The sequence below is a fragment of the Microbulbifer sp. SH-1 genome (assembly GCF_011326135.1).
Taxonomy (GTDB): Bacteria; Pseudomonadota; Gammaproteobacteria; order Pseudomonadales; family Cellvibrionaceae; genus Microbulbifer; species Microbulbifer harenosus.
In genome coordinates, this window is record NZ_CP046948.1 from 1,605,788 (window position 1) to 2,067,160 (window position 461,373).

The window sequence follows — 461,373 nt, forward strand, 5'->3', positions numbered from 1 at the left end:
CCCAGGTGATGGTTAGCCTCTCGGGCGCGGACAGCGACGGCAGCATTACCGCCTACACCGTGGAAACAGGACCGGCCAACGGCAGCCTGAGCGGCAGTGGGGCGGAATTGCTCTACACCCCGGATGCCGGCTTCTTCGGCGAGGACTCATTCACCTATACCGTCACCGACAACGGGGGCGCTGTATCGCCGGCGGCCACGGTTACCATCGACGTGGAGTCCCCTCCGGTGCCCGCGGTCAGCATCACCTCTCCCGCCAGTGGCAGTACATTCGAGGAAGGTGAAGACATTACCGTGCAATACACCCTGCAGTATGCGGACGGGGTAAATCTGTATGTCGACGGTGTACTGACATCCAGTGCAAACGGAGCTGTCGACCTGGTGATCCCCGCGCCGAGCCTGGGCGACCATCAGATTGAAGTGCGCGCGGTTGAGGACGCGGAAGAGCTCGCGGTCAGTGACAGCGTCACTATCACCGTGGAAGAGGAATCCACCGGCGGCGGCGACGGTGTCAGCTGCGAAGCGGTCAGCGCGGACACCTGGAACAACGGATTCGTGCTGAACAATGTCACTGTCACCAACGATGGCAGCGAAGCGATCCAGGGATGGGAAATCCAGCTTACCTTTGCCGAGCCGATCACTCTGGTGAACGGCTGGAGCGGTGAGTTCAGCCTCTCTCCCGACGGCCGCGTGGTGACCATTTCCAATGCCCCATGGAACGGCGGTTTGGCGCCAGGTGGTTCCACAACCGTCGGGTTCCAGGGTGGCCACAATGGGAACTTCAGCCTGCCGGCGTGCAGTGGCGACTGAATATTTCACTGAGTAGAACTCGCACTCGGAACCACTGTGAACATCAAATGAGGTTCACAGTGGTTCCAACTCGGCAGAAATAAAAGAAAAAAAGCGGAAACAAAAATAACAAGAGAAATAAACGATGAACCGGATACCCAATTTTTTCCGCGCCGGCTTCCATCCCTGTTTATGGGCGGTGGTTACCACCGGTGGCCTGCTGCTGCCAATACCAGCGCTATCGCAGCAGGCCGTCTCCTGCGACGTGGAGTACCCCATCAGCGACTGGAACGGCGCCTACCAGGTAGATGTCGGCATCACCAATACCGGCAGCGCGCCCATTGCCGGCTGGACCCTGGAATGGGAGATCGGCACAGGCGAAAATCACAGCGGCGGTTGGAACGCCAGCATTGTGCAAAGTGGCACCCATATCACCGCGTCCAATACCGCAAGCCACTGGAACGGCACCATCGCTCCCGGCGCCACCCAACGCTTCGGTATCCAGGTAACCGACACAACACCACCGGCGCAGGTGCCGGGTGCATTTACGCTAAACGGCACACCGTGTAACGGCGGCGATACAGGGAGCTCATCCAGCAGCTCCTCCGGCGGCAGCGCATCCAGTTCTTCCTCAAGTTCCTCGTCAGGCAGCAGTTCTTCGAGCGGCGCCTCCGCAGTTACCCTGCAGGAAAACGCCGCTGGCTTCTGCGGGGTGGACGGCACAATCGACAGCAACAACGCCGGCTTTACCGGCAGCGGTTTTGCCAATACGGAAAACCTGATCGGCACGCGTATTCGCTGGAGTGTGAACGCGACCTCCGCTAGCGATTACCTTCTGGACTGGCGCTTCGCCAATGGTGGTATTGCGCGCCCCGCCAGCGTGCGGATCAACGGTACGAACCTCGCGTACGTGGATTTTCCTACGACCGGTGGCTGGACCAGTTGGAGCCAGGCGAGTGCGGTCGTTTCGCTTGAGGTGGGGGAAAATAGTGTGGAACTGGTGGCCGACGGTAGCGACGGGCTCGCCAATATCGACTCGCTTACGATTACCGGCGACAGCCCCGCAGCGGGTGCATGTATCTCCAGCGGCGCCGGCAATTACCGAATGGAACGCCTGACCCGCGGCGTTACGGTGGTGCCCACCGGTGGCGGTAATTTGGTGAGCTGGCGCATTCTCGGCACCGATGATCCCGGGGTGGCCTTCAATCTCTACCGCGATGGCCAGAAGGTCAACAGCGCAGCCATTAGCGGCGCGAGCAACTTTCTTGATAACGGTGCCTCGCCCGGTGCACAGTATTCCGTGCGTGCGATCACCAATGGCAGCGAGGGCGCGCCCGCCCCCGCAGAGCTGGTATTTAATAGCAGTGGCTATTTCGATGTACCGTTACAACGCCCGCCGGGTGGTTCCGGTTACACCTATTCCGCCAACGACGCCAGTGCCGCGGATCTCACCGGTGACGGACAGTATGAGCTGATCGTGAAATGGGACCCAAGCAACTCCCGCGACAATTCCCAAAGCGGCGTCACCGGTAACGTTTACGTTGATGCCTACCGGCTGAATGGCGAACGTCTGTGGCGTATCGACCTCGGTCGCAACATCCGGGCCGGCGCTCACTACACCCAGTTCCAAGCCTTCGACTACGACGGCGACGGGCGCGCGGAAGTGGCCATGAAAACGGCCGATGGCACCGTGGATGGGACCGGGAATGTGATCGGCAATGCCGCTGCGGACTACCGCAATTCCTCCGGCTATATTCTCTCCGGCCCGGAATTCCTCACCATTTTCAACGGCGCGACCGGGGCCGCCATCGACACGGTCAACTACCAACCTGCACGCGGCAGTGTGAGCAGCTGGGGCGACAGCTATGGCAACCGTGTCGACCGCTTCCTCGCCGGCACCGCCTGGCTGGACGGCGAAACACCAAGCCTGATTTTCTCCCGCGGCTACTACACCCGCACGGTAATCTGGGCAGTGGACTTCGACGGACAGAACCTCGCCACTCGTTGGATTTTCGATTCGAATCAAGCCGGCAGCCAGTATGAGGGCCAGGGCGCCCACAGCCTGTCTATCGCGGATCTGAACGGCGATGGTCGCCAAGACATCGTGTTCGGTGCCATGGCCATCGGCGCCAACGGACAACCTCTGTGGAATACCCGTCTGTATCACGGCGACGCGCTGCATGTGAGCGACTTTGTGCCCAACCGCCCCGGCCAGGAAGTGTTCATGCCAGGTGAACACAGCGACCAGCCCTCTTCACGGTTGATCGACGGCAGCAACGGCTCGGTGATCTTTCAGACCGCCGCCGGCGGCGACAACGGCCGCGCCGTAGCCGGCAATGTGTGGGCGGGTAATCCCGGTGGTGAGTTCTGGTCGTCGCGGGTGAGTGGCCTGCTGGACGCCAATGGCAACAGCGTCGCCTCCAAACCCGGCTCCACCAATTTTCTGATCTGGTGGGATGGAGACGGTGAACGGGAGCTGTTGGACGGAACCCATATCGACAATTACGATCCATCCGCACGTCTGCTGACCGGTTCCAACGTGGTCTCCAACAACGGCACCAAGGCCACACCATCGCTGTCCGCGGACCTGTTCGGCGACTGGCGGGAGGAAGTGATCTGGGCCACGAGCGACAGCTCCGCCCTGCGCATCTACGCCACACCCCATGTAACGGATCTACGTATCCCTACCCTGATGCACAACCCGCAATACCGCGCTGCCATCGCCTGGCAGAACACCGGCTACAATCAACCACCACATCCGAGTTTTTATATTGGCAGTGACGTTCAGACTTATCCTTGGCCGGACATCCACACCTCAAGATAAGTCAGAAAAACTATTTCTAAATGACTCTGCAGGGAAAGCCCATGTTGAAAAATATCCGCGTTCTTTCCTGATATTTTTGAACTAGCTTTCTACTTTCCGGGGGAACGTGGCTATGGAAGGCTCGCCCCCAAGAGTCAACAGCGCCAACACCACTCCGAACACCTTTTATTCACCCGGATACCTCCCCCCCCAAAATGCGCCATAAATTGATGTGGTAGGAAGCCAGTGTTGTTATTATCGGATGCCTGCGGGCCTGGGCTTGAACTTGAGCACGTAAAAATGTTCGCGCAATCATATTCAGGAAATGCAGTAATGACTAACAGGGAGAGTCAATGCCGTTCGATATATTCAAGCGCGTTTCACGGGCGCCCACCAACCCCAAAGACACACCGCGCTCGCGGACCTTTGATGTTGCCGACCTCTATCAGGGGCCGCTACAAAGCGAATTTGATACCACTGATACGGCGGTTGCACTCGATGAAAAGCTTCGTCAGGCCTACTTCTGGGTCGTCAACAGTGCCATTATCAGTCCCCACTACGACATCGAATACAACGACACCCCACCGCAAAGTTTTGTGGTGGGCGATAGCAAACGCCGCCTGACGCTGCCCTCCGCCCAGAGCTACTCCAGCTATGTACTTTTGCCACTGCTGACCTTCGCAACCCGGCGAAAATGCCTTTTTGTGGGCGGCCCAGGGCGCGGCAAAACCGCCAGCGCCATTCTCATGGGCGTGCTGGCGGGCTACCCGGTTAAGGAAGTGCGCCGGGCCATGCAGCACGGCCATCCACAGATGACCATTGCCGACCTGCTCGGCAACCCCTTGCCCGCCGATCTGGTGGGTGCCCAGCGTATGGAAGACATCCGCATCGCATGGCGGAACTGGCTCGGTATGCGGGTCAAAATCATCGACGAGTACAACCGCATTCCAACCCGCACGCAAAGCGCGCTATTGACGGTTATGGGGGACAACTACGCCGAGGTACTGAACCACATTTATGAATGCCCCGAATCGGCCTGGTACCTGACTGCCAATGACGATCAGGGCGGAGGCACGTATCAGGTGATTGAAGCACTACGCGATCGCATCGACGTTATCGTGCAGGCTCTGGCATTCAATCCACGTTTTCTGAGCGACCTGCTGGTGCGTATTGAGGAAGGTATCCGCCCGGAGGAAGTGGTACCCAAGGAGATCGTGTTCAGCGAAGCAGAAATCGATCAGATGCACGGCGAAATACTGCAGGTGGAGCTGCCTGCCCCCCTGCGCCGGCGTCTCGAATTTTTTACCAGCCAGTTCGAACTTTCCGAGACCGCTGGTGCCCAGTTTGAATACATGACCAAGGACACCGCGCGTTTGTCGGCGGTCGACTGGGCACAGCTGGTCGCTGCCGACAACGGGCGCGACCGTCTTAAGGATCTGGGCTGTCAGACCCTGAATGGCCTATCCGTGCGCAACCTTATGACGCTGCTCGTCTACGCCAAGGCGCTGGCCTATTTCCGTGGTAACAATTCAGTGGAACTGGAAGACCTGCGCCAGATTCTACCCTTCGTCCTCAACGACAAACTCCGCGCCGATCTGGATGCGCCCTTCTTTTCACTGCCACAGAATGCCGCTTACCGTTGCGACAGTATCAGCTGGTTGCGCCATCTCTTTGACCTTTCGAACGCAGAATACGAAAGGCTGGGGCTTGACCAGGAAGATCCGATCACACAACTTGAACAGGAATTCAGCCTCGGCCTGGAGTCCGTCAGCGAAAGCGAAACGCGCACCCGAATCAACAGAATCGAGCGTCTGGTTGCCGAGTGGTGCAAAGGGCGCAAACTCTATGGCCACCTCTACGACGATCTGCTCAAGCTCAAATACCTGCATCAGCGTTATACAAATTATCTGCACTGGCTTCGATCACAGAAATGACCATCAGCTCCGAGTTTCAAGAGGTCCTGCGCGCTGGCCGGCCCGACTTCAATGCCCGGGCTGCGGAAGCCCGTCACCGCTATCCATCCTTCAACAGCGAGCTTTTGGGCCAGTTTCTGACGCACAGCGTCGATCCATTTGTAGCAGCTGCCGCGCCCGAGTGCCGCGGTATTGTCGCCAGTGCCGCTTACGATGTAGCACTCGAGCTCGTGGGGCGTGAGCTTGCCGGTGGCCACACACGGGGCCGGTTGCTGGACCGATTGTGGCAGGAAGTGCTGCCTGCGCTGGTCGGAATATTGCCCGCTCAACCGGCTCCGATGCTGTGCGCTCTCTGCAATGCACTGTTGAATCTGCACGCACAGGGCGCCCGCGCCGAGCAATGGCTGCAGCTGTTGCTGGAGCAGGCTCCCCAAATCAGAGGAGATGTATTACCCGACATCGGTGTTTTGGCGGCATGGCGCGCCGGAGCCGTGCAGTTTCGCTTCGCTGCATTGCGCCTGGCCAGTGCGCACCCGCAAGCAGCAAGCGCGATTCTCGGACTGCCGGAACAGGGGGAGCTGACCAAACAGTTGCCCCTGCTGGAACGCGACCCATGGCTTCTCAATCCGGGCAACGCCAATGTCTTAGGACATGAGGTGGGTAGATTCACAGGCTATGGCGGTCATTTTCCCACCCCCCCGAGCGTGCGCGCTTGTGCTGCGGGATTTATGGTGAAAAGTGAAGACCGCTATTTCCTGTTGCTTGCCGACAGTTTCGGGGCGCTACTGCTGCCCGCCAGTGCGAACGAATACCTTGCCGCAACGGACTATCAGGCACCGGCATCACCTGCCCCAGGCCTGATTGACGGCGGCCTGCACACCCTGCGCGGACGGGTCGAGCACAGCTTCTGCCGGGACGACTTGCAACTGGCCTGGAACGAGCATAGTGCCGCACTGTATTCACCCTACAGTTTTTCAATTTATGTGGTGCCCTGGCGATGAAGCCCGACGTTTCAGAACAATTGCTGACTCGATGGCAAGAAGCCTGGCCCCGGGCACTGGCGGTATGGAGCCAGTTCACGCGCTTGTCCGATCCGCGGCTATGCGCATCTACTGTGGCGGCAGCCGAGGAAGGTTTGACCACGTCGTTTGCCATGATCCGCCTCGCAGACCAGAGCGTGGTGATCGATCTCGAAGCAGTACAAAAGCTCGGCCTCGACGACTATGCAATGGAAATATTGGCACATGAAGTTGGTCACCATGTGTTAGCCCCAGCGAACGCAAGCGATCATTTCCGACTGCTCGCCACTATTCGCAAAGGCCTGCCAACCCTGGAAAAACATGCGGCGATGGTCGCCAACCTTTATACAGATCTCCTGATCAACGACCGATTGCAACGCCAGGGCCGCCTGCAGATGCACACGATTTACCAGAAGCTCCTCGCCGGCCAGCCAGCTATGACCAAAGCGGGCGTTTGGGCCCTGTATATGCGGATTTACGAGCGCTTGTGGACACTAGAATCCGGCAGCCTCGGTGTCGCGGTAGACGATCCGCTGTTTGAATCCCACTCCTGGCTCGGCGCGCGCCTGGTACGGGTTTACGCCAATGACTGGCTCACCGGCGGCGCCCGCTTCGCAGCCTTGCTACTGCCCTATCTCCACGAAGCGGCAGAAGAAGAGGCCGCGGCTCTGGAGCGTCTGCACGACACCCGGGAAGCCGGCCTCGATTGCGAACCCTGCGGCTTGGTTGACTATGGTGATGGCGAATTGCAAGACCCGATTCACCCGGTGGAAGACCCTTTGATCAACGACAACCTCGATAAAAGTCCCGAGGTCCCAACTCCCCAAACGACCGATGCCAACACGCCCGGCCGTGGCCAGCGCCGTGAACCCTTCGAATACGGAGAAATACTGCGCGCCGCCGGCCTCAAACTCAGCGATGCTGATATGGCGGTACGCTATTACCGCGAGGCGGCATTGCCGTACCTGATTCCTTTTCCAAAGTCCAAGGTACCTCAGCGCCAGGAAGCGCAGATGGAGGGACTAGAAGCCTGGGAGCTCGGCGATGCGCTGGATGACATTGACTGGCTCGCCAGCCTCAGCCTTTCGCCTCACGCGGTGCCAGGTGTCACGACAATGAAGCGGCACTATGGATTGGCTCCTGGCAACGAGCCAGCCAGCAAACCTATAGACCTCGACATCTATGTGGACAGCTCCGGCTCAATGCCAAACCCGCAGCAACGCATATCTTACATGGCACTCGCCGGTGCGGTGATCTGCCTGTCCGCCCTTCGCGGCGGCTCGCGCGTGCAGGCGACGCTGTGGAGTGGCAAAAATCAGTTCACCAGTACACCGGGATTTGTACGTGACGAAGAAGCCATTCTGCGTATTCTTACAGGCCACCTCGGCGGTGCCACAGCATTTCCGATTCACAAACTGCGCGAAACCTTCAGCACACGTGCCGAACACGAACGCGACTGCCACATCCTGCATATTTCCGATGACGGCATCACCACCATGTTCGACGACGACGAGCGCGGCAACAGCGGTTGGGAGGTCGCTGCACAGGCGCTCCAACGTGGTCGGGCTGGAGGTACTATGGCACTCAACCTCTGGCAAGACTGGCAGACGAGCAATACAAAAGTCAGCCAGGATCTGCGTCGGGCCCGGATCGAGCAAGGCTGGCAGATTCACATGGTCAACGACCTGCCACAACTGCTCGACTTTGCACGTGAGTTCAGCCGACGCCACTACGGGGACCGCAAGCAGGAGCGCCTTGATGCCAGTCGCGATGGCCCATTCCCTCGGGCTTTCGCCAAACATGGAGCCCGTCCATGAAACTGATCGGACCGCCGTTGCAAACGATCCTGCAGCGAGTCACTGAATGCCCCGCAGATTTTCTCGACGAACCGCGTATTGGTAGCCAGGGGCGGCTCGAGGTCGCCTCTCTGGTTGGCGATTGTTTGCGCCTCGCTGGCTATCGCGCCAGCGCCATGGAATTGAAAGGCTTCGGCAGTAGGTGCAAAAACGCAGATCGAAAACACCTGCAATTTGTAGCGCTGTGCGTATGGCTGCTCGACGCCAAGTGGTTTCGCCAAGCCCAGCTTGAAGGATTTAGTTTACTGAACTTACTGCAGCAAGACATGGCAGAGTTCGCTCAATCCAGCCATGTAGACAAGTGCCTGCATGACGCCGAGCGGCGCGAAGAGTTTTCCCGTTATGTACTGGCGCGCCTGGGCTTTCGCCCGGAAGGCGAAAGTGAATCCCAGGCCAGCGACCGCTTAAGTGCACTGTCTAGTATCGAACGTCAGCGTCTGTTAAAAGAAAGCCAAGAGGCCGAACGCCGCGCCCGCGAGATTCGCGAAGCCCTCGCCCGAAAAGCAGCCGCAGAATCTGCCGATAAGTGGACGCGAGAATGACCACCTATACCGACCCAGAGCGTTATCCCACTCTGAGTGATGCCGGTGCCCAAATGCTCAAATTTCTGCGCGAGCACCCACAGGCCCCCCACTATCGCAATCAAAGTGGCAATCGCCTGCTGCCCCAGGATTTGATTGCCCTCGAGGCCTTTGAACAGGAGATGTCGACGCGCCGCCCGGATTGGACTCCACAACAGCGCCCGCTATGGTTGGACGGCTTCGTCGCGCGGGTCTGGCGCGAAGTGCCCTACTATCGGGCACAGGGGAGAAATCCACACTTTGTTGATATTGCGCCCGTCAGCCGCGCCGACTTCAGCCGAGATATTGCAGCCTTCGTACCCGACAGCGTACCTACCGAACACATGATCAACTTCCAAACAACCGGTACCAGCGGCAACCCCCTGGTGCTCGCCTCACACCCCCGTGTTGCCGCCAGCTATCTGAGTTTTCACCGGCGGGCACTGCGCCGCTTTGGTATCGAGTTGACACCCGGGCCACAACGGGTCGGTGTAGTACTGGTCGGTTTTCAGCAACAGTGCTTCACCTACGTGTCGGTTACCCCGCAGCTGGGTGAATCCGGGCTCGCCAAGATCAATTTGCACCCCAACGACTGGCGAGACCCTGCAGATCGTGCCGCCTATCTAGACGCACTGAACCCCGAAGTCTACACCGGTGACCCGCTGTCCTTTGCGGAACTATTGAAATTACCTTTAAAGACGCGGCCGCGCGCACTCATTTCCGTAGGCATGATGCTGTCTGAAGGAATGAAAAAAAAGCTTGAGAATCATTTTTCCGCGCCAGTGCTCGATATCTATTCCATGAACGAGGCTGGCCCAATCGGTGTGTACGATGAAGCGCTCAATGGCCACCTGCTGTTACAGCCGGATCTCTACGTGGAAATCCTCGACCCACAGGGTCAGCCCGTCGCCGTGGGCGGGCGCGGCGAAATCACACTCAGCGGCGGTTTCAATTTCTGTCTTCCGCTATTACGCTATCGCACCGGTGATTTCGCCACATTGAGATACCACCCCGAAGGGCCATTACTGGCCGACCTGGCCGGCCGGAAACCCGTCAGCTTTCGCGCAACCAACGGCCGTTGGTTAAATAACATTGATGTCACCCATGCGCTGCGGTTATTACCTTTAGCGCAATTCGCTTTGCACCAGAACAGCGACGCAACATTGCATCTGAGATTGGCACCCGCTTCCATGATCTTTGCCGAAGCCGCGCGTCGCGCATTACAAGCATTGTTAGGTACAGTAGCCATTACCATCAGTGCCATTGATAGCGAAGACAAAGTATTACAGTACACAACCGACCTCAAAGGTGTCCCAGACTAATGACAACGCTGGAAATCGCCGCAAGCGTAACAACAAGTATTTCCATTCTTCTCGCTGGGCGCAACAGCGTGCACACCTGGTGGACAGGAATCATCGGCTGCGTATTATTTGGCATGCTGTTTTATCAGGCCAAGTTATACGCCGACGTGGTTTTGCAGCTGTTTTTTATTGGCACCAGTATATTCGGCTGGTGGCAATGGCTGTATGGTGAAGGAGGGCAGGAAAAATCAATACGTCGGGCAGGTTTCAAGAGGGTCGCGGTATTGGCGCCCACCGGTGTAGTCGTTGCCACCGCCTATGGGATTCTGCTTCACACGTTCACTGACGCCTACGGGCCCTTTCTCGATTCCGGAATTCTGGTTTTCAGTGTCATTGGCCAATGTCTGCTAATGCAACGACAGCTGGAGTGTTGGCTATTCTGGCTACTGGTCAACACCATTGCCGTACCTCTGTATGCCAGCCGCGAGCTCTACCTCACCGCATTCTTATACAGTGCCTATTGGATTAACGCGATCCTTGCCTACTACTACTGGCGAAACCAAATCACCTCAACAGAAAAAATAACGTCTGCAGTTGCCAATGCTACCTGACACTAAGATATTCAAGCGCGGCCTGGTTGTTGGCAAATTCAGCCCCCTACACCTGGGCCATGAACACCTGATCAGCCAGGCGGAAGCAGAATGTGACGAGCTGGTTCTACTCAGCTGGAGCAAGCCTGAACTTCCTGGTTGCGAGAGCAATCGCCGCCGAAACTGGCTGCAAAAACGCTTTGCCCATTTGCCGGCATTGGTATTGGACGATCATGCACTGCAGCAGCTTGCCCAAGACCACAGCATCAATGCACCACGACTGCCTGACAACGACGCACCCGACACTGAATCACGCCACTTTGTGGGCTGGGTGTGCGAAAAGCTCCTGCACTATCGTCCCGATGTGATATTCACCAGCGAAGATTACGGTGATGGCTTCGCTGAAGAACTGACACGATATTTTCTCGAGCGGGAGAATGATACCCCTAAAATTGTGCACCGCTGCGTTGATAAAGCCCGCCAGATCGTACCCATTTCCGGTACAGCTCTTCGCCAGGACCCTCATACACTGAGCGCGTTTCTCGCACCCGAAGTCTATGCCGACTTCGTTGAGCGCATCGTGCTTCTGGGGGGTGAATCAACAGGAAAAACCACGCTAGCTGCAGCACTGGCAAAGGTACTTAATACTCACTGGGCGGCCGAATACGGTCGCGAGCTGTGGGAGGCCCAAAATGGCCACCTCCAATATTCCGATATGCTACATATAGCGCAGAAGCAGATTGCCCGTGAAGAAACGCTAGCGGCATCTGCCAGGCGCTTCTTAGTTTGCGACAGCAGCCCACTCACCACGTATTTCTACTCGCTCGTCATGTTTGAGCGTGCCGAACCGGAGCTGGTTCAACTCGCTGAACGCCCCTACGCACAGGTATTCCTATGTGCCGCCGATTTTGAATTTGTCCAGGATGGGACACGGCGCAACAATGAGTTCAGGCTCACCCAGCAGCGTTGGTATCAGCAACAGCTCGCGGCACGAGGCACTCCCTACACTCTTTTGCAGGGTAATGTCGAACAACGCGTACAGCATGTTTTGATGGTGCTCGACGCACCCCGCTCTCCCAATTTGGCTTGATTCCGACCGTTTCTCTACAGTGCCAGCGCTCTTGCCGCTCAGCGCCGGCACTAGTGGTCCATACGGAAAGTTGTGTTACTGTTCGACAGTCAGCCTGCGGGCTGGATAAAGCGGAAGTCTTTTACATCAATATAGTTTTCCGCGTTCACCTGCGCCGCGTCGTCGGTGCGCACAAACAACCCGACCTTGGCGCCGACCCAGCGCCCGCGGCGGGCCTGGAACAGCTCCGCCAGCGCACGGAAACGACCATTTTCCATCTGGTAACTGAACACCGTCTGCCCGCCGTGACTGACGGTCATACGCAGGGTCAGTTCGCCGGCTTTCACCCGGGCATGCGGCTCAAAGTGTTCGGTACAATCTTTGCGCGCATCGCGGCAGCTCACCTCCCCAATTTCCACCTCACCGGTGCCCGGCAGATTGCGGAAGCCAATCCAGGCGTAATCCTCGCCGAACATCAACAGGCCGCCATCCGCTTCACCGAGCGTCTCGGGAATATCGAACGTGGTTTGCACAATAAACTCCGGAGCCGGCAGTTTCTGCAATAGCAATGAAGGCTGCATCCACAGGTTGTCACCTTCCGGATCTACACTTTGTTGCGCGAACAACCGCAGGTAACCTTTGCGCTCTTCCAGGCTGTACCAGTTTTTGTCGTAGTTGGCATTCCACTGCCACTGCAGCGCCAGTTCATCACCGGAAAACTCGTCCACAAACGGCAGAGTTTTCACCGGGCTCGGTTTGCTCACTTCAGGCTTGCGGTAGCTGGTGACCGGGTTGCCCACGCCGTCACCGTCTTCGTCGACACCGATCACCGGCCAGCCGTCTTTCCACTGCATCGGCTGCAGATGCACAATGCGGCCGTAGGGACCGCGCGCCTGGAAGTGGATGAACCAGTCTTCACCCGCCGGCGTGTGCACCCAGGCTCCCTGATGCGGGCCGTTGGTGATACTGTCGCCCTGCTCCATCACGATGCGGTCTTCATAGGGGCCGTAGATATTTTTAGAGCGAAAAACCGACTGCCAACCCACAGGTACGCCACCGGCGGGGGCGAACACATAGTAGTACTCACCGCGCTTGTAGAACTTTGGCCCCTCCAGGGTACGGTAGCCTTCCAGCTCGTGACCATTGATGACAACTTCACCCTCCACTTCCACCTCGGTGCCATCGGCGGACATTTTGTGCAAAGTCAGGATATTGTTTTTACCCGAACGACTCTTGGCCCAGCCGTGTAACAGGTAGGCCTGGCCGTCATCATCCCACAGAGGTGTGGGATCGATGATGCCCTTGCCCGGCAGTATCAGTTTCGGTTCGCTCCAACCGCGCTTGGGATCGGAAGTGTTGGTCATGTAGATACCGTGATCCGGGTCTGGGAAAAAAATCCAGAGCTTGTCATCGTGGTAACGAATATTCGGCGCCCAGATGCCGTTGCCGTGTTGGGGCTTCGCAAACAGTTCCGCTGGGCTGTTCTTGTCAACCGCGTAGCCCGTCAGCTCCCAGTTCACCAGATCCGTTGAGTGCAGAATCGGCAAGCCGGGGGAGGCATTAAAGCTCGATGCCGTCATATAGAAATCATCCCCCACTGCTACCACATCCGGATCGGAATAATCTGCGTACAGAATCGGGTTCTGATAGTGGCCGTTGCCGAGGTCGGCCTGCCACAGACGATTGGCGGCGGCCGGTCGCGAGACCTGAGTCTCAGCTCGCTCATCCGACGGCGACGGTTTATCGCAGCCAGTAACGAATACACTCATTGCACAGGCCAAAAGGCCGAGAGAGTTTCTAACGGGTTTCATCATCTGTCTCACTCCAGTTTTTATTGCTCTTTATTTTTCCAGCTCCAGGCTTGCGAGAATGAACGGACCCACACCTTTGGGGTCGTTATCCCGTACCGGCTCACTGATGTAATACTCGAAAGAACCGTCGCGATAGGGGTCACCACCGAGGCCCGCCACAGCGCAGTTCTGCATCAAGTGCACTTCGCTATCATCCGCGTCAATGCGGATCAGGTTGTCCAGCATGCCCTGGTAACTCTCCTCGGCCAGGGCCCGGTAGCGCGCCGGCAGATAACCGCGATTTGCGCCCTTGGCCATGGCGTAGACAAACATCACGCTACCAGTGGCTTCCAGATAGTTGCCCTCCCGGTCGCCCTGATCCGTCACCTGGTACCAGAGCTTGGTTTTGTCATCGCGAAACTTCAGGGTGGCGTCCAGCACCTGTTGCAGGTAACCGGAAAGGACCTCCCGCCCCGCGTGTTGCTCCGGGAAATACTCGATCGCATCCACCAGTGCCATCACATACCAACCGATGGCGCGGGACCAGAAGTTGGGCGATACGCCACTGTCCGGGTTTGCCCATTTCTGCTCGCGGCGCTCGTCCCAGGCGTGGTACGGCAGGCCGGTTTCAGGGTCTATGTGGTGCCGCATCACCAGATCGAACTGACGCTGAACATCGTCGAAGGCGGCAGATCCAGCGCTGCTTGCCTGCAGGTACTGGGCGTAGAACGGCGCCCCCATATACAAGCCGTCCAGCCACATCTGATGGGGATAGCGTTGCTTGTGCCAAAAGCCGCCCTCACTGGTACGGGGCTGGCCTTCGAGCTGCGTTTTCAGCGTTTGCAATGCCTTGCGGTAACGGGGGCTGGGGTGCTGCTGCTCCAGAAACAACAGCATCCGGCCTGGCGTCAGGTGGTCGATGTTGTAGTTTTTGAGTGAGTAGGTCGCGATATTGCCTTCTTTGTCGAGCAGGGTATCGGCGTAGTCGCGGATGTAGTCTAGGTAACGCTTATCCCCGGTTTTTTCATATAACCGCTGATAGGCGATCATCATCAGGCCGTGGGTGTAGTTCCATTTGGGCGTTTCGCGGAAGTCGATTTGCCAGGACTGCGGATTGCGCTGCATATCGGACAGGGCCATGCGCTCGGCCCAACTCATATCCTCGGAGCGCGGGACGGCGGCAGCCGTCGTCGCCACCAGGGCTGCGGCCACGATCATCACACCCACAATGAAAACGTTTACATTTCTGATCATACTTCTGCGCCTGTGAACTTATTGTTTTTGGGATTGGTTTGCTCAAGGTGAAAAGGAAGGTGCCGGCACACACCTTATTGTCAAATTGACAACAAAGACAGGCAATTCAGCTCTCTTGTCGGCGAATCACTATATTTGGCCTGACCACAAATGTAAACCGGGCGACCATCGAATTTTGATGGTCACCAGAAGGGGGAACCGTGGAGAAGTAGTGAACACCGCAACCAGGAAAATGTCGCGGGCAGAGCAGTTCGGCGGTACCTGGTACCGCCAACTAAGTGAATATTCAGTATTTGATACTGCAACCGTATGCGCGGGACGACGCCACTTCTACTGCGCCGCCCGTCAATGAAGCATCCAGCGCAGCCGCCACATAATTGGCAGAGCTGGGAATCACCGCGGGATTGGCTGAGTCGTTATCGTCGATTGCTCCCGCATAAACCACCAGCCCTTCCGGATTGATGATGAACATATGCGGTGTTGTCTTGGCGCCATAGGCGCGACCCATGCTGCCATCGGCATCCAGTAGGAACGGCGCGCTGGCATTGAGGTTGTGACTCGCGGCCACTTCTGCTGCCTGTGCCGGCTCCAGGTAACCCTGCTTGCCCTTGGCCGACGAGATGACCGTCAGCCAATTGATATCCTGGCCGGTGTACTTTTTCTGCAGCGCCTGCATGTTGCCGCTGCCGTAGTGTTTTTTCACATAAGGGCAGTCTTTGTTGAACCACTCCAACACCAGCCACCGGCCCTTGTAATTCTCAAGGCTGTGGGTTTTTCCGGCGGCGTCTACTTCGGAAAATTCCGGAGCCTTGGCGCCGGGTGTTGCGGCGGCCATCGCCAACACCGGTACCGCAAGCATAAGGGCACACACAATGTTGAACAGGTGCCGTGCACGATTGTTTTTCATGATCATAGTGAATTCCTCTTCTCTTTTACTTACCTGTTATCTATTTACCTGTTATCAAACTACTCATTGTCTGAGCGTGACGATTCGGCAAACAGCGCCTCAATCATGCTCGCCTGCAAAATCTGTGGCAGCAGCACCGGCGACTTTTCTCCCGGAGCATACCAGGCATATACCGGAACCGAGTTCCGTCCCAGCTCGGCCAGCGCGGCGGTAATAGCCGGGTCCTGATCCGTCCAATCCGCCCGTACCCGATAGATATTATTTTTTGCAAACAACGCAGCAGTCTCATCGGTATCGAGCACCAGCTTTTTGTTGACCTGACAGGTGATGCACCACGCCGCGGTGTAATCGATGAAGACGCCCTGCCCTCGCGCCAACGCCGCGTCAATGGCCGGCTTGCCGTAGGGCTGCCAACCCCGCGGCACGGAATTCCCCACGGTTATCGCCGGCCCACGTTCCCCCTGCAGATGGTCGGCCGCAATCAACCCGAGAGCCACCACCGCGAACACCGACAGCCACGCGAGAAGTTTGCCAATCCGGTGCAGGTGTTGCGACAGCCACAGAGCGAACACCACTGCCAGCAGCACCAGACTGCCCAAGAGCCAGCCATCTTCCCCGACGAGACGCCCCAGTACCCACAGCAGCCAGATCACCGTGATGTAGAGCGGGAAGGCAAGAAACTGGCGCAGGGTTTCCATCCAGGGACCGGGCTGCGGCAAACGTCGCAGCAGCCTGGGAAACAGACACAACAACGCAAAGGGCAAAGCCAGGCCAACACCGAGTCCGATAAAAATTGCCATCGCCGATGGGGTCGGCAAAAGGGTGGCCGCACCGAGCGCCGCGCCCATGAATGGGCCTGTGCAGGGCGCGGCGACGAATACAGCCAGTACGCCAGTGGCAAAGCTGCCACCGCGACTGCGCCCGGCGAGGTTCATCAAGCGGTGGCCGAATTCATATACCCCGCTGAAAGACAGTGCCATCAACCAGAACAGCAGAATCAATGCCAGAACCACCGGCGCCGACTGCAGTTGAAACCCCCAGCCGATGGCGGCGCCGCCGGCCCGCAACGCCAGCAATAATCCGCCGAGCAAGGCGAAGGTAACCAGTACCCCAGCGCTGTATAGTAGTCCCGTCTTAATACGTTCCGGTGCCGGCATACCGCCGCCCATCAACCCGAACAGTTTGATCGACAGCACCGGAAAGACACAGGGCATCAGGTTGAGAATGCTCCCTCCGGCAATGGCGGCAAGAATCAGCAACCACAAAGGCTGCGCCGGCGCGGATTTCGGCGATGGATTCCGGGGCGATGCCCCGTCGATGGGAATATCGTCAAATTGCCAGGCTTCCGATGCCGCGGCCACCACAAAGCCGGTACTGTCCGGGACTGACGCTCCCGGCACCAGGGCAAAGGAGTATGTGATGCGTTCACCATCGCGTTGAACATCGGGTGCCGACGCCACCAGTAAAGCGCCGTCTAGCGGAAACACATGCGGAGTAAAATACTCGCCGGAATGGTGGCGCAGTGTCAGCCTCAACTGGTCGCTGTCGCGCTGCAGTGTATCGACCAACCACGGGCTCCCGGCCGAATTCTTTGGCACCTGCGACAGAAAACGGTCCCGGACGGCAAGGTCCTGTGGCGACCAGCGGGCGGTGTCTCCCACAGGGCGTTCGAGGCTCATGGTGCCAAAACCGGGGATGCAGTCTACCTGGCATACGAGCCACTCCAGGTTTACATGCAACTTCAGCGGCGCGGATGTCGGCACAACGTCAAACAGATAGGCGACGTTACCCTCGTAGCCCAGATTGGTCAGGTGCTCGATCGGCAGTCGCACCGGAAAAGGCCACAGGATCTCGCTAATCTCCGCACTGGCAGAAGAGCGATCAAACTTCGGCGCTGCCCCTGAATCCCCGGCATTGCGCCAGTACACGTGCCACCCCGGATCGACGTCAAAATAGAGCCCGACCGTATCGCGGCCCTGGCCGAATTGCTCCGGCGCCAACCAGCGCACGCTGACGTGATCTCCCGCTGCCGTATCCTGAGCCTGTGCCTCCAGCGAAAAACAACAGGTGATCCACAGCAACAAACCGTGAACAATCGTGTTAGATAAATTCCGTATCAGCACGCGATCCTCGCCTTGGCCCCCAGTCTGGGTTGAAATTGCGAATCCCGGCAATCATTCAAATGGATTCCACCTGCAGCTGCAAGCGATGCAATTGTTATGCGAACCAACGTTGCGAGTAATTCTTATTTTCAAGATGGCGGATTTGAGCCCCCTTCGCGCCATGTCCTCGCTTCTACGTCAGGGCCGTATATCGACAGGAATATCCAGCATGGTCGACACATGGCTGATCTCCGCCGCCAGGCTGGCAACCGCCAGTGCTTCAAGAATGTCCGCGTCCGCCGCGCCAGTCTCTCTCGCATGGTCAATATAACGCTCTCCGTGGTCGTGAGGCGACATATTGCCGTGACGGGCGATTTCCAGCAGCGCGTGCTCGCGAGGCCCAAGATGCGTGTGGTCCGGATCGGTGCGGAAACGCAGGATTTCATGGGGCTCCACCCCCAGCTGCTTGAGTGCGCTGCTGTGCAAGGTGATGCCATAGTCACTGTGCTCGTCGGAAGCGACCATAAGGGCGATCTCTTCTTTTAACCTGCGGGGCAGATTCCCGGTCAGCATAGTGTGTTGATATCGCCCCCAGAGTTCCGTCAACAGCGTTGGGTTATTGGCATACGCTCTGAACACCGAGGGGATAAACCCCAGTTGAGCGCGGACTTCGTCGAACACGTCGGCTACGCGCTGACCGATTTCCCGATCAGTTTCACGATATGTCAATGGGACCCTGCTCATTTTTCACCTCCTTAAACCGCCAACCACCGTCGCCGGCGAATCCGCATAAAACCAAATTCAGTTGGCCGCGCTCTAATACTGGATATAATCCCAGCATGCGAAAGATCATCCACTGCGACTGCGACTGCTTCTACGCTTCGGTAGAAATGCGAGACGACCCCAATCTCAGGGGGCGCCCCATCGCCGTGGGTGGTGCAAGCGACCGCCGCGGCGTGATTTCAACCTGCAATTATGAGGCCCGCAGCTTCGGTGTGCGCTCAGCGATGCCCACATCCCAGGCCAAGAAGCTTTGCCCTGACCTGATTGTAGTGCCGGGCAACATGAAAAAATATCGGGAAGTGAGTGCTCAGATACGGGAAATTTTCCTCAGCTACACCGACGCGATTGAACCTTTATCTCTCGATGAGGCTTTTCTTGATGTTACTGATAGCGCTCACTGCAATGGCAGTGCAACTCTGATCGCACGCGAGATTCGCGCACGGGTTTTCAAAGACCTCGGAATCACCATTTCCGCCGGGGTCGCGCCAAATAAGTTCCTCGCCAAAATTGCCAGCGACTGGCAAAAGCCCGATGGGCTCACGGTTATTCGACCGGAGGCGGTGGAGGATTTTGTGCTGCGACTCCCCGTCAAGAAAATTCACGGCGTGGGCCGGGTCACCGCAGATAAAATGCACCGCGAGGGTATTCATACCTGCAGCGACCTGCGGCGCTACTCGCTGGTGGAGCTGGTGCAAAAATACGGTAAATTCGGCAACCGGCTGTACCAGCTCTGCCGCGGCCAGGACGACCGCCCGGTGGCCGGCGACGGATCGCGTAAAAGTGTCAGCGTTGAACATACCTTTACCGAAGACCTGGCCAAACATGCGGAGTGGTTGGAAGAAATGACGGGCTTGTATGGCCGCCTGCAGGAGCGTTTGGAAAAACTCGGCGACCGCTATGAAATTAGTGCCGCCATTATCAAGGTCAAGTATTCCGACTTCACCCAGTCTACCCAGGAACGCGCCAGCCGCGCCGCGCGTATCAGTGAGTTCAAGCAACTTCTGCAGCAGTGTTGGGATAAGCGCAGCGATCCAATCCGACTGCTCGGTGTCGGCGTGAAACTCAAAGATTTACGCGCCGATTTGGGACCGGAACAGTTGCGTCTCCCTCTGCGTGACAGGACCGGTCCGGCAGCCTGAAACTGCTCACTTTTCAGTCTACCCGTGCGCCGGGCCCAATCAGATCCATCCGTGCGAGCAGATAATTCCACGCCACCTTTTGCGCTTATTCACACATGGAACCTTTCCGCCGTACTCAGGTCCAGCGGGCCCGGGCTATACTCCCAACACGGTCTCGAAAGCAGTTTCAACCACAAGTTTCCGATAGCATTTACTGGCACTAAATGAAGCGCGTACTCCCAAGTGCCCTGGTGGGCTGGTTTATAAACTACGCCCGCAGGCTAAAACATCCCCAGCTGTTCAAGTGGATATGCGCACTGTTTTTGATCGACCTGATCGTTCCCGATCTGGTGCCGTTTGTCGACGAACTGCTGTTGGGGCTTGTCACCTTGTTTCTCGCGGCGTGGAAAAAACACTCTCGCGTAGAACAGGAAGGTCCGGCCTCCCGGGATTCTGCCAGACCGGGGAGCGGCCAGAACGAGAAAATAGTCACCGGATACACGGAAGAAGTTACCGACGCAAACAAGACGCCGGAACACCAGGCAGAAAACGGAAAACACTGAGTCAGAGAGTGGTATTCGCTACCGCTGAAACGCGAGCGGAATAAGGTTAACAAACAGTTTACTCGTTTAACGAATTACCTGCGGAACGGAAATGTCCTCGGGGTGTGCAACCGGGTAAGTGGCAATGGGAATTAAAGCCAAGGAGGCAAATCCCATGTTTGCGGACAAGTTGTACAGTCTCAGTGATGAAGACTTGGTCATTCAGTACGGAAATACGCGCAGCCAGAAAGTATTCCGGGAAATCTACCGGCGCTACGGGGATCCCTTGTTCCGCTATTGCGCACAGATGGCCCCGCGTCGATGCGCCCTGCTGATGGAGCAGTTTTGGAATGCCTTTCTACAATCACCACCGCAATTGCACGACCGCCGTTTGAAAAACTGGCTGTATATCCGCGTCAACCGACTGTTGCAGACTTCAGAAGAGTCGCTCCAGACAGCGGAGGCGCAGGACGAATCCCTGTGCTCAGCGCTGGAGAATTCGGAGGTTCTCCGAGCGGTGCAACAGCTGCCCCGCCGCGAGCGCAATGTGTTTCTGTTGTTTACGGAGTGTGGGCTGTCACTGGCGACGGTTGCGGACATCGAAAAGCTACCGCTGGTACTATGCCGGGCTCTGCTGCGGCAGAGCCGCGAGGCAGTCCAGCTCGCGGTGCACGGCAGCGCGCGCAAACCCTGGAAATCCGCCAGTACTATGGCCAGGGAGGCCGCCGCACTTGCCGCCGCACAGCAGGGCGCAACAAAGCAGGAAACTCAGGGGCCGGCAACGCCGAAAAAACCAGCAACGTTATTCCCCTGGAAAACTGCTCCGGAAATTGCTGTGGCCCATGCCACGCCCGCCGACCGTTCTGTTGAGGTGGTATGAACATGAAACGCGATCACTGGGAGCAGGCCTACCGCCGGGCCAGGGAACAACTGCGCACACCCGAGCCGCTGGAAACAAAAATCCTGGCTGGTATGCGCGCAGTGAAACCTATTCCCAATTCCAACCGTAGAACCAGCCGGCTGCTCTCCCGCACGGCCTCCGGGTTCACTGCGGTGGCCATTGCGGTGGTGTTACTGCACCCGGCGCAGTATCTTGGCGCAACGCCCGATCAACGGATTTCGCCGCAAATCAGCGAGGCCGCTCGTGGTGAACGATTTCGCCAAAAATCCGTTGCGGTTAAAGCCGCAACGGACAGCTGGCAACCACTCCGCCTCGAAGTGAACGCTGGCAATTACATGCAGCTGTGCGCCCACTGGCGTCGCCAACAAGGCGCGGCTACCACCGACGCACTCCCTGACGATCTGGCCGCGGAAGCGCGCAAGCACTGCCGGATTCTTCATTGATTTACTAACCTGGCCATCGATATTTCAGGCATTATCCGCTATCAATGTGGATCGTGAGCCATGGTCAATACCACCTTGCCTCGCGCGCGGCGCTCACCAATGGCCGCGAACGCCCGGGTAAAGTCGCCGAGATCGTATACTTCGGTCGTCAATGGCTGTAGACGTCCCTGCTGTACATAGCCCAGTAACTCACTGAAGTTCTGCATATTCCCCCGGGGGTCACGCGCCGCCCAGCCCCCCCAGTAAATGCCGAGAATATCGCCGGCTTTGAGCAAAGGCAGGTTGAGCGGCAAGCTGGGAATATCGCCAGCAGCAAAACCGATCACCAGATAGCGTCCGCCCCAGGCAATGGCGCGGTAGGCCTGCTCGGTGTACTCGCCACCCACCGGATCGTAAATCACGTCCGCGCCTTTTCCATCGGTGAGTTCGCGAATGCGGTCCTTCAGACTTTCCTTGCTGTAGTTGATGGTTTCGTCGGCACCCAGATCGCGACAAAATGCCAGCTTTTCATCAGTTGATGCACACGCAATTACCCGTGCGCCCATCAGTTTTCCCAGCTGGATTGCGGTCACCCCTACACCACCGGCAGCCCCCAGTACCACAAGTGTTTCGCCCTCTTTCAACTGTGCGCGCTGTTTGAACGCATAGTAGGAAGTGGCATAGGTGATGCAGAAGCCTGCCGCCTGCTGGAAGTCCAGCTCCGCCGGCATCGGCATCAACAGCTTGTGGTCTACATTGACCGCGTCGGCAAACGCCGCAAGCCCGGGCATGGCGATGACCCGGTCGCCAACGCTAAACCCTTTGACCGATTCACCAATTTCGCGAATGACACCGGCGCACTCGCCACCAGGCACAAACGGCAGTTCGGGTTTCACTTGGTATTTCCCCTGCACCATCAGAGCATCGGGGAAATTCACCCCAGCGGCGTGCACCTCAAGCCGCACCTCGTGGGGTTTCAGCGCCGGTAGGGCCCATTCCCGAATATTCAGGTTTTCCACCGGGCCAAAGGCCTCGCATACCAGAGCTCGCATGATTGCGCTCCTTTACTGATTCAGTTTGTCAGACGACTTCAAACAGGCCGGCGGCACCCATTCCGCCGCCCACGCACATTGTCACCACTACATACTTCACGCCACGGCGTTTGCCTTCCAAAAGTGCGTGTCCCACCATGCGCGCACCGCTCATACCATAAGGATGACCGATGGCGATGGCGCCGCCGTTAACATTGAGCTTTTCGTTGTCGATCCCGAGCTTGTCGCGGCAGTACAGCACCTGCACAGCAAATGCCTCGTTCAATTCCCATAAACCGATGTCGTCCATGGCAAGGCCGGTACGCTGCAGCAGCTTGGGAATCGCAAATACCGGGCCGATGCCCATTTCATCGGGCTCACAGCCTGCCACTGCCATGCCACGATAAATCCCCAGCGGATTGAGGTTGCGTTGCTCCGCAAGTTTTCCATCCATCAATACCATGGCAGCGGCGCCGTCGGAAAGCTGGGAAGCATTGCCCGCGGTGATCACGCCGTTCTCCCGTACCGGATTCAGGCTGCGCAGGCCGTCGATGGTGGTGGATGGACGGTTGCCTTCGTCGAGCGACAGGGTTACCTGCTCTTGTGACTGCTCGCCGGTCTCCCTGTTCACCACGATCTTGTTTGTGGTGACCGGTACAATTTCACTGTCAAAAAGACCGGCTTCCTGCGCGGCAGCTGTGCGCATCTGAGATTGCAGGGAATACTCATCCTGCAGTTCTCGAGAGATACCGTAACGTCGTGCCACAATTTCCGCAGTGTCGATCATTGGCATATATACAGCCGGGTGCATCTCCAGCAACGCCGGATCGGCGACGCGGAAACTGTTCATATGCTCGTTCTGTACCAGAGAGATCGACTCCATACCCCCGGCAATGGCTATGGGGCATCCGTCCTGGGTTATCTGCTTGGCCGCCGTGGCCACCGCCATCAGTCCGGAAGAACACTGGCGGTCGATGGTCATACCGGCAACGGTGGTGGAAAGCCCCGCTCGCAGGGCCACCTGGCGCGCAACATTGGTACCTGTGGTGCCCTGTTGCAGCGCCACACCGAAAATACAATCGTCCGCTTCACCCGCTTCAATGCCAGCACGGGCAATTGCGGCACGCACCGCATGGGCACCGAGACTCGCACCGTCCAGGTTGTTAAACGCACCGCGATACGCTTTGCCAATGGGCGTGCGTGCGGTGGATACAATCACAGCTTCTTTCATGATGAATTCCCCCTGAGTCTCTGTTAATCAGCCGTCCAGTTTGACGCCCATACCCTGGGCCGCCTTCTGGATAAATTTCACGGTCTGGTTCAGGCCGCCTACCAGTTCACGCTGCCCCTTCTCATCGGCAATCGCCTCGAGATTGGCAAGCACGTTTTCCGCCGTTTGCTGTTCCGGCGGCAAGTAGATGCCCTCGGTTTCGAGAATCCGTGCTCTGGCGTAAGCACCAGCGCCGGCGCAGAGGATAAATCGGTTGGGTGCATCCTCAGCCACAAGTGCGATCAGGCCCGCAGTGACGGACTCCGGGGTAAGCAGCTCCAGAGCTTTCGGATCGGGGATGATGTCTTCGGTCATGCGCGTTGCGGCGGTGGGCGACAGGCAGTTCACCTTGATTCCGTATTTCTCGCCCTCGAGATGGAGTGTATTCATCAGGCCGACCACGCCGGTTTTAGCCGCGCCATAGTTGGACTGGCCAAAGTTCCCGTACAACCCAGAGGAAGATGTGGTCATCACGATACGACCATACTGTTGCTCGCGCATGATGTCCCACACCGCTTTGGTGCAGTTGACGCTGCCCATCAGGTGGACGTCCACCACCAGTTTGAAATCGTCCATGGGTGCCTTGGCAAAGGACTTGTCCCGCAGGATACCGGCGTTGTTTACCAGGATATCCACGCGCCCCCAGCGTTCAGCGGCTTGCTTAACCATTTCCTGCACCTGCTGGAAGTCGGTGACATTGGCACCGTTGGCAATGGCTTCACCGCCGGCGGCGATGATTTCCTGCACCACGGTTTCCGCCGCGGTGAGCGAGCCACCGGAGCCATCGCGGGCACCACCGAGGTCATTGACGACTACCCTGGCACCGCGGCGGGCCAGTTCCAGTGCGTGGGAACGACCGAGGCCATTGCCGGCGCCGGTGACAATCGCCACCTGGCCTTTGAAAGAAATAGACATGGTTCTCTCCATCAATACTTATTGTTCGGAAATATTGCGACTTAAATAAACTGCATCACCAGCCATTCAGCAATCAGCGCAGGCTTGTCCTGGCCTTCAATTTCCACAGTGACTTCCAGTTTGAGTTGGAACTGCCCCGGATTTTTTTCGAGTACATCCAGCACTTTTGCCCGCGCACGTATACGCTGATCGACCTTTACCGGGCTGATGAACCGCACCTTATCCAGGCCGTAATTCACCCCCATTTTTACGCCCTCCATCACTACTTCGAGCTGCTCGGCAAAGTAGGAAAGCATGGACAGTGAAAGGAAGCCATGCGCAATGGTGCTGCCAAAAGGTGACTTGGCAGCGGCTGCGGGATCGACATGAATGAACTGGTGATCCAGGGTGCAATCCGCAAACGCATTGATCCGGTCCTGGTCGATCTGAAACCAGTCGGTGGCCGCGGTTTCACAGCCGATGGCACGACCGTAATCGGTTGGGGAAATAATGGTTGGCATGGGAACTCCCTCTCATTAAAAAGGATAGAAAATGATTATCGGGTCATTATTCAGAACGCAGATACACCGCCGTCTACGGCCAGGGTCTGGCCGGTAACATAGGTCAATGCCGGCGAACACAGCATCAGCATGGCGCTGACCACCTCTTCCGGTTTACCCAGGCGTTTCATCGGGCAGCCGGAAGCGAAAATGGCGTGTACCTGATCCACCGTAGCCCCCTCCGGCGCCTGCGTGTCAGTGATCATTGGCGTCAGCGTATAAAAAGGACAGATGGCATTGACACGCACGTTGTGACGAGCGTATTCCACCGCCGCAGTACGGGTAAGGCCAACCACTGAGTGCTTGGCCGCCGAGTAAGACACCGCTTTGGGTGCGCCTCCCAACCCTGCCATGGAACTCACATTCAGGATGACACCGCTGCCCTGGGTGCGCATCACTTTGAGCTGGTGCTTCATGCCGAAAAAAACCCCTTTCACGTTGACCCTGTGTTGCAGGTCAAAGGTCTCTTCGTCCACCTCTTCAAAATATTGCAGCGGCGGGGCGATACCCGCGTTGTTGATGGCGATATCCAGCCCGCCGAAATTCTCCCGCGCCAGTACCACCATGGCAGCACAGTCCGTCTCGGACGACACATCGCAAGCCATCGCCTGCACCTCGACACCAAGTGCTGTGAGTTTTTCCACCACAGTTTGCAGCCCGGCCTCGTTGATGTCCCCAAGCACCAGACGCGCGCCACGACGCCCCAGCTCTTCAGCGATCAACGCACCGAAACCACTGGCGGCACCGGTAACGAGCGCGACTTTGCCGGTGAAATCCAGCATCGGGTCCCGGTGGGATGGCTCCACAATGAACTCCGCCATGATCACAGCCCTCCACAGGACGTCAGGCCGCCGTCGACCACCACGCATTCACCGTTGGTGTAACTGCCGGCATCAGACACCAGATAGAGCACAGTCCCAGCCATTTCTTCCGGTTCCGCGTGGCGGTGCATGGGAATATGGCCGATGGCGGTTTTGTAGATTTCCTCGTGGGAAAAGAGTGCACCGGCAAATTTGGTTTTGGTCAGCCCCGGCAGCAGCGCGTTGACGCGGATATTGAATTGCGCGCACTCCTTGGCGAAGGCCTTGGTCATATTCACCACTGCCGCCTTGGTGATGGAGTAAATGCCCTGCCCCACGCCCGGTTGCAGTGCGTTGATGGAAGCGGTGTTGACGATGCAACCACCACCGTTCTCCCGCATCAGCTTGCCCGCTTCCACCGACATGAAAAAGTAACCGCGAATATTCACCGCCACGGTTTTCTCGAAGGCGCCAATGTCCGTATCCAGAATGTGTCCAAAATAGGGATTGGTGGCCGCATTGTTTACCAGGATATCCAGCTTGCCGTACTGATCCCGGATATGACGAAATACCTGTGAGATATCCTCCATATTGCCGATGTGGCAGGGCAGAGCATCAGCCTTGCCCCCAGCATCATTGATGGCATCCGCCACCGCCTGGCAGCCCTCGATCTTGCGGCTGGAAACCAATACATGGGCGCCCTGCTCCGCCAGTAACTTGGCAATGGCCTCGCCGATACCGCGACTGGCTCCGGTTACCAGGGCAATCTTGCCGCTCAGATCAAATAAATTGGTCGCCATGAATTTCTCCCGACAATCTTTCACTGTTGTTGTTTAATCGCTTTCTTTTTCAATGACATCCAATGCCAACGCCGCCAGCGGGCCGACGAAGGAACCAAGTTTTGCCGCATCTTTGCTGGAGGCATTGCCGTCGTGCGCGCGCTTGACCACGCCCTGAATAATGGCCGCCAGGCGGAAAAAACTGAATGCGAGATAAAAGGCCCAGTTGTCGATGCGCTCAATACCCGTGCGCTTGCAGTACTGGCTCACGTACTCCCGTTCAGTCGGAATGCCAATTGCGCGCCGGTCCACTCCCATCAGGCCGGAGATGTTCCCGCTATCCGCGGGCATACGCAGTTGCATACACTGGTAGGCCAGGTCCGCCAACGGATGTCCCAGGGTTGACAGTTCCCAGTCCAGTACGGCGATAGCTCGAGGTTCGCTGGGATGGAACATGATGTTGTCGAGGCGATAATCGCCGTGTACCAGGGACACGCGACCGTCGTCCTCGGGCAAATGTGCACCCAGCCACTGGATCAGCTGGTCCATGGTGCCGATGGTCTGCAACTCCGATGCCCGGTACTGCCCCTGCCAGCGCTCAAACTGGCGCTCGAAGTAGTTGCCCGGCCGACCGTAATCGGTAAGGCCTACAGCGTCGATATCCACACTGTGCAGCGCAGCCAGCACCCGGTTCATTTCCTCATAAACGGCGCTGCGTTCGCTGTTGTTCAGCTCTGGCAGAGCGGCGTCCCAGAAAATCCGACCCTCGCAATATTCCATCAAGTAGAACATGGAGCCGATCACTTCACGGTCTTCACAGAGGTGCAGCACCCGGGGCACCGGTACATCGCTGTTGGCCAGCGCCTGCATCACCCGAAACTCCCGATCCACCGCGTGCGCGGATTTCAGTAGTTTGCCCGGCGGTTGCCGGCGCAGTACGTAAGTGCCGGCATCGGTCTCGACCTTAAATGTGGGATTCGATTGGCCACCGGAAAACTTGTTGGCTTGCACGGGCCCATCAAAACCCGCTACCCGGCCTCGCAGATACGCCGACAATTTTTCCGTATCCAGCTGATCCACCACCGATGGCGTTTTCACCTCGGACATTCAGCCCTCCTCCGCGGCGTAGCGTGCCGCCAGGTTGCGCCCCAGCTGCATCATGTGCACCTGGTCGGGGCCGTCGGCAAGACGGATGGTGCGCGCGTAGCTGTATGCGCGCGCGAGATTAAAATCCTGGCCCAGACCGGCAGCGCCGTGAATCTGGATGGCGCGGTCGATGACGTTGCAGGCCATCTGCGGCGCAACGATCTTGATCATGGCTATCAGGTCCCGCACGGCTTTGTTGCCATGGCGGTCCATCTGGTCGGCAGCCTTCAAGGTCAGTAAGCGCGCCTGTTCGATTTCACAGGCGGATTTTGCGATGTCTTCCCGCACGGAACCCTGCTTGATCATCGGGCGGCCGAATACCACGCGATTCTCTGCTCGAGTGGCCATCATCTCCAGCGCGCGCTGCGCCTGGCCGATAAGGCGCATGCAGTGGTGGATGCGCCCCGGGCCAAGGCGGCCCTGGGCGATTTCAAATCCACGCCCTTCGCCAAGAATCAGATTTTCTTTCGGCACCCGCACGTTCTCGAATAGGATTTCTGCGTGCCCTTCCGGCGCGTCGTCGTAACCAAACACGGTCATCGGACGTATCACTTTTACGCCGGGCGTATTCATCGGCACCAGAATCTGGGACTGCTGGCGGTAGCGGTCCTCATTCTCCGGCGCGGTCTTGCCCATCACAATCAGAATTTCACAGCGGCGACTGAGGGCACCGCTGATATAGAATTTGCGGCCATTGATGACGTAGTCATTCCCATCGCGCACGATTGCGGTTTCGATATTGGTCGCATCGCTGGATGCCACATTGGGCTCGGTCATGGCAAAGGCGGAGCGGATTTCCCCTGCCAGCAGCGGCGTGAGCCAACGCTTTTTCTGCGCGTCCGATCCATACTGGGCGAGCACTTCCATGTTGCCGGTATCCGGCGCGCTGCAATTGAAAATTTCCGAGGAAAACAGCACCCGCCCCATCTCTTCCGCCAGCGGCGCGTATTCCAGGTTGGTCAGACCCGCACCGTGTTCGGCGCCCGGCAAAAACAAGTTCCACAGGCCCGCATCCCGCGCCTTGCGTTTCAGTTCTTCCATAATGGGCGGTTCGCCCCAGCGGTCCTGCGCGAGCTGCTCCATATACAGGGCTTCCACGGGGATCACTTCATCAGCCATAAACTGCTTCAGGCGCCCGAGCAGTTCCTGCACTTTCGGGGAATACTCAAAATTCATTATTGCTTTCCCTTGTTAACTGTAAGTAATGAATTCACGGCGCTGGCGCGTATCCAGATGGGGCACGTGATTGAAACTGTGCAGGCTCACACCGCTGCGGCCGGCAAAAAAGTGGCTGACCGCGGTATTTTTTATCTGCATATTCAATTGCGTCACGCTATGGGAAGGTGCTCCCAGAATCTGCCGCACCATCATGGCAATAGCACCGCCGGAACTCACCACCAGCGTTCTGCCGCCGCGTGCGCCGGCGGCGAGAATGCCCAGCACTTCTTCGATGCGCTGTTCAAACTGCTGCCAGGATTCCGCGCCGACAATGTCACCCGCGGACCAGGCTTGCATAGCCAGTTTCAGAAAGCGGTAATAGTCCGCGCGCTCTGCTCCAGCCGCCGGTATTGCCTGCGGATTTTTTTCACTGTAGGCATGCATCACATTTTTGAAATCAAACTCGTTCAGTTGCGGCAGTTCTTCCACGCGTTGGCCCGCGAGCCCCAGGCCCTCGCAGATACCGCGGGCCGTTTCGCGGTGCCGCTGCAGGTCACCACTGATGATGTGATCGAACTTCTGCCCGTCTTCCGCCCAGTGCTCCCCCAGCCAACGCGCCTGCTGCCAGCCAAGTTCCGATAGCTGGTCGTAGTTGTCACTGCCAAAAGACGCCTGACCGTGGCGCACTACAAAAATTTCCGGCACTTCCGCTCTCCCATAATTCGCACAGTAAACGATGAATTGGAGGTTTCGAATTACGTCCCGGGTTATTCACTCCCCGGGGTGACTGGGGGATAAAGCTAGCGATTCCCCATAGATCATCAAAGTTTATTATGTAAATATCCAAACATTCACAAGAGTGATAGCCAGGGGGACCGGTGGCGATGATTCGAGGAGAGCCCTGACCATGCAGTTGCAACAGATTGATATGAACCTGTTTCCGGTACTGGATGCCATCTACGCCACGCGCAATCTCACCCGCGCTGCGGAGCGCTTGCATATCACCCAGCCGGCGGTGAGCAACGCGCTGGCGCGACTGCGGCGGGCCTTGAATGACCAACTGTTCATGCGCACACCGAACGGCATGAGCCCTACACCACTGACAGAAAACATCATGCCGCGGGTACAGCAGGCGCTGGCCCTGTTGGGTAGCAGTGTGACGGAGCAGCATCAGTTTGATCCGGCGAGCGCGCAGAAAACCCTGCGCCTGTCCATGAACGATATGGCGGAGACTCTGGTGTTGCCGTCTCTGCTTGAACACCTGCAGCGGGTGGCGCCAGGGGTGAGTGTTGAATCCTATTACGTACCGCGAGACCAACTGGTCAAAGAGCTTGCGGCCAATAGCTTGGATTTCGCTCTCGACATCCCGATGGTTTCCGCCACCCAGCTCAATCAGCGCCGTCTGGTGGCAGACCGCTACCAGTGCATGGTGCGGCCGGATCATCCGCTCGCCACGGAGGCGACGCTAACACTGGAGCAGTATCTGGAACTGGAGCATATCCACGTATCCAGCCGGCGGAGCGGCCCGGGTATCGCGGATATCGCACTCAATAAACTGGGCCGCCGGCGCAAGATAAAGCTGCGCGTGCAGCACTACCGCGTGGCACCGCTGGTTGTGTTGAAAACCGATCTCGCCCTCACCGTGCCCATCAGCCTCGCGCGCCAGTACCCGTCCCGATGCTTCGAATTGCCATTCCAGATACCGCAGATGGACTGGCACCTGCTGTGGCACCGCAGCCAGGACGAAGACAGCGCCCATCAGTGGCTGCGAGAGCAGGTTATTTCGCTGTTTGGATAACCCAGCAGGAGTACAAGGTCAGAAGATTCGAGCGAATCGGTCAGTGTCATGGCCTTTTTGCACTTGCTATCCTTGAGGCTGAATATGCAACTTTTTGCATAACTTGCTTTTGTGTCGCATCACCCAACCCGGTGTAACCCAACACGCTCCGCTGCCTTCACCCAGCGGAGTCGAACACAATGAGAATGACCGCTATGTCACAGCAACCCTACCCACACCTGCTCGCCCCCCTGGATCTGGGCTTCACCACCCTGAAAAATCGTGTGCTTATGGGCTCCATGCACACCAACCTGGAAGAGCATCCCGGCGGTTTTGAACGTCTTGCGGCGTTTTACGGAGAGCGCGCCCGAGGTGGTGTCGGTCTGATCGTGACCGGAGGTATTGCGCCCAATGAGGAAGGTGGCGTTTTCCAGGGCTCGTCTAAGATGACCACGGCGGAAGAAGCGGCCGAACACCGCGCGATTACCGATGCGGTACACCGCGAAGGCGGCAAGATCTGTATGCAGATATTGCATGCAGGACGCTACGCCTATAACCCCAATCTGGTAGCCCCCTCTGCCATCCAGGCGCCGATCAATCCATTTACCCCGAAAGCACTCAGCGATGAAGAGGTGGAACTGCAGATTGATGACTATGTGCGCTGCGCGACGCTGGCCCGCGAGGCGGGTTACGACGGTGTCGAAGTGATGGGTTCCGAAGGCTATTTTATTAACCAGTTTATCGTCGCCCGCACCAATCACCGCGACGATCGCTGGGGTGGCAGCTTTGAAAACCGTATCCGCCTGCCGATCGAGATAGTACGGCGTATTCGCGCCGCGCTGGGTGAGGATTTCATCATTATCTATCGCCTGTCCATGCTGGATCTGGTGGAAGGTGGCAGTGACTTCGACGAGGTAGTGGCGCTTGGCCAGGCGATTGAAAAGGCCGGTGCCACCATCATCAATACCGGGATTGGCTGGCACGAGGCCCGCGTGCCGACCATTGCTACCAGCGTGCCCCGCGCCGCGTTCAGCGATGTCACCGCCAAAGTCAAACAACACCTGAGCGTACCGGTGGTCACCAGCAACCGCATCAACATGCCGCAAGTTGGCGAAGATGTTCTGGCCGCGGGACAGGCGGATTTGATTTCTATGGCCCGCCCCTTCCTCGCCGACGCCGAGTTCGTCAACAAGGCCGCGGAAAACCGCGCCGACGAAATCAACACCTGCATCGGTTGTAATCAGGCCTGCCTGGACCACACCTTCGAACTGAAGCTCACCTCCTGCCTGGTCAATCCTCGCGCCTGCCACGAAACCGAATTGAATTATCTGCAGGTCGGCTCCGCCAAGAAAATCGCCGTGGTGGGTGCCGGCCCCGCGGGGCTCGCTGCAGCGACAGTAGCTGCAGAGCGCGGCCACCAGGTGACCCTGTTTGAAGCCGGCGACAAGGTGGGAGGCCAGTTCAATATTGCCAAACTGATTCCCGGCAAAGCAGAGTTTGAAGAGACGCTGCGTTACTTCACGCGCAAACTGGAGATTACTGGTGTAGACCTGCGTCTCAATACCTTGGCCACAGCGGATAATCTCGAGGGGTTCGACGAGGTGATCATCGCCACGGGTATTTCCCCGCGCACCCCACCCATTGAGGGCATCGAGCACGCCAAGGTTCTAACCTATCTCGATGTGCTGAAGCACAAAAAGCCGGTGGGTAAAACCGTCGCCATCATCGGCGCAGGCGGCATCGGGTTTGATGTAGCGGAATACCTCAGCCACAGCGAGCAGCACGCCAGTGAACTGATTGCCAGCAGCAAGCAGGAATTCTTCGATGAGTGGGGTGTGGACGTTGCCCTGGAGCATCGCGCCGGCCTCAAACCACAGCAACCGGTCACCAGCCCGCGGCAGATTTTCCTGCTGCAGCGCAAGGCTTCAAAAGTGGGGGCCGGCCTGGGTAAAACTACGGGTTGGATTCATCGAACCAGTCTCAAGCACCGCAATGTGCAAAGTCTCGCCGGGGTGAGCTATGAAAAAATCGACGACCAGGGACTGCATATCCGCCTGGGCGACGAGCAGAAAGTCCTCGAAGTGGACAACGTAATCGTGTGCGCTGGCCAGGAGCCGCTGCGCGCCCTGCATGACCAGCTGCAGGCGCGCGGCCAGTCCAGCCACCTGATTGGCGGTGCATTCGAGGCCGCGGAGCTGGACGCGAAACGTGCAATCGACCAGGGCTCCCGCCTCGCCGCATCTATCTAGTGATCGGCCCATGCGGCGGTGAAGCAGGCTGAAACGACCTGTCCACCGCCGCAATGGAACGTTTCTCACCCACACATTACCCTCAGATTACTATACTTCCTGAAACGGATTGATCTGCCAGGGAAGCGCGCCAGTCCTCCTATCTCGCACCGCCAAGCGTAGAAATCTATGCCCTCCCTGCCGTCACGCCGACAACCGACAGGAAGGTTTCTGCGCTATGGCCACATCCGGCTCCTTTTCCGAATTACTTTCGCGCGCACGGCCCGTCGTGGAGCGCCAGTTGGCGAAACTCACGCCGCCCTATACGCTGTTTTTTTCTGCGAGCGATGGCAAACGGCGAGCGCGGGTATGCCATGGTCGCGGCCAGAGTACCGACGCATTATGGCTGCGGCTGGCCACCCAGATTCGCAAGCTGCTCGCCAGCGAAAAAATGGACGGTCGCTGGTTGCGAGTCGACTGGGTAACCGACAGCGAAACCACGACTTGGCGCGCACTGCAGCAACAGTTCGAGAATACCAAGCGCGGATACTTCCGCTACGGCCTGGCTCTGGACGCCAACTTGAAAACGGCGTTTCTTGAACAGGAACTAAACGGCAATGCCATGCTGTATGGCGGCAATAAGGTCGCACATGTGGCGATCAATCAAAGCCAGTTTCGCGCCTATACCGACTTCCGCTTCGGTCGCAATACGCCGCTGGAATTTTCTGACGACCGCCCGGTTACCATCCTTCATACCGAGGGCCTGTTTCTCGATGGCAAGACAGAGCCGCGGTCACTGTACGGACCCGGCCGCAACGCCGGCCGTCGCGTCGTCGATACTCTGGATGAGCCGATCGCCCATCATCTGATAACCACCAGCAGTCGCTACCTGGCCTCGCAGGTGCGGAAGAACGGGCGTTTCGACTATGGCTGGCACTGCTGTTTCGACCGCCCCATTGATACCTACAATACGCTGCGTCATGCCAGTTCCACTTACGCCCTGACCGAAGGGTGGGAAGTCACTGGCGACGAGCAAACCCGGTGTGCGATCGACAGGGCAATCGCATACCTCACCGGGCATCTGATCAAAACCGCTCAACTGCCTTGCGGGACAGAAGCCGCATTTCTCGTGGAAGCCAATGGCGAAATCAAACTGGGCGGCAACGCCGTCTGCCTTCTGGCACTGGTAAAATACTCAGAACTTACCGGCAGCAGCGAGCACGAAGAATTGCTGGAAAAGCTCGCCCTTGGCATTCGCTTTATGCAAGACCAGGGCAGTGGAAAATTTGTGCATGTACTGCAATACCCCGAACTCACCCTCAAGGAGGAGTTCCGTATCATCTACTACGATGGGGAAGCGGCTTTCGGCCTCATGCGTCTATATGGACATACCCGGGATGAGCGCTGGCTGAATATTGTTGAGAAGGCATTCGAGTACTTTATTGCCAATAACCACTGGCAAGCCCACGATCACTGGCTCAGTTACTGCGTCAACGAACTCACCCTGTACCGCCCCCAAGCCCGCTATTACCAGTTCGGTCTCCAGAACGTAATCGGTCACCTGGACTTTATTCTGGAGCGCATCACCACGTTTCCGACCCTGCTCGAACTGATGATGGCCGCGGAGCGTATGGTCGCACGGTTGCGCAAGGACGAGAAATTCTCCTACCTGCTCGCGCAGATGGATCTGCATAAGTTTTACCGCGCACTGCACAGCCGTGCCATGTATTTGCTGAATGGGTATTTCTGGCCGGAGTACGCCATGTACTTTGCCAATCCGGCGAAAATCACCGGAAGTTTCTTTATTCGCCACCACGCCTTCCGCGTGCGTATCGACGATGTGGAGCACTATCTATCAGGATTTGTCGCATTCAGAAAGTATCTGCTGCGAGGGGGGTGCCCGATAGAGCTCTCGGAACAGATACCTGCCATACCACAGTCGGAGAAACACAGTCATCCCACGCTGGCTTGGGGTGGCGATGTCAATCTGGCGCGACGCCAGCATTATCGCGCCGAGGAACTCGGGCATGAAGAAGCGTTTGGGAGAATTCCCGCACTCAGCAACGCCGATCTGAGCGTGATCAATCTGGAGTGCGTGGTCGCCACCACCGGTGAGCAGGGAGTCGAGAAAGGAGAGCGGTCTCCCTATTACTATCGGGCGCGCCCGGATATGCTGCGACTCTTGTGCAAGGCGAAGATTGATGTCGTCACCACCGCCAACAACCACGTTGGTGACTACGGTAACCAGGCACTTCTGGAACAAGGCTATTGGCTAGATTGTATCGGCATCGGCCATACCGGCTCCGGTGTAAACATAGACGTCGCACTAACACCGGTGATTCGTCCAGCCGGCAATCTCAATGTGGCAATCTTTTCTCTGGACGCCACCCAGGAAACCTTTGCCGCGGGGTCAAGGAAACCAGGAAGTGCCTATCTTCCTCTATACGCTCCGGAATCGTGGATGCAGTATTTGCAGCCGAGGATCGCCGCCGCCCGCAAAGCCGCGCATGTGGTGATCGTCGCGGTGCATTGGGGAAACAATCTGGAAGAAACACCCTCCGCTGAAGAAATCAAGGTGGGCCACTGTATTATTGACGCCGGTGCCGACGCCGTGCTCGGTGCAAGTGCGCATATTTTGCAGGGCATAGAAGTCTATAAGGACCGCCCAATTATCCACGACGCCGGAGATCTGCTGTTCGACGCGGTGCGAAAAACGCTGAAAGACAGCGGTATATTTCAGCTTTCCCTGAGCCACCGTGGTGTGGAACAAGTGCGCTTTATCCCGGTGGGGAGTGGATTTGGCTTCAGTCGTCAGTTGAGTGGAGAAGCGGCAACCGCAGCGGCCAGACGATTTATTGCCAAGTGCGAAGCACTCGGCGCAAAACTGCAATTGCATGAAGACGGAAGCGGGTTACTGCAACTCGCACCACCTGAGCGGGCAAAGCCCCTGCCGCCCCCGGCACCGGCAGCGCGCACACGTTATAACCCCAAGCTATTGGACAGTATCCAGCCTCCTCTACACCCCTACTGGCATGTGAGAGAAGTGCCCGAGGACGCGAAAATAGCACCACGGACACTTGGTCCACTCAGGTTGCTCGGTATCCGGGTATCCCCTACTCATATAGAACACCGCCAACCCTTGTGGGTGGAATCATTCTGGACGCTGGAGCAGCCGGTCTCTGACAACTTGCGCCTCGACATCCGCGCCGTGCCGACCGAAGCAACGGATATGCCTCACTGGGGTAAATCCATGGATCACGATCCCTGTGACTGGCAGGTGCCAACCAGCCGCTGGCAGCTCGGTGTCATCTACCGGGATTACTACGGACTCAGACCACCGCAACCGGGGCAGCTGAAAAATATCAACCTGCGCCTTGAGATTGGTCTCTCCGGAAAAACGTTGACCATACCACCGCAGCCTTTGGATCTGGGAATCATCACGGTGAAGATTCCCGAACTCGACGCGCGTGCAAACGCCCGCAGGAGCCATTCAAACGGCGTGGTTGAGCGGAGCAAGCCGCCGGTTTATCGCAGCGACTTTCCTGCGGTGACCTTCCGCCAGTCACCGGGCAAGACGTGGGATGCGGAGCAGATTACCATGCTCACTGGCGGCACCTGGCTGGTCCCCCCGCCAGAGGACTGGTTTGTGTGCAGCGTAGTATCCGGCCAGGGTTTCATCGCTCAGTCCAAGTCCCCGGTCATGTTCGTTGCGCATAAAAGCCATGACCGTGCGTACCACGAGCGCAGTTCTATCACGAAATACAGCCGGTGGGACCTACATGACCGGCTACCGGAAATTGTCCGCACCGCTGGGCAATTACTTGGTGGGGTAATCGTAGCGCGGCCGGTAGAGGGATTGCCGCCGGACCTTCCGGTACTGCAGGTTGCAGATCCTATCCAGGCCATCATTGAGCTCGGGCTCGCGGCACGGCAACGTTACAGTGGCGAAGTCGTTGCCATTACCGGTACCTCCGGCAAGTCATCCACACTGAAAATGCTCAGCTGCCTGCTGGGCGGCCGGGATAAAGTGCTCACCAGCCTCGGTAATTACAATTCCCGCGTGGGTGTACCCACCATGCTCGCCAGTCTGAATCAACACCACGACGCCGCGGTGGTCGAAATAGCACAGAGTGCCCTGTGGATGAAGCAAGGGCCGATCACGCAACGGGTGCCCCCCACCATCGCATTGATTACCGAAATTGGTGTTTCCCAGACTACCAGCCGGGTTAAAACTGACCGCGATACCGCAAAATGGAAATCCCGTATTTTCGATGGACTGAGCGGGCGCGCAACCGCAGTGGTAGGCGAACATCTGCCACATTTCGATTACATTCTGGGAAAGGCGCGCCAACACGCCAAACGTGTAGTGACCTACGGCAATAGCGAACACGCCGAGGTACAGATACGGGAGATTACAACAGATCAATACGGCAGCCGGTTAGCCCTGCATACGCCACGAGAAGACATAGAAATTTACGTGCCCGTTCCCAGTATGGGTATGGCCCGCAATGCCGTTGCCGCCCTGACGGTACTGTATGCCATGGGAAAACCGCTGGCGAACGCCGCCAGCGCGCTGGGGCAACTGACATTGGACGAAGGGCATCTCGACCAGATACCACTGAATTTGCCCCGAGGCAGCGCAATGCTCATAGACGACAGCTGGAACGCCACGGTGAGCTCCATGCTCAATGCCTTTTCGGTATTGGCGCAAACCCCGATGCCATCGGGAGGGCGCAAAGTTGCCGCGCTGGGACGCATTGTTGAGCTGGGTGACCAAGCAGCGGCACTGCACCGTAGCCTGGCCAGGCCATTAATTGAATGCGGTATCGAAAAACTTATTACTCACGGGGAAGAAATGCACTTCCTCAGATCCATTCTCCCGGAAAAAATACTCGGTCCGCACTTCAACACCGCGAAGGACATGGCCTACTACCTGATCGGAGCCCTGCAGGATAAGGATCTGTTACTGGTCAAGGGGTCACGGCGGGATTCAGATTTTGGTGCAGTACCGAAGCTGCTGCAAGAGCTGGCGGCCACAAATGCCCCAACAGAAGTAGCGACTCGTACAGAGTGCGGCACTGGCAGTGCACGCCGTCTTTCGGCCAACCGTCCAGCCGACAACTGTTGGTTCCCGTACTGAAATTCTCAGCCATTCCGACGCTAATGGTCCATGCGGAAAGTTCGGTAACTAAGGAGCAAAGCCAAAGCGTTCAGATCAAGGCGAGAAAGCGCAGGAATAGTGGAACTATTTCAAGCTTTCTCAACGCAGAGCTGGACGCTTTGGCGAAGTGAACCGTTACGCAACGTTCCGCATGGACCACTAGCCCAGCACCGAAAAGCTGCAACGGGAGAAACACGGCGCGGATTCAACCTCTGTGTGCGTTACGGCCGCCGATAAAGGGCCAACTTTGCACTGCTCTACCATTTGCGCCACGGCCCGCTCGGTACCTTCCAACACTGCCTCTACTCGCCCATCCTCCAAATTTCTGACCCAGCCGGAGACTGCATGGCGTACTGCCATCAATTTAAGCCAGCGCCTGAACCCGACGTGCTGCACCTTCCCGCATACCAGCACGCGGCAGGCGACACGTGTTGCAGAGTCTGGGAGTTCGGGAAACAGCTCTCGCAGCAGTACAGCGGCGACGTCTCTTGGTAGACCTTCGTCGGGAAAATGATGTCGCCCAAGATGGGGATTACACACAGCGTTCACCACTTGCCATCGCTGTGAACAGGCATCGCGGCTGATATCCTCCATAAGAAGGTCGATGCCAGCAATAAACGGATCGAAGATAACCTGAAGAGTTCGCTCAAGCACCGACAACACACTAGGGTGAATCAGCTCGCTGACATCCATCCGCGAGACTTGAGTTTGCATCCCCTGGGGAGCTGTCTGCGTATATAACGCCGCCACCACCTTGTTGCCGATGACAAGTACCCGGTAGTGATTTAGTCGTCGCCCAGACTCATCCCCGGCACCCTCGCCCATTCCGGCCTGCTGATGGGGCTCACTGCACGGAAGCACCTCTGCCATCCAGTCGTTGTTCCTGGTGATTTTGCGGGACACCAGTCGCACGCACTCAGGTATTGCACCATGGAACAGGCAGCTGAATTTTCCGTGGCGCAATTTCAACACCGTATCCGAAAGCGTTTCTATTTCGAGATTGTGCGCAAATGCCGCCTGTTTGATCAGATCAGCCTGTCGTCGTTCGCCCTGATAAAATGCACGCGGGAATTGACTGAACCGATATACAGGAGCCAGCGCCACCTGCAACCTGCGCGGGCTCGCCGCAGTCGTAGTGGAAAGTACATGGCGGAGCAATTTTCCCGGTACGTCGACCGCACGCCCATACGAGGGAAAAACCGCATCACAGATTCCCGGATTGGAGTTGACCTCAATGACATAGACCGGCGAGTGAGCGGCGCTCGGCACCCCGCCGCAATACATAAGATCCACGCCCACTTGCACAAGGCCGGGGAAACACAGCGCAGCGCGCTCAGCTATCCTTCGGCTCTCCGCATCCAACAGGCCCAAAACCTCTACGGTTTCCCCTCCCGCCGAAGTGTTCGCCACCGAGGTCAGTTGAACTCTTTCTCCAGTACTGGGAATCGTGTCTAACGAGATGTTCCTGCGCTCGAGCAGATCAACGTTTCGAAGGGGGTCATACCGCAGACTCGGATTGTTCCTGCGAATCCGGTTCTTGCGTTCCATTAAGTCGCGAATGGAATGGATGCCATCACCAACCACGTGTGCTGGCGTGCGCACATAGGCGGCCTCTGCCTTTCCTCCGATAACGATGACACGTATATCCTGACCTCTAAGATTCTGCTCAACGATAACCCGTGCACTGTGGTGCCGGGCCAGTTTCCAGGCGCGGTTGAACTCCTCTTCCCCGCCGATCCCGCAGGAGACACCAGCACCGGATGATCCGTCACTGGGTTTTACAGCAACTTCCCCACCGAACTCAAGAAAATACCGCAGCGCCGACGGATAATCCTCGAACACATCTCCTGCTGGCACGGGGATGCCTGCGTCCGCCATTAGTTTCTTGGCTATATGTTTTTGACGCGCGCAGTATGCATAAACCGCGGAGTTTTCGGGGGAATTCTGTCGAAAAACGATACTTTTCTGTCCATCTCGAACCTCAAAAATCAATTTTTGATGGCGCTGGACTTCCAGATTCATTGCATTGGCCGTATGACACAGCAGCGAAATGCCAATGTCGTCACGCACGTGGAGGAAGGGTGAGTTTGAGTAGTCGTTCTCTACTGATTCCCGGACAATACTTTCTACGGGGAAAATTTCAGACATTGCACTTATCTACCCTACGGCCTGTATCGTGGCCTTACGCCGCGGAAATTGGCTGCAAAGCGACAGCATGGATAGCCAGGATCAAATACAAAGCATGTGATTTCCCAACTATCTAAACAGCCAAAAAGTTGCAAAAGCCGGATCAGCGTTCGCGAAGCGCCTCTCCCGCCTGGTTAAACGGTTTTACCAGATAGTCAAATATGGTTTTTGATCCGGTTTTAACATCCACGGTCGCCACCATACCCGGCACAATCGGAAACTCCTTTCCATCCCGATTAATCAGCGCATCGGCATCCGTCAGAATCAATACGTGATAAAAATATTCACCGGGTTTGGTTTCATCCTGAATGGTATCGGGAGATATCATGGTAACTTTCCCATCCAGCCCACCATATACGCTGTAGTCATATGCAGTTATCTTGACCTTGGCATCCTGTCCTGGATGAATGAACGCGATATCCCTGGGTGATATTTTTGCCTCAATCAACAGGCGGTCATCTAGCGGAACAATTTCCATCAGGCGGCCATTCGGAGGAATTACACCGCCGATAGTCGTCACTTCAATGTCCTTGACGATACCTCGCACCGGTGATTTAAGTGTCAGCCTGGTGAGGGAATCCGCGCGCCCTTCGATGATAGAGGACAAGGCCTCAACCTCCGCACTGACATTCGCCAACTCTTCCCGTGCGCGCACCATATATTCAGACTGAACATCCTTGATTTTCAGGTCCAGTTCGGATTTCTGCCGGCTTAGCCTCAGCACTTCGACATTGCTCGCTGCACCGGACTTAACCAGATCCCGGGTTATTGAAAGCTCACTCTGGATCAGGTCGCGGGCCTCTTTAAGACTGAACAGGGAATCCTGAAGACTTTTTTGCCGCGTTTGATAAAGTCTCTTTTCTTTGAGAATCAAATCCTGATAATTTGATAACGCCTCAGGGAACTTGAGCTCCGTACCATTCACCTCCGCACTAAGTCTGGCGGCATTGGCTAGCGCGGCCCGATAGCGGGCTTCACTTTCTTCGACATTGGAACGGATTTTTGTCGGGTCCAGTTGCGCGAGTACTTCACCCTGCTCAACAATATCGCCTTCGGCAACATTGAGCCGTGCGAGAATCCCTCCTTCAAGCGACTGGATCACCTGCGCTCTGGAGGTCGGAATTACTTTGCCCGCTCCCTTGGAGACTTCATCCACTTTGGCGAAGTAAGACCAGGTAATGAAGCTGGCAAGCAACAGGAAAAACACCCAAATGACGCGGCGGGACTGAGAGAGTCGCGCTTCGTCTGAGCCCTCGCAGTAATGCGCACCAGCATTGTGAAAATCCGCCTCGAGAATCGCGATGTTCGCAGCCTCCTGAGGTGCTGTATTAGCACGGCTGATCGCGGATTCCGGGCTTTGTGAAACTGGGGTCACGCTGGTCATCCGTTCACCTTTTCACGTCCCTGTTGGGCATTGGTATCCGAGGATTTGGACTCGGATGTGGCAACCTGAGCCAGTTTCTGTAAAGCGACCGCCTTGGGTGCATCAAGCACCACCTGCCCATTGTCCACTACCAGTATCCTGTCTACGAGTTGCAACGTACTGCTTCGGTGAGTGGCAAGGACAAGTGTCCGCCCCTCTACCCAGCGCTTGAGCTTTGTGATAAATCGTTTTTCCGTGACATCGTCCAGAGAGGCCGTCGGTTCATCCAGCAGTACTACATTCGGGTTTCGGATAAATAGCCGGGCAAGTAGCAGTGATTGACGCTGGCCGCCGGAAAGCCCAAGACCACCTTCAAGTACAACGTGATCCATGCCTTTGGGAAGCTTGCGTACGAATTCCAGAGCGCCCGACAAGTCCAATGCCGCAATAATTTCCCGGTCGGATGCACCGGGTGCTCCGAGAGTGATATTTTCACGCAGTGTTCCGTGAAACAGGTTGGCATTCTGGGTCAACAAACCGATATCCCGACGTGTATCCGCCGGATCGATATGCCCGAAGCTGACCCCCTCCAGAGTAATTTCTCCGGCACTCGGCTCCAGCAGTCCAGAGAGGGCCTGCAACAACGTGGATTTGCCCGCTCCGTTGCGTCCTAATATGCCGATGCGTTCACCGGCCCGGATCTGCAGCGACGCCACGCTCAATGCCGGGATACTGGCATCGTCGCCGTATTTGAACGCGGCCTGGTGCAACTGGTAATTCCCTGCAACGTAGGAGAGATGCACCTTTTTACTCCCCTCCGGGTGGTCCACCGGCAACTGCATTATCTGATCCAGACCTTTCAATGCATACTTTGCCTGCTGCCAACGACTCAGCACTTGGGTGATCTGCGCCATCGGCGCCATCATGCGTGATCCAAGAATCGAGGCAGCTACCAGCGAACCGGCCGTCATATCCCCCGACATCACCATGGGGGCGCCAAAGAGCACAATAACGGCAAATACAGACGACTGGATGTTATGGGTCCAGGTAACCAGCTTACCAATCAGCCCTCTCAGCCGGAGATTCGACTCGGCGGTGACCGCGTTGTAGTGGTTCCATTGCTGTTGGAATCGTTGTTCCGCCTGCAGCCCCTTGATATCTTCCATTCCCTGCACGGTTTCCACCAGCATGGCATTGCGCAACGAAGATTCCCGAATGGATTCTCCGGCCAGCTGGGCAAGTTTTCCCTGCGCCAGTAGGCCGGGCACAATCAACATCACCAGTGCCACTAGGGGAATCAGCGCGAGAGGGCCTGCCACATACCACATGAACACAAGAAATAGGAAAAAGAACGGCATATCCGCCATGGCAAGGATGGTGGTTGACGTTACCATCTCCCGAACCTTCTCCAGCTCCCGAATCTGGGAAATAAACGCACCAGTCGACTTGGGCCTAGCGCTGCTGCGCAACCGCACAGCGTGACCGTAAACGAGATCGGACACTCGAATATCCGCCCGTTTACCCAACAGATCGGTAACCTTAATGCGGTTTACGCGCATCAAAAAATCAAAGAACACGGCAATCATGACACCGCTGAAGAGTACATAGAGCGTGGGTATAGATTCTGCGGGTATGACCCGATCATACACCTGCTTGGAAAAGAGGATTCCGGACAGCGCGAGAATATTAGCCACCGTAGTGGCAATCATTACATGAGTGTAGGGCTTAAGGTCCCGCAGGATGATCGACCTGAACCAGTGCTTTTGTTGGGGCTTGATGTAGTCATCGACGCGAACATCGGCCACGTTGTGGGAAGGACGCAGAACCACTACGGTGCTGATTTGGGAAGCCATGGCGTCAGCTTTAATCGCCGATGCCGCCCCCTTATCACCGCTGAACACGACCGACAGACTTCCGTTCGCATCGATGGTTTCAATGACGCCTATCTGGCCACTACGCAGCTGAACAACCAGCGGAAGGCGCCACGGGCTCAACATGCTGGAATCAAACTCGGTAAACCTGGCAACCAGCCCAGCCTGCCGCGCCATACTTCGCACTACGTTTTCAACAGGATCCTCCTGCCCCCATTGGGACGCAATCCGTATATTTTCTTCTGAAAATTCAAGCCGATAGTGCCTGGCAACACAAAGTACGGCATCCACCCATTGAACATAATCCGCAATTACTTTCTGGGGACTTTCCATTTTACGCTCTTCTGATATACCACCGAAGGGGATCAGGGTAATACCTCAACGCCTTGGATAGGGCGCCCCTGGAGATCAAATGCATTTCGGATTTCGCCGACGGTATAGAGGCAATCCACCTGTAACTTATTCAAGTCGTACTCGGTGTTATTTTTTTCTATACGCGCCTGGTAGAGCTCCTGTTCCGAATTGAGCAGTTCAACCAGTGTTCTGGTTCCCAGTGCTGAGTACTGCTGCTGGTAAAGATCCCGAGTCTCCGCAATCGCGCGAAGGCGTGCGTCAAGTATTGAGACACTTCTCGAAAGTCCGTCGCTCTGACTTTGCGATATACGCAGATCGCGAACCACACTGAGCCGCGCGTTGTCCTTGGCCGCTTCCGCAGCACGCAATGCAAAGCCCGCTGCATCCCGATTCGCAAAAATGCGGCCACCCTGATAGATCGGCATGGAGAGGTTTAGAAATACGGCGCTTTCGTGGTCGTTCAGAGCATTGGTATCCACGTATTCCTGATCCAGATAGCTGTTGACACTGCCATCAAGAGAGAGTGTGGGCCAGGATTGAGCTTTGGCTTCCCGCAGCTGTGCCACCGCTTCCGCACGCTGGGCTTCTGCAAGCAGTACAGCTGGAGCGTAGCTGGCCTGCATAGGATCAATCTGGCACCCGTGCACAACGGATTCAGGAATTCCCGCGGTGAGCGCTACCGGCTGTTCCGTCCCCATCAGGTTCTGCAAAACGCTGCGCCAGCGCGCCAATTGTGCCTCAAGCTGCTGCCGCGTGGCCTTTGCGGATTCAATGCGGGATTGCGCCTGAAGCACATCGGAACGCGAGCTCGCACCACGCTGACTCCTCAGATTCACTAGCCGGGAAATCGCCGACACTCCCTGAACCTGCTCCTCGGCGGACTTCACCAGCGCTTGATAGCGCTGTACTTCGATCGCCGCTTGGGCGGTATCCCGCGCTACCTGATCGATTTGTTGAAGTACCCGCGCCTGAGAAGCCTGGGCGCTGGCAGTCGCAGCGTCCACGCTGCTGGAAATTTTTCCGAAGTCGTATAGGACTTGTGACAGGTACAGCTGCACAGCATGACCATCGCCGTTGCCGTCATTCTTGCTGTCATAGCCTCCAACAATCCCGACATTCAGCTGGGGATAATAGCCAGCCTTTGCGGCTCGGATATTCTGTTGCTGGCGATGTAACTCACCAACGGATTCACCAATTGCGGGATGCCACTCAACGGCACTCTGGACGGCTTCGCGCATACCGACCTGCCTGGCACTGGCACTTCCGGCCAGCGACGGATTAAGAGGCCGCGCGCTATAGAGCGGACTTTCGGCAACTTCTCCATGTAACCGGGCTGGACTGATCACCTGAAATTCCAATTCGGAATCCGCCGCATATACAGTCCCGGCAGCAACGAGAAATGTCGCGAAAATCACTCTAAGTGGAATTTTTTTCTTCAGAAAGACCTTGTGGAGTTCACTGCGCACAGTTTTTCCTGGCCTCGGCTTCGCGTATTCCTGGGTCACTTTTATTCACTTTTTTATGCCACGCCTGATGCGAATACGCTGGCAGAACGCAGCCGGATATTTCCCTAGTACCGCGCTAAGTCTAGTTCAATATAAAGACGCCGGACGTGGGTCCGGCGTCTGAGGCGTGAATATCAACTGAATAATTGAGCGTGAAAAGATTAAAGCTCGTAGACTCCATTCTGTGACCAGAGACCGGCCATCGGATCATACGTATCCGGCGGCAGTATCTCGGCATCATTGGCCGCAGCGGGCTGAATGTCACTGACATTTGCAAGCAGATTGCCCAGTTCTTCCGCCGAAAGGAAGTCACTATGGAAAAAATCAATCAACAAATCTTGCAGTTGGACATACGACCCACCGCCCTCCTGGTTTGTTGAGCCGGAACAGCCACAGTCCGCACCATCACCAATAAGCAATCCTTCCAGCTGTATTGCTTCTTCAAGTGCATTTTCGAGCCTGGCCTCAACCGTATCGCGGAAGGCGGGCGATATCTCTTGCCCGCTCACCGGTACCAGCGACTCTATCGGTGTGTACTGGCTCATATCGCAACTAAGGGTGATATCGGCATCAATGTCGATATCGATATAGCAGCCACCGTCGCCGTTTACAGCGGTCAACGGAAGGTTGCTATCAATATCCATTGCAATATCAACGTAGACGTCAATCCCGTGCAAAGTTACCTGATGGGTGTAGACCCAGTCCCCATTAGAGACCGACACAGGATCATTTTGGGGATCGCATTCAAGACTGATATCTACATCAATATCCACGTTGATATCGCATAGATCATGACAATGATCGTCACAGTCATCGCCATCGTCGGTGTTGTCATCCTCGCCGGTATCAGTGTCTGGATCGGCGTCGGCATCGGCGTCGGCGTCGGCGTCGGCGTCGGCGTCGGCATCTGAGTCTGCATCCGCATCGGTGTCGTCCTCCGAATCCGGGGGAATCGGCGAAGGCATGCTCGGGGAGGGTGATAGCGCAGGCGGCGGGGAAACGGCGAAGCCCGCGCTGGAAGAATTGTTACCATCAGACGATGCCACGCCAGCAATACCCAATGCCGATAGCCCCGCCCACAACCCCGAAGATACATTTAGCAAACTACCGGCTGTATTCCCGGATAAAGCGGAGCTGCCCTCTACCGAGGCAAACGATAATGCTGTTCCATCCGCTGAATACTGCGCAATCTGCACTTCACCCGTGTTGGGATTCTCCAGAAAAAGTTCGGTCGGTGTTTCCACCGTATCGGGACCGAAGAAATTCGCGATCATGATGACTTCTGCAGAAGCCAATTGAATGATCAGGTCGCTGCCTGATCGGCTCCACGAAATAATGTCGCTCTGCGACAACGGTAATTTGACAAACCCTGAAGAATTTAAAGCCACTCTAGTGGAATCAAATGATGTCAAGGTGCCGTCCAGTTTATCGACTACCTGCGTTAGCATCCTGCCTACCCTTACTTTTTCATCATCCTATGATGAAGCCCAGATCCAATTGATGAAGGTTTTCTCTGACATCGAAAACCTAAAGAACAGTTTTTGGACAACATGCCCTCTTTTTGATCAAGAACATATGGTATGGCTGAGTTATTCGTTGATTTCAAGCAGATGGCATCAGTACTGGAATTCCTGGGCGCAAAAAAAAGACACCGGGTTTTTAGCCCGGTGTCTGAGTCGCCCATATCAACTGGGGCGTATGAAAGCGAGTATGTTACAGCTCGTGGTACCCGTTCTGCGTCCACAGATCCGCTGTCGGGTCGCTCATGTCTGGCGTCATGATCTCTGCAGTAAGTCCAGGCTCGGACTGGGCTGAGCTCGCGTCACCCAACAGACTGCCCAGAGCTTCCGTCGAAAGAAGATCACTTTGGACAAAGTCTTCCAGCAGATCTTCGAGACTGACGTACGCTCCAGTGTCGCTCTGATGTGTTGAATCGGAACTACCAGGATCGTCACTGTATTCAGCCAGTTCTATGGCTTTCTCAAGCGCTTCTTCGAGCGTGGCGTCAAGTGCTCCCTGGCCACCAAACTCTGACTGAGATGCCATCAGTGCGACTCCGTTATCCGGTCCATAGAGTGGCACCGCCATGAAATCACCACTGGGTTCCTCACCATCGGGCGACATCGCTACCCCATAGTCCGGTGGGCAGTGTCCGAAGTCGCAATCTATGCCGATGTCGATATCAACATAGATGTCGATATAGCAGCCCTTATCACAGCCGTCGGTAGGTGGACCAAACCCTTTGTCGATATCCACCGCGATTTCAACATCGACATCAATCCCATGCAGGCTTATTTGATGGCTGTAGACCCAATCGCTGTCGGAATCTGCATCCGCGTCCGCGTCTGAATCTGCGTCGGCATCGCACTCAATGTCGATATCAACATCCACATTGATGTCGCAGTGGCAGTGCTCGTCGCAATCGGCGTCGGCGTCTGCATCGGCATCGGCGTCGGCATCCGCATCCGCATCGGCGTCGGCGTCGGCATCGGCATCGGCATCGGCATCCGCATCGGCATCGGCATCCGCATCGGCGTCGGCATCCGCATCGGCATCGGCATCCGCATCGGCGTCGGCATCCGCGTCAGCGTCAGCGTCGGCGTCGGCGTCGGCGTCGGCGTCGGCGTCGGCGTCAGCATCGGCGTCGGCATCCGCGTCGGCATCGGCATCCGCATCGGCATCCGCATCGGCATCCGCATCGGCATCCGCGTCGGCATCCGCATCCGCGTCGGCATCGGCATCCGCATCGGCATCCGCGTCGGCATCCGCATCGGCGTCAGCATCCGCGTCGGCATCGGCATCCGCGTCGGCATCCGCATCGGCGTCAGCATCCGCATCGGCATCGGCGTCGGCATCCGCGTCGGCATCCGCATCGGCGTCGGCATCCGCGTCGGCATCGGCATCCGCATCGGCATCCGCGTCGGCATCCGCGTCGGCATCCGCATCGGCGTCAGCATCCGCGTCGGCATCGGCATCCGCGTCGGCATCGGCATCCGCATCGGCGTCAGCATCGGCGTCAGCATCGGCGTCAGCATCGGCGTCCGCATCGGCATCCGCATCGGTATCAGCATCCGCATCGGCATCCGCGTCTGTATCTGCGTCCGCATCCGCATCAGAGTCCGCGTCAGCATCCCCGTCCGGGGGCGGTGGCGCGGGGGGCGGGGGTGGCGGCGGGGGTGGTGGGACGTATGGCGAGAAGCTAGGTCCGGAGGAGTCATCATCGTCGGCATTAGCAATCGCGATGATGCCCAACGCGGCTAAACCCGCCCATACCCACGGGCAAACAATTTCCCCCGTAGGAGGAATGATGCCAGCGAAGCCCGTACTGCTGCTCGCCTGAGCCATCGAAAGTATTGAACCATCGGCTCCTTGCTGAGCAAGCAATATCTCGCCAGATTCAGGATCCTCCAAGAAGAGATCACTAGCGATATCGCCCGAATCCGCGAGATAAAAATTCTCGATGGTAATTATTTCCCCGGACGCCAGCTGTATGATCAGATCATCGCCGGATCTGGAAAACGAAATAATGTCATCCTGCGACAGTGCCAACTTGACGTACCCCGGAGCGTTCAAAACCACGTTGGCGGAATCAAACGAACTCAGGGTGCCGCTGGATTTATCAACTACATGTGTTTGCATCCTGCCTACCCTTGCTTATCCGTCATCCCGTGACGGAGCCCCAACTCGATTTGGCGAATTTGTGCTTTGGCGCCCCAAGACCCCCAAGAACAGTTTTCGCACTAAGTGATCATTTTTTGACCACTTATATAACGGTATGGCTGAGTTATTCGCTTATTTCAAGCAGAGCAATGGCATGCTGCCAATTGAGCACATGAATCGGAATTGAATGCCAAACAAGAGGTGTAAAGTTCCGCCACAAAACAAATTACTGCGTCGGAAATGCGAGGTGTTCTCATCATAGTTCGACGCAGTAACCGCCCTGAATTCACAGTGCTGCGGAACGCTCCGTAGACACTGGCGACGGATCAGATGCTGGTGAAGTATCTGTGATCCGACCGCTTCGGAAATACAGAAACAAAACCAGCCCGCACAGAAGAAAGGTTCCCCAGTAGAGAGACGAACCACTCCACTTCTCGATTACAAAACCCCCAACCAACGGCGCACTTGACCAGCCAAGTGTGTAAAAAGACGTCGCGCCAAAATAGCTACCCCTGAGATGATCGGGAGCCATCCGGTCTACCTGGATACTCATTGTCGGGAACAAAATTGTTTCGGCTACGCTCACAACGAAGGTCGCACCCAACCAGCCATAGAACCAGTGGACCGGATTGATCGCAAACCACACCTGCCCTGCCGCGAGAACAAAAATTCCCATCACAATCCGGCGGTTGATACTCAATGCACGCATCAATTTCAGCAATGGAAACTGCAGCAGAATAATCGTCGATGCATTCACCAGAATCATGCTGGAGATCAGCTGTATCAAGTCGGGAGCACTACTTTGTGTAAGGTACTGCACCAGGCTGGAATCCATATGCGCGTAGATAAACAGCGTAAGAATGTTGGCAAACACCACGATCAAAAAAGCTTTGTCACGCCGCAGTACCGTCAAGGTCGCTCGGAAGCTCGTCGGCGGATGCCGCTTCAGTCTCGCTGCCACTCCCGATGTTGTATACCGGAACGCCCATACAAAGCCGAGACAGAGAAAAAGGTAGCTGAGCGCGGTAAGCCCGAACGTGGACTGCTGCGCACTGATCCCGACCCAAACGCCCACGACCGGTCCCAGTGCAGCCCCCACATTGATCAGAAAATAGCGAAACTGCAGTGCAAGCTCACGAACCTGCTTTTGCTTGATCAGATCACCAAACAATGCGCTTGCTGGTGGTTCCCAGATGGCGCGACCAATGGAACAAAGCGTAATGGACACGACAAAGGCAGACAGTGACTCCGCCACGGCGAGTAGCGCAAACGCACAGGTGTTGATCAATGTACCCAGGATTAATATGGTGCGCCTGCCATATCTGTCAGACAGGGTACCCATATAGAACCCGAGCAGAGTCGCCGCCATCGCCGATACACTGAGAATAAGTCCGATATATGCCGGTCCCAGTGAAAATTTCTCATGCAGCAGAATCGCGAGAAATGGCCACACCATAAAATAAGTGCCGCGCCCGAAAAAACTTCCGATCAGAATTATCCATATCAACGGCGGTAAGCCATAGAGTGATTGCCACCACTGCCTGTCCATGCCGATCCTCCCATGTTAACGGCAAAAAAAAACCCGGAGGCCAAGACCATCCGGGTTTTTCCTGGAGAGTCTTGATGAAACCCTCCAGAACACACATTTTGGTAATCTGTCAGGTAATCATACCGCGCACTCGAATAGCCACTGCGGAGGCCAGCACGGAAACGGACAGATGTTTACACAGCATATTAACCAGCATTTCCGCACGAGGGGTATATTCGGCCATCATTTCAGGTAGGGAAGTATGGAGTGAGAAAAGACGCACGCGGGCCATCAGTGCCAGCGCTGCTCGCTGCCAACGATAACCCGATAAGTTCACGCGTTTGATCTGAGAGTTCATTTGATTCCGTACCCGGTTGCACCGAGAGGTTTCTGATACATTTTCCACTCGCCTGCCGTCGGCCTCTATTTGTGCGATTGACAGGAAGGCAACCATCATATCCGACCCGCCATTTCGCGCAACCGATAATTCGCGGATTTTTCGCATTTTTTTCTCCGGAAACAAAATGGTCATGAAAACTGCCGACCCGATCCTGTGATACCCGCTTCTATACTGACTGATGAATCCGGAAAGAGATCGCCTCTGTAGGGTTCGCTCCTGTGTACCCTTTGAAAAGGATGCTGAACGCCATGCCCCACTCCAGAAAGATAAACCCATCCGACGATAAGCTTCATCAGAATGCCGTCCTGATCGAAACGAGCCATGGAATACTCCAAGGGCGGGTCATACCGGAATGCCCCGACGGGCCCGGCGCCGTAAGACAGTTTTTGGGAATTCCCTACGCGGAACCTCCCGTCGGCCCGCTACGCTGGCACCCGCCCCAGCCACTTTCCCCCTGGACCGGAGTCCGGAATGCCAGCAGCTTCGCCATGCCCGCACCGCAAAACCCCAATCATTTGTTTGATATCCGGGGACCGGAAGGACAAGAGCCGAAAAATGAAGATTGCCTCTACCTGAATATCCATGCGCCGCTCTATCCTGCGCACGGGAAACTACCGGTAATGGTATGGATTCACGGCGGCTCATTTTATTTAGGGTCCGGTTGTCAGGCCCTGTATGACGGGCAGTACCTCGCAGGTAGCGGACGCGCAATCGTGGTGACACTCAACTACCGCTTGGGCGCATTGGGATTCCTCCGGCTGAAACAACTGAGCGATATTCCTGCAACCGGTAATGAAGGTATTCTGGACCAGATTGCGGCGCTGCGTTGGGTACAGAACAATATTTCCGCCTTTGGCGGTGACCCGAACAACATCACCCTCTTTGGGGAATCCGCCGGCGCCATGAGTATCGCCAGCCTGTTTGCGGCGCAGGATGCCAACCACATACCTCTGGGCGGCACGCTCTTTCATAAGGCGATAGTCCAGAGCGGCAATCCCGCCGTTTACAGTCAGCCGGAGAAAGCCACGGCGATGGCGGAAAAATTCTGCGAAATTCTGTCGGCCCTGCGGGGTGGCAGGCCCATCAGGTTTCCGCCCACAACCGAAGAGCTGCTCAAAGCCCAGGAGTTACTCCTGAATAATCCTGAAACCGATCGCCACTGGGGCCACCTCCCCTTCAAACCCGTACTTGATGGTGAACTGATTACTTGCCCACCCATAGACGCTCTGCGCGGTGGCGCCAGTACCGGCGTGGCCCTGCTAGTGGGGAGCAACAGCGATGAATGGAACCTGTTCAGTGCGGCGCGACCGGAAACCCTGACACTGAACGATCAAGATATTCGCGACCACCTACTGCCGCTGTTGCCGGACGAGCTGATCCAGCCATTGCTGGAGCACTATCGGCAGCGGGCAGAATGCCTCGGTGACAATCCATGGCCGCTGTGGAGCCGCGCCTGGAACATGTTACTGACCGATATGACATTCACGGTACCCGGGCTGCGCCTACTACAGGCCCACCAGGGTAAGTGCTTTCACTATCACTTTGCGCAACCGCTGCGCGCTCAGCCCATGCTCGGCGCCTGCCACGCCTCGGAGCTTGGCTATGTGTTCGGTACCCACGGCGCGCCGGAACTCCAGCACCTCTATGGAGGTGAGCAGGAGCCGCATATTCTCAGCGAATCCATGCGTAATGCATGGCTAAGTTTTGCCGAATCCGGAGATCCGGGAGACGACTGGCCCGACTTTGCATTGGGGTATAGCCGTTGCTTTGGGCAAACGGACGATAGACAGACAGACACAAGAATCCTGCAGCAGGTGTGGCAGATTCTGGACGACAGCAAACTTGGCGGATTTCTTTAGAGATCAATACTGCGCGCGAAATTCATAATAAAACGTTAAAATCCCGCTGAGGATTTCCAGCCGGAATACCTCACACAAACTTCTAAAAAAGGCTGACGATTTGCATCAGATTTTGTTGATTCGCCATGGCGAAGCCGCCAAGTCCTCTACCGATGACGACCCGGGCCTGACACACCTCGGCCGGCGGCAAGCGGAGATACTGGCAGATGATCTGGACCGACAGTTTCCAGATGGCGGCGGCGTACGGCTGATCAGCAGCCCCAAAGCGCGCGCAATCCAGACAGCAACCCCACTAGTCCAGCGCTGGCAATGCCGCCTGGATAAATCGCCAAAGGTCATTGAGATCCCATCGCCCGCGGGAGTAAAACTGGCGGAGCGCGGCGGATGGATTCGGACGCTGCTCAACAGCCACTGGGACAGCCTCACCCCTTTGCAAACAGAATGGAGAATGGGCATTACCGACTATCTCCTGCAGTTATCCTCCCATGGGGAGAATGAAGAGTTCCACACCACTCTGATTTTCTGCCACTTCATGGTAATCAATTCTATAGTGGCAACCATCCGCAATGACTTGCAGGTGGTGCAGTTTCACCCCGACTACACCTCGCAGACCCGTCTTTTCCTCGAGCAAGGAAAACTGTCGCTTGCAGAACTCGGGCAGGAAAAAAGTATCGACAACCTGATTCAGTAATGCGAAACGGGCTGGGGGAGCCCGCTCGATTAGTCTGAAAAGAAAATAGTGATCCCTCATTGCCCCGTCTACGGCCGTATCCGAGATCAGTCCTGCCCGAGGCTTTTGCTGACTACTTCGTACAAATCAGAAGACAGTTTGCCACTGTCTGAAATACGCTGTAGTGCCACCCGAATCTGCCCGGATTCCTCGGCCCGGTATTTTCTCCAGCGTGTCAGAGGTGTGACCAGCCGCGCCGCAATTTGTGGATTGAGCTTATCCAGTGCGATGACCTGATCCGCCAGAAAATTGTAGCCACTCCCGTCTTCCCGATGGAACTGGGTGAAGTTGCGCATCGCAAACCCCGCGACTACGGCGCGCACCTTGTTGGGATTTTTCACGTCAAAAGCCGGGTGCGACATCAATTTCTGCACTCGTTCCAGTGCACCGAACTTCGCGCTGCCGCTTTGCAGCCCAAACCAGGTTTCCACCACCTGAGTATCCTGTTGCCACTGCTGATAAAACGTTTCCAGGAAGTTTTCTGATTGCTCTTCCGGACCGAACTCCACAAGGGCGGCAAGTGCGGCGGCGGTATCTGTCATGTTTTCTCCGCGCTCAAACTGCGTTTTCGCCAGTGTCAGGGAGTCGGCATTTCCGGCGGCACACAGATAGGTGAGGCAAGTATTCTTCAGACTACGCTCGGCAATATCTTCCGCCGCGGGGGTATAGGGTTTGCGCCGATCCAGCGCGCGATAACGGGCCAGGAACCGTGCTTCAAGTGCCTTTGCAATAGCGTCGCGGGCAAAGACGCGCACGGCGATGATGGCGGCCGCATCAATATCGCCCTCTTGCTCAGCCAGTTCCTGCGCGCTGGGAAGCGACAGCATCTTTGCGACCAACGCCGGGTCCAGTGTTACATCGTCCAGTACCGCGGCAAAACCTTCTATCAAAGTGTCCGGCGACTCCAATGCCGCACCCGCGCGATATTGTTGCTGCAGTTTGCACAGGCTATCCAATGCCAAACGCTGACAGGCATCCCAGCGATTGAACGGGTCTGAATCATGCCGCATCAGGAATTGCAGCTGTGCGCTCGAATAGCCATAGCGAAGTTTTACCGGTGCGGAGAATCCTCGCAGTAGTGATGGCAATGGACGCGAAGCAATACCATTGAAGGTAAACGTCTGCTCCGCTTCAGTGAGATGCAACACCATTTCTTCCCGGCCCGACGCATCGAGTGGTAGCGGGCTGCCACTTTCATCCAGAAGTCCAATCTTCACAGGAATATGCAGAGGTAACTTGTCATTCTGCCCCGGCGTTGCCGGAGTGTGTTGGCGAATTGTGAGTGAATACTCCCCATTCGCCTCGCTATAGGCATCTGTCACCTCAAGCACCGGCGTGCCTGCCTGGCTGTACCAACGGCGAAACTGTTTCAGATCCGCACTATTGGCATCTTCCATTGCCACCACAAAATCTTCACAGGTAACGGCACAGCCGTCATGGCGTTCAAAATAAAGATCGCTGCCACGCCGGAAAGCTTCCTCTCCAAGAAGCGTGTGGATCATCCGCACCACTTCGGCCCCTTTCTCGTACACTGTGAGTGTATAGAAATTGGAAATTTCCATATAGGAATCCGGCCGCACCGGATGGGACATGGGACCGGCGTCCTCGGCAAACTGGGAGGTGCGCAGCAGGATGACGTCTTCGATGCGCTTGACCGCCCGGGAATTCATGTCCGCAGAAAACTCCGCATCACGGAATACCGTAAAGCCCTCTTTCAAACTGAGCTGGAACCAGTCACGGCAGGTGACACGGTTCCCCGACCAATTGTGGAAATACTCGTGAGCAACAATGGCCTCAATTCTCTGAAAAGCGGCGTCGGTCGCGGTTTCCGGGCTGGCGAGCACACAAGCGGAATTGAAGATATTCAGCCCTTTGTTTTCCATTGCCCCCATATTGAAATGATCTACCGCGACGATCATGAAAATATCCAGATCGTATTCCCGACCGTAGACCTCTTCATCCCAGCGCATAGCGTGCTTGAGAGACGCCATCGCATGTGCACACTTGCCGATGTTGCGCGCCTCGGTAAACAGTTGCAGTTTCACTGTGCGGCCACTGCAGGTTGTGAAATGGTCTTCCACATGCTGTAAATCCCCCGCCACCAGTGCAAAAAGGTAAGAAGGTTTGGCAAACGGATCTTCCCAGGTCACCCGCAAGCGACCGTCCTCGGTGGTCGTGCTGTCGATCCTGTTGCCATTCGACAGCAGGACAGGGTATGTGGCGGGCGCGACAATCGTAGTAGTGAATATCGACATCACATCCGGCCGGTCTGGATAAAAGGTGATTTTCCGAAAGCCCTCGGCCTCGCACTGAGTGCAGTACATGCCATTGGAGAGATACAACCCCTCGAGTGAGGTATTGGCTTCCGGGGCAATGCGGGTCTGCACTTCCAATTCGAACGCCGCCCGGTCAACGCTCAATGCCAGTCCACCGGGTTTTTCCTGATAGCGCTGGGCCGGGAGAAGCTCGCCATCAACCGATACAGAAAGCAACTCCAGATCTGATCCATCGAGCCAGAGCGGCGGCAGAGTCTCCTCAGCGCGGGCCACAGCCGGATTGCGCCGGACCTTTAGACGGGACGTCACAAGGGTGGCATGGGGGTCGAGATCAAAGGTGAGGTCCGTGCGATCCACCAGATAATCCGGAGCCTGATAATCCTTCAGGTAAATCGTACGCGCTTGGGAATCTTTCATTGACTAAGGTCTCTTTCAAAAATTGGCCGGCCTTTTTCTATGGGCCCCCGTATAAATCGTAGCGAGCGGCCCTCCTTCACCAGGTGACGCGCAACAGGTTTCAAATGGGGTCCGTCAATAACCGGCAGCCTGCCCGTCTTTGCGGCTTTCAGACGCACCGTGATACACACCATTCGCGTCTTTCAGGATGGCCTGGTAACCGCCATAAGGGCCACTTTCAAAACGTATCTGATGGCCCATCTGCACCAGCTTGCGCCGCGTTTCCATGGGAAAGCCGTCTTCCAGGCTGAGATAGCCCCCATCCTCCATCAGTTCATCCGTGGGCTGGCTGGAACCCGTGTGCAGTATACGCGGCGCATCGCCCGCTTCCTGCACGTTCATGCCGAAATCCACCATGTTGATGATAACTTGCGCATGCATCTGCGGCTGGGTCGCACCGCCCATGACGCCAAAGCTGAGCCAGGGTTTGCCATCTTTGGTCACGAAGGCGGGGATGATGGTGTGGAACGGACGCTTCCCCGGCTGGTACTGATTGAAATGACCTTCTCTGAGGCTGAACATCTCCCCGCGGTCCTGCAGAATAAATCCCAGCTCTCCGGGAGTCATGCCAGAGCCCATCCCCCGGTAATTACTTTGGATCAGCGACACCATATTGCCGTCTTTATCGGCGGTAGTGAGGTAGATGGTATCGCCGTGACGCAGAGCCACGGTCCCGGCATCGTAACGTTTGGCGGCCCTTTCCGGGTTGATAAGCTTGCGACGTTTGTCGGCGTAGGATTTCGAGATGAGCTCTTTGACCGGCAGCGTATTGAATTCTGGGTCCGCATAGTATTTGGCGCGGTCTTCAAACGCGAGTTTCTTGGCCTCCGTGAACAGGTGGATATATTCGGGGCTGAGGCGCCCCAGCTTAGCCAGATCATAGTCCTCGAGAATATTGAGGATCTGTAATGCTGCAATGCCCTGGCCATTGGGCGGCAGCTCCCACACGTCGTAGCCACGGTAATTGGTCGACACCGGTTCCACCCACTCAGATTTGTGACTGGCCAGGTCGTCATAGGAGAGAAAACCTCCGTTGGCGTTCATATAGCGGTCGATTTCCCGTGCAATGTCCCCTTTGTAGAAGGCATCGCGTCCGTCATCTGCGATTTTCTGTAGCGTATTTGCCAGACGGGGATTGCGGAAAATTTCGCCTTCCCTGGGCGCGCGGCCGTCAGGCATATAGGTTTCGCGGAAGCCCGGGTATTTTTCCAATACAGGCACAGACCGGTTCCAGTAGTAGGCCACCAGCTGCGTTACCGGAAAGCCGCTGTTGGCATAATGAATGGCCGGCGCCAACAGGTCTTTCATTGGCAGCCGGCCGAACTTTCCATGCAGCTCGAACCAGCCATCCACCGCGCCCGGCACGGATACAGGTAGAGGACCATGGGAGGGGATCTTCTCAAGATTATTGTCGGCAAAATAACGGAATAACAGTGATTTCGGCGAGCGCCCGCTAGCATTCAAACCGTGGAGCTTTTTGTCTTCGGCACTCCACACAATGGCAAACAGATCACCACCAATGCCATTGCCAGTCGGTTCCATCAGCCCCTGCACCGCATTGGCGGCAATAGCGGCATCTACTGCGCTGCCGCCCTTCTTCAGGATATCCAGCGCCACCTGGGTCGCCAGCGGCTGGCTAGTGGCGGCCATTCCCCCGGTGGCCAGTACCGGTGAACGGCTGGCGAACCCCTCACCGTTGATGCGGTCATATGCTTGAACTCCCACAGCTACCGACAGGGTCCCCGCCAGGGAAATCGCGGTCACTGCCAACATTTTCCTCACCTGACTGGCTTTACCGCACAATACTGTCATCACGAATTTCACAATTTCTGCCCCTGTCGTTATTCTCACAAACAAGTCTCTACATTTGGTGGTGAATTCTCAAGTCGGTCAGCCGAGGTTTTTGTGCGTTTTGTCTCCCGCTCCCTGAAGATCGCTGCAATTGCCCTGGCGCTATTGCTACTGGCTGCTGCCGCCGGCTGGATGGCGAGACATTCATGGATACCGGGTGCACTGAACTGGCGGCTGGATGGGATGCGCGTTACGGTATTCCAAGGGCTGAGCCTTTCCCGTTCGGACCGCGGACTGGGCGCACATCTTGACCACCTGCGCCTTGTCACCTCGCGCGGGTACTTCATTGATGTGAGTGATATCCACGTCAGCCGGATTCCCGCCCTCATTCGCGCCCTGCTGAGTTCGAACACGCGCGTCTTGCCGGAAGCAGAAATATCGGTCGAACGCCTTGCGATCAAATCTCCCGAGCCAGTGGTCGATGCTCAGGAAAACGCTCTGCCGAAGTTCCCGCCGGAAAATCCAGCGTCGAGAGCGCCGCACGGAGCTGATGTATTCGCGAAAGATACGGAGGCAGCCACTGAAATTTCCGTAGACGAAGTACTCGATAACCTGCGCAATCTGCCAATTCGGAAACTGCAGATCCAAAAAATCCAGTGGCCGCAGAGATTAAATGGCGAACTTTCCTTTTCCGCCACCCAGTTCCCCGGACACACCATTGAGGGAGAGCTGCGCAGCGACCGCTGTAGAGCATGCCGCCTGGAGCTGAAAGTGCGTATCGAGGAGGCACTGACAAAGTCTGCCCTAAAACTCGACAACGGTGCCGTGACCGTGGGACAACTGGACACCCGCGTATATCGTCAAGGGCCGGTCAATAGCGAAAGTCCTTCACGCCGCTGGCGGTTGGAAGGCAGTCTCAATCTTGCTGCCGGTCAATTGCCTCCACTGTTCCAACAAGTCGGTTTATCCAGCCGTGAACGCGGAGACTGGCTCGACCTAGCGCACTCCCTGCAGGGGGAGGCGTCGCTTACCTTCAAAGGCGGGATCCCGGATCGACTTTCGAATGCAGGTGATCTGCGCGATATCAGCGCGGCGATTGAAACCCGAGCGTTTTCCGCGGTATTGCCCGAGGGACACGCCGGCCTGCCAGTGGCCGCGGAAGTAACGACGATAAAACCGGTCCACCTGCAAATACATTCTGCAGTACCCCTGTCCGTCGCTTCCATCAAAGGAGAGCTGCAGATTCGCACAACCATTCAACCGGCATCGGAAATGCCCGTAGCAGTGCCGCCGCTAGTAGACAGCAATATTGTATTGTCGACTCAAAACGGTATTCCCCAAGTCCTGTTTCGCGGCGAGACCCACCTTGATGAAGCATCCCGCCTTTGGAATACAGCGAGATGGCAACAAGTGCGCGAGCAGATTCCAGTGACAGATATGCGGGGCATTCAAACATTTACCGGAACCTTCTCGCTTCCCGGACTCAATGGAATACTCAGCGGATCTGATGCACCGAAGATCCATCAGTTTTTCGCGGAAATCCGGCTCAATGACAACGCGACGTTCCTGCTGGAGCCTCCAAGCCACAATAATCCGCTGGCAGCATTGGACTGGCAGAAACTGCGGCTAACGCTGAGCGGCAGCCAAGCGATAAAACTTTCTTCCGCGAAATTTCCCGGTGAAATGGATCTGGAATTCCCACAGCTTGAGCTGGCAGCCAAAGATCTAAGCAAACTGCAAGATGAAAAACAGGGAAGCCCCGAGCTCCGGGGAGAAGTCGGCAACCTGCGCTGCGCCGGATTACCTGCGGTCAACTGCACCCTGCAACTGAAAATGGCAACCCCACAGTTGAGGCTGCCGGACACAACGACCAGTGTTAGCAACCTAAACCTGACCGTCGCGGAAGCCCACCTTGCCTCAGGGCAGGATGGCTCATTTTCCATAGCCCTGAAAGACCTGAACCTGAGCGCCGATCAGGGACATTCGGGAGAAGTCAGTATAGGTAAACCGGAGGTGTTTACGCAGCAGGCCAAATGCCGGTGGCAGAATACGGCGATTTCCTGCAGCAGCCCACACCTTGCCATCAATCTCGACCCACTGCACAGTGGCGACAATCAATTGCGTGGCGTTGTGTTTCTCGAAGACTTGCTCATTGTCCATTCCGGCGACAAACCTGGAGATTTTCAAGCTGCTGCCAGCTTCCATGCTGACAACCTGAATGTCTCCATACTGAAGCAATATAAGGCCGGGTTTTCCGCACGTGGGAAATGGCAGATTGCCAATCAGGAGATCACCGGCAGCAGCGATATTTCAGGTGGGCCGCTCGCACTGGTCACCAAATGGCAGCACAGCCTGAAATCGGGACAAGGCACGCTGATGCTCGCCCTTCCGCAAGTCGAATTTACACCCACGAATCCCCTGAGCCGCGCTGTAAGCGGGCTACCTGTGGATATTGTCGGCGGCAAGCTGCAGGCGGACGCCAGAATTCACTGGCCGGAATCGGGGAAGAGTCAGTTCCAGCTGGGATTCATTGACACTGCCTTCCAGTACAACGACAGCTTCGCCGTAGGCGTCAACACCGAGATCGCCCTGCAGCAGAACGATGGAAACTGGGTAACAATAAAGCCAGTCCCAGTCTCCGTGAAATCGGTAGACACAGGGATTGCCGTCACCAATGTGAATTTTTTACTGTCACTGGCCGAAAATGGCGACCTCACCCTCCGGAACATCTCCGCCGAGCTTCTGGAAGGCGCGCTAACCGCCGAAAACCTCTACTGGAACCTAAGCGGTGAGGAGCGACATTCCCACCTGCAGTTCACTGGCCTCTCGCTTGGCGCCCTGGCAAAGGAAATGGAGTCCACCAACTTCGCCGCCAGTGGCCTGATCGACGCAAGTATTCCCATCACTACCGACCGTCAGGGCGTCACTGTGGACAACGGCACCGTGCAGTCCCGTCCGCCCGGGGGCAGGTTGCGCTACTACGGGGCCTTTTCGCCCGGTATGCTCGGCAGTAACCCCCAGTTGAAACTGCTTGCCGGTGCTCTGGAAGATTACAATTACCGGGATATTTCTGGCACCATGAGCTACCCGTTGAGCGGAGATCTGCAGCTGAACCTGAAGCTGACCGGACGCAGTGCCGCCATTGATGCCAACCGGGATCTGATCATCAACCTGAATCTGGAAAACAATATCCCGTCCATGCTGCGATCCCTGCAGGCGAGTAGAGATGTTACCGATGTACTGGAGCGCCAGGTGCAGTAAGCTGGCCTGAGTTCCGTTTTAACCTCGGTTTATACGGCGATCCGTTGCCGTTCAGTTACGCCCCTATTCAGCTGCGGTTAATGGACAAGATCTATAGTAAACATCAATAGCTCCCAGGTGACGCGGCTTCGCCGCATTGCTACTTACAAACCTGTAAACCTGAGAGACACAGGAGTATTCAGTGAAACAGCCAGGAATTGTCAAACAGACCGCGGTATGCCTCGCACTGTTGTGCGGGTGCGCCTTGATGGCCGCCTGCACCCCGACGGTAGCAGTACAGGCCCCCAGTGAGCCGATCACCGTCAACCTGAACGTCAAGATCGAACACGAAATCCGCGTCAGAGTCGACAAGGAGCTCGATGACCTGTTTGAAGACAAGGAGGGGATTTTCTGATGCCAACCGGCAACAGAGCCGTTCACCCCAAATGAGAAAAGGAAAACAGACTATGCCCGCATTCGTATCCATGAAAAAACTGTTGAATGGCCTACTCGCGGTGACCCTGCTGATCGCCCTGCCGGCCAGCGCCATCACTCTGGACCAGGCACGCTCCCAGGGACTGGTTGGCGAAGCAAACAGCGGTTATATCGCCGTCGTGCAAGGCAGTACACCAGAACTCGAAAAACTGGTGGCGGAAGTGAACAACAAGCGCAAGCAGGAATACGCGGCCATTGCTCAGCGCAACAACATCGACATAGCCCAAGTGGCTGCCCGCGCAGCGGAGAAACTGGAATCCCGCCTCGGCAAAGGCGAGTTTTACCAGGACAACCTCGGTCGCTGGCAGCAGAAATAACTGCCTCCCCAAAAAACAGAACCCGCAACAAAGGTTGCGGGTTCTGGTGGGGGATCGTCGCAAGAAAGGACCTTCAATCCATTCCCGCGAACGAATCAGAGATTGGCAAAAAGTGACATACCGTCAAGCCCCTGGCTCTCCATGACTTCGCGCAGACGCTTGAGCGCGTCTACCTGTATCTGACGCACACGTTCACGGGTGAGACCGATTTCACGACCGACTTCTTCCAGAGTGCTGGCCTCGTATCCTCGCAGACCAAAGCGGCGGGACACCACTTCACACTGCTTGTCCGGCAGTTCACCCAACCAGCGGTTGATACTTTCGAACAGATCCTCATCCTGCAACAGTTCCGCAGGATCGGATTCATGCTGATCGGGAATGGTATCCACCAGGGTTTTTTCAGACGATGGGCCGATGGGGGTATCCACCGAAGTGATACGCTCATTGAGGCCGAGCATACGCTCAACGTCTTCCACCGGTTTTTCCAGCAGATTGGCAATTTCTTCCGCAGACGGCTCGTGATCGAGCTTCTGTGCCAGTTCGCGGGAAGCACGAAGGTAAACATTGAGTTCTTTAACCACATGAATGGGCAGACGGATGGTGCGCGTCTGATTCATGATGGCCCGTTCGATAGTCTGTCGGATCCACCAGGTGGCGTAGGTAGAGAAACGGAAGCCGCGCTCCGGATCAAACTTTTCTACCGCGCGAATCAGACCCAGGTTGCCTTCCTCAATCAGATCCAGCAACGCCAGGCCACGACTTACATAGCGTCGGGCGATTTTCACTACGAGACGCAGGTTACTTTCGATCATACGCTTGCGCGCGGCGACGTCACCGCGCAGCGCCTTGCGTGCGTAGTAAACTTCTTCTTCCGCGGTCAGCAGAGGAGAAAAACCGATTTCGTTGAGATACAGCTGGGTAGCGTCGAGGTTTTTGTTTGCGTGGGTATCATCCATCCGGCGGATGGTGGTTTTTGGTGATGTGCTTTTTGTTGTAGATCTAGGTGAGATGGTTTCGGAGCTTTTCTTGGCCGCCTTTCTCCGTGGGCGGCTGGTCTCTACTTCTTCATCTTCTGATAAGGAATCGTCTTCATCCAATTCCAGAGAGTCATCATAGGAATCGTCATTGTCCATTGAGTCGATTGAGAGATCGGCTCTGGCATCGTATTCCAGATGTTCACGACGTTGTGCTTCCATTTCCCCAACTCCTTGTACTTTGCCTGTTTCAGCCGCCTCGACAGTTCGCGATCGCTGAACCGGTCGCTGTCAGATGCGACAGCCTCCGTTCCCGGCAACCCGCCTTCATTGGCGAGCAGTGTCACTGCAGGGCAGTTAATGCCGATCCCGGTGACTACCTCAAGTGGTTATAAAATAAAAGTCCATTTTTATTGCGCAACAGCGTAAAGACACGCAGATCATTGCGTCGGCTAAGGCAGGTAGGCCATGGGGTCTACCGGCTGACCATTGCGGCGAATTTCGAAGTGGAGCATATCGCGGTCGGTACCACTCGACCCCAGATCCGCTATCCTTTGCCCCGCCTTCACCCTCGCACCCTCGCCCACAAGGAGTTTGTCGTTGTGGGCGTAAGCACTGAGAAATTCCTCACTGTGCTTGATGATCAGAAGCTTACCGTAACCTCTCAGTGCGCTTCCGGCGTAAATCACTGTGCCATCCGCTGCTGCCAGAACAGATTCCCCCTTTTTACCCGCGATATCAACTCCCTTTCGCAAGGGGTCTCCGTGCCGGTACGTGGCCAGCACCCTGCCACGTACCGGCCACTGCCAATTTATGTCAGATTTGTGTCTGGCCGAATTTGACGATTTTTTAGTGGTTGCCGGAGGGGGTTTACGAGCCCTGGTTGCGACCTTTTTGGCCGGGGGTTGTGGTCTTTCTGCGACCGCAACCGCCTTGGTGGCCACTTGCGCGGGCGCACGCCCGGCGAGCTGCAGACGTTGGCCAGGGAATATCCGATAGGGCGAAGGGATGCCATTGATCGCAGCTAACTCTTTGAAATCTCTACCATATCTCCAGGCAATGGAATACAGGGTTTCACCTCGGCTGACCGTATGGTGCTTGATTTTATGACTGGGTGGCTGTTGGAGGGTCGAGGTGGGAGCCAGATTACTGGAACAGGACGCGGCGCACACACAGAGTGTGAGAACCCCAAAAGCCCTGCGCAGGGAATAGTAAAATTGGCACAATTTACCTTCTGCGAATTCAGAATTTACGCTGCTGAACTGTCGATAATTGCGCCGTTTCATTATTCTCTTTTTACATCAAAGGTGTGCATTTATGGAAAAAGTGTCTAAAAAATATCGTGGGTTTCGCATCACCGAGAGGCAAAAAAAACCGGTCTGATTCGCAGCTGGCCAACACCGCCCTTCAACGTGGCCCCCTGCTGTCGCAAGTCCCCCAAATCACCCGTAATACGTCAGAAATTATCCGGTAGTCTTCCGCCCCATCCGACTGTAATCCCCAACTTATTTTTCCTGTACGACATTTCCTACATGACGCAAACTCAGCCACTCAACAGCGAGCACCAGAATCACTGCTGCCATCATTGCGGCCACGGCTCCCAGAAAATAGGACGGATGGCCGGATGCACTGGCAAATTCTGCCGGTAAAACGTTGGACATCATCGGCGCGAGTTTATCTCCATCGAGCCCGACCATTTCACTGGTTGCCAACTTCCACGGCCAGACAATTTTCAGGCTGCCAAGCAAAATGCCCACTAGAAATGACAATGTCACCGACGGGAACCGATGCATCAACCAGGAGAGCAGACGGCTGAATAGCAGCAGACCACTTCCCGCACCGGCGGCGAACCACACAAGCGCGCTCAATTGGAATTGATGTACCGCCGCAATCACTTGCGGATAGATGCCAATCATCAGCAAGATAAAGGAGCCCGAGATGCCGGGCAGGATCATGGCGCAAATCGCCAAAGCACCGGAAAAAAACAGGGTGGCCGGCGTGGCGGTAATTTCCGTGGGGCGCATTTCACTCACGAGAATCGCGAGCGCAACCCCCAGAATCAGCGCCCCCCAGCATTGCCAGGTCCATCGGCTAACACGCCGTGCAATTGGCACTACCGACGCGAGAATCAAGCCAAAGAAAAACGCCCAGACCACAATGGGGTAGTTATGTAGTAGAAAGCTGATTAACTTGGCGAGACTGAAAATACTGGTGAGAATGCCCGCAAACAATGCCAGTAAAAAATTACCGTTGATTTGACGCCAGGCTGCAGCAATACCGTCTTTAACAAGGATGGCGAGCGTATGTGGTCCGATACGACTCAACGAATCCAACAGCTCCTGATAGATTCCCGTAATAAATGCGATGGTGCCGCCAGATACACCGGGCACGACATCTGCGGCACCCATGGCGATACCGCGCGCCGCCACGCCCCAGTATCGGCTGCGAAAAAACATCTGTGACATCAACGCACGACTCCGCTTAACAGGGGAACGAAGCGCACCGGCTCCGCCTTTTCCACATCAAAGCGGCTGCCGTCTTCACTGCGGGTAACGATGGTAAGAAACTGGCTGTCGCTACCCACAGGAATGACCAGAACTCCTCCTGGAGCCAATTGCTCCCGGAGTTCATCGGGTACGCTGGCTGGTGCCGCGGCACAGAGGATGGCATCAAAAGGAGCCTGCTCCGGCCAGCCGAAACCACCATTACTCAAACGCATCTCCACGTTGAAAATCCCCAGTTCCCGCATCCGCTGCCGCGCCTTGGTGAGCAGCGGCTCGATTCGCTCGACGGAATACAGCTTATCGACCAGGCGGGCGAGAATCGCGGTCTGGTACCCGGACCCCGCACCCACTTCCAGCACTCGAGCCCGGGAGCGCGCGCGGCTGATCAGCAATTCCGTCATGCGGGCAACGATATAAGGCTGGGAAATGGTCTGACCGTAACCGATGGGTAGCGCGGTGTCTTCATAGGCGCGCAGCGCCAGCGCCTCATCAAGAAACAGATGTCGGGGGGTGGATGCCATGACATCCAGCACCTCCTCACTGCGAATACCTTCCTCCCGTAAACGCTGAATCAGGCGGTTGCGGGTGCGCTGGGATGTCATTCCCAGGCCTTCGTGTCTCAAACGATCCATAAGGACGCATTATCTCCCTGCAAGCAATTCGCCGGAGCACTATTTCCAAGGTACCTAAACCCCTAGGATATCCAGCGACTGGCCGGAGTCACAGATGCGCCACCGGTCACACTTTGTTGTCGTTTATTTTATTGCGCGGTCGGACCGATTGGCCAGTTCAGCCACCTCGCGCAGGACCGCCGTAGCGAAAGTACCTGGCGGCAGGGCAAAAGCCAACGTCAGGTCATCCCCCTGCCACTGGAACTGGAAGCCCTGCGGCTGCAGCACCAAAGACCGACGCTCCTGGCTGAGACCGCAGTGTTCCAACCAATCACACCAGGACCGCCAGGGCTGCATCGCGGCACTTTCCAGATCCAGCTGAGTACCAACGGCCAGATTGCGGCCTCGCCCCCACAGCGGTCCGCTGGCGACGGGTTCCGGTTCACCTTCAAGCTGAACCTGCCAGTTGCCCTGCTCCACCCTCCGCGCCAGAACCTGATTGAACAGCCAGCTGCGGGCAGCGGACATGGCGAATGCCTTCTGACTGCGTGGTATACGCCTGCGCTTGCCCGCCCCCTGCTCCGCCAACATCGCCTCTACCAGATCCAGGTTGCCGCCATTGTGGCCAAAGCGCTGTTCGCCGAAATAGTTCGGCACGCCCTCCGCAATCCGCCCCAACACCGCCTCTGCCGCGGCGCGGTCCCCTTCTGCGTTGCGAAGACGAATCTGAAAACGGTTGCCCAGATGTTCGCCGCGGCGCAGCTTGCGCTGGCCGCGGAAGTGCTGCAGCAACTGGACTTCTGCATTTTCAAGCTGCTTCCAGTCTGGTTCCGGCTTCTGCGCCAACCACACACTGAACCACTGAGTGGTAACAGCATGCCGGTCCTTGAGCCCGAAAAACCCTACATCATTGCTGTGTACTCCAGCCAGCTGCGCCAGCTGTTGGGCGACAAAGCCGGTGTTGGCGCCGCGTTTGCGGATGTGCAGATAAACGTGTTCGCCATCTCCCTGCTGCGGCGCGGCGAGTTCGTCTACCACAAAGTCTTCAGGTTCGGTGCGAAAGTCCGCCCGAATAGCGGTGCCACCCAGCGCGCGGGGCCAATCGAGATTCCATGTCGGCTCATGTTCGCTCACGGGGCACTTCCTGCGGCTCGGTCCAGCAGCACCACCGCTTGTGCGGCAATCCCTTCTTTGCGACCTGTGAAGCCGAGTTTTTCACTAGTAGTCGCCTTGACGCTGATGGCATCGGTACTCACCTGGCAGTCTGCAGCAATGTTTGCGCGCATGGCGTTGATGTGCGGTGCCATCTTGGGAGCCTGCGCGATCAGGGTCGCGTCGGCGTTGACCAGGCGGTAACCACGCTGGTGAATCAACCCCATCACATGGCGCAACAGCACGCGGCTGTCGGCACCGGAATAGGCATCGTCGGTGTCGGGAAAGTGCTGGCCGATATCCCCGAGAGCGAGGGCGCCAAGCAGTGCATCTGCCAGTGCGTGCAGCAGCACGTCACCATCGGAGTGCGCGACAAGGCCTTGTTCGTGGGGGATGGTGACGCCGCCGAGCACGACGCAATCGCCTGGGCCGAAGGCGTGCACATCAATGCCCTGGCCGATTCTGAGGTTCATAGGTTGTTTTCCAAAGAAGATTCGACGGCCCGGTGTTGCAGCAGGGCCTCCGCCAGCAGTAGGTCGGCGGGATGAGTGATTTTGAAGTTGCTGCGGCAGGCAGCTACCAGTTCAGGATGGAAGCCTGCCCGTTCAAGGGCGCTGGCCTCATCGGTGATGGCCGTGGAATTTTCCGCGAGCCCCTGCAGCAGCGTTTCACGCAATTTGCCGAGCGGTGCTTTCTGTGGCGTCTGCGCGAGCCAGATCTGGTCTCTCGGCAGGGTTTCCCGCACTTCTGTTTTACCGCCGCGCGTTTGAGAAAGTTTGACGGTGTCGCTCGCGGGTTGGGCGAGCAGGGCCATGGGTGCAGCGGCAAGCAGTTTTCGTATATCGGCGACACTGACCAGAGGCCTGGCGGCATCGTGGACGAGAATGGAGGTTTCCGGCGCTTCGCGCTCGCTCAGGTAGTCGAGGGCGGCGAGTACGGAGTCTGCGCGTTCGGCACCGCCGGTAACGGTCTGGATTCTGGCATCCTGCGCGCAGCGGAGTGTTGCAAATTCTGTATCGTCGGCGGCAATGGCAACGACGATGCCCTTAAGCCCGGGCCAGTGGAGTATGTTTTCCAGGGTGTGGGCAATGAGGGGCTTGCCGCTCAACGGCAGATACTGCTTGGGTTTGTCTGCGCCCATACGTTTGCCGGCGCCGGCGGCGGGGACGATGACCCAGTAGGAGGTTTCAACCGGGTTTACTGCAGTGGTCATTCTTTTTCCCGCGGTGACTGCTCAGGATTTTTTTTGTCCTGATCGAGAAAAATAAACAGGGTTTCGCCTTCTTTGATGAGGCCGAGGTCGTAGCGGGCTTTGGCTTCTACGCCGTCAGTGCCTTCTTTGAGGCTGCGGACTTCCCGCAGGAGTTGGCGGTTCTCGCGCTCGAGCGCAGAGTTTTTCTTCTGCTGATCATCAAGCTGCCGTTCCAGTCTGGTCACGTCCGCGAAACTGCCCTCGCCAACCCAGAGTCGGTATTGGGTAACCAGCAGCATTGCGGTGAGGATTGCCAGCAGCCATTTCATTTTGTGTGTTCTCTCTGGCCTTTGTTTGTACTGCGCACGGGATGAGGTCCGTGGCGGCGCAGCTACCGATGGCCCTTCCCGGGACACGCCGTGAACCCTTCCATGGGGGCTCTTCCGCGACATCCCTGTCGCAGAAGGTCCCGGGAAGGGCCATCGGTATCAGCGCCTTCGCTTCGGAGACTTAGCTACGAAGCGAGTTTCAGCCAGTTTACTCGGCCTGCCGAATTACTTGAACTCAGCGATGCCGCGGTAAGGCGCTTTGCCTTCCAGCTCGGCTTCGATGCGCAGCAGACGGTTGTACTTGGCAACGCGATCGGAGCGGCACAGGGAGCCGGTTTTGATCTGGCCGGCGGCGGTGGCAACAGCGAGGTCGGCAATGGTGGTGTCTTCGGTTTCACCAGAGCGGTGGGAGATGACCGCGGTGTAGCCGGCGTCTTTGGCCATTTTGATCGCGTCCAGGGTCTCGCTCAGGGAGCCGATCTGGTTGAACTTGATCAGGATGGAGTTGCCGATACCCTTTTCGATACCTTCTTTCAGGATCTTGGTGTTGGTGACGAACAGATCGTCGCCCACCAGCTGTACCTTGCTACCGATTTTGTCGGTGAGCACTTTCCAGCCGTCCCAGTCGCTTTCGTCCATACCGTCTTCGATGGAAATGATCGGGTAGGTTTCGGACAGTTGTGCCAGGTAATCGGCGAAACCGGCGCTGTCGAATTCCTTGCCTTCGCCGGCGAGTACGTACTTACCACCTTTGTAGAATTCGGAGGAGGCGCAGTCGAGGGCGAGGGTGATGTCGTCGCCCAGTTTGTAGCCGGCGGCTTCAACGGCTTCGGCGATGACTTTCAGGGCGCCTTCGTTGGACGGCAGGTTGGGGGCAAAGCCACCTTCGTCGCCGACGGCAGTATTGAGGCCCTGGGCAGACAGGACTTTTTTCAGGGAGTGGAAGATCTCGGCACCCTGGCGCAGGGCTTCGGCGAAGGTTTTGGCCTTAACCGGCTGGATCATGAATTCCTGGATGTCGACGTTGTTGTCGGCGTGCTCACCGCCGTTGATGATGTTCATCATCGGCACCGGCAGGGTGTACTGGCCTGGAGTACCGTTGATCTCGGCGATGTGCTGGTACAGGGGGATGCCCTTGGAAATTGCAGCGGCTTTGGCGGCAGCCAGGGAAACAGCCAGGATAGCGTTTGCACCCAGTTTGGATTTGTTGTCGGTACCGTCGGCGTCGATCATGGCCTGGTCGAGGGCGCGTTGATCGGTTGCGTCCATGCCCACCAGCAGCTTGGCGATTTCGCCGTTGATGTTTTCAACCGCTTTCAGTACGCCTTTGCCCAGGTAACGGCTCTTGTCGCCGTCGCGCAGTTCAAGGGCTTCGCGGGAGCCGGTGGAAGCGCCAGACGGTGCGCAGGCAGAACCTACCGCGCCGCACTCGAGAATCACATCGGCGTTAACGGTGGGGTTACCGCGGCTATCCAATACTTCAAATGCTTTAACAGCAACAATCTTGCTCATGTTTACAACGGGCTCCTTGTTTTTCGGGAATTGGTTAATCGGGAAAACAGGTCTGTGAGGTTTGGGTTTGGTGGCACATTTTCTGCGCCACTCATTTTGTCGTTATTCGGTTTCCGTTTTACTTGGTGTCGAGGTGTTCGAAACTCTTCACCACATCATCCACGGCTTTCATCTGCGCCAGGAAGGGTTCCAGCTTTTCCAGAGGCAAAGCACTGGGACCGTCGCACAGAGCCTTGTCCGGATTCGGGTGCGATTCCAGGAACAGCCCCGCGATGCCGATCGCAAGGCCTGCGCGGGCGAGTTCGGTAACCTGGCTGCGACGGCCACCGGAAGCGGCACCACCCGGATCGCGCATCTGCAGTGAATGGGTTACGTCAAAAATCAACGGTGCGCCGCCGGTGGCATCAATCATGGTTCGGAAGCCGAGCATGTCAACCACCAGATTGTCGTAACCGAAGCAGGCACCCCGCTCACACAGAATGATATTTTCGTTGCCGCCCTCGGCGAACTTCTCCACCACATTCTTCATTTGTGGCGGGCTCATGAACTGGGGCTTTTTCACATTGATCACGGCCCCGGTAGCCGCCATCGCGGCGACCAGATCGGTCTGGCGGGCGAGAAATGCGGGCAACTGGATCACGTCAACGACTTCCGCAACGGGCGCCGCCTGGTGCGGCTCATGGACGTCAGTGATCAGGGGGATACCGAAGGTTTTTTTGATTTCAGCGAAAATCTTCAGCCCCTCTTCCATGCCGGGGCCGCGATAGCTGTGAATGGAGGAGCGATTGGCCTTATCGAACGATGCCTTGAATACATAGGGTATACCGAGCTTGTCCGTCACCGTGGCATAGTGCTCTGCAACCCGCATGGCCATGTCGCGGGATTCCAGCACATTCATGCCGCCAAAAAGGGTAAACGGATTGTCATTCGCAACCTGCAGGTTGCCCACCTGGATGGTTTTCATCGCTTTCAATATCCTTATCGCGCCTCCCGTGAGAGGCGCAGGTATTCAATTTCTCAGTGCCGACGGACTGAATGCATCCCGGCGAAATTTATTTCGCCTGACTGTGCTTCAGTGCCGCAGCCACGAAACTCTCGAACAGCGGGTGGCCGTCGCGAGGCGTAGAGGTGAATTCCGGATGGAACTGACATGCGACGAACCAGTCGTGCTCCGGCAGTTCGACCATTTCCACCAGGGTATCATCCGCGGACCAGCCACCGATTTTGAGACCGGCTTTCTGCAGGCGGTCAACGTAGTTGTTGTTCACTTCGTAGCGGTGACGGTGGCGCTCGACAATAACATCCTGGCCGTAAATCTCGCGGGCTTTGGAGTCTTTCTCCAGCCGGCACTCCTGGCCACCAAGACGCATGGTACCGCCGAGATCGGACTTCTCATCGCGTGTCTCAACCTTGCCGTCGCTGTCGATCCACTCGGTAATCAGGCCGATCACCGGGTGCGGGGTTTTGACATTGAATTCGGTGCTGTTGGCGCCTTCAAGGCCCAGCACATTGCGCGCGTACTCAATCACTACCGATTGCAGACCGAGACAGATGCCGAGGAACGGAATATTGTTCTCGCGGGCATAGCGCACGGATTCCAGCTTGCCTTCCAGGCCGCGCTCGCCAAAGCCGCCGGGCACCAGAATAGCGTCGGCACCCTTGATCAGGTCGAGACCATTTTCCGCTTCCACGTCTTCGGCATTGATGAAGTCGATGTTCACCCGGGTGCGGTTCTTGATACCCGCATGCACCAGGGATTCAATCAGGGATTTGTACGCGTCCAGCAGTTCCATGTACTTGCCGACCATGGCGATCTTGATTTCGTGATCAGGGTTCAGCTTGCCGTCGACCACCGCGTCCCACTCGGACAGGTCCGGCGCCTGACATTCCAGCTGCAGCTTTTCGACAACAATGTCGTCGAGACCGTACTCGTGCAGCATACGCGGCACGCCGTAAATGGTTTTGGCATCGGGCAGCGGCACCACCGCGCGCTCTTCCACGTTGGTGAACAGCGCGATCTTGCGACGGGAATCGTCGTCGATGGCGCGCTCGGAACGGCACAACAGGATATCCGGCTGCAGACCGATGGAGCGCAGCTCTTTTACGGAGTGCTGGGTCGGCTTGGTTTTGGTTTCACCGGCAGTGGCGATATAGGGCACATAGCTCAGGTGCATCAGCAGGGTGCGATTACTGCCCATTTCCACGCGCAGCTGGCGCACGGCTTCCAGGAACGGCTGGGATTCGATATCGCCCACGGTACCGCCGATCTCGACGATAGCCACGTCCATATCGCGGCCGCCTTCGATGACACGGCGCTTGATCTCGTCGGTAATGTGCGGGATCACCTGCACGGTGCCGCCCAGGTAGTCACCGCGGCGCTCTTTGCGCAGCACGGTTTCGTACACCCGACCGGTGGTGAAGTTGTTGCGCTTGGACATGCGAGTGCGGATGAAGCGCTCGTAGTGGCCCAGATCCAGATCCGTCTCGGCGCCATCTTCGGTTACGTAAACCTCACCGTGCTGGAAAGGGCTCATGGTGCCCGGGTCTACGTTGATGTAGGGGTCTAGCTTCAGGATCGTGACCTTGAGACCACGGGCCTCGAGAATAGCGGCCAGAGAGGCGGAGGCGATACCTTTCCCCAACGAGGAAACCACGCCGCCAGTGACAAAAATGTAGCGCGTCATGCAAAACCTTGGTCAGTTGAATGCCCGACGGGTTCGGGCGTGCGGGACTGGCTCGGGGGGCGCAGCCTCGCGCAACCCGGTGCCATTGAGATGGGACGCCAGACTACCAGAAAGCGGTTTTCTGCTCAATCGGAAAACCGCCATTGAGGGGGGCCGACAGGTCCCTCCGCGGTGACGAAAAGATCGCCAACCGCCACCAGAACCCCGCCCTGGAAAATGAGCGGTACGCGATCCCGCAACCACGGCACCAGTCTGTACTCCTGCAGCAGCCTTTTCAGGGTCTGGGAGTGATGGCGCTCTCTCGGTTTCGCCCGTTCTCCACCGGCGCGAAAGCGAACCACGTAGTCGCCAACGGGCCAGTCCTTTCCAGGCCTCAGAGTCCAGCCGCCGGGCAGACGCAGTTCGCTTACCCCATTCCACCGCCATTCACCTTCACTGTCCCGGTTCAGAGGATGCAATTCTGGTGTGAGATAAAGGCGATCGCGATAGCGGCGCAGTACGCGGTCGCCCAGGGGGACCTCCGGTACGGCATCCTCAGCGGCCTGCGCCTGCCACAGCGCCTGCTGCAGGTGTGCCGCTTCCGGCATTTTTGCCCCCAATCGCGCCAGCCAACCCCGCAGCAGGTTTCTGCGCCGCGCTTCTGAGAGCGATAGGAAAGCCACAAGCTCGATGCTTTCCCCAAAGGTTTCCCGCCGGCAGTCACAGCGCGACAGATCCTCCGCCGCCAGTTCGCCAAGCAACCCGGCGGCCTCGCCAAGATTGTCCGCTGCCCGGGCCACGCGTTCGCCGATCGGCCAACGCGCCGACAGGGCGGGGATCACCTGACGGCGGAGATAGTTGCGTGTCAATGCCAGGTCCGCATTGCTGTCGTCTTCCACCCAGCTGAGCCCTTGCTCAAGGGCATACCGCTCCAGCTCCGCGCGGCTCGCCGCTAACAAGGGGCGCAACAGGGATCGCATCCCGCTCGGATCCCCCAGAGACCGACACTCCGCCATGGCCGCAAGCCCACGCACTCCGGCGCCGCGAACCAGTCGCAGTAAAAACGTTTCCACCTGGTCGTCGGCATGATGGGCGAGCAGAATCTGATCGCCGGGCGCCATGTGTTGCTCGAACGCCCGATATCTCGCGTTGCGCGCCGCCTGCTCCAGCCCGCCGTCCCTGCGATCCACCCGCACCCGGCATATGGTCAATGGCACCCCCTGCGCACCCGCCACTGCTTTGCAGTGGGCCAGCCACTCATCCGCGTGCGCGCTCAGGCCATGGTGTACGTGAAGGGCAGTAAACGGCACTTTCGCGCACACCAATAGATGCAACAGCACCGTGGAATCCAACCCTCCGGAATAACCCAGCCACAAACGCCCCTGCGCGGGATGGCGCTGCAGGCAGTTCGCCAACCGCTGCGGGAGCTGGGATGTAGCGTTTCTTTCAGGCATCAGGCTTAGGGACTTAGCAGGCTTCGAGACGGCCATTATACCCGCCCCGCAATCCATCCGAGCGCCGCCGGCTCCGTAGACATGTGCGACAACATAAAAAGAAGCATCACAACAGGAGGTGGAGTTCGCTCACAGTTTATTCATTTTGACCCCACAGTCTGTTGCCGCGGCTTGCGGCTCAGATACCATACAATTAATAGTCATTAAGACTATTAACGGCCGCGATACGGCAACCTTGTTTTTCTGCCCGGTCGCTGCCACCCGATAAGCGAGATAAAGAGAGAAACAGGAAGTTAATATGAAACAGATTGAAAAAGGCCCACGACCCGCAATGCGACGGCGCCTGACCGGCATCCTCACTGCAATGCTGCTCGGCGGCGGCGCCCACACCGCCGTTGCCAGTTGCGAATACAGCGTCAACAACGACTGGGGTTCAGGCTTCGTTGCCAGCGTCCGCATCACCAATAACACGGCCAGCCCGGTGAGCAACTGGCAGGTGCAGTGGCAGTACAGCGGCGACAATCGTATCGTGAACCATTGGAGCTCGGACATCAGCGGCAACAATCCCTATTTGGCCAGCAACGCGGCGTGGAATGGCAGCCTGCAACCCGGGCAGACCGCGGAATTCGGTTTCCAGGGAACCGCGGCGGCCGGCGCTGAGATCCCGCAAGTGACCGGCGCCCTGTGTGCCAGTGGCGGTTCATCATCAGGCGGCTCCAGCTCCAGCAGCTCATCGAGTTCGAGCAGCTCATCGTCCAGCTCCAGCAGCTCATCGAGCTCATCCGGAGGCTCGTCCAGCAGTTCCTCATCGTCCGGAGGCTCCACCAATCATCTTTACAGCCTGGCGCCCTTCCCCATTGGCGTGGCGGTATCTGCCGGCAATGAGAACCGCAGCTTCCTCAGCATTCCCGAGAAGCAGGCGAGTATCACGCAGCACTTCAGCCAGCTTACCGCCGGCAACATCATGAAGATGAGCTATCTGCACCCGGCAGAGAACACCTACGATTTCGCCAACGCTGACCAGATGGTGAACTGGGCACAAACCAACGGCATCGGTGTGCACGGCCACACGTTTATCTGGCACTCCGACTACCAGGTCCCATCGTGGATGAACAGCTACAGCGGCGATTTCGAAACAATGCTGAACAACCACGTCAGCACCATCGCCGATCACTTTGCCGGCCGGGTCGAGAGCTGGGATGTGGTGAATGAGGCCATCGATGAGAATCAGTCCAGCTGTTATCGCAATTCGCTGTTCTATCAGCGTCTCGGCAGCAGCTACATTGCCAACGCATTTAACGCCGCCGATGCCGCCGATCCCGCTGCAGACCTTTACTACAACGACTACGACACCGAGGGCGGCAACAGCAACAAGCTGAATTGCCTGCTGCAGATCGTGGACGGCCTGCAGGCGAACAATGTGCCCATTGACGGCGTCGGCTTCCAGATGCACGTGCAGATCGACTGGCCGTCAACGTCGCAGATCCGCAGCGCCTTCCAGGCCATCGTCGACCGGGGCCTGAAGGTGAAGATCACCGAGCTGGACGTGCCGGTGAACAACCCCTACGCCTCCACGCCCTTCCCGCAGTACACCAGTTATACCCCGCAAGTGGCAGCACTGCATAAGGCCCGCTACAAGTCCATCGTGCAGGCGTATCTCGACGTGGTGCCACCAAACCTGCGCGGCGGTATCACCGTATGGGGACTGTGGGATGGCGACAGCTGGTTGCTGGATTTCGACAACCGCCAGGGTGTCGCCGATTGGCCGCTGCTGTTCGGCGGTCCGGCCAATGGACCCTATGAGGAAAAAGCCGCGTTTGATGGGGTCGCGGAAGCACTGCTTGGACAGTAATTCAGCAGGCCCTGTGTAATCGGATGCCCGATTCCCCCGCGAGTCGGGCATCCCCCGTTTGCCGCCCCATATCCCCTTACCCGTCCCACATATTTCCATCATCCCAGCCAAACTGGGACTGCCCACTTGCGGAAACTGCGCCCACCTTCAGCATTTTGTCCAAAGTAGGACGCTTTTCCCCATTCCGAACGTCACCATAGAGATACCCATGTATTCGGGTGTCCGTGTGCAGAATCTGTACGCACAAGCAGAACAAATAACTGAAAGACTGGGCGTCCATGCCCTCCCCACAATAAAAAAGCAGGTAGTCACTCATGCAAGCGATTGAGAACTCCATCGACGGTGTCCAGGGCGCAGCCCAGAGCCGTCAAGACGCTCCACCACTCCCGTTCATTGTCCTGATTTGCGGTGTCGCCACCATCGGCGGATTCCTGTTCGGGTTCGACAGCGGCGTGATCAACGGTACCGTTACCGGCCTGCAGCAGGCGTTCAACTCCAATACCGCCGGCACCGGTTTCAATGTGGCCTCCATGCTGCTGGGTTGCGCAGTGGGCGCCTTTTTCGCCGGGCGGCTGGCGGACCTGTGGGGCCGCAAAACCCTGCTGCTGATCTCCGCGGTACTTTTCGTAATCAGCGCCTGGGGCTCGGGTATCGCCACCAGTTCGCCGGAGTTTGTGTTCTATCGCATCCTCGGCGGTCTTGCGGTGGGCGCGGCCAGCGTGATGTCACCCGCCTATATCAGTGAGATCGCCCCGGCAGCGATCCGTGGACGCCTGATCACAATTAACCAGATCGCGATCATTTCCGGCCTGTTTGCCGCATTTGTCAGCAACTACTGGCTAGCCAATGTAGCCGGTTCCGCCGTCAACGAGTGGTGGATGGGCTACAACGCCTGGCGCTGGATGTTCTGGATCGAGATTGCGCCGGCGACCCTCTTCTTCCTCGCCCTGCTGCTGATCCCCGAAAGCCCGCGCTATCTGGTGCTGTCCAAACAGACATCCAGAGCCACCGCAGTTCTGCGCAAGCTGTACGGCGAGGCGGCGGTCGCACAAAAACTGGAAAGCATCCGCGAATCCGTGGCCGGCGATCACCGCCCGCGCATGTCGGATCTGCTGGAAGGCACCGGCCAGCGTCTGGGCAAGGTACGCAAAATCGTATGGGTGGGCATCGGCCTCGCCGTGTTCCAGCAACTGGTGGGCATCAACGTAGTGTTCTATTACGGCGCAGTGCTGTGGCAGGCGGTGGGCTTCTCCGAAGCAGATGCACTGATGATCAACATTATCTCCGGTGCCGTCAGTATTGCCGCCTGTCTGATCACCATGGCGCTGATCGACAGGATCGGTCGCAAGCCGCTGCTGCTGGTGGGCTCCATTGGCATGGCCGTTACCCTTGGCCTGGTGGCCTTCGCCTTCGCCAATTCGTCGCTGGTAGATGGCAAGCTGCAGCTGTCCCAGAGCATGGGCCTGCTTGCGCTGATCGCCGCCAATGCCTACGTGTTCTTCTTCAACGGCTCCTGGGGACCGGCGATGTGGACCATGCTCGGGGAAATGTTCCCCAACCAGATCCGCGGTTCCGGCCTGGCGGTATCCGGCCTCGCGCAGTGGGTGGCCAATTTCGGCATCACCATGACCTTCCCGATCATGCTGACCGGCATCGGCCTGGCGGGTGCCTATGGCATCTACACTCTGTTTGCCTTGCTCTCTATCGCCTTCGTGATCTATATGGTGCACGAAACCAAAGGGCTGGAGCTGGAGCAAATGCGCGGCTGATCCGCGTCCGATCGTTGAATTGTCTCTCCGGGGGAGGAGTCATTCCTCCCTCGCCCCATTCCCTCCGGTACCCCGGACGCAGGTACACCTTGTCGGCCAGCGGATTGGCGAACGCTTTGCAGGGACGCACTTTTTTCTGAATTGACTGACATTCCGGGGCCCGATCCGGCGCCTCGCACGTCTTAACAGCGGGGACGTGATGCGCTAGCCAGATTGCGCCAGCTATCGCTTCACTCACCATTTCCTGAAGGCCGGAAGGCCTGAACTTGTGGGCGCTTTCGTTCTCACCCTTTCTCGGGAGCGCCCACTTTTTTTTGGACCAACAAGAATTCCAACCCGGAGTGACCATGACTCAATCAACCGGTAACCTGACCGGAATACATGCCAGGCCCCTTACCGGGCTGTACGCCAAGCGCCTCGCTGTCGGTATCGCGCTCGCTATGGGTCTGGCGGCCTGTGGCAAATCCGGAAACGATCACACAGCCGCCGCCAAGTCAGAAACTGCAGCACCGGTTCAGGCGGCAGCCGTTGCCGAGAGTGCGGACGGCCTTTCACTGGAAAACTGGCCGGCGCTGAAGCCCGCATTCCCCCGTGATGAAAAACTGGAGGCCCGCATTGCCGATCTGCTCTCGCGTATGACGCTGGAGGAAAAGGTCGGGCAGATGATGCAGGCGGAGATCAAATCAATAACCCCCGAAGAGGTGAAGCAGTACCACATCGGCTCCATCCTCAACGGCGGCGGCACCTTCCCCAACAACGACAAATTCGCCACCCCGGACGACTGGCGCAAGCTGGCGGACGCTTACTTCGCCGCATCCATGGACACCAGTGATGGCGGCGTAGCCATCCCCATTATTTGGGGCAGTGATGCCGTACATGGCCACAACAATGTCATCGGCGCGACCTTATTCCCGCACAATATCGGCCTGGGTGCCGCACGGGATCCGGAACTGATCCGCCGCATCGGCGAGGCCACCGCCCGCGAAGTGGCGGTGACCGGCGTCGACTGGACCTTCGCACCCACCATCGCCGTGGTGCGTGACGACCGCTGGGGCCGCACCTTTGAAAGTTACTCCGAAGACCCGGATATTGTCGCCGCCTACGCCCGGGAAATGATCAAAGGCATCCAGGGCGACAAGAACAGTGAAGAATTCCTCGATGGCCGCCACCTGGTTTCCGCCGCCAAGCACTTCGTCGGCGACGGCGGTACCACGCGCGGCATCGACCGCGGCGACACACAGGTAAGCGAAAAAGAGCTGGCCAAGATTCACGCCGCCGGTTACTTCACCGCCCTGGAATCCGGTGTACAGTCGGTGATGGCATCGTTCAACAGCTGGAATGGCAAGCGCCTGCACGGGCACAAATACCTGCTTACCGATGTACTGAAGAACCGCCTGGGCTTCGATGGCTTCGTGGTGGGTGACTGGAACGGCCACCGCTTCGTGGAAGGTTGTACTGTCGACAGCTGTGCGGCTGCGGTCAATGCCGGCCTCGACATGTTTATGATCACTTCCGAATGGAAAGCACTGCTCAAAAACACCATTGCCCAGGTACGCAACGGCGAAATTCCAGAGAGCCGCATCGACGACGCGGTGAGCCGAATCCTGCGGGTAAAAATTCGCGCGGGTCTATTCGAGCGCGACCGCCCACTGGCGGGCAAGACCGGTATTATGGGCAGCGAAGAGCACCGTGCCATCGCCCGCGAGGCCGTGCGCAAATCCCTGGTACTGCTGAAAAACAATGATCAGCTGCTTCCAGTAGACGCGCGCAAAAATATTCTCGTAACAGGTAACGGCGCCGACAGTATCGCCAAGCAGAGTGGCGGCTGGACCATATCCTGGCAGGGCACCGGTAACACCGCGGAAGATTTCCCCGGCGCTACATCTATCTATACCGGCATCAAACAGGCAGTGGACGCCGCCGGCGGCACGGTGGTGTTGAGCGAAAACGGCGAAGTACCGCAAGACGCCTTCGGCAAAGGTGGAAAGCCGGACGTCGCCATTGTGGTCTACGGCGAGGACCCCTATGCAGAATGGCACGGAGACCTCGCCAGTATCGAATACCAGCTGGGCAGCAAGGAAGATCAGGAACTGCTGCAGAAACTGCAGGCACAGGATATTCCGGTAGTCAGCGTGTTTCTTTCCGGCCGCCCGCTGTGGGTGAACAAAGAGTTGAACCTGTCCGATGCCTTCGTGGCCGCATGGTTGCCGGGCTCCGAGGGCGCGGGAGTTGCCGATGTGCTGTTGACCGATAGCGAAGGCAACAAGCGCTACGACTTCACCGGGCGCCTGTCGTTCAGCTGGCCCGAGCTGGTGCACCAGACGGTGATCAACCGCGATGACGCCAACTACCAGCCGCTGTTTGCCTACGGCTACGGGCTCGATTACAGCAGCGACGCCCAGCTGGCCAACAACCTGAACGAAGATGGCGAGTCCTATGTCGACGGCAATCTCGAAGACGCCTGGCTGATGGTTTCGCGTCCGCAGGCTCCCTGGAAACTGTTTATCGCCGACGGCGATCAGGAACCTCTCTGGGTCAGCGGCAATCTCGCACGCAGCGACGACAACAATATCACCGTCGCATCCATCGATATGCTTTCCCAGGAAGATGCCCGCGCGCTGACCTGGAAAGGACTTCGCGCAGGCAGCGTGGTGCTAGAAACCCGCAAACCCCAGGATCTCAGCCGCTATCTGGAAGAGGGTGCCGCCCTCACTATGGACATCCGCGTGGATCAGGCACCAGAGGCAGCCGTATTCGCGCAGATCACCTGTGAGGGTCCCGAGTGCAACGGCAAATTGCCCCTGCAGAATGCATTGAACGCCCTACCCAAGGGCGACTGGTCGCAGGTGTCCATCGACCTCCAGTGCTTTGCCGACGCCGGTACGGATTTCACCAGAGTGTCCCAGGGCCTGTCGCTGCACAGCGAAGGCAAACTCGCGATGGCGGTGGCAAATATCAAGTTTGTACCCGGCGCTGGCGATCAGGCACAAATTCGCTGCGGGAGCTAAGGCATGCTATTTGAACGTCCACTGAAAAAATCGGCCATTGCTCTCGGGCTCTCTGCGCTGCTGGCGGCATCCGCCAGCAGCGCAGAAGACGACACCATCCGCCTCAGTAAGGATTCCCTGAAGCTCGCGCTGGACCCCAATTATGGCGGCCGTATCACCGAGCTGTGGTACGGCGACCGCGACCTGTTGGCAGTGCCGGAGCCCGGGGAAAACAGCTTTGGCTCCACCTTCTGGCTGAGCCCCCAGACCCTGTGGAACTGGCCACCGATCCCTGAGCACGACACCGCGCCCTACGCAGTGACTGCAAAAGACAAGCATTCGGCCACCGTCACCAGCGCCTATGGCGGCGGCGCTCGCATCAGCAAGACGGTTACGGTCAACAACGGGCAGAGCGCCACCGTGCACTACCGCATCGACGCGGACAAAGATTTCCCGGAAATCGCCGCCTGGGAAATCACCCGGGTACCCAGCCGCGGCCTGGCCTTCGCCCCGGTGACCACCGACAGTGTTAAAACCGTGCGCGGCCGGATGGCCTATGAACTGGAAAATGACGCACTGTGGCTGCCGATGGAAGCGGACGCACCGCTGGTGGAGGGAAAGGTCGTCGCCAACGGCACCGAGGGCTGGCTGGCCTACGCGGTAGATGGACTGCTGTACCTCAAGCTCTACCCAAAGGTCCCCATGCGCGAAATGGCCAGCGGTGAAGGGGATATTGAACTGTACCTTTCCGGCGAACTACCGTTTCTGGAGCTGGAAGTACAGAGCGCCGCCCGTCGTCTGCAGCGCGGCCAGGGGTTGGATTGGTCGGTGGAATGGCTGCTGCTTCCTCTGCCCGAAGATCTCGAAATCCACAGCGGGTCGCCGGACTTGCTAGCCTTCGTGCGCGAACAGATCGAACTGGCATCGCCTACCCGAACCCCCTAAAAACATGCACTTGCGCCGCAGCCACCGGCTGCGGCTTCTTTATTTCCTCGCACAGCTGTGAACGACCAGTCACCACACGGACAGGAAAACATCAATAGAAACTGTTCCAAATTGTGACGAAATGCTAAATTTGCCGGCAATTACTTCCGACATTGAACCGAACAATAAGAGGTACTCCCATGGTTCAGTTAGTCGTCGACTCCGGCTGTGACCTTCCCGATGAGTTCCTGCGTAAATTCAAGATTCCCGTCCTGCCTCACCGCGTGAGTGTGGGCAATGAGGTCTTCGGCGATCAGCGCAACCCTGCGCAGATGAACCACTTTTATTCTCTGTCGCTGGTAGATCGCTCCCGTCAGGTGAACTCCGGCCCTGCCGGTGAACCCGAGATCGAGCAGATTCTGGCTAGGCTGGTGCAACAGGGTCAGCAAGACATTGTCGTCCAGACCATCAATGCCGCTAACAGCCCCACCTATGCCAATGCGCAAAGTGTCGCCGGCAGGCTGAGCAGCGATTCTGTCAGGATTCACACCGTGGACTCCCACACACTGTTCTCCGGTCAGGGACTGCTGGCACTGTTCACCCTGTCGCTGATGCAGAAAGGACTCACGGGCGCACAGATCAAATCCCGCGCGGAAGAGTTCGGGCGTAAGATTGTCGGCTACGCCGCGATCAAAGATGTGTACTACCTGCGCGAACGCGGACGACAGAAAAATGAAAAAAGTGTGAGCTGGTTGAAGGCCTTTATGGCTAAGTCGCTGGACCTTCACCCTATTCTCTCCATGACCTGGCAAGGTTCCGCGGTAGCCGATACGGTAAAAACCTACAGCGCGTGTAGCGAGCGCCTGTTTCAGCTGGCAGAAGAGAAAATCGCCGACAAAGCATTGCTGATGCCGGCCGTGGTGGTGAGCATTGCCGGCGCCCTTCAGGATTTGGATCAGGTGCCCGGATTCAGAGCGTTTGAAAAGATTGCCGCCGCGCACAAGGTAAAAATCTATCGTTCGGTAATGAGCCTGTCCGGTGGTATCAACCTCGGCCCCGGTACTGTAGCCCTCGCAATCGCTGCCCGTTAATTCCTTCCTTGCCGATCAGGCGCACCCACCGGTGTCGCCTGATTACTCCGTGCGACCTGAAAACACCAATCCTGCGTTGAGCACCGCGACGCAGAGGAACAATCACTTCCCGGTACCGCTAGACTGAGAAAAACCGCTTTACGCCCTTTCCTGCCTGGTGAAAAAGATGTACCGCAATTTCGCCGTTTTTTTTGCGCTGATTCTCGCACTGTCCAGTGTCAGCGCGCGCGCAGATTCCGACCTCGCCAAACAACTCAGCAATCCCGTCTCAGACCTCATCAGTGTTCCCTTCCAAAGCAATTGGGACAATCGCGTCGGTCCGCTGGAGGCGGGGCGTAAATACACATTGAATATCCAGCCGGTAATTCCGGTTTCAATCAACGACAACTGGAATCTCATCAGTCGCACTATTCTTCCGGTAATGAACCAGGAAGACATTTTTCCCGGCAGTGGCGATCAGACCGGGCTTGGCGATACCACCCAAAGCCTGTTCTTTTCCCCCAAGAAGCCAACCGCAGGCGGGATAATCTGGGGTGCCGGCCCAATACTTCTCGTCCCGACTGGCACAGAGCCACTTCTCGGCACGGAAAAATGGGGCACAGGCCCTACCGGCGTCGTGCTAAAACAGACCGGACCCTGGACCATCGGCGCGCTCGCCAACCACATCTGGTCTTTCGCCGGCAGCGACAATCGCGCCGATGTGAACAGCACATTCCTGCAGCCTTTCCTGGCCTACAACACACCCAATGCCTGGACCTTCACACTGCAAACCGAATCTACCTATGACTGGGAAGCCGAGCAGTGGAATGTGCCCGTGCATTTTCTGATAGCAAAGGTGTTCAAGGTGGGTAAGCAGACCTATCAGATTCAAGCTGGTCCGCGCTATTACGCAGAAAGTCCCGAAAACGGTAGCCAGGACTGGGGCTTCCGGCTCAACTGGGTAATGTTGTTTCCCAGTGCCAGCAAATAACCCCTTGAATGCTATTCAACCGAACTGATCCACTATCGTCATCCCCAGAGGGAACCGCTTATGACGAGCCTACTCGGCAGACCTCACCCGACCGTCAGAAATGTTCTCGCCATATTCATCATTGGATTAATCGCACCAATGGCCCACGCTGGTGGAGTGATGCTGTGGGAAATAGGCACGCCCACACTCGGCACCGCAAGTGCCGGTTGGGCGGCGATGCCGGAAGACGCGTCAACGGCCTTTACCAATCCCGCAGGAACCGTGTGGCGCAGTGATACCCAGGTGCGCGCCGCGGGGCAAATGCTCTATGGCGACGTGGGCTTCACCAACGGCGGCGAGTCGAATGTGCCCGGCAATGACGGCGGCAACCCGGTTGGGTGGTTTCCCGGTGGCGGCGCCCACGCCGCGGGTGTTTTTTCCGAGAGATTTGGCTGGGGAGTGGCGATGACGGGCAACTTCGGTCTCGGCCTGGATTACAACGACGACTGGGCGGGGCGGCGCTTTGTTCAGGAGGCAGATCTCATCGGTATGAGCCTGATCCCCTCCCTGAGCTGGAAAATCAACGACTGCCTTTCCATCGGCGCTGGACTGAATGTGATGGGTGCCTTTTTTGAGTATGTCTCCGCGCCCAGAGCGGGACTGATTCCCGCAGATGCCCATCTTAAATACGAGGATATTGACGTGGGTTACGGCGGCAACGCGGGCATTATCTATCGCCCGGTCGACAGCACCACGTTCGGCATTACCTACACCTCAAAAGTGGATTTGACCTTCAGCGACAATCTACGGCTGAGCGACTTCGGCCCCCTGTTTGAGCCGGCAGTCGCACGCCTGAACGGAACCCGCACCCAAATCGACATGACGGTCCCGGCCACAGTGACGGCCAGCCTGCAACAGCAGTTGACCCCCTATACCACGCTCTACGCAAATCTCGCCTGGCAAGACTGGTCGGAATTTGCCGGCCTGACCCTGGCGCTCGATAACCCAAATCAAACTTCGATATTCGTGGATCAAGGTTACCAGGATACCGGCCATTTCGCCCTCGGCATCCGCCACAGATTTTCGCAAGGCGCTCTGCAGGACTGGCACCTGTCCACAGGCTTCGCATTTGACAGTTCAATGCAAAATGAATCCGACCTCACCGCCAACATGGCCACCGGCAAGGCGTATCGATTTGGCCTCGGTGCCGGCAAAGCCTTATGTCCCGGCGTGACAGTGGATGCAGGCTACACCTTCCTCTGGTCTGGCAATCTCGATATCGATCAGCAGGGACGCCCGCCATTCAACCCGAGGCTGCAAGGCACCTACAAAGACACAGCAATGCATTTTATTGGTGGCTCGGTGCAGTTCGAATTCTGAACGAAACAAAACCGTAGCCGTGTACTCAGGAAGACGTATTCAAGGACGAAAATTATGATTCGACGATTCTCTCAAGTGGTTATGCGGCCACTGGTCGCCGTTGGCATTATTGCATTTTCATCTGCTCTGGCCCTCGCGCAGAATGCGGCAACGAACACAACCAAAAACAATAATGCCGCAGTCAAGTCCGAACTTCCGTTTAGCAATACGCAAGACTTTGAGGACGTTAAAAAAGGGTTTATCGCTCCACTGCCTGACAACGGCATCATTAAAAATGCAAAAGGCCAAACAGTGTGGGATCTGGGTGCCTATAGCTTCGCCCAGGGCAAAGAAGCGCCGGACACGGTAAACCCGAGCCTTTGGCGGCAACTGCAGTTGCTTTCCGAGGGCGGCCTGTATGAAGTGACACCGCGTATTTACCAGGTGCGCAGCGCAGACCTTTCCAATATCACATTTATCGAAGGAGATAGCGGCGTCATCGTCATGGACCCGCTGATTTCTGCCGAAACGGCCAAAGCCTCTCTGGATTTGTACCGCAAACACCGCGGCAACAAACCCGTGGTGGCTGTGATTTACACCCACAGTCATGTGGACCACTACGGCGGTGTGCGCGGCGTGGTGGATGAAAAGGATGTGCAATCCGGCAAGGTGAAAATCATTGCCCCGGAAGGCTTTCTTGAGGAAGCGGTGAGCGAAAACGTGTTTGCCGGCAATACCATGGGGCGTCGCGCCTCCTATATGTACGGTAACCTCCTGCCGAAAGATCCCAAGGGGACGCTGGGCACCGGTCTCGGTCTCGGTACCTCCCCGGGAACTATCACCATCATTCCTCCGACCGACACCATAACCAAAACCGGACAGCAACTCAAAGTAGACGGGCTCACTTTTGAATTTCTATTGGCACCGGGCACCGAAGCTCACGCGGAAATGCATTTCTATATTCCCGAGCTGAAAGCCGTAACCGCTGCGGAAAATGCCACCCATACACTGCATAATCTGTACACCTTGCGCGGCGCCAAGGTACGCAATGCCAAAGCGTGGGCGAATTACCTGAACGAAACCCTGCAACGCTGGGGCGATAAAGCGGAAGTGCTCTATGCCCCGCACCACTGGCCCACCTGGGGCAATGAAAAAGTGGTGGACCACCTGAAGAAGCAGCGCGATCTGTACAAGTACCTGAATGACCAGACCTTGCGTATGGCCAATCACGGTTACAACATGGTGGAAGCTGCGGAGATGATGGAACTGCCTGCGGAGTTGGCGCAATACTGGGCCAACCGCGGCTACTACGGCAGTGTCAATCACGATACCCGCGCCGTGTGGAACTACTACCTCGGATTCTTCGATGGAAACCCCGCGCGACTCTACCCGCTGCCTCCCACAGAAGCCGGCAAGAAATTTGTGGAATACATGGGCGGAGCAGACAGCGTATTGCAGAAGGTCCAGAAAGATTATGATGCTGGAAACTATCGCTGGGTGGCACAGGTGCTGGACAACCTCGTATCAGCGCAGCCAAACAATCAGAAAGCGAAAAACCTGCTGGCCGATGCTCTGGAACAAATGGGTTACCAACAGGAAAATGGCCCATGGCGAAACTTCTTCCTGAGCGGAGCCAAAGAACTGCGCGAGGGGGTAAAAAAACTGGCGATGCCCGTTACCGCGAGCCCCGACACTATTGCCAATATGTCGATTGAAATGTTCTTTGACTACCTGGGTATTCGCCTCAATGGTCCCAAGGCTGCTGGGAAAAAAATGGCGTTCAACGTTTCACTGCCGGATATCAAGGGCAACTACTCTCTGGTAGTGGAAAATGGCGTATTGAACTACGGTCCACCGGTGGACAAGCCCGATGCCACCGTCACCATCAACCGTACATCACTGGATGATGTGATCATGGGCACCGCAGGCATCGACGACAAGGTAAAAGATGGCTCCGCAAAACTTGGTGGCGACGGCGCCAAGTTCAAAGAGTTTCTTGGCATGCTCGATACGTTTGATTTCTGGTGGAATGTTTCCACGCCGAACCCACCCCCTTCCGAATGATATTCAGTTTCGTATGAATTAATCCGGCCGGTGTGCACAGCCCACCGGCCTTTTTCTCAGTAATTGCCATCATATCTGGGACTCCACCGGTAACCAGGACAGTATCCAGGAAAGCCAACGCTGCCACACGGTCGTTTCCGGATCTTTGGTTTCAACCAGTGCTTTGCCGTCGCCATCCCGTGCGCGCCAGCGTATCTCTCCCTGTGCATTGAGTGAAAGATGCCAGGCAGAATCACCCGCTACCCAGTCTTCAAAAAACGCACTCAACTCCTGATTGATGGACTCATTTTCCATCAGCAGGCCGATTTCCGTGTTCTGCAAGAGCGATCGACTATCGAGATTGATGGAACCGACGAAGCCAAGACTATCGTCTACTACAAAGGTTTTCGCATGCAGCGTTGCGCGGGACTCACCCTGAAACCAGCGTTTGCGCCGCTTTTCGCCCGACGCCTTACGCAGCTCCCAGAGATCCACGCCCTTGCGCAACAACTTTTTTCGGTAGCGCGCATAAGCACCGTGCACGATCGCCACATCATTGCTGGACAGTGAATTGGTGAGAATGTCCACATTCACTCCGCGCTGCTGCAACCCAGTGAACAGTGTCGTACCTATATTACCGGGAATGAAGTAAGCAGCGCTGATCCTCAGATTAGCACTGCTGTTGCGGATGACCTTCTCCAGTTGATACCCGGGAAATTTCTCGACCGGGATGCGATCTCGGTGGAGAGCTTTCTCCGGAGGATCGGCAAACAACGTGCCTCTCCCCCACTGAAAGGGAATCGCTCCCGCAAGGATTTCGCCAGCCATTTTCGACTGCCTCAGAGCATCAGTGAATTCAGACTTCGCCTCATCCTCAAGGAAGGCCTTCACCTTGCGGCGGAGGTCATCCAGGCTCTGATCTTCCAGGCTATCGAGCGACAGTTCGGTGACCGGCACCGACACCGGATTGTTCCAATAATCATCAAAAATCTGTTCCGCATCCGGTAGTACCCCACCTAGGGCCATCACATCCACATCAAGAAATTCCACATCCGAACGGGAAAAGTAACCGTCGGCGATATTCCGCCCACCGGTAATCATCACCAAGCCATCGGCGACAAGCAGTTTGTTGTGCATGCGATGATTGATCCGGCCGAGGTTTGCCGCCTGTTCCAGGGCACGGCGGAGTCCGGAGCGCCCCTCTACCGGATTGAATATACGAATCTCGATCAGAGGATGCTCATCCAGAGTCAGCACCAGCGGATTGACTACGCGGGTGCCCAGGTCGTCCACCAGCAGGCGCACCCGCACACCGCGATCTGCTGCCTTCAGTAGGAGGCTCATGAGAATGCGCCCGGCACTGTCATCTTCGTAAATGTAATACTGGAGATCCAGGGATACAGTGGCGGCTTCAATCAACACGGTCCTGGCAACAAAGGCCGACAGACCATCCTGCATCAAATAAAAACCGCTGGTTTCTGCCGGATGATTCTCCAGCTCGCGCTGCACAGCGCGGGCAAGAGGACTGTTTTTCGGTGAAGGCCGCACATATGACGCCGGAAATTTCGAGGAGCTGGATGGATATTGCACGCGAATCTTTTACCGTAAATGTGCCCTTTGTCCGCCACGCAGTTGCGCCTCGTAATACTGGGCCTCTTGCATATTCCCCTGCTCACGGTTGAGAGAGATCAGCAACTGCAGAATGTCAGGATCGCCGGGAAAGCGCTTCAGGGCGGCCTGCTGATACACAATCGCCGCATCCGGCCGACCGACGGAATTGAGGGCAACACCATACACATACGCATAGCGCGACGAAGTACTCTGGCTGTCCGCGGACTGACGTAAAAACTCCAGTGCATCCGCCATTCGTTGCTGGCGCACCAGAGAAAGGCCCAGGGCGTGCTGCAACGGCGCCTTGTCGATTGCCCCCTCCAGCGCACTGCGCAATAGCTCTTCACCCCGCTGTTCACGACCGCTACTGCGGTAAAGGTCGGCGAGGTTGACCAGTGCAGGCGTGTAATACGGTGCGCGTTGCACTGCCAGGTGGAGCAGTGACTCCGCGGCAGATATATTCCCTTCGCGCCCGCGCAGCCCTGCCAGATTCAACAGGCTCTCCGGACGGTCACCGTTGAATTCGGCAGCGGCAACATAATCCGCCAATGCCCTGTCGAAGCGCTGCCCCACCGACTCCGGGTAGGCATCCATCGGTGCACCGGCAATCGCATTCGCGGCGAGCGATGCAATGACCCGCTCATCTTCATACAGCAGTGGAATGGCCAGCGCCGGACGCACCTGTTGCGGAATCTGGTCGAGAGCTTGCGCCAACCCCAGATGCAGCAGTGCATTGTCTCCCTGCGCGATGATCTGCAGCAGCTGTGCGGACTGGCGGGAGAGATAACGGGGCAGCAGCGAGATGGCGGTGGCTCGCACGATGTCGGGCTGGGACTCGTCCATGATCAATGCCTGTAGCGGTTGATCGGCACCGGGAACACCTGCGCGTCCGGCGTGGATTACCTCACCATAGTGGGGCTCCGGTGCGCCAAATTTTCTCTCAAGGATGTCCGCCGCCCAGATACTCGGGCGATCCGTATGGCATCCATTGCAGGCATTGGGCGAGCCAATCTTCTCCGATAAATCTGGGCGAGGCACGCGGAAACTGTGGTCGCGGCGCGCATCCACCTGCATATAAACTTTCTCGGGCATATGGCAATTGACGCACTGGGCGCCCTCGCTACCCGCAGAATGCAGATGATGCTCAGTCGCATCGAATTTCGATGGTAGGTGGCACTGGGCGCAGATAGCATTGCCCTCCGCACGTAGTTTTAGGCTGTGGGGGTCGTGGCAGTTGCTGCAGGTGACGCCGGCGTCGTGCATTTTACTCTGCGCAAACGAGCCCCACACGTAGACTTCGTCTTTAATCTGGCCATCCGCGTAATAGAGATCTTCACTCAGCAGCGCCGGGTGAAAGAAATCGAGAAAGTCGTCTTTTGGCCTGACGCCGGGATGCTGGGTGCCGCGACGGGAGTGGCACTGGGCACAAATGGAAATTTCTTTCTGGGTCTGCTTCGAGGAACCGACCTTGAGATATGCGATGCCATTTTCCGCATTCATTTGCCAGCCTGTCTGCTGGCGTTCAGCGTAGGAAATCTCCAGGCCGCGGTCGGGTTCCGCCTTGCGCCTCTCCTCACTCAAGCCGGCCCACTTCACATGTTGCGAACCAGGACCGTGACAGGATTCACAACCCACATTGAGCTCCGACCAGCGGGTAGCGAAGGTCCCCGAAGCCATGTCGTAATTCTTTTGCAAATTCGTGGAGTGGCAGTCGGCACACTGGAAGTTCCAGTTCTGATTGATACCCGTCCAGTGCAGCGGATCTCCGGGTTTGATTTCCTCATCTGGATAGAGATGGAACCATCGTTGCCCACCCGCTTCTTTCGGGCGGGAATCCCAAGAGATGCTCAGTGCCTGCAGGCGGCCACCGGGAAACGCAATAAGATACTGCTGCAAGGGGTAGATACCAAAGGTGTAGGCAATGGGAAACTCCTGTAGCTCACCGTTGGCTCCATCGGTGCGCACGAAGTATTTTCCGTCGCGCCGGTAAAAAGTAGACTCGGTGCCGAAGTAGTTGAACGTTGCATTCTCGAAGTTGCCCACCACGCTTTGCGAATCCGGCGTTTTCATGGCCAGATCATGGTGAGATTTCTGCCAACTTTTAAAGGCACGCTGATGACAGTTGGCACAGGTTTCCGCGCCTACATAACCGGTATTGGCATCATCCACGTGCGCCGACGGTGATTCGCTCTTACTTGTCTGACGGTGCGTACGCTCTTCTTGGCCCTGAGCTCGATTGGGTTCCGGAGATGTCGCGGTATTAATCGCAGAGGGGGAACTAACCGGAACACCAGTTGTTGGCGAAGCATTTCGGTCGCAGGCGCCAACTAAAACGCAGAGCAGCAGGATACGTAAACTCGGGTGCATGGACTCACCAACGCTCAGGCGCCAACCGCATGAGGGACCGGCCTGCAGTTATAGATTATTCCTGGTTGTTGCCCAGGTGCATAAAGTAAAGCCCAGTAACACGCCGTGCGCAATGAGAAAAAACCCGCCGCCAGAACCGCGCGGCGGGGTTCAGTGTGTCTGGCTATCGGCGATCAGTTGCCAGAGGGCAACGGAAGGTTTACACCATTTTTTTCCAGGTTTTCGCGGACATATTTTAAGCGCTCATACTGCGTGAGGGTGATCGGACCACTGTAACCCTCACTTTGCAGTTTACGCGGCGGATACTTCACGTAGGTTTTCATCAGAGCACTGATCGCATCGTTGAATACAACCATGGTCCAGGTGTGCTCGGTATAGTTATTCATAAATACGTCGTAGCGTTCCTGCGGGTCCTGCCACAAGTCGAAGATCTGCGGCACGGTGGCCACATACTTTTGCGGCCCCTTCCAGCCGAGGTTGCTATCAACCGCCAGCCCGCCGGTGTGCGCACCGTCGTCCCCTCGCAAATTAAACACGGCCTTGTAATTGCCGACCCGCGCGGCGCCGGGAGTCAGCTCATCTTCGGTGAAGTAAAACCAGGAGTCGCGTGTACTCTTTCCGTTTCCGAACAACACCGGTGACATGTCGATACTGTCGAAATAGATCGGAGCGCCACCGCGGTCTTCTTTGGGCAATTCCAGTCCTGCCAACGCCGCAAAGGTAGCCATCAGGTCCAGGCCACCGAGAATATCGTGATTGCGAATACCTGGGGCAATGTAATCGGGCCAAACGGCGATAGCCGGCACTCGGTTGCCCCCCTCACGCACTGTACCTTTGGTGCCACGCAGTGGTGTATAACCAGCATCCGGGTATACATCCTGCCAAGCGCCGTTGTCGGTGGTATAAAATACCAAAGTGTTTTTATCCAGGCCCAGTTCGCGCAACTTGTTCATTACATTGCCGATATGCGCGTCCAGCTCCACCAGCGAATCAGCGTATTTGGTTTTCGACAGAGATTTATGTTTAAACTCCGGTGCAGGCAGATTTGGCTGGTGCACCTTCATGAAGTTGATATTGATAAAGAAAGGCTGCTCGGGGTTTCTCGCCGCGTCCTCAAGAAATCTGATCCCAGAGCGCTCAATATAGCTGTCCAAAAAAGGCAAACCCACAACACCTTTGTCCGGGGTGTTGACATACTCACCGTTGACCTTCCAATCTTCACGCGGCTTTTCACCGGCCAGTCCAGACATGGAACCTTTGGTCACATCGTTAAACATCTTGCGCAGCTTCGGATCCATATCCGGAAACCAATCGGGATCGCCATAGGTGTACGCATTGGCGTGATACAGGAACGCGTGTTCCATTACGTCGTAACCCTGGGCATTCGGCAGTGCATAGTCGGATTCGCCCAGGTGCCACTTGCCGGTGAAATAGGTTTTATAACCCGCCTTTTTTAGCACTGACCCCAAAGTCCATTCCTCCTTCGGCAGGCCACCGCCTTGCCCCTGAAATGCCACCGTGGTCATGCCGCTGCGATTGGGAATGCGTCCGGTCTGCATGGCCGCGCGGCCGGGAGTACAACTGGGTTGCGCGTAGAACGAGAAAAAGGTCATGCCATCTGCCGCCATCCGGTCAATATTCGGTGTGGGCATACCGCGCCCGACACCACCGCCGTAGGGACCGAGGTCGCCAAAGCCGGTGTCGTCGGAAACGATCAGCAGGATATTGGGTTTGGTGCCAGCGGGGTTCACTGCCGGCTTCGAAAGTGTGGCCTGAGGGGGAATGGTTGGTGTTACTGGCGGGCGATTGATGTCCCCATCCTGTTGCGTGTTGGCAACGGCCTGCTCGACGCCTGGCAGCCGTACTTGGGCTTCCTCATCTTTCTCACTGCAGCCTGCCAGTACCAGTAGTAACGTCAATACAGTTACATAGATACGCATAGACACCTCATTTCAGCGTTTTATCACTGCGGATCCATTCACCCATTTACAGGCGGAAAAAATAACAACACCGGGAAATATGGAGAACTCCGCTTGCCAACCATAGGTAAAAATTTGGAGGCATGAGTGCAGATACATGCCATTCTGGTTACGACCGTCCAAGGTACCGGCCATTATGCACCGTACGATCCTGGGCCGCGGAGAGTTAAACAGGCGTCTTGCGCCGCCCTGCTAGCCGGCGGCAATATTCTGGAGAAGTCAGCAAGGAGTGACACGTCACCAGATGCGGTAAAGATCAAAACCTGGGATTCAGATTCCGCTACCCATAGCCTCTGGAAAACTAACACCCACAATTCACTGAAATGAACATTGCGAACTAGAGTTTAGGTAGCGTCAAATTCAGATAAGCACCTCACCAAAGTACTCAGGGGAATCTTATGTATATTCGGTACAAGCTGCGCCTGTTGCTCGCAGCCGGGCTCTTGCTACTCACCTCCGCTTTCAGCGTCGCCGATCCACTGAGTTCCTGGAATGACAGTGACAGCAAAAAGGTCATCATCCGTTTTGTGGAAAAAGTCACTCGCAAAGATTCACCCGAGTTTATTCCTGAAAGTCAGCGCATCGCCACTTTTGACAACGACGGCACACTGTGGGCGGAACAACCGGCCTATTTCCAGCTGATCTATGCCCTGGATCAGGTTAAGAAGATGGCACCGAAGCATCCAGAGTGGAAAACTCAGGAGCCATTCGCTTCTGTACTCAGGGGCGACACCCAAAAAGTCATGGCGAGTGGCAAGGAAGGATTAATGAAGATCCTCGCCGCTACCCACGCGAATATGACCGCGGAAGAATTTCACGTAAACGTCAGCGACTGGCTTAAAACCGCCCGTCACCCGAAAACCAATCGGCCCTACAACGAGATGATCTACCAGCCCATGCTAGAGCTACTGGATTATCTGCGCGCCAATGGTTTCAAGACATTCATCGTCTCCGGTGGTGGCGTGGATTTTATGCGGGTCTTCGCAGAACAGACCTATGGCATTCCACCGGAGCAGGTGGTTGGATCGAGTATCAAAGCCAAATACGAAGTCCGCGATGGCACACCAGCGATCATCAAACTGCCCGAGATCAACCTGATCGACGACAAAGAGGGCAAGCCTGTGGGCATTCATCAATACATTGGACAGCGTCCCATTTTTGCCTTCGGCAATTCCGATGGGGATTACCAGATGCTCGAATGGACCACAGCGGGAACCGGCGCCCGCCTCGGTCTGTTACTGCACCACACCGACGCCAAACGGGAGTGGACCTACGATCGCGATTCTCACATCGGCCAGCTGAGCAAAGGCCTGGATGACGCCGCTAAAAAAGGCTGGACCGTGGTCGACATGAAGAACGACTGGAAAGTAGTCTTTCCATCCCCGCGATAGGTACTAAGGCTGTAGCCACTTGCGGAGCGGATAGAACAGCTGCCCGACAAATCCACGCGGCAAACGCACCGTTGTGCCGTACTCCGCAGGCCAGTGCTTATCCGGCATATGGTAAGTTTTGAAAATCCGGTCAAAAATTACCGTGTGCGCGGAATAGTTGGTGTCAATTGCCGGCTTTTCGGAGCTGTGGTGCCAGTGGTGAAATTGCGGTGTAACCAGGAGATACTTCAGCGGCCCGAAGCGCAGGTTCACATTAGAGTGGATGAGTACCGCCTGCAGCGCAGCAAAAGTGACGTAAATATCCAGTGCCGCTTTGTCCGCCCCCAACAAATACAGCGGGATCATCACCATTGCGCGTTCTGAAAACACCTGCACAAAGTGACCGCGGGAGCCCGCTAACCAGTCCATCTGCTCAACCGAGTGATGCACCGCATGTACCGGCCACAACCAGCGCACCTCGTGATACAGGCGGTGCTCCCAATACAGCACAAAATCCGCGCACAGTATAATCAGCACCACCTGCAACCATACAGGCATCGACTGTACTGCCACCTGCACCGATTCGCTGAGGGCCCAGTGGAAATGACTCGCATGAAAGTTGGCGTAAATCAGGATCGCCGATATCATCAGGTGGTTGAAGCAGAAGTAAAACAGATCCAGGCTCCACTCGCTGCGCAATATCACCTGATTGCGATATTTGGGGAACAGCTTCTCCAATGTCATGAACACACCGACCGAGCCGAGAAACGCAAGAATCAGCCAGTCCACGCCAAGCGACATCCGCACAGGCTCCACCGGCCCTACGGGAATGTCGTAGCCTCCCAGGGCAAAACCGGCCAGAGTGAGACCGATACCGCAGGCTCCAAGCCGCTTGTGGCGATTGAGCACAAACGTAAGCGCACCGAGGAACAGTGAGAAGTACATGCCGTATTTGAGGATCTGTTGCAAAAACTCAGCATCATACGCCTGACGCAATTCGATAGTGGTCAGATAGGCGGGATAACGGTAAGCGAGCACAGCCAGCAAACATAAAAGCCCCAATGCCACGCTGGCATAGGCACTGATTTTTCCCTCGCCGAAGCGAAATTCCCGGCTCCGATCCAGCGCCACCCTGCGCTTGCGGTACTGGTACCCTGTTTCCACTGACAGACTCTCCTTGTGCCACGCCCCTTGAATTTAGCGCGCAATACTACCGAAAACCGGCTTGGTGTTTCCAGCGCCAATGGCTATAGTCCACCTCGCTTTCGCAATGAGTGAGTTTCCGCGCCATGAATTTGACCCGCAAATGGATAATCGGGCTGCTGCTCGGCCTTTTTACCGCTTCCTCCACTGCTACCGGTTATCAGCCAGTGCCTACCACCTGTGACGGCCCACCAAAGCTGCCGGTTGGAACCATGCCCGGAACCTGCCTTGGTCTTGTGGCGGACGCCAGTATTGGCGCGGCATTTGTCAAACCTCGAAAAGCTCTGGAGATTCCACAGCACCGGCAGATACTGGTCACCGACATGGGGGGCTGGAACCCACACAGGGGAATCCTGTGGTTGCTGGAATTTGCCGACGACCGCTACAGCCAGTTACTGACCGCGTGCAAACTCGCCACCGGGCTCAATCTTCCACACGACATCAAACTCGGGCCAGACGGCTTGATTTATCTGGGGGAGGCACATCGCATCACTCGATTCCGTGTGCGAGATGATGAAATAGCCGATCAGGAAACGGCTGTCGAATCGCTCCCCTACTCGGCCGGGGACCATCTGCACCCCCTGACCAGTTTTGTCTTCCTCCCAAACGGGGATCTGTTAGTCAACGCGGGCTCGAAAACGGACGATTGTAAGCTCAGCGCAGACAAGCAGGCCTGCGAAGAAGCCACTTCCGTCGGCCTCCGTCACTATCGCTATATCCCTGAAGGCAATCGCTGGGAAAGCGCGTTCTCTATGTACGCCACCGGCCTGCGCAATTCCATGGCGCTAGTCGTGCATCCCAGCGGCACGATACTGCAAGGGGAAAACAGTGCGGATTTTCATGATCCCGAGGAACCATACGAGGAAATCAACGTTATTCAGGCCGGCGGTTTTTATGGCTGGCCTTTCTGCTTTAACAGGACACTGAGCGCAAAAGAAGTTGCGGCGGGCTGCACCCGCCCGGATTACATCCAACCATACAGTCTGATGCCGCCCCATGTGGCCCCCCTGGATATGATCTATTACAGCGCCGACCTGTTGCCCAAACTCAAAGGTCACCTGCTCGTCAGCTGGCACGGCTACCGTGTAGTGGGTAACCGGGTCGTCAGCTATCCCACCTCTCCAGAAGGCCTGCCGCTGCTGCAGCCCAGCGTCACCTTCAACCGCGACCCCATCCCGCCCGCGCAGAAATTCACATCCCATGCTATGGCGCCACGTGGTGGCTCCCATGCCGATGCGCAGCATACCGAAGTCATTGGGCAGTGGAATCAGGTCGAAAACCTGCGTCCTGAAGGCGCTCCGGTCGGGTTATTGCAACTGCAGGATGGCGCCTTACTGATTGTCGACGACAAAAACAGGGCCGTGTTGCGACTGTCCCGCGGTGAACCCTACATGGCAATGGAGAATATTCAGGCCGCTGCGGCACATGCCATCCCCCGTGTGAATGACGTCCAGCTCGCAGAGGAGCCGCGGCGGGTGCTGCTGACACACTGCGCCGGCTGCCACCAGGAACTGCAGCATACACCCGGTACATTGTTAAGTCCGGAGGGCCGCTGGCTGCAAATGGCCGACGGTGTAACCCTGCTGGAACACAAGCTCACCAGCGAAAGCGGATTCATGCCACCGACCGGCAGATTGGATAAGCGCGATATCACCACAATACTGAGCGCGCTCAGCCAATCAGACTGAATTCACCAGCGCAGCTGAACTCAGGAGAGGCCCAACATCACACTCAGGCGCAACCCACTTTATATCGGCTTTTGCACACATCTCCACCAAACCGACTTGGAGGTGTGCGCAAAGCGGATTGAATATCGAATGAACTTGAGCGGTCTGTCAGAACACAAAACCACCAGTATGACTAATGGTGTTGAAGAACATTGATGAGTTTGCCAAATGGGTCGCGAACATAAAAGCGACGCACGCCCCAGGGTTCGCTTTCCGGCCCATATTCTACGGGTATCCCAAGCTCCTTGGCCTTCCGGAGCGCAGCAGATAGATCATCGACCTCGATGGATAAATCGGGGACCGCCGTGCCCGAGCCACCTTCCGACGCAACACTGACTTGCAACGTCATTTTTTCACTGGAGCCGAAGGTTTTGATCCAGCCATGATCCATCAGGATATCAAGACCAAGAAACTTCCCATAAAACGCTTCGGCCTTTTCCAGATCTTTGCTATCTATATTGGTGACAATCCGACGAACTTTCACTGTACCCCCATGGATATTCTTTGTGTTCTAACGCCCAACTACAGGGCGAAGTTGTACCGCGAAGCGCGGAAAAGCCGCGCTCCCTGCGCAGCGACAATAGCCGTTGCTAGTTAGGTTGACCCAACCTCTTGACAGCCCTTTCTAGCGACTATAAATACCGACTCATGGCTAGCCTGCCATTCTCGCTCTATAGTAAAACCTGAATTCAGCAACTTGGAAATAAGCTGGCTTTTTGTTAAGCGACTGACATAAGGTGCTAAACGGAGAAGCTGCATGCCAGAGACCAACCATTGATAAAAAATACTTATCTCCGCTAATAGCGAAGTGCTTGATATAAATACCCCATCATATTTTAGCAGCCCATGAACTTTATCAATCGCCCCGTCTACATCCTCCAAAAGATGTAGCACATTTAACCCGAGAACAGCGTCAAAACTTCCATTCTTTAACGCCAAGCTGTCCAGCGTTCCCTGCTGAAAAACAATGTTCTTTACTCCGGCTTCGACCGCTTTTCTATGTGCCGCGTCTATCATGTTTTCAGATATATCTGTAGCAAGGACATGTTTCACATGAGGAGCATGAAAAATCGCGGTGGCGCCACTGCCGCAGCCGAACTCCAACACATTCCAATCCGACCTCAGGAACTCTTGAGTAATGGCCAGTTTCCGCTGATATGTAGCTTCATCTTTAATGGGGCTTTTAATATATTTTTCAGCAGATTCTTCCCAAAACTGTTTTGAATCTTTCATGATTCATACATTCCCAAATTACTCTTGAAGGCTGCGATTCACGTCAACGCTATAAATCGGTTTTTACTGAGCAGCTTGAATGCGCGATTGAACCTGGCGACCCCAAGAATGATAGCGCCACTCACATCCTGATTTCCGCGATTTTATCATCCAGCTTCTTTCAACGCAGAACTCGGTGACGCTGCGGCGTTTATTTGGGTGGCAGGGAATTGGCAAACTCTGCGCCCTTGGTTACCCAGCCATCCAGGTTCTCGGCGATAGCATCCTCTTCAACATACACCATGCCCTTTAACGGCCTGCCCGTGTAATCCATGGGACGGGTATACCGCTCACTCAGGGCATTGTCGTAGTTTTCCGGACCCACACGCACCATCAACTCTTCACCGACGACGCCACAGGCCATATTGCCATTCAGCATGAATGCTAGACCGCCGAACATCTGCTTTTCAGTCAGGCCTTCTTTTTCCTGTAGCAAGTCGCGAACCTTTTCCACCAACTCTTCGCTGTAACTCATGGTGCTCTCCTTTTTAATTCATCCCTGGATTTTCAATTAGTCGCAAACTATTCATACCAGCACGAGGCGCGGAATAAAACGCGCTCCAAACGGCTGAGGGTTAATCCAGTTCTTCTGAACCGATTCTAAGTAAAAGAGGGGAAACAGCGCCTCGGCAGGCGCACTGCACGGCGGGATCTTTGGGCTGATGTACTCAGCCAGTGATTGTAAAATGGCTGCCATACGTAAAAATTTATTGCCGTTATTGATTAAAGTGTAGCAAGGAATACAAGATTTGCCCGCCTAACTGAAACAAGACACCACAAAAACCACCTCAAGAACATTTGCGCGCCACCAGCTAGAAGCGGTTATGGAAACTCCTTCGTACTAGCGGAGCTATTCTCTTGCTCAAAATACAACCAGCCTCTAAATCCAAGCGTACCTATACAGGTGTCAACTTATCGTGGGTAAGACCAGTATAAAAAGTCGCTACTATAGTGGACCCCATTGGCAAGACACTTTTCCCACAGAGTTTAAGCTGCAATCATCTCCTCACTCACAGCTGAACAGCGCTGCCCTGTTGCCGCTGGCGAGGGAGCTCCCTCGCAGTCCGGTGACCCCGTAGACTTCTTCTTTGATCCACCAAATTTATCCACGATCATTGCTCCACCACCCTGTCCGCTGACGTATACCTCGCTCGGAGTTTTGTTCCCCAGCGATTGATGTGGCCGCTCAGCATTGTAGAAGGCAAAGTAATTCGTTATGCCGATAATCAGCTCGCCCATACTGGCGTAGCCCTTCAGGTATACGTCTTCATGCTTGACGCTTCGCCACAACCGCTCGACAAAAATATTGTCCAGAGCTCGGCCACGACCATCCATACTGATCGACACCTCTTCGCGCTTGAGCACCTCCGTAAACCCGCGGCTCGTAAACTGTGAACCTTGATCGCTATTGAAGATCTCAGGCTTGCCGTATTTCCGCAAAGCATCCTCCAGGCAATCAACACAGAAGGCGGCATCCATGCTGTTGCTAATGCGCCAGGACAGCACTTTACGGCTATACCAATCGATAATCGCCACCAGATAAGCAAAGCCCCGATCCAGACGGATATACGTCACGTCAGTACTCCATACCTGGTTTGGTCGGGTGATCGGAACACCGCGTAATAAATATGGGTACACCTTGTGCTCTGGGTGCTTCTTGCTGGTCGCCGGTCCCGGAGCCATACCCGCCAGACCCATTTGTCGCATCAGGCGCTGAACACGCTTGCGGCTAATCTGGTGGCCTTGTCTCCGCAGGAAAACCACCATCCGTCGACTGCCGTAGAACGGACGGTTTGTATACTCCTCATCTATCAGGCGACATAGCAAGAGATCATTGGCATCGGCATTCAGCTTCACAATATCCCGCTGCCTATACGTAGTGGCACGCGATACTTCCGCCAGTTCACACTGGCGTTTCAGCGGTAATTCATCTGCCTTGTCAATCCAGCCCAGCCGCGCTTCCCGACTCACTCGCCCAACTTTTTTTTGAGCCAGTCGACCTCCATCTTCAGGCGACCTATTTCGCCGTACAAACGATCTTCCTTGCCGTCGTTATCCTTGGTAGGCTTTGGGCCTCGCTTGGTCTCGAACAGTGCACTGGTATTTGCCAGAATCTCTTTTTTCCACTGTCCGACCAAGACAGGGTGCACTCCGTGCTCCTGTGCGATCTCACTGATCGTCTTGATACCCCGCACGGCCTCCAAGCCAACTTTGGCTTTGAATTCTGGTTTGTGGGCTGTACGTTTTTTGCGTTCACTCATGGCTATCATCCTCTTTGGGTGACAGCTTAAACTACAGTGCTCTGGGTGTCTCAGATCTGGGGTCCACTATACCAACACTATTGTTTTTTGTCTTGGCTGAGATGCGGACTACACCGCAAAGGCAGCTTCCCCTAAGCGCTGATTCAGACCCCATACCTTTCTCCTCAAGATGTATAACGCTGCGTTCAGCCGCGGACAATTGTTGGCGTTTTATGCGCACCGCAGCGACCGCGTATACAGTGCTAAAACTTGATACTAAGTGCTTCGCGGCTAGGATTTTCCGTAGCTGCTCACTCTCTTGATTACTACACATTTTGCACTTGTAAATTCTATGAAGTGGCAAAAGTGAAGTATCTTGCCTTTCTTATCTTGGACATGCCCATTTGCTGCCCCGGATTTTCCATGTGAAATTACGTGGTCAATTTTTACTAGAGTAACGTCCTTTCCACACCGTTGAATATGAGATCGAAGGCTATCTCCTTCCATTACACTTCTATCCGCGAGTTCCCAGACAGCGCCGTCAGATAGAACTTCACCAAGAAACTCCAAATCACCAGTTTCCAATGCAACGGTTATTTTCTCAACAAACTGATTTTTTGGAGAATTACCGCAATCTTTACTTCCTATAATTTCAACCATGCTCTAGATTCCTGGCTGCAACTAGCGCCGCAATCAGACGCAGTTTACCTTGTGTGCTTTTTGCACGAAAAATGGGAACGCAGCGACCGCGCAAAAGGTGAGCAAATTAAGCTTTCCCACGGATGGCCAAAGGTCCGGAGTAAATTTCCCGGTCTTGTTATGAGCTTTGCTTCCGCGCCTTTTTATTTTCACGTCTTTTTCGCCATTGGATAGAAAATGACTTTAGCTTACCACGCAAGCCATTGAATTGAGGCTTACCTGGTATGTTTAGTTTACGCCAGTAAATTAATGCTAAAACTAGCTGTACAAGAAGTAGAACCAACCATACAAGTGCTTCCACTAATAGGATCAAGAAGGGTGCCGCTACTTCCGCCGCTGGTGCAATAAGTGCCGCTAGCACTTCAACAACAGTCATAATCAATGCCATGACTGCCTCTGCAATTAACTCCATGAAAGCTACCAACTCCTCTTAACTCATAACGCTGCGCACAGGGGCGGCTTACTTTACACGCATTTTTTTTGCGATAATGGGAGCACAGCGCACAAAGTTGACCGTCGATCTGCAGCGCTTTTAAGCGGCTACATGGACAGGCGCTCACAAATTGCATCCCAACTAAGACATCTCTCTAACTTTGGCCACAAATTTACCCTATGTCTGAGTGCGTTGCGCTCTGCAATAGACCAGCCTATTATAGAAGATACCAGAGCAATAAAAATTGAATTGACCTTTAAAAATATAAGGGCAACAACATTCCAATGAAAATCAGCTTTCTTGAGGCAAACTTGGCCCCCTCTACCCCGGCTTTTTCCAGTGTAATCCACTGCTCTAGAATTTTTTCTTCTTCGTTCATTGTTGATTCGCTTAACGCCGCATTCCCCGGCTTGTCCGGTGCGATGCATTGTTAGAGCAACGCGTGATTACTTTACTTCTATAGAAGAACATAGATCACTCATTTTTTCAGGTGTCATACCTTCATGCAGGAAAGGATTTTTGGTCGCAACTTTTTCCCTTGCCATGTCGCTATCGGCTGAAATGACTTGTTGTATCCAACCTCTGTATGATGAAACGCGAGTATAAAGCTCTGTAACCCCATACTCCCCAACGTCATAAAACCATGAGTCGGTTCGTGAACTGATACCGAGTAACTCATGTTTATCTCCGTTTTTAATATAGGCAGGACCTCCACTATCACCATTACCTGAAACGCCTTCTAACGCTTCTCCTTCAGCGCCTTTTTCGAATTTAAACACAATATCTGTATTTGTCGCGTGAACGACTTTATTTTGGGCTTTTCTTAACTTCCCATTGTTTTCTTTATAGCCAATTGTCTGACCGCCAATGCCTGTCCCTGTTCCTCCGACACCTATAAACCAAACGACAGCGTTTTTTTCGTCATTTTTTTTATAAATTTCAGCTGGCTGAATGTCATCAACCTTGGTTTCGGATAATAAGTGCAATTGGTAAGAGGGAGGCCAGCTGGTAGAGTCGGCACCTCTCCCGACCAAGAGAAAAGCACTGATGAGCTACTACCAGCTGACCGAGAACGAACGATACCAGATTTACAGCCTGAAAAAAGCCGGACACTCGCAGGCAGAAATAGCGATGTTACTGGAAAGGCACCCATCGACGATCAGTCGAGAGCTGCGGCGGAATGCGGGGCTGAGAGGATATCGCCCTGGTCAAGCGCATAGACTCTCAGATGTCAGGAGACGCGAAGCCCATAAGGCACGGAAAGTGACCGATGAGGTGCGGCGCCAGTTAGAGGTTTTAATCCGGCAAGAATTGAGTCCGCAGCAGGCTGCGAGCTACTTGAAGAGACACACAGGCGTTTCGCTACACCATGAAACGATCTATCAGTTGATTTACGCTGATAAAGCCAATAACGGAAGTTTGTATACACATCTTCGGATCGCGTCAAAGCCATATCGTAAGCGCTATGGCAGCTACGATCGGCGTGGCAAGATCAGGAACAGGGTGAGTATTGATGAGCGCCCAGCGGTAGTTGAGCAGATGAGCCGGATTGGAGACTGGGAAGGCGATACGGTCGTTGGCAAAGGTCGCAAGGGAGCGTTGCTGACGATGGTTGAGCGCAAGACGCTGTTTACTGTCATTGTGCGACTGAAGGGTAAACGAGCCGACTTACTGGCTGACGCAGCTGTAACCCACATGGCTCACCTGAAGGACAAGATTAGAACGATAACCTTCGACAATGGACTTGAGTTCTCGGCGCATGAGGTTATCGCCAAGGGATTGGGGGCAGACATTTATTTTGCTCATCCGTACGCTTCATGGCAGCGGGGAATCAATGAAAACACCAACGGGCTTATCCGGCAGTATTTCCCGAAAGGAACGGACTTCAACAAGGTGACGGACGATCAGGTTCGCTTTGTTATGGATCGGTTGAACAGCAGACCGAGAGAAAGCAGAGGTGGCAAGTCACCGAATGAATTATTTATGGGGCAGCGAGACGATTTGCTCGCTGCGTAAAGAAATTGCAGTTATTACTTGAAACCAAGAACACTAGATTCAAGTTGAATTAAAGCTATGTCGTGTCCATCCCCTAAGCGATAATTAGGGTGACTATATCGATTTGCAATAGATACTATTTTATCGCCCACTCTAATTTTCTGGCCAGGGTTCATGCAAAAAACAGCATGGGCAGCGGTTACAACCCATTGAGGATGAATCAGTGTACCGTGAACTCCTATATTATATAAGGTTGCTAGAGGAGGGAAGTCAGATGGAGTAGCAGAATAATTTTCTTCGGAAACATCATGTCGAATGACGATTGCATTAGTTAACGAAGAAAAAAGTCCTATTGATAAAACTATTGATTGAGCAATCTTCACGTAATCTCCTATCTAAGTTGTTCTAGCGCCCGCAACAGGAGCGACCAATGCTATGCACGTTTTGTGCGAAACTGGGAGCGCAGCGACCCGCACAAAATGTGCATAGCGTTGGGCGTCTCGCGGAGGCCCGAAGGGCCGGAGAATACTGCTTGCGATTGTTGAACGAAGCCGCTATGCGGCAAAGCCTGACTCCGAGTAAATAAAGATAATTCCCCTACGTGCTCACCCCCGAGCACGACAACTAGGGAAATATCTTTATTAACAAAGCACAGTAAAAACGATTCGATTCACTGTACCGAAAACATCTTAGCGCACTCAAACGACAGGGCAAAGCCGACTCAACCATTGATCTTTACAGCCATGCCATACGGCGCGTCTGCGAGTATTTTGACAGCCCACCCGACACCCTCACGCAAGAGCAGCTTGAGGGCTATTTCGAGTCCCTCATCAGCACCCACTCCTGGTCAACGGTGAAGGTGGATCGCAATGGTTTGCAGTTTTTTTACAAACATGTGCTTAAACGCGACTGGCAGCGGGTCGATATTGTCAAACCACCTCAAGAGAAGCACCTCCCTGATGTGTTTACTCTCAAAGAGCTGCAGCGATTGATCAATGGCACCCGCGAGCGGCGATACCAGACCTTCATTCTCACCTGCTTTAGCATGGGCTTGCGCTTGGGCGAAGCTCTTGGCATTCGCGTGGCCGACATCGACAGCGAGCGCGGACTTCTGCACGTGCGTCAGGCAAAGGGGAAGAAGGACCGCTTCGTCTTCTTGCCCAAGATGACGCTGGAAGCACTGCGCGCGTACTGGGTCACACATCGCAATCCCACGCTGCTCTTTCCTCGCGGACGCACACCCGAGGAGCAGCAGCACCAGGCTCGTGAGCCTATGGACCGTGGCGGCACACAGACGTCCTTCAAAGCCATCGTCAGCGACGTCGGTATTCGTAAAGCGATTACCATCCACACCTTGCGTCATTGTTAAGTGCGTGTTCGGAGTACTTGACAACATGCCAACTCAATACCATATTTAGGTACTTATTGGTACCTGGAGGCACTATGGCCAAGAACACCAGCATGACCCTAGGGTCACATTTTGATGAATTTATAGCCAAAGAAGTTGCCAGCGGCCGCTATGGCTCTGCAAGTGAGGTGGTTCGTGCAGGTTTGCGGTTACTCGAGGACACCGAAACCAAACTAGAAACACTCCGGACACTTCTACAGGAAGGTGAGCAAAGCGGTTTCACGGATTATACCTACGAGTCATTCATTGCCGAGCTTGATGAAAAGAAAACTCCATGAGTTCATTTAAATTAAGCCGAAAAGCAAAAGATGACTTGAGAAGTATTGCCAAATTTACTGAGCGTCGTTGGGGGGTGGCCCAGCGAAACGTCTATATCAAAAAATTTGACGAGGCCTTTCATGACCTCGCCGAATCCCCATTTTCTGGTGTGAGCAGCGAAAATATAAAATCCGGCTACCGTAAGATTCCACATGGTGCTCACATTATTTTCTACAAAATTGGTGAGAATGACTGCGTTGAGATAATAAGAATTCTTCACCAAAGTATGGATGTAAGATCGAAGCTCCTCAGCACTTGACACCCGCAGCAGGGGCGACCAATGCTATGCACATTTTGTGCGAAGCTGGGCGCGCAGCGACCGCACAAAATGTGCATAGCGTTGGGCGTCCCGTGGAGGCGCGGAGCGCCGGAACAAACTGCCTGCGTTGTTAAATGCTAATGGGCACTGACCTTTGAGAAAAGGTTTATGACGGCCACACCAGAAATTATTAATGCCATGCCAATTACACTTGCCACATCCAATTTTTGGCCAAAGATTAGCCAACCCAAAATTGAAATCAGTACGATACCCAAACCAGCCCAGATTGCATAAGCGATACCAACCGGAATTGCCTTTAGTGTCAGAGATAGAAAATAAAGTGAGAGCGCGTAACCAAGAATAACAAGCATGCTAGGCCAGAATTTTGTAAAGCCTGAGCTTGCTTTCAAACTTGAAGTTGCGATCACTTCAGAAACAATTGCAACCCCTAGAAATAACCAACTTTTCACAAAAATTACCCCTGCAAAATGTAGCAACAAGGTTACTAAAATGGCTGCATAATTTTCAGTCTTGTTATATCCGGTTACCTATGCGCAATTTTCAGGGGGCATTTAACGCCCAGCGCAGGCGCGGCAGGGAGGCAGCAAACCTTGCCAGCTTTCCGGGACGGGAAACAAAGCTAGCTATAAAAACCACTTTCGAGATTCTACCGCCAAGGATATTGCATAATTCATACGCAATTCTTCCGGAATATGATTCAGCAACCACCACAACGTTTGAAGATCCAATTTTTCCAGCTATCTCCTCAGCCTGCTGGCGGTAGCTCACGGCCTGCATTTCATTGAGGCAAACAACTTCGAGGTCTATTTCTTTCGGGATATTCTGAATTAGCTCGTTGAAGAGCAAACCCGTTCCATCCATTCCTGGTAGAAATAGAATTTTCAATGTTTAGCTACCATCACGTAACGCCGCGCTCAGGCACGGCCAACTTTGTGCGCTTTATGCGCGATAATGGGAGCGTAGCGACCGCGTATAAAGTGCACAAAGTTGGACGTCGGTCTGCAGCGCATTGTTATGCGCCACCGACTCGGACTCCAATCGCAGAGTACACATAATCTGGCTTTCCGCGCTCTTTCAAGTACTGCTCAATATTTTTATATGGTACTAATGTAACTATCTTTCCGCGATCTATTACTGCGGCATACCAGCCTACTTCCGCTACTCTTGTACTCCCACATGAAGTTCTCGGGTTGAGATATTTCATATACCGACCGCTTTGATAACCCCAGCCATGAAGCAACTCAACGATAACAACCTCTGGATAGTTTTTCTCACCGGAAATTTTCAATATTTTAACTACAGCCAAATTTTTACTTCTAGCAATACCTTCAAAATCAGGCCCAGTCTCCGGATAAATATATTGAAAATTACCATCAGGAGACGTGGGCGGAATAATTGTAGGCAACGCAAAGTCACACGCCGATGCGAAAGACGCCCAAGAAATCATTGAAACTAAAAGTAATAGCTTCTTCATACATCACATCGCATAACGCCGCCGGCAGGGGCAGCTTACCTTGTGCGCGTTTTGCGCGAAAATGGGAGCGAAGCGACCTGCGCAAAACCTGCACAAGGTAAGCTGTCCCGCGGAGGGCCGAAGGCCCGGAGCCTGGCTGCCCGGCCTTGTTAGTGTTTTGGCCCTCTACCGAATCTCTTTTTGCAATATTACTTGACGTAACCACCCAAGAGAACGAACGGCAGACTACTTTTTACGAAACTGGAATATACCACGGTGCGGCGCCGCCTTCCTGGCACAGACCTTCCGCACCGGATCGTGGGCGAAGCCGACGATTAACCAAATTGGCGGCGCGGCACAAGCAATGCCGCTGAAACATGCCCCATTACCTGACCTGCAAAGCCAAATGGTGGAACCACGATTTCTACTATGTTTTTGAGAAATCTATGGCTTGAAGCCACCACCGTTCACTATTCATCACTTTCTACGAAGCCATATTTTTTTGACGGCTCTTAAAAACACTAACGCCCGCAACAGGGGCGACCAATGCTTGCACATTTTGTGCGAAACTGGGAGCGCAGCGACCCGCACAAAATGTGCATAGCGTTGGGCGTCCCGCGGAGGCCCGTAGGGCCGGAGCAAACTGCTTGCGTTTGTTAAGCGCTGCTCTCGCTCTAGAGTTTTTAAAATCCCCTAACTAGAGCGCCTAATTTTAACCGGGGGCTGAATTCCACTACGATAAAACAATTTAAATTCTTTTCCAAAACTAATTTCTTTCCACTTTATTTTTGTTTTGTTTATCGGAATTTCGAGCTTGAGAGAATGTACTAATTCGCCGCCTTTGCTATAGGAAAGATCAACGCTACAGATTGTGCCATGATATGAACTGGCTACTGCGAACTCACCTCCTCTAGTAGAGGGAAATACATTGAAATTTCCTGATTCTAGAACCTGAAATCCGCATTGACATATTATGTCTTCGCCTTCATATATCACGAAATTTGTGACGATTACCGATTCTTCATTCATGATGCTTAACGTTGCCATAACCGGCAGCCGGAGCGCAGCGTAGGCTGTCCGGCGCCGATAGGCGCGAAGTTCATGGCCTTGTTAGAGTTCACTTGCTATAAGACCTGGCCAATCTACAAACTTGTGGATTTCTTGTATTTGGGATAAATCTACGAAACAACCTTTGAAATCACCCTCTTCGACAAAGCCTGCGAGAACCTCTTTAAACTTACCCAATACTTCTTCACCATTTTTACACTTGGAAAAATCAATGACATGCCAAGATCCAGGTATTACATTTGGCTCAATAAGTGAGAAAACTTTTTTGGGTGATTTACTTTTAAGTTTATCGGATTTAGCAATAAAAAAAGAAAAACCACCTTTTCCACGTGCAACTTTAACCCAACCAACTGCACGATTCTGTTCCCAGCTGCAGCCATATTCTGTTTGAAGCCTAGAACGAATTTGAATCTGCAGGCGATCGGGAACACTACCGCCGTTTTCAGGTAGCGATATGTTGTCAATTTCCTTCTGCGCTTTGCTAGCTACAAAATCGTTGAACTCTTCTTTGCTCTGTTTATATATGGGAAGGTAGAAAATCACACGGTCTCCTCTTGAACTCTAACGCCGCGCACAGGGGCGGCTTACTTTATGCGCGTTTTGCGCGAAAATGGGAGCGCAGCGACCAGCGCAAGACGTGCATAAAGTAAGCCGTCCCTTTGCTGCGCTTTGTTGAACGAAGCCGCTACGCGGCAAAGCTCAACCCCCAGTAAATAAAGATAATTCCCCTACGTGCTCACCCCCGAGCACGACAACTAGGGGAATATCTTTATGAACAAAGCACAGCAAAAACGATTCGATTCACTGTACCGAAAACATCTTAGCGCACTCAAACGACAGGGCAAAGCCGACTCAACCATTGATCTTTACAGCCGTGCCATACGGCGCGTCTGCGAGTATTTTGACAGCCCACCCGACACCCTCACGCAAGAGCAGCTTGAGGGCTATTTCGAGTCCCTCATCAGCACCCACTCCTGGTCAACGGTGAAGGTGGATCGCAATGGCCTGCAGTTCTTTTACAAGCATGTACTTAAGCGCGACTGGCAGTGGGTCGATATTGTCAAACCACCTCAAGAGAAGCACCTCCCCGACGTGCTTACACTCAAAGAGCTGGAGCGATTGATCAATGGTACCCGCGAGCGGCGATACCAGACCTTCATTCTCACCTGCTTTAGCATGGGCCTGCGCTTGGGCGAAGCTCTTGGCATTCGCGTGGCCGACATCGACAGCGAGCGCGGCCTTCTGCACGTACGTCAAGCAAAGGGGAAGAAGGACCGCTTCGTCTTCTTGCCCAAGATGACGCTGGAAGCACTGCGCGCGTACTGGGTCACACATCGCAATCCCACGCTGCTCTTTCCTCGCGGACGCACACCCGAGGAGCAGCACCAGGCTCGTGAGCCTATGGACCGTGGCGGCACACAGAAGTCCTTCAAAGCCATCGTCAGCGACGTCGGTATTCGCAAAGAGATTACCATCCACACCTTGCGCCATTGCTATGGCACGCTCCTGACCGACGCGGGCGTGGGTTTGCGGGCGATCCAAGAGCAGATGGGGCACGAGTGCCCCAAGACCACCGCACTGTACACCCAGCTATCCACTTATACGCAAAACGATACCGATCGGCGCATCAACGGCCTGCTGGCCAAGCTGCGCGTGGTATGGGGGGCGTAGCATGACATTGCAAACGATTGTTCAACGCTACCGCCACCGTTTTATCGAGCAGTTCGGTCACGCGCTCAGTCGCGACCAGTGGTCCGCCCTCAACGCTATCGAGGGCTGCCGCCAAGGTCCCTACGGTGAGATGGCATGGACCTGCCAACGTTGCTCTCATAACACCCACACGCCACGCTCCTGCGGACATCGCGCCTGTAACCTCTGCCAGGACCAGAGTACGCAAGCCTGGCTGCAACGCCAGGAGCAAAAACGCTTGCCGGTGAACTATTACATGGTCACCTTTACGCTTCCCAAGGAGCTGCGGGGTGTCGTTCGACAGTACCGCAGCACTTGCTATGACTTGCTGATGCGCTGTGCCGCGCAGACACTCAAAACCTTTGCCAAAAACGATAGTACCTTGGGCGGAGAGCTGGGCTTCTGCGCTGTCCTACATACCCACACTCGCCGTCTGGACTACCATCCGCACGTTCATATTGTGGTACCCGGTGGAGCGGTTAATAAAGCGCGCCGACAGTGGTGCAAAGTCCGTGGCCAATACCTGTTTAATGGACGCGCCTTGGCAAAAGCCTTTCGAGGTGCGTTTCTTAAGGCGCTCTTTCAGGCCGGGATAACCCCCGGCAGAACGCCAAAGAAATGGGTGGCGCAATGTAAACGTGTCGGCAAAGGCACGGAAGCGCTGCGCTATCTTGCGCGCTATCTGTATCGCGGTGTCATTAGCAATACCAACATCTTGTCCGATGACGGTTGCAACGTGACCTTTCGCTACCGTGACGCCAATACCCACCAATGGAAAACCCGTACCGTTACCGGTGAGCAGTTCATCGTACTAATCCTGCAACACTGCCTGCCAAAGGGCTTTCGCCGTGCCCGAGATTATGGGTACTTACACGGCAACGCGAAGGCGGTTATGCACATTCTACAGTGGGTACTGAAGGTGCAGAGGCCTGCACCACCGACGAAGAAAACCGCGAGTTTGCCTTGCCCTCACTGCCGAAGCCCTATGCGGGTGACCGGTATCTATCCTCGCAAAGCCCAGCCCGGATAAAAACGGATAGAGCACGGATGCTACCAACACGAGGATTAACGGGCCTAACTTAAAGGAGCGAATACACGATGTAACAACGAATTTTTTATCGCCTTCCGGGCGAGGGTCTTGCTCGCCCGTAGAAAAGGCTAGCGGTTAACGTTGGCCTTCCCCGCCCATCCTCCTTCGACTTATTTACATGAATAGAGCTGGCCGGGCTCGTTCAACAACCAGATATGTTGCGGCAAGCGCAACATATCCTTATTTGTTATATGCCTATACCCAAGGATGCGGATAGCGCCGTGCCCAATACTGAAATAATAAGCCCTGGCACCCATGTATTTTTGAGTGAAGTGTAAACTTGCTCGACTAAACCAACATCTGTACTACTGGAAGCTAGCTGTTCTTTGATTGTGTTGAGAGATTGTACTAACGCACCGAATTGTTCATCTAGCGCACGGTTAGCCTTTTGATTCGCAAGTGTTACATCACCTGAAGAAACTGATACTTGCTGCCCTATGGTTGTTGACCCTGGACCACCGCCAGTAGCAGTCACAACTTGTCCTATGCCTCCATTTGAAGTTATAGATTGCCCCACCACTTTTACATGAATATGGAATTGGTCTGGGCTATCACATATAGAATCGATTAGAGATTCAACAATGGCTTGCGCATCAACTTTGTTCATAAACTCTCCTTGGCATATAACGCCGCGAGCAGCGGCAGCTTACTTTGGGCGCTATATGCGCAAAAATGGGAGCGAAGCGACCTGCGCATAAAGTGCACAAAGTAAGCTGTCCGGTGGAGGCCCGCAGGGCCGGAACGAACTGCCTCGCCTTGTTAGCCATTGCCCTGAAGGACTTTAAACGTGAGATTTCGATATTTATGAATTTCACTTAACTTAGGTTCAACAGTAAATTCAAATTCTCTGTTTTTTGAAAAAATTTGGATTTTCCAAATTGAAATATCTTCATCACTTGAATCAACATGCTTAATAAATCCATCAACAACAGTGCCATCATCTACGGATAAAGAAATAAGTGGCTCAGAATGGAGGTACTCTTCGTCATATCGTTGATTGCTATCAACTGGCTTCAGCGAAAACCTCAAAACTGCGACAGATTCTGAAACTTTGGACTCATACTTTTCCGCGCCAATGCTATGACCTGTGTGCTCGTGCTGAAAATATACGCTGGTGCGCCCTTTTCTTAAACTTCTAAACATCACTCTGTACCCGAATCTGATGGCTAACGCCGCGCTCAGCCGCGGCTAACTTTGGGCGCTTTATGCGCGATAATGGGAGCGAAGCGACCGCGCATAAAGTGCACAAAGTTAGACGTCGGCCTGCAGCGCATTGTTATGTTTTTGTGGCTCTGAAATACCACTCTGGCTGTTCCCAGCTCGCATCCTGCTCCATGCGATAGTCAAATCGCCTAGGATGACGATGATGCTCAATAATGTATTGCAGGTGCTGATTTGCAATTTCAGGATCGTATACCATCCATACGAGCCTACGAGTCTTATTCCAGGTTTCCCTTACCAGAAACAGCGCATTCCCTCCGGCCTTGATCTCCTCATCTAGTTGATCACAGAAGGGATCGACTATCGCGCGTTCCTCTTCGGATGGCATTCCATTATCGATTAATTCCTCTAAATCGATAATAACGGACAGATGCCATCGAAAAATATCTTTATGCTCAAAGCCGAGTAGACCAGTATTTACCGCAGCTATACAAGGAAGATTTTCTTGCTTGTATTTCATGAGTGTATAACGCTCTTCCGGGAGCACTATTCGAACTTCATTTTCTTTGAGCTCATCTTTCTTCTTTCCGAATAGCTTTCCTAGCACTCAGCTTCTCCCGAAACATAACGCCGCGCTCAGCCGCGGCTAACTTTGGGCGCTTTATGCGCGATAATGGGAGCGAAGCGACCGCGCATAAAGCGCCCAAAGTTAGCCGTCGGCCTGCAGCGCCTTGTTAGTGTTTTTGGTTTCTACCGAGCGTTTTCTTGGAAAATTATTTGATGCCACCACCCAAGAGAACGAACGGGAAACTCCTTTTACAAAACTTTATACCTTCCACAGTACTTTTTCGCACACACAATACTTCTGAAAGTTTCCACCTGACAACTAAAGCCAAATGGTGGGACCGCGTTTTCAGCAATGACTTTGAGAAATCCACACTTCGAAGCCACCACCGGCATTTTTACATTACTTTCGACGAAGCCGATTTTTCTCAAACACTCTTAAAAACACTAACGCCGCCGGCAGGGGCAGCTTACCTTGTGCGCGTTTTGCGCGAAAATGGGAGCGCAGCGACCCGCGCAAAACGTGCACAAGGTAAGCTGTCCCGCGGAGGGCCGAAGGCCCGGAGCCTGGCTGCCCGGCATTGTTAGTGTTGATGAACTTTGACACCAACAAACATGCCCACCGGCAATTTGAAACGCACTGGCTATACGCCCAACTGACCTTGAGTGACACTCATGCCTTTGCCGAACCACGCTTTCCCCTGAGTGGCAAAATAGCCAAAAGGGAACGCTCCACTTTACTATCCTCGCCGCCTTCCACGAATTTTTAGAATGGAAGCCACTGAAGGTGATTAATAACGTCTCGTAAAATCCCTGCTTGCGAACTCCGCTTTACGGAGCACGGAGCCGCCGAATGCCTTCCGAATACTTCTAACTTTCCAGGCGGCGACACTTCGAACCTGAACACTAACGCCCGCAACAGGGGCGACCAATGCTATGCACGTTTTGTGCGAAACTGGGAGCGCAGCGACCCGCACAAAATGTGCATAGCGTTGGGCGTCCCGCGGAGGCCCAAAGGGCCGTAGCAAACTGCTTGCGCTTGTTAAGTTTGATTGGCACTGCGCCCAATTAAGCAGCTCTATACTTTGTGAGATTTTCGCTTGAAAAGCCGCGCCCAAAAGATACCTTCAAAAATTATACCTAGAACCAAGAAAATGGCGCCGCCTACCGGAATCCCAAATACATAGCATGCGATTGCGGCAAAGAAACACAGCAGCGTCAGCACCCATCTTTGTATCAATTTCAAAACGCTCTCCTTTTTTGATTTCCCGCAATCACTCGAATGCAAACGCCGAGTAGCCAGGAGCCGTTACCGACTCCCAGCCCTCTAAGAACCGTACGTGCGGGTTTCCTCGCATACGGCTCAAGCCCCTCAAAGGCTCAAGGAACCCGGCAGTTTGACTCGTTATAAACAATTTTGCTTTCCACATTACGCCGCCAGCTGGTATCTGGCAAGGTAGGCCCGGTCTGCCCTGCGGTTGCTCTGCCCCTGTTGCCAGCGCTTGCGGAAGTAGCTTCCACAGCCCGGCGTATGTGGGGTAGCCTTTGCCACTATCTTGGTGTGGCGCCGGATTGGCAGGTCGCTCAGTTTGAAGAGGGTTATCCTGCGGATAATCCCCAGAGCGGTGCGGGTCTGGCCGGTGAACACCCGCCGATAGCTGCCGTTGGGCGTGCGTTGTGGACGGGTGTAGTGACCGTAAAGCCAGTGTTTCTGACGGTTTTTGTGTCGCCGTCGCATCCACCACCACAGCGCCCGGTAAACCAGGGTATCGATCAAGGCGAAGGTCGCCTTGGATACCCAGGGGCGGTAGTAGTTGAACCAGCCTCGCAACACGCGATTGAGGCGTGTGAGCAGCTGGAAGGTGGGTAGCGCGACGCCGCGCTTGATGAGGGTGCGGATCTTTCCTGCGAAGGCCCGGACCTTGTCCGTGGCGGGCCGGGTCAGCAGCTTGCCACTGTACTTGCGCAGGTTGCAGCCGAGGAAGTCGAACCCTTCGTTGATATGTGCAATGCGGGTCTTCTCGGGAGACAGAATGAGTCCGCGTTCGGCCAGGAAGGCTTCGAGAGCGGGTTTTACCTGTTGCTCCAGTAGTTCCCGGCTGGCGCCGGTGATGACGATGTCGTCCGCGTAGCGAACGATATTGACGCGGCTGCCACTCTTGGGCACGGCAGCCTCGATGGCAGCTTCCAGTCCGTCCAGAGCCATGTTGGCGAGGAGTGGGCTGATGATGCCACCTTGCGGCGTACCTTCGTCAGTCTGGTAGTAGACCTGTCGATCGATGTAGCCGCACTTCAGCCACTGCTGTAGCAGGTGTTTATCCATGGGGATATGCGCTAGCAGCCATTCGTGGCTGAGGTGATCGAAGCAGCCCTTGATATCCGCATCCAATACCCATTCAGCGCAGGTTCTGCGGGACAGGGCGATATAGCACTGTTGCAGGGCATCTGCGGTCGAGCGTTTGGGGCGGAAGCCGTAGGAATGGCGATCGGCTTTCGCTTCTGCCCAGGGTTCCAGCGCGAGGTGCTGCAGGGCCTGGGCCGCGCGGTCGACCATGGTGGGAATGCCCAGGGGGCGCTCCTTGCCATTGGCCTTGGGGATGGAGATGCGGCGCAGCGGCTGAGCGCGATAGCCTCGCCGCTGCAGGGACTGTATCGCTTCAGCGCGATCTTGCGGCCACTGCCAGGTGATACCGTCGATACCGGGAGTCTTGCGGCCGCGGTTGTGCATGACACGGTGCGCGGCCAGCAGTTTGCCAGCATGGGAGCTGGTGAGAAGCCGTTGCAGTGCGCGGGCTTTGTTGTAACGTTTGTCTTCAACCGCCTTCGCGATACGCCGCTGCAGCCGGTGGACGTGGTAACGGGCTGTCTCGATGGCCATTGCCGGCCTGTCGGTCTGGCTCGCCGTTCCCGCTGGGGGCGCACCGGCACTGGAACGCGGCCTGTCCGTCTCCGGGTGCTCCACGATCGCCGTCATTTGCTTTCCCCCACAAAACCGGTTCTCCAACCTCTCTCGCGATGAGGCACCAGCTGGACGTCTGCTCGCTTTCGCGCCGGGCAAAGTTGGAACCCGTATCCGCGTCATTACAGCGCGGCATTCGCTTCTTCCAGCCTCCTACACCCGCATCATAATCAGCTTGCCTCACGGCTCGCTTTCCGGTTGCCCGGTACGATACGGGGTTATCGTGTTCCGTATAAATCTCGGGATAGGTTAGGTCCTGCCTGTCCCCCGGCGGAGCAACATCTGCGTGGTGAGACGTTAAAAGCCCACCAACTTGTCCACGCACCTTTTGGTTAAAGCCTGCCAGCACCTTTGGCTTCTTGCGCATAACGGGAGTGCAGCAGTTCACCTGAGTTGACCATACTATCCATTCCTAGCCCCTTACCGCCTTGGTGCTGGCAGAGTTGAGAATGCCTCGCGGTTATTCTCTCCCGGGCTGTGCCCGCAGGTTACATTGTCCCGGCAGCTTCACACCCCGAAATTACTCTCCACGCATGTGCCGGTAGGAAACCGATGGCAGAACATCGGGTTACATCGTTCTGAGAAATAACCTCCTGTGATTTATCAGAGTGTGTAACAGAAATTTATACGACTTCACGTCGCAATTAACGCCGCGCTCAGGGGCGGCCAATGCTATGCACCTTTGTGCGAAAATGGGAGCGCAGCGACCAGCACAAAGGTGCATAGCGTTGGCCGTCCCTCTGCAGCGCTTTGTTAGGCGCGATTTCCTGATTTCTGAGTTTGGTCCGCATCTTGTAGTATTTTTATACCGCCACGAATCACCACGATTGATATTATTGTTCCCACAATTAGGTCGGGATAGCGACTGCCAACGATGGCAACAAGAACACCAGATATAATTACCCCCAAGTTGGCAATGACATCATTTGTTGAAAATATCCACGAAGCGCGCATGTGTACGCCGCTATCTTTGTGCTTGGAAATGAGAATTAAACAAATGATGTTTGCCAGGAGGGCAACCGCACCGACAACAATGATAAGAGTGCTTTGAGGTTCACTGCCAAAAACCATACGCCTGATCACTTCGAATAAAACGCCAAGCCCCAAAATTATTTGTAGGTAACCGCTCACTCTAGCCGCCTTTGCTTGCTTCACGACTCCTTTCCCAACTGCATATAGTGACAGACCATAGACAGTAGCATCAGCTAGCATATCTAGCGAGTCAGCGATAAGCCCGGTAGATTGCGCCAACCAGCCCAGCGTTAATTCAGTAACAAACATAAATGCATTGATAGATAACAGAATGATGAGAGTTTTCTTTTCCAGACTCTCCGCTTGTTCTGCCCCACAACCACAATCTGACATATTTTCTCCTACTTCAGTAAGGCGCCTAACAGTTTATTAGTGGGCAGGCAGGCCAATATCCTCGCGCCCTCTATCACTTGAAACTTTGTGCGCCAGAATGTCTCCAAAGGCCGATATCGTCAAGCCCATAGCCAGAACCACCTTTCGGTAACCCCAACAAAAATCATCATGATGCCCACTATCCCCATCTGGGAACGGCTCCAGTAACTATCTGATTTATTTAAAAATTTACTCTCTCGTTGAGCGTCTATAGAAATATCGGGCAGCGGGACCAATTTTGTCTCATATCTTCAGCTCCAAGCGTACCTAGATTATCCCTGCTGTATCCGAACTGCCCTTACAGCAACACCATAGACTCTCGCAGGAGGTTGATTTAAGCGCTAAAAAAAACCCGCTCAATTGAGCGGGTTTTCTCGGTGCCAGGTCTTCAGCTGACCTGGGTTAGTCCACAAACACTCGCGCATTGCGGAACAGGCGCATCCAGCCGGAATCCTCTTCCCAGTCGTCAGGGTGCCAGCTGTTGCTGACCGCGCGGGCGACGCGCTCCGGGTGCGGCATCATGATGGTGACGCGACCGTCTTCGGAACACAGGGAGGTGATCCCATTGACAGAGCCGTTGGGGTTGGCCGGATAGGTTTCGGTAATCTGCTGGTTGTTGTTGAGGAAACGCATGGCGATGGTGCCCGATTGCTCGCAAGCTTCCAGCGCCTTCTGGCTCGCGAATTCCACACGGCCTTCACCGTGGGCAACCGCCACCGGCATATAGGAACCGGCCATGCCCCTGAACAGTACGGATGGCGAATCTTCCACGCCCACCAGCGCGAAGCGCGCTTCGTACTGCTCAGATAAGTTGCGCACGAAGCGCGGCCAGTGACTGGCACCGGGGATCAGCTCCTTGATCACGGAGAACATCTGGCAACCATTGCACACGCCGAGGCCAAAGGTGTCCTTGCGATTGAAGAAGGCCTCGAACTGATCGCGGGCACGGTCGTTGAAAAGGATGGTCTTGGCCCAGCCTTCACCGGCGCCGAGTACGTCACCGTAGGAGAAGCCACCACAGCCCACCAGACCTTTGAACTGATCCAGTTCTACACGGCCGGCGAGAATGTCGCTCATGTGCACGTCGATGGCATCGAAGCCGGCTCGGTGGAAGGAGTGCGCCATTTCCACCTGGCTGTTGACGCCCTGCTCCCGCAGGATTGCCACTTTCGGACGCACGCCCTTCTTGATGTAGGGTGCGGCGATGTCTTCGTTGACGTCGTAGCTCAGATTCACCGACAGACCCGGGTCCTGCTGGGCAGATTTGGCCAGGGCGTCGAATTCCTGCTTGGCGCAGTCGGCGTTATCGCGAAGGGACTGAATGCGGTAGCTGGTTTCGCTCCAGATCTGCTGCAGTTCAGCGCGTCCCCGGTTGAAGATTTCCTTGCCGTTGCGGGTGATGCGCAGCTGCTCTTTGTCGTTAAGACCACCGATTTGGTGGGCGGGAACACCAACGGAGGCGAAGCGCATGGCCAACATGTCCGCGTCCGCGGCGGGTACCTGCAGCACTGCACCAAGTTCTTCACTGAACAGTGCGGCAATCGGGTCCTCGCCGAGATCGTAAATCTCCACATCCACACCTACGCGACCGGCGAAGCTCATTTCCGCCAGTGTGGCGAACAGGCCGCCATCGGCGCGATCGTGGTAGGCGATAACTTTGTCTTCCTCAAGCAGTTCCTGCATCACCTCAAAGAAGCCTTTGAGACGCTTGGCATCGTCCAGATCCGCTGGCTTATCACCCAGCTGGTTGTACACCTGCGCCAGGCAGGAGCCACCGAGGCGGTTTTTGCCGGCACCCAGATCCACCAGCAGCAACTCGGTTTCGCCCTTTGCGGTGCGCCGCAGTTGCGGGGTGGCCACCTTGCGCACATCGGTGACTGGGCTGAACGCAGAGATCACCAGCGACAAAGGTGCGGTAACGGCCTTGTCCACCCCGTCGTCGTTCCACGCAGTGCGCATGGACATGGAGTCCTTGCCTACCGGTATGGTGATGCCAAGTGCCGGGCACAGTTCCATGCCGATGGCTTCTACGGTGCGGTACAGCTTTTCCTCTTCGCCCGGGTGGCCGGCGGCGCACATCCAGTTGGCGGAGAGCTTGATATCGGACAGTTGCTTGATCGGTGCGCAGGCGATGTTGGTGATGGCCTCACCGACCGCGAGACGGCCAGAAGCCGGCGCGTCCAGCAATGCTACCGGCGTGCGCTCGCCCATGGACATGGCTTCACCGGCGTAGCTGTCGTAGGCCACAGTGGTCACACCGCAGTCCGCCACCGGCACTTGCCAAGGGCCGACCATCTGATCGCGGGAGACCTGGCCGGTTACGGTGCGGTCGCCGATGGTGATCAGGAAGTTCTTGCTGGCGACAGTCGGCAGACGCAGTACGCGCTCGGCAGCTTCGTTCAGGTCGATGTTGCTGGTGTCGAACGCGGTGGTGCTGGCTTCGCGCTTCTCCGCCACACGGTGCATCTTCGGCGGCTTGCCGAACAGCACGGACATGGGCAGGTCTACCGGTTTGGCATCGAACTGCTTGTCATTAAGTGTCAGGTGCTTCTCGCTGGTGGCCTCACCAACGACCGCGAAGGGCGCGCGCTCGCGCTCGCAGATTTTCTGGAAACGCTCCAGATCCTGCGGCATCACCGCCATCACGTAGCGTTCCTGGGATTCATTGCACCAGATTTCCAGCGGGCTCATGCCCGGCTCATCGGACGGCACATTGCGCAGTTCGAATTTGCCGCCGGTGCCGCCGTCTTTCACCAGTTCCGGGAAGGCGTTGGACAGGCCACCGGCACCCACATCGTGGATGAAGGCGATGGGATTCTTGTCCCCCAGCTGCCAGCACTGGTCGATGACTTCCTGACAACGGCGCTCGATTTCCGGGTTCTGGCGCTGTACGGACGCGAAGTCCAGGTCCGCTGAGCTGGAGCCGCTTGCCATACTGGAGGCCGCGCCGCCGCCGAGACCGATCAACATGGCCGGGCCGCCGAGCACGATCAGCTTGGCGCCGGGCTGGAATGCGGGCTTTTCGATATGCTCTTCACGGATATTGCCGTAGCCACCTGCCAGCATGATGGGCTTATGGTAACCGCGGCGCTCGCCGTCGAAGTCTTCTTCAAAGGTTCTGAAATAGCCGCAGATATTCGGGCGGCCGAACTCGTTGTTGAATGCGGCACCGCCAATGGGGCCCTCGATCATGATGTCGAGCGCGGTGACGATGCGCTCGGGTTTGCCGTAGTTCACTTCCCACGGCTGCAGGTACCCCGGGATCAGCAGGTTGGACACGGTGAAGCCGGTCAGGCCTACCTTGGGCTTGGAGCCGCGGCCCACCGCGCCCTCGTCGCGGATCTCGCCACCGGCGCCGGTACCGGCACCGGAGAACGGCGCGATCGCAGTCGGGTGGTTGTGGGTTTCCACCTTCATTAATAGATGGATGGCTTCCTGACTGAAACCGTAGACTTTGGTCTCGGGGTCCGGGTAGAAGCGGCCGGCGTGGTGGCCCACCACCACGGCGGCGTTGTCCGCGTAGGCGGAGAGTACGTTCTCGCCCCCCAGGCGATAGGTGTTTTTGATCATGCCGAACAGGGAGTTCGGCATGTCTTCGCCGTCGATGGTCCAGCTGGCATTGAAGATCTTGTGGCGGCAGTGTTCAGAGTTCGCCTGCGCGAACATCATCAGTTCCACATCAGTGGGGTTGCGCTCCAGTTCTTCGAAGCTGGTCAGCAAATAGTCGATCTCGTCGTCCGCCAGCGCCAGCCCCAGATTGACATTGGCCTCTGCCAGCGCATCGCGGCCGCCATTCAGCACATCCACGCGGTCCATGGAGCGCGGGTCTTCAACCTGGAACAGTTGCTCCGCCTGTGCCATTTCAGTGAAAACGCACTCCACCATCCGGTCATGCAACTCTGCCGCCAGCCGGTCGCGTTCAGCCCCGGTTAATTTGACCCCGCTAATGTAGTAGGCAACCCCCCGCTCGAGGCGGTGTATCTGGCCGAGGCCCGCGTTGTGGGCAATATCGGTGGCCTTGGATGACCAGGGCGAAATAGTGCCCGGACGCGGTACTACCAGCAGCAGTTCGCCCTCTGGCTGATGCTTCTCTTCGGTGGGACCGTACTGCAGCAGACGCTCCAGCAGCGCTTGTTCTTTCTCACCGAGCGCTTTGCTGTCGGCAAAGTGCACGTACTCGGCGTAGACATCCGCAATGGCGGGCTGCAGGGCGCGGAGTTGAGTCAGAAGTTTTAAATGGCGAAATTTCGACAGTGCGGGAGCACCACGCAGAACTAGCATCGCGGGAGTTAGCCTCTTGTCTGGTATTGAGCACCTGTGGGCATAGGCAATCGGCTACGGGATTGGCGTTGGCGCGTGCCGCACAGGAACGAGGGGTATCGTGAGCGCGCGCATTGTACCCGAAGCGACAGCGCTCCAACACTGCTGCAAACAACTCTCGGGCACATAACCAGCCGGGTGCAAGAGCAGTAAAGATGAAGCGCCGGTACAACACCACTCAAGAGACCGCTCACAAGCGATCTCTGGCGCCATTTACCTCTTAAAACCGCGCGGTGACGCTATTGGCGCCGGCGCTGGATACTACACTTATCCTGCCAAAACAAGCCAGCAGGTCACAAAGATATAGACGACACGGTCAACGGATTGGTCAGTGTGCAGATGTTTGGGTAGAATTGCCGCGCTTTTGACCCAGGCCTGGGCAAATATTAGACACTAGGCTTTGCGCGCGGGTAGCAAAGGAGCCGCCGCCTGCAGGAAATGACGCAACCGACCCAACTTTCCTCGAGTCGGACGCGCCGAAAATAAAGCAGTGAATGGATTCGAGGGACCAACCTATGATTATGAAAAGCCGACTGCTGCGATATAGCTGCCGCCTCTTGAAGTGTGCAGTGCTGACCTGTTGCGCGTCCCTGTTGGTGGCCAGCAAGGCCCCCAGCCTGCTGGAGCAGGTCAAGGCATCCGGCAAGCTGGTGGTCCTTTCCCAGAACGGCCCCACCACCTACTATGAAGACGCCAACGGCAATTACACCGGTTTTGAATACGGTATGCTGCGCGCGTTTGCCCGCGAACTGGGCGTAACCCTGGAAATTCGCGACGTACACGATCTCGGCCACCTGTTCCGCGAGCTGGAAAACCCGAATTCAGGCGCCCATCTCGCCGCCGCCGGCCTCACGGTAACCCCCGAACGCCGCGAGCAAGTGCGCTTTGCCCCCTCTTATTTCGAGATTCGCCAGCAGATTATCTACCGCCTGGGGGAATCCCGCCCGCGCAGCGTGGCTGACCTTGAAGGTAAGAATATCGCTGTGATCGCCGGCAGCGCCCACGCCGAGCAGTTGCGCAAACTCTCCGAACGCTATCCCGCACTGACGTGGGAAGAAATTTCCGATGTGGATGCGATGGAGCTGGTGGACATGGTGAATGAGGGCAAATACACATACGCCGTGGTGGATTCCAATGCCTACGCCGTGCACCGAGGCCTCTACCCCAACACCCATATCGCCTTCAATCTGACCCAGTTTCAGCCTGTCTCCTGGGCTTTCCCCAGGGGTGATGACGACACCCTCTACCATGCGGCGCGCAATTTCATGCTGCGGGCCAATACTAGCGGGCTGGTTGCGGAGCTGCGCGAGCTGTATTTCGGTCATGTGAGCAAAATGAACGCGGGCGGCGCGCAAACCTTCGCACAGCTGAGCCGCGAGCGCCTGCCCCAGTGGCGCGCGGAAATGGAGCGGGTGGCGAAGCAATACGATCTGGACTGGGAACTGTTGGCCGCACTCAGTTACCAGGAGTCCCACTGGAACCCGCACGCCAAGTCCCCCACCGGAGTGCGCGGCTTGATGATGCTGACCCTGGCCACAGCCCGGGAAATGGGAGTGAATCGGCTTGACCCCATCGAGAGCATCGAGGGTGGAGCGCGCTATTTTATGCAGGTACGGGACAAAATCCCCGAGCGCATCCGCGAACCGGACCGCACCTGGATGGCGCTCGCTGCGTATAACGTCGGCTACGGCCACCTCGAAGACGCCCGGGTGCTGACCGAGCGCATGGGCGGCAGCCCGGACCGCTGGGCAGACGTACGCGAACACCTGCCGCTGCTCGCCAAGCGCCAGTACTACACAACCCTGAAGCACGGTTACGCGCGTGGCTGGGAACCAGTCACCTACGTGAAGAATATCCGCCACTACCAGGCGCTCCTGACCTGGACCAGTCGTATCGAAGAGCAGCGTCTGGCCGCTGCCGCGGCCAACGATGCCGGCGAATCTCTCGCGGACATTCCCGTCGCGGAAGCCGCGGCCTCTCAGTCAGCCTTGTGATATTTACGCGTGGTTAGCGAATAAACAGGCGGCCACCGGCCGCCTGTTTTTTTACCTCTGGCTCGATTGAGCCTCAATCAGCCCGGATTCCCCAGACCGCTGTGCCGTTGCCCGACAGGGCCGAGAAGGTCACTTCATAGCGGTGGCGCACCTGATTCCACTGACGGGACACCACTCCCTGGTAACTGATGCCCCCCAGGGTCAGGGTGATATCCCGGGTCACCTCGTTGTATACCCAGCTGCCGGACGGATTACCGGTAACCGAGCCACCTGTATTCAACTGGATGTCGCTCGAGCCCTTGATCGCCGCGGAAATGTCCTTGCCGTGGTTGATGAGCTGAAAAGTCCCAGGGATTTCACTGGCAAAAACAGCCTCCAACTCCTCGCGGCTTCGGCTGGCGTTGTTGCTGTCCACCTTCTGCGCATAGCGCAGTGGCGCCACCACCGGCCAGCCGGCGTCATTCAGGAAAAACTCATGCACGCGTACTTCGTGCTCCTCTCCGCGGCCGGGGAAACGGGTGTGGAAAAACATGAAGTACTGCCCGGTGTCTGCCTTGCGGTAGGCGGAATTGTGCCCCGGTGAAACATAGCCGAGCTGATTATTGCTGTTGGCAAACAGATGGTTGCCCATCAGCTTGACGCCGTGGGGGGCGATACTGGCGTCATCGAAAATAGTCCCCGCGGCGCCCTTCACTGACGACATATTGGTGCCGTTAGCATCGTAATAGGGACCGTCCGGACTGGTGGCGCGGGACACGCGAATATTGTATCCGCCATCGGCGGCTAGACCGCCGTAGCTGACGAACATGTAGTAGTAACCGGTTTCCGGCGCATAAATGGTATACGCCGCCTCAATCCGCGCGTGATTGCCGCCCAGCAGGTGTTTGCCATAGCCCTGCCCCGCCAGCGGGAAACCGGTGCTCGAATTCAACTCAAGGATGAAAATACCTCCGGAATAAGAACCGTAGGTCATCCACAGGCGATTGCTCACGTCCCGGAATACCACCGGGTCCACGACATTGGGGTGCACGGTGGCGTCGTACACGCTGCCATCTTCACTGGCCTGCCCCCACATCCCGGACTTGAGGAAAACCCCCTGGTTGGCATAGGGGCCTTCAACATTTACTTTTATGTTGAGGGCTGTACTGCAACACCTCAGCTGAGGTGTTCAGCCGCGGGAGAGTCGGACCGGGGACGGCTATGGAATCACCCCGGTTTATTTATCGTTATTGCCACACCCCGGCTGAAGGCCGAAACGAAGGCCTAATATTTATAATACGATAAGACTTAACCCGCAATTCTTAACGCCAGTACCTCGCGACACAGTGAATGCAGAGAAATGTGAACCACAGCGGATATTCTTCCGCGCAAGGCGCCAAATCCCACCTATGCTTACTTCACATGGCCGCTCACATGCGCGCCGAGGTTTGAATTGTTGAGGAGGAACCATGATCCACAAGTTACTGTACGTTACCCTCGCTACAACTCTGGCCACCGCCATTGCGATGTCCGGTTGCAGTCGCAAATCTGAAACCCATGATCCGGACGCGGCGCCAGGGACAGAGACGGAAGTGGTGGAGGAAATGACCGTCACCGAACCCGAGCAAGGTACCGACGCCGACACTGCGACGCCAGACACCACCACCGCGCCACCAGCAACCGGTGACACGGCGGAAAGCCCGAACAGCGAGGGTCAATTGATCTGCACCCCGGAGTGGTTCAAGTGGGTCAATGAACAGGTGATGAGCCAACAGAGCGAGGCCATCGCCGAGCAATTTCCCAGTGGACTTCCCGATGTAGGGAGCGACGAGTGGTTCACCGCCATTGATAAGCTCACCGGCGGCGACGGCGCCCACGGCCCCGACGGCGGCAGCGACGAGTGGTGCTTCATGATCCAGCAACGCCTCAGCACAACCGACTGATCGGCATGGCCGGCAAAGGAGAAACGATGAAGATCTTTAAAAATTCCCTGCTCGCCGTGACGCTCAGCGGCATTGCGGCAATGACCGCGACCCAGGCCAATGCCAAAGATGAAATGCCACCCCCAGGCGCCATGGCTCTTTCGATGCTCATTACCAAACTGGAGCAACAGGGGTACACACCGGTGGTGGACGTTTCGCTGGAGCGCGGCCGCTGGGAAGTGGAAGCTTATAAGGAAGGTAAGAAATTCGATTTGAAACTGGACCCGAACAGCGGGGAAATCCTTCAGATGACGGAAGACCGCGACTGAATACCGTAAACAGCGACAGCAACCAGCAGCTGCTTCAGACACTGGAACAGCTGCTCGGTGCCGACAGGGTCATTGCCGACCCGCGGCGCAACGAACATTTCCGCAAAGGGTTTCGCTCCGGTGAGGGCGACGCCCTTGCGGTCGTTTTTCCGGAAAAACTGCTGCAGCTGTGGCGGGTGCTCCAGGCCTGTGTCGACGCTGGGGCGATCATCATCCTGCAGGCGGCAAATACCGGCCTTACCGAGGGCTCCACTCCCAGCGGTTCAGACTACGACCGCCCGGTAGTGGTCATCAACACCCTGCACATGAACACCATCCACTTGCTGGATGGTGGCAGACAGGTGGTGGCACTACCCGGCGCCACATTACATGCACTGGAAAAACTGCTCGCGCCAATTCAACGCGCACCGCATTCGGAGATTGGCTCTTCCTGCCTTGGCGCATCCATTGTGGGCGGTATTGCCAACAGTTCCGGCGGTGCCCTGTGCCAGCGCGGCCCCGCCTACACCGAGCTCGCCGTGTTTGCGCGCGTGAATGAACGCGGTGACCTGCAACTGATTAACCACTCAGGTATCGATCTTGGTGCCAGTCCCGAGGAGATCTTGAGCAACCTTGAGCGCGGCACCTTCGGCCAGATACGGCCAATTCGCTATTCCGAGCACGATGATCGCCCGCGCATGGCCTCGGACCGGGAATACGCAACGCGCATTCGCGACGTGGATGCGGACACTCCGGCGCGCTTCAACGCCGACCCCAGAAGACTGTTTGAAGCCAGTGGCTGTGCCGGCAAGGTTGCCGTTTTCGCCGTGCGACTGGACACATTTCCTATTGCGCAATCTACCCGGACCTTTTACATCGGCAGCAACAACGCACAGGTGTTTGCGCGACTGCGCCGCGGCCTTTTACGCGACTTGCCACAGATTCCACTACTCGGCGAATACCTGCACCGGGACATGTTCGATCTGGCTGCCGTCTACGGCAAAGACAGTTTTTACACCATCGAAAAACTCGGCACGCGAAACATGCCGCGCTTCTTTGCACTCAAGGGCCGGGTGGATGCGTGGCTCGCCAAGCGCCGCTTCCTGCCGCGTTTCCTAAGTGACCGGCTGCTGCAGAAAATCAGCTTGTTGCTACCAGCGCATCTGCCACCGCGCATGTTGGCGTACCGCGAGAAATTCGTGCACCACCTGATCGTCAAGGTGGCCGACGAAAACATCGCGCCGGCGGAATCGTGGTTCAGGGAATTTTTCAGTCGCGCGGAAAATACCGGAGATTATTTTGCCTGCACGGATGAGGAGGCCACAAAGGCGATGCTGCACCGCTTTGTCTCTGCCGGCGCGGCCATGCGCTATTGCGCGGTGCACAGTGGGGAAGTGGGAGAGTTGCTGCCGCTGGATATTGCCCTGCGCCGTAACGATATGGACTGGGAGGAGCAGCTGCCGGCAGAAATTGCCGGGCAGTTGCAATGCCGGCTCTACTACGGGCATTTCCTGTGCAATGTGTTCCACCAGGACTACATCCTGAAAAAGAACGCCGATGCGGACGCGGTAAAGGCCGCTATGCTGGAACTGCTCGACCGGCGCGGTGCCCGCTACCCCGCGGAACACAATGTGGGGCACCTGTATCAGGCGCCCGAGGCACAGCGGAAGTTCTTCGAACAGCTGGACCCCACCAACACCTTCAACCCGGGGATCGGTCTGACCGGCAAGACCCGGCGCAATTGCAGCTGCGGTTGAGGAGACCCTGGAACAAAAACCGGATAAAACATTTGGCGTTTGCGTATTGCCACCCTACCAATGATGGGATAACGGCAATTTGGGGAGCGCCATGTTGTTTGCCATCCGCAAGGTTTCAGTCTTTCGCTGTTTTTTCTTTCGATCGAGTGCGGCCGCCCTGGCACTGGCATTCTCGGCAGCGGCCATGGCCCAGCAACCGGGGCCCTTCACGGCACAGGACTTCCGGTTTTCCGGTTCACCCGAGCTGCAAATGCCCTCCCACCTCTACGGACCGGATCTCGATGGCTCCACACCATCTGAAATTGCCTTAAGTCCCGGCGCGGTGAAGCAGCGTCTGCAGCGCCTCGGCTTCCACTCAATTTCCAGTATCCGGTTTCGCGGCGGCTACTGGAATGTGGTGGCGTACAACGGCAAGAAAAAACGGCAATTGACCGTGCACCCGGAAAGCGGGGCCATACGCTCGGACCGCCCTTACTGCAACAACCGCTGCAACCGCTATCCACTCAGCGAAGAATTCTGATCACCTTGCCATCAACCGTCCGCGGCGATGGCAAACAGCAGATCGCTGAACGCGCTGTTGGCGCGGACAGACGCAGACTCCTGCATGGTGTGATAGCCGGTGGTGGGAATCTGCAGGGTGGTGCCCTGCACAAAACCGGAAGACGCGGACACAATCCGCCCGAGCTCGGTACTTCCCAGAGACTGGGGTTCCTGTCCCTCGGCTATAGCTTTATGGTTCTGCGCCTCGATGTAGGTATCTTTATAGCTATAGGTAATGCCCTGCGCTTCGCACAGAGCCGCAAGGCGCGCAGTGGTGCCGGGGTGAAAATCGGCGTTGGCATCCCGGCGCCGCAACACCACCTGCTGGGCATCGGCACTGGTCCGGTCCGGGTAGGGGCTGGTATCCACCACAATCAGCTTTTCCGTACCGCCATTGAAACGGCGGAACCACTCCAACAGGTAGCGCCAGCTACTGCCGGATTCCTCCTGCGCGGTAAAAAATGCCGTACCCTGGAAACCGAGCCCATACAGATGCACTAAGTGCGCCGCGGTGAGCACGTTGTCGAGCTGCGCACTGAGAATACCGTCGCTGACTTTCAGGCGGTCGGTAAAGGCCACTGGCGTGCCCGCCACCACATGCTCAAGCCCCGCCACTTCGAAAATGAGGTTGTTGCGATAACCGCAGACGTAGGCGCGGCGGATGACTCCGGAGCCGAAGTAGGAACCCGACCAGGGTTCGTAAGCGGTCACGGAAACACCCTGAAAGCGGTCAACGATTTTCGTCATCAGTTTTTCGGACACCGAGTTACCGAGCAGGTCGGAGCGGTGCCCGGAAACAAAGGCGGCGTACTGGAATTCGTTGGGTCCGGTGCAAATCAGGCCGTGGCGGTCAATGTGGGCAGAGAATTTAGCACTGTGCGGGCGCTGGCCCTGGGCCACCAGAAGCCCCTCGTACCAGGTCACGTGGGCACCGCGCTCCTCCAACTCGCGCTGCAACACCCGAAAAAATGAGTGTTCCGCGCCCACGACACTGGGGCTGCGCACCAGCAATTTGAGCAGGTCGATAAACTGTTCTGACTGTTGCATTTCCGCGGACCTCTGAGCCCCTTCGGCTTACGATTCGGCGCGAGTATAGCGAGCGGAAACTGCCGATTGCGACCGTTATTTCACCACGCGCTGCAGAAAATCCGCCACCCGTTCCGCAGTGGGATCAAACCATGGCTGGAACAACCAGAAAGGGTGCGGCGAGTCCCCGTGAGTCATCACCTCGGTCGCCACATCCGCCGCCGTCAGACGGGCAATATACTCGTCCCTACCGGCGTGAAAGCGCGGTCGGCTGCTGTTGATGAACAACGTGGGGGGAGAGCCGGCGCCGGCGTATTCCAGTGGCGACGCCTCGCGCCAGCGCTCCGGTACCTCCTCGTAACGACCACCAAACCAGGCGCCCGCGGCCGATGGATTCTTGCGCGGGTCGTTCTCGTGCGCGAGCGCCATGGGTGTGATGAAGCTGACCACCCCATCGAGATTGACAATCGCAGCCACGGCTTCGCACGCGGTATCGCGCCCCTCGCCCTCTTCACGATAGGCCGGTATCCCCGGAGTCACCCCCACAAGCGTAGCCAGTTGCGCGCCCGCGGAGGCACCGAGAATGGCGATGCGATGTCGATCAACCCCGAGCTGCCCCGCATTCCGGTGCAGCCAGCAGAGCGCAGCCTTGATGTCCTGGACCGCAGCCGGGTACTGCGCCTCCAGGGAAAGGCGGTATTCCACCGTAGCGGCAACAAAACCCCGGTTGGCGAGATAGATGGCCATGGGCTCCTGCAGGGTACGATTGCCGGAGCGCCAACCGCCGCCGTGCACCAGCAGCACCGCCGGCCGCCCGGGGTGCTGGCCAACGTTGAACGAGGCCTCGCCGGTAACATCCGGCCGGAACAGGTCCAGGTGCAGTGAGCGCGCGCCAATTTGCCGGTATACCCGCCCCCGCTCAACAACAATCCCAGGTCCAGGTGCTACCCGGGCAATGCTGATGTCGGGGTAATGCGCGCGCTCTTTCGCGAACGCGGCTTCCGCGGTGAAGGAGTTGTCCGTCGGATAGGCGGCCGCGGCAATGCCCTTGCCGGCCACCAGTCCCAATCCCGCCACAAGTGCCAGCACTGGCAGCAGGCTCCAGCACAGCACACTGCGCCAATCGCTGGGCTGCCGGAAGTCCAGCGTGCCCTGTTCCTGTTTACGCAGGGTAAGCTTCTCCATCCCTCGCACTCCTGATTATGCTTATTGAGTGACAAGCCAATTATCGGAAATCACCGAATTTGGACTGACCAAAACTGAAGATTTCCGATACTAACACAGGATAAGCGCGACGCTGCTACCTTGGATCTCGCTGCTGGTCACCGGACGTGATGGTACTTCCGATGACGCTTACTCAGGCGCGGCCGGTTACGGCAGCTTCCGCTCCTCGCCAACCTGGGTATTGTCCCCGTGATCCGCGCCGCTTTTCTGTGTGGACGCCTCCATCGGGGCCCGCCGCAGTACCAGGAATCCCAATACGCCGGCGATGACGGAAGCCAGCAACACCCCCGCCTTGGCCTGGATCAACATTTTGGGTGCGCCTTCGAACGCGAGTTCAGAGATAAATATCGACATGGTAAAACCAATCCCGCCCAGCAGTGCCACACCGACAATGTGATGGAAGGTGGCGGATCTCGGCAATTCACCCAGACCCAGCTTCCAGCCAATCCAGGTAGCCCCTACGATGCCGATCAACTTGCCAAACACCAGACCGCAGATCACTCCGAGCGTAAGCGGGTTGAACACCGCGGTGTAGCTGGTGAAGCTGTCAATGGGAATACCCGCATTCGCCAGCGCAAATATCGGCACCACCACGAAAGCCACCGGTGTGTGAAGGCGGGTTTCCATCCGCTGTAGCGGCGATTGCACCATATGAATTCCACTGTCCAGAGCGGTCACCCGCGCACGCAACGCATCGTTGGCAATGATCTTGTCGCCTGGACGAAAGCAACGGTCAAAACTGCGGATGATGTCCTTAACGAAGGTGCTGAACGCCACCGGGTCGTACTTGGGCCTCGCGGGGATCGCCATCGCGGTAATTACGCCCGCCAGGGTGGCGTGCACACCAGTGAGATACAGCGCATACCACAGCAGAATGCCCACAAACATATATCCCGCTGACCGGCGCACCCCCACGAATTGCAGCAGCCAAAGTAGGCCCACCAGAACACAGGCGGCAATCAGGGCGTGGGTATTCACGCTCTCGGTATACCAGACGGCGATCACGAGAATGGCTCCCAGGTCGTCCACGATGGCCAGCGCCACCAGAAACGTCACTACCGCCCGCGGTACCCGGTTACCCAGAATCGCGATACAGCCTACGGCAAATGCGATATCTGTGGCCATGGGAATCCCCCAGCCACGCTCCGCGGGCGTCCCGCCGTTCAATGCGAAAAAAATCAGTGCCGGCACCACCATGCCGCCCGCCGCGGCCATCACCGGCAACACTGCGTGTCTCAGCTCGGACAATTCACCAACGAGGAACTCCCGCTTGAGTTCGAGCCCCACCAACAGGAAAAAGATGGCCATCAGCCCGTCGTTGATCCAATGGTGGAAACTCATGGACAGCGACCAGTCGCCGAAGTTGTAGCTCACCGGTAAATGCAGCAGGTGTTTGTACCCCTCCTGCCAACCGGAATTGGCAATGATCAGTGCAATCACCGCGCACGCCATCAATAGCAGACCGCTGGTGCTCTGGCGATGAATGAACTCTTCGAATGGTGTGACGAGCCGGCCGAACGCATTCTCCAGCGGGGCCTCGAATACCCGGCCTTTGCGCACCCTGAACTTACTCAACACCGTTTTTGCCATCTGTCCCGAACTCCCTAATAATTCCTACACGCCATTTTCGCCGCCTGCCGTTGCATCTTGCGGCGCGATGGTTATTCCGATTGGCAATGACATCGCCGGAGCATGTTTCCGCTGCTTCTCAGAATCCGGGACAGAGGGTAGCATGGCCGCCCTTTCCAACCCCAATTCCACAATCGGTCAGTTTTTGCGACGTCCATTTCAAAAGCTGATTGCCAGAACTATAGTGCCGTCCATGATCCGTCTCGACTTGTTATTGGTGAAGCGCAACCTGGCCAGCTCCCGCACCCATGCCCGCAAGCTGATCGACGCGGGGCGCGTCCAGTTGTATGAAGGCCACAGCCCCCGCCCTGCCACCAAGGCGAGCCAGAGCGTGAGCGAAGACACTCGCATCACCGTGGAGCCACTACCGGAAGACCGCTATGTATCCCGCGCCGGGCTAAAACTGGCGGGGGTCCTCGATCACACGCATCTCGATCCCAATGGCTGGCGGGCACTGGATGTGGGCTGCTCCACCGGCGGCTTCAGCGACTGCCTGCTGCAGCGCGGTGCCGAGCTGGTGGTCGGTGTGGATGTAGGGCACGACCAATTGGCCGAATCTTTGCGCAACGATCCGCGCATGCATCTGTTCGAGGGCATCAACGCCAGATACCTAACTGTCGAACAGCTGGCTCCTCTGGCCGACAAGGGGTTTGACGCGGTGGTGATGGATGTTTCATTTATCTCCCAAACCCTGATCCTGCCGCGGCTGCCGCCACTGATGAAACCCGGCGGTCATCTGCTGAGCCTGGTCAAACCCCAGTTTGAAGTCGGCCCCGACGGTATCGGTAAAGGTGGGCTGGTGCGCGACCCCGTACTGTATCAAGGGGTACAGGAAAAAATCAGCGCACTGTGTGCAACGCTGGGGCTGGAGGTGAAAACCTATATTGACAGCCCGATCACCGGCGGCGACGGCAATCAGGAGTTTTTACTCTGGGCACAAAAAAGTTCATAACGCGCTGCTCTGACAAAAATAGCGTTGCGCTCAGGGAAGGATTGTTTCGAGCTTTGCCTTAAACCCGGACTTTGGTACCTCTGTGGGCGACGTACGTCGCCGCGGGCGGACCACCAGATTACCTTGGCAATTGGGACAGACGTGTTGCAGTGATTCGCTGCAGTCCGTGCAGAAAGTACATTCGTAAGAACAGATAAAGGCTTGATCGGAAAGGCCCAGTTTTACGCTGCAACGCTCGCAGCTGGCTTTCATCTTCAGCATGTTGTCTTACTCACTTACCCGCTGTATTTCTGCTTGCCACTTTGCATAGGAATCTCGCATAGCTCGAACGCCGCAACTCACAGCTGGAAGTGTGCACCGTATTCGCAAACTTCACGAATACGGCGCAGGCGCTGGATTCACTCCACCTCAAGCTGCTTGTCGGTACGCGCCGCCATGATGAAATCATTCTTGTGCAGGCCACCGGCCTCATGACTCCACCAGGTGACCGTTACCTTGCCCCACTCTGTCAACAGTGCGGGGTGGTGCCCGACTTCTTCGGCGATGGCGCCTACCCGGTTAGTAAATGCCAACGCCTGTTTGAAGTTGCGGAACTTGAACGCTCTTTCAAGCTGCATCACGCCGTCCCGCACAACCGGTGTCCAGTCCGGAATTTCCCGGATCAACTGCGCCAGTTCTTCATCGGAAACCAACGGCGCATCCGCCCTACAGGCTTCACACGCCTGCGCTGCGAGATCTGTCATACCTGACTCCTCTGTGGAAAATACAAAATTGAATGGAGCAATTCGTGGCACTCGGCCACAAATTCACGTTTTGCCACTTTAGCCGTCGCCCCAAAGTGAAACAAGGCGACCTGGGTCACACAAAATAATCGCCGGAGCAAGGGATAACTATAAGTCGAGTGTGCTAGTTTTTGAGCAGAATCCGGCATTAATTCGAGCGCTCCATGAAACAGACCATCATCGCGATTACTCTGGCCACATTAATGTGCGCCTGTGACGGAAAAAGCCCCCGATCGGGTGATGGACTTGGCGAAAACACCAGTGTCGACACCGACATCCCGGTTTCTGAAGCGGCCAAAACTGGCGCCGATGGTAAAACCGCCACTGGCGCAGACGTCGAGCAATCCTTTCACGACCTCAGCGCACAGATGATCAAACGGATGTGGCAGCTGTTCCCATCCTGGGCCATCAGCAACGGCTATTACCAGGTTGCGGAACAGCTGGAGGTGCCCGACAAGCATTATCGACAGCAGGTGCTGGCATTCGCGCGCGATTATCGCAACCGTTTTGCGCGCTACAAACGCGACGAGCTGGACGTCAATGCGCGCACGGACCTGGCACTGATCAACAACTTCCTGAATGAAACTATCTGGAATCTCACGGAATTCAAGACATTTGAGTGGGACCCGAGCAACTACAACGTCTCCCATGGTTTTGCCCTGATTCTCAATACCGATTACGCGCCACTGGATGACCGCCTGCGCGCCTTCAGCGCGCGGATGCAAATGGTGCCAGCCTATTACGCAGCCGCGGAAAAATCCTTGCGCAACCCGGCCGCGCCCCAACTGGTATTGGCCATCCAGCAAAATGAAGGTGCCATGTCGGTGTTCGGTGAGGAACTGGAGAAAACACTCGCTGACAGCGGGCTGTCCCGCAGTGAAAAGGATTTATTTGAATCCCGACTTGCCGCCACCCGCAAGGCCATAGAGGAATATATCGTTTTACTACAGACCCTTCAGGCCCAGATGGCCAATGCCGACAGCTTCAGCGATTTCCGTATCGGTGAAACGCTATACGAGGAAAAATTCCACTACGACATTCAGATCGGCATGAGCGGCAGGGAACTATACCAACAGGCACTGCGCGAAAAGGATCGCCTGCACCTGAAAATGGACGATCTCGCCGACAAGCTGTGGCCAAAATATTTCCCGGACCAGTCCCGCCCCAAAGACATCCTGGTGAAAATCACCAAGGTACTGGAAAAGCTGTCTGAGCATCACGCCACCAAGGAAAACTTCAAGACGGAAGTGGAAAAGCAGATTCCGCAACTGGTGGCGTTTGTAAAGGAAAAAAACTTGCTGTCACTGGATGAGGAAAAGCCACTGGTGGTGCGCACCACTCCGCCGTATATGCAGGGCTTCGCAGTGGCCTCCATCAATGCCCCCGGCCCCTACGACAAGAATGCCAACACCTACTACAACGTGATGCCGGTCGCCGAACTGCCGGATGACCGCGCGGAGAGCTTTCTGCGCGAATACAACACCTACCTCATGCAGATTCTGAACATTCACGAGGCGATTCCCGGACATTACACACAGCTGGTATACGCAAACCGCTCACCGAGCCTGATCAAAAACATTCTCGGCAACGGCGCGATGATCGAAGGTTGGGCGGTGTACGCGGAACGAATGATGCTGGAGGCCGGCTACGGGGATTTTTCTCCGGAGCTGTGGATGATGTACTACAAATGGCACCTGCGCACCGTGGTCAACACCATTCTGGATTACTCGGTACAGGTCAAAGGCATGGAGGAGAATGCGGCTCTCGACCTGTTGATGAATCAGGGGTTTCAACAGCACACAGAGGCTGTGGGCAAGTGGCGCCGCGCCACTCTGAGCCAGGTCCAGCTCACCAGCTATTTTGCAGGGTACATGGATATCATGGCGCTGCGGGAAGAGATCCAGCAGTTGCTGGGTGACAGGTTCAACCTCAAGCAGTTTCACGAGCAGTTTCTGAGCTACGGCAACGCACCAGTGCCGGTCATCCGCGAACTGATGCTGGCGGAAATCGACAGGCAGAACTGACAACCCACAGATAAAAAAACGGCTGCCTGAGGCAGCCGTTTTCATCGGAACATCGAGCGAACGGGAGTTACACCACTCCCTCTTCGATCTTGTGTTTCCAGATCACCGGGCCGGTGTTGTGCACCGACTCCCCGTTGCTGTCCACCGCAACGGTGACCGGCATATCTTCCACCTCAAATTCGTAGATGGCTTCCATCCCCAGTTCCGGGAAGGCAATGACCTTGGCGTCCTTGATGGCCTGAGCCACCAGGTAGGCGGCGCCGCCCACGGCCATCAGGTAAACCGCTTTGTTGTCGCGGATGGCGTCAATCGCAGTGGGGCCGCGTTCGGCCTTGCCGATCATGCCCAGCAGGCCGGTTTCTTCCAGCATGGTGCGGGTGAACTTGTCCATGCGGGTGGCCGTGGTGGGACCGGCCGGGCCGACTACTTCGTTGCGCACCGGATCGACCGGGCCCACGTAGTAGATAAAGCGACCGGTGAGGTCCACCGGCAGCTTCTCGCCGGTAGCCAGGATGTCGACCATTTTCTTGTGCGCGGCATCGCGGCCGGTGAGCATTTTTCCGTTCAGCAGCAGGGTGTCGCCGGGTTGCCAGCTCAGTACGTCTTCGCGGGTCACTTCGTCCAGGTTCACACGGCGGGTGTTGCCGCCGGCCTCGCGGGTGATTTCCGGCCAGTCTTCCAGCTTCGGCGGGGTCTGGCGCGCTGCGCCGGAACCGTCGAGGGTGAAATGGGTATGGCGGGTGGCGGCGCAGTTGGGGATGATCGCCACCGCCTTGTTGGCGGCGTGGGTCGGGAAATCCTTGACCTTCACATCCAGCACGGTGGTGAGGCCGCCCAGGCCCTGGGCGCCGATACCCAGCTTGTTGACCTTGTCGAACAGTTCCAGACGCAGTTCTTCGGCGCGGTTGGAGGCACCGCGCTCCTGCAGCTCCTGGATATCGATGGGGTCCAGCAGGGACTCCTTCGCCAGCAGCATCGCCTTCTCGGCGGTGCCACCCACACCAATGCCCAGCATGCCGGGCGGACACCAGCCGGCGCCCATTTTCGGCACCATTTCCAGCACCCAGTCCACTACGGAGTCAGACGGGTTCAGCATCGCGAACTTGCTCTTGGCCTCGCTGCCGCCCCCTTTGGCCGCCACATAGACGTCTACCTTATCGCCGGCCACGATCTCGTAGTGAATGACCGCCGGGGTGTTATCGCCGGTGTTCTTACGAGCGCCATCCGGGTCCGCGAGAATGGAGGCGCGCAGCACATTGTCCGGGTTGTTGTAGGCGCGGCGCACACCTTCGTTGACCATGTCGGTCACGGTCATCTCGGCATCCCACTGCACGTTCATGCCCACTTTCAGTTTCACGGTCACGATGCCGGTGTCCTGGCAGATAGGGCGGTGGCCCTGGGCGCACATGCGGGAGTTGATCAGGATCTGGGCCATGGCGTCTTTCGCCGCCGGGTTGGCCTCCTTTTCATAGGCCTTGTTGAGGGCCTGGATGAAATCCTGCGGATGGTAGTAGGAGATAAACTGCAGCGCATCGGCCACGCTGTCGATCAGGTCGTCCTGGCGGATTATGGTCATTGCCGGCTCCGTGTGTGGTCTCGTCTCGAAGGCGGCGATTTTACACGAATTGCATGCGGGTGTTGGATTCGGCGCAACAAGAAATAGGAAGTAAATGAGGGAAAAGAGCGTTTAGGGCGGGAAATGAAAATGAGAATAATTAACGGCGGCAAAATCGCCGCAAATCGAAATCAGCGCTAGCGAACCCCTGAAAACGTAGCGACCGGACTGGCGCTCCAGCACCGGACGCCGTCAGGCGTCCGCACAGTAGTTTTCAGAGGTTCCCGCCGGATCAGGGAGCAGACGCCGTACTTGAGCTGGACTGCAGGCTGCGAATGGCATCGCGCAGCTGCACCAGATCCTTGTTGACACTGCGGCGGTAGCTGTCGATAGATTCCACCGCCTCCTCGTTGGCACCGACGCGCGCCGTCAGATCCGCGCGCACGGAGGCCAGTTGACGCTCCAGGCTCGCCACCTTGTCTTTGGTCTCGCGGGAGGCGTCGACGGTAGACTCTTTCAGCTTCGCCATTTCGCTTTCCAGTGCGGTCACCTTCTTCAGCCCGGACTCGACGCTGCCGATCTTACTGGTCAGCGCGGCGATGGACTTCTGCTGGGCAGCGTTCGCTTCCTTGTTGGCAGCGATGTCCTTGCGGTTGGTGTCGTAGGATACACCCCACAGTTTGCGGATTTCGGAGGCGTTCTCCTTCACCTTGGCATTCAGCACCTCCACGGAGGCCGCCGACTCTTCACCGGACATCTCGAAGCGCTTCTCCAGCTGCACAATGCGCGCGTCCGCATCCACCAGCTGTGCGCGGGTCACCTGCCATTGGTTGTAGAGGAAGCCCGCGGCCCCAAGCCCTGCCAGCGCCAGCAGTAAAGCCAGTATCGCGATGAATGAGGAGCCGCCACCGGAAGAGGGTTCGCGCACCGGCGCCGCAGCCGGCGGCTCGGGTGCTGCGTAGCGCCTACCGCCAATGGGACCATTGGCGGTAGGGATCTGAGGGTCCATAGAAGATGAGCTGCTGCCATCGAATGTGGGCTCTCTGCGTTGCATGCTGTTGTCCTGCGTTGGCTCGCGGCCCATCGGGCCGGATGTAGGTAGAAAACTGCGGCAGTTATACCAAAAAATTGACGAAAAAGTAACCGGGCGCAGTTATCAGAATAGGTCATTCCCACTTCGCTGGCACCTTCGGGACTGCTCCGTCAAAACCCCGTTGGGGCGCAATTGTTCACAACTTGCGCATATCTTGTCGGCAACTTCACTTGTGTCACCCTTTGGCCTGTCCGATGGCTTAATAATGACATCAAGCGCGTGTAGAATGCATGCCACCAATAACTGACCCATCGCCGGACATGCGGTCGGCGGGGGTCCCAAGACAAAGGAAGGATTACTACATGGCACATGTTCTCCCCGAACTCCCCTATGCTATGGACGCGCTGCAGCCGCACATCTCCCAGGAAACCCTGGAGTACCACTACGGCAAGCACCACAAGACCTACGTCGACAAACTGAACGGCCTGCTGGAAGGCACTCCGGACGCGGAAAAATCCCTGGAAGACGTCATCAAGTCCTCTTCCGGCGGTGTTTTTAACAACGCGGCCCAGATCTGGAACCACACCTTTTACTGGAACTGCCTGAGCCCGAACGGCGGCGGCGCAGCCACCGGTGCGGTAGCGGATGCCATCAATGCGGCCTTCGGTTCCTTCGACAAGTTCAAGGAAGAATTCACCAACAGCGCAGTGAACAACTTCGGTTCCGGCTGGACCTGGCTGGTGAAAAAGGCCGACGGCTCCGTAGCTATCGTCAACACCTCCAATGCCGAAACCCCGCTGACCGACAGCAGTGTTACCCCGCTGCTGACCTGCGATGTATGGGAACACGCCTACTACATCGACTACCGCAATTTGCGTCCGAAGTACCTGGAAGCGTTCTGGGCACTGGTGAACTGGGACTTCGCGAACCAGAACTTCGCCTGATCTGCTTGCAGATCCGCGCCGCGAGGCGCAAACGAGAAGCGGGCTGCGGCCCGCTTTTTTTATGTCCGCCGTTTTACACCCGCCTCCAGCACCCGCACACGGAATTTGCATCGCTATGCAGTTATGGGTACAACACAGGCGCTGCAACCAAGCAGACACACCTCTAAAACAGAAGCTGAGAGCACAACATGAAGCTGAAGATGACTTTGCTGGCCGCTGCCATAAGCACCCTGGCCATGGCGGGTTGTGAGCGGGAATCCGCGAACACCGACCAACAACCCTCCGTCACGAACAGTGCCGAAACCCAGTCGGCCGCCACCCAACCGGAAGCTGCGGGCGACGGACAAGGCAGTGGCAACCCGGACGTCATCGCCAGTACCAACCAGCTGTTTGAAGAACAATTCCAGACACACCTTGACCGCAGCCCGGAGTTCAAGACCTTCCTCGGCATGAAAGACGGCTACGACAAGTGGGATAACATTTCACCGGCGTTTGAAGAGGAAACTCACGAGATCAACAAGCGGCAGTTGGAAGCGCTGAAAAAAATTGATCCAACCCAGCTGGACGATGCCACCCGCCTGTCGCTGGAACTCGCCATCCGCAATCTGGAGCAGGATATCGAGGGTTATCAGTGGCGGCTGCACACCTACCCAGTCAATCAGATGTACGCGACCCACACCGGCGTTGCCTCACTGTTGATTAACCAGCACCGTATCGATGATATCTCCGATGCGGAAGCCTACATCGCACGCCTGAATGCACTACCTGAACACTTCCAGCAGCTGATCGCCAACCTCAAGGAACGCGCCAATGCGGGCGTCATCGTGCCCAAGTTTGTATTCCCCTATGTGATCAGCGACGGCAAAAACCTGATCACCGGTGCGCCCTATGACGATGGCAAAGACAGCACCCTGTATGCGGATTTCAAAGGCAAGGTAGACAAGCTCAGCATCAGTGACGAGGAGAAATCCGCGCTGGTTGAAAAAGCCAGAACGGCCATGCTTGAACGGGTGAAGCCCGCCTATGAAAACCTGAACAGCTATCTCGCCGAGCTGGAGAAAAAAGCCACCACCGATGACGGCGCGTGGAAGCTTCCCGACGGCGACAAGTTTTACCAGCACCGCCTGAACGTCTATACCACCACCGACATGACCGCCGCCGAAATCCACCAAAAAGGTCTTGAGGAAGTGGCGCGCATCCACGACGAAATGCGCGCGATCATGAAGCAGGTCAAGTTTGACGGCAGCCTGCAGGAATTCTTCGAATTCATGCGCACCGATCCGCAGTTCTATTACCCGGAAACCGAAGATGGCAAACAGCGCTACCTGAAAGAAGCCACCGCCATCATCGACACCATGAAAGGCCGCCTGGACGAACTGTTCATCACCAAGCCGAAAGCAGATCTGATCGTGAAGGCGGTAGAACCCTTCCGTGAAAAATCGGCGGGCAAAGCGTTTTACCAGCGTCCCGCGCCAGATGGCTCGCGCCCTGGCATCTACTACGCCAACCTGTACAAAATGAGCAGTATGCCCACCTACCAGATGGAAGCGCTCGCATACCACGAAGGCATCCCCGGCCACCATATGCAGCTGTCCATTATGCAGGAACTGGAGAGCGTTCCCTCATTCCGCAAATACGGCGGTTATACCGCCTATACCGAGGGTTGGGGGCTCTATTCCGAGCTGGTACCCAAGGAGATCGGCTTCTACCAGAACCCGTATTCCGACTTCGGCCGCCTGGCGATGGAACTCTGGCGCGCGGGACGATTGGTAGTGGATACGGGTATCCACAGCAAGAAGTGGACCCGCGAGCAGGCCATCGACTGGCTGACGGAAAACACCCCCAACCCGCCTGCGGATGTGCAGAAGGCCATTGAGCGTTACATCGTTATGCCCGGCCAGGCAACCGCCTATAAAATCGGCATGATGAAAATCGTCGAGTTGCGCGAGCGCGCGAAACAGGCGCTGGGCGATAAGTTCGATATTCGCGAATTTCACGACGTCGTGCTGGCGAACGGTGCGGTGCCGCTGGATGTGCTGGAAGAGCTGGTGGATGACTGGATCGAAGAGACCAGAAACAGTAACTGATTTTCCAGACATTCTCTGATTACGATTACAGGCCGGGCATGGAAGGCGATTACTGCCATCCATGCCCGGCTTTTGTTTTTCCGCCCACGCCATTTACAATCCGGCGTCACAGCGCAAAACCAGCATTTCTATAAAAAATCAAAATGGATTTTCAAATGTCTTTACGGCAAATGCCTGCTGTTCGCCGCGCCGGCCGCACATTCACCTTTCTGGCCATTGCCATCGCCACCGTGCTTGCCGGTTGTACCATCGCCCGCGAGTATTTCGCCCCCAAAATCACCCGCGAACACATTACCGAGGTGCGTTATCTCGACCAGGGGTGGACCGCGCAAGACCGCGAGCTTTTCTACACCACCCCTCAGGGCACCGAGCTGCAGGGGCTGCACTATCGCTGGTTGACCGCACTGGAATTGCCGTTTTCCCGGGACCCACTTGCCAGCGCTGATAATCTGCGCGGCTGGGGATTTATTGTCGATAGCGGCGGCAGTAGCACCGAAAGCGAGGCGGGACTGCACCCTGTCGGCATGGGCAGACACCTGAACAACGAGGACAACACCGAGCGCCTCGATCTCGGCTGCGCCCTCTGCCACACCGGCGAACTGCACTATCGGGGCACCGCCCTGCGGGTGGACGGCGGTCAGGCCATTCACGGTATATCCACCAGCGCGCCGGGGGAGTTCATCGTTGCGCTGAACGCCGCCGCGATAGAAACATTCATCAACCCGAGAAAATGGGCGCGCTTCGCCGACCGGGTTGCCGGGGATGACCCCGTCGCGCGCAAACAGCTCAAACAGGATCTTAAACGCTACCTGGGTGAAGTGTGGAAATTCTCCCGGGGCCCCGGTCAGTCAACGCTCTTCCCCACCCCCGAGGGCCGCGGCCGCACCGATGCGGTCGGGCGCATCGGTAACGTGGTCTTTGGCTACAATCTCGGCATCGAGGAGAACTACAAGATCGCCAATGCGCCGGTCAGCTACCCCTTCCTCTGGGATATCTGGCGTTTCGATTGGGTGCAGTACACCGGTTTTACCAACCAGGCCATGGCGCGCAATGTAGGCGAGAGCCTCGGGGTGATGGCGCCGGTGAAATTGGTGGATGAACGTGGCGCACTGCTGCCGGAGGGAGAGTTTGGCCAGTCCACTATCGACGTGGAGGGTATGCAGTGTATCGAGACCACCCTGCGCAAGCTCAAACCTCCGAAGTGGCCGCAAGATGTGCTGGGGGAAATCGACATCGCGCGCGCCCGCCAGGGAAAAGCACTGTTCGCGGACCAGTGCGCCCACTGCCACGGTCCACATGAGTCAGCCCCTTACGCCTGGCCGGTCGCCGGCGGACCAGAACAAAATCCGGCGCAGCAGGGCAGTGTCAACTGGCAGTGGGATATGGCGGGGCAGATTTCTTATGACGAGGAGAATCACCCGGTGCGGGAGGACTGGCGCGAGTCCCTGTGGGCGCTTCCCTGGATTGATATCGCCGTTATCGGCACCGACCCGACCGCTGCGCGCAACTATTTGAATCACACCTACGACCCCGGCCCGCTGGTACCACCAAACCCCGATGACTCCGACAGCCGGCGAGTCAACGCCGGCGATGGACTGCAGTTGCTACTGAATGAGCTGGTCCCCGTGCTGTACAAAAACCGCGGTATTTCCAGTGACCACAATGGCATCGCCGACTACGACGGTCTCAATGTTCCTTTCCGCATCGCCAGTAAGCCGGCCTACAAGGCGCGTCCGCTCCACGGTGTGTGGGCGACACCGCCATTCCTGCACAACGGCTCGGTACCCACCATTTACGACCTGCTTTCACCTCTGGCCGTGCGCCCGATAAAATTTGGCCTCGGCCACCGCGAATACAATCCGCAAAAGCTCGGCTACGTCACCGATATGCGCCCGGGAAGTTTCGAGTTCGATACTACCCTCGACGGTAACAGCAACAGCGGGCACCTGTTTACCGATGCCGACGTCACCGGCCGTATCGGCAGCCGCCTGAGTGAACGCGAGCGCATGGCATTGATCGAGTACCTCAAGGTAATGGGTAACCCCGAATTCAGTACTGCTCTCGGCGGCGACCCGCAAAACTGGGATCAGTACCCGGCCCCACCCGCCAGCGCCATCGGCGAGATGGCCTGCGACAAGTACCGCCGCAACCCGGGAAATACATTGGTGCAGAGGCAGGTGCAACCATGAGCTACACCCTTCTCACGGCCAAGATATCGGCACTGACATTGACCCTTTTTTGCGCAGCAAGCTTCGCCGACCAGGACCATGAACACAGGCGAGAATCCCTGCGCGCGCTGGATGCCAGTATCCAGCAACTGGGTATGGATGTATCCAGTGCGGAGCGCGACGCCATCGCTTCCGCCATGCTGGCGGGGCTCGACGTTTCCCGCGCCGCACAGCAGCAGAACAGCCCCCGTTACGGCGACCGGTTTCGCCGCGATGCCCACGCCAAGGCCACCGGCTGCCTGCGCGCGGAGTTTGAAGTAAACGGCGATATTCCCAATCAGTTCCGCCACAGCGTGTTCGCCAACCCCGGGCGCCGGTACCAGGCCTGGATTCGCTTTTCCAATGGCGACATGCTGGTGCAGGCCGACGGCGAGAAAGACGCGCGCGGAATGGCGATCAAGCTGATGGGAGTTAGCGGTACGCCTCTCGCGCCAGAGCTGGGTGCCGGCGGCACCCAGGATTTCCTGATGGCCAACAACCAGGCGTTTTTCAATCGCAACATCCACGACTATGCGGAGAACATGCAACACCTGGCCAGGCTCGACCGAAGCGGATGGTTTTTCAGCCTGTGGCCGCCGCGCCTGCATCTGAAACAGCTGATTCGAGCCGCGCAGACCGTGTCGTCTACCATCGACACACCGCTGCAAGAGCGCTACTTCTCCATCCTCCCCTACCGGTTGGGGGAAACGGAAATTAAATTCGCCAGCCGTCCCTGCGCCGGCGCCGACTATCCGATCACCGTCGACCAATCCGATGAGAACTTTCTCACCACACAGCTCGCCTACAACCTGCAGTCAGCCAGCGCCTGCTTTGACTTTGTGGTGCAGCCGCGCAACACCGATGCCAACACACCACTGGATGACGCCACCGTGATCTGGGAAGAAAAGGACTCGCCATTTATTCCCATCGCGCGCATTCACATCCCGCCACAAACCTTCACCAGCGAGGCGCAGTGGGAGTTCTGCGAAAACCTCTCCATGAACCCCTGGCGCGGGGTGGGCGAATGGGAACCGCTGGGGAGCCTCAACCGCGCGCGGCGGCTCGTGTACCATGCCGTGTCGGAGTTTCGCCACACCAGCAACAATGCTCCGCTACAGGAACCAGAGGGCTGGTGCCTGCCGGGAGAGGTGTGCACACCGCAACAGGGGTTGAACATCGTCAAACCGACCTGGCCCCTGCCACGGTGTTTTGACGCGCTGGCGCGCTCTGTGGATGGACAGGTTTTAGACAGCCAGTGTGCGGATGATTCTTATGCAATCGACTTCAGTGCGCAGAAGGTGGAGGCGGGGGCTGCACCTGGCAGCAGCGCCGCCACCAAATCAATTCAAAGCCACTACTGAATAACACCGCAGGCCATACGCGCGCCACCGCCACCCAGCGGGCTCGGGTGGTCGGAATAGTTGTCGCCACCGGCGTGGATCATCAACGCCCGCCCTTTCAGGTCGGATGTCTTCACCCGCGGCGCCAGCACCGGGGTCGTCGCTTTGCCGTCGCCGTCTACATACAGCGCCGGCAGGTCACCCAGGTGGCCGTCGCCCCAGGGCGCCCCGTGTTTGCCGGTCTTGTGCGGGTCGTAGTGTCCGCCGGCCGCCAGCCCCGGCACCATTTTCCCGTCCTTTTCCGCCGGCTCGCAGCTGCCGTTTTCGTGCAGGTGAAAGCCGTGCTGCCCCTCAGGCAGTCCCTTCAGATTCGGTGTAAACACCAGGCCATACGGCGTCTCTGAAACCGTGACCGTACCCAGCAGGGTGCCGACGCCCTTGCTGTCGAGCTTCAATACACTGACCACGGTCTGCGCACTCGCAAAAGCCGCCACGCTCATCAGTATTGCGGCAGCACCGGTGCGGATCAGGAAATTTCGGGGAAACTGGAACATGCGCGTCCTCCACTGTGTGCCGGTCGCTGCAAACGGTGCCGGCGGATAAATTCACGCTAACGAATACAGTGTAGAAGCAAATGCCAGAAAGGCCGGGCAAATGCGCCGGCCGCGGGGCTGGTGCAGGTTCAGATATTTAAAACCTGTTTGACGAAGGGGATCGTGATTTTGCGCTGGGCCTGCAGCGATGCGCGGTCCAGCTGTTCCAGGCAGGCGAAGAGCGCACGGGTGTCCCGGGGTGCCCGGTGGAGGATGTAGTGCGCCACGTCCTCCGAGAGATCGAAACCGCGCAGCCTGCTGCGCTGCCGCAGGGCCGCCAGCTTGTCGTCGTCGCTCAGAGGATGCAGCTGGAAAGTGAGCCCCCACTGCAGGCGCGACTGCAGATCCGCAAGTTCCAGCGCCAAACCGCGGGGCGACTTGCGCGCACCGAGTAACAGCTGGCGGCCGCTGTCGCGGAGACGATTGTAGAGGTGGAACAGCGCCGTCTGCCAGTTGCGACGGCCTTCGATCAGATGGAGATCGTCAATACACACCAGATCGAGATATTCGAGCCCCTCTACCATTACCTCCGGGTCACCGTCGATCAGGTCCGCCAGTGGCAGGTACTGGAACCCGCGATGAGCGATCTCCGCCCCCTGGCACACCGCCTGCAGCAGGTGAGTGACACCACTACCAGACTCTCCCCACAGATAAATGCAGGGCTCGGCGTTGTCGCCACTGGCAAACGCCCGCAGAAGACCGACGATCTGTCGATTGCCACTTTCCAGCCCCTCACCCTCACTGCAGGGCTGGAAAAAATTCGCAAAAGTGGCGTCGTCCCGCAGGGAAACACCCAGCGAGAGCTGCTGTGGCACGCCACCAGATTGTTTGTTCTGCGCCACGATCAGTGCCAGCTGTAGCGAAGCGGATTCTGCGCACTGCCTAAGGGTGCGCGGTAACCGGTGAGATCCACCAGCCCATCTTCCGCCGCCAGTTGCAGGTTGCGGTTGAGCGACAGTACGTCACGCAACGTTTCCAGCTGGATACTGGTGGTGAGAGACAGGGTCAGCCGGTCGCCGTTGACCGCCAGCACATCGGCACTACTGACCTGAGCCAAACCCTGCAGGTAACGGGTGGCCGCAGAGTAATCCGCAAAGCTGCGGATACCGGCAATTTCCACCAGCACCGCACTGGCGACGCCAGAGTCACCGGCGCGCACGGCATAGCGTTCAGCCAACCGGTTGGCAGCCTCATTCACTCCGCGCAGGGCCACTTCCTCCAGAGAACTGCCCTCGGCATCAAATGCATAGCTGCGGCCTCCGTGTATCAACAGCCAGTTGGCTTGCCAGCGCTGGGCCGACGTCTGCAGCAAACGCCCCATCAGAGTGGCGTCGGGGCGGTAGCGGACGCCCGCCTGCTGGGCGGCGCTCTCGTCCTGGGCCCAGAGGCTGCCGAGTGGCATATTGCGCTGGTCGTTGAGGTCCATCACCGGAAAATCAAGCGGCAGACCGCGCTCCATGGCGAGGCCGTCCAACAGGCCAAACAGCTCGGGATAATCGTCCTGGCCCAGGGTGTCGCGACCGTGCTCCAGCGTATCCACCGCCATCCACACCAGAGTGCCGGGGCGGTTGTTGGGCCACAACGGCAACTGCAACTGGTGCACCAGCTCGTTCACCGCCTTGGGATCGAAGGTCAGGTTCAGATACAACTGGTTGTTGTCGCTGTCATAGCGATAGCTCTGCACATACTTCTGTGCCTGCGCCAACACCGGCGCCAGTTTGACGTCGCTGGTGATCTTCTGGTCACCGGTCACACGTATGAAAACCCGCCCCAGGCCACGCACCGCGGCATCGGCACGGTCGGTGGCACCGCGGCTGGGTACCGCTTCGCTTACTTCGTACAGATCGGGCAAAACTCTGGCCGAAGACGGCATTGCCAGCATGATTGCCGCCAATAACAGCGAGAAACAGAGCACCACACGGAAATTCGTCGTTAATGGCATCGGCTCTCAGCCCCCTTACCTCTTATGATTTTGCGTGCGACCACACTGGCTACAGGCAGCGGCTTGCGGTGCACCTGCGCGCTGGGAGTCGCCTCCCGGCAGTCAATTAGCGGCTATTGTATCAGTGTCGGCTATTTCTCCCAGCCTTCAGTTCGCACATTGTGTACTTTTTCCACTAGAATACGCGCCCTCCGAAACTGGCCCTTACAGGTTGAACCATGAGCGATTCCAAGCCCACCACTCCCTCTCTCAGCTATAAAGATGCCGGCGTTGACATCGACGCGGGTAACGCGCTGGTTGAGCGCATCAAGCACGTTGCCAAGCGTACCGCGCGCCCGGAGGTGATGGGCGGACTGGGCGGCTTTGGCGCCCTGTGCCAGCTGCCAAGCGGCTATAAAGAGCCGGTTCTGGTCAGCGGCACCGATGGCGTTGGCACCAAACTGCGCCTGGCTATGGACCTCGGCATCCACGACACCATCGGTATCGACCTGGTGGCCATGTGCGTCAACGATCTGGTGGTAGCCGGTGCCGAACCGCTGTTTTTCCTCGACTACTATGCCACCGGCAAGCTGAACGTCGACATCGCTGCAGACGTGGTGGGTGGTATCGGCAAGGGTTGTGAGTTGTCCGGCTGCGCTCTGGTGGGTGGTGAGACCGCGGAAATGCCCGGTATGTATGAAGGCGATGACTACGACCTCGCCGGCTTCTGTGTTGGTGTGGTAGAGAAATCCGAAATCATCGACGGCAGCAAGGTAGCCGTGGGCGACAAGCTCATTGCCCTGCGCTCCTCCGGCCCCCACTCCAACGGCTATTCGCTGATCCGCAAGGTGCTGGAAATCAGCGGTGCCGATCTGCAGAAAGACCTGGAAGGCAAAACCCTGGCCGAATCGCTGATGGCCCCCACCCGCATCTATGTGAAGAACCTGCTGACCTTGATCAAAGAAGTGCAGGTCAATTCCCTTTGCCACATCACCGGTGGCGGCCTGCTGGAAAACCTGCCGCGCGTGCTGCCGGAGAATACCCGCGCCGTGATCGACACCAAAAGCTGGGAGCTGCCGCCGGTATTCCGCTGGCTGCAGGAGGCCGGCAATATCGAAGGCCGCGAAATGTACCGCACCTTCAACTGCGGCGTGGGCATGGTGATCTGTGTACCGGCCGCGGACGCGGACAAGGCGCTGGCAAGACTGCAGGAACTGGGTGAAGAAGCCTTTGTGGTGGGCAGCATCGAAGCCGGTAACGGCGGCGAAGCCGTTGAGCTGGCGGGACTCTGACCCTCCATGCCGACAACCCCTGACCTCGCCTCCAAAAGTACTGGCAAATGCCGCGCTGTCATTCTGATTTCCGGCAGCGGCAGCAACCTGCAGGCGTTTCTCGACGCGGCCGCCGATGACGCTTGCGGCTACACCGTGGAAGCCGTAATCAGCAACAAAGCGGACGCCTACGGCCTGACCCGGGCAAAAAATGCTGGCATCGATACCGAAGTCCTGAGCCATCGGGACTTCACCGACCGCGAAAGCTTCGATGAAGCCATGGTCGAGGTCATCGACGCCTACAGCCCGGATCTGGTAATCCTCGCCGGCTTTATGCGCATCCTCACACCGGGTTTCGTGCGCCACTACAGCGGTCGCCTGTTGAACATTCACCCGTCCCTGTTGCCCAAGTACCAGGGTTTGCACACCCACCAGCGCGCGCTGGAGGCCGGTGACCGTGAGCACGGTGCCACTGTGCACTTCGTCACCGAAGAGCTGGATGGCGGCCCGCCTATCCTGCAGGCGGCAGTCCCCATCGAGTCCGGCGACACCGCCGAGACCCTTGCACAACGGGTGCTGGTGCAGGAACATCGGATCTATCCGCTGGCCGCCAGCTGGTTTGCCCAGGGGCGGCTGAGAATGGTCGATGACCGCGTCGAGCTGGATGGTGAACTGCTGCCCCGCTCGGGCAAACGTCTCGACTGACAGGCCGGCTACACTTCCGGCCTGAGTCATGGAATCAGAATTACAGGCCGGAGGTGGAATCTTGTCCCACTACGCAGCATTCAAAGCTATTCTCACTTTTTTCTTCGCGCTTGCTGTCAGCGCGGCCTCATTTGCCGAGGAAAGCGCGCCTTCGGCGCCGCCCTCCCAAGTACTTGTTCCCTTCTCCGCCACGTACCAGGCAGAATTCAGCGGTTTTGGCGTCACCGCCGAGCGCAGACTCAGCGGCAACCAGAACAGCTGGCGCCTGGATTTTTCCGCTCATTCCATGTTCGCGAAAATCGAAGAATACTCCCGCTTTACCCAACAGGGTTTGCGCCTGATTCCCCAACACTACGATTATCAGAAATCCGGCCTCGGCAAAGACCGCCACACCGCGCTCAACTTCGAAGACAACGCCAGTCGTGTCATCAATGTCTACGACAAATCCCGCAGCATCAACAATGCGCCGGAAAACGTTCAGGACAAGATCAGTTACCAGCTGCAACTGGCTGTCGACATCGCCAACGGCAAGTCGCCATTGAAATACCTAGTGGCGGACGGAAAAAAAATTCGCGAATACGAATTTGAAATCTCCGGTAAGGAGAAACTCAATACATCAATGGGTGTGATCGAAACGATCAAGGTACAGCGTGTGCGCGCAGAAGATGCCGAACGCGTCACGAACATCTGGTTTGCACCGGAGTGGAATTACGCACTGGTAAAGCTTATGCAGCAGGAAGATAATGGCAAAAGCTACCAAATCACCCTGACAAAATTATCCATCGACGGCAAAGAAGTCCGCACAGAAAACTGAGCCGGAAAATTTTCTCACATCTTCATGAAAATCTACGCCAAAACGTAGATTTTTCCGCTTAGGGCTACTATAAAGTCGTCGCATTCTCCACGAACGTAAAATTCTCACTGCTAGAATCAAGCTACTGGGAATTTGTTTGCTTTTGAAAAACCATTTCTGGAAATGCTTCTCAGCCAGACTCGGGCATCCTTCTCCCGTCGGCATAAAATTCAGCAATAGAGTGGGACCTCATGACTATCAAAACACTGCGTAAGGCCGCACTGGCCGCGGCCATCTGCTCCGTGTCCAGCGGCATTTATTCCAGCGGTGCCATGGCCGCCGGCTTTTTACTTCAGGAATCCAGCAGCTCCGGTCTCGGCCGCGCCTTCGCTGCAGAAAACGCCATCGGCGACAACGCAGCCATTCTCGCCCGCAACCCGGCCGGTTCTGCGCTGTTCAATGAAATAGCCTTTTCTGTCGGCGTGACCTATGTGAATCCGGAAATCGACGCCGCCGGCACCACTGACTACTACCTGCTCACACAAACCGGCCCGTTTCCCGCAGCTTCTGTTTATGCGGAAGCCAACGACTATGCCAGCAGCGCCTGGGTACCCAATGCATATCTGGCAGTTCCCTTTGACGATTGCTGGTCTTTCGGCCTCGCCGTCAATACCGACTATGGTCTCGAGACTGATTTCGCCTCCAACTGGCCGGTCACCCACATTGCCGACAAGACAGAGCTGCTGAGCGTGAATATTGCGCCGTCTGTCGCCTTTGATTACAACAACCAGTTCAGCATTGGCGTATCCGCGAATTTTCTGTATGCGGATGCCACATTGAAGTCCACAGTTCCATCCAATTTCAGTCTGGCCCCAAGTCTGGCCGGTGCGCGTATTCTGGATGCAGACGGTGATGACTGGGATTACGGCTGGAGCATCGGCGCGCTGTGGCGCAGTGTGGACGGCCGTACCCGCATCGGCCTCTCCTACCAGTCGGAGCTGGACCCGGAGATCGAGGCGGACGTAAACTCAGATCTCTTGCGCTCTCTTACCACTGGTGCTCTGCTGAACAATGAGCCGGCTAACCTGACTCTGGATCTGCCGGATATCGCCGAGCTGGGTATCTATCACCGTTTCCATGAGCAGTGGGGCATCGCTTTTGGCGCTTCCTGGACCGACTGGGATGACTTCCAGCGCCTCGAGGCATTCTTCCCCGATCAACCAGCCAATGGTGTCGGTCCGATCGACTACAACCCGTTGCATATCAAGGAAGAAAACTTCAAGAGCGGCTGGCGCTACAGCCTGGGCCTGGAGTACTACCCCTGTGAAGAGGTTACCTGGCGCGTCGGCTACGCGTACGACGAGGGCGCAGCCCGCGATGGCATCAACCAGGACGCGGTTGCAGAAACAGCGTCTTACGGCCTGGGCGGCAGCGCCGGACTGCCGGTTACCTGGCGCACCCTGTCCATCCCCGACGCAGATCGTCAATGGGTGACCATCGGGGGCACCTACAAGTGGAATAACCAGCTGAGCATCGACGCCGGTCTGGCCTACCTGTGGGGCGACGACGAGCCAATTGAAGAGTTCTCTGCACTGCCCATTCCCGCGAACATCGCCGGTACACTGCCAGTTCCCGGAGTCCAGGGTCTTGGCACCTACTTCGATGGGGGCACCACTAATCTGGAAGCCTGGCTGGTGGGCGCATCCCTGAACTACAGCTTCTGATATACATTCTGACAACACCTTGTCAACGGGGCCGGATGCCAAGCATCCGGCCTTTTTTTATCCCGCTCTCTGCTCCATTTTCACGCGTACGCACCACATCGGCTTGCGCCGCGCACCGAAAATGACACAGCTGCGTTGCAGAAATTTCTTTGAATCCCCTACCCCCAGCCGCCAAATCCCCTCAAGTAAATCTGCTGCCAGTATTTTTTCAACCTGAATCCACTAAACACTCCCAAATCCAACCCCGCGTGAAAAGCCGTAGAAAATTCAATTACTTGCAACACAATCTCATCGCACTGCCCTCTCTGCCAGAACCTCGACTTGCCAGGTCCATAGACCGCTTCACAACACGCCCGACAAAAAAGTTGGCACAGAGACTGCAATGCTACCGGTAAAGGCGGAATACATCCTCCGCACCGAAATGAACCGGCAACTGACGCCCCTCATTTCCGACGACCGTTTCCGTTGACTTGCCGGGTACTCCCTGAAACCCGGAAATAACTAGATTGGCAACGCATTGGCGTTTGCCCTTGAGCAGAGGCGCTCACCGATCCTGCCCCGTTTGCAGGACATCGGTGAGCGCTTTTTTTTGCGCTGATTTTTTTACCGAACTCAGATAACCCTTTGTATCGCAGGAGCACAACACCCATGAACTGGAAAATGCCCTTCAAGAAAATATTTGCCCCGCTGGTAGCGGCGGCTGGAATAAGCTGCGCCAGCGCGCAGGTCGTCGCACTCGGCTATCCGGAAAAAGAGGAGCTCACCTTTGGTTTTATCAAACTCACGGATATGGCGCCTATCGCAATCGCCTATGAGAAGGGCTATTTCGAGGACGAGGGTCTCTACGTCACCATCGAAGCCCAAGCCAACTGGAAAGTCTTGCTGGATGGCGTGATCGACGGTCGCCTCGACGGCGCACACATGCTGGCCGGCCAGCCCATTGCCGCCACCATGGGATTCGGCACCAAAGCCGAGATCATCACGCCCTTTTCCATGGACCTTAACGGCAATGGTATTACTGTCTCCAACGCCATCTGGGAGCAGATGAAACCAAACATCCCGAAACAGCCAGATGGCAAGCCCGTACACCCGATCAAGGCGGATGCGCTGAAACCCGTGGTAGAAAAATACAAGGCGGATGGCAAGCCTTTCAATATGGGCATGGTTTCCCCGGTATCCACACACAACTACGAACTGCGCTACTGGCTCGCTGCCGGCGGTATTCATCCCGGTTTTTACGCACCGCACAAGGGCGATATTTCCGGACAGATTGACGCCGACGCCCTGCTCTCCGTTACCCCGCCACCACAGATGCCCGCCACTCTGGAAGCCGGGACTATCTATGGCTACTGCGTGGGCGAGCCATGGAATCAGCAAGCGGTATTCAAAGATATTGGTGTACCTGTGGTGACCGACTACGAGATATGGAAGGACAATCCGGAAAAAGTGTTCGGGATCACAAAAGAATTCGCTGAGAAGTATCCCAACACCACCGTGCGCATCACCCGTGCCCTGATTCGCGCAGCCATGTGGCTGGATGCAAACAACAACGCCAATCGCCCGGAAGCGGTAAAGATCCTGTCTCAATCAAACTATGTGGGTGCGGACTATGAGGTGATCGCCAACAGCATGACAGGCACCTTTGAATACGAGAAAGGCGACAAACGCGAAGTCCCGGATTTCAATGTGTTCTTTCGCTACAACGCCACCTACCCCTACTACTCAGACGCTATCTGGTATCTGACCCAGATGCGACGCTGGGGGCAGATCTCCGATGACAAATCCGATGACTGGTACAAAGAGCTGGCCGCAAAGGTCTACCGCCCGGACATCTACCAGGCTGCGGCCAGATCATTGGTTGCCGACAAACTGGCCAGTGCCGATCAGTTCCCGGACTTCGCCAGTGAAGACGGATTCCGCGATCCGCAGACACACTTTATCGACGGTATCGTCTACGACGGCCACAAGCCCAACGAATATATCGACAAGTTCACCATCGGCTTGAAGTCCGGCCAGAAACTCTAAACGCCGGCGGGCGTATCCGCCGCCATCCTCAGCGCCCGATACGCCCCAAACGTCATAGACCGAAGTGTTTACCGAGAACCGAGGTAACAAATTATGAATACCACTGCCGCGCAGCTCTCAAATTTCTTTAAGGTGCGGATCCCGCAACTCGACAGCCGTGTTGTCGTTACCCTTCTCCGGCAACTGGCTCTGCCTCTGTTGGGTATGCTGGCGTTTCTGTTCCTTTGGTCGGCCACCGCGCAAAACATAGATACTTCGCTCGGAAAATTCCCAGGGCCCAGCGCAGTAATCGAACAGTTCGACGCGCTCTATAGCGAGCACCAGCGTTCGCGGGAAAAAGAGCGCGCGTTTTACCAGCGTCAGCAAGAACGCAACGCGGAGCGTGTCGCTGCCGATCCAGCCTACCAGCCAAAAATTCGCGCATACACTGGCAAGGAAACGTTCATCGACCAAATCAGCACCAGCCTGGTCACAGTGATGTGCGGTTTCCTGTTGGCGGTGGTCATCGCTGTGCCACTGGGAATCGCCATCGGCCTTAGCAAATCCCTGAACAGTGCCATCAATCCGATCGTGCAGATATTCAAGCCGGTTTCTCCCCTTGCCTGGCTGCCGCTGGTGACCATGGTGGTGTCCGCACTTTATACGAGTCCCGAACCGTTGATTGCAAAGTCCTTTCTGAACTCCTTGATCACCGTAACCCTGTGCTGCCTGTGGCCTATGGTGATCAACACCGCAGTGGGTGTGGCGGGGATCGACCAGGACCTCGTGAACGTAAGCAAGGTGCTGCGCCTGTCCGCTCTGCGCCATGTGCGGAGAATCGTGTTGCCCGCTTCGATACCGATGATTTTTACCGGTATGCGCCTGTCTCTCGGTGTGGCCTGGATGGTGCTGATCGCGGCGGAGATGCTGGCGCAAAATCCGGGGCTCGGAAAATTCGTATGGGATGAATTTCAAAATGGCAGCTCAGACTCACTCGCGCGCATCATGGCGGCGGTACTGGTGATCGGCTTTATCGGCTTTCTGTTGGACCGCGGCATGCTGATGTTGCAGAGGCTGGTGTCCTGGGACAAAGCCGTCAGTTAATCGCGCACCCAATACTGCAGAAACAATTTTACACGGAGATCAACCCCATGAGCGTACTACTGGACATCAGCCATATCGACATGGAATTTCCCACACCTCGGGGCAACTTTACAGCCCTGCGCGATGTGGACCTGAAAATCCAACAGGGGGAGTTCGTCTCCTTGATCGGACACTCCGGTTGCGGAAAATCCACCGTGCTGAATGTGGTCGCCGGTCTTTATCAGGCAACCCGCGGCGGCGTCATTCTCAATGGTCGGGAGGTCACCGAACCGGGCCCAGAACGCGCCGTCGTATTCCAAAACCACTCGCTGCTGCCCTGGCTCACCGCGTATGAAAATGTGGAACTGGCTGTGAGGCAGGTGTTCGGCAAGAGCAAATCCAAAGCGGAAATGCGCGCGTGGATCGAACACAACCTGGCGCTCGTACACATGAACCACGCCATGCACAAACGCCCGGGTGAAATCTCCGGCGGTATGAAGCAGCGCGTTGGTATCGCCCGCGCCCTGGCCATGCAGCCACAAGTTCTCCTGATGGATGAGCCTTTCGGTGCACTGGATGCGTTGACCCGCGCACATATGCAGGACTCACTGATGGAAATCCAGGCAGAGCTGCGTAACACCATCATCATGATTACCCACGATGTGGATGAAGCGGTACTTCTCTCTGATCGCATTGTGATGATGACCAATGGGCCCGCTGCAACAATCGGAGAAATTCTCAGTGTGGAACTCGAGCGCCCCCGCGACCGCCTCGCACTCGCCGACAATCCGCAATACAACCAGTACCGTGCGCAAGTTCTCAAATTCCTGCACGAGCGCCACAGCAAACCAGATGTACCGGTTAAAAAGAAAACCGCTCCAGCTTCGGCTCACGCTACCCCCGCCTGGACATCCGGGCACTCTGCGAAAGCTGTCGGGGACGCCGCCTGATCGGCAACGTGAAATTCCCACTCGGGTCGCCGCAAAATCGGTGTAATCTCCAGGGATCACTGCCGCGGGCAACACCAGTGAATCATCAAACAACAGACCGTATTTGAATACCCAGGAACAGGAACCCAAATAATGAAAACCAAAACCTCCACCTTTCAGACCACCACCCTGTTGTCTCGCCGGACATTGGCCAGCACCATCGGTGCCGCAACCATCGCTGTCGCCAGTGTTCCCGCGTTGGCGCAGGAATCGATTGAGCAGGAAGCTCCGGTGGTAACCAGCTTTGGCGATGCTCTGAGCCAGGGGGACGCTACCCTGGGCTTCCGTGCGCGCACCGAAATGGTCGACGCCGCCGGCAGTGATAGGCTGGACCTCACCAGCCTGCTCACCCGTCTGACGTTCTCCTCTGCCAGCTATCAGGGATTCAGCACCCTGATTGAGATGGATGACGTCACCCACATAACCGATTTCGAAGGCGGCGTAGCCGATGCAGAGGGCACCGAGGTCAACCAGGCCTACCTGGCCTACACGGCGGGCGCCACCACGTTGAAGTACGGTCGCCAGCGCATCCTGCTGGATAACCAGCGCTTTATCGGCGGCGTGGGCTTCCGTCAGAACGAGCAGACCTACGACGGCGTCAGCGTGAGCAACACAAGCCTCGCCGATACCAGTCTTTTCCTGGCACACATCCACAACGTCAACCGAATTTTTGGTGAAGACAGCCCAGCGGGTGATCACCGCAGTGATACCTACCTGCTGAACGCCAAGTACTCCGGATTTTCGGCCGGCGCACTGACCGGCTACGCGTACCTGCTGGACAACGAGGATGCCGCGGCCTTCTCGACCGATACCTACGGTCTGCGCTTCGCCGGCAGCCAAGCGGATCTCGGCTACACACTTGAATATGCCGTGCAGTCTTCTGCTGCCAACAACCCGGCGGATTACGATGCCAACTACCTGCTGGCAGAAGCGAGCTACAAATTCGGGGCGGTTACCCTGGCGGGCGGTTATGAATTGCTGGGTGCCGATGGCGCCAATGGTCAGTTCATCACTCCTCTTGCCACGCTGCATAAATTCCAGGGGTGGACCGACATGTTCCTCGGGGGCGGCTCCGGCAACATCGCCGGTGGTATTGAAGACATCTACCTCTCTGTCGGCACGAGTCTGGGCGGAGTCAAATTCGCATTGAACTACCACCAGCTCAATTCCGACGACACCAACGTATCGGGTGTAGACAAGCTCGGCAGCGAAGCCGGATTTCTTGTGGGAGGGAAGGTGGCAGGTGTCAACCTCAGTATGAAGTACAGCGCGTACAACGCGGACGAATTCGGTGTAGATACCGACAGGCTGTGGTTAACCGCCGAAGCCCAGTTCTGATGCCTCGCACACAACGATCAACCTCTTCCCAACTCACTCGTTGAGCCTTTCCCGGCCGCAAGGCCGGGCCTTTTCCTCCCCGAATGTCCAACCAAGATCCAGGAAATCGAATATGAAATGTGTGTTTGTCCTGATCCTGCTACTCCTGTGCGGTGAGCTCAGCGCCGCGAATAGCGCTTCGGATATCCCCGCTTTCAATATGGGTGACGCTATCAACATTGCCGGTCGTCAGCGCATGTTGTCGCAGCGCATCACTCAGGCCTCCATCCTTCAAGGTGTACAGCCTGATGTTGAAAAGCACCGGCTGGTCTTTGAGCGCTCGATGCGGGAATTCGAGCGCAATCTGCATCAACTGGCCAGCTTCGAGCCGGCGGCTCCGGTTCGCGACGTATTGCAAAAGGTGCAGGAAGAGTGGCGCGGCTTTGCGGAGATTGCCCGTGAACCCGCCAATAAAGTCACCGCTGCAGAGCTGTTCAGACGCAGTAATACCCTACTGCCCGCAGCGCATACTTATGTGATGCGGCTGCAGGCGCTGGCCAAACACAGCAGCGCGGAACTGGTGAATATTTCCGGTCGCCAGAGGATGCTCTCACAACGTATCGCCAAAAATTATGTGGCGCACCACTGGGGCATTGCAGGCGACGACGCCAGCCAGATGCTGTATGAGGATCTGGCGGAATTTGAACAGATGCTAGCGTTCCTGTTGGAAAGCCCGCTCAACACGCCGGAGATCACCCGTAATCTACTGAAAACACGCGGGCACCTGAGCTACGCAAGCCGCGGATTCGATGGCGACATGCAGATGTCGGAGGCACGGCAGATCCACGTGGTAACCGGAACAACCGACATCATGCTGCGCAATATGAACGTGGTTACCGGGCAGTATGCGCAATTGCTGAATGAAATATCACTGGCTGCGCGATGATACCTGATCGCGGGACGGGAAATTCCGCTTCACACGCCGCACACCGGGCAACTGCTGTGGGAGGGTACCGCTAGCGCACGCCATTCAAGGCTAGCGGTCTCGAACAACTGCAATCGGTTCAAACTGGGCACCTGCAGGCCAGCGATAAACTTGATCGCCTCCAGCGCCTGAGCGCTGCCCACTATTCCGAGAGCGGGGCCAATGACGCCGACGGTAGCGCAGTTTTCCGCTTCCGGCAGCTCACTCTGCACCTTCGCAGGGGGGAACAGACACGCGTAGCAGGGACTGCTTGCAGCGTGGAAATCAAAGCTCACGAGCTGCCCGGAAAAACCCCGTACCGATGCCATCACAACCGGCACCCGCTGCGCGCGACACACGCGGTTGATGGTGTGGCGGATATTGAGATTGTCAGTGCAGTCCAACACCAGATCGAACTTCAGCTGAGAGAGCTGCGCAGAAAGCCAGGCTTCGTCGGCCATGCGCGGGTGCGCATGTATGCGGATTTCCGGATTGGCCGCTGTCAGCTGTTGCGCGGCCACCTGGGCCTTTTCCTTGTCTCGGTGGTTGGTCTTGTACAGGATCTGACGCTGCAGATTGGAAATCTCGACTCTGTCGCCATCCACCAGATGCATTTCAGCAACCCCCGCTGCCGCCAGATACAGGGCGGCTGGACTACCAAGCCCTCCGAGTCCGACGATTAGTATTCGCGCGGCATTCAGTTTTTCCTGCCCTGACTCACCAATCTGCGGCAACATGATCTGGCGGCTGTAACGCTGCAACTGTTTGCGACTCAACACCATGCGACTCCGCGGCTTACTGTTCCAATACTGCACGCAATTGTGCCACAGCCTCGCGGTAATTGGGGGCACCGGTAATTGCGCTGACTACCGCAATACTGCCCACCCCACTCGCGGCCACCTCCTGCGCCCGATCAAGCGTGATACCGCCGATAGCTACGAGCGGGTAATCCGGTAATAACGCCGCCATGCGCGCGAGCTTGTTTGGTCCCTGCAGCTGGCTGCTCATGTCTTTGGTGTTCGTTGCGTAGATGGCGCCGATGGCGAGATAGCTCGGGCGGTACTGATACGCATAGAGCAACTCAAAAAAGCCGTGGGTGCTGATGCCGAGCTTCAGCCCCGCACGCTGGATGGCGTTCAGGTCCGCCGTCTGCAGATCCTCCTGCCCCAGGTGCACGCCGTAGGCGCCGCACTCGATGGCGATGTCCCAATAGTCATTGATAAAAAGACGCAAATTGTAGTGACGGCCGATGGATACTGCCTGCGCGATCTGAGCGCGCAAGTCACTGCCCGGCTGTTTGATCCGCAGCTGCAGCGTGCGCACCCCCTCTTTCGCCAACTTTTCGATCCAATCCACCGAATCCACCACCGGGTACAGCCCCAGTCGGTTGGAGTCCGGCTGCGCAAACTCCGCGGCCCATTTCAACGCGGCCGGTTCACTGTATTTCGCGAACCGCTGCGCGCGCTCGCTGCCGGCCACCAGCACTTCGGGATAATCTCTCAACTCTGTCGGCCAGCCGCAGTGCCCCACGGGACCGGCACCCGCCCCGATAGCGCCGCTGCCGCCGAGGCGCAGGCCGCGCCGCACGTAGGCGTTGGCCACTACACAGGCGTCCGTCAATGGATAGCCCTGCGCCAGCAGCGCGGCAATTGCGGAAGAAAAAGTACAACCGGTGCCGTGGGTATTGCGGGTTTCGATTTTCTTACCGATCAACCAGTCTTCACAAAGGCTCTCACCAGCACCGCGACTTAAAAGGTCTGCAGTGACACCGGGTTCGATTTCCAGATGACCGCCGGTAACCAATAGCGCGCAGGCATGCTCGCCGCGCACACGGCGCGTGGCGGTTAACATTTTCTCGGCACTATCGACCGGCATTCCCGCCAGCCACTCCAGCTCAACGCTATTGGGTGTGAGCAGGTCGCACAGGGGCAATAAATCGTTTAATACGGCCTCGCCGGTACTGTCTTCGGTCAGCGGCGTGCCGATAGAAGCGACCGCCACCGGGTCGTAGACCACGGGTATAGCTTCGCCACGCGCCTTCATCGCCCGCAGGAAATCCGCCACCAGTCGCACCTGTGCCGCATTCACCAGCAGGCCGATCTTGATCGCCGCCGGTTTCAGGTCGGCAAACAATGCTTCCAGCTGGGATTGCAGCGCCGCGTCTGCCACCGGGTTGATGGCGGGTACGCCGAGCGTATTCTGCGCAGTATTCGCGGTGATCGCGCTGCAGCCGTGCACGCCGAGGTCGTGCATAGTGAGCAGATCAGCCTGGATGCCGGCGCCGCCACCGGAATCGCTGCCGGCAATCGTCCATACGATTGGACGAAACTGCTGAGAGGAACTCATGCCTTTTCACCCTCGCTGACGGCCTGCTGCCAAAATGGCATATCCAGCGTCGGTGTACTGGGGCTGGCGGTCTGGCGCTTCAGCATCAGGCCAGCGTTGCGCGCGGCGCGGCCAGACTCCACGGCCAAGCGGAACGCACCTGCCATCAGAACCGGGTTCTGCGCCCTGGCGATGGCGGTATTCAGCAGCACGGCGTCGAATCCCAACTCCATCGCTTCACAGGCCTGCGACGGTGCGCCGATACCGGCGTCGATAATCAATGGCACATCCGGCAGGCGTTCGCGCAGGGTCTGCAGGTTGTATTTGTTCATCAATCCGCGTCCGGTGCCGATGGGGGATCCCCACGGCATCAGCACTTCGCAACCCACGTCCAGTAGTCTTCGGCACACAACAAGGTCGTCGGTACAGTAAGGTAAAACCTTGAAGCCGCGCTGCACCAGCTCCCGCGCGGCCTCAATCAGTCCGAACGGGTCCGGCTGCAGGTTGTAGTCATCGCCGATCACCTCCAGCTTGAGCCAGTCAGTGCCGAATATTTCCCGGCTCATTTCCGCCAGGGCGACGACTTCCTTCGGCGTTTTGCAGCCGGCCGTATTGGGCAGCAGCTGGCAGCCTGACTCCTGAATATAGTCCCAAAGCATTTTTCCCTGCTGCTGTGCCGGGCTCTGGCGGCGCAGGGACAGGGTGATGATCTCCGCCCCGGAGGCAGCCACGGATTCGCGCATGATGGCGGGAGAGGGGTATAGCGCAGTGCCCACCAGCAAGCGGCTGTCAAACGCTTTGTCGTAGAGGTTCAGTTTGTCGGCCATGTTCTACTTCTCCGTTATCCGCCTACTACAGGCGCAACGATATCCACACTGTCGCCGTCGTTGAGTACGACTTCACCATAGGTGTCGCGAGCGACGAAGTCGCCATTCAGCGCGACGGCGAAGGTTTCGCCCTGATAGCCGAGTTGCTGCAGTAGGCACTCAACTGTTTTCCCACCGGGTTGAATCGTTATCGCTTCGCCATTGACCATTAGTTGCATCGGGTCACCTGTGCTGTGTCTGAAGTTGTTTGTTGAATCTGCATCTCCACCTGTACAACCAGCGCCGGCGCCAGCAGGTAACCGTGGCGGTAGAGCCCATTGACGCGGATCAGGCCGGGTTCGGTTTCCAGCAGGGGCATGTTGTCCATGGTGGCGGGGCGGCAGTTGACGCGGGTCTCCAGTATCCGCGCTTCGGCAAAAGCGGGGTGTATGGAGTAAAGCGCGCTGGAGAGTTCCATGCTGGAGCGCAGGGAGATCGGGTTCATGTCTTCGCTTTCGATTTCGGTGGCGCCGATGACAATCCGGTGATCCGCCCGGGGTACGGCGTAGAGCTGGTATCTGGGGTGCAGCAGACGCATGGGGCGGTTCAATTGTACTTCCTGGGTTTCCACCACCAAGACTTCGCCGCGTACGCCGCGCAGACCTTTGATTTGCTGTTTGGCACCGAGGCCGCGGGTGTCGATGGTGAGGTCGAATGGTTCGCTGCCGGAACTGCTGTGGATTTTTCCTGGGGTGCAGTCCACGCGGGTGTTTTCCCGAAGCATCACGTCGCTGATTTTCAGTAGCTGGTACAACGCGGGGAGTAATTTTCGATTGTCGATGTCTGCTTCGGTGGCGAGCCACAGCCCCTGGTCGAAGCGGTCGAGTTCCGGTTCGAGGTCTGTGAGGGTGTCTTTGTCGAGCCATTGCAGTTGCCCGGCATTTTCGTTGCCGAGTTTTGCAGTGAGTTCCTGCTGGAATTGCAGAAGTTCGCTGCGGTCCTGCGGGTGGGCGATGAGGATGCTGCCGGTCTGGCGGTAGTCGACGTTGGTTCCGGTTTGTTGTTCGAGTTGTTTGACCCACTGGGGCCAGTGTTGCAGGCTTTGCAGGCCGAGGTGGTAGATGGGGAGTGGGCAGTGGTATAGCTCGGACAGGGGGGCGATCATGCCCGCGGCAGCGTGGCAAGCGCCTGCCGGATTTTCCAGACTGCCGGATTCGAAAAGCGTTACCTGATGGCCCATTACTGACAGGCGCCACGCCAGGAGGCGGCCCATCAGGCCGGCTCCTGCTATCGCAATATTTAATTTAGCTTCTGCCACTACGTTTTTCCGAGGGTTGTTGTCGGCAAGTGTCGGGCGGCAGTGCTACGGGTAAGCCTTTGCCAGACACGGGCTAGGCGCCCCCCCTCAACCCATCCATGGGGGCTCTTCCGCGAGGTCCCTCTCGCGGAAGGTCTGGCAAAGGCTTACCCGCATCACTGCCTTCGCTTCGAGCTCAAAAGTTTCTATTGAGTCCGGGAGATTAAGCCTTGTGATAAATTTCGGCACCCATATCTTTGAACTTGATCGACATTTCTTCCATGCCCTTTTCGGCTTCCTGTTTCGCAGCGTATTCCCGAACATCCTGAGTGATTTTCATCGAACAGAATTTCGGGCCGCACATGGAGCAGAAGTGGGCGACTTTTCCGGATTCCTTGGGCAGGGTTTCGTCGTGGTAGGCGCGGGCGCGCTCGGGGTCGAGGCCGAGGTTGAATTGGTCTTCCCAGCGGAATTCGAAGCGCGCTTTGGACAGCGCGTTGTCGCGCATCTGGGCGCGCGGATGCCCTTTGGCGAGGTCGGCGGCGTGGGCGGCGATTTTGTAGGCCATGAGGCCTTCTTTTACGTCTTCTTTGTTGGGAAGGCCGAGGTGCTCTTTGGGGGTTACGTAGCACAGCATGGCGCAGCCCATGCTGCCAATCATGGCGGCGCCGATGCCGGAGGTGATGTGGTCGTAGCCGGGGGCGATGTCGGTGGTAAGTGGGCCGAGGGTATAGAACGGGGCGCCGTGGCAGTGTTTTAGCTGCTCGTCCATGTTTTCCCGGATTTTGTGGATGGCGACGTGGCCGGGGCCTTCGATCATGGTTTGGACGTCGTGTTTCCAGGCGATTTCGGTGAGTTCGCCGAGGGTGCGCAGTTCGCCGAACTGGGCTTCGTCGTTGGCGTCGGCGATGCAGCCGGGGCGCAGGCCGTCGCCGAGGGAGAAGCTGACGTCGTACGCTTTTAGTATTTCACAGATGTCTTCGAAGTGGGTGTAGAGGAAGTTTTCCTTGTGATGGGCGAGACACCACTTGGCCATGATGGAACCGCCACGGGAAACGATGCCGGTGACGCGTTTGGCGGTGAGCGGTACGTAGCGCAGCAGTACACCGGCGTGGATGGTAAAGTAGTCGACGCCCTGCTCGGCCTGTTCGATCAGGGTATCGCGGAACACTTCCCAATTGAGGTCTTCGGCGATGCCCTCGACTTTCTCCAGCGCCTGGTAAATCGGCACTGTGCCAATGGGTACGGGGCTGTTGCGCAGGATCCATTCGCGGGTTTCGTGGATATTCTGGCCGGTGGACAGGTCCATGACGGTGTCGGCGCCCCACTTGATGGACCACACGAGTTTTTCCACTTCTTCTTCAATGGACGAGGTGATCGCAGAGTTGCCGATGTTGGCGTTTACTTTGCACAGGAAGTTGCGGCCGATGATCATCGGTTCCAACTCGGTGTGGTTGATGTTCGCGGGGATGATTGCACGGCCTTCGGCGACTTCGCGGCGGACGAATTCCGGGGTGATCTGCGGCGGAATGTAGATGCCTTCGCGGGCTTTTTTATAGTCCGCATCCGTCAATTGTTCGGCCAACTTTGCGCGCCCCATGTTTTCGCGGACGGCGATAAATTCCATTTCCGGGGTGATGATGCCTTGGCGGGCGTAGTGCATCTGGGTGACGTTTTTTCCGGCTTTGGCTTTGCGTGGGGCCGGTAAATTGTCAAAGCGGATATGGTCGAGGCCCTGGTCCGCCATGCGTTTCTGGCTGTAGGCGGCCTGGCGGGAGTCGAGAATTTCGCTGTCGTCGCGGGTTTCGATCCACTGTTGGCGGAGTTTGGGCAGGCCTTCGCGGACGTTGGGGTTGTAGGCGGGGTCGGAGTATGGGCCGGCGGTGTCGTAGACCTGCAGGGGTTCGTTGGGCTCGAACACAGGATTGCTTTCGTCACCGCCAACAAGGCTTTGGCCGAGGCAGATTTCGCGCACGCCGACATTGATGCTTTCGGTTTCGCCCTGCAGGTACACTTTGCGGGAGTTGGGGAATTGCTGGGCGGTGAGGTTGTCCAGGAATTCTTTGGCGCGCTCCTGTTGGGCGGCGCGACTGGATTTTGTGTTGGCGGCTTTTGGTTCCGTGACCTGAGACATGCTGACCCCTTGCGTAAATTATCCGTGTGTGGATTGCCGGGGATGCAGTGAGTGAGCGGTTTTCGGGGGCGAAGGAACGCTATTTATGCCCGAAAAATAAGCGAATTCAGATCTTGTTCCCTACGCGGGGGTTACCCCGATCAGGTTCAACGGATCTCGCTACTGCGATCTCAGCCCGAAGGCACTCCGACAAGTTGGGTCGGAGTATAGGGGAATTTTAATGTGATGGACAACTGATCTCTGAATACAACGCGAACGTGACCTGAAATTTGGTCAACTGGCGCTTCGTAGATCGTTAGGTGGCGGCCGAGCACTGGGTAAAGGTTTTCAGGACCGAGCTAGGCGCCCCCCCTTCAATACGTCCTTGTACGCTGCGTCGGCGACGTCCATGTCGCCGACGCTCCTGAAACCTTCCACCCAGCACTCGCCCTTCGCTTCGAAGTATTGTTCTTCTTATCAAGTCAGTTGGATCAGATCACCAGTGTTTTCTGGTAGCTCATTTCGCGGATCGCGTAGCGCACGCCCTCTCGCCCTACCCCGCTTTCCTTTACGCCACCGAATGGGAAATGTTCTGCGCGGAATCCGGGGCCGTCGTTGACGGCGAGCAGGCCTACGTCCAGTTGGTTGTACAGGCGTTTGGCCAGTGCGAGGTTCTGGGTGAATACGCCGGCCTGGAGGCCGAACGGTGAGCTGTTGATGAGGGAGATCAGTTCGGATTCATCGTAGAATTTGCGCAGCGGGACGACCGGGCCGAAGGTTTCTTCGGCGACCAGTTCGGCGTCGTCGGGGACATTGCTGAGAATGGTTGGCCAGAGGATGTTGCCTTCGCGCTTGTGCCCGAACAGCACGCTGGCGCCGGCATGTACTGCAGCATGGATTCTCGCCTCGACTTCGTCGGCGGCAGCGGTGTGGATCAGTGGGCCAATGAAAGTGTCGTCTTCGGCAGGGTTGCCGACCTTCAGTTTTGCGGTGGCCGCAACCAGTTTTTCGGCGAAGGTATCGAACACTTCGCTGTGCACGAACAGGCGTTTGGCGGCGGTGCAGCGCTGGCCGGCGGTGGCGAAGCGCTGGTTGACGGTGGCATTTACGGCGGCGTCCAAGTCGGCGTCGGGCATGACGATGAGCGGGTCGTTGCCGCCGAGTTCGAACAGCATTTTCTTGTAGCCGGCGTTGGCGGCAATGGCGTTGGCGGCGGCGGTGCCACCGGTGAAGTTGATAGCCTGGATCTGCGGGTGTTTGACGGCGTAGCTGGTGGCCTCGATGTCGGGGATCAGCAGTTGCAGTACGGATCTGTGCATGCCGGCGGCGTAGCAGAGCTCTACCAACAATTCCGCGGAGCGTTTGTTCTGCGGGCCGGGTTTGAACAGGATGGTATTGCCGGCGGCGAAGGCCGGGCCGATTTTGTGTACGGCGATATTGATGGGGAAGTTGAACGGGGTGATGCACAGAACGGTGCCAAGCGGCTTCCACAGCACCACGCCGATTTTTTCGCGCATGGGCGGGAATGCATCGGAGTCGAGGGCTTCGCCGTTGATATTGCGGGCTTCCATGGCGCTTGCCAGTGCGGTGTTGTAGGCGCGGTCGATTTCCACGCGGCTGTCGCTGATGGTTTTTCCGGTCTCCTCAGTGATCGCGCGGGCCAGGTCTTCTTTTCGTTCGAGGAGCAAATGCGCGAGCTTCAGCAGGATATTGGAGCGCTCGAACGCCGGTGTAGCCTGCTGGATCTTGCGGCCGGCCACCAGGGTATCGATGGCTTGGGCAACCTGTTCTCTGGTGTAGAAGTCGTAGACTTCAATCAATTCACCGTTGTATGGATTGATGATCTGGTAGTCGGCCATGGAAACACCTGTACGTTTTTATACGGCAAATAATTGGTAAACAATGCGGCCACCGGCAATAAGCAGCGCGGCGCGCATCAGATGGAAGAACAGTTCGCTGTTGATCCGGTTCAGCAGTGCAATGCCAATGCGGGTGCCGATAATGGCGGCTACGGTGAGCAGCAGGATCAGCCCCAGATGATCGGAGAAGGCAAAGCCGAGATAAATGAATGCAGGTACTTTGAGTGCGTGACACCAGGCCTGCATGACGGATTTGTTGGCGACGATCTCTTTCGGCGTCATGTCCTTGCGCACGAAGAATGCGGCCAGTAGCGGGTCCACCGCACCGGCAACAATACCGAGGGTGCCGGTGGCGATGCCCACCCAGAAAAAATTGCGCGGCTTGAGGCGGATTTCCGGGAGTTTTTTCGGTTTGAAGACGGTGTAAAAAATCAGCCCGGCCAGCAGCACCAGAGGCAGTTGTTGCCAATCCAGTTTCGCGAGCCCCAGGGTCATTGCCGCGGAGCCTAAGGTGCAGCCGATAAAGAACGGGATGCACTGGTCCCAGCGGATGTGCTCGCGCACGTAGACCACACGGGCGAGGTTATTCATCAACTGCACCGCGCCGTGAATCGGCACCAGCGCGCGCAGGGGGATCACCACATTGAGCGCGGCAAACATCAGGATGCCGCCCGCGCCGCCGGTAACCGCGGAAATGAAGGCGCTGACCACACAGACAAGCAACAGCAACCCGAGGGCAAGGCTGGGGTTCTGATCTGGCATCAGACTGAAAAGCGCACCCAACTCGGCCAAGGCCTTCCCCTGTTTACTATCGCTATGCGGACGGTTTTTGAACGATGGGCAGTGTACCCATAAGACAGGGACAAACCCAGTAGTCACGGACCTGTTGCTGGTTATTTTGGGACACACCTGAGGTTTTAGCGATGGTCACCGCTGGTACCCGGCCAGTATCGACACCAAAGGTGAATCTCCCGGAGCAGGCCGCGGAGCGCATCCTCGCTTACCGCGCCACTTGCCGCTGTCACATATTCGGACTTGAATTAAACAGAGAGCTGATTTTACCGACACGATGGAAGCGAGGGGTGACAGTACCCACTCAACTTCCGCAGCAGACAGCTCCCGACATGAATTGCCAGGAAGACTGCATGTCACGGGCACTACCGCTTTACGCGTATAGAATGGGTATCGATACCCACCAGGAACCGCGGGTTTATATGCGCGCCGATTGCGCCATCTGTCGCGCAGAAGGCTATACCGCCAGTACTCGTCTGCAGATCAAGACCGAATCCCGCTCCCTGATTGCCACCCTGAATACCGTGGCTGATCACATCCTCCCCCACGGCAGCATCGGATTCTCCGACAGCGCCTGGGAATTCCTCGCCCTGGTACAGGGGCAAGCGGTGACGGTGCACCATGTTCCTGAGATCCGGTCGCTCAGCGCACTGCGCAAAAAGATTTACGGCCATCCGCTGAACGCCGACGAGATCAGTGGTGTCATTCAGGATATCGGTCGGCACCTGTATTCCGATATTGAAATTGCAGGGTTTATTACCGCCTGTGCCGGCGGTCGCCTGACATCGTCGGAGACTACCGCTCTGACGCGGGCAATGGCGCAGATCGGCAACCAGCTACACTGGCCGCAGTATGAACGGGTATTCGACAAGCACAGTATCGGTGGCCTGCCCGGTAACCGCACGACGCCCATTGTGGTGTCCATTGTCAGTGCCGCAGGGCTGATCATCCCCAAGACATCCTCCCACGCGATCACCTCGCCCGCGGGCACCGCCGATACCATGGCGGTACTCACCAGCGTTGATCTGACACTCGAGCGATTGCGCAAGGTCATTGACCGCACCGGCGCCTGCCTGGCCGCCGGCGGTAAAGTTGGGCTCAGCCCGACCGACGACCTGTTGATCCGTATTGAACGCGCTCTGGATCTCGACAGCGAAGGCCAGCTTGTCGCCTCCGTTCTATCCAAAAAAATGGCCGCCGGCTCCACCCATGTCCTGATCGACATGCCTGTGGGCCCGACGGCGAAGCTCCGCAACCAAAAACAGGCCAAGGTGCTATCAAAGCTGTTCCATGATGTCGCCAGTGCGCTCGGACTGACGATGAGATGTGTGATGACCGATGGCACCGAAGCCGTCGGCAACGGTATTGGGCCGGCGGAGGAAGCAAGGGACGTGCTGAGCGTGCTGCGCAACGAAAGCGCCGCACCAACAGACCTGGTGGCCCGCGCCCTGTATCTATCCGGACAGCTACTGTCGATGGCAACCGGCGTGGATGATGTACAGGCCTTGCAGCAGGCGCGAGAAATTCTGCACTCCGGGCAGGCGTGGATACAGTTTCGTGCGATCTGCGAGGCCCAGGGCGGACTTCGCGATGTGCCTGTGGCCAGTCATCACATCGAACTGCGCAGTGAGTATGCCGGCAAGCTGCTCGGTATGGACAACCGGCGCCTCGCGCGTCTGGCGAAGGTCGCCGGAGCGCCCGCGTCACCGGAAGCCGGATTGCGCTTGAGGGTCAAGGTAGGCGATAGCGTCGAGGCCCGGCAACCACTCGCCACCCTGTATGCCGCCACGCCAGGCGAACTGGCCTACGCGCGGGAATATTTCCACCAGAACCGGGACTTGTTTGAGTTTTCCCCGGTGAATACCCCTCTTCCACAAGCAGAGCAACAGCAGTGAATATCACGTTTCTCGGCGTCACCGGAACCGTCACCGGTTCAAAGTTTCTTGTCAGCGTGGACCAGGGAAAAACAGAGTTTCTCGTGGATTGCGGTCTGTTCCAGGGGTACAAGTGGTTGCGCGAGCGCAACTGGGAAGCCCCGATGTTCGACTATCACCGCCTCGCCGGCATTGTGCTCACCCACGCCCACCTGGATCACTCGGGATATATTCCCCGCCTGTACGAGTTGGGCTACCGAGGGCCCGTATACTGTCATCACGCCACCATGGATCTGTGCTCAATCCTGCTGCCGGATGCCGGGCGCATCCAGGAAGAAGATGCGCAGTACTACCGACGTCACCGGCTCGGAAAACACAGCCACCCGGAACCGCTCTACAATGGCGACACCGCCGAACGCTGCCTGGAGCTGTTTCAGCCGGTGGGCTTTGACCAAACCTTTCCTATAGGCAGTGCGAAACTGTACTTCCAGCCCGTGGGACATATTCTCGGCGCCGGCAGCGCCATACTGCACGCGGAAGGCAAGCGCGTAGGGTTTTCCGGTGATGTGGGCCGCGCAGACGACCTCATCATGCACCCACCGAGACCACTGCCGGAGCTCGACCTACTGCTGATGGAATCCACTTATGGAGACCGTCGCCATCCACAGATCGATCACAAGGCACAGCTGGCGGAGATCGTGAATCGGGTGGTAGCGCGCGGCGGCGTTCTACTGATTCCGAGCTTTGCGGTCGGCCGCGCGCAAACATTGCAGTTTCTGCTGCTCTCCTTAATGCGCGAGAACAGGATTCCCAAGCTGCCCGTCATCCTCGACAGCCCAATGGCGATCGACGCGTCCGAAATCTACTCCCGTTACCCTGAACAACACCGTCTCAGCGCCGAGAACTGCACCTTCATGTGTCGGGGTATCCAGTACACTCGCAGTGTCGATCAATCGAAAGCGCTGGAGAATATCCACTTCCCGCACATCATCATCGCTGGCAGCGGCATGGCAACCGGCGGTCGTGTTTTGCATCACATGAAACGCCTGTTGCCGGATCACCGCGCCACAGTTTTGTTCACCGGCTATCAGGCGGGCGGCACCCGCGGCGCGCGCATGCTGGCGGGCTCAAGTAGCGTAAAAATCCACGGGGAATATGTGCCCTGCAAGGCGCAGATAGAAGTGCTCGAGGGGCTTTCGGCCCACGCTGATTATGTGGAGCTCGGTGATTGGCTGCGCAGCTCCAAGCTGAAAGCCGGCACCCCGATCATGCTGGTGCACGGCGAACCAGACGCAGCCGACTGCCTGCGGCTTTACCTGCAGGACCACACACCATTCGGGGTAGAGGTGGCGCAATACCACGGTATCTATCGACTGTAACGGAGCGATGGCACTATAAACGACAACGGCAACCGAAGTTGCCGTTGTCGTTTGCAGGCGGTGGACGCCGCCGAGACTCTCTGACTTTTACACTCAGCCAGTGACGTTTCCGTAGCTCATCAGGCGCTGATAGCGCTTTTCCAGCAGTTCGTCGATCGGCACCGCCGTCAGTTTGTCCAACTGCTCAGACAGGCGATCCCGCAGGCGTGCCGCCATCAGGTCCGGATCGCGGTGCGCGCCGCCGAGGGGTTCTGTAATCGTCTCGTCGACGATACCCAGCTCTTCCAGCACACCGGAAGTCACCCCCATGGCCTCGGCCGCCAGCGGCGCCTTCTCCACAGTTTTCCAGATGATATTGGCGCAACCTTCCGGGGAAATCACAAAATAGGTGGAGTACTGCAGCATGTTCAGCTGGTCGCCCACACCAATCGCCAGCGCGCCACCGGAAGAACCTTCACCAATCACGGTACAGATGATCGGCGTGCGCAGGCGCGACATCACCGCCAGGTTTTTGGCAATCGCCTCGGAAATGCCGCGCTCTTCGCTGTCGATGCCAGGATAGGCCCCGGGGGTGTCGATCAGGGTCAGCACCGGCAATTTGAAGCGCTCGGCCATCTCCATGATGCGCTGGGCCTTGCGGTAGCCCTCCGGCTTCGGCATGCCGAAATTGCGCTTTACCTTTTCGTTGACGGTGCGGCCCTTCTCCTCGCCGATCACCGCCACCGGGCGGCCTTCGAGACGGCCGATACCGGCGATGATGGCCTTGTCGTCGCCGAAGTGACGATCGCCATGCAGCTCGTCCCAATCGGTGAAAATGCGCTCGATATAGTCCTTGGCATAGGGCCGCTGCGGGTGCCGCGCCACCTGCACAACCTGCCAGGGAGACAGGTCGGAGTAGATGGATTCAGTGAGCTTCTCGCTCTTCTCCCGCAGGCGGGTGATCTCCTCAGCAATATTGAGCTCGTTGTCGTCGCCCACATGCTGAAGTTCCTTGATCTTGCTTTCCAGTTCCGCAATCGGCTGTTCAAACTCGAGAAAACTGAACTTCATTTATTTCGCGCCTTGATAATTCTGTGGGCCTGCCAAATGTTGGAAAATGCGACTAAATCACCCCGATCAGTCGCAAACAGACCTCGTCTACTGAAAATGGCGGCTAGCTTACCGGGATAGAACCACTCAGTCGAGTGCACGGGTCACTTACCACTATCCAAGTATCACCGGCACCACACCGCACCAGTGCCTTCTGAGAGGCACAGACCTATTGCCGCTGAGTGTAGTTGAGCTTGACCCGCTCGCGGCCGATCACCTCCCGCAGGGACTGGATCAGCTGGTCGTTCGGCTCCACCTTCCACTCGTCTGCAAGGCGGAAGGTACCGCGCGCGTCGCTGCGCTCCACCTCCACCAGAATCGGGCAGCTGCCGCCCACATAGGGCCGCAGGCAGGCACCCAGGCGTTGCCCCATTTTCGGCAGCGCCTGGGCACTATCGAGCTTCAGGGTCACGCCGATCACACTGCCACTGCGCAGATCGTCCAGCGTAGACACACTGTTAACGCTCATCTTGAGACCGCCGCTGTAATCGTCGTGGGATATCGAGCCTTCCAGTACCAGCAGCGAATCCTTCACCAGCTTTTCCCGGTGCTGGCCGAACGCCTCACTGAACACCGCCGCCTCGATGCGCGCGCTGCGGTCGTCCAGGGTAACAATCGCCATGGAATCGCCGCGCTTGGTTTTCATCACCCGCATACCCACCACCAGGCCGGCCACCTTCTGATTCTCGCGGCCAGGTTTGAGGTCGGCAATACGCGCCTGCACCAGATGCTTGAGCTCTTCCTCATATTCGTCGATGGGGTGGCCGGTGAGGTACAGACCAAGAGTATTCTTCTCGCCCTCAAGACGCTCGCGGATACTCCACGGCCGCGCATTGCGGAAGTCCTGGTACACATCGCCTTCCGATGCGGTGCGCACTACCTCACCGAACAGGTCCATCATGCCCGCGCTGTCGTTCTTGCTCTGCTGCTCCGCGGATTTCACCGCTTCGTCCAGCGCGGCGAACAATACCGCGCGGGAGTAATCCAGGCCATCGGCACCGCCGGTATCCGGCCCTATGCTGTCCAGCGCTCCGGAGCGCACCAGCGCTTCCAACGCGCGCTTGTTGACCTTGCGAGGATCGATGCGCGAGCAGAAGTCGAACAGGTCCTTGAACGGGCCGTTTTTCTGCCGCTCGCTGATGATATTGTCGATCGGGCCTTCCCCCAGCCCCTTGATGGCACCGAGACCGTAGATGATCCGGTTTTTGCCATTCTCGGAGACGGGCACGGAGAACTGGTAATTGCCCAGGTTCACATCCGGCGGTACCAGATCGAGCTTCATCGCCCGGCATTCTTCGATGAACGTCACCACCTTGTCGGTCTTGTCCATATCCGACGACATAGTGGCGGCCATGAACTGAGCCGGATAGTGCGCCTTCAACCAGGCGGTCTGGTAAGACACCAGCGCGTAGGCCGCGGAGTGGGATTTGTTGAAGCCGTAACCGGCGAACTTCTCCACCAGGTCGAAGATCTTCATCGCCAGATCAGGGTCTACGCCCTGGGACTTGGCACCATCCGCGAACGTGCTGCGCTGTTTCGCCATCTCCTCGGGTTTTTTCTTACCCATGGCCCGGCGCAGCATGTCCGCGCCGCCAAGGGTATAGCCCGCGAGCTCCTGCGCGATCTGCATTACCTGTTCCTGGTAAACGATCACGCCGTAGGTGGGCTCGAGAATCGGTTTCAGTTTCTCGTGCTGGTATTTGGCATCCGGGTAGGCCACCTGCGCGCGGCCGTGCTTGCGGTTGATGAAGTCGTCCACCATGCCCGACTGCAGCGGGCCCGGGCGGAACAGCGCCACCAGCGCGATCATATCCTCGAGGTTGTCCGGCTGCAGGCGCTTGATCAGGTCCTTCATACCGCGGGATTCCAACTGGAATACCGCGGTAGTCTCGGCGCGTTTGATCAGTTTGAACGTTTCTTCGTCATCCAGCGGCAGCGCTTCGATGACCAGCGGCTCCTTGCCTTCGCTCGCGCGCTGCTCGTCCACCATCACCTTGGCCCAGTCGATGATGGTCAGTGTGCGCAGACCGAGGAAGTCGAACTTCACCAGGCCCGCGTCTTCCACGTCGTTCTTGTCGAACTGGGTTACCAGGCCGGCACCGGTCTCGTCACAGTAGAGCGGTGCAAAATCTGTGAGTTTGGTGGGGGCGATCACCACACCACCAGCGTGCTTGCCGACGTTACGCGCCACGCCCTCGAGCTGCAGCGCCATCTCCCAGATTTCCTGACCCTCTTCGTCGTTCTCCAGGAATTCGCGCAGCACTTCTTCCTGCTCAAACGCCTTCTGCAGGGTCATACCCACGTCGGCGGGAATCATTTTCGAGAGCTTGTCGGCGAGGCCGTAAGACTTTCCCTGCACCCGCGCCACGTCCCGCACCACCGCCTTCGCGGCCATGGTACCGAAAGTGATGATCTGGCTTACCGCGTTGCGGCCGTAGTTTTCCGCCACATAGTTGATCACCCGGTCGCGCTTCTCCATGCAGAAGTCGACATCGAAGTCGGGCATGGAAACCCGCTCCGGGTTCAGGAAACGTTCGAACAGCAGGTCGTACTGCAGCGGGTCCAGGTCGGTAATTTTCTGCGAATACGCAATCAGAGAGCCCGCACCGGAACCCCGCCCGGGGCCGACGGGAATATTGTGATCCTTGGCCCACTGGATAAAGTCCATCACGATCAGGAAGTAGCCCGGGAACCCCATCTGAATCACGATATCCAGCTCAAAGCGCAGACGGTCTTCGTAGACCTTCTTGCGCGCTTCGTAATCCGGCGCGGACTTGTCGAGAATGGTTTCAAGCCGCTCGTAGAGACCGTCGAAGGAGACCTTCTCGAAGAATTCGTTTTCGGTCATGCCCTCGGGAATCGGGAACTGCGGCAGGAAGTATTTGCCCAGCTGGATCGGCGCAGAACAGCGGCGCGCAATTTCCACGGTATTTTCCAGCGCTTCCGGCAGATCCTTGAACAGTTCGCACATTTCTTCCGGCGAACGCAGATACTGCTCGGAGGAATAGCGCCGCTCGCGGCGGGGATCATCCAGCGTACGCCCCTCGCGGATACACACCCGCACCTCGTGGGCCTCGAATTCGCTGTCTTCCAGGAAGCGCACATCATTGGTCGCCACCACCGGCAGATTGAGCTGCCCCGCGAGCCTCACCGCTGCGTGCAAGTATTCTTCATCGCCCGGACGCCCGGTGCGCTGCAGCTCCAGGTAATAACGCCCCGGAAAAATATTCGCCCACTCACTCGCCAGCGCCTCCGCCTGCGCATTGCGCCCGGCAATCAGCGCCCGGCCCACATCGCCGTACTTGGCACCGGAAAGCATCAACACCCCTTCCGCGTACTCCTTCACCCACTCGCGCTGGATGTACGCATGCCCGTGGTACTGCCCCTCCATCCAGGCGCGGGAGATCAGCTCGGTGATGTTGCGGTAACCGGTGGTATTCAGCGCGTACAGCGTCAGCAGCGTCGGCTGCTCTTCCCCACCTTCTTTCAACCAGAAATCTGCACCAGTGATTGGCTTAATGCCGGCACCGAGACAGGCTTTGTAAAATTTTACCTGCGCATAGAAGTTGGTCTGATCCGTGATCGCCGCCGCGGGCATTTCCAGCTCCGCCAGACGGCCGACCAGCGGCTTGATGCGCACCAAACCGTCGATAAGGGAAAACTCGGAGTGGATTCTTAAATGTACGAAAGGTTGGGTCATTCTCTATCGTTCTTTTCTGGCCCGGAGGTTGTGTATCGAGCTCTGATCCGGGTACGCACCGATGGGCGGTAAGCCCTTCCGGGACACGCGGTGAATACTTCCATGTAGCTCTGCGCCGACATCCCTGTCGGCGAAGGTCCCGGAAGGGCTTACCGCCCCTCGGTGCTTAGTGCAATTCTGAAAATTAATTACTTCGTAAGCGCTCACCCAAACCTAAAAGGGCGCGGCACTCAAAATTCCTGACGGAGACAACGGCGTGACGCGAAGGCGGAGCACCGGGTGGGAGTTTTCAGGAGCGTCGCAAACAGGAAGTTTGCGCCGCAGCGCCCAGGGATGGGTTCACAGCGGTCCTGAAAACTCCCACCCGGTGATCCGCCGCCAAAAAAACCAAACCAGATCCCGGGCTCAGGATCACTGCGAACTGGACCTAATCGGACCACCAGACCCGGCGCATCTGCACCGCCCGCTCATGGCACCTACCCAATACCTGCTTTTTCTCAGCGTTAGACATCCGCCCCCACTGACTGATCTCAGTCCCGGAGCGAAAGCACCCCTCACAGATATCCTCGCGATTCAGTGCGCACACCGACACACAGGGCGACTTCACCGGAAACTCGAATTCCGGCTCAGGGTCCTTGTCTTTCAGACGACTCCAATCGCTCTCAGCCATCGCTCACATTACCGTTCACAGCATCCACCGGCACCAGCTCTTCCGAAAACCGCTTGCCGTTAGACACATAAATCTCACTGCTCGCCTTCAGCAACTCAAACGTCGACTCATCCAACGTCTTCACCACCTTGCCCGGGCTACCCAGCACCAGCGAAAAATCCGGAATCTCCGCATTCTCCTTCACCAGCGCGTTGGCACCAATGATGCAGCAGCGGCCAATTCTGGCCCCATTCAACACCACGGAGTTCATCCCAACCAGGGAGTACTCGCCAATCTGGCAACCGTGCAGCGTCACCTTATGCCCCACAGTCACCCCGGTGCCAACTACCAGAGGCATCCCCGGGTCCGTATGCAGCACCGAGCCATCCTGGATATTGGCCCGCTCACCGATGGTGATCAGGTCGTTATCGCCGCGGATCACCGCGTTAAACCACACCGAACTGTGGGACTTCAGCAGTACATGGCCGATTACCCGGGCACCAGGGGCAATGAAATGGCCCTCGCCTTCAAGCTGTGGCTGTTTATCACCCAATCGGTACAGCATTTGGCCTCCGGTCATCGTGTGGCGGCAGTAAAAATCAGCCCGGCATTATCCCGCCCAAGGCCCCCGATTGCCACCCTTGCGAGGGCTGACCGAGTGGACACATCAACCGATCAACGCCCCTTCCAAAACCAGCAACCGCGCCTTCATCTCCAGCCCACCCGCATAGCCCGTCAGGGTGCCGTCGGAACCGATCACACGGTGACAGGGAACCACAATAGATAGCGGGTTGGCACCATTGGCCCGCGCAACCGCGCGCACCGCTTTCGGGTTGCCAATCGCCTCCGCCAGCTCGCGATAATTGCGGGTTTCCCCATAAGGAATGGCGCAGAGCGCCCGCCACACGGACTGCTGGAATGGCGTGCCGGCAGCCGACAGCGGCAGATCGAATCCCTGCCGTTCACCGCGGAAATACGCCTGCAGCTGTGCCGCCGCCAAATCCGTCAGCGGCGTCGCGTCCCGCCGCCACCCTTCCCGCACCGGCAGAGGGCGCTTGCCCGCCTGCAGGTCGATCCCCACAAGCCCGGTATCGCTGGCGGCAATACCGAGCTCGCCGAAGGTACTGTGGTAAATTTCATAACAGATCATTTTTCGTCTCCCGAGGACGAACTCAGTTTCAGGGACTGCCAGAGCAGCAGTGCAGCGTATGCCCGCCAAGGGCGCCAGGATTCGGCGCGCGCCAACGCCTGCTTGGGCGTCGCCTTCCGGTCCCCGTCATTCTCCTTGCCGAATGCAATCAGGATTCCCAGATCCGAGGCCGGGAAAGCATCCGGCATGGAAAGGCCGCGCATAGCGGTGTAATGGGCGGTCCAGTCTCCGATGCCGGGCAAAGCCGTCATCTGCGCACAAAAGCGCTCGAGATCCGGTTCGTCGAAGTCGATTTCGCCATCCAGGGTCGCGGCGACAAAATGCTGCAACGTCTTCGCGCGGGTACGGGTAACGCCAATATCGGAGAAATCGGCACCACTCAACTGTTCCGCCGAGGGAAATAGCAGCACCGGCTCCCCTTCCGGCCCAGTGAATGTTTCTCCGTAGCGGTTTGCGATCCGCCCTGCAATCGTCGTTGCTGCGGCAACGGAGATCTGTTGACCGAGGATGGCCCTCAGAGTGTACTCAAAAGGATCCCAGGCACCTGGCAAGCGCACCCCCGGGCTTTGCAGCAATACTTTCCCGAGCAAGGGGTCCCCCTGCAAATGCACACAAATTTGCTCGCTGTCCGCATCCAGATCGAACAACCGCCGCAGCTTCTCCCGCAAAGGGTACAGAACCGCCGCGGCCCCCTCCCCGTAAACCGTAACCCGAAGCCTGTCCTTCTCCGGCTCATGGGCAACCCGCAATACGCCGCGCCGTCCATTCAGCCGAAAGCTACGCTGGTACACCGCCTCCTCAGGCGTATTCCCGACGACCACTCGCTCCACCCCCGGCAAAGCCCTTGCCGCAAAGAAGCCCAGCAGCTCCGGCCAGTCAAACGGTGGGCGATAACTCAGATAGATCCGCACAGGCTCCGCCTCCGGGTGCACCGAACCAGAGGCCATACCCGACCGCTCCCGGCGCACTTCGCTCGGCGTACGCTGGTATATTGCTTTAAACACCCCATTGAACCGGCGCAGGCTGTTGAACCCGGCAGCAAAGGCGATATCGCCAACGGACAGACTGGTATCTCGCAACAGACTGAATGCAAACAGCGCGCGCTCAGTCTGCCAGACCTGCAACGGACTGAGGCCGATATGATCCGCAAAAAGCTTGCGCAAATAACGGCTGGTAATACCGAGCCGCTCCGCCAGCTCCTCTATGGACTGGGCCTCGCGCTCGCGACGCATCAAACCCAGAGCGCGCTGAACGGTCGTGGATACCAGACCCCACGCGGGACTTCCGGGCGCGGCATCGGGGCGACAGCGCAGACAAGGGCGATAGCCGGCGGCAGCGGCCTCCGCGGCCGTAGCAAAATACTCTACATTGCGCTCCAACGGCGGGCGCGCAGGGCAGACAGGGCGGCAGAAAATACCCGTGGTCTTTACCGCGGTGTAGAAACGCCCATCGAACCGCTTATCGCGTGCCATCCGGGCGCTGTGGCAAATCTCTGGATCAGGTTGCATCTCATGTTCACTGGTTGGTCTACAAGTACCAGTGTATGGCCATGGCGGCAGCCGGGCTAGTCAGATTCGGAACTGACAATCAGGAGTGACAATGCACGCTTCAAGCGCGCGGTCTGTCGTCCCGTATGGTGCATACGGAAGAATACCGGGAGAGCTCAGAACTCGCTGGTCAAAAGAAGTGGGAGACAACCACCCTGACACATAGGGGGTTTTCGCAAAACCGGAACTAGACGCTTGCATCCAGGCACAATGTCAATTCAGGCGGCAATTTCGCAGGAAAATTGACGGCCGGTGTCAAATTCTCGGCCCAGGTGTGATTTGCATTCTCTCCCAGAGACGCCAAGGAGGAAATCAAGAATTCAATAAAGACCTTGACCTTAGCCGGCAAGTAATCGCGTTTGGGGTAAATAGCAAAGACACCGTTTTCCGGCTCTGGGGGTCGGTAATAAGGGTAAAGTGAGACCAAGGCTCCACTTCGCAAACCGGATTTCGCCAGAAAATGAGGCAACTGCGCAAAACCCAATCCATCGGCACACATATACGCCATCGCTTCGCCATCGTCTGTAATATGACGCGGCACCAATTCAAAAAGCCGGTACTCACCCTTCTCATCGGGTAAAAAAATCGGCTGTAGCTGCTGCGTCTGCTTGATCCGAAAGCCAATCCAACTATGCCGTTTAAAATCATCGGCACAAGTGGGAGTACCGTATGCCGCTAAGTAGTTCGGGGATACACAGGTCAAAAAATCCATAGGACTCAGCCGTCGGGCTACAAGACGGCTGTCTTTTACGTAGCCAGTACGCAGAGCAATATCAATTTCACTTTCAATGATATCTACATGCAAGTCATTGACCTCAAGCTCGAGCTTGATCGCTGGATACCGCTGGCAAAATGCGTGCAGCAAAGGGCGCAGGTAAAGGTGCCCGTAGCACACGGCCGCACTGATGCGAAGCGTACCGCCAGGTAAATCATTCAAGTGCATCAGTTCATGTTCACAGGAAGCGAGGTCCCGCATCATCTTGCGAACAGTAACGGCATATCGCTGACCAGCCTCTGTTACGCGCAAATGTCGGGTCGAGCGCTGAAAGAGCGTCAACTTCAGCTGAGTCTCAAGGCGACTGATCGCCTTGCTGACGGTCGAAGGGTCGGTACCACAACTTCTGGCGGCCGCAGCGAAACTCCCGCCATCACACGTAGCCAAAAAAATTTCCAACAAGCGCAGCTTATCCACTGTCTGCCTGACTCATGCTGTTGACGTCTGTTACAAACATAACATGGATTTCGTGAATTGTATTCACGACTCTTAGGGTGCGCGGTCGATTCATTAAAGAGCTGAGATCCATAGAATTCAACCCAACAGCAGGCTTAAACCACTCATAGGATTAACATTGAACCGGAATCCAACAAAAAAAGTATCTCCCAGCTACTATCTAACCTACGCACTTTTTGCGTTCGTCACCATGGCCGGGCTGTCTTATATTAATTTTCTTCCGGGCGTGGTAAACGCCCTGGCAGGAGACATCGGCTTCAGTGATGCTGAGGCGGGGCAGATAGTCGCACTCAATGGCTATGGCGGATTACTGGGAAGCACTATCGCCATTCTTCTGGTGCGCCGAATAAACTGTCAACCCGCTCTTTTTGTATGTTTCTCTCTACTGGCCTTGATAGACAGCGCCACCGTCTTGTTTGATGACCTCGGTTTGATGCTCATCTGGCGTTTTCTAGCCGGAGTATTGGGCGGCCTATGTCTAGGCATGGCTATCGCATTGCTTGCTCGGCTAGACAATCCAGACCGAGCCTTTGGAACACTATTATTTGTGCAATTCAGCGTTGGCTCACTGGTCATCTATCTTTTACCAGGAGTCGAGGAAATGGTCAGTGCCTATGCGGTATTTTACGTTATGGCCAGCTTTTCGCTGATCAGCCTGCTTTTCATGCTAATTCTGCCCTCGCGCCATTTCGACAGAGATATGTGCAGCCTTTCAGTAGGTTTCTCCCTATCCTTCCAACTCAGCGGCTGGCAAAACGCCGCTTTACTACTGTCCGCTATTATTACCTACCAAATGGCGGCCAGCGCCCTATGGGCATATGTAGGACTGATCGGCACCAACGCGGGCATTACCCATGAAAATGTCAGCAACTATATCGCGATTGCCGGGATGTTAGGGCTACTTGGCGCAGCATGGCCTGTCGTGGTAGGTAATCGTTATGGCCGAATGATCTGGATAGTGGCTGGTACTATCCTGTCAATTACCGCGGCGATATTGCTCAATTTTTCACAGAATACACAACTCTATGTTATCGCCATGGCACTATTATTTCTTTCCTGGCCTGCAGTGCAGTCATATCTGTTAGCGGTAACGGCTGAGTTAGACGGCAGTGGGCGGCTATCAACTATCGCGGCAGTCGCCTCTTCTGTCGGCCTGGCAAAAGGGCCGTTATTCGCATCACTACTTCTTGCCAATGGCAATTATTCCGTAATGCTCTACGCGTGCGCATTCGTTTTCCTATTGAGTTACTTCCTACTACTCAAACCCGTTCAAGCTCAAGAAGAACCCATGACAGCCGCAGCACTGCCACAATAACAATGTGCACGTCAAGCCAGTGAAAATTATCACAACAGTGAGTTCGAGTTAATAGTACATTTTAAATCGTTTGCGCTGCAGCCGACAGGCCGGGCACCATACCTACCGCGGACGCTTAAATCGCTTGCGGGCTTTTTCCACCTTCTCTCTTAGCGCACACCCACTGGAGTGATCATTCACCAGACCCATTGCCTGCATAAACGCATACACTGTGGTAGGGCCTACAAACTTCCAGCCCTGCTTTTTCAAAGCCTTCGAAAGCGCAACCGAGGCTTCCGAGGTCGAAACAGTCTGCGGCTCTGGAAGACTATTCTCGTCTGGCTCAAAACTCCAAAAATAGGCCGCAAGTGAACCTTCCCGACTCACAAGATCTTGTGCCATTTTTGCATTGTTAATAACAGCTTCAATTTTCCCGCGATGGCGCACAATACCCTTATCCCGCAACAGACGCTCAATATCAACCTCGTTAAATTGAGCCACTTTATTGAAGTCGAAACCTGCAAAGGCAGCACGAAAGTTATTACGTTTTGCAAGAATAGTCCGCCAACTGAGCCCAGACTGAAATCCTTCCAAACATATCTTTTCAAACAGCCGAATATCATCGTCGACAGGAAACCCCCACTCCTTATCGTGGTAATCAAAGAAATCAGGAGATGCCGAGCACCAACTGCAACGTAACTTACCATCAGGACCAGCAACAGTAGAGTTCATTTTAAGTTCCCCAGTCATTAACCCAGAAGAAAGCTCAGGCGTGCATCTGCCTTCTTGAGCGCAATTTCAAGTATTTCTGCAGCGACGATACGCTCAACCACAAACGGATCTTCATTAACCCTATTCTCAAGATCTTCACGTGAAACCCCATAAGCGATAATACTGCCACCAAGGCCGGACTGCAGACTACCTACCATCAAAAAAACGCCATCGTCAAATCCACGCCTTATCCATTGATTATGGGCGTCCATATAATGGCTGGCCTGCTCCTTATTCTGTGAAAACCGCAAAAGCACGAAAAACATTAAAGTATCTCCGGTTGAACTTCAGCTCTGGTTGTGACGGAGGTTAACCATTCATTAATGCGGTTTACCTCGTTCTGAACAAATTTATCATCGTTGAATGTGCTGGAAAGCGTTGCTACACCCTGGCTGAACCCCAGCAGATGCATTGCCAACTCATCCGCTTCGTCACCAAGGCCAAGCTGTTCAAACTGTCGACGCAACCACACTCTAAAAAGAGTAAAAAGTTCCTTTGCGTGATCTCTAGCAGGGTGGTTTAGCTTCGTGAGCTCCGCACAGAGTGTCCCTACCGGACAGCCATAGCGCCTGATTTTTGCGCCATTCACTATCAGAATGTTGATGAAGCTCCGAACTCGATCAATTGGTGTCTCACCTTCTAGCTCCCAGCCGTCGAGCATTGAGCGAGTGCGAACAAGACGATGGCTGATTACAGCATCCAGGATCTCGTCCTTGGTCTTGAAGTGGTAATAGAAATTTCCCCGAGAAATACCCAGAGCTTTCGCAATTTGCGCAAAAGAAGCGTGCTCGAACCCCTGCTCATAAAACAGCTGATCCGCCTCAACGACAATGCGATCTCTCGTCAAACTACCACCCACAGAAACACCCCCCAACGCCCCGTCAGACACCTAGGACAACCGACCTAATCTCGAACTCTAGGGCAACCGTCCTAACAAATCAAGACATTCACGAGAGGATAAGTGAAGCGGAGAAAATTGACGCCTTGGCGCCGCGTTCTATATCACCAAAGAAGCATTATTCGACCATAGCGCTTTGCTATCTGGTTCAATTTTGGGGCCTCAGGCTCTCGACAACCTGCGCATCAACCCAGTAGGTATCCACATCGGGCCACCTGTCGCCATCTGCCGGCGCAACAACTCTACTAAAGAAAAGATACTTTCCGTCAGGTGTGATCCGCGGGCCCCCGTCGTCGACTTCTGTGTTGATCTCACCGCCCAGGTTAATTGCTTCACCCCACGACCCATCCGCCTCCTTGAAGCTAACATAAAGATCAGATCCACCATACCCACCCTCTCTTTCACCATCCCACATAATGTAAGACTCGTCCGGAGCAATGTAGGGATGGGCATTCCACAATCCCGTATTGATCTCTTTACCGAATGGTTGCGGTTCTTCGCGAATGCCATCCACTAGCCGTGAATATCGAATAATGCCGTCTCCGTTTGTGCCCACCTCGTCAAACACATAGGTTCCTTTATTGGAAACCTTAAGGCTCATGATGCGTATCTCTTCAAAAGGGGAGCCAAGGTTTTTCATCTCCGACCAACCAGAATCCGTACGCTCTTTATACCGCTTGCCAAAATGCATGACCTTGCCATCCGGCGCGAAAGATGGTCCATACCCAGGAAACACATCAAACATGTACCACCGATCATCGTTACTCTTTAAAACGACAGTTTCTACGCTTTTAGTTTCCGGATGCTGCCTGGTAAAATAAAACTCTTTCATATCGTTCGAGAAAGCAGCACCACCCTCCCAATCCCTTGTTGCAATAATACCCGGCGCAAAAAGCTCAGGAGTCAAACCCGGAGGCTTCTGTCCGAGATACGGACCCTCAAGAACTGGAAAATCATCTTGACCATAACTTTTATTGACCATAAGTAGAACAGTAAATAATAGAGAAATTGAAGCATAATTATTCTTCATAACTTTTCCCTTATTCATAATTTCCCATTAATAGTTGACCATTAAGCATCTGGTTGGCTTGCAGCGATAAGACTTAATTTCGTCCGCGCTCCCGAGCGTCACTTTTTTCAACTTCCATATTTCCAAAAACCTCAGGTAATTTAATTTGCGCCTAACCGACGCAATCACGCGCTTGCCTCGTGTATTGCCTGGTTGTGCGGTTCTGGACGGTCACTTACCAATCGCCCATACAATGCCGAGTCAGAGACGATGCCATTGACTTCCCAACGCTGCCTTAGTAGCCCCTCGCGGGAAAACCCTAGTTTCCCTAATGCTTTCGCGGAAGACTGGTTGTCTGGGTCGATCTCTGCTTCAATTCGCCGAAGTCCCAATGAATTGAATCCGTACTGAATTAATGCCTCTCCCGCTTCGTGGATGTAACCCCTTCCCCAAAAAGAACGCCCCAAACCAAAACCGATCTCGGCACGTTTGGATTCCTTGTCATAACTGAACAACATACATTTCCCAGCGAGCTCACCTGTAGACTTCAAATACACGCCGAGCACAAGAGACTCTTGATCCTGCATCGAACCGTTGCTCTCATTAATGAAGTCAAGAGAGTCCTGAATTGTTTCCCAAGGAGCAGTATGCCAATACCGCATGACCTCAGAGTCAGAGAAAATTTCCAGTAAGCTACCCGCGTCATCCATTACTAAAGGTTTAAGAGTTAATCGCACGGTTTCAAGAACTGGGAAAAACAACTCTTCCGACATGAATTCCTCCATTTTTACGCATAACGAGCCTGTAGAAAAACGACTTTCTCCGCTGCCTTCTTTTGGCTCTTTCAACTGTTTATCGTCAGCACACCCTGACACATAGGGCTTGGAATAGGCGAAAAGTATTGTTCCAAAAGAATCGCTGGATCATACGCCAAACAACCGTCCGCACCATTCTCGTAATTGTCGTAAAAAATCGGACAGGTTGATATCCCGCTGGCAGAGACAGCTTACCTTGTGCGCGTTTTGCGCGAAACTGCAAGCGTAGCGAATCACGCAAAAGGTGCGCAAGGTAAGACATCCCGTAGAGAGACGAAGGCCCAGAGTAAATCACCCTGCCTTGCTATGATTTTTCTTGCCTCTTGGCCAAAACCAAACCATCCAACAAAGACATTGCCAACAGGTGTTTCAAATCATTTGAATTGAACAGAGATCCAAACCTGAACATCGACGAGAATGAAAAGGCTCTTCGGAAATACTCCCTCCACCCGAGAACTCGACTGATAGAGTATTCGCCCAGCGTATTATTTGAATCGTACTCTCTTATACGCATGTCAATACTAATACTTGGGCGCCATAATATTGGGATAACTGGATCGCAGTAAAGCGCGAAATCTGTACCTAACCGATACTTTCGAACAGCTACGTCTAGTATTAACGCCCCACTTTCTACATGCTCGGATTGACTCAGCATGGGTATCTCCAGGAGGTTTTTAACCCATTCCTCTAGCTGTTCTGGCTTGTTTTCATCATTAAGGTCAAATTCTAATAACCTTACAAGCTTATTTCGCTCGCTCACAAAAACTTCACCCAAAAATATTGATCTATTCTTGGAGCGAAAGACATTGGCAATAGATGAAAACATAGTCCCTTACTATATGTTAATCATAACGTCGCCATCTTCGGCGGCTGGAGCGCATTTAGCGCAAAGCGCATTGCGTAAGCCATTCGCCAGCATGGCCCGGTTATGCATTGTTCCTGATATACAAATAGTAACCCAGAAATTTTCCGGGATTCCTACTTACCATCATATGAACACTTAGTTCACTTCTTGAACAAAGTTGCTTTAACGCCCGCTCTACTGGTTCCCTAGTCTCAAATGGCTTTTGGTATTTTTTACTGACAGTCGCCACAATACCAAGGACATCTTTAGTGGCATGTTGGTCGGTACCAGACTCCAATTCTACCAGGCCATTTTCCCTGGTATCTAAGTAATATTTGAACCCGTCAAGCTCACTTGTCAGTAAATCCAATAAGCTTTTCCAATTTATACTTTGTTGCCTTTTTCGATGAATTTTAACGGCAACCCAATTTAATAATTTTAACAGCACTGAACTTCCTTTTCATGCATAACACCACCAACTGGGGCGGCTTACTTTATGCGTTTTTGCGCAAAACCGGGAGCGTAGCGACCCGGGCAAAAGGTAAGCTGTCCCGAGAAGAGCTAGGTTCCGAGCAAATTGTCCGACCTTGTTAAGCGTTTCTATCTATAGGGAGCGACCATCTATAGATTCTTTTTTAATCGAACCCAAGTCGATATCTTCTAAACAGCGAACATTAATCGCTGCCACTTCCATCCCCCCATGCTCACCAAAACCAAATGGTGCACAGCCACAATTGGCACAAAACTGATGCTTTATATTATGTGTGTTGAAAGTATATGTAGCGAGGGAATCCTCCTCGACTTGTAAAGAAAATTCAGTTTTTGGCAAAAACCATAATAAATAGCCTTTTCGGCTGCAATGGGAGCAATTACATTCCATGACAGAATCGAAATCGCCATTGACTTCGAATCTAATTTTCCCGCAGTGGCAGCTGCCTTTATGATTCATTTTAAACTCTCCCCTATAGATGGTTTTCGGTCTAAATGCTTAACGCCCAGCATCAGTTGCGCGAGGTGCGAGCGTCGGCAGTACAGCGTTGTTATAGCGCAACCGGCTCATCACGCATTTTTTCCCAGGTTTGCACCATAAGCTTCTTCGTTGGTCCCCAACGGTAACCCCCCAGGGCGCCACTCTGCTGTATAACCCGATGACAGGGAATCAGTAAAGCGACCGGATTTGCGCCGATGGCGTTACCAACTGCCCTTGCAGCCTTGGGGGCACCTAGTGCCTTGGCTACTTGGGCATAGCTCGCCACCGCTCCCGGTGGGATTTTCAGCAGAGCTCGCCACACGGCAATTTGAAAATTGGTTCCTGCCACATGCAGCGATAGCGGGCCATCCTTGGAAACAGTATCACTATTAAAAAATGCGTCAATAACATGGCGCGTAGATGGGAGGCTCTCCCTGATCGAACTAAGCGGCCAAGCGTTATGCAAGTTATCTAGTAACTCGTCCATGCTGTTGAAATCCATGAACTCTGCCCGGCAAACACCACGCTGGGTTACAGCAACAAACATTGGGCCCAGCGGGGTGGCGTGTACACCATACTCAATGTGAACTTGCTTACCTCGACTTTTATACTCTCCGGGGGTGACAGCTTCCAGCTGCACAAAATGATCATGCAACCTTGAGCTGCCGCTTAACCCAAGTTCATGAGAGACTTCGAGCAAGGAATGAGAATTCTCCAGCAACACTTTGCCCCGCTCCAATGTCAGGACCTGTAAAAAGCGCTTCGGGGTAGTACCCGCCCACCTACAAAACAGCCTTTGAAAGTGATACGGACTCAGATGCACATGGGCCGCTATCTCTTCAAGGCTGGGCTGATCCATTGCCCGATCAACCAAATAGGCCATAGCGCTTGCGATTCGGTCATAGTCTGACATGGCGCGACCTCTCAGACGCGATTTATGGATACACCGCCATCTACCAACATCGCAGAACCAGTTGTGAAACTGGAGGCATCGGATGCTAAGTACAATGCGGATTGAGCAATTTCATCTGGTGTCGCCATACGCTTGAGAGCATGCAGGTTATGCACAAACGCCAATGCTTCTGGCGTATTGGCAAATTCACGTCCCGCTGGTGTATCAGTACCACCGGGCAGAAGGGCATTGACCCGGATATTCTTAGGCCCATGTTCTGACGCCAGCACTTGAGTCAACCCAATAAGGCCAGCCTTACTGGCTGCGTAGGCAGCCATACCTGGCATACCTGCGGTGTAGCCAACGAAGGTAGAGGTGAAAATTAACGAACCTCCTTTTCGGGTAGCCATGGCGGGCAGTTGATACTTTGCACCCAAAAATGCGCTGGTTAAGTTCGTCGCAATAACCTGATCCCATTCCGTTTTCGACATTTCCGGGACAGGGCTCATAGCACCCAGGATAGCCGCATTGTTGAAAGCGATATCCAATCCGCCGAAGTAACTTACCGCCTTATCTACCAAAGTTTTGGCAAAAACCTCATCACCAACATCACCCGCTAGTGCCAGTGCCTGCCCGCCTTCCGCGTTGATTGAGTTCGCAAGGTCATCAAGCTCCTTTTGTCGCCTTGCAGCCACCACGACGGCAGCACCTTCTTTCGCAAAAAGCTTCGCGGTCGCGTAGCCAATACCGGTGCTGGCACCAGTAACGATAGCAACTTTGTTAGCAAGTATAGTCATCAGTCATTCCTTCTGGCTCTAATCATTATAAAAGGGCACATGCCCGAACAGAGGCCATATTAGAAGGACGAACGACTACTGCCGACCCGAATCTTGCTGTACTTCAATTACGCTATAACGAGGCTGTAGAAAAACTCCGGCCTCTTTGCTGTTCATATTATGAACAGGAAATCGCGCTTCTATGCGAATTCTGTACCTGATTTACATGGCGAAAAACATTTCAGGACACTCCCCGCACGAAAAAATAATCTATGGAAGAGGTGCCCGAGTTTTTCAACAGCCTGAACGCTCACACAAACGGCACGAGCTTGCGAGCGTCCGGCGACCGAAGGGAGCGAATTTCAAGTGTTTTTTGGTTAAGTGAAGCTTATGGGTTCGGGCATACAAGTTCCCAGAGATGCCCTTCAGGATCGCTGATATAGCCGATGTATCCTCCGAACGATGGGTCGACTTCGGGTTTCGCCGGTGCCGTTCCGCCGTTCTCTTTAGCGCATTCAAGCGCCCGATCCACGTCTTGTTTTGATTCAACTGCACAACTAATGATGGCAGGGGCAGAATGCCCGGGAAAAAATGCTTCGCGTTTTGCTTTATGGGCATACGCTTCGTAAGCATTCTTTTCCATTATGAAAAGAGACAGGTTCGGGAATTCAAGAGTAAGAATACCCTCTTCTATTTTTGCGTCAGAAAATCCAAAGACTTCCCGGTAAAAAATGAGTGCCTTTTGTACATCGGTAACGGGAAGGCATAGCACCGTGGTTTTAATCTTCATAATTAATCCTCAATACTCAACTAGAATGGTCGGCGCATAACGAGGCTGTAGAAAAACTTCGACCTCCCTTTTCTGTTTATGTTTTGCGCAGAAAATCGCGCTTCTATGCGAATTACGGACCTGCTTAACATGGCGCAAAACGTGCATAGGGTAAGCCGTCCCGCGGAGGCCCGAAAGGCCGGAGCTTCACTACCCGTGATTGTTAGGCAGGGTGCCCTGCGGATGCCAATTTACTTATTTTCACTCAGACGTACCACAGATGGATGCCTCTCAGTTGCCCACTCATGACAGAGATCTGACAGAAACTGAGTTAACTCAGCTTCTGTAATTTCTGGTGGAACAAATATTCCGGCATTTCGTCGCTTACCTTCTGAACCGTGGTAGAAAGTTGCCCACCGATTTTGGCTTCTTTCAATCAGAACTTCTCTACCAAAAATATCGTATTTATATCTCTCCATAACTTTGGCCACTTGCCTAACGAGGCTGTAGAAGAGCTCCGACCTCTCTTTTCAGTTTATATTTTGTGCAGGAATATCACACTTCTATGCGAATTACGGACCTGTTTAACATGGCGAAAAACATTTCAGGGCACTCTCCGCGCGAAAAACTAATCTATGGAAGAAGTGCTCGAGTTTTTCTACAGCCGGAACGCCGCGCTCAGCCGCGGACAATTTTGGGCGCTTTATGCGCGATAATGAGAGCGCAGCGACCGCGCATAAAGTGGTCAGGTAGACGGCAATGTCACCATCACCGCCCCCCACAGATCCGGACGTGCGCGATTAACGCATCCGGCTCCTCAACCCATCACATTCGCAGGTTAATGGTTATTAAACGCGCCGCAGGAAGACGGTATCGCAGCAACAGACGCTCTACCGCTTTCCAGTTCAGCCGATGGCGCTGTGAACGCTTCCTTAGCCATTTTACCCAAGTGTTCCTAACAACATACAGGAAACGCTTGAGTGCGTTGCTGTTACCTCGTATACCAAAATACGCATAATGCCCTCTGATCTTTCGACAAAGGGCTGCATGGTATTCCGGCAGGGCCAGGTGACGGTTCTCGCTGCACCAGTTGCCGATGGCCCGGATACTGCGCGCAAACCGGGATTTCATGGTTTTACGGCAGATACTCCAGCCTCCGCGCTGACTCCGCTTCCAGTAATGCGTAAAGCCTAGAAAGTCGATACTGACATTCTCTTGTGGCTTGAATCTGGTAACACGGGTCTTTTCCGGGTGCAGGGCCAAGCCATGGCGGTGGAACCGCTTTGGCAATACGGCCATGACCCGATCAGCGTCCTCGGCATTCTTCATCAACAGAACCGCGTCATCCGCAAATCGTATCAGACTTGCGCTGCTGATGAGACGGGGCTTCACCTCTTGCTCAAACCACTGGTCCAGCACATGGTGCAGGTACACATTGGCTAGCATTGGGGAGATAACTCCGCCTTGCGGCGTGCCCTGTTCCGGGTAGTGGATGCTTCCCGCTTCCATAACTCCGGCTTTTAACCATTTGTTGATCAGGCGCAGTATTACGCCGTCTCCTACCCGCTGCTGGAGGAATACCCTCAGCTGGTGTTTGTCCAGAGTGTCGAAGAAACTCTGGATGTCCATCTCGATGACGTAGCCTCCACCCGACTCAGACAGTTGCTGTCGCAACTGCTCCAGTGCCTTATGCGGACTTTTGCCCGGTCGGTAGCCAAAGGAGTATGGGTGGAAGATCGGCTCATAGAGCTTTTCCAGGATTCTGACCACGGCCCGCTGCAATACTTTGTCTTCAAAGGTGGGGATGCCGATCGGACGCTTGCCATTGCCTTTCGGCACGTAGCTGCGCCTGACCGGTGGGGCTTTATAGCTGCCGTCTTTGACTCGGGCTAAAAGACTCTCGAGATGCTCCTCTAGCCGTTGCCCATAGTCGGCTGCCGTCTGCCCGTCCACCCCTGCCGCACCATCCTTGCGAGTCTGGTGGAAGGCTGCTCGCAACAGGTCTTGGGTCAGGTACTGGTTCAGGTTGGTAAAGCACCGCTGTGGATGTTCCTGACCCAGCGTCGCTAACCTCAGGAGTGCAGTGGACATGCTGTTCGCGCTCTGCGTCTGCGACATGTTTCCCTCCTGAGGACATGATGGGTTGGCTTTCCCTTCCCTCCACTGGCTCCCGGCGGATGTCGGTTCGCCCGCTTCAACGGTACTATGGAAAGCTCCGATTTCTGCTTTATCTTCTCGCGGACGTCCTTTTTATCGTTCGGCCGCGGTACCTTGGTTTGGTGCCTGAAATTCCGTTATCACAATCCGGCACCTGACTGCGATGGGCCAATTTATTAACCACCGGCCATAGGTGGTTGTCACCAAGGAACAAAACAGACCTCCCGAGTTCCCAGGGTTTCCTTGCCAGCATGCCAGGCTCTTCGACACCGGTGGGCCAATACTCCAGGTCGGTAGAGAGTATGGTTGTAGCCTTCCGTTTTTGTGAAAACGTCGGCTCCCACGATTTGCCTATTTCGGTGCTCAATCACCGTGGCCTACTGACTCGCTGTCTACGCTTAACCGCGAACGTCGCCGTGCGCAGTCCAAGACTCGCTTCCGGGTGGGGACCAGCCTTGCCCGGGTGGGACTTCCACCCACGGGAAACCAACGCACAGTTTCCGTTAATCATCCTCCTTGTCGATCAACATCCCCTGCGCCTGAGCTTTGCTCGGCGCACCACAAAGTTGGCCGTCGGCCTGCAGCGCATTGTTATGCGATTTCTGAGATCTGCACATCTGTCGGCTCCAATTTCTTTAGCTCACGAGATTTATTTACTATTTCATTTAGGACATGGGTTGCATCTTCGCCTGACTCAAGTAGCGAGATCAATTTGGAAACGAACTCCTTAAGATCTATTGCCCATCCGGTATCGTGAGGATTGCTTAGCACCTGATTGAAATAGGCAATGGCCTCGCTTTTTTCCTTGGCTATGACACATGACATACCCTGATGAAATTCACCCCATAAAGTTGGTCGATAATCTTGCAACGAAGAAACTACGTACTCTTTAACTGCTTTTGGACTAGATAGCTTTTCTCGTATTTCCAGTATTTTAGCTTTTGCTAGATTTGCAAATTCTTGAGCTTGTGGCTCAAACTGCTCATTTGACTCATACTCAACAAAACCAGCCTCTCTATAGCCAATATCGAAAGAGAGATGTTCTTGTGGGTACCATTGAAAATTAACACCCACATTTAGATAGCTGCCTTTTGACCATGCAGAAGGTTGAAATTCAATTACTGTAATCCACCAACCATTATCATCTAACCAAATTCTCGACTGGCCTTTTCGTTTCACGCCAATCGGCTTCAATACCTGCCTTGCTACTCTGTTGATGATTTTGCTGTGTGGAGGTGTACTCATGATCTCCCTTTCGCATAACGCCCGCAACAGGGGCGACCAATGCTATGCACGTTTTGTGCGAAACTGGGAGCGCAGCGACCCGCACAAAATGTGCATAGCGTTGGGCGTCCCGCGGAGGCCCGAAGGGCCGTAGCAAACTGCTTGCGCTTGTTATGGTATGCCGCACTCCGCACCCGCTTTCCGGCACTTTGCCAGCCACGACTTGGCTGGCCACTGCCCATTTAAAACGAGGAAAGAATACCGCACTTTCCCAACCCAATTTTTACATTTTTGGCACTCCAAAATACTGCAGCGGAATTGCCGTACCAATGACCTCAAGCGAACACTCTAGGAACGAAACTGCTTGAATGTGCCACGGCAAAAAGCCAAATGCTGGAGGCCAAAACTATGCGTAAAACTTGCAGTCACATAAAAACTATTTTTAAAGACCGGCACCATAACGCCCGCAACAGGGGCGACCAATGCTATGCACTTTTTGTGCGAAACTGGGAGCGCAGCGACCCGCACAAAAAGTGCATAGCGTTGGGCGTCCCGCGGAGGCCCGAAGGGCCGTAGCAAACTGCTTGCGCTTGTTATGGTATGCCGCACTCCGCGCCCGCTTTCCGGCACTTTGCCAGCCACGACTTGGCTGGCCACGGCCCATTTAGAACGAGGAAAGAATACCGCACTTTCCCGAACCAATTCATATCTTACTGGCACTCTGCAATACTGCAGCGGAATACCCTTTTCTGCCAAACCCAAGCGAACGCTCTAGGAACAAAACTGCTTGCATGTGCCCTGGCAAAAGGCCAAACACTGGATGCCAAAACTGTGCGCAAAAATTGCAGCGCCACAAAAACTAATTTTTACCGACCGGCACCATAACGCCGCCAGCAGGGGCAGCTTACCTTGTGCGCGTTTTGCGCAAAAATGGGAGCGCAGCGACCCGCGCAAAACGTGCACAAGGTAAGCTGTCCCGCGGAGGGCCGAAGGCCCGGAGCCTTGCTGCCTGGCATTGTTATGTTTGTACTGCAAGTTTCACCCAAAACCCGAAGAAAGAGAAGGCAAGTATAACCATTGAGACTGTTCTGAAAGTGCGCGCCTTATTTAGCTGCCTTTGACTCTCCCATTCAGCAGTTTCTATTTTTTTGCATTTCCATGAGAAATACATCGAAGAAAGGTAAGCAAGCAAAGAGATAAGCAATAGAAGATTTTGGTACTTCAGTAGCCAATAAATTAGAAACGGCAAAAATATCATGCTATTGATGATATCCGTCTTGCTACCTACTCCATAGTTCTTATTTTTGAAGCTCATGCTGCTCCGAAAACATAACGCCCGCAGCAGGGGCGACCAATGCTATGCACGTTTTGTGCGAAACTGGGAGCGCAGCGACCCGCACAAAATGTGCATAGCGTTGGGCGTCCCACGGAGGCCCGAAGGGCCGGAGTAAACTGCCTGCGTTTGTTAACACTGGTACTCTACGGACTCTCCGTTGAGGGCCACCTTTTTCTCACTTACCAGCTTATTAAGTTGGCCTTGAATGGCTATTTCATTACCTTGAAGTTTGAGATGCGCAGCAATATGGTTTTTTAACGAAGACACCGTTTTGGGACGTTTTTCTTTCGGTGACTTGGTTAATGAACTCAGTAATTTTTGTGTAGTCGCCGCAACAGTAACATGCTTGATTTGCTTGCACGACCTGCCGTTTACTTTCAAGTGGCCTATAAGTGGCGCAAAGCCATTATCGTTTGTAATGACCTCAAACGAGACATTTTTCTCGGCCTCACGATCATACTTGCCTAAATAGTAGGCAAGGTGGAAATCAAGGTTATTTGCTTGAGTGGCTTTAATTTGTACAACGATTAAATTAATTGGGGTGTCATATTTAGCAGCGCCAAAGTCCAACTTTGGCTGATTTGCCCCAAGAAATACGATGACTTTCTCATACTGCGAAAGATCAATTTTTTCCATACCACCGACATTTTCATAGTCGATAAATGCCCACTTCATTGTGGAACTCCTTGTTGTGTTAACGCCGCGCTCAGCCGCGGACAAATTTGTGCGCTTTATGCGCGATAATAGGAGCGAAGCGACTGCGCATAAAGTGCACAAAGTTGGCCGTCGGCCTGCAGCGCCTTGTTAGCATGGGCAGCTACAAGGCATCTACGATAGCCCAAACCAAGAAAACAACCATTGCCCCTAAAATAAAATAGTATTTTCTTTGAACAGCTGATTCATTTACCGAAACCATGGGTAAGTATAGAAATGTTGCAATTCCATATACGACCCAAATTCCGAAGAATACGACTATTGGCCACCATACTTTATGAAAAAGCGCCGTAAGGAGAGTAATTGGCAGGCCAAATGTACCGTAAATTGCTTCCGCAGTTCTAAACCCTTTCGGTTGTGCACAAGGCTTCTTGCATCCTGGGCAGATAGCGGGATTTAGATCCGATGCCAGGAACCTATTCCAGGTGGAAATTGTATTTTTCCCGCAATGTGGACATTTATGCTTCATGCTATCTCAAATGCTAACGCCGCCATAACCGGCAGCCGGAGCGCAGCGTAGGCTGTCCGGCGCCGACAGGCGCGAAGTTCATGGCCTTGTTAGTTGCTGTTGAAATGCTTCGTGCCTCGCACTAAATCGTACAATCTTTAAGAATTCTTCATCAGATGGAAGGGAGTCAATCTTATCTAGATCTACAGGCAACATTTCAAGAGAACTACAATTACAAATTTTGTTTTTAGAGCACAAAGATAAATCTTCCTTACTCAATTTTATTTTGATTATATAGGCATTGCCACCAAATTTTTTAATAAGGCCGAGCCGAATAGATTGCCAATATGAAAGGCGGGAATTATTTACTTTGACTTCAACAGCCAAATACTGTCCGGCTTTAAAACATATAAAGTCATATCGACCAGGGTGACTTCCCTGGCCTGGAAATTTATTCAATGCCGCCCTATTTTCATCCTTTAGCCTTTCAGCCTCATCAATTTTTCCCAACTTCTGCAAATCACGTATCTTTATTCCGTCATGAGGCAGAGAATTATTCTCATTGTAATACCACCAACACCTCTGTATATATTCGTTTACGGCAAAGTTTATAAATAGAAAGTCTTTACCATATGGCGCGCCTTCTCTAGTAAGGCAGCGAAGATCATCCTCACTCCATTTTTTAAAATCGTGTTCCCAGTCAATCCCACATCCATTATCAGGACAGACTTCATAATTTAGCTTGAGGTGAGCTAGAGGATCGGATTTGAGCATTTCCTTTCCGTAACGGACAAGGAAATAGCCCTGTTCTTCCAGATACTTGGCAGCTAGAAACTCCCCTATATCACCAATCACTCTTTGCGGAATTGCCATATTAGCTATCTACTTCCTTCGCAACTAACGCCGCCAGCAGGGGCGGCCTACTTTGTGCGCTTTTTTGCGCGATAATGGGAGCGAAGCGACCCGCGCAACAAAGTGCACAAAGTAGGACGTCCCGCGGAGGGCCGAAGGCCCGGAGCGTACTGCCTGGCATTGTTAGCGCGAAACAAAGCTGCCATGCCTAAATTCACCGCAGAAATTCTACGAAGTTTTACATAGCCAGCAACGAAGATAAATTTTTTCGCAGCCACTAAACTTACATTCAAAATATACAATCTTGTGCAAAACTCGCTAAGGCTGCGAGCTTGCCGGCCCACCGAAACCAACTTTGAAACTGGCACAAACTCTCAGAGCCGCCTACAGCAGAAGTCCAAAGAATGGATACCACAGAGACAAAAATAAACCACTTTGAGCCTGAATGCCTCAGCTGAAACCATTTTAACCACAGCAGCCTTTTTTATGAATTTTGACCACTACACTATTTGAAATAGGCGGCGACACTCCCAAAACGCTAACAGTTAATTAGTAGGCAAAGTGATCCAAATGCCCTGCCCACTATCTCTCTGACAATAAGCGTTGAGAATGCTCCTCAGCCCACAGTACGTCAAGAGTTCGGTCGATCCATCAGGCACATCGTTTTCGAAAAATCAGTCATTCCGCCCACTATCCCCACTGCGTCAAAACCAGTAACTCACTGATTAATAAAGAGAATATGGTCATTTCTCCTACTTCTCTGGATATCGTTCACTGTAATCACTTGTAATTGGCAAAATCTGCAAAACATATACAATACTGTATATACAACCAGCAATAAGAGCATTTATGGAATACTTGCCTCGCCCTATTCCTGCATCACCTGAGCGCTTTATGGATCGACTGCGCGCGTTTATGCGGGCGCGCCGGTTGGCCTACCGGACCGAAGATAGCTATTGCCGATGGATTCATGATTTCATTCGATATCATGGTATGCAGAGGCCTGAGAACCTGGCGGCAAAGCATGTCGACCAGTGGCTTTCACATCTCGTGTGTGATCGAGCCGTGTCAGCCAATACACAGAAAACCGCGCTGAATGCGCTCGTATTTCTATACCGTCAGTTTTTGCAACAGGACTTGGAACCGCTGCAATTCAGTCGTGCGAAGAAGGGTAGGCAACTGCCTGAAGTATTCAGTCATGAGGAGGCAGTCCGTGTCCTGTCATTAATGTCAGGCCCTGTGCGACTTGCTGCGTCTTTGATGTACGGGTCCGGTTTACGAGTTATGGAAGCGGCACGGCTACGGGTGCGCGACCTGGACTTTGGCAACCAGTCGCTGATTGTGCGTGAATCCAAGGGTGACAAATCACGTATTACACTGCTGCCCAAGTCATTGTTTTCTTCGCTAAGTGTGCAGGTAGATCTGGCTACGGCGCTATATCACCGCGATAGGGAGGAGGGATTTGGCACTATTTACGTACCGGGCGCCCGGTCATCCCGTATGCCAGAACCCGGTATCGAATGGCTCTATGTTTTTCCCGCGGCGGGTCGTGCCTTCTGTCCTGTAACCCAGGTGGTGCGCAGACATCACATGCGCGAGCAGCAGATACGTCGTGCGGTACGCGAAGCGATCCAGAAGGCTGGAATCATGAAATCGGCCAGTTGTCACACGTTCCGCCATTCATTTGCGACAAATCTTCTCGCAACCGGCACCAGTATTCGGGATATTCAGGAGTTGCTAGGCCATAGCGACGTGAACACTACCATGATCTATACCCACGTAGTGGGAAAACACAAAGAAGGCGCCACCAGCCCACTTGATCAGCGGTGACCGGCATCGGCCGATTGGATGTACCGGCTGCCGAAAATAACAAAGCAGCCCTGGGACTTAAACCAGATTTAACGCTGGTCCTAGTCTCAGAGCTGCCTTATTTACTGCTTGGAAACTACAGCTCGGCGCGGGTTATTTGATCCCGAGCACTTCTTTACCCTGAATAAAGGTAACGTCCACGGGGATATCGGCCTCCGCCAGGCGATCCAGATCGACCTGCAGTTCAGCGCTGATAACGCCCATGCCGTCCAGTAGCTCCTTGGCTTTGGCATAATTACCGTCGCCCTGCACCGTCAGAATCAGGTTCGAAAGCTTGGTCATGGCTGCCTGCATTTTTTCGAAGTCGACACTGTACTGGCCTGTGGCTTCATCGCGGGTAAAAGCGCCTTCATTCTTGAAGAAGTTGAACCGCATCATATTCGCCTTGCCGTGTGCGCTAGCGGCGCCGAAGCGGACGCTGCGGAAAATACCGGCGAGGAAGGTTACGTAGTTGTCCATCAACTCGCCGTCCTCCAGCTCACCTTTTTCATGCAGTTTGGTGATCATATACAGGCCGAGAATATCCGCCTTGCCCTCTTCCAGCGCGGACGAGGTCTCTTTCAGCGCCTGACGGACATTGGCACCGTCGGTGACCGTTTTCTTGATACCGAGACCGTGGGCCACTTCATGGAACATGGTATTGGCGAAGAACGCATCGAAGGTGATGTGCTTGCGCTGGTCTTCGGCAATCAACACGCCGCTGATGGGCACAAGAATCTGGTCGAACTTGGCACGCATGGCATTTTTCAGCTGCAGGCGGCGGGTGCCCTTCTTCAGCTGCACTTCTTCATCGTTCGGCAGGTTGATGGCGATGGTTTTGGAACCCGCGTTACTGTGGCCCGCGTAGTACAGCACATCGTAGGCGTTGAGGTCGGAATCGGTTCCGGGTGTTTCAGCCTTGTATTTGTCCTCTACCGGCAGGCCGCGCTGCAGTTCCGGCAGGAACGCAGCGAACTTGGCGAGTTTCTCACTCCACGCCATGTCTTTCAGCAGTACGTAGGATTCATAGGCGGTGCGGTAGGCGAACAGCTGGTCTTCGTAGTTTTCGATGGGGCCGATCACCACGTCGATGCGATTGTTCTTCATGTCCATCCACGCCATGTCGCTGTCGCGGAACCGGTCGCTGGTCAGGGCATCGGCACGGAGTTTCAGGTAGCTGGCGAACTCGGCGTCTTCGGCCAGGTCCGATGCTTCGCGCAACAGGGTGGCGGCCTTTTCCAGTTCGGCTTTGTATGCCTCGTGGTAGGGTACCAGCTTCAGATTGCCGTTTTCATCGCGGCGTACCAGGGTGTATTGACCATTTTTTTCCGGCTGGTTCCACGCCTCAAACTCCTGCTTGGTCATGTCTTCCGGGTAGAACTCGGCGCCCAGTGGCTTGTCGCTGTAACCTTCAATAAACGGCTTGTTGTCGTTCAGACGATCCCAGGGGCCATAGTTGATGTCGGCGAACTTGCGCGCTGCGCTGTCGTCGATGCCACTCAGTAATTCCTGCGCCGGACCGTACGACTGCAGCCAGAACAGTTGGTCCATAATTTTGCTGGCGTCAATCAGTTTACCAATCAGCTGGCGCTGGTTGTCAGACAGGGAAGAGAGATCCGCATTCAGTTCCACCGGTGCGTAGATATTGAAACGCGACGGGTCCACCCCCTTGGCGATACCGCCCGCCTGGGGGCCGGTGGCCGGTGGCGCGGTGTTGGTTGCTGACTGTGCTGCAGCGCTTTCCGCAGGCGCGCCGACGTCCGCTTTGCCGGTGGTTTTTTCGTCAGAAGAGCAGCCGGCAACGATGGCGAGTGCCAGTGCGGAGGCGGCAAAAGAAGCAATTAAGTTTGCAGTTTTCATTCCGATTCCTGCCTGTTGTTTTATTTGGTGGTCGCCCGGGAATCCACGAGCAATGCCCGGTACCTTGCGCGCCACATTAAATGTGCCCCTGAGTGATGTCCAGTAATCACCGAGCAACCCCGGTCCGGCCCGGATATTTGACTGCAATTATGGGCGATGAAAGAAAAATGCGCGGCGTGAATCCACCATAGAACAACAATTCACGTTACCAGCCGGACCGGTGATGATCACTGCGCCAGAGGTTCCACATCCATTGCACGCTCGCGCTGCTGCATCCGCCACAGAGACGCGTAGTGCCCCCCGGCGGCAATCAGCTCGGTGTGACTACCCTGCTCCACCACTCGCCCCTGATCCATGACCAGAATCTGATCCGCATCCACCACCGTGGATAGACGGTGGGCGATGACCAGGGTGGTCTGCTCCCGCGAGATCTCCTGCAGTGCGCGCAGGATCCCCTGCTCGGAGTGGCTGTCCAGGCTGGAGGTGGCCTCGTCGAAGACCATGATCGGTGGGTGCTTGAGCAGTGCGCGGGCGATGGCCACGCGCTGCTTTTCGCCACCGGACAGCTTGAGACCGCGCTCGCCCACCATGGTGTTCACACCATCGGGGAGTTGCTGGATGAAGGTATCCAGCTGCGCATGGCGGATGGCTTCCATGACATCCTCATCACTGGCATTCACACGGCCGTAGCGCACATTTTCCAGAATGGATTGGTTGAACAGCACCGTGTCCTGAGGCACCACACCGATGGCGCGGCGCAGGGAATCCTGGCTGACATTGCGGATGTCCTGGCCATCCACCAGAATGCTGCCCTGGTTAACGTCGTAAAAGCGAAACAGCAGTTTGAACAGAGTCGATTTGCCGGCACCGCTGGCGCCGACGATCGCAACTTTCTGTTTCGGCGCCACGGTAAAGCGCACACCGCGCAGGATTTCCCGGTTGGCGTTGTAGCCGAAGTGCACATCGCGAAATTCGATGGCCCCCTGCGCCACCGCGAGACTGGCCGCCTCGCTGGTATCTTCGATTGCCGGCTTCACGTCGAGGATGGAAAACATTTTTTCGATATTGGCGAGGGCGCCTTTCATTTCCCGGTACACGAATCCGAGGAAATTGAGCGGGATGAATATCTGCATCATCACCGCGTTGATCAGCACAAAGTCACCGATGGTCATGGTGCCTCTGGTTACGTTTACCGCGGCCATGACCATGGCACCGCACATGGCAGCGGCGATGATCACCGCCTGCCCAGCGTTCAGGCCGAACAGGGAAAGCCGGCTATTGCGCCGCGCTTTTTCCCACTCCGCCAGCTCACGATCATAGTGTTCCGCCTCGTGTGATTCATTGCCGAAATACTTCACGGTTTCGTAATTAAGCAGGCTGTCCACCGCGCGGCTGCTACTCTGGGATTCCGCCTGATTGAGTGCCCGCACATAGCGCGTGCGCCATTCGGTCGCCACCACGGAAAACCCGATATAGGCAGTCACTGCCCCCAGCACCAGCAGCGCGAACGCGGCGCTGTAATTCCACCACAACAGCCCCACCACCATCAGGATTTCCACCAGGGTGGGCACGATGTTGAACACCATGAAGCGCATCAGGAAGCCGATGCCAGAATTGCCGCGCTCAATATCCCGCGACAGGCCGCCGGTGCGTCGGTTGAGGTGATAATCCAGATCCAGCCGGTGCAGGTGCCGGAAGACTTCGAGACCGACGCGGCGCTGCGCGCGCTCCGTCACGCGGCCGAAAATGGTATCCCGTAATTCGCCAAACAGTACCGAAGAGAGTCTCACGAAGCCGTAGGCGAGCAGCAGGCCCAAGGGCAATGCAATGGCCGCGGCGGCGCCACCGGCCTGGTCCAGATCATCGACAATGTACTTGAGCAGAAACGGCAGGCCGACACTGGCGGCCTTGGCGCCTACCAGACAAAGTAGCGCCAGCAGCACCGGGCGCCTGAATTCGAGCAGGTAGGGAAACAGGGTTTTGAGCGCGCTCCAGTGGACTTCTTCCAGGGCGACGGCAGATTTAGGTCTGGGCATGGGCTATCTCGGTAAAACTGGGGGGCAGTATACCGGAGCTGGAGTTCACTGCCTGTAGGAGCCTGCCTTGCAGGGACGGCTGTTTGCGAATTCGCCTGCAAGCAGGCTCCTACAAGCGAGAGGGCGATCAGACGAATGGGCGGAAAATTAACTCAAAGCCCTGACTGGTACGTCATCGCGGCGCCCGATGGGCACATCCAGCACTCGCACCAGGAATTCCGTGAGCACGCCGGCGGTAAATCCCCAGATTTCGTAACCCTCGTACTCGTAGGCTGGCAGATAAATGCGGGTCTGGTCGATGGTGATGCGGTCGGTGCGGATACGTGGGTCCTCCATGAAGAATGACAGGGGTACGTGGAAGATTGCATCCAGTTCGCCGGGGTTTGGCGTGAGCACGGCGTCCGCGGCGACGATACCTAGCCAGGGTGTCACCGCCACCTGCCAGCGTGTATTGCGCGTCCACAGCGGCCCCAGCACGCGCACCTGGTCGGCGGACAGACCGATTTCCTCGTGGGTTTCGCGCAACGCGGTGTACTCGAGGGAGGGGTCGGTCTCGTCCCAACGCCCCCCGGGCAGGGAGACTTCACCGGAGTGGCTCGACAGCTGCTGCGAGCGCAAAGTGAGAATGACCTGCGGGTCCGGTTCGTCGGTCAGTGCCAGCAGCACCGCGGCGTGGCCGTGCAGATTCGGGCCTTTCGGCACTCGCGCCGCCAGTTCATCTTTTACCGCCGAAAATTTGCGCTCAATGATATCCAGCATTGTCTCTATCGTTTACTGCCACTGCGTTCTGAAACACTATACCCCGGCCGACCGCATTGTTCACTGCAGCGATCACAACCTCAGCGCGGATTTGTACCGGCCTCCGGTGGCGACGCGCCGCCAATGTCCTTCGGCGTGTGGCCACCTTTCACTTTTTCCCGTAGACCCTGCATGAGTCCGTAGTAAATCGGCACCAAAAAGGTGGAAAAAATACTCGCCGCAAGCATACCGCCAAATACCGCGAGTCCAAGAGACACACGGCTGGCTGCGCCGGCGCCGGTGGCGATCACCAGCGGAAATATGCCCAGCACGAAGGCCAGAGCGGTCATCAGTACTGCGCGAAAGCGCAGGCGGGTGGCCTGGAGCGCAGATTCTTCCACCGACTTGCCTTGATCCCGCTGCAGCATGGCGAATTCCACCATTAGGATTGCGGTTTTGGCGGCCATCGCAATCAGCAGTACCAGGCCAATCTGGGTGTAGAGATTGCTGTCATGCCCCACCAACCAGCAGGCCAGCAGACCACCGGCGATGGCGACGGGAATCGCCAACAGTACCGCAATCGGAATTGACCAGCTCTCGTACTGTGCCACCAGAAACAGATAAGCAAACAGTACCGCAAGCGAAAACAGGATGGGCGCCAGATTACCCGCGCTGATTTCCTCCAGGCTGGACCCGGTCCATTCATAACTGTAGCCCTGTGGCAATTGTGCGCCCAACTCTTCCATTGCACGCATCGCTTCGCCGCTGGAAAAACCGGGAGCGGGTACCCCATTGACGCTGATACTGTTGTAAAGATTGTAGCGATTCACCGTTTGCGGACCTATGCTCGGTACCACTTCCGCCACAGAACTGACCGGCACCAGACTGCCACTATTGGCGCGCACGAAAAAGCCGTTGAGGTCCTGCTCGTCATCACGAAACTGTGCTTCGGCCTGCGCCATGACCCGGAACATCTTGCCGAATCGGTTAAAGTCATTGATATAGAAACCACCGAGGTAAGTCTGCAACGTGAGATACACGTCGGACAGCTGCAACCCCAGAATATGCGCCTTGTCTTTATCCACCTCCAGTTGCAACTGCGGTGTCGCGGCCTGGTAGGTGGTGAAAGCCCGGGCAATTTCCCGGCGCTGGTTGGCCTCCCCGAGAAGTGCATACAGTACCGCAGCGAGTTCCTGAATCTCGCGCCCCTGCAGGTCCTGCAGCACAAATTCAAAACCGCCGATGGTGCCGAGGCCGGGCAGCGCCGGCACCGGAAAGGCCTGTACTTCTGCCTCTGGCACCGCGGCCCCCAGCCGCTGTACCTTGGCGAGGATGGCAAACTGGTTTAGTGCCGGCGTTGGTCGCTCTTCCCAAGGGTGCAATATGACGATCATGAATGCGGTATTGGATGTGGCGCTGCCGGACAACAGGCTAAAGCCAGGTACCGCCATTACATGTGCCACGCCATCGAGTTCGCGGATATTGTCACTCAACCCCTGCACCACTGTCGCCGTGCGGCGCAAGGATGCGCCGTCGGGCAGTTGCACATTCATCATAAAGAAGCCTTGGTCCTCATCGGGAATAAATCCCGTCGGCACTACCGTAAACAGCCACACACAGAGTGCGCCGATACCGGCAATCGTCGCCAGCCCAATCAGCGGGCGCCGCACACAAAAACGCACGATGCGAACATAACCATTGGTAGCGCGGCGCAGAAAGCGGTTGAAGAATCCGAACACGCCCGTCAGTTTTTCGCCATGCTCACCTTCCCCCTGCGTCGGCCGCAGTAGAATCGCACTGAGTGCCGGACTCAGAGTTAGTGCATTGATACTGGAAATCAATACCGAAATCGAAATGGTCAACGCAAACTGCTGATACATTTTTCCAGTCAGTCCCGGCATCAGCATGACGGGAACAAAAACCGCAAACAGCACTGCGGTGGTGGCGATCACCGGCCCGGTCACCTCGCGCATGGATTCCATCGCCGCCTCTTTGGGCGGCATGCCTTCGCCCAGCAAACGCTGGGTGTTTTCCACCACGATGATGGCGTCGTCCACTACGATACCGATGGCGAGAATCAGCGCGAACAGCGTCACCGTGTTGATCGTCATACCCAGTGCATACATCACCGCAAAGGTGCCGACCAGAGAAACCGGAATCGCAATTGCGGGAATCAGCGTCGCGCGCCAATCCTGCAGGAATACGAATACCACGACGATAACCAGCAAAAGAGCAATCACCAGTGTTTCCACCACTTCCGCGATGGAGGCACGCACAAAATCGGTGGTGTCGTAGAGAATTTCAGATTTCAGGCCGTCGGGGAAGCGCTTGGAAAGCTCCGCCATTTTTTCGCGCACCGCGTCGGCGACGTTCAATGCATTGGCATCCGGCAGCTGATATACCGCAATCACGGCCGAAGGCTTGTTATCCAGTTCCCCAAACGCACTGTAACTCAGGCTGCCGAGTTCAACGCGCGCGATATCCCTCAGGCGCACAATGGCGCCGTCAGGCTTGGAGCGGATGCTGATGTTGGAGAATTCTTCCGCGCTCTCAAGGCGCCCGCGCGCGATGATGCTGTACTGAAACTGCTGATCCTTCTGAATTGGCGGCGCGCCGATACTGCCCGCGGCCACTTGCAGGTTCTGCGCCCGCACCGCCGCAATCACATCGTTGGCGGTCACGTCCAGCGCGGCCATCTGGTCGGGGTTGAGCCAAAGACGCATGGAATAATCCTGCGCGCCGAGAATCTGCACGTCGCTGACCCCATCGAGACGCGCCAGCTCATCGCGGATGAAGATCTCGCCATAGTTGGCGAGAAACAGGGTATCGAATTCATTTTCCGGGGAGAGCAGGTTCACCACCAGCAGAATGGTATTGGAGCGTTTCTCTACAGTTACACCGCTGCGCGTCACTTCCTCCGGCAGGCTCGGGGTTGCCTGCTGCACCCGGTTCTGCACATTGACCTGGGCGATATCGCCGTCGTAGCCGCTGTCAAAGGTGACGGTGAGGCTGTAGGTGCCATCATTGCTGCTGGTGGACGACATGTACTGCATACCCTCCACGCCGTTGACCTGTGACTCGATGGGAATCGCCACACTGTCGCGCATCACCTCAGCACTGGCGCCGGGAAAAGAAGCGCTCACCCTCACCGTTGGCGGGCTGATATCGGGAAACTGCGCAATGGGCAGCTGTGGCAGTGTCAGTATGCCTGCCAGTGAGATGAGAATGGAGATCACCAGCGCAAAGCGCGGCCGGCGGATGAACGTGGCGCTGATCATCGTCTACCGGCCTTGCGCAATGGCGAACACTGCTGTGGATTATTTGCCATCGAGATACGCATCCGGCTCCCTGTCCCGTGTCGGATCGGTGTCGGCGGCGCCGGATCTGGCGCGTTCCTTTTCAGGCACGTCCCCTTCACGCAGCTGCATTACCGGGCTGGTGGTCTGCGGAGGTGTTATCGTCTTCAGCCCCTTGTAGGGGTTCAGTGCAGTATTCTGCGGCGTCACGGCCTCGCCGGCATTCACCCGTTGCAGGCCATTCACGATCAGCCGCTCACCGGGCTTCATCCCCTTATCCACCGCCCACAGTTCCCCCTCCCGCTGCCCCAGTTCCAGGTAGCGTTTGTGCGCGATGTTATTGTCATCCACCACATAGACGAACCGCCCCTGCATGTCTTCCTGCACGGCGGCCTGGGGGATCAGGGGTTTGATGGATTCCTTGCCGGAAAACACGCTGATCTCCACCCGCACAAACTGCCCCTGTACCAATAACTGCTCAGGATTCGGGAAGCGCGCACGCACGAGCGCCGAGCCAGTCGTCGGGTCGATCTGGTTGTCGACAAATACAATCACGCCAGGATGTGGATAGAGCACCCCATTGGGCTGTTTTATGCGTACTTCCCGCCGCTCCGGCGCCAGTCCCTGCTGGCGACGCCGCTCCGCCTCTTCCTGGACCACAAACAGGCGGTGTTCCGGCACTTCGAAATTCACGAAGATCGGGTCCATACGCACGATCGATGTCAATGGATCGGAGTTCGGGCCCACCAGTGAACCGTCGGTAAACTGGCTGCGGCCGATGATACCGGTAAGCGGCGCGCGGATCTGGGTGAAGCTGAGATTAAGCTCCGCTGCGTCCACATTGGCCTGCATGGCCTCTACCTGGGACTGCGCCGCTTCATAGTTGCCGGTGAGTTCATCCATCTGAACCTTGCTGATGGCGCCGGTGCGCACCAGTTCTCTGCCGCGGCGGAAATTGCGTTCGGCGATGACCAACGCGGACTGGGCCTGGGTAAGGTTGGCCCGCTGGTTTTCCAGCGCAACCACAAACGGCCTGGGGTCGATGACATACAGCAACTCCCCCTGCTGAACCATCTGCCCCTCAATAAAATTGCGGCTCTCGATATACCCCTCAACCCGAGGACGCACCTTGAACTCATCGGTGGCTTCAACGCGCCCCACATACTCATAGCGGGGAACCACCTGATGCGCACGCACTGCGAGTACCTCCACCGGCGGCGGCTTGGGAGCCGGCGTGTCTTCACCTTTGTCTCCGCAGGCACTCACACACAGCAAAATGAGCGCCGCAATGACCGGCGTGGGGAACAGGGCTTTCAACATCAGCTAAAACACACAGCCAATTGGACTACGACACATATTCAAACTATAGATGGCGCCCTTCACCAAACCGCCGAATGAGACTAATCAAGTGCCAAAAGCCGCTGTTAAGCGAATCTGTGATTTGGAGATGCCGCTCCAGCGTGATCGACAATGTCCGACGCGTTCTCGATGCGCCGAACTAAACTTTGCACGGGATACACGCAATCCCCCATTCACGCGCACACCTAAAACAGCAGACATTTCGCAGCCACGATGTTGATCGTCTCCAGACGCGAACATTTCACGGAAGTCGGTAAGCTGGCGGTCATCGCGTTCACCGGCCACGGCATTGTCTTTCTGATCAATTTGATACTGGCACGCCACTTGGCCGTAGCCGAATTCGAAAACTATGTTGTCGCGGTAGCGGTCTTTCATCTGATCCTGGCGATAACTTCCCAAGGGTTGGACAAGTATGCCCTGCGCATAATGCCGGCCAAATTTTCTCGCCAGCATCACGGACACGCGGCGCACTACTTTCTTTTTTCATTATCTCGCCTGATGATTGGCGCCATAGTGGTGGCCGCGTTGACGCTGTTGTGGGCTCGGGAATTACGCGAATTCTCTGACGACGTCTTGAATGCCATCTATTACAGTCTGCTCGCCTTGCCTCTCGGCGCACTGACTTACTACCTGTGCGCAGTGATCAGCGCCACCGGCGACTGCGTGCGCGCAACGACAGTCACCTATCTATTTGTGCCTGTGCTCACCTTGGCATTTGTCTGTATTGCACTGGTTGCCTCCCCGCAGGCAACAGGTGCCATGGGTATCCTCTGCTGGTTGATTTCCTGGTGCTTTGGACTCGCCCTCGCCACCTACTGGGTTAAAAAAGCATGGCCGGCAGAGGGCGGCGCGCTCAAGCCGGAGAGGGCCAACTTATCCTGGCAGCGCGAAGCGATGCCTTTCTGGTTATACCGCTTGTCCATGGTCGTCATTGCACAGATCGCCATTATTCTGCTCGACTGGCTGCAACCTTCGGCCGCAGCAACAGGCGCCTATGCTGCAGCCATGTCTACCGCCGGGCTCGCCGCGGTGCTAGCAGCGACCACCAACCGGGTCTATGCGCGGGAGCTCTCGATTATTCTGGATACGGGAGACCACACTGCACTCAGGCGCCTGCGGGTGCAACGGCTGCAGTGGATGCTACCGGTGCTGGGACTATTCCTGCTAATCGCACTCACATTCACCCGGGAAATTCTCGGACTGTTTCAGCCGGATTTCGTTACTGAGGGCACTACCGCCTTCCGTATTCTCGCGGTCACTACGTCGGCCACGGTGCTTATGGGGGTCGCCCCGATCTACCTGAAGCACCGGAAGCAGAGTCGTGTCATTTTTCCCGCGCTCGCACTCGCCGCACTCGCGCAAATAGCCCTGTTGATTATGTTGGTACCGAGATTTGAAGCAACCGGTGCGGCGATTGCCTACGCGATCTCTATGGTGGGGCTCTACAGCTTTTTTTCCCTGGTAGGCCATCGCCAAGTGCGCGCAGCTGAATCCAGAGGTAACTAAGCCGCTATATTAAAGGTCCGTTTGATAGCAAATTGCATTGGATGAAGCCGGAGTCGAGTTTTATGCCAGTAGCTACACTGAACAAAGCTATCTAATGGCCGCAAGTTCAATGAGTACAGAATCCCAGCAGAATCTGACACGCACGACCATGATGGGCATGGTGGTCGGTTCCATGATTGGAGCCGGTATTTTCTCGCTGCCCGCCACCTTTGCCAATGCCACGGGTCCGTTCGGCGCACTGATCGCCTGGTGTATTGCAGGTACTGGCATGCTGATGCTGGCGTTCGTATTCCAGACCCTGGCGGTGCGCAAACCGGATCTCGATGCCGGTATCTTTACCTACGCCAAAGACGGCTTCGGCAACTACATCGGCTTTATGGCCGCGTTTGGCTTCTGGGCGGGCAGTTGCCTCGGCAACACAACCTATTTCGTACTCATCAAATCCACTCTCGGTGCCGCTATTCCGATGTTCGGCGAGGGCAACACCGTGCCAGCGGTGGCTATATCCTCCGTCATTCTGTGGTCCATCCACTTCATGATCCTGCGCGGTGTCAAACAGGCTGCGGCCATCAACAAGATTGTCACCGTTGCCAAGATCATTCCCATCATTCTGTTCATCATCATTGTGGCGATGGCGTTCAAGAAAGATCTGTTCGTGGAAAATTTCTGGGGCGGTGGCGACTACAACCTCTCCGACGTGATGAGTCAGGTGCGCCGCACCATGCTGGTTACGGTGTTCGTATTTATCGGTGTGGAAGGCGCCAGTGTGTTCTCTCGCTACGCCAAGAATCGCGCAGATGTGGGTTGGGCCACGGTAATGGGTTTTCTCGGTGTGCTGTGTTTGATGATTCTGGTTACCTTACTGCCCTATGGTGTGCTGTTGCGACCGGAGATCGCCGACATCCGTCAGCCGTCCATGGCTGGTGTGCTGCAGGCGGTGGTCGGTACCTGGGGTGCTGTATTCGTAAGCGCGGGTTTGATCATATCGGTGCTGGGCGCCTACCTGGCTTGGACGCTGCTGTGTGCGGAAGCGCTGTTCACCGCATCCAAGTACGATCTGGTACCGAAGATCTTCGGGCGTGAGAACAGCAACGGCGTGCCATCTACCGCACTGTGGTTGACCAACATTCTGGTGCAGATTTTTCTGATCCTGACCATCTTTGCGCAGTATGCGTTTGATCTGACGCTGGAACTGACCAGTTCGATGACACTGATCCCGTACTTGCTGGTGGCCGGTTACGGGCTCAAGCTCGCATTCACCCGCGAGACATACGAATCTGATCCGGCGCGTCTGCGCAACCGCGAGTTGACCGTCGGCATCATCGCCGCTCTGTATACGTTTTTCATGATTCTCGCCGGTGGGTTGGAACATGTGCTGCTCGCCTGCATCCTGTTTGCACCAGGCACACTACTGTTCATTCTCGCGCGCCGGGAGCTGAACCTGCGCACTTTTAACGGTAAGGAACTCATTCTGTTCGCCGCCATCATTGTCGGCGCCGTCATCGGTATTTACTCGCTCATTACCGGTGCCATCGTCCTCTAGAGAGAGTTTTTTCATGGCCAGTTCCAAGTCCGAACCCAAGTCCAAATCCAAGTCTGCCGCCACTCTCGGCGTTTATTCCGAAGTCGGCCAACTGCGTAAAGTTTTGGTCTGCGCTCCGAGCCTGGCGCACACCCGTCTTACTCCGACCAATTGCGACGATCTTTTATTTGACGATGTCCTGTGGGTGCAAAATGCCAAACGCGATCACTTCGACTTCATGACCAAAATGCGTGACGTTGGCATTGACGTAGTGGAAATGCACAACCTGCTCGCCGAGACCGTCGCCATTCCGGAAGCGCGCAAGTGGTTGCTGGACCGCAAGATCACCGTGAATAACGTCGGTATCGGCATGATGGAAGACACCCGTGCCTACCTTGAAAGCCTTGAGCCGCGCGAGCTGGCGGAATTCCTCATCGGCGGCCTGTCGGTGATCGACCTGCCGGATGCGTTCTCCAAATCCGATTTCATGGAACTCGCCCGTGAAGCCCACGGCGCGACCGAGTACCTACTGCCGCCGCTGCCAAACACACTCTACACCCGCGACACCACCTGCTGGCTATACGGCGGTGTTACCCTGAACCCGCTGTACTGGCCGGCGCGCAAGGAAGAGACTTTTCTCACCACCGCGATCTACAAGTTTCACCCGATGTTTACCAAAGAGAAATTTGAAGTCTGGTGGGGCGACCCGGACACAAACTTCGGGCTCGCCACCGTGGAAGGCGGCGATGTGATGCCGGTGGGCAACGGCATTGTGCTGATCGGTATGAGCGAACGCACCTCGCGCCAGGGCATCTCGCAGCTGGCTGCGGCGCTGTTTGAAAAGGGCGCGGCGGAACAGGTAATCGTGGCGGCGATGCCGAAGCTGCGCTCGGCGATGCATCTGGACACGGTGTTTACCTTCGCCGACCGCGACCTGGTCACGCTTTACCCGGAGATCATGAATCAGGTACACACCCTGGTACTGCGGCCGAAGGACAAGGCTCAAGACCTGCATATCACTCTGGAAAACAAGCCGTTTGTGGAGGTGGTGGCGAAGGCATTGCACCTGAAGAAAATTCGCGTGGTGGAAACCGGTGGCGACCACTATGCCGCCGAACGGCAGCAGTGGGACAGCGGCAACAATCTTGTCGCGGCGAAACCCGGGGTGGTGTTTGCCTACGACCGCAACACCTACACCAATACACAGCTGCGCAAAGAGGGTGTCGAGGTGATTACCATCGTCGGCGCTGAACTTGGACGCGGCCGTGGCGGAGGCCATTGTATGACCTGCCCGATTGCGCGCGATCCCGTTGATTTCTGATACTCCCATTGCGATGAAACTGCGCGGGGCGGCCGCCGAGCTGCCCCGCGCGCGAGAGAATTTCTCACTATGGCCATGCCAGGTGAACACAAACACATCCGCACACCGTCCCTCCTCGATGCACTGATTCCGCTGGTAACGCTGGCGCTGCTGATTGGCAGCTCGCTGGCTCTGTTCGGTATGCAGGCACTGGACGGCCCAATCCAGACCGCGCTAATTGTCTGCTGCATGGTCGCCGCCCTCATTGCCCTGAAGAATGGTCACTCGTGGGGCTCGGTGCAGAAAGCCGGCCAGGGCGCGCTGGCGTCGATTACCAGTGCCATCTTCATTCTGCTCGCCGTGGGCGCACTGATCGGCACATGGAATCTTTCCGGCACCATCCCCACGCTGGTCTACTATGGCATCCAGGCGCTGTCCCCTACTTGGTATTACGTGGCGAGCGCGGTGATCTGCGGTGTTATCGCCATGTCCATCGGCAGTTCCTGGACTACCGCCGGCACCATCGGTGTGGGGCTGGTGGGCATCGCCACCATGCTGGAAGTCTCCACCGCGATTACCGCCGGTGCGGTTATCTCGGGCGCTTACCTCGGCGACAAACTGTCGCCGCTGTCGGAGACCACGATTCTTTCTTCGCAAATGGTCAAGGTGGACGTCTACACCCACATCCGCAATCAGGCCTGGACCTCGGTGCCCGCATTTCTGTTTGCCGCGGTGATATTTGCGCTGCTCGGCCTCGGCCGCGTCGACATTGAGGGGCAGAGCGAATTACAGCAGGCGGTGGAGCTGAAATCCCTAAACGGTATCTACCACATCACCGCTCTGAATCTGTTGCCGCTGTTGTTGCTGGTCATCATGTCGGTCCGCAAATTTCCCGCGTCCCTTTCGCTGCTGTTGTCGGCGATATTTGCCAGTATTCTCGGCGCCTTCCTGCAACCGACGGTGTATGCCGGATTTGCCGGTGAGGATGTTCTCGGTATCGGTGGCGCAGTGAAGGCGATCTGGCAGGCGATGGCAAACGGGTTTCATATGGCGTCGGGTGTCGCGGATGTGGACCAGCTGCTGTCCCGCGGCGGTATGTCGAGTATGCTGCACACCTTGTGGCTGATTATGGGTGCGGTGACCTTTGGTGCGCTGCTGGATGAGTTCGGTCTGATCAAGCAACTGATCAACCCGCTGATCTACCGCGCGAAAACTATTGGTGGTCTCTTCCTCACAGTATTCGCCAGCGCTTTCGGCCTCAATGTGGTGGCCGGAGATCAGTACATCGCCCTGGTGTTGCCTACGCGTATCTTTCGCGCAGAGTTTGAGAAGCGCGGCCTGGCCCCGCAGAACCTGTCGCGGCTGGCTGCCGATTGCGGCACCGTCACTTCACCGCTGGTGCCATGGAATTCCTGCGGCGCGTTTATGGCGGCAGTTCTCGGCGTACCCACGCTGCTGTATCTGCCGTTCTGCCTGTTCAACGTGGCGAGCCCGGCGCTCAGCGTGCTGTACGGCTATACCGGCTTCAAACTGGTGAAGCTCGACAGGCCGGTCACTCGGGAAGCGGGTGGCGACACTCGAGACGGCTGACGCCATTCTGCACTGCGCGTATACTTGCGCGATGAAATTTTGCAGCCACTGTGCCCATACCGTTGTATTCGAGATCCCCGCCGGCGACGACCGCCCCCGCCACCTGTGCCGGGCTTGCGGTGCCATTCATTATGTAAACCCCCGGGTGATTGTCGGCACCCTGCCCTATATCGGCGAACAAGTGCTGCTGTGCAAGCGCGCCATCGAACCCCGCCACGGGCTCTGGACTCTGCCCGCCGGATTCATGGAAAACGGCGAAAGTAGCGAACAGGGTGCACTGCGGGAATCTTGGGAAGAGGCGCGCGCCAAGCTCCGTATCGACGAACTGTTCGCGGTTTACGACATCCCCCACATCAATCAGGTGTACCTGATGTACCGCGGGGAACTCACCGATATGGATTTCGGCCCTGGGCCGGAGTCACTGGAAGTGGAACTGTTTGAGGAGAAAGACATTCCCTGGGACGAGATGGCCTTTCCGGTGATGACGCAAACGCTGAAGCACTACTTCCGCGACCGGGACAATGGCGAGTTTCAATTGCATCGCGAAGTGATCGAACGGAAGCTCTGAATCAAAACAACCTCCTCGCTTTAAAGCCCGCCTCGTTCTGTCGAGTTTCGGTGGCGGCGAATCACTGGGTAGCCCTTTTCGAAACCGCTGTGAATACATCCCTGTCGCCGACGCTTTCGAAAAGGGCTACCCAGCGCTTCACCTTCAGTTTTGACCGCAACACTTCGTCAGCCACACCGGGGGTCTAGTCGCCACAGATCAAACGCCGGCTCCTCGTAAGGATGGGCGCGGCGCATGGCGGCGAGCACGTCGTCCACCACCTCATCCGCGCACACGGTTTCCACCCGGTACTCCGGCACCTGTTCCACCCTCCCCTGCTGGCCAATAAACGGCTGGCTGCCGTCCAGCGGGCGGAATTGGCCGGTGCCGAGCACCTGCCAGCTGCAGCTGTCGTAATCGCCGATGCGCCCGGCACCGGCGGCAAACAGTGCCTGCTTCACCGTCTCCAGATGCGGTTCGGGGATATACACGCAGAGTTTGAACACCGCACCGCCCTCTCAGAAAATAATCAGAACAGCAGAGTCATCAGCTTGCGCTGATAGGCCGTCGCCACCGGATCGCCCTTGCCCAGCGCCTTGACGATATCCAGGTACGCCTGCTTCACCGCGCCATCGGCATAGCCCATATCCCGGCGCAGAATGTTCAGCAGCAGCTCCAGCGCCTCCTCGTGGCGCTCGTTCTGGCTGTACTGCACCGCCAGTTTGTGGGCTGCATCGAAGTCGTCGGGGTTGGCCGTCAGAACTTCCTGCAGCGCCTTGATCTCGGGGGATTCCGCCGCCTGCAGTTTCAGCTCCAGCTGCGCCATCAGCTGCTGGTAATCGCCGTCCTGATCCGCCAGCAGAATCTTGCCGAGCACCGCTTCTGCGTCTTTGGTGCGGTTTTTTTCCAGCAGTACCGCCGCGTATTGTTTGGCGATATCCGCGCGCTCACCGGAGTCCGTGTAGGCCTGCCGCAGGATTGGCAGTGCCTCGTCCAGGTCACCCTCGCCCACCAGCTTCTGCGCGCGCGCCAATGCCAGGTCCCAGGGCTTGGGCAGGTATTTATCCAGCATCTCGCGGATCTGTTTTTCCGGCTGGGCGCCAGCAAAGCCGTCAACCGGCTGGCCATCTTTCAGCACCATCACCGTAGGCAGGCTGCGCACCCCCAGCTGGCCGGCCAGCACCTGCTCGGTATCGGCATTCAGCTTCGCCAGCAGGAACTGGCCCGCGTATTCCCTCGCCAGCTTCTCCAATACCGGCATCAGCTGTTTGCAGGGCTCACACCAGTCGGCCCACACATCCACCACCACCGGGCGTTTCATGGATTCTTCGATCAACACCTGCTGGGCATTCTGGGCTGTGACATGGATAATCTGTTCGTTCAAAATCAATCCTCATTGAGCACGTCTGTATTTGCTGAATGGTACACGCTGCCGCGCTGATTTGTTGAGTTTCAGGTATTGGATCTCACCTTCCACATCCTTTGCCTCGACAAAACAACTATTTGCCTGCGCGCCGGGCTCGCCGCCATATTGCGCGAACAATGAATACGATCATTAACAGCAGGAGTGACCAGGGTAATAAATAAGCGACTGCACTGACCGCATCAGCAACTCCATTGGACAGTCTGCCTCCAAATTCCTTGAATGCAACTTTGATTGGGTACAGGAAAGAGCGCTGGGTGTAGACGATGAAATTAATGGTAACCAGATCCATCTCAACGCGCTGCAGCAGTCTCTGGCGCTCACCGCTGGCCAATTCCAGATCTGATTGAACTTTGGCCATCTCTCCTGCGAGCTTGATCAGCGCATCCACGTCATTGCTGGGCTTTCCACTCAGCGTTTCGAGTCGATCTCTGTAGTTATTCAACATCTCGAGACGTTTCTGATTATCGACGATGGCATCGCCCAAATCCTCGGCAGAGGTAGCTTTACTGGTAACTTCTCCGGCTCCCGATGCCAACTCCAAAAGTTGGGGAACCCCTTCCGGTACGATCCGTAATTCCACTCGTGCATTGACGTAGTTATCGGTCTGTAACTCGCTCTGCAGCATGGTGCAGCGGTAACGTTCGTCGGCGCTGCACCATGCCAGAATCTGGTTGTACTTTTTCTCCAATTGGGCGGGGGGGAGAGCTACGGATAAATGATGCTTATACGCAAGATAGCGGTCGCGCTGCCGCTGGTTTATTTCTGCGGCTTTCATCGCCGCAGATCCGACGATTTCTGCCATCATGGCGGAATCGTCAGAATCCCTGCTCGAACACGAAACCAGAAATACCAAAAATAACAAAAATAATGATCGCAAATTATTCATTGTTGCCTTCTTTCCAATAAAAAATCACGCTCTGGGTTCCCCATCAAAGCTGAACTTTCTCACCAGTGCAATGACGACGGCAACCGCGGCGATGACAGCAATTTGGCGAATTTACGCCAGCGCTCGTCCTGCGAGTCCGCGCCTTGCTCGACATATTCCTGTACCAGCTGCTTGCCCCAGTTGTAGTTGATCACGTAGGCGCCGTAAGTATCCACGAACCTTACCCGCTGCGCAGCCTTTTCCGGGCTCATTCCGGTGTACTTCTGGAAGCGGGCGATGGCCTCGTCGCGGTCTATCTCGCGGTCGATGTATTCGCGCGCGACGATGTTCTCTGCAAACTTCAGTTTCGCCAGCAGGTCGAGTACCCGCTGGTATTTTTCCGCACCAGCGGGGTCGAGGCCGGCTAGCGGGTAGAGGGTTTCCCGTTCAAAGCGCGTTTTGTCCTCGCCCGGGAAGGCGAGATCAATACCGTAATTGGCGCTGCCCTCGGCAATCAGGGATTGCGGGCTGAACAGCGGATACACGCTGTACTCCACCCAGCCCCGGTCCTTCACCAGTTTCTGTTCCAATAATGTGTTGTAGGTATGGTGGCCGGGGTAGCCCTCGTGGCAGCCGAGATCCACGGCGCGGTCGATATAGATGGGCAGTTCGCTGTTGATCTGGATCAGGCTGTGGGCATTGCCCTGGTACCAGTTGTAGCCACTCCAGGGTTTGTCCTGCACGTACTCCAGGCGGAAGCTCTCATTTTCAGGCAGCTGGATATGCGCCTTTGTGCGTTTCTTGCATTCGTCGATTGCCGCATTGAACACCGCCTCCAGCTTGTCTTCGGGAATGCGGTACTGCTGCTGGAATTGCTGTATGCGCAGATGCAGCGGCTCGCCGCCCGGCAGTTCCTGTTCGAGTGCCGCGAGCACCGGCTCGAATTCGGCGTACTGTTGCACCGGTGGCTCGGTGTCATACAGCGCTTTGGCCTCGCGCTGGAAATTGCGGTAGCTCGCATCGGCAATGTGATGGGCGTGATAGGTAACGGCGGACAGTTGGGTTTTTAGGTAATGCTGACGCAGGGCCTGCAGATTGCCCGCAGGCTCGGTAGTCTGCGGCAATTTCGCCAGCAGTGCTTCCGCGCGACTCGCCAGTTCCGCCGGCGAGGCTTGATCCGCTTCCGCCTCGGCTTTCCAGGCGGCGGGCCCGTAATAGGCATCTACATAGCTTTTATCGTGATTACCGAGAGTGAGCACCAGCCGCACATAGTCTTCCGCCAGCTGGTCCAGCGCGGCGTCATTTTGCGTATTCTCGGGCGCGGTTGCGGTTTCACCCTGCTGCGCGGATGCCGTGGTTTCGGTTGCGTCGGATTCCCGCGCCCCGTTCTTAGTGCGGCTGTCGCAGCCTGCCCCTATCGCGAGTAACAGGCCCATTGCCGCGGAGATCGTTATTTTTTTCACGTCGTTGCTTCCCGTTGCAGAGTTCACAAGTTCAAATCGACTGCCGACGATCATAGCCGATTCAGGGTTGCACGCCGATCTCCGGTGGCAGGAGCGCAAGCTCCCGTTTGATCCACTCCAGGAACAACTGCACCTTGCGTGTGCGGTGCATGTCGCGGTGAGTGACGAGCCACAGGTTTGTGCGCCACTCCCGCGGCGGCTCCAGCATTCGACGCAGACCGGGGCGCGTTTCCGCGCACCAGCTGTGCAGCGCGGCAATGCCGACGCCATTGCGGGCAGCGTCCTCGAATCCGGAGAACTCATTGCAGCGAAACACAATCTGTTCCTCTGGCACCTGCCTGGCGATCCAATCCAGACTGGGAATGAAATCGTAAGCCTTGATGGGCGCAATAAAGCGGTGGCCAGACAGGTCGTCGCGGCTGTTCAGCGGTCCGCACTCGCGAACGTACTCCTCGGATGCATAGAGGGTGTTCTGCAGGGAGATAGCCGGCTGCACCACATAGTCCGGTTCCGTGGGTTTTGCCCCCGGACGGATGCCGATGTGCGCTTCTCCGTGCTCCAGGCGCAGATGGCGTTGGTCTGCCACCAAATGCAGGCGCACCTGGGGATTCTCGGCCTGAAAACCGCGCACCATGGGCATCAGCTGCGGGATCAGCGTGTTTACGGTAGTGATGATCAGCGTGCCATGCAGCGCCTCGTCCACGCCCTGCATCTTCCCCACCAGCAGGTCCAGCTGATCCTGCATATTTTCCGCCGCACTCATCAGTATCTGCCCCGCTTCAGTGGGCACGTAGCCGCGGGGGTGGCGGATAAACAGCCTGGTCTTCAGCGCCTTCTCCAGTGCGTCTATCCGCCGCAACACGGTGGAATGCGACACCTCCAGCTCCAGCGCCGCGCCCGACAGTGTGCCCGCGCGGGCCACCGCCAGGGCGTAGTGCAGGTTGTTCCAGTCCTTGACCGCGGTGCCAGACATCCGGGTCTCCTTGTGCCAGTTGCTTGGTATGCAATCTACTGCGCCTCAGACTTCTGTGCAACTACGCACAGAAGCGTTGCGAATATTCTATTTCTGTCTTTCCTAAGTTAGGACAGAATGGCCGCCATTGAGATTGGTTTGGAACGTTACCGGCGTTTCGCATTCGGCGGAATCTCCGCAAACACGCATCAAAGGAAAATCCATCATGAGCAACAATCGCAAACCTCGCCTGCTGGCCCTTGCCGGCAGCCTGCGTCAGGACTCCTGGAACCGTCAGCTGGCAACCGCCGCCGCGCAGATGGCGCGGGACGCCGGTGCCGAGGTGGTGGAAGTGAACCTGCGCGATTATCCCCTGCCCCTGTTCGACGAAGATATTGAGGCCGTCGGTGTACCGGAGCCCGTGAGCCGCCTGAAGGACCTGTTTGCCAGTGCCGACGGCCTGCTGATTGCGAGCCCCGAGTACAACGGTTCGGTCACTGCCGCACTGAAAAATCTGATTGACTGGGTGTCCCGTCCCGATGGTCAGTACGGTCGCGCAGAAGTGTTTCAGGGGCGCCGCGCTGCACTGTTTGCCACCTCCCCGGGCGGCCTTGGTGGTATGCGCGGGCTGAACCACCTGCGGGATATTCTGCAACCGCTCGGCACCTGGATCGCCCCCACCATGCTGGCGGTGCCGGCTTCCATGAACGCATTTGATGCAGAGGGGAACCTGGTGGACGAGAGCGCAAAGACTCAGCTGCGCACACTGGTGGAACAGACCCTGGCGGCGATGGTGATCTGATCCACGGGAGCTCAGATACAGGAACTGAGGTGGGGAATATTCTGCGCCTCAGTTTTCCTCTTCGTAGCGGTGCCAATATCGCTGCATCTTCAGGAACAGGAAGGACGCGGTCCAGGTGATCAGCACCAGTCCGGTCAGCGCTTCAAGACCGGCGGTAAAGCGCAGTTCGCCGTGAGGCTCGACGTCGCCAAAGCCGAGTGAGGTGTAGGTGGTAAAGGAGAAATAGGCACAATCAATCAAGGAACCATTGAAATTGCCCGTCAGGGTACCGAAATGCGGCGAGTGGTACATGTAGTAGTAACCAAACGCGAACATCCAGATTTCCGCAATGTGGCCGATCAGCGCGCCGAACACCCCCATCAGAACCCCGAGGTTGCGCCGCAACTTCAGCTTGTGGCCAAGTTTGAAAAGCCCGTTCAGCACCTCGTGGTGTATCACGATGGCAATGGCAACCAGCAGGCTGTTGAGAAATAGCGTAAGCAACTTATGGGCGAAATCGCTTTAGCGTCGTTTCTGGAAAAAATCCTTCACCAGTGCACCGGCTTCATCCTGCATGACCCCACCCTCGACCTGTATCCGGTGATTGAAAAACGTCTGTTCCGCCAGCTGCAGCTGACTCACCACCACACCGGCGCGGGGTTCGCTTGCGCCATAGACCAGGCGCGCGATGCGGGCGTGCACCAGGGTGCCGAAACACATGGTGCATGGCTCGATGGTGACATACAGGGTCGCACCCGGCAGGCGATAATTGTTCATGTGGCGGGCGGCCGCGCGCAGTGCCACCACTTCGGCGTGGGCGCTGGGGTCGGAAGCGGTGATCGGCTGGTTGAAGCCTTCGCCGATGACTTCCCCATCCAGTACCACCAGCGCCCCTACCGGTACCTCCCCCAGTTCGGCGGCTTTGGCGGCAAGCCCCAGGGCCTGCTGCATGAACATGTAATCCCGCGGCGTCGCCAATTTAAGAACTTCCTTCGTTAACGTTACTCTAAAATTCCATCGGCGGCTGGCTTGATGAACTGCCGCAACAGGAAATCGGCTTCCAGTTGCAGGCCGTCCTGCTGCTCAAGGGATTGCCGCGCTTCTGTTCGCCCTTTCCAGGCAAATGGCGTCATCGCGAGAAAATCCCGCACTGCCTCGTTGCCGTGAATGTTGAGGTCGAATTGACAGCGGCTCTCACCGATCGACTCAAACCCGGAAATGGCCGCCGGCGCCGTATGCCGTTGCGGCGTCTCATAGAGGCGGGACTTCAGGCTCCAAAGATGATCCGGGCCCGGCGATACATCCAGCAAAATGCCACCGGGCTTGAGCACCCGCACCAGCTCTTCCGCCGGGCCCGGCGCAAATACTCTCAGCAGTGCATCGACGCTGTTGTCTGCCACCGGCAGGTGAAAACTGCTGCCCACCGCGAAGTTCGCCTGCGGCTGCCGTTTTGCGGCAAGCCTTATGCCGGCCTTGGCGATATCCACCCCGAAAATATTGGCAGACGGCCAACCGCTCTCGGCCAGGGTGCGCACGTAGTACCCCTCTCCACAACCGATGTCCAACAGCAATGGCCTGTCACCATTTCCTGCGGTAGCAAGCTGGGCACAGATGGACTCTGCCAGCGGACGGTAGTAGCCGGCATCCAGAAAACGTCGCCGCGCGGCCAGCATGTCCGCGGAATCCCCCGGCTCACGGCTGCGCTTCTGCTGCACTGGCAGCAGATTTACATAGCCCTCTTTTGCGCGGTCAAAACTGTGGCCGTTGCTACAGCGCCAGCTTTGCTTTTCCAGACTCAATAGGTGATTGCAATGAGGGCACTGCCAGATCATGCGTTTTCGATGATTTCCTGTGGTTTCGGCACGTCAGTTTTGTGCAAGATCAGTTCCGCCGCTTTTTCCGCGATGGCAATCACCGGTGCGTTGGTGTTGCCGCTGATGAGGGCGGGCATTATGGAGGCATCCACTACCCGCAGTCCATCCACGCCGCGCACCCGCAGTTCAGCATCCACGACCGAAAAATCATCGTCGCCCATTTTGCACGTACCGACGGGGTGGTAAATGGTTTCGGCATTCTGGCGAATAAAATTCGCGATCGCATCGCGCTCGCTCAGTAGTTCCCTGGGAGACCACCAGCGCTTCTGCAACGTCTTGAGCGCAGACTGGCCGATGATGTCGCGCGCCATTTCAAATCCCTCGATCATGACCTGCAGATCTTCGGGCTCGGACAGGTAGTTGGGCTGAATCAGCGGCGGCGCCTTGGGATCGCGGGAGGCGAGCGCAATATGCCCGCGGCTTTTCGGCCGCAGTGCACAGGCGTGCAGGGTGTAACCATTGCCGGATTTTTTATCCAGGCCGTGCTTGAACAGCGGTGCCGCGGTCAGGTGAAACTGGATGTCCGGGTACTCACCGGCGAGGCTGGAACTGACGAAGCCGCCGGCATCCGCGACATTGTTGGTGAGCATACCGCGATTCAGCAGCAGGTATTCCGGGAAATGCATGGCGGTGGCGAGCTTGGAAAAAAAGCCGTTGTTGAATCCAACCTTGCGATCCGTCTCCACCACCAGGGAAATATCCAGGTGGTCCTGCAGGTTCTGCCCTACCCCCGGCAGGTGGCACTGGGGCACGATGCCAAGCTTTTTCAGCTCCGCCTCCGGGCCTATGCCCGAGAGCATCAGCAACTGCGGCGACTGGATCGCGCCGGCACACAGGATGATCTCCTTGTTGGCGACGATGCGGCGACCGTTCACCAGGGTCACCGCACTCACGCGGCTGCCCTTAAACTCGAGCGCCGCCACCGGCGAACTGGTGCAGATACTGAGATTCGGGCGGTTCTTTACCGGATAGAGATAGGCGGTGGCCGCAGAGCAGCGGCGACCGAACTTCTGCGTGACCTGATAGAAGCCCACGCCGTTCTGCTGGTGGCCGTTGAAATCGTGATTGGGCCGGTGACCGGCTTCCTGCGCCGCCTGCACAAACGCGTACCCCGCGGGCGACTTCCATTTGAGGTCGGAGACTGCGAGCGGGCCATAGCCACTGTGGTAGGCATCGCTGCCGCGCTGGTTGCCCTCTGCCAGTAAAAAGTACGGCAACATACCCGACCAGCCCCAACCGGGATTGCCCGCCCTCTCCCAGGCGTCGTAATCGCCCGGGTTGCCGCGGGTGTAGATCATCGCATTGATGGCACTGCTGCCACCCAGCACCCGGCCCCGCGGCCAGAACAGGCGGCGGTTGTCGAGATTGCTCTGGGGTTCGGTGTAGAAATGCCGGTTGAAGCGTTTGCCCGGCAGCAGGTAGGCGATGCCCGCGGGCATCTGGATCAGCAGGTTGTGGTCGGAGGGTCCCGCTTCCAGCAGGCAGACGCGGTTCTGCTCGTCTTCACTGAGGCGGTTGGCCAGCACACAGCCGGCGGAGCCCGCTCCCACAATCACATAGTCGTAGACCCGGCTTTTGCCCATACCCGCCTCCCGTCCCTTGTTCTGATCATTATGCTGGTACTGGATTCCAACCCGGCTGGTGCAGCCGGTCAATGATCAGAACAGTCTAGACAAGGCGACGGGACTTATTTGGCGCTCAGGTCCGCGGAGACATCCAGCGCCACCGGGCGACCACTGCGGTTGCCGTCGGCGCTTTTCGTGCGCAGTGACTGCACCGTCTGCGGGTCAGTACCCTCGGTAAGCGGCAGCCACTGGTCGCCGTCGAAGTATTCCAGCGCCAGCCCGGGATACGGCAGCGCAGTTTTCACGCGGTCACCTTCCACCACCGCGCCAGGCACGGGGATGCGATAGCCAATGCCGGCGCGATCCAGCTTCAGCAGCTCCTTGTTGCCAAGCGCCGCGGAGAAGCTCGCCCAGTCGCGCGCGAGTGCCTGTTTGTCTACAAAGGTGGTTTCCGCGGAGAATGTCTGGCCCGCTTTCAATGGCAGTTCCCAGCTCGCCTGGTGCCAGGCGCGCTCGGCGAGCGCCAACAGACGCGGGAATACCTGGTACTCCACCGCCTCATCGGTGCGCACCACTTCGCTCCACAACTGGCCCTGGATACCGCGCACACTGTCGGCAAATTCCGGCGCGGGCGAGGTCGCCTCCCAGCCGTGGCCGTCGCGATCGGGATACACCTCCGCCTGCTGCGCGGTATTCAGCGGCGCGTAGCTGAAGGTCTTGCGGGTATCGGTATAGCGGGACGCCCAGTAGTAACCGCGCTCCGCCGGGTCCACTTCCTGGGGCATGTCGAAGTAGAGGTAGTCGGAGTGGGACTGCACCAAGTCGAAACCGGTCTGGGCAAAATGCGCACTCTCGTCACCGCCGCCCCAGAACAGCGGCGCCCAGGAGTTCACGTAGTTGTGCCGGGTGGCGAGCTCTTCGCTGGCGTTGCCGATTTTCTTCACGCCATCGTTCCAGGCGGCCATGGTGGGAATACCCGCATCCGCCACCAGCTGGCTCACGCGCTTGGCGTAGAGTTCACCCAGCTCGTCAAGGGCTTTCACTTCGCCGCTGGCGATCAGTTTCTGGCACTGGGGTGAATTGCTCCAGGGCTTGTTGCGCATGTCGGCACTGGTGTCGCCCTTCTGGGGGTCTTTGCCCGGACCCACTTCAAAGCTGTCGGAGGCGAGGATGTTGACGGCCTCGTCGCCACCAAAGTGCCAGGTCTGCAACGGCATACCGGCGGTGTCGTGCATGGCCTTCACTTCGCGGATCACTTTGCCGACGAAGTGGTAGGTGGAGTCGACGCAGGGGTTGATGTAGCTGTCGTTGTAGAACTGTACCGAGAGGTACCTGGTGTCGTCCTCGGGGTCGATCAGGCGGTAGGCCTCCGCAGCCGCCGGGTCAGAGTCTTTCAGCTTGCGGTAGCGCGCCTCCATCGCCACCACGGCAGAGCGGGCGTGGGCGGGCATATCGAACTCCGGCACCACTTCGATGTGGCGGTCGGCGGCGTAGCGCAGGATCTCCACATAGTCGTCCACGCTGTAGAAACCGGAGCCGAAGTTGTCCGCCCTGGGCCCGGAGCCCAGCTGCGGCAGCAGGCAGGTGTTTTCTTGCAGATCGAAGCAGCGCTGGCTGCCGACCTCGGCGAGTTCCGGCAGTCCAGGGATCTCCAGGCGCCAGCCCTCGTCATCGGACAGATGGAAATGGAAGCGGTTGAGCTTGTAGGCCGCCATCTGGTCCAGCAGCTTCAGCACCACCTGCTTGCTGTGGAAGTTGCGGCCGACGTCCAGGAACATGCCGCGGTGGGGGAAGCGCGGCGCGTCCGTCACTACCGCCTGGGGCAGGCTGTTGCTGTTGAGGTCCACCAGTGCCAACAGGGACTGCACCCCGTAGAAGGCGCCGTCGGTATCGGCACCGGTAACACGGGCGCCGTCAGCCTCCACCACGAGGCGATAGGCGCCGGCGGGCTTGCCAGCGAGCGCGGAGCTGTCCACCGTCACCTGCACTGGGTAGGCGTCGTCACTTTTTGCGGAAAGACCCAGTTGCGTCAGGCGCTGCTCCAGCGCGCGCACACTGCCATCGGCGAGGCCGGTGGCATCAATCGCGATACCGGCACCCAGCACCACCGGCGCACCGGCGAGAACCTCGGTGGAAAGCGGTTGCGGAATGATACGGCCACGCCAGTCCGGCTCCCCGACACTGGCGATGTCATCGTCCGCGGTGAAGCGCTCGAAGCGGGTGGAGGCCGTGGCCAGCATATTGGCGTCGTCCGGCGCGCGCTTCCAGTTGTTCGGGTCGTTCTTGTTGATGGGCAGGACTATGTCGCTCAGGTCATCGGTATCTGTGGATTCGATCACCCGCGCTTCGCCGTCGGCCCCTACCACAAACAGGCGCGGCTGGAAGTCGGAGGCGAACTGCATCCAGCTTTCCGCCAGGATATCCAGCGGCAGGGACTCACCTCTGGCGATCCCGGCGAACTTCTCGGTGGGGATCAGACGGTGCAGGTCGCCGTTGACCCGCTCCAGGGTAAAGGCGTCGCTGTTCAGCAGCGCCAGAGAGCGGCGCACGCTGTGGAAATAGAGCACCCAGTCCCGCTCATCGGCAGCAATCGCCGGGCCGTGGTTGATCAGGCTCACACGGTAGGTGGAACAGGCGGCGCTGCTCCCCCCGGCCCGTTTGCACAGCGCGCGCATCTCATCGTCCATCCCCTGAAAATTGGTCAGTACCTCCTGGGTCACCGCGAAGTTGGCGGCGATGCGCTCGGGCGCAGAGAGGGCGACGGCGGTCTCGGGCGCCGCAGCGGATTCGGGATCGGAACAGGAAGCGATCAATGCGGACAGGGCCAGGCTGGCAAAGAGGGGAAGCCGATTCATGGGTCTTCTCTTTTATTGGTGGTGCTCTATTGGATTTTTTGTGCGCGGACACGGTGAACCGACACCGGCCAGCCGTCCACCATAGCGAAAAAGACAACGCTGTCAACAGGATCTGATGGCCCCCGGACATAAGCAGGAAAGGACCGGGCTCGCGCCAACAGTCATATGACTGCTGAACCACGGCGGCATTTAGTGATCCAACCGTTCGTTCACTAGACGATGTTTTTATAAGGCGCGGATTACATCCGGCGTTTTAGTAGTAAAAAACATTGGCGGAAACCTCCCCGCAGCCCCCGGAAACTCGGCAAAACTCTGAATATCCAGTAATGGCGGGGCTTACGAAGAAATGACCGTCACCCCGCAAAAATTCACGTCCAGGGTTGGCAAAATGGCGGAATTTGTGAGACAAACGGGTTCAGTAAGGGTGAGCCATAATAAATTCAGTGGTTGTTCAGTAACCAACTGATGTAGACAAAACGCCCCGGGGTGGAAAGATGGAAACTTGCAGTTCTCGGTTTCGTTCCAACAAGCGCCTGATCAGCAGCCTGCCGGTTGTGCTTGGCATTCTGTTGCTTCCCGTATCCACGGCCCTGTTTGCCGAAGACACGATTTTCATACCCGACTCTACCAAAGCGCTCAATCTCCAGGCGGACAACGCCTTCTTCATCGACAGTGCATTTGGCATGGACAACAACGCGCTGTTTGAATCCGCGGAAAACCTGCGCAACAACTCCATGGGCATGGTGCATCGCCGCCTGAATCACCAGTGGCTGGAGGTACATACCTATCCCGATCAATCAGAGAATGTCACCGGCGGCCGTGCGATCAATGAAATTCTGAAGATGGGTTTCAAAACCTACATGGAACAACATAAGCGCGCCAAGCAACATCCTCTGCTGCGCTACACCAATAGCCACGGCAGTCTCAACAACGCGCTGGATTACGACTTCCGCCTGTCGGATGACAAGTTCTCGATCTCCTTCGAGTACGAGTTTTAACCGCCAACAGCCCGGACAAATCCGCTCTCTGCCGCGCGCGCCTGCGCGAATTTGCTAGAATCTCCGCCTATACCTACCGGCGGAGATTCCCGTGCCAGAAACAGTCAATTCCCCCTCTCAGTTCAATCATCTTCCCCGCGCCGGCGTAATGCCGCGCCTCGTGGCACTGCTTTACGACCTGTTGATCGTCGCGGGCCTGTGGATGGTGTACGGCTTCTTCGCCATGCTGGTGGTTTCCGCCTTTGGCGGGCTGCACTGCCAACCGGAACTTCAGGACTACACCCCCTGCGTCGGCGGCCTGCTGTATCAGCTCGGCCTGCTGTTGGTAACAGCGGGATATTTTTTCTGGTCCTGGCGCGCCGCCGGACAGACCATTGGCATGCGCGCCTGGCGCTTGATGGTGGCGAATAACAACGGCATGCAGCTCAGCTGGTACCAGTGCGTAATCCGCGGGCTGGTGGGCCCACTCTCACTGGCCTGCCTGGGGCTGGGATATTTCTGGGGTTACTTTAGGGAGGATCGCGCCAGCTGGCACGACCTGGCGTCGGACTCGGAAGTGCGGCAATTGCCGAAGAAGAAGAAAGAGAAAAAACGCTAATCTTGAAGCGGGCGTTCAACGCGCCCGCTTCAGCAGCAGCCAGCCAATCATAAAACTGGCGAGAATCGGTACCAGCACCGCAATAAACGGCGGGAATCCGAACACCACTGACGACGGCCCGAGCATGTCCTGCAGGGTCTGGAACACAATCCCTACAATCACCCCGGTGAACACCCGCAGGCCAGTGGTTACTTCCCGCAGCGGGCCAAAAATAAACGAGATCGCCATCATCACCAGCCCCGCAATGGTCAGCGGCTGCAGCACCTTTTTCCAGAACGCCAGCCAGTAGCGCGCGGAATCCTCACCCTTGCGGTCGAGGAACTTGCCATAGGACCACAGATTGCGCGGTGACAGATCCGACGGCATTGGTACTACCAGCGAAAACAGATCCGGCGACAAATCCGATTCCCATACCGACCTCGCCTCCCGGCTGCTACTGGCACGCTCCGGCGTCAGGCTGGTCTGGCGACTGTTCTGCAGCTCCCAGCGGCCGCCCTCGTAATACCCGCGCTCGGAGAACACCACCTGCTGCAATTGGCGGTCTTCATCAAACCGGTAGCGGGTGATGCCAAACAGGGTGCCGCCGGGCAGCGCCGCATTGAAGTGTACGAACTCTCCGTTCTCGTTAAACCACAAACCCTGCCCCAAGCCCGCACTCTCCAGTTCCCCCTGGGCAATGGCGCGGCGGCTCTCCGCGGTCTGGTTGGTGACCGGTACCACCAGCTCCGCCAACACCAGGCCGAGTATGATCAATACCATGACCGGCTTCATCACCGCCCACGCAATGCGCGCGATGGATACCCCGGAGGCCCGCATTACGGTGAGCTCGCTGGTTCCAGCGAGTGTGCCGAGCCCAACCATACAACCCACCAGCGCGGAAAAACCCAGCTGGCTGTATACGCGCTCTGGCAGCGTCCACAACACGTATTCCAGCAGGTTGGCGAACTGATAGTCCCCTCCCAATTCACCCAGTTCATCCACAATGGCGGAAATAACGTCCAGGCCAAGGATGACCATCAACACCGCGAGAATCGCCAGGGTGACGGTGCGGGCGATATAGCGATCAAGCAGGGACATTGGCACCTCCATTTCCACCCTTCGCACCACCACCACTCGCTATATTCCTGCGCCGACGGGGCTTGCGGTTGCGCCCGCCCAATAGCAGCAGACCAAGAATCAGGAACGGCGGGTGCACCAGCCAAATGGCCCACGCGTGCTCGATCTTGCCGTCTTCGATAGCGCCGCGTACCCCCTGCAGCGCGACCAGATAAACGATATACAGCAGCACCGCCGGGATCATCTTGGCATAGCGCCCCTGACGCGGATTGGTGCGGCTGAGCGGCACAGCGAGAACCGCCACCACCAGCACCAGCACTGGCAAACTGAAGCGCCAGTGGAGGTTCACGCGCTCGCGAGCGTCTTGACTCTTCCACAATGCCGCGGTGGACATGGACTGCAGCTGCTCGCTGGCCTTGGTGCGCAGACGCGGCACCTCCAACAGTACCTCATAACTGGAAAACGCCATCTGTCGGTAATCGCTCTGGCCGGGAATGCCCTCGTAGCGGTAACCGTCGCGCAATACCAGATAGCGCAGCCCAGTCTCCGGGTCTATCCGCTGCACACCCTCTCGCGCGACAGTGACGATCTGGTGATCCGTCTCGGTTTCACCGCGGGAGTTACCCAGCTCGGCGAGAAACACATCGTGCATGGTGGATTTGTCGTCGCTCAGGGAATCCGCGTAGTACACCGCGCGGTCGCCCTCGGTGCCGACAAATTTCTTCGGCACCAGATGGTCGAATTCATTGCGCGTCTTGTCGGCAGTCAGCAGGTGAGAGGTGCGCTCGATACCCGTAGGCGTCAGGTACAGGCTCATGGTCGCGACAAAAGCCGCCACCATCAGCGCCGGCACCATGGTGTAGCGCAACAGTTGCCGCTCGCTGAAACCGCAGGCGTGCAGTACCGTCATTTCGCTTTCAATATAGAGGCGCCCGTAGGCCAGCAGGATACCGACGAAAAACCCGAGCGGAATCACCAGCTCGAGAAAGCCAGGCAAACGAAAGCCCATCAGGGCAAACAGGATGCTCGCGGAAAGATCGCCGGCAGCCGCCTCGGCCAGATATTTGACAAAACGGCCGCTCATCACCATCAGCAGCAGGACCGCGCTGACAGCCAGGGTTGCACCGAGCAGCTCGCGGCAGAGGTAGCGGAAAATTATCACTGAACGAACAGCTTCCCTGATTGCACTTATTGAAAGAAATGGCGAAATGGATTCGAGAATCCTAAGACTGGACACTCAGGTGACGGATAGGACACCCGATCAAGCAATCCGATCCGTCCCGGGTTAAACTTGCGGTGCGCATTATCACCAAAAAGCCCGGTCATGTCTCGACCTGGTACGGCCCGGTGCCAACGTATCCCGCCCGAGCGAACGCCATCAGGAGTCTGGCTCCCATCGCCGGAATCCGCCAGCGCGGCATGGGGATCACCGGCGCTCCCGTGTGGCCGCACCCCGATGCACCGAGACGACAAGTACCCGGCTCAAAGCACATAGAACATCAAGGAACCATTTCATGCAGTTTATCGCCAAGGTCACCGACATCAGCAAACAGCGCAGCGCCTGCGTCATTCTCGCCGTCGACGATAAAGACCAGCTCACACAGAGCGGCAGCGACCTCGACAAAGCGAGTCACGGCAGCCTCGGCACCCTGCTGAAACGCGGCGACCTGGGCAAAGCCGCCGGCAGTACCCAACTGGTGTCCCTGCTGGAAGGCGCTGCCGAGCGAGTACTGCTGGTGCGCACCGGCAAGGCCCCGGTATCCCAAACGGAGTTCCGCAAGCTTGCCAACGCCAGTGCCAAGGCCGTCACCGGGCTCAAAGACGCCACCAGCTACCTCATTGAAGTTTCGGTGCGCGATGCGGATATCGAATGGCAGGCGCAGCAACTGGCACTGGCCGCAGGCCTCGCCGGTTACAAATTCACCCGCTTCCACAGCGAGGCAAAACCCCATCCACTTGCCAAATTCACCCTGCACGCGGCCGATAAAAAACAGCTGAGCGCCGTGCAGAAAGGCACCGATCTCGGCAGCGCCCAGGCCCTCGGCAGCAACATCGCCCGCGAACTCGGCAACCTGCCCGGCAACCTGTGCACCCCTACCTACCTTGCCAGTGAAGCGAAGGCGCTGGCGAAAAAACACCCGAAGCTCACCACTACGGTGCTCGATAACAAAAAGATGGAATCCCTGGGCATGGGCGCCTTCATGAGCGTTGCCAAGGGCAGCGACGAGCCGGCGGCGATGATTGCGATGCAATACAAGGGCGGAAAAACCGGTGACAAGCCCATCGTGCTCGTGGGCAAGGGCATCACCTTCGACACCGGCGGCATCAGCATCAAGCCGGGCCTGCAGATGGATGAGATGAAGTTCGACATGTGCGGCGCGGCGAGCGTGTTTGGGGTGATGAACGCCCTGGTGGAAATGAACGCCCCGGTGAATGTTGTGGGCGTGGTTGCCGCCGCCGAAAACATGCCCAGTGGCCGCGCCAGCAAGCCCGGTGACATCGTCACCTCCATGAGCGGCAAGACCATCGAGATCCTCAACACCGATGCCGAGGGCCGCCTGGTGCTATGCGACGCCCTGACCTGGGTGGGCAAGTTCAAGCCGAGCGTGGTGATCGACATCGCCACCCTCACCGGCGCCTGCGTCATTGCCCTGGGCAACCACGCCACCGGCCTCTACGCCAATCAGGACCAGCTGGCGCATGACCTGATCGCCGCCGGCGAAACTACCGGCGACCGCGCCTGGCGCATGCCGCTGTGGGAGGAATACCAGTCTGCTCTCAGCTCCAACTTTGCCGATATGCAGAACATTGGCGGCCGCGAAGCCGGCTCCGTAACCGCCGCCTGCTTCCTGGCGCGTTTCGCCGAGGAATACAATTGGGCGCACCTGGACATCGCCGGCAGCGCCTGGACATCCGGTGCCGCCAAAGGCGCGACCGGCCGCCCGGTGCCGCTGTTGCTGCAGTACATCCTGAACAATAAGTAATCCGATAAGTACTGATTGCTACGTAGTCATTAACTCGATGCGAAGGTGGAGGTGGCGGGGACGATTTGCGAGACCGTACGCGGCCTGGATGGCCGCGTCCGAGCCCCCATGGATGGGTTCACGGCGTGTCTCGCAAATCGTCACCGTCACCTCCGCCGCCACAGCCTCAGCTACGAAGCACGAAACAATTCCGGTGGCGGCGCCGCTACCGGGAACAGTCTTGCGAGACACGCCGTGAACCCATCCATGGGGGCTCTTCCGCGAGGTCCCTCTCGCGGAAGGTCTCGCAAGACTGTTCCCGCTATCGCCGCCTTCTCGATTAGTCCGCCACTTCGAATAAATACATGACTCGAATAGATTTCTACGTCCTGGCCTCTGAGAATCCTGGTGAAATCCAGACCTTCGCCTGCCGTCTTGCGGAAAAAGCCTTCCGCAGTGGACTGCATGTGCTAATCGCCGTGGACAACGCTGAGCAGGCACAAGAGCTGGACGACCTGCTGTGGACCTACCGGGAAGACAGCTTCCTGCCCCACGCCCAGCAGAACAAAGACCAGCAGACCGCCATCGAAATCAACAGTGGCGAAGACCCCGGCCAACACCACGGCCTGCTCATCAACCTCAGCAGCGACATCCCCGCCTGGTTCAGCCGCTTCGAGCGCCTCGCCGAAATCGTCTGCCAGCACCCGGAATCCCTCACCCGCTCCAGAACGCGATACAGTCACTTTCGCGACAGGGGATATCCGTTACAATCCCACAACATCACCAACTGATAAAACCCGAACCTGAATCCATGTCCGGTCGCAAAAAGAACAGAAGACCCCAACACGGCCAGCCGCCCCATGAACTCCTCCGGGAACTCAACTCCCTGCGGGAGCTGCTGGGCAGTGACATGGAAGCCGACATCCCGCTGCTGGACCAGGTGGCCGACGCGTCCGCCACTCAAAAAGCCAGCACCGTCCAACACCACAACACCTCTTCGCGCGCACCAATCAAGGTCCCCGGCCAAACGCCACTGCCACCCCAGCGCCCGCTGACCGAACAGGATTTGCCAATCCTGTTCTCCCCGGTCGACGAAGAGCCACTGGACGAGTTCGACGATTACACATCGGCGCTGAGCGAGGCGGACCTCGAACTGCTCCGCCCGCTGCGGGATCTGCCGCCCCGGGCGCCTGAGCGCAGCGAATCCGGCCGGCGGGAGCCCCACCAGTATGCTGCCGCCCCACAAGAGGCGAAAAGCAACAGCCAAGGCGCCGAGCGGCGAACGCCCACGGACAACCCGAAAGAGTCAGTGAAGGACCAAGCGCAGCCAGCGGAGACACCTCAGGGTGAACACCAGCCCGGGCTGTTCGAGACGGAACAGGAGGAAGCGCCGGCGGGTGCCGGGCTCGCCGAATCTGCCCCCGCGGTACCGGCAGTAAAACCGATGGCGACAACCGCGCAAACGACAGTCCCGACAGCCACACAGACACCATTGAGCTCCAAGGTCAGCACAGCCACCATGACAGAAAACCCTTTTCTGCCACCTCACATTCGCGCGCGGTTAACCGGCGGCAGGATTCCGCGCCCGGAGCCAATGCCGGTGGTGCAGCCGGCTGCGCCGACTAAAACAGAGGTAGCGCAGACCAGTCACCGCACATTGTCTGACGACGAGCGCGCGCGCTTGCTGGAACAGCTGGTAGCGGAGCAACTGCCGGAGCTGGAGCGGCATCTGCGCCTCGGCATCGGCATGATGCTCGACGAGCTCTACCCGAAAAAATCCTGACAGTGTCCGGCCGGTCGGCCGGCCTTTTGCCCCCGGTGGCCCCAGCGGTATAATTCCGCCCCTTTTTATTTATTCACTGCCGCCGGCGTTCCAACGGCCGGGCGGCCAGCCCATACAACGCAAGGCACTCCCCCGCGCATGGACAAGACATACCAGCCCAACGCCATCGAACAACAGTGGTACAAAACCTGGGAAGAGAACGGCTACTTCAAGCCCTCCGGCGACACCGCCGCCGATCCCTACTGCATCATGATCCCGCCGCCGAACGTCACCGGCAGCCTGCATATGGGCCACGGCTTCCAGGAATCCATCATGGACGCCCTGATCCGCTACCACCGCATGAAGGGCGACAACACCCTGTGGCAGGTGGGCACCGATCACGCCGGTATCGCCACCCAGATGGTGGTGGAGCGCTTGCTCGCCGCGGAAGGCAAGAATCGCCACGAGCTGGGCCGCGACAAGTTCATCGAAAAGGTGTGGGAGTGGAAGGAAGAGTCCGGCGGCAACATCACCCGCCAGCTGCGTCGCCTCGGCGCCAGTCCGGACTGGTCCCGCGAGCGCTTCACCATGGACGACGGCTTCTACAAGGCGGTGCAGGAAGTCTTCATCCGCCTGTACGAAGACGACCTGATCTACCGCGGCAAGCGCCTGGTGAACTGGGACCCGAAACTGCACACCGCAATTTCCGACCTGGAAGTGCTGAACGAGGAAGAACAGGGCCACCTGTGGCACTTCCGCTACCCGCTCGCCGATGGCAGCGGCCACCTCGTGGTCGCCACTACACGCCCGGAAACCATGCTCGGCGATACCGCGGTGGCGGTGCACCCGGAAGACGAGCGCTACAAGCACCTGATCGGCAAAACCATCAAGCTGCCGCTGGCCGAGCGCGAAATCCCGATCATCGGCGACGACTACGTCGACCGCGAATTCGGCACCGGCTGTGTGAAGATCACCCCGGCGCACGACTTCAACGACTACGAAATGGGCCAGCGCCACAACCTCGAGATGATCAACATCCTCGACGCCGACGCCAACCTGAATGACAACGTGCCGGAGAAATACCGCGGCATGGAGCGCTTTGCCGCGCGCAAACAGGTGGTCGACGACCTCGACGCACTCGGCCTGCTGGAAAAAGTCGACCCGCATACCTTGAAGGTACCGCGCGGCGACCGCTCCGGTGTCGTCATCGAGCCGTGGCTCACCGACCAGTGGTATGTCCGCACCCAGCCGCTGGCGGAAGAAGCCATCAAGGTGGTGGAAGACGGCCGCGTCAATTTCGTACCGAAGAACTACGAGAACATGTACTTCTCCTGGATGCGCGACATCCAGGACTGGTGTATCTCCCGCCAGCTGTGGTGGGGCCACCGCATCCCGGCCTGGTACGACAACGACGGCAAGGTCTACGTCGGCCGCTCTGAAGAAGAGGTGCGCGCGAAGCACAACCTGGGCGACATCGAACTGCGCCAGGACGACGACGTGCTCGACACCTGGTTCTCCTCCGGCCTGTGGACCTTCGGCACCCTCGGCTGGCCGGAAGAAACCCCGGAGCTGGCGGCATTCCACCCGACGTCCGTGCTGGTCACCGGCTTCGACATCATTTTCTTCTGGGTCGCGCGCATGATGATGCTGACCCTGTACTTCAAGAAGGAAGTGCCGTTCCACACTGTGTATGTGCACGGCCTGGTGCGCGACAGCCACGGCCAGAAGATGTCCAAGTCCAAGGGCAACGTGCTCGACCCCATCGACCTGATCGATGGTATCGATCTCGAGAGCCTAGTGCAGAAACGCACATCCGGCATGATGCAGCCGCACCTGCGCGAGAAGATCGAGAAGCAGACCCGCAAGGAATTCCCCGAAGGCCTCGCCGCCTACGGCACCGACGCCCTGCGCTACACCTACTACTCGCTGGCTTCCACCGGCCGCGACATCAAGTTCGACGTGGGCCGCATCGAGGGTTTCCGCAATTTCTGCAACAAGATCTGGAACGCATCCCGCTATGTACTGCAGAACTGCGACGGCTACGACTGCGGTCAGGACGGCAGTGAAGACTTCGAACTCTCCATCGCCGACCGCTGGATCATCTCCCTGCTGCAGCGCACCGAAATCGCGGTGAAGGAAGCCATCGACAGTTACCGTTTCGACCTGGCATCCCAGGCGCTGTATGACTTTGTGTGGGGCGAATACTGCAGCTGGTACCTGGAACTGTCCAAGCCGGTACTGTGGGACGACAACGCCTCCGACGCGGTGAAGAAAGGCACCCGCCGCACCCTGATCCGCGTGCTGGAAACCACCCTGCGCCTGGCGCACCCACTGATGCCGTTTATCACCGAGGAAATCTGGCAGCGTGTGAAAGATCTCGCGGGCCAGGCCGGCGACACCATCATGCTGCAGCCTTACCCCGTTGCGAACGAACACCGCATCGACGAGAACGCGGAAGCGGCAATCGCCTGGTTGAAGGGCGTGATCGAGGGTGTGCGCAATATCCGCGGTGAAATGAACATTTCCCCGGCGATCAACATTCCGCTGATTCTGCGCAACGTTTCTGCGGCCGACCAACAATTGCTGGAACAGACCCGCACACTGCTGATCAAGCTGGCAAAGCTCGAGTCGATCGATTCTCTGCCAGCCGGTGCCGAAGCGCCCGCTTCCTCTACCGCGCTGGTGGGCGAGCTGGAGCTGCTGGTGCCGATGGCCGGGTTGATCGACGTGGAAGCGGAATCCGCGCGTGTCCTGAAAGAGCTGGACAAGCTCGACAAGGAACTCGCCCGCATTGCCGGCAAACTGCAGAACCCGAACTTCGTCGACAAGGCGCCGGAAGACGTCGTGGCCAAGGAAAAAGCCAGACAGGCGGAAATGGAAAGTGCCCGGGCTCGATTTGCTGAGCAACTGGAGTCTCTCAAAAACCTCTGATGGGCTAGCCGCCTCCGGAGCTTATTCTTTTTAAGGTGGACCTGTGGCGGCAAAGCACCGGGGATCGGTTTTCAGAACCGCCATGAATACTTCCCTGTAGGCTGCGTCGGCGCCGTCCATGGCGCCGACGCTTCTGAAAACCGATCCCCGGCACTTTACCTTCGCATCACGTTCATAGCTTCGTAAGCCGAAATGGCGCCCAGAAATGGGCGCCTTTTTTGTTTAATTTCGAAGTGCAAAGTTCCAACGCGAAGGGCCGGCGCTGGGTGGGGCATTTCGGAAGCGTCGCAAACAGGGACGTTTGCGACGCAGCTTACAGGGATGTATTCATAGCGGTTCCGAAATGCCCCACCCAGTGCCGGACCGCCACCGGACCCGCTTAAAGACCTCAACCCAAAATACGCCCCACAGCCAGCGAACTACACTACGGAGACTCAATCAACCTCCTCACCATCTCCATGCCACTTCAAAGCGTGTCAAATTACTGGCCACAACTTGTTTATGCCCTGGCCGTATTGGGACTGATCGCCCTGATGCTCGGCCTGTCCCACACCCTCGGCCAAAAGCGCCGCGATCCCGCCACCCACGAACCCTATGAATCCGGCATCGTACCCACTGGCGACGCGCATATTCGTATCTCCGTCGGCTACTACCTCGTCGCCATCATGTTCGTCATATTCGACCTCGAAGCAGTGTATTTATTTGCCTGGGCCATCTGTGTGCGCCAAGCCGGTTTGCCGGGACTCGTCGAGGCGTCTATTTTCATTGGAGTACTTCTTGTCGGATTGATCTATATCTGGCGCCTCGGTGCTCTCGACTGGGGCCCACATCGCCAGAATCCGCCTGACAGACAAAAGAAATAATCGACCTCTCCAGGTTTACACCACAACGCGGAGCGCGCAACGGCGCGAACAGCAATCATGCGATGGCAGCTCACCCGCGCCGGTTACCCAGCGGACCGTGACAATCTCATAGCAACAGACAGCCACAGTAAAAGCGACGCCTTCGACGAAGACATTCGCAAAAATGTACTGCTCACCAGGCTGCAAGACATGGTCGCGTGGGGGCGCGCAAACTCGCTGTGGCCATTCAATTTCGGGCTGTCCTGCTGCTATGTGGAAATGGCCACCGCGTTTACCAGTCGCCACGACCTCGCGCGCTTCGGCTCCGAAGTCATTCGCGCAACCCCGCGACAGGCCGACCTGATTGTTATTTCCGGCACTGTGTTCATCAAAATGGCGCCGGTGATCCAGCGTTTATATGAGCAGATGGTGGAACCGCGCTGGGTTATTTCCATGGGCTCCTGCGCCAACTCCGGTGGCATGTATGATATCTACAGCGTGGTGCAGGGCGTGGACCGGTTTCTGCCGGTGGACGTGTATGTGCCGGGTTGCCCGCCGCGCCCGGAAGCGCTGATGCAGGGCCTGATGCTGCTGCAAAAATCCATTGCCAGCGAGCGCCGGGCGCTGAGCTGGCTGGTGGACGAACACGGCGCGCAGGAAGTACCCCGAAAACCGCTCAATACCCTGGGCAAACCCAGCCAGCGGGATCTGCACCGCGAAACGCGCATGGCAGCGGACAAGCTTCGCGCGCCGGACGACGTGTGAGTTGCCCATGATCGGGGTGCGGGCAAAAAGCCGGTTTCCAGCGAGCGCCTATCGCGACGCGGCCGTAGCATTTATGCAAGACCTGGCCAGGGAAAGCGACACCCGGCCCGAGCTCGCCTATTGGCTGCAGCCGGATACGCCGGATATGCCCACGCTGTGGATTGGCGAAGCACAGCTGCTGGAATTTCTGCGATGGCTGAAACACGGAATCAACCGGCCTTTCGCCATGCTCTACGATCTCAGCGCCATCGATGAGCGCATGCGCCTTGTGCGCGGCGAGCGCGAAGCGGCGCAGCCGGCGAGTGATTTTACCGTCGTCTATCACCTGCTCTCGTTTGAGCGCGACCTGTTCATTCGCGTCAAAGTCCCGCTGTCAGAATCCGACCTGCGGTTGCCGTCCATCACGCCACTGTGGCCCGCCGCCAACTGGTATGAGCGCGAGGTGTGGGACCTGTTCGGCATCGACTTCGCCGGCCACCCCCACCTTACGCGCATCATGATGCCGCAGACCTGGCAAGGGCATCCGCTGCGCAAGGATCATCACGCCCGCGCCACCGAAGTGGACCCGTTCAGCCTGTCTCCGCACAAGCAACAGGTCGAGCAGGAAGCGCTGCGCTTCAGGCCCGAAGACTGGGGCATGGCCCGCGCCAGCGAGGAAAGTGAATTCCTGTTTCTCAATCTCGGCCCCAACCACCCCAGTGTGCACGGTGTGTTCCGTGTGGCACTGCAGTTAGATGGGGAGCGCATTGTGGATGCGGTGCCGGATATCGGCTACCACCACCGCGGCGCGGAAAAAATGGCGGAGCGTCAGGCGTGGCATAGCTATCTGCCCTACACCGATCGCATCGACTACCTCGGCGGGGTGATGAACAATCTGCCGTATGTGCTCGCGCTGGAACAGCTGGCGGGCATTGACGTGCCCGAGCGCGCGCAGACTGTGCGCATCATGCTGTGCGAATTTTTCCGCATTGCCAGCCATCTGGTGTTCTACGGCACCTTCGCCCAGGACCTAGGGCAGATGTCACCGGTGTTTTACATGTTCGAAGACCGGGAAAAACTGTTCGGTGTAATTGAGGCCATCACCGGCGGGCGCATGCATCCGTCCTGGTTCCGCATTGGCGGCCTGGCGCAGGACCTGCCCAACGGCTGGGAGCAGCGGGTGCGCGCCTTTATCGACTACCTGCCCGCCCGCCTGCAGGAATACGAGGGCATGGTGCTGCGCAACGCCATTGTCAGGAAGCGCTGCCGCGGCATCGGTGTTTACGATACGGCGGCGGCGCTGGAATGGGGCGTAACAGGCCCGGGGCTTCGCGCCACCGGACTGGCGTGGGATCTGCGCAAGCGCCGGCCCTACAGCGGCTATGAAAATTTCGAGTTCGACATTCCCGCCTTCGACGGCGGCGACAGCTACGACCGTTGCCGCGTGCGCGTGGAGGAAATGCACCAGAGCCTGCGCATTATCCGCCAGTGCCTGCAGCACATGCCCGCCGGCGATTACAAATCGGATCACCCGCTCACCACACCGCCGCGCAAGGCGCGCACCATGGAGGATATCGAGACGTTGATCCAGCATTTTCTCAACAACAGCTGGGGCCCGGTGATGCCCGCCGGTGAGTGCTGCGTACCCGTCGAAGCGACCAAGGGCCTGAACAGCTATCAGATCATCAGTGATGGCAACACCACTGCCTACCGCAACCGCATTCGCACGCCCTCGTTCCCGCACCTGCAGATGATTCCACAAATGTGCCGCGATCTCAGCGTGTCGGACCTGATTGCCATCATTGCCAGTATCGACTTCGTCATGGCCGACGTGGACCGCTGAGGAGATGACCTTGGAACGGATTACCCCCGAACTCAGTACCGAAGAAATCCGCGATATCGACGCCGAGGCCGGGCACTACCCGCACAAAAGTGCGGTGCTACTGGAAGCGTTGCGCATCGTCCAGCAACACCGGGGCTGGGTTTCCGACGGCAGCCTGCAGGCACTGGCAAGCTACCTCAAATGCCCCATCGCGGAGCTGGAAGCGCTGGCCACCTACTACCAGTTGATATTCCGCGAGCCGGTGGGAAAGCACGTGATCTACTGCTGCAACAGCGTCAGCTGCTGGATGCTAGGCGGCGACAGACTGCAAGCACATTTGCAGAACCGGCTGCAGATTTCCCCCGGCGAAACCAGCCGCGACGGATTGTTTACCCTGCTGGAAACCCCGTGCCTGGGCGACTGCGACAGGGCGCCGGTGATGATGGTGGGCAGGGAGATGTATCGGCAACTGTCCCGGGAAACCCTGGACGCAATGCTCAGTGAATTGCGCGCGCGCGATGGACAACAACCCATGTCCGACCACCGGGAACAGTAAGATGCCCGGACTGGACCCCGGCCTGCGCACCCCACTTACCCGGAATATCCGCGGCGGCGACGCGGTGTCTCTTGATGCGTACCGCAAAGGCGGTGGCTACAGCGGACTGCAGGCAGCGCTGGAAATGGCGCCGAAAAATATCGTCGAACTAGTCAAGAGCGCGGGACTGCGGGGGCGCGGCGGCGCCGGCTTCAATACCGGACTCAAGTGGAGTTTTGTCCCCGACGCAGACCAGCACCCGGGGCCGCGCTACCTGATCTGCAATGCGGATGAAATGGAACCCGGAGCGTTCAAGGATCGCTATCTGATGGAGCGGGACCCGCATCTGCTTATCGAGGGGATGTTGATCGCCGCCCGCGCCATCGGTGCCGAGACCGCCTATATCTTTATCCGCGGCGAATACCATCTGGCGGCCGAGCGCCTGGCCCATGCCCTTCAGGAAGCGGTCAACGCCGGCCTGCTCGGCGAGCGCATCATGCAGCGGGAATTCTCCCTGCGGATTCACCTGCACCGCAGTGCCGGCAATTACATCTGCGGCGAGGAAACCGCGCTGCTCAATGCCCTCGAGGGCCGTCGCGCCATTCCCAGAGCCAAGCCGCCGTTTCCGCAGGTGAGTGGTCTGTGGGGAATGCCCACCGTGGTGAACAACGTGGAAACCCTGTGCAACCTGCCCTGCCTGCTGGCGCTGGGGGAGGACTGGTACCGCGGGCTCGGCCGAGAAAAAGACACAGGCAGCAAACTGTTCGGTGTGAGCGGACGGGTAAAACATCCGGGCCTATGGGAATTGCCGATGGGTACACCCATTCGCAAAATCATTGAGCAGCATGCGGGTGGCATGGCGCCCGGCTACCAACTGCGCGGATTTTTACCGGGGGGCGGCTCGACGGATTTTCTGTCTCCACGCCACCTGGATCTGGCGATGGACTACGATGTGATAGGCGAGGCCGGCAGCCGCCTCGGCACCGGCACGCTGATCGTGCTCGATGACCACACCTGTCCGGTCGCCATGGTGTTGAACCTGCAGCGTTTTTTTGCGCGGGAGTCCTGTGGCTGGTGCACGCCCTGTCGCGACGGGCTGCCATGGGTAGTGGAAATTCTGCAGCGTATCGAAAGTGGACTCGGCGAAAAACGCGACCTGGTCCTGCTGCGGGAACTGGCGCGACGTATGGGGCCGGGCACCACATTCTGCGCGCTGGCACCCGGTGCGGCCGAGCCGCTGCAGAGCAGCCTGAAATTATTTTTGCGGGATTATGTCGCGCATATCGTACAGCGCGGCTGTCCCTATCGACACAGCGCAAAGCCCGCTGCCGAGCCACTGTGCGAACACTGAAATGCCGCTGACACTGCGGCAGGCATTTTTACAATAAGCGCAAGTCGTTACAGGAAGTCGTCAAAGCGAATCGTAAACAAGCTTCGAACGGACCTGACATACCGGTGCAATGCACAAGGCAGGGAATGCCCAAGCCATGGCAACGATAACAATAGATGATCGACAGTATGAGGTAGACGACGGGCAGAACCTGCTCAGTGCCTGCCTGAGCCTGAAGAAAAATCTGCTCTATTTCTGCTGGCATCCGGCGCTGGGTTCCGTCGGTGCCTGCCGTCAGTGCGCGGTGGTGCTCTTCAAAGATGCCGACGACCAGCGCGGCAAGCTGGTGATGAGCTGCATGACGCCGGTCAAGGATGGCGCTATCTATTCCATCGACGCGCCCGCCGCGCAGGATTTCCGCGCAGGCATCATCGAAAACCTGATGACCAACCACCCCCATGACTGCCCGGTGTGCGAGGAAGGCGGCGAGTGCCACCTGCAGGACATGACACTGATGAGCGGACATACCCAACGCCGCTTTAAAGGTCGCAAACGCACGCACAACAATCAGTATCTCGGCCCGTTCATCAACCATGAAATGAACCGCTGCATCGCCTGTTATCGCTGCGTGCGCTTCTATCGCGATCACGCCGGCGGCACGGACCTGCAAGCGCTGGGGCGCAATCATCAGGTGTATTTTGGACGTCAGGAGGACGGCCTTTTGGACAACGGATTCAGCGGCAACCTGGTGGAGGTCTGCCCCACCGGTGTATTTACCGATAAAACCTACAGTCGTCACTACGTCCGCAAATGGGATCTGCAGACCGCGCCCTCGGTGTGCGAACACTGCGCCGTCGGCTGCAACACCGCGCCGGGAGCGCGCCGCGATGGCAAAGGGGATCCGCGCCAGCTGCGCAGGGTGACCAATCTTTTCCACCGCCAGATCAACGGCTATTTCCTGTGTGACCGCGGACGCTTCGGCTATGAATACGCCAACAGTGCCGCGCGCATCTACACGCCGCAGGCGGTGCTGACACAACCGTTGATTCAGACTACCGCCGGCTCGGGAAAGGTTCATCAGTCTCTATCCCCCGCGGATGCGGTGGCACGACTGGCGGCGGCCATGGCGCAGATGCGCAGCGGCAACCGGCGCATCATCGGCATAGGTTCCAGCCGCAGCTCACTGGAAAACAACTTTGCATTGCAGACCCTGGTGGGTCGCGAACATTTTTATGCGGGACTGGATGAGCGCAGTCTCGCGCTGTTCAAGCTTGTCGACCGTATCCAGCGCGATCCGCGTATCCACTCACCGGGCACCCCGGAGATTGAACGGGCCGACATGGTGATCGTGCTGGGTGAAGACATTGCCAACACCGCGCCGCGCATTGCACTCGCCGTACGACAGGCCGCGCGCAGCGCTCAGATAGCGCGCGCAGAGGAACTGAAAATCCCCGCATGGCAGGACGATTCCGTGCGCCAGCTCACCGGTATTCGCACGCCGCTGCTAGTCGCAAGCGCAGAGCGCACCGATCTCGACGACATTGCCAGCTGCCGTGTACGGGTGACGCCCGAACAGATGGTGGCGCTGGCCGATGTGCTGGCACAGGCGCTCACCGCGGAATCCAGAGAAATCCGCGCACCGGATATCGCCGGGCTGGACACGGGCGAATTCACTGCGCTGGTCGAACAGCTGAAACAGGCCCGACACCCGGTGATCGTATCCGGCTGCGGACTGCAGTCGCAGGAACTGCTGAAGGCTGCGGCCCGACTCGCCTTTGCCATCACCCGCCGCAGAGAAGTACAGCACCGCGAAAATCAACAGCACCAGACAGGCAGTCGCGAAGCCCGCGCCGCCCTCTATCTCGCCTGCCCCGACGCCAACAGCCTGGGTCTGGCGCAACTCTGCGATGCCCGGCAAAACCTGAATCAGCTGCACCGCGAACGGCAATCGGAGCATACACCGCAGCCGACGACCCTGCTGGTGATGGAAGCCGATCTCTACCGGCAGCTGCCCGCGTCGGTCGCCGATCAGCTGTGCGCCGGTGTCGATGAAATCATCCAGCTGGAAGTCGTGCACAACCGCACCAGTGCGCGCGCCGACCTGATCCTGCCCGCCGCTGCTACACCGGAGTATGAGGGCACGCTCGTGAACAGCAGTGGCCTCGCCCAGCGCCACTATGCGGTATACGAGGGTTCCGGCTGGATTCAGGCCAGCTGGCGTTGGCTCGCCGATGCCGCCGCAGCCAGCGGGGAACTTGCTGGCGCGGAGCTTTCCGGAGACGAGGAGACACACGCGCGATTGCAGTCTCTGGCCCGGTGGCGGCATGTAACCCAACTGAGTGTGGCGCTGGCGGAATCGTACCCGGAACTGGCACCGCTGGCCGAGCTGGGGCCGGACTGGGACCAGACCATTGAGGGCCAAAAGACCGCGCGCCAGCCTCACCGCTACAGCGGCCGTACCGCCATCCAGGCGGAGCGCCAGGTCGCCGAGTACAAACCATTGCCGGACGACGATGCGCCCATGGCGTTTTCCATGGAGGGCATCCAGTTCGCCAGCCAGTCGCCACTACAGGCCAACAACTGGGCGCCCGGGTGGAACTCCAACCAGGCGATCCACTGCTACCAGCCCAAACCGGGGGCCGCGCGCCTGGGGCAGAGCAGCGGGCAACCGCTCGCCCGCAAAGCCGGGAGCTTTCATCCCGATACTGCCGCGGGCGATGCGGCGCAGCCAGCTGCCGATCCAAGCAACGGCTTCCGGATTTTGCTGCTCTATCGCATGTTCGGCTCCGGCGAACTAAGTAACTACGCCGGCGCCATTGCCTCCGTCACCGAGGAGCCGTTCGCGGTCTTCCACCCGCAAGACCTGGCGTTGCTGTCGCTGACTGCGGGACAACAGATTGCGATTACCGAAAGCGGTGACCGCTGGCAACTGCGCGCCAAGGTATCCGATACCATTCCGCGGCACTGCATCGGCATCAGTACAGGCTTTACGCAAATGGCCTCAATTCCCGGTGCGTATATAGAGCGCGAACAGATCGCGCCGGGAGACGCCTGAGCGTGAATACCGGCCATGCAGATATCGCCATGACACTGCTGAACATTTTTGGCGTGCTCACCACTGCGGTGCTGCTGGCGGCGCTGCTCACCTGGGGAGAGCGCCGGCTGCTCGGCTTATGGCAGGACAGGCCGGGCCCCAATCGGGTGGGTCCGTTTGGCCTGATGCAGGTGGTGGCGGACATGATCAAGCTGTTCTTCAAGGAGGATTTCATTCCGCGCTTCGCCGATGCACCGGTGTTCCTGCTGGCGCCCACCATTGTTATGGCAACCACGCTACTGGCGTTTGTGGTGGTGCCCTTCAGCCCCGCCGTTGGCGTCATCGACATGCATATCGGATTGCTGTTCTTTTTGGCCATGAGTGCGCTGGCGGTGTACAGCGTTGTACTCGGCGCCTATGCATCCGGTAACAAATATGCCCTGCTCGGCGGTCTGCGTGCGGCGGCGCAGACCGTGAGCTACGAAGTGTTTATGGGGCTGTCATTGATGGGCGTGGTGATGCTCGCCGGCAGTTTCGATCTGCGCAGCATCGTGATGGCCCAGGAAAATGGCTGGTTCCTGCTGCCGCAAATGCTCGGCTGCGCGATATTTCTGGTGGCGGGCATCGCGGAAAGTCACCGGCTGCCGCTGGATCTGCCCGAGGCCGAGCACGAGTTGACCGCGGGATTTCATACCGAGTATTCGGGAATGAAATTCGGCCTGTTCTTCGTCGGCGAATACCTTTCCATCCTTCTGATCTCCGCACTGGTCACCACCCTGTTCCTGGGCGGATGGCTGGGTCCGTGGCTGCCACCCTTGGTCTGGTTTGCACTGAAGACATTTGCACTGGTGTGCCTGTTTATTTTGCTGCGCGCGGCGTTGCCGCGGCCCCGTTACGATCAACTGATGGCATTCGGCTGGAAGGTGATGCTGCCACTGGCGCTGCTCAATCTGGTTGTCACCGGTGGTGTGCTGATATGGCGGGGATGAAATGGGAATGATCAGTATTCTTCGCAGCCTGTGGCTGGTCTTCCGTCATTTGTTTACGCGTCGGGTCACGGTGGAGTATCCGGAGGAAATGCCGTATCTGGCGCCGCGCTACCGCGGGCGTATTGTGCTGACCCGCGATCCGGACGGTGACGAGCGCTGCGTCGCCTGCAATCTCTGTGCGGTTGCCTGCCCACCGGACTGCATTTCCCTGCAAAAAATGGAGGACGCCGATGGCCGCTGGCGACCGGAATTTTTTCGCATCAATTTCTCCCGCTGCATCATGTGCGGCCTGTGCGAGGACGCCTGCCCCACCTACGCCATACAGCTGACACCGGATTTTGAAATGTGCGAATACGATCGCCAGAACATGGTGTACGAAAAAGAAGACCTGCTGATCAATGGCCCCGGAAAATACCACGAATACAGTTTTTACCGGCATGCCGGCAAAACAGTATCGGGGAAAGCAAAGGGCGAGGCGGCAGGCGAAGCAAAGCCGGTGAATGTCAAAAGCCTCAACCTTTAAACACAGCTCAAAGGTGCGGCCAGATGGAACTTGTGTCTTTTTATATTTCCGCGTTGATTGCGCTGATGGCCAGCCTGCTCGCGGTCATCAGCCGCAACGCGGTGCACGCATTGCTGATGCTGATTGTGTCACTGCTGGCCGTCGCGTGTATTTTTTACCAAATCGGCGCGCCCCTGGCGGCGGCGCTACAGGTCATCGTCTATGCCGGCGCCATTCTGGTGCTGATGGTCTTCGTGATCATGATGCTGAACCAGGGCAAGGCCGCCGTCGATCAGGAAACCCAGTGGCTGGCCAGGGAAAACTGGTTGGCCCCGGCGTCACTGGCCGGTGCGCTGCTGGTGATGATGCTGTATCTGCTCTGGGATTCTGCTAGCGGCGGGGCTGCTGCCCGGTCGGTATCCGCCGCCGAGGTGGGACTCGCCATGTACAGTAAATATCTGCTGGTCGTGGAGCTTGCCTCCTTCGTATTGCTGGCGGGCCTGGTCGGCGCATTTCATCTGGCCCGGCGGCATTCCGTGGATGGCGCGGGAGGTCGCGAGTGAGTGCACAGGCAATCGCGATACAGTCTGCAGAGTCCCTGCAGCAGATTCCCCTGAGCCATGGCTTGGCACTCGCCGCGGCGCTGTTCTGTGTCGGCGCGGTGGGCATGCTGATCCGGCGCAATATCCTGTTCACGCTGATGAGCCTGGAAATCTGCACCAACGCCATGGCACTGGCATTCGTCGCCGCCGGCGCCCACTGGGGCAATCCGGACGGCCAGGTGATGTATGTCTTTGTGGTTACCCTCGCTGCCGCGGAGGTGGCAATTGCTCTCGCGCTGGTGCTGCTGTTCTACCGCCGCCACCACACCCTGGACATCGATCAGCTGGCCGCCATGAGAGACTGATATGCAGGAACCTTCATGTCCGCACTGACCGTACTCATTGCAGGGTTTCCGCTGCTCGGCTTCATGTGCCTGGCATGCGCGCCACTGCTGATTCGCCGGCCGCTGTCAGAGACCGCGAGCGCCATCATCGGGGTGGGTTCTGTGGCCTTGTCCGCGGTGGCGTGGACGATACTCGCAACACACCATGCTTCCCCGACTTATGTCCATTTGTGGCAATGGGTCGCGCTGCCGCCACTGCGCGTCGACTTTGCGCTGTATGTGGATGCGCTGACCATCACTATGCTCGGCGTGATCACCGGCGTGGGCTTTTTGATCCACCTGTTCGCCGCGGGTTACATGCGCGGCGATGACGGCTATCGGCGTTTCTTCGCCTACCTGAACCTGTTTGTCGGCGCCATGGCGCTGTTGGTCATGGCCGACAATCTGGTGCTGCTCTATCTGGGCTGGGAACTGGTGGGACTGTGCAGCTTCCTGTTGATCGGATTCTGGTACCGGAATCCGGAAAATGCCCGCGCCGCCGGCAAAGCGTTTCTGATGACCCGTATTGGCGATACCGCGCTGTTGATCGGCATCATCGCCCTCTTCTGGCAAACCAATACGCTGGGCATCCAGGCCGCGATGGCCGCACTGCAGGACCCCAGCCACAATGACCGGGTGCTGGCAATCTGTGCACTGTTGCTGCTTGCCGGTGCGGTGGGGAAATCCGCGCAGATTCCGTTGCAGACCTGGTTGCCGGATGCCATGGCCGGCCCCACACCGGTAAGCGCGCTGATCCACGCTGCCACCATGGTTACCGCCGGAGTGTATTTGATCGCGCGCTGCCACGCGCTGTTTCAAAGCTCGGCGATGGCCATGCAGACCGTGGCGATTATTGGCACCGCCACGTTACTGGTGGCCGGAAGCAGCGCACTGGTGCAGACCGACATCAAGCGTGTGCTCGCCTATTCGACCATCAGCCAACTGGGATACATGTTCGCGGCGCTCGGTGCCGGCGCTTTTTCCGCCGCCATCTTTCACCTGGTCACCCATGCATTCTTCAAGGCACTGCTGTTTCTGGCGGCGGGTGCGATTATCCTGCGCGTACGCCACAAGCAGTCCCTCAATGCCATGGGCGGTCTGGCGCGCAGACTGCCGTTCCTGTGTGCCTGTTTCGGTGTCGGCTGCGCCAATCTGGCGGCACTGCCACTGACCGCGGGATATTTCAGCAAGGAACACCTGCTGCTGGCCATCTGGCACAACCAGCCGCCGTGGCTGTGGTGGTGCGCACTCATTGGCGCGGCAATAACGGGCATGTACAGCTTCCGTATTTTCTATCGGATTTTTTTCGGGCCCGTAAAAGCCAACGATATTTCGCGATTGCCGCCAGCGGCGACGCGCTGGCAGATGGGCGTGCCGCTTGTTGCACTGGGCCTGCTGGCACTGGCTGGTGGCTGGATCGCACCGCCGCTGGAGAGCATTTTCGTTGATGCGCATGCCGAGCCAGCATCACTTGTGGTTGGCATTGCCGGCACGCTTGCGACCCTGTTGGGTATCGCCCTCTGCTGGTGGTTTCTGGCGCGGCGTCCCGGGTCGCAAGCACTTGGACTGTGTCGGGAATTCTTACGGCAAGGCTGGGGATTCGATGCGTTGTATCAACGGCTTTTTGTGCGTCCGGTTTTGTGGATCAGTCGCGTCAATCGCGGCGACATCGTCACCCAGATCTATCGCGGTATCAGCGCACTCAGCCTCGGTGCCAACCAGTTCCTGTCACGCGCGCAGAATGGGACCTTGCGCTGGTATATGGCGACACTGCTCGCCGCCACCTTGCTGTTACTGCTTGTGGTCCACGCACTTGCCAGGGTGTCGGGCCCGTGACGCTGCTGTGGCTTTTGGCTCTGTTGATTCTGGGGGGCGGACTTTCCTGGGCGGGTGAGAATCTGCGGCGCGGCTGCGGCCATTGGATCGCGCTCGCTGTACTCGCGATCGCAATCCTCCTGCTGGGCCGCTACCTGCCGCAGGCACTGGATGTTCTGGCCGCGGAACCTAAGCCACAGACACTGTGGTGGGATCACATCCGTGTGCCCTGGATACCGCGATTCGGTATTTCGTTTACCCTCGCCATCGACGGCCTCGGATTCCTGATGCTGGCACTCACGTTACTGTGTGGACTTTTCGGGCTGGTGATGACCTGGCGAGAGATTCGCCGACGGACCGGCTGCTATCTCGCCAATTATCTGTGGACACTTGCCGGCGTGGTCGGTGTTTTCTGTGCCCAGGACCTGTTCCTGTTCTTCTGCTTCTGGGAAACCATGCTGGTTCCCATGTTGTTACTGATCGCCATCTGGGGGCACGAGCAGCGTACCCGTGCGGCCATCCAGTTTTTCATCTTCACCCAGGCCAGCAGCCTGCTGCTGCTGGCCGCCATCGTTGGCAGCACCCTCGTGCATTACCAGATGTCGGGAAGCGTCAGTTTTTCGCCGCAGCAACTCACGGCAACACTCCACACGCAATTTGCGGAAACCCCCTACGCCTATTGGCTGATGCTGGGCTTTTTTATTGCATTTGCGGTAAAGCTGCCGGCGATCCTCGTTCATACCTGGCTGCCGGACGCGCATACCCAGGCGCCGACGGCAGGCAGTGTGCTGCTCGCCGCTATTCTGCTGAAAACCGGCGCCTACGGGCTCATTCGCTTTACCCTGCCATTGTTTCCCGCGGCCAGCACCGCGTTCTCGCCCGTAGCCATGGCGCTGGGTGTGGCGGGCATTCTCTATGGCGCGCTGATGGCATTCTCGCAAACCGACATCAAACGCCTGATTGCCTATTCCAGCGTCAGCCACATGGGCTTTGTGTTACTCGGCATTTACGCACTCAACAGCATCGCGCTGCAGGGCGCGGTGGCGCAGATGGTTGCCCACGGGCTCAGCACGGCGGCGCTGTTCGGTATTGCCGGCAGCCTGCAGCATCGCCTGCACAGCCGCGACATCAATGACGTGCGCGGCATCTGGCAAACGATGCCCGCGCTCGCCGCCGTGTTCCTGTTTTTTATTGTGGCCGCGATGGGATTGCCGGGACTGGCGAATTTCGTTGGCGAATCACTGGTATTGATCGGCACCTATGCGCGGTTTCCGTGGTTCAGCGCGCTGGCAGCTGTAGGCCTGATCGGCGCTGCAATCTATGGTCTGAAACTGGTGGTGCGTGTGCTGTTCGGTCCGCCACCGGCGGTCCGGGAAGCCAGCGACGCGACAATGGGGTCTTCAGGGTTAATGGATCTCAGGCGTCGCGAGCTGTTTGCCCTGCTGCTGCCGTTGCTATTGCTGGTATGGATTGGCCTGTATCCACAGCCGCTGCTGCGCCAGTCCGCGGGCTGGAGCAACCTGCTGGCCACCTACTTCACAGCACCTGCTGCGGATGGCGACAAGGCCGCATCCTTACAAGGAGCCGCGCCGTGAGCCTGCGCGACTTCATCGCCCTGTCACCACTGCTGATCGTTGCCACCGGCGCCCTGGTCCTGCTGTTGCAACTGGCATTTGTACGCAGCCACAGGGCGGCGTTCGCCACATTCCTGCTGACGCTTGCGGCCGCCAGTGTCGACGGCTGGATCCGATTGCCCGCCGTGGAGCAGGCGACGGCGGTTACCACGCTGCTGCGCGTGGACCGCTTCAGCCTGTTTTTCTGCCTGCTGTTTTTCTTCACCTCTGCGGTCTGCGGGGGGCTGGGGTACCGGTATTTGCGCGCCCGACTGACCGGCAATCGCCGGACTTCCACAACGCTCTCTTCTTGCCCGTCTAGCTCGTCTTGCGGTGAATTCTATTTTTTTGTGCTGCTGGCAACACTGGGGGCCTGCACGCTGGTCTCCAGCCAGCACTTCGCCAGCTTTTTTCTGGCACTGGAACTCATCAGCCTGGCACTCTACCCGCTACTCGCCTTTCCGGTGCCATTGGCAAAGTGGGGGGCGGGGCGCGATGTTTCCCATCGCGAAGCGGCGCTGTCGCTGGAATCCGGCATCAAATACCTGATCACTTCTGCCCTGGCGACGGCGCTCGCGCTGTTTGGTATCGCATTGATGTATGCAGCAACGGGCAATCTGCAGTTCTCCTCCATGGATTTTTCCCGCGGCGAATCTGCGCTTCTTATCGGCGGTTTTGCGCTGCTGTTGGCCGGGGTCGCGTTCAAACTCTCGCTGGTTCCGTTTCACGCCTGGACCGCGGATGTTTACGAGGGCGCGCCGACACCAGTAACGGCATTTATTGCAACCCTCGGGAAAACGGCGTTACTGGCCATCCTGTTGCGCCTGTTCAGCGAATTTTCCGTGCATATTCTGGAAACATCGGTGGCGATGATTTCCCTGCTGGCGGTTGCCAGCATGCTCGGCGGCAATCTGCTGGCCCTGCGTCAGCGGAATGTAAAGAGACTGCTGGCCTACAGTGCCATTGCCCATATGGGGTATTTCCTGGTGGTCTACCTGGTGATTGATCGGGGCATTGCCCGGGAGGCGACGATCTACTATCTGGTTGCCTACACGGTAACGACGCTGTGCGCGTTTTCCGCGGTGAGCCTCATCGACGACGCGGCACTTAGCGATGTGTCGAACCCACAGGTCACAACGGGCGACGACGGCAATCCTTTTCAACAGTCCTTCTATCGGGGCCTGTTCTGGCGCTCGCCCACCCTGTCGCTGTGCCTTGCGGCCGCCCTGCTCTCTCTGGCAGGAATCCCGTTCACCGTAGGCTTTATCGGCAAGTTCTATCTGATTACTGCGGCCCTGGATGGGCAATTATGGGGGCTGCTTGGTGCTTTGATTGTTGGCAGTGCACTGGGACTTTTTTACTACTTGCGCCTGTTGCTGACACTGGTGGATGCCCCGTCAATCGCGTCAGGCCAGACCGCAGCAATGAGGGTGGTTGTCGATCAACCACATACCTCTGCTGAACCCGCCGCGCGGAACAATCCACTGCTTATCTCGCGCTCCGGCCTTGGTCTACTGTTGCTACTGACCGCACTGTTGTTGATTTTTGGCATTTATCCGCAGCTCTTGATCAACGGTATTAACGCACTGTGAGCACGCAGTCACCCCCGGCAAACCCGGAATCTCCGCCCCGGGGTTTTCAGAAAACTATAATCCTATTGTTAACCAGACAGGCGTAGCGATGAAAACATTCAAACAGGCGCACGAAGTGCTCAGGGATGCCCAGAAATTTCATCTGGATATGGCAGGGATATATCGGAATCTTCTAAGCAAAACCGACGACAAGCGCACCCAGTTGCTCCTCAAGCACCTGCACGAGCACGAGCTGCGTATGGCCAACAATCTGAAAGATTACGGTGCGGTCGCCCAACATAAGGTCATGCAGACCTGGCTGCAGTACACCCTGGAAGAGTCCGCAACTCACCTGGTGGACAGTCTCCACTTGAGTGAAAAACCCAGCATTGAGGAAATCAACGGCCTCGGGCAGGAAGTGGACCAATACTTTTCCAAGCTCTATGACTCGGTCTATGAAAGTATCGAATCAGAAGAGGTAAAAGAGGTATTCAAGAATCTGAAGCAGATCCAGGACAAGGAGAGAATTGCGCTCTCCAAAGCAACGAACTCCCTGTGGGATATGTAAATACTGGCCTGTGGACTAGGTAAATTCACAGTGGCAGCCAGACGATCTCGCGTGGGGCTTCGCTGCGGCAAAATTCCTTACCGCCGGGCGAGCCTCAAAACCTGAAGTGAACGTCCCCAAACACGCTTCTCGGATCGCCGATAAAATACCGGTCGCCCCCGCCAGACTCGAATAATCCGCGCGCTCCGCGTAGTCCACATTCGCCAGGTTATTCACCCGCAATCCCAGATGGATTCGCGGTGTAGCCCGATGCCGCAACCGCAGATGCAGCAGGTCGTGGCCGCGGTAACTGTGGGCATTTTCGATATCGGTGTAGTAGCGGCCCATGGACTGGAACTGCAGTTCAATCCGGGTTTGTTCCTGCGGATGCCACTCCAGCGTCAGGCCGTGCATATTGCGCGGTGCAGTGTCGATGTCGTTGCCGCGGGTTTCAATCAGCGCGTCACTACCGGGTTCGCTGACGTTGTTGGTGTACAGGTGGCGGGCATAGGTTCCAGACAGAGTTAGTGCCCACTGCGGGGCGAGCGTCCACTGCAACTCGTATTCCACGCCGTAATGCCGGGTGTTTCCGTCACTCAGGTTCAGGCGCTCGGACGACTGGAAAATCACATCGGACTTTTCCATGAAAAAGCCGGTCAGGCTGAAACGTGAGTATTCACTTTGCTTCACAAGGCCCAGCTCAACACTGTCGATGGATTCAGCATCCAGATCCGCGACAGTCTGCCCGCTCTGCAATCGGTACAATTCCGCCGCCTGCGGGGCGCGGAAACCGTGCGCGAGGCGCAGGCTGGTGGACAGGGTTTTGTCCACTTCGTGAATCAGGCCTGCATTGAAGGAGAAATTGGAAAACCGGTCCCTGCGGTCTTCCGGGCGGCTGTAGCGGCAACCCAGTGCACCGGTATATCCATTGATGCACAGGCTGCCATCCTCCGCGGTATCGCCGGCCCGCATGTGATTGTCGTAATCGTAGCGCAGGGATTCCCAGCGGCTGCCGAACATGAACCGACTGCGCTCCGCAAGCTGCCATTCCAGGCTGGAGAATGCCGCAAAGACCTGGGCGATCACGTCGTAATCGTAATGACGCCCAGCGGGAAAGGAGGAAAAACCGCCGGCCTGGGTCTGCCGCAGCCAGCCATTGGTCCGCTCCAGGTCAATACCGCTCAGCAGACTCACACGCTCACTCAGCGCGCGATCATAGGAGGTCTGGACACCCACGCCCCGTTGGCCGTTTTCCTCAAGCGGCGTGCCCGGCAGGAAGTGCATCAGAAACGTCATGTCGGTGTAGCGGGCATAAGGGGCGATCTGCCAGTGATCGCCACCGGAGGTGGTGTACTCAAGGCGCGACTGAATGCGTGCGGACCGGCTATCGCGGAAGGCTTCCGGGTTCGGGTTTTCGCGTTTGCGACCGGCGTCTTTGTAGGCATCCAGTCCGCTGACGTAGCCGGCGGTTTCCTGATTGAGATTGCTGAGGTTTAACAGCGTACGCGCATTCCATTGTTGCCCGCGGTAATCGTGGCGGGCGCTGAACTGCTGCTGGTCGTAACCGGAATCGTTTTTATAACCACCGTCGCGGCTGCCAGTGAATCCGACTCGGATGCCGCTGCGCCCAACCGTGTCGCTGAAGCCTGTGAAGATACGGCGGTAGTCATTGGCACCGTGTTCAATACTGAGTGTTCGCTCACCACTGTCTGCGGGGGCGGCGCTCAGCAGACGGATGACACCGTGCTGGGCATCGGAGCCGTACAGCACGCTGGCGGGCCCACGCAGTACCTGTACGCTGCCCGCCTGGGAAAGTGGCAGATCAGACAGCTGATTGACGTTGCAGAATCCGGTGCCGCGCACCGGAATGTCCCCTTCCAGTACCGCGAAGGCACCGCAACTGCCGGCGCCGCTCAGTACCGGTGAACGGATCGCGGTGAGGTGTTCCTGACCGTTACCGCGGCTGATCCAGATACCGGGGAGACTGTTGAGCAATTCGGACGGGTGAGTGGGCGCTCGCTGTACGATGACGCTCGCAGTAAGCGCGGACAGTGCTGTTTCATCCGCAGTTGCGGCTTTGTGTGTCGGCGTGCCGGTTACCTCCACCGACTCCACCGCAATTGCCGGAACTTGCCGGCGGGTTTCCTGCGAGGTGCTTGAAAAGGCAGGGAGTGATAACACACCGGAAAATAAACCCGAAATCGCGCCAAACCAGCACAGGGTTGCCGACTGCTTGGCGATGCTCCGCCGCCGCATCCGATAAATCTTCACAGTGTGGTGGGCGCGGCGAAGTAGTCCATGGAATAGTTGACGCGCTCCTCCACGTTCTTTTCCAGCTGCTCCAGGGTCATCGATTCGATATGTTCCAGGCGGGTGCGCAGGCCGATGCCGTTGGCAATCTGGATAGCGAGGCCGGGGCGCGCATTGGCTTCCAGCAACAGCGGACCGCGCTTGCGGTCGAGCACAATATCGCAGCCCAAATAACCGAGCCCCGTCATTTCATAACAGCTCGCGGCCAGGCTGACGAGATCCTTCCAGCCCGGCACTTCAAGATCTGAAAACGGCATTTGGGTATCAGGGTGAATATCCACCCGCAAACCGCGCTGCACCGCATGGGAGGCCTTGCCGGTGGCGAGATCAATACCCACCCCCACAGCGCCCTGGTGCAGATTGGCTTTGCCATCGGAGTCGTGGGTGGAACAGCGCAGCATGGCCATCACCGGAAAGCCGCGAAACACGATAACGCGAATATCCGGCACACCCTCGAAGGAGTATTTGTCGAATACCGGATCGAAGTCCACCAACGCCTCGATCATGACCCGGTCCGGTTTACCGCCGAGACTATACAGGCCGCTGTGGATGTTGCTGATATGGCGCTGGATATCCAGGGCAGTCACTTTGCTGCCGGAGGGTTTGACATAGTCTTCACCGTCGCGCCCGACAATCACCAGAATACCCTTGCCACCGGAGCCGCGCGCCGGCTTGATCACGAACTGCTGCAGCGGCTCGATCACCTGCATAATACGTTTGCGGGTAGGTTGGGTTTCAAACGCGGCGATCAGGTCCGGCACCGGAATGCGATAGCGGCGCGCAGCGCGCTTGGTGTTGAGTTTGTCGTCGACAATCGGGTATTTATCGCGGTCGTTATAGCGGGCGATATAACGCACATTGCGCGCGTTCATGCCCAGCACCCCGAGCTTGCGCAATCTGAACGGCGACACCAGGCCGCCGCGAAAAAATGGCGGTATCCGCAAAGCGGGCAATCGGAATTGCATCAGCGCACCAGCTGGCGGAAGCGCGCCAGTTCACCCAGGCGGTAACCGGTGTAGTTACCGATGATCATCACCAAGGCGAGCAGTACCAGCAGCAGCTCCGGGAAATTGAAGGTCCAGTGCTCGACGTAGCGGTTGGTCATCACCCACCACGCGAGCACCGCCACCAGGAGGCTGCCACCGGCCTGTATCACCACTTCGTAGGGGCCGTCCTCTTCCCACAGGATGGACATGCGTTCGATCGTCCAGGCGAGAATGATCATCGGGAAGAAGGTCACCGTCAGTGCCTGCTCAATGCCGAGTTTGAAACTGACCACACTGATGGCGCCCATCAATATCACCACCGTGATCACCACCGCGGCGATCCTCGCCACAAGCAGCAGATTGAGCCGGCTGAGATAGAAGCGCACCCACAGGCCGAGAATCAGAATCAGCACGAAGATGGACAAACCGGTGATCAGCTGGGTTTCGATAAAGGCGATGGCGAGCAGCACCGGCATGAAGGTACCGGATGTGCGCAGGCCGACGAAAACCCGCAGCAACACCACCACCAGAGCGCCCACCGGCACCAGCAGGATCAGTTTGAAGATACTCTGCTGCTCAATGGGCAGACTGTAGATGGAGAAATCCACCAGCGCTTCTTTTTCCTGGCTGGTGCTGAGCATGGCGACATCCCGCGCGGGCACGTCATTGGAAATCACTGAGAAGGTCACGCCGGAGTTGCGCCCACCTTCCACGTCCAGCAGGCTCTTGCCGCCGCGCTGCCAGATGAAAAAGTTCTTCGGAACCCCGGGGGCGCCACTGGTAGGTTCGAACACCACCCAGCGCTCGCCGTCGTAGATTTCCAACAGTTCTTCCGGGTCGAGACGGCGGCGGTCATCTTCGAGATACAGCCCGCGAATCCGGTGCGCCGGGATATCCGCCGCCGCCAGCACCAACAACGCGACATCCACAAAGTTGCTGTCTTTGTAGTAGCCAAAAATCAGGTTGCGGTCCTGGTTGCGGGTGTCCGCCAGCGCCAGCAGCAGCTCGGAGGTAAAGGTGGAAACATCGGATGAGCGCGCGCGGCCGGCCTCCACCAGAGAGTAAATCGCCTGGCGCACGGCTTCCTGCTCGCGCGCGCCCAGCAGCGGCTTCTCTACTTCGGTACTGAGATCCAGGGACTGCTCCAGCGCAGCACCCGGTGTCTGGTGGACATCCAGCTGATAGAACAGCGACTGCGGGCCGGATGCCTGCCGCTTGGACCAAACCGCACGGTGCTCATCGTCTTCGTGAATGATGTTGAAGCCGTAACCGGAAGAGCTGAACGTTTCTCCCAGCACGGCCATATTGCGCTGTGAGCGCGGCAGCGTGAGTGCGGCCTTGACCGGCCCGCCGTCGGCATCAAATCCGACTTTGGCCTCGATGGTCCACACGGTGCGGTATTCACCGGGCAACAGAGGAAAACCCAGTGCGAAGTGTTTGTAGATGGTGAGACCGGCGCCCAGCACGGTGAGCAGCGCGGCGAGAATATAGACCTGAGCCCGTGGCGACATTCGCCATTCCCCGATTGTTGTTGGATGCAGCAAGTGTACTGTGCCGTTAAACGCGCAGCAGTACACTAATGGCCGCGTATTCTTGCCGAGTACCAGTACTTGCGCCAGTACTCCGCCCACATTTTCGGGCAATAAAAAAAGATTTACTTACTCACTGATGGAGCTGTCGGCTGCCCTTGCACCTGCTTGCGGCTCACATCCACAACCGCAGCATCTTTGAGAAAGTTGCGTCCCACCAGCAATGGGAATTCAAACTCGCCACCCTCAACCAGATTCACTTCCACCATATGCGTGACCTCGCCCACCGTCAGACTCATATCGACGATGGGGCGGCGCTGCCGGTCAAAGCCAGGGCGCGCAACGCGCACGTGGCGCTTGATAGGGAGTTCGATCTGCTGTGGCTCACCTTCGGTGCCATCCGCCAGGCTGAAGCGCACCCACTCGCTGCCATCACGCTCAAACCGGGTCAGCTCCTGTACATTGAGGGCGCAGGTGGCAGCACCGGTATCCACCAGCGCCTTCAGGCGAACACCACCCGGTTCAACAGTAAAGACCTCTTCTGAGCCCAGTACCAGTTTGCCCTTAGCGACCGGCACTTCGATCACGCGCTCCAGCTTGCGCTCGACAACCCGCTCGACCACCTGCACCTCGGGCTCGGCACACACGACGGCCTCGACGGAGGGGCAGAGGCTGGGATCAAAGGAAGCGGGCGTCGGCGACGGCGGCACTTCCTCCGCCGCGGGCTCGGGAGTGGCATTAGGAGCCAAGACCTCACAACCAGTCAGCAGTTGCGCGACCAATAAATAGGAAAATATGGGTAAAAACCGCATCTGTTTATTACTACCTTAGGGGCGGGGCGACCGGCCCTGAGCTTGTTATCGGGCATTTATCCTGGCGGCATAAAATCCGGGCCGTCCGTGGAACCCGTTTTTTGCAAACTGCGCATACTACCGTATCCACTTTGTCTCTGCATCGCGACTGCGACGCAGAGCACATTTCTGGCGGACAACTGCCGCTAACCGACCGGAATCGGTGAAGGATAGTCTCCGGCAATGTGCGAGACGAGATGGTACCAACTGGTCACAATCATTCAAGCGCCAATTCCCGGCATCCAAAGACGGTTGGCAACAAACAACCGGGACCGGGTCGCAGCGATCACCCCTTTGCCAAGCGGGCATCTATCTCTTCCAGCTTGCGGGTAAGCCCCGCCACTTTGAGATCGCTGCCACGAAAAAATTCCTCCGCCATGGGGGCAATACCGCACGCCTGCGGCAGTGGCGTTTCCACTTCCACCATCTGGCTCATACGCGGTAGAAAAACGAACTGCAACCACTGCGGCAGCGTCAGCGTATCCACACAGAAGGGTTCGGTACTCGCCAGCGCCGACGCCGAGGGCGGCTCGGGTTCCCACAGATCCAGTCGGCGAAGCTCAGCTTCGAGTTCCAGCATCAGCGTCGCAATATCGGAGTAGATCGACTTCATAAAACTACGTTATAAAACTACGTTGGTTCAGTTTATCGCGCGCCTGAACGGCGGCAGGGAATCCAGCATGGCGCGCCCATAGCGTTTGGTAACGATGCGCCGGTCCAACAGGGTAATGGTGCCGCTGTCCCGCTCCGTGCGCAGCAGCCGGCCGCAGGCCTGTACCAGTTTCAGGGCTGCGTCGGGCACCGTGATCTGCATAAATGCATTACCGCCCTTGGCCTCTATCCACTCCGCCAACGCTGCCTCAATAGGGTCATCCGGTACCGCAAAGGGTAATTTCGCGATGACCACATGGCGACAATAATCCCCCGGCAGGTCCAGGCCCTCGGCGAAACTGGCGAGTCCGAACAGCACGCTGTGACCACCGCTGTCGACGCTCTTCTTGTGACTGTCGAGCAGTTGCTGTCGCGACTGCTGGCCCTGCATCAGGATGCGGTTGCGCCAGGTACCGGGCAGCGATTCGTACACGGTTTCCATCTGCCGGCGGGAGGCGAACAGCACCAGTGAGCCACCTGGCCCCTCAAGCAGGTCCGGCAGAGCCTCGATCACCGCGTCGGTGTGCAGGTCTGCGTTGTTCGCCTCCACCGCGTCTTTCGGCACCCGCAGCTCGGCGCGGGAGAAATCAAACGGGCTGGGGACGATTTCGTAACTGGCGTTGTCCGGGGTACCGGCGCGCATCTTCAGGCGGTCGAAGCGCCCGAGCGCGGTGAGGGTCGCGGAGGTCAGCACCGCGCCGTAACAGCGGCGCCACAGACTGAATTCCAGGGTCTTGCCGGCGAGAATTGGCGAGCTGCACACCTCAAAATCAAACGAACCGCCCCACTCTACCAGGGTTACCCAGCGCGCCTGGGGCACGGCGCCCTCATCAATACGGGAATAGTTTGCCCACAATTCCAGGTTGGCCTCGGCGCGGCCGTGCCAGCTGCCGAGCACCGGATACCAGCGCTCCAGATCGACAATCGGCACCGGGCTGTGGGCGTCTTCCATCATGCGCTGGGCGGACTGCACCATTTTGCTGAGCAGGCCCTCGATCTCGTCGAAATCCTCCCGCAGCTGCTCCGCCAGGTGCATCAGGGATTCCGGAACCACGCCGCCCTCAAAGCGGTGGCGGGCGCTGCGGCCGGCAAAAGCACCACTGTTCTTACCGCGCTCTTCCTCGAACTCGCACAGATCTTCCAACAGCGGCCAGGCCATCTCCATTTTCTGTTTGGCGGCGGTGAACAACGCCGGCAGCTCTTCCCCGGCGCGCTCCAGCTCCCCGCCATCACCGATATCACCAAGCAGTTGACCGAGGTTTTTGTTCGCCTGGTCCAGCCAGCCGGTGGTGGCGCCCACGCGGCTGTGGTGGGCGAAATGGTTCAATGCCTTGTCCGGCAGATGGTGCGCTTCGTCCAGCACGTAGATGGTGTCTTCCGGTGGAGGCAGGATCGCGCCGCCACCGAGGGCCAGGTCCGCCAGTAGCAGGTCGTGGTTGGCGACGATGACCCGGCTCTTGCCCAGGCTCTCGCGGGCGCGGAAGAAGCTGCAGCTGCTCACATGCGGGCAGCGACGGCCGCTGCACTGGCGGTGGTCGGTGGTGACCCGGCTCCAGTCATCGCCTTCGATGGTGTCTTTCCAGTTATCGCGGTCGCCATCCCAGCGGCCGCTGGCCAGTTCGTCGGCCATATCGCGGTAAAGCTTGATCCCCACTTCGTCCACTTGGGGTTTTTCATCTTCGTATAAGGCGAGAGAGGCGCCGACGCCGCTGGAGGTGAGTTCGGTGAGCAGCTGATCGAGTTTGGACAGGCACAGATAGCGACCGCGGCCCTTGGCCAGGGACACTTCAAACTTGAGGCCGGAGTGGCGGATAAGTTCGGGCAGATCCTTGTTGATGATCTGTTCCTGCAGGGCCACCGTGGCGGTGGAAACCACGAGGGTTTTGTCGTGGGCGATGGCCATGGGGATGGCGGCGAGCAGGTAAGAGACGGTCTTGCCGGTGCCGGTGCCCGCTTCCACCACGCAGATATGCTCGCCGTCGGTCTTGCCGTGATCCCGCTCGCCGGCGCCGTTGCGCTGGATGCCACCGAGGGTACGGGCGATGGCTGCGATCATCAGCTTCTGACCATAGCGAGCCTTGAGCTCGCGCCCGTTCAGGAACTGACGGTAGGCATTCTGGATGGATTCTTTGTCTTTTTCGCTGAGCACTGGGGACCGACGGAATAATCTGCAGTAGAGGTTAAATCAGCCGCGCATTATCCACGGTTGTTCAGGGTTTAGCCAACCTGGATTCTTTTGGCCCCGGAAAGTCCGGTGGCGGCAAAGCACTGGGCAGGGGTTTTCAGGATCGTCGCAAACAGGGACGTTTGCGACGAAGCGTACAGGGATGTATTGAGGGGGGCGCCTAGCCCGGTCCTGCCCCCCTGCCCAGCACTTCGCCGCCATAAGACCAGCTTCAGAAGCCGAAAAAGGAACGAGGCTCCGAATAATTACTGCTCAAACGCCAATCGGGAGACCACCGGATTGGCATAGGCCTGAATGGCCTTGTCCCGCCAGCGCTCGTCAATCGCCGCCATGCGCTGCTCGAACTGCTCGCGGATGGCCTGGTGCTCGTCCGGATGCCAGGGTTTGGCGGGGTAACCAACCGGCAGATCCGGCGCTACGCCGTAGATCATCTGGTAGGCGATCAGATTGGTCGGGTGCAGTACATAGTTGCCGATGATCTGGCGGTCGATCTCGTCCGCCAGCGCAGCGACATCGTTAAAATCGCCCTCGATCGGGGTACCGAACGCCGCGTGAATGTGGCCTTTTTTGCCCACCACACCTTTGCCAATGCTGCCCAGATCCTCGTGGGCCTCTTTCTGATACTCGTCCTGGTGCTCCTTGATATAGAGCTCGCGCGCCTTGTAGCGGTCGCAGGGGTCCCACTCGTAGGAAATCGACAGCGGCACAATGTGCAGCTCGCGCCAGAAATCCGCAAACGACTGCTCTTTCGGCTTAGCCATCGCAAACATCGCCGCCAGCGCCGGGTTAGTGCGGTCGAGCCCGTCTTTGGCGCGGCCCGCGCGCTGGGCAATCCACACATGCTCGTTGTCATTCACGATAGAGTGATGGATGTAGCGGGAAAGGGTGGTGGCCGCGTTCAGCTTCTCGCGGCGGCTGCCGGAGCTGCGCTTCACCACAAAGCACTTGTTGAGTTTCATCATGTCCGTCGCAAACTGCTTGGACAGCAGGTTGTCGCCGATGGCGATGCGCGAGGTCTCGTGGCCCTCCTTGAACATGGCGAGAATGGCCAGTGCCGGGTCCATGGCGATATCGCGATGGTTGCTGACGAACAGGCAGGCGCGGTTCCTGGGCAGTGTGTCCAGCCCGGAGATGGTGAGTCCGCAACTGGTGCGGTTGACCGCTTTTTCCAGATAGCGGGCGATCACCTCTTGCACCCCCCGCAGGTTGTTCGCCTTGCGGAACTCAAAGCGCACAAACTGGCGCACCAGCCATGCCAACGGCCGCTCTAATTTACTGGCGGCGCCGGGCAATAGGAAATGCGCCACCACCCGGGACATTTCGGGGTCTTCGACCAATCGCCGCAGCACCGGCCGCACCTCATCGTCCCGGTACGGGCGGATATCATCGAATTGACTCAGATCCAGATTTCTCGCATTCATGAAAATTTTCTACCTGCCAACTGCAGCGCGTCCCCCCGGGATTCTGCGCTCTGGCTCGTTCTTATTGTGGCCCAACCCCGGTAACACAAGGCGGGCCGGCCAAAACCGGCGCAGAACATACCGGATGCCGAAGAGAACTGCCAGTGCCGCGGCGGACCCGGCAGTACAACAGCGCTACACCGGAATCGGTGCGCACTGAGCCACCGGGCAACACCGGACGCCGGTTGGGCCCTATGGACATATGCTGGTCCCGCCCCGAGAATAGGGCGTTTTGCGCCTATAACAAGATACAGACAACAGAAAACTTCCCGGCGACCCGGCCACAAGCGGGGTTTCGCAGCGGGTAGCTGATGCTGTTTGTCTGTGATAAGGAGAACCCCTTGAATCCGAGCAGCTCCAGCAAAACCAGTGAGTCTCACCGCAAACCCAGCCTGCTGGATGCATTGACCCCCCTACTGATCCTTATCGCCTTGCTTTCCCTGTCGGTATTTTTCTACGGTGCCGATTCCTCCTACGGACCCAACCAGATTGCCCTGCTGCTGTGCGCCGGCGTCGCGGCGCTGGTGGGTATGAAAAATGGGTTTACCTGGAAGGAAATGGAAGGCGGCATGCTGCATGGCATGAGCCTGGTGTTTGGTGCGATCCTGATTCTGCTGGCAGTCGGCGCATTGATCGGCAGCTGGATTCTGGCTGGCACTGTACCGTCGATGATCTATTACGGCGTACAGATGTTGTCACCCCAGTGGTTCTACGCCGCCAGCTGCCTCATCTGCGCCGTGGTCGGCCTCAGCATCGGTTCCAGCTGGACCACCGCAGGTACGCTGGGTGTTGCGCTGATGGGCATTGCCGCAGCCCTGGGGCTGAACCCGGCCATCACCGCCGGTGCGGTCATTTCCGGCGCCTATTTCGGGGACAAGATGTCCCCCTGTCCGACACCACCAACGTGGCCGCGGCGGTGACCTCCAACGACCTGTTTCTGCATATCCGCCATATGCTGTGGACCACCATCCCCGCATTTGTCATGGCCATCACTATCTTTGCGGTTATCGGCCTCAGCGCCGATACCGGTAGCGCTTCCGCCCAAGATATCCAGTTGCTGCTGAATGCGCTGCGGGAGGAATTCAGCATTTCCATCGTCAGCCTGCTGCCACTGGCGCTGCTGCTGTTTATGGCGTGGCGCAAAATTCCGGCGTACCCCACGCTGATCATTGGCGCCTTGGTGGGCTGCATGATTGCAATAGTTTTCGAGCCCAACGCCACCCGCCAGCTGGCAGGTGGCGAAGGCGCCCTGAGCCTGCTGAAAGGCGCATGGCACAGTCTGTTCGATGGCTACAAATCCACGTCCAGCAATGAGGCCGTTGCCTCGCTGTTGTCAAAGGGTGGCATGAGCAGCATGCTCAATACCATCTGGCTGATTATTTCCGCCATGGCCTTTGGCGGCGTGATGGAGCGCGCCGGCTTCCTCGAATGCATCGTCAACTGGGCGCTGTCCGGTGTAAAAACCGTAGGCGGGCTCATCACCTCCACGGTGCTTACCTGCTTTGGCATGAACGCCGCCGCAGGCGACCAGTACATGGCCATCATCATTCCCGGACGCATGTTTCGCGATGCCTTCACCGACAAAGGACTGCACCGCTTGAACCTGTCCCGCACGCTTGAGGACTCCGGCACCATCACCTCGGTGCTGATACCGTGGAATACCTGCGGCGCGTATATGAGTGCCACTCTGGGTGTCGCCACCTTCACCTACGCGCCCTTCGCACTGTTCAATATTCTTTGTCCGCTGCTGGCCATTGCCTATGGTTGGTTACACTTCAAGCAGATGCCGCTTGGCAAAGAGAATACGCTACCGCTCGCCGAAGAAGTCCACAGCTGATGCCGAATTCGTCTTCAAATCCACTGCCCACCTCGTTGAGCGAGCTGATCGCCGCCGCGGATTTCAACCTGCGCTGGTTCGATATGGGTCGCAGAGTGCGACTCATCGGCAAAAAAACCGTGGAAGACTTTGAGGCGGGCATCGCGCCCTGGCCATACCCCTACCTGCGGCAGGCCTGGTGTGGATTACTGCTGTGGCCGAAAGGGAATAACGCCGAGAGCGGGCAGGAAGATGCCGGCGCACCAGTAGTATGGTTTCTTCGCCTGCCACTGGACGAACAGGGAAAACTCCTGCTGCCGGTTCGCGATCGCTTCCTCAAGCAGTTGCAGCAGGCGCTCTACAGCAATCAAGCGGGCGATCTGCACAAAAATCTCCAGCGCTCATTGGACGACAGCGGTCTGATGTTTGCTCCCCCGGCGGAAAAGCGCGCGGTGTTCCACGCAAAATCCGCTCGTCTGCTCGGCCGGGAAGCCAGCGACCACTTCCCGGCCGCGCGAGCCTACGCCAAAGAGCCAGCTTCTTTTCCCTGGGAACAACTGGCCCTTCAGGGGCTTGCCGACCTCGCCGTGCGCTGGGAAGAGGAAAAAGTACAACTGGTGAAAACGCTCCCGCGCTTCGCCACCCCGGCATTGACCTCCCTTTGCCAATGTCTGGAAAGTGAAGCCATCGACCACCAGATCGCCGAGCCGCTGATCCAACGCGCAGAGCAATCGCTGGCGAGCGACACCCCGGATTTCACCCTGGTTACCGCGGTAGTGCGGGGACTGTCTCACAGCGTCGCTTCGGGTATGCGCCAACAGTTCCTGTTGCGGCTGCTATTGGGCGATGCGGGCGCGCACGGCGACGTGCTGGCAGCGGTCGGCAGCCGCTGCATAGATGATCTGCAACAGCCGGAACTCGCCAGCGCCTGGCTTGAAAGGCTGAGCAGCAGCCAGCCGCAGCAAACCTTCAATCTGTTGCTGACAGATCTGCTGTTTCTGCCGCCAGTGCGCAACGTGTTGTTGGGTATTCTGCGCAACCCGGAGCGTCCGGAATCCGTCGCCCGCGCTTTCGGTGCGTTTTTACACCCCTCCGGACAGCATTAACCCGAGAATAAAATATTGCCGGGTTAATACTTCCCGGGAGGTCCGAGCACTGGCAACCTCCCGGCCTGACTGTCTACCATCCTTATCTGGCGTGCGCAGAAAAAATATACGCGCAAATCATCTGCCGAAATGGTCGCCACTCGGAACGAGCGATGCCGAATATCTGACGCGAATTCCCGCGAGAATTTAGCGCAAAGCAAAAAAATAAAAAAAATTTCGCTTTACTCAAAAAAAACCTTCCGCGCCCTGCAATGGTTGACAGTGCGATTTGGCGGAATAACCCGCTGTTTATCGCCTACTGATACGACAAACTGGCAGCTGTTTTATCCTGAATTCAACGGTGGCGGCTATTTTTACCGCGCGCCTATTACACTCCATTGGGCGGTATGTTTGTAGAAAAGATTTTTACAAAGCACACCAAACAGGTGACGTTTTATTGTCTATGCTATTGACTAACATCAACGGAAAGGAGTTAGGGGATGAATTTCACTCCAGCCAAGTACTTAACCGGAATTATTTGTGCACTGGTTCTCGCAGGTTGCTGTGCACCGGCTCCGATGCCGGCCGCCTGCCCTCCGGGCTCTGAACAGATTCCGACTTCAATGGCCTGTCCTGCGGACGCGGATTGCTGGATGGCATCCGACAACGTTCGTTGCATGAAGGTGGTCAAGTAACCACCAACATACAGGAACATGCAAATGCCGCTTCTCGGAGCGGCATTTTGCATTTCCACCTCCGCCCAGTTGTGGACCGGTCAAATGCGTCAGGCAGACGATCCGACGGGCACCGCCCATCTCCATCCACTTCACCGCTCAAACTGAGCCACCGAAGCCCTGCGCTTTAAATCATCTCTGGTATCCGCGCCACCAGCCTGCACCACGGTATTCCGCGACCGCGCGATTGAGCGCACCCCATCCATACGCCTTCTCCCCATCCATGCGTCTTTACGGCAAACTGGCCGCACTGCACATTTGTCGCTAATATTTGCACCTTTCTCACAATTATTCCCTTTAACGAAGAATTATTGACCATGGATGCTCTCCCCCTGTCCGCCGCCATCGCCCAATTGCAACAGCACAAGGACCAGCAGCGCTGGTCTCTGCGAGACCTGTTCGCGTCCGACCCGGATCGCGCGCAGGCCTTCAGCGCCGAGGCGGCCGGACTCTATCTGGATTACAGCAAGAATCTGTTGAATGCGGAGACCCTGCAGCAGCTGCTGGCCTACGCTGACACCGCCGGATTGAAAGAGCGTATTGGTGCCCTGCTCTCCGGTACCAACATCAACAACACCGAACACCGCCCCGCCCTGCACACCGCGCTGCGCTTTCAGGGTGAACCCAAAACCGAGCACGAGCAGGCCGTGGCGGATTGCCGCGCGCAGATGGCCAGCTTCGTTGAACAGGTGCACAGCGGCGCCTGGACCGGATTCACCGGCAAGCGCATCCGCCATGTGGTGAACATCGGTATCGGCGGCTCCGACCTCGGCCCGCGCATGGTGTGCGAAGCCCTGCGCCCCTGGCACAACCAAGATCTCACCGTGCATTTTGTCGCGAATGTCGATGGAGCCGACCTCAGCGATACCATCGCGGCCCTGCCGGCGGATGAAACGCTGTTCATCGTCGCCTCCAAGTCCTTCTCCACGCTCGAAACCCGCCAAAATGCGCTTTCCGCACGCCAGTGGGTGCTCGATGCAGGCTGTGCGGAATCCGATCTGGAGAAGCATTTCGTTGCCGTGAGCAGCAATATCGTGGCGGCGCAGGACTTCGGTATCGCCGCGCAGAATATTTTCCCCATGTGGGACTGGGTTGGTGGCCGCTACTCGCTGTGGTCAGCCATTGGACTGCCTATCGCTCTGGCCTGCAGTTTCGAGGTATACAGCGATCTACTGAAAGGCGCCAACGCCATGGACCGCCACTTTGCGGAAGCGGCGTTCGCGCAGAATCTTCCGGTGCTGATGGCGCTGATCCACTTCTGGTACCGGCAGTGCTGGGGCGCCGGCAGCCTTGCCGTCCTGCCTTACGCGCAGCGTCTGGCCAAGTTCCCCGCATGGCTGCAGCAACTGGATATGGAGAGCCTGGGTAAGAGCGTAACGCGCGAAGGCCAGCCCCTGCCCTACGCCGCCGGCGCAGTGATTTGGGGGGCGGAAGGCAGCAATGGCCAACACTCCTTCCACCAGCTGCTGCATCAGGGCACCGACATGATTCCCGCGGATTTTGTAGCGATCAAACAGCCCACTTCCGAATTGAAGGAACAGCATCAGTGGCTGCTGGCCTGCTGCCTGAGCCAGAGCCAGGCGCTGCTGCGCGGCAAGTCGCTGGCGGAGGCACGCAAGGAGCTGGAGGACTCCGGCCACACGCACAAAGAAGTGCATCAGCTGGCGCCACACAAGGTGATTCCTGGCAATCGCCCGAGCAATACGCTGGTTGTGGAAAAACTCGATCCCTACCACTTGGGCAGTCTGCTGGCCCTGTATGAGCACAAGGTGTTTACCTTCGGCATGCTGCTGGACATCAATCCGTTTGATCAGTGGGGTGTGGAGCTGGGCAAGGTGCTGGGTACTGCGGTGCACTCCGCCATTGCCGGAGAGATTCCAGACGACTGGGACGGCTCTACCGCCTTACTGTTGCAGCGCCTGCTCAAATAAATCGGACGGTGCCAGGCACGGAAGCCAACGCCGGAAAGACGCCGTGCCTCCTCCCGAGGAGGCCGGCACCGCCCTGTGGGCAGCCGAATCGCGCTATGAGGCAAACAGGGCTTCGGCTCTACCGCGCGCGTTATGCACACGGTAGATCAGCAGATTTCCCGCTTCCGGCTCTCGCACCAGTTGCGTATCGTCGAGCCCACAGCAGGCGCTGGTCACAAACAGCGTATCGAAGTCGGCTCCGCCGAACGCGCAGCAGGTAGGCTGGCTCGCCGGTAACGGGAAGGTCTCGGATATCGCTCCGTCGGCGCCATAACGCACCAGCTGCGAAGCCCCCCAATGCGCATTCCACAGGTGACCTTCGGCATCTACCGTAGAGCCATCCGGGTGAACCCCGGCCGGTGTCCGCGCAAATAGGATTTTCTCCCCCAATTGCCCGCTCACGGCGTCAAATTCATATGAATAGATTTCATGGCGGGGTGAGTCTGCGAAGTACAGCCTATCCCCTGCGGACGACCAACTCAGGCTGTTGCTGATGCGGATATCCCCCAAGTGCTCGGTGACCCGGCCATCAGGGTCACAGCAGTACAGGTGTGCCTCGGGAAAACCGGACCGCGCAACATGGTCGCCGTTTTCAATCATCGCCCCCACCCAGAACCGACCCTGCGGATCTACCCGACCATCATTGAGACGCAGCTCGCGCTGGTCCGGCAGGCGGTACAGCCATTCCACTTCGCCGCTTTGCGGCTGGTAGCGCGCGATGCCGCTGGCGAAGCCGCAGATGAGCCAGTCGCTGTCCCGGATAAATCCGAAAGATGCCAGCCGCTCTTCGGTATCGAATACCTCGAGCGCATCCGTGGTCGGGGTATAGCGGTAAAGCCTGCAGCCAAGAATATCCGTCCAGTACAGCTGCTGGCGCTCGGGGTGCCACAGCGGGCATTCACCCAACTGGTTCGCCACTGGCAGAATGTTGACCAGCTCCAGCTCTACCTTTCCCTGCATGCCGGTTGCAGTTTCAGACACAATTTCAGACACGACCGCCATCCACAATCAATTGCTGGCCAGTGATTGCCCGTGAAGCGCGGGAGGCGAGAAACAATGCCGACTCCACCAGATCTTCGCCCTGGATCGGGAACTTCAGGCTCTGCTCCGCCAGGCACTCCTGCAACGCCTCTTCAGTAACCCACAGACGTTTCTGACGCTCGGTCATGATCCAGCCGGGGATCAATGCATTGACGCGAATACCCTTCACACCCAGTTCCCGCGCCGCCGCGCGGGTCAGGCCGACAATGGCGGTTTTCGCGGTGACATAGGCGGGGTAGCCGGCCAGCGCCAGATTGGCCGAGTTGGATCCCAGGTTGACGATACTGCCAGCGCCGGATTTCTCCATTTCCCGCGCCGCCCACTGCATGGCGAAAAACTGCGGGCGCAGGTTGGTATTGAGGGAGTCGTCCCACTGTTCCGGTGTCAGGCTGTCGATTGAGTGGCGCGTGTCGCGGGCGGCGTTGTTCACCAATACGTCGAGCCCGCCCATTGCCGCCACCGCATCCGCCATCGCCTGTTCAAGCGCAGCGAGGTCGCGAATATCACAGAGGCTGTAATGAGGGCGCTGGCCGGTCTTGGCCTCAATCTGATCGCATAACTGCGCCGCTGGCGCATCGCGCAGGGAAACAAAGCTCACCCGCGCGCCCTGCAGAGCAAACGCCGCGGTGAGATAGGCGCCAATACCCGAGCCGCCGCCGGTAATAAACACCCGCTTGCCTTCAAGGTCCCAGTAAGGGGTAATTTTCTCCAGCTCACCACTGGCAAACACCTGGTCGAAATCATCCATTTGCAGATCGTCATGGGACATAACTCATCACCTCTCTTATTTTCGGTCGGGTTTAAACATTCGGGCTCTGGTTGCCAGGGCCAAAGATACTGAATCCCCGCCTGCAAGTCGATTTATATTATTATTAAGACAAATAGAACGGGGCAACCTCGTTGCTTTTGATAGTATTTATCATATATATTTGACCAGCAGTACACGAGAATTGACGTTTTGTACGAAGCGAAGTCACAAAAATAGACCGACAGCACACCATAAGGATGAGAGCGACAATGATAAAGATCCACCACCCTCAGTCCGCCGTCAGCCAGGCCGCCTTGATGCTGGCACTGGGACTCACCACCTCCATCACCGTGGCGCAGGAGGGCAATGATGCAGCACTGAATGATGCAGCACTGGAAGAGATCGTTGTTACCGGCACCTACCAGAAGAGCCTGCAGTCAGCACTGAACCAGAAGCGCGACGCCAACAGTATTGTTGAAGCGATCTCCGCCGAAGACATCGGCCAACTGCCGGATGTCTCCATTACCGAGACACTGGCGCGCCTGCCGGGCCTGGCACAGGACCGCGATCGCGGCAACGGCAGCCAGATTTCCATCCGCGGCATGGGTGGCCAACTCGGACTCACCACCCTGAACGGCCGTGAAGTTGCCACCGTCGAAGAAGACCGCAATATCCGCTACGACCAGTTTCCTTCAGAGCTGATCAATGCCGCACAGGTATACAAATCCCCCACCGCCAGCCTCACCGAAGGCGGCGTATCCGGCACCGTCAACCTGAAAACGGTGGCTCCGCTGGATTACGATGAGCGCGTGGTTTCGATCAATTTTCGCGGCTCGCAACAAGAACTGGCGAGCGGCATTGACGACGCCATCAACAGTGGTATTGGCACCCGCTACAGTGTCGCCTTTATCGACAAGTTCGCCGACGACACTCTGGGTGTAGCCATCGGTATCTCCGGCCAGGAGCAGCCGATCGGCACCCAGCGCGCGGAACTCTGGAACTACGGCGACACCTGGCACAACACGCAGTGGAATGACGAAGAGGGCAAGAACGTCAACGCCCCGTGGGGTGGTTCTGCACTGGTGCGCGGCGGCAGCGACAAGCGCCTCGGCACCATGGCGGTGGTCGCCTGGGAGCCGAGCGACGCCTTCAGCCTGAGCTACGACTTTTTCTATTCCCGTCTGGAGATCGACGAGACCCAGCGCGGCTTCGACTTCGAGATAGACCCGGCGTACGCACGCCAGTGGGATATCATCAACAGTATCGACAGCCAGTACGCCAACTCGGACGCCGGCACTGTCGACCTGCTCAGCGGTCGCGTGGGCCTGAGTTCCCTGCGCAACCTGAACGAAGAGTTTACCCAGAAAGATTCCCTCCAGAGCCACGGCTTGGCGCTGGAGTGGAATACCGAGTCCTGGGTATTCGGTGCCGACCTCTCCTACTCTTCCGCCGATCGCGACCGCCGCTGGGCCTCTCTGCGCACCGCCAATACCAGCGAAGACATGTACGCCACCTTCGGTGCGACCGGCGACAACCGCATGACCTTTGTGCTCGACCCGGGTGTCAGCCTCACCGATCTCAGCCAGAACGTCATCGATAATATCGAAGTGCGCCCGCTGGCATCCGGTTCAGACACCATCAGCGCGATTGCCCTGAACGCGGATTACCTGTTCAGCGACGGTATTTTCTCCTCGGTGTCTTTCGGCACCCGCGTATCGCAGCGGGAAAAGAGCGTCGACGCCCAGCGCTGGGAGCAATTCGCCGTGGACGGCAACACGATTACCTCCGACCTGGTGATTGATGCCGCCGGCGAGGACTACTGGAGCGATCTGCCGGAATACCTGGCGCTCGACCGCGAAACGGTGATTGCCGATTACTTCAACGGCCTCACAAACCCCACACCGGGCGATCACAACGATCTGATGGGCAGCTGGGAGGTGAACGAAGACATCACCGCGGCATTTGTACAACTGAATCTCGACACTGCCATCGCCGGCATCCCGGTCACCGGTAACGTGGGTGTCCGCTGGGCGCGCACCGACACCGCCACCAGCAGCCACCAGATCACCCCGGCCGTATGGGTTGAAAACGCCGACGGTAGCTGGGCTGAGATTCCCGCCGAAGCCATCGCGGTCAGCACCGACAACCGCTACACCGATGTACTGCCCAGCCTGAACCTCAATTTTGGCGTAACCGAAGACAGCCAGGTACGCCTCGCGGTGGCCAAGACCATCGCCCGCGCACCGCTGGACTGGCTGAGCCCGGCGCTGGATCTGGGACAGGACCAGTGGGGCGCCAACCCCGGAGAGTCCGGCTCCGGCAACCCCTACCTTGAGCCCTTCCGCGCCAATCAGACGGACCTCAGCTATGAGTGGTACTTCGCGGAGAACAGCAGCGTCGCCGCCACCCTGTTCTACAAGGACATGGAATCGTTCATTTCTCGCGAAGCCGGCGCCGAAACCGTGGAATACGAAGGCACCGAATACAGCGTGTCGCTGCCGGTCAACGGCAGTGGCGGCTATATCCGTGGTTACGAGCTGATGTACCAGCAGCCCCTCACCTTCCTGCCCGGTTACCTCAGTGGCCTCGGTATTTACGCGAACTACGCCTTTACCGAATCCAACATCAAGCAGGGCACCCCGCTGAATGCCGCACCGTTCGGCCTCACCGGACTGTCTGAACATGTGGGCACCGCCACCCTGTGGTACTACATGAACGGCTTTGAAACCCGCGTTTCCTACAACTACCGCAGCGAATTCCAGCGAGACATCAACCGCGTCTCCGGCGAGGAAGGGGTCAACGCCGACGAGGGATATGTGGATCTCAGCATGTCGTACGAGGCGACGGAGAACCTGAAACTGCTGTTCCAGGTACAGAACCTCACGGACGAGCCCTACGAGGTGTACGGACTGGAATCCAACAACCCGTATCACATCAACAAGTACGAAGAATTTGGCCGCCGCTTCAGCGTCGGCTTCAACTGGAAACTGTAAGTTTCCGGTTGCTGGACTCTTCGTCACTGGACCGGGCGCCCCGCCGCCCGGTCCTTTCCATCTCGCCGATGCCTACTGAGTTTCTGACTGGAATCCCATGCGAAATCAGATTTTTTTGCTCGGCCTCGCCGCAGCGCTGGCCGGATGCCAATCCACCCCCACGATTAACTCCACCCCCACCAGTTCCACCGTTGCAGCGGAAGCCCCTCTGTTTTACGCCGGCGCGGACCTCTCCTACGTCAATGAAATGGAAGATTGCGGCGCCCGCTTTCTGGTCAACGGCGAAGCCCGCGACCCGGTACACATCTTTGCGGATGCCGGCACCAATCTGGTGAGAGTACGCCTGTGGCACAACCCGCGATGGACCAACTATTCCAACTTTGAAGACGCCGCCAAAATGCTGGCCCGCGCCAAACAGGCCGGCCTGCCGGTACTGCTGGACTTCCACTACTCCGACACCTGGGCCGATCCCGAAAAGCAGATTGTGCCCGCCGCCTGGGAACACATCGTGGGCGATACCGCGGCACTGGGCGACGCCCTCTACCGCTACACCTTTGATTCCCTCGCCGAGCTTGAGCGCCGCGGCCTGGTGCCAGACATGGTGCAGGTTGGCAACGAAACCAATAACGAGATTCTGCAAACCGCGGAGTCCATGCAGCACGAAACCATTGACTGGCACAGAAACGCCGCCCTGCTGGACCGCGGCTTGCAGGCGGTGGCGGATTTCAACCGACAACACAACACCGACATCCAGCGCATGCTGCACATCGCGCAGCCGGAGAATGCCCTCAGCTGGTTTGCGGATGCGGAAAAATACCTGCAACAGGATTACGAGCTGATCGGTCTCAGCTATTACGGCAAATGGTCCGAGTACAGTGTGTCTTCCGTGGGTGAGGCCATCGTCGAACTGCGGGAGAAATTCGGCAAAGACGTGATCATCGTCGAAACCTCCTATCCCTGGACACTGAAGAATTACGACCAGGCGGAAAACGTGCTCGGCAGTGACAGCCTGGTGCCCGGGTATCCCGCCACGGCGGAGGGCCAACTGCGCTACCTGGACGACCTCGCCAACACGGTAAAAAATGCCGGGGGCATCGGCGTGGTCTACTGGGAGCCCGCCTGGGTCAGCACGCAGTGCAAAACCCTGTGGGGCCAGGGCTCCCACTGGGAAAATGCCGGGATGTTCGACCCGGCAAGGCACAATGCACCGCTGCCGTCCCTGGCATTTTTCAAGCGTCACGCCACAACCCCTGCCGCGGAAATGGGTACCGATAAAAAATCCGCGATGAAGAACACCGAGGACAAACAATGAAATCCCTTGCCATAAAAAGTGGCCTGCTCGCCAGCGCGCTCGCTCTCGCCGCCTGCGGCCAGTCCGGCCCGGAGCAGAAACCGGAGCAAAATCGTACTGCCCTTACCATCAGCGCCGCGCAACACGGGATAGGACAGCCGACCAGTCTGAACATGGGCTGGGAGTTCACCCGTGCCGACGAGGTACTCACCAAGGAACAGGTGCGGCAATCCGCAGACTGGCAGAAGGTCGCCCTGCCCCACACCCCGCGTATCGAACCGCGTATTGTCAACGACCAGTGGCAGGGCGATGCCTGGTATCGGCGCACCATCGACACTGATGCCATAGACAGCAGTGGCGGCTGGGCCGGCAAACGGGTGTACATCGATTTTGAAGGGGCAATGAACGCCGCGGAAGTATGGCTGAACGGCGAAAAAATCGCGTCCCATCTGGGGGGCTACCTGCCGTTTACTGTCGATCTCAGCGATCACCTGAAGCCCGGAAAAAATCAGCTGCTGGTGCGTCTGGACAATCGCGATAACGAAACCACCGGTCCCAAGCCACTGGAAAAACTCGATTTCAATATGTACGGCGGCCTCTACCGCAACGCCTGGCTGCGGGTAGAGAATCCAGTGCATATCAGCGACCCGGTACACGCCGGTGAAGTGGCCTCCGGCGGCCTGTTCGTGCGCTATTCCCTGGTCTCCGAACAATCCGCGCAGGTGCAGGTACAGACCCACCTGCGCAACGGTGAGCACACCGGCGCACTGCGCATAGAGCACCGCCTGCTGGACGGAGACAAAGTAGTCGCCAGCGCGCAGCAGCAGATCCCGAGCAGCGCAGAAGCTGCGGTCACCGACAGACAGACGCTGTCCGTCGATGCCCCCAAGCTGTGGTCGCCGTCTTCCCCAAACCTCTATGACCTGCACACCCGTGTCTACGCGGGCGACGCACTGGTGGACGAAGAGCACACCCGCATCGGTATTCGCGAGTTCCGTCTGGAAAATGGCGAGCTGTTTATCAACGGGGAAAAAACGTTCCTGCGCGGCGTCAATCGCCATCAGGAATACCCCTATGTGGGTTATGCCCTGTCCGATGCGGCGCAGTACCGCGATGCGGCGCTGATCAAGGCCGCGGGTTTCGACTATGTGCGCCTGTCCCACTACCCCCACGCCAAGGCATTTATGCGTGCCGCTGACGAGCTGGGTCTGGTACTGCTGGACGCGGTGCTCGGCTGGCAGTATTACAGCGACAATCCCGCCTTTCAGGACCACGTGGTACAGACCTGCCGCGATCTTATCCGCCGCGACCGCAACCACCCCTCGGTATTGGCCTGGGAGTGCTCGCTGAATGAATCCTGGATGCCCGAGCCGTTTATCGACCGTCTGCACGCCGCGGTACACGAGGAATTCCCCGGCGAGAATGTCTACTCCGGCGGCTGGCAGAGCTACGGCTACGACATCTACCTGCAGGCCCGCCAGCATCGCCTGGATCACTATGAAGAGCCCACCAAACCCTACATCGTGTCCGAGTATGGGGACTGGGAATACTACGCCATGAACGCAGGCCTCAATCAGGACAGCTGGGGCGACCTGATGCAGGCCGACCGCTCCAGCCGCCAGCTGCTGGGCGACGGCGAAAAACGTTTGCAACAGCAGGCGCTCAACATCATGGAAGCGCACAACGACAACTTCAACACGCCCGCCTTCGCCGACGGCTACTGGGTGATGTTCGACTACAACCGCGGCTACGCCGATGACCTGGAAGCCTCCGGCATCATGAGCATCGAACGCAGACCCAAGTTCAGCTACTACTTCTACCAGAGCCAGCGCGACGCCGACGACTTTGCCGGCCCGCTGGCAGGTGGTTACATGGTGCATATTGCCAGTCACTGGCAGACGGATGCCAGCAGCAGCTTCTATGTCTTCAGCAACGCGGACGAAGTGGAAATTCTGTTGAACGGCAACGCCATTGCGCGCACCACACCGGACAGCCGCTTCAGCAACCTCAGGCACCCGCCATTTCACTTTGAACTGCCGGAATTTGTACCGGGCACTCTGGAAGCCGTGGCCTATGCAGGCGGCAGGGAAGTTGCCAGGCATCGCCTGGCCACCGCCGGCGAAGCTCGGCAGCTGGCGCTGAACGTCGACACCGCCGGCATCGCTCCGGTGGCCGGCGGCAAAGACCTTTTGTTCGTGCACGCCGCCCTGCTGGACAAAAACGGCAACCGCACCCACACCAACGGTATCCCGGTAACCTTCTCCGTTAGCGGCGATGCGGAACTGGTATCGCCGGCCGCACTGAACAGTGAAGACGGTGTAGCCAGCGCGCTGATCCGGGTGGGTGAGAAGCTGGACGGTATCGCCATTACCGCCAACGCTCCGCAGCTGGAAGCGGCGACGGTAAAACTGCCACTGAAGTGATGCTGAATAGCGCCGGGGTAACCCGGCGCTCTTGTATGCGTCAAACGATCACGCTGCAACTTTCGTAATCTTCGCTTCCAGCAGCGACAGCGCCTCTTCCAGCATATCGCGCATCATCACTCGCGCCTTTTCGCTCTGCCCTTCGCGGATGGCAACATAGATGGCCTGGTGATCGCTCACATCCGCCGCCGTTACGCCCTTGATCTGGTTGGTATGGCGAATGCTGAACCGCAGCGCGGTGGCACAGAAGGCGCGCAACTGGGTCAGGAAGCGATTTCCGCTGGCCGACAGAATTGCCGTGTGAAACGCGATATCCGCCTCCAGCGGGTCTTCCATTCCCTGCTCCGCCAGCCTCATCCGCTCCAGTGCCGCACCGATCCCCGCGATCCGCTCCTCATCCCCCAGCTGCGCCGCCAACGCCGCCGCTTCCGGTTCAATGGAAATACGCATCTGAATGAAATCCCGCAACAACAACAGGTTCGGGCGGCTCGCCAACAGCCAGTGCAGCACATCGGTATCAAACAGGTTCCACTCACTCTCCGGCAGAATGCGAATGCCCTGGCGGGGACGGGAGGAGAGCAGGCCCTTGGCCGCGAGCATTTTTACCGCCTCGCGGGTGGCACTGCGGGAAACCCCGAACATCTCCGACAGTTCCGCCTCCGAGGGCAGGGCGGCATTCGGGGGATAGCGACCGTTCAGAATATCCATCCCCAGACTGTGCACCACCTGCTGGGTCAGGTTGCGACCGGAATCCATTGCCATTACATACTCCCACCACTTGATTTAATATGACAAATCATACAGTAATCCATCCATGGCCACGAACGGGCGCGTTGCTGTTGCCAATGCCAGGAGGGAATCCCACAAAACGGCTTGCCTCACAAATAAGACATATTTATCATATAAAACAACTTTGAGTGATAGGGTGACACTCACCCTGCGATCAGGAATGGCAATTGAATGAGCAACGATAGCGACAAGCCCAATAACAAGGCAGAAAAGCCACGCCGCAGCCAGCTGAGCTACGGCAAGCTGGATAAAGACGGATTTATCCACCGCTCCTGGATGAAAGCCCAGGGCTACCCCGACCACGTCTTCGACGGCCGCCCGATTATCGGCATCTGCAACACCTGGTCTGAAATCACTCCCTGCAACTCTGGCCTTCGGGAAATCGCCGAATACGTGAAGCGCGGTATCTGGGAAGCCGGTGGCGTACCGCTGGAATTCCCGGTCACCAGCCTCGGCGAAACCCAGATGCGCCCCACCGCAATGCTGTTCCGCAACCTGCTGGCTATGGACGTGGAAGAATCCATTCGCGGCAACCCCATCGATGGGGTGGTGCTTCTAGGCGGCTGCGACAAGACCACCCCGGGCCAGCTGATGGGTGCTGCCAGCGTCAACCTGCCCACCATCGTGGTCTCCTCCGGCCCCATGCTGAACGGCAAGTTCCGCGGTCGCGATATCGGCTCCGGCACCGACGTGTGGAAATTCTCCGAAGCAGTGCGTGCCGGCGAAATGAGCCAGGAAGACTTCATCGCCGCTGAAAGCGGCATGTCCCGCTCCCGCGGCGTGTGCATGACCATGGGCACCGCCTCTACCGTCTCCAACCTGGTGGAGGCCATGGGCCTGTGCCTGCCCTACAACGGCTCCATCCCCGCGGTGGATGCCCGCCGCCAGGCTATGGCGCATATGAGCGGCCGCGAGATTGTGCGACTGGTGCGCGACGATGTGCGTATGAAAGACATCGTTACCAAGGACTCTCTGATCAACGCGATCAAGGTGAACGCCGCCGTGGGTGGTTCCACCAACACCGTGATGCACCTGCTGGCGCTGGCCGGACGCCTGGAAATCGACCTGCAACTGGAAGACTTCGACCGCTACAGCCGCGACCTGCCGCTGCTGGTAGACCTGATGCCGTCGGGGCGCTTCCTGATGGAGGACTACCACTACGCGGGCGGCCTGCCTGCGGTGATGAAAAAAATCGCCGGCTTTCTGGAGCTGAGCGCAGCGACCGTCAGCGGTGTCTCCCTCGGCGAACAGATCGAACACGCCGAGTGCTACAACGACGACGTGATCCGCGATATCGACAACCCGGTGAAGGAAAACTCCGGCATCTGGGTACTGCGCGGCAACCTTTGCCCCCAGGGTGCCATCATCAAACCAAACGCGGCCTCCCCCGAATTGTTGAACCACACGGGCCGCGCCGTGGTGTTTGAGTCCATTGAGGATTACCACGCGCGCAAGGACCTGCCGGAGCTGGATATCGACGAGTATTGCATCATGGTGTTGAAGGGGTGCGGCCCCAAGGGCTATCCGGGCATGCCGGAAGTGGGCAACATGGCGCTGCCGAAAAAACTGCTGGAAAAAGGCATCAAGGACATGCTGCGTATTTCCGACGCGCGCATGAGCGGTACCGCCTTCGGCTCGGTCATCCTGCACGTGGCCCCGGAAGCCAGCGCCGGTGGCCCGCTGGCGGTGGTGCGCGACGGTGATCTGATTGAGTTCAATGGCGAAGCCCGCAGCCTCAACCTGAAAATTTCCGACGATGAACTGCAGGCGCGCCTCGAAGTGTGGCACGCCAACAAACCGGCTCCCACCTATCACCGCGGCTACGCCAAACTGTATGTCGACACGGTGCTGCAGGCGGACCAGGGCGCAGATCTGGACTTCCTGGTGGGCGGCTCCGGTGACGAAGTCTCGCGGGAATCCCACTGATGTCTGCGATCAATACCGACATCACCGCGGACGGCAGACAGGGGTTTATCGCCATTGACTGGGGCACCAGCAGCTTCCGCCTGCGGGCGCTTAACGAACGGGGTACGCTGGTGGCGCAGTCGGATTCCGCCAACGGCGTCTCCCGCCTCGACCGCGACGGCCTGCTGCCCTTTTTACAGGCAGAAATCGCCGGGCTGCCCGATGCGGCGCGTGCCTATCCCGTCATTCTGTGCGGCATGATCGGCTCCAATATCGGCCTGCGGGCTGTGCCCTATGCGCAGTGCCCGCTGGACCCGGCCACGCTGGCAGACCAGATGGCGTCAATTTCCGCAACTCAGGACGAGTCCCCCCGGATGCACATCGTGCCCGGCGTCTGCGCGCGCGGCGCAACCGGCGAGCTGGAAGTCATGCGCGGTGAGGAAACCCAGATCATCGGCTGGTTGCAGCAAGCAGATGCAGCGCAGAAACAGCGAAGCCTGTTGTGCCTGCCGGGCACCCACGCAAAGTGGGTACAAATCCGCGATGGCCAGATACACGCATTTACCACCGCCATGACCGGCGAGCTCTATGCACTGCTGAGTGAACACAGTGTGCTGGTGCAGGGCGAACAGCAATTCGACGACACCGCATTCCTTGCCGGTGTAGAAGCCAGCCGCAGTGACTCAACAAGCAGTGGCGCCCTGCTGCAGCAGTTGTTCAGCGCGCGCACCCGCGTACTGGACAGCAAACTGCATCCGCAACACAGCGCAGCCTATCTATCCGGGTTGTTGATCGGCAGCGAGATCCGCCACGCCGTCGCCGGAGAAAATCATCCCCCTGCAGTGCAGCTGATCGGTTCGGAGCGGATTACCCGGCTGTACCGCCAAGCGCTGCAAAGTATGGAAATAGAGTGCCACTGCCACGACGGGGAGTCCCTGGCGCTCGCGGGTCTCGCTTTTTTTGCACGCCAGCTCGCCCCCCGACAAACCGCTCCCGCATAGACGGGAAAAGAAAACCATAAGGACAACAACCGATGAGCGAGAAAAAAATACTGCCGCTGGTGGCCATTCTGAGAGGCATTACACCGGAAGAAGTGATTCCTGTAGCGGACGCCATTTATCAAGCCGGCTTCCACTATATCGAAGTGCCGCTCAACTCCCCGCGCCCGCTTGAGAGTATCGCCAGGCTGGTTGAACATTTCGGAGACCGGGCCTGCTGTGGCGCCGGCACGGTAACCGCGACGGCGCAGGTCGAAGCCGTGGCCGAGACCGGGGCCAGGTTGATTGTCTCCCCCAACTGCGATCAGGACGTGATCCGCCGCACCATCGCACTCAAAATGGTGAGTATGCCCGGTATCCAGACCCCCACCGAAGCCTTCTCGGCGATTGCCGCCGGTGCCCGATACCTGAAACTGTTTCCCGCGGTCAACCTCGGCCCTGGCTATGTAAAAAACCTGAAAGCGGTACTGCCGGGTGACATAGATCTGCTCGCGGTAGGCGGTGTCAATCTGGACAGCATGCGCGAATTCTTCCTCGCGGGTACCCGCGGCTTTGGTATCGGCAGCGATCTGTACAAGCCGGGGAGAACACCGGAAGAGGCCGCGCAGGTGGCACAGCAATATATCGAAAAATATCACTCCATTTCACAACAATAACGAACCGATTCCGGTGAGGTAACACATGGCGTTGACGAGTCTGGATATAACCGTATTCGCGGCATACTGCATTTTATTAATGGGCATAGCCTGGTGGGTCTCGCGGGAAAAAGCCGGCCACCAGCGCGACAGCTCCGACTATTTTCTCGCGGGCAATACCCTGCCGTGGTGGGCCATCGGTACTTCGCTGATCGCCTCGAATATTTCCGCCGAGCAGATCATCGGCATGTCGGGCTCCGGCTACGCCATCGGTCTCGCCATCGCCTCCTATGAATGGATGGGTGCGATCACGCTGATCATTATCGGCAAATATTTCCTGCCTACGTTTCTCGACAAAAAAATCTACACCATGCCCCAGTTTCTGGCGCAGCGCTTCGACCAGCGGGTACAGCTGGTGATGGCGTTTTTCTGGCTGGCGGTGTACACCTTTGTGAATCTCACTGCGGTGCTGTACCTGGGGGCGCTGGCGATCAAAACCATCGCCGGTATCGATATGCTGTACGGTATGCTGTTCCTGGCATTGTTCTCCGTAGCCTACTCTCTGTATGGCGGCCTTAAGGCAGTGGCATTCACCGATATCCTGCAGGTGGCACTGTTGGTGTTTGGCGGTCTGCTGGTGACTTACCTGGCCCTCGACACCATTGCCGAGGGCAATGGCGTGATCACCGGGTTCGGCATGCTGTTGGATCGGGTTCCGCAGAGCTTCGACATGATTCTGTCGCCGGAGCATGAAGACTACGTGAGCCTGCCGGGTATTTCTGTTCTGGTTGGCGGCCTGTGGGTAATGAATCTCTCTTACTGGGGCTTCAACCAGTACATAACCCAGCGCACCCTCGCGGCTAAAAGCCTGCGCGAAGCACAAAAGGGGATTACGCTGGCGGCCTTTCTGAAACTGCTGATGCCGGTGCTCGTGGTGCTGCCTGGCATTGCCGCCCTGGTACTGGCGCCAAACCTGGAGCGCCCGGACCAGGCCTACCCGGAAATGATGAAACTCGTTCCCGCCGGCCTGCTGGGCCTGACCTTCGCCGCGCTGGTCGCCGCCATTGCCTCATCCCTCGGTTCCATGGCCAACAGCATATCGACCATTTTCACCATGGACATCTACCGCCAGCTGGTACGCCAACCGCCCAGTGAAAAACACCTGGTTACCATTGGCCGCATTGCTGCCCTGGTCGCAATGGTGATTGCGATGATTATCGCCCAGCCGCTGCTCGGCCAGATGGAGCAGGCATTCCAGTATATCCAGGAATTCACCGGCTTCTTCACCCCCGGGGTCGTGGCCATTTTCCTGCTGGGTTTCTTCTATAAAAAAGCCAACGCCACCTCGGCACTGGTAGCCGGCATCAGCTCGGTGGTGCTGTCCGCACTGGCGCGCATCTATTGGCCCGAGCTGCCATTTATGGATCGGGTGGGGCTGGTGTTTGTGGCCTGCCTGGTTCTCGGCATGCTGTTTGCCGGCAAAGAGCACTGCGAGAAGGCCATTCACGCAGAACAGGTGGATTATTCCACTAGCAGTGGATTCAATATCTCCGCGGTGTGTATCAGCCTGATTCTGGTCGCGCTTTACTGGGCCTGGTGGTAACAGGCCCACGGATTTCCCAATTTTTTTCCCTTTTCTCCTACCGCAATCATCTCGCAGGAGATTGGCTCCCGGCATGCCGGGAGCCCTTTTTATTCTTCCCTTCACCCTTTATCCGCTTTTAACAATGGCTTGACCAGATCCAGCGGCAGGGGAAACACAATCGTTGAGTTCTGATCCCCCGCGATATCGATCAGCGTCTGCATATACCGCAACGTAATCGCATTCGAATTTTTGGAGAGCTGGTCCGCCGCTTCAGTAAGCTTCGCCGCGGCCTGAGCCTCCCCCTCCGCATGGATCACTTTCGCCCGCCGTGCGCGTTCTGCCTCTGCCTGCTGTGCAATGGCGCGGATCATACTCTCGTCGAGATCGATGTGTTTGATTTCCACATTGGTCACCTTTACTCCCCAGGCGTCCGTCTGCTCGTCGAGAATTTTCTGGATATCAATGTTGAGCTTGTCGCGCTCCGAAAGCATCTCGTCGAGCTCGTGTTTGCCCAGCACAGAGCGCAACGTGGTCTGCGATAGCTGGCTCACCGCTTCGTGATAGTTTTCCACATTGATGATCGCCGACTGCGGGTCGACAACCCGGTAATACACTACCGCGTTGACCTTTACCGACACATTGTCCCGGCTGATCACGTCCTGGGTGGGAACATCCATTACCACTACACGCAGGTCCACCCGTTCCATGGTCTGGATGACGGGAATGATGATAATCAGCCCCGGTCCCTTCACCGCCTGGAAGCGGCCGAGAAAAAATACCACCGCGCGCTCGTACTCGCGCAGGATGCGGATCGCGTACATCACCACCAGAACAACCGCGAGAATCGCCAGACCGGCAAAGTAACTGAGCATAAACGTCTCCTTGTTTGATTATTCCGGCACTACCTGCAACAGCAATCCCTGCTCCGCCGTCACCTTCACCAGCTGACCTTCTGTCAGCAGGTTGTCACAGCGTGCACGCCAGATCTCACCGTCGATTTTCACCAACAATTCCGGTTCCACCACCGACACCACCGCTGTGCGTCCAACCATCGCCTGATTGGCGGCGACAATGGGCTTGCGCAGGCTGCGGCCGACCGCGTACAGAAATCCCAGCAGCGCCAGCCCACTAATTGCAGCAATGGAGCCGATCATCGTCTTGGAAATCCGCATCCCCGGCACATCACTGTCGATCAACATGACCGAACCGATCACCAGCGCAACAACCCCGCCAATACCCAGCGCACCGAAACTCGGCACAAACAGTTCCGCCGCGATCAACAGGGCCCCCACGATAATCAGTGCCAGACCGGCGTAATTGATCGGCAGAACCTGCAGCGCATAAAACGCCAGTAACAGACAGATAATACCCACCACGCCAGGTACAATCGCGCCAGGGCTGTAGCCTTCGAAAATCAGCCCGTAAATGCCGATCAGCAACAGAATGTAGGCCACCTGTGGGTTAGTGATGAGGGACAGCAGTTCGTTGCGCCAGTCCGGCTCGTAGGACACCACAGGAAGCTCGGCGATGGTTCCAGAAATTTTCTGTTTCCCGGAAGGCAATATCACATCCCGATCGGCTAGCTGCTGCAGCAGCTGCTGCTGATTGTCCGCCACAATATCCACCACGTTTTCGGCACGCGCTTCTCTCGCGGTCAGGGTCGCGGCATCTCGCACAGCTTTTTCAGCCCAGTCGGCGTTGCGCCCGTTGCGGTGGGCGAGCCCGCGGATATAGGCGACGGAATCATTGACGACCTTGCGCTCCATCGCACTCCCCGGATCGCGTTCGCGTTTTTTCGGTTCGCCGTTCTGCTCGCCTTCTTCGCCCGCCTTGTCCTCGGACACCTCCGGCGCTTTTGCCGGCGGCTCCTGTTGGCCTGGCATACCGCCGATCTGTACCGGAGTGGCGGCACCAAGAGTGGTTGAAGGCGTCATCGCCGCCACATGGCTGGCGTAGAGAATATAGGTTCCGGCGCTGGCAGCGCGGGCTCCGGCGGGGGTGACGTAGGTAACGTAGGGAATGTCTGAGGCGAGGATATGCTGGATGATGTCCCGGGTGGCCGCATCCAGCCCTCCAGGGGTATCCATATTCACGATAAAAAGTCGCGCACCGCCCTTGCGTGCCTTGTCGCTGGTGCGAATCAAATAATCCGTGGTCGCGGGACCAATGGGGCCGCTGATCGAGAGCTGCGCAATATGTGGGCCCCGCTGCGCGGCGGCCGGCTCATTGTTCTGCCCTTGCGGCTGCGCCTCCTGCGCTACGCAATAGGTAAAGCAAAGCTGCGCCAGCAGCAGCAAACAGGCGAGCACTCCTTTCGACAACCGCTTGTTCATGTCCGTGATCCGGGATGCGAAAAGGCCGAAGAATCACAAGCGTAACAGAATCGCAGAAAGGCAAAGGGGAAAAGGCGCCGGATACAGACGAAGATTGCCCGTATCCGGGAACGGCGTTGCCGCAGATCAATCTGCGGTCAGATAGCGTCGGGCAAACTTGGGATCCACTTTTTCCAGATCCACCACCACCAGCCCATCCACCGAATCGCAAAAGTCCGGATCGATATTGAACGCGTGAAAGCTGGTGCCACCGGGAACGGTCACGGCGGTGTATTTTTTGAAAAGCGGGGGCAGTACCACACCTTCATCTTTCAGGATCTGCTTCAACTGCCGCATGTCGTCGTCGGCATCACCGGTCAGTGCCGGCAGATCCGCGCGCGCTTCCACAAATGGCAGGCGCGCATTGCCCATTGGCGCTTCGGTCGCAAAGTGATGCAGAAAGTAGCGCACGATGGCGGATTTGGCGCGGCGCGAGAAATTACCGGGCATGGACACAGGGCCGAACAGATAGCGGCGGTTGTTGCGTTGAATCCACTGCCCGATACCACACCACAATAAATCGAGCCCACGGCCGCGCCAATAGTCCGGCAGCAGAAAGCTGCGGCCCAACTCGGCAGAAGCCGGCAGGCATTCGTCTGGTGAGCGCGCGTAACTGAACAGGGTGGTACTGTAGATCCTGTCGGCATCAAGACCATCGGTGCTCACCAGGCGGTAGGCGCCGGCGAGACGCTGGTTGTCTTTGTCCCACAGCAGCAAGTGATCGTACCAGGCGTCAAACGCATCCCAGTCGCGGCTGTTGCCGGTGCCCTCGCCCACGGCGCGGAAGGCAATTTCCCGCAGCCGCGACAGCTCGCGCATTACCACACAGTCCGGTTGCTGCCGGTAGAGTTTCACCTCGAACTCTCCCTGCGCCACCAGAGTTTCGCAGCGCGCCAGTACTGCCGCTACGTCCGCAACCGCTTCCGCCGCGGCAATCGGCTCCGGTGCCAACCCCTGGGGATTTCTGTGCAGACGATAGACCTGTTTTTTCCAAAGCTTGGCCTGTGCCCGCGGCGCCATGGGCCAGTTGCGGTAGTGCTCAGGCGACACCGGAGTGCCGATGCGAATGTCGATTCCGCGGCGCACCTGCTTGAACATCTCCCGCACCAGCCACAGCGTCGACAGCGGCTTGTTGACCATAGATAGGCCGTACCACCACAACGAGTTCCTGCCGCGCACCTGCACCGGCAATATCGGTGCACCGGTTTTGTCCGCAAAGCGGATAAAGCCCGGGTTCCAGTGGCCATCGCGCACTCCCTGCGGGGTCAGGCGCGATACCTCTCCGGCGGGGAAGACGATGATGGCACCGCCGGCGCGCAGGTGGCTGTAAATGCCTTCCACGTCTTCGCGGCGGGTGCGGCCATTGAAGTTGTCCACCGGCAACAAGTAGCTGCGCAGGGGTTCGATATTCCACAGCAGCTGGCTGGCAACTGCTTTTACATCTTTTCGCACCCTGGCCACCAGGTCGATCAGCGCGAGCCCATCGAGACTGCCCAGCGGATGGTTGGATACAATCACCAGCGGTCCGCTGGCGGGAATTCGCTCCAGTTCCGCCAGATTGACGTCGTAACGGAAATCGAAGGAGCGAAATACCTGGCGGATAAAATCGAGCCCCCCCAGGTGCGGAAAGTGTTTGCCGAACTGCTGAATCTGCTGTTCGCAGCAGATTTTTTTAACCGTGGCGGAAACCAGACGCCGCGTGGGACTTTTCGGCGCGGCGCTGTACCAGGGGTTTTGCTGTAACAGATTTTCAAGATGAATCATGCGGCGACAGCCTCGGTCATGATGCGGGCAATCTTGGGCGCGCGGTGCCAGTGCAGAATGTTCAGGGCACCATCCTTTTCCTCCACTACCGCAGTCATGGAGTCGACCCAGTCGCCGCAGTTGGCATAGGTAATGGCCTGGTCGCGGGCGGCGCTGTGGCGGATACCTGCGCGGTGAATGTGCCCGCAAATAACGCCGTCGAATCCGCGGCGGCCAGTCTCGCGGATCGCCACTTCCTCGAACTTGTTCATCATGCGACGCGCCGCGTTCACGCGGTTTTTCACATGGTTGGCGAGCGACCACCACGGCTTGTCGAAGCGGCCGCGCCAGTAGTTGATCCAGCGGTTGATTCGCAGCATCAGGTAATAGCTATGGTCACCAATGTGGTAGCTGACCGGATGGATTTCGATGTGGTGTTCAAACTGGTCGCCGTGAGTCACCCAATAGCGTTTGCCGTCAGCGGCGGTATGGGTCCACTCGCGCTCTATGCGGATGTTGCCCAGGCGCTTGCCCGCCCAGCTGCGCATGGGGGCGTCGTGGTTGCCGGGGACGTAGATGATTTCAGGAACGCGGGTGCTCAGGTCAGACAGCATTTCCAGCAGCAGGCTGGAGGCATGGCACCAGCTCCCCCTGCCCTGTGACACCGCCTTCATATCGAAAATATCGCCCACCAGGTACACCGTGTCCGCGGAGTTCTGCGCGAGAAAATCCGCCAGTCGCTGCGGCTCGCTGTCCCGGCTGCCCAGGTGAACATCGGAGATCCACAGGGCGCGATATCGATTACTCATTGGCATGTCCCGTCGTCAGTTAAGGAGATCGTTTTGGGAAATCCTGATGACGGAAACTTTGCTTGAGTTTTCTTACAAATCGGCGGCTGTTTCTTGAAGCTTCTATGTCAACCGGGCAGATTGGAGAAAACCGGTGACAAAAATGCTCAGGTCGGGGAATACAAGTCTAATTTCGCACCCGCTGAATGGCCTCCAGGCGGGAAACACTGTCGAGATAATCTTTCCAGCTGGCCTGCAGCTCGGCGGTCTGGTATTGCTGATACTTCTCGCGGTCCAGCCACAATACCCGGGTGCGCGCCCGGCGCAGGTCGATCAATGGCAGCCCGTCAACGGCCGCCGGGCCCAGTTTGAACACGGAGCCCGCACGCGAGTTCTGGATCATGTCGCTGACGATGGTGAGATGCACATTCTCCGCCGCGGGATCGAAGTGGTTCAGCGCCGCCACATCCGACAACGCTTCGAATATGGGAGATACTGGCTGGTCCCCGCGGGCAACCGCACTGGCAATTGCCCGGTCCAGTGGCAATTCGAAACGCTCGCGGTACAGTGCCTGTACAAATTGCCGGTTCGCGGTCAGTGCGCTCACATCCCGGCCCGTGTTGGGTTTGCACAAATCGACCACCGGTTCCGAAAGACCGTTGTAGTGATCGTCCAGTACAAAGACCGAAAAGCGATCATTGACCGCAGCCTTGTCCAGTAGCCCCGCCAGATGGGTTTTCAGGAAGTGTGCCTGATAGGCAGAGAGGGTATCCGACGCGTCGATCACGACGATGTACTGTGCAAATCGCGGCAGGCTGGAATTGCACAGGGATACCGGGTCGTAATTTCGCTCCGGGGCGCGCAATACCGTCAGCGCAAACACCGCCAGCAGCGCGAGAATGGTAAGGCTTACGGCTATCACAGCGAGACCTTTGCGATCCTCCGCTGAAAAACGGCTTCTGTGCCGCGCGCGGCTTCTTGCTGCTGCCATGGTGTCACGCTCTCCGCAGGCCGTGATCCAGCTCGAGCTTGTCCACCAGTACAGAAAGGGTGTGCTGGATTGCTTCACAGCGCTGATTGACGGTCGCGATACCTCGGTCGTATACCTGATCCAGTTCCGCCATCAATTCTTCAAAGGTCGCGAGATCCCGTTGGTGCTGTTCCAGGCCCGTGGTATTCAGGCGCGGCAGCTTGTCCAGCTCAAAGCGCAACAATTCACCGAAATAGGCGGCGCGACGGTTCAGCATGCGTGTGGAGTAAGACTGGTAGTAGCGCACCAATTCATCCAGCAATCCCTGCGCTTTGACAATGTCTTCCTGATAGTGGCGATGAATTTCCTCACTGCGCTCAATACTGGCTTTGAACTGGATAAACTGCGCGCGCAGGGCCTTCTCTTTCTCCGCCAGCATTTCATGCAGTTCGTCGGCCATCTCATTGACGCTTTCGATCGCGTCCTCGTGGGCCTCGGCCCAGGCCTGCTGCAGGCGGCGCACCCTTCGCGTGATCGCGGTGTATCCGGGGTAGCGGTCATCTACAACAAATAACTTGGCGCACAGCAGCATCAGCGCAATACCGCTGACTACCACCATGATCCAGGAATTGAAATCATCGATCGCAAGTGGCTGCGCACGCAGATGTTGGATGGCGAGCTGCGAGGCGGTAAAGGGGTCCTGCTCCAGCGCCTCGCGGTAGTGCCCGACCCCCAGCACGAAAACGACCGCAAGTGTGACCACGGCCGCAAGCATCATCGCGGCAATCGTTTTTCTCGCCAGGTTTACATGGAAGCAGTTCCTGAGTGAAACCGCCAGAATCGCGGCAAATCCGAGGTTAATCAGGGAAATGATGAATGCCTGAAAGAATCCTCCCACCAACCCAAGCTCACTTCCCCGGGAGAGAAAAAAGGCATTCAGCATTGTTTCGAGAATGACGATAAAAAAGATGACGGAGTAGTGCATCAGCTTCGACTCACGATACTCCGCTTCGCGGGTGAGCCCGTTGCGATGGCGAAAGATCTCCAGGTCCATACGCAACGCGGAGTAATCCTGCGCGCCGCACTTGAGCCCACTGATCAGACTTGCCAGGCGGCCGCCGATTTTCTTCTCCACCAGGGATTCTGCATTTTTCAGCTCCTGATAGAGCTGGCGAATTTCTACCCCGCTTCGGTCCGCCAGTTCCCGGTCCAGTTCCGACTGTCGGTTTTCATGCACTCTGCCAATGACCTCGCGCACCACATAAGCGCGCAGGCTCTCTTCGCTCTCTGTGTGGTTGCGGCGGTCCACCTCCGGGATACCCGCTTTGACGTCGCGCTCAACACGTTGTTCGATCTTGAGATCGGAGATAGCGGTTCTGATGGCCGGTATTGAATTCATGCAATCACCTAAAAACTTCCACTACATTTTAGGTTTCGGAAATTTCCACGCCCGCCGCGCGATTCCTCCCACAGCCCGGATCGCGAATGGGCGATCGACACATTCCTCTAATCAGATTAGTTCGCCGCCGGTCGTCGTCAGCGCCATTGCGACAAACCGTTACCAAAATGCAAAACGCCGTGCCAGAAATTCCACTCTACGCCACGGCTCCCCATGAATAGTGTGGAATCAGACGCAGCGGCCGGAGATCAGTATGGATTGGAAAACAAAAAAAACGGGCTGTTGAGGCCCGTTTTCTGAGGGTGGCTTGTGACGTCCGGCTCGTCGGACCGTCACTCGGAATCGACGGGGGGGCGCAAAGGGGCGGGAAATGGGAAATGGGCAATCTTGTCGCCCTTCACTTCATGCACCTTGCCGACGCCCTCTTTCTCCACCTCATCGATCCGCACGATGCTGTGCAGAGGAATGTAGGAACGCTTCACCGACGCGAATTCGCTTTTCAGCTTTTCCTCGCTGGGGTCCACCACCAGCTGCGACTTCTCCCCGAATACAAACTCTTCCACCTCGATAAAGCCATACATCTCGCTCTGGTAGATGGCGCGGGCGTAGAGCTCGAATACCTGGTTCTGATTGAGAAAAATAACTTTGTAGATTGGGTTGGCCATGAATATCTCTGAAAGAGTGCGCAGGAGTCGGAAAGCGCCGCTGAATTCTAAGGTCGGGATAGATTCGGAACCAGCCGCTGGGCGGGCCCGGCCCCCGAAAAAGCGCGGAAGGTTATCACTGTAACCAGCCCCCGTCTATGCAGCCCCCGGGGCGGCCGGTATAATGCCCCACCTTCTAAACTGACCAGTTTTTAACCAGGCTCACTATGTCTTCTCCAGCGTCCGAAAAACCGGTGAAAAAGCTCTTCATCAAGACCCACGGCTGCCAGATGAATGAGTACGACTCTGCGCGCATGCGGGACCTGCTGGGCGAATCCCACCAGATGGTGCCCACGGACGATCCGGAGGAGGCAGACGTACTGCTGGTGAATACCTGTTCTATCCGCGAGAAGGCACAGGAAAAATTGTTCCACCAGCTGGGCCGCTGGCGGCACCTGAAAGAAAAGAATCCCGACCTGGTCATCGGTGTCGGCGGCTGTGTGGCGAGCCAGGAAGGCGAGGCAATCGCCAAGCGCGCGCCCTATGTGGACCTGGTATTCGGCCCCCAGACCCTGCACCGCCTGCCGGAGATGATGGAAACCCGTAAACAGAACACCGGCGCCATCGTGGTGGACGTGTCCTTCCCGGAAATCGAAAAATTCGACCGCCTGCCCCAGCCGGAAGCGGACGGTGTGAGCGCATTCGTCTCCATCATGGAAGGCTGTTCCAAATACTGCACTTTTTGCGTAGTGCCCTACACCCGCGGTGAGGAAGTTAGCCGCCCGGTGGCGGATGTGCTGGAAGAAGTGGCCCACCTGGCCGCTCAGGGTGTGCGTGAAGTGAACCTGCTGGGCCAGAACGTAAACGCCTACCGCGCAGCAGGTGAAGATGGCCAGATCGTCGATTTCGCCGAGCTGATCACCTACGTGGCCGCTATCGACGGCATCGACCGTATCCGCTACACCACCTCACACCCGGTGGAATTTTCCGATGCGTTGATCGACGTGTACGCAGAGGTACCGGAACTGGTCAGCCACCTGCACCTGCCGGTCCAGAGCGGTTCCGATCGTATCCTGATGGCCATGAAGCGCGGCCACACCGCGCTGGAATACAAGTCGAAGATCCGCCGCCTCAAGGCCATCCGCCCGGATATCTGCCTGTCTTCCGATTTTATTGTCGGCTTCCCGGGCGAGACCGAAAAAGACTTCGAAGCCACCATGAAGCTGATCCAGGACGTGGGTTTCGATCTGTCTTTCAGCTTCATCTATTCTCCGCGCCCGGGCACCCCGGCGGCGGACCTGCCGGATGACACCCCGGAAGAGGTCAAGAAACAGCGCCTGCAACTGCTGCAGCACCGCATCAACCAGCAGGCCGCGGAGATCGCGCGCCGCATGGTGGGCAATGTGGAGCGGGTTCTGGTGAGCGGTGTGTCCAAGAAAGACCCGGGGCAACTGCAGGGTCGGACCGAGAACAACCGTGTGGTCAATTTCCGCTGTGACCAGCTGGATCTGATTGGAAAATTCGCGGATGTGTTGATTGAGGAGGCGCTGCCGAATTCGTTGCGTGGAACTCTTCTGTCATCCGAACTTGATGGTCCACTGAACTGATTTCGGGGTCCCTATTCGGAAGGTCCCGTGGCGGTCCTGCTACCGATTGCCCTTCGCGAGACACGCCGTGAACCCATCCATGGGGGCTCTTCCGCGAGGTCCCTCTCGCGGAAGGTCTCGCGAAGGGCAATCAGTATCAGAACCTTCAATTCCGACGTCCGCAGATCCTAAACACATTGATTCGTCATACTCACCTGTTATAAGCCGCGAGACCGGTTAGAACCCAATCGTCACAATCCAACCTTTCCCATATCGGCGAAATGGGTATAACCTACAGACAGAACCCATAGACGAAAGGTGAACGGAAACCAATTTGGAAACACAAGCTCTCGCTCACAGCATCACTCTTGAGCCCAACGACGCCCGCCGCCTGGCCAATCTCTGTGGCCAATTCGATCAACACCTGCGCCAGATTGAACAGCGATTGAATATTGAAATCCGCAATCGCGGCAATGAGTTTGCCATTTACGGCAATGCCAGCTCCGCCCGCGCCGCCGGCGAGATCCTGAGCAACCTGTACAAGGAAACCGGAGCGAAAGACAGCCTCACTCCGGACGAGATTCACCTCGCCCTGCAACAGTCGGGGGTCGAAGAACTGGTGGATGCGCGTCAGACTGCCGCGGAAGGCGAAGGGGATCAGGTTGTCCTGATCCGCACCAAGAAGTGCAGTGTGCGACCGCGCGGTGTCAACCAGCGCAAATACGTGCGCGCCGTTCAGACCCACGATATCAACTTCGGCATCGGCCCGGCCGGCACCGGCAAAACCTACCTGGCGGTAGCCTGCGCGGTAGAGGCGCTGCTGAAAGACGAGGTCGAGCGCATCCTGTTGGTGCGCCCGGCGGTGGAAGCCGGTGAGAAACTGGGCTTCCTGCCCGGTGACCTGAGCCAGAAGGTCGACCCCTACCTGCGCCCCCTCTACGACGCCCTCTATGAAATGCTCGGTTTTGAGACCGTGGGCAAACTCATCGAGCGCAATGTGATCGAGGTGGCGCCGCTCGCCTACATGCGCGGGCGCACTTTGAACAACGCCTTCGTGATCCTCGACGAGAGCCAGAACACCACCCGCGAACAGATGAAGATGTTCCTGACCCGCATCGGCTTCGGCTCCACTGCGGTCATCACCGGCGACCCCAGCCAGATCGACCTGCCTCGCGGTGCCGCCTCCGGTCTGCGACACGCCATCGAGGTGCTGGATAGCGTCAACGGCATCAGCTTTACCCACTTCGGCGCCAAAGACGTGGTGCGCCACCCGCTGGTCCAGCGCATCGTCGAAGCCTACGATGTGCACGAGGCGGAAGTGGAGGCAAAGCAGCAGGCGGAGCGCGAAGCCCGCCGGGCCCTGCGCGCAGCCGGAGAAGATGCGGCCTGACGCCGCGCCCATGAACAAAAGTCAACCCGAACCCTCGCAGCTTGTGCCCGCGGACGTATTTATTGATGTCCAGCGGGCCACGAGCCAGACCGATCTGCCCAGCGACGACGACCTCACACGCTGGGCCGCCGCCGCGGTGGGCAATTGTCGCCCTGAGGCCGAAATCGCACTGCGCATCGTCGACGAAGACGAGAGCCAGGCGCTAAACAGCCAGTACCGCGGCAAGGACAAGCCCACCAATGTACTCTCTTTCCCCGCGGACATCCCCGAGGAACTGGGCCTGCCACTGCTCGGTGACCTGGTGATCTGCGCCCCGGTGGTAGCCGTGGAGGCGGAACAGCAGCGCAAAGCTCCGACCGCACACTGGGCGCATATGGTTGTCCATGGCACACTACACCTGCTGGGTTATGACCATATCGAGGACGATGAAGCCGAGATCATGGAAAATCTCGAAACCCGCATTCTGGCGCAGTTGGGATTCAGTGATCCCTACGCCCCTATTGATGAGCCGGCGCAAGGTGTGCCGGCGGATGAACTTTCAGACGGAACCGACGAGTAACGCGGAGTATGGCCACATCCATGACCACCGACGAACCCCCAAGTAGCTCCTCCTCCAACCGCCCCCGATCGGGAGAGAAAAACTGGTTGGAGAAATTACTGGGCGCCTTTTCCCAAGAACCCAGATCCCGCGATGAACTGCTGGATATCATCAAGGACGCTGCCGAAAACAAGGTAGTGGACGCCGAAGCCCTGTCCATCATTCAGGGCGCGCTGGATGTGTCCAGCCAGCAGGTGCGGGAGATCATGATTCCGCGCTCGCAGATGGTGGTGGTCAGCATTGAGGACTGCCCCAAGGATTTTCTGCCCAAGATCATTGAATCTGGTCACTCCCGCTTCCCGGTGGTGGGCGAAAGCATCGACGACATCCGCGGCATCCTGCTGGCCAAAGACCTGCTGCCGCTGGTGTTGAAAGGCGTGGACGAATTCCGCCTGGAAGACATCATCCGCCCGGCGAATATCATCCCGGAAAGCAAGCGCCTGAATATTCTGCTGCGGGAGTTCCGCGAAAACCGCTATCACATGGCTGTCGTCATCGATGAGTATGGTGGCGTTTCCGGCGTGGTCACCATTGAAGATATTCTCGAAGAAATCGTCGGCGATATTGAAGACGAAACCGATGAGGACGAGGAAGACAGCTATATCCGCAAGGTGAGCGACAATGATTACGTGGTCAAGGCGCTCACCCCCATTGAAGACTTCAACGAGTACTTCGATTGCGGATTCAGCGATGAGGAGTTCGACACCATTGGCGGCCTGGTGATGCAGTCCTTCGGCCATCTGCCGGGACGGGATGAGACCACCAGACTCGGGAATTTCCAATTCCGCGTGCTCTACGCCGATAATCGGCAGATTCACCTGCTGCGGGTCAGTCGCACCGACAAGCCCACTGAAGAAGACGGCTGATGCGCAATCCCTTTTCTTCACTGGCCATGTTCCTGTATCCGCTGGCCGCACTGATCGCAGGCGGCCTGCTGACCCTCTCCTTTGCCCCGTTCGATTACTGGTGGTGCAGCCCGCTCTCCCTCGGGCTGTTCGCCTGGCTGCTGGCGCCCGGTCGCAACGCTGCGGTGTTGAGCGGCAGGCGCTGCTTCGGGCTGGCACTGTGTTACGGCCTCGGTCTGTTCGGCAGCGGCGGCTCCTGGGTGTACGTCTCCATTACCGACTTCGGCAATTCCTCACCGCTGCTCGGGGTGATTCTCACTGGCGGTTTTGTCGGCATCATGGCGGTACTGTTTGCGCTGCCGTTCGCGGTCCTCGCGCGCTTCCGCGCACACCCTGCCTCCTTCGCACTCGCGTTTGCCGCACTGTGGTTTGTGAGCGAGTGGTTTCGCACCTGGATATTTACCGGTTTTCCGTGGCTCTTTGCCGGCTATGGGCATATCCACACCTGGCTGGCGGGCTGGGCGCCGATACTGAGCGTGTACGGCATTGGCCTGCTGCTGGCATTTTCCACCGCGGTGTGCGCGCTGTGCGCGCGCCGCGCCTTCGACTCATGGAAATCGAGCAGCGCCCTGTCCCTGGTGCTCGCCGCGGTGTTGCTTTGGCCCGCCGGCCTACTGCTCGGCAACATCGAATGGACCCAGGCCGATGCGCGCAGCGTGCGCGTGGGGCTGGTGCAGGCGAATATTCCCCAGGAAAAAAAGTGGCTGCCGGAATTTCGCGGCGAGACCATCAAGCGCTACCAGAGCGCCACAGAAGAACTGCACCGCCAGGGGGTCGATCTGGTGATCTGGCCGGAAGCAGCGCTGCCACTGCTGTACCATCATTCGCCGAACCTGATGCAGGCGCTGCAGGACAATGCACAGTCAATCGGTATAGATCTCATCACCGGTATCCTCTACGACACGGAGCAGGATTACCGTCGCGTGGTGCACAACTCGGCGGCGGTCTTTGGCCGCGAGCAGCAGCTCTACCACAAGCGCCACCTGGTGCCGTTCGGCGAGTATGTGCCGCTGGAAGACTGGATTCGCGGCACCATCGAATTCTTCAACCTGCCCACCTCGTTTATCCGCCCCGGACCTGAAGGCCAGCCCCCACTGGAGGCCGGCAGCCTGAGCTGGGCGCCTTTGATCTGCTACGAGATCGTCTACCCGCAACTGGTGGCAAAGAGCAGCGGCGAAGCCCAGGTTCTATTGACCCTGAGCAATGATGCCTGGTTTGGCCGCTCCATCGGCCCACTGCAGCACATGCAAATGGCACAGATGCGCGCACTGGAAACCGGGCGCTATCTGGTACGGAGTACCAATACCGGTGTAACCGCTATCGTCGCGCCGAACGGTCACATTATCGAGCAGCTGCCGCAGTTCGAGCAGGCGACCCTGATTGGCAAGGTAGAGTCGCGCAGCGGCTTTACCCCCTTCATGGTGATCGGCGTGTGGGCTCTGGTGGCACTGGCTGCCCTGATGCTGGCAGCGGCCGCTCTGCTGCAGCGCCGCCCGGCCAGAGGAACCGAAACCGTCTTCGCCCGTGAAATTGCGGACTGAGTTGCGCAACGCGCGCGCGGGCGAGATCAGTGTCCTTCCTGGCTCGCCCCAAAACGGGGCGCCCCTTGCCTCGGTTTGCCGCCCACTTTCACCTCCAATGCCCTGCCCCCCCGGAATATCGCCGCATTCTGCCGCGCCGGTAAAATACGGCTGCTATTATGCTGTGATATTTGCAGCCCCTGACAGCAGCGGGCTGCGCTCTTTGCAGGGATGAGCCGGAAAACACTGCCACCCCGCAATCGGAACCCTTTTTTCTGCACACGCCCGACAATGTGCGGCACGGATGCCAGATTTATGCATTGTTTAATCACCGGCGGCACTGGATTGATAGGCCGTCTTTTTTGCGCGAAATGGCTGGCGCGAGGATACCGCCTCACGGTGCTCAGCCGCGATCCGGACAAGGTGCGCGAGCGCTGCGGAGAAACCGCCGTGGGCGTGCGCGACCTGCAACAGGTGGAAGGGCCTGTCGATATTGTCGTCAATCTGGCGGGCGAAACCATCGCCCAGCGCTGGACCGACGCCCGCAAGCAGGAAATCCGCCGCTCGCGCCTGGAAATAACCGCGCGCTTGGCGCAGTGGATTCTCAGCCTCCCACAACGCCCCAAATACGTCCTCTCAGGTTCCGCCGTGGGTTATTACGGCGATCGTGGCGGAGATCTGTTGAAAGAAACCAGCGGCCCCGGTGGCGGCTTTGCCGCGGAACTCTGCCGCGATTGGGAAGCGGCGACCCTTCCGCTGCAACAGGCGGGTATCTGCGTCGGCATCATGCGCACCGCCGTCGTACTTTCCACCCGCGGCGGCGCCCTGCCGGAAATGCTGCCCGCGTTCCGCCTTGGTGTTGGCGGTCCGATGGGCAGCGGCGAGCACTGGATGAGCTGGATTCACGAGGAAGATATTGTCGGCCTGATGCTGCACGCCATCGACCGGCATCTCTGCACCCCCTTTAACGCCTGCGCACCTGAGCCAGTCACCAACAACAGCTTTTCCCGCCTGCTGGCAAAACAGCTGCACCGGCCCTGTCTGCTGCGCACACCCGCGTGGATGCTCAAGCTGATATTTGGGGAGATGGCCACAGAACTGCTGTTGGCGAGCCAGCGAATGGAGCCCCGCGTAGTGCTCGACAGCGGCTACAGTTTCCAGTTTCCCACTCTGGAGAAAGCCCTGGCCGACTTGTTTGGCCCGGAGAGGGCAAAAGGCAGGGCGCACGCCTCGTCGCGTCCCCGCTGATTGGTCGAATGTCCCCGTCCAAAACGGACCGAGCCCGCACAGGGCGGGCTCGGTTAACGGATTTGTTACTCAGGAAAATTTCCTAGGCTGCCGCACTGCTGCGGATCAATACCTCGTCGAGATAGGTACGCGCCGATTCCGAGGTTACGGGATCAGCCCTGCATTCCATGGGCGCTGAGCCGACCCAGTGGGCGTGCCAGCGGAGCCAGTTGTTGGATATCCCCTCTTCGCGCTGCTCCTGCCGCAGCTCCACAAAATCCGTCTGCTGCGGATCCAGTTTGAATTCCCGCACTATCTGGCCTACGAAGGTTTCGAAGTTCTTGCTCAACTGAGCGCCACTTTCACTGCCAGCAGCCAACAGAACCAGCTGGCGCTTGCCGCGCCGGGTCAACTTGAAACCAATCCACACCGGACGGTTCAGGCGGTTGTGCAATTGAATAGGGGAAAGGGAAGGTGGGATACCCATCATGTGAACATTACCTCGTTTTTTATCTTGTTATTGCGCGTAATTCGGCCATCTGAGGTTCACTCCTGATCGCTCCGGTACCTGGCCGGGTCCGTCCGGCACCCGGATGGTTTCACAAGAAACCTTCGGTCAGGGCGCCCATACTAGTTACTCAGCGCTATCGCATCAAGCGTTGATCCGGAACCTCCGGAGCGAGCCGGTCAGCAATTGCGCCGGCCTGGCAGCGCACGCCAGCGGTACCACTGATTTCCCAAAAGCTCGCGCCAGTAAACCTGGCTGCGCAGCAGTGCCGCCGCACTAGGGAGCCAGCGCAACAGGTGGTTCTCCGCTCTCGGCACCAGTTCCCCCGGGCTGCCCACCGGCAGTGGCCGGACCTGCAGGCCGGCGCGGGCAAAGCTTTCCGCCGCGCGCGGCATGTGCCACCAATGCGTTACCAACAGTACGCTTTCGACTCCGGAATCGTGCAGAAGTGCCGCCGAATTCACGGCATTCTCCGCCGTATTGCGACTGCAATTCTCGCGCCATGTCACCGAACGCTGAAACAGCTTCTCCAGCGCGTCGGCCATCAGATCTGATTCCGGCGCCTTTTCTTCCGCGTAGACCCGCCCACCGGAGACCAGTAACGGCAAGTCCGCCGGCGCCCGCGCGACAGCCCAGGCCACTCGCTCAAGCGTTTCTGCCGAAAGCCGCTCGCTGCCAGTGTCCTCGTTGCGGTAGCGGCCACCGCCAAGAATCACTACTGCGCCCGGCTCCACTTTGGGAGCCTCCGGCTGCTGGCTTACCAGGCGCTGGCCCAGCCAGCCGGAGAACGCGGGTGTCGCACAAATCCACAAAGTGAGGAAGCAGAGAATAGCCAGCGGCAGTGACAGTTTGGCGACAGGGGTGGACGAGGGGAAAAACCAGAACACAAACGCCAACAGCAACCCCACCAGCGGGGCGAAAGGCGGCATGATCAGGGTAGTAAGGGCAGTCTGCAGTTCCATCTTGGCCAGGGTGGCTCCATTTTCGGTGTATGCGCGAGTGGTCTCCGCGCCATCGTGGTGCGGGTGTTCTTCAGTCCGATGTGAGTCCACCACTGATCTGGCGGAAGCAGCCGTAGCCGCAGCGATGGCAGGGCGTAATCTGACTACCAGCGTCCGGCAGCGCGCGGTAGCCGCAGCCGATGCACTGCAGCTCCTCGCCCTCGCCGGCAGTTTCTCCCGCCAGCGCCCAGGGTTCGCCGCGACGGATACAGTACATCAGCGCTGGCCAGGCGGACTTGGTGGGGTCGGCTGCCTCCAACAGCCAATCGCCGGTGCGCTCCTCAAGAGTTTTCAGTTCGCCGCCGAGATCCTTCAGGTAATCCTCTGCTCGATGCGCGTCGTCTTTCAGCCAGGCGCGCAGGAAGGCCGCCTTGCTGGCCGTGAGTTTTTCCACCGCCAGCTCGCCCTCCACCAGTTTTTCCAGATCCCGCCGCAACTCCGCTGTCAGGTCCTCTTCGTCCGATGGCAGGTCGGGTTTTCCCGCTACTGGTTTCTTACTCACCCCATCCCTCCTATAATTCGCCGTTTTCTGGCCGAAAGGCCAGCGCCGTTCACGGCCGGAATATCCCAATAGATTGAGTCACAGAGTATAGGTTCCCCACAGATGGAAGAGCAGTACAACCCCTCCGCAGTCGAAGCCGCCGCCCAGGCCCACTGGGAGAGCAACAAAAGCTTCGAGGTGAAGGAAGACCACAGCAAGGAAAAGTTCTACTGCCTGTCGATGTTCCCCTACCCCAGCGGCAAGCTGCACATGGGGCACGTGCGCAACTACACCATCACCGACGTGATCTCACGCTACCAGCGCATGCAGGGCAGGAACGTGCTGCACCCCATGGGCTGGGACGCCTTCGGTCTGCCGGCGGAGAATGCCGCAATCCAGAACAAAACCGCGCCGGCCAAATGGACCTACTCCAATATCGACTACATGAAGGGCCAGTTGAAAGCGCTGGGCTTCGGTTTTGACTGGTCCCGCGAACTGGCCACCTGCAAGCCCTCCTACTACCGCTGGGAGCAGTGGTTCTTCACCCGCCTGTACAAGAAAGGCCTGGTGTACAAGAAAAACTCCGCGGTGAACTGGTGCCCCCACGACGCCACCGTGCTCGCCAACGAGCAGGTGGAAGACGGCGCCTGCTGGCGCTGCGGCACCACCGTCGAGCGCCGCGAGCTGGCGCAGTGGTTCATCAAGATCACCGACTACGCCGAAGAACTGCTGAAAGACCTGGACCAGCTGCCCGACTGGCCGGAGCAGGTGCGCACCATGCAGCGCAACTGGATCGGCAAATCCAAAGGCGTCGAGCTCGCGTTCGCGCTGCCCAAGACCATTGCCGGCGTCGACCACTTTGATGTCTACACCACCCGCCCGGACACCCTGATGGGCGTGACCTACGTGTCACTCGCCGCCGAGCACCCCATCGCCCTTGCCTTGGCGGAATCCAGTCCCGAGCTCAAAACCTTCATCGCCGAGTGCAAGAAGCAGTCCATGGCCGAAGCCGACATGGCCACCATGGAAAAGAAAGGCATGGATACTGGCCTTGTGGCCATCCACCCGCTCACCGGCGAAGAAGTGCCCGTGTGGGTCGCCAACTATGTACTGATGGACTACGGCTCCGGCGCCGTCATGGCCGTGCCCGCCCACGACCAGCGCGACTGGGAGTTTGCCAAAAAATACAACCTGCCGATCAAACAGGTCATCGCCCCCGCCAGTGGCGAAGCCATCGACCTGGACAAAGAGGCCTTCACCGAAAAAGGTGTACTGACCAATTCCGGCGGCTTCGACGGCCTCGACTTCGACGCCGCCTTCAACGCCATCGCCGACGGCCTCAAGGCGGCCGGCAAAGGCCGCGTCACCACCAACTACCGCCTGCGCGACTGGGGTGTCTCCCGCCAGCGCTACTGGGGAGCTCCCATCCCCATGTTCAACCTGGCCGACGGCACCGAAATACCGGTACCCGCGGAAAAACTGCCGATCCTGTTGCCGGAAAACGTGGAACTCGACGGCATCACCTCGCCGATCAAGGCCGACCCGGAATGGCGCAAGGACGAATACAACGGCGAAGCGGTCGAGCGCGAAACCGACACCTTCGACACCTTTATGGAGTCCAGCTGGTACTACGCCCGCTACACCTGCCCCGACTTTGAACAAGGCATGCTCGATCCCGAGCGCGCCAACTACTGGCTGCCCGTGGACCAGTATGTGGGAGGCATCGAACACGCCATCCTGCACCTGTTGTACGCGCGCTTCTTCCACAAACTGATGCGCGACGAAGGCCTCGTCAGCAGCGACGAACCCTTCAAACGCCTGCTGTGCCAGGGCATGGTATTGGCGGAGTCCTTCTACAAAGAAGTCGACGGCCACAAAACCTGGATCGCCCCCACCGCCGTCGACGTAGAGCGCGACGACAAAGGCAAGCCGATCAAAGCCATCGAGCGCGCCACCGGTGAAGAAGTCATCGCCGGAGGCGTGGTCAAGATGTCCAAGTCCAAGAACAACGGCATCGACCCCCACGCCGCCGTGCAGGAATACGGTGCCGACACCGTGCGCCTGTTCACCATGTTCGCCGCACCGCCCGAGCAGACCCTCGAGTGGCACGACTCCGGCGTGGAAGGCGCCAGCCGCTTCCTGCGCAAACTGTGGAAAACCGTGCACGGCCACATCGAAGCCGGCAACAGCAGCAGCGCCATCGACACCAGTGCGCTGTCCGACAAACAACAGCAACTGCGCCGCAAAACCCACGAAACCATCCAGAAAGTCAGCGACGACTACGGCCGCCGCCAGACCTTCAACACCGCCGTCGCCGCGGTAATGGAACTGCTGAACGAAGTCACCAGGATTGCAGAACGCGACTCCGCCAACGGCCTCGCGGTAGAACGCGAAGCCCTGCAAGCCGCCATCATGCTGCTCGCCCCGATCACTCCGCACATCTGCCATGCGCTGTGGAAACTGATCGGCAACGACAGCGAACTGGTCGACGCCCAGTGGCCGCAAGTGGATGAAAACGCCCTGGTGCGCTCCACCATCACCCTCGTGGTACAGGTCAACGGCAAGCTGCGTGCGAAGCTGGAAGTACCGGCGGATACCGACAAGGCCACCCTGGAAAAAATGGCGCTGGAAGACGAAAACGTGGTGAAGTTCACCGACGGCCTCACCGTGCGCAAAGTGATTGTGGTGCCCGGCAAACTGGTCAACGTCGTCGCCAACTAATCCGTAAGTGCGCCCGGCAACGAAGCGCAAAACGTGACGCGAAGGACGGGCACCGGGTACGGGTTTTCAGGAGCGTCGCAAACAGGATGTTTGCGCCGCAGCGCCCAGGGATGGGTCTACAGCGGTCCTGAAAACCCGTGCCCGGTGCCTGGCCGCCACAAGGCCCAAAAAGAACGCAACGGACCCCAATGAAAACCACGATGCTCCGCACCCTAGTACTCTTGATCTCAATTACCACGGCAGCCTGCGGCTGGCACCTCCGCGGCGCACCGAAAAACTTCCCTCCCGGCAGCAAGCTTTACATCGCCACCGAAGACCCCAGAAGCGAACTGGCCGAAAGCATCACCCGCCTGCTGCAGACCAGCGGCCTGCCCCTGGCAGAAACTCCGGTCGAAGCCGACTTCACCCTCACCATCCACAAAGAAACCGAACGGAAACGCACCGTCTCCGTGGATGCCCAAGGCCGCGCCTCCGAATACGAACTCATCACCAGCGCCGAATACAGCGTACGCGACAACACCGGACGCGACCTACTCACCAACGCCAAAGCCGACATCTACCGCACCCTCGAATGGGACGACGACGAAGTCGTCAGCAAAGGCGAAGAAGAACGCCTGCAACGGGAAGAAATGCGCCGCGAACTCATCGGCCGCATCATCGACCGCCTGCGCCGCCTCGACATCAGCGCCCCCGTCACCGACAACCCCGCCACCCCCTAACGGCGGGACCAAAAAGACACAAGGGCAACAGAACAGCATGGCTCGCATCACCCCCAGGCAACTCGGCCAAAACCTGCGCCAGAGCATCGCCCCCATCTACGTCGTCACCGGCGACGAACCCCTGCTGGTGCAAGAATGCTGCGACAGCATCCGCGACGCCGCCCGTAAACACGGCTTCAACGAGCGCGACCTGCTGCACGGCGAAAACAATTTCGACTGGGGGCAACTCCTCTCCGCCGCCGGCAGCCTCTCCCTGTTCGCCGACAAAAAAATCATCGAACTGCGCCTGCCCGGCGGCAAACCCGGCGACAAGGGCAGCAAAGCCCTGCAGGAATTCGCCAGCATGGCGAACGACGAAACCCTATTGCTGCTGGTGCTGCCGCGGCTCGACCGCGCCCAGCTCAACAGCAAATGGGTCAAGGCACTGGAAGAACGGGGCGTGCTCATCCAGATCTGGCCGGTGGACGCCAGCGAAATGCCGCGCTGGATACACGAACGCCTGCGCAGCGCCGGCCTCGACGCCGAACCGGAAGCCATCCAGATTCTCGCCGAACGCGCTGAGGGCAACCTGCTCGCCGCCAGTCAGGAAATTGAAAAACTGAAACTGCTGGCCCGGGACAGCGTCATTACCGCCGACACCATGAGCAACGCCGTGGCCAGCTCCGCGCGCTACGATGTGTTCGGCCTCATCGACAAGGCGCTCGCCGCCGACGCGGCCGGCGCCGTGCGTACACTCCAGGGCCTGCGCGCCGAAGGCGTCGAGGCCGCGGTAGTGTTGTGGGCCATCGCCCGGGAAATCCGCACGCTGCTGGAGACGCAACAAAAGCTGGATCAGGGCCAGCCGATCAACCGCCTGGTCCGCATCCAAAAGCGCCAGCCATTGATCCAGGCCGCCTGCCAGCGCCTGCGCCCGCGCCAGCTGGAAAACTTCCTGCTGCGCGCACGCGCGGTCGATAACGCCATCAAGGGCGGCAGGGACATGGACCCCTGGGCGGGGCTGCTGGAACTCACCCTGAATCTCTCCGGCAAGCGCAGTATCTGATTCCGCTGCTGGGCAAGCCGCGCTTTGCCCAACCTACACACAGATACGACGTACGCTTTTGTAGGAGCCTGCCTGCAGGCGAAACGGGCAGAGCTCCGAACCAATCGCCTGCAGGCAGGCTCCTACAGACAAACGCAAAAAAACATCCGCAGATGACCACCGACTTGCTGTAGGAGCCTGCCTGCAGGCGAACACGGCAGTGCTCCGAACCGTTCGCCTGCAAGCAGGCTCCTACAACCGCAGAATTACTCAGCCGAAATCCTGCTTTTCCATCCACGGAATAATGCGTTCGAAGGCGCGCTCGATATTCTCGATGGATGTCGCGTAGCTGAAACGCAACGCATTGCGGCTGCTCTCACCGAAAGTATCGCCGGCGATGGTGCACACGCCGGTTTCCCGCAACAATCGCAGCGCAACATTATTGCCGTTCACCCCCTCCGGCAGTGCGGGAAACATATAGAACGCACCATCCGGCACATACCCTTCCAGAAACGGGGTCTGATCCACCAGTTCCACCAGACGGTTGCGGCGCTTGCGGTAGGTGTCCACCACATCGGCAATAAAACTGCGGTCACCTTTGAGCGCGGCCACCCCGGCCCACTGGCAGGGTGTGTTTGCCACGGTGGTGGTAAACATATGGTAGCGACGCAGTTTGCGAATAGCGCCCTGGCTCGCGATCAGCCAGCCAATGCGCATGCCCGCCATGCTGAACGTTTTGGAAAAACTGCTCATCACCATCACATGATCCAAGTCAGAGCAGCAGGACAACACGCTCGCATAATTGTGATAGCCGCGTTCGTCGTAAATCAGGTGGTCGTACACCTCATCGCTGATCACATAGATACCGCGGTACGCCGCCTCCTGCACGATGGTTTCAACCGTCTCCCGCGGATATACCGTGCCGGTGGGATTGCTGGGTGAATTCAGGACAATCGCGTGGGTGTTGCTGTCGATTGCATCGATCACTTCCTGCGGGTCGAGCTGATGGTGGTTTTCCGCACGGGTCGGGATGTATTTCACGGTACCGCCATTCATGCGGATCAGCGGCGCGTAGAGCATGAAGGAGGGATCGGGCACGATAAATTCCCGCCCCGGCGCGGAGACCGCGGTCAACGCCAGGTAGATCGCCTCGGTGGCGCCAGTGGTCACCAAAATATTTTCCGGCGTAATCGCACGGCCGGAGCGCTCGCTGTAATAATCCGCCAATGCATCCAGCAGCTCCGGTAACCCGGCATCCATGGTATAACCGGTCTGCCCCGCGTTCAGTGCATCCACTGCCGCCTGCACCACGTGGGCTGGTGTGGGCGCATCCGGCTGGCCAATGGACAGGTGGATTACATCCTCCATGGTGGCCGCCAGATTGACCATTTTGCGAATACCGGGCACCGGGATTGTGAGCAGCGCCGGATTCCAGATCGGATCTTCCGACTCGTAAAAATCGAAATCCAGCCGACTCACGGGCTCATCCTCTCAGCCGCACTCTGTGTCGAGTGTTCAAAGAACAAATCCGGGCGTTTATCCGTGAGTGGTGCCGCCAGCTGGTAGGCCTGTGCCGCGCGCAGCACGGCGCTGTCGTTGAAGCGCGCCGCCACAAACTGCAGGCCGATGGGCAGGCCCGCGCGGTCAAAGCCACAGGGTACGGAGATGGCCGGTTGCCCGGTCATGTTGAAGGGATAGGTAAATGGCGTCCACGACGGCCAGCGGGTACTGGGCCAGTCCTCCGGCACCTCGCGCCCCGCCTTAAATGCGGTAATCGGCAGCGTGGGTGTGAGCAGCAAGTCGTATTTGGTGTGGAATGCGGCCATGCGCTCGCACAGCGCCATGCGCTCGTTCACCGCTTCCAGGTAATCCAGCATGGACAGCTGTGCGGCCTTTTCCGAGACCGCCACCAGTTGCGGGTCCATCAGTGCGCGCTGTTTTTTGCCGAGATTCCGCAGCGCATTGGCGGCACCACCGTAAAACAGGTGGCCGAACGCGGCGATGGGATCGTCGAAGCCCGGCGCCACCTCGGTAATTTCCGCCCCCAGAGACGCCAGCAACTCCGCGGCCGCACGCACCGCATCCGCGACCTCGCTAGCCACATCCACATACCCGAGTGTGCCACTGTAGGCAATGCGCACTCCGCGCAGCAGGTCTGTCGGCTCGCCATCGATCGCCGCGAGATAATTGATATTGCGGCGGGGAATGGCATGGGTATCGCGGCTGTCTGCTTCCGTGAGGACATTCATCATTAACGCACAGTCTGCCACCGTCCAGGTCATGGGGCCGGCGTGCGCGAGGGTACCAAAGGGGCTCGCGGGCCAGTGCGGCACCTCGCCGAAACTCGGCTTCAAACCCACCAAACCACAGAAACCCGCGGGAATACGGATGGAACCGCCCGCATCGGTGCCGAGCGCCAGTGGCCCCATACCGAGCGGTACCGCCGCGGCGCTGCCGCCACTGGAACCACCGGCGGTTTTCTCCGGATTCCAGGGGTTGCGGGTGATGCCGTCTACCGGGTTGTCGGTAACACCCTTCCAGCCAAATTCCGGCGTGGTGGTTTTACCCAGCGGGACCGCACCGTTGCGGCGCAATGCGGCCGCGCAGGGGGCCTCCTTGCCCACAGTAGATTTCGGGTCGATGGTTCTGGACCCCTTGATGGTGGGCCACTGGGGTGTGAGAAAAACATCCTTGATGGCAATGGGTACTCCGTCCAGTCGTCCCCGCGGATTCGCAGACTGATAACGCTGTTCAGATTCGCGCGCGAATCGCAGCGTTGTTTCTTCGTCGATCAGGTTGAATGCATTCACGACCGGATTGCAACGTCTGATCTGCGCCAGCATCGCCTTTACCACCTCAACCGGAGAAAAGGATTTTTCCCGGTAGCCCTGCAGCAGTTCCAGTGCCGTTTTCCGAGCCAGATCATTCACGCGCGCTGCACTCCTTTGTTATATGGGTATTCGGTTTTCGCTCTCTCCCAGCCTAGACCCATTTCGCGCCGAATTCGTCAAATGCGGGTGGAACAACCCGCCCCGATGCGTGTTATCTCTCAGGAAATAGCTTCGGGCATGGCAATTCCCGACTTCTCCGCAAGCTTTTTCAGGTCGTCAACGATACTGGGATAAAGCTCTACCCCCTTTTCCAACTGCCTGTTTCGCAGGTGCCAGGCGCGTTTTCCTGGGATGCGCAGCGGAGTGTTGATATGACCCTCGCGCTCGCACTGTTCCCACATTTCCAGCAGCGCCGCGGTCTGCCGTAAAAAACTCTGTTCACTGCCAAATGCGCCGGGGTCGATGATCTGCAGGAACACCGAGTTCGCTTCGTCATCCTCGCTCACATCGTCCGCGCGACCATAGCCGGCTAACGCCATCGACAACACCTCGAGCATGGCGGAAAGCGCCGCGCCCTTATAGCCGTGATCCGCGCCGCCCACCGGCAGAATGCTGCCGCCATCAGCGAACGCGCGCGGATCATCGGAAAGTTGCCCGTCGCAGTCCTTGAGATACTTCCCGGGCAGTTTTTTGCCCTCGCGCGCGGCGCGCGACACATAACCGCCGGCGGTGACAGACATGCTGATGTCGAACAACAGGGGGTAATCTCCGGCCGGCGCGCAGAAGGCGATGGGGTTGGCGGAAAACAGCGGGGTCTTACTGCCCTGTGGGGATACCGTGTGTTCGGCCGGCGTGGAGCAGGTGAGGATACCCACACAATTTTGTTCGACAATTTTCGGCAGATAGGCCGCAAGGCAGGCAATATGCTGACTGCGACGCACAGTGGCAGTCACCACGCCGTGTTCGCGCACCCGCGCCAGGGCCTGATCAATGGCCCGGTGCACCACCCAGGGGCCCGGCAGAAATTCTGCATCCCAGTTAAACACATTGCCGCGGTCCGCCAGCACATGGGGCTCCCCCTGCAAGCGAGAAGCACCGGACTGCAACCACTGCAGATTGGTGGTTACCCGGTGCAGACCGTGGGTGGTGAACCCCAGCAGATCCGCCTGCAGAAACGTGTCGGCCACGACTTCCGCGCGCGACGCGTCCAACCCTGCGGAAGTAAACAGGGCGCTGGCAAACCGTCTGAGATCTTCCGCTCGGTAACGCTGGGACATGTTGTCTCCCCTTTTCTTTTCAATGTATCAATCAATGATCGGTTACTTTTCCGCGCAAGGACTTCACCTTACCGCGCTGTGACTTGTGCTGCAGGCGGCGCTCGCGCGAGCCTTTGGTCGGCTTGGTGGCGACACGTTTTTTCGGCGTTTTCAAAACACCCGCAATCAGCGCCTGCAGGCGCGCGAGCGCATCCTCGCGATTTTTTTCCTGGGTGCGAAAGCGCTGCGCCTTGATGACCACAACACCATCGGAGGAAATCCGCTGGTCCCGCAAAGCTAGCACACGCTGCTTGACCTCTTCCGGCAGGCTCGATGCCATTACGTCAAAGCGCAGGTGAATCGCGCTCGACACCTTATTGACATTCTGCCCGCCAGCCCCCTGGGCACGCACCGCGTGGAACTCGATTTCCGCGTCTGGCAGGCGGATATGGTTAGAAATAATCAACATGTAAAATACTCTGCATATTCACCCACAGACTAACCTGCGCAATCAACTATGCTCAAAGGGTCCGGTGGCAGACGATGCCAGTGACGATGTCGAGCCACACGCGCGATCAGACCAGGGGATATCCCTAGATGGATAAACCGTTAACCACCCACAAAGCCCATTTCAATCCGCCGGTATTCTACAGTGCTACCGCGGTACTCATTCTGGTAGTCGCCTACGCGGTCCTGTTTGCCAATGACGCGACCGCGCGCTTCAAGGGCGTGCAGAATTTTATCGTGCTCAACCTGAGCTGGTACTACGTGCTGGTGGTCGCGCTGATTCTCATCAGTGTGATCGGCATTGCCATATCCCGGTTTGGCGATATCAAGCTCGGGCCGGAACACTCCAGACCGGATTACGATTTCACCAGTTGGTTCGCCATGCTGTTTTCCGCCGGCATGGGCATCGGGCTGCTGTTTTTCGGCGTTGCCGAGCCGGTCATGCACTACCTGAACCCTCCAGAAGGTGAAACCGGCACCGTGGAGGCGGCGCGCCACGCCATGGTGCTGACGTTTTTTCACTGGGGATTCCACGCCTGGGCTATCTACGCCATTGTGGCGCTCATCCTCGCTTATTTCAGTTATCGCCACAAACTGCCGCTCACCCTGCGCTCCGCACTCTACCCGGTGATTGGCGATCGCATTTACGGCCCCATTGGCCACGCCGTGGATGTGTTTGCCATCCTCGGCACCGTGTGCGGCGTTGCCACCACTCTGGGTTACGGCGTGCTGCAGATCAACTCGGGGCTCAATCACCTGTTCGGCGTGCCCGTGAACGAAACAGCACAAGTGATACTCATCGTTGTCACTACGCTGCTCGCCACCGTCTCCGTGGTTGCCGGGCTCGACGCCGGCATCAAGCGATTGTCGCAGCTCAACATGGCGCTCGCCGCACTGTTGCTGCTGATGGTGCTGTTCCTCGGCAGCACGGTGTATTTGTTGCAGACATTTGTGCAGAACTTTGGCAGCTACGTTTCGGTGCTCGTCAGCCGCACGTTCAATCTCTACGCGTACGCGCCCACCGACTGGCTTGGCGGCTGGACGATTCTGTACTGGGGCTGGTGGATGTCCTGGTCGCCGTTTGTGGGATTGTTTATCGCGCGGATTTCGCGCGGTCGCACCATTCGCGAATTCGTCATCGGCGCCATGCTGGTACCGGCCATGGTCACCCTGTTGTGGATGACCATTTTCGGCAACTCCGCGATCCACATGATTCTCGACGAAGGCCTCACGTCACTGGGGGAAGTGGTGAGCAGAGACCAGTCACTGGCGCTGTTCCAGTTCCTTGAGCAGTTTCCTTTTTCCGGTGTCTTCTCGCTGGTGGCGGTCGTCATGGTGGTGGTGTTTTTTGTGACCTCCGCCGACTCCGGTGCCATGGTGGTCAATATGCTGTCTTCCCATGGCCGCGACGATACTCCGCTGTGGCAAAGGATTTTCTGGGCGGGCATCATTGGCGCAGTGGCAATTGCCCTGCTGCTGGCGGGAGGCCTCAGTTCCCTTCAGACCGCCACCATTGCCAGCGCCCTCCCCTTTTCGCTCATCCTGCTTGCGTCTATCTACGGTCTGCTCAGCGCGCTGCGCACGGAAACCGCCAAACGCGACGCGCAAAGTGCCGTCATTGCGCCGATCAGCGCGCGCAACCCCGTGTCCTGGCAGCGGCGCTTGAAAAATCTGTTGCGATTGCCCTCGCTGGTGGAAGTTCACGACTATATCCGCGACACCGGCGAACCGGCGTTGCGGGAATTCGCCAGCGAGCTGGAAAAGAACGGCTCCTCCGCGCGGGTCTCCCGCGGAAGCAACCATTATGTTTACCTGGAGGTATTTCACGGGGAAGAAGTGGATTTTCTCTACGGTCTGCACCCCAAGGCCCACCTGAAACCAGATGCCGCACCGCGTGACGAAGAGCTGGACGATACCGTCGACGACGGCGACCCGGAAAAATATTTCCGTGCGGAAGTCTATCTGATGGAGGGCGGCCAGGATTACGACGTGATGGGCTGGACCAGAGACCAACTGCTCACAGACATCCTGGCCCAATACGAGCGCCACCTGCAGTTTTTACACACGGTGCGCTAGCCCTCCACCGGCAGAGAAGATGAATGAACCAATGCAACTGCGCATGACGAAAGAAGGTAAAGCCCGATTCGATCCACCGGTGTTTTATACCGCCACCGGTATTCTATTGATACTGGTTGTCTACGCGGTGCTGTTCCCGAAAGATGCCACCGCGCGTTTCCAGAGCATGCAGGAAACCATCGTCACCTACATGGGCTGGTACTACGTTCTGATTGTGGCCATCCTGCTGGTTACCGTCGTTATCATCAGTATGTCGAGGCTCGGCGACATAAAACTGGGCCCGGAGCATGAAAAGCCCGAATACGGATTCTGGTCCTGGCTCGCCATGCTGTTTTCCGCGGGCATTGGCATTGGCCTGCTGTTTTTCGGGGTGGCGGAGCCGGTGATGCACTACCTGAACCCTCCGGACGCCAGCGCGGGCAGCGTGCAGGCGGCACGGGATGCGATGGTTCTGAGTATTTTCCACTGGGGGTTTCACGTCTGGGCAATATTCGCCGGGGTGGCGCTGATCCTCGGTTATTTCAGTTATCGCCACAATCTGCCGCTGACCCTGCGCTCCGCCCTCTACCCGCTGATCGGCGAGCGTATTCACGGGCCTATCGGCCACGCTATCGATGTATTCGCCATCGTCAGTACCGTGTGCGGTGTCGCCACTACGCTCGGCTTCGGTGTGTTGCAGATGAATTCCGGGTTGAATCACCTGTTCGGCATTCCGGTGGGTGAGGCCACCCAGGTCGTTCTCATTGTCGTCACCACCGCACTCGCTACCGTCTCGGTGGTGGCCGGGCTGGATGCGGGCATCAAACGCCTGTCGCAATTGAATATGGGGCTCGCGGCGCTGCTTTGCTTCACCGTGTTGATTCTCGGCAGCACCGTGTTTCTGTTTCAGGCGTTTGTCCAGAATCTGGGGAGTTATCTTTCCGTGCTGGTCAACCGCACCTTCAACCTTTACGCCTATGCGCCCACCGACTGGATCGGCGGCTGGACGATTTTTTACTGGGGTTGGTGCCTCAGCTGGTCGCCGTTTGTGGGCCTGTTTATTGCGCGCATCTCGCGCGGGCGCACCATTCGCGAGTTTGCCGTGGGCACACTGTTGATGCCGACGCTCATCACCATTCTCTGGCTGACGGTATTCGGCAATTCCGCCATCCGCATGATTCGCGAGGAGGGTCTGCAATCGCTCGCGGACATCATCGAAAAGGATCAGTCCCTCGCCCTGTTCCAGTTTCTTGAACAGTTTCCGTTTTCACAGGTTTTATCCGGGCTTGCCATCGTCCTGGTGGTGATATTTTTCATTACTTCGGCGGATTCCGGAGCCATGGTCATGAACATGCTGTCGTCCCACGGCCGCGACGACACACCGGTGTGGCAACGGATATTCTGGTCGGCCATTATCGGCGTGGTTGCCATAGCGCTGCTGCTCGCAGGCGGTCTAGCCTCGCTGCAGACCGCCGCCATTGCCAGCGCGCTGCCGTTTTCTGTCATTCTGTTGGTGGCGATCTACGGCCTGGTAAAAGCACTGCGTATGGACTCGGCCAAACGGGACGCACAGTCCGCGCCAGTTGCGCCGATCAGCGCCCGCAACCCCGTTTCCTGGGAGCGCCGTCTGCGCAATCTGGTGCAACTGCCGTCGCTCACGGAAGTACACGAATACATCGACGAGATTGCGGAGCCGGCGATGACGAATTTCGCCGCGCAAATGCAAAAAAATGGTTTTGTGGCTGAAGTCCGGCGGGAACAGAATGCCCGGATCTACCTGACGGTGTATCAGGGAGAGGAAGTGGACTTCGTCTACAGCATCCACCCCAGGGCACACTTGAAACCCAATGCCAGCAACGCCGACACGGTGCTCGACGACACCTTCGACGACGGCTCCCCCGACAAATATTTCCGCGCGGAGGTCCATCTCTCAGAGGGCGGGCAGGACTACGATGTTATGGGTTGGACCAGCGACCAGTTGCTTACCGACATTCTGTCCCAGTACGAGCGACACCTGCAGTTTCTACACTCGTTGCGCTGATGCGCAAGCAACGCCGGCACTGGCTGCGCCGGGTGCTTTCCAGAAACCAAAAACTGTCCAGTCACATAAACTTCCGGTGACCGCAGGTGAACCACTGGTCATACCTATTCGGCTTGGTTACTATCAAAGCGTTTCCGGCCGCCGGAAACATTCAACAAAAAAATCTCAAAAAACAATAACGATGAGCGCCTGATCGCCGCATTCCGTCTGCCGGAACGTCCGATCCGTGTGCTGTTGAGAGGAATACGTCATGCCTATTGCGCAACACCGCCTTGCGGCGGCCATCGCCTGTCTCACCCTTGCACCCGCCTTTGCCACCAGCGCTTCCGCCGACGAGTCGCCCTTTTCACAGGTCATCGCCTTCGGCGACAGTCTCAGCGATGTGGGCAACGCCGGTGTCTTCACCAGCGGCGATAACAAACAGGCGGCGATCAGCCTGCTGTCGCAACAACTGGGTCTCGGGCCGGTGACGCCATCCTGCGCCGGCATGTACCTGTGCCTGCCGGATGTGGACACAAGCCTGCCTGAGGATGAAATGCTGGCTGCGGCCCAGGCCCAGGTGCGCGGCTCTCTGTCGAGTGTCGGCGGAGGCTGGGCCGTGGGCGGTCACCGCGCCGCCGACGTGCTGCTGAATATCCTTGGCACCGAAGGTTATATGGAGTACCTGAGCGCGCAGGGCCTCACTCTGAATGGGGTCGCCCACAATTTTGCCAGCGCACTGCTTCCCGACCCCACCCGCGACACCAGCACCGGTCTCTACGCAGACCTGAATCTGCTCGGCCTGTTGTTGCAGGGCCCCGATGCCGTCGCCCAGCTGCGCGCCGGTGCCGCGCAGGCGGAAGCGGCCGGAGACAGCGATACCGCTGCCGCACTCACCGCCCAGGCGGATGCGTTACAGGCGCAAATCGACGCCGCGCCCGCAGCCACCGTTGCCAATTCCGGTATTACCGGTAATCCGCACCCGCTCGGCCTCGGCTACCTGGAAGCCAGCAATGGCCGCGCCGACGGCAAGGCACTGTACTGGATCAACGGCGGCGGCAACGATCTGTTGAGCGGTTTCAGCGCTTCGCTCACTGGCGTCATGAGCGCTGAGCAGTTCGGCGACCGTGTCGGCGTCGCCGCGACGATGCTGGCCGACGGCGCCCAGGCGCTGGCCGATGCCGGAGCCAATTACATCCTGCTATCCAATGCGCCGGACATCGGCAAGACCCCGGGCATGTATGCCGCCGTCAGCCAAGCCGTTGCCGGGAGTTCGCAAGCGGCACAACTGGCGGACGCAGTGAACGCCGGCCTGATAACCCAGGAAGAGGCCGATGCCCAGCTGAATGCCGCCATCGACGCTACCCTGGCACAGGCGAGCGCAGGAGTGAATATCTTCAACAGCACACTGATTGCCGACGCCGGAAATATTGATGGCGTGCTGCTGGTGGATCAGAACGGCGTGCTGCAGGTGTCGATCGCCAACGCCGCGGCATTGGGCTTTGATGCCGAGACGGATCACACCCGGTTCTGCTACGACGGCAGCGGCAGCTGCATCGAGCACCCGGTGTATGGCAAAAATGGCACGGCCCCGGATGCGGACCGGCTGATTTTCAATGATGCGGTACACCCCACCCAGGCCGCACAACAGGTGCTGGCCGACTACTACACCGGCGTGGTCAATGCCGCGCAGATTGCCGGGCAACTGCCAGACATCGGTGTGCAGGCGACGCGCAGCCACGTCTACGCCCTGGAGGAAAATCTGGTTAGCGCCCGCTACCGCCCCGCGCAAACCGGTGTGTTTGTCAGCGGCGTATTTGGCAGCAGTGACTACGACAGTAACTTCGCATCTTCGGTAAGCGGCGCACCCTCCGCCAGTGGCGACCGCAATGCCAGCGTGATCGGCGCCAGCTATGCGCTGCGCGACAACACCGAACTCGGTTTCGCCGTCAGCCGCTCCGAGGCGGAGCTGGACAGTGCGCTGTCTACCGTGGATTCCACTTCCACCAATTACAGTCTGTTCGCCCGCTTCCACTACAACGAGTTTTTCGTGGACGCGAGCGCGACCACAACCGACGTGGATTATGATCGCGTCGGCCGTCATATTGCCCTCGGCAGCCAGTTTGACGGCACCCTGGAAGCGAGCACCAGCGGCGAAAACCTGACACTCGACCTGATGGGCGGTATCAACATGTCCGGCGGCGTTGCCCATTACGGCCCGTTTGCCGGTGTCACCAAGGTCACCGCAGACGTAGATGGCTACACCGAAAATGCCCTCGCGGGTTTTACCTACACCGACGCCAACGGAGCCGAACAGGACCCGCTGGGCATGCAGTTTGGCGAGCAACAGCGGCGCTATACCACCCTGCGGGTGGGCGCATTTGTGGACAAAACCTGGGACAACATCAGCGCCTATGGCCAACTGTGGTACGAGGACACGACAGGTACGGAAAACGACGCGTTGGAAGTGGGTATCAAATCCATGGGGGGCAATATGAATGCGATGCCCAGCTATGCCAGTGCGGATACCGGTCTGTTCGAAAGCGGTGCCGGTGCCCTCCTCGGCCTGCGCTGGCAGGCGGCGGAAGCCATTGCCGTCAGCGCCAACCTCACCGCCCGCCCGACCTCGGAGCACGGCTCGATCAGTGTGCGTTACCGCTTCTGATTTTTTCCGTCGCGCCCGGTGAGAACGCCCTCTTCCGAGGGCGTTTTCTTTTGTAGCTGGCAAAATTCTGTCATTCTCACGCCGACTGATTTTCTGGATATCCCCATGTACCTGTTGAGCACCGAACGCCTGCAACTGCGCGAACTCACGGAAAGTGACGAAGATGCACGTTTCACCCTGGCATTGATGAGCGACCCGGACTTCCATCGCTACATCGGTGACCGCGGTGTACGCACTGTGGAAGATGCGCGCAACTATAACCTGCGAGGGCCCATCGCCATGTACCGCGACCACGGCTTTGGTATGTTGCGGGTGGAATTAAAAGACGGCACCGCCATCGGCCAGTGCGGACTGTTGAAACGGGATGGGCTCGACGATGTGGACATCGGCTTCGCGTTCCTGCCGGAGTACCGCGGCCAGGGTTATGCGCTGGAAGCGGCGCAGGCCGTCATGCAGTGGGGGGAAACCGGGCTTGGTCTCGCCCGTATTGTTGCCATCGCCACTCCCGACAACCGCGCGTCCATCGGGCTACTGGAGCGGCTCGGCCTGCACAGGGAGAGAATGATCAGGTTACCCGGCAGCAGTGAAAACCTGGTTTTATTGAGCTGGCAGGCCGGGCGGACCAAGCCCCCGCCGTGCTGTCGCTGACCACCCGATCCGCTGGCACCGGCACGGCAGGATTAAAAACCCGATTTTTTCTCGCGAGTTAAAAAAGAAAAAGCGAGCTTGCGCTCGCTTTTTCATTCCACTGCAATTATCAGTGCGCGCTGGCCTGGCCGGCGCCCTGTGGGAAGCGGATACTTTCCACCATCTCCTGAACCTCTTCCGGCGCTTCGCGGGTCACCTTGGCCACACCAATGGCAACAGCGAAGTTGATGATCATCCCCAAAGTGCCGATGCCTTCCGGGGAAATCCCGAACCACCAGCTATCCGGCGTATTCGCCGTCGGATTGATGAACTTGAAGTAGCAGATATAGGCCGCCGTAAACAGGATACCCGAAAGCATACCGGCAATTGCCCCTTCCTTGTTCATGCGCTTGGAGAAGATCCCCATGATGATCGCCGGGAAGAAGGACGAGGCCGCGAGCCCGAAGGCAAACGCCACCACCTGCGCCACAAAGCCCGGTGGGTTAATACCGAGGTAACCGGCGATACAGATAGCCACCGCCGCCGCGGAACGGGCATAGAGCAATTCCTTTTTCTCACTGATATTCGGCATCAGGTTCCGCTTCAGCAGATCGTGGGAAATCGACGTCGAGATCACCAGCAGCAGCCCCGCAGAGGTAGACAGTGCCGCAGCCACACCGCCGGCGGCCACCAGTGCAATCACCCAGGCCGGCAGATTGGCGATTTCAGGATTCGCCAGCACCATGATGTCGCGGTCGACGGTCATCTCGTTGCGCTCGTCACCGGAGTAGAACATGTTGCCGTCGGCATTCTTGTCGTTCCACTGAATCAGGCCGGTTTCTTCCCAGTTGGACACCCAGCTCGGTGCCTCTGCGTGAGGGGTACCCTGCCCGTCGGGGCCGTTGATGGTATCGATCATGTTCACACGCGCAAAGGTGGCAATGGCCGGTGCTGTGGTATACAGCAGCGCGATAAACAGCAGCGCCCAGCCGGCAGATTTACGAGCGTCGCGCACTTTCGGCACGGTGAAGAAACGCACGATCACGTGCGGCAGACCGGCGGTGCCCACCATCAGCGCGGCGGTGATAAAGAACACATCAATGGTGCTTTTTGTTCCCGAGGTGTATTCCGCAAACCCAAGCTCAGTGGAGAGACCGTCGAGCTTATCCAGCAGATAGGTGCCATCAGACAGGGTGGAACCGAAGCCCAGCTGCGGCAGCGCGTTGCCGGTCATCATGATGGAAATGAAAATCGCCGGCACCATGTAGGCAAAAATCAGCACACAGTACTGCGCCACCTGGGTGTAGGTAATACCCTTCATGCCGCCGAGTACCGCATAGAAGAACACGACCCCCATGCCGATGATAACGCCGGTGGTGATATCCACCTCCAGGAAGCGGGAGAACACCACGCCCACGCCGCGCATCTGTCCGGCCACATAGGTGAAACACACGAAGATGGCACAGATCACCGCCACGGTACGCGCCGCCTGGGAGTAGTAGCGGTCACCGATAAAATCCGGCACGGTGAATTTTCCGAACTTGCGCAGATAGGGCGCGAGGCACAGCGCCAGCAGCACGTAGCCGCCGGTCCAGCCCAGCAGATACACCGCGCCGTCGTAACCCATAAAGGAAATCAGGCCGGCCATGGAAATAAACGAGGCCGCCGACATCCAGTCCGCCGCTGTGGCCATGCCGTTCGCCACCGGGTGTACGCCGCCACCGGCTACATAGAAGTCATTGGTGGAACCGGCGCGGGCCCACAGGGCAATACCAATGTAGAGTACAAAGGTGGCACCGACGATCAGGAAAGTAAGGCTCTGTACATCCATGGTTCAGTGCTCCCCTTGCAGTTGTTGCGCGGCTGGTTGAACGGTCTCCGCCTGCGCTGCGGTCTCGTCGTCCTCGTACACGCCATACTTGCGATCCAGCTGATTCATTTTGTACACGTAGACAAAAATCAGCGCGAGGAATACGTAAATGGCGCCTTGCTGTGCGAACCAGAAGCCGAGTTTGAAGCCTCCCATACGGATCTGGTTCAGTTCATCCACCAATAAAATGCCACAGCCGAAGGACACCACAAACCACACGACCAGCAAGCTGAACATCAGCTTGAGGTTTTCCCGCCAGTAATCACTGGCCTTCTGTTTACTCTCGAAACTCATCGTCTTCACTCCATACTTATTGTTAGATTTTCGGATTTTTTATAGGCACATCAAAATACATACTGCACGGAAAACTGCATGCGCTGAAGTTTTCCTTCGTCGTCATTCAGCAGTCCGCTCACATTCTCCACCTCCTTGCTCGCGAGAATATATTCGCCACCCAAAGTCATTTTCGGCACCGGCGAATACATCAGATTCAAGTGCAGGCTCCGGTAAGCGGACGGCGTCATGTCGGAAACCGTCTCCGGGTTGTCCGCCGCAGTGGCGGAAAGCACCAGATTGCTTCGCCACTGCTCGCTCCAGAAATGCCGCAGCGCCACAAAGCCACCGCGCTGGTCGATCAATTCAATATCGCCACTGGCGGGATCGATAATACCGCCGCGGTAACTGTTCAGTCCCAGATAGCGCCCCAGCGCATTGCCATGGCTGTACATGAAACGCAGATCGTCGCGCCCCAGCTGCCATTTACCGGCGAGACTGATGGCGTAGCCCTGTTCGGACTCATTGCCACCATCGGCGCGGTCGTAGGCCAGTTCACGGCTCATGGAGGCGATGGAATAGCTGAGATCGCCAATACTGTTGTCGTAGCGCAGGATCAGATCCGGACGACTGTTGTCGTCGTAGGGATTCTCGCTCCCGTTGTAGAGTGTCGTCGCCGGGTTTTCCGCCGCAAACTGCACCTTGCCGCCCGCGAACCCCTGGGTATAGCGAATCTGGGGCTGGCGCTCAAACACGGTACCTACAGGGCCGACAAAATCCAGCCCTTCCGGCAGTGTGCCAACGTTAAAAAACGTGGACCACGCCTGGCCCGCCAGCAGTGAGCGGTCGCCGTCGATATTCCAGTTTACATAGGCGTGGCGCAGTCGCTGGGCATAGGAATTGCTGATGCGCTCGTCGCCCTGGTTGCCCGCCATCGCGTCAATCTCGATGTGGGTATCCACACTGCCGGCACCCGCTTCGGTGGAGGACTTGAAATACAGGCGGGTGGATTTCGCGTGCGCGTTGTAGTGCACATCACCGCGGTCACCGCCGATGGGAATGGTGGACGGCACCAGGAAGTCTTCCCCCAGGCTCGCGGTGGCGGCACTGCCATCGGAGTAATCAGTAACAATGCTATCGAGTTTGACGTACCCGCCGATCTGGATGTTGGTGTTGCCGAAGCCGTTCCCCGTTGACGGCTCCGGATTCTCCATCGTCTGCACTCCCTGACCGGCCGCCAACTGGTCCACTTGCGCCTGCAATTCCGCAATCCGTTTTTGCAGCTGTTCCGCTGACAACAATTCGGTCTCTGCCGCAGCCATCGCCGGCAGACCATTCACCATCGACGCCAGCGCCACTGCGCCGGCCAGTGTGCTTTTTATTATTGTTACTGACATAGCCGTTGTCCTCGCCGTTGTTTGTTTGGTTTAGCGTGAGCAATTCCAAGCAGACAACTTCAGGGAGCACTCTGGTATTCACCATTGGTCTAAATCGGCTATCGAATTCGACCAATGTCTAAATGCCCATTGGGTATATCGAGATAGTACCGCTCCTCTTATTCCCCTGCCTTTCGACTTTTGTCTAATACGACCTGTCCAAGTCCCGGTGACAGAATGCACAGCATAAGAATCTGCACTGATGAGAGGCATTCCCGTGAGCAGTCAATCAGAAACCTATTTGGTACCCGCAACCTATGCGGCTAACTCGCTGCTGGATGAAGACGGCTATTTCACACAGTACAACCGCTCAATTCAGGATCCGGAAGGCTTCTGGCGAGAACAGGCCCGGCGCATCGACTGGATCGAGCCTTTTACCCAGGTCCAGGATGTCTCCTTCGCCAGGGATGACCTGCACATCCGCTGGTTTGCCGACGGCAAACTGAATGTGGCGGCGAACTGTCTCGACCGACATCTGGAAAAGCACGGTGATGACACCGCGATACTGTGGGTGGGCGACGAACCCGGCACGCATCGCGAGATCAGCTACCGCGAACTGCACCGGGATGTGTGCCGCCTGGCCAACGGCCTGAAAAGCCTCGGGGTTAATAAAGGCGATGTGGTGACCATCTACATGCCAATGGTTCCGGAAGCCGCAGTGGCGATGCTCGCCTGTGCCCGCATCGGTGCCGTGCACTCGGTGGTATTTGCCGGCTTCTCACCGGAGGCGCTCGCCGGGCGCATGGACGACGGCCAGTCCCGTATTCTGATCACCGCCAATGCCGGCCGCCGCGGCGGCCGCTCGGTGCCACTGAAGCAGAATGTCGACAGGACTGTTGCGCTGTGCCGCGAAACCAGCGTCGAACACGTGGTGGTATTCAACTACACGGATGACGCCAGCGACTGGAACCCGGCCGTCGACCGCGACTACGCGACGTTGATTGCGGCGCAGAGTGACGACTGCCCGGCGGAAGTAATGGGCGCGGAAGACCCGCTGTTTATCCTCTACACCTCGGGCTCTACGGGCAAACCCAAGGGCGTGCTGCACACCAGCGGCGGTTACCTTACCTACGCCTCGCTCACTCACGAATATGTGTTCGACTACCGACGCGGCGAACGCTACTGGTGCGCCGCGGATATCGGCTGGATCACCGGCCACAGCTACATTCTCTACGGACCGCTGGCCAACGGCGCCACCACGGTCATGTACGAGGGCGTGCCCCACTATCCGGACGTTACCCGGGTGGCGCAGATCATCGACGATCATCAGATCAATATTCTGTATATCGCCCCCACCGCCATCCGCGCCTTGATGGCGGAGGGCAACAAGCCCGTGGCCGGCGCCAGTCTGGACAGCCTGCGCCTGTTGGGCACCGTGGGTGAGCCGATCAACCCGGAGGCGTGGAAGTGGTATCACCGCACCTTCGGTCGCAACCGCTGCCCCATCGTGGACACCTGGTGGCAGACCGAAACCGGCGGCGCCATGCTCACGCCACTGCCCGGTGCCACCCCGCTCAAGCCCGGCTCCGCCACTCGCCCGTTCTTCGGCGTGCAACCGGCGTTGGTGGATAACGAGGGCCATATTCTCGACGGCACCACTGAGGGCAATCTGGTACTGCTGGGCAGCTGGCCGGGGCAAATGCGCACCGTATTCGGCGATCACCAGCGCTTTGCCGATACCTATTTCAGTACCTTTGAAAACATGTATTTCACCGGCGACGGCGCCAGGCGCGACGAAGACGGCTACTACTGGATCACCGGTCGCGTGGACGATGTGCTCAACGTCTCCGGTCACCGCATGGGTACCGCGGAGCTGGAAAGCGCGCTGGTGGCCCACGAGGCGGTGGCCGAGGCCGCGGTGGTGGGTTACCCGCACGACATCAAGGGCCAGGGCATTTACATCTACGTCACGCTCAACAGCGGAATCGAGCCCAGCGAAGAAATGCGCAAAACCCTGCGCGACTGGCTGCGTTCAGAGATCGGTCCCATCGCCACCCCGGACGTGATCCAGTGGGCACCGGGCCTGCCGAAAACCCGCTCCGGCAAGATCATGCGGCGCATCCTGCGCAAGGTGGCGGCGGATGAATGTGATCAGCTGGGTGATACTTCCACGCTCGCCGACCCGGGAGTGGTGGAACACCTGGTGGCCAACCGCGCGGCGGCCACCGCTTAATCAGACACGGCCCCACAACGCTCAGCAGCAGACCCCGATAAAAAATAACAACAGGAAGCGGCGGGGTTTTCCCGGTACACTTTTCGTCCGACATTCTGGACCACGCGAATACGCGTGCAAGGTACCGGGAAAATCCCATCGGTTAGGGATGCATAGCGATGAACGATTACACCGAGGGCGGACACCCCGCCCGCCAATTCATTATTGCGGACGACCACCCGCTGTTCCGCAACGCCCTGCGCCTGTCCATCCAGCAGACCTTTCCCGGCGCCACCATTGTTGAAGCCTGCGATTTACAAAGCCTGCAGCAGTGCGTGGCGGAACACCCCGATTGCGATCTGCTGTTGCTGGACCTGCATATGCCGGGTGCCCACGGATTCAGCGGGCTTATTTTTCTGAGTGGCCAGTATCCGCAGTTGCCGGTAATGGTGGTATCCGCCAATGAAAAACCGGAAATCATGTGCCGCGCCATCGACTACGGCGCCTGTGGTTTTCTCCCCAAGTCCGCGCCAGTGGAACAGATTGCGGAGGCATTGCAGCAGAGCCTCGCCGGCGAAATCTGGCTGCCGCCGACGGTCGCCGAGCGCTACCAGGCGGGCTCCGCGCGGGATGTCGGCGTAGCGGATGTCATCGCAACCCTCACCCCACAGCAGTTTCGCGTCGCCACCATGCTGGCGGAGGGGTTGCTGAACAAGCAGATTGCCTACGAAATGCAGGTCACCGAGGCCACCGTAAAAGCGCACCTCACCGCGCTGTTTCGCAAGTTGGGCGTCAACTCCCGCACCCAGGCCGTACTGGCACTCAGCAGCCTGGACGTAGAAGCGCCAGGGCAATTTGCGCCGCCGCAGCAACCGGACGCCAACTCCAAGTAAATTAGCTGACATTGTTCCCGGCGGTGCGCGCCAGCCGCCGCACCAGGTTGCGCAATACCGCCGGCTTCACCGGTTTCGGCAGGTAGAACCAGCCGCGCTCGGTGGCGGCACTGCGGATTTCTTCGGACGTATCTGCGCTGACGACAATACCCGGCAGCTCGGTGCGCCAGTGCTCACACAGAGCTTCCAGTGCGTCGATGCCGGTGGCGTCGCGGTCGAGGTGATAGTCCACGATCACCAGCGCCGGTGGATCGCGCAAATCCCAGCGCGCCAGGGCCTCCTGCAGTGAAATCGCGGTCACCACCCGGCATCCCCAACCGGAGAGCAGGCTCTGCATACCCCGCAGAATCTGCCGCTCGTTGTCGATGCACAGTACCGGCACCGCCGACACATTCCCCGCTTCGCTGACCGCGGGCGCCTCCACCGGTGCGGCGCGGGCCTCCCCAACCGGTACGCGAATGCTGAACATGGAACCGCGTCCGGGGACGGATTCGAGTCCCAGCGGATGCCCCAGCAAATCCGCACTGCGCCGCGCAATGGCGAGACCGAGACCGAGCCCCTTGTCGGCGTTGCGCTCGCTGCTGCCAAGGCGCACAAACTCGTCAAAAACCCGCTCGCGCGCACTGCGGTCGATACCCGGGCCGGTATCCCACACCTGAATTTCCAGCTCGGGGTTGCCGTCGCTGTCAATGCGCCGGCGCATCCCCAACAACACGCGACCGCGAGCGGTATAGTGCAACGCATTGCTGAGAAAATTCTGCAGTATCCGCCGCAACAGGTGGCGGTCGCTCACCACCCAGGCGTTGCTGGGTACGTAGTGCAGGGCCAGGCCGCGCTCACTGGCGAGCGCGGAAAATTCCGCATTGAGCCCATCGAGCAGCTGGCGCAGCGGGAAGTGCTCCCGCTTCGGCTTCAGGTTGCCCGCATCCAGACGGCTGATTTCCCGCAGCGCGCCGATCAGCTGTTCGGCGGAGGTAAGCGCGCTGTCGATATAGTGGATATCGTCCCCCATTTCCCGCCAGCTGCCGGCAGCGGCCTTGTTCTGCAGCGAGGCGATGAACAGGCGCGCGGCATTGATCGGTTGCAGCAGATCGTGGCTCGTGTGGGCAAGAAAGCGGGTCTTGGCGGCGTGCAACTCGCGGATTTTCATTTCCGCTTCGCTGCGGCGGCGGTTCTCCTCCTGCAGCGCGCGGTTACTGTCTGAAAGTTCCGCGGTGCGCTGCTGTACCCGGTCTTCCAGGCTGCGGCGGGTTTCCTCCAGGGCATCCACCGCCGCGCGGTACTCGCTGATGTCGGTAAACGTAGTGACAAAACCGCCACCGGGCATGGGGGTTCCACGCACTTCGACGATGGCGCCGCTGGGCAGGCGGCGTTCAAAGCGGTGGGCGCTACCGTGGCGCAGCAGATCCAGGCGCCGCTGCACATGCGCCTCCAGCGCCTCGGCGTCGTCGGTGTCGCCATAGAGGCCGCGCTCCGCATTGTGCCGGTAGAGTGATGCCACCGGGCAACCTATGTAGAGCAACCGTTCGGGATAGTTGAACAGCTCCAGATACTGGCGGTTCCAGGCCACCAGCCTGAGTTCCGCATCCACCACGCTGATCCCCTGGCTGATGGTTTCCACCGTCGTCTGCAGCAGCTCCTGGCTGAAACGCAGACGTTGGGAGGTGCTGTCCACCAGCCGCGCGATGTCCTCAAGCTTCAGCGGACGGTTGCTGTGCAGCAGGCCCATCACCTGATGCGCGGCGGCGGAGCCGACGATGCCGGCGAGTATGTGCTCGGCGTCGGCAATCACGAAGCGCGAGGCAGCGTCGTCCGGCAACAGGCGCTGCTGGCTGCGGCGTTCGAAGTCACTCCAGATTTCCTCCAGCCGCGCAGCGCCCACAAACGGCTGCAGCAAACTGCGCACCTGCCCCATGCGGATGCCGGTGGGCACCAGATCCGGTGCCGGCGCAGCGCCCTGTTCCGGCGTTACGAAAGCCAAAGCCTGGCGCCGGTCCTGCGACGCCTGGCGGCTGATGCGGGATACCCCCACCAACAGTGCCAGATTGCCGAGCAGACTCCAGAAAACGCCGTGGCTCAGCGGGTCCAATGCGGCGAGACCAAACAATTGTTGTGGGCGCAGGAAGTCCAGCCCAAACAACCCGCGCTGCAGCAGCTCCGCCTCCGGGTATACGGCGGGCAGTACCAGGCAGAAAAGCCACAGGCCATAACCGGCGATCAGACCCGCCCACACACCGCGCCGGTGCGCGCCGCGCCAGTAGAGTGCGGCGATCAGGGCCGGCGCCAGTTGCGCGGCGGCGGCAAACGACAGCAGACCGATGGACGCGAGCGCCTCGGTGCCGGAAATCGCCCGGTGCATACCCCAGCTCATCAGCATCAGCAGCAGGATGCTGAGCCGTCGGATCAGCCGCAGGTGATTGCCAAGGGACACCGCGGTGAGACGGCTGTAACGGCTCAGGAACAGCCACACCGGAGCGACCAGCTCATTCGACACCATCACCGCAAGGGTCAACACCGCGACGATCACCATCCCGGTGGCGGCGGAGAATCCGCCGATATAGGCAAGTACGGCGAGTGTGTCGTGCCCGCCCTGCAATGGCAGGGTAAGCACCAGGCTATCCGGCTCGCTCAGACCCGCCGCCACCAGAGGTTGGCCGGCGAGCGAGATGGGCAGAATCAGTACCGAGAACAGTACCAGGTAAGCCGGCAGCAACCAGCGCGCGGTAGCCAGATCTTGCGGGTTGCGGTATTCCACCACCGCCATATGGAACTGGCGCGGCAGACAGATGATCGCTGCCATGGCCAGCAGCGTCTGAGTGACAAAATTGATGTCCGGTGCCCGCCATTGCAACCGCGGCTGCCATTGCAGACTGTCCACCGCCAACCCACTGCCACCGGTTACCAGCAGCCACAGTGCGAGCATCGCCACCGCGGCGAACGCAAACAGCTTCACCAGGGACTCCAGCGCGATGGCTGCCACCACCCCCACATTGCGCTCGCGCCCCTCCAGGTGGCGGGTACCGAACAGAATGGCAAACAGGCCCATGAGCAGCGCGGTCGCGAGCGCGGTATCGAGATTGACGAAACGGTCGGTCTCATTCGCGCCGCCAACCACCTCCCAGCCCATGGTTACTGCGCGCAATTGCAGTGCGATATACGGCAGGCTGCCAACGATGGCGAGCAGAGTTACCAGCGCGGACAGGCCGCGGCTTTTGCCATAGCGCGAGCCGATGAAATCGGCAATGGAGGTGACCTTCTGCCGCTCGCCCACCTGCACCAGCTTGCGCAGGAAACCGCCGGCAAACAGAAACAGCAGGATTGGCCCAAGATAGATCGGCAGGTAACTCCAGGTATCGCTGACCGACTGCCCGACGGCACCGAAAAACGTCCAAGAGCTGCAATACACCGCCAGTGTCAGGCCGTAAATGACCGGGCGAAAATGCGCCATCCACTGCTTGTGCCTGCCGGCGCGCCACGCCACCACAAACAGCAGTAGTACATACAGCAGGGCAAAAAGCAGCAACAGGGATTTTCCAATCATGAATTCCTCGCGCACCGGGTTCTGTATCCGTGTATACCCGATGGCAGGGACATTGCGCAATTAGCGAATCGTTGAAGGTTCCGGAAGGCCAATACCGCATTTTGCGCCAGCCGTTTGACACTCACCGGCCGTGAACTAGGCTCATAACGGGAAGTAAATCCTTCGACCACCACCCAACGGGAAACGCGCCATGATCATCGCCACTGATATGCCCGAAGTCAGCCGCTGCGCCGCTATTGAGTGCGCATACAATACCGACTCTGCCTGCCATGCCCGCGCCATCACCATTGGCGAAGGCGAAGATCCGGACTGTGACACCTTTTTCAGCAACAACCGCCACACCAGTCGCGACCGCATCGCCGGCGTCGGCGCCTGCAAGGTGACCAACTGCGATCACAATGTGGATTTTGAGTGCAGTGCGGATCACATAGAACTGGGCTATAGCGGTGACTCGGTGAATTGCCTGACCTACACGCACTGATCGGGTATTCCCGCAATAGGACACCGAAATAGAAAGGCCAGCAGAGATTTCCCTGCTGGCCTTTTTTCATTTGCTGCCGCGAAATGGCGGCAGCAGCTGGCAGTTACTCTTCCAGCGGTGGGTAGGCGTTCTCCACCAGAACCTGGAAGGCTTCCGGGAACCAGCGGCCCGCGTGCGGCGCATTGTCCAGGGCACCGGTGCCGACGGAACTGTCATAGCGGTTCTGGGCATACGGATCGCACATGGGGTCATGCTGCTTCGCCGGGTCGTTGGGGTCCGGGGTGAAGTTCGGGTCGCTGACCCCATCAGATTCCCCTTGCGGCTTGACCCACACATAGGCGTCGATCCCCGGAGCCGGTGCCGCCTGCGGACGGAAGCCCACGCCACCGGCCTGGTTGCACCAGTTGCCACGGTGAACCCGGCGGTCGATGCGCGACTCGTTCACGTACGTGTTGAGGTCGGTGCTGGTAGACGGGCCAGTGGGACGCTCAGGACCGCCCCAGCCGTTGCGTCCGGTGTCAATCAGCATACCCAGGGTCTGCGGTGCGCCGCGGGCGACCATGGCTTCGCGCCAGTCCTGGGCGAAGGTCAGCTCTTCCAGGTAATCATTCCATTCGTAGAAGTCCGCGGAACGCACCGGCTGGCCACCCACATTGAGCGTCGGGTCGGGCAGATAGGGCTCCTCCACCGGAGTGTAGTTTGCGGAGTTGGTGACAAAGCCGGCCACGCTGCCCCAGCCCGCATCCGTGGATTCCACCACATCACCTATCAGGTTCACCGCTGGGCCGAAATTGCTGCTCCAGCCGAGCCAGCCGGAGTGGGCGATGTCCAGATAAGAATAGACATTGTCCAGCTGCGACAGTTGATTCAGCGCGTAGCGGATGCCATCGCGATAACCGCCGGGGCCGTTGGCTTCCTGGCACTCGGGCAGGCTGATGTTGGTGATCAGGTTCGGCAGCGAATCGACTTCGATAATGGTGACGATGTTCAGATCCGCGTAGGCGGGGTCTGCGAGAATGGCCACCAGCGGGTCGATGTACTCGGTCTGGTAGCGCTCGAATCCGTTCTCCGCAATCCGCAGTTCACCATTGGAGGCGAGCGCCGCGCAGTCGCGGTTCGGCAGGTTGTACACCACCACCATGAACAGGTCGGCCCCCTGGTTCAGCGCTTCATCCAGGTGGCCCTTCAGGCCGCGGCCATCGGTAAGCGCACCGATGCGGTCCATCCACACCGCGGAGCTGACATTGGCAATGGCGGCGCCGCCCGGCTCGTTCATGGCATTTTCTGCCCAATCCGGGTTGACATACCACTTACTGGAGGCGGCGAAGGGGTTATCGTGACGACCACCACTGCCGCTGGAACTGCCGGAGGAGCTGCCAGAGCTAGAGCTTGAGCTGGAACTTCCACTGGAAGACGAACTCGAGCCCGAGGAACTGGATGACGAACTGGAAGAGCTCGATGAGGAAGAGCTCGATGAAGATGAGCTGGAGGAGGACGAACTCGATGAGGATGAACTGCTGGACGAAGAGCCCCCGGACGAGCCACTGCCACCGCCATCGCCTTCAACCGTCACCGCCACCGGGGCTTGCCCACCGGGAAAGGCGATAAAGCCGATGCTAACCTCGCCACCCGCGGGAATTTCATCGTTGTATCCGGCGGAGGCAACGACATAGGTGTTGCCACTGTGGGACTCGATAACGCCGTTCCACATGTTGTTGATGTCCACCGGCATTTCGAACTCAAGCGTCCAGTTCGTCAGCGGTGCGGTGCCGTCGTTCAGGACCGTAATTTCACCCTGGAAACCGCCACCCCAGTCGTTCACCACTTTCATGCTCGCTTCCGCGGCGAGTGCCTGGATCCCGTAAAACAGGGAACCCAGCGCACAGGCGCACGCAAGTAGCAACTTTTCAGTTGTACGTTGTTTTAAAGACAGATTCATGATCGCTATCCATTGATTTTTCTTATCAGGTAAATGGGCAGTAAAAAGCCGGTGCCGTTGCGGACACCGGCTTGTTCAAGCCGCCGGAATTACTCGGACGTGTTGCTCCACAGGCGATTCAGCAGGTTGGTTTTGCGCTGATCGAACTCGAGCCACTCGCCCCAGCCCGCGGTATTGCTCTGCGGGTCATAAGCATGACCGTACCAGCCACCGGTATCGCCAGACTCAGGGTTGATGGACCAGTAACAGCCCTGGATATTCTCCTCAACCATGTAGTCGACGAAGATATCCTGCCACTGGATGTCGACCACACCGGGGGTGATGTGAGACCAGCGCGCCTGATCGCGCAGGGTAGCCTTGGCCGGCCAATCCATATTGCCGCCAAACTCACCCACGACCACGGCGTATCCCATGTCGCGCAGGTAGCCGAAGTGCTCTTCCCAGCCCAGGCGCAGGTGTTCCGGGTCGAGCACGATGTTGCAATCGGCATCGCCGGCGGCATCGCCTTCAAGCCCTTCACACTCGGGCTGCGATGCTACGTCCATATAACTCGCCTGCACGAATACTGACGGTCCGTACGTGTGCGGAGACCAGACCAGACGGTTTTTCGGTACGTTGGGCGGATTGGCGCCGGCCTCGAACAGGTTTTCACCCCAGTTGGGGTTGGTGGACGGATCGCCATGTGGTACCTGGGTGATGGTCTCCGGGGTGCCATCCTGGTTGTTGGCGGTACCGGAAATGCCCTGCACGAACAGCAGCGTGTTGGGGTTCACTTCGTTGATCGCAACGTAGGCGTCCTCCACCAGACTTTTCCAGTCTTCCCAGGTGTAATCCCAGGGTTCATTGAAAATGTCGATACCGATAATGTTGTCTACGCCCAATTCCTCTTCCAGGCTGGCCAGCTCGCGCAGGTTGTCGAGCCAGATGTCCCGGTTGTATTCCTGCACGCGGGTAACCGAGCTCGGGTTGCCGGTGGCGGCGCAGGAGCTGTCTTCACGGGGGAAGTCGTACATATCGCGGTCGCGATCAACATAAGGCGGACGCGCATCGAGGCGGCCCGCACGCCAACCCACATAGTTGGAACAGGAGTGGATGTCGAGCATCACTTCGATATTGTTCGCATCCGCAGCGATGATGAATTCCTCCATCGCCTGGCGCGCATTCGGCACCAGTACGGATTCGTGGTTTTTCAGCACACTGCCGGTGCCCTGCGGATCGTTCGGGTCCAGGGTCTGCGGAGCCACCGGGAAACGCACCACATTTACGCCCATGGCGGTTATCTCGCTCATGGTCTGCTGGATGGTGCGGCCGGTGCCGGAGTTGCCGTTGGCCCAGAAAGTGTTGCCGATGTACAGCTCCATCGGCGCGCCGCTCGGGTTGCTCTGGTCGTCAGAGGGTTCGTGGCGGCCCTCGAGGCCGAACCAGGAACCGCAATTCATTGGAATGATTTCTCCGTTCTTGGTGATGTTGCCGGATTCATCTACGCGGAAACGACCGGCGCCGGATGAACTGCCACCAGAACTACTGCCAGAGCTGCTGCCGCTGGAGCTGCCGCCGGACGAGGAACTGGAGGAAGAACTGGAGCCGCCGGAAGAACTTGAGGAGGAGCTCGATGAACTGCTCGAAGAGCTGCTGGATGAACTCGAGGAACTGCCACCAGAAGATGAACCGCCACCTTCACCCTCGACGGCCACCACGACCGGAGACTGCCCGCCCGGGAAAGCGACAAAGCCCACGCTTACCTGACCACCTGGTGCGATGGTGTTGTTGTAAGCCGCCGCACCCACCACATACTGGCTGGCACTCTGGGACTGGATCACACCGTTCCAGAGATTGTTGATTTCCACATCCATATTGAAGGAAACAGACCAGTTGGTGAGCGGTGTGTCGCCGTCATTGGTGACCACAATTTCACCCTGGAAGCCGCTGCCCCAGTCATTTGAAATGAGCATTTCCGCTTCCGCGGCCATCAGGGCTGTGGAAGCTGTGCCCAGCCAAAACGCCAGTCCGGCTTTGGCAAAGGCCCGATACATCGGTCGACGCTGAATCTGCGCCGTTGTTATTTTTTCCATCACTTCTCTCCACTCGCTGGGAATCGTTTCAGTATTTGCATTGTTGAAAATCACGATGTGTGGATGCCGTCAGGCGCACGCACCGCAGAGTTTCAAACATGCTTTTTTGTGGTAAAGAACCGCACCGCTCCTGCCTAACGACAGCGACGGCTACTTCCGGCCAGTTCCATACCCGGCTTCCTGCCTTACCCCATTCCTATGCAGCGGGCACCGTCTGCCCGCACTGCTGCGAAAAAATCCATCCTGTGACTGAGTTCGCGATAAATCATCGAGATCCGGTAGCGAGTGAGTACACCCGCCGCTGTATTTCTCCACCCACGGAAATGTCCAAGTGCAATTCATTGGAATCCGACAAGTAGTTCATGTTGCTAATTTCGCCGACATCGCGATCAAGCACCCGATACCGGCTGCCATCCGGCAGGCTGAAAGCGAGACTTTTCCTGTCAGCTTTCGTCAATACCCCATCGCCATCGGTGTCGGTATCCACCAGTTGATACAGAATGCGCACCGTGGTCGCGCCGTAGCCGACGTTGTTGTGAAACAGCGGCCAGTGCCCAGTGACCAGTTGCGAGGCATCATCAAACAACCGGCGCGGCCGGATCCCCTCGCGGATAAAGAATTCGATATTGCGAATTTCACCTGCGCCGCCATCTTCCGTTTCAGTGCGCATTTCGCGCAGCTGCACAGAGACACCGAGAAGATCCACGCTCTTCATTTCCAGCGCACCCGGCTCACCACTGTTTTCTTTGTGTGCGTCGCGCGGATGTTGTGCGGGTCCGGCCCCACGCGATTGATCCGGGTGTGCCGCCCCACCGGCCGAATCGGGAACACCGCGGTCTCGAGGTGCGACAACCGCAAAATCACTGCCGGCGGTGTCACTACCGGAAAAGATTTTCAGTACGCCCAGGAGTGCCAGCGCGATGATCAGCAGGGAAAAAATACTCACCCAGTCCACGCCGCCAGACCTGAAACTCTGCAGGGCTTTCATCGGCGCACCACCAACCGGGAATCCGGTGTTACTGCGTCGAACACCGTCCGCTCACTACCGACATCGAGATCCCGTACCACCAAGGCGTACTGACGCGCGGCCAGTTGGTCTGCCTGCAGATAGGCAATCCGGTTCTCGCCCACAAAAACCGGGGCGCGCGCCGCCACGGTGTTGTCCGTCAGGCGCTGGACTTTGCCATTGAGTTCACTGCGAAATATCTGCATCGCGCCCTGGTAGACTTTTTTCTGCGCGGTTTCATCGAAATAAAAACGGTAATTCACCAGTGCCGCATACAATAATGAGTGTCCGTCTGGCGACCAGCTGAGCGGGCTCTGCACCTGCTGTGATTCGTCCGAAATTCGCGTGCTTTCTCCGCTTTCCAATGACAGCAGATGCAGGCTGCGCGCCGCCTGTCCATCGGGATGAAAAATAAACGCAAGGGTTTTCCCTCCCGGTGACCAGCGCAGGTGATCCACACTGCCGAAGTCCGACACTTCATCATCAACCGCTTGTATCGCATCGCTGTGGTGCAGACGCGGATACTGCTTCAGCACCTGTGGATTCAGTGGCCCAGCCAGGCAATCCGCGTCGCAGTGCAGTTGCAGGATTACTCCCCGCTGTCGGTCGCGCGCGGCCATCGCCACTGCCGAGCCGTCTGGCGCCCAATCGAAATCCAGTATTTCTCCCGCCTCATACAACAACCGCTCGCGCCGCGATGCCAACTCCAGCAGTACCAGCTGCCGGCGCGCACGCACAAAAGCCACCCGCGTTCCATCCGGGCTGAATCGAGGCAACATTTCGTTCTGAGGGGTATCAGTCAGCGCGGTTATCACGCCACGGCCGTCGGTGACATACAGGTCGAAGCTTTCGCTGCGGCGATGAATATCAATGCTCTGGTCTGCCTCGCGGTTAGAGGAAAACACCACAGTTCCCTGCACGGAGACATCCGCGTCGATGTCTCGCCAGCGAATGTTTTCGGTAATTTTTCTCAACGCCTTATCTGCGGATACGCCATAAATATTCGACACGGGCCCCATTACCCGCGCGCTAAAAATCAACTCATCCCCCAGCACCGTGGAGGAAAAAGCTAGTAGCACAGTAAAAATGCCTGCGCCGAACGTGGAAGCAACACCGAGATAGCGGCTTGCCGCCTGCGATGTATCTGTTCTTTTCTGAAACAACGATCTACCCACAGCGATGGAAATCTCACACGGAAAATGTTCATCGGTCTCGATGCACCATCAGTGCGCAGCGACACGTTCTCTTCTGCAACGTGCCTGAAAAGTAAAACAGCCCCGCAAAAAGATGACTTTCGAGCCAAATTTTTGGATTTGCGACACCAAAAACGCAACAGAGTGGCCGGGATGTGAAATAGGACGCAAAAAACAAGATGACGACGTCACGGGGCGGCGCCGGGAAAATTTGTGAAAGCAGAGGGGGGGGGAAGTCAGCAGAAACAAAAATCCCGGCGCGGAGCCGGGATCATGAGCGGGCTAGGACGGCAGCTGGTCAACTGACTTTTTCGCCGTGCGCCTGTTTGTCGGCGTGGTAGGAAGAGCGCACCATCGGGCCACAGGCGGCGTGCTTGAAGCCGATCTGCTCGGCGTAGCGGCGGTACTCTTCAAACTCATCCGGGTGCACGTAGCGTTGCACCGGCAGGTGTTCCTTGCTCGGCTGCAGGTACTGGCCGATGGTGAGCATATCGATATCGTGGGCGCGCATGTCGTCCATCACTTCGAAGATTTCCTCACGGGTCTCGCCGAGGCCGACCATCAGGCCGGACTTGGTGAGTACGTCCGGGCGGCGCTTCTTGTATTCCTGCAGCAGTTTCAACGACCACTTGTAGTTGGCGCCCGGGCGCGATTCGCGGTACAGGCGCGGCACGGTTTCCAGGTTGTGGTTGAACACATCCGGGGCTTCGGCCTCAAGGATGTCCAGGGCAACTTCCATGCGGCCACGGAAATCGGGGGTGAGAATTTCCACCTGCAGATTGGGAGAGAGCTCGCGGGAGCGCTTGATGCAGTCGGCGAAGTGCTGGGCGCCGCCGTCGCGCAGATCGTCGCGGTCCACCGAGGTGATGACCACATAGCGCAGGCTCATGGCGGCAATGGCTTCCGCCAGGTGTTGCGGTTCGTTCGGATCCAGCGGGTTCGGCTTGCCGTGGCCCACGTCGCAGAAGGGGCAGCGGCGGGTGCAGATCTCGCCCATGATCATGAAGGTGGCGGTGCCGCCACTGAAACATTCGCCGAGGTTCGGGCAGCTGGCCTCTTCACACACGGTAGCGAGTTTCTGCGAGCGCAGGATACTCTTGATGCGGTCCACTTCCTGGGACGCCTTGACCGAGGGCACCTTGACGCGAATCCAGTCCGGCTTGCGCAGGGTCTGGTCGCTGGCGATCACTTTCACCGGGATGCGCTCGACCTTGTCGCCATCGCGCAGCTTCTCCCCCTGCTGCAGGCGGCGGGTGCGTTTTACCGGGGTGATTTCCGGTACCGCCATATCCACCGCAGCGCCCTCACTCACGGCGGAGGTGGCGATGATTTCCGGCTTGTCGGCATCGATTCGTTCAGACATTGCTTGTTCCTGATTCGGTGGCAGGCACCAAAAACATAGTTTCGTCGACCGGCTGCCACTGGGCCTCCGGCAGTTGCAGCCGGCGCGCCAGCGCAGCGACAAATGTTTCCGCCACACCCAGCCATTCCGGGGTGGGCTGGATCAGCTCCGCCATCTGCACCATCTGCATGCCGGCGTAGCCGCAGGGGTTGATGCGCAGGAAGGGCGCCAGATCCATGTTGATATTGATTGCGATACCGTGGAAGGAGCAGCCGCGGCGCACTCTGAGGCCAATGGAGGCGATCTTGTTGCCCGCGCGCAGCCCCTCGGTGAGATATACCCCGGGGGCGTCGGCGCGGGGCGCGGCGGCGATGCCGTATGCCGCGAGCATGTCCACGGTCGCATTTTCCAGCGCACTCACCAGGTCGCGCACGCCAATCTTGCCGCGCCTGAGATCCAGCAGCGGATAGACCACCAGCTGGCCGGGGCCGTGGTAGGTCACCTGGCCACCGCGGTCCACCTGCACCACCGGGATATCGCCGGTATCGAGCAGGTGTTCAGCTTTGCCGGCCTGGCCCTGGGTGAATACGGGGGGGTGCTCGACACACCACATCTGGTCTGCGGCGTCGTTGCCGCGGGTATCGGTGTAGCGGGCCATGGCGCGCCATACGGTTTCGTAGTCGCGCCGGCCCAGGTTGCAGATGGCCAGGTTATTAATGGAAGAACTCGGCGCCGACATCACAGTACCATGTGCACGCCCGGGTGGGCCTTCAGCTCTTCGAACAGTGCCTTCAGCTGGGGTTCGCCGGTGGCGACGATGAAGAAGGTCATGGAAGTAAAGCGGCCGTTGCGGCTGGGCGTGTGCTTCAGCCTGCTCTCATCCAGATCCGGCACATGGCGGCGCATGACTTCGAGCACAAATTCGTGCACCTGGCCGTCGCTGTCGCGCACCACTTTGACCATATAGTCTTCACAGGGAAACTCGATTTTCGGGGGCTGCTGCTCTGAATCCTGGGTCATACCATACTCACAGGGCCGCAGGTCAGGAATGGAGACGCGGGGGAAACCCAGCGGGGATTGCGGCCGGGCAGCGATTATACAGTGCCGACCATGCACTGGACAGGGAAGAAAGATTGCAGGAGAAACGGCTTTGAAGCGACCCCGGCGGCATACACCGCCGGGATGCAACGGAGAATTTCAGTAACTTTTACTGGAAAAAGCCCATCACAAAGCGCTTGATGGAATCCCACAGGCGCTTGAAGAAACCGCCCTCTTCCACATCTTCCGCCACCACGGCCGGGATGTCGGCAACGGTCTGGCCGTCCAGGGTCACGATCACTTTGCCCACCTGCTGGCCTTTGGCCAGTGGGGCTTTCAGTTCGCCGTCGACGATCAGGTCAGCCTTGATGCTCTCTTCGCCACCGCGGGGAATGGTCACGAAAACGTCATTCTGCACCACAATGCCCACGGAATCGGCCTTGCCGCCCCAGACACGCTCGGTCTGCAGTACGTCATTGGCGCCATACACCTTGTGGGTCTGATAGTAGCGGAAGCCGTAGGCCAGCAGTTTCTGGGTCTCGGCCGCGCGTTTTTCGTCGCTGTCGGTGCCAACCACTACGGAGATCAGGCGCATGCCGCGCTTCACTGCGGAGGCTACCAGGCAGTAACCCGCTTCTTCAGTGTGGCCTGTCTTGATGCCGTCGACCGCGGGATCGCGCCACAACAGGCGGTTGCGGTTGGGCTGGTTGATGCCGTTGAAGCGGAAGTACTTTTCAGAGTAAAGCGCGTAGTGGTCCGGGTGATCGTTGATGAGTGCGCGCGCCAGCGTTCCAAGGTCGCGGGCCGTGGTCAAATGGCCCTCCGCCGGCCATCCGGTGGCGTTGACGAAATGGGTGTCGGTCATGCCCAGGCGTTCGGCCTGCTGGTTCATGACTTCGGCAAAAACCTCTTCGCTGCCGGAAACATGTTCCGCCAGCGCAATACTGGCATCGTTGCCGGACTGGACGATCACGCCGCGCAGCAGGTCGATGACGGGGACCTTGTCATTGACCTTCACAAACATCTTGGAGCCGCCCATGCGCCAGGCTTTCTCCGAAATATTCACTGGGTCCTGCTCTTTGATCGCACCTTTCTCCAGCTCTTCCGACACGATGTAACTGGTCATCATTTTGGTCAAGCTGGCCGGCGGAATCTGCTTGTCGGCATCATGCTCCACCAGTACCTGGCCGGTGTGGGCATCGATCAACAGGTAGGCGGTGGCCGCCAGTTGCGGCGGTGCGGGAATCAGCGGTTTATCGGCCTGGGCCACACCATTGGCGCTGACGATCAGGAGCAGACAGGCGAATAAGCGTTTGAACATGAGTCTCTCTTCATTCCTTACATTCGATGTGTGTCAAAACCCGGCTCCAGCCGCCCTAAGGTTGCTAGCCGAGAATGGGGCGTTGCAGGCGAGGTGGTCAGTCCACCACGACCTGGGGTTGGCCAAATTTCTGCTGCTCTACGGATTCCCGCAATGCAACCAGTGCCCTCTGTTGGGCAATGGGCCCGATACGCACCCGATAGAGCATTTTTCCGCCGCTCTTCACCGGGCTGACGGATACAGGATAGCCGAATGCTGCAGCCAGTTGTCCGCGAATCTCTTCAGCCTGGCCGGCGGAACTGTAGGCACCGACCTGCAGGAAGGTGTTTTCCGGAAGTTTGAAGCTGGCATCTTCGGGCAGTCCCTTGCGCGCGGCCGGATCTTTTTCCATTGCCAGCGTCTCATTCGCGCTGGGCAGACTCTCAGGGTCCAGTGCTTCAACTTCCACCCGCGCCACGCCCTTATTGATGTAGCCGAGTTTCTGTGCCGCGGTGTAGCTGAGATCAATGATCCGCCCCGGTACGAAGGGGCCGCGATCGTTAATCCGCACAATAATACTGCGGCCGTTGTCCAGGTTGGTGACCTTCGCGTAGCTGGGCAGTGGCAGTGTTTTGTGCGCCGCCGACAGGGCGTACATGTTGTAGACCTCGCCGTTGGCGGTTTTACGCCCGTGGAATTTGGTGCCGTACCAGGAAGCGTGCCCGCGCTCGCGGTAGCCTTTCACTTTATTCAGAACCTTGTAGCGCACGCCATCCACCACATAGGGAGATCTGTTTCCGGCGACGCCGATAGGTTCGCGCACGGGGGTCACCTCCGGGGTGGCCAGCATATCCACCGGCACCGCGGGACCGCTGTCGCGCTGCTGATCAAAGGGCACGTCACCTTTTTCCGCGGGCTTGTCGGCGGTTTTCATTGGAACGGTGCTGCAGGCGGTGAGTATGGTCAGCAAAAAAGCAGTGCCGACCCGGGCCGCGCCCAGGACAATCGTTTTTTTCATGGCTTCCCCCCGGTGCAGGACAAACAGCGCCCGCAACCGCGTTCTATCGTACTCGTTATTCGAGTCTGTTTTTCAACCGGTGCCGGGCACTGCATTGCCCCCGGCGCATTCTAATGCGTTGCTGAGTGAAAGCTGCTCCCGGATCAGGAGCGGCCACCGCGCGCTTTGATGATTTCCTGGCCCAGTTCGTACACCGCCATGGCGTAAAGACGGCTGTGGTTGTAGCGAGTAATGGTGTAGAAATTATTCAATCCGATCCAGAACTGTTCCCCATCCCGGGTATCCAGGGAGAACACATTGGCGGGCATATCCTTGGTCACTTTCGCGGTGGTGGGGAAGCCCTTGGCTGCCAGCTCGCCAATGGTCCACTTCGGCTGGAGGTCGTCATTGACGATGGTCATGTCGGCATTCGGCAGTGGCTGGGTGATCACGGTAACCGGTTCACCGGCTTTCCAGCCATGTTCCACGAAGTAGTTGGCCACACTGCCGATGGCATCTTCGGTGTCTGTCCAGATATCCACGCGGCCGTCACCGTTGAAGTCCACTGCGTAGTGGCGGTAGCTGGAGGGCATGAACTGGCCAAAGCCCATGGCGCCTGCATAGGAGCCCTTGAGGGAAGTGGGGTCGATATTCTGATCCCGCGTCATCAGCAGGTAGTTTTCCAGCTCCTTGGTGAAAAACTTGGAGCGCCGGGGGTAATCGAAGGCCAGCGTGGTCAGCGCATCCAGTACCCGGTAGCTGCCCATATTGCCGCCGTAGCGGGTTTCCACGCCGATGATGGCTACGATCAGCTCTGGTGGTACGCCGTATTTTTCTTCCGCCGCCTTGAGTGCATCGGCATTCTTGTCCCAGAAATCCACGCCGCCGCTAATGCGGGCATTGGTGATAAAGATCTCGCGATACTCTTTCCAGGGCTTGGCTTTTTCCGCCGGTCGCTTGATCGCCTTGAGGATCGAATCCTTGCGTTTGGCTTCCTGCATCAGCGCCACGAGTTCGTCGCGGTTGAAATTGTGTTCGGCCACCATGTAATCCACGAAGGCCCGGGCCTGCGCGTTCTCACCGTGCCCCTGCTCCTGGGCACAGGCGCTGAGTACGAGCCCGAGGCCCGCCAACAATCCGGTGGTCCATTTCAAAACAACCGCTCCTGTTCTCATAAAGTACTTCCGGCTAGTTCGTCGCTTATTAAAATCGGTGCGTTGTTGTGACTGCAAACGCGCCAAAAAGTGGCACGATACACAACAAAAAATGAAGCCAGCCTGAACCGCACCTGAAACAGTTCAGGGTCCGGTTCAAAAGAGTACTCTGCGTCTTTCCGTGCTGATGGCCATCAGGATCCCGAATCCCGCCATCAGCGTAATCACCGAAGTGCCGCCGTGGCTTACCAAAGGCAAGGGGACGCCCACCACCGGCAACAGGCCGCTGACCATACCGATATTCACAAACACATACACGAAGAATGTGAGCGTGATACTGCCCGCCAGCAAGCGCCCAAACACATGTTGGGCCGTAAAACTAATATAGATGCCCCGCGCAATGATCAGCAGGTACAGGGTCAGCAGAATCAGCGCGCCGCGCATACCCCACTCTTCCGCGAGTACCGCGATAATGAAGTCAGTATGGCTTTCTGGCAGAAAATCCAGCTGTGACTGCGTTCCCTCCATATAGCCTTTACCAGCCCAGCCACCGGAACCGATCGCGGCTTTGGACTGGAAAATATTCCAGCCCGCACCGAGACGGTCCGCATCCGGGTTGAACAGGGTGAGTACCCTCTGCCGCTGGTAGTCCCGCATGCCCCACATCCACATGGGCCAGGCAGCCAGGGCGCCCAGCAGACCAGCGCTGCCGATCATCTTCCAGCTGAGGCCGGACAGATACAGTGCGAACAGTCCGGATGCCGCGATCAGAATCGAGGTTCCCAGATCCGGCTGGCGCACGATGAGCATAGCCGGCACGCCGATGATCGCGAGCGCCCCCACCACGGTGAGAAACGACGGCGGCAGCGTGCGTGAGTGCAGGAAGGCCGCCACGGCAATGGGCACCGCCAGCTTGAGCACCTCCGAGGGCTGAAAGCGGAAACCGCCAATCTCCAGCCAGCGCTGCGCGCCCTTCGCACCCACGCCGATAAACAGCACCGCCACCAGCAGACAGCAGCCGCCCAGATAAAACCAGGGCGACCAGCGCCGATAAAATTCCAGCGGAATCTGCGCCGCAATCAGCATGCCGGTAAAGGCCAGCCCCATAAACACCGCCTGGCGCTTCACGTAGTGTATTTCCTCACCCGAAGCACTGTAGAGCACCACCAGCCCCACACAGGCCAGCACCAGCAGCAACAACAGCAGTGGCAAGTCGATATGCCAGCGGCGGGAAAGGCTCTCCGGACGGCGCAGGCTACTGCCAGCATCCGGAAGCCGGTGCATATAATCGCGACTAGCCACGGGCGCGCATCTCCTCAGACTGTAACGACAACAACGGCGCCATCGGCGGCCGCCAGGATGACAGGCCCGCGGTGTCTTCGAAATCGCGCGACATCCACTCGGCGAGAACCTCCCGCGCCACCGGCGCCGCCTCCCGGCCGCCGCTCTCACCGTTTTCCACCAGTACCGATACCGCGATCTGCGGATCATCCACCGGTGCGAAGGCGACAAACAGCGCATTGTCGCGCAGGCGCTCCTGAAGCGCTTCGGAATCGTATTTGGCGCCCTGGGCAATACCCACGATCTGGGCGGTGCCGGATTTACCGGCGACGCGGAAGTCCAGCCCCGCACCGGCGCGCTTGCCGGTTCCGCGGGCGTTGTACACCACGGCTTCCATCCCCTTGAACACCAGATCCCAGTTCTCCGGACGCGCATCCACGTGGTGTAGCACTTCCGGTGGTTGCTCCACCCCGTCGACCGCCATGACCATCTGCGGGCGGTAATGGGTGCCGCGGTTGGCGATGGTTGCGGTCATTACCGCCAATTGCAGCGGCGTGGCCAGCACGAATCCCTGCCCCAGCACCGCATTCAGGCTGTCGCCGGGGAACCACGACATGCCGCGGGCACCGCGCTTCCAGTCCCGCGAGGGAAAGATCCCGGGGCGCTCCACTGGCACATCGATGCCGGTTTTGGAGCCGAGGCCAAAGCGAACAGCGAAATCGTGCATACCGTCGATGTTCCAGCGCGCCGCCAGATCCCAGAAAAAGGTGTCGCAACTCTGTTCCAGCGCCTGGATCAGATCGACCTTCTTGCCGTGGCCCCAGCGAATATGGTCGCGGTAGATACGCGAATCGTTCGGCAATTTGTAGAAGCCGGGATCGTTGATTGTGGTATCCGCGGTGATCACCCCTGCTTCCAGCGCACCCAGGCCCATCATGGGCTTGAGAGTGGAACCGGGTGGATACTGGCCCTGCACCGCGCGGTTGAACAAGGGAACATCGAGGGAGTCCCGAAGTTCACTGTAATCCTTGAAGCTGATACCGGTGACGAAAAGATTCGGGTCAAAAGACGGTCTGCTGACAAATGCCAGCACTCCACCGGTCTTGACATCGATAGCCACTACGGCGCCGCGACGATCACCGAGGGCATTGGAAGCCACTTCCTGCAGGCGGGTATCCAGATGCAGGGTCAGCTCGGCGCCGGGCTTGGGATCGTGGCGTTCCAGTACCCGCAGCACACGGCCGCGGGCATTGGTTTCCACATTTTCAAAACCCACTTCGCCGAGCAACAGATCCTCGTAGGAGCGTTCCAGCCCCACCTTGCCGATGCTCTGGGTGCCACGGTAGCGACTCACGTCTTCTTCGGAAAACGCCGCGAGATCCCGCTCGGCAATGCGCCCCACATAGCCAACGCTGTGGGCGAACAATTTGTCTTCGGGGTAATAGCGCACCAGTTCGGCCTCCACCGACACGCCGGGGAGATCAAATTCATTGACACTGATACGGGCGATTTCCTCTTCCGTCAGCAGGTAGCGCAAGGGCACCGGCTCGAATGGGCGGCGGCGCTGCAGGCGGCGCTTGAACTTTTCCACATCGGCTTCGTCCAGCTGCACCAGCTTGCCGAGCGACTGGATGGTCGCATCCATATCCTTCACCCGCTCGCGCACGATGGCGAGGGTATAGCTGGCGCGGTTATCTGCCAGCAGTACGCCATTGCGGTCGTAGATCAACCCGCGGGTAGGGGGTACCGGGCGCACCTGGATACGGTTTTCATCCGACTGGGTGCGGTAGCTTTCGTAATTGACGATCTGCAGGTTGTAGAGCCGTGCCACCAGTACACCGAGCAGGGCCGCCACGCCAATAATGGCCACCAGCATACGGTTGCGAAACAACCGCTGTTCGGTGTGATGGTCTTTGAAGCGCAGATTTTCAGACATTTGGGTGCAGTGGGATTATCGGTGGCGCGAAAATGACCACGAAGTGTACACAGTTTTGCCGTCCCTGCAGAGTATCTGGAAGAGTCTCCAGGGTTCTTCTGACTGCTGCGCCGCGCGCAAGTTCACGGGAAGAAGCACAGCGGCCCGTGTTCACGGAGAGGTGGTTCAGCTATTTGTGATAGGGATGCCCCGCCAGCAGGGTCCAGGCGCGGTACAGCTGTTCCGCCAGCAATACCCGCACCAGCGGGTGCGGCATGGTCAGCGCCGACAGTGACCATTTCTGGTTGGCCCGCGCCAGGCACTCTTTCGACAGTCCGTCCGGCCCGCCGATCAGCAGGCACACATTGCTGCCCCCCAGCTGCCAGCCCGCCAGTTCCCGCGACAACTGTTCCGTGCTCCAGGCCTTGCCGGTCACCTCCAGCGCCACCACATGGTCCCGCGGGCTGATGGCGGCGAGCATGGCCTCCCCCTCTTTCTGGCGGGCCTTTTCCACCAGCGCGGCGGCGTTTTTCTGACCGCGGTTGCCGAGAGGAATTTCCACCATTTCCAGAGTGAGCTCCCGGGGCAGGCGCTTGGCGTATTCGCCGTAGCCCTCCTGCACCCAGGCCGGCATCTTGCCGCCGGCGGCCAGAATTCGGATCTTCATGACCGGATGTCAGTCCGTGTGCGGATCGCTGCCGTCCGCATTGGCGCGGGTGTTGGGGGTCATGGACCAGAGTTTTTCCAGGTCGTAGAAGCGGCGGGTTTCCGCCTGCATCACGTGCACGACCACATCGCCGTAGTCCACCAGCACCCACTCGCCGGTTTCCATGCCCTCGACGCCAATTGGGCGGTAGCCGGCTTCTTTGCCGTCCTCCACCACGTTGTTGGCGAGAGATTTCACCTGGCGGTTGGAGGTACCGGTGCAGATGATGAGGGTTTCCATCACATCGCTGAGTTCGGATACGTCGAGGGCGGTGATGTCTTGGCCCTTGAGGTCTTCCAGTGCATTTACGGCAATTGTCTTGAGATCAGTCATAACACCTGTATCTGGGGCCCGGGCCCCTGCTTTTAGCTCTTGTAGAGCTGATGAATCTGAATGTAGTTGAGTACCCGCTCCGGCAGTAGAAACTGCGCCGAGCGGCCGCGGCCGATCAGGCTGCGAATTGCGGTCGCAGAGATCGGCAGCAGGGTCTGCTCCCGCATCAGGATGCGCCCGGCAGGCTCCCCGCGAATATCGTCCATGCTTCCACGGCAGCGGGCCAACAGTTCCGCCACCTCACCATCCCGCGGCATCTGCCAACCGGGACGGGTCACCACCACCAGGTGGGCCAGTTCCGGCAGCCGCTCCCAGCGGTGCCAGCCGGGCAGGCCGAGCAGGGAGTCGAGCCCCATACAGAAGCTGATGGAGACGTTATTCCCCAATTCCTGCCGCAGTTCTTCGAGGGTATCCACGGTGTAGGTGGGCCCCTCCCGCGCCAGTTCGCGCTCGTCCAGCGTCAGGTCGGGACACCCTTCCAGCGCCAGCGCCAGCATGTCGCGCCGGGCCTCGGCGCTCACCCCCGGTTCGGCGCGGTGCGCCGGCTGGTGGGAGGGCAGCAGGCGCATTTCGTCAAACCCCAGCGCTTCCTTCAGCTCCAGCGCCATGCGCAGGTGGCCGAAGTGCACCGGGTTAAAGGTGCCGCCGAACAGGGCGATGGTTTTCAGCTTTTCTGCCACGTCGTCACCCGCTGACTGGTACCACAACTGAGTTTGGTGGCGGCGACGCTACCGGGGACCATTCGCGAGACACGCCGTGAACCCATCCATGGGGGCTCTTCCGCGAGGTCCCTCTCGCGGAAGGTCTCGCGAATGGCCCCCGGTATCGTCGCCTTCATTTCGGCCATCAATACAATGAACAACTTCGTTCAGAGTTCCCGAATCACTTTGTTACTGGCGGATATGCCCATCCCCAAACACGATCCACTTCTGCGAGGTGAGCCCCTCGAGCCCCACCGGGCCGCGGGCGTGGATCTTGTCGGTGCTGATACCGATTTCCGCGCCCAGTCCGTATTCAAAACCATCCGCGAAGCGGGTGGAGGCATTGACCATCACCGAACTGGAGTCCACCTCTGCTAGAAAGCGACGCGCGCGGCTGTAATCCTCGGTGACGATGGACTCGGTGTGGCCGGAGCTGTAGCGGGCGATGTGGTCCATCGCCGTATCCATATCCGCCACCACGCGGATCGACAGCACCGGTGCCAGGTATTCTGTGGCCCAGTCTTCCTCCGTCGCCGGCAGTGCCTGGGGCACGATGGCGCGGGTTTTTTCGCAACCGCGCAGTTCCACGCCTTTTTCAAGGTAAGCCGCCGCCAGGCGGGGCAGGAATTCCGCCGCTACCGCCTCGGCCACCAGCAGGGTTTCCATCGCGTTGCACACACCGTAGCGGTGGGTCTTGGCGTTCAGCGCGATGTTGAATGCCTTCTCCGGGTCGGCGCGGTCGTCCAGGTAGACGTGGCAGATGCCGTCCAGATGTTTGATCACCGGCACCCGCGCCTCGCGGCTGATGCGTTCAATAAGGCCCTTGCCACCGCGGGGAACAATCACGTCCACGTATTCCGGCATGGAAATCAGTGCTCCCACCGCGGCGCGGTCGGTGGTATCCACCACCTGTACCGCCGTCTCCGGCAGGCCAGCCTGTCGCAGGCCGGCGGCAATACATGCGGCGATGGCGCCGTTGGAGTGCAGTGCCTCGCTGCCGCCGCGCAGAATGGTCGCGTTGCCGGACTTCAGGCACAGGCTGGCGGCGTCGATGGTCACATTGGGTCGCGATTCGTAAATGATCCCGACCACGCCGAGCGGTACGCGCATTTTGCCCACCTGGATGCCAGTGGGGCGGTATTTAAGGTCGCTGACTTCGCCCACCGGGTCCGGCAGTTCTGCGATCTGCAGCAGTCCCTCGATCATCCCGTCGATGCGCGCATCGGTCAGTTCCAGCCGGTCCAGCAGCGCGGCGTCAAGGCCGTTGTCGCGGCCTTTGCGCATGTCTTTGGCGTTGGCCGCCGCCAGCTGCGGTCGCTGGGCGTCCAGCTCCGCGGCGATGGCTTTGAGCGCGGCGTTTTTGCTTCCGGTATCAGCGCGGGCCATCAGACGGGCGGCAGCGCGCGCGGCGCGGCCCATGGCCTGCAACCTGGCTTCGGTGGAGTCCTGCTCATGCGCTGTAGCACTAATAGCGGCATTAGCGGCGGCGCTGTCACTGACACTGTTCACTACTGATCTCCATTCATTTCATGCAAAAACGCGGGGATTTGCCTCGATCCCATCCTATTTTCCACGCAGTTCTCGCTGCGCGCGCGACGGCGCGTGCGGAAAATGGCCGCGCAGTATACCGTAACCTCGCGGGAATACCGCCCCCACTCCCGTTTGATATGGAGCGGGCGTGTTCGTGTTATTGACCGGGACTGGGGTGCCTGTGCCCTAACCTCTGGTGGAGATAGGCGATGCCAAGCAGCGCCAGTCCCATGCCCATAAATGAGGCCACCCGCAACAGCCCTTCCAGTCCGGCCATATCCACCAGGAAAAGCTTGACGATCACCAGTGCAAGCACCGCCATTCCACCCCGGTAACAGCTGCGCCAGCCGCGCCAGCTGCCAATCAGGATCGCCGCTACCGCGAGCGCCAGCCACACCGCTGAATAGGTGTACAGCTCTCCGGTTGCGGTGGCGCTGTCGAGGCGAATGTTGCCCTGCCACAGGTGGCGCACTTCCAGCGAAATCCAGATAAACGCGGCCAGCGCCGACACCAATCCTGCCAACCGGCGCACCCCCGGCAGGTACCAGCGGTGCACCAGCCACGCCAGCAGTGCGGGGCCGGCAAATGCCGGCAACAGCATATTTATCAGTGGCCGCGCTCCCACCGAGCGCCATACCCAGGGCTCGCTGGCGGCGGTGGCCAGCAGAATTCCCAGGTAGTTCACCGCCGCCGCCAGCATCAGCAGACGCCCGTAGCCGTCGTACCAGCGGGAGAAGCTGCCGGCAAGCAGACTCTTGCGGTAATACACCAGCCCCAGGCCGGCAAACAGCCACATATTGATTACCGCTTCGGCAAAGCGGAAGTCCGCGGCAAAAGCGTGGCCGTCGTACAGCCAGTAGCGACTCTCAGCCCAGAGCGTCAGTACCAGCAGGTGCAGCGCCGCCGCTTCGGCCCAGCGCGCGAGAGCCGGCTGCGGATGCCGCAGGATGCGGGTGGCAAGCCAGGCGCACAGCGCGGCGCCACCATAAGTCCACAGGGACCAGTGGCTGTTATCGCCGTAGCTCAACAGCCATGGATTCAAGGTGAGACGCACCACCACCAGCAGCAGGACGCCCTTCAACAGCCAGCCCAGTGCGGGCATGTCAAAGCGACGGATAATCCACGCCAGCGGCACCAGTTGCAGCGCCATGGCGAGCGTCAGGCTCGCCTGCTCCAGCCACAGACAGGCCGCCAGGCTGTATGCGAAATGCCCGGCAATAAACAGCCAAACCACCATGGATTTGTGCCAGCCGCGCCCGGCGCCGCGACTGCCGAGATACAGGAATACCGCACCGAACACCGCCGCGTACAGGCACCACCAATAGCGCGACAGAGCGTCCCCCGCCAGCATATACCCCACCGGCAGCGACAGCAGCGGTGCCATCACCGCCAGCGATGCCCACCAGAAACGGGCGATGCCCATGCGGAAATTGATCAGCGCACAGGCGGAAAACAGCACCGCGGTCAGTGCGAGAAACGCCAGGAACCCCCCTTGCTGTTCCGCGGGCAGTGGCAGCAACCGCACCGATGCCTCTCCCCACTGATCCAGTCTCCCCGCAAGCCACGCCGCCAGCTGCCCCAGCAGCAGCACCCAGGGAAGCGGCGCCAGTGCGGCCCGGCGGCGGGAGGCAACAAACAGCACCAGCGGCAGCGGGCTCCAGGCCCAGAGCGCGGAGGTGAGGGACGAGGACACAAAGCCTTCGCGGAAAATCGACAGGCACTGCGCCGCGACCGGCAACGTCAGGCTGGGCAACAGCAGTGGATCAACGCCACTCGCGCCCGCAACCGCCTCGTCCCGAGCGTCACCAGCGCGCCGCTGCAGCAGCCAGTCTCCGGATACGACGGCGAGCAACAGGTACGCCAACGCTGCCAGATAGGGCCCCCGCCAGCTGTCGGCCTGGTGCCCGAACATCGAGATCAGCCACCAGGCCAGCGCGCCCGCAAGCAGCCCAAACCACAGCCAGTTGCGATACACATGGCGCAGCAGCAACAGCACCGAGGTGGTGATGATCAGCGCGTACACCATGGCGCCGAGCACATTGCCGCCGCCGGTGGACACCAGTATCGGCACCGAGTAAGCACCGAGCATGCCGATGCCCGCCAGCACAGGGCCGTGCAGCCGCGCCAGCCACATGGTGACGAGCGCCACCAGAGCCAACATGGCGAAGGCGGGGCCTGGCTCAAACAGCTGGTACAAATGGACCGCTGAGAGGATGGCAGCGAAGGCCGTAATGGCGCCGCCACCCGCCAGCGCGGCAAAGGTGGGATGGCTGCCGCCGGTTCGACGCCGCAACACTTCGGAAGCGACATACAAGGCCAGCGCAGTTATGAGCCCCAGCGCTACCCGCACCCGCGGGCCCAGCAGCCCCTGCTCGATGCCATAGCGCGCAAGAAAAACTCCCGACAGCGCCACACAGGCACCACCGAGCCACACCATCCAGTTCTGCTGCATGCGCTCCCAGAAAGTATCGCCAGCGGGCACTGCAACCGCCGCCCGGGATGGTTCTGTGCGCGCAGCAGATCCGGCGGCCGCAACCGGCTCTGGCGGGGCCGGCTCGTCGGGCGGCGCCTGCTCAGGCACATTGGCGCGCGGCGGTAACCCTCCGGCAACACGGGGTTCAGGGGCAGCCGCACCGCCCGGTGAAACTTGTGCCGGAGAAGTCGCAGCAGTGCGGCCGGCAGCAGGCGCATTGCCGGATGCCAACTCAACCGCCTGCCGCAACCGGCGCACTTCACCGCGCAGGCTTTTCACTTCGGCAAAGGCAAAAATCCCCAGGAAAGAACCGACGACCACCGTCAGAATCAGCAGCACGCCGAGTAACACCAGATTGTCCATACGCCCCCAAAACAGCCGTTTATCGTTATTCGCTGTCCGCTTATTGACCCGGCGATCAGCGATATCGCCTTGATAGTTCCGCTCGTCCCCCCAGAAATAGCAGCGTGCACACGCGGACTCGCTGACATTTCAAGGGCTCGCCACCGGCCGGCGCCCGGTGTCGGTTTACTGCCTGGCCCACCGATCCAGGTTGGCGGCAATGTGCGCGAGCCGCTCCAGAGGGTCGTGGCTGGCCAACAGTTCCAGCCGCACCGCGTCGTCCAGTGGCAATAGCTGCGCCAGCTGCCACGACAGCGCCTCGGCGCTCTCCACCGGCGCAAACTTCAGCGCAAGTATCGCCGCATGCTGCTTCAGTTCGTTCAGCACCGCGAGCAGACCGTCACAGCTGTCGGGCACCGGGTGGGACTCCTCATCCGGCAACCACTCCACATCCGCCATCAGCAGGCCGTCGTCCTCGCTGTAGGTTTCCAGCACGCGGAAACGCGACTGTCCTGTCACCTCGATATGCAACAACCCCTCCTCGCCCTGACTCCAGTCGACAATGCGCACATAGAGTCCGATGGGCCAGACTTCCGCCGGCCCAACCTCGCGACCACTGCGGATCAGCGCGACGCCGAAGCCGGTGTCCGTCTTTAGGGACTCACTCACAAGACGCAGGTAGCGCTGTTCAAAAATCCGCAACGGCAGGGTCACGCCTGGAAACAACGCCATGTGGAGAGGGAAAAGTGGAATCAGCGACAAAATATCCGCCCCGCGATCAATTCATCAACAGCCCATTCGGCCCAGAATGGGCCGTATAAGGCGACAAAGATACCACTGCCAGCTACTGGGTAAGGATATGGTCGCGAAGATAAAACGGAAATCCGCGCCAGCTGTTCTATGCTGAAGTCAATACGCGGATGTGAATCATAGAGGTGCACCATGCGCTGGCGTCAGGGTCGCAGAAGTTCGAATGTGGAGGATCGCCGCGGAGAACCCGCGCCCGGTGGCGGCGGCTTGGGTGGCGGCCCTGGCAATCTGCTGGCACTGGCACCATTTCTGCTGCGGAGCAAAAAGGGTTGGCTGATTCTGCTGGCGCTGGCGGCGCTTTATTACTTCGGCGGCAACCTGTTCACCGGCACGCCAGGCACGGAGCCACCGGGCCTTGGCCCGGACTCGCAGACGGCGCCAGGTGCTGCGGGTGCGGATGATGAAGTGGCGCAGTTCGTCTCGGTGGTGCTCGCGGATACCGAGGATACCTGGGGGGAGCTTTTCGAACAGGCCGGCTCCGAGTACACCGCACCGAAGCTGGTGCTCTATACCGATGCGGTGCGCTCTGCCTGCGGCCTCAGTTCCGCCGCGGTGGGGCCGTTTTACTGCCCCGGTGATGGCAAGGTGTACCTGGACCTCAGTTTCCTGAACGAGCTGAAGCAGTTGGGCGCACCGGGCGATTTTGCCTTCGCCTATGTGATCGCCCACGAAGTGGGCCACCATGTGCAGAACCTTCTGGGCACTTCGGAGAAGGTGCAACAGGCGCGGATGCAATCGGACAAGGTGACGGCCAACCGGCTGTCGGTGATGCTGGAGTTGCAGGCAGACTGCTTTGCCGGTGTCTGGGCCTTCTACGCGCACCGCGACCGCGACATGTTGGAGCCCGGTGACATCGAAGAAGGCCTGCGCGCCGCCGCCGCGGTGGGCGACGACCACCTGCAGCGCCGCGCCGGCCGCGCCGTTTCCCCCGACGCCTTTACCCACGGCAGCGCTGAGCAGCGGGCCTACTGGTTCAAGCAGGGGTTCACCACCGGCGACGTGAACAAGTGCAATACATTTGCGGCGTTATCCGGGCAGTAATTATTTAAGTTCTTCGTAGTGTGCTGAGAAAGCACAGAACAGAATCCGTGGCGACACCCGGCATCGGCACCTTCGCGGCAAGTTCACAGTACAAAATCAAAATCGACTAGCCGTAGGGCTTTTCACCTACTAAGCTCCTGCCCTCAAAATTTTATTCACTCCAAGAAAAGGAGATCCCAGTGCCAAAAGCAACAGCCCGCCACATTCTCGTAGAAAGCGAAGCCCAGTGTCAGGATCTGAAAAAGCAGATTGAAGACGGTGCGGATTTCGGAAAGATCGCCCAGCAATATTCCAAGTGCCCTTCAGGCCGCAGCGGCGGTGATCTGGGTGAATTCAGCCAGGGTCAGATGGTGCCGGAATTCGACAAGGTGGTGTTCAATGAGGAGCTGAACAAGGTGCACGGCCCGGTGAAAACCCAGTTCGGGTATCACCTGCTGGAAGTGACCAGCCGTAAAGACTAGTAACGATTTTCCGCAACGGCTCAGTGATAAGAGCGCAATGGGTCGAAGTTAAGACAAGGTGCTGGTGCGAGTATTTCGAACCGTCGTCGCCATGGATGGCGGCGCCGGAGCGTATTTGGGTTAGGCAATCGTATGCGAAGCACTGCTTCGCGAGCAGCCTAACGACGCCAATCTTTGATTGGCGGCCGGGCCCGCTTGCGGGTATTCACAGCGATTCGAAATACTCGCACCAGCACCTTGGCGCCACAGGTCTGTCTTACGAAGAACTCACTCGACTAGCCAGGCTCACTCCGCGCTGGTTTCCGCCTGCCACTCAAACAGATTCATCTCGATAAAGAAGAACGCCACCAGCCACAGGAAGGCATCCCAGAACTCCAGCAAGCTGCCGCTGTAGCCCCAGTAGATGGCACAGATCAGCAGGGTGAAATACAGCAGCCCTTTTACAATCTGCGAGTAGCGCATAATGGCATCGGACAGTTCGTGGCGCAGTTGCAGCCAAACATCAAAGGCCAGGATCGCCACCACTAGTAGCCAGGCACCGGCATTGATCACATCCACCCACGCCAGCCACTGAATCTCCCGCCACACAGACGCGTCTCCCACAATCTGCGCGTCCGCGAGACGCAGCAAATGCACATCCGCCAGTGAGCCGCAGTTCGCCACCGTCAGCGGCGTGTAATCGTCCTGCTCCAGCACCACCGACCAGCCGCCGCCCGCCGCCACATCACAAGCACTGCCCGCCATCGGCAGCAGATGTGTCAGCGACACCATCTCCGAGACATAGCCGTAAAAGGAATAAACGATAAAGACGTAACAGAAGGCAGACACGGCGTTCAATAGCCACTTGGTGCCGCCTTTCAGTCTTGCGTCCGACAGCACCCAGGTTTCCAGCTCGAACACCATGAGAAGCAGAACCCAGGCCAGTGTGTCGATGGAGTCGTTGTAGGCTTCGATGATCTTGCCGAGGCTGACCCCGTCCGCGAAGATCGTACCCGCAGCGACGTGGTTTTCTACGAAGAAGGCGTAAACATTGTAAGCCAGCAGACAATAGACGGTGTATTTGAACAGTTTGAACAGCGTATAGCGGTTAACGGAAATACCGACCAAAGAGACCACCTCAGTCATTGGCAACGAACCTCTGATAGTGTTTTTTATTCTTCTGTCATTATTTTTACTGAGAAACGCCAATATCGAATAATTATTCGGTTATTGCAACCATTAACCCGCACCCAGCGGTAGCGCGCGCCCTTCCGGTGCCCACTGCTGCGGGCCTCCGCCGGGTGCAGCCGACACCGGGGGCTCTCCGCGGGCCGCGGGCCCGGGACTGGCAGAATCCGGGGTTTCTGCGGCCTGTTCACGTGCCGCAGCCTCGGCCATTTGCCGCTGGCGCTCATCTATTTCCTGCTGGCGCTCGGCGATGGCGCTCTCGCCCTCCCGGTCCGCAGCACCATCGTCAAACAGACGGTCGAAGCGCACTTCCGGGTCGGACCACTCGCCGTTGATGCGATAGCTTACGCTGGCCACGCGATCTACCTGTTTCTTGAACACCTTGCTGATCAGGTAAACCCCCGCTGCCGCCGGCAGGCCACCGGCGAGCGCAGCCACGAAGGCCAGATTGTTGCCCACCGGCAGCGTCGCCACCAGGGTCAAGTTCAGATCTTCCCGCTGCAGGTTTACGCGGCCCGCCATCTGCAATTCACTGGTGGGGCCCACCACCTGGATCGGCACCGCGATCAGCAGTTCGCCATCGCCCTCGAAAAATACCTCACCGTGTACCTGGTCAAACGTCAGGCCGCTCTGTACCAGATCGGAAAAGTCCAGACGCAGGCGCCGCGCCCAGGTATCAAAGTTGAACAGAGACAGCAACCGCAGCAGCGAAGTACCGGCGCTATCGCTGGCGCGCAGGAAACGGCCGTCGCGGATATCGATACGGATCTCGCCATTGAGGCTGCCGGGGTTCACCATGGCGGGGGAACCACTCCAGCGCAGCGCGGTATCAAACACCGCGCTGCGGCTCTCAATCGCCGCCTCCTGCCCCCAAGCCTGCAGTACGTCTCCGAGGTTGCCGCCGTTCAGACGGCCAATAAACTGCGACGACTCGCGACCGGCGTCATCGCGCATCCACATCAACTGCGCACCGAGACGGTTATCCCCTTCGCCGCGCCCCTCGATCTGGATACCGCGCATGGCGCCGCGAATTTCACTCACCACCAGGCGCTCCGCCGACGGCCGCACGCGGAAGGACCAGGGGCCCATGGACTCCTCGCCCAACCACAATTGCTCGGCACTGAAGTCCACATTTGGAAGGCTGGCGAAATCGAATCCCTGCCAGCGATCCGCTGGAGGGGCAGCGTGCTCCGCGGCGCCCTCCTCATCCGATTTGTTTCCGCTCATCGCCGGCAGGCGCAGATGCTTGAGCCTGAGCTGCAGTGGCGTACTGGCGTGCAGCATGCCGGAGAGTTCACCACTGGCGGTTTCGCTCTCAAACTGGAGCTGCCAGTCCTCGCCGAGTCCGCGACCGCTCACCTGGATATTGTCGATCTGAGCGGACTCGGAAATACGCAGCAGATCCGTACTGAGATCCAGGGTAATGGGCAGGCGGCGGGCATCCACCATTTCCTCCCGGGTAGCGTCCGGCTCCGCAGAATGCCCATCTGTCTCAGTGGCGGCGACATGCTCTGTGGTGCTCGCCGTCGCCACCTCGGTCTTTTCATCCGTGTAGATCGCGAGTGCATCTTTCCACAGCGGCAGGTCAATCAGCGGCAGGTCGCCGACAATCGCGATACCTGGCGACGGCGGCAGTTTTGCCTCTGCATTCAGAGCAATGGCGGCGCGCTCCAGCTGGCCGTCCACCTGCCAGATCTGCCCCTGCAGGTGCTCGCCGTAACTGAGGTGATACAGGTTGCCCTGGTCGCCGATGGGCACCCGCAGCACAAAGCGGGATTTCTGCCCCGAGGGTTTGGTCAGGGGCGCAGGCAAGTTCACCGACACCTGTTCGAGATCCGATTGCAGTTCCAGCACTGCACCGTAGGGTTTGTGCCTGGCGCTGGCGGGAATGGTGATACGCGCGGTGTAATCAAGGGCGCCGTCGAGCCACTGCAGCTCAGGGCGGCCACTCCACTGCGCGACGCTTTCGGTGTGCGCCTGGCCGCGCACCACCACCTGGGTATCGCGCTCCTCACCTTCACCCAGGTGCTGAATGGACGCCTTCAGCGGCTGTCCCCACAGCTGCCCCTGGAAGGTAGATCCTTTGAGTCCTTCAACGCTGTGATAGCGCAGATTGCCGTTCAGCTGTTCGACATCGAGTTTCAGGTTCTGCAACTTCAGGTGCGCATCGCTCAGTTGCAGGTCGATCTGCTGACTGGACGCGACATCCGCACCGCCGAGAGGCTGGGCAATGTGCAGGGTGCCCTGCATAGCACCATCCAGCGTCCAGTGATCGAACGCCTTGCCGAGTTTGTCCCGCAGCGGCGACTCCCGCAACAGCTTGAGGCCGTCCGCCGCCGGGCCCGCCAGTTCCGCGCGCACATCGAGGCGCGAGCCGGTTTCCTCCGGCGATACACGCACCGCGATATTGGCGCCATCCACATGCCAGAGTCGCGCCCGCGGCGCCACGACCAGCACGTCGCGGTCGTTGATACCGAGATGTCCGTCCACATTCTTCGCCACCGGCCAACCGGGGGCGTACTCCAGGCTGCTGTCCGCAATATCCGCCTGCAACTGCACCGTATGGCGGAATTCGTGTTGACCGAGCGCCAACAGGTCCCGATCTTCCCCTTCGCGATAGCTGTAGCCGCGGTACACAAATCCGGCGCTGGGAATACGGCCCTTGTTGTTCTTGCCGATGCTCTGATTCAACCACTGGCGCAGGTCATCGCTCACCACCGTGGGCACCAGGTTGTGCTGCTCCGCCACCGCAACATCGCGCAAACCCAGGGCCAGTGTGAAATCAGCGGCGCGGCTGTGGGGAATCAGTGGAATCTGCAATAGGAACTGACCGCGAAAGGCGCCGCCAGACGGGAGAGAAGCATCGCCACCGGGAAGTTCATTCGCGGCGTCCAGCATCAGCGGGCCGGAGTACACCGACACCGTGTTGTGCTCGCGGTCAATATCCCAGGCCACGGTGCCGCGGGCGGCGCCGAAAGAAAACGGTCGCGCGTAGAGCTGCGGAAAATGCGCGCTGAAACCCGGACCGCTGTCGAGCTCCACACGGCCGCCCTGGCCATTGAGAGAGACGTACCCATTGACCCCCGTCACTGCTGGCGCCCCCAGATGAGCACCAGCCGCCACGTTCTGCAAATTGGCCGACACACTGACATCGCCATCGCGGCGCGACAGGCGCACATTCATGAGTTCACCGGTGGGCTCCAACGCCTGCAGCCACTCGTCGGCCTTCTCCGGAATCAGCTCCAGTACCCGCAGGACCCGATGCCACGCCTGTAACTCGATCTGGTCCACCGCCAGCTGCAGATTGCCCTGCTGGTCGCCACTCGCCTGCAAGTTGACGTCGGGCACTTCCAATTGTTGCCAGTTGAGTCCCAGTTGCTGCAGCACCAGCTCCCAGGATTCACCGGGACGCCAGCGCCCGGAAATATTGCTGGACAGCGCATTCAGGGTTTCCAGCGCGCCGCGGGACCGGTCGCCGGCCTGGGGGGCCGTCGGTTGCGTTTCTTCCGCGAGGCCCTCAGCCGACTGCGCAAGGCTCAGGTCACCGCGCAGACGGTAGCCGTCCTTCGCATCGGAACTGAGCCACAGGCGACCGCCCGCAAGCTTGCGCCCGGGCCAATACAGTTTTTCCGGCAGCGGCGACAGCTGGTAGAGCAGCCCCACCAGATCCGCGTCCACCAGCAGATCGTTCAGCTGCGCATAACCGCGCAGGGAGAACTCGTCGCTGCGGCGCGGGTTGCCGCGGCCTTCCAGCACCAGATGAAAACTTTCCTCACCGCGGTGAAGGCTCTCCATGGCCCCGGTGACATAGGCCCTGGCCACCAAGCGGTGGAAATTGCCAATATTCTCCAGCTGGATTTCCCGCAGATCGAGATTGGCCGACTGGCCGCCGCTGAGGGTCAGGCCGATACTGGCATCCCGCACCTGCACCTTGGGCCCCAACTGGAAAATACGCGCCGGATCGCCGAGGCGGACGCCCGCGGTTTTATCCGCATCCTGTGTGGGTGCCGCGGCACTCGCCAGTGGGAACCCTTGCACCTGCCAGCCCCCTTCCGCGCGCTGCTGCAGCTGCGCGGAAAAGCCGTCCACTTCCAGGTTTTTCCAGATGAGCTCGCGATTCCACAGGCTCGACAACAGATCCAGGTGGAACAGACCGCGGCGCAGTTTCACCTGCCTGTCGGCGCCGATATTGAGGCCGTCGATTTGCAGCGCCACTTCCAGCGCCTGCCAGCGCAGGGAGATGTGATCCAGCGACACCGGCGCACCGAGGCGCTCCGACAACCAGTGGCCGATCTGGGGACTGTACTTGCCGACCTGCGGCGAGAGGATGCGCCCGGTCTGCACCAGAATGGCCAGCGAGATCACCAGGGTGACCACCAGCAGCCAGAACTTGCGGGCAAACCAGCGCAGCCACAGCATCAGGTACGGCTCCCGATGATGGTTCCACGGAGGGTCCCTATCGCGGCGTCGTGTCGGCGGCGCGCGCGCAGGGTGCCGGTAGCTGACTCACACCAGTACAATGTCGTACTGCTCCTGGTTGTAGATGGGCTCCACCTGGAACTGGATGGGGCGGCCGATAAATTCTTCGAGATCCGCCACATTGGCGGACTCTTCGTCCAACAGCAGATCGATCACCACCTGGCTCGCCAGTACCATGATCTTGTCACTGTCGTAGGCGCGCGCCTCGCGGATGATCTCCCGAAAGATTTCATAGCACACGGTTTCGGCGGTTTTCAGGGTACCGCGCCCGGAACAGACGCTGCATGGCTCACAGAGCATCTGGCCGAGGGACTCGCGGGTGCGCTTGCGCGTCATTTCCACCAGACCCAGCTCGGACACTCCGGTGATACTGCTCTTGGCGTGATCCCGCTCCAGGGCTTTTTCCAGAGTGCGCAGCACCTGGCGCTGGTGTTCCGGGTCCTGCATATCGATAAAGTCGATGATGATGATGCCGCCGAGATTGCGCAGGCGCAGCTGGCGGGCGATGGCGGTGGCCGCCTCCAGGTTGGTCTTGAAGATAGTCTCTTCCAAGGTGCGGTGGCCCACAAACGCACCAGTGTTGACGTCGATGGTGCTCATGGCCTCGGTCTGCTCGACGATCAGGTAACCGCCGGATTTGAGCGTGACCTTGTTCTGCAGCGCCTTGCGGATTTCCTCTTCCACCCCGTAGAGATCGAACAGCGGCCGCTCGCCGGGATAGTGTTCGATGCGCGGGGCGATTTCCGGCGCGTACTTACTGGTGAACTTGGCGGCACGCGCGTGCGCCTCGCGGGAATCAATGCGGATTTTTTCCGTGTGCGGTCGCGCCAGGTCGCGCAGCGCGCGCATGAACAGCGGCAGGTCCTCGTAAATGATCGCCGGTTCCTTCTCGACCTTTATACGCTGCTCCAGTTCCTTCCACAGCTTGTACAGGAAAGGAATATCCCGCAGCAGTTCCTCTTCGCTCACCCCCTCGGCCACGGTGCGCAGGATAAAGCCGCCGTCGCCGCTGTGGCCCTCTTCCGCCAGTTTCGATGCCGCCAGATCAACCAGTGCGCGCAGGCGCTCGCGCTCGGCCTCGTCTTCAATACGGTTGGAAATACCGATATGCCGGGTTTGGGGCATGTACACCAGATAGCGCGCGGAAACCGACAGGTGGGTGGTGAGACGCGCCCCCTTGCTGGAGATGGGGTCTTTCACCACCTGCACCACCAGCGACTGCCCCTCGCGCACCAGTGCGCGGATGTCCGCCACCTCGCCTTCGCGGGACTCCATACCGTGTTCGTCCAGCGGCGCAATATCCGACGCGTGGATGAATCCCGCGCGCTCCAGGCCGATATCCACAAATGCCGCCTGCATGCCCGGCAGCACCCGTACCACCTTGCCTTTGTAGATATTGCCGACAATACCGCGGCGCGCGCTGCGCTCGAGATAGACCTCTTGCAGCACACCATTTTCCACCAGCGCCACACGGGTCTCCATCGGCGCTACGTTGATCAGTAATTCTTCGCTCACGGGCTGGATACTCCCAACTTCATCCCTGTTTGCCAATAGGCGATACCTGCCCGCTCCAGAAACCCCGCCAGAGTCTCCAGCGGCAGCCCCACCACGTTGCTGTAACTGCCGCGAATGGACGCCACCAGCAATGCGCCCATGCCCTGAATACCGTAACCGCCCGCCTTGTCCTGGGGCTCACCGGTATGCCAGTAGCCCTCAATCAATGCGCGGTCCAGCGCGCGAAAGTGCACCCGGGTCTCCACCACCTCACTGAATTCACCGCCAGCGCCACTCAGGCACAGCGCCGTGAGCACCGAGTGCTCGCGACCGGACATGAGACGCATCATGCGGCTAAAATCGGCGAAATCGTGGGGTTTCTCAAGAATTTGGTCGTCAACGACACCAAGGGTGTCCGCGCCCAGAGACCACACATCGCGCTGCGAATGTGCCTGTGCCAGGCCGGCGCGCGACTTCTCCTGCGCCAGGCGCAGCACGTAATCGCGCGGGGACTCATCGGCATCGCGGCGCTCTTCCACCGAGGTGGCCGCGACCGCAAACGGCACACCGATCTGCCGCAACAGCTCCGCCCGCCGCGGCGACGCGGAGGCGAGAATCAGGCGTTGAGTAGACTGTGGAGTTGGCACGGGTTCGACTTATCGTTATCAATTCGGACTAGGTGTTCGGCTGAAGGCCTGATTATAGCGGCCCCGCTCGAAAAATAACCGCCCCGTTGGTGCGACTTAACACTTATTTGCAGCCAGGTGTTCAGCGAACCCTAAGGCGCGAGGCCATACCTGCCAGCCAAGGTGTCACCAGCGGCCACAACAGTGCGGTGGTGAGTGCCGGCCACAGGAACGTAAGCCCGGGCACCGTCTTTCCGGCGAGACCATGCACCCAGTTGCCCAGCAGCTGGTTGATACCAACAAGAACAAACACCCACATCAATTGCTGGCCGGGGTTGAATGCGCGGGTGCGGCGGTAAGTCAGCAGACTGAAGTAGGCGATCACTCCGAGGGACAGGGCATGGGCGCCCAGAACCGAACCGGTCACCAAATCCTCCAGCAGCCCCATCAGCCAGGCAAACCCCACCCCCAGATTTTCCGGCATGCGCGTGATCCAGAAAATGACCAGCAGGGCACAAAAGGAGGGGCGGAACCACAGCCAGTTGGTCGGCAGCGGCATCACCGCCAGCAACAGGGCGACAATAAACGTCAGCAGGATGAACCAGCGGTTGTGGGCTTCCATGGTGTCAATCCCGCGCTTCGGCGTTGACACTTTGCGCCGGGTCGGGCGCTTCGCTGCCGATGACCGCAAGCACAAAACGGCTGCGGTTCATCAGTCCGCGCGGTTGCACCTCCACGTCGGCAAAGGCCTTGCCCGGATCTCGTTTGACCGCAATCACCTCTCCCACCGGATAACCCGCCGGGAAGCGGCCGCCAAGGCCAGAACTCAACAGCAGGTCCCCCTCGCGAATGTCGCTGGTGTTGGCAAGGTGGCGCAGTTTGAGACGGTACAGATCGCCGGTACCCTCGGCCACTGCGCGCAGGCTGTTGCGCAGTACCTGTACCGGCAGCGCGTGGTTGGCGTCGGTGATCAGCAGTACCCGGCTGGAGAAAAGCCCCGCCTCAATCACCTGTCCGAGCAGACCGCTGGCATCCATGATCGCAGTGCCATCGCGAATGCCGTCACTGCGGCCCTTGTCGATGATCAGGACATGTTCGAGCGGGTCCGGGGAAACGCCAATCACCTGAGCCACCAGCACTCGCTGGTCCACGCTCTCGGCGGAGTTCATCAGCTCTTTTAACTGGGTGTTCTCCGCGCGCACGGCGGCGAGCAGTTGGGTCTGCTGCTCCAGCAGCATGACCTGGTGCTTGAGACGGCTGTTTTCCTCCAACAGCTCTTCGCGGGTGCGCAGCTGGTCTTCCGCCCAGTCGCCCACACGGGACGGCGTTCCGGTAATCCAGTAGAAAGGCGCCGCGAGGCTGGAAAGGCGCTCGCGCACGGGGTCCAGCCAATCGGTGTAGAGATTGACGAGAATCAACGCAGTCGCGGCCAACCCCAACACCACGATGCGGGATTCCGGCGAAGGACCTCGGGTAAATAGCGGTTTAATGGGCAGCTCCCATCGACCTGTTCAGCAGCGATGTCGTAAAAGATGTTGTTATAAGCTGAGGCGCCAGATCCATGCGCGGTGATGCGGCGGCACTCGCTTCTCCCTGAGCGCCGCCAGAGCAGACAAAAATCCGGCCAGGTGACCCGATCAAGCCTCCCCCGTTCAGTTGGTGACCAGGTACAGGCGGCTCTTGTCCATCATATCCAGGGCCTTGCCGCCGCCACGGGCGACACAAGTCAGCGGGTCGTCGGCGACGATCACCGGCAAACCGGATTCTTCCATCAGCAGACGGTCCAGGTCGCGCAGCAGCGCGCCGCCACCAGTCAACACCATACCGCGCTCGGCGATATCGGACGCCAGTTCGGGGGGAGATTGCTCCAGCGCGCTCTTCACCGCCTGCACGATACCGGTGAGAGGCTCCTGCAATGCCTCCAGGATTTCATCGCTGTTCAGGGTAAAGCTGCGCGGCACCCCTTCTGCCAGATTGCGTCCGCGCACGTCGATCTCGCGCACCTCGCTGCCCGCGTAGGCGCAGCCAATTTCTTCCTTGATGCGTTCCGCGGTGGCATCGCCAATCACACTGCCGTAGTTGCGGCGCACATAGTTGACGATGGCCTCATCAAAACGGTCGCCGCCGATGCGCACGGAGTCGGAATAGACCACCCCGTTCAGGGAGATGATGGCGATTTCCGTGGTACCGCCACCGATATCCACCACCATGGAACCACTGGCTTCTTCCACCTTGATACCGGCGCCGATGGCCGCAGCCATCGGCTCTTCGATCAGCCACACCTCACGGGCACCGGCACCGAGGGCGGATTCACGAATCGCGCGGCGCTCAACCTCGGTGGACTGGCAGGGTACACACACAAGAACCCGGGGGCTCGGGCGCATCCAGCTGTTCTCATGCACTTTCTTGATGAAATGCTGCAGCATTTTTTCGGTGACCTGGAAATCGGCGATCACGCCGTCTTTCATCGGCCGGATGGCGGTAATGTTGCCCGGTGTGCGGCCGAGCATACGCTTGGCCTCCACACCCACGGCTTCCACTATTTTGGTGCCGTTGTAGTGGCGAATGGCAACAACAGAGGGTTCGTCGAGGACTACGCCGCGATCGCGCACGTAGATCAGCGTGTTGGCAGTGCCCAGGTCGATGGAAAGATCACTGGAGAACATGCCCCGCAAACGTTTAAACATGGAGTTCGATTACCTTAATTCTGATGTACAACACCTGAAGCACAATCGGATTCAGGTGCCGTAGAGCGCGGACATACGGCCCAATAGCGCTCCCGGCGGGGAAAGCGTTACAGGGTAGTTAGTCAGCGCAAATAAATCTGTGTTCCGGGCAGCGTTTTCGCCCGATCTTCGTCAAATAGACCTGCGGCGAGAGGCCCCTGGCCAGAATCGGCAAACTCTAACAACGGCGCCGGTTCAGAGCAAGGATGAATAATCACCACCCCTGTATTTCCACAGCTCTGTATGAAGGCGTTTAACTGGATGCGAAGGTGACGATGCCGGGTGCGGTCTGGTGAGACCTTCGAAAACATGGATGTTTTCGCAGAGCCCCCATGGGCCGAAGGCGCCGCGAGTGCACGGAGCGGCCGGGCTGGGTTTAGGGGGGGCGCCTAGCTCGTGTCTCACCAGGCCGTACCCGGCAGCGGCACCGCCACAGACGTTCTACATAGTTCACTAACCAGAGCTTTCGGCTGCCCACACAAACCATCTCGGGAGATTCCCCCGCAGATATGTTAAATTTGCGCCCTTCTTTTCCACCGGCCACCCGCCCCCGGGCGCGGCCGTATGTAAGCCTTTGAGAAGCTGGAGTCTCTATCCCCATGGCCGTGGACGCGCAAACCGTTGAAAAGCTGGCCGAACTGGCCCGCATCGCCATATCCAAAGAAACCATCGACGACGTCAGCAGCCGCCTTGGCGACGTGCTGCAACTGGTTGACCAGCTGCAAGCCGTCAACACCGACGGCGTAGAGCCCATGGCTCACCCGCTGGACGAAGTGCAGGTGCTGCGCCGCGATCAGGTCACAGAACCCAACCGCCGCGAAGAATTCCTCGCCCTAGCGCCCCAGACCGAAGCCGGCCTCTACCTGGTGCCCAAAGTCATCGACTGACCCAGCGGCCGCAAGCGAATACAGAATAGACAAGAAACCGGATTTCCCATGCATCAGTTGACCATCGCCGAGATTATCCGCGGCCTGCGCGACAGGCAGTTCTCCAGTGTCGAGATCACCAGCCACCTGCTGGAGCGCATCCAGCAGCTGGACAGCCAGTTCAACAGCTTTATCACCGTCACTGGCGAACAGGCCATCCAACAGGCCGCCGCCGCCGACGCGCGCCTCGCACAGGGCGATGCCCCCGCCCTGTGCGGCGTACCCATCGCCCACAAGGATATTTTCTGCACCAGCGGCGTCCGCACCAGCTGCGCCTCGAAAATGCTCGACAACTTCGTGCCACCCTACGATGCCACCGTGGTGGACAACTTCCTGCAGGCGGGCGCAGTGAGCCTGGGTAAAACCAACATGGACGAGTTCGCCATGGGCTCATCCAACGAATCCAGCTACTACGGTGCGGTGAAAAACCCATGGGATGTGGAACGCATTCCCGGCGGCTCCTCCGGCGGTTCAGCGGCCGCGGTGGCCGCACAGCTGGTACCCGCCACCACCGCCTCCGACACCGGTGGCTCCATCCGCCAGCCCGCGGCCATGACCGGCACCACCGGTCTGAAACCCACCTATGGTCGTGTATCCCGCTGGGGCATGATCGCGTTCGCGTCCAGCCTCGACCAGGGCGGGCCTATCGCACGCACCGCGGAAGACGCTGCGCTGATGCTGTCGGTGATGGCCGGCCCGGATGCAAAAGACTCCACCTGCCTGGACCGCCCGACGCAGGACTACACCGCCAACCTCAACGAATCCATTTCCGGCCTGAAAATCGGCGTGCCCAGCGAGTACTTCGGCGAAGGCCTCGACAGTGAAGTGGGCGCGCGGGTGCAGGAAGCGCTGAAGGAATATGAAAAACTCGGCGCCGAGCTGGTGGAAATCAGCCTTCCGCACAGCAAACTCGCGGTGCCCGCCTACTACGTCATTGCGCCGGCGGAGGCTTCCGCCAATCTGTCGCGCTTTGACGGCGTGCGCTACGGCTACCGCTGCGAAAACCCCGCGGACCTGCGCGACCTGTACATGCGCTCCCGCGGTGAAGGCTTCGGCGAGGAAGTGAAGCGCCGCATTCTCGTTGGCAGTTATGCGCTGTCCGCCGGTTATTACGATGCCTATTACAACAAGGCCCAACAGGTGCGCCGCCTGATCAAACAGGATTTTGTCGACGCCTTTCAGAAAGTGGACGTCATCATGGGCCCCACGGCACCGAACCCCGCGTTCAAGCTGGGGGAAAAAAATGCCGACCCCGTGGCCATGTACCTGGAAGACATCTACACCATCGCCACCAACCTCGCCGGCCTGCCCGGCATGTCCATCCCCTGCGGTTTCGCCCACGGCCTGCCCGTCGGCCTGCAGCTCATTGGCAATTACCTGGATGAGGCGCGCATGCTCAATGTCGCGCACCAGTTCCAACAGGCCAGTGACTGGCACCAGAAAATCGCCCCGGCAGCACAATAAGGAGACATGACGTGGAATGGGAAGTCGTCATCGGGTTGGAAGTTCACGTACAACTGGCCACCCAATCTAAAATTTTCTCCGGCGCCAGCACCGCGTTTGGTGCCGAGCCCAACACCCAGGCCTGTGCCATCGACCTCGCCATGCCCGGCACCTTGCCGGTGCCAAATGAAGAGGCCTTCCGCTATGCGGTGATGTTCGGCCTGGCGATGAACGCGGAGATCGGCAAGCGCTCCGTGTTCGAGCGCAAAAACTATTTCTATCCGGACTTACCCAAGGGGTACCAGACCACCCAGCTGGAGCAACCGATCGTCGGCGCGGGCCAGATCGAGATTCATCTGGAAGACGGCAGCAGCAAGACCGTGCGCCTGCACCACGCGCATCTGGAAGAGGACGCTGGTAAATCTTTACATGAAGCTGTTTTTGATTCTGGTCATGGCATGTCCGGCATCGACCTGAACCGCGCCGGCACACCGCTGATCGAAATCGTATCTGAACCGGATATGCGCAGCGCCGCCGAGGCCGTCGCCTATCTGAAAAAGATCCATAGCATCGTCACTTACCTGGGCATTTCCGACGGCGACATGTCCCAGGGTTCACTGCGCTGCGACGCCAACGTTTCGGTGCGCCTGAAAGGCGAAGAGGAGCTTGGCACCCGCGCCGAGATCAAGAACCTGAACTCCTTCCGCTTCATCGAAAAAGCGATCAAAGTGGAAGCCCAGCGCCAGATCGACCTGATCGAAGACGGCGGCAAGGTCGTGCAGGAAACTCGCCTGTACGACGCCGACAAAAACGAAACCCGCTCCATGCGCAGCAAGGAAGTAGCCAACGATTACCGCTACTTCCCCTGCCCGGACCTGTTGCCGGTAGTATTGTCCGATGAATATATCGAGCAGATTCGCGCAGAGCTGCCGGAATTGCCGGACGCAAAGTGCGCGCGTTTTGAAAGCGAGTACGGCCTCTCCGCCTACGACGCGGACCAGCTGACACAGGAGCGTGCCACTGCGGATTATTTCGAGCAGGTGGCGACAAAATCCGGTGAGCCCAAGCTGGCGGCGAACTGGGTCATGGGCGAGCTGGCGGCCCTGCTGAACCGCGAGGATAAATCCATCGCGGATTCTCCGGTGCCTGCCGAGCACCTTGCGAGCCTGATTGCACGTATCAAGGACAACACCATTTCTTCCAAGATCGCCAAGCAGGTGTTCGAGGCGATGGCGAATGGTGAGGGAGATGCGGATACGGTAATTGAAGCCAAGGGTCTGAAGCAGGTTACTGACACCGGTGCCATTGAAAAGCTGGTGGACGACGTGCTCGCTGCGAATGGTGCCCAGGTGGAAAACTACCGCAGCGCCGACCCGGACAAGCGCCCGAAAATGATGGGCTTCTTTGTGGGGCAGATCATGAAAGCCTCCAAAGGGCAGGCGAATCCGCAGATGATTAATGAGATTCTGCAGCAGAAATTGAATGCACTGCTGTAAGTGCTGTTAGTTGCCGGGCCCATTTTTAAGCTGGCCCGGTGGCGGGTGGGCACCGGGGAGAGCTTTTCGAAACCGCTGTGAATACGTCCCTGTACGCTGCGTCGCAAACATCCCTGTTTGCGACGCTTTCGAAAAGCTCTCCCCGGCACCCACCCTTCAATTTGAACAAATGCACTCCGCACAAGTCCTTAGAACAAACTGAACTCCGATGGGAAGGCGATGTTGCCGGGATTTGTTTGCGAAACCTTCTAAAACAGGGATGTTTTAGAAGAGCCCCCAGGGATGGGTTCACGGCGTGTTTCGCAAACAAATACCGGCGGCAGCGCCGCCACCAATCACGCCGAATACGGCCGGAAGTGGCACTAGCAACCAAGCAAGAACAGACCACGAAAGGAACAAAAAAGTGAGCCTGAAAAAAGACAAACAAAAAGTCCTCGGTGAAATCTTCGACGACGAGCGTATCGCCGGTTTTCTGGAAGGCGATGCACCCGAGGGATTCAACCGGGAATTCTTTCTGCTGGAGCGGGCCTACCGCGGCATGAAAGCAGAGAACTTTGAAACCTTCGTCCGCCTGTTCAAGCAACAGGGGCTGGACCTGAACAGCCAGAGCCCCGAAGGCCAGACACTGCTCGCGCGTATCAGCGAACACCAGCAGAGCAGTGACTACGCCGAAATCCTGAAAAACGCTGGAGCACAGTAACACCATGACCTCCAACCCGGCCCACGGCGCACACGCACTGATCCGGGGGGCGCAGCTGCTCACCCGCAAAGAGCTGCGCCCATTCATCATCATCCCCCTGCTCATCAACCTCGTGCTGTTCATCGCACTGGGCATATTGATGATCAGCCAGTTCGACGACCTCGGCCGCTACATCGGCAGCCTGTTATCCGACACCCCCGTCGACACATCCAACATGTCCTGGTGGCGCGCCATACTCGCCAAAGGCGCCGACTGGGCCGCGGGCGTGTTCCAGTGGTTGGCATGGCTCATCGCCATCGCCGTAGTGTTGCTGTTTTTCCTCGTCTACGGCTACCTGTTCGCCATCATCACCAACATCATCGCCGCACCATTCAATGGCTACCTCGCGGAAAAAGTCGAGGAACTCCTCACCGGCCACCCCCCACCCGCAGAAGCCCTGCACAGCATGGTGCTCCGCACGCTCGGGCGCGAAATGCGCAAGCTCATGTACTTTCTCGGCTGGGGTATCGTCATCTTTATCGTCGCCCTACTCACCAGCTGGACCGTCTTCATCCCCGCCATCGTCACCGCGCTGTGGGGCGCCTGGTGCATGGCGATCCAATATGTGGACTATCCGCTCGACAACCATCAGCGCTCGTTCAGCGAACTGAAGCGCGTACTGATGCGCAAGAAGCTCACCACGCTCGGTTTCGGCGGCAGTGTTATGCTCGCGAAGATGGTTCCCATATTGAATATTTTCGTAATGCCGGCCGCAGTCGCCGGCGGCACCGCCTTGTGGGTGGAGAGAATCTGGACCGAAGGTGATCCCGGCAAAGGCCCCAATGGCACCGGTGCACCGGCAACGCCAGCGCCGCCCGCCGCAGGGAAAAAATGGCCAAAAGGCATCAGTGGTCCGGAAAAATAAATTCAACGGCAGCCCGTCGCGGCGGCCGGCTCAACCGACCATTTCGCCCGGCAGGGCGAGCTGGCGCAAGCCGACCGTGGCAATGCGCGAACCGACCATCTGATGGACGTGCAATAGCAAGCCACTGTGAGTCACGGTGGCGTCCACTTCCGGCGCCGTGTGCAGGTGTTCGCGCAGGAACTCATCCAGAGTTTGTGTCGCCGGCCCGTGCAGGGTGATACCAAAAGAGTTCTGAATGTCCTCGAGCCGGGTGCCGCCCTTCAAGCGAAGCTCCGCGTCGCCAAGCGACGGCTCATCGGGCGTGGAACTGCTGGAAAACACCCGGTCCACAAAGGCTCGACTGTGTGGCTTCAGCACCACAAACAGGTGATCCCCACCGTGCAGCAGCGTCGATCCCCGCGGCGGAATTACGTTCTTGGCACGGGTGATCATTGCGACCACGGTGTCTTCCGGCAGTGCCATTTGTGACAGCCGCCGCCCCACTGCCCGCGCATCGCTCCCCAGGGTGTACTCGACAATGTCCGCATCCACATCTTCCAGGGTGGTGATATTCAAGGTCGCCGCCGGCATGGGTGGCGACGGTTCGGTCAGGCCGAGACTGCGCGCGACCAATGGCAGCGTCGACCCCTGGATCGTGGCGGAGATCAGTACCACGAAGAACACCACATTGAAAATCAATCCGGCGTCCGGCAATCCGAACATCAGCGGGAAAATGGCGAGGATGATCGGCACGGAACCGCGCAACCCCACCCAGGACACCAGTGTCATCTCACGCAGGTTGAAGCCGAAGGGCGCGAGTACCGGGATTACCGCCAACGGCCGCGCGATCAGGATCAATACCGCGGCAATCGCGAACCCTTCCCACCACACGTCCAGCAGTGAGCTCGGGTTCACCAACAGGCCCAGAATGACGAACATGGTGATCTGCCCGAGCCATGCGAGCCCGTCGTTGAACAGCAGCGTGCCGCCTTGAAAAACAAAACGGCTGTTGCCGATCACCACACCGGCGATAAATATTGCCAGGAAACCGCTGCCGCCCAGGTTCGCGGCGATACCGAACGCGAGCAGGCCGCACGCGGTGACCATGACCGGATACAGGCCCGAGGCCTGCAGGCGGATCTTGTTGATGATGCGCACCGACATCCAGCCGACACCCAGACCGACCAGACCACCGACCCCCATCTGCACGATGAGCATGGTCAGCAGGCCGCTACCGGGTTTCATGTCGTTGACCAGGATTTCCAGCAGGCCGACGGTAAGGAAGATCGCCATCGGGTCGTTCGACGCACTTTCGATTTCCAGCGTCGACTTCAGGCGCTGATTTACGTGCACACCGGCGTTGCGCAGCAGTGAAAATACCGCCGCCGCATCGGTCGAGCCCACGATAGCCCCGATCAGCATCCCCTCCAACAGCGGCAGATCCAACATATAGGCCGCGGCCAACCCGGTGATCGCCGCGGTAACCAATACCCCGATGGTGGCGAGCAATGATGCCGGTTTCCACACCTGACGGATGGAGCTGATTGGCGTCTGCAGACCGCCGTCGAACAGGATCAGTGCAAGCGCGAGGGTGCCCAGCGCGTGTGCTGCCTCAGCATTGTCAAAGGCGATTCCACCGACACCGTCCTCGCCGGCGAGCATACCCACCACGAGAAACAGCACCAGCAAGGGCAACCCGAGCCGCGCAGAAAGCTTGCTCGAAATCACCCCCAACAGGATGAGCACGGAAAACAGGAGGATCAGTTGATCGATCAGGAACATGGGCTCTCGCTATGACAGACAGAAAAGGCGTTGTGGACGGATCAGCACTGAAAACAAGGAAAGTAAATGCGGGCCATTGTGCCGGCAGCCATAAAAAAGCGCTCAGTCAGGGAGCGCTTTTTCATCAATGAACGGTCAGGGGCAGTGGTGCGTCAGCGACGCGGGCGGCCGCCGCCACTGCGATGCCCACCGCGGCTGCCACCGCGATTGCGATCTCCGCGCTCACCGCGATCTCCACTGCTGTACTTCACATGCACCTTCGGCGGCTCCACCAGCAGCTCCTCTGGTGGCACTTCGCATTTCAGCTTGTTGCCGAGCAGCGACTCGATGGGTTCGAGGCGCATGGCGTCGTCTTCACAGGCAAAGCTGATGGACGTACCGCTCTTACCCGCGCGGCCGGTACGGCCGATGCGGTGTACGTAATCTTCCGGCTCTTCCGGCAGGGTGTAGTTCACTACATGGCTGATGCCGTCGATGTGGATACCGCGACCAGCCACGTCGGTGGCGACCAGTACCCTGGATTTTCCGGATTTGAAATCTTCCAGGGTGCGCACGCGTTTGTTCTGCGCCACTTCACCGGACAGCAGGCCGGCGTTGATACCGTGGGCCAGCAGGTGCTCGTGCAGCCGGCGACACTGGTCGCGGCGGTTGGCAAACACGATCAGACTCTCCACCTCTTCCTGCTGCACGATGTTGTACAGCAGCGGGTATTTTTCATCGCCAGACACCAGATACACGTGCTGGGTAACGGTATCCGTGGCCACACGCTCCGGCTGGATTTCAACGATCACCGGCTCCGAAGTCCACTGTTCCACCAGATCGTCCACTTCCGGTGTGAAGGTGGCGGAAAAGAACATGGTCTGGCGATGGGTCTTGCGTGGGGTCTGACGCACAATACGGCGCACCTGGGGGATAAAGCCCATGTCGAGCATGCGATCCGCCTCGTCGATCACCAGGATTTCCGTCTGGTCGAGGAAACAGTCGCGGTTGCTGACAAAGTCCAGCAGGCGCCCGGGCGTAGCTACGAGGATATCCACCAACCGCTCGTTCAGGGCTTTCTGCTGTTTCTGGTAATCCATGCCACCCACCAGGGTGTGGACTTCCAGGTCGGTGTATTTACACAGGTTCTTGGCGTCGTCGGCGATCTGCATCACCAGCTCGCGGGTCGGCGCGATGATCAGCGCGCGGGCCTCACCGGCGTAGCGCTCGCCGTCGAAGGGGTGCTTGAGCAGGTCGTCGATGACGGTGATCAGGAAGGCTGCGGTCTTGCCGGTGCCGGTCTGCGCCTTGCCCACCAGATCGTGACCGTTCAGGGTGTGCGGGAGCGACCGGCCCTGGATCGGCGAACAGTACTGATAGCCCAGGTCGGCAATGGCGTGCATCAGCGGCAGCGGCAGGTCCAGGTCGTGAAAGCGGACCTTGCCCTCCTGCTCCGGCACCTGGAATTCGTCCAGGCTCCACGGTTTCTGCGCTGCCTGTTTGCGCGGGGAGTCCTTGCGAGCGCGCGCCTTCTTCGGCGATTCGTTTGCGGGCGATTCACTCCCCGCAGACTGGGACTCGTCATTCGTGCCGGGTTTTTGACCGCCCTTCTCGTTCCTGCCACCGCGGCGACGGTTGCGCTGGCGACCGCCACCAGACTGCTCCTCACGCTCGTGGCGGGGTTTGTCTACCCCGGTTTCGGCCGTCTTCTTGCCCTCGGTTGTGGGCTGAGACTTGTCTGTGGAACGACGGAAAAACTTACCTATCAACGGATTGCTCGCTCAAGTGTGCAAAGGTCCAGCAAGTGTGGGCCTGAGTGCCGCGAGAGTCAGGAGTGCGACCCGGGCGGCATGGGTTAAATAATCGGCGAGTATATCATCTATATGCCGAAAGAGAGGTAGCAGCGACTTCAGCGCTCACTCCGGCACGAACCCGCGCCGGCGGGCAATCCAGTAATCCAGGCTCACGTAGCGCCCGCCGCCGCTAAACAGCAGCGCCAACAGCATGGCGAAGTAAGTGGCCGCAAACTCGATCCCATTCTTGAGCACGGTAAAGCTGCCAGCCTCGGTGAGCCAGCGGTAATCGCCGTGGGCCTTGAGGATTTCCACCGCCTTGTCGCGGCGCTCAAGCCCCTCGCCGATCAGATCCCGGCGCCACTCCCAGGGCATGGTCAATGTCTGTTCCGGCAGCGCGTGCCAGCCGTACTGCCAGTGGGCACTTACCGCCGCCACCGCCATGGTGACGAGCAGCGGTATCGCCGCGAGCCGCACCCCCAGCCCAAGAATCAGCGCTATACCTCCGAGGAACTCCGTCAACGCCGCCAGCCACGCCAACAGCATCGGCGCAGGTAGCCCGAGCCCCCAGTCGGGATTGCCGAACCAGGCTGCCACGTCACCGATGCCGCCGAGCTTGTTCAGCCCCGCAAGCACAAAAATGGGCCCCAGAAACAACCGCAGAGCCAACATCCCGAGCCCGTCGAAGGGACGTAAGACCCGCAGAAAACGCCGGTAAATCTGATTGAACCCGCTGCCTGCGCCCGCCATAATCCGCTCCCGACAATTCACGCACCCGTTGCCCCACTTTCCGACTGATCCGGAACAGGCACCTACACTCCAGCCTGAGCCACTTCCGACCAGTTTAGCCAGCTGTACAGATTCTCCGATGCCAAAGCTCTACAAACGCGCTACAGCCACCGAGCTGCGCCACCTGACCAAACTCGGCGGGCCGCTGGTGGTCAGCAATCTGGCGGTGGTGAGCATGGGGGTTACCGACACCATCGTTGCCGGCCAGTCCGGCGAGTTGAATCTTGCGGGGCTCGCGCTCGGCTCCAGTATCTGGGCGGTGTGTGCCGTCACCCTGATTGGCATGCTGGCGGCGGTTTCCCCAGTGGTCGCCAATTTGCGCGGAGCGCGGGATGAGGCCGGCTGCGCGCGGCAGATGCGCCAGTCGGTGTGGATTGCACTGACTGGCGGACTGCTGGTGGCGGCGGCTCTGTTAGCGGCCCCACTGTGGAGTCAGTGGATCCAGACCGAGGAGCCGGTGCGTCGGATAATGGTGCAGTACCTGCAGGCGCTGGCCATCGGTACCCTGCCCTTTGCCATCGGCAGTGCATTGCGCGGCTATTGCGAGGGCATGGCACAGGTGCGCCCGGTGATGCGGATCTACCTCGCCGCCGCGGTACTGAACGTTCCTCTGGATGTGCTGTTCGTATTTGGCTGGGGGCCAATTCCAGCGATGGGCGGCGCCGGCTGTGGCTTTGCCACCAGCATCGTGTGCTGGTGTATCGCCATTGCGCTCTACTGGCACGCGGGCCGCGACCCGGCGTACCGCGCTCTCGACCTGAAGCTGCGGCCACCGCGCCCACACTGGCCCACCCTCAAACACCTGCTGGCGGTAGGCATGCCCATCTGCATCGGCGCCGCCAGCGAAGTGACCTTCTTCGCCAGTCTCACCCTGTTGCTCGCATCCTATGGCGCCACGATCGTCGCTGCGCATCAGATCGGCCTCAGCATCGGCTCCGTTTTCTATCTCGTCGCCCTGGCCCTGGCGCAGGCGGTCAGTATCCGCACCGCGCAGGTGCTCGGGCAGAACCGCCCGAAACGCGCACGCTTTGTCAGCGCGGTGGGTGTCGGCAGTGGCTTCGCCTACGCCCTGCTCACCGGTGCCATCCTGATCGGCTTTCGCGACCTGCTGGTGCTCGCGTACACCAGCAATCCGGACATCATCGCCGTGGCGATAAACCTGTTACTGCTCGCCGCGGCATTCCAACTGGTGGACGTGACCCAGGCCATGGCGGCGGGTGCGCTGCGCGGCTATCGCGATACACGGGTGCCGATGTATCTGCAGTTGTTCTCCTACTGGGTAGTTGGGCTCGCCAGTGCCTGGTGGATTGGAGAGCATTTATGGGGGGTTTACGGCTACTGGGTCGGGATCTGCATCGGGCTCGGCACCGCCGCTGTACTACTGTTGCTACGCCTGTGGCGTACCTGCGGGCGCCAGCTGGACAAGCGCCCGGCAACCGGTAAGGATGAGCCCCGTCTGAACTGATCCCGCCGCCGGCCCCGGATACCGTCGCAAATTCGCCAAGTAACGCGCAATGCCGCGGGAACCCTTTGGCTATACTCGCGCTCTCAGCCCCGGACATCAGAATCTACCGTTTTTCCCCACTGGAGTGTTTCATGCGCCGCCGCTCTCTGAGCCTAACCCTGATTGTTTCCCTCGCCAGTTTTTGCACGGTGTACACCTCCCCGATGCACGCGGAGGACGCCGTTGCACCAGAGGATGTCGCGGCGCCACCCCCGGAAACGTCCTCCGTCGAGGAACCGGTGTCCGCCGCGCAGATCAGCACTTACGCGAAAACCGATGAGGACAAGAGCGAAGAGCCTAAAAAACCGGCCATGCCCCAGGCCAAGAGTATCGAGCTGGACAAGCCCGTCAGTGAACAGGAGCTGGTGGCTCCGCCCATCGAGCAGCCCGCACCGGCAGCGGAACCCGCGGCAGAAACAGCCCCAAAACCCGCCCCGGAAACCGCCAGCAGCCCGGCACCGGAAGAGACTCAGCAGGAGCCGGCCGCCCCGATTGGCCGCCCGCTGCAGCTGCTCGGGGCCGAGGTGCCACCGGCCACATCCACCCGCCTGGCCTGGTCCCCCAGCCAGCATTTTGAAGGCGTCTACAGCGCGACACCGGTACTCGTGGTCAACGGCGCGGAACCCGGCCCAACGCTGTGTCTCACCGCGGCACTGCACGGCGATGAGCTGAACGGCATCGAGACCGTGCGCCGGGTGATGTACAACCTCGATCCAAAAACCTTGAAAGGCGCGGTGATCGGCGTGCCCATCGTGAACCTCCAGGGCTTCCATCGCGGCTCCCGCTATCTCACCGACCGCCGCGATCTGAACCGCCACTTCCCCGGCGACAAGCTCGGCTCGTCCGCCTCGCGCATCGCGCGCTCGTTTTTCAACGAGGTGGTCGTGCACTGTAATGCCATCGTCGATCTGCACACCGGCTCCTTCTACCGCACCAACTTGCCGCAGCTGCGCGGCGACCTCACCGACCCCAAGGTGGTGAAGCTGACCAAAGGGTTCGGTTCCACCGTGGTGTTACACAGTAAGGGCGCCAAGGGCACCTTGCGGCGCGAAGCGGTAGAGGCGGGCATCCCTACCGTCACTCTGGAAGCCGGCGCACCGATGGTGCTGGATGAACCCTCGGTGAGTCACAGCGTGAAAGGCATCCGCACCCTGCTCAATCAACTGGGCATGGTGAGCAAGTTCCGCCTGTGGGGCGAACCGGAACCGGTGTACTACAACTCCACCTGGCAGCGCGCCACCACCGGCGGCATCATTTTTAGTAAGGTGAAGCTGGGGCAGACGGTGAGCAAGGGCGACCTGCTGGGCACCGTCACCAACCCGATCACCAATGTCCGCAAAGAAATCCGCTCCCAGTACAACGGGCGCATTCTGGGGATGGCGATGGACCAGGTGGTACAGCCGGGATTTGCCGCCTACCACATCGGCATTCAGGCACCGCAGGAGCAGATCAGCCCGCCGGCGGAAGTGACTGCGGAACCGGCACCTGAGACACCGGCAACGGCTGAGGGAGCACTATCAGGGCCAGCAGCGGACAGGGATGATTCGGTGGATGAGCCGGCGACGGACGTCCCAGTGCAGTCCGCAGAGGAACCGCTGCAGAATTCGGAGGACGATGAGGGACGGGAGGAAGATTGAACGCCCGGAACAGCGCCCCGGCTGAACGCCGGGGCCTGATGCAGGGGCTTGCGGATTATTCGCTGTCCGCTGCCGGTGGGAAGATCGCGAAATATGGCAACAGAACGTCGTCAATGGCCGTGGAAATACTCAAAAAGTCCCCCCCGGCATAAATACTGCTCTCGCTAGCCGACAGGGCGTTGACGTAATGATTCACCATCACGTCCCAGTCCCGCACACTGCCATCAGCAATATCAATTGCTACCATACCACCGCGTAGCTTCCCTTCCATACCGAGGACCTGCCCCCCCACGTACAGGGTGTCTCCGGCAAGCGCCAGGGCTTTGACCTTACCGCTCATTGACACCCTCCAATCCTGCAGACTGTCATCGTTGATATCGATCGCCGCCAGGTAAGGGGCCCACGGTTTGCCCTCCTCCTTAATCCGCCCTGCCACATACAAGGTGTCATTCCGCTGCGCAAGAGAAGAGACTGTTCCATTGGCCCCCGGATTCCAGTCCCGCACGCTGCCGTCGACGGTATCGATTGCCGCCAGCCCCTCGCGCGGCAGGCCACCGGCCTCATTGAAAACGCCCCCCACGTACAGGGTGTCCGCAACCGGAAGGAGTGTATAAACAATATCGTCAGCGCCCGGGTTCCAGTCAATCAGGCGGCCATCGCGCGTGTCAATCGCCGCCAGGCGACGGCGCGACTGCCCTCCGACCTCGGTAAACCACCCGCCCAAATACAGGGTGTCGCCCGCCAGTGCGAGGACTTCGATCGCACTGTCAATCTCCCCCGGATTCCAGTCCCGCACACTGCCGTCACGGGTATCGACAGCCGCCAGTGTCTCGCGGAGCTGCCCGCCAATCTCGTGAAAGCCACCCGCCACATACAGGGTATCGTCTGTCACTGCGAGAGCTGTGACAAAGCGATCCGCTCCCGGATTCCAGTCCCGCAGACTACCGTCAGCATTGACGGCTGCCAGATGACTACGGGGAACCCCCCCAAAACTGCTGAAGCTCCCTCCCGCGTAGATGGTATCTCCAGACACCGCAAGCGTGTTGACAGGACCACCCGCACCCGGATTCCAGTCGCGCAGACTGCCATCACCGATATCGACAGCGAGCAAATTGTGGCGCGATTCCTCGTCAACCTCATCGAAAGACCCTCCCGCGTACACGGTGTCGCCCGCCACTGCGAGGGAATAGACGAAGCCACCAACGAACGGCATCCAATTGCGCAGACTGCCGTCATTGGCATCTATAGCCGCCAGACGAAAGCGAAATGTGTCGTCGATACTGGTGAACAGCCCACCTGCATACAGGGTGTCGCCCACCAGTACAATGGCACTGACGCTACTACTGGCTGCCGGATTCCAGTCCCGCAGACTGCCATCCGCGGTATCGACGGCCGCCAAGCGACTGCGAGGCTGCCCGCCCATGTTGGTGAAGTTGCCCGCTACGTACAGAGTATCGCCCCCCAGCGCAAGGCTACTGACAGAGGCATCAGCCCCAGGATTCCAGTCCCGCAGGCTGCCATCGCTAATATTGATGGCCGCCAGATTACCCCGCGCTTGCCCAGCGACGCTGCTGAAATTTCCTCCCACGTAAAGAACGTCCCCCGCCGCAGCCAGGGTTTTGACGGTGCCTCCGACACCCGGGTTCCAGTCCCGCACGCTGCCGTCGCGGATATCGATGGCCGCCAGCTTCTCGCGCGGCTGCCCCCCGACCGAGGTAAACGGCCCTCCTACGTACAAGGTGTTCCCCACCAACAGAAGAGCGTCGACCCCACCGCTGGCATTCGGGTTCCAATCCCCAAGAGTACCGTCGGCACGGATATGGGCCAGATTGTTACGTGGTTCGTCACCCACCGTGGTAAAAATACCGCCGATATAAAATCCCCCGGCACCGTCGGGGACCGCGGCGTTGACGGCAAGATTCACGGTGGAAAAGGCTTTGGCATGGCCGCTCTCTTTGTCGATCGGCACCCCGTGGCCACTGCGCACACCGAAGCGGTTAAAATACCCGCCCATATAAGCGACGCCGGCACTGTCGTGAGTGACGGCGAGAACGTCGGTATTCGGCACCAGCCGATCCGGCCGCACACCGGCTTCTTTGGAGAACGCATTGTCTCCCTCAGCCACGGATTCCAGGCGGAACCAATAATTCTGCCCGTTCTCCAGACCAGTTAGCCGGTACGGCGACTCAGCACCCACGACCATGGTTCCGCCCGGACAGCTTGCATAGTTTTCGGGATCACAGCCCGGGGCTGTGGCGTAATACAGGTTGTAACTCTGCGCCCCCGTGTCGTCCCAGGCCAGGGTGACCGCCTGAGAATCCGGCTCGGCCCTGAGCACAGCGGCGACAGCCGGAGCGGGTAGCTCGCCACCGGAGCTGGAAGAACTGCTGCCGGAGCCGGACGAGCTGCTGGAGCTTGAGGAACTACTGCTGGAGCTGGAAGAACTGCTGCTGGAACTGGAAGAACTGCTACTGGAGCTGGAAGAGCTGCTGCTGGAACTGGAGGAGCCGCTACTGGAACCGCCGCCGCTGCCGGAGCCGCCACCATCCCCGGAGTTGCCGCCACTTCCGCCCCCACCGCAAGCCGCCAGCGTTGCACTCAGCAGTACAATCGCCAGTTTACCCGCAGTATGACGCCATAAATCTTTTGTCCATTGGTGAACTAAAATCATCATTGAATCCTTGTAATCACTTTACGCACACATCCCGTGCGGTAGCGGCGCGCATTTTATTACGCTTACAAAGGCAGACGTTCATTGTTGCGCCAGAATGCCCAAGCGGAAGTTGTAATTGCCAAGTGCATCAACTTTATCGCCCGGTGCGCCGGATCTGAGGCCAATAGCAACGCGGGCCACAGGTATCACAACCGCAACAGGTTATCGCTGTGGGGCAGGAGGAGGACCGAAGTCTCAGAGTTTCGGAGGCGACACCCGATCAATAATCGGCGTGGGATCAAAATGCAGCGGCTCCGGCTGCAGGGTGATGTGATCGATATCGAAACGCTGGTGCAGGGTTTTGCGCAAGCGCTCCAGTACTCTGGGCCAGGCGATGAGGTCTTCCACCACGATATGCGCGGATAGGGAAACAGACCTGCTGTCGAGCCGCCAGATATGCAGGTCGTGCACCGACTTCACGCCCTCCACCGCCGCCATGGTCTCCCCCACTATCGGCAGGCTGAGTTCCCGCGGCACCCGCTGCATCAGCACATCCACCGCATCCCGCAGCAGTTTCAGGCTGGAAAACAGAATCAGCACGCAGATCAGTACCGACAGCAGCGGATCGATGGGCGTCCAGCCGGTGAAATAGATCACTGCACCCGCCACCAGCGCCGCTACCGACCCCAAAAGATCGCCCATCACATGCAGCAACGCGCCGCGGATATTCAGAGTCTGCTCACCGCGGTGCAGCACCCAGGCCACCGCAATATTGACCAGCAGGCCGATGGCGGCGATCAGCATCACCATACCGCCCTGTACCGGTTGCGGTGCGCGCAGACGGTCGAAGGCCGCAATGCTAATACCGATCACGATCACCAGCATGAGTACCGCATTGACCAGCGCCGCCAGCACTTCCGCGCGCCCCCAGCCGAAGGACATTTCGCGGCTGGCGGGCTTGCGCGCGAGCAGCGCGGCAACGGCACCGAGGGCGAGGGAGAAGGAATCCGTAACCATGTGCCCGGCGTCGCCTAGCAGTGCGAGGGAACCGGAAATCCAGCCGCCGATGGCTTCCACCATGGCGAATACGAGTGTGATAACGAGGCCCCAGACAAGGGGTTTCAGGTGGTCGCTACCGTGATGGTGATGAGCGTGGTCGTGCATGGATTCCCTCCCACAAAAAATCGCACGCCTGTAGGAGCCTGCCTGCAGGCGAATGGATCGGGCTCCGGACAGTTCGCTTGCAGGTAAGCTCCTACAGGTGGGCGCCGGAAAATCGTCCCAGAGTGATACGTTCCCGCCCGGCATAGTCAAGACGGGTTTCCACTTCAGAATATCCACGTTCACTGAAAATGTTTCGCACCGCTTTGCCCTGATCCCAACCGTGCTCGACGGCCAGCAGACCGCCGGCGGTGAGATGCGCGCGCGCCACCGACGCAATCTCACGGATATCCGCGAGCCCCGCCTCTTCCGCCACCAGTGCCGACAGCGGTTCGAAACGCACGTCGCCTTCACGCAGATGCGGATCCTTTGGATCAATATAGGGCGGGTTGCTGACGATCACATCAAAGGTGCGTTCGGCCAGCGCCGCAAACCAGTCGCTTTGCAGAATTTCCACATTGGAGAATCCGAGCTGCTGGCGGTTCTCTTCCGCCAGAGCAACCGCCGCCGGCATACGGTCGACAGCCGTGATTTGCCAGTGCGGCTTTTCGCTGGCAAGCGCAAGCGCAATGGCGCCGGTGCCGGTGCCGAGATCCAGCAATCGCAATGGTTCCGGCGGGCACAGCGCCAGTACCGCTTCCACCAGCACTTCGGTATCCGGGCGCGGGATCAGGGTGGCGCGATTGACCTTCAGCGGCAGCGACCAGAACTCCCGTGTACCGGTGAGGTGAGCCACCGGTTCGCCGGCTACACGGCGCTTCAGCAGGTGCTCGAACTGCGCCTGCTGGACCTCGTCGAGCGGGTGCTCCGGCCAGGTGTAGAGCCAGGCTCGGGACTTGCCCAGCAGATGGCAGAGCAACACCTCCAGATCCAGCCTGGGGCTGTCGCTTTCCGTCAGTTCCGACGCCCGCAGCAGATTGTCCTTCACTGTGGCCATGAAGTCAGTGTTGCCCCAATGCCGCCAGCTGGTCGGCCTGGTACTCATTGCGCAGCGCGCCGATAACCTCATCCAGCGAGCCTTGCATCACTTCGTCCAGCTTGTACAGGGTAAGACCGATGCGGTGATCGGTGAGGCGCCCCTGCGGGAAGTTGTAGGTGCGGATGCGCTCGGAGCGGTCGCCGCTGCCCACCAGGTTGCGGCGCGCATCGGAGATTTCCTGGGCGGCGGCGGATTCCTGGGCGCTGTTCAGTTTGGCCTGCAACAGGGCCATCGCCTTGGCGCGGTTCTTGTGCTGGGAGCGCTCATCCTGGCACTCCACCACGATGCCGGTGGGAATATGGGTGAGGCGCACCGCGGAGTCTGTCTTGTTCACGTGCTGCCCGCCGGCGCCGGAGGCCCGGTAGGTATCCACGCGCAGGTCCGCCTTGTTGATCTCGATGGCGTCGCGTTCGTCCGGCTCCGGCATCACCGCCACGGTACAGGCGGAGGTATGGATGCGCCCCTGGGATTCGGTTTCCGGCACCCGCTGCACGCGGTGCGCGCCGGACTCGAACTTGAGCCGCGCGTACACATCTTCACCCACCACACGGGTGATGATTTCCTTGTAACCGCCGTGTTCACCGAGGTTCTCGCTGATCACCTCGATGCGCCAGCCCTGCTTCTCACCATAGCGGGAGTACATGCGGAACAGGTCGCCGGAGAAGATCGCGGCCTCGTCGCCGCCGGTGCCGGCGCGGATTTCCAGGTAGACGTTCTTGCGGTCATTCGGGTCCCGTGGCAGCAGCAGGGTCTGAAGCTCTTTTTCCAGCGGCTCAAGCTGGGCCTCCGCCGCGCGCAGTTCCTCCTGAGCCATCTGGCGCAGGTCCGCGTCGCTGTCGTTGAGCATATCCCGCGCGGTGGCCATGTCGTCCTGCAGGGTTTTGAAGCGCTGGTAGCACTTCACCACCTCTTCGAGTTCCGCGTATTCCCGTGACAGGTCGCGGAACCGGTCCTGATCGCTGATGGTTTCCGCATCCCCCAACAGGGCGGAAACCTCCTCGTGGCGCTCTACTAGGTGGTCGAGTTTCTGTTGTACCGAAGCTTTCATTACTTGAGGTTCTTCTTCTCCGGCGCGGCGGCCGAATGGTGCATGTCCTGCCCGGATGCGTCCGGCTGCAGGCCTATGATTTCCCGCGCGATGCGCAGCCGTTCCAGGTCACCGTCGGCGGTGGCCTGACGCAGGGCCACGGTGGGTGCGTGGATCAGTTTGTTGGTGAGGGTGCGCGCCATCTGCTCCAGCAGTTGCTCCGGGTCACCGCCAGCGCGCAGTTGGATCAGCGCTTTTTGCAGCTCGTCCTTACTCACGGCCTGGGCCTGCTGACGGTAGCTGCGAATGGAGTCCACCGCCTGCAGACTGCGCTGTTCGCGCATGAAGGCCTGCGCCGCGGCATCGACAATATGGTGCGCCGCCTCCGCCGCCTGCTCGCGCAGGCGCTTGCCTTCATCAATCACACCGCGCAGGTCGTCGACGGTATACAGGTAAACGTCGTCCAGTTTCGCCACCTGCGGCTCAATATCCCGCGGCACGGCAATATCCACCATGAACATGGGGCGGTGGCGACGCTGCTTGAGCGCTGTTTCCACCGCGCCCTTGCCGAGAATCGGCAGTTGGCTGGCGGTGGAGCTGATAAGGATGTCGGCGCGCGGCAGGTACTCGGGTATGTCCGCCAGCAAAATCGCTTCGGCACCGAAATTCTCCGCCAGCGACTGGGCCCGGCTCAGGGTTCGGTTGGCGACGATCAGTTTCTTGACACCCTTGTCCAGCAAATGCCGGGCCACCAGTTCGATGGTGTCGCCGGCGCCGATCAGCAGTGCCGTCTGCTGACCGAGATCGGTGAAGATGCGCGATGCCAGCGATACCGCGGCGTAGGCAACGGATACCGGGTTCTCGCCAATTGCGGTTTCGGTACGCACTTTTTTCGCCACCGAAAACACCTGCTGAAATACGTTGTGCAGAGTCGAGCCAACGCTGCCAGACTCCCGCGCCACGGCGTAGGCGGACTTCATCTGCCCGAGAATCTGCGGTTCGCCGAGAACCAGTGAGTCGAGCCCGCAAGCCACCCGCATCATGTGGCGCACTGCCAGCTCGTCGGTGAACTGATAGTGGCAACCGGATAACTGCTCCAGTGGCACACTGTGATACTGGGAGATCCACGCCAACAGCAGCTCCGGAGCAACATCACCGTAGATCTCGGTGCGGTTGCAGGTAGACAGGATCGCCAGCTCGCGGCATTCCAGGGCCGTGCGGGCTTCGGCCAGAGCGCTGGGCATCACTTCAGGGGCGAAGGCCACCCGCTCGCGCACGGCCACCGGCGCGCTGTCGTGATTGATTCCCAGGGCAATGATTGACATCGGTTCTCGTCATCTCTTGGGGCGCCCAGTGCGCCCTTTGCGGCGGGCAGCAGACCCACAGCTGGCTGAATTGGCCGCACATTGTCCGGGCCTGCAGGGCGGGGTGCAAGCGGTATCAACCTATTCCCCCGATAGCCAGTTTCCGCCAGTGCCGCGGGCAAAACGGGTTGCGTCGAGGCGCAGAAGGCCGCGTTGGCTGTCGCCCATTCCTTTTTGTGCTTCGGCACACCGCTCCGCACCGCGATTCGACGCACTGGGGTTTAAATAGGTGCTGACTTTGCCGGTGGGGCCAGGCGGCGGCCAACAGGGGCTGAATTGGGAACTAGAATTATACGGCGATAACCCGGAAAAATACGCCAACAGACGCCCCATCACCCGGACAGGCCTGGCGCCAGCAACGCCGCCACACCTTCGCCCAGCGGCCCGGATCCACCGCTGGTAACTACGCCCAAGGTTGGCAGATGGACGGCGCGAACGTACGGACACGTTTCTATGCAGCTTTTCTTTGCAGCTCTTTTCTCCAGCAGGCCTGCGCACGTGTTGTGCCCCACCCGCACCCCAGGTACGAATGCGGGAAGCGGACAGCCTCTCCGGTCTGTATATCCACACCGGATGCAACGGCACAGCCAGCAGCTGGCGGCGGCGATCTCTGTTGCGGTGCTGTGCGCCTGCGCCCAACAGCCGCCGCAGCCGGGCGCCGTGGACGCACCCATTGCCTTCGAGCAGGGCGCCGACAACCGCGACACCAGTCACGACCGCGAAAGGCGAGAAACGCGGAGTGGCGATACCGCTGCGGCGACAGCGCAGGCGGGCGACGAAACACCGGAAGATAACGTCAAGCCTTTCCCCATCGAAACCTTTTACACCCTGTTGGTGGCGGAAGTGGCGGGTAACCGCGAGCAGTATGATCTGGCGCTCGCCAATTACTACTTCCAGGCTGAACACACCAAGGATGCGGGTGTCGCCGCACGCGCCACCCGCATCGCACGCTTTCTGAACGCCCGCCGCGCCGCGCTGCGCTCGGCACAGCTGTGGGTAGAGCTGGAACCGGACAACCCGGAAGCCCAGCTCGTGGCCACTGCCGAATTGACCCTGGCCGGTGAACTGGACAACGCCCTGCACCACGCGGAGCGCGCATTGGAACTGGGCGGCGATGCACCACTGCAGTCTGTCGCCGCCACCGCTGTCGACAACGAGGAGCTGGCGGCGAAAGTGCTGCCGGAGTTCCTGCGTCTCTCACAAAAATATCCGGAAAACACAGAAGCATCTCTCGCACTCGCGATGCTGTTACGAGCCAACAAAAAACACGAAGAAGCCCTGCGTGTCACTCGCCAGGTACAGGAACGGGACCCGTCGCTGCTGGATGCCCCGCTACTGGAGTCACACATCCTTATAGATATGGGGCGCGAAAAAGAGGCGCGCAAACTACTGGAAAACCTCGTCGCTCTCTATCCCAAAGAGAGCCGCCTGCGTCTGCAATATGCGCGCCTTCTGATACGCGACGACCTGGAGCTCGCCCAGCAACAGTTCATCGAACTGGTAAAGCAACGCCCCAACGACGGCAACCTGATGCTGTCTCTGGCGCTGATCCAGTATGAAACCAAACAGTACGACCAGGCCAAACCCCTGCTTGAGAAACTGCTGACGCTTCAAGAGCACGAATCCGCAGCGCATTTCTATCTCGCGGGAATCGCCAAACACAGTGGCGACACCAAACAGGCGGTCACCCATTACCGCATGGTCCGCCCCGGCGGTGACTATGTACAGGCCATCACGCAGGGTACCGAGCTGCTGACCGGCAATGGCAACCTCACCGAAGCCCACGAGTGGTTCGAGGAACTGCGCCAACGCCACACGGGACAGCAGGAACAGTTTTACCTGCTGCAGACAGAACTCTTTACCAAGCACGGCTACCTTAAGGAAGCGCAATCACTGCTTGCGGAAGCCATCAAAGCCAACGAAGACAGCAACCGCCTGATCTACGCCCACGCCATGACCAGCGAACAGCTCGGCGATCTTGAAAACTTTGAACTGGGTCTGCGCAAATTGTTGTCCCGCGACCCGGATAATGCGAACCTCCTGAACACGTTGGGTTACAAACTGCTTTCCTACGACGACCGTCTCGACGAAGCGCTGGTATTGATTACCAAAGCGCTGGACCTGAGCCCGGACGACCCGGCCATAATCGACAGTATGGGCTGGGCTCATCACCGCCTCGGCAACCACCGCGAGGCAGTGAAATACCTGCAAAAGGCCCTGGCAATGCTCCAGGATCACGAAATCGCCGCCCACCTGGGGGAAGCCCTGTGGGCGCTGGGCGAACGCCAGCAGGCGATGCAGGTATGGGAGCAGGGATTGCAACTGAACCCGGAAAGCAAACTTATTCCAGAGGCCATGCAACGGCTGCAGGATCAACAAAGACTGGAACAGCATGTTACGGAAAGCTGAAGTTCTCTCTCTGCCCCAATTTTTTACACCGACGCAATGCGCACAAAGGCTGATGGCCGCGCTGCTATTGCTGTTGCTGGCGGCATGCAGCGCGCAAAAACCGCAGCCACAACAGCCGCCCGCCCAAACCGCGCAGACGCAATCCGCTGCGGCACTGCAACGCTGGGAAGCCAAAGGCAAACTCGGTGTGCGCTCGCCGAAGGAAAATGGCAGCGCCAACCTCACCTGGCAACAGGCCAGCGGCAACTACCGCATTCATCTCAGCGGCCCACTGGGTGCCGGCGCCACAATGATCAGTGGATCTCCCACTGGCGTCAGTCTGCAGCGCGGTAACGATCCGGCAGTGTTTGCCTCTAATCCGGCACAACTGACGGAAGAAATCATGGGCTGGCCGCTGCCGGTGTCGGAAATGTTTTACTGGGTGCGCGGCCTTGTCGCACCTGGCGCGGTCAGCGGTGAGCAGAGAAACGCCCAGGGCCAGCTGTTGAGACTACAGCAGGCTGGATGGCAACTGGATTTTGGCGGTTACCAGTCCGTGGGCCCCTACCAGCTTCCCACCCGCATTAAGGCCGCCACCAACCAGGCCGCAGGACCGGTCAGTGTGACCGTGGTGATCAAGGAGTGGGAGCCAAAGTGAGGCTCCCGCGACGCTTGTAGCCCCATCTTAGCCCGTTACGTCATCCCCGGTGCCGCCTTGTCGGTATTCGCTGTCCCGGCGGGCTGCTACCATAGCGGCCCGTTTTCGCAGCCCAGGCGCCCGCTACCGACAATATGAACGCCCGCACCGCATCGCCAGCCCTGACACTGACCGCACCCGCCAAACTTAATCTGATGCTGCGAATTCTCGGCCGTCGGACCGATGGTTATCACGAGCTGCAAACGGTATTTCAACTGCTGGACTACGGCGACACGCTGACCTTTTCCTCCACCGATTCCGACACCATCGTTCTGGACTGCCCTGGCGTAGATGTCGCCCCGGAACACAACCTGATTTACCGTGCAGCGCTGCTGATCAAGCAGGCTCACGGCAACGGCGCGCCGGGGGTGCGCATTTCGGTAAAAAAAATCCTGCCGGCGGGGGGCGGCGTGGGTGGCGGCAGCAGCGATGCAGCGACAACCCTGCTCGGGCTGAATGCAGTCTGGCGCTGCGGCCTCGATATCGACACACTCGCGGAACTTGGCCGACATCTGGGTGCCGATGTGCCAGTGTTCGTGCGCGGGTATTCCGCCTTCGCCGAGGGTGTTGGCGAGCAACTTACCCCGGTGTCCATCACTCCCCGCTGGTATCTGGTGCTGACGCCTGACTGTCACGTGAGCACTGGTGCGTTATTTTCCGATCCACGTTTGACAAGAGATTCCGCCGCAATTACATTAGCGGCCCTTCGCGACAGGCGGCTGAACACACACTGGCTCGATGAATATGCGGGCAATGATTTTCAGCCACTGGTCGAGAGCCTCTACCCGAAAGTTCGACTGGCCAGAGAATGGCTTGCGCAGTTCGGGCAGGCATTTCTGACAGGAACCGGCGCCTGTGTGTTTGCCGGCTTTGATTCGGAAGCGAGCGCACAACACGCGTTTGCCAAACGACCTGCAGGGCTCAGAGGTTTTGTTGCCAGGGGTGTAAATGAATCACCCACACACAGGCAACTCGCGAAGTTTGCAGCAGCAGTCCAGGCTGACTGAGTGCAACATTGCTGGGGCGTAGCCAAGCGGTAAGGCAGCGGGTTTTGATCCCGTCATGCGAAGGTTCGAATCCTTCCGCCCCAGCCACTTTTTAAGTTTTCATCAATTCATCCCTGAATTGCTGAAAAGACGCTTACCGCGGCACATGTCCGCGATAAGCTCCCGACAAACCAGCTGCACTGGTTTGCGGGCGGGCCCTCCTTGGCCCGCTAGCGGAGCGCTCGGCACCTCCCGAGTTAACTTTAGGCGAAAGCCCACACCTACACCCTTGCACCCATGGTCGCCCAATGAACCGGCATCACACTATTCTGCAAGCAATTCTCGCTCCGCAACTCACCTGAATTTCACTACTATCTTCTACTTACCAACGAAAAAGGTACTCGCAGTGGCTGACTTGATGGTCTTCACCGGCAACGCAAACCCGGAACTGGCACAAAAGATTGTTGACCATATGGCGATTCCGCTGGGGGAGGCGGTGGTCAAGCGCTTCTCCGACGGCGAGATCGCGGTAGAGATCACCGACAATGTGCGCGGCCGCGATGTGTTCGTGGTGCAGTCCACCTGCCAGCCCACGAACCGCAACCTGATGGAGCTGATCCTGCTGGTTGACGCGCTGCGCCGCGCGTCAGCAGGCCGCATTACCGCGGTGGTACCCTACTTCGGCTACGCCCGCCAGGACCGCCGCGTTCGCTCCCAGCGAGTACCCATCTCCGCCAAAGTGGTCGCCGATATGATGGTGAGCGTGGGCATCGATCGCGTTCTGACCGTCGACCTGCACGCGGAACAAATTCAGGGCTTCTTTGACGTCCCCGTAGACAATGTCTACGGCTCTTCCGTGCTGCTGGACGATATCGAGCGTCAGAAGTACGAAAACCTGGTGGTGGTTTCGCCGGACATTGGCGGTGTTGTGCGCGCGCGCGCGGTAGCGAAGAGCCTGGGCTGCGACCTGGCGATCATCGACAAGCGCCGGCCGGCGGCAAACGTGGCCGAGGTGATGAACATCATTGGCGAAGTCAGCGGCCGCACCTGCCTGCTGGTGGACGACATGGTGGATACCGCAGGCACCCTGTGCAATGCGGCCAACGCCCTGAAAGATCACGGCGCCATGAAGGTAGTGGCTTACTGTACGCACCCGGTACTTTCCGGCAAAGCCATCGACAACCTGAACAATTCCGTACTGGATGAGCTGGTGGTCACCGACTCCATCCCGCTGGGCGACAAGATGGAAAAGGCTCCGAAGATCCGCCAGCTGACCCTGTCGGCCATGCTGGCTGAAACCATGCGCCGCATCAGCAACGAAGAGTCCCTGTCGGCCATGTTCCGCTCATAAGCCAACCCTCTGTAGGAGCCTGCTTGCAGGGCCCTGGAGAGCGTATAGCGAGCACTGCTCGCTGCTCTCATGGGCGCCCGGCCACGGACGGCCGGGCCGGACCTGGCCCCATGGATGGCTGCTTGCGAAAAAATTCCTATTCGCCTGCAAGCAGGCTCCTACGCGATATTTGCCTCACCCCATTACCTCTGGCATTCCCCGGGACTTCCCCTTAGAATACGCGCCCGCCCGGCACCGCCGGGCGTTTACTATTGGGCGATTCAATAGCTTTTGCCCATTTTATAGCAATCCCAGAGGGTTCCGGTCGCAGGGCCTTCTGGACAGACAACCCGAGGTTTATCCCATGTCTGATTTCAAACTGAATGCCAGCGTCCGCAGCGACGAAGGGAAAGGTGCGAGCCGCCGCCTGCGTCGCGAGGAAGCGAAAGTTCCGGCCATCGTTTACGGTGGCAAAGCCGAGCCGCAAAACATTGCCCTGCTGCAGAAAGATATGTTCAAGGCCCTGGAAAACGAAGCGGTTTACTCCTCCGTTCTGACCCTGAACATTGATGGCAAGGACGAAACTGTGATCCTGCGCGATCTGCAGCGTCACCCGGCCAAAGCCATCCTGCTGCACGCCGACTTCCAGCGCGTTTCCGCCGACACCAAAGTTCACGTGAAAGTGCCTGTTCACTTCCTGAACGAAGACAAGTGCAAAGGCGTTAAAGCCGGCGGTATCGTCTCCCACACCCTGACCGAGCTGGAAATCAGTGCACCGGCCTCCAAGCTGCCCGAGTTCATTGAAGTAGACCTGGCCAACCTGGAGCTGGACGGCAACATCCACATTTCCGACATCAAGCTGCCGGCTGGCGTTGAGTCTGTGGACCTGTCCCACGGTGCTGACCACGACCTGGTTGTTGCCTCCGTGCACAAGCCGCGCGGCGCTATCGAAGCCGAGGCTGCCGAAGGCGAAGAGTCCGGCGAGTAATCCGTCGGCAATTTAAGGTAACAGTACCTTGAGCAAGGCTCCGGACACGCCCATCCAGTTGATTGTGGGCCTGGGCAACCCAGGCCCCGAGTACGACCGGACACGACACAACGCCGGGGCCGACTTTGTCGCCGAGCTGGCCCGTATTCACGGTGCCCAGCTCGCGCCAGACAGCAAATATCACGGCCTCTCTGGCCGCGTGCGGATCGGCGGGCAGGAAATCCGCCTGTTGATTCCCACCACCTACATGAATCGCAGTGGCCAGGCAGTGGGCCCACTGGCGAATTTCTTCAAGATCCCCGCCGCGGCTATCCTGGTTGCTCACGATGAGCTGGACCTGCCCTGCGGCGTCGCACGATTGAAGCACGGCGGTGGCCACGGGGGGCACAACGGCCTGCGCGATATTATCGCCGCCCTCGGCAACAACCGGGAGTTCATGCGCCTGCGCCTCGGCATAGACCACCCCGGCAACGCCCGCGATGTTGCTAATTATGTGCTGCAGCGCGCCCCTCGCACCGAGCAGGACCAACTGGCCGAAGCCATCGACCGCGCGGTGGATGTCATGCCCGCCGCCGTCCAGGGCGACTGGAACGGCGCGATGAAAACACTGCACACCAGCGCCAAATAACGGCTTTCCAAATTAGACGGCGTTGCGTCACCAGCGCTTCCGCCACACCAACAGGATTACGACCATGGGTTTCACTTGCGGTATCGTCGGCCTGCCCAATGTGGGCAAATCTACCCTGTTCAATGCCCTGACCAAAGCGGGTATTGACGCGGAAAACTTCCCTTTCTGCACCATAGAGCCCAACGCAGGCATCGTGCCGGTACCGGACCCGCGCCTCGACAAGCTGGCGGAGATCGTGAAGCCACAGAAAGTGATCCCCACCACCATGGAGTTCACAGATATCGCCGGCCTGGTGGCCGGCGCTTCCAAGGGTGAAGGCCTCGGCAACAAATTTCTCGCCAACATCCGCGAGACCGACGCTATTGCCCACGTAGTGCGCTGCTTCGAAAACGACAACGTGATCCACGTGGCCAACCGCGTGCATCCGGTAGCGGATATCGAGGTGATCAATACCGAGCTGGCCCTGGCGGACCTCGACACCGTAGAGAAGGCTCTACAGCGCTACAGCCGCGCGGCCAAGGGCCAGGATAAACACGCCATCCGCATGAAGGTGCTACTGGAGAAGATCCAGCCACACCTGAACGAAGCCAAGCCCCTGCGCTCATTCGGCCTGGACACCGACGAACTGACGGACCTGCGCGAGCTGAGCCTGCTTACCATCAAACCCACCATGTATATCGCCAACGTGGACGAAGACGGCTTCGAGAACAACCCGCACCTGGATGCCGTAGCCGCCATCGCCGCGGAAGAAAACGCCGTACTGGTACCCATCTGCAACAAACTGGAATCCGAAATCGCCGAGCTTGACGACGATGAAAAACTGGAATTCCTGGAAGGGCTCGGCATGGAAGAGCCGGGCCTGAACCGGGTGATCCGCGCCGGTTACCAGTTGCTCGGCCTGCACACCTACTTCACCGCCGGCGTAAAAGAAGTGCGCGCATGGACCATTCCCCAGGGTGCCACCGCACCTCAGGCGGCAGGCAAGATTCACACGGATTTCGAAAAGGGGTTCATCCGCGCAGAGGTGATCAGCTACAACGATTTCGTCGCCCACAAGGGCGAAGCCGGAGCCAAAGAGGCCGGCAAATGGCGCCTTGAAGGCAAGGAGTATGTGGTGGTTGACGGCGACGTGGTGCACTTCCGCTTCAACGTCTGATCCCGCAATCCCACCCCTACACCTCCAGCCAGAATCCGGACCATATTTGCGGGGTTCCACAAGAACCCCGCAAATACCACACTGCCACCCGCAGTACCTTTCGCAACAACACCACAGGTTGCCATGTACCAATCCAACTGGAAAGTCGGCCTGCCGCTGGCACTGACCACCGCCTTCCTGTGGGCTCTGCTGCCCATCGCCATGAAAGGCCTGATCGCCGACATGGATTCCACCACCATCACCTGGTACCGCTTCTTCGGTGCCGCCATATTCGCCGGCCTCTGGTACGGGTGGAGACGGGAGCTGGAGTTGGGCAACCTCTTTCGCGGAAAACTGCTGCCGTATACGCTGCTGGCGGTAGGCGGCCTGCTGGGAAATTACATCGCCTACGCCACCGGCCTCAACTACATTACCCCCGGCGCACTGCAGGTACTGATCCAGCTGGCGCCCTTGCTGTTGCTGACATTCAGTGTGATATGGCTCGGCGAGCGCTTTTCCCCACGCCAGTGGGTAGGCGTGAGCATGGTGTGTATCGGGCTGGCACTGTTCTTTAACCTGCGCCTGACGGAGCTGGTGCAGGGTGAGAACAGGGAATACCTGTTTGGAGTGGGGCTGGTGGTGATCGCGGCGGTAACCTGGGCGGTGTACGGTCTGTTCCAGAAAAAGATCGTGGCTGAATCCCGGCCCCACAACCTGCTGATACTGATCTATCTCGCGGGCACCCTGTGTTTCCTGCCTGTGGCCAAGCCGGCGCTGGCGCTGTCATTACCCCCGCTGGGCTGGGCATTGCTGCTGTTCCTCACAGCCAACACCCTGATTGCCTACGGCGCCTTCGCCAAGGCCATGGCCTCTTGGGAGGCTTCTCGGGTCAGCGCCACTCTGGCGCTGGTACCGCTGATGACCCTGGCCCTCAGCAGCCTTATCGGCGCCCTGTGGCCGGGATACATCGAAGTGGAACCCATGAACTGGATCAGCTGGATTGGCGCATTTACCGTGGTCATCGGCTCTCTGCTGGCCGCCATCGGACGCGGCCGCTAACTGCGCCGCCGGAAAACGAGGGCGAGCTAAGCTACTGATTAATTTAGCAAAAATAGTGTTGACAGGCCCGCGCGAGCCCCCTATTATTCGCGCCCTCGGTTAGCCGAGTTTGTTTGTGGCAAGGTAGCTCAGCTGGTTAGAGCGCAGCACTCATAATGCTGAGGTCGCGAGTTCAAGTCTCGCCCTTGCTACCACTTTCTTCCTGCGAGAAAGCTCTCGCAGTATCTTTACTGGGGCGTAGCCAAGCGGTAAGGCAGCGGGTTTTGATCCCGTCATGCGAAGGTTCGAATCCTTCCGCCCCAGCCATATTTTCAGTGTGGCAATGAGCTTGGCGAAAGCAGAGCACCCTGACAGGTTCGAGCCGGAGCTGGCAAAGCCAGCGGAGACTAGCGAGCCATAGGCGAAGCTAATCCCTCCGCCCCAACCATATAAAAAGGCGATCCTTTGCGGGATCGCCTTTTTTATTGATTCCTGAGTAGACCGGATTCAGACCGCAGACCGCCCCAGCGGCACAACGGGAGATCTGGAAACATCGTCAGTCGCGGTAGAACCGACATTCCCCCTGCTTCGCAACCACTCAAATCCCAACAGACAAACCAGCACTGCTCCAATGAATACCATCATCCCGGTGAAGCCCAGCGTGTCGCGCTCGGTGTAACCCGTCCACAGATACTGGCCGATGCATAGGATCGCCACCACCAGCAGCGTGGGTTTGCGGCCGATCAGTCCCACCACAAAAACGCCAAGCGGCGCACCAAGGGCAACTACCGGCGCAGCCGCGAGCCAGTTTCCGAGCACGCCCGGCTGCCAGGTCCCCGTCAGACTTTTAACCGCTACACCTACCAGGGAAGTAAACGCCATGATGATCACGGAAGTGGGAATTGCCACCTTGAGGTCCACCCGGAATAGCAGCACCAGCAACGCATAGACAACCATGTCGATGCCAACACCGGTAATGGCCGCCGCCATCCCTCCCGCACAGAAACCCGCCAACAGGCCAAGACGAAACTCCCTGGCAGACGCTCCCGCGCCAAGTTCGGAATGAGAGGTAATCTCCTGCAGCCGATACAAGTGCAATACCCCGAAGCTGCCCCAGATGACCGCAAACGCCAACTTTATCCAGAGTTCCGGTATCAACGGCGAGAGGAACAGAATGCCAAGAGGGGTGCCCAGTACCGCACCGAGCATAGCCCCACGCAACATGCTCCAGGCGAGAGGCTGACGACGGCAGAGGATAAAGATACTGGCACTGACCATGCCGATCGACTGAACAGCAAAGCTGAAATCCCTGCCCAGACTGGCTGGCATGTCGAACAGCAAAACCAGAACCGGGAAACCGACGGTTCCCCCACCCATGGGGGTAGAGCCGGCGGCGTAGCTGCCGATCGCCATGGACAGCGCCATAGGCCAGTGGTCGACCACCACAGACCACATACCCCCACCAAATACCAAAAGCAGCCAGGCTGTATAGAACAAACCGAGGAAAACAAGCCAGGCTGCTAATCGCTTGAGCAGAGACATTGGACAGAACTCGAAAGGAAATCAGGGCTCCAGACACGGAGCCCTGAGGTATCAGAGAGAAACAGGGGTATCAGGCGTCCGCCTGCATTTTGGCCAGACGGGAGAACTGGTGCATGGAGCCCAGCTGCGCATACAGCGGTGCCAGGAAGCCACGCTTGCGGAAATCCGCGAAGTCCTCTTCGCTCATTTCAGCCAGTTTCTTCTCGTCCACCATGTAAATGCCGGTCAGATTGATTTTTTCGCTGCCCGCATTGATCGCAACATTCTGGGTGGTCAGCAGATCTTTCTCGGCCAGGATGGTGATGAACGCCCTGGTCATCTGGTCGCTTTCCAGATACCCGACCAGGGACTCTTTCTTGGCCTTCAGGTACTCAGACTCCTCTCCGGATTCGGTGAACAGGGCATTGCCCTCTTCCTCGCCGACAACCGGGCTGTTCTCGATCAGACCAACCATCAGGCGCTCTTTGTTCTCACCCGCCGGTGCCAGCACGAAAGGATGATTGCGCACAGCACCCGGAACAAAGACACCTTTCCATTTTTCGCCGTCAACAAACAGGTTTTCGCCCACTTTCAGGCCGAGGAGAGCAACGGACTGGAACTGGTCGGTTTCGGAATTCTTGACAAAAACAATCGGGTATTCTGCACCCAGGCGGGAGAATTCATGAGCAGTAACCGGCAGCATGTGTGCATTCTTGACGTGCTCAAAGGTCCCCAATTCACGAACTTTCAACTTACCGTGAACGTCACTGCGCAGAGGGACGATTTTCGGGGCTTCTACAGTGGCCATACAACACCTTATCTAAATTGGAAGTTATTCTAAAAACCCGGCTTAGTATATTTTTTATACTTAGAAAGGGAAGCAGAAAGTTACACCAGACCGGCCCAGTTTGCCAGCAACTCATGCAGCCGCCGGCTCTCAAAACCGCAGAGCGGCATATATTAGACGGCGCCAAGACTAAGGGGTAGCCGTTGTGTCCTCATAGCTGACAAACAGGTTTGCCGTCAGGCGCCCTTCTACCGGGTCAAAGCTGATACTTTTTTCGTTGAGAATATTGGCACTATGTAACGTGTTGCCCCGGTATATGACAAGCCGGTTAAACCTGGCCGGAACAAAACCCACCCTGGTAAAAAGGTCATCGGAGTCCAGGCAATACTTTTGGGGACGACGATACTTGTTGAACTCGATGTAGCAACAATCGAGGTAATGCTCTACCCGCTGGGGTGAGATAGTCTCGTAACCTGTGCTTTTATGGCGGTAAAAACCGGTGCCGCCGTGACTTTCGTCACACAGATACAGCAGCACTGCATAAAGTCCCGGAGCGCTGGTATCAAAATGAGGAGCCCTCTGCAGCGGCCCAAGCTCCGCTTCAGGAACAGTAATCAAATTTAACGTTTCCTGATGAATCTTCAATTCGTGGCTAGCGGGCACCGAAAAGTGCCGGCGAATCACACTATCCAGGCGCTCCATCATCCTCGCCCCATGATGCTCAGGCGCGGCCGCCCGCACACCCGGATATCCCTTTCGCTCAGCAGCCATCGGCCAGGGCGCAAAACTCGCCTGGCTCGCAAACACCACCAGGTTTTCGGGAGCGTCAAGAAAGTCATCAATGACGACAACCGTATTTTTTTCTTCACCAACGCTCAGTACTTGAGTGTTCAATTTAACCGAACTCCATACTCAATCCAAATCACTTTCGGCTACCTCGCCCCTCACAGTGCGGTATCTTTTACATGCCTACACGCGTCAGCTGCTTCTGCAACTCTGTCAACCAAACTCGCTGAGGCATAAGCTCCGCCGCCAGCTTTTCGGCATGCCGGTTGGCCGTTTCGACAATTTCAGCAGCTCTCCGATGCTCCGTTTCACTGAGTGAAATCGCCCTGGTCGAATATTTCATTCCATAAAGAACGTACAAATAGTTTTCCACCCCAAAAATGTCAAACGCACTGAAAAAATCAAGACTTTTTGGTGTGGCTATTGACCAACGACCCAGGCGGTCAGCAAGTTCTTCAGACAACTTTGCCCCCTCGGTACAGTCTACCCAAAACTGAGAGTCTCGGCGGTCAGAAATACAGTAGTGCAACTGAACGAAATCAATTACCCGCTCCCAGGTATAGCGCACGATCTTGTTGCAATACTCGGACAACCGCGGAATATCCCCCCTGGTACGGGGGAATCGTTTGGCCAGCAGGTTGGCGGAAAAATCCGTAACCAGAATGGAGGTGGCCTCAAGCGGCTCTACAAATCCTTGAGCCAAACCGAAAGCCACGCAGTTTTTCCGCCAGAAATTTTCCCTAAACCCTATTTTCATAGGTATTTTTCGAACATCGCCAGAATTCAATGATCGCCCGACATACTCAGAAAGTTCACCAAGTGCCTCCACATCAGACATATATTTACTGGCATACACGCATCCGAGGCCTCGCCGGTTTGTCAGCGGGATATCCCAGATCCACCCGGCCTTGTGTGCATGCGCGGTGGTGTACGGGTGAATAGCCGCATCTTCCGCAGTCGGCTCCTGAAGCACAAGCGCAGAATCCGTGAGAATTCGGTCCGATTTGTCCTCAAATGGCGTCTTTAGTGCCGCCCCCAATAACACAGCGCTGAATCCGCTACAGTCCAGGTAAAAATCAAACTCCTCTGAGTTTCCATCGCTAAAGACCAGCGAGCCGATTTCGCCATCTTCACGGAGTACAACATCTTTCACTGTTGCAAATTTATGGATAACACCAAACCGCCGTCTTGCATTCTCTGCGATCAGTTCCGAGAACTTCCCGGCGTTGAAGTGATAGGCATAATCCACGGCGCCGGTGTAGGGCGGAGAGGATTTCCGTTTGGGGCAGCGATCCTGCTCGGATAACGGATAGGATTCAGACAGGGTGGAAAAACAGAGGCCTGAGTTTTGCGATAGCCAGTGGTCCGTAACATCGAATCCTTGCGGGAAGGGCGCGCTGAAAGGGTGGTAGTAAAAGTCATGCCCGGATTCTGCAGACATCCAATTTGAGAACTTGATTCCGGTTTTGAAAGTGGTATCGCAATTGGCCAGCATGGCAACTTCCGAGATGCCAAACCGATCGAGAGTCTCCTTGATTCTCGGGACTGTCCCCTCCCCCACGCCTATCGCCGGAACGTCTTGGGATTCGATGACCGTGATCTCAATGTCCGGATCACTGGCCAACTCAACGCCCAAATGATTCGCCGCCATCCAACCCGCGGTACCGCCGCCAACTATTGCTATTTTTCTTATTTTCATAGGGCTTATCTCCAGCCAAAAAAAAGCCCAGCACGAAGCTGGGCTTTTCTTAGTTCAGGCTCTTAGAACTTGTAGCTTGCACCCAACTGGTACACTGCTTCGCCAGCGAAAGACCAGGCAGGGAAACCTTCCTGCAGAGGAGCCTTCATCCCGGTCGCAGAGCTATCTGCACTTGCAGCGCCGTACTGAATGTCGTCTTCTTCGAGCACGTTGATCGCCTCGAAAGTAACGTCCAGATTGTCGGTAGCATACCAGTAGAAGCTCAGGTCCAGGGAGCCGTAGTCATCGTGCATACGGTTACCGTACCAGTAACCACCGTCACGAATCAGATACTCGGAACGGAAGTTGTACGCCGCGCGCGCGGAGAAGGTATCGTTCTCCCAGTAACCCACCAGGTTGTATGCGTGTTCGGAAGACTCGGTGAACAGCGGCAACTGGTCCATAAAGGCTTCGCTCGGCGCGTCCGCATCGGTGTAGGTGTAGTTGGCAGCCACACCGAAGCCATTGTCGAATGCGTGCTGGATCTGCAGCTCGATACCCTGGATGTCGGCACCACCGGCATTCTTAAGGGTTTCCACGGCCCAGTTGTCACCACCCTTCGGATCCGCAAGGCCTATCTGCTGATTGATCAGGATTTCGGAAGTCACGAAATCGTCAATGGACTTAACGAAGTAAGTTGCGGACACCAGGTTGCCGTCGCCGTAGTAGTACTCCAGCGCGATATCGGCGTTGGTGGATTTCATCGGCTGCAGACCTTCGCTACCGAAACGCTGCGTCTGGTTGTCAGTGCGATCATCGGCGAAGCCGCTGTAGGTCACCAGCATATCGTCGTAATTAGGACGGCTGATGGTTTGAGACGCAGACGCGCGCAGAACCCAGTCTTCAGACAGTTCGTACTTGACGGACGCGCTCGGCAATACATCGCTGTAGTCCGCACTGTAAGTCGACGTGGAGTATGCGTAACCGATGTTCGCAGCAATCTCACCGTCTTTCGCTTCGGTGCCATCCAGGTCGTACTGGGTACGGGAGGCATCGGTAGAGATGTAACGCAGGCCGAAGTTACCGCTCAGGGCGCCGGATTCGAACTCAAACATACCGTAGAGCGCAGTATTTTCCTCGTTCAGAGCGGAGTAGCCTGCACGTTCCTCAACCCAGCGGTCGATGCTGTCACGGGTCACCGCCACCATGGCATCCAGGTTGGGCTTGGGTGCGGTAAAGCCATGCTGACCGACTTCGAACAGACCGCTGTAGACCTTAGAGGCCGCGATCATTTCCGGGGTAACGACACCACGGAGCTTGCTGCGGTTGACGTCGTGGTCGGTCCAGCGCACGCCAGTTTTGAACGCCGTCAGCATACCGACACTCAGATCGAATTCGAGGTCCAGCTGCGCGTAGGTTTCTTCATCTTCAACCGGGCCGCTGGCAACGGCCCAACCTTCCGGGTTGACCATTTCGGCGTAGTTGTCGAGAGTAAGACTCGGATCCAGAGTCGGATTAATTACGATCTCTTTACCTGTCGCATCGATAGAACCCTGCCACAAGGACATGTCATCGGTGAAATGGGAGAAGTTAGTGGTCAGATCGGTACCACCGTCAGCTTTGGTGGAACCAACATTCGCGCTCAAGCGGAAACCTTCGCCTTCGTACTCCGTGTTGAAATCGAAGGTATCAGAGCTCATGGAGGACTTGCGGCCCCACGTCTGATTAAAGGTTTTGTTGGCGACGGTAGAGTTTTCAGTAGTGCTGGAGGTGCACAGACCTGCAGCATTTTCAGAATGACACGTTACGTTGTCACCAGCCAGGGAGAACAGATACAGGCTAGTGTTGGTGTTGTCCGCCTGCATTTCCAGAGACATGGCGTGCAGGGTGAAAGACAATTGCTCGGTTGGAGCATATTGCAGGGTCAGATCCAGTGCGGTGCGCTCCTGGTCCTGCAGGAAGGTGGTAGGCGCAACGTCGCCAGACCAGCGGTAGTCAGACTCGGTACCGCGGCGCACGTATTCACGGTCTTCTTTCGCTGCAGCAACCAACACGCCGAAGGTTTCTTCGTCGTTTTTCCAGCTGTACAAACCGGAAACTTCTGGAGCTACGTCGTCACTGATGGTACCTACACGGGCTGTAGTGCCAATCCAAGCCGTATTGGCATCCATATCCAGAGGCTTGCGGGTTTTGACGATAACGGTACCGCCGATGCCACCCTCATTCAGATCGGCACGAGAGGACTTATACACCTCAATGCCGCCGATGAGTTCAGCAGGCAGCAGAGAATAGTTGAAGCTGCGGTCAACAGGAATATTGTCGAACCAGCCGGTAGAAGCAACATTCTGCCCATTCAGCTGAGTCAGGGTCATGGTAGGTGCAGCACCGCGGATGGAAACAGAAGCACCCTGGCCGAATGCGCGACCAACGGTCACACCCGGGATGCGACCCAGAGCTTCACCAACATCGGAGTCCGGAAACTTACCAACATCTTCTGCGGATACCGCATCGACCAGGTCGGTCGCATCGCGTTTGATATTTACAGCGTCTTGCAGAGCTCCGCGAATACCAGTAACGGAAATTTCTTCGAGAGCCTGCTCCTGGGCAATTGCCAGCGGAGCCGCAAGGCTGCCGCCGAGTACAGCCGCAGTGATCGAGAGAGCGAGTTTGTTGCGCTTAAGCATCGATTTCCCCTTCCTTTTTTATAGATATAAAGGTTTGGTTAGAAACTTTTTATTCACCTTGTACCGCCAAATGATAGCGCTGTCATTCAAACCTATGATAGCGCTGTCATTCTCACGACCGACAATACACACAATGTCGGGAAAAAGCTACAGCGGAAATGTGGAAATATCCGGCGAGTTTACCGGTAATCACGCAAGAAACCTGTCTTAACTGACAGATCAAAGAGGATGCACGCTGGCATTCAGCGCCTTAAAGAACAAAAAATGATCAGCGACTGGTCTCGTCGAAAACGGAGTCCTGGCCAGCACATGCGGCACTCCCAGCGCAGGCCAGGAGTACCGGATTCCATTCACATGCGTCGAGGATTACTCAATTTCCTTGATCCGCATGGAGCTGGTGCCGCCCCCCATATTCAGGCGCTCGCCCTGGGTGATCAGGATGCGCTGGCCTTTCTTGAGCTCAATACGGGAACCGAGAACCTCGGTAATGGCATCGGTCAGGTGGCCGAGGGGTACGGATGCCGGGTCGAACTCGATGGGCTCGACGCCGCGCAACAGCACCAGCTGGCGCGCTACTTGTGGATGGCGAGTCAGGGCATAGATCGGCAGCTGGGTAGTGGCGCGGGACATAATCCGCGGGGTGCGACCGGACTCGGTCAGCGCCGCAACCGCACACAGGTTCTCCACGCGCGCAGCGGATTCGATGGCGGCCTGGGCGATTACGGTGTCGATGCTTTCCGAACCGGAACGCGCGGGCGCCGGGCGGTTGGTGGTACCCAGATATTGCTCCGCACCCACCACGATCTGCGCCATAGACTCCACCGCGGCTACCGGGAAATCGCCGGCGGCGGTTTCGGCTGACAGCATGACCGCGTCTGTGCCATCCAGCACCGCATTGGCCACGTCCATCACTTCCGCGCGGGTCGGCGTCGGGTTGGTGATCATGGATTCCATCATCTGGGTGGCGGTGATCACGCCGCGGTTCAGGGCATTGGCGCGGTTGATCAGCTTTTTCTGTACACCAACCAGTGCCGCATCACCAATCTCCACACCCAGGTCGCCGCGAGCCACCATGATGACATCTGACGCGAGTACGATGTCGTCCATCTGCTCATCGTTCTCAACGGCCTCGGCGCGCTCGACCTTGGCGACGATGGCGGCGTTGCTGCCGGCTTCACGCATTGCCCTGCGCGCGATTTCCAGGTCTTCGCCACTGCGCGGGAAGCTCACTGCAAGGAAATCCACTTCCAGCTCAGCAGCGAGCTTGATGTCTTCGTAGTCTTTTTCCGTCAGCGCCGGTGCAGAAAGACCGCCCCCCAAAAGGTTAATACCTTTGTTGTTGGACAGCTTGCCGCCCTGCAGCACACGGCAGAACAATTTACTGTTGGTGCCACCGGTCACTTCCAGGCGGATTTTGCCATCATCCAGCAGCAGGATATTACCGGGCTTGCAATCGGCGATCAGAGATGGGTAGTCCACCCCAACCCGCTGCTGGTTACCGCCCTCTTTGGGACAGTCGGCGTCGAGGGTGAACTCGGCATTGTTCTCAAGAAAAATACTGCCTTCGGCAAAACGGGCGATACGGATTTTCGGGCCCTGCAGGTCGCCGAGAATAGCTACCAGCTTGTTTTGTTCGGCGGCAGCGCGGCGCACTTCCGACACGCGCTTGCGGTGATCGTCGGCACTACCGTGGGAAAAGTTCAGACGCACGACGTTAACGCCGGCGCGGATAATCTCGTCAATTACACGCGGCTTGTCGGTGCCCGGGCCGAGTGTGGCAACAATTTTTGTATGGCGAATCATATTTGCAGTATTTGTTTTTGAGTGGGATGTGAGACGTTTCTTATCGCAGGCTGCCTGTCGAAGCAGGAAAACCGGAGCGGGCATTGCGCCCGATCCGGTGAGATAGCATTTTCGCCATCAGTTCAAATTACAGGCCCTGCGCCTTTGCCATCGCCAGGCTGGTGTCGAGCATACGGTGAGAGAAACCCCACTCGTTGTCGTACCAGGCCATCACTTTCACCAGGTTGCCGTTCACGCGGGTGTGGTTGGCATCGAAGTGGCTGGACGCGGTGGTGTGGTTGAAATCCACAGATACCAGCGGCTGGTTGCAGAATGACAGTACGCCACCTTTGATGGTGCCGGCAGCGTCGTTCATGATCGCGTTGATTTCTTCTGCAGTGGTATCGCGGCTGGCAATGAACTGGCAGTCCACCAAAGAAACATTATTCACCGGTACACGTACCGCCATGCCGTCCAGCTTGCCTTGCAGCTCCGGAAGGACCAGGCCTACCGCTGCGGCGGCGCCGGTCTTGGTGGGGATCATGTTGTCGGCGGCAGCGCGCGCACGGTAGATATCCTTGTGCACGGCGTCCTGGGTGTTCTGGTCGTTAGTGTAGGCGTGCACGGTGGTCATGAAGCCGCGCTCAATACCGATCGCATCGTTCAACACCTTGGCAACCGGTGCCAGGCAGTTGGTGGTGCAGGATGCGTTGGAAACCACTTTGTGTTCGGCGGTGAGCTTGTCGTCGTTCACACCGTAAACCACGGTCAGGTCCGCGTCTTTGGATGGAGCGGAAATCAGCACCGCCTTGGCGCCAGCCTGCATGTGCTGAGCGGCCGCCGCCTTGTCGGTGAACAGACCGGTGCACTCCAGTACCAGATCTACCTTCAGCTCCGCCCACGGCAGGTTGGCCGGATTGCGCTCCTGGCAGACCTTGATGGTGTCACCGCCGATAACCAGGTTTTCGCCGTCGACGGAAACTTCGGTATTGAAGCGACCGTGCACGGTGTCGAAGCGGGTCAGGTGCGCATTGGCTTCCACCGGCGCCAGATCATTGATGGCAACCAGCTGGATGCGGTCGTTGTAGCCGGACTCATAGATCGCGCGGGTTACGTTGCGGCCGATGCGTCCATATCCGTTGATAGCAATTCTGAGTTTCATATCGCTACACCCTCTGTGTCTTTAAGTTTATGAATTTTTGTCTTCCAGCGACGGGTGTACTCCCCCCCGCACGCTGCAGTACTCACTACGCAATAAAATCGCTTTTTGCCGAAACCTGTTTTTGATTCAGCCCTTCAGCAGCGCGGCCTCTCTGGCCAGACGGGTAATTTCCGCCCAATTCTTTTCCGCGACCAGCTTCGATGAAGCCATCCAGGAGCCACCCACACAAACCACATTGGAAAGCGACAGGTAATCCTTGGCATTGCCCGGGCTGACACCGCCGGTGGGGCAGAACTTCACCTGTGCGAGCGGGCCGCCGATGGACTTCAGCATCGGCACACCACCGGCGGCCTCTGCCGGGAAGAACTTCTGGTAGCGGTAGCCGCGCTCCAGCAAGCGCATGACTTCCGACGGGTTGGCTGCCCCCGGCAGAAGCGGTACCGCAACGCCATCGGCGGCATCCAGCAGCGCTTCCGTAGCGCCCGGGCTCACCATGAAAGTCGCACCCGCATCCACAGAGCGGCGGATATCGGCGGCATTCAGCACAGTACCGGTGCCCACATGGGCATCCGGCAGGTGCTTGGCAATTTCCTCTACCGCGGCCAGTGCGGCTTCGGTGCGCAAGGTAACTTCCAGCACGTTAAGGCCACCTTCAACCAGCGCCTGTGCCAGCGGCAGTGCGTCGCTGACGTTGTCGATAACCAGTACCGGGACTACGCCAGCCTGTTCCAATACGGGTACGAGAGACTCTTGCATTGCGAATTCCTAAAACTCTGTATTTCCTAACTATTCACAGGCTCTTCAGCCAGTTCCCTTTGGGGCCGCCGGCGGCCGGAACATCAGGGAGCCCAATACACAGTGACCGGCTTCAGTCTCTGCTTGAGAATACTGCGCACCGGCATTTCACTCTCATCATCCCCCAGCAGTGCCTGGCGATAGACCTTGAGCTTTTCTTCTCCGGTGATCAGCAACTTGATTTCTTTCGCCTGCAAAATCGCGGCAAGCGTGAGCGTCATACGCTCGGTGTGCGGGCCGGTGACAGCACTCTGTTTGGCGGTGATGGCCTTGCACAATTTTTCAGACTTTGGATCCAGAGCTTCCTGGAGTCCCTCTGCGTAAGGAAAGAACGATGCGGTATGGCCATCGTTGCCCATGCCCAGTACACACACATCGAAGGGGCGCGGTAACTCCTGAAATGCACGCTCGCACTCCGCCTCACCCTCCGCCGGTGTGGCCGCTCCGTTTTTCATTCCCAGGCACGGTGCCTTGGCAGCTTCGTTCTGCAAAAGGCTGTTGGTGATAAACGCGAAATTACTGCCCGCTTCATCCTTTTCCACCCAGCGCTCGTCCACCAGTGCCACATTGACCTGCTGCCAGGGCAGCGGGCGGCGTGACAGCTCCCGGTAAACCGGCTCTGGCGAACTGCCACCGCTCACCAGAAACGTCGCCTGGCCGTTGGCCTTGATACCGGAGTGCAGCGCCGCGGCACATTCATTGGCAAGCGCCAGTGTGAGTCGCTCCCTGTCTGCAAAAAATTTTTCTTCGACCATGTCTTTGAGACCGTTTGTTACTCGTAACCGTTATCCACCGACGCCCGTTCAGGGGTTGAACCAGTGGTGCCCGTTTTCCGCCAGCAGGTGGTTGGAAGCCTGCGGCCCCCAGGTACCTGCGCGGTAGAGTTGCGGCTGGTTGCTGGTATCGCGCCAGTGATCGATGATCGGGTCGACCCAGGCCCAGGCAGCCGCCACTTCTTCGCGGTGAATAAACAGCGCGGAATTATTGGCTGCGGCATCCAGCATCAGGCGTTTGTAGGCGTCACTCTTGAAGCTGTCGTAGGTGTCGGACAGCGACAGGTTCAGCTCCACCGGTTGCAGCTCCATGGTGAGGCTGTCCATTTTCTTCGCCATCAACACCAGCTTGATGCTCTCTTCCGGCTGCAGACGAATCACCAAGCGGTTCGGAAGTACTTCGCCCGCTTCTGGCTGGTAAACACTGTGAGAAACCTTTTTGTACTGGATCACGATTTCCGCACAGCGTTTTTCCATGCGTTTGCCGGTGCGCAGATAAAACGGCACGCCGGTCCAGCGCCAGTTGTCGATATGCGCACGGATAGCGACAAACGTTTCGGTGGTACTGTTTGGCGCCTTCAACTCTTCCAGATAGCCCGGGACCAGCTCCTTGCCGAGGCCACCGGCCACGTACTGGCCGCGCACGATATTTTTGTCGACGTCCTTACCCACCAGCGGACGCAGCGCTTCCAGCACTTTGATTTTTTCCGAGCGGATATTGCGCGCGGACATGCTGTTGGGGGATTCCATCGCGATCAAACACAACAGCTGCAACAAGTGGTTCTGTACCATGTCGCGCAGCGCACCGGTGTCGTCGTAAAAACCCGCGCGACCTTCCAGGCCCACGGTTTCCGCAATGCTGATCTGGATGTGGTCGATGGTTTTCGCGTCCCACAGACGTTCAAACAGCACGTTACTGAAGCGCAGCGCCAGCAGGTTCTGAACGGTTTCTTTACCCAGATAGTGGTCGATACGGAAAATACTTTCTTCCGGAAAATACTCGGCAATCTTGCTGTTGATTTCGTCGGAGGTCTTGGCGTTGTAGCCCAGGGGCTTTTCCACCACTACACGGGAGTTTTCGTGGATCAATCCCTTGATGGAGAGATTTTCGCAACACGGACCGAACACCGCCGGAGGAATCGCCAGATAAAACAGGCGCGTGCGTGAGGTATCGTTGCCGAGCAGATCAATCAGCAGATCCCACTGCTCGTCCGGCTTGGAAATATCCAGAGACACCGCGCGCAGCATAGGGCTGAATTCTTTCCAGCTTTTCTCGTTGTACTCGCCATCGCGCAGATGGGTTTTCAACGCCTGCTGGGCGGTTTTGATGTAGGAATCAGCATCTTCCTGGCGGCGCACCACCGGCAGAATACGCGTATCTTTGTTCAGGCCACCTTCGATGAAAGCGCGGTAAAGAGCCGGAATCAGTTTACGCAGCGACAAATCTCCGCCGCCACCAAACAGTACCATGTCAAATGAATTAGCCATTGCAATTGCTCTCAAACGGTAACGCGGGCCCAGGCTTTGATCCCTGCCCGCCGAATTCGGTTAAAAAAGAATGCTTGCACCGGTTTCCGCGCCGCTCGCGAGCTTGCGCATATTGGTGAACAGGTCGCGGCCCATACCGATGGCATTGCCGGACAAATCGCACTCCGCCAACGGTCGCGCCGCCAGCTCTTCATCACTTACGTGGACTTTGAGAACACCGGCATCCGCATCCAGTTCGATGAGGTCGCCATCCTGAATTTTCGCAATCACACCGCCCTCCAATGCTTCCGGAGACAGGTGGATCGCGGCCGGCACCTTGCCTGAGGCTCCGGACATGCGGCCATCAGTGACCAGTGCCACCTTGAAGCCGCGGTCCTGCAACACGCCGAGCGACGGTGTCAGCTTGTGCAGCTCCGGCATACCGTTGGCCTGGGGCCCCTGGAAGCGCACGACTGCAACAAAATCTTTTTCCAGTTCACCCGCCTTGAACGCAGCGAGCATGTCGTCCTGGCTGTTGAACACCACTGCCGGCGCAGTAACTTTCAGCTGCGGGGTTTTCAGCGCGGATACCTTGATCACGCTGTTGCCGACGTTGCCCTGCAGCAATTGCAGGCCACCGTGGCTGGAGAATGGATCGCTGGCTGGGCGGATAACGTCCGGATTGCCGGATTCCTCCGCCGTCGGGCGCCACACCACGCCGTCCTTGTCTTCATTGAGGAAGGGATCGTAGGTGTAGGGTTCAAGACCGGAATCGCCGAGCACCGTGCTCACATCACCGTGCAACAGACCGGCACCCAACAGTTCGCGGATCAGGAACTGCATTCCGCCGGCAGCGGCGAAATGGTTGATGTCGGCTGTGCCGTTCGGATACACGTGGCACAGCAGCGGCACGATCTCGGAAAGCTCCGCCATGTCCTGCCAGGTAATCTGAATACCCGCGGCGCGCGCCATCGCAATCAGGTGCATGGTGTGGTTGGTAGAGCCACCGGTCGCGTGCAGACCGACAATGCCGTTGACGAAGGCTTTTTCGGTAAGAATTTTCGCAATCGGGGTGTAGCTGCTGGGCTCTGTAATCTGCACCAGCTGTTTTACCGCCGCCTTGTTCAGGGCGTCGCGCAGTTCGGTACCCGGGTTGACAAAGGAGCTGCCCGGCAGCTGCAGGCCCATGATTTCCACCAGCATCTGGTTGCTGTTGGCCGTGCCGTAGAAAGTGCAGGTACCAGCGCTGTGATAGGAGGCGCTTTCGGCTTCCAGCAGTTCCTTGCGTCCGACTTTACCTTCCGCATACAGCTGGCGAACACGGACTTTTTCCGCGTTGGCGAGACCGGTTGGCATGGGACCTGCAGGAACAAACATGGCGGGCAAGTGGCCGAACGACAGCGCTCCGATAACCAGTCCGGGCACGATCTTGTCGCAAATGCCCAGGTACATGCTGCCGTCGAACATATCGTGGGACAGGGAAATGGCCGTGGCCATGGCGATCACATCGCGGGAAAACAGGGACAACTCCATACCCGGCTGGCCCTGGGTGACGCCGTCGCACATAGCGGGCACACCGCCGGCGACCTGGGCGGTTGCGCCATTGCGCAGGGCTTCCGCCTTGAGCATTTCCGGATAGACACCGTACGGCTGGTGCGCCGACAGCATGTCGTTGTAGGAATTGATGATGGCCAGGTTTGGTCCCTGGCCGGAAGCGATGAGGTTCTTGTCGTGATCGCTGGACGCCGCCATGGCGTGCGCGAGGTTGCCACAAGACAGCTTGTGCCGCGCGCGGCCCTTGCCCTGGGCGTGCTCAACCTGAGCCAGGTACCTCGCCCTTGTCTCTTCGCTGCGGCGGATGATCCTGTCGGTAACCGCCTGTAACTGACTGTTTACCACTGATTTGTTTGCCATTTGTCTAACTCTTCGTTTTTTATCAGCTCGCCATACGCCCCTGCTAAGACAGCAGAGAAGCCTGTTCTCCAGCAGGCTCAGCCGCCCTTACTTCAGGCAGCTCCGCGGACGTAACCGCGCCGTTTGTCCGGCGGTAGTATTCGATCAGTTGGACAGTGGAGCCGTCGTCTCCGGCCAACGCCCCGCAAGCCAGTTTTGGCTCCGAATTTGTTGCCCAGACCTTTACCCAGTTCCACTCCCCACTGATCAAAGGAATAAATTTGCAGAATCACACCCTGGGCGAAAATTTTGTGCTCGTAGAGTGTGATTAGCGCTCCCAGTGACCGGGGCTCAACTCCTTCAAGAGTATGGTGTTACCTGGCTTTCCACCCCTGTGTACGTTGAATGGGGTAAGCCTTTTTATTTCTTCTTGCGTCAGCCTCTTGGCTCGCTGGTCATCGTCTCACCAGTGATGAATGTCTTGGGTGAGACGATAAAAACTGTGGATCCGGCATCCAGGCCGGCCAGCGCATCCGTGAGCTGGGCTCCATCCACGTGGATACAAAATGCACTGTGACATCACCCATCCGCTGGGCACGCAGCGCTTCAATGGCAGTCAGTGGCCCGAGATGGGAGCCACTGGCGCCAAGATTGGCTACATCGGTGATCCATTTGCCACTGTAGCCACTCAGGTCGCCATTATGTAGTAAAACTACAAGCTCTTTCAAGCGCTCCAACTCGGCGTCTATCCACCCGCTGCCAGTCACAGCCTGACTGGCACCGATTATTCGTGCCCGGTGCTTTTCAGCGCGCGCACTCGCGGCCGCCGCATCTGCGGCCAACTAGTCATGAACATGATGACAGCGCTATCAAACCCATCTCAACGACGCATGAACGACGAGCACGGCCAATCCGGCTTGTAGTTTTCCTCCAAAACCTGAGCGGAAGCCGCGAGGGAAGGCTCAATAGCGGCGAAACAAGACCAACTCCCGAAAACTTCCGGTCAAACACCGAGAAGTTGCCAATATGTACGCCCGAAAGGCCAGTGACCACAAAGCCATCGTCCCACTGCCGCTAACCGGGTAAACTGCCGGGCTGAATAAAACGCGGATCAAATCCGGCATTTCCGGTGTTAGGAACTCCGATAAAGGAACACAGCCGATCATGAAGAGCACCATCAACGACGTGGCCGCGAGGGCCGGGGTGTCGATCAAGACCGTTTCCCGGGTCATCAACAACGAACCCTCCGTACGGCCGGCAACGCGCAAGAAGGTGATGGACGCCGTGGAGGAGCTCCACTATCAGCCCAACCTGGCGGCGCGCAATCTGGCGGGCACCCGCAGTTACACCATTGCACTGATCTACGACAACCCCAACGCCTATTACGTGATCGACATGCAAAACGGCATTCTCGAGACCTGCAAGGCGCGGGGCTACGAACTGCTGATTCACCCTAGCGATTCCCGTTCGGACAAGGTCAACGACGAGCTGCGCGCGCTGGTGGAGCACTCGAAAGTAGCCGGCGTGGTGCTGACCCCGCCCTTTTCTGAAACCCAGTCAGTGATCGACGAAGTGAAAAAACTCGGGCTCGATTATGTGCGTATTGTCTCCAGTGGCGCCGCCGCAGGTGACGAGGAGAATTGCATCCAGGTGGATGACGCTGCGGCGTCCTACGACATCACCAGGCACCTGATCGAACACGGCCACCGGCGCATCGGCTTTCTGTGCGGTGGCGAAGAACACGTTTCCACCCACGGCCGCCTCGACGGTTATAAGAGCGCACTGCAGCAGGCGGGCATATCCATCGACCCGCAACTTATCATCCCCGGGGAATACTCCTTTGACTCCGGCGTCGAGGGCGCCAAGGCGCTGCTGAGCATTGATAACCCGCCCACCGCCATCTTCGCCAGTAACGATGAAATGGCCGCGGGCGCGCTATTTGCCGCGCGCCTGATGCATATCGCGATTCCGGAACAGCTCTCTATTGTCGGTTTTGAAGACAGCCCCTTCTCCCGTCAGACCTGGCCGAAACTTACCACCGCCCACCAGCCGAACAACGAAATTGCCCGTTGCGCGGCGGCTTTGGTGCTCAACAAGGCGCGCAGCAAAGGCGCCTCGGAATCGGCATCTGCCAACCGGGATGCGGGTATTACCAAGAAATTCGTGCCGGAACTGCTGGTGCGCGATTCAACCGGTAACGCGCCCATTTGATATTGGGCCGCCCTGAAACTGCAGACAAAAAAATGCCCTCACGTGGAGGGCAAAGATGACGAGAACCAAAGAGAGAAACTTCTTAAAGAAGCTCAATCAACAAAATCCTTTTAAGCACAACTCCCTGAAAACAATCTAACCGACAGACTCAATACGGTTGGCCTATTTCCAACTGCGCATCTTGTGGCCTTTAAGGGCGTAAAACAGGATGAACAGGTAAGCGGGAATCGCAATGATGTAGGCCGCCTGACCGTCGCCGGTATCGGCGAAATGCCCGTACAAGGGCGGCAGGACGGCGCCGCCGGAAATCCCCATGATCAGCAGCGCTGCGCCCTTGGAAGTGAACTTACCCAGCCCCTCCAACGCCAGCGGCCAGATCGCCGGCCAGCACATGGCGTTGGCAAAGCCCAGCAGTGCCACAAAGTAAACCGCGTTCGGAATTTCGGGCAGACCGAAGTGCGCCAGGGTCGCGGCCGACATGGCCGTGCTTTGGAGGGAACCGCTCATGACGGCGAAGGTAAACACAATGCCCAGCACTGCGGAGATCAATAGCGCGGTCTGTTGGCTGATGAAACGCGGAATGGCAATAGTGCCGTAGATGTAACCCAACACCATGAACACCATGGTGTATGAAGTCAGAACTGAAGCCACCGAGGTATCCAGGCCCGCCTGCTTACCCAACAGGCCGATGGCATCACCGGCGATGACTTCCACACCCACATAGAAAAACAGGGCGATGGAACCGAGCACCAGCTGCGGGAATTTTTTCAGGCCCAACATGGTTACAGCGGCGTCTTCCTGCCCTTCCACCTCTTCATCTTCAATATCGGGCAGCGGCGCAAACATCATCGCTACGGCGAGTACGAAGCCGAGAATCGCCATGCCGATATATGGGGTTACCAGTTGCCCGGCGAGCTCGCCCAGCTTGACATCCTTGGCGGCGGGATCAAGCACGGCGAGTTCCGCATCAGATACGCCGCTGATGCCAGACATCACCAATGCGGCGAATACCAGCGGCGCAACAATACCCGCCCCCTTGTTCAGCAAACCCATGATGCAGATTCGCACGGCTGCGGTTTCCGCAGAGCCAAGCCTGACCACATAGGGATTGGACGCAGTCTGCAGAACGGTAAGACCGGAACCGACCACAAACTGGGCCAGCAGGAATATGCCGAACATACGACTGTAAGCGGCGGGAATAAAAATCAGCGCGCCGACAGCGACCAGCGCCAGACCGAGCGCCATGCCGACCTTGTAGCCAGTGCGCTCAATGATGGCCGCCATCGGCATCGCCATCACCGTGTAGGCAATATAAAACGCGGACGTTACCAGCATGGCCTGGAAGGCGCTGAGCTCACAGATAGTCTGCAGAAACGGGATCAGTGCGCCGTTCAGCCAGGTGACAAAGCCGAAAATAAAAAACAGCAGACCGATGATGGCCATCGGCAGAATGCTGCTGCGCGTTTCACGCTGTGCTATAACTGCGGTATTCATGGTTTCACCTTTAATTATCGTTATTGAGCGTTGATCAAGTTCGTCATCGGGTTTTTATTACTTTGTAGGAGCCTGCTTGCAGGCGAACGGAGGTTTTATCGCAAGCAGCCATCCTTGGAGCAGTGTCCGGCCCGACCATCCATGGCCGGGCGCCCGTGAGAGCAGCGAGCAGTGCTCGCTCTACGCCCTCCCGGGCCCTGCAGGCAGGCTCCTACACAAAGCTCTATTCACTTACTGAAAAAACTTCTTTTCCACCGATCCAGGTTTTCTGCACCTGGAGCTTGTCATCGACAAGAATCATGTCGGCCGGCGCACCGGCAACAATGCGCCCGGCATCGGTACCGAGAAACTCGGCCGGATACAGGCCCGCCATACGCAGCGCCTCGGTCAGTTCCACTCCACACCAGTCGCGGATATTGCGCACTGCGCCGATCATGTCCAGATGCGATCCGGCCAGCTCACCGGTGGTCGACGTCAGTTTATCGCCATCGCGAGTGACGATGCGCTCGAACAGCGGGAAGCTCATTTCATCACTGCCCACCAGGGACATGGCATCTGTCACCAGCACAACCTTGCCGCGGGGTTTGGCCTTCATTGCCAGGATCATGGTTTCCGGGCTCACATGGTGGCCGTCAGCGATCAATCCGCACCAGCAACCGTCGCTGATCAGCGCGGTACCCACCATGCCGGGATCGCGCGAGTGCAGCGGCGACATGGCGTTGTAAAGATGTGTGAATCCGGTCGCACCCGCGGCGACCGCAGCGGCCGCAGTTTTGCCATCGGCATTGGAATGCCCGAGGCAGACCTTCACGCCGAGCGATACCAGCTTGGCGATATCCTCGGGGGACACATTTTCTGGCGCCAGGGTGACCATTTTCAGGCCGAGATCATCCCGCGCATAAATCGCCAACTCTTCTTCGCTGAGCGGGCGGATAAACTTTTCCTCGTGAGTGCCTTTCTTCGGGGCGCTCAGATGCGGCCCCTCGAAATGCACACCCAACACACCGGGTACCCCTTCCGTCAGAGCGGCACTAACCGCATCCGCGGCTTTCTGCATGACATCCACCTGATCGGTGATCAGGGTGGGCATAAAACCGGTCGTGCCAAAGCGAGCGTGAGCCGCCGACATCTTGCACAGCGCATTCACACTGGTGTCGTTGTTGAACAACGCCCCACCGCCGCCGTTCACCTGAATGTCGATCAGGCCCGGAGCAAGCAGCCCCTCAAGACGTACAGCGCCCGCCGCCGGCGCGCCGCCGACAGAGACCACCTTGCCATCGTCGACCGTTAGCGCGACCTCGCGGTGCAGCTGCTCGCCGTCGAATAACTGTTGTGCAATAAATGCCTGTGCCACTTGCCCGCTCCCGGATTCCGTCAACGACAAATCAGATGGTCTGGGTGACTTTTTTCAGACCTGCGGGCTCATCGGGATTGATGCCGCGGCTGACAGCCACATGGGCGACGTCAAGGTAGAAACGCTGCAGCAGTGCCAACGGCGCTACGCGCGGGTGCACGCCCTTGCTCGGCACGTGCAGGTTGATCAGGGTGCCTCCGCGACGGATGATATCGGCGATCTGCTCGCTGTGTGCCTTAAAGGACTCATCTTCGATGGGCACATTCACCACGGTGAGTTTCTGCTCGACGAGGGTGACCGGACCGTGCAGGAATTCCGCGCTGGAGAAGGACTCCGCGTGGATGTTGCACACTTCTTTCAGCTTCAGCGCCAGCTCGCGGGTGATGCCGTAACCGGGGCCGCGCCCCAACACCACCAGGTTTTTCACCGCCGCCAGGTCTTCCGGGCGCAGTTGTATATCGGATTCGATGGCTTCCGTGAGCGCCTTCGGCAGCATTTCGACACCGGCTTTCAGTTCCGCATCCTGGGTCCAGTTGGCCACCAGCTGCAGCACAGCAGAGAGTGTGCACAAGTAGCTTTTGGTGGCGGCAACCGCCAATTCCGGACCCGCTTTCAGCGGCACAACCTGATCGACGATGTCTTTGATCGGCGCGGTTTCATCATTCACCAGAGCAATGGTGTAGGCGCCGGCGTCTTTCGCCATCTGCGCCTGAGCGAGAATGTCGGGACTGCGGCCAGACTGGGAAATCACGATGACCAGCGCGTCTTCGAGTTTCAGTTTTTTGCCGTACACACTGGAAACGGAGGGCGCGGCGGCGAAGGTCGGCGTGCCGGTCTCAATTTCAATCAGGTATTTCGCGAATACACCGGCGTGATCGGAGGAGCCGCGGCCCACAATCATCACAAAGCGCGGCGGCTTGTTGCGCAGACGCTCACCCAGTTCCGCCATGATCGGCGCATTGTTCTGCAATTGCTCGGCAATCCGGTCCGGGGCCTCGCGGGCCTCGGTTTCCATTACTGTCATCGCCATAGATGCACCTGCCTTGTTGGCTTCAGTGGAGTTCACTGCGCTCATAAATCCTGTCCGTAATTCCGTGTCGTTATTTGTCGTGTGACAACTTGTGAGTTCTAGTTAAAGCACCCGCTTATCCAAAGAGCGGCGCCTTTTCACCGCAGCGATTTCATCCAAAAAGCGCTTTGGCATCTCCCTCTTCCGCTTTCGACTTGCCGTCACCCAGCGCCGCGAGAGAATGCTGGGCGAAGTAAACGCAGCCCAGCTCAGGCGGATCCAGGGGATCGGACACCCGCTCCGCCACATGGGGTTTGAGCCAGGGCTTGAGGCGCGGCGCGAGACCACCAATCATGGCGAGTCGCGGCGGTTTGCTCTCCATCAACTTGTCAGCAAGATCGCTGATGTAGGCGGCGCCATCGCGCATGATGGATGCGGCAATCGGGCAGTTCGCTTCCGCACACACCACCACCGGAACCGCCAGCTTGGCATACTGACTGGACGGTTTTCCCGCCATCATTTCAATCACGTCGTAGGGATCGCTGGTCCCGAGTACCCGCTGCAGCTCCTGCTTCAGCATCGAGTCCTGTGCCAGGCCCTCCATCGCCATCAGCAGATATTTGACCGCTTCCATCCCCAGCCAGGCACCGCTGCCCTTATCGCCGTGGGGAAAGCCGTGGCCACCGACAATCTCGCTGCGACCGTTAACCCAGGAATAACCTACGGAGCCAGTGCCAGCGATAATGACTGCGCCGTCGCCGCCGCGATGGGCGCCGAGACACGCGGAGTGCTGATCGGTGGTCAGGAACATTTGTTTGAAGGGATGTGCCCAAGCGCTCATCTCATTGTAGAGACGGGGCATGTTGACGCCGGCCAGGCCGACACCGGCCACCAACTCCCCCAGCGTTTCCGGCGGCAGGCCGGCATCCGCCACGGCCAGTGCGGCAGAGCGCACAATGGAATCAATGGTCTGTGCATAACCATGAAGGGGGTTGGCGGGCCCGGAGACTCCGGTACCCAACAGGCGATTGTCGGCATCAAATACGGATGCGCGGCATTTACTGCCGCCGCCATCCACGCCAACGTAGAGAATTTCCCTGCTATCTCTTAAAGCAACCATCGAATCCGGCCCCTAAGATTTCTATTGTTATTTGTCCCACCGGATTTCCCCATCGCAATTCCTGCGCCCCAGAAGACCCGGCGCGGCGCACATACGGCGCCTGTGCCAATATGGAAGAAATACTACAAGACAAATGACAGCGTTGTCATGCTGTTTTTCAAAAAAAACCGCAAGACTTCTCCAAGAATAGGTCGATTCTTTGCTCCAGGTGGCGAAAAAACCGACAACTGTAAGTAATACAAGGTCCCAACGGTTAACAGACACCATACCCCGTTGCGGCATCTACACCGCCTACAGAAGCTTTTGAGTGTCGTCAGCGTATCCGGTTCAAACTTATTGCAATAACTTCGTCACAGTTTTCTGCGATAAAGCGCGCGCCGCGGTAGCGACGGACAGCCGGCCCGCCCTGGCCGGCGGGAAAACGATGATAAATACAGGGGGAACAATGAGTATCCGCAGTAACTCGATACTTGGTCTTTTTTCCGCATTGCTGCTGCTGGGCAATCCGGCCCACGCCGATAATGGCACTGCAAATACCCTGTTCCGGCTCACGGGCTCGAATACCATCGGTGCGGATCTGGCGCCGGCACTGGTGAAAGACTACCTTGAGCACGTGGGTGCGAGCGGCATACACCAGCGCAGTGAAGGAGAGAAGCACTGGATCAGTGCCCGCCTTAAAAACGAAGAGGTTGTCATCCCGATCATCGCCCTGGGCTCCAGCACTGGCTTCAAGGCCCTCGACTCCGGTAGCGCGGACATCGCGATGGCGTCCCGCAGAATCAAAGCGGCCGAAGTCAACGCCCTCGCCCGCGTCGGTGACATGACCAGTCCCCAGGAGGAGCACGTCATCGGTCTCGACGCGCTGGTGGTCACCGTGCACAAGGACAACCCCGTAACCCAGCTCGACGTGACGCAGCTGGCCGACATATATAACGGCAAGATCCGCAACTGGGCCCAACTCGGTGGCCCGAACCTGCCCATCCGCCCGCTCCACCGGGACATACAATCCGGCACCCGCGCTACGTTCGATGAAGAGGTATTCGGCGGCAGCCGCACCGCGGCGCCGTTCGCCCACGAGGTATCCGGCAACCACGAAACCCGCGCGCTGATCGAGCGCGACCGCGCCGCCATCGGCTACCTGCCCTTCGCCGATGCCGACGGTCTACATAAAGTTGCGATCAAGTCCGGCGAACTCGCCGCTGTGGTGTCGGATCGCGGCATCATCGCCACCGAGGATTTTCCCCTCACTCGTCGCCTGTATCTCTATCGCAGTCCCGGTAGTCTCCATCCACACGTAAACGCTTTTCTGCGTTTTGTTGAATCCCACCGCGGCCAACAGATCGTCGCCGACACCGGGTTCATCAATCTCACACCGGTGGCCATCAAACTGTCGCCCTATGCCAATGCCCCGGAAAATTACCGCAACCTAATGACTAGCGGTTCGCGCCTCAGTATCTCTTTCCGCTTTGCCGACGGTAGCGCCGAGCTCGACAATCGGGCCCTGCGGGATCTGCACCGGCTGCAGGATTTCATGGCCCGCGAAGAAAACCGCCACCTAAATCTGACACTGGTGGGCTTTTCAGATCGCATGACCAACGCCAATATCTCCGACCTGATATCCCGCTTCCGTGCCCTCAAGGTGCAGGGAGCTCTACTGCGGGATCACCAGATGGGCGACAGTCAGATCATGTCGGTAGGCGCCTTCGCGCCACTAACCGCCAACAGCGAGCAGGGACCGGTAAAAAACAGCCGGGTGGAAGTCTGGATTAACTGATGCCTCTGCGGTAAGCAACTATATTTACCGCCATGACCACCGCGAAATTCCATCCCTGGGTTACCCGTGCAACCGCGCTGCTGCTGGTGCTCACCCTGTTATTGGCGGGCGGTTGCTCCAGTGTCCGTCTCGTCTACGGGCACCTCGACTGGTGGATGGACCGCACACTCAATAAATATCTGGACCTCAAGGGCCCCCAGAAAAATCTGCTCTCCCAGCGGGTGGACGAATTCCACCGCTGGCATCGCCAGACCCAATTGCCCCGCTACGCCGACTACCTGGAGCAGCTCAGCGCGGAAGTGTACTCCCCGGACGTCAGTCCCGCGCGACTGATCGAAATCGAAAACCAGGCGGAGGCGTTCTGGAACAGCTCCATTAGTATGCTAAGCGACCTGCTGTTGCCGGTGCTGCTCCAGCTGGACGCTACACAAATCAATACCCTCGCGGAAAACGCCCGTGAAGAGCGGGAAAAGTCGCTGAAAAAATGGCAAAAGGAGCGCAACAAGCGGGAAAAGGAATTCCGCAAACAAGCGGAGCGCTGGCTCGGCGACCTGACACCGCAGCAGGACGCCATGGTTGAGCGCGAGCTGGCCAGCACCACCTTCGACCCCAAGCTTCGCGATGCCCAGCGCGAACGCTGGACCAATGCCTTTATCCGCACCCTGAAAGACAAGCCGACGGGCTACGAAAAGACCCTGCGGGATCTTCTGACCAACCCGCAGTCACTGTGGTCGGAGGAGTATCGCCAGATGCAGGAGCAACTGCGCGTCCAGGCGCGGAACCTCGGCAGCGAAATTCTGCAAAGTTCCACAGCGGAGCAACGTCAGCACCTGAAATCCACCCTGGAGGAGTACGCCACCGACTTCCGACTCCTGGCGGCGCAGAAGCCCTAGGTGACGGGCAGACACACAGACTCTCCGGCCGATCACAGTCGGTTTCAGTTGCAACAAATTTTCCGCCGAAAACACCTGTATTTATCGGGTTTTCCCGCAAAAAATTGCCAGAAAACATGACGCACTCCGCCCGCTGCTGATAAGCTCCCCTCCGCAATTTCAACCGCCAACTACCTGTCATTGAGGAGAGGAATTTCCGTGCGTATCGAGACCGCCCAACGCGAGCAGCTGCAACAGTGGGAAAAAGAGCTGGAGCAGCAGTACCAGCGTATTTGCCAGCACAACCTGAGCCTGGACCTGACCCGCGGTAAACCGGCGGCGGATCAACTGGCACTGTCCGACAGCCTGGATGGCATCCTGAATGGCGATTACCGCGCGCCTGACGGCACCGACACCCGCAACTACGGCGGCCTCGAAGGTATCGCCGCGGCGCGCGAACTGGGCGCGGATATCCTGCAGGTACCTTTTGAAGAAGTGCTCGCTGGCGGCAGCAGCTCGCTGACCCTGATGTACCACGCGGTACTCACCGGCTACCTGTTCGGCTTTGCTGGCAACCAGCCATGGAAAGACCTGAAGGCGCCGAAATTCCTGTGCCCGGTGCCGGGCTACGACCGCCACTTCGCCATCTGCGAGCAGCTCGGCATCGCCCTGGAAACCGTACCCATGACCGCCACTGGCCCGGACATGGATGCCGTGGAGCAAAAAATCCGCGAAGACCAGGACATCATCGGCATGTGGTGCGTGCCGAAGTTTTCCAACCCCACCGGTGTCACCTACGATGCCGACACCGTGGACCGACTGGCGCAGCTGGCCAAGATTGCCAATCCCGGCTTCCGCATTTTCTGGGACAACGCCTACGCGATTCACGACCTGGACCACCAGGTGAAACTGCCGAATATCCGCGAAGCCGCGCTGGGTAACGACACCGCCGACTCCGTGCTGCAGTTCGCCTCCACTTCCAAAGTGACCCACGCCGGTTCCGGTGTCGCCTTCGTGAGTGCGAGCCCCGCCAACCTGGCGTCACTGAAAAAGCAGATGTCTGCGATGACCATTGGTCCGGACAAGGTGAACCAGTTGCGCCACGCGCGCCTGTTCCCGGAGCTGACCCAGTTGAAGGAACACATGCAGAAGCACGCAGAAATCCTGCGCCCGAAATTTGCCTGCGTGCTTGAGCACCTCGAAAAGAATTTCGCCGATACCGACATGGGCGAGTGGGAAAAACCGCAGGGTGGCTATTTCGTTTCCTTCAACACCCGCCCCGGTTGCGCCCAGGAAGTGATCCGTCTGTCCGCGGAGGCCGGGGTGAAACTCACCCCCGCCGGTGCCACCTTCCCCTACGGCAAGGACCCGGAAAACAGTAACATCCGCATCGCCCCCAGCTTCCCGCCACTGGAAGAGCTGGACACCGCCATGTCTGTGTTCGTGCTGTGCGTGAAACTCGCCACTGTGCGCAAGGCGCTGGAAGCGGCCTGATTTATTCGCCGCGCCAGAAACAAAAAAACCGGCTAACTGCCGGTTTTTTTGCGCTCGATCAGCGCGCTTTGTAGGAGCCTGCTTGCAGACGAACCGTTCAGAGCTTCGTACTGTTCGCCTGCAAGCAGGCTCCTACAGGGAAAGCGTCAGCCAGGAAATTCTCAGACCTCGTTGCGCCGCGTCTGCCAGGTGATCGGTCGCGCGTACTGCGCCACCTTGTCTTCCACCCCCAGCAGCATCGCAAACAGCGCCATCCGCACCAGCAGGCCGTTGTCGGTCTGGCGGAAAATCGCGAGGCTCGGGTGCTCGTTCAGGTCCGAATCCAGCTCATTGGCCTCAGCGCGGGAATCCCGCGGCAGCGGGTGCATGATGACCGTGTTGGGCTCCGCGTGGCGGGTGAAAATATCCCGATTCAGGCGGAAACGACCGCGATAGCGGTCGGCCTCGGCCTGGGATGCGAAGCGCTCTTCCTGAATGCGGGTGGAGTAGACGATATCCACATTTTTTATCGACGGTTCCAGCTGATCGGTAATCGTCACCTGGTGACCCCACTCGCGCAGCTTCTCCACCACCGCCTGCGGCATCGCCAGTTCCCCCGGCGACACCAGTACCAGCTGCACTTTTTCAAACAGGCACAGCAGTTTGCACAGGGAGTGCACCGTGCGGCCGTGTTTCAGGTCGCCGATCATGGCGATGCGGAAGTTATCCAGCGAGCGGCCCTTGCCTTCCAGCTCCTTGCGGATAGTGTACAGGTCAAGCAACGCCTGGGTCGGATGCTCGTTGGCACCGTCGCCGCCGTTCACCACCGGTACCCGGCTCGCTGCGGCGAATTCGGCCACGGAACCGGACTGCGGGTGGCGCATGCAGATCACATCGGAGTAGCCGGAAAGCACCCGTGCGGTGTCATACAGGGATTCACCCTTGGCCAGGGAACTCGCGGAAACGCCCACCGTCTCGCGCACAGTGCCGCCGAGCAGGTTGAAGGCACAGCCAAAGCTTACCCGGGTGCGGGTGCTGGGCTCGAAAAACATGTTGCCGAGGATCGCGCCCTCGAGAACCCGGGTGACTTTCTCCCGACGGGCATAGGGGACCATGGTGTCTGCCACGGCAAAGACGCGGTCGATGTCACCGCGTTCAAACTGGCTTACCGAAAGGATGTTGGCGCCGATAAAGTCCATTGTTTCTCCACTGTGTGTGTGCCAAGAGGCTGCGCCGGGATCGCCGGCGGCTTTATCGGGCGCGTATTCTACGCGTGTGGTGGGTGACCGAACAGAGACTCCCTTTCAATTCCGCGGTGGAGTTCTGCTCGAAACTGGATCCCGGCCTGCGCCGGGATGACGAGTGATAGGGAAAAATTTCTAGCTCTGTCATTCCCGCGCAGACGGGAATCCAGTCCACGGGCTCAGCCGAGCAATGCGTCGCCCCACGCTTCCAGCTGGTCCAGCAGATCGCTGCGCTCAGGGAAGGACTCGCGCAGTTCCGCAATTTCCTCGAAATACGCCTCCATGGTAATACTCGCCCCGAACGCCGGATCCGTCAGGCGCTGGTAGCGCCACTCCTCCCAGCGCTCCTGCTCGTCCTCACTCAGGGTCTCGGGGAAGTTGCGCGCGCGCAGGCGAAAGAGTAGTTCCGGCAGACGCGGATCGGAAAACGGAAACGACTCCGCCAGCGCTTCCGGACCGCGGGTGGCTAGTGCGGCGTGCACCTGGCGGCAGAGGTCGCGGTCGGCGTCGTTCATAAAACCGTCGTACAGCCGGGCCTCCACGTCCTTTGCTGGAAACTCGCCGTCGAGAAACACCTTGTGCAGTTTCTCCGTCAAGTCGAGGGCCTGCAGCGTCTGCCAGTTGGCCTCACAGGCGGACTTGTCGATGCCGAGTTCCGCCGCGCGCTGGTCCGACAGCATATTCGCCGGCGCCAATACCGGGCAGCGGTTCATGTGGATCAGTTTCAGCCCCACCGGCTGTTCGCCCTCGTTGAGCTTGTCGCGGGCAGTGTAGAGGCGCTCGCGCAGGGCGTCGGCATCGAGTTGCAGAATCGGCTCGGGGTCCATGGCGAGGTTTACACAGATCACCGCGTTGCGGTTGACCGGGTGCATGGCGAGCGGCAACACGTAAGTGAGATGCCCCTGACTCGCCGGCACCTTGCCGGACACGTGCAGCAGCGGCTTGCGCGCACGCGGGTCCAGCAGTTTCGCCACTTCCTGCTTGCGGCGCAGCTTGTAGACGTAGTCATAGAGCTTCGGCTGCTTCTCCCGGATCAGGCGCGCCATATCGATGGTGGCGCGCACATCAGACAGCGCATCGTGGGCGCCTTCGTGGCTGATGCCGTTGGCGGCGGTGAGCTCTTCCAGGCGGAACGACGGTACCCTTTTTCCGTCCACCGGCGCCTTTTCCGGCCACACGATGCCCTCTGGACGCAGCGCGTAGGTAAGGCGGACCATATCGATAATGTCCCAGCGGCTGTTGCCGGAGCGCCATTCGCGCTCGTAGGGGTCCAGCAGATTACGGTAGAGGGTGTGGCGGGTGACCTCATCGTCAAAGCGCAGGCTGTTGTAGCCCACACCACAGGTTCCGGGTGCACCGAGTTCATCGAGGATGCGCTGGATAAAGTCGATCTCCGGCAATCCCTCAGCCAGCGCCTTCTGTGGCGCAAGCCCGGTCACCAGCGCCGCCATCGGCTGCGGCAGGCAGTCGCTCGCCGGCTTCGCGTAGATCATCAGGGGCTCGCCGACGATATTGAGATCTTCGTCAGTGCGGATACCAGCAAACTGGGAGGGCTTGTCTGCACCGGGGTTGGTGCCCCAGGTTTCGTAGTCGTGCCAGTAAAGTGTGGTAGCCATAGATCAACGCCCGTCTGTCCAATTCGAGAAAACCGTCATATTAACGCAAATGGCGCAATTGCTGTCTGGACAGTCCCTCGCAGCGGCAGCAAGCTTCGATCGCTGGAAAGTGAGAACTTCAAAAAGGAGACCCCATGGCCGTAAAACCCATCCCCGAAGGCATGAACACCGTCACCCCCTACCTGTGCGTGAAAGGTGCTGCCGCCGCCATCGACTTTTATTGTCCTGACACGCCCCCTGCGAGAAGCCATAGCGGGGCGATCCCGGATTAACCAAGCCGCGTCCCAATTCCCCGCTTGTGGACGCCCATCAGGCGGTGCCGGTTACCAGCTCCATCTGCCCGAACGGCGTTTGCAGACTAAACGACTGCACATTGTGAAAGCCGGCCTCTGCCGCCGCGGCGCGAACACGGCCCCGGGCAACAGACAGGGGGCCGGATTTCAACTCCGCATGCAACCGTCCCAATATGTGAAACTCGGGTTCGGTGCGGTCGTCGTTGAGTTCTTCGTGAAAACTGATCAACATCCCCCCCGGTCGCAGCGCCCGCCGTATCCGCCCCATGACCGACGTCAAATCGCGGGCGTAGTAAAAAACCATGGAAGCCCAGATCAGGTCATAACCTGTCCCCAGGTCATCACAGTTCATGTCTCCCCCACGCAGCTGTATCCGAGTCTTGTCGGTAACCCGCGACCCGAGACTGGCCACTACCCCGGGCAGGTCGAATATCACGGTGTCGATATCCGGCCGGGCGGCACAGATATCCAGCGCCAGGCTCTCCGACCCGGCCCCCAGATCAAGCATCTTTTTGACACCCGGCCAGCAGGGCAACCCGCTTAAGATATCCATCACAATCGGGTTCCTCACCGAGCGGTGAAAGGAACGCAGACCGCCCACTGCCCGGGACCAATATTCCGGCCGGACCATTTCCGGCCCTGTCTGTACCTGCTGTTTATCGCGAAGGAGCGCGATGATCTTGTCGGCACTCACGTGCCGGACCTCGCCCAGATAACTCAGCAAGTTGGACATGGAAATGTCGGAAGTGGATGTGAGCAGCGGCGCAAAACCGCCGTCGACACAATAGCTGTCTTCGTGTTTACCGACTACGCCGAGCGACACCAGCGCATTGAGCAGCAGTTCGGTTCCCTCGCCGTCGAGCCCATATTGCTGCGCAAGCTCGCCAGCGGCACGTGGCAGCGTAAGGTCATCAAAAATACCCAGTTCCAGTGCAACAGCCAGCACTTCCCAGCGCAGCGGAGCGGTCAATAAATCGAACAGGCGATACTGGGCGTCGCTGCCATAACGGGCAGCCGGGGAAATAGCGGTAGGCATGGCGGGCTATATCCTGTATCCGATGGTAAAAGCGAGCGTGCGCGGTCTGCTGTCTTCCACCAGCACACCGGCCGCCGTCCGTAACGCGCGGCTGTAAATAACCTCATCGAAAAGATTGCCAATAGAGACCGCACCGTGGATATCCCCGAGGGTATAGCGCAGCCGGAGATTTACCGCGGTGTATTCCGGCTGTTCCAGGGTGTTCTGTCGATCAAAATAAAAACCACTGGAATGATGCGCAGATATTTCCGCCGCCCACGCGGCGGAATAGCGGTAATCCAGCAGCAGAGACGAAGTGTGTTCCGGTGTATAGGTCATACGACCACCGTCGAGTTCCGAGTGCTGGTAACCGAGGTTTGCCTGCAGTGTCAGGCGATCGTTCAGCGGCGCGTTCAGGCGATACTCAAGGCCGCGTATATCCGCCACACCGGTATTGGAGATTGTCTGCAAAGCTCCGGGCAGAAAATCCACCAGTTGTTTGTTCTGGAAGCGGGTGTAAAACAACGTGATGGCGTGATCCATTCGCCCGCCCAAGAGAGTGCCGCGGTACCCCGCCTCAGCGCTGCGGTTTTTTTCCGGGCCGTAGGAAAACGTTTCCGGACTGCTGGCGGCGGCATAATTGAAGCCACCGGGTAAATAGCCACGGTAATAACTCGCATAGACGGATTCATTCTCTCCCCAGCTATACGCCGCAGAGAGGCCGGGCAAAGTCGCGGTGTGCATCTCGTTCATGCTGTAGCCGCTGTCGACAGGGCCTGTGAGCAGCTGCCTACCCGACTGGCGGTTGCGCTCGATGCGCACTCCTACACCCAGCTCCAGCGAGTCGAGCGGGAAAAAATCCACGCGCGCCAACGCCGCTGCGTTTTCGTTTTCCAGCGAAGTTTGTCGCCGCAACCGCTGGAGACCTATCGTCATATCCACGTCGGTATCCTCCCGGGATAGATAGGCGCCCAGCGACCACGCCCATGTGGAGTCCTCCCTGTCGGACATCAGCTGGAATTCCTGCGACACCATGCGGTCCTCAAGAGAAGACAGCGTCGGGGGTGTGTTCATCGGCCCGGCATCCAGGTCCATGACAAAATCCTGCCGATAACCAGTGACACCAGTGGTCGATGCCAGTTGCAACCCGCCCATGTCGCGCTCCAGCCGCAGGGAGTGAACGGTTTTTTTCTGTTCATCGCGGGTTTTGGTGTTGTAGTTAACCGAAAAGCGCTCCGTCGCCAAAGGGCCTTCCAGATAGCGCATAGTGGCGCGACCGCGCTCCCATTGTTCCCAGTGGCTGTCCACACGGATATCGGTCTGACTGTCGGTGCGGTAGGACCAGGCCACATGGGCTGTGTCCCGTTCCGCGCGCCACTGGGGTTTGCGCGCGGCCATTAGATTGTCGAACGGTGGATTGCCGTCTTCGTGCCGGAGTGCGACGGCCAGCGCCATGGGTTCCGACACAGGGCCACCGGCGGAGACCTGCAGTGCCCGCGACGGTTCCCGGCCTGCCGCCCCCTCGCGCCACAGGTGAGAATACCCTGTGCCGGCGGCAAGAGCGTCGCTGGGGAGACGCGATTCGATCCGGATACTTCCCGCCGGCGCATTGCCACTGCGCTGGTTTTGTGCAGCGCCTTTTTCCACTTGTATCGTTTCCACATTCAAGCGGTAGGGCGCCTGAGTGACGCCGAGAGGCAGGGAAACCCCATCGAGTACATAGCCCACCGGGTCCCGCAGTCCCGTATCGATCGACGACATACCGCGTATCACCAACCGGGTTTTCACCGAGGACTCTTCGACCGCCACATTGGCTGCGCGCGCTTCCAGCGCGCCGAGACTGCCCCCGGCAAGCTGTGCCGGATGCAGCGCGACAACGCCGCGTGTCCGTTGCGCCTGTACCGCCTCCGTCTCTGCACGGGCCGAAACTTCCACCTGTTCCAGAGCGCCGCGATCATCTTCCTGCGCGAGCGCCACACCAGCGCCTGGAAACTGAATGATGACCACAAGCCACGCGCAGAGTCGCCGTACTTTCATAGTGTCTTCCTGAAATTTCACACGGTGGACGATGATAGGAAGTCGGCACCCTGGAACCTACAAGCTGAAGAACGCTGCACTTTCACCTCAAGAGCGCTATGTACAGCTTTTTTGATGGGCGTTCGCAAAATGACAATTGAGCGCGCAACGCTTGATAGCGCCAAAGAAATAAAGCCGGTTTGATGGCGAAAATTCTGGCGAAGGAAGGCGACACCATGAAAATACCCCCCCTCGTTGAGGCCAATGCAGAGTTGAGCAAGCGGGAACTCGAACGCTACAGCCGACATCTGCTACTCCCCGATATCGGTTTACAGGGGCAGAAACGCCTCAAGAACAGTCGCGTGCTGGTGATCGGCGCCGGTGGGCTAGGTTCCCCGACACTGCTCTATCTGGCTGCCGCCGGTGTCGGCACACTCGGCATTGTGGAATTTGACCGGGTGGATGTTTCCAATTTGCAGCGCCAGGTGATTCACGGCGAGTCCGACGTCGGCCGCAAAAAATCGGAAAGTGCGCGGGATAAGATTAGCGAGATCAATCCGTTTGTTAACGTCGAGATCCACAATCAGCGTCTCGAAGCGGACAATGCTGAAAGCATTATTTCCCGCTATGACCTGGTGGTTGACGGCACTGATAATTTCGCCACGCGCTATCTGGTCAACGACGCGTGTGTCCTGGCGGAAAAGCCCTACGTATGGGGCTCCATATTTCGCTTTGAGGGCCAGGCATCCGTGTTCTGGGAAAAAGCCCCGGGGGGCCTCGGCCTCAACTATCGCGACCTGTACCCGGAACCGCCGCCGCCCGAACACGCGCCATCCTGCTCCGAAGGCGGTGTGTTGGGCATCCTGTGCGCCTCAATCGGTTCCATTATGGCGACCGAAGCCATCAAACTTCTCACCGGTATCGGCACGCCGCTGCTGGGTCGGCTGATGGTGTATGACGCGCTGGATATGAGCTACCGCACACTCCCTATCCGCCGCAATCCGGAACGCCAAACCATTACCCAACTGGAAGATTATGAATTCTTCTGTGGACTCCGTCGCGAGCCGGAAGCTGCGCCGGAGGTGCCCGGCATCAGCGTGCAAGCGTTTAAGCAACTGCGCCACGAAGGACATCCGCACCTTCTGGTGGACGTGCGCGAACAGCGCGAACGGGAAATCTGCCAAATCGACGGTTCAATATCGATTCCTCTGGCGGAGCTGCTCGCCGGACGCGGTCTCGAACGGCTCGACAAGGAAATTCCGCTAATACTGCACTGCAAGGCGGGAGGGCGTTCACGCCAGGCTCTGCTCGCACTGCAGGAAAAGGGGTTTACCAAACTGCACAACCTGGAGGGTGGCATCCTGTCCTGGATACGGGAAGTCGATTCCGAGCTAGCCGCTTACTGATCTTGCTTACATTTAGGACACCGTTTAGGTAGGACACCGTTATGTTGAAGATTCAGGAATCCCATGTTCAGGCCATCCTTGAACACGCATACCGCGAGCACCCGCTGGAAGCCTGCGGCATCATCGCCGCCGGTCGCGACGGCAGCCAACACCGCCTGATTCATATGGACAACGCCGCGCGCTCGGAAACCTTCTTCCAGTTCGATCCCCGGCAGCAGCTCCGCGTCTGGCAGGAAATGGAAGACCGCGAGGAAACGCCGCTGGTGTTTTACCACTCCCACACACACAGCAGGGCATTCCCCAGCCGCGAAGATATCCAGCATGCGTGGGACCCCCAGGTCCACTACCTGCTGGTATCCACAGACAGCCAGAGCCGCGGTGAACTCCGCAGTTACCGCATCATCGACGGGCGCGTCAGTGAGGAAGCCACTCACGTCCTTCGCGGAACCTGAACAATGCAGCCGTCGCGAACACGTGTTTATCCCAGCCCTTATTGCAACGCACACTGAAAAAAGGAAATAAGCATGACCATTAAAGTCAAAATCCCGACACTTCTGCGCGCGCTTACCGGAGATCAGAAAGAAGTGGAAACAACCGGGGGAACCATCGGGGAGATTATTGAAAGCCTGGAGCAACAATACCCCGGGATCAGGGAGCGTCTGATGAGTGGCGATGAGGTTCACAAATTCATGAACATTTACGTCAATGAGGATGACATCCGTTTTCGGGAGAGGCTTGCCACCGCTGTCTCCCCCAGTGACACCATCACTATTCTGCCGGCCGTTGCCGGCGGTTGAGCGCTGCGCGGGGCTGAGATGCCCCGCCACTTCTCCTCTCCGTCACCTCCCACGCCCCGTTTTCCCGCTTCCCAATACGCCGATATCGCTATACCACGGGCACCCAGCCAAGCGCCCGCATTTTCCTTCTCTATCGGCCACAGGGGAAAGCTCATCAAATGACATTTATTCGTTGGGGAAATGACAGCAGGGGAGCGTCTTCCCAGCGTATTTTCACTGGCACAGATTCAACCGGTCTCAGCCATCGTGGATATCAATAATTTTTTCTCCAACTGCGCAATCGTCGGCAATTTCCAGCACGCCTCACCCGCATTGCAGCCGGTGGTCAAGGCGCTGCTCTTCCAATGTCGGGCACTGGGTATCCAGGTGGAAAACCACTCCCTGATGGATGCCGGCACCAACCTGCCACTTACCTTTATCACACCGGATTTTGAATCGGTCGAATGCCGTTTTAGCTTCTGGTCCGATTCGGAACAGCGCGCCGGTTGTGAAACTACCCTGCAGGCGGCCACCGGACTGATGTCGGTGCACGGCCGGGCAACAGGTAGGGCGCAGCCGATTCCACTGCCCTACCTGTCTACCGTCTCCGCGACGCTGGCGCTCCAGGCCTGCCTGGCAACGGCCCTGGCACGCCGCCGCGGACTGGGCATTTCCCGCAGCCGGGTATCCATGGCGTCCGCCGGGCTGCTCTGCGCCGGTCAGTACCTCGCCGGTGCGACTACCCGGGAAGACGCGGAGGAAATCCTGCCCGGGCACCACGACGCGGGGCTGCGGCCGCCGTTCCGATCCGCGGACGGCGTGCGCTTCGAACTGGAAACGCTTTCCCCCGATCCCTGGCGCCGGCTGTGCGACGCGCTGGGGCTGGAACCCGTGGAAGCAGGCAGGGGCTGGCAGTCCTTCCTGCAGCGCTATGCCAAAGGCATCTGTCCGCTGCCCGAACGCCTGCACAAGCGCTTGGCCAAGTTGAGCTTCGCTCAAGTCACACGCATCTGCGGCGAGGCCGGTGTCGCCCTGTGCCGACAGCGCACCATTGAAGAGCGCGCGCGCGACAGTGATGTTGAGGAACTGCTGCGAGCGGGCCCCTGGCAGCTGCATCCGGCAATACCGACCGACACACCACTGCCGCCGCCCCGCGAACAGGATCAGCCCCTGAGCGGACTGACGGTGGTGGAATCCTGCCGCCGTATTCAGGGCCCGATGGCTGGACACCTGTTGTCCCTGCTCGGCGCGCGGGTCGTCCGCATAGAACCCCCGGGTGGGGATCCTCTGCGGGGCATGCCGCCGCTGGTGGCTGATTGCTCGGCGCGCTTCGACGCCCTCAATCACCACAAAGAAGTGATCGAGATCGACATCAAGAGCGCAGCCGGGCGCGCGCAACTGGTGGAGCTGGTTTCTGATGCGCAGGTGTTCCTGCACAACTGGGCCCCGGGCAAAGCAGAAGAATTGGGGCTGGATTACCGGCAGCTGGCCGCGGCCAGTCCCGGCCTTGTGTACACCCACGCCGGAGCCTGGGGACAGCTGGACGGCGCACTGGATATCCCCGGCACAGATTTCACTGTGCAGGCCTACTCTGGCCTGGCCGATCTGATCGGTCGCGCCGGAGGCCACGGCGGCGGCACCCTGTTCACCGCGTTGGATCTGCTCGGCGGCATCCTCGCGGCCCAGGGCGTTCTGCTGGGCTTGTTGAGCAGGAGTTTCTGCCACCGCGGCGGTCAGGCAAACACCTCGCTATTGGGCGCAGCCACACTTCTTAGCCAGTCCCACTTGCACGCCTGCCGCATGGGTACAGCGCTGCTGGAACCGGCGCTGGCAGACGCATGCAAAAACCTTGTCATCGAAAATCTGCGCGATCTGCCGCAGCAATCGCACTTTAACGGCGACCTGCATACGGATTCCTACACTCGTGTCACCCCACCCTGGAGATTCTCATGAACCATACCGGCCTTTTGGATCTCGTTCCCGCTACCCTTCGGGAAGAATGGAAAAAAGCGGGCTACTACCCCAACCGCAGCGTGTATCAAATGTTCTGCAGCAAAGCGGGAGACCTACCGGATACCCCGGCGGTGCTGGAGCCCGACGGCGTCACCAGCTACGCGCAGTTGCGGGATGCCGCGGAAAGGATCGCCAGCAGTTTTAAGGCGCTTGGCATCGTTAACGGCGATGTCGTGGTCTATCAGATGGCCAACAGCTGGCGGTCGTGCGCGATCGACCTGGCGTGCGCGGCCCTCGGCGCCATAGCCTGCCCCATGCCTGCGGGTCGCGGTCGGCTGGATATGGAAGCGGTGCTGAAACGCACCGACGCCCGTGCGGTAATCGTAGACCGGCGTCACCGGGACATCGACTACTGTGAGATTGTCGACGAAGTGCGCCGCGTGGCGCTCTCCCTGCGAGTGCTGGTGGTACACGGCGAAAAGCCGGATTCAGGCCCCTGGCGCAGCTTCGACGATCTACTGCAGGCTGCCCCCCTCACCGAACCCGAAGCGGTAAACGCAGACGCTCCGGCGCGCTTCCTCATTTCATCCGGCACCGAATCCGAACCCAAATTGGTGGCGTATTCCCACAACGCCCTGCTCGGAGGACGCGGCCGCTTCCTGGAGCGGATGAAACTGCCGGAACAGGAATTTCGCGCCCTCTACCTGATGCCCCTGGGCACCGCGTTCGGCTCCAGCGCCACCTGCGGTGTGCTCGCATGGCTGGGCGGCTCCATTGTGGTGTTGCCGGAATTCAACGCGGAAGCGGCCATCGACGCCATTGCACAGCACAAACCCACCCATATTCTCGGCGTACCCACCATGTTTCAGCGCATGGCCGTCGCGCCGGAACTTCAGCAGCTGGACCTGTCGTGCCTCACCGCGCTGGTAAGCGGCGGTGCAGCCATGGACACCGCCACCCGCAACCGCTGTGTGCGGGCTTTCGGCTGTCCGCTGATCGGCCTGTATGGCTCCGCCGACGGTATCAACTGTCATCACACCCTGGACGACCCGCCGGAAACGCTGAGCGCGTCTATCGGCAGGCCCAACCCCAGTGTCTGTGACATCCGCATCGTTGATGACGAGCGCCAGCCCCTGCCCCGAGGCGAGATCGGCGAGATAGCCGGCCGCGGCCCACTCTCACCCATGCAATACGTGAATGCACCAGAGCTGGACCGCAGTCACCGCGACGAACAGGGCTGGGTCTATACCGGCGATCTCGGTCGCATCGACGATGCGGGCAATCTGGTCCTGTTGGGGCGCAAAAAGGACGTCATCATCCGCGGTGGCTCCAATATCAGCCCGCTGCAGATTGAGCAGACTGCCACCGCGCATCCCGACGTCGTCAGCGCCGCCTGCGTACCGGTGCCGGATGCGGAAATGGGGCAGCGCGTGTGCATTTGCCTGACCCTGCGCGAGGGGGCGGAGCGCATGTCACTGCGCGAGCTGGGCGAGTTCCTCAAATCCCGCGGGCTGGAAGTTAACAAGCTTCCTGAGTATCTGCAGTTCCACCGCCAGTTACCGATGACGCCGGCAGGCAAAGTGGACAAACGCGCGCTGGCGGCGGGCGCCGCCTCCCTCGGCGACACCGCCGACGAACCCCTAAAGCTGGCGATCTGACACAGCGCGGAGAAGTGAGGAATCCACCATGCCCCCATCGCCATCGCCGTCGGCCCGGGCGGAGTCACCGGCAATAAGGCCCGCAGAGGGGCTTGCGAAGTCCGCCACTGGTGCGGTATTGCTGCTGGCCATGGCCCTGCCGATGCTGATTCTCTACGCTACCGGCAGCCTCGGCGCCTACGTGTCCGCGGATCTCGGCGTTGCGGCCGAATCCCTCGGTTATCTGGTGCTGGCCTCGTTCGGGCTCGCGGCACTGCTATCGCTGTTTGCGGGAAGCATTGTCGACCGGCTCGGCCTCAGGATCAGCTTCGCATTGCATTTCTGTGCCGTGGCACTGTCTTTTCTGTTGATAAGCAGGGCCGACTCGCTGCCACTGCTCGCCGCCAGCGTAGCGATCTGCGGTCTCTCCCAGGCCACCGCCAATCCAGTCACCAACCAGTTGATCGCCCTGCGGATCCCCCCGGCAAAACGGGCGGGCATGGTGGGGCTGAAGCAATCCGGCGTGCAACTGGCAGCCCTGTTCGCAGGGCTGGTGCTGCCGGTAATTGCCGCTGGCTGGGGTTGGCGGACGGCCTTTCTGTCCCTGGTGCCCGCAGCACTGCTGGGGGCACTGGCGGCGGCCGCACTCGCCCCGCCGCGCGTCGCGCGCCGCGCACGGCTGAGCCTGGCGCCGCCCAATCGGCCGCTGGTGCTGCTGATGCTCGCCCAGGGTTGTATCGGTGCGGTGCTGTCAGCCTATGTCACCGCCGTGCCGGCGTTCGGCATCAGTCTGGGGCTGGGCCCACGGGAAGCGGCGCAGCTCGTTACTCTGTTCGGGGTAACAGGCATGTTGTCCCGCATTGCCCTCACTCCCATCGCCGCCCGTTTCGATAACCAGGCGCTGTGCCTGCTCGTTCTGGTCGCCATCGCAATCGCAGCGGTGTGCGTCACCGCCTCCGCCACAGCGGACCATCTCTGGTTTCTCTACACCGGCGTCGCGGGTATCGGCCTCAGCATCGTCGCCAGCAACGCCATCGCCATGGGCATGCTGGTGAAAGGCCCGGAATTCGGTCCTGTCACCCAGGCCTCCGGGATGGTATCCGCGGCCTTTTTCTCCGGCCTCGCGTGCGGTTCGCTGCTGTTTGGACAACTGGCGGCCAGCACCGGCGGCTATCGCAGCGGCTGGATCGGGCTGCTGGCCGTCCTCATGCTCAGCGGCATGCTTTGCGGCCTGCTGGCTGATTACCTGCGCCGAAACTTGTCCGAGGAGGCGCCGCAGCAATGACGACTTCCGAACAAGCCACCGTCACCAAACCCGCAACCGCGCCCCTCTCTTGCGCCCGCGCCATCGGGCGCTACCTGTCGCGCCTGGCCGGGGACTGCGGCGACGCGGTGCCACTTTTCCGCGAACAGCAAAATCCGCAGTGGCAACTGTCTGCCGGCGGCTCCTGGATGGGAGGTTTCTGGAGCGGATGCTGGTGGCTACAGGCACACCTGAGCGGGCGCGCCGCTGACCGCGCGCGGGCGCTGTCCATCTGCAGACAACTAGCCGCCAAACTGCACCAGGACACCCAGTTTCGCAGCATGATCTTCTGGTATGCGACGGCGCCGGGTATCGCCCTGTTCAACCATCCATCGTGCAGGGAACTGGCCGCCGCCGCAGCCCGCGCCCTGGCCCAGAGCTTCAATGAGCAGCAGTCCTTCTACCCCCTGGGAAGCGCGCTCGGCGGCGGGCCAAACGGCCCCCGAACACTCAACGTCGACGCCTTTGCCGCACTTCTGCGCCTGCTCCAGTACGGCGACGAGAACGCGCGCGACAGTGCGCGCCACCATGCCCGCAGTGTCACCCAACACCTGCTGGCGGATGACGGCAACTTCTACGCCAATGCCAGTATCGACTCGTCCGGCGCACGCCCTCTGGGGCGCGCCGGTCAGTGGGCGCGGGGGAACAGCTGGGGACTGCTGGGCCTGGCCTCCGCGGCGCGGCTGTGGGATTCGCAGTACCGCGACCTGGCCGAGCGCCACTGCGACCTTTGGTGGCAGTGCCACGGGCAGGATTTTCCTCCCAGCCAGCAAGACGCCGATCCGGCGCTACCGGACCCATCCGCCACGCTGATTGCCGCCATCGCAATGTACAAACTCGATGCGGGGGACAGCCATTGGCGCAAGCGCGCAAACCGACTTTTGCAACAGTTACTCGATTCCCCTTTCTTCACCCGGAATACGTCCAGCGACGAAGCCCGCTTTCTCGGTTGCAGCTTTCGCGGAACCACCGGCGGGGAAACGCTGGGTGAAACAGTGTGGGGATATTTTTTCCTATTGCAGGCGCTATTAATTGCCGGTGGCGCCATCGATCCAGACACTATCTAACGAACGGTCACAAGGGAAATCATGAACAGGACCGAAAACCACGAAATCGGAATTTGTGTAGTCTCGGACAAATTGCTATTGCGCGAAGATCTGGACCAGGTGATGACGTTTCTGCACGCCATCCAAGATCCAGGTGAAACCGCTGGCGTCTCATCGGCAGGCGAAGTCGCGGAAGTGCACGCACGGTACGCCGTGAACGCGAATACCGGTTACAGCAACTGCAGTCAGGAGGAATTATTCTCCGCGACCAGCCGCCAGGCCCGACAGTTTTTCTCGCACACCGGCAGAAAAACCCGCTTCACGTTTTCCCTGCGGCAATACACCAGCCTGGACGATGCCGTGGGCGCGCTTGCCGCCAACCCGGCGACATTCGATATTTTCTTTGTGGATACCGAATGCGTACCCTTCCCCCATACCAATCGCGACGACGCGCCGGATCCCTTCACCGTCCTCAGTCGTCACTGCCGCATCAGCCGCCTGTCACCCCACTCGAAAAACCTGCTGATTCCCATGCGCGAACTGGATGATGCTCTGGGCTATGTGGACGGCAGCATCAAGCTGCGGGTTCACCGGAATATGCCGGAAACGGACCGCGCCGGCCTGCTCAAACTGCTGTTGGACCATCTGGATTTCTGCTATCTGAACAAGATACTGGCGCGCGCTCTGAAAGCCGCTGACGATCCCGTGGCACTCGCCGCCGGCATCTACGGTTTTATGCAGAATAACTGGCCGGCGCACTGGGATTTTCACTATTACACCGGCTCCATGGTGGCCAACTTCATCCGCTCCATGCACCGCCTCAGCGAAGACGACGCCGTTGCGCAGGCACCCCGCTGCCTGACGGGCAACAATGAACACAGCCTCGCGGCAGGCGCATTGGCGGGGTGGCAACTATATCAACGGGCCTACGTCATCACCGTGACTTCGGGCATGATCGATGAGTTTCGCGGCACCCTTTCCAATCTCCAGCGAGCCCGTGCACCGGGATTGATCATCTGCGCCGACAGCCCCGAACACTCCTGGTACGCTTTTCAAAGCACGCTTGATCCCGAGACCGATGGACGCCAGGTGATCGCGGCGCGCGGTATTCCCCATTTCTATATCCACGAACGCCAAGACATCGCCACGCAACTGGGACGCGCCCTGGCCCGGCTGCGGGACGAACCGGGGCCGGTATTCATTTTCGCTACGCCCGGTGTACTCGAGAGCAGGGAACAGGTGGCTCTGGAAATACCCGCTCCGCGTATCGCCGCTATAGCGGATGCGAACAGCGATTCGCGACGGAACGCACTGATCGATGCGGCGATGGAAATCATCAACCGCTCGCGCGCCCGCCTGCTGTGGTACTGCGGCCCACTCTCCGCCGCACAGCGAACGCGCGTTTACCAGATCGCCGAGCGCGCGGGGATCGGCCTGGCAGATGCGCTAACTCACCCGGGATCAGTCTCTGCCTACGAAGACGGCACCCCCAATCCGAACTATCTGGGTGCCTGCGGCGTCTACGCCTTCAGTCGCAGGCTCTATCACTTTCTGCATCAGAACGGAAAGCTGCACGACGTCGAATCCCAGTGTCTCTTTTTCCTGAAAAGCAAAATTGATCAGGCAGCCACGCCATTTTCCGACAGCAAACTGGCGCGCAACCTGCGGATTGTGCAGGTCAATAAAAACACTGCGCATCTTTCGCCGTTCACGGATATCGCGTTACCGCTTCCCCTCAACGAATTTCTCGATGCGGTGCTGGAGCGGTTGGACGTGGACCCACAGGTGCTGACACTCCGTCGAGCGGCGCTACGCGAGGTACAGCAAATGGAAGAAGGGGTGCCCGTGGACTACCTCGACACCCTGCCAATGTCTGCCAGCTATTTCACCATGCACATGGGAAAACTGGTTCACCGCCTGATACAAGAGGAAAACTATCGCTACACCGGGGTATATGACGTGGGGCGCGGCGGCCTTTCCGCACTGCGCAATATTCCGCGCACGGATCCCGGGTTTTCCGGCTGGTACGGGCGCGCGCTAATGGGCGATGCACTGTCAGCGCTGCCCTACATCGCCCGCACCAGCCGGCACCATGTACTTGCGTTTATCGGCGACGGTGCCCGCGCCCTGGTCCCTGACATGCACCACCGGCTGGCGGAGGCGCTGGCTAACAATCCGCAACGCGACCACATCAGCGTGAACCTCTTTTATCTGTGCAATGGTGTTCTGTCGATGATTCGAACCTATCTGGACGCGCGCAGTTCGAGCAAAGACGGCAGCCAGGTAGTGGTACCAACGCGACTGAACACCGTTGATGTGGCACATCACGCCGGCAATGTGCCGGTTTACTGCCATCGCCTCAATATCTATGACGGACGTCGGTTGCACACCATGCTCACACAGCGCGGCGCGGTGAACATCGCCGAAGTGCTGATCGCACACGATTCAGATGGAGACGGCCTCAGCCTGCTGTCGGAATCCGCCTGGCACCGAGCCGAGTGCGGATAAAACGGCCCACAACAGATACACAACCGGGAAGCATCATGAAATTCGGATTTATCGCACACCCCACTTCGGTGGGCCTCAAACGCCACGCCAAATTGATCGACCTGACCGAGCGCAGCTTTCGCGAACAGGACCGGGGTTTTTCTCCGGAGCTGTGGCAGTGGCGCAACCTTGTGCCCTTTTTCGCACTGGATGAAGTGGTGAGCAGCACCGGCGCCCGCTGCAGCGGCATCGTTGACTACATGCCACTGACCGCCGAGGAAATGCTGGCCGACCCCCGCACCGTGGCGCGGCGCGTGGAGGCTGGAATTGAAGACCTGAAAGCGCGCGGGGCAGAGATTGTCGGTCTCGGCGGTTTTACCGGCATTGTCGGCAACCGCGGCATACATACTGCGGAAAAGGTCAAGATTCCTGTGACCACCGGCAATTCACTAACCGCCTATGCCGCTTACCAAAACCTGTTGCAGGCCATGGAAAAACTCGACGTTTCCCCGGTGGATACGGAAGTTGCGGTGGTTGGTTATCCGGGTTCCATCGCTCTGGCAATTGCCCTGCTCCTTCTCGAACAGGGTTGCCGCCTGACGCTGGTACACCGGGGAGGAGATGAAAAACGCGAGCAACTTCTCGGCTATATCCCGCAGGCGTTTCACTCCGCCATCCGGCTGAGCAATCGCATGGAAGACTGCTACGAAAACCTCCGCTTCTACGTCGCCGCCACTTCCACCGGCGGTGTAATCGACCCGGCCAGGCTGCGCCCCGGGAGTGTGGTGGTGGATGCTGCCCTGCCGCGGGATGTGATGCCGGCACACACTGTCCGCAGCGACATTCTGCTGATCGACGGTGGCCTGATATCGGCGGGGCCGGAAGTCAGTTTTGGTGACGCGGCCGGCAACTTCGCCCCGAAAATGTTCATGAACGGCTGCCTGGCGGAAACCCTGATTCTGTCGCTGGAGGGCCGCCGCGACAGTTATTCCCTGGGCCGGGTTTTGCCTCTGGAAAAAGTTCTGGAAATCGGAGAGCTGGCACAGAGGCACGGATTTACCACCCATCCCATGGCCAGCGCTGGCGAGCGTATCGGCGACGAACACTACCGCGACCTGCAGCCACACCACCGCAGCAGTAGCCAAGGTGCCACGGCGTCGAGCCATGGGGAGCAGCGCGAGGCAAGTCTGGCGCGCTTCCGCCGCCACATCAATCCACTACTTGCTGACTTCTATCAGTTCAACCACTGCGAGCGCGTCTTTCAATCAGGCAGTGGCTGCACACTGACAGATCTGGACGGTACCCGCTACCTGGATTTTGTCGCCGGCTACGGCTGCCTGAACACCGGCCACAATCACCCAAAAATCACCGCGGCAATCCGGGAATACCTGGCGGCGGAACACCCGACGTTTGTGCAGTATGTTTCCGTTCCCTACCACACCGCTCTGCTGGCCGAGCGCTTGAGCCAACTGGCTCCCGGCGACCTGTCGCGGGTGTTTTTCAGCAACTCGGGCACCGAGGCCGTGGAGGCCGCCATCAAACTCGCATTGGCGGCTACCGACAGCGGACGCCTGCTTTACTGCGAGAACGGCTACCACGGCAAGACGCTCGGCGCGCTCTCGGTAACCGGACGCCAGCGGCACCGCAACGCTTTCGAGCCACTGCTGCCCCAGTGCAGCGAAATTCCGTTTGGTTGTCTCGAGTCTCTGGAGGCCGAACTGCGCAAGGGCGATGTGCGGGCACTGGTGATCGAACCCATTCAGGGGGAAGGCGGCGCTATCGTCCCGGCAGACGGTTATCTGGGTGAGGTGCGCAGGCTGTGCACACACTACGGCGCCCTGCTGATTCTCGACGAAGTGCAAACGGGCCTGGGACGCACCGGCAAACTGTTCTGCTGCGAATGGGAAAACGTTGTACCGGATATTCTGGTGCTGTCGAAATCCCTGTCCGGCGGCGCGATACCCATCGGCGCAACGCTGTGTTCGCCAACACTCTGGGACACGGCCTACGGAAGCATCGACCGCTGTATTCTGCACACCTCCACATTTGGTGGCGGCAACCTGGCAGCGGCAACGGCACTGGCAACACTGGATGTTATCGAGGAGGAAAACCTGGCGGAAAACGCGCGGCTTGTCGGAGCCCGACTGCTCGACGCGCTGCGTGAAATCGCCGCCCAGTACCCCTTCATACGCGCGGTGCGCGGGCGCGGGCTGATGCTGGCCATCGAATTCTGCCAGTCTTTCGAGGGCAGTATCGAATCCACGGTACAGGAACTCGCCCACCGCCTCCCGTGGAATCCCCACAGCAGTTATCGCATGCTACCGGACAGTGCCAAGCGTCATCTGGACAAGGCCATTGCGGAACTGGAATCCAGTATGCAGGACATGTTTGTACTGCGCTTCGTCAGCAAGCTGTCCCAAGAGCATGGCATCCTCACCTTCCTGACCGCAAACAGTAACCGCATCATGCGTATCCAGCCGCCGTTGGTGCTGACCGAAGCGGAGGCCTCCCAGTTCATTCTCGCTTTCGACAGTGTCTGTAGGGACATGTCGACGTTTCTGGATTAATTGAACGGAGCAAATCTCAATGAATCCAATCAGCCAATCGCAGCGGGAACTGGTCGAGCGGGCACGTCTGTTTGTCGATACAGAACTCCTGCCACTGGAAGCAGACCTTGAAACGGCGCGCGGGTTATCGCTTGGTGTCTCAAACACCATTGTGGAAAAAGCCCGTGCCGCAGGCTTGTTTGCCGGCAATATCAGCAAACAGTTTGGCGGCCAGGGGTTTTCCACGGTGGAAAATATATTGCTGCAGGAGCAACTGGGAGCCACCAAGGAAATTCTCGCCCGCCGCGCGGGAGGAAATGTTTACGAGTGCCTGGCGTCGGGGAGCGGGGAACAAATTGAACGCTACCTGCTTCCCAGCGCACGCGGTGAGCGTTTCTGCGGCCTCGCGGTATCGGAACCGGAAGCGGGCTCTGATGCCGCTGCCATCCGCACCCGCGCCGAGAAAACCACGAATGGTTGGCGCCTCTCCGGTATCAAACATTTCACCAGTGATGCGGAATTCTGCGATTTCTTTATCGTTGCGGCGGTCACAGAGCCCGGCCTGGGGGCCCGCGGTATTTCCCTGTTTCTCGTCGACAGGGATCTACCCGGGTTCGAGCTGGGAAAAACGTTTCAAATGATGGGATTCCGCGGGACCAGCCACCGGGAGTTACTGTTTCACGATATCAAACTACCCCATGGAGCCCTGCTCGGAGAACTGAACAACGGTTTCAGGATGCTCGGCGATACACTGGGAAAAGCGCGTCTGGCCAAGGTCGGCGCGCGCGCGGTGGGCAAGTGCCAGCGGCTGTTGCACCTGATGAAACAACATGCGACAAACCGCCGGCAGTTCGGCAAAACCATCGGCGAGTTTGGCCCGGTGCGACAGATGATCGCCGACAGCGCCATCGAAATCGCCGCGGCGCGCGCGTTGTTGATGCAGACAGCCGCAAACATAGATGCCGCTGCGGGTGCAACAGACCGGGCAATCCGCGCGGATATCTCCGCGGTGAAGGTGTTTACTACGGAAACCCTGGGACGGGTCGCCGATCGCGCACTGCAGATATTCGGCGGCAGCGGCTGCCATGAGGACAGCCTGGTGGAGAGTTTCTACCGGGATGCGCGTCTGTATCGCATCATTGACGGCACCTCCGAAATCCACCGCGATATTGTGGCGCAGAGCGTTTACAAGTCAGATCTGCCCTGCCCCGTCGCATTCCAGTAGTGTATCCGCCTTCTCGGGCTGGGAGCCCCAGAAGGCCAGCAGCACCATGACCAGTGCCAGCGCTATTCCCAACACGAACGGCGCCGGCACAGAAAACTGGTGCAGCGCTGCGCCGCTCACCGGTCCCAGCGCCAGGCCCAACCCCTTGCTCACGCCGTTGACACCGGCAATGCGCCCCTGGGCGTTCGCGCCCACCGCCAGGCTCAGGAGGGCGAGATTACCCGGGAACACCAATCCCATCGCGCCCCCCACCAATACCATACTCATCAGCAACTGACCGTAACCGGTGCTGAGTGTGGCTAACGTCAGTGCCAGTACCAACAGGCCGCAACCCCACCGCAGCACGCGCGCCGCTGGCCAGTCGACGAAGCGCAGGAACCCAAGTTGCACAATCACCATCACCGCCATGGTCAACATCATCGCGATTCCGGTTGCGCGCAGCGCTTCGGCGCTGCTATAGCCGAACTGATCCTGCAGGCGCAACCCGATCACCTGTTGCAACATGCCGTATATCAGCAGCGCGCAAAATGTCAGCAACAGCATGGGCCACAGTGTTGCGTAGGGCAGCGCGCCCCGCTCCGCTATGCGGCCCGGCACGGGTTGTCGGATTTCCGGCAGACGGCGACACAGCCCCCACCATACCAGCAGCAACAGTGCTCCCAGCCCCAGCAGCCCCTGTACGGCCACCCACTGACCGAGTATCGCTGCCGCAGCCCCTCCGAGAATGGTTCCGGCCCCGAACGCCGCCCCCATCAGGCCCATTCCACGTGTCCGCGCTGCGCGCCCGGTGGCATCCGCCACGTAGGCCTGGGAAGCCGGCATCACACCGCCAACACCAACCGCTTGCAGAAGGCGCAAACCGAACAGCAGACAAAAGGTGAGCGGCAGCGTGAGCAGCAGGCTCTGGCGCAGAAATACCACACCGGCAACCGCCAACAGGAAAATCCCGCTCGCGAGAATGCCGGCCGCCACCACCGCGCGCCGCCCTGCCCGTTCGCTGTAGCGCCCCCAGGAGGGTGCGGCGAGCATCATGACAACGGCGGAAACGGTGAGGATCACCCCGGTCTGCACGTCGGCCAGGCCCAGTTGGCGGCCGATAATCGGCATCGCAATGACAAATACACTGTGGGCGACACCATTGGCCACCAGGATGGCGAGCAACAGGCCCAGACCGACATTGCGCGCCGGGCGCTCAACGGGTTCCGTATTCACAATAGACTTCCTGCAATTTGTGGCTGCTGCGGAATTCCACCGGTGTGCAGCCATAACACTGTTTGAACGACTGGGAAAAATGGCTGGCACTGCTGAAACCGCACTGAAAGGCGATATCCGTGATGCTGCGATGACCGTCTTTCAACGCTGCGCGCGCGCGTGCGAGGCGATAATCCCGTAGCCAGCTGAACACGGTTTTGCCAAACGCGCGCTTGAAGGCGCGATTCAGGCGGGTGTGACTCATCCCCAAAACCCGGGACAGCTCCTCCAGCGATGGAGTGGCCGCGAGGTCCCTGGTGAGCAGGCGGATGGCCTGCTCCAGATGCGGATCGCCATCGATGCCCGGAGCCACACGGGCTTCGTCCACCGTATCTGTCAGCGGTCGCAGCCAGCGCGCCAGCACATCCAGGGCGCGGGCTTCCGCCCGCAGGCAGTCCAGCGAGGAGGTAAAGCCATTGTTCAGCAGATCGGATATCCAGGAGTCGTTGGACTCCTGATAGCCCAGCCGCACAATCCACGGGCGGTCGCCGCGAAGCACGGCTCGCGTCTGTTGCGGGAACACGAAGCCGATCCGGCGGGTGGCATACTTGATCACCACCATTTCATTCAGATCGTGCGCCGGCGTGTAACGGTACAAAGCCTCGCCTCCAGTGTTGACCATCCAGACGTCACCGGGCCTGACCACGTGGGAGAGATCGTCCTCGGAAAAGCCAATGGCGCTGCGCCCCCGGAAGCCAAAAACCAGCAGAGTCGTGTCCATCGGGTAACACACGCGCGAAAGGAAGGGACTGACAAAGGTGCAGAGACTGCGCGTAAGCGAGATATCCTCACAGATACGGCAGGTGATAAATTCCGTCGCCCCCTTTTCCGGCGGCAGCGACACCCGGTGCCACTTTCCCTGTTCACTCCCCCTTTCCATCAGATAGTGATCTGCAACACTGAACGGTCTGCAGTTAGCGGGCTCGAGACCTGACAAATCCATTTTATTGATCCTTAGCCTTAATGATAACAATTATCATTAGCAATGATTGTACACTACGAGACTCTATTATCAAGGTAAATCTGACCTCCGCATGACGGTGGCATTCTTCTCATCCCATTTTTGCCGACGCCTCCCCATCCCCACACTTGCGCGCGAATCACCATCCGCACACCGCCGGTTGCAAAGCCGCCCCCGCGCATTAAAATCCCGCCTTCTCTTTATTTATTGCCTCTGACTTTCCATCTGGACCCACCGTTTTCTATGAATATTCGCCAGCAGCTCAACGACATTTTCCAGACCGCCATGACCGCCGCGGGTATTCCCGCCGACTGCAACCCGGCGGTGGCACCGGCCAAGAAAGCGGGCTTCGGCGACTACCAGGCCAATGGCGCCATGGCGGCGGCCAAGAAAGTGGGCAGCAATCCCCGCGAGCTGGCGGCGAAAATCATCGACAACCTGGGCGAGCAGCCCATGATCGAGAAGGTTGAAATCGCCGGCCCCGGCTTTATCAACATCCACCTGAGCGACACCTGGCTGGCAGAAACGCTCGCCGCCGCCCGCGCCGACGAACGTCTGAACATCGCCTCCGCTGCAGAGCCCCTGACCGCGGTGCTGGACTACTCCCACCCCAACCTCGCCAAAGAAATGCATGTGGGCCACCTGCGCACCACCATCATCGGTGACGCGCTCGCCCGCCTGCTGGAATTCCAGGGTCACACGGTGATCCGCCAGAACCACATGGGCGATTGGGGCACTCAGTTCGGTATGCTGCTCGCGCACCTCGCCGACCAGATGGAAAACCAGGACGCGGAAGTGGCACTCGCCGATCTGGAAGTTTTCTACCGCGAAGCCAAGGTCCGCTTCGACGAAGAGGAAGGCTTTGCCGACCGCGCCCGCGAGTACGTGGTGAAACTACAGGGAGGCGACGTTGACTGCCTGAAGTTGTGGCAGCGCTTTATCGACATTTCCATCAGCCACGCCGAAGAGATCTACGACAAGCTGAAGGTCACCCTGAAGCGCTCGGACGTGTACGCCGAAAGCCAGTACAACGACGACCTGCCGGTACTGGTGAAAGATCTCATCGACCGCGGTATCGCCGTGGAAGACCAGGGCGCCATCGTCGCCTTCCTGCCGGAAATGGCGGACAAGGAAGGCAACCCCAGCGTGGTGATCATCCAGAAGAAAGGCGGCGGCTATCTTTATGCCACCACCGACCTGGCCGCGATTCGCTATCGCGCCAATGTGCTGAAAGCCGACCGCATCCTGTACGTGGTGGACGCGCGACAATCCCTGCACTTGCAGCAGGCGTTTACTGTGGCACGCAAGGCCGGTTACATCGCCGACGAGCAGACCCTGGAGCACTGCGCCTTCGGCACCATGATGGGCGACGACGGCAAACCCTTCAAAACCCGCACCGGCGGCACCGTGAAACTGGCGGCGCTACTGGACGAAGCGGTAGAGCGCGCCACCGCACTGGTAGCGGCAAAGAACCCGGACCTAAGTGCAGAGCAGCAGGCGGAGATCGGTCGCGTGGTGGGCATTGGCGCCGTGAAGTACGCGGATCTCAGCAAAACCCGCACCAATGATTACGTGTTCAATTGGGATTCCATGCTGGCGTTCGAGGGTAATACCGCCCCCTACCTGCAGTACGCCTATACCCGCGTGCGCAGCATCTTCCGCCGCGCCGGCGTGGAGCCGTCTGCGCTGACCGGCGAGATCAAACTCGGCACCGATGCCGAGCGCGCGCTCGCGATCAAACTGAACCAGTTTGGCGAAGTACTGGATCAGGTCGCCAAAGACACCTTCCCGCATGTGCTGTGCACCTACCTGTACGAATTGGCCAGTGCCTACATGGGCTTCTATGAGGCCTGCCCGGTATTGAAAGAAGGCGTGAGCGAGGAAGATAAGCAGAGCCGCCTGCAGCTGTGCGACCTGGTGGCGCGCACGCTGGCGACCGGTCTGGACCTGCTGGGGATCGAAGTATTGGAGCAGATGTAAGGAATTTCCGGGTAACGTCCTTCCGGCGACTCGAATGAGCCGGAGTGACAGAGGGGGTTTATCGGCTCAGGCGCTTTCCCGGGAAAGCGCCTGCTGTAGGAACTGTTGGGCCTTGGCGAGATCCGCGTCGTGGATCAGCCACAGCTCGGAGTGCCAGTCGATATCGCCAAAGCTCTGTTGTTGCTCCTGTGACGTCTCTATGCGGGTTTTCTGGGTGAGCACCGAGTAACCGGCAGACTCCATCAGATTGCGCAGGTAGCTGCCGAGCAGCTGGTCGTTGGTGGTGAAAATCTTGCTCGCCATGACAGTGCGACTGGTTGGCCCTTCAAGTCTCTTAGCGCCGGGCTTTTGGCCCGGCTTAATATGCTGCTTTTAACAGCCCGCTAAATTAAACATAGACCAGTGCAGGAAAAGGCGCCGGAAATAAGGGTGGAAAAGGGTGCAGGGTTGCCGGGCGGCCAACTTACCCGCGCGGTTTTGATGCCACCAGTTCCAGCGGCGGAATGACACCACTGGAATCAGGCACCGACAGCCCCGGCAGGCTGGGGGAGTACAACTGGTACTTGTTTTTTCCGTGACGTTTGGCGTGGTACATCGCCATGTCTGCCTTCTGCAGAATGGACTCCAGCGTGTCGTCTCTGTTTTCCACCGCCACCACACCCACGCTCATGGTGACGGCAACCAGGTTGTCGTTGATTTTTACCGGCTGCGCCACCGTATTGAGCAGTTTCTCCGCCAGAACCCGGTGGGCGTCAGGCTCGCGAATCGCACGCACGAACACACAGAATTCATCGCCGCCCAAGCGCGCGACGATGTCGCGGCAGCGCATCACGCTGAGTAGACGTCGCGCAATCACGCTCAGCAGCTCATCACCGCCCTGATGACCCAGGGTATCATTCACCTGTTTGAAATCGTCCAGGTCGATAAAAAACAGATAGCCGCGTTCATTCAGAAAGTCCGGTTGATGGCGCGCCAGCTCCAGATGAAACTCCAGCTGCTCCATCAGACTGAAACGGTTATTGAGCCCGGTGAGACTGTCGTGCATGGCGATCTGCTCCAGCTGCGCCGTCTTGCGGGTGACCATCTCGTTCATGTCTTCCAACTGGTCGCACACCGTGAGCCCGGTATCGTCCAACACATCCAGCTCATCGTACCTGCCCGGTGATTTGCGCACCGGCCGGATCAGCTGGCGCGCGTCGTTGAAGCGGCCATTTGTAAGCAGTGGCAGCGCCTCAGCCAACCGTCGCAAGCGCTCGATCGGGCGCCACAAAGTACCCGCTACCGCGGCGCAGAAAATCAACACGCCGAGCACGGAAAACAGCAGCAGTAACTTAAGCGATTCGTCGATGTGCACCATCTGCGAGGAGACGTCCTCGATAAACACAAACTGCGCACCATTGGGGTCCACATCCACACTCATGGTGCGGATATCAAACTGACGCTGCTCCAGCGCATACACCCGTTGCAAACCGTTCAGGCTACTCACTTCGGCTGCCGCCCGGTTCAGCACTGGCAGTATCCGCTCGCGCGACGTGAGCGAGAGCACCTCGCGTTGCAAGCCGGCCAGGTACCGGCCACCCGCGTGCGGTGACGGCGGCTGGTGCACCGCCGACAATATGCCGATGTCGGTACCGGTCATTTCCCGGAAACGCCGCAATTGCTCCGTCAGCGGCCGTTCCAGCTGTAGCAGGTAGTCACCATCGCGGGCACGCATGGGCACCACCAGTGCCTGCACACAGGTCGGCGCACACCGCACCTGCTCCAGGGGTTGCGCCCCCCGCAGTACCCGCTGCACCTGCTCCGCGTTCAGGCGGTAGTGGGATGCCCCCCAACCCAACGGCGGCCTGTCGCCGGCGTCGTAAATGGTCACGGCGTGGAGATCCCAGCTCTGCTGCAGGATCGGCCACTGGCGCTCAAGGCTTTGGCGCAGCTCCTCGCGCGAGGAAATCCGTCCGCGCTCGCTGAGCGCAATCAGCTCCGCCAGGCGCGCAAGCTCCTGGCGGGATTCCTGCAAGAGTCCGGATATCTGGAACTGGAAATTGAGATAGCGATGCTCGCGGCTTTTCGCCAGCAGGGACTGAAGGTTGCCATTGCCGAGCAGAATAAAGAACAGGCACATGGCCACCACCAGCAGAAGCGAAAACACGCTCGCCTTAAATCGCAAAGTGTTGAGGCTGGTCAATCGCACCACGGTGGAACCCCCGAATCCTTGGGATTGATGCTGCAAGCCCGGCGACTATTGGCCACCGAGTGCGAGCAAGACGGCACACGTCCGCCACTTTTTTTATCCAGTCAGTATGGTTCAGTTCCTCCCACTTTGCCGGCAGACGCCACAACTGGCAGAACAAAATAACGCCACATACTCAAAGACAGGATATATGTCACAAAAGTGCCCCGGATCCAGCACATATTTAACCCGATTGAGCACGAATTGCCCGGAATCACCGCGATTGCTAAGATGCGCGCCGTCCGGCCCCCGGATAATCGGGGACACGGTTCTGTCCGTCCTTTATTGAAACGGGCCGTTGCTTTCGGCTCACTTTGCTATTTTTACCGGTACCTTCCACGTCAGGAATCGCCGGAACTCCGGCACCCGCGCGCCGGCAGCACATAGTGTTTACAGGAATCCACCCACCATGACCCAGCCTTCCCTCAAGCAGTTGGAACAGCACGATGCCTTTATCCGCCGCCACATCGGCCCGGATGCCGCGCAGACCCAGGCCATGCTCGACACCCTGGGTGTCGCCAGCCTGGAAGAACTGATTGAAAAGACCGTTCCCGCCTCTATCCGCAAGTCCGACGACCTGGACCTGGCGGACGCCGTGGACGAGCAGGAAGCGCTGGCGGAGCTGAAAGACCTGGCGCGCCGCAACAAGATCTTCCGCACCTTTATCGGTATGGGTTACCACGACACCATCACCCCCAACGTGATCCTGCGCAACGTGCTGGAAAATCCGGGTTGGTACACCGCCTACACCCCCTACCAGCCGGAAATCGCCCAGGGCCGCCTTGAGGGTCTGTTGAACTTCCAACAGATGATCATGGACCTCACCGGCATGGAACTGGCCAACGCCTCCATGCTGGACGAAGGCACCGCCGCGGCGGAAGCGATGGCCATGTGCAAGCGCCAGGTCAAACGCAACAAATCCAATACCTTCTTCGTCGATGAAGACTGTCACCCGCAGACCATTGCGGTGGTGAAGACCCGCGCCGGCCATTTCGGCTTTGACGTGGTTGTGGGCAACCCCGACACCGACCTGACAGACGACATCTTCGGCGCCCTGTTCCAGTACCCGGGCTCCACCGGCAAGGTGCGCGACCTCACCGACCTGATCGCCAAGGTTCACGCCGCCGACGCACTGGTGACCGTGGCCGCGGACCTGATGAGCCTGGTGGCCCTGAAAGCCCCGGGCGAGATGGGCGCAGACGTGGTGGTCGGCTGCAACCAGCGCTTCGGTATTCCCATGGGCTACGGCGGCCCGCACGCCGGTTTCTTCGCCTTCCGCGAAGCCTACAAGCGCTCCGCCCCCGGCCGCATCATCGGCGTGTCCGTGGACAGCAAAGGCAAGCGCGCCCTGCGTATGGCCATGCAGACCCGCGAGCAGCACATCCGCCGCGAAAAGGCCAACTCCAATATCTGTACCTCCCAGGTGCTGCTGGCGGTAATGAGCGCGTTCTACGCGATTTACCACGGCCCGCAGGGTCTGAAGACCATCGCCGCGCGCATCCAGCGCCTGACCGACATTCTCGCTGCCGGCCTGCAGCAGTCCGGCTTCGAACTCACCCACGACAGCTGGTTCGATACCCTGACTGTGAACGTGGGCGACAAGCAGTCCGCCATTTATGACCGCGCCATCGCCGCAGAGATCAACCTGCGCAAAGTGGGCAGCGATGTCCTGGGTGTGAGCCTGAACGAAACCACCAAGCTCAAGGATGTCTCCGAGTTGCTCGCCGTGTTCATTGGCGGCGACCACAACCTGGACCTGGGCAAACTCGACAGCGAACTGGCCGCCAAGGGCGTCGCCGGTGTGCCGTCTGCCCTGCAGCGCAGCAGCGACTTCCTGACCCACCCGGTGTTCAACACGCATCACTCCGAAACCGAGATGCTGCGCTACCTGAAAACCCTGGAATCCAAGGACATCGCGCTGAACCACAGCATGATCCCGCTCGGCTCCTGCACCATGAAGCTGAACGCCACCGCGGAAATGATCCCGGTGACTTGGCCGGAATTCGGCAAGCTGCACCCGTTCGTCCCCGCCAACCAGGCCGAGGGCTACCGCGAGATGTTCACCCAGCTGGAAGCCATGCTGGCGGAATGTACCGGTTACGACGCCGTGAGCCTGCAACCGAACGCCGGCTCCCAGGGCGAGTACGCCGGTCTCGTGGCGATCAAGAAATACCTGGAGTCCAAGGGTGAAGGCCAGCGCGACATCTGCCTGATCCCGGCCTCTGCCCACGGCACCAACCCGGCCTCCGCGATGATGGTCAACTTCAAGGTGGTGGTGGTTGCCTGCGACAACAAAGGCAACGTCGACATCGCCGACCTGAAGGCGAAGATCGAAGAGCACGGCGACCGCATCGCCGCCCTGATGGTCACCTACCCGTCTACCCACGGCGTGTTCGAGGAAGGCATTCGCGAGATCTGCGATCTGATCCATGCCGCCGGCGGCCAGGTCTACATTGATGGCGCCAACATGAACGCACTGATCGGCGTTGCGGCGCCGGGCAAGTTCGGCGGCGATGTATCCCACCTGAACCTGCACAAAACCTTCTGTATCCCCCACGGTGGCGGCGGCCCCGGCATGGGCCCGATCGCGGTGGGCGAACACCTGAAGCCCTTCCTGGCCGGCCACCCGGTGACCGAAGTTCCGGGCAACGATCCGAAGAACGGCACCATCTCCGCCGCGCCCTGGGGCTCCGCGAGCATCCTCCCGATCAGCTGGATGTACGTGCGCATGATGGGCAAGACCGGCATGAAGCTGGCGACCCAGACCGCGATCCTGAACGCCAACTATGTGGCGAAGAAACTGAGCGAGCACTACCCGCTGCTGTACAAGGGCAGCAACGGTTTCGTCGCCCACGAGTGTCTGATCGACCTGCGCCCGCTGAAGGAAGTAAGCGGCATCACCGAGGAAGATATTGCCAAGCGCCTGATGGACTTCGGTTTCCACGCGCCCACCATGTCCTTCCCGGTGGCCGGCACCCTGATGATCGAGCCCACCGAGTCCGAGGCCCAGGAAGAGCTGGACCGCTTTGTACAGGCCATGGCCATCATCCGCCAGGAAGCCGACGACGTGGCGAGCGGCAAGTACACCGCGGAAGACAACCCGCTGCACAATGCCCCGCACACCCAGGACGACATCATGGCGGACGAGTGGAATCACGCCTACAGCCGCGAAGTGGCCGCCCGCCCGGCCGCCTGGCTGAAGCACCACAAGGTGTGGCCGGCATCCAACCGTATCGACAACGTGTACGGTGACCGCAACCTGATCTGCTCCTGCCCGCCGGTGGATAGCTACATGGACTGACGTTTCGTCGCTAGAAACAAAAAAGCCGGAGTACCCCTCCGGCTTTTTTGTTGGTGCGCATCCGGTCCAGCCCCTCAGGAAGGCTCGACCACCTCGCCACCGGCAGCACGCCAGGCACCCATGGACCCCAGGAACACGTCGACATTGTGGAATCCCGCGCGCAGCAGCACCGACGCGGCGATGGTCGCACGGGCACCGCTGGCACACATCACCGTGTAGTTGCGGTCTTTCGCCAGTCTGTCGAGCTGCTCCGGCAGCTTGCCGACATAGATGGTTTCCGCCCCTTTGATAATGCCCTCGCTTATTTCCCCCCGATCGCGCACGTCCAGCAGAACCCAGTTTTCTCTCTTATTGCCGATCCGTGTTTTCACCTCCTGCGCATCGATCACCGGTACAGAACGGAAGGGCCTGCCCGCCGCGGCCCAGCCGGGCATCGCCGTGTTCAGGTAGCCCAACAGGTGGTCATAACCAATGCGCGTGAGATTGCGCGCCGCCGCCTCGGCCTGGGTGGCGCTGTCGGCAATCAGTATTAGCTCCTCGTGCTCATCCAGATACCAGCCCGCAAACGCCGCAATCATGCCCACCGGCAGCGCCAGGCTACCCGGGACATGGGCGCCGAGAAATGCAGAAATCCCGCGTACGTCCAGCAGCACCGCGCGGCCCGCCACGCCATCGAACGACGGCATGTCCAGCACCCGCGGCGTCAGCAGCGGCGAAGCCGGTGCCGCCCCCACCAGATTGATGCGCTCCATAACGCGGAAATATGGGGGTTGGTTGTGGTGCTCCTCCAGCTTCGCCTGTACGAAGGCTTCGCGCCGGTCGAACTGCAGCATGGGATTATTGTGGCGCTCGTAACCGATGGTGGAAAAATCCCGGTCGGCCATCTTGTTGCCACACACGGACCCCGCACCGTGCGCCGGGTAGAGGTTGGTCTGATCACCGAGCGCGACGATCTTTTGCAGGCTGTCGTACAGCTTGCCGGCAACCTCCCTGGCGCGCTCCGGATAGAAATCCGTGCGCCCCACGTCGCCCACAAACAGCGCATCGCCGGTGAACACCCCCACCGCCCCTTCGCCGTAACTGCCGTCGTAGATCGCAAACGACAGGCTGTCGTCGGTGTGCCCCGGGGTTTCCAGTACCTTCAGGCACAGATTTCCAATGGCGAACTGGTCGCCTTCGCAAACAGTATCCGCATACACCACAGTCCCTGCGGCATTGGGGCCATGGTGGACCGATGCACCGGTCATGATCGCCAGGATCGGCGCGCCGGAGACCAGATCTTCGTTGCGGTGGGTTTCAAAGATGTGCGTGATACGGCAGCCGCGCTCTCGCGCCATCTGTGCATAGACCTCACAGTCGCGACGTGGATCAATCACCGCCGCTTCACTGCCATCACCAATCAGGTAGGAGAGCTGGGCCAGCCCCTCTGTCTTGATGCGCTCGACGAACATTAATCTGCTCTCCCAGTCTGCCGGTTCTATAAACCATAGCAGTAGACAGAGTGACTCCATGTTCGTTGTCTACAAGCAGCCGCAGAAATGCGTCGCCGCAAAAGAAAACGCCAGTCAGTTGTCTTAACCGACTGGCATTAAGGAAATTCCAGAGCCTATTTGTAGCGCTCAGATCGCGAGCTGTTCGCGCTGCTTACGGCGATGGCTACTGATCGCCAGTGTCAGCAACAGCAGGCTGGACATTACCATGAAGATACTGAGCCCCAGGTATTCGCCCTGCATCACGCCCATGAACCCAACATTCCGCACCGCATCCGTGTGCTGATATTTTGCCGCGGCCATACCGGTGTAGTGCATGCCGCAAACCGCCACGCCCATAAGTAGAGAACTGCCGAACATCTGCCACTTGCCTCGCATATGGAAAGCCATCCACAGCGCCGCGCAAGAGGCGACTACACCTATCACCACGGAAATAATCAGGATGTTGAGGTTGTAGCTGACTTCCATCGGCATGATCATTGCCGCCATGCCCATATAATGCATACCGGCCACGCCGCACCCCATAAATACTCCGGCGGGCAACAATTTTTCAAAAGTGAACATACCAATGCCGGCAATTGCCAGGCCAAACGAACACGCCGCCATGGCGATCATCGCCGACAGAATCGTAAGGAAGGTGTCGTAAGCCACCGGCATCCCCATGTCGAAGGCGAGCATGGCAATAAAATGCATGGACCAGATGGCGCCACCGCCCATCGCGATTCCGGCCTTGAGAATGGCATTTCTTTTTTCGTCTCCGTCGCGGGCGAGAGGAATGGCCACCGCCATCTGTAAGGCGGTAAATGACCCCAGAACCGATACCACAAAAGACAGAACCACCAGCACAGGATTGTATTCAGCAATCATAAACGTTCCTCGTTATTTATATTTATCCTTTGGTTTTCTGTGCGGACTCAAGACGACCCGCGTCAGGAACCTAATCCACTACCTCGAACACACACTCCTTTTGCCCTTCACTGCGGCATTCAATTTCCCGCACAACCACGCGGCCGCTGCCGCCAGAGTCCTGCAACAGCCCCTGCAGAAAGCCGCAAAAAAACTCACCATTCCGACACCGGCTACCCGGCATGCAAAACGGATTGTTTTTTACATGAATGGCGTAGTCATGGGCCTCTGTCGGCAACAGGGTTTTCATCGCCGGCAGCGCGATATGGCGCATTGCGCTTTTGAGATCCAACTGTCCGCCCAAAGCGTAATCTCGCTTGTACACCCAAGCGCCGACGCGAATTCCTATAAACTTGAGACTCACACCCCACTGATCCTCGGCAATCTGATCCCGCAGATCCAGCAACTGAGGAAAAATCCTGGGATAGCTTCTCGCCAGCGAGGGAAGAGCCGCTTCTATGATGTCGATCGCGGGAACAGCGACGGTATTTCTCTTACCATTTCCAGTGGAAGTGATTTTCGGAGATGGCGGCGTGGAACCCGCCTTGCGATAAGCCTGCGTGTTTCCGGGTGTGGTATGTGATAGTGCGCCTGTCGGTCGCGCAGCCGGGGTATGTGCAGAAGTGGTTGGTAAATGATTGGCCTCGAATCCGGTCACCAGGGGGTGGGAGCTGAGCTGATCTTCCAGTTCCAACAGCGACCCTGCTCGCCTTTCAAATTCAGCCACAGCTCAATGCCGTTGGGAGTGGGAACCATGCGCTGACGCAGCAGGGTAAATCCACAGCCGATCACGACGGTACCCATTGCCCTCAGCAGTCCATCCTTCCGGTCTGAGTAAACCGTAACTTCCACTTCCATACTGGTTCCCTATTCTTAATTCTTTTTCGCCAGACAAAGCAATTGATCCGATGCCGATGTCCACCGTTTGAAAACGGAAAAATCGGCACCTGCAAGCTAGTTTGAATCCAGCCCCTTTGGTTTGAGTAAACTAGTTGGGCAAATTATTTGGGAATATTGCGGAACCGCTCTCGGAATCCTTTTTGGCGTTATTTCCGCTCCCCTCAGTTTTTAGCTCTGAACTGGTCATTCGTCAAATTAGTCGATTTTCACGCCGGTCGTTAGACCCAAAGCGCCATAGCGTAGATATGAACAAATAACCTCACATGACTTTCAAGCATCAAAAAAAACGTCATTTTTGTGCAAATAACAACCATATAGTTCGCAAAACAAGCAACTTTGACGATCAGAGAAAAACACGTCATTAGCAAAATTTATTTTGAACTTTCACTTTTAAAGATTGAATCATCCGCAAAATCTCTTAAATTTCGTTACTAAAAACTCAAGCAGAGTGAAATGAAAAAATACGCCAATGGCCTTGATAGGCAAAACCTATGGTGGGGAAAAGTAAAGAAGCGACAATCCAAAAGGGCGTCACGAAAAGATCAGCATTGAGATGCCAGAAAATGACTAAAAAGAAGCCGGTGGCAACAGCGAAGAATTACACAAGCGTGTGAATAAATAATCGCAGTACAACACCGGCTTTTTTTGGGGAGGGGAATGAAGGTCGGAGCAGTGGGAGAAAACCGACCGTTTGAACGACTACATCTGAATCGCTTGCAGATCAGAAACCAGGATCAGTTCACCCTTTGTTCCGCGCCATCTCTGCACTCCCCGCGGATTTCCCCACCGTGCTGGGAAACCACGCGATCAATTACAAAATACCCGTCTCGGCAAAAACGGGTCTCCTTCAGTTTCAAATCCAGCGCGTAATTGATATCCATACGCTGCCCCCGCGACGCTCTGCGCATACCATCGGTGCGCGTCATGCCGCCACGCATGTTCGGATTTTCGGTATAGGGGCCGCGGAGTTCCGGCACCGCCATTTCCAGCGCATACGTAAAGCGCTTGGAACCATTGGCGGAAATTTCAGTATGGAAGGATTCCTTCAGACCTGGGTTAGGCGCGGTGGGTTCACTGGCGCAAGCCGTTAAAACACAGGCGACTGAAAACAGGATAAAATTTCTACCGAACATAATTTCCCCAACCAGCAAATTGATTCCATTGTCGCCATCCCGCCCCGGATCAAATCCGGAGTGACGTGTGAGCCGGGATCCAGCTGCCGTGTTCTGGATTCCCGTACCGGATCAAGCCCGGCATGACGTTCCTGCGCGGGAATGACGGTGAAGTTATTTGAATACCACAGTGCGGTTGCCGTGAATGAACACGCGCTCTTCCAGCACCAGCTGCAGCGCCCGGCTCAGCACCTGCTTTTCCACATCGCGCCCGGCCGCAGCCATGCTTTCCGCGGAATAGCCGTGATCGACGTGGATCACATCCTGCTCAATGATTGGACCTTCGTCGAGATCATCGGTAACAAAATGCGCAGTGGCACCGATGATTTTTACCCCGCGCTCAAACGCCTGCTGATAGGGCTTGGCCCCGATAAACGCCGGCAGGAAAGAGTGATGGATATTGATGATGCGCCTGCTGTAGCGGGCCACGAATTCCGGGGTCAGCACGCGCATGTATTTGGCGAGGACCAGATAATCCGGCTGGTAGGCGTCTACCTGCTGCATCACCTGCTCTTCGTGCTGCGCGCGGGTAAGTCCTTCCGCCGGTAACCAGTGGAAGGGAATATCGAACTTTTCCACCAGGGATTGCAGGTTTCGGTGGTTGCCGATAACCGCGGCAATCTCCACATCCAGCGCACCGGAGTAGCACTTCATCAGGATGTCGCCGAGACAGTGAGCTTCTTTGGTCACCATCAACACGAGCCGCTTGCGGCCGCTCGCCACCAGCCTGCGCTCGGCGCCCTCCGGCAGCGTCATATCCAGGTCTTCCAGCAGGGTGGCATCGTTGAAGATGCCTTCCAGCGCGGTGCGCATGAAGAAGCGCCCCTGCTCCCGATCTACGAACTCGTCGTTCTTGATAATGTTGAGCTGGTGTTTGTAACAGATGTTGGTGATCCGGGCGATCAGCCCTTTGGCATCCGGGCAATCTGTTAGCAGTATCTTCTTTTCCATGGGTAAAAATCAGACTTAATGTTCAGAGGGCTGACTATACACTATGTGCGTGATTCTACCCGTCACGCAGACCGATAATTGACCAATTCAGGGGCTTTATGGACAAGCAACTCTTCAGTGAACACATGGCCACCCTGCGCAAGCGCTACGATGAGATCCTCGACCAGTGCGGCTTCGAGACCCTCAACGTCTTCAGCGGTGCACCCTCGGTACAGTTTCTGGACGACAACTACTACCCTTTCCGGGTAAATCCCCAGTTCAAGGCCCTGGTTCCGGTGACCGACAACCCCAATTGTTGGGTGATCTATCGCCGCGGGCAGAAGCCCAAGCTGCTGTTCTACCGTCCGGTGGATTTCTGGCACTATGTGCCGCCTGCGCCCCAGACGTTCTGGAGTGACGAATATGACATCGAGCTATTGGCAAAGCCGGATGAAGCTAAGGTGTTCCTTACCGGTGCAAACGCCGCGTTCATCGGCGAGACCACCAAGCTCGAAGGCTGGGAGATCGGCGAACGCAATCCCCAGCACCTGATCGACCGCCTGCACTGGGCGCGCGCCTACAAGACCCCCTACGAAATGGAATGCCTGCGGGAAGCCAACCGCATCGCGGTGCGCGCGCACAAAGCCGCGGAAGACGCCTTCCGCGCGGGTGCCAGTGAGTTCGAGATCAACCTCGCGTATATGAAGGCCGCCGGCCAGGGCGAGGGGCGTATGCCCTACGGCAATATCGTCGCGCTGAACGAACACGGTGCAATCCTACACTACACCCATCTCGGCACCCAGCCGCTCCCCGAAAGTGAGCGCCGCAGTTTCCTCATCGACGCCGGTGCCGACTGCAATGGCTACGCCGCCGACATCACCCGCAGTTACGCTTACCGCGATGGAGAATTCGCAGACCTGGTAAGCGCAATGCACGAAAAGGAACAGGAGCTGGTCGCGGGCCTGAACCCGGGTGCGTCTTACGTGGACCTGCACCGGGCCTGCCACCACAAGGTCGGCCAACTGCTGCAGCAGTTCGGTGTGATCAAAACCTCCCCGGAAAGCGCCGTGGAATCCGGCCTCACCGGCACTTTCATGCCCCACGGCCTCGGCCACTTTCTCGGCCTGCAGGTGCATGACGTGGGTGGCCACCAGACCGCGCCGGAAGGCGGCAAAACACCGCCCCCCAGCGAATACCCCTTCCTGCGCACCACGCGCACCATTGAGGAGAATCAGGTCTTCACCATTGAGCCTGGTCTCTACTTTATCGACAGCCTGCTGGCGGATCTGAAAGAGTCCCGGCTCGCGGATGAGGTGAACTGGGACAAGGTGGAAAAACTGCGTCCGTTCGGCGGCGTGCGGATCGAGGATAACGTGATTGTGCACGCGGACCGCGTGGAGAATATGACGCGGGATTGTTATTGAACCAATACCGCGGAGCGGTTCGTTGGAGATCCACACTTGTAGGAGCCTGCTTGCAGGCGAACGGTCCGGAGCGCTGAGTCGTTCGCCTGCAAGGCAGGCTCCTACAGGGTCGTGCGGGTACCGCACGGTAAATACTTCTCCCATTTGTAGGAGCCTGCCTGCAGGCGAATTGGCCGGAGCGGTGAATCGTTCGCCTGCAAGGCAGGCTCCTACAGGGTCGTGCGGGTACCGCACAGTAAATACTTCTCCCTTTTGTAGGAGCCTGCCTGCAGGCGAATTGGCCGGAGCGCTGAGTCGTTCGCCTGCAAGGCAGGCTCCTACAGGTCGTGCGGGTACCGCACGATAAATACTTCTCCCATTTGTAGGAGCCTGCCTGCAGGCGAATTGGCCGGGGCGCTGAATCGTTCGCCTGCAAGCAGGCTCCTACAAGATCAGGCGATCTCCGCGCGCACGGTGCGGGTAGCCTCCACCATATTCAGCAGTGCCGAACCCACCTCCGCCCAATTGCGGGTTTTGAGTCCGCAGTCCGGGTTCACCCAGAGCTTCTCCACCGGAATCACTTCCAGCAACTGGTATAAACGGTTCACCAATTCCGCACGCTCCGGCACATTGGGCGAGTGGATGTCGTAAATACCCGGGCCGATTTCATTCGGGTAGCCGCCGCCTTCACCGGCAAATGCCTGCAGTAGGCGAAGGTCGGAACGGGCCGATTCGATGGTGATAACATCCGCGTCCAGCGCCACAATCGCATCCATAATTGCGTTGAAATTGGAATAGCACATGTGGGTGTGAATCTGCGTTTCCGGTTGAACCCTGCTGCAGGTGTAGCGGAAACACCCCACGGCCCAGTCGAAATAGTCCTTGTGCCCCGACTCGCGCAGTGGCACACCTTCGCGCAGTGCGGGTTCGTCGATCTGGATAATGCCGATCCCCGCCGCCTCCAGATCCTGCACTTCCTGACGCAGCGCCTTGGCGATCTGCAGGCAACTCACTGCACGGGGGACATCCTCGCGCGGGAAGGACCAGTTGAGAATGGTCACAGGACCGGTCAGCATGCCTTTTACCGGTTTTTTGCTGAGACTCTGCGCGTACTCGCTCCAGCGCACGGTCATTGCGCTCGGCCGTGAAATATCGCCGGCAATAATCGGCGGCTTTACGCAGCGGGAACCGTAACTCTGTACCCACCCGTTGCCGGTGTGGATAAAGCCATCCAGTTGTTCGCCGAAATACTCCACCATGTCGTTGCGCTCGGCCTCCCCGTGCACCAGAACATCGAGCCCGAGAATTTCCTGACGGCGGATAACTTCGGCAATTTCCGCGCGTAAATGTGCGTCGTAATCGCTTTGGCTGATCTCCTGATTACGAAACTGCCGGCGCACCTCACGCAATGCGTCGGTCTGCGGAAAGGAACCAATGGTCGTCGTCGGCAGCAGCGGCAGTTGCCAGCGGGCGCTCTGCACCGCGGCGCGCTCGGGGTAAGTCTGCGCGCGCCAGGTACTGGCCAGCTCCTCGCGCACGTCGGCTTCGCTGCGGCTCTCCGTTTTGGCGATTGCCGCTAGTGCCGGTGCGCCGGGTTTCAGTGCCCGCTGAAGTAATTGCAGCTCGTCGAGTTTCTGACGGCTGTAGGCAAGCTTCTGCTTGTCTGCGTTCGCAAGCGCGGCTTCCGTTTCCAGGTCAACCGGCGTATGCAGCAGTGAACAGCTGGCGGAAAGCCAAAGGCGCTCACCGAGATGCTTCGCCACCGGCAGCAGTTCCGCCTGCCAGTGCGCAAGATCTGTTCGCCACACGTTGCGACCGTTGATCACCCCCACCGACAGCACCTGGTCCTTTCTGAGCACGGCTGCCGCCGGCATAATTTCTTCCGGGGCGCGCACCGCGTCGATATGAACCCCGTCTACCGGCAATGCGAACGCGGTCTCTAGATTTTCCCGCAGCGGTGAGAAATAGGTGGTGAGCAGCAGTTTGCTGCCGCTGGCTTCGGCGAGGATTTCATAGGTCGGCGCGAACGCTTCGCGCCAGTTTTCTTGTAAATCCAGCCCGAGGATCGGCTCGTCGATCTGCACCCACTGCGCCGCGGCGTTGGCCAATTGCTTCAGCAATTCCACGTAGCACGGCAGTAGGCGCGGCAGCAGGTCCAGCGCATTCTCCACACCGCGGCCGAGCCACAGGTAGGTCAAAGGACCAATAATGACCGGCTTTACGCTGTGGCCCAGGCTCTGGGCTTCCTTCACTTCCGCCAGCAGCCATTCCGCATCGAGCTCGAATTGCTGGTCGGCGGTGAACTCCGGCACCAGATAGTGGTAATTGGTATCGAACCATTTGGTCATCGCACTGGCGGCTACCGGCTCACCGGAGGGCGCGCGGCCGCGGGCGAGACGGAAATACTGGTCCAATTGGTTGTCCGCGGCGCCGGCCGTGAAACGCTCAGGAACCACGCCAAACATCAGCGAGTGATTGAGCACCTGGTCGTACCAGGCAAAATCGCCGACGGTAGTGAAAGCCAGCCCGGCGGCCTGCTGCGCCTGCCAGTTTTGCGCGCGCACCTGAGCGCCCACCGCCAGCAATGCCCGCTGGTCGATTTCACCTTTCCAATAGGCTTCCTGAGCGCGCTTTAGTTCGCGTCGGGCACCGATGCGCGGATAGCCGAGGATGTGTGTTTGAGCCATGTTCAGTCCTTCCAGTGACTTGGTGATTGCCGCGATAACGTCATCCCGGCCCCGGATCAAGTCCGGGGTGACGTGTGATCCGGGATCCAGAGGTAACGGAGTTCAGAGCTCCGAATCTCTGGATACCGGCATTCGCCGGTATGACGATGGGGCCGGTATGACACAGGGTTGCTTAAGTTCGGGGTTGATTCTGCGGGCAGCCTGATGTTCAATCAATTTCATATTTTTTACTTAAACATGAATATTTTTAAACATGATTGAGCTGCGACACCTGAAGGCCCTCACCACATTGCGGGAAACCGGCAGTATGGTGCGTGCCGCGGAGCGCCTGTGCCTGACGCAATCCGCCCTATCCCACCTGTTCCGGGAAATGGAAGACCGCCACGAGCAGCCGCTGTTCGTGCGCAAATCCCGCCCTCTGCGTTTTACCAGCGCGGGGTTGCGTCTATTGCAACTGGCGGACGATGTACTTCCCCGGGTGGCAGTGGCACAGCGGGACCTGGCGCGGCTCGCTTCCGGACAGGCGGGACGGCTGAACATCGCCATCGAATGCCACAGCTGCTACCAGTGGCTGATGCCCACCCTCGACGCCTATCGCGACGACTGGCCCGAAGTGGAGCTGGATCTCTCGAGCGGCTTCCATTTCGCGCCGCTGCCGGCGCTGGTACGCGGCGACCTCGATCTCGTGGTCACCAGCAACCCGGACCAGTCTCTGAAAGGCATTCACTATGAACCGCTGTTCAGTTTTGAAATGTGCCTCGCGGTCAACCGCAAGCATCCGCTGGCAGACAGGAAATGGGTGGAGCCGCAGGATCTGGCAGGCGAAGTGCAAATCACTTATCCGGTGGAGCGAGAGCGGCTGGATATCTTCCAGCACTTTCTCGACCCCGCCGGCATAGAGCCCGCCGCAGTGCGTACCGCAGAGCTCACCGTGATGATGGTGCAATTGGTGGTCAGCGGCCGCGGCGTATGCGCACTGCCGAACTGGGCGCTGCACGAGTATTTGCAGAAAGGTTTTGTCAGTCAGTTGCGGTTGGGTAAAAGCGGCCTTTGGAGCACGCTGTATGCCGCTGTGCGGGAGGAAATGTTGGAACAGGCATTTTTGCGGGACTTTTTTGTCACCGCAAAAGACACCTGTTTCGCGAATTTGAATGGAATTCGTTCGGCGTGATTGCTGGTTGCGGGGATCTGGATTCCGGCATTCGCCGGAATGACGAGGCTGAGGGCTGGATTCCGGCATTCGCCGGAATGACGGAGTGGGGATCAGGATTCCGGCATCTGCCGGAATGACGGGGCGGGGGCTGGATTCCCGGATCCGCCGGAGTGCCGGGGCGGGAGCTGCCCCGGTATGACGAGAAAAATTCTAAGGTTCGGCCCAGCGCCGCAGCAGATTGTGATAGACCCCGGTCTGCGCCACGATGGCTTCGTGATCACCCAGCTCCTGCCGCAGACGGTTGATAGACATGTCCAGATCAAACAACAGGGTACGCTGGCCGTCATCGCGTACCAGGCTCTGTATCCAGAAAAATGAACAAATACGGCTGCCACGGGTAACCGGTGTCACCCGATGCAGGCTGGTGGACGGATACAACACCATGGATCCCGCCGGCAGTTTCACCGAGTGGGCACCGTAGGTATCGTCGATTAGCAGTTCGCCGCCATCGTATTCATCCGGTTCTGAAAGAAACAGCGTGCAGGACAGATCCGTGCGGATCTGCCCTCCCGTAGGCAAGCGCCGGATAGCGTTGTCCACATGGTTGTGGAAATGCTCCCCGCCCTCATAGCGGTTGAACAGCGGCGGGAATACCCGCTGCGGCAGAGCCGCCGACATGAACAGCGCACTCGCGGGCAGCGCCCGCAGAATCACGTCACCCAGCTCCCGCGCCAGCGGAGAATTTTCAGGCAATTGCCGGTTTTTCTTCGCCTGCGCGGATTGGTGCCCGGCGGTTACCCGGCCATCCACCCACTCAGCCTGCAACAGTGCCGCCTTGATCTCGGCGGCCTGCTGCGGGCTGAGGATTTCGGGGATTTCCAACAGCACGTTTATTTACCTGTAAATCAGATCAGTAATTGAAGTTCAGCGACAGCAGCGCGGTGCGGCCGAGCCCCGGGATGAAGTGACCACCGCCCACAAAGTCGATGTACTCTTCGTTGGTCAGGTTCTGCAGGTTCAACTGCGCGCTGATGTTGTTGCTGAAAGCGTAAACGCCGGAGGCCTCAAAAATCCAGTAATCGGGAGCCACGCGAGTATTGGTTGTGCTGTTGTAGCGATCATCGACAAATTGCGTACCGAGCCCCAGTTGCAAGCGCTCAGAGGCCTGATAGTTGGCCCAGAGATTGAAGGTATGCTGCGGAGAGTTGGACAGCTCGTTACCCAGTTCGTCTGCGTTCTTACTTTCAAGCACTTCGGAATCCAGATACACGTACCCGGTGTTGACACTCAGGCTGTCCGTGATTGCTCCAGAAATACCCAGCTCGAGTCCCTGCACCCTCTGCTCGCCATCCAGTACCAGCACATCGTTGGGATCATCCGGATCCTGGGTGCGGGCATTGGTCTTGTCGGTGCGGAACAGAGCTGCACTTGCAAGCACCCGGCCATCCGCCAACTCCCATTTGGTACCAAGCTCCAGGCTGCGGTTTTCCTCCGGCTCCAGCTTCGTCAACCCCGGGTTGCGGCTGCTTTCGGTCAGGCTCAAGCCCTCAGCCGAAGGGTTGAAGGAAGTACCGTAACCGAAGTAGATACTGCCTTCAGACACAGGTTTGAAGACCACACCGGCGCGATAGCTCAACATGGTATCGGTGCGCTCCACCAGCGGATCGCCGTCCGGGGTGTACTCCAGTTCAAAATGGTCATACCGCAGGCCGCCATTGATCTGCCAGTACTCGTTGATCTGTATGGAGTCCGACAGATAGGCCGCCAGCGTGGTGGACTCACCAAGACTATAGGTGCCGGTGCTCACGTAATTTTCCAGGTACGGATCATTGGGATTCGGGTTGAACAGATCCGTCGCCGGTGAGTCCTCTCCGGTCAGTTCCCGCGTGTAACGCTTTTCACTCTCCAGGCTCACTTCCGCACCGGCAATAATACGGTGCTCCCAGCTACTGCCCGGGTTAATCGTGAGCGAGTAGTCCGTCATGTTGCTGAAAATGGTGTTTTCCTGATCCCGGTATTTTTCGTCGCTGCGGCGAATATCGGTGCTGTCGTTACTGACAAAACGCGGCGCGGTCACCATATTGTCGCGGCCAGTTACCCCCCAGCGAGTCGTGTTATTCAGGCTCGCGTTGTCGCCCAGGCGCTGGGTCACCTGCGCGGTACCGATGGTAGTGTCTACTTTTTCGTAGTCGCGGGATTTGAGACCGTACCAGTTGTCAAAATCCACCGGCGGTGCCTCATCCGCGTAGTCCGCCAGCGGCACGTTGCTGGCCGGCACCCAGGGAATACCGTAATCCGGCGTATTGTCTTGAGACAGGTGGAACAGGCTCAGGTTGACCTCGGTATCGGTATCTATGCCGAACGCCAGAGACGGCGCCACACCCCAGCGGGAATTGCTTACGCCGTCGCGGCCGGCAACATCCTGCTCGTGGGTCATGATATTGATACGCGCGGCGGCGTTGTCGACCCCGTCCAGTGTGCGATTCACATCCAGCGTCGCGCGGCCATAACTGTCGGTACCGGCAAACAGGCTGCCGTTGCTGCTGTCGGTCAGGTTCGCCGTCTTGCTTACCAGATTCACGGAGCCGCCGGTGGAGCCGCGCCCGGAGTAATCGGAAGACGGTCCTTTCACCACTTCCACCTGTTCCAGGTTGAAAGGATCGCGGGTGTAGCCGCCAAAATCGCGCACATTATCCACAAAGATATCGGTACGCGCGCTGTAGCCGCGGATGGAGAACTGGTCTCCGGGAGGTGCACCGCCTTCACCGGCCTGCATGCTGATACCAGAAACGTTGCGCAGCACATCGCGCAGAGTGGTGGCAGCGCGCTGCTGTATCACCTCTTCGGAAATCACATTGATGGTCTGCGCCGTGTCCAGCAACGGACGGGCGAACTTGACGGAGCTGGGCTGGCGCTCCTCGAGGCGATCGGTGACCTCCACGATTTCCGGTGCGCGCGTATCCGCGCTAACGGGCTCCTCGGCGTGAGCGGCGCTCATCAGGCCGCCGGCCACGGCGGCCGCCAGTGAAAGCCCCGAGAAACGGAAATGGCCCGCGAGTGGTTTTTTCCGGAATGGGTCCATCGTCGTGAGAGTGGCGAGTTTATCCGTTGTACTCGTCAGCTTGGTCATGCAGTCACCCCAAAATGTCAGCTCTTAATAGAAGTTATGTAATCGCCCGGCCTGCGGGACAATGCGAAGCATTATCATTTAGATCCTTCTTTTAAGCAACTTGTCAGTTGTGACATCGGCGTGAAATTCTGCACTGCAACGGCAGCGGGAGAAGTGAAAAGTCGTTAAGCTTGGACCAAAAAAACGGAAGGGAATTTTCCATGAGCAAAAACACCAATGGCTGGAACCCGGTTCAAAAGGGCCTGCACTGGCTGATCGCACTGTTTATCCTGTTTGCCTGGGGCTCGGTGGAGCTGCATGAGTTCTACGCAAAAGACGACCCCATGCGCCA

361 protein-coding genes, 3 tRNA genes, 4 pseudogenes and 1 riboswitch (2 of these 369 only partly in view) are annotated in these 461,373 nt (G+C 58.3%); of the genes and pseudogenes, 155 read left to right on the forward strand and 213 right to left on the reverse strand.

Going from position 1 to position 461,373, the window contains the following annotated elements; translation table 11 throughout:
* From GNX18_RS07035 to GNX18_RS07075, 9 genes are all read left to right on the forward strand, one after another.
* Window positions 1–809, forward strand: the 3' portion of a protein-coding gene (locus tag GNX18_RS07035; protein WP_166216508.1) for a glycoside hydrolase family 9 protein. The gene continues 2,017 nt to the left of window position 1, outside the view; 809 of the gene's 2,826 nt are visible here — the last part of the coding sequence; its start codon lies off the left edge, out of view; the stop codon is at window positions 807–809.
* A 124-nt stretch (window positions 810–933) separates the two neighbouring features.
* The gene (locus GNX18_RS07040) at window positions 934–3,612 is read left to right on the forward strand and encodes a cellulose binding domain-containing protein (protein ID WP_166216510.1); all 2,679 of its coding nucleotides are present in this window, start codon (window positions 934–936) and stop codon (window positions 3,610–3,612) included.
* A 332-nt stretch (window positions 3,613–3,944) separates the two neighbouring features.
* Window positions 3,945–5,525, forward strand: coding sequence for an AAA family ATPase (locus tag GNX18_RS07045; protein ID WP_138234884.1), 1,581 nt, complete (start codon window positions 3,945–3,947; stop codon window positions 5,523–5,525).
* Window positions 5,522–6,505, forward strand: a complete 984-nt coding sequence (locus GNX18_RS07050) for a hypothetical protein (RefSeq protein ID WP_138234885.1) — start codon at window positions 5,522–5,524, stop codon at window positions 6,503–6,505. The genes GNX18_RS07045 and GNX18_RS07050 overlap by 4 nt, the downstream gene beginning before the upstream one ends.
* Window positions 6,502–8,340, forward strand: coding sequence for a VWA domain-containing protein (locus tag GNX18_RS07055; RefSeq protein WP_205828084.1), 1,839 nt, complete (start codon window positions 6,502–6,504; stop codon window positions 8,338–8,340). Before GNX18_RS07050 ends, GNX18_RS07055 begins: the two co-directional genes overlap by 4 nt.
* Window positions 8,337–8,921: a hypothetical protein gene (locus tag GNX18_RS07060; RefSeq protein WP_138234886.1), complete on the forward strand. Its 585-nt coding sequence runs from the start codon at window positions 8,337–8,339 to the stop codon at window positions 8,919–8,921. The genes GNX18_RS07055 and GNX18_RS07060 overlap by 4 nt, the downstream gene beginning before the upstream one ends.
* Entirely contained in the window at window positions 8,918–10,261 is a 1,344-nt protein-coding gene (locus GNX18_RS07065) for an AMP-binding protein (RefSeq protein WP_166216513.1), read from the forward strand. The genes GNX18_RS07060 and GNX18_RS07065 overlap by 4 nt, the downstream gene beginning before the upstream one ends.
* Window positions 10,261–10,851 (forward strand): nicotinamide riboside transporter PnuC, encoded by a 591-nt coding sequence (pnuC, locus tag GNX18_RS07070; protein ID WP_138234888.1) that lies wholly within the window; start codon window positions 10,261–10,263, stop codon window positions 10,849–10,851. The genes GNX18_RS07065 and pnuC overlap by 1 nt, the downstream gene beginning before the upstream one ends.
* On the forward strand, window positions 10,841–11,920 hold the full coding sequence (locus GNX18_RS07075) for an AAA family ATPase (protein ID WP_138234889.1): 1,080 nt from the start codon (window positions 10,841–10,843) through the stop codon (window positions 11,918–11,920). The genes pnuC and GNX18_RS07075 overlap by 11 nt, the downstream gene beginning before the upstream one ends.
* A gap of 89 nt (window positions 11,921–12,009) precedes the next feature.
* Here GNX18_RS07075 and GNX18_RS07080 read toward each other — a convergent pair whose 3' ends face one another.
* The 5 genes from GNX18_RS07080 to GNX18_RS07100 all read right to left on the reverse strand — a co-directional run bounded on the left by GNX18_RS07080 (window position 12,010) and on the right by GNX18_RS07100 (window position 18,696).
* Entirely contained in the window at window positions 12,010–13,713 is a 1,704-nt protein-coding gene (locus tag GNX18_RS07080; protein ID WP_205828085.1) for a glycoside hydrolase 43 family protein, read from the reverse strand.
* Window positions 13,714–13,740: 27 nt separating this feature from the next.
* Window positions 13,741–14,943 (reverse strand): glycoside hydrolase family 105 protein, encoded by a 1,203-nt coding sequence (locus GNX18_RS07085; RefSeq protein WP_138234890.1) that lies wholly within the window; start codon window positions 14,941–14,943, stop codon window positions 13,741–13,743.
* A 286-nt stretch (window positions 14,944–15,229) separates the two neighbouring features.
* Entirely contained in the window at window positions 15,230–15,850 is a 621-nt protein-coding gene (locus tag GNX18_RS07090) for a thioredoxin family protein (protein WP_138234891.1), read from the reverse strand.
* Window positions 15,851–15,909: 59 nt separating this feature from the next.
* The gene (locus GNX18_RS07095) at window positions 15,910–17,859 is read right to left on the reverse strand and encodes a protein-disulfide reductase DsbD (RefSeq protein ID WP_240914279.1); all 1,950 of its coding nucleotides are present in this window, start codon (window positions 17,857–17,859) and stop codon (window positions 15,910–15,912) included.
* Window positions 17,860–18,150: 291 nt separating this feature from the next.
* Complete coding sequence (locus GNX18_RS07100; RefSeq protein ID WP_166216519.1) at window positions 18,151–18,696, reverse strand: carboxymuconolactone decarboxylase family protein; 546 nt, start codon at window positions 18,694–18,696, stop codon at window positions 18,151–18,153.
* 95 nt (window positions 18,697–18,791) lie between these two features.
* Here GNX18_RS07100 and dinB point away from each other — a divergent pair, with 95 nt between their 5' ends.
* The 4 genes from dinB (at window position 18,792) to GNX18_RS07120 (ending at window position 21,739) form a co-directional block, all read left to right on the forward strand.
* Entirely contained in the window at window positions 18,792–19,874 is a 1,083-nt protein-coding gene (gene dinB / locus GNX18_RS07105) for a DNA polymerase IV (protein ID WP_138234894.1), read from the forward strand.
* Between the two features lie 203 nt (window positions 19,875–20,077).
* The gene (locus GNX18_RS19430) at window positions 20,078–20,416 is read left to right on the forward strand and encodes a DUF6116 family protein (protein WP_205828086.1); all 339 of its coding nucleotides are present in this window, start codon (window positions 20,078–20,080) and stop codon (window positions 20,414–20,416) included.
* Between the two features lie 124 nt (window positions 20,417–20,540).
* Window positions 20,541–21,275, forward strand: coding sequence for an RNA polymerase sigma factor (locus tag GNX18_RS07115; protein WP_138234895.1), 735 nt, complete (start codon window positions 20,541–20,543; stop codon window positions 21,273–21,275).
* A gap of 2 nt (window positions 21,276–21,277) precedes the next feature.
* On the forward strand, window positions 21,278–21,739 hold the full coding sequence (locus GNX18_RS07120; protein WP_166216522.1) for a hypothetical protein: 462 nt from the start codon (window positions 21,278–21,280) through the stop codon (window positions 21,737–21,739).
* 41 nt (window positions 21,740–21,780) lie between these two features.
* Here GNX18_RS07120 and GNX18_RS07125 read toward each other — a convergent pair whose 3' ends face one another.
* Genes GNX18_RS07125 through GNX18_RS07165 form a run of 9 tightly spaced genes read right to left on the reverse strand, consistent with a single transcriptional unit; the run spans window position 21,781 to window position 30,061 of the window.
* Complete coding sequence (locus GNX18_RS07125; RefSeq protein WP_166216525.1) at window positions 21,781–22,770, reverse strand: NADPH:quinone oxidoreductase family protein; 990 nt, start codon at window positions 22,768–22,770, stop codon at window positions 21,781–21,783.
* 28 nt (window positions 22,771–22,798) lie between these two features.
* On the reverse strand, window positions 22,799–23,980 hold the full coding sequence (locus tag GNX18_RS07130; RefSeq protein WP_166216528.1) for an acetyl-CoA C-acyltransferase: 1,182 nt from the start codon (window positions 23,978–23,980) through the stop codon (window positions 22,799–22,801).
* A 27-nt stretch (window positions 23,981–24,007) separates the two neighbouring features.
* Window positions 24,008–24,934 (reverse strand): SDR family NAD(P)-dependent oxidoreductase, encoded by a 927-nt coding sequence (locus GNX18_RS07135; RefSeq protein WP_166216531.1) that lies wholly within the window; start codon window positions 24,932–24,934, stop codon window positions 24,008–24,010.
* Window positions 24,935–24,975: 41 nt separating this feature from the next.
* Entirely contained in the window at window positions 24,976–25,434 is a 459-nt protein-coding gene (locus GNX18_RS07140; RefSeq protein WP_166216534.1) for a MaoC family dehydratase, read from the reverse strand.
* A 50-nt stretch (window positions 25,435–25,484) separates the two neighbouring features.
* Window positions 25,485–26,294, reverse strand: coding sequence for an SDR family NAD(P)-dependent oxidoreductase (locus GNX18_RS07145; protein ID WP_205828087.1), 810 nt, complete (start codon window positions 26,292–26,294; stop codon window positions 25,485–25,487).
* 2 nt (window positions 26,295–26,296) lie between these two features.
* The gene (locus GNX18_RS07150; protein ID WP_138234902.1) at window positions 26,297–27,073 is read right to left on the reverse strand and encodes an SDR family oxidoreductase; all 777 of its coding nucleotides are present in this window, start codon (window positions 27,071–27,073) and stop codon (window positions 26,297–26,299) included.
* A 33-nt stretch (window positions 27,074–27,106) separates the two neighbouring features.
* Window positions 27,107–28,159, reverse strand: coding sequence for a phosphotransferase (locus tag GNX18_RS07155; RefSeq protein ID WP_166216537.1), 1,053 nt, complete (start codon window positions 28,157–28,159; stop codon window positions 27,107–27,109).
* A complete protein-coding gene (locus tag GNX18_RS07160) occupies window positions 28,160–29,374 on the reverse strand; it encodes an acyl-CoA dehydrogenase family protein (protein ID WP_166216540.1) in 1,215 nt (404 codons plus the stop codon).
* 15 nt (window positions 29,375–29,389) lie between these two features.
* Window positions 29,390–30,061, reverse strand: a complete 672-nt coding sequence (locus GNX18_RS07165; RefSeq protein WP_166216543.1) for a histidine phosphatase family protein — start codon at window positions 30,059–30,061, stop codon at window positions 29,390–29,392.
* Between the two features lie 202 nt (window positions 30,062–30,263).
* On the opposite strand from GNX18_RS07165, the gene GNX18_RS07170 reads away from it, so the two are divergent.
* The 3 genes from GNX18_RS07170 (at window position 30,264) to GNX18_RS07180 (ending at window position 38,501) form a co-directional block, all read left to right on the forward strand.
* Window positions 30,264–31,154 carry a LysR family transcriptional regulator gene (locus GNX18_RS07170; protein ID WP_138234906.1) on the forward strand — a complete coding sequence of 297 codons (891 nt, stop codon included), beginning with the start codon at window positions 30,264–30,266 and terminating at the stop codon, window positions 31,152–31,154.
* Window positions 31,155–31,348: 194 nt separating this feature from the next.
* The gene (locus tag GNX18_RS07175; RefSeq protein WP_138234960.1) at window positions 31,349–33,382 is read left to right on the forward strand and encodes an NADPH-dependent 2,4-dienoyl-CoA reductase; all 2,034 of its coding nucleotides are present in this window, start codon (window positions 31,349–31,351) and stop codon (window positions 33,380–33,382) included.
* A 217-nt stretch (window positions 33,383–33,599) separates the two neighbouring features.
* Window positions 33,600–38,501 (forward strand): CapA family protein, encoded by a 4,902-nt coding sequence (locus GNX18_RS07180; RefSeq protein WP_166216546.1) that lies wholly within the window; start codon window positions 33,600–33,602, stop codon window positions 38,499–38,501.
* A gap of 180 nt (window positions 38,502–38,681) precedes the next feature.
* Here the strand turns inward: GNX18_RS07180 and GNX18_RS07185 are convergent, their stop codons facing one another.
* The 8 genes from GNX18_RS07185 to GNX18_RS07220 all read right to left on the reverse strand — a co-directional run bounded on the left by GNX18_RS07185 (window position 38,682) and on the right by GNX18_RS07220 (window position 51,522).
* Window positions 38,682–40,670, reverse strand: a complete 1,989-nt coding sequence (locus GNX18_RS07185) for an acylphosphatase (protein ID WP_166216549.1) — start codon at window positions 40,668–40,670, stop codon at window positions 38,682–38,684.
* Between the two features lie 142 nt (window positions 40,671–40,812).
* Window positions 40,813–42,093: an HlyD family type I secretion periplasmic adaptor subunit gene (locus tag GNX18_RS07190; protein WP_166216552.1), complete on the reverse strand. Its 1,281-nt coding sequence runs from the start codon at window positions 42,091–42,093 to the stop codon at window positions 40,813–40,815.
* The gene (locus GNX18_RS07195) at window positions 42,090–44,276 is read right to left on the reverse strand and encodes a type I secretion system permease/ATPase (protein ID WP_166216555.1); all 2,187 of its coding nucleotides are present in this window, start codon (window positions 44,274–44,276) and stop codon (window positions 42,090–42,092) included. Before GNX18_RS07195 ends, GNX18_RS07190 begins: the two co-directional genes overlap by 4 nt.
* Before the next feature lie 32 nt (window positions 44,277–44,308).
* Window positions 44,309–45,535, reverse strand: a complete 1,227-nt coding sequence (locus GNX18_RS07200; protein WP_240914280.1) for a TolC family outer membrane protein — start codon at window positions 45,533–45,535, stop codon at window positions 44,309–44,311.
* Between the two features lie 428 nt (window positions 45,536–45,963).
* Window positions 45,964–47,250, reverse strand: coding sequence for a BapA prefix-like domain-containing protein (locus GNX18_RS07205; protein ID WP_166216561.1), 1,287 nt, complete (start codon window positions 47,248–47,250; stop codon window positions 45,964–45,966).
* A 265-nt stretch (window positions 47,251–47,515) separates the two neighbouring features.
* Entirely contained in the window at window positions 47,516–49,441 is a 1,926-nt protein-coding gene (locus GNX18_RS19775; protein ID WP_166216564.1) for a BapA prefix-like domain-containing protein, read from the reverse strand.
* 307 nt (window positions 49,442–49,748) lie between these two features.
* Window positions 49,749–51,011 carry an MFS transporter gene (locus GNX18_RS07215; RefSeq protein WP_138234913.1) on the reverse strand — a complete coding sequence of 421 codons (1,263 nt, stop codon included), beginning with the start codon at window positions 51,009–51,011 and terminating at the stop codon, window positions 49,749–49,751.
* Between the two features lie 109 nt (window positions 51,012–51,120).
* Window positions 51,121–51,522: a hypothetical protein gene (locus tag GNX18_RS07220; protein ID WP_138234914.1), complete on the reverse strand. Its 402-nt coding sequence runs from the start codon at window positions 51,520–51,522 to the stop codon at window positions 51,121–51,123.
* Between the two features lie 116 nt (window positions 51,523–51,638).
* Between GNX18_RS07220 and GNX18_RS07225 the strand changes: the two genes are divergently transcribed.
* Together GNX18_RS07225 and GNX18_RS07230 are read left to right on the forward strand one after the other, a co-directional pair.
* Entirely contained in the window at window positions 51,639–53,249 is a 1,611-nt protein-coding gene (locus tag GNX18_RS07225; protein WP_138234915.1) for a carboxylesterase/lipase family protein, read from the forward strand.
* 100 nt (window positions 53,250–53,349) lie between these two features.
* A complete protein-coding gene (locus GNX18_RS07230; RefSeq protein ID WP_166216567.1) occupies window positions 53,350–53,940 on the forward strand; it encodes a histidine phosphatase family protein in 591 nt (196 codons plus the stop codon).
* A gap of 86 nt (window positions 53,941–54,026) precedes the next feature.
* Here the strand turns inward: GNX18_RS07230 and pepN are convergent, their stop codons facing one another.
* A complete protein-coding gene (gene pepN / locus GNX18_RS07235) occupies window positions 54,027–56,672 on the reverse strand; it encodes an aminopeptidase N (protein WP_166216570.1) in 2,646 nt (881 codons plus the stop codon).
* 114 nt (window positions 56,673–56,786) lie between these two features.
* Window positions 56,787–58,484: a gamma-glutamyltransferase gene (ggt, locus tag GNX18_RS07240; protein WP_166216573.1), complete on the reverse strand. Its 1,698-nt coding sequence runs from the start codon at window positions 58,482–58,484 to the stop codon at window positions 56,787–56,789.
* A gap of 132 nt (window positions 58,485–58,616) precedes the next feature.
* Here ggt and GNX18_RS07245 point away from each other — a divergent pair, with 132 nt between their 5' ends.
* The 3 genes from GNX18_RS07245 to GNX18_RS07255 all read left to right on the forward strand — a co-directional run bounded on the left by GNX18_RS07245 (window position 58,617) and on the right by GNX18_RS07255 (window position 62,554).
* A complete protein-coding gene (locus tag GNX18_RS07245; protein ID WP_166216575.1) occupies window positions 58,617–61,763 on the forward strand; it encodes a YdbH domain-containing protein in 3,147 nt (1,048 codons plus the stop codon).
* A 181-nt stretch (window positions 61,764–61,944) separates the two neighbouring features.
* The gene (locus GNX18_RS07250; protein ID WP_240914281.1) at window positions 61,945–62,157 is read left to right on the forward strand and encodes a YnbE family lipoprotein; all 213 of its coding nucleotides are present in this window, start codon (window positions 61,945–61,947) and stop codon (window positions 62,155–62,157) included.
* Window positions 62,158–62,209: 52 nt separating this feature from the next.
* Window positions 62,210–62,554 (forward strand): YdbL family protein, encoded by a 345-nt coding sequence (locus GNX18_RS07255; RefSeq protein WP_240914282.1) that lies wholly within the window; start codon window positions 62,210–62,212, stop codon window positions 62,552–62,554.
* A 95-nt stretch (window positions 62,555–62,649) separates the two neighbouring features.
* On the opposite strand, the gene rpoS is transcribed toward GNX18_RS07255, so the two are convergent.
* From rpoS to tilS, 13 genes and pseudogenes are all read right to left on the reverse strand, one after another.
* Window positions 62,650–63,750, reverse strand: coding sequence for an RNA polymerase sigma factor RpoS (rpoS, locus tag GNX18_RS07260; RefSeq protein WP_240914283.1), 1,101 nt, complete (start codon window positions 63,748–63,750; stop codon window positions 62,650–62,652).
* 230 nt (window positions 63,751–63,980) lie between these two features.
* Window positions 63,981–64,283, reverse strand: coding sequence for a peptidoglycan DD-metalloendopeptidase family protein (locus tag GNX18_RS19590; protein WP_240914347.1), 303 nt, complete (start codon window positions 64,281–64,283; stop codon window positions 63,981–63,983).
* A gap of 270 nt (window positions 64,284–64,553) precedes the next feature.
* Window positions 64,554–64,814 (reverse strand): annotated as a pseudogene (locus GNX18_RS19595) (LysM peptidoglycan-binding domain-containing protein); the annotation flags it as partial.
* Window positions 64,815–65,033: 219 nt separating this feature from the next.
* Window positions 65,034–65,993, reverse strand: coding sequence for a DUF368 domain-containing protein (locus tag GNX18_RS07270; protein WP_166216581.1), 960 nt, complete (start codon window positions 65,991–65,993; stop codon window positions 65,034–65,036).
* On the reverse strand, window positions 65,993–66,664 hold the full coding sequence (locus GNX18_RS07275) for a protein-L-isoaspartate(D-aspartate) O-methyltransferase (protein WP_171018909.1): 672 nt from the start codon (window positions 66,662–66,664) through the stop codon (window positions 65,993–65,995). The genes GNX18_RS07270 and GNX18_RS07275 overlap by 1 nt, the downstream gene beginning before the upstream one ends.
* A gap of 123 nt (window positions 66,665–66,787) precedes the next feature.
* Window positions 66,788–67,777 carry a tRNA pseudouridine(13) synthase TruD gene (truD, locus tag GNX18_RS07280; protein WP_166216584.1) on the reverse strand — a complete coding sequence of 330 codons (990 nt, stop codon included), beginning with the start codon at window positions 67,775–67,777 and terminating at the stop codon, window positions 66,788–66,790.
* Window positions 67,774–68,268, reverse strand: a complete 495-nt coding sequence (ispF, locus tag GNX18_RS07285) for a 2-C-methyl-D-erythritol 2,4-cyclodiphosphate synthase (RefSeq protein WP_138234923.1) — start codon at window positions 68,266–68,268, stop codon at window positions 67,774–67,776. The genes truD and ispF overlap by 4 nt, the downstream gene beginning before the upstream one ends.
* Window positions 68,265–69,008: a 2-C-methyl-D-erythritol 4-phosphate cytidylyltransferase gene (gene ispD / locus GNX18_RS07290; protein WP_166216587.1), complete on the reverse strand. Its 744-nt coding sequence runs from the start codon at window positions 69,006–69,008 to the stop codon at window positions 68,265–68,267. Before ispD ends, ispF begins: the two co-directional genes overlap by 4 nt.
* Window positions 69,005–69,316, reverse strand: a complete 312-nt coding sequence (locus GNX18_RS07295; protein ID WP_138234925.1) for a septum formation initiator family protein — start codon at window positions 69,314–69,316, stop codon at window positions 69,005–69,007. Before GNX18_RS07295 ends, ispD begins: the two co-directional genes overlap by 4 nt.
* 225 nt (window positions 69,317–69,541) lie before the next feature.
* Window positions 69,542–70,828 (reverse strand): phosphopyruvate hydratase, encoded by a 1,287-nt coding sequence (gene eno, locus GNX18_RS07300; RefSeq protein WP_166216590.1) that lies wholly within the window; start codon window positions 70,826–70,828, stop codon window positions 69,542–69,544.
* 118 nt (window positions 70,829–70,946) lie between these two features.
* Window positions 70,947–71,792: a 3-deoxy-8-phosphooctulonate synthase gene (gene kdsA, locus GNX18_RS07305; protein ID WP_166216593.1), complete on the reverse strand. Its 846-nt coding sequence runs from the start codon at window positions 71,790–71,792 to the stop codon at window positions 70,947–70,949.
* An 88-nt stretch (window positions 71,793–71,880) separates the two neighbouring features.
* Entirely contained in the window at window positions 71,881–73,512 is a 1,632-nt protein-coding gene (locus tag GNX18_RS07310; protein ID WP_138234928.1) for a CTP synthase, read from the reverse strand.
* 125 nt (window positions 73,513–73,637) lie between these two features.
* The gene (gene tilS, locus GNX18_RS07315) at window positions 73,638–74,945 is read right to left on the reverse strand and encodes a tRNA lysidine(34) synthetase TilS (protein ID WP_166216596.1); all 1,308 of its coding nucleotides are present in this window, start codon (window positions 74,943–74,945) and stop codon (window positions 73,638–73,640) included.
* A gap of 298 nt (window positions 74,946–75,243) precedes the next feature.
* Here tilS and GNX18_RS07320 point away from each other — a divergent pair, with 298 nt between their 5' ends.
* From GNX18_RS07320 to GNX18_RS07355, 8 genes are all read left to right on the forward strand, one after another.
* Window positions 75,244–76,797: an endo-1,4-beta-xylanase gene (locus GNX18_RS07320; protein ID WP_371808087.1), complete on the forward strand. Its 1,554-nt coding sequence runs from the start codon at window positions 75,244–75,246 to the stop codon at window positions 76,795–76,797.
* Window positions 76,798–77,111: 314 nt separating this feature from the next.
* On the forward strand, window positions 77,112–78,566 hold the full coding sequence (locus GNX18_RS07325) for a sugar porter family MFS transporter (RefSeq protein ID WP_138234930.1): 1,455 nt from the start codon (window positions 77,112–77,114) through the stop codon (window positions 78,564–78,566).
* Between the two features lie 347 nt (window positions 78,567–78,913).
* Window positions 78,914–81,574 carry an exo 1,3/1,4-beta-D-glucan glucohydrolase gene (locus GNX18_RS07330; protein ID WP_240914284.1) on the forward strand — a complete coding sequence of 887 codons (2,661 nt, stop codon included), beginning with the start codon at window positions 78,914–78,916 and terminating at the stop codon, window positions 81,572–81,574.
* Window positions 81,575–81,577: 3 nt separating this feature from the next.
* On the forward strand, window positions 81,578–82,498 hold the full coding sequence (locus GNX18_RS07335; RefSeq protein ID WP_166216600.1) for a DUF4380 domain-containing protein: 921 nt from the start codon (window positions 81,578–81,580) through the stop codon (window positions 82,496–82,498).
* A 179-nt stretch (window positions 82,499–82,677) separates the two neighbouring features.
* Window positions 82,678–83,568, forward strand: a complete 891-nt coding sequence (locus GNX18_RS07340; protein WP_166216603.1) for a DegV family protein — start codon at window positions 82,678–82,680, stop codon at window positions 83,566–83,568.
* Window positions 83,569–83,734: 166 nt separating this feature from the next.
* Complete coding sequence (locus GNX18_RS07345) at window positions 83,735–84,538, forward strand: transporter (RefSeq protein WP_166216607.1); 804 nt, start codon at window positions 83,735–83,737, stop codon at window positions 84,536–84,538.
* 60 nt (window positions 84,539–84,598) lie between these two features.
* Entirely contained in the window at window positions 84,599–85,897 is a 1,299-nt protein-coding gene (locus tag GNX18_RS07350; RefSeq protein ID WP_166216610.1) for an OmpP1/FadL family transporter, read from the forward strand.
* A gap of 54 nt (window positions 85,898–85,951) precedes the next feature.
* Complete coding sequence (locus GNX18_RS07355) at window positions 85,952–87,940, forward strand: alkyl/aryl-sulfatase (RefSeq protein ID WP_166216613.1); 1,989 nt, start codon at window positions 85,952–85,954, stop codon at window positions 87,938–87,940.
* 69 nt (window positions 87,941–88,009) lie between these two features.
* Here GNX18_RS07355 and GNX18_RS07360 read toward each other — a convergent pair whose 3' ends face one another.
* The 3 genes from GNX18_RS07360 to GNX18_RS07370 form a co-directional block, all read right to left on the reverse strand.
* Window positions 88,010–89,467, reverse strand: a complete 1,458-nt coding sequence (locus GNX18_RS07360) for a phospholipase D family protein (RefSeq protein WP_240914285.1) — start codon at window positions 89,465–89,467, stop codon at window positions 88,010–88,012.
* Between the two features lie 51 nt (window positions 89,468–89,518).
* The gene (locus GNX18_RS07365; RefSeq protein WP_166216616.1) at window positions 89,519–91,897 is read right to left on the reverse strand and encodes a multiheme c-type cytochrome; all 2,379 of its coding nucleotides are present in this window, start codon (window positions 91,895–91,897) and stop codon (window positions 89,519–89,521) included.
* Window positions 91,898–92,070: 173 nt separating this feature from the next.
* Window positions 92,071–93,837 carry an arylsulfatase gene (locus tag GNX18_RS07370; RefSeq protein ID WP_205828088.1) on the reverse strand — a complete coding sequence of 589 codons (1,767 nt, stop codon included), beginning with the start codon at window positions 93,835–93,837 and terminating at the stop codon, window positions 92,071–92,073.
* Between the two features lie 437 nt (window positions 93,838–94,274).
* Between GNX18_RS07370 and GNX18_RS07375 the strand changes: the two genes are divergently transcribed.
* Window positions 94,275–95,267, forward strand: coding sequence for an HAD family phosphatase (locus tag GNX18_RS07375; RefSeq protein ID WP_166216619.1), 993 nt, complete (start codon window positions 94,275–94,277; stop codon window positions 95,265–95,267).
* Window positions 95,268–95,270: 3 nt separating this feature from the next.
* On the opposite strand, the gene GNX18_RS07380 is transcribed toward GNX18_RS07375, so the two are convergent.
* Window positions 95,271–96,410, reverse strand: a complete 1,140-nt coding sequence (locus GNX18_RS07380) for a sterol desaturase family protein (protein WP_166216622.1) — start codon at window positions 96,408–96,410, stop codon at window positions 95,271–95,273.
* A 125-nt stretch (window positions 96,411–96,535) separates the two neighbouring features.
* On the opposite strand from GNX18_RS07380, the gene GNX18_RS07385 reads away from it, so the two are divergent.
* Window positions 96,536–98,137 carry a sorbosone dehydrogenase family protein gene (locus tag GNX18_RS07385; RefSeq protein ID WP_166216625.1) on the forward strand — a complete coding sequence of 534 codons (1,602 nt, stop codon included), beginning with the start codon at window positions 96,536–96,538 and terminating at the stop codon, window positions 98,135–98,137.
* Between the two features lie 172 nt (window positions 98,138–98,309).
* Here the strand turns inward: GNX18_RS07385 and GNX18_RS07390 are convergent, their stop codons facing one another.
* From GNX18_RS07390 to GNX18_RS07420, 8 genes and pseudogenes are all read right to left on the reverse strand, one after another.
* The gene (locus tag GNX18_RS07390; protein ID WP_166216628.1) at window positions 98,310–98,660 is read right to left on the reverse strand and encodes a VOC family protein; all 351 of its coding nucleotides are present in this window, start codon (window positions 98,658–98,660) and stop codon (window positions 98,310–98,312) included.
* A gap of 110 nt (window positions 98,661–98,770) precedes the next feature.
* Window positions 98,771–99,409, reverse strand: a complete 639-nt coding sequence (locus tag GNX18_RS07395; RefSeq protein WP_166216631.1) for a bifunctional 2-polyprenyl-6-hydroxyphenol methylase/3-demethylubiquinol 3-O-methyltransferase UbiG — start codon at window positions 99,407–99,409, stop codon at window positions 98,771–98,773.
* Window positions 99,410–99,599: 190 nt separating this feature from the next.
* Window positions 99,600–99,923: a TfoX/Sxy family protein gene (locus GNX18_RS07400; protein ID WP_138234942.1), complete on the reverse strand. Its 324-nt coding sequence runs from the start codon at window positions 99,921–99,923 to the stop codon at window positions 99,600–99,602.
* Between the two features lie 605 nt (window positions 99,924–100,528).
* A pseudogene (locus GNX18_RS07405) lies at window positions 100,529–101,709 on the reverse strand (IS3 family transposase); the annotation flags it as partial.
* A 270-nt stretch (window positions 101,710–101,979) separates the two neighbouring features.
* Window positions 101,980–102,348 carry a nuclear transport factor 2 family protein gene (locus GNX18_RS07410; protein WP_138234945.1) on the reverse strand — a complete coding sequence of 123 codons (369 nt, stop codon included), beginning with the start codon at window positions 102,346–102,348 and terminating at the stop codon, window positions 101,980–101,982.
* A gap of 157 nt (window positions 102,349–102,505) precedes the next feature.
* Window positions 102,506–102,799, reverse strand: coding sequence for a hypothetical protein (locus tag GNX18_RS07415; protein ID WP_166216633.1), 294 nt, complete (start codon window positions 102,797–102,799; stop codon window positions 102,506–102,508).
* Window positions 102,800–103,076: 277 nt separating this feature from the next.
* The gene (locus GNX18_RS19755) at window positions 103,077–103,199 is read right to left on the reverse strand and encodes a hypothetical protein (protein ID WP_256367378.1); all 123 of its coding nucleotides are present in this window, start codon (window positions 103,197–103,199) and stop codon (window positions 103,077–103,079) included.
* Between the two features lie 67 nt (window positions 103,200–103,266).
* Complete coding sequence (locus GNX18_RS07420) at window positions 103,267–103,806, reverse strand: trypsin-like serine protease (RefSeq protein WP_166216636.1); 540 nt, start codon at window positions 103,804–103,806, stop codon at window positions 103,267–103,269.
* Between the two features lie 61 nt (window positions 103,807–103,867).
* On the opposite strand from GNX18_RS07420, the gene GNX18_RS07425 reads away from it, so the two are divergent.
* Window positions 103,868–104,836 carry an IS30 family transposase gene (locus tag GNX18_RS07425; protein ID WP_166216639.1) on the forward strand — a complete coding sequence of 323 codons (969 nt, stop codon included), beginning with the start codon at window positions 103,868–103,870 and terminating at the stop codon, window positions 104,834–104,836.
* 14 nt (window positions 104,837–104,850) lie between these two features.
* Here the strand turns inward: GNX18_RS07425 and GNX18_RS07430 are convergent, their stop codons facing one another.
* Window positions 104,851–105,198 carry a trypsin-like serine protease gene (locus tag GNX18_RS07430; RefSeq protein ID WP_166216643.1) on the reverse strand — a complete coding sequence of 116 codons (348 nt, stop codon included), beginning with the start codon at window positions 105,196–105,198 and terminating at the stop codon, window positions 104,851–104,853.
* Between the two features lie 290 nt (window positions 105,199–105,488).
* On the opposite strand from GNX18_RS07430, the pseudogene GNX18_RS19760 reads away from it, so the two are divergent.
* The 4 genes and pseudogenes from GNX18_RS19760 to GNX18_RS07445 all read left to right on the forward strand — a co-directional run.
* A pseudogene (locus GNX18_RS19760) lies at window positions 105,489–105,719 on the forward strand (site-specific integrase); the annotation flags it as partial.
* Window positions 105,720–105,776: 57 nt separating this feature from the next.
* Complete coding sequence (locus tag GNX18_RS19610) at window positions 105,777–106,184, forward strand: tyrosine-type recombinase/integrase (protein WP_240914286.1); 408 nt, start codon at window positions 105,777–105,779, stop codon at window positions 106,182–106,184.
* Window positions 106,185–106,258: 74 nt separating this feature from the next.
* Window positions 106,259–106,501 carry a type II toxin-antitoxin system ParD family antitoxin gene (locus GNX18_RS07440; protein ID WP_166216647.1) on the forward strand — a complete coding sequence of 81 codons (243 nt, stop codon included), beginning with the start codon at window positions 106,259–106,261 and terminating at the stop codon, window positions 106,499–106,501.
* Window positions 106,498–106,800 carry a type II toxin-antitoxin system RelE/ParE family toxin gene (locus tag GNX18_RS07445; RefSeq protein ID WP_166216651.1) on the forward strand — a complete coding sequence of 101 codons (303 nt, stop codon included), beginning with the start codon at window positions 106,498–106,500 and terminating at the stop codon, window positions 106,798–106,800. The genes GNX18_RS07440 and GNX18_RS07445 overlap by 4 nt, the downstream gene beginning before the upstream one ends.
* Before the next feature lie 137 nt (window positions 106,801–106,937).
* Here the strand turns inward: GNX18_RS07445 and GNX18_RS07450 are convergent, their stop codons facing one another.
* The 4 genes from GNX18_RS07450 to GNX18_RS07465 all read right to left on the reverse strand — a co-directional run bounded on the left by GNX18_RS07450 (window position 106,938) and on the right by GNX18_RS07465 (window position 109,885).
* A complete protein-coding gene (locus tag GNX18_RS07450) occupies window positions 106,938–107,270 on the reverse strand; it encodes an SMR family transporter (protein WP_166216654.1) in 333 nt (110 codons plus the stop codon).
* Window positions 107,271–107,361: 91 nt separating this feature from the next.
* Window positions 107,362–107,706, reverse strand: a complete 345-nt coding sequence (locus tag GNX18_RS07455; RefSeq protein WP_166216657.1) for an alpha/beta fold hydrolase — start codon at window positions 107,704–107,706, stop codon at window positions 107,362–107,364.
* A gap of 127 nt (window positions 107,707–107,833) precedes the next feature.
* Window positions 107,834–108,295, reverse strand: coding sequence for a hypothetical protein (locus tag GNX18_RS07460; RefSeq protein WP_166216660.1), 462 nt, complete (start codon window positions 108,293–108,295; stop codon window positions 107,834–107,836).
* A gap of 1,089 nt (window positions 108,296–109,384) precedes the next feature.
* Window positions 109,385–109,885 carry a hypothetical protein gene (locus GNX18_RS07465; protein ID WP_138237304.1) on the reverse strand — a complete coding sequence of 167 codons (501 nt, stop codon included), beginning with the start codon at window positions 109,883–109,885 and terminating at the stop codon, window positions 109,385–109,387.
* Window positions 109,886–110,113: 228 nt separating this feature from the next.
* Here GNX18_RS07465 and GNX18_RS07470 point away from each other — a divergent pair, with 228 nt between their 5' ends.
* Both GNX18_RS07470 and GNX18_RS07475 read left to right on the forward strand, forming a co-directional pair.
* Window positions 110,114–111,013, forward strand: coding sequence for a site-specific integrase (locus tag GNX18_RS07470; protein WP_166214670.1), 900 nt, complete (start codon window positions 110,114–110,116; stop codon window positions 111,011–111,013).
* 1 nt (window position 111,014) lies between these two features.
* Entirely contained in the window at window positions 111,015–112,061 is a 1,047-nt protein-coding gene (locus GNX18_RS07475; protein WP_166214667.1) for a transposase, read from the forward strand.
* Window positions 112,062–112,308: 247 nt separating this feature from the next.
* On the opposite strand, the gene GNX18_RS07480 is transcribed toward GNX18_RS07475, so the two are convergent.
* The 6 genes from GNX18_RS07480 to purL all read right to left on the reverse strand — a co-directional run bounded on the left by GNX18_RS07480 (window position 112,309) and on the right by purL (window position 122,490).
* Window positions 112,309–112,728 (reverse strand): hypothetical protein, encoded by a 420-nt coding sequence (locus GNX18_RS07480; RefSeq protein WP_166216663.1) that lies wholly within the window; start codon window positions 112,726–112,728, stop codon window positions 112,309–112,311.
* 152 nt (window positions 112,729–112,880) lie between these two features.
* Window positions 112,881–113,264 (reverse strand): hypothetical protein, encoded by a 384-nt coding sequence (locus GNX18_RS07485; protein WP_166216666.1) that lies wholly within the window; start codon window positions 113,262–113,264, stop codon window positions 112,881–112,883.
* A 133-nt stretch (window positions 113,265–113,397) separates the two neighbouring features.
* Complete coding sequence (locus GNX18_RS07490) at window positions 113,398–113,889, reverse strand: DUF695 domain-containing protein (protein ID WP_166216669.1); 492 nt, start codon at window positions 113,887–113,889, stop codon at window positions 113,398–113,400.
* A 1,386-nt stretch (window positions 113,890–115,275) separates the two neighbouring features.
* Window positions 115,276–116,820 (reverse strand): group II intron reverse transcriptase/maturase, encoded by a 1,545-nt coding sequence (ltrA, locus tag GNX18_RS07495; RefSeq protein WP_205827996.1) that lies wholly within the window; start codon window positions 116,818–116,820, stop codon window positions 115,276–115,278.
* A 738-nt stretch (window positions 116,821–117,558) separates the two neighbouring features.
* On the reverse strand, window positions 117,559–118,170 hold the full coding sequence (locus GNX18_RS07500; protein WP_127696259.1) for a cation transporter: 612 nt from the start codon (window positions 118,168–118,170) through the stop codon (window positions 117,559–117,561).
* 441 nt (window positions 118,171–118,611) lie between these two features.
* Window positions 118,612–122,490 carry a phosphoribosylformylglycinamidine synthase gene (purL, locus tag GNX18_RS07505; RefSeq protein WP_205828089.1) on the reverse strand — a complete coding sequence of 1,293 codons (3,879 nt, stop codon included), beginning with the start codon at window positions 122,488–122,490 and terminating at the stop codon, window positions 118,612–118,614.
* A 554-nt stretch (window positions 122,491–123,044) separates the two neighbouring features.
* Between purL and mltF the strand changes: the two genes are divergently transcribed.
* On the forward strand, window positions 123,045–124,523 hold the full coding sequence (gene mltF / locus GNX18_RS07510) for a membrane-bound lytic murein transglycosylase MltF (protein WP_166216675.1): 1,479 nt from the start codon (window positions 123,045–123,047) through the stop codon (window positions 124,521–124,523).
* A gap of 73 nt (window positions 124,524–124,596) precedes the next feature.
* Here mltF and GNX18_RS07515 read toward each other — a convergent pair whose 3' ends face one another.
* Window positions 124,597–125,598 carry a glycoside hydrolase family 43 protein gene (locus GNX18_RS07515; protein WP_166216679.1) on the reverse strand — a complete coding sequence of 334 codons (1,002 nt, stop codon included), beginning with the start codon at window positions 125,596–125,598 and terminating at the stop codon, window positions 124,597–124,599.
* A gap of 373 nt (window positions 125,599–125,971) precedes the next feature.
* On the opposite strand from GNX18_RS07515, the gene GNX18_RS07520 reads away from it, so the two are divergent.
* From GNX18_RS07520 to GNX18_RS07535, 4 genes are all read left to right on the forward strand, one after another.
* Entirely contained in the window at window positions 125,972–126,445 is a 474-nt protein-coding gene (locus GNX18_RS07520) for a hypothetical protein (RefSeq protein WP_166216682.1), read from the forward strand.
* A 26-nt stretch (window positions 126,446–126,471) separates the two neighbouring features.
* On the forward strand, window positions 126,472–126,753 hold the full coding sequence (locus tag GNX18_RS07525; protein WP_166216685.1) for a PepSY domain-containing protein: 282 nt from the start codon (window positions 126,472–126,474) through the stop codon (window positions 126,751–126,753).
* A complete protein-coding gene (gene dld, locus GNX18_RS07530; RefSeq protein WP_166220457.1) occupies window positions 126,750–128,489 on the forward strand; it encodes a D-lactate dehydrogenase in 1,740 nt (579 codons plus the stop codon). The genes GNX18_RS07525 and dld overlap by 4 nt, the downstream gene beginning before the upstream one ends.
* A 91-nt stretch (window positions 128,490–128,580) precedes the next feature.
* Complete coding sequence (locus GNX18_RS07535) at window positions 128,581–129,009, forward strand: hypothetical protein (protein WP_138237259.1); 429 nt, start codon at window positions 128,581–128,583, stop codon at window positions 129,007–129,009.
* An 11-nt stretch (window positions 129,010–129,020) separates the two neighbouring features.
* Here the strand turns inward: GNX18_RS07535 and GNX18_RS07540 are convergent, their stop codons facing one another.
* The 3 genes from GNX18_RS07540 to nhaA all read right to left on the reverse strand — a co-directional run bounded on the left by GNX18_RS07540 (window position 129,021) and on the right by nhaA (window position 132,857).
* A complete protein-coding gene (locus GNX18_RS07540) occupies window positions 129,021–130,076 on the reverse strand; it encodes a peptidase M42 (RefSeq protein WP_138237258.1) in 1,056 nt (351 codons plus the stop codon).
* A 75-nt stretch (window positions 130,077–130,151) separates the two neighbouring features.
* Window positions 130,152–131,240, reverse strand: coding sequence for an alpha/beta hydrolase (locus tag GNX18_RS07545; protein WP_166216688.1), 1,089 nt, complete (start codon window positions 131,238–131,240; stop codon window positions 130,152–130,154).
* A gap of 186 nt (window positions 131,241–131,426) precedes the next feature.
* Complete coding sequence (nhaA, locus tag GNX18_RS07550) at window positions 131,427–132,857, reverse strand: Na+/H+ antiporter NhaA (RefSeq protein ID WP_240914287.1); 1,431 nt, start codon at window positions 132,855–132,857, stop codon at window positions 131,427–131,429.
* A 154-nt stretch (window positions 132,858–133,011) separates the two neighbouring features.
* Here nhaA and GNX18_RS07555 point away from each other — a divergent pair, with 154 nt between their 5' ends.
* A complete protein-coding gene (locus tag GNX18_RS07555) occupies window positions 133,012–133,860 on the forward strand; it encodes a TlyA family RNA methyltransferase (RefSeq protein ID WP_371808088.1) in 849 nt (282 codons plus the stop codon).
* Window positions 133,861–133,890: 30 nt separating this feature from the next.
* Here GNX18_RS07555 and GNX18_RS07560 read toward each other — a convergent pair whose 3' ends face one another.
* A complete protein-coding gene (locus tag GNX18_RS07560; protein ID WP_138237254.1) occupies window positions 133,891–134,121 on the reverse strand; it encodes a DUF1272 domain-containing protein in 231 nt (76 codons plus the stop codon).
* 137 nt (window positions 134,122–134,258) lie between these two features.
* Window positions 134,259–134,603: a 4a-hydroxytetrahydrobiopterin dehydratase gene (locus tag GNX18_RS07565; RefSeq protein WP_138237253.1), complete on the reverse strand. Its 345-nt coding sequence runs from the start codon at window positions 134,601–134,603 to the stop codon at window positions 134,259–134,261.
* Window positions 134,604–134,806: 203 nt separating this feature from the next.
* Between GNX18_RS07565 and GNX18_RS07570 the strand changes: the two genes are divergently transcribed.
* Complete coding sequence (locus GNX18_RS07570) at window positions 134,807–136,666, forward strand: DUF885 domain-containing protein (protein WP_138237252.1); 1,860 nt, start codon at window positions 134,807–134,809, stop codon at window positions 136,664–136,666.
* Window positions 136,667–136,733: 67 nt separating this feature from the next.
* On the opposite strand, the gene GNX18_RS07575 is transcribed toward GNX18_RS07570, so the two are convergent.
* Entirely contained in the window at window positions 136,734–138,242 is a 1,509-nt protein-coding gene (locus tag GNX18_RS07575; RefSeq protein WP_138237251.1) for a fumarate hydratase, read from the reverse strand.
* Window positions 138,243–138,513: 271 nt separating this feature from the next.
* Window positions 138,514–139,275, reverse strand: coding sequence for a hypothetical protein (locus GNX18_RS07580; protein WP_138237250.1), 762 nt, complete (start codon window positions 139,273–139,275; stop codon window positions 138,514–138,516).
* A 341-nt stretch (window positions 139,276–139,616) separates the two neighbouring features.
* On the opposite strand from GNX18_RS07580, the gene GNX18_RS07585 reads away from it, so the two are divergent.
* From GNX18_RS07585 to GNX18_RS07600, 4 genes are all read left to right on the forward strand, one after another.
* Window positions 139,617–140,198, forward strand: coding sequence for a superoxide dismutase (locus tag GNX18_RS07585; RefSeq protein WP_138237249.1), 582 nt, complete (start codon window positions 139,617–139,619; stop codon window positions 140,196–140,198).
* A gap of 188 nt (window positions 140,199–140,386) precedes the next feature.
* Entirely contained in the window at window positions 140,387–142,285 is a 1,899-nt protein-coding gene (locus GNX18_RS07590) for a DUF885 family protein (RefSeq protein ID WP_205828090.1), read from the forward strand.
* A gap of 155 nt (window positions 142,286–142,440) precedes the next feature.
* Window positions 142,441–144,474 (forward strand): di-heme-cytochrome C peroxidase, encoded by a 2,034-nt coding sequence (locus GNX18_RS07595; RefSeq protein WP_240914288.1) that lies wholly within the window; start codon window positions 142,441–142,443, stop codon window positions 144,472–144,474.
* Window positions 144,471–145,853, forward strand: coding sequence for a catalase family protein (locus tag GNX18_RS07600; protein WP_166216691.1), 1,383 nt, complete (start codon window positions 144,471–144,473; stop codon window positions 145,851–145,853). The genes GNX18_RS07595 and GNX18_RS07600 overlap by 4 nt, the downstream gene beginning before the upstream one ends.
* Here GNX18_RS07600 and sodC read toward each other — a convergent pair.
* The 3 genes from sodC to GNX18_RS07615 form a co-directional block, all read right to left on the reverse strand.
* A complete protein-coding gene (gene sodC / locus GNX18_RS07605) occupies window positions 145,847–146,386 on the reverse strand; it encodes a superoxide dismutase family protein (RefSeq protein ID WP_138237247.1) in 540 nt (179 codons plus the stop codon). The genes GNX18_RS07600 and sodC overlap by 7 nt on opposite strands.
* A gap of 128 nt (window positions 146,387–146,514) precedes the next feature.
* Entirely contained in the window at window positions 146,515–147,267 is a 753-nt protein-coding gene (gene hda / locus GNX18_RS07610; RefSeq protein WP_240914289.1) for a DnaA regulatory inactivator Hda, read from the reverse strand.
* Between the two features lie 2 nt (window positions 147,268–147,269).
* Window positions 147,270–148,367 carry a DUF2066 domain-containing protein gene (locus GNX18_RS07615; RefSeq protein ID WP_240914290.1) on the reverse strand — a complete coding sequence of 366 codons (1,098 nt, stop codon included), beginning with the start codon at window positions 148,365–148,367 and terminating at the stop codon, window positions 147,270–147,272.
* A 218-nt stretch (window positions 148,368–148,585) separates the two neighbouring features.
* On the opposite strand from GNX18_RS07615, the gene purM reads away from it, so the two are divergent.
* From purM to GNX18_RS07660, 9 genes are all read left to right on the forward strand, one after another.
* Window positions 148,586–149,638, forward strand: coding sequence for a phosphoribosylformylglycinamidine cyclo-ligase (purM, locus tag GNX18_RS07620; RefSeq protein ID WP_138237246.1), 1,053 nt, complete (start codon window positions 148,586–148,588; stop codon window positions 149,636–149,638).
* A 6-nt stretch (window positions 149,639–149,644) separates the two neighbouring features.
* Complete coding sequence (gene purN, locus GNX18_RS07625; protein ID WP_166216694.1) at window positions 149,645–150,322, forward strand: phosphoribosylglycinamide formyltransferase; 678 nt, start codon at window positions 149,645–149,647, stop codon at window positions 150,320–150,322.
* 61 nt (window positions 150,323–150,383) lie between these two features.
* On the forward strand, window positions 150,384–151,136 hold the full coding sequence (locus GNX18_RS07630) for a DUF3108 domain-containing protein (RefSeq protein ID WP_240914291.1): 753 nt from the start codon (window positions 150,384–150,386) through the stop codon (window positions 151,134–151,136).
* A gap of 230 nt (window positions 151,137–151,366) precedes the next feature.
* Window positions 151,367–152,839, forward strand: coding sequence for an OmpP1/FadL family transporter (locus GNX18_RS07635; RefSeq protein WP_166216700.1), 1,473 nt, complete (start codon window positions 151,367–151,369; stop codon window positions 152,837–152,839).
* 648 nt (window positions 152,840–153,487) lie between these two features.
* A complete protein-coding gene (locus GNX18_RS07640) occupies window positions 153,488–154,864 on the forward strand; it encodes a CmpA/NrtA family ABC transporter substrate-binding protein (RefSeq protein WP_166216703.1) in 1,377 nt (458 codons plus the stop codon).
* Between the two features lie 93 nt (window positions 154,865–154,957).
* Window positions 154,958–155,947, forward strand: coding sequence for an ABC transporter permease (locus GNX18_RS07645; protein WP_166216706.1), 990 nt, complete (start codon window positions 154,958–154,960; stop codon window positions 155,945–155,947).
* Between the two features lie 47 nt (window positions 155,948–155,994).
* Window positions 155,995–156,876 carry an ABC transporter ATP-binding protein gene (locus tag GNX18_RS07650; RefSeq protein WP_166216709.1) on the forward strand — a complete coding sequence of 294 codons (882 nt, stop codon included), beginning with the start codon at window positions 155,995–155,997 and terminating at the stop codon, window positions 156,874–156,876.
* 132 nt (window positions 156,877–157,008) lie between these two features.
* Window positions 157,009–158,253, forward strand: a complete 1,245-nt coding sequence (locus GNX18_RS07655) for an alginate export family protein (RefSeq protein ID WP_166216712.1) — start codon at window positions 157,009–157,011, stop codon at window positions 158,251–158,253.
* A 112-nt stretch (window positions 158,254–158,365) separates the two neighbouring features.
* Window positions 158,366–159,178 carry a type IV pili methyl-accepting chemotaxis transducer N-terminal domain-containing protein gene (locus GNX18_RS07660; RefSeq protein WP_166216715.1) on the forward strand — a complete coding sequence of 271 codons (813 nt, stop codon included), beginning with the start codon at window positions 158,366–158,368 and terminating at the stop codon, window positions 159,176–159,178.
* A 29-nt stretch (window positions 159,179–159,207) separates the two neighbouring features.
* On the opposite strand, the gene GNX18_RS07665 is transcribed toward GNX18_RS07660, so the two are convergent.
* The 8 genes from GNX18_RS07665 to GNX18_RS07700 all read right to left on the reverse strand — a co-directional run bounded on the left by GNX18_RS07665 (window position 159,208) and on the right by GNX18_RS07700 (window position 168,388).
* On the reverse strand, window positions 159,208–159,975 hold the full coding sequence (locus tag GNX18_RS07665; RefSeq protein ID WP_166216718.1) for a HesA/MoeB/ThiF family protein: 768 nt from the start codon (window positions 159,973–159,975) through the stop codon (window positions 159,208–159,210).
* A gap of 16 nt (window positions 159,976–159,991) precedes the next feature.
* Complete coding sequence (gene thiE, locus GNX18_RS07670) at window positions 159,992–161,542, reverse strand: thiamine phosphate synthase (RefSeq protein ID WP_166216721.1); 1,551 nt, start codon at window positions 161,540–161,542, stop codon at window positions 159,992–159,994.
* The gene (locus GNX18_RS07675) at window positions 161,539–162,348 is read right to left on the reverse strand and encodes a thiazole synthase (protein WP_166216724.1); all 810 of its coding nucleotides are present in this window, start codon (window positions 162,346–162,348) and stop codon (window positions 161,539–161,541) included. Before GNX18_RS07675 ends, thiE begins: the two co-directional genes overlap by 4 nt.
* A gap of 14 nt (window positions 162,349–162,362) precedes the next feature.
* The gene (gene thiS / locus GNX18_RS07680) at window positions 162,363–162,566 is read right to left on the reverse strand and encodes a sulfur carrier protein ThiS (protein ID WP_166216727.1); all 204 of its coding nucleotides are present in this window, start codon (window positions 162,564–162,566) and stop codon (window positions 162,363–162,365) included.
* Window positions 162,557–163,645 carry a glycine oxidase ThiO gene (gene thiO, locus GNX18_RS07685; RefSeq protein ID WP_166216730.1) on the reverse strand — a complete coding sequence of 363 codons (1,089 nt, stop codon included), beginning with the start codon at window positions 163,643–163,645 and terminating at the stop codon, window positions 162,557–162,559. Before thiO ends, thiS begins: the two co-directional genes overlap by 10 nt.
* A 202-nt stretch (window positions 163,646–163,847) precedes the next feature.
* Window positions 163,848–165,758 carry a phosphomethylpyrimidine synthase ThiC gene (gene thiC, locus GNX18_RS07690; protein WP_166216733.1) on the reverse strand — a complete coding sequence of 637 codons (1,911 nt, stop codon included), beginning with the start codon at window positions 165,756–165,758 and terminating at the stop codon, window positions 163,848–163,850.
* Window positions 165,759–165,858: 100 nt separating this feature from the next.
* Window positions 165,859–165,957: riboswitch (TPP riboswitch) on the reverse strand.
* Window positions 165,958–166,228: 271 nt separating this feature from the next.
* On the reverse strand, window positions 166,229–167,596 hold the full coding sequence (locus GNX18_RS07695; RefSeq protein ID WP_166216736.1) for an aldehyde dehydrogenase family protein: 1,368 nt from the start codon (window positions 167,594–167,596) through the stop codon (window positions 166,229–166,231).
* A gap of 18 nt (window positions 167,597–167,614) precedes the next feature.
* Window positions 167,615–168,388, reverse strand: a complete 774-nt coding sequence (locus GNX18_RS07700; protein ID WP_138237232.1) for a sulfite exporter TauE/SafE family protein — start codon at window positions 168,386–168,388, stop codon at window positions 167,615–167,617.
* A 353-nt stretch (window positions 168,389–168,741) separates the two neighbouring features.
* Between GNX18_RS07700 and GNX18_RS07705 the strand changes: the two genes are divergently transcribed.
* Window positions 168,742–170,283, forward strand: a complete 1,542-nt coding sequence (locus tag GNX18_RS07705; RefSeq protein WP_166216739.1) for a thymidine phosphorylase family protein — start codon at window positions 168,742–168,744, stop codon at window positions 170,281–170,283.
* Window positions 170,280–171,641, forward strand: a complete 1,362-nt coding sequence (locus tag GNX18_RS07710) for an MBL fold metallo-hydrolase RNA specificity domain-containing protein (protein WP_166216742.1) — start codon at window positions 170,280–170,282, stop codon at window positions 171,639–171,641. The genes GNX18_RS07705 and GNX18_RS07710 overlap by 4 nt, the downstream gene beginning before the upstream one ends.
* A 93-nt stretch (window positions 171,642–171,734) precedes the next feature.
* Here the strand turns inward: GNX18_RS07710 and GNX18_RS07715 are convergent, their stop codons facing one another.
* The 7 genes from GNX18_RS07715 to GNX18_RS07745 all read right to left on the reverse strand — a co-directional run bounded on the left by GNX18_RS07715 (window position 171,735) and on the right by GNX18_RS07745 (window position 180,968).
* The gene (locus GNX18_RS07715) at window positions 171,735–172,691 is read right to left on the reverse strand and encodes an acetyl-CoA carboxylase carboxyltransferase subunit alpha (RefSeq protein ID WP_166216745.1); all 957 of its coding nucleotides are present in this window, start codon (window positions 172,689–172,691) and stop codon (window positions 171,735–171,737) included.
* A 208-nt stretch (window positions 172,692–172,899) separates the two neighbouring features.
* Entirely contained in the window at window positions 172,900–176,430 is a 3,531-nt protein-coding gene (gene dnaE / locus GNX18_RS07720; protein WP_166216748.1) for a DNA polymerase III subunit alpha, read from the reverse strand.
* Between the two features lie 427 nt (window positions 176,431–176,857).
* Window positions 176,858–177,100, reverse strand: coding sequence for a DUF1289 domain-containing protein (locus tag GNX18_RS07725; RefSeq protein ID WP_166216751.1), 243 nt, complete (start codon window positions 177,098–177,100; stop codon window positions 176,858–176,860).
* Window positions 177,093–177,644: a gamma carbonic anhydrase family protein gene (locus GNX18_RS07730; protein WP_166216754.1), complete on the reverse strand. Its 552-nt coding sequence runs from the start codon at window positions 177,642–177,644 to the stop codon at window positions 177,093–177,095. Before GNX18_RS07730 ends, GNX18_RS07725 begins: the two co-directional genes overlap by 8 nt.
* A 102-nt stretch (window positions 177,645–177,746) precedes the next feature.
* Entirely contained in the window at window positions 177,747–178,229 is a 483-nt protein-coding gene (locus tag GNX18_RS07735) for a methylated-DNA--[protein]-cysteine S-methyltransferase (protein ID WP_166216756.1), read from the reverse strand.
* On the reverse strand, window positions 178,226–179,737 hold the full coding sequence (locus GNX18_RS07740) for a DNA-3-methyladenine glycosylase 2 (protein WP_166216759.1): 1,512 nt from the start codon (window positions 179,735–179,737) through the stop codon (window positions 178,226–178,228). The genes GNX18_RS07735 and GNX18_RS07740 overlap by 4 nt, the downstream gene beginning before the upstream one ends.
* A gap of 226 nt (window positions 179,738–179,963) precedes the next feature.
* The gene (locus GNX18_RS07745; RefSeq protein ID WP_166216762.1) at window positions 179,964–180,968 is read right to left on the reverse strand and encodes a LysR family transcriptional regulator; all 1,005 of its coding nucleotides are present in this window, start codon (window positions 180,966–180,968) and stop codon (window positions 179,964–179,966) included.
* A 157-nt stretch (window positions 180,969–181,125) separates the two neighbouring features.
* On the opposite strand from GNX18_RS07745, the gene GNX18_RS07750 reads away from it, so the two are divergent.
* A complete protein-coding gene (locus tag GNX18_RS07750; protein WP_166216765.1) occupies window positions 181,126–182,322 on the forward strand; it encodes an MFS transporter in 1,197 nt (398 codons plus the stop codon).
* A gap of 102 nt (window positions 182,323–182,424) precedes the next feature.
* Here the strand turns inward: GNX18_RS07750 and GNX18_RS07755 are convergent, their stop codons facing one another.
* The 14 genes from GNX18_RS07755 to GNX18_RS07825 all read right to left on the reverse strand — a co-directional run bounded on the left by GNX18_RS07755 (window position 182,425) and on the right by GNX18_RS07825 (window position 196,797).
* Window positions 182,425–183,033 carry a DNA-3-methyladenine glycosylase I gene (locus GNX18_RS07755; RefSeq protein ID WP_166216768.1) on the reverse strand — a complete coding sequence of 203 codons (609 nt, stop codon included), beginning with the start codon at window positions 183,031–183,033 and terminating at the stop codon, window positions 182,425–182,427.
* Between the two features lie 17 nt (window positions 183,034–183,050).
* Window positions 183,051–183,338, reverse strand: coding sequence for a YciI family protein (locus GNX18_RS07760; protein ID WP_166216771.1), 288 nt, complete (start codon window positions 183,336–183,338; stop codon window positions 183,051–183,053).
* Entirely contained in the window at window positions 183,338–183,919 is a 582-nt protein-coding gene (locus GNX18_RS07765; protein ID WP_205828091.1) for a TetR/AcrR family transcriptional regulator, read from the reverse strand. Before GNX18_RS07765 ends, GNX18_RS07760 begins: the two co-directional genes overlap by 1 nt.
* A 199-nt stretch (window positions 183,920–184,118) precedes the next feature.
* Window positions 184,119–185,000, reverse strand: coding sequence for a PD40 domain-containing protein (locus tag GNX18_RS07770; RefSeq protein WP_166216777.1), 882 nt, complete (start codon window positions 184,998–185,000; stop codon window positions 184,119–184,121).
* A 164-nt stretch (window positions 185,001–185,164) separates the two neighbouring features.
* Window positions 185,165–185,827, reverse strand: a complete 663-nt coding sequence (locus GNX18_RS07775; protein WP_205828092.1) for a GNAT family N-acetyltransferase — start codon at window positions 185,825–185,827, stop codon at window positions 185,165–185,167.
* Window positions 185,828–186,720: 893 nt separating this feature from the next.
* Entirely contained in the window at window positions 186,721–187,086 is a 366-nt protein-coding gene (locus GNX18_RS07785; protein WP_166216783.1) for a hypothetical protein, read from the reverse strand.
* A gap of 156 nt (window positions 187,087–187,242) precedes the next feature.
* On the reverse strand, window positions 187,243–187,587 hold the full coding sequence (locus tag GNX18_RS07790) for a GFA family protein (RefSeq protein WP_166216786.1): 345 nt from the start codon (window positions 187,585–187,587) through the stop codon (window positions 187,243–187,245).
* 91 nt (window positions 187,588–187,678) lie between these two features.
* Window positions 187,679–188,521 (reverse strand): methylated-DNA--[protein]-cysteine S-methyltransferase, encoded by an 843-nt coding sequence (locus GNX18_RS07795; protein WP_166216789.1) that lies wholly within the window; start codon window positions 188,519–188,521, stop codon window positions 187,679–187,681.
* An 11-nt stretch (window positions 188,522–188,532) separates the two neighbouring features.
* Window positions 188,533–189,297, reverse strand: coding sequence for an SDR family oxidoreductase (locus GNX18_RS07800; RefSeq protein WP_138237314.1), 765 nt, complete (start codon window positions 189,295–189,297; stop codon window positions 188,533–188,535).
* 367 nt (window positions 189,298–189,664) lie between these two features.
* Window positions 189,665–190,066, reverse strand: coding sequence for a VOC family protein (locus GNX18_RS07805; RefSeq protein WP_166216792.1), 402 nt, complete (start codon window positions 190,064–190,066; stop codon window positions 189,665–189,667).
* A gap of 804 nt (window positions 190,067–190,870) precedes the next feature.
* Window positions 190,871–192,163 carry a group II intron reverse transcriptase/maturase gene (gene ltrA / locus GNX18_RS07810; protein WP_166216795.1) on the reverse strand — a complete coding sequence of 431 codons (1,293 nt, stop codon included), beginning with the start codon at window positions 192,161–192,163 and terminating at the stop codon, window positions 190,871–190,873.
* Window positions 192,164–192,793: 630 nt separating this feature from the next.
* Window positions 192,794–193,447, reverse strand: coding sequence for a DUF4304 domain-containing protein (locus tag GNX18_RS07815; RefSeq protein WP_166216798.1), 654 nt, complete (start codon window positions 193,445–193,447; stop codon window positions 192,794–192,796).
* A 1,444-nt stretch (window positions 193,448–194,891) separates the two neighbouring features.
* Window positions 194,892–195,437, reverse strand: a complete 546-nt coding sequence (locus GNX18_RS07820; RefSeq protein ID WP_166216801.1) for a PIN domain-containing protein — start codon at window positions 195,435–195,437, stop codon at window positions 194,892–194,894.
* A gap of 586 nt (window positions 195,438–196,023) precedes the next feature.
* On the reverse strand, window positions 196,024–196,797 hold the full coding sequence (locus GNX18_RS07825) for a hypothetical protein (protein ID WP_166216804.1): 774 nt from the start codon (window positions 196,795–196,797) through the stop codon (window positions 196,024–196,026).
* 828 nt (window positions 196,798–197,625) lie between these two features.
* Between GNX18_RS07825 and GNX18_RS07830 the strand changes: the two genes are divergently transcribed.
* Window positions 197,626–198,606, forward strand: a complete 981-nt coding sequence (locus GNX18_RS07830; protein ID WP_138234114.1) for an integron integrase — start codon at window positions 197,626–197,628, stop codon at window positions 198,604–198,606.
* A gap of 132 nt (window positions 198,607–198,738) precedes the next feature.
* Here the strand turns inward: GNX18_RS07830 and GNX18_RS07835 are convergent, their stop codons facing one another.
* From GNX18_RS07835 to GNX18_RS07860, 6 genes are all read right to left on the reverse strand, one after another.
* Window positions 198,739–200,484 carry a Zn-dependent hydrolase gene (locus tag GNX18_RS07835; RefSeq protein WP_205828093.1) on the reverse strand — a complete coding sequence of 582 codons (1,746 nt, stop codon included), beginning with the start codon at window positions 200,482–200,484 and terminating at the stop codon, window positions 198,739–198,741.
* A 227-nt stretch (window positions 200,485–200,711) separates the two neighbouring features.
* On the reverse strand, window positions 200,712–202,520 hold the full coding sequence (locus tag GNX18_RS07840; protein WP_166216807.1) for an ABC transporter ATP-binding protein/permease: 1,809 nt from the start codon (window positions 202,518–202,520) through the stop codon (window positions 200,712–200,714).
* A 147-nt stretch (window positions 202,521–202,667) separates the two neighbouring features.
* Window positions 202,668–203,279, reverse strand: a complete 612-nt coding sequence (locus GNX18_RS07845; RefSeq protein WP_166216810.1) for a CoA pyrophosphatase — start codon at window positions 203,277–203,279, stop codon at window positions 202,668–202,670.
* A gap of 80 nt (window positions 203,280–203,359) precedes the next feature.
* Complete coding sequence (locus GNX18_RS07850) at window positions 203,360–206,536, reverse strand: efflux RND transporter permease subunit (protein WP_166216813.1); 3,177 nt, start codon at window positions 206,534–206,536, stop codon at window positions 203,360–203,362.
* A gap of 39 nt (window positions 206,537–206,575) precedes the next feature.
* Window positions 206,576–207,874, reverse strand: coding sequence for an efflux RND transporter periplasmic adaptor subunit (locus GNX18_RS07855; RefSeq protein WP_166216815.1), 1,299 nt, complete (start codon window positions 207,872–207,874; stop codon window positions 206,576–206,578).
* An 84-nt stretch (window positions 207,875–207,958) separates the two neighbouring features.
* Window positions 207,959–208,375: a hypothetical protein gene (locus tag GNX18_RS07860; RefSeq protein ID WP_166216818.1), complete on the reverse strand. Its 417-nt coding sequence runs from the start codon at window positions 208,373–208,375 to the stop codon at window positions 207,959–207,961.
* A 36-nt stretch (window positions 208,376–208,411) separates the two neighbouring features.
* Between GNX18_RS07860 and GNX18_RS07865 the strand changes: the two genes are divergently transcribed.
* The 5 genes from GNX18_RS07865 to GNX18_RS07885 all read left to right on the forward strand — a co-directional run bounded on the left by GNX18_RS07865 (window position 208,412) and on the right by GNX18_RS07885 (window position 214,399).
* A complete protein-coding gene (locus GNX18_RS07865) occupies window positions 208,412–209,419 on the forward strand; it encodes a hypothetical protein (RefSeq protein WP_166216820.1) in 1,008 nt (335 codons plus the stop codon).
* A gap of 109 nt (window positions 209,420–209,528) precedes the next feature.
* Window positions 209,529–210,962, forward strand: coding sequence for a basic amino acid/polyamine antiporter (locus GNX18_RS07870; protein WP_166216823.1), 1,434 nt, complete (start codon window positions 209,529–209,531; stop codon window positions 210,960–210,962).
* 13 nt (window positions 210,963–210,975) lie between these two features.
* Window positions 210,976–212,262 carry an arginine deiminase gene (arcA, locus tag GNX18_RS07875; RefSeq protein ID WP_166216826.1) on the forward strand — a complete coding sequence of 429 codons (1,287 nt, stop codon included), beginning with the start codon at window positions 210,976–210,978 and terminating at the stop codon, window positions 212,260–212,262.
* A 69-nt stretch (window positions 212,263–212,331) separates the two neighbouring features.
* Window positions 212,332–213,831 (forward strand): Na+/H+ antiporter NhaC, encoded by a 1,500-nt coding sequence (nhaC, locus tag GNX18_RS07880; RefSeq protein ID WP_166216829.1) that lies wholly within the window; start codon window positions 212,332–212,334, stop codon window positions 213,829–213,831.
* A 31-nt stretch (window positions 213,832–213,862) separates the two neighbouring features.
* Window positions 213,863–214,399 (forward strand): NUDIX hydrolase, encoded by a 537-nt coding sequence (locus tag GNX18_RS07885; RefSeq protein WP_166216832.1) that lies wholly within the window; start codon window positions 213,863–213,865, stop codon window positions 214,397–214,399.
* A gap of 167 nt (window positions 214,400–214,566) precedes the next feature.
* Here the strand turns inward: GNX18_RS07885 and GNX18_RS07890 are convergent, their stop codons facing one another.
* From GNX18_RS07890 to GNX18_RS07910, 5 genes are all read right to left on the reverse strand, one after another.
* The gene (locus GNX18_RS07890; RefSeq protein WP_138234104.1) at window positions 214,567–214,884 is read right to left on the reverse strand and encodes a YqfO family protein; all 318 of its coding nucleotides are present in this window, start codon (window positions 214,882–214,884) and stop codon (window positions 214,567–214,569) included.
* A gap of 23 nt (window positions 214,885–214,907) precedes the next feature.
* Window positions 214,908–215,762 (reverse strand): thioredoxin, encoded by an 855-nt coding sequence (gene trxA / locus GNX18_RS07895; RefSeq protein ID WP_166216835.1) that lies wholly within the window; start codon window positions 215,760–215,762, stop codon window positions 214,908–214,910.
* A 115-nt stretch (window positions 215,763–215,877) separates the two neighbouring features.
* Window positions 215,878–216,690: a DUF4349 domain-containing protein gene (locus tag GNX18_RS07900; RefSeq protein ID WP_166216838.1), complete on the reverse strand. Its 813-nt coding sequence runs from the start codon at window positions 216,688–216,690 to the stop codon at window positions 215,878–215,880.
* Window positions 216,691–216,749: 59 nt separating this feature from the next.
* Window positions 216,750–218,132 (reverse strand): hypothetical protein, encoded by a 1,383-nt coding sequence (locus GNX18_RS07905; protein ID WP_240914294.1) that lies wholly within the window; start codon window positions 218,130–218,132, stop codon window positions 216,750–216,752.
* 61 nt (window positions 218,133–218,193) lie between these two features.
* The gene (locus GNX18_RS07910) at window positions 218,194–219,105 is read right to left on the reverse strand and encodes a LysR family transcriptional regulator (RefSeq protein WP_166216841.1); all 912 of its coding nucleotides are present in this window, start codon (window positions 219,103–219,105) and stop codon (window positions 218,194–218,196) included.
* 205 nt (window positions 219,106–219,310) lie between these two features.
* Here GNX18_RS07910 and GNX18_RS07915 point away from each other — a divergent pair, with 205 nt between their 5' ends.
* Window positions 219,311–219,886, forward strand: coding sequence for an NADPH-dependent FMN reductase (locus tag GNX18_RS07915; RefSeq protein WP_166216844.1), 576 nt, complete (start codon window positions 219,311–219,313; stop codon window positions 219,884–219,886).
* Between the two features lie 48 nt (window positions 219,887–219,934).
* Here the strand turns inward: GNX18_RS07915 and GNX18_RS07920 are convergent, their stop codons facing one another.
* The 5 genes from GNX18_RS07920 to GNX18_RS07940 form a co-directional block, all read right to left on the reverse strand.
* The gene (locus GNX18_RS07920; RefSeq protein WP_166216847.1) at window positions 219,935–220,369 is read right to left on the reverse strand and encodes a potassium channel family protein; all 435 of its coding nucleotides are present in this window, start codon (window positions 220,367–220,369) and stop codon (window positions 219,935–219,937) included.
* 18 nt (window positions 220,370–220,387) lie between these two features.
* On the reverse strand, window positions 220,388–220,822 hold the full coding sequence (gene tadA / locus GNX18_RS07925; RefSeq protein ID WP_240914352.1) for a tRNA adenosine(34) deaminase TadA: 435 nt from the start codon (window positions 220,820–220,822) through the stop codon (window positions 220,388–220,390).
* Window positions 220,823–220,866: 44 nt separating this feature from the next.
* On the reverse strand, window positions 220,867–221,697 hold the full coding sequence (gene rlmA, locus GNX18_RS07930) for a 23S rRNA (guanine(745)-N(1))-methyltransferase (protein WP_166216852.1): 831 nt from the start codon (window positions 221,695–221,697) through the stop codon (window positions 220,867–220,869).
* A complete protein-coding gene (locus GNX18_RS07935; protein ID WP_166216855.1) occupies window positions 221,694–223,322 on the reverse strand; it encodes a GMC family oxidoreductase in 1,629 nt (542 codons plus the stop codon). Before GNX18_RS07935 ends, rlmA begins: the two co-directional genes overlap by 4 nt.
* A 104-nt stretch (window positions 223,323–223,426) precedes the next feature.
* Window positions 223,427–226,159: a family 20 glycosylhydrolase gene (locus tag GNX18_RS07940; protein ID WP_166216858.1), complete on the reverse strand. Its 2,733-nt coding sequence runs from the start codon at window positions 226,157–226,159 to the stop codon at window positions 223,427–223,429.
* 494 nt (window positions 226,160–226,653) lie between these two features.
* Between GNX18_RS07940 and GNX18_RS07945 the strand changes: the two genes are divergently transcribed.
* A complete protein-coding gene (locus tag GNX18_RS07945; RefSeq protein ID WP_240914296.1) occupies window positions 226,654–227,157 on the forward strand; it encodes a hypothetical protein in 504 nt (167 codons plus the stop codon).
* 91 nt (window positions 227,158–227,248) lie between these two features.
* Complete coding sequence (locus GNX18_RS07950; RefSeq protein WP_166216861.1) at window positions 227,249–227,755, forward strand: RDD family protein; 507 nt, start codon at window positions 227,249–227,251, stop codon at window positions 227,753–227,755.
* A 15-nt stretch (window positions 227,756–227,770) separates the two neighbouring features.
* Here GNX18_RS07950 and lptG read toward each other — a convergent pair whose 3' ends face one another.
* Together lptG and lptF are read right to left on the reverse strand one after the other, a co-directional pair.
* Entirely contained in the window at window positions 227,771–228,832 is a 1,062-nt protein-coding gene (lptG, locus tag GNX18_RS07955) for an LPS export ABC transporter permease LptG (protein WP_166216864.1), read from the reverse strand.
* Window positions 228,819–229,973, reverse strand: coding sequence for an LPS export ABC transporter permease LptF (gene lptF / locus GNX18_RS07960; RefSeq protein WP_138234093.1), 1,155 nt, complete (start codon window positions 229,971–229,973; stop codon window positions 228,819–228,821). The genes lptG and lptF overlap by 14 nt, the downstream gene beginning before the upstream one ends.
* 352 nt (window positions 229,974–230,325) lie before the next feature.
* On the opposite strand from lptF, the gene GNX18_RS07965 reads away from it, so the two are divergent.
* The 18 genes from GNX18_RS07965 (at window position 230,326) to GNX18_RS08050 (ending at window position 252,757) form a co-directional block, all read left to right on the forward strand.
* The gene (locus GNX18_RS07965; protein WP_166216867.1) at window positions 230,326–231,795 is read left to right on the forward strand and encodes a leucyl aminopeptidase; all 1,470 of its coding nucleotides are present in this window, start codon (window positions 230,326–230,328) and stop codon (window positions 231,793–231,795) included.
* A gap of 344 nt (window positions 231,796–232,139) precedes the next feature.
* Entirely contained in the window at window positions 232,140–232,565 is a 426-nt protein-coding gene (locus GNX18_RS07970) for a DNA polymerase III subunit chi (protein WP_166216870.1), read from the forward strand.
* Between the two features lie 20 nt (window positions 232,566–232,585).
* Entirely contained in the window at window positions 232,586–233,557 is a 972-nt protein-coding gene (locus GNX18_RS07975; RefSeq protein WP_166216873.1) for a hypothetical protein, read from the forward strand.
* A gap of 138 nt (window positions 233,558–233,695) precedes the next feature.
* Window positions 233,696–236,467, forward strand: coding sequence for a valine--tRNA ligase (locus GNX18_RS07980; RefSeq protein ID WP_166216876.1), 2,772 nt, complete (start codon window positions 233,696–233,698; stop codon window positions 236,465–236,467).
* A gap of 458 nt (window positions 236,468–236,925) precedes the next feature.
* Window positions 236,926–237,330 carry an NADH-quinone oxidoreductase subunit A gene (locus tag GNX18_RS07985; RefSeq protein ID WP_166216879.1) on the forward strand — a complete coding sequence of 135 codons (405 nt, stop codon included), beginning with the start codon at window positions 236,926–236,928 and terminating at the stop codon, window positions 237,328–237,330.
* A 57-nt stretch (window positions 237,331–237,387) separates the two neighbouring features.
* The gene (locus GNX18_RS07990; protein WP_166216882.1) at window positions 237,388–238,074 is read left to right on the forward strand and encodes an NADH-quinone oxidoreductase subunit B family protein; all 687 of its coding nucleotides are present in this window, start codon (window positions 237,388–237,390) and stop codon (window positions 238,072–238,074) included.
* Between the two features lie 73 nt (window positions 238,075–238,147).
* Window positions 238,148–239,896: an NADH-quinone oxidoreductase subunit C/D gene (gene nuoC / locus GNX18_RS07995; protein WP_240914298.1), complete on the forward strand. Its 1,749-nt coding sequence runs from the start codon at window positions 238,148–238,150 to the stop codon at window positions 239,894–239,896.
* Window positions 239,897–239,900: 4 nt separating this feature from the next.
* Window positions 239,901–240,431 (forward strand): NADH-quinone oxidoreductase subunit NuoE, encoded by a 531-nt coding sequence (nuoE, locus tag GNX18_RS08000; protein WP_166216885.1) that lies wholly within the window; start codon window positions 239,901–239,903, stop codon window positions 240,429–240,431.
* Between the two features lies 1 nt (window position 240,432).
* The gene (gene nuoF, locus GNX18_RS08005) at window positions 240,433–241,761 is read left to right on the forward strand and encodes an NADH-quinone oxidoreductase subunit NuoF (RefSeq protein ID WP_205828094.1); all 1,329 of its coding nucleotides are present in this window, start codon (window positions 240,433–240,435) and stop codon (window positions 241,759–241,761) included.
* 136 nt (window positions 241,762–241,897) lie between these two features.
* Window positions 241,898–244,795: an NADH-quinone oxidoreductase subunit NuoG gene (nuoG, locus tag GNX18_RS08010; RefSeq protein WP_166216891.1), complete on the forward strand. Its 2,898-nt coding sequence runs from the start codon at window positions 241,898–241,900 to the stop codon at window positions 244,793–244,795.
* A gap of 2 nt (window positions 244,796–244,797) precedes the next feature.
* Window positions 244,798–245,763, forward strand: a complete 966-nt coding sequence (gene nuoH, locus GNX18_RS08015) for an NADH-quinone oxidoreductase subunit NuoH (RefSeq protein WP_371808089.1) — start codon at window positions 244,798–244,800, stop codon at window positions 245,761–245,763.
* A 7-nt stretch (window positions 245,764–245,770) separates the two neighbouring features.
* Window positions 245,771–246,286, forward strand: coding sequence for an NADH-quinone oxidoreductase subunit NuoI (gene nuoI, locus GNX18_RS08020; protein ID WP_138234082.1), 516 nt, complete (start codon window positions 245,771–245,773; stop codon window positions 246,284–246,286).
* A gap of 23 nt (window positions 246,287–246,309) precedes the next feature.
* Window positions 246,310–246,828, forward strand: a complete 519-nt coding sequence (gene nuoJ / locus GNX18_RS08025; protein WP_166216894.1) for an NADH-quinone oxidoreductase subunit J — start codon at window positions 246,310–246,312, stop codon at window positions 246,826–246,828.
* Between the two features lie 35 nt (window positions 246,829–246,863).
* Complete coding sequence (nuoK, locus tag GNX18_RS08030; RefSeq protein WP_166220475.1) at window positions 246,864–247,172, forward strand: NADH-quinone oxidoreductase subunit NuoK; 309 nt, start codon at window positions 246,864–246,866, stop codon at window positions 247,170–247,172.
* A 15-nt stretch (window positions 247,173–247,187) separates the two neighbouring features.
* Window positions 247,188–249,026 carry an NADH-quinone oxidoreductase subunit L gene (gene nuoL / locus GNX18_RS08035; RefSeq protein ID WP_166216897.1) on the forward strand — a complete coding sequence of 613 codons (1,839 nt, stop codon included), beginning with the start codon at window positions 247,188–247,190 and terminating at the stop codon, window positions 249,024–249,026.
* The gene (locus GNX18_RS08040; RefSeq protein WP_166216900.1) at window positions 249,023–250,600 is read left to right on the forward strand and encodes a NuoM family protein; all 1,578 of its coding nucleotides are present in this window, start codon (window positions 249,023–249,025) and stop codon (window positions 250,598–250,600) included. Before nuoL ends, GNX18_RS08040 begins: the two co-directional genes overlap by 4 nt.
* On the forward strand, window positions 250,597–252,210 hold the full coding sequence (locus GNX18_RS08045; RefSeq protein WP_166216903.1) for an NADH-quinone oxidoreductase subunit N: 1,614 nt from the start codon (window positions 250,597–250,599) through the stop codon (window positions 252,208–252,210). Before GNX18_RS08040 ends, GNX18_RS08045 begins: the two co-directional genes overlap by 4 nt.
* An 88-nt stretch (window positions 252,211–252,298) precedes the next feature.
* The gene (locus GNX18_RS08050) at window positions 252,299–252,757 is read left to right on the forward strand and encodes a hypothetical protein (RefSeq protein WP_166216906.1); all 459 of its coding nucleotides are present in this window, start codon (window positions 252,299–252,301) and stop codon (window positions 252,755–252,757) included.
* 15 nt (window positions 252,758–252,772) lie between these two features.
* Here GNX18_RS08050 and GNX18_RS08055 read toward each other — a convergent pair whose 3' ends face one another.
* From GNX18_RS08055 to GNX18_RS08085, 7 genes are all read right to left on the reverse strand, one after another.
* Window positions 252,773–254,917: a TonB-dependent receptor gene (locus GNX18_RS08055; RefSeq protein ID WP_240914300.1), complete on the reverse strand. Its 2,145-nt coding sequence runs from the start codon at window positions 254,915–254,917 to the stop codon at window positions 252,773–252,775.
* Window positions 254,918–255,003: 86 nt separating this feature from the next.
* Window positions 255,004–256,011, reverse strand: coding sequence for an alpha-L-glutamate ligase-like protein (locus tag GNX18_RS08060; protein ID WP_138234076.1), 1,008 nt, complete (start codon window positions 256,009–256,011; stop codon window positions 255,004–255,006).
* Window positions 256,011–257,543, reverse strand: coding sequence for an inactive transglutaminase family protein (locus tag GNX18_RS08065; protein ID WP_138234075.1), 1,533 nt, complete (start codon window positions 257,541–257,543; stop codon window positions 256,011–256,013). Before GNX18_RS08065 ends, GNX18_RS08060 begins: the two co-directional genes overlap by 1 nt.
* 143 nt (window positions 257,544–257,686) lie before the next feature.
* Window positions 257,687–258,310 (reverse strand): RimK/LysX family protein, encoded by a 624-nt coding sequence (locus GNX18_RS08070; protein WP_166216909.1) that lies wholly within the window; start codon window positions 258,308–258,310, stop codon window positions 257,687–257,689.
* 388 nt (window positions 258,311–258,698) lie between these two features.
* The gene (locus GNX18_RS08075) at window positions 258,699–259,025 is read right to left on the reverse strand and encodes a YqcC family protein (protein ID WP_138234073.1); all 327 of its coding nucleotides are present in this window, start codon (window positions 259,023–259,025) and stop codon (window positions 258,699–258,701) included.
* A 27-nt stretch (window positions 259,026–259,052) separates the two neighbouring features.
* Window positions 259,053–261,212, reverse strand: a complete 2,160-nt coding sequence (gene dinG / locus GNX18_RS08080) for an ATP-dependent DNA helicase DinG (protein WP_138234072.1) — start codon at window positions 261,210–261,212, stop codon at window positions 259,053–259,055.
* Between the two features lie 281 nt (window positions 261,213–261,493).
* Window positions 261,494–262,669 carry a 1-acyl-sn-glycerol-3-phosphate acyltransferase gene (locus tag GNX18_RS08085; protein ID WP_138234071.1) on the reverse strand — a complete coding sequence of 392 codons (1,176 nt, stop codon included), beginning with the start codon at window positions 262,667–262,669 and terminating at the stop codon, window positions 261,494–261,496.
* 380 nt (window positions 262,670–263,049) lie between these two features.
* On the opposite strand from GNX18_RS08085, the gene GNX18_RS19840 reads away from it, so the two are divergent.
* The 4 genes from GNX18_RS19840 to pgi all read left to right on the forward strand — a co-directional run bounded on the left by GNX18_RS19840 (window position 263,050) and on the right by pgi (window position 268,274).
* On the forward strand, window positions 263,050–263,628 hold the full coding sequence (locus GNX18_RS19840; RefSeq protein ID WP_371808090.1) for a Na+/H+ antiporter NhaC family protein: 579 nt from the start codon (window positions 263,050–263,052) through the stop codon (window positions 263,626–263,628).
* The gene (locus GNX18_RS19845; protein WP_371808091.1) at window positions 263,625–264,545 is read left to right on the forward strand and encodes a Na+/H+ antiporter NhaC family protein; all 921 of its coding nucleotides are present in this window, start codon (window positions 263,625–263,627) and stop codon (window positions 264,543–264,545) included. The genes GNX18_RS19840 and GNX18_RS19845 overlap by 4 nt, the downstream gene beginning before the upstream one ends.
* A complete protein-coding gene (locus GNX18_RS08095) occupies window positions 264,545–265,630 on the forward strand; it encodes a DUF3549 family protein (RefSeq protein ID WP_240914301.1) in 1,086 nt (361 codons plus the stop codon). Before GNX18_RS19845 ends, GNX18_RS08095 begins: the two co-directional genes overlap by 1 nt.
* Before the next feature lie 1,030 nt (window positions 265,631–266,660).
* Entirely contained in the window at window positions 266,661–268,274 is a 1,614-nt protein-coding gene (gene pgi, locus GNX18_RS08100) for a glucose-6-phosphate isomerase (RefSeq protein ID WP_166216912.1), read from the forward strand.
* A gap of 93 nt (window positions 268,275–268,367) precedes the next feature.
* Here the strand turns inward: pgi and GNX18_RS08105 are convergent, their stop codons facing one another.
* Both GNX18_RS08105 and GNX18_RS08110 read right to left on the reverse strand, forming a co-directional pair.
* On the reverse strand, window positions 268,368–269,306 hold the full coding sequence (locus GNX18_RS08105; RefSeq protein ID WP_166216915.1) for an SMP-30/gluconolactonase/LRE family protein: 939 nt from the start codon (window positions 269,304–269,306) through the stop codon (window positions 268,368–268,370).
* On the reverse strand, window positions 269,299–270,123 hold the full coding sequence (locus tag GNX18_RS08110; protein WP_205828096.1) for an SDR family NAD(P)-dependent oxidoreductase: 825 nt from the start codon (window positions 270,121–270,123) through the stop codon (window positions 269,299–269,301). Before GNX18_RS08110 ends, GNX18_RS08105 begins: the two co-directional genes overlap by 8 nt.
* A 248-nt stretch (window positions 270,124–270,371) precedes the next feature.
* On the opposite strand from GNX18_RS08110, the gene GNX18_RS08115 reads away from it, so the two are divergent.
* From GNX18_RS08115 to GNX18_RS08125, 3 genes are all read left to right on the forward strand, one after another.
* Entirely contained in the window at window positions 270,372–273,095 is a 2,724-nt protein-coding gene (locus tag GNX18_RS08115) for a TonB-dependent receptor (protein ID WP_166216918.1), read from the forward strand.
* Window positions 273,096–273,192: 97 nt separating this feature from the next.
* Window positions 273,193–274,407: a glycosyl hydrolase 53 family protein gene (locus tag GNX18_RS08120; protein ID WP_166216921.1), complete on the forward strand. Its 1,215-nt coding sequence runs from the start codon at window positions 273,193–273,195 to the stop codon at window positions 274,405–274,407.
* Window positions 274,404–276,809, forward strand: a complete 2,406-nt coding sequence (locus GNX18_RS08125; protein WP_166216924.1) for a glycoside hydrolase family 2 TIM barrel-domain containing protein — start codon at window positions 274,404–274,406, stop codon at window positions 276,807–276,809. Before GNX18_RS08120 ends, GNX18_RS08125 begins: the two co-directional genes overlap by 4 nt.
* 48 nt (window positions 276,810–276,857) lie before the next feature.
* Here the strand turns inward: GNX18_RS08125 and GNX18_RS08130 are convergent, their stop codons facing one another.
* Window positions 276,858–277,571 carry a FadR/GntR family transcriptional regulator gene (locus GNX18_RS08130; protein WP_138234064.1) on the reverse strand — a complete coding sequence of 238 codons (714 nt, stop codon included), beginning with the start codon at window positions 277,569–277,571 and terminating at the stop codon, window positions 276,858–276,860.
* 198 nt (window positions 277,572–277,769) lie between these two features.
* On the opposite strand from GNX18_RS08130, the gene GNX18_RS08135 reads away from it, so the two are divergent.
* From GNX18_RS08135 to GNX18_RS08150, 4 genes are read left to right on the forward strand one after another with little or no spacing between them, the layout of a single operon-like run.
* Window positions 277,770–279,524 (forward strand): IlvD/Edd family dehydratase, encoded by a 1,755-nt coding sequence (locus tag GNX18_RS08135; RefSeq protein ID WP_166216927.1) that lies wholly within the window; start codon window positions 277,770–277,772, stop codon window positions 279,522–279,524.
* On the forward strand, window positions 279,524–280,504 hold the full coding sequence (locus GNX18_RS08140; protein WP_166216930.1) for a 2-dehydro-3-deoxygalactonokinase: 981 nt from the start codon (window positions 279,524–279,526) through the stop codon (window positions 280,502–280,504). Before GNX18_RS08135 ends, GNX18_RS08140 begins: the two co-directional genes overlap by 1 nt.
* Before the next feature lie 32 nt (window positions 280,505–280,536).
* Window positions 280,537–281,157, forward strand: a complete 621-nt coding sequence (locus GNX18_RS08145) for a 2-dehydro-3-deoxy-6-phosphogalactonate aldolase (RefSeq protein WP_138234061.1) — start codon at window positions 280,537–280,539, stop codon at window positions 281,155–281,157.
* Window positions 281,158–281,182: 25 nt separating this feature from the next.
* A complete protein-coding gene (locus tag GNX18_RS08150) occupies window positions 281,183–282,739 on the forward strand; it encodes a sodium/sugar symporter (RefSeq protein ID WP_138234060.1) in 1,557 nt (518 codons plus the stop codon).
* 101 nt (window positions 282,740–282,840) lie between these two features.
* Here the strand turns inward: GNX18_RS08150 and GNX18_RS08155 are convergent, their stop codons facing one another.
* The 7 genes from GNX18_RS08155 to GNX18_RS08185 form a co-directional block, all read right to left on the reverse strand.
* On the reverse strand, window positions 282,841–283,593 hold the full coding sequence (locus tag GNX18_RS08155; RefSeq protein WP_166216933.1) for a slipin family protein: 753 nt from the start codon (window positions 283,591–283,593) through the stop codon (window positions 282,841–282,843).
* Window positions 283,594–283,611: 18 nt separating this feature from the next.
* Window positions 283,612–285,054, reverse strand: a complete 1,443-nt coding sequence (locus tag GNX18_RS08160; protein WP_166216936.1) for a nodulation protein NfeD — start codon at window positions 285,052–285,054, stop codon at window positions 283,612–283,614.
* A 126-nt stretch (window positions 285,055–285,180) separates the two neighbouring features.
* On the reverse strand, window positions 285,181–286,857 hold the full coding sequence (locus GNX18_RS08165; protein WP_166216939.1) for a lysophospholipid acyltransferase family protein: 1,677 nt from the start codon (window positions 286,855–286,857) through the stop codon (window positions 285,181–285,183).
* Window positions 286,854–287,645: a UDP-2,3-diacylglucosamine diphosphatase gene (locus GNX18_RS08170; protein WP_138234056.1), complete on the reverse strand. Its 792-nt coding sequence runs from the start codon at window positions 287,643–287,645 to the stop codon at window positions 286,854–286,856. Before GNX18_RS08170 ends, GNX18_RS08165 begins: the two co-directional genes overlap by 4 nt.
* Window positions 287,646–287,811: 166 nt before the next feature.
* Entirely contained in the window at window positions 287,812–288,615 is an 804-nt protein-coding gene (locus GNX18_RS08175; RefSeq protein WP_166216942.1) for a hypothetical protein, read from the reverse strand.
* Between the two features lie 4 nt (window positions 288,616–288,619).
* Window positions 288,620–289,993, reverse strand: a complete 1,374-nt coding sequence (locus GNX18_RS08180; protein ID WP_166216945.1) for a hypothetical protein — start codon at window positions 289,991–289,993, stop codon at window positions 288,620–288,622.
* Between the two features lie 332 nt (window positions 289,994–290,325).
* The gene (locus GNX18_RS08185) at window positions 290,326–290,658 is read right to left on the reverse strand and encodes a DUF1820 family protein (RefSeq protein ID WP_171018862.1); all 333 of its coding nucleotides are present in this window, start codon (window positions 290,656–290,658) and stop codon (window positions 290,326–290,328) included.
* A gap of 206 nt (window positions 290,659–290,864) precedes the next feature.
* Here GNX18_RS08185 and miaB point away from each other — a divergent pair, with 206 nt between their 5' ends.
* The 6 genes from miaB to GNX18_RS08215 all read left to right on the forward strand — a co-directional run bounded on the left by miaB (window position 290,865) and on the right by GNX18_RS08215 (window position 297,884).
* Window positions 290,865–292,244, forward strand: a complete 1,380-nt coding sequence (miaB, locus tag GNX18_RS08190) for a tRNA (N6-isopentenyl adenosine(37)-C2)-methylthiotransferase MiaB (protein WP_138234053.1) — start codon at window positions 290,865–290,867, stop codon at window positions 292,242–292,244.
* Window positions 292,245–292,557: 313 nt separating this feature from the next.
* On the forward strand, window positions 292,558–293,613 hold the full coding sequence (locus GNX18_RS08195; RefSeq protein WP_166216948.1) for a PhoH family protein: 1,056 nt from the start codon (window positions 292,558–292,560) through the stop codon (window positions 293,611–293,613).
* 10 nt (window positions 293,614–293,623) lie between these two features.
* Complete coding sequence (ybeY, locus tag GNX18_RS08200) at window positions 293,624–294,172, forward strand: rRNA maturation RNase YbeY (RefSeq protein WP_138234051.1); 549 nt, start codon at window positions 293,624–293,626, stop codon at window positions 294,170–294,172.
* Between the two features lie 8 nt (window positions 294,173–294,180).
* A complete protein-coding gene (locus GNX18_RS08205) occupies window positions 294,181–295,077 on the forward strand; it encodes an HlyC/CorC family transporter (protein WP_171018861.1) in 897 nt (298 codons plus the stop codon).
* Window positions 295,077–296,657 carry an apolipoprotein N-acyltransferase gene (gene lnt, locus GNX18_RS08210; protein ID WP_240914302.1) on the forward strand — a complete coding sequence of 527 codons (1,581 nt, stop codon included), beginning with the start codon at window positions 295,077–295,079 and terminating at the stop codon, window positions 296,655–296,657. The genes GNX18_RS08205 and lnt overlap by 1 nt, the downstream gene beginning before the upstream one ends.
* Window positions 296,658–296,951: 294 nt before the next feature.
* The gene (locus GNX18_RS08215) at window positions 296,952–297,884 is read left to right on the forward strand and encodes a TIGR01777 family oxidoreductase (RefSeq protein WP_166216951.1); all 933 of its coding nucleotides are present in this window, start codon (window positions 296,952–296,954) and stop codon (window positions 297,882–297,884) included.
* A gap of 82 nt (window positions 297,885–297,966) precedes the next feature.
* Here the strand turns inward: GNX18_RS08215 and GNX18_RS08220 are convergent, their stop codons facing one another.
* From GNX18_RS08220 to GNX18_RS08230, 3 genes are all read right to left on the reverse strand, one after another.
* A complete protein-coding gene (locus GNX18_RS08220) occupies window positions 297,967–298,353 on the reverse strand; it encodes a hypothetical protein (RefSeq protein WP_138234049.1) in 387 nt (128 codons plus the stop codon).
* A gap of 197 nt (window positions 298,354–298,550) precedes the next feature.
* A complete protein-coding gene (locus GNX18_RS08225; RefSeq protein WP_240914303.1) occupies window positions 298,551–299,423 on the reverse strand; it encodes a YdcF family protein in 873 nt (290 codons plus the stop codon).
* Complete coding sequence (locus GNX18_RS08230; protein WP_166216954.1) at window positions 299,404–299,874, reverse strand: zinc ribbon-containing protein; 471 nt, start codon at window positions 299,872–299,874, stop codon at window positions 299,404–299,406. Before GNX18_RS08230 ends, GNX18_RS08225 begins: the two co-directional genes overlap by 20 nt.
* A 102-nt stretch (window positions 299,875–299,976) precedes the next feature.
* Here GNX18_RS08230 and leuS point away from each other — a divergent pair, with 102 nt between their 5' ends.
* The 3 genes from leuS to holA all read left to right on the forward strand — a co-directional run bounded on the left by leuS (window position 299,977) and on the right by holA (window position 304,335).
* Window positions 299,977–302,574, forward strand: a complete 2,598-nt coding sequence (leuS, locus tag GNX18_RS08235; protein WP_166216957.1) for a leucine--tRNA ligase — start codon at window positions 299,977–299,979, stop codon at window positions 302,572–302,574.
* A 200-nt stretch (window positions 302,575–302,774) separates the two neighbouring features.
* A complete protein-coding gene (gene lptE / locus GNX18_RS08240) occupies window positions 302,775–303,293 on the forward strand; it encodes an LPS assembly lipoprotein LptE (protein WP_240914304.1) in 519 nt (172 codons plus the stop codon).
* A gap of 37 nt (window positions 303,294–303,330) precedes the next feature.
* Window positions 303,331–304,335: a DNA polymerase III subunit delta gene (gene holA / locus GNX18_RS08245; protein WP_166216961.1), complete on the forward strand. Its 1,005-nt coding sequence runs from the start codon at window positions 303,331–303,333 to the stop codon at window positions 304,333–304,335.
* A gap of 249 nt (window positions 304,336–304,584) precedes the next feature.
* Here holA and GNX18_RS08250 read toward each other — a convergent pair whose 3' ends face one another.
* The 4 genes from GNX18_RS08250 to arfB form a co-directional block, all read right to left on the reverse strand.
* Window positions 304,585–305,793, reverse strand: coding sequence for a pyridoxal phosphate-dependent aminotransferase (locus tag GNX18_RS08250; protein ID WP_166216964.1), 1,209 nt, complete (start codon window positions 305,791–305,793; stop codon window positions 304,585–304,587).
* Window positions 305,790–307,244 (reverse strand): amidase, encoded by a 1,455-nt coding sequence (locus GNX18_RS08255; RefSeq protein WP_138234043.1) that lies wholly within the window; start codon window positions 307,242–307,244, stop codon window positions 305,790–305,792. The genes GNX18_RS08250 and GNX18_RS08255 overlap by 4 nt, the downstream gene beginning before the upstream one ends.
* Before the next feature lie 119 nt (window positions 307,245–307,363).
* Window positions 307,364–308,422 (reverse strand): Ldh family oxidoreductase, encoded by a 1,059-nt coding sequence (locus tag GNX18_RS08260; protein WP_166216966.1) that lies wholly within the window; start codon window positions 308,420–308,422, stop codon window positions 307,364–307,366.
* 31 nt (window positions 308,423–308,453) lie between these two features.
* Window positions 308,454–308,870, reverse strand: a complete 417-nt coding sequence (arfB, locus tag GNX18_RS08265; protein WP_138234041.1) for an alternative ribosome rescue aminoacyl-tRNA hydrolase ArfB — start codon at window positions 308,868–308,870, stop codon at window positions 308,454–308,456.
* Window positions 308,871–308,998: 128 nt separating this feature from the next.
* On the opposite strand from arfB, the gene GNX18_RS08270 reads away from it, so the two are divergent.
* From GNX18_RS08270 to GNX18_RS08285, 4 genes are all read left to right on the forward strand, one after another.
* The gene (locus tag GNX18_RS08270; protein WP_166216969.1) at window positions 308,999–310,984 is read left to right on the forward strand and encodes a choline BCCT transporter BetT; all 1,986 of its coding nucleotides are present in this window, start codon (window positions 308,999–309,001) and stop codon (window positions 310,982–310,984) included.
* 19 nt (window positions 310,985–311,003) lie between these two features.
* Entirely contained in the window at window positions 311,004–313,004 is a 2,001-nt protein-coding gene (locus GNX18_RS08275) for a choline BCCT transporter BetT (RefSeq protein WP_240914305.1), read from the forward strand.
* A 250-nt stretch (window positions 313,005–313,254) separates the two neighbouring features.
* Window positions 313,255–315,648, forward strand: coding sequence for an autotransporter outer membrane beta-barrel domain-containing protein (locus GNX18_RS08280; RefSeq protein WP_166216971.1), 2,394 nt, complete (start codon window positions 313,255–313,257; stop codon window positions 315,646–315,648).
* 105 nt (window positions 315,649–315,753) lie between these two features.
* Window positions 315,754–316,296 (forward strand): GNAT family N-acetyltransferase, encoded by a 543-nt coding sequence (locus GNX18_RS08285; RefSeq protein ID WP_166216974.1) that lies wholly within the window; start codon window positions 315,754–315,756, stop codon window positions 316,294–316,296.
* Window positions 316,297–316,405: 109 nt separating this feature from the next.
* On the opposite strand, the gene GNX18_RS08290 is transcribed toward GNX18_RS08285, so the two are convergent.
* From GNX18_RS08290 to GNX18_RS08300, 3 genes are read right to left on the reverse strand one after another with little or no spacing between them, the layout of a single operon-like run.
* Window positions 316,406–318,106 (reverse strand): sodium:solute symporter family protein, encoded by a 1,701-nt coding sequence (locus tag GNX18_RS08290; RefSeq protein WP_166216976.1) that lies wholly within the window; start codon window positions 318,104–318,106, stop codon window positions 316,406–316,408.
* A 3-nt stretch (window positions 318,107–318,109) separates the two neighbouring features.
* The gene (locus tag GNX18_RS08295) at window positions 318,110–318,439 is read right to left on the reverse strand and encodes a DUF4212 domain-containing protein (RefSeq protein ID WP_138234035.1); all 330 of its coding nucleotides are present in this window, start codon (window positions 318,437–318,439) and stop codon (window positions 318,110–318,112) included.
* Window positions 318,440–318,489: 50 nt separating this feature from the next.
* The gene (locus tag GNX18_RS08300; RefSeq protein WP_205828097.1) at window positions 318,490–319,815 is read right to left on the reverse strand and encodes a DcaP family trimeric outer membrane transporter; all 1,326 of its coding nucleotides are present in this window, start codon (window positions 319,813–319,815) and stop codon (window positions 318,490–318,492) included.
* A 256-nt stretch (window positions 319,816–320,071) separates the two neighbouring features.
* On the opposite strand from GNX18_RS08300, the gene acs reads away from it, so the two are divergent.
* Window positions 320,072–322,027 carry an acetate--CoA ligase gene (acs, locus tag GNX18_RS08305; RefSeq protein ID WP_240914306.1) on the forward strand — a complete coding sequence of 652 codons (1,956 nt, stop codon included), beginning with the start codon at window positions 320,072–320,074 and terminating at the stop codon, window positions 322,025–322,027.
* A 158-nt stretch (window positions 322,028–322,185) separates the two neighbouring features.
* Entirely contained in the window at window positions 322,186–322,899 is a 714-nt protein-coding gene (locus GNX18_RS08310) for a response regulator transcription factor (protein WP_166216981.1), read from the forward strand.
* Window position 322,900: 1 nt separating this feature from the next.
* Here GNX18_RS08310 and GNX18_RS08315 read toward each other — a convergent pair whose 3' ends face one another.
* A complete protein-coding gene (locus GNX18_RS08315; RefSeq protein ID WP_166216983.1) occupies window positions 322,901–326,440 on the reverse strand; it encodes a PAS-domain containing protein in 3,540 nt (1,179 codons plus the stop codon).
* A gap of 190 nt (window positions 326,441–326,630) precedes the next feature.
* Between GNX18_RS08315 and GNX18_RS08320 the strand changes: the two genes are divergently transcribed.
* On the forward strand, window positions 326,631–326,921 hold the full coding sequence (locus tag GNX18_RS08320; RefSeq protein ID WP_205828098.1) for a DUF1540 domain-containing protein: 291 nt from the start codon (window positions 326,631–326,633) through the stop codon (window positions 326,919–326,921).
* Between the two features lie 103 nt (window positions 326,922–327,024).
* Here the strand turns inward: GNX18_RS08320 and GNX18_RS08325 are convergent, their stop codons facing one another.
* From GNX18_RS08325 to GNX18_RS08410, 18 genes are all read right to left on the reverse strand, one after another.
* Window positions 327,025–328,860, reverse strand: coding sequence for a glycoside hydrolase family 6 protein (locus GNX18_RS08325; protein ID WP_166216985.1), 1,836 nt, complete (start codon window positions 328,858–328,860; stop codon window positions 327,025–327,027).
* A gap of 89 nt (window positions 328,861–328,949) precedes the next feature.
* Window positions 328,950–330,812, reverse strand: a complete 1,863-nt coding sequence (locus GNX18_RS08330) for a cellulase family glycosylhydrolase (protein ID WP_240914307.1) — start codon at window positions 330,810–330,812, stop codon at window positions 328,950–328,952.
* Between the two features lie 385 nt (window positions 330,813–331,197).
* On the reverse strand, window positions 331,198–331,920 hold the full coding sequence (locus tag GNX18_RS08335; RefSeq protein ID WP_166216989.1) for a hypothetical protein: 723 nt from the start codon (window positions 331,918–331,920) through the stop codon (window positions 331,198–331,200).
* A complete protein-coding gene (locus GNX18_RS08340) occupies window positions 331,917–333,017 on the reverse strand; it encodes a PD40 domain-containing protein (RefSeq protein WP_166216991.1) in 1,101 nt (366 codons plus the stop codon). The genes GNX18_RS08335 and GNX18_RS08340 overlap by 4 nt, the downstream gene beginning before the upstream one ends.
* A gap of 412 nt (window positions 333,018–333,429) precedes the next feature.
* Entirely contained in the window at window positions 333,430–334,419 is a 990-nt protein-coding gene (gene lipA / locus GNX18_RS08345) for a lipoyl synthase (RefSeq protein WP_166220492.1), read from the reverse strand.
* Window positions 334,420–334,486: 67 nt separating this feature from the next.
* Window positions 334,487–335,212 carry a lipoyl(octanoyl) transferase LipB gene (lipB, locus tag GNX18_RS08350; RefSeq protein WP_166216993.1) on the reverse strand — a complete coding sequence of 242 codons (726 nt, stop codon included), beginning with the start codon at window positions 335,210–335,212 and terminating at the stop codon, window positions 334,487–334,489.
* Complete coding sequence (locus GNX18_RS08355) at window positions 335,212–335,493, reverse strand: YbeD family protein (RefSeq protein WP_138234025.1); 282 nt, start codon at window positions 335,491–335,493, stop codon at window positions 335,212–335,214. The genes lipB and GNX18_RS08355 overlap by 1 nt, the downstream gene beginning before the upstream one ends.
* A gap of 187 nt (window positions 335,494–335,680) precedes the next feature.
* A complete protein-coding gene (locus GNX18_RS08360; RefSeq protein WP_166216995.1) occupies window positions 335,681–336,832 on the reverse strand; it encodes a D-alanyl-D-alanine carboxypeptidase family protein in 1,152 nt (383 codons plus the stop codon).
* Window positions 336,833–336,929: 97 nt separating this feature from the next.
* Window positions 336,930–337,829, reverse strand: a complete 900-nt coding sequence (locus GNX18_RS08365) for a septal ring lytic transglycosylase RlpA family protein (protein ID WP_138234023.1) — start codon at window positions 337,827–337,829, stop codon at window positions 336,930–336,932.
* Between the two features lie 143 nt (window positions 337,830–337,972).
* A complete protein-coding gene (mltB, locus tag GNX18_RS08370) occupies window positions 337,973–338,962 on the reverse strand; it encodes a lytic murein transglycosylase B (protein WP_240914308.1) in 990 nt (329 codons plus the stop codon).
* Between the two features lie 156 nt (window positions 338,963–339,118).
* Window positions 339,119–340,264 carry a rod shape-determining protein RodA gene (gene rodA / locus GNX18_RS08375; protein ID WP_240914309.1) on the reverse strand — a complete coding sequence of 382 codons (1,146 nt, stop codon included), beginning with the start codon at window positions 340,262–340,264 and terminating at the stop codon, window positions 339,119–339,121.
* Window positions 340,257–342,179, reverse strand: coding sequence for a penicillin-binding protein 2 (mrdA, locus tag GNX18_RS08380; protein WP_138234021.1), 1,923 nt, complete (start codon window positions 342,177–342,179; stop codon window positions 340,257–340,259). Before mrdA ends, rodA begins: the two co-directional genes overlap by 8 nt.
* Window positions 342,180–342,348: 169 nt before the next feature.
* Window positions 342,349–342,825 carry a 23S rRNA (pseudouridine(1915)-N(3))-methyltransferase RlmH gene (gene rlmH, locus GNX18_RS08385; protein WP_166216999.1) on the reverse strand — a complete coding sequence of 159 codons (477 nt, stop codon included), beginning with the start codon at window positions 342,823–342,825 and terminating at the stop codon, window positions 342,349–342,351.
* A 9-nt stretch (window positions 342,826–342,834) separates the two neighbouring features.
* Window positions 342,835–343,197: a ribosome silencing factor gene (gene rsfS / locus GNX18_RS08390; RefSeq protein ID WP_166217001.1), complete on the reverse strand. Its 363-nt coding sequence runs from the start codon at window positions 343,195–343,197 to the stop codon at window positions 342,835–342,837.
* 32 nt (window positions 343,198–343,229) lie between these two features.
* On the reverse strand, window positions 343,230–343,877 hold the full coding sequence (gene nadD, locus GNX18_RS08395) for a nicotinate-nucleotide adenylyltransferase (RefSeq protein ID WP_166217003.1): 648 nt from the start codon (window positions 343,875–343,877) through the stop codon (window positions 343,230–343,232).
* 210 nt (window positions 343,878–344,087) lie between these two features.
* Entirely contained in the window at window positions 344,088–345,368 is a 1,281-nt protein-coding gene (locus tag GNX18_RS08400) for a glutamate-5-semialdehyde dehydrogenase (protein WP_166220493.1), read from the reverse strand.
* A 217-nt stretch (window positions 345,369–345,585) separates the two neighbouring features.
* Window positions 345,586–348,264: a DUF2339 domain-containing protein gene (locus GNX18_RS08405; RefSeq protein WP_166217005.1), complete on the reverse strand. Its 2,679-nt coding sequence runs from the start codon at window positions 348,262–348,264 to the stop codon at window positions 345,586–345,588.
* Window positions 348,265–348,429: 165 nt separating this feature from the next.
* Window positions 348,430–349,005: an LON peptidase substrate-binding domain-containing protein gene (locus GNX18_RS08410; protein ID WP_138234016.1), complete on the reverse strand. Its 576-nt coding sequence runs from the start codon at window positions 349,003–349,005 to the stop codon at window positions 348,430–348,432.
* Between the two features lie 180 nt (window positions 349,006–349,185).
* Between GNX18_RS08410 and GNX18_RS08415 the strand changes: the two genes are divergently transcribed.
* Together GNX18_RS08415 and GNX18_RS08420 are read left to right on the forward strand one after the other, a co-directional pair.
* The gene (locus GNX18_RS08415; RefSeq protein ID WP_166217007.1) at window positions 349,186–350,094 is read left to right on the forward strand and encodes a neutral zinc metallopeptidase; all 909 of its coding nucleotides are present in this window, start codon (window positions 349,186–349,188) and stop codon (window positions 350,092–350,094) included.
* A gap of 137 nt (window positions 350,095–350,231) precedes the next feature.
* Window positions 350,232–350,555: a peptidylprolyl isomerase gene (locus GNX18_RS08420; protein WP_138234014.1), complete on the forward strand. Its 324-nt coding sequence runs from the start codon at window positions 350,232–350,234 to the stop codon at window positions 350,553–350,555.
* A 285-nt stretch (window positions 350,556–350,840) separates the two neighbouring features.
* On the opposite strand, the gene GNX18_RS08425 is transcribed toward GNX18_RS08420, so the two are convergent.
* The 7 genes from GNX18_RS08425 to GNX18_RS08455 all read right to left on the reverse strand — a co-directional run bounded on the left by GNX18_RS08425 (window position 350,841) and on the right by GNX18_RS08455 (window position 361,008).
* Window positions 350,841–351,680 carry a hypothetical protein gene (locus tag GNX18_RS08425; RefSeq protein WP_138234013.1) on the reverse strand — a complete coding sequence of 280 codons (840 nt, stop codon included), beginning with the start codon at window positions 351,678–351,680 and terminating at the stop codon, window positions 350,841–350,843.
* 93 nt (window positions 351,681–351,773) lie between these two features.
* On the reverse strand, window positions 351,774–356,141 hold the full coding sequence (locus GNX18_RS08430) for a YhdP family protein (RefSeq protein WP_166217009.1): 4,368 nt from the start codon (window positions 356,139–356,141) through the stop codon (window positions 351,774–351,776).
* Window positions 356,142–356,228: 87 nt separating this feature from the next.
* On the reverse strand, window positions 356,229–357,716 hold the full coding sequence (rng, locus tag GNX18_RS08435; protein ID WP_138234011.1) for a ribonuclease G: 1,488 nt from the start codon (window positions 357,714–357,716) through the stop codon (window positions 356,229–356,231).
* Complete coding sequence (locus tag GNX18_RS08440; protein WP_166217010.1) at window positions 357,713–358,342, reverse strand: nucleoside triphosphate pyrophosphatase; 630 nt, start codon at window positions 358,340–358,342, stop codon at window positions 357,713–357,715. The genes rng and GNX18_RS08440 overlap by 4 nt, the downstream gene beginning before the upstream one ends.
* A gap of 121 nt (window positions 358,343–358,463) precedes the next feature.
* Window positions 358,464–358,943 carry a rod shape-determining protein MreD gene (mreD, locus tag GNX18_RS08445; RefSeq protein ID WP_166217012.1) on the reverse strand — a complete coding sequence of 160 codons (480 nt, stop codon included), beginning with the start codon at window positions 358,941–358,943 and terminating at the stop codon, window positions 358,464–358,466.
* A 4-nt stretch (window positions 358,944–358,947) separates the two neighbouring features.
* On the reverse strand, window positions 358,948–359,817 hold the full coding sequence (gene mreC, locus GNX18_RS08450) for a rod shape-determining protein MreC (RefSeq protein WP_371808102.1): 870 nt from the start codon (window positions 359,815–359,817) through the stop codon (window positions 358,948–358,950).
* Window positions 359,818–359,973: 156 nt separating this feature from the next.
* Window positions 359,974–361,008, reverse strand: coding sequence for a rod shape-determining protein (locus tag GNX18_RS08455; protein ID WP_138234007.1), 1,035 nt, complete (start codon window positions 361,006–361,008; stop codon window positions 359,974–359,976).
* A gap of 638 nt (window positions 361,009–361,646) precedes the next feature.
* Here GNX18_RS08455 and gatC point away from each other — a divergent pair.
* The 5 genes from gatC to cysZ all read left to right on the forward strand — a co-directional run bounded on the left by gatC (window position 361,647) and on the right by cysZ (window position 366,516).
* The gene (gene gatC / locus GNX18_RS08460) at window positions 361,647–361,934 is read left to right on the forward strand and encodes an Asp-tRNA(Asn)/Glu-tRNA(Gln) amidotransferase subunit GatC (protein WP_105103605.1); all 288 of its coding nucleotides are present in this window, start codon (window positions 361,647–361,649) and stop codon (window positions 361,932–361,934) included.
* A 48-nt stretch (window positions 361,935–361,982) separates the two neighbouring features.
* Window positions 361,983–363,437: an Asp-tRNA(Asn)/Glu-tRNA(Gln) amidotransferase subunit GatA gene (gene gatA, locus GNX18_RS08465; protein ID WP_166217014.1), complete on the forward strand. Its 1,455-nt coding sequence runs from the start codon at window positions 361,983–361,985 to the stop codon at window positions 363,435–363,437.
* 11 nt (window positions 363,438–363,448) lie between these two features.
* Window positions 363,449–364,912: an Asp-tRNA(Asn)/Glu-tRNA(Gln) amidotransferase subunit GatB gene (gene gatB, locus GNX18_RS08470; protein WP_240914311.1), complete on the forward strand. Its 1,464-nt coding sequence runs from the start codon at window positions 363,449–363,451 to the stop codon at window positions 364,910–364,912.
* A gap of 403 nt (window positions 364,913–365,315) precedes the next feature.
* Window positions 365,316–365,612 (forward strand): PA4642 family protein, encoded by a 297-nt coding sequence (locus GNX18_RS08475; RefSeq protein ID WP_166217016.1) that lies wholly within the window; start codon window positions 365,316–365,318, stop codon window positions 365,610–365,612.
* Between the two features lie 4 nt (window positions 365,613–365,616).
* Entirely contained in the window at window positions 365,617–366,516 is a 900-nt protein-coding gene (cysZ, locus tag GNX18_RS08480) for a sulfate transporter CysZ (RefSeq protein ID WP_166217018.1), read from the forward strand.
* A gap of 30 nt (window positions 366,517–366,546) precedes the next feature.
* Here cysZ and GNX18_RS08485 read toward each other — a convergent pair whose 3' ends face one another.
* The 3 genes from GNX18_RS08485 to GNX18_RS08495 all read right to left on the reverse strand — a co-directional run bounded on the left by GNX18_RS08485 (window position 366,547) and on the right by GNX18_RS08495 (window position 370,799).
* Complete coding sequence (locus GNX18_RS08485; RefSeq protein WP_166217020.1) at window positions 366,547–368,277, reverse strand: potassium/proton antiporter; 1,731 nt, start codon at window positions 368,275–368,277, stop codon at window positions 366,547–366,549.
* Window positions 368,278–368,429: 152 nt separating this feature from the next.
* On the reverse strand, window positions 368,430–370,025 hold the full coding sequence (rhlB, locus tag GNX18_RS08490) for an ATP-dependent RNA helicase RhlB (protein WP_240914312.1): 1,596 nt from the start codon (window positions 370,023–370,025) through the stop codon (window positions 368,430–368,432).
* Window positions 370,026–370,172: 147 nt separating this feature from the next.
* Window positions 370,173–370,799 (reverse strand): DoxX family protein, encoded by a 627-nt coding sequence (locus GNX18_RS08495; protein ID WP_166217022.1) that lies wholly within the window; start codon window positions 370,797–370,799, stop codon window positions 370,173–370,175.
* Between the two features lie 118 nt (window positions 370,800–370,917).
* Here GNX18_RS08495 and GNX18_RS08500 point away from each other — a divergent pair, with 118 nt between their 5' ends.
* Window positions 370,918–372,303, forward strand: coding sequence for an MATE family efflux transporter (locus tag GNX18_RS08500; RefSeq protein WP_166217024.1), 1,386 nt, complete (start codon window positions 370,918–370,920; stop codon window positions 372,301–372,303).
* A 131-nt stretch (window positions 372,304–372,434) separates the two neighbouring features.
* A complete protein-coding gene (locus tag GNX18_RS08505) occupies window positions 372,435–373,979 on the forward strand; it encodes a succinylglutamate desuccinylase/aspartoacylase family protein (RefSeq protein ID WP_166217026.1) in 1,545 nt (514 codons plus the stop codon).
* A 55-nt stretch (window positions 373,980–374,034) separates the two neighbouring features.
* On the opposite strand, the gene GNX18_RS08510 is transcribed toward GNX18_RS08505, so the two are convergent.
* From GNX18_RS08510 to hemA, 5 genes are all read right to left on the reverse strand, one after another.
* Entirely contained in the window at window positions 374,035–376,650 is a 2,616-nt protein-coding gene (locus tag GNX18_RS08510; RefSeq protein ID WP_166217028.1) for a PQQ-binding-like beta-propeller repeat protein, read from the reverse strand.
* 237 nt (window positions 376,651–376,887) lie between these two features.
* A complete protein-coding gene (locus tag GNX18_RS08515; RefSeq protein WP_138233997.1) occupies window positions 376,888–377,796 on the reverse strand; it encodes a cation diffusion facilitator family transporter in 909 nt (302 codons plus the stop codon).
* A 91-nt stretch (window positions 377,797–377,887) separates the two neighbouring features.
* Window positions 377,888–378,730: a peptide chain release factor N(5)-glutamine methyltransferase gene (gene prmC / locus GNX18_RS08520; protein WP_166217030.1), complete on the reverse strand. Its 843-nt coding sequence runs from the start codon at window positions 378,728–378,730 to the stop codon at window positions 377,888–377,890.
* A gap of 4 nt (window positions 378,731–378,734) precedes the next feature.
* A complete protein-coding gene (prfA, locus tag GNX18_RS08525; RefSeq protein ID WP_166217033.1) occupies window positions 378,735–379,820 on the reverse strand; it encodes a peptide chain release factor 1 in 1,086 nt (361 codons plus the stop codon).
* On the reverse strand, window positions 379,820–381,124 hold the full coding sequence (hemA, locus tag GNX18_RS08530; protein ID WP_138233994.1) for a glutamyl-tRNA reductase: 1,305 nt from the start codon (window positions 381,122–381,124) through the stop codon (window positions 379,820–379,822). The genes prfA and hemA overlap by 1 nt, the downstream gene beginning before the upstream one ends.
* Before the next feature lie 612 nt (window positions 381,125–381,736).
* Here hemA and GNX18_RS08535 point away from each other — a divergent pair.
* The 11 genes from GNX18_RS08535 (at window position 381,737) to GNX18_RS08585 (ending at window position 390,680) form a co-directional block, all read left to right on the forward strand.
* Complete coding sequence (locus GNX18_RS08535; RefSeq protein WP_240914313.1) at window positions 381,737–383,572, forward strand: tetratricopeptide repeat protein; 1,836 nt, start codon at window positions 381,737–381,739, stop codon at window positions 383,570–383,572.
* Window positions 383,573–383,624: 52 nt separating this feature from the next.
* Window positions 383,625–384,209: a lipoprotein insertase outer membrane protein LolB gene (lolB, locus tag GNX18_RS08540; RefSeq protein ID WP_240914314.1), complete on the forward strand. Its 585-nt coding sequence runs from the start codon at window positions 383,625–383,627 to the stop codon at window positions 384,207–384,209.
* A 134-nt stretch (window positions 384,210–384,343) separates the two neighbouring features.
* Window positions 384,344–385,255, forward strand: coding sequence for a 4-(cytidine 5'-diphospho)-2-C-methyl-D-erythritol kinase (ispE, locus tag GNX18_RS08545; RefSeq protein WP_166217038.1), 912 nt, complete (start codon window positions 384,344–384,346; stop codon window positions 385,253–385,255).
* Window positions 385,256–385,267: 12 nt separating this feature from the next.
* Window positions 385,268–385,342, forward strand: a tRNA-Gln gene (locus GNX18_RS08550).
* 298 nt (window positions 385,343–385,640) lie between these two features.
* Window positions 385,641–386,585, forward strand: coding sequence for a ribose-phosphate pyrophosphokinase (locus GNX18_RS08555; RefSeq protein WP_166217041.1), 945 nt, complete (start codon window positions 385,641–385,643; stop codon window positions 386,583–386,585).
* 343 nt (window positions 386,586–386,928) lie between these two features.
* A complete protein-coding gene (locus GNX18_RS08560; protein WP_138233991.1) occupies window positions 386,929–387,552 on the forward strand; it encodes a 50S ribosomal protein L25/general stress protein Ctc in 624 nt (207 codons plus the stop codon).
* A gap of 28 nt (window positions 387,553–387,580) precedes the next feature.
* A complete protein-coding gene (gene pth, locus GNX18_RS08565; RefSeq protein ID WP_138233990.1) occupies window positions 387,581–388,180 on the forward strand; it encodes an aminoacyl-tRNA hydrolase in 600 nt (199 codons plus the stop codon).
* Window positions 388,181–388,244: 64 nt separating this feature from the next.
* Window positions 388,245–389,336, forward strand: a complete 1,092-nt coding sequence (gene ychF / locus GNX18_RS08570; protein WP_166217044.1) for a redox-regulated ATPase YchF — start codon at window positions 388,245–388,247, stop codon at window positions 389,334–389,336.
* A 123-nt stretch (window positions 389,337–389,459) separates the two neighbouring features.
* Complete coding sequence (locus tag GNX18_RS08575) at window positions 389,460–390,374, forward strand: DMT family transporter (protein ID WP_166217047.1); 915 nt, start codon at window positions 389,460–389,462, stop codon at window positions 390,372–390,374.
* A 117-nt stretch (window positions 390,375–390,491) separates the two neighbouring features.
* Window positions 390,492–390,568: transfer RNA gene (locus GNX18_RS08580), tRNA-Met, on the forward strand.
* Window positions 390,569–390,605: 37 nt separating this feature from the next.
* Window positions 390,606–390,680: transfer RNA gene (locus tag GNX18_RS08585), tRNA-Gln, on the forward strand.
* A gap of 180 nt (window positions 390,681–390,860) precedes the next feature.
* Here the strand turns inward: GNX18_RS08585 and GNX18_RS08590 are convergent.
* The 13 genes and pseudogenes from GNX18_RS08590 to GNX18_RS19850 form a co-directional block, all read right to left on the reverse strand.
* Window positions 390,861–391,808: a sulfite exporter TauE/SafE family protein gene (locus GNX18_RS08590; RefSeq protein ID WP_240914315.1), complete on the reverse strand. Its 948-nt coding sequence runs from the start codon at window positions 391,806–391,808 to the stop codon at window positions 390,861–390,863.
* Window positions 391,809–391,965: 157 nt separating this feature from the next.
* Complete coding sequence (locus GNX18_RS08595; RefSeq protein ID WP_138233986.1) at window positions 391,966–392,682, reverse strand: SapC family protein; 717 nt, start codon at window positions 392,680–392,682, stop codon at window positions 391,966–391,968.
* 168 nt (window positions 392,683–392,850) lie between these two features.
* Window positions 392,851–393,555 carry a DUF6445 family protein gene (locus GNX18_RS08600; RefSeq protein ID WP_166217053.1) on the reverse strand — a complete coding sequence of 235 codons (705 nt, stop codon included), beginning with the start codon at window positions 393,553–393,555 and terminating at the stop codon, window positions 392,851–392,853.
* A gap of 67 nt (window positions 393,556–393,622) precedes the next feature.
* Window positions 393,623–395,146: a tryptophan halogenase family protein gene (locus GNX18_RS08605; protein ID WP_166217056.1), complete on the reverse strand. Its 1,524-nt coding sequence runs from the start codon at window positions 395,144–395,146 to the stop codon at window positions 393,623–393,625.
* 62 nt (window positions 395,147–395,208) lie between these two features.
* On the reverse strand, window positions 395,209–397,809 hold the full coding sequence (locus tag GNX18_RS08610; RefSeq protein ID WP_166217059.1) for a TonB-dependent receptor: 2,601 nt from the start codon (window positions 397,807–397,809) through the stop codon (window positions 395,209–395,211).
* Window positions 397,810–398,175: 366 nt separating this feature from the next.
* Window positions 398,176–399,612, reverse strand: coding sequence for a pyruvate kinase (gene pyk, locus GNX18_RS08615; protein WP_138233982.1), 1,437 nt, complete (start codon window positions 399,610–399,612; stop codon window positions 398,176–398,178).
* Window positions 399,613–399,739: 127 nt separating this feature from the next.
* On the reverse strand, window positions 399,740–400,753 hold the full coding sequence (gene gap, locus GNX18_RS08620; RefSeq protein ID WP_138233981.1) for a type I glyceraldehyde-3-phosphate dehydrogenase: 1,014 nt from the start codon (window positions 400,751–400,753) through the stop codon (window positions 399,740–399,742).
* A 126-nt stretch (window positions 400,754–400,879) separates the two neighbouring features.
* Window positions 400,880–401,509: a bifunctional 4-hydroxy-2-oxoglutarate aldolase/2-dehydro-3-deoxy-phosphogluconate aldolase gene (locus tag GNX18_RS08625; protein ID WP_166217062.1), complete on the reverse strand. Its 630-nt coding sequence runs from the start codon at window positions 401,507–401,509 to the stop codon at window positions 400,880–400,882.
* Between the two features lie 83 nt (window positions 401,510–401,592).
* Window positions 401,593–402,303: a 6-phosphogluconolactonase gene (gene pgl, locus GNX18_RS08630; RefSeq protein WP_166217065.1), complete on the reverse strand. Its 711-nt coding sequence runs from the start codon at window positions 402,301–402,303 to the stop codon at window positions 401,593–401,595.
* A 48-nt stretch (window positions 402,304–402,351) separates the two neighbouring features.
* Window positions 402,352–403,809 (reverse strand): glucose-6-phosphate dehydrogenase, encoded by a 1,458-nt coding sequence (gene zwf, locus GNX18_RS08635; RefSeq protein WP_138233978.1) that lies wholly within the window; start codon window positions 403,807–403,809, stop codon window positions 402,352–402,354.
* 60 nt (window positions 403,810–403,869) lie between these two features.
* Window positions 403,870–405,702, reverse strand: a complete 1,833-nt coding sequence (gene edd, locus GNX18_RS08640) for a phosphogluconate dehydratase (protein ID WP_138233977.1) — start codon at window positions 405,700–405,702, stop codon at window positions 403,870–403,872.
* Between the two features lie 92 nt (window positions 405,703–405,794).
* Window positions 405,795–406,022: a hypothetical protein gene (locus tag GNX18_RS19615; protein ID WP_371808103.1), complete on the reverse strand. Its 228-nt coding sequence runs from the start codon at window positions 406,020–406,022 to the stop codon at window positions 405,795–405,797.
* 94 nt (window positions 406,023–406,116) lie between these two features.
* Window positions 406,117–406,448: pseudogene (locus GNX18_RS19850) on the reverse strand (hypothetical protein).
* A 397-nt stretch (window positions 406,449–406,845) separates the two neighbouring features.
* On the opposite strand from GNX18_RS19850, the gene GNX18_RS08660 reads away from it, so the two are divergent.
* Window positions 406,846–407,892, forward strand: coding sequence for a LacI family DNA-binding transcriptional regulator (locus GNX18_RS08660; RefSeq protein WP_138233975.1), 1,047 nt, complete (start codon window positions 406,846–406,848; stop codon window positions 407,890–407,892).
* 162 nt (window positions 407,893–408,054) lie between these two features.
* Here the strand turns inward: GNX18_RS08660 and GNX18_RS08665 are convergent, their stop codons facing one another.
* The 4 genes from GNX18_RS08665 to nagK form a co-directional block, all read right to left on the reverse strand.
* Complete coding sequence (locus GNX18_RS08665; RefSeq protein ID WP_166217071.1) at window positions 408,055–409,386, reverse strand: sugar MFS transporter; 1,332 nt, start codon at window positions 409,384–409,386, stop codon at window positions 408,055–408,057.
* 223 nt (window positions 409,387–409,609) lie between these two features.
* Window positions 409,610–410,740: an N-acetylglucosamine-6-phosphate deacetylase gene (nagA, locus tag GNX18_RS08670; protein WP_166217073.1), complete on the reverse strand. Its 1,131-nt coding sequence runs from the start codon at window positions 410,738–410,740 to the stop codon at window positions 409,610–409,612.
* 31 nt (window positions 410,741–410,771) lie between these two features.
* Window positions 410,772–411,815 (reverse strand): glucosamine-6-phosphate deaminase NagB-II, encoded by a 1,044-nt coding sequence (gene nagB-II / locus GNX18_RS08675; RefSeq protein ID WP_240914316.1) that lies wholly within the window; start codon window positions 411,813–411,815, stop codon window positions 410,772–410,774.
* Between the two features lie 106 nt (window positions 411,816–411,921).
* Window positions 411,922–412,869, reverse strand: coding sequence for an N-acetylglucosamine kinase (nagK, locus tag GNX18_RS08680; RefSeq protein WP_138233972.1), 948 nt, complete (start codon window positions 412,867–412,869; stop codon window positions 411,922–411,924).
* Between the two features lie 445 nt (window positions 412,870–413,314).
* Between nagK and GNX18_RS08685 the strand changes: the two genes are divergently transcribed.
* The 3 genes from GNX18_RS08685 (at window position 413,315) to GNX18_RS08695 (ending at window position 417,009) form a co-directional block, all read left to right on the forward strand.
* Complete coding sequence (locus GNX18_RS08685) at window positions 413,315–414,643, forward strand: substrate-binding domain-containing protein (RefSeq protein WP_166217075.1); 1,329 nt, start codon at window positions 413,315–413,317, stop codon at window positions 414,641–414,643.
* A gap of 32 nt (window positions 414,644–414,675) precedes the next feature.
* Window positions 414,676–415,536, forward strand: a complete 861-nt coding sequence (locus tag GNX18_RS08690) for a DUF6279 family lipoprotein (RefSeq protein ID WP_166217077.1) — start codon at window positions 414,676–414,678, stop codon at window positions 415,534–415,536.
* A gap of 198 nt (window positions 415,537–415,734) precedes the next feature.
* A complete protein-coding gene (locus tag GNX18_RS08695) occupies window positions 415,735–417,009 on the forward strand; it encodes an aminotransferase class I/II-fold pyridoxal phosphate-dependent enzyme (protein WP_138233969.1) in 1,275 nt (424 codons plus the stop codon).
* Window positions 417,010–417,170: 161 nt separating this feature from the next.
* On the opposite strand, the gene GNX18_RS08700 is transcribed toward GNX18_RS08695, so the two are convergent.
* Entirely contained in the window at window positions 417,171–418,187 is a 1,017-nt protein-coding gene (locus GNX18_RS08700; RefSeq protein ID WP_166217079.1) for an aspartate carbamoyltransferase, read from the reverse strand.
* 224 nt (window positions 418,188–418,411) lie between these two features.
* Complete coding sequence (sbcB, locus tag GNX18_RS08705; RefSeq protein WP_166217081.1) at window positions 418,412–419,848, reverse strand: exodeoxyribonuclease I; 1,437 nt, start codon at window positions 419,846–419,848, stop codon at window positions 418,412–418,414.
* A 134-nt stretch (window positions 419,849–419,982) separates the two neighbouring features.
* On the opposite strand from sbcB, the gene GNX18_RS19435 reads away from it, so the two are divergent.
* Entirely contained in the window at window positions 419,983–420,120 is a 138-nt protein-coding gene (locus tag GNX18_RS19435) for a hypothetical protein (protein ID WP_205828099.1), read from the forward strand.
* A gap of 37 nt (window positions 420,121–420,157) precedes the next feature.
* On the opposite strand, the gene GNX18_RS08715 is transcribed toward GNX18_RS19435, so the two are convergent.
* On the reverse strand, window positions 420,158–421,177 hold the full coding sequence (locus GNX18_RS08715) for a methyltransferase (RefSeq protein WP_166217083.1): 1,020 nt from the start codon (window positions 421,175–421,177) through the stop codon (window positions 420,158–420,160).
* Between the two features lie 6 nt (window positions 421,178–421,183).
* Complete coding sequence (locus GNX18_RS08720; protein ID WP_166217085.1) at window positions 421,184–423,193, reverse strand: TonB-dependent receptor; 2,010 nt, start codon at window positions 423,191–423,193, stop codon at window positions 421,184–421,186.
* A 215-nt stretch (window positions 423,194–423,408) separates the two neighbouring features.
* Here GNX18_RS08720 and moeB point away from each other — a divergent pair, with 215 nt between their 5' ends.
* From moeB to GNX18_RS08770, 10 genes are all read left to right on the forward strand, one after another.
* Entirely contained in the window at window positions 423,409–424,578 is a 1,170-nt protein-coding gene (moeB, locus tag GNX18_RS08725; protein WP_166217087.1) for a molybdopterin-synthase adenylyltransferase MoeB, read from the forward strand.
* A 41-nt stretch (window positions 424,579–424,619) separates the two neighbouring features.
* Complete coding sequence (locus GNX18_RS08730; protein WP_166217089.1) at window positions 424,620–425,030, forward strand: Mov34/MPN/PAD-1 family protein; 411 nt, start codon at window positions 424,620–424,622, stop codon at window positions 425,028–425,030.
* Between the two features lie 72 nt (window positions 425,031–425,102).
* Window positions 425,103–425,375, forward strand: coding sequence for a MoaD family protein (locus GNX18_RS08735; protein WP_138233962.1), 273 nt, complete (start codon window positions 425,103–425,105; stop codon window positions 425,373–425,375).
* A 246-nt stretch (window positions 425,376–425,621) separates the two neighbouring features.
* Complete coding sequence (locus GNX18_RS08740) at window positions 425,622–427,307, forward strand: CoA transferase (RefSeq protein WP_166217091.1); 1,686 nt, start codon at window positions 425,622–425,624, stop codon at window positions 427,305–427,307.
* Window positions 427,304–428,965, forward strand: coding sequence for a class I adenylate-forming enzyme family protein (locus GNX18_RS08745; protein ID WP_138233960.1), 1,662 nt, complete (start codon window positions 427,304–427,306; stop codon window positions 428,963–428,965). The genes GNX18_RS08740 and GNX18_RS08745 overlap by 4 nt, the downstream gene beginning before the upstream one ends.
* A gap of 28 nt (window positions 428,966–428,993) precedes the next feature.
* A complete protein-coding gene (locus GNX18_RS08750; RefSeq protein WP_166217093.1) occupies window positions 428,994–430,229 on the forward strand; it encodes a CynX/NimT family MFS transporter in 1,236 nt (411 codons plus the stop codon).
* Window positions 430,226–431,314 (forward strand): hypothetical protein, encoded by a 1,089-nt coding sequence (locus GNX18_RS08755; protein ID WP_166217095.1) that lies wholly within the window; start codon window positions 430,226–430,228, stop codon window positions 431,312–431,314. The genes GNX18_RS08750 and GNX18_RS08755 overlap by 4 nt, the downstream gene beginning before the upstream one ends.
* Before the next feature lie 21 nt (window positions 431,315–431,335).
* Window positions 431,336–433,801, forward strand: coding sequence for a decarboxylase (locus GNX18_RS08760; RefSeq protein WP_166217097.1), 2,466 nt, complete (start codon window positions 431,336–431,338; stop codon window positions 433,799–433,801).
* Window positions 433,802–433,836: 35 nt separating this feature from the next.
* The gene (locus GNX18_RS08765) at window positions 433,837–436,347 is read left to right on the forward strand and encodes an aminotransferase class III-fold pyridoxal phosphate-dependent enzyme (protein ID WP_166217099.1); all 2,511 of its coding nucleotides are present in this window, start codon (window positions 433,837–433,839) and stop codon (window positions 436,345–436,347) included.
* Window positions 436,348–436,366: 19 nt separating this feature from the next.
* Window positions 436,367–437,551 (forward strand): acyl-CoA dehydrogenase family protein, encoded by a 1,185-nt coding sequence (locus GNX18_RS08770; protein ID WP_166217101.1) that lies wholly within the window; start codon window positions 436,367–436,369, stop codon window positions 437,549–437,551.
* On the opposite strand, the gene GNX18_RS08775 is transcribed toward GNX18_RS08770, so the two are convergent.
* Together GNX18_RS08775 and GNX18_RS08780 are read right to left on the reverse strand one after the other, a co-directional pair.
* A complete protein-coding gene (locus GNX18_RS08775) occupies window positions 437,519–438,763 on the reverse strand; it encodes an MFS transporter (RefSeq protein ID WP_166217103.1) in 1,245 nt (414 codons plus the stop codon). The two genes, GNX18_RS08770 and GNX18_RS08775, sit on opposite strands and share 33 nt — an antisense overlap.
* Window positions 438,744–439,745 (reverse strand): AraC family transcriptional regulator, encoded by a 1,002-nt coding sequence (locus GNX18_RS08780; RefSeq protein WP_138233953.1) that lies wholly within the window; start codon window positions 439,743–439,745, stop codon window positions 438,744–438,746. Before GNX18_RS08780 ends, GNX18_RS08775 begins: the two co-directional genes overlap by 20 nt.
* 261 nt (window positions 439,746–440,006) lie before the next feature.
* On the opposite strand from GNX18_RS08780, the gene argS reads away from it, so the two are divergent.
* A complete protein-coding gene (gene argS, locus GNX18_RS08785; protein ID WP_166217105.1) occupies window positions 440,007–441,743 on the forward strand; it encodes an arginine--tRNA ligase in 1,737 nt (578 codons plus the stop codon).
* A 66-nt stretch (window positions 441,744–441,809) separates the two neighbouring features.
* Here the strand turns inward: argS and GNX18_RS08790 are convergent, their stop codons facing one another.
* Together GNX18_RS08790 and GNX18_RS08795 are read right to left on the reverse strand one after the other, a co-directional pair.
* Window positions 441,810–442,046, reverse strand: a complete 237-nt coding sequence (locus GNX18_RS08790) for a DUF2007 domain-containing protein (protein WP_166217107.1) — start codon at window positions 442,044–442,046, stop codon at window positions 441,810–441,812.
* 160 nt (window positions 442,047–442,206) lie between these two features.
* Window positions 442,207–443,889 carry a diguanylate cyclase domain-containing protein gene (locus GNX18_RS08795; RefSeq protein ID WP_205828100.1) on the reverse strand — a complete coding sequence of 561 codons (1,683 nt, stop codon included), beginning with the start codon at window positions 443,887–443,889 and terminating at the stop codon, window positions 442,207–442,209.
* 490 nt (window positions 443,890–444,379) lie between these two features.
* On the opposite strand from GNX18_RS08795, the gene gcvP reads away from it, so the two are divergent.
* Entirely contained in the window at window positions 444,380–447,271 is a 2,892-nt protein-coding gene (gene gcvP, locus GNX18_RS08800; protein ID WP_166217111.1) for an aminomethyl-transferring glycine dehydrogenase, read from the forward strand.
* Between the two features lie 74 nt (window positions 447,272–447,345).
* Here the strand turns inward: gcvP and GNX18_RS08805 are convergent, their stop codons facing one another.
* The 6 genes from GNX18_RS08805 to purU all read right to left on the reverse strand — a co-directional run bounded on the left by GNX18_RS08805 (window position 447,346) and on the right by purU (window position 452,690).
* Window positions 447,346–448,722 carry a rhodanese-like domain-containing protein gene (locus tag GNX18_RS08805; protein ID WP_166217113.1) on the reverse strand — a complete coding sequence of 459 codons (1,377 nt, stop codon included), beginning with the start codon at window positions 448,720–448,722 and terminating at the stop codon, window positions 447,346–447,348.
* Between the two features lie 168 nt (window positions 448,723–448,890).
* Complete coding sequence (locus tag GNX18_RS08810) at window positions 448,891–449,628, reverse strand: MHYT domain-containing protein (RefSeq protein ID WP_166217115.1); 738 nt, start codon at window positions 449,626–449,628, stop codon at window positions 448,891–448,893.
* Between the two features lie 70 nt (window positions 449,629–449,698).
* Window positions 449,699–450,073 carry a hypothetical protein gene (locus GNX18_RS08815; protein WP_166217117.1) on the reverse strand — a complete coding sequence of 125 codons (375 nt, stop codon included), beginning with the start codon at window positions 450,071–450,073 and terminating at the stop codon, window positions 449,699–449,701.
* Window positions 450,074–450,321: 248 nt separating this feature from the next.
* The gene (locus GNX18_RS08820; RefSeq protein ID WP_166217119.1) at window positions 450,322–450,525 is read right to left on the reverse strand and encodes a hypothetical protein; all 204 of its coding nucleotides are present in this window, start codon (window positions 450,523–450,525) and stop codon (window positions 450,322–450,324) included.
* A gap of 776 nt (window positions 450,526–451,301) precedes the next feature.
* The gene (locus GNX18_RS08825) at window positions 451,302–451,700 is read right to left on the reverse strand and encodes a hypothetical protein (protein WP_166217121.1); all 399 of its coding nucleotides are present in this window, start codon (window positions 451,698–451,700) and stop codon (window positions 451,302–451,304) included.
* Window positions 451,701–451,853: 153 nt separating this feature from the next.
* Window positions 451,854–452,690 (reverse strand): formyltetrahydrofolate deformylase, encoded by an 837-nt coding sequence (purU, locus tag GNX18_RS08830; protein ID WP_166217123.1) that lies wholly within the window; start codon window positions 452,688–452,690, stop codon window positions 451,854–451,856.
* A 98-nt stretch (window positions 452,691–452,788) separates the two neighbouring features.
* Between purU and pepQ the strand changes: the two genes are divergently transcribed.
* Window positions 452,789–454,093, forward strand: coding sequence for a Xaa-Pro dipeptidase (pepQ, locus tag GNX18_RS08835; RefSeq protein ID WP_166217125.1), 1,305 nt, complete (start codon window positions 452,789–452,791; stop codon window positions 454,091–454,093).
* Between the two features lie 431 nt (window positions 454,094–454,524).
* Here pepQ and metE read toward each other — a convergent pair whose 3' ends face one another.
* Window positions 454,525–456,759 carry a 5-methyltetrahydropteroyltriglutamate--homocysteine S-methyltransferase gene (metE, locus tag GNX18_RS08840; protein ID WP_166217127.1) on the reverse strand — a complete coding sequence of 745 codons (2,235 nt, stop codon included), beginning with the start codon at window positions 456,757–456,759 and terminating at the stop codon, window positions 454,525–454,527.
* Between the two features lie 253 nt (window positions 456,760–457,012).
* On the opposite strand from metE, the gene GNX18_RS08845 reads away from it, so the two are divergent.
* Window positions 457,013–457,930, forward strand: a complete 918-nt coding sequence (locus tag GNX18_RS08845; RefSeq protein ID WP_138233941.1) for a LysR family transcriptional regulator — start codon at window positions 457,013–457,015, stop codon at window positions 457,928–457,930.
* Between the two features lie 192 nt (window positions 457,931–458,122).
* Here the strand turns inward: GNX18_RS08845 and GNX18_RS08850 are convergent, their stop codons facing one another.
* Window positions 458,123–458,800: a Fe2+-dependent dioxygenase gene (locus GNX18_RS08850; RefSeq protein WP_138233940.1), complete on the reverse strand. Its 678-nt coding sequence runs from the start codon at window positions 458,798–458,800 to the stop codon at window positions 458,123–458,125.
* 22 nt (window positions 458,801–458,822) lie between these two features.
* Window positions 458,823–461,042 carry a TonB-dependent siderophore receptor gene (locus GNX18_RS08855; protein ID WP_166217130.1) on the reverse strand — a complete coding sequence of 740 codons (2,220 nt, stop codon included), beginning with the start codon at window positions 461,040–461,042 and terminating at the stop codon, window positions 458,823–458,825.
* Between the two features lie 200 nt (window positions 461,043–461,242).
* Between GNX18_RS08855 and GNX18_RS08860 the strand changes: the two genes are divergently transcribed.
* Window positions 461,243–461,373: the start of a cytochrome b gene (locus tag GNX18_RS08860; protein WP_166217133.1), read on the forward strand. The gene runs 418 nt beyond the window's last position; the window shows 131 of its 549 coding nt (coding positions 1–131); its start codon is at window positions 461,243–461,245; its stop codon lies beyond the right edge, outside the window.

What these genes read in the sequence shown, in the direction of transcription:
- GNX18_RS07040 (WP_166216510.1), top strand. Translation starts at nt 934, where the DNA reads ATGAACCGGATACCCAATTTTTTCCGCGCCGGCTTCCATCCCTGTTTA.
- GNX18_RS07045 (WP_138234884.1), top strand. Translation starts at nt 3,945, where the DNA reads ATGCCGTTCGATATATTCAAGCGCGTTTCACGGGCGCCCACCAACCCC.
- GNX18_RS07050 (WP_138234885.1), top strand. Translation starts at nt 5,522, where the DNA reads ATGACCATCAGCTCCGAGTTTCAAGAGGTCCTGCGCGCTGGCCGGCCC.
- GNX18_RS07055 (WP_205828084.1), top strand. Translation starts at nt 6,502, where the DNA reads ATGAAGCCCGACGTTTCAGAACAATTGCTGACTCGATGGCAAGAAGCC.
- GNX18_RS07060 (WP_138234886.1), top strand. Translation starts at nt 8,337, where the DNA reads ATGAAACTGATCGGACCGCCGTTGCAAACGATCCTGCAGCGAGTCACT.
- GNX18_RS07065 (WP_166216513.1), top strand. Translation starts at nt 8,918, where the DNA reads ATGACCACCTATACCGACCCAGAGCGTTATCCCACTCTGAGTGATGCC.
- pnuC (WP_138234888.1), top strand. Translation starts at nt 10,261, where the DNA reads ATGACAACGCTGGAAATCGCCGCAAGCGTAACAACAAGTATTTCCATT.
- GNX18_RS07075 (WP_138234889.1), top strand. Translation starts at nt 10,841, where the DNA reads ATGCTACCTGACACTAAGATATTCAAGCGCGGCCTGGTTGTTGGCAAA.
- GNX18_RS07080 (WP_205828085.1), bottom strand. Translation starts at nt 13,713, where the DNA reads ATGATGAAACCCGTTAGAAACTCTCTCGGCCTTTTGGCCTGTGCAATG.
- GNX18_RS07085 (WP_138234890.1), bottom strand. Translation starts at nt 14,943, where the DNA reads ATGATCAGAAATGTAAACGTTTTCATTGTGGGTGTGATGATCGTGGCC.
- GNX18_RS07090 (WP_138234891.1), bottom strand. Translation starts at nt 15,850, where the DNA reads ATGAAAAACAATCGTGCACGGCACCTGTTCAACATTGTGTGTGCCCTT.
- GNX18_RS07100 (WP_166216519.1), bottom strand. Translation starts at nt 18,696, where the DNA reads ATGAGCAGGGTCCCATTGACATATCGTGAAACTGATCGGGAAATCGGT.
- dinB (WP_138234894.1), top strand. Translation starts at nt 18,792, where the DNA reads ATGCGAAAGATCATCCACTGCGACTGCGACTGCTTCTACGCTTCGGTA.
- GNX18_RS19430 (WP_205828086.1), top strand. Translation starts at nt 20,078, where the DNA reads ATGAAGCGCGTACTCCCAAGTGCCCTGGTGGGCTGGTTTATAAACTAC.
- GNX18_RS07115 (WP_138234895.1), top strand. Translation starts at nt 20,541, where the DNA reads ATGGGAATTAAAGCCAAGGAGGCAAATCCCATGTTTGCGGACAAGTTG.
- GNX18_RS07120 (WP_166216522.1), top strand. Translation starts at nt 21,278, where the DNA reads ATGAAACGCGATCACTGGGAGCAGGCCTACCGCCGGGCCAGGGAACAA.
- GNX18_RS07125 (WP_166216525.1), bottom strand. Translation starts at nt 22,770, where the DNA reads ATGCGAGCTCTGGTATGCGAGGCCTTTGGCCCGGTGGAAAACCTGAAT.
- GNX18_RS07130 (WP_166216528.1), bottom strand. Translation starts at nt 23,980, where the DNA reads ATGAAAGAAGCTGTGATTGTATCCACCGCACGCACGCCCATTGGCAAA.
- GNX18_RS07135 (WP_166216531.1), bottom strand. Translation starts at nt 24,934, where the DNA reads ATGTCTATTTCTTTCAAAGGCCAGGTGGCGATTGTCACCGGCGCCGGC.
- GNX18_RS07140 (WP_166216534.1), bottom strand. Translation starts at nt 25,434, where the DNA reads ATGCCAACCATTATTTCCCCAACCGATTACGGTCGTGCCATCGGCTGT.
- GNX18_RS07145 (WP_205828087.1), bottom strand. Translation starts at nt 26,294, where the DNA reads ATGGCGGAGTTCATTGTGGAGCCATCCCACCGGGACCCGATGCTGGAT.
- GNX18_RS07150 (WP_138234902.1), bottom strand. Translation starts at nt 27,073, where the DNA reads ATGGCGACCAATTTATTTGATCTGAGCGGCAAGATTGCCCTGGTAACC.
- GNX18_RS07155 (WP_166216537.1), bottom strand. Translation starts at nt 28,159, where the DNA reads ATGTCCGAGGTGAAAACGCCATCGGTGGTGGATCAGCTGGATACGGAA.
- GNX18_RS07160 (WP_166216540.1), bottom strand. Translation starts at nt 29,374, where the DNA reads ATGAATTTTGAGTATTCCCCGAAAGTGCAGGAACTGCTCGGGCGCCTG.
- GNX18_RS07170 (WP_138234906.1), top strand. Translation starts at nt 30,264, where the DNA reads ATGCAGTTGCAACAGATTGATATGAACCTGTTTCCGGTACTGGATGCC.
- GNX18_RS07175 (WP_138234960.1), top strand. Translation starts at nt 31,349, where the DNA reads ATGTCACAGCAACCCTACCCACACCTGCTCGCCCCCCTGGATCTGGGC.
- GNX18_RS07180 (WP_166216546.1), top strand. Translation starts at nt 33,600, where the DNA reads ATGGCCACATCCGGCTCCTTTTCCGAATTACTTTCGCGCGCACGGCCC.
- GNX18_RS07185 (WP_166216549.1), bottom strand. Translation starts at nt 40,670, where the DNA reads ATGTCTGAAATTTTCCCCGTAGAAAGTATTGTCCGGGAATCAGTAGAG.
- GNX18_RS07190 (WP_166216552.1), bottom strand. Translation starts at nt 42,093, where the DNA reads ATGACCAGCGTGACCCCAGTTTCACAAAGCCCGGAATCCGCGATCAGC.
- GNX18_RS07195 (WP_166216555.1), bottom strand. Translation starts at nt 44,276, where the DNA reads ATGGAAAGTCCCCAGAAAGTAATTGCGGATTATGTTCAATGGGTGGAT.
- GNX18_RS07200 (WP_240914280.1), bottom strand. Translation starts at nt 45,535, where the DNA reads ATGCGCGAAGCCGTCCAGAGTGCCGTTGAGTGGCATCCCGCAATTGGT.
- GNX18_RS07205 (WP_166216561.1), bottom strand. Translation starts at nt 47,250, where the DNA reads ATGCTAACGCAGGTAGTCGATAAACTGGACGGCACCTTGACATCATTT.
- GNX18_RS19775 (WP_166216564.1), bottom strand. Translation starts at nt 49,441, where the DNA reads ATGCAAACACATGTAGTTGATAAATCCAGCGGCACCCTGAGTTCGTTT.
- GNX18_RS07215 (WP_138234913.1), bottom strand. Translation starts at nt 51,011, where the DNA reads ATGGACAGGCAGTGGTGGCAATCACTCTATGGCTTACCGCCGTTGATA.
- GNX18_RS07220 (WP_138234914.1), bottom strand. Translation starts at nt 51,522, where the DNA reads ATGACCATTTTGTTTCCGGAGAAAAAAATGCGAAAAATCCGCGAATTA.
- GNX18_RS07225 (WP_138234915.1), top strand. Translation starts at nt 51,639, where the DNA reads ATGCCCCACTCCAGAAAGATAAACCCATCCGACGATAAGCTTCATCAG.
- pepN (WP_166216570.1), bottom strand. Translation starts at nt 56,672, where the DNA reads ATGAAAGATTCCCAAGCGCGTACGATTTACCTGAAGGATTATCAGGCT.
- ggt (WP_166216573.1), bottom strand. Translation starts at nt 58,484, where the DNA reads ATGTTGGCAGTGACCGCGATTTCCCTGGCGGGGACCCTGTCGGTAGCT.
- GNX18_RS07255 (WP_240914282.1), top strand. Translation starts at nt 62,210, where the DNA reads ATGCCCGCATTCGTATCCATGAAAAAACTGTTGAATGGCCTACTCGCG.
- rpoS (WP_240914283.1), bottom strand. Translation starts at nt 63,750, where the DNA reads ATGGAAGCACAACGTCGTGAACATCTGGAATACGATGCCAGAGCCGAT.
- GNX18_RS07270 (WP_166216581.1), bottom strand. Translation starts at nt 65,993, where the DNA reads ATGTCACAGATGTTTTTTCGCAGCCGATACTGGGGCGTGGCGGCGCGC.
- GNX18_RS07275 (WP_171018909.1), bottom strand. Translation starts at nt 66,664, where the DNA reads ATGGATCGTTTGAGACACGAAGGCCTGGGAATGACATCCCAGCGCACC.
- ispF (WP_138234923.1), bottom strand. Translation starts at nt 68,268, where the DNA reads ATGAACCTCAGAATCGGCCAGGGCATTGATGTGCACGCCTTCGGCCCA.
- ispD (WP_166216587.1), bottom strand. Translation starts at nt 69,008, where the DNA reads ATGACCACTGCAGTAAACCCGGTTGAAACCTCCTACTGGGTCATCGTC.
- GNX18_RS07295 (WP_138234925.1), bottom strand. Translation starts at nt 69,316, where the DNA reads ATGAAATGGCTGCTGGCAATCCTCACCGCAATGCTGCTGGTTACCCAA.
- eno (WP_166216590.1), bottom strand. Translation starts at nt 70,828, where the DNA reads ATGAGCAAGATTGTTGCTGTTAAAGCATTTGAAGTATTGGATAGCCGC.
- kdsA (WP_166216593.1), bottom strand. Translation starts at nt 71,792, where the DNA reads ATGAAAACCATCCAGGTGGGCAACCTGCAGGTTGCGAATGACAATCCG.
- GNX18_RS07310 (WP_138234928.1), bottom strand. Translation starts at nt 73,512, where the DNA reads ATGACGCGCTACATTTTTGTCACTGGCGGCGTGGTTTCCTCGTTGGGG.
- tilS (WP_166216596.1), bottom strand. Translation starts at nt 74,945, where the DNA reads ATGCCTGAAAGAAACGCTACATCCCAGCTCCCGCAGCGGTTGGCGAAC.
- GNX18_RS07320 (WP_371808087.1), top strand. Translation starts at nt 75,244, where the DNA reads ATGAAACAGATTGAAAAAGGCCCACGACCCGCAATGCGACGGCGCCTG.
- GNX18_RS07325 (WP_138234930.1), top strand. Translation starts at nt 77,112, where the DNA reads ATGCAAGCGATTGAGAACTCCATCGACGGTGTCCAGGGCGCAGCCCAG.
- GNX18_RS07330 (WP_240914284.1), top strand. Translation starts at nt 78,914, where the DNA reads ATGACTCAATCAACCGGTAACCTGACCGGAATACATGCCAGGCCCCTT.
- GNX18_RS07335 (WP_166216600.1), top strand. Translation starts at nt 81,578, where the DNA reads ATGCTATTTGAACGTCCACTGAAAAAATCGGCCATTGCTCTCGGGCTC.
- GNX18_RS07340 (WP_166216603.1), top strand. Translation starts at nt 82,678, where the DNA reads ATGGTTCAGTTAGTCGTCGACTCCGGCTGTGACCTTCCCGATGAGTTC.
- GNX18_RS07345 (WP_166216607.1), top strand. Translation starts at nt 83,735, where the DNA reads ATGTACCGCAATTTCGCCGTTTTTTTTGCGCTGATTCTCGCACTGTCC.
- GNX18_RS07350 (WP_166216610.1), top strand. Translation starts at nt 84,599, where the DNA reads ATGACGAGCCTACTCGGCAGACCTCACCCGACCGTCAGAAATGTTCTC.
- GNX18_RS07355 (WP_166216613.1), top strand. Translation starts at nt 85,952, where the DNA reads ATGATTCGACGATTCTCTCAAGTGGTTATGCGGCCACTGGTCGCCGTT.
- GNX18_RS07365 (WP_166216616.1), bottom strand. Translation starts at nt 91,897, where the DNA reads ATGCACCCGAGTTTACGTATCCTGCTGCTCTGCGTTTTAGTTGGCGCC.
- GNX18_RS07370 (WP_205828088.1), bottom strand. Translation starts at nt 93,837, where the DNA reads ATGCGTATCTATGTAACTGTATTGACGTTACTACTGGTACTGGCAGGC.
- GNX18_RS07375 (WP_166216619.1), top strand. Translation starts at nt 94,275, where the DNA reads ATGTATATTCGGTACAAGCTGCGCCTGTTGCTCGCAGCCGGGCTCTTG.
- GNX18_RS07385 (WP_166216625.1), top strand. Translation starts at nt 96,536, where the DNA reads ATGAATTTGACCCGCAAATGGATAATCGGGCTGCTGCTCGGCCTTTTT.
- GNX18_RS07395 (WP_166216631.1), bottom strand. Translation starts at nt 99,409, where the DNA reads ATGAAAGATTCAAAACAGTTTTGGGAAGAATCTGCTGAAAAATATATT.
- GNX18_RS07400 (WP_138234942.1), bottom strand. Translation starts at nt 99,923, where the DNA reads ATGAGTTACAGCGAAGAGTTGGTGGAAAAGGTTCGCGACTTGCTACAG.
- GNX18_RS07410 (WP_138234945.1), bottom strand. Translation starts at nt 102,348, where the DNA reads ATGGTTGAAATTATAGGAAGTAAAGATTGCGGTAATTCTCCAAAAAAT.
- GNX18_RS07415 (WP_166216633.1), bottom strand. Translation starts at nt 102,799, where the DNA reads ATGGAGTTAATTGCAGAGGCAGTCATGGCATTGATTATGACTGTTGTT.
- GNX18_RS19755 (WP_256367378.1), bottom strand. Translation starts at nt 103,199, where the DNA reads ATGAACGAAGAAGAAAAAATTCTAGAGCAGTGGATTACACTGGAAAAA.
- GNX18_RS07425 (WP_166216639.1), top strand. Translation starts at nt 103,868, where the DNA reads ATGAGCTACTACCAGCTGACCGAGAACGAACGATACCAGATTTACAGC.
- GNX18_RS07440 (WP_166216647.1), top strand. Translation starts at nt 106,259, where the DNA reads ATGGCCAAGAACACCAGCATGACCCTAGGGTCACATTTTGATGAATTT.
- GNX18_RS07445 (WP_166216651.1), top strand. Translation starts at nt 106,498, where the DNA reads ATGAGTTCATTTAAATTAAGCCGAAAAGCAAAAGATGACTTGAGAAGT.
- GNX18_RS07460 (WP_166216660.1), bottom strand. Translation starts at nt 108,295, where the DNA reads ATGAAGAAGCTATTACTTTTAGTTTCAATGATTTCTTGGGCGTCTTTC.
- GNX18_RS07470 (WP_166214670.1), top strand. Translation starts at nt 110,114, where the DNA reads ATGAACAAAGCACAGCAAAAACGATTCGATTCACTGTACCGAAAACAT.
- GNX18_RS07475 (WP_166214667.1), top strand. Translation starts at nt 111,015, where the DNA reads ATGACATTGCAAACGATTGTTCAACGCTACCGCCACCGTTTTATCGAG.
- GNX18_RS07480 (WP_166216663.1), bottom strand. Translation starts at nt 112,728, where the DNA reads ATGAACAAAGTTGATGCGCAAGCCATTGTTGAATCTCTAATCGATTCT.
- GNX18_RS07485 (WP_166216666.1), bottom strand. Translation starts at nt 113,264, where the DNA reads ATGTTTAGAAGTTTAAGAAAAGGGCGCACCAGCGTATATTTTCAGCAC.
- ltrA (WP_205827996.1), bottom strand. Translation starts at nt 116,820, where the DNA reads ATGACGGCGATCGTGGAGCACCCGGAGACGGACAGGCCGCGTTCCAGT.
- GNX18_RS07500 (WP_127696259.1), bottom strand. Translation starts at nt 118,170, where the DNA reads ATGTCAGATTGTGGTTGTGGGGCAGAACAAGCGGAGAGTCTGGAAAAG.
- purL (WP_205828089.1), bottom strand. Translation starts at nt 122,490, where the DNA reads ATGCTAGTTCTGCGTGGTGCTCCCGCACTGTCGAAATTTCGCCATTTA.
- mltF (WP_166216675.1), top strand. Translation starts at nt 123,045, where the DNA reads ATGATTATGAAAAGCCGACTGCTGCGATATAGCTGCCGCCTCTTGAAG.
- GNX18_RS07515 (WP_166216679.1), bottom strand. Translation starts at nt 125,598, where the DNA reads ATGTGGGGGCAGGCCAGTGAAGATGGCAGCGTGTACGACGCCACCGTG.
- GNX18_RS07520 (WP_166216682.1), top strand. Translation starts at nt 125,972, where the DNA reads ATGATCCACAAGTTACTGTACGTTACCCTCGCTACAACTCTGGCCACC.
- GNX18_RS07525 (WP_166216685.1), top strand. Translation starts at nt 126,472, where the DNA reads ATGAAGATCTTTAAAAATTCCCTGCTCGCCGTGACGCTCAGCGGCATT.
- GNX18_RS07535 (WP_138237259.1), top strand. Translation starts at nt 128,581, where the DNA reads ATGTTGTTTGCCATCCGCAAGGTTTCAGTCTTTCGCTGTTTTTTCTTT.
- GNX18_RS07540 (WP_138237258.1), bottom strand. Translation starts at nt 130,076, where the DNA reads ATGCAACAGTCAGAACAGTTTATCGACCTGCTCAAATTGCTGGTGCGC.
- GNX18_RS07545 (WP_166216688.1), bottom strand. Translation starts at nt 131,240, where the DNA reads ATGGAGAAGCTTACCCTGCGTAAACAGGAACAGGGCACGCTGGACTTC.
- GNX18_RS07555 (WP_371808088.1), top strand. Translation starts at nt 133,012, where the DNA reads ATGGCCGCCCTTTCCAACCCCAATTCCACAATCGGTCAGTTTTTGCGA.
- GNX18_RS07560 (WP_138237254.1), bottom strand. Translation starts at nt 134,121, where the DNA reads ATGCTGAAGATGAAAGCCAGCTGCGAGCGTTGCAGCGTAAAACTGGGC.
- GNX18_RS07565 (WP_138237253.1), bottom strand. Translation starts at nt 134,603, where the DNA reads ATGACAGATCTCGCAGCGCAGGCGTGTGAAGCCTGTAGGGCGGATGCG.
- GNX18_RS07570 (WP_138237252.1), top strand. Translation starts at nt 134,807, where the DNA reads ATGAAACAGACCATCATCGCGATTACTCTGGCCACATTAATGTGCGCC.
- GNX18_RS07575 (WP_138237251.1), bottom strand. Translation starts at nt 138,242, where the DNA reads ATGACCATAATCCGCCAGGACGACCTGATCGACAGCGTGGCCGATGCG.
- GNX18_RS07580 (WP_138237250.1), bottom strand. Translation starts at nt 139,275, where the DNA reads ATGCAACGCAGAGAGCCCACATTCGATGGCAGCAGCTCATCTTCTATG.
- GNX18_RS07585 (WP_138237249.1), top strand. Translation starts at nt 139,617, where the DNA reads ATGGCACATGTTCTCCCCGAACTCCCCTATGCTATGGACGCGCTGCAG.
- GNX18_RS07590 (WP_205828090.1), top strand. Translation starts at nt 140,387, where the DNA reads ATGAAGCTGAAGATGACTTTGCTGGCCGCTGCCATAAGCACCCTGGCC.
- GNX18_RS07595 (WP_240914288.1), top strand. Translation starts at nt 142,441, where the DNA reads ATGTCTTTACGGCAAATGCCTGCTGTTCGCCGCGCCGGCCGCACATTC.
- GNX18_RS07600 (WP_166216691.1), top strand. Translation starts at nt 144,471, where the DNA reads ATGAGCTACACCCTTCTCACGGCCAAGATATCGGCACTGACATTGACC.
- sodC (WP_138237247.1), bottom strand. Translation starts at nt 146,386, where the DNA reads ATGTTCCAGTTTCCCCGAAATTTCCTGATCCGCACCGGTGCTGCCGCA.
- GNX18_RS07615 (WP_240914290.1), bottom strand. Translation starts at nt 148,367, where the DNA reads ATGCCATTAACGACGAATTTCCGTGTGGTGCTCTGTTTCTCGCTGTTA.
- purM (WP_138237246.1), top strand. Translation starts at nt 148,586, where the DNA reads ATGAGCGATTCCAAGCCCACCACTCCCTCTCTCAGCTATAAAGATGCC.
- purN (WP_166216694.1), top strand. Translation starts at nt 149,645, where the DNA reads ATGCCGACAACCCCTGACCTCGCCTCCAAAAGTACTGGCAAATGCCGC.
- GNX18_RS07635 (WP_166216700.1), top strand. Translation starts at nt 151,367, where the DNA reads ATGACTATCAAAACACTGCGTAAGGCCGCACTGGCCGCGGCCATCTGC.
- GNX18_RS07640 (WP_166216703.1), top strand. Translation starts at nt 153,488, where the DNA reads ATGAACTGGAAAATGCCCTTCAAGAAAATATTTGCCCCGCTGGTAGCG.
- GNX18_RS07645 (WP_166216706.1), top strand. Translation starts at nt 154,958, where the DNA reads ATGAATACCACTGCCGCGCAGCTCTCAAATTTCTTTAAGGTGCGGATC.
- GNX18_RS07650 (WP_166216709.1), top strand. Translation starts at nt 155,995, where the DNA reads ATGAGCGTACTACTGGACATCAGCCATATCGACATGGAATTTCCCACA.
- GNX18_RS07655 (WP_166216712.1), top strand. Translation starts at nt 157,009, where the DNA reads ATGAAAACCAAAACCTCCACCTTTCAGACCACCACCCTGTTGTCTCGC.
- GNX18_RS07660 (WP_166216715.1), top strand. Translation starts at nt 158,366, where the DNA reads ATGAAATGTGTGTTTGTCCTGATCCTGCTACTCCTGTGCGGTGAGCTC.
- thiE (WP_166216721.1), bottom strand. Translation starts at nt 161,542, where the DNA reads ATGAGTTCCTCTCAGCAGTTTCGTCCAATCGTATGGACGATTGCCGGC.
- GNX18_RS07675 (WP_166216724.1), bottom strand. Translation starts at nt 162,348, where the DNA reads ATGGCCGACAAACTGAACCTCTACGACAAAGCGTTTGACAGCCGCTTG.
- thiS (WP_166216727.1), bottom strand. Translation starts at nt 162,566, where the DNA reads ATGCAACTAATGGTCAATGGCGAAGCGATAACGATTCAACCCGGTGGG.
- thiC (WP_166216733.1), bottom strand. Translation starts at nt 165,758, where the DNA reads ATGTCTCAGGTCACGGAACCAAAAGCCGCCAACACAAAATCCAGTCGC.
- GNX18_RS07695 (WP_166216736.1), bottom strand. Translation starts at nt 167,596, where the DNA reads ATGGCCGACTACCAGATCATCAATCCATACAACGGTGAATTGATTGAA.
- GNX18_RS07705 (WP_166216739.1), top strand. Translation starts at nt 168,742, where the DNA reads ATGTCACGGGCACTACCGCTTTACGCGTATAGAATGGGTATCGATACC.
- GNX18_RS07715 (WP_166216745.1), bottom strand. Translation starts at nt 172,691, where the DNA reads ATGAAGTTCAGTTTTCTCGAGTTTGAACAGCCGATTGCGGAACTGGAA.
- dnaE (WP_166216748.1), bottom strand. Translation starts at nt 176,430, where the DNA reads ATGACCCAACCTTTCGTACATTTAAGAATCCACTCCGAGTTTTCCCTT.
- GNX18_RS07725 (WP_166216751.1), bottom strand. Translation starts at nt 177,100, where the DNA reads ATGGCTGAGAGCGATTGGAGTCGTCTGAAAGACAAGGACCCTGAGCCG.
- GNX18_RS07730 (WP_166216754.1), bottom strand. Translation starts at nt 177,644, where the DNA reads ATGCTGTACCGATTGGGTGATAAACAGCCACAGCTTGAAGGCGAGGGC.
- GNX18_RS07735 (WP_166216756.1), bottom strand. Translation starts at nt 178,229, where the DNA reads ATGATCTGTTATGAAATTTACCACAGTACCTTCGGCGAGCTCGGTATT.
- GNX18_RS07740 (WP_166216759.1), bottom strand. Translation starts at nt 179,737, where the DNA reads ATGCAACCTGATCCAGAGATTTGCCACAGCGCCCGGATGGCACGCGAT.
- GNX18_RS07755 (WP_166216768.1), bottom strand. Translation starts at nt 183,033, where the DNA reads ATGAACTCTACTGTTGCTGGTCCTGATGGTAAGTTACGTTGCAGTTGG.
- GNX18_RS07760 (WP_166216771.1), bottom strand. Translation starts at nt 183,338, where the DNA reads ATGTTTTTCGTGCTTTTGCGGTTTTCACAGAATAAGGAGCAGGCCAGC.
- GNX18_RS07770 (WP_166216777.1), bottom strand. Translation starts at nt 185,000, where the DNA reads ATGAAGAATAATTATGCTTCAATTTCTCTATTATTTACTGTTCTACTT.
- GNX18_RS07790 (WP_166216786.1), bottom strand. Translation starts at nt 187,587, where the DNA reads ATGAATCATAAAGGCAGCTGCCACTGCGGGAAAATTAGATTCGAAGTC.
- GNX18_RS07795 (WP_166216789.1), bottom strand. Translation starts at nt 188,521, where the DNA reads ATGTCAGACTATGACCGAATCGCAAGCGCTATGGCCTATTTGGTTGAT.
- GNX18_RS07800 (WP_138237314.1), bottom strand. Translation starts at nt 189,297, where the DNA reads ATGACTATACTTGCTAACAAAGTTGCTATCGTTACTGGTGCCAGCACC.
- GNX18_RS07805 (WP_166216792.1), bottom strand. Translation starts at nt 190,066, where the DNA reads ATGAAGATTAAAACCACGGTGCTATGCCTTCCCGTTACCGATGTACAA.
- ltrA (WP_166216795.1), bottom strand. Translation starts at nt 192,163, where the DNA reads ATGTCGCAGACGCAGAGCGCGAACAGCATGTCCACTGCACTCCTGAGG.
- GNX18_RS07815 (WP_166216798.1), bottom strand. Translation starts at nt 193,447, where the DNA reads ATGAGTACACCTCCACACAGCAAAATCATCAACAGAGTAGCAAGGCAG.
- GNX18_RS07820 (WP_166216801.1), bottom strand. Translation starts at nt 195,437, where the DNA reads ATGAAGTGGGCATTTATCGACTATGAAAATGTCGGTGGTATGGAAAAA.
- GNX18_RS07825 (WP_166216804.1), bottom strand. Translation starts at nt 196,797, where the DNA reads ATGGCAATTCCGCAAAGAGTGATTGGTGATATAGGGGAGTTTCTAGCT.
- GNX18_RS07830 (WP_138234114.1), top strand. Translation starts at nt 197,626, where the DNA reads ATGGAATACTTGCCTCGCCCTATTCCTGCATCACCTGAGCGCTTTATG.
- GNX18_RS07835 (WP_205828093.1), bottom strand. Translation starts at nt 200,484, where the DNA reads ATGAAAACTGCAAACTTAATTGCTTCTTTTGCCGCCTCCGCACTGGCA.
- GNX18_RS07840 (WP_166216807.1), bottom strand. Translation starts at nt 202,520, where the DNA reads ATGCCCAGACCTAAATCTGCCGTCGCCCTGGAAGAAGTCCACTGGAGC.
- GNX18_RS07845 (WP_166216810.1), bottom strand. Translation starts at nt 203,279, where the DNA reads ATGCTGGATATCATTGAGCGCAAATTTTCGGCGGTAAAAGATGAACTG.
- GNX18_RS07850 (WP_166216813.1), bottom strand. Translation starts at nt 206,536, where the DNA reads ATGATCAGCGCCACGTTCATCCGCCGGCCGCGCTTTGCGCTGGTGATC.
- GNX18_RS07855 (WP_166216815.1), bottom strand. Translation starts at nt 207,874, where the DNA reads ATGTTGAAAGCCCTGTTCCCCACGCCGGTCATTGCGGCGCTCATTTTG.
- GNX18_RS07865 (WP_166216820.1), top strand. Translation starts at nt 208,412, where the DNA reads ATGATTGGCGCCATAGTGGTGGCCGCGTTGACGCTGTTGTGGGCTCGG.
- GNX18_RS07870 (WP_166216823.1), top strand. Translation starts at nt 209,529, where the DNA reads ATGAGTACAGAATCCCAGCAGAATCTGACACGCACGACCATGATGGGC.
- arcA (WP_166216826.1), top strand. Translation starts at nt 210,976, where the DNA reads ATGGCCAGTTCCAAGTCCGAACCCAAGTCCAAATCCAAGTCTGCCGCC.
- nhaC (WP_166216829.1), top strand. Translation starts at nt 212,332, where the DNA reads ATGGCCATGCCAGGTGAACACAAACACATCCGCACACCGTCCCTCCTC.
- GNX18_RS07885 (WP_166216832.1), top strand. Translation starts at nt 213,863, where the DNA reads ATGAAATTTTGCAGCCACTGTGCCCATACCGTTGTATTCGAGATCCCC.
- GNX18_RS07900 (WP_166216838.1), bottom strand. Translation starts at nt 216,690, where the DNA reads ATGAATAATTTGCGATCATTATTTTTGTTATTTTTGGTATTTCTGGTT.
- GNX18_RS07910 (WP_166216841.1), bottom strand. Translation starts at nt 219,105, where the DNA reads ATGTCTGGCACCGCGGTCAAGGACTGGAACAACCTGCACTACGCCCTG.
- GNX18_RS07915 (WP_166216844.1), top strand. Translation starts at nt 219,311, where the DNA reads ATGAGCAACAATCGCAAACCTCGCCTGCTGGCCCTTGCCGGCAGCCTG.
- tadA (WP_240914352.1), bottom strand. Translation starts at nt 220,822, where the DNA reads ATGTTCATGCAGCAGGCCCTGGGGCTTGCCGCCAAAGCCGCCGAACTG.
- rlmA (WP_166216852.1), bottom strand. Translation starts at nt 221,697, where the DNA reads ATGATCTGGCAGTGCCCTCATTGCAATCACCTATTGAGTCTGGAAAAG.
- GNX18_RS07935 (WP_166216855.1), bottom strand. Translation starts at nt 223,322, where the DNA reads ATGGGCAAAAGCCGGGTCTACGACTATGTGATTGTGGGAGCGGGCTCC.
- GNX18_RS07940 (WP_166216858.1), bottom strand. Translation starts at nt 226,159, where the DNA reads ATGAATCGGCTTCCCCTCTTTGCCAGCCTGGCCCTGTCCGCATTGATC.
- GNX18_RS07945 (WP_240914296.1), top strand. Translation starts at nt 226,654, where the DNA reads ATGGAAACTTGCAGTTCTCGGTTTCGTTCCAACAAGCGCCTGATCAGC.
- lptG (WP_166216864.1), bottom strand. Translation starts at nt 228,832, where the DNA reads ATGTCCCTGCTTGATCGCTATATCGCCCGCACCGTCACCCTGGCGATT.
- GNX18_RS07965 (WP_166216867.1), top strand. Translation starts at nt 230,326, where the DNA reads ATGCAGTTTATCGCCAAGGTCACCGACATCAGCAAACAGCGCAGCGCC.
- GNX18_RS07970 (WP_166216870.1), top strand. Translation starts at nt 232,140, where the DNA reads ATGACTCGAATAGATTTCTACGTCCTGGCCTCTGAGAATCCTGGTGAA.
- GNX18_RS07975 (WP_166216873.1), top strand. Translation starts at nt 232,586, where the DNA reads ATGTCCGGTCGCAAAAAGAACAGAAGACCCCAACACGGCCAGCCGCCC.
- GNX18_RS07980 (WP_166216876.1), top strand. Translation starts at nt 233,696, where the DNA reads ATGGACAAGACATACCAGCCCAACGCCATCGAACAACAGTGGTACAAA.
- GNX18_RS07985 (WP_166216879.1), top strand. Translation starts at nt 236,926, where the DNA reads ATGCCACTTCAAAGCGTGTCAAATTACTGGCCACAACTTGTTTATGCC.
- GNX18_RS07990 (WP_166216882.1), top strand. Translation starts at nt 237,388, where the DNA reads ATGCGATGGCAGCTCACCCGCGCCGGTTACCCAGCGGACCGTGACAAT.
- nuoC (WP_240914298.1), top strand. Translation starts at nt 238,148, where the DNA reads ATGCAAGACCTGGCCAGGGAAAGCGACACCCGGCCCGAGCTCGCCTAT.
- nuoE (WP_166216885.1), top strand. Translation starts at nt 239,901, where the DNA reads ATGACCTTGGAACGGATTACCCCCGAACTCAGTACCGAAGAAATCCGC.
- nuoF (WP_205828094.1), top strand. Translation starts at nt 240,433, where the DNA reads ATGCCCGGACTGGACCCCGGCCTGCGCACCCCACTTACCCGGAATATC.
- nuoG (WP_166216891.1), top strand. Translation starts at nt 241,898, where the DNA reads ATGGCAACGATAACAATAGATGATCGACAGTATGAGGTAGACGACGGG.
- nuoI (WP_138234082.1), top strand. Translation starts at nt 245,771, where the DNA reads ATGATCAGTATTCTTCGCAGCCTGTGGCTGGTCTTCCGTCATTTGTTT.
- nuoJ (WP_166216894.1), top strand. Translation starts at nt 246,310, where the DNA reads ATGGAACTTGTGTCTTTTTATATTTCCGCGTTGATTGCGCTGATGGCC.
- nuoL (WP_166216897.1), top strand. Translation starts at nt 247,188, where the DNA reads ATGTCCGCACTGACCGTACTCATTGCAGGGTTTCCGCTGCTCGGCTTC.
- GNX18_RS08050 (WP_166216906.1), top strand. Translation starts at nt 252,299, where the DNA reads ATGAAAACATTCAAACAGGCGCACGAAGTGCTCAGGGATGCCCAGAAA.
- GNX18_RS08060 (WP_138234076.1), bottom strand. Translation starts at nt 256,011, where the DNA reads ATGCAATTCCGATTGCCCGCTTTGCGGATACCGCCATTTTTTCGCGGC.
- GNX18_RS08065 (WP_138234075.1), bottom strand. Translation starts at nt 257,543, where the DNA reads ATGTCGCCACGGGCTCAGGTCTATATTCTCGCCGCGCTGCTCACCGTG.
- GNX18_RS08075 (WP_138234073.1), bottom strand. Translation starts at nt 259,025, where the DNA reads ATGAAGTCGATCTACTCCGATATTGCGACGCTGATGCTGGAACTCGAA.
- GNX18_RS08085 (WP_138234071.1), bottom strand. Translation starts at nt 262,669, where the DNA reads ATGAATGCGAGAAATCTGGATCTGAGTCAATTCGATGATATCCGCCCG.
- GNX18_RS08095 (WP_240914301.1), top strand. Translation starts at nt 264,545, where the DNA reads ATGCCGAATTCGTCTTCAAATCCACTGCCCACCTCGTTGAGCGAGCTG.
- pgi (WP_166216912.1), top strand. Translation starts at nt 266,661, where the DNA reads ATGGATGCTCTCCCCCTGTCCGCCGCCATCGCCCAATTGCAACAGCAC.
- GNX18_RS08110 (WP_205828096.1), bottom strand. Translation starts at nt 270,123, where the DNA reads ATGTCCCATGACGATCTGCAAATGGATGATTTCGACCAGGTGTTTGCC.
- GNX18_RS08115 (WP_166216918.1), top strand. Translation starts at nt 270,372, where the DNA reads ATGATAAAGATCCACCACCCTCAGTCCGCCGTCAGCCAGGCCGCCTTG.
- GNX18_RS08120 (WP_166216921.1), top strand. Translation starts at nt 273,193, where the DNA reads ATGCGAAATCAGATTTTTTTGCTCGGCCTCGCCGCAGCGCTGGCCGGA.
- GNX18_RS08125 (WP_166216924.1), top strand. Translation starts at nt 274,404, where the DNA reads ATGAAATCCCTTGCCATAAAAAGTGGCCTGCTCGCCAGCGCGCTCGCT.
- GNX18_RS08130 (WP_138234064.1), bottom strand. Translation starts at nt 277,571, where the DNA reads ATGGCAATGGATTCCGGTCGCAACCTGACCCAGCAGGTGGTGCACAGT.
- GNX18_RS08135 (WP_166216927.1), top strand. Translation starts at nt 277,770, where the DNA reads ATGAGCAACGATAGCGACAAGCCCAATAACAAGGCAGAAAAGCCACGC.
- GNX18_RS08140 (WP_166216930.1), top strand. Translation starts at nt 279,524, where the DNA reads ATGTCTGCGATCAATACCGACATCACCGCGGACGGCAGACAGGGGTTT.
- GNX18_RS08145 (WP_138234061.1), top strand. Translation starts at nt 280,537, where the DNA reads ATGAGCGAGAAAAAAATACTGCCGCTGGTGGCCATTCTGAGAGGCATT.
- GNX18_RS08150 (WP_138234060.1), top strand. Translation starts at nt 281,183, where the DNA reads ATGGCGTTGACGAGTCTGGATATAACCGTATTCGCGGCATACTGCATT.
- GNX18_RS08155 (WP_166216933.1), bottom strand. Translation starts at nt 283,593, where the DNA reads ATGCTCAGTTACTTTGCCGGTCTGGCGATTCTCGCGGTTGTTCTGGTG.
- GNX18_RS08160 (WP_166216936.1), bottom strand. Translation starts at nt 285,054, where the DNA reads ATGAACAAGCGGTTGTCGAAAGGAGTGCTCGCCTGTTTGCTGCTGCTG.
- GNX18_RS08165 (WP_166216939.1), bottom strand. Translation starts at nt 286,857, where the DNA reads ATGATTCATCTTGAAAATCTGTTACAGCAAAACCCCTGGTACAGCGCC.
- GNX18_RS08170 (WP_138234056.1), bottom strand. Translation starts at nt 287,645, where the DNA reads ATGAGTAATCGATATCGCGCCCTGTGGATCTCCGATGTTCACCTGGGC.
- GNX18_RS08175 (WP_166216942.1), bottom strand. Translation starts at nt 288,615, where the DNA reads ATGGCAGCAGCAAGAAGCCGCGCGCGGCACAGAAGCCGTTTTTCAGCG.
- GNX18_RS08180 (WP_166216945.1), bottom strand. Translation starts at nt 289,993, where the DNA reads ATGAATTCAATACCGGCCATCAGAACCGCTATCTCCGATCTCAAGATC.
- GNX18_RS08185 (WP_171018862.1), bottom strand. Translation starts at nt 290,658, where the DNA reads ATGGCCAACCCAATCTACAAAGTTATTTTTCTCAATCAGAACCAGGTA.
- miaB (WP_138234053.1), top strand. Translation starts at nt 290,865, where the DNA reads ATGTCTTCTCCAGCGTCCGAAAAACCGGTGAAAAAGCTCTTCATCAAG.
- ybeY (WP_138234051.1), top strand. Translation starts at nt 293,624, where the DNA reads ATGAACAAAAGTCAACCCGAACCCTCGCAGCTTGTGCCCGCGGACGTA.
- GNX18_RS08205 (WP_171018861.1), top strand. Translation starts at nt 294,181, where the DNA reads ATGGCCACATCCATGACCACCGACGAACCCCCAAGTAGCTCCTCCTCC.
- lnt (WP_240914302.1), top strand. Translation starts at nt 295,077, where the DNA reads ATGCGCAATCCCTTTTCTTCACTGGCCATGTTCCTGTATCCGCTGGCC.
- GNX18_RS08215 (WP_166216951.1), top strand. Translation starts at nt 296,952, where the DNA reads ATGCATTGTTTAATCACCGGCGGCACTGGATTGATAGGCCGTCTTTTT.
- GNX18_RS08220 (WP_138234049.1), bottom strand. Translation starts at nt 298,353, where the DNA reads ATGATGGGTATCCCACCTTCCCTTTCCCCTATTCAATTGCACAACCGC.
- leuS (WP_166216957.1), top strand. Translation starts at nt 299,977, where the DNA reads ATGGAAGAGCAGTACAACCCCTCCGCAGTCGAAGCCGCCGCCCAGGCC.
- lptE (WP_240914304.1), top strand. Translation starts at nt 302,775, where the DNA reads ATGCTCCGCACCCTAGTACTCTTGATCTCAATTACCACGGCAGCCTGC.
- holA (WP_166216961.1), top strand. Translation starts at nt 303,331, where the DNA reads ATGGCTCGCATCACCCCCAGGCAACTCGGCCAAAACCTGCGCCAGAGC.
- GNX18_RS08260 (WP_166216966.1), bottom strand. Translation starts at nt 308,422, where the DNA reads ATGTCCCAGCGTTACCGAGCGGAAGATCTCAGACGGTTTGCCAGCGCC.
- arfB (WP_138234041.1), bottom strand. Translation starts at nt 308,870, where the DNA reads ATGTTGATTATTTCTAACCATATCCGCCTGCCAGACGCGGAAATCGAG.
- GNX18_RS08270 (WP_166216969.1), top strand. Translation starts at nt 308,999, where the DNA reads ATGGATAAACCGTTAACCACCCACAAAGCCCATTTCAATCCGCCGGTA.
- GNX18_RS08275 (WP_240914305.1), top strand. Translation starts at nt 311,004, where the DNA reads ATGAATGAACCAATGCAACTGCGCATGACGAAAGAAGGTAAAGCCCGA.
- GNX18_RS08280 (WP_166216971.1), top strand. Translation starts at nt 313,255, where the DNA reads ATGCCTATTGCGCAACACCGCCTTGCGGCGGCCATCGCCTGTCTCACC.
- GNX18_RS08285 (WP_166216974.1), top strand. Translation starts at nt 315,754, where the DNA reads ATGTACCTGTTGAGCACCGAACGCCTGCAACTGCGCGAACTCACGGAA.
- GNX18_RS08290 (WP_166216976.1), bottom strand. Translation starts at nt 318,106, where the DNA reads ATGGATGTACAGAGCCTTACTTTCCTGATCGTCGGTGCCACCTTTGTA.
- GNX18_RS08295 (WP_138234035.1), bottom strand. Translation starts at nt 318,439, where the DNA reads ATGAGTTTCGAGAGTAAACAGAAGGCCAGTGATTACTGGCGGGAAAAC.
- GNX18_RS08300 (WP_205828097.1), bottom strand. Translation starts at nt 319,815, where the DNA reads ATGTCAGTAACAATAATAAAAAGCACACTGGCCGGCGCAGTGGCGCTG.
- GNX18_RS08310 (WP_166216981.1), top strand. Translation starts at nt 322,186, where the DNA reads ATGAACGATTACACCGAGGGCGGACACCCCGCCCGCCAATTCATTATT.
- GNX18_RS08315 (WP_166216983.1), bottom strand. Translation starts at nt 326,440, where the DNA reads ATGATTGGAAAATCCCTGTTGCTGCTTTTTGCCCTGCTGTATGTACTA.
- GNX18_RS08320 (WP_205828098.1), top strand. Translation starts at nt 326,631, where the DNA reads ATGATCATCGCCACTGATATGCCCGAAGTCAGCCGCTGCGCCGCTATT.
- GNX18_RS08325 (WP_166216985.1), bottom strand. Translation starts at nt 328,860, where the DNA reads ATGAATCTGTCTTTAAAACAACGTACAACTGAAAAGTTGCTACTTGCG.
- GNX18_RS08330 (WP_240914307.1), bottom strand. Translation starts at nt 330,812, where the DNA reads ATGCTCATTTCAAATGACTGGGGCAGCGGCTTCCAGGGTGAAATTGTG.
- GNX18_RS08335 (WP_166216989.1), bottom strand. Translation starts at nt 331,920, where the DNA reads ATGAAAGCCCTGCAGAGTTTCAGGTCTGGCGGCGTGGACTGGGTGAGT.
- lipA (WP_166220492.1), bottom strand. Translation starts at nt 334,419, where the DNA reads ATGGCGGTACCGGAAATCACCCCGGTAAAACGCACCCGCCGCCTGCAG.
- lipB (WP_166216993.1), bottom strand. Translation starts at nt 335,212, where the DNA reads ATGTCGGCGCCGAGTTCTTCCATTAATAACCTGGCCATCTGCAACCTG.
- GNX18_RS08355 (WP_138234025.1), bottom strand. Translation starts at nt 335,493, where the DNA reads ATGACCCAGGATTCAGAGCAGCAGCCCCCGAAAATCGAGTTTCCCTGT.
- GNX18_RS08360 (WP_166216995.1), bottom strand. Translation starts at nt 336,832, where the DNA reads ATGTTCAAACGCTTATTCGCCTGTCTGCTCCTGATCGTCAGCGCCAAT.
- GNX18_RS08365 (WP_138234023.1), bottom strand. Translation starts at nt 337,829, where the DNA reads ATGAAAAAAACGATTGTCCTGGGCGCGGCCCGGGTCGGCACTGCTTTT.
- mrdA (WP_138234021.1), bottom strand. Translation starts at nt 342,179, where the DNA reads ATGTCTGAAAATCTGCGCTTCAAAGACCATCACACCGAACAGCGGTTG.
- rlmH (WP_166216999.1), bottom strand. Translation starts at nt 342,825, where the DNA reads ATGAAGATCCGAATTCTGGCCGCCGGCGGCAAGATGCCGGCCTGGGTG.
- rsfS (WP_166217001.1), bottom strand. Translation starts at nt 343,197, where the DNA reads ATGACTGATCTCAAGACAATTGCCGTAAATGCACTGGAAGACCTCAAG.
- GNX18_RS08405 (WP_166217005.1), bottom strand. Translation starts at nt 348,264, where the DNA reads ATGGACAATCTGGTGTTACTCGGCGTGCTGCTGATTCTGACGGTGGTC.
- GNX18_RS08415 (WP_166217007.1), top strand. Translation starts at nt 349,186, where the DNA reads ATGCGCTGGCGTCAGGGTCGCAGAAGTTCGAATGTGGAGGATCGCCGC.
- GNX18_RS08425 (WP_138234013.1), bottom strand. Translation starts at nt 351,680, where the DNA reads ATGACTGAGGTGGTCTCTTTGGTCGGTATTTCCGTTAACCGCTATACG.
- GNX18_RS08430 (WP_166217009.1), bottom strand. Translation starts at nt 356,141, where the DNA reads ATGCTGTGGCTGCGCTGGTTTGCCCGCAAGTTCTGGCTGCTGGTGGTC.
- mreD (WP_166217012.1), bottom strand. Translation starts at nt 358,943, where the DNA reads ATGGAAGCCCACAACCGCTGGTTCATCCTGCTGACGTTTATTGTCGCC.
- GNX18_RS08455 (WP_138234007.1), bottom strand. Translation starts at nt 361,008, where the DNA reads ATGTTTAAACGTTTGCGGGGCATGTTCTCCAGTGATCTTTCCATCGAC.
- gatC (WP_105103605.1), top strand. Translation starts at nt 361,647, where the DNA reads ATGGCCGTGGACGCGCAAACCGTTGAAAAGCTGGCCGAACTGGCCCGC.
- gatA (WP_166217014.1), top strand. Translation starts at nt 361,983, where the DNA reads ATGCATCAGTTGACCATCGCCGAGATTATCCGCGGCCTGCGCGACAGG.
- cysZ (WP_166217018.1), top strand. Translation starts at nt 365,617, where the DNA reads ATGACCTCCAACCCGGCCCACGGCGCACACGCACTGATCCGGGGGGCG.
- GNX18_RS08485 (WP_166217020.1), bottom strand. Translation starts at nt 368,277, where the DNA reads ATGTTCCTGATCGATCAACTGATCCTCCTGTTTTCCGTGCTCATCCTG.
- GNX18_RS08495 (WP_166217022.1), bottom strand. Translation starts at nt 370,799, where the DNA reads ATGGCGGGCGCAGGCAGCGGGTTCAATCAGATTTACCGGCGTTTTCTG.
- GNX18_RS08500 (WP_166217024.1), top strand. Translation starts at nt 370,918, where the DNA reads ATGCCAAAGCTCTACAAACGCGCTACAGCCACCGAGCTGCGCCACCTG.
- GNX18_RS08505 (WP_166217026.1), top strand. Translation starts at nt 372,435, where the DNA reads ATGCGCCGCCGCTCTCTGAGCCTAACCCTGATTGTTTCCCTCGCCAGT.
- GNX18_RS08510 (WP_166217028.1), bottom strand. Translation starts at nt 376,650, where the DNA reads ATGATTTTAGTTCACCAATGGACAAAAGATTTATGGCGTCATACTGCG.
- GNX18_RS08515 (WP_138233997.1), bottom strand. Translation starts at nt 377,796, where the DNA reads ATGCACGACCACGCTCATCACCATCACGGTAGCGACCACCTGAAACCC.
- prmC (WP_166217030.1), bottom strand. Translation starts at nt 378,730, where the DNA reads ATGGCCACAGTGAAGGACAATCTGCTGCGGGCGTCGGAACTGACGGAA.
- prfA (WP_166217033.1), bottom strand. Translation starts at nt 379,820, where the DNA reads ATGAAAGCTTCGGTACAACAGAAACTCGACCACCTAGTAGAGCGCCAC.
- hemA (WP_138233994.1), bottom strand. Translation starts at nt 381,124, where the DNA reads ATGTCAATCATTGCCCTGGGAATCAATCACGACAGCGCGCCGGTGGCC.
- GNX18_RS08535 (WP_240914313.1), top strand. Translation starts at nt 381,737, where the DNA reads ATGCAACGGCACAGCCAGCAGCTGGCGGCGGCGATCTCTGTTGCGGTG.
- lolB (WP_240914314.1), top strand. Translation starts at nt 383,625, where the DNA reads ATGGCCGCGCTGCTATTGCTGTTGCTGGCGGCATGCAGCGCGCAAAAA.
- ispE (WP_166217038.1), top strand. Translation starts at nt 384,344, where the DNA reads ATGAACGCCCGCACCGCATCGCCAGCCCTGACACTGACCGCACCCGCC.
- GNX18_RS08560 (WP_138233991.1), top strand. Translation starts at nt 386,929, where the DNA reads ATGTCTGATTTCAAACTGAATGCCAGCGTCCGCAGCGACGAAGGGAAA.
- ychF (WP_166217044.1), top strand. Translation starts at nt 388,245, where the DNA reads ATGGGTTTCACTTGCGGTATCGTCGGCCTGCCCAATGTGGGCAAATCT.
- GNX18_RS08575 (WP_166217047.1), top strand. Translation starts at nt 389,460, where the DNA reads ATGTACCAATCCAACTGGAAAGTCGGCCTGCCGCTGGCACTGACCACC.
- GNX18_RS08590 (WP_240914315.1), bottom strand. Translation starts at nt 391,808, where the DNA reads ATGTGGTCTGTGGTGGTCGACCACTGGCCTATGGCGCTGTCCATGGCG.
- GNX18_RS08595 (WP_138233986.1), bottom strand. Translation starts at nt 392,682, where the DNA reads ATGGCCACTGTAGAAGCCCCGAAAATCGTCCCTCTGCGCAGTGACGTT.
- GNX18_RS08605 (WP_166217056.1), bottom strand. Translation starts at nt 395,146, where the DNA reads ATGAAAATAAGAAAAATAGCAATAGTTGGCGGCGGTACCGCGGGTTGG.
- GNX18_RS08610 (WP_166217059.1), bottom strand. Translation starts at nt 397,809, where the DNA reads ATGCTTAAGCGCAACAAACTCGCTCTCTCGATCACTGCGGCTGTACTC.
- pyk (WP_138233982.1), bottom strand. Translation starts at nt 399,612, where the DNA reads ATGATTCGCCATACAAAAATTGTTGCCACACTCGGCCCGGGCACCGAC.
- gap (WP_138233981.1), bottom strand. Translation starts at nt 400,753, where the DNA reads ATGAAACTCAGAATTGCTATCAACGGATATGGACGCATCGGCCGCAAC.
- GNX18_RS08625 (WP_166217062.1), bottom strand. Translation starts at nt 401,509, where the DNA reads ATGCAAGAGTCTCTCGTACCCGTATTGGAACAGGCTGGCGTAGTCCCG.
- pgl (WP_166217065.1), bottom strand. Translation starts at nt 402,303, where the DNA reads ATGGTCGAAGAAAAATTTTTTGCAGACAGGGAGCGACTCACACTGGCG.
- zwf (WP_138233978.1), bottom strand. Translation starts at nt 403,809, where the DNA reads ATGGCTAATTCATTTGACATGGTACTGTTTGGTGGCGGCGGAGATTTG.
- edd (WP_138233977.1), bottom strand. Translation starts at nt 405,702, where the DNA reads ATGGCAAACAAATCAGTGGTAAACAGTCAGTTACAGGCGGTTACCGAC.
- GNX18_RS08660 (WP_138233975.1), top strand. Translation starts at nt 406,846, where the DNA reads ATGAAGAGCACCATCAACGACGTGGCCGCGAGGGCCGGGGTGTCGATC.
- GNX18_RS08665 (WP_166217071.1), bottom strand. Translation starts at nt 409,386, where the DNA reads ATGAATACCGCAGTTATAGCACAGCGTGAAACGCGCAGCAGCATTCTG.
- nagB-II (WP_240914316.1), bottom strand. Translation starts at nt 411,815, where the DNA reads ATGAGCGCAGTGAACTCCACTGAAGCCAACAAGGCAGGTGCATCTATG.
- nagK (WP_138233972.1), bottom strand. Translation starts at nt 412,869, where the DNA reads ATGGTTGCTTTAAGAGATAGCAGGGAAATTCTCTACGTTGGCGTGGAT.
- GNX18_RS08685 (WP_166217075.1), top strand. Translation starts at nt 413,315, where the DNA reads ATGAGTATCCGCAGTAACTCGATACTTGGTCTTTTTTCCGCATTGCTG.
- GNX18_RS08690 (WP_166217077.1), top strand. Translation starts at nt 414,676, where the DNA reads ATGACCACCGCGAAATTCCATCCCTGGGTTACCCGTGCAACCGCGCTG.
- GNX18_RS08700 (WP_166217079.1), bottom strand. Translation starts at nt 418,187, where the DNA reads ATGGACTTTATCGGCGCCAACATCCTTTCGGTAAGCCAGTTTGAACGC.
- sbcB (WP_166217081.1), bottom strand. Translation starts at nt 419,848, where the DNA reads ATGGCTACCACACTTTACTGGCACGACTACGAAACCTGGGGCACCAAC.
- GNX18_RS19435 (WP_205828099.1), top strand. Translation starts at nt 419,983, where the DNA reads ATGGCCGTAAAACCCATCCCCGAAGGCATGAACACCGTCACCCCCTAC.
- GNX18_RS08715 (WP_166217083.1), bottom strand. Translation starts at nt 421,177, where the DNA reads ATGCCTACCGCTATTTCCCCGGCTGCCCGTTATGGCAGCGACGCCCAG.
- GNX18_RS08720 (WP_166217085.1), bottom strand. Translation starts at nt 423,193, where the DNA reads ATGAAAGTACGGCGACTCTGCGCGTGGCTTGTGGTCATCATTCAGTTT.
- moeB (WP_166217087.1), top strand. Translation starts at nt 423,409, where the DNA reads ATGAAAATACCCCCCCTCGTTGAGGCCAATGCAGAGTTGAGCAAGCGG.
- GNX18_RS08730 (WP_166217089.1), top strand. Translation starts at nt 424,620, where the DNA reads ATGTTGAAGATTCAGGAATCCCATGTTCAGGCCATCCTTGAACACGCA.
- GNX18_RS08735 (WP_138233962.1), top strand. Translation starts at nt 425,103, where the DNA reads ATGACCATTAAAGTCAAAATCCCGACACTTCTGCGCGCGCTTACCGGA.
- GNX18_RS08745 (WP_138233960.1), top strand. Translation starts at nt 427,304, where the DNA reads ATGAACCATACCGGCCTTTTGGATCTCGTTCCCGCTACCCTTCGGGAA.
- GNX18_RS08750 (WP_166217093.1), top strand. Translation starts at nt 428,994, where the DNA reads ATGCCCCCATCGCCATCGCCGTCGGCCCGGGCGGAGTCACCGGCAATA.
- GNX18_RS08755 (WP_166217095.1), top strand. Translation starts at nt 430,226, where the DNA reads ATGACGACTTCCGAACAAGCCACCGTCACCAAACCCGCAACCGCGCCC.
- GNX18_RS08760 (WP_166217097.1), top strand. Translation starts at nt 431,336, where the DNA reads ATGAACAGGACCGAAAACCACGAAATCGGAATTTGTGTAGTCTCGGAC.
- GNX18_RS08765 (WP_166217099.1), top strand. Translation starts at nt 433,837, where the DNA reads ATGAAATTCGGATTTATCGCACACCCCACTTCGGTGGGCCTCAAACGC.
- GNX18_RS08770 (WP_166217101.1), top strand. Translation starts at nt 436,367, where the DNA reads ATGAATCCAATCAGCCAATCGCAGCGGGAACTGGTCGAGCGGGCACGT.
- GNX18_RS08780 (WP_138233953.1), bottom strand. Translation starts at nt 439,745, where the DNA reads ATGGATTTGTCAGGTCTCGAGCCCGCTAACTGCAGACCGTTCAGTGTT.
- argS (WP_166217105.1), top strand. Translation starts at nt 440,007, where the DNA reads ATGAATATTCGCCAGCAGCTCAACGACATTTTCCAGACCGCCATGACC.
- GNX18_RS08790 (WP_166217107.1), bottom strand. Translation starts at nt 442,046, where the DNA reads ATGGCGAGCAAGATTTTCACCACCAACGACCAGCTGCTCGGCAGCTAC.
- gcvP (WP_166217111.1), top strand. Translation starts at nt 444,380, where the DNA reads ATGACCCAGCCTTCCCTCAAGCAGTTGGAACAGCACGATGCCTTTATC.
- GNX18_RS08805 (WP_166217113.1), bottom strand. Translation starts at nt 448,722, where the DNA reads ATGTTCGTCGAGCGCATCAAGACAGAGGGGCTGGCCCAGCTCTCCTAC.
- GNX18_RS08810 (WP_166217115.1), bottom strand. Translation starts at nt 449,628, where the DNA reads ATGATTGCTGAATACAATCCTGTGCTGGTGGTTCTGTCTTTTGTGGTA.
- GNX18_RS08820 (WP_166217119.1), bottom strand. Translation starts at nt 450,525, where the DNA reads ATGGAAGTGGAAGTTACGGTTTACTCAGACCGGAAGGATGGACTGCTG.
- GNX18_RS08825 (WP_166217121.1), bottom strand. Translation starts at nt 451,700, where the DNA reads ATGTTCGGTAGAAATTTTATCCTGTTTTCAGTCGCCTGTGTTTTAACG.
- purU (WP_166217123.1), bottom strand. Translation starts at nt 452,690, where the DNA reads ATGGAAAAGAAGATACTGCTAACAGATTGCCCGGATGCCAAAGGGCTG.
- pepQ (WP_166217125.1), top strand. Translation starts at nt 452,789, where the DNA reads ATGGACAAGCAACTCTTCAGTGAACACATGGCCACCCTGCGCAAGCGC.
- metE (WP_166217127.1), bottom strand. Translation starts at nt 456,759, where the DNA reads ATGGCTCAAACACACATCCTCGGCTATCCGCGCATCGGTGCCCGACGC.
- GNX18_RS08845 (WP_138233941.1), top strand. Translation starts at nt 457,013, where the DNA reads ATGATTGAGCTGCGACACCTGAAGGCCCTCACCACATTGCGGGAAACC.
- GNX18_RS08855 (WP_166217130.1), bottom strand. Translation starts at nt 461,042, where the DNA reads ATGACCAAGCTGACGAGTACAACGGATAAACTCGCCACTCTCACGACG.